This window comes from Pilosibacter rotomagensis (assembly GCF_045062245.2).
Taxonomy (GTDB): Bacteria; Bacillota; Clostridia; order Lachnospirales; family Lachnospiraceae; genus Pilosibacter.
The window spans coordinates 3,375,857-3,734,707 of the sequence record NZ_CM170323.1 but is presented as its reverse complement, the minus strand read 5'-3'; the positions used below and the strand labels follow the sequence as shown (position 1 = coordinate 3,734,707).

Below are 358,851 nucleotides of genomic sequence, written 5' to 3'. Positions count from 1 at the left end.
AAACCCAATCTAATCTTATTCTAACGTAAAAGAGGATAATTTTCAATGTCAAATGTGAAAATCCACAACTTTTCCAATAAGTTATCCACAACTTATCCACGATTTGGGGATAAGTTGATAATTACGGGTGGAAAACATGTGAATACCCACATAACAAGATGTACGCCAGGAACGGACACGAAAAATACAACAGGCTGTGTCCGCGAAGGATGGACAGGTCGGGCAGAGAGGCTGAAACCAGGCGGGCAGCAGGAGAGATGCTGAGAAAAATTTCTTTTGTGTATAGGAAGAAAAAATGCAGGGCACGGAATACCGGGAGAAGAAATCTGTAAAATGGAAAAATTGGAAAATGCAGGAAAACAGTTTGACTCTGAGACGATGACACGGTATAATGCAAGTCGTGACTATATTGCATTGTATCTCGCAAGAGAACAGTAGCAGGAGGAATTGAAAAATGAAAATTGAAAAGAAAGTTCTGGACATGTCCCTCGCCGGGATCTTTACCGCGATCATCATCGCCATGTCGGTCGTACCGTTTCTCGGTTACATCCCGTTAGGCTTTATGAATGCGACGATCATTCACGTCCCGGTCATCATCGGAGCGATCATTCTCGGACCGAAGTACGGCGCTTACTTAGGACTGGTATTTGGTGTGACCAGCCTCGTAAAAGCGACCATTACCCCTGGTGTGACCTCCTTCGTATTCAGCCCGTTCGTTACGATCGGCGGATACAGCGGAAACATGTGGAGCGCCGTGATCGCGATCGTGCCGCGTGTATGCATCGGCATCGTTGCTTATTATGTATATAAGCTGATCATGAAGGTCGCTCACGGGATCAAAGGCAGCCAGACCGTTGCCCTCTGGGTGGCTGGTATTGCAGGAGGTATGACAAACACACTGCTTGTCATGAATGGAATCTACATCTTCTTCGGACAGAGCTATGCCGCAGCGTCCAACAAAGCAGTCGAGCACATCTACGATGTGATCCTCGGGATCATCCTCGGATTTGGAGTTCCGGAGGCGATCGTTGCCGGTATTCTTACAACAGCGATCACGAAGGTCCTGTTTAAGATCATGAAAAACAACGGCTGATCGTGAGCCGGAAGAGTGTGCATCGCAGCAAATAGAGAGCTGCAGCTTCTATATAATAATGAAGAGATACTAAATATAGTGACATAAAATCGAAACATACATTTTATGGGGGATGGCGAAAAGCTGTCCCCCTTTTTGGATGACGGAGAGAGAAAGACGGGCGTTTGTATGAGGACTCTCCGGAAAGCCGGAATGTGGATAACAGGCGAAAAAATTACAAAGATATGAGTCGGAAATCCCCATGATTTAAGGATTTTTTTGAAATTTGGTCTTGACGAAGGACGGCAATTTTTATATAATCGATACGATGCTTCAATATGTCTTAGTTTATATGTACATGAGAAGGTACTTGAATTTATAGTAAGAGGAGGTGCCGGGTTTATGAAGATGACATTTCAGCCGAAGAACACTCAGAGAAAAAGAGTTCATGGTTTCAGAGCGAGAATGGCAACAGCAGGTGGCAGAAAAGTTTTAGCTGCCAGAAGAGCAAAAGGTAGAGCTAGATTATCTGCTTAATGAACCAAGAGAGTATCCGGAAGTTTAGGAAAACTTTTGGATACTCTTTTTTGTTATTCAGAGAGGTATTGAATGAAAAGGTTCAATTCGTTAAAGAAAAATCAGGACTTCCAGACGGTTTACCGCGGTGGAAAGTCCTACGCAAACAAATATCTGGTCATGTACGTGATGGATTCGGGACGGGAGGACACGAGGATCGGCATTTCCGCCAGCAAAAAGGTTGGAAACAGCGTCGTGAGACATCGGTTCGCGAGACTTGTCCGTGAAAGTTTCCGGTTAAATAAGGACATATTAGAAGACGGCAAAGACATCATCGTTGTCGCGCGGGTCGCGGCAAAAGACAAAAATTTCGACAAGATTGAGAGTGCATTTCTGCACTTATGCGGGCTTCATAACATTTTAAAAGAATCGAAGTGAGTGGTTTATGAAATGGGTACTGATTGGTCTGATCAAGATTTACAGGAAGTTTATCTCTCCCTGTATCGGCCCTCACTGTATTTATACGCCGACCTGCTCCCAGTACGCCATGGAAGCGATCAAGAAATACGGCGCTATAAAAGGTACTTATCTTGCTTGCAGGCGGATTCTGCGATGTCACCCGTTTGCAAAAGGCGGTTATGATCCAGTCCCGTAGAAAACCCCAGGAGGTAAGATATGGTTTTGACGAAGGCTGGTTCCATTCTGGGACCGATCGCGACTGTCCTTGGCTATGTCATGGACATCCTCTTCAGATTTACAAGCAGCTTCGGCGTGTTTAATGTAGGTCTGTGCATCATTCTGTTTACGATCGTAATGAAAACACTGATGATACCGCTGACGATCAAACAGCAGAAAACCACAAAACTCATGTCTGTCATGAATCCGGAGATCCAGGCGATCCAGAAGAAGTATAAAGGAAAGTCAGATCAGGAGTCCATGCAGCGTCAGAACGTGGAGATTCAGGCTGTTTACGAGAAGTACGGCACAAGCATGACAGGCGGATGCCTTCCACTGCTGATCCAGATGCCGATCCTTCTTGCACTGTACCGTGTCATCTACAATATTCCGGCATACGTTCCGTCTGTCCGCGTTTATTTCGACAACGTTGTCACTCCGTTGATGGGACAGGCTGACTATGCTCAGAAGTTACAGGAAATCACAAATATCGCAACCGCCTGCGGCGGAAAATTAGACAAGTTTGATTTCACAAATGCAAACCGTCTTGTAGACATGCTCTATAAATTCTCCACATCCCAGTGGGGAGAACTTCAGGCACTGTTCCCGGCAATCTCTGATGTGATCGGCCAGAATGCTGCTGTTGTCGAGAGAATGAACACGTTCCTCGGTTTAAATATGGCAGAGGCGCCGGGCTGGGTACCGTCCTTCGCATGGATCATCCCGGTTCTTGCGGCAGTATCCCAGTGGTTCAGCACAAAGCTCATGAGCGGAAATCAGCCGTCCACATCCGCAGATGCAGAGAATCCGATGGCCCAGTCCATGAAGACTATGACAACGACAATGCCGTTATTCTCCGCGTTCATCTGTATCACGATGCCGGCAGGTCTTGGTATCTACTGGATCGCGACCAGCGTTGTTACAATTATCCAGCAGCTCATCGTTAACGCGTACATGGATAAGGTAAACATCGACGATATGATCGCAAAGAACCTGGAAAAGGTAAATAAGAAACGTGCAAAACAGGGACTTCCGCCGGCTAAGGTAACTCAGAACGCTACCGCATCCTTAAAGGCTATCAAGGCTGAGGAGGAGAAGGAAAAAGTTGCTGAGGAAGTTAAGAAGGAAAAGATCGCGAAACAGATCGAGGAGTCCAGCAAGTACTACAACACCAACGCGAAACCGGGAAGTCTCGCTTCCAAGGCAGCGATGGTCCAGAAGTACAATGAGGCACATGACAAGCGAAAATAATAAGGGGGTTCTGTTATGGAAATGATTACAGTGACTGCGAAAACTGTGGAAGATGCAATCACACAGGCATCCCTGCAGCTCGGTGTGAGCAGTGATCGGATTCAGTATGAGGTCGTTGAAAAGGGAAGTGCTGGAGTTCTTGGCGGACTCTTTGGTTCCAAGCCGGCAGTGATCCGCGCGAAGAAGATCGAGACCGTTGACGATAAGGCCGTAGATTTCCTGAATTCCGTTTTCGACGCAATGGGTCTTGCTGTTGACGTGGAAGTGAAAATGAATGAAGAGGAAAAGGAGATGGATGTCAATCTGACCGGCGAGGAGATGGGACTTCTCATCGGTAAGAGAGGGCAGACACTCGATTCCCTTCAGTATCTTGTAAGCCTTGTTGTAAATAAGGAATCTGAGGACTACTTAAGAGTCAAGCTGGATACCGAAAATTACAGAGAGAGAAGAAAAGAAACACTGGAGACTCTCGCAAAGAATATTGCTTACAAAGTAAAACGGACAAGACGTCCGGTTTCCTTAGAGCCGATGAACCCGTACGAAAGACGGATCATTCACTCTGCACTTCAGAACGATAAATACGTATTCACAAAGAGCGAAGGTGAGGATCCGTTCCGTCATGTTGTGATCGCATTAAAGAAGGAAGAGCGCAGGGAGAGAAGACCGAGATACGAGAGACGCGAGAGAACATCCGCTTACGAAAATACTCGTCGTGAGCAGGAATAAAACAAGCATATCGGAATGAAAGAGGGGTTGCCTATGGCAGCCCCTTTGTGCTATGATAGGGTGACAAATTGTGTGAATTCCCGTGCATTTTGGAAACCGAATTGCGGCAGGATCAGATGATAGAAGTTCTGCTTCCAAAATGTGCGGAACAGGAAAAATTGCGATGCTGTCTGTCTGGAATATGAAACAGGCAGCAGGAATATCAGGATGGAGATTATGGAATATACAGATACGATTGCAGCGATCGCGACGGCGATGGGAAATTCCGGGATCGGGATCGTGCGGATCAGCGGTGAGAATGCGGTGGAAATTGCGGAAAAAGTGTTCCGCGCCCCGGGAAAGAAGAAGCTCTCGGAAGCTGCGAGTCACACGATTCATTACGGATATGTTTATGATGGAGATGAGACGATCGATGAGGTCCTTCTGATGCTCATGAGAGGACCGAGAAGCTATACGGCGGAAGATACCGTTGAGATCGACTGTCATGGCGGAATGCTCGTCACAAGACGGATCCTGGAGACAGTCTTAAAGGCTGGAGCGAGACTTGCCGAGCCGGGAGAATTCACAAAACGCGCCTTCTTGAACGGCAGGATCGATCTCTCACAGGCGGAGGCCGTCATCGACGTGATCAACGCGAAAAATGAATATGCGCTGCAGTCATCTATCAGCCAGCTTCGCGGAAGCGTGTCGAAGGAGATCCATGAGATCCGGGATCAGATCATCTACGAGATCGCCTTTATCGAGTCGGCGCTCGATGACCCGGAGCATATTTCCCTGGACGGATACGGGGAGAAGCTCCTCGGCGTGGTCCTTTCCGTGAAGAAAAAACTGGAAAAACTGATCCGTTCCTCCTCAAACGGACGCGTGGTCTCAGAGGGCGTGAAGACGGTTATCCTGGGGAAACCGAATGCCGGAAAATCGTCGCTGATGAACGTTTTAGTCGGTGAGGACCGCGCGATCGTGACGGATGTGGCAGGAACCACGAGAGATATTCTGGAGGAACATATCTACCTTCAGGGGATCAGCTTAAATGTTGTGGATACGGCCGGGATCCGGGACACGGAGGATGTGGTCGAAAAGATCGGTGTCTCCCGCGCGATGGAAGAGGCAAAGAAGGCCGATCTGATCATCTACGTCGTGGATGGATCGAGAGAGCTGGATGAGAATGATTATCAGATCATGGACTTCATAAATGACCGGAAAGCCGTTGTCCTCTTAAATAAGAGCGACCTGGAACCGGTCGTGTCCGCGAAAGAAGTGGAAGAGCGGTCGGGACATAAGGTGATCGGGATCTCCGCAAAGGAGGAGACCGGAATTGACCTTCTGGAAGAGGAGATAAAGGCTTTATTCTATGAAGGTGAGATCGACTTCAACGACCAGGTCATGATCACGAATGTGCGCCATGTGAGGGCTCTAAAGGATGCTTTTGAGAGCATGTCCATGGTTGAGAAAAGTATTGAGAACGGCATGCCGGAGGATTTCTATTCGATCGATCTGATGGATGCGTATGAGAAGCTGGGACTCATCGTCGGGGAATCCGTGGAGGATGATCTGGTGAACGAGATCTTCAGCAAATTCTGTATGGGAAAATAGAAAAGAGGAAATAAAATGCCGGTAGTAGAGGAGACATATGATATTGTAGTTGTCGGTGCGGGCCATGCGGGATGCGAGGCGGCACTTGCGGCAGCGAGACTTGGATTTGAGACGATCATGTTCACGGTCAGCGTGGACAGCATCGCTCTGATGCCGTGCAACCCGAACGTCGGAGGAAGCTCCAAGGGACATCTTGTCCGTGAGCTGGATGCCCTCGGCGGAGAGATGGGAAAAAATATCGATAAAACATTTATCCAGTCAAAGATGTTAAACGAGTCAAAGGGGCCGGCGGTCCATTCCCTGCGCGCCCAGGCGGATAAGCAGGAGTATACGAGATCCATGCGCCGCGTCCTTGAAAACACGGATCACCTGACGATCCGCCAGGCCGAGGTGGCTGAGATCCTGACGGAGGAGATCCCGGGAGAATACGGGACCTTTAAAGAGGAACACGGAGAAAACGGGCAGCAGGAGAGCAGCTATCCGGTGAAAAAGAGGATCATCGGCGTGAAAACGTATTCCGGCGCGATCTATAAGTGCCGCGCGGTCGTTCTTGCAACCGGCGTATATCTCCGCGCGAGATGCATCTACGGGGATGTCAGCAATCCGACAGGACCGAACGGTCTGCAGGCGGCCAACCATCTGACAGACTCCTTAAAGGCAAACGGGATCGAGATGTACCGCTTTAAGACAGGAACTCCGGCGAGAGCAGATAAGAGAAGTATCGATTTTTCGAAGATGGAAGAGCAGTTCGGAGACAAGCGCGTCGTTCCGTTCTCCTTCTCCACGGATCCGGAGTCGGTGCAGAAAGACCAGATTTCCTGCTGGCTGACCTACACAAATGAGAAGACTCATGAGATCATCCGGAACAACCTGGACCGTTCGCCGTTATTCTCCGGTGCGATCGAAGGAACGGGACCGAGATACTGCCCGTCGATCGAGGATAAGGTTGTAAAATTCCCGGATAAGGAGCGCCATCAGGTGTTCGTAGAGCCGGAGGGACTCTACACGAACGAGATGTATCTCGGCGGAATGTCGAGTTCTCTTCCGGAGGATGTCCAGTATGCGATGTACCGGACTGTTCCGGGGCTTGAAAATGTCAAAATTGTTCGAAATGCATATGCAATTGAGTATGATTGCATCAACCCGAGACAGTTAAAAGCGTCTCTCGAATTTAAAAATATCGATGGATTATTCTCCGGCGGCCAGTTTAACGGAAGCTCCGGATACGAGGAAGCTGCCGTTCAGGGCTTCATGGCCGGCGTCAACGCGGCGAGAAAGCTGCAGGAGAAGAGTGCAGTGGTCCTTGACCGTTCCCAGGCGTATATCGGGGTTCTGATCGATGATCTTGTCACGAAAGAGAACCATGAGCCGTACCGTATGATGACATCGAGAGCAGAATATCGTCTGCTCCTTCGCCAGGACAATGCGGACCTCAGACTTCGTGGGATCGGACATGAGATCGGCATTGTGTCGGATGAGCAGTATGAATACGTGGTATGGAAAGAAAAAGCCATCGAGGAGGAGATCGCCCGTCTGGAAAAGGCGACGATCGGAGCGAACGAGAAAGTTCAGAAGTTCCTTGAGGCACATGGAAGTACAATATTAAAATCCGGAAGCACACTCGCAGAACTCATTAAGAGACCGGAACTGAATTATGAGATGCTGGCGGAACTCGACGAGAAGAGACCGGAACTTCCGGCTGATGTGCGGGAACAAGTTGATATAAATCTGAAATATGACGGATATATCCGCAGACAGAAGCAGCAGGTAGCTCAGTTCAAGAAGCTGGAAGGAAGAAAAATCCCGGCGGATCTCGACTATACGACGGTGAACAGCCTTCGAAGAGAGGCAGTCCAGAAACTGAATCTCTACAAACCTGAGAATATCGGCCAGGCGTCCAGAATTTCCGGTGTGTCTCCGGCTGATATTTCCGTGCTGATGGTACATCTGGAGCAGATGGGGAGAAAGTAATAACATGACAGATGAATTTGTAAAATTATTGGATCAGGGCTGCGTGGATCTCGGAGTGACGCTTTCGGATCAGCAGAAAGAGCAGTTTTTCAAGTATTATGAGATGCTGATCGAGAAGAATAAAGTGATGAATCTCACGGCGATCACGGAGCTTTCAGATGTGATCACAAAGCATTTCGTGGACAGTCTGCTCCTTGTTCTTGCTGCACCTGAGCTTGGATTAAAGCTGGATGCGTCATCGCAATACAGCTGTATCGATGTGGGAACCGGAGCGGGATTTCCGGGAATCCCGTTAAAGATCGCATTTCCTGGCCTTAAGATCACACTCTTGGATTCCTTAAATAAGAGAGTCGGATTCTTAAATGAAGTGATCGAGGCACTGGGACTTACTGATATCACAGCAGTCCACGGCCGCGCCGAGGATTACGGCCGCGACCCGAAATACAGGGAACAGTTTGATCTCTGCGTATCCCGCGCGGTTGCGAATATGTCCACACTTTCCGAATACTGCATTCCGTTCGTGAAAAAAGGCGGCTATTTTATTCCGTATAAATCGGGGAAAGCTGACGAGGAGATCGAACAGGCGAAATCTGCGGTAAAAAAACTCGGCGGAGAACTGAAAGAAGTGATCGTAAAAGTTCTTCCGGAGACAGATGTGGAACGCACCTTTGTCCCGGTCAAGAAGATGGCAGTCACTGCAAAGAAATATCCGAGAAAGGCGGGACTTCCGGGGAAGGAACCGTTGAAGTAACGATTATTGATAAAAAACAAGCGCTGATCCTGATTTACACAGGACCGGCGCTTTGTTTTTATTTATGGGCAGGAATGTTTCACGTGAAACATTTGGGATATTTTTGATAAATGTCATCAGTTGAAAAACATCTGAATGATCGAGCTGACCTCCTCCGGCTTTTCAATCTGCGGAAGATGTTTTGTGTTGGCAATCGTGCTGGACTCGATCGCTGGGTTGCACTTCGTATATTCTTTTGTGATCAGATCGATATCCGGCTCCGCTTCACCGCCGAGAATATAGATGCTGTTGTCGATCTTTTCCAGAGTTTTTGTGATGTTACATTTCGTGTAATTACACTGGACGCTGGCGTAGACAGACTTCGGAGAGTCGCCAAGATGGGCGGACTCATAATATTTGTCGAGGTTGTGCGGATTTACATCGTACGGATTGTAGAAGTAGTTCTCGGAGAATGTTTTGGAGATGATACTTCTCGCAGATGCAAAATTGTAGAGCAGAGTTCCGACGATCGGGAGATCGAGGATCAACTTGTAACATTTTGCAGATTTTCCCGGTATATGGCAGCAGGAGAGGAGTGAGTCCGGATTGATGAACATCATCTGCTCAAAGAGATCCGGATTGTATCCGCAGGCCATTGTTGCGATCGGAGCGGAGGCACCGGTAGCGACAATATTTGTGCGGCGACCGATCTCAGACTTCACGAAATCGTTTAACAACTGCACATAGAGGAAGTTTGTATAAGTTAGGTTCGGTTTTTCGGAACGGCCACAGCCTAAAAGGTCGATCGTGTAAATGGTGTAATGTTCTTTTAAAAGCGGGATCAAAGAATCCCATTCACAGCCGCTGGATGCATGAGTCAGATCATGAACGAGAAGAAGTGGTTTTCCTGTTCCGGTCTTTGTATAGTAAATATTGCCAAGTCTCCAGCGATAGCAGCGTGGCTCCGGCTGAGCCAGAAGATTTCTTGAAACCGCGGACATCTTGATGTATTTGTTGATCAGCGCTGTTCCGACAGCCGCACCGGCAGAGAGAAGAACAGCAGTGATGATTCTGTTTTTTGCTTTCATAGTTCACCTCGAAATTGGATGATGGAATATCGAATAGAAACAGGAACTTTTGCGAGAGAAGAGCAGTGAATTCATACCGCTTTCCCGGGCTGTTCCATGGGTATATTATAATATAATTGGTGGGGAGATACAACAGGCGAAAGTATGAAATGTTTCTGAAGAAAATTGGCAGTTGTCTGAGAGAAAGATTTCAGATTAAAAGGCGGTAGTAGGAAGATTGGTGATATATTGGACTTAGGATAACAAGCGGGAATCCTCGGTTATTCAATTGCCGATGTAGTTCACAGAGGAATATCGAAATGAGGGAAAAAAGTTGTGCTTGATGGGAAATACATGGAAAGAAAATGGCGATGTTCCACGTGAAACATCAGAGCGAAAAAATCGGAAGAGCAGATTGTTTCACATGAAACATTTTAATAAAAAACGAGTTGAGAGCGAAATATAATGTTCCATGTGAAACATCTGAAAGAAAACGTACATGAACAAGAAAAACGGCTTATGTGAAAGACGGAAGATAGAAAGTGCTGGTAAACATATATTATAGAGCGGAAATGTTCCACGTGAAACATCTGAGAGAAAATGCACATGAAAAAGAAAATGGTTTACGGATAAGTACAAAAAGAAAACATTGATGGGAAGAAAAATTGTTCCACGTGAAACATTTAAGAAAAGACACTGAAGTTTTGTAAAAGTATGAAAGAAGCTTAGAAAAGTACTATAAGAGAAAAATGAAAGAAAAGCACTAAAAATAAATGGATAAGCCATGATACTTTATGTGAGACATGGAGCATCAAAAAGTAAACATAGAAATAAGATCTTGAACGCAGATAAGCATTCCCCCGCTTCAAGTGCGCGGAGCACTAAGCGGTGGGTGAGTGGGATGCTTATGTCAGTGGGAGTTGAAAGCTCCCACTGACAGATCGCGAAGCGACTGCGTTCATGAGCAAGTAGCGAAGCGGATTGCGAATGTCCGCTTTATAAGAAAAAGGAAAGTGAGCTGTAAATTGCAGTATATGTTTCACGTGAAACATATACTGCGATGGATACGTTATAAACATTGTATAACAAAGCACTAATGCACGATCAGAAACTGTGCGGCTATGCCTTGTAGGAATTGCAAAAATGTTTCACGTGAAACATTTTTAATTTTATAGGGTAAATCAATAGGAAAATAGGGAAAATTGTGTTATACTAAGTTTCGCTAAAGTTTTGAATATAAATAGTAACGATAAAAATAGGCAGAGCTGACCTGCGGAAAGGATAGAGGTATGGGACGTATTATTGCAATCACAAATCAAAAGGGTGGTGTCGGAAAAACGACAACCGCGATCAATTTGTCGGCCTGCCTGGCTGAAGCAGGACAGAGAGTGCTGACTGTGGACTTTGATCCGCAGGGAAATACAACAAGCGGACTTGGATTGGAAAAAGGAAATATTGACAATACTGTATATGAACTCCTGATGGGAGAATGCACGGTGGAAGAGTGCATCAATCCGAGCGTTCAGGAACGTCTTGATGTAATGCCATCGGATGTGGATCTTGCAGGAGCGGAGATCGAACTCCTTGATATGGAGGAAAAGGAATGCATCCTGAAGAAAAATCTGGAGCTATTAAATGGTAAGTATGATTTTATCATTATCGACTGCCCGCCGTCTCTGAACCTTCTGACGATCAATGCGTTGACAGCAGCCAATACGGTACTTGTCCCGATCCAATGTGAATATTATGCACTGGAAGGATTAAGCCAGGTGTTGAAAACAGTAAATCTTGTTCAGAAAAAACTAAATCCGGCGCTGGAAGTAGAGGGCGTTGTATTTACGATGTATGACTCGAGAACAAATCTGTCTCTGGAAGTCGTAGAGAATGTAAAAGAACATCTGAATGAAAATATCTACAAGACGATCATTCCGAGAAACGTCAGACTGGCGGAGGCACCGAGCTATGGTATGCCGATCAATCTCTATGACAGCCGGTCATCAGGCGCGGAGAGCTACAGACTTTTAGCAGCGGAAGTCATCAGCAGAGGAGAAGAGATATAATGGCAAAGCGTGGATTAGGAAAGGGACTTGGCGCTTTTTTTGGAGAAGAGGTTGCAAATACGAAAGAAACTTCTGGAGAAAAAGTAAGCAGAAGTGAAAGAAAAGAACAGTTAATGGGAAAAACGGCTGAGAAAAAGCCGGAAAATACAGCTAAGAATACAGAAAAAAGAGGGATAGCCGGAAACGGAGATGCGGGAAAGAGTAGCGTGGTGAAGGACCAGGAAAACCAGGGGAAGAATAAAAATGGTGTTTCCGGAAATGCGCCGTCCGCAAACGGACAGAAGGCAAATGAACCAATCATCATCGAAAAGATCGTAGAAAAACCGGTAGAAAAGATCGTTGAGAAGATCGTCGAGAAACCAGTTGAGAAGATCGTAGAAAAGATCGTCGAGAAGCCAGTTGAAAAAATCGTTGAGAAAGTGGTTGAAAAGCCGGTTGAGAAGATCGTAGAAAAACCTGTCGAGCAGACCTTAAAACTCAATCTGATCGAGCCGAACAGCGAGCAGCCGCGAAAGAATTTTGACGAAGAAAGTCTTCAGGAACTGGCTGATTCCATCAAACAGTATGGAATTCTACAGCCGCTGATTGTCCAGAAAAAGGGTAGTCACTACGAGATCATCGCCGGTGAGCGCCGCTGGCGCGCGGCAAAGCTTGCAGGGATCACGGATGTTCCGGTACTGATCCGCGAGTATGACAAACAGCAGACGATGGAGATCGCCCTGATCGAGAATGTCCAGCGTGCGGATTTAAACCCGATCGAGGAAGCACAGGCTTTCCAACAGCTGATCCAGGAGTTTCATCTGACTCAGGAGGAGATCGCGAACCGCGTTTCCAAGAACCGTGCGACGATCACAAACAGCATGCGTCTGTTGAAACTTGATTCCAGAGTGCAGGATATGCTGGCGGAAGGAAAAATTTCCAGCGGACATGCGAGAGCACTTTTAGGACTTGAGGACAGAGAACGTCAGTACCAGGTTGCAGTGAAGATCGTTGAAGAGAAATTAAGCGTCCGTGACGTGGAAAAACTTGTCAAGATGATGAACCGCCCGCCGAAGGAAAAGAAACCGGAAAAAGGACCGGATATTGATCTGATCTACCGTCAGGTTGAGGACAAATTAAAATCCATCATGGGAACCAAGGTTGTCATCAATCAGAAGGATAAAAATAAGGGAAGAATCGAGATCGAGTATTACTCCCAGGAAGAGCTAGAGAGACTGATCGAACTCATGGAATCTTTAAAATCATAAAAGCACAGACATAAACGGAAGGACAGAAAACAGAATATGGAAAACAGTATGTTATACAATCTTCCCATTGATCCAATGGCGCTGATCGTAGGATTTTCAATCCTGTCAGTGGCGTTGCTGATCGTGGTGATCATCTGTATTGTGAAGCTCAATAAATTGTACCGCAGATATGACATGTTCATGCGCGGAAAAGACGCGGAGACACTGGAAGATACGATCATGGACATCATGGACGAGATGGAAGAACTTCAGGAAAAAGACCGGGTGAGCCGGGATGCGATGAAGCAGCTTTCAAAGCAGATCAAGTCCTCATTCCAGAAATTCGGATACGTCAAGTACAACGCGTTTAAGGGTATGGGCGGAAATCTGAGCTTTGTCATCGCAATGCTGGATAACAACAACAGCGGTTTCGTACTGGACGTCGTTCACAGCCGTGAAGGCTGCTATATCTACTTAAAAGAGGTAGAGGAAGGAGCGACGGAAGTTCTCCTCGGCGGAGAGGAACAGGAGGCGCTGGAGCAGGCCCTGGGATATGTAAAACGTCCGACGATGGATGAACGGATCGCCCAGAAAGAGAAGGTTGCAGCCGGAAAGAAGAAAGAGAGAAAAGGTGGTTCCGGTGAGCAGGATATCGAGGTTCCGAGCAGCGAGCGGAAGAAGAGCGAGCGCATGAAAGAGCTGAGAAGACGTCAGGCAGAGCGCCGTGAAGATGAAGAAGAACGTGTAAAACGGTATGCGGACGCATACGATGTGGAAGAGGTCGAGATCCAGACAGATACCATCGAGGATTACGATGCACTGCCGGACGATCCCGATGGCGAGGATAAAGGAGATTATTGATCCATATGCATAAATTTTTACGTGCAGCTGGTTTCAGCATGTATACAAAGAAAAAAGATATTGAAAAGCTTCTGGATCTGCTGGAACGGCAGCCGTCGATGACGAAGTGTGTCCAGGTCGATGAGGACAGCAATGTCTGCGAAATGCGGACGGAAGTGGCCCCGGGACTTGGCATCTCGATCGTCGGGGAACTGAATGATGATGGAGACTTCGAGCGGGAATTTTACTTCCCGTATCTGGAGAGCAACATTGTCGGATCAACGGAAGAGTGTTCAGTCCAGCGGCATACGGAGAAAGAGACATACTCCGGAATGGTGGACGAGAATAAAGTCGGCATTACACTGATCTTTTATATCCAAAATTTCCTGGAATTCCGGGAAAAAATGCTGGATAAAGAGCATCACTCAAAGATCGGATCCGTCTGCTTTTCCGGTATGTCCATCGGAGGAAAGATCCTTCTTCCGATCAAAAAAAGTCAGAAACAGATCCAGAAGGCGAAGGTTGCAGCAAAAGACCGCAGCAGTCTGATCGAGGCCGCAAAGAACGGGGACGAGGAAGCGATGGAGACGCTGACGATCGAGGATATTGATCTCTACTCACAGATCTCCAGAAGAGCGATGAAAGAGGATCTCTACTCCATTATCGACTCCTGCTTTATGCCGTGTGGCGTGGAGTGTGATCAGTATTCTATTATTGGAGAAATTAAAGAAGTCGAGAAAATACGAAATATTTATACAAAAGAAGAAATTTATCGCATGAAGATCGAGAGCCATGACCTGGAGTTTGTGATCTGTATCAACAGTAAAGATCTCTTAGGAGAACCCCAGCCCGGACGCCGGTTCAAAGGGCAGATCTGGATGCAGGGAACCTTAAAGCTGGAACCGTATCGTGCGAAACAGAGTCAAAAATAGGAAAGTTTTCTAGGCAGCAGAAAGAGCTTTGTATGACCTTATTTTAACTAACAACAGCAAGAATTCTCCCACCTCTATAGGTGGTAAGATGAATTGCCAATGGAAAACTTAATGGCAGTGGTGGGCGGAGAGAAATCGGTATCCCCCACTGACACGAAGCAAATCACAGTCAGTCTCCGTTAAATTACCGACTGTGGATTGAAACAATGAAATAAAACCTGAAGAAATACTTCTCTAAAAGTTGCGATTCCTTGACTTTCCGGCTTCTGTTTGGTAAGATATATATCGTAGTTTTTTAGACGGCATGTCTCTGTAGCTCAGTAGTATAGAGCGTTCGTCTCCTAAGGTTGCGTTACAACGGTCACCTCAAAAAAACTAAATAAGGGATTGCAGTTCGACCTTGGTCGGGCTATAATCATATATCAGACACGTCCATATAGCTCAGCTGGATAGAGCACACGCCTCCTAAGCCTTAACCATGATTAAGTAAAGAGATTGAAAGCTGGACATAAGTCAGAGTTCGATTTCAGTAGGAAGCGATCGAAATGTCAAAATGAGAAACACTGGAGCTTCATCACGAGAGTGATTGAGTTTATAAACATGGTTACCGTAGCCATAGGGCCCAAAAAGCCCGTAAATACGGCATTCGTTCCCTTAGTTAAATGGATATAACAATAGCCTCCTAAGGTTGCGTTACAACGGCCACCTCAAAAAAAACTAAATAAGGGATTGCAGTTCGACTTTGATCGGGCTATAATCATATATCAGACACGTCCATATAGCTCAGCTGGATAGAGCACACGCCTCCTAAGCGTGGGGTCGGAGGTTCAAATCCTCTTATGGACGCCAGTGAACAACGCCGAAAGCCTTTGTTTTCAAGGGTTTTCGGCTTTTCTTATATAAAAAGCTACGAAAAAGCTCTTTCACTGTATGAGATAAAATTCTACTCCAAAATTTGATTTTTGACAACCCCTCCAGAATCGAACGGTTGTTATAAGACAAAATCGCCAGCTAATTTTTAGCAGAAAACGGGCTGTTCTTGCTAATGAAAATGCCCTTCCTGCTAATCAGCCCCAAAATCGTGCCAAAAATCCAGCTAATCAAAAAAGGCGGATGTTTTGAATACCATGCAGTTATAGCAGATAAAATTAAATATCGTTATGTACATAGAGCGTCTATTTGCCCCGCATTGGGGATGGATAGGCGCTCTTTTTTTATGCCCAAACCCATGGGCAAATACAAGAGATTGGAGGTGTTTTATTTGAGCAAGCCTGTTTATACCGCAGACAAGCCGAGCGACTGTCATTACTGCTACTTCTGGACGAATGGCAGAAAGGGCTGCCGTCTGGGTAGAAATAATTGCTACTACTTAATCTCTTTGCCGCCGAAACCCAAGTCGGAATGTGATGGCTGTCCCTATGGGCGAGATCACCCGTGCATTGGTTGGTGTACGAAGAAGGTTATGCGTGAAGTGGGGCTTCGTTGATATGGATGTGTATGAACAGGAATACCGCTTCTACTATTTTGCCCGATGTCCTTACGAAAAGACGGATACGACTTTCCGCAGCATTCCGCTGACAACAGAAAGTTTTCCGCAGAAAGAAGGTGGTGAAGCCGTGTGAGTTTTGATTATTTTTACGGTCAGCAATCCGATCTATTCACATTCTATCGAGTTCCGAAGGTGTTGTTCACGAACGAGAGGTTCTGGAATATTTCTGCCGATGCCAAGATGCTGTATGGCATTTTGCTTGACCGCATGAGCCTGTCTGCCAAGAATGGTTGGATAGATAAAAACGGTAGAGTGTATATCATTTTTACAATCGACGAAGCGAAGATGGCTCTGAACTGTGCTGAACAAAAGGCTATCAAGCTGCTCAGTGAACTTGAGAAGAAAGCAGGATTGATTGAACGTAAGCGCCAGGGTTTGGGAAAGCCCAACCTGATCTATGTGAAGAACTTTATCTCTGCTGTGGATTCACAACTCTTGAATTGTGAAAATCACAATTCTGGAACAATGGAAATCACAACTCAAGAACTTCCGAAATCACAATGTAATAATACTGATATTAAAAATACTGAATTTAGTGATACTGATTCTATCTTTCCTTCCGGAAATGGTGGAATGATGGACGAGAATGACCGGTATCAAGAATACTTTGATTATTTCTCGGATCAGCTTAGTATGGATTTGTTGAAGAAGGATTACCCTTACGATTCCGAAATGCTGGATAACATTCTGGAGTTGATCGTTGAAACAGTTTGCACGAAGCGACCGTTGATTCGCATTGGTGCAGAGGAGCGTCCGGCAGAAATTGTCCGCAGTCGGTTTATGAAACTGAATGCCGAACACATTCGATATGTTATGGACTGCTTCAAGGAGAACACCACAAAGATTAGAAATATCCGTCAGTATATGCTGACTACGATATACAATGCGCCGACGACAATAGACACCTACTACGATGCTCTTGTTCGGCACGATATGTCACACGGATATTTGGAAGGAGGATTTAAGAAATTGAAAATGAAGCGAGAGGAAGGAGAGTGACGATAAATGTCGAAAAAAGCAACCATCATTGCGGTGGTCAATCAGAAAGGAGGCACTGGAAAGACCACCACCACCGAGAATCTGGGCGTTGGCTTGGCTCTTGAAGGAAAAAAGGTGCTTCTGGTAGACACCGATCCCCAGGCTTCCCTGACGGTCAGTTTGGGCAATCCCTGCCCGGATGATCTGTCTCCGACACTTTCCGATCTGATGGGAAAGATTATGATGGAAAACCCTATTACTCCCGATGAAGGGATTCTTCATCATCCGGAGGGCGTTGATTTGGTGCCGTCCAACATCGAACTCTCAGGTATGGAGGTAGCACTGGTCAATGCCATGAGCCGGGAAACCATTCTCCGGCAATACCTGGATACAGTCAAACAGAATTATGATTACATTCTTCTTGACTGTATGCCGTCTTTGGGTATGCTGACCGTCAATGCGTTGGCAGCTGCCGACAATGTGCTGATACCGGTTCAGGCAGCATACCTTCCTGCAAAGGGTCTGGAACAGCTGCTTGGAACCATCAACAAGGTCAAGAGGCAAATCAACCCGAAACTGAGGATTGAAGGGATTCTTCTGACGATGGTGGACAGCCGCACCAACTACTCCAAAGACATCAGCAATCTGATTCGGGAGAGCTACGGCGGAAAGCTGAAGGTTTACAAGACCGACATTCCCCGCTCTGTCCGTGCAGAGGAAATCAGCGCAGAGGGAACCAGTATCTTCAAGCATGATCCCAAAGGCAAAGTTGCCGAAGCCTATAAAATTCTGACGAAGGAGGTGTTAAACAATGCAGAAAAAAGGCGCAAACATCAGCTTGAAGGGGTACGATGATATTTTCTCCACCGATCAATCCAGAGCTGAAGCCCAGCAGGAGCGTGTGCAGGAAATTCCGCTTTCTGAGCTACACCCCTTTGAGGGACACCCCTTCCGTGTGGTTGATGATGAAGAAATGATGAAAACGGCAGAGAGCGTCCGAGATTTCGGAGTTCTCACTCCTGCGATTGTCCGTCCTGACCCCGACGGTGGTTATGAAATCGTTTCTGGTCACAGGCGGCACCGGGCATCGGAGCTTGCGGGTAAGGAAACCATGCCTGCGATTGTTCGTGACCTGGACGATGATGCAGCCATTATTTTGATGGTTGATGCGAATTTGCAGAGGGAGAGTATCCTGCCGAGTGAAAGAGCATTTGCTTATAAGATGAAGCTGGATGCGATTAAACATCAAGGTCAACGCACCGATTTAACTTCATCCCAAGTTGGGATGAAGTTGCAGGCAATGGATATAGTCGGTCAGGAGGCAGGAGAAAGCAGAAATCAGGTACACCGTTATATCCGTCTGACCGAACTGATTCCGGAACTGCTGGATATGGTAGATACGGGTCAGATCAAATTCAATCCTGCGGTGGAGCTTTCCTATCTGGCAAGTGAAGAACAGAAGGATTTTCTTTCTGCAATGGATTATGCTCAAGCAGCTCCTTCCCTTTCGCAAGCACAGCGAATTAAAAAGCTCGCACAGGAGGGCGAGTGTACGCTGGATGCGATGTGCGAGATTATGAATGAAATCAAGAAGGGAGAGCTGGACAGAGTAACCTTCAAAACGGATTCGTTGCGAAAATACTTCCCGAAGTCCTATACCAACAAGCAGATGGAGGATAAAATCATTCAGCTTTTGGAGCAATGGCAGAAAAAAAGAGAAAAATCAATGGAAAGGTAAGGTAAAAAATGTTTACACCCAAAAACATTCAGGGCGCTTTGGAAGAACTCTACGACCTTTGCGATCCTGATTATATGGTAGATATGCTCGTAAACTACAGTGAGGAGTTCGATGATATTTCTCCTGCGCTTCTGGCAAAGTCGTTTCAGAAAAATGCCGAGATGATTAGCGAGTATCGAGTATTGTCCTCTGCTGGTGAGGGTATCGACTATCAGGGAAAGGTACTTCTGAACAGCAGAGCCGTGCGGCTTCTGTCCTATGTAGAAGATATGAGCGGCGATGAAAAAGTTCGCACGATTCAGAGCAAGGAGCTGTGGTTAGCAGAAGATATGACATTCTATGTGGTGTCCTGTATGTCTACGATCACGATGGACAAGGAAGAAGCCATTTGTCTTAACGAACACCGCAGCGTGGTTACTACGGTGGAATGCGAGGACGATATTTTCTTCGACATGGGTTCCCTGATTTGCGAACTGGACGATATTTGCTTGTTCGAGCTTTTAGCCGATGTGGATGCGACTATTTATGAACTGTAACAGGTTCATGGATGGTCGCTTTTCTTATTTCCAAAGAAACGGAGGTATCGAAACTTGAAAGAATACGATGTGAAGATCACCGAAACCTTGGAGAAAACGGTTACGGTGCAAGCAGAATCTCACGATGCGGCAGAGGAACAGGTTAGAGCCGCTTATTACAATTCGGAGTACATTCTGGACTCCGAAAACTTTACCGGTGTTGCGTTCGGCACGACCGAGGAACGGGAGGTTCAGAAAGAACAGGCAGATACCATGAATGTGTTGCTGGTAAAGCCGTTCATGTATCCGCAGGCTGTGCAGATCGGCTGTGAGCTGGAGGATTTGCAGAAAGCCGTAGGTGGCGATATTGAGGCAACTTATCCGTTCAATGAGCCGGTTGCACTGGTGATGCACGACGAAGGTAAACTCGTAGGCAAAGAACTGAACCGTGCGCTGCGTGATGATGACGGCGATATTTATGACATTATCGCCGGTGATTTTCTGGTTGTGGGATTGGGCGAGGATGATTTTTGTTCTCTGTCCCCGGAACTGATGAAGCAGTTTGAGGAACACTTTCATCAGCCTGAGACTTTTGTACGCATGGGGCGCAGCATTATGGCGCTTCCCCTGCCGGATGACATGGTGAAGAAAGAAGATGCACCTGTCAAAGCTGATTCGGTTCCCCACAAAAGTAACCCTGACCGAGATGTTCTGTAAGGAGGTTCTTATGCAAAGAAATTCGACGATTGGAGAGCTGATGGAGCGAAAGCGGATTCAGGATGGTGCCAAGGAGTACCAGGGACATACCTATATGGACTTGGCACGATTTGATGACGCCACCAAGCACATGATTATTTTCGATGTGCTGACCGATGAATCGCCTGTCGGTTGGAAAGGCGAAAGAAATCGCCTGTATTTGAGCGATGTGGGTTATCAGAAGGCTCTGGATAACCAGAAAGCTGGCAATATCAAGATTATCAGCCATGCCGCAGTTGCCAAGGGCAATCTGTATTACGACCACAGAGATATGGCACGATAATCTGTTCACTCTACTGCTTGCAGGAGGTGATGAATCATGCAGGAAGAAGTTGAAAACAGAACAGTAAACCTGGCGATCAGCACAACCAAGCTGACGGGGCGCACTATCATTGCCGGTATCCGCAAGTATTTGCAGCACCGGGAAAAAGTGAAGATGAAAAAGGCACGAGACCCTGCCGTTCATGGAAAGCAATCCGTGAAACAGCTTTTGGGACAGAATCAGGGTGCTACGAATGTTGAGATCGACAAAGAGAGTATCCGTGATTTTGAAAAGCTCGCCAAGAAGTATGGCGTGGACTTTGCCGTAAGAAAAGATAAGTCCGTTGATCCTCCCCGGTTTCTTGTTTTTGTCCGTTCTAAAGATGCAGATGCTTTGGATGCAATCTGCAAGGAACATCAGGCAAGGGCATTAACCAAGAATGAAAAGCCGAGCGTTCTGGCGCAGCTGAAGAAGTTCAAGGAAATTGTCGCAGCGATTCCGAAGAAGGTTCGAGAGAAGAAACAGGAGCGTGATCTGTGATGGATAAGAGAAAAATGAAAAAGCTCCTGATTCTGAATTTACCGTATTTTCTGGTAGGGTTGTTCGCTACGAATTTAGGAGAAGCATGGAGATTGGCTGAGGGGGCAGATTCATCTGCGAAAATCCTCAGCTTTTTTCATGCCCTTCCGATAGCCCTGAACAATCCGTTTCCCAGCTTTCACCCGTTGGATTTGCTGATTGGTATTCTCTGCGGCGCAGGACTTCGGCTGGCTGTCTATCTAAAAGGCAAAAACGCAAAGAAGTACCGACACAATGTTGAGTACGGTTCTGCTCGTTGGGGAACGGCAAAAGATATTGAGCCGTTTATTGCACCAAAGTTCGAGGACAATGTGATCCTGACGAAAACGGAGCGGCTGATGATGAGCAATCGCCCGAAGAATCCTGCCAATGCCCGAAATAAGAATGTTCTGATTATCGGCGGTTCGGGTTCCGGTAAAACTCGCTTTTGGTTGAAGCCAAACCTTCTCCAGATGCACAGTTCCTATGTGGTCACTGACCCGAAAGGCAGCATCGTGATTGAGTGCGGCAACGCCCTTTTGAAGCATGGCTACACCATCAAGATTTTCAACACCATCAACTTTCAGAAGTCGATGCACTATAACCCATTTGCCTATATCCATTCAGAAAAAGACATTCTGAAACTGGTGACAACGCTGATTGCCAACACAAAGGGTGATGGAAAAGCCGGTGATGAGTTCTGGACGAAGGCGGAAACGCTGCTCTACTGTGCCTTGATCGGATATATCCACTATGAAGCTCCGGTTGAGGAACAGAATTTCTCCACCCTGATTGAGTTCCTGAACGCAATGGAGGTGCGGGAAGATGATGAGGAGTTCCAGAACCCGGTGGATCTGATGTTTGAAGCCCTGGAAAAGAAAAAGCCGAATCACTTTGCAGTCCGTCAGTATAAAAAATACAAGCTGGCTGCCGGTGTTGTATGCTCTAAAAGACTTCTTAATCAAGCGGTTTGGAAGTCTCTTAGAACACACAACCTAAAACCGAAGAAAGGAGCGCAAGTTATGAGAAAAAACGAGAAAATCACAGCTCTGTACGAACGACTGAGCCGTGATGACTTTGGCAAAGATGATGACCAACAGCGTGAGAGCAATTCCATTTCCAATCAAAAGGCTATGTTGGAGGAGTTCGCCGCACGGCAGGGCTTTACGAACATTGTCCATTTCACGGACGATGGCATTAGTGGTACTTGCTTTGACCGTCCCGGATTTTTGGCAATGATGAAAGAGGTTGAAGCCGGGAATGTGGAGTACCTGTGTATCAAGGACATGAGCCGCATGGGTCGTGACTATCTGAAAGTCGGTCAGATTATGGAAATCCTGCGTCAGCGTGGCGTTCGCCTTATCGCCATCAATGACGGCGTGGACAGCGCCAGAGGTGACGATGATTTTACCCCTTTCCGCAACATTATGAACGAGTATTACGCCAGAGACACCAGCCGTAAAATCCGTTCCACTTTCCAGTCCAAAGGCAAGTCCGGCAAGCACCTCACAGGCACAGTCATTTACGGCTATCTCTGGAACGAAGCCAGAGACCAATGGTTGGTTGACCCCGAAGCCGCAGAGGTGGTCAAGCGTATCTTTGCCATGACGATTGAGGGCTACGGTCCGTATCAGATCGCCAGCAAGCTGAAAGAAGAAAAAATCCTCATTCCGTCCGCTTACCTTGCCCAGCACGGCGAGGGCGTGAACAAGAATAAGACTTTCAAAGATGTGTACGGCTGGGGTTCTTCCACCATCTGCAACCTTCTTGAAAAGCGTGAATATCTGGGACACACCATCAATTTCAAGACCCGAAAGCACTTCAAGGACAAGAAAAGCCATTATGTCCCGGAGGACGAATGGACGATTTTTGAGAATACGCACGAAGCCATTATTGACCAGCAGACCTTTGACCTTGTGCAGAAAATCCGTGGGAATGTCAGACGCTACCCGGACGGCTGGGGCGAAGCAGCTCCCCTCACAGGCTTGCTTTATTGTGCCGATTGCGGCGGCAAGATGTATGTCCACCGTACCAACAACGGCAAGCGTATTTCTCAATATACCTGTTCCCAATACAGCAAAGTCCCAGTTGGAAAGCTCTGCACGACACAGCACCGTATCAATGAAGATGTGGTACTGTCCCTTGTCTCGGAAATGCTGAAAGCCATTGCCGAGTATGCGAAGCATGACAGAGCCGAGTTTCTCCGTGTGGTGCAGGAAGCGCAGTCCAGCCAGCAGACGGCAGAGGTCAGGAAGCAGCGGACACGCCTTGCAACAGCAAAGCAGAGAGTTTCCGAGCTGGAAGTCCTGCTCTGCAAAATCTATGAGGACAACATTTTAGGCAAGCTGTCCGACAGCAGATACGCCACTCTGGACGCTCAATACGAAAAGGAACAGTCCGAGCTTACCGCTGAAATCTCTGTTCTGGAAAAGGCTATCAGGAGTTATGAAAAGCACGAAAAGGACGCTGACCGTTTTATCGCTCTGATTGATAAGTATGAGAACTTCGACAAGCTGACCATTGCCATGCTCAATGAGTTTATCGAGAAAATCCTTGTGCATGAGCGTGACCGTAAAGGCAGTATACAGACCACACAGGAGGTCGAGATTTACTTCAATTTTGTTGGGCGATTCGTTCCCCCGGCGTTTGGAGAAGTGGAGCTGACCCCGGAAGAATTAGAAGAAATCCGCAAGCGTGAGGAACGCAAGGACAGGCTTCATCAGAACTACTTGAAGCGGAAAGCCAGCGGAGCGCAGAAGCGATACGAGGACAAAATCAAGGGGAGAAAAAAAGCAGAAATCGAAGCCAAGAAAGCCGCCATTCGTGCGGAGGACATTGCAAAGGGCGTGTTCGTCCCTGTCAGCAGTTTACCGCAAAGAGAGCCGATGAAAGGAGTACAAACAGCATGAATATCACTTACACACAGAACGGCGATTATCTTATCCCAAACATCGTTATCCGCAAGACAAAGCCCCTCGGACACTACGGCAGACTTCGCAAAGCATATTTGGAAATGCGCCGCCCGATACTGTTCAATGAGCTGGTGCTATCCGACAAGCTCTTTGAGCATTGCGCCGAGATTGACGAAGCGGCACGAAACCGCATGGAGCTGATCGTGCGGTCACTGGCAAAGCAGTACGGCGTGACCGAACAGCTGAAAGCCGAAAACCAAATGGAATGGGTGCGGCAGATGAACGCTTGCAAGGCACAGGCAGATGAGATTGTGAAAGCGGAATTGATTTATGATTGAGTGAGAAAGTCCGGGCAGAAAACCGTCCGGACTTTTCTCATACAGTCCAAAGTTGCGGTAGAATTGTTCACAAGTTTTATGGTATAATTTGAATACGAAATTGAGAAACAAATCGGAATTTTCAAAGGAGGGATTTACAGTGAAAAAAATCGGATTAGGTATTGCAATATTACTCTTTGCTATCGTAATTACTCTTTGCTCATCAGGAATGGAGCTACTCTTTATTGGAATTGGAATTGTAGGATTGATTTTTTCAATCATAGGATTTATGGAACGTAAGTAAAACAACTTTCAGTTTGTCGAGAAGTTAAGCCGGAGCAAATCCCTTTAGGAACTAAAGGGCGCACTTCTATACTCTCTGTCGAGAGTAGTGCGTCCTGCGGAGCTTCATTCTCCGTCAGCAGAAGAAAACTGCATGACCGAGAATGTTGCGTCACTTCGTTCCGTCAAGGTGGCTACACCCCCTTGCGCCGCTAAAGCGGCTATCCCCTGTGGACTTGCCGTCCGCAAACGGTTTTGACAAACCGTTCGCCGCCAGCAAGTTTGAAAATCAAGAATCTTAATTTGATAAAGGAGTGTGATTCTATGAAAAAGAAATTACCCATAATCCTCTTGGGTGTTATTTTGGCTTGTGTGTTGGTTTTCGGTTTCCTTTATGCAAACAATGACATTGGTAAAACCGCAAACAGTTTAGAAGCAGACATTCGCCAATCTCAAAAAATTTTGGATGATTGGATTGTTGATGGAAGCATTTCCGACACAATGGCTGCATTTATTTCTTACCCACAGGACAAGACAGACCACACTTTTTCTGTCTATGTAAATCGCCCTGGCTTGTCTTTTGGATATTTCTTCCGTGGTGGTGGAGATATAGTTGAGGTTGATGATTACATTGCAGAGTTTGTTGTTGAGGGAAATAACGAAAGGGCATTTATCTCAATGAATACCCAAAATATTGTTCGACTTGAAGTAGATGATGGCAACGGCATTCAGGTGATTGATATTGATAGTGGCAAGCCTTTCGCCATTGTCCTGCCCCTCAATGTAGGAAACATCTGTTTCTATGATACGAATGGAAATGTTGTGGAATATCTTCGCCAACAACTTTGACCAACTTCAATTTACCGAACTGAACACAACAACTGAATACCGAAAAACTGACCGTTGACTGGTCGCACTATGCGAAAAGTTGACGGTCTTTTTTTATCCCCAAAATCAAAAAAGGAGGTCAATTACAATGACAAAACCGAAAACCCTCGACCAGCTCCAAGCCGAAAAGGAGCAAGCCGAGACGCAGCTTGCACAGGAACAGCACAAGCTGGAGCGTCTTGAGAATAGAAAGAAGTATCTGGAGAAAGGCGAACGCACCAAGCGCACCCACCGCCTTTGCAATCTGGGCGGCACGGTTGAGAGTCTTGCCCCGGAGGTCAAAGATCTCACACGCACCGAAATGACAGAGCTGATGGAACACATCTTTTCTCTGTCCGAAGTCCAGCGAGCCGTCCGTCACATGGCGATTACTCACACCAACCAAGCGAACAGAGAAAAGGAGTTGAAAGCCGATGGCACTATTTCATCTGAGCGTCACGCAGACTAAGCGAAGCGCAGGACAGTCCGCTATCGCTTCTGCCGCCTACCGAGCCGGGGCGCGATTGTATAGCGAGTATTACGGCGAATACAGCGACTACACCAGAAAGGGCGGCGTGATCTGCTCTGACATTCTCCTGCCGTCCCATGCACCGCCCGAATACGCAGACCGCCAGACCCTATGGAACGCCGTGGAAAAAGCCGAGCGTGGAAAGAACGCCCAGCTTGCATACAGCTTTGACATTGCCTTGCAGAATGAATTTTCCCTTGAGGAAAACATCGCTCTTGCAAGGCAATTTTTGTTGGAGAACTTTGTGAGCCGGGGCATGGTGGTTGACTTCGCCGTACACCAGCCAGACCGTGAGGACGGCGGCATACCCAATCCACATTTTCATGTGCTTTGCCCTATCCGCCCCATCGAGCAGAACGGCAAATGGGGACTAAAGCAACGCCGGGTGTATGAGCTGGACGAGGACGGCAACCGTATCCGAGACGCAGACGGAAAGTTTGTGTTCAACGCCGTTTCCACTACCGACTGGGGCAGTCCCGAAACGCTGGAACATTGGCGTGAAGCATGGGCGGAGCTATGCAATGCCAAGTTTGTGGAAAAAGGTATTGATGTTCGTATCGACCACCGGAGCTATGAGCGTCAGGGCGTGGAGCTTCTTCCCACCGTCCATGAGGGCGCAACCGTCCGGGCAATGGAGAAGAAAGGCATACGCACCGAGAAAGGCGAGTTCAACCGCTGGATCAAAGCCACCAATGCCGTTATCCGTGACATCAAGAAGAAAATCACGCTCCTGTTTGATTGGATTGCCGAAGCAAAAGCAGAGCTTGCCAAGCCGCAGGCACCCGACCTTGTTTCTCTGCTGAACGCCTATTACACCAGCCGCAACGCCGGGGCGTATTCCCAGAAAGGCAAGGTCAGCAATCTAAAGGAGATGAACGAGACTTTCAATTATCTTCGGAAGAATGGCATTTACACCCTTGAAGATTTGGAAAGCCGTGTCAGCGAACACAGTGCTGCCACAGAGAGCTTGAAGAAAACGCTGGACGAACAGACCGCCCGAATGAAAGCAATTAAGCGGCTCTATGACAGCTCCGCTGCTTTCCAGAGCTTGAAGCCTGTCTATGACGGCTTGCAGAAAATCAAGTTTGAGAAGCCCAGAGCCAAGTACAAAGCAGAGCATGAAGCGGAACTGATACAGTTCTACGCCGCCAGACGAAAGCTGACCGGGGAGTTCCCAGACGGCAAGGTGGATATGAAAAAGCTGACCGAAGAGTATGACGAGCTGGAACAGGCGCACGAAACCACCTATGGCGAGTTTAAGACCGTCAGAGACGATTTACACCGTCTTTGGAAGGTCAAGTCATGTGTAGATACTGCCGCCCGATTTAACGAGCGCACAGAGGAACAAATGCTCCAAAATCGACCCCAAACACGACACAAAAAGGAGGAACTATCCCGATGAATTATACCCAAGCACAGATTGACCGGGCAAACGCCGTCAGTCTGGAAGATTTTCTCCGTACACAGGGAGAGACGCTTATCAAAAGCGGACGAGAATACCGCTGGAAAGAACATGACAGCCTGACCATTCGTGGAAACAAATGGTTTCGCCACAGCCAGAGCAAGGGCGGCTATCCCATTGATTTTGTCATGGAGTTTTACGGAAAATCCTTTCCCGAAGCCGTCCAGCTCCTGACCGGCGAAAGCGGCGAGGGGCAGACCGAAGCCACCACAGCACCGCCCACAGCGTTCCACTTGCCCTTGCACAACCGGACAGCCGACAGAGCAATCCAATATCTCACAGAAAGCCGAGGTCTCAACAAAACGCTTGTTGAGGCTTTTCTTCTTTCCGGGGATATTTACGAGGACGCAAAGCGGCACAATGTTGTGTTTGTCGGCAGAGACCGAAGCGGTACGCCGAGATACGCCCATGTGCGAGGAACGGCAGACCCATTCAGACAGGACATTGCCGGGTCTGACAAATCCTATCCGTTCCACTATGAGGGAAACGGCAACCAGCTCTTTGTCTTTGAAGCACCGATTGACCTTTTGTCCTTTATCTGCCTTTATCCGCAGGACTGGCAGACAAGGAGCTACCTTGCCCTGGGCGGCGTTTCAGGCAAAGCCCTTGACCGTTTCCTTTCTGAACGCAAGGACACCCGAAAAGTGTTCCTCTGCCTTGACAGCGACACCGCAGGAAGTGAAGCCTGCACCCGGCTGGCACAGGACATTCCCGGCGAGATCGCCGTCATTCGCCTTGTCCCGGCAAGGAAAGACTGGAACGATGTTCTCCGTCAGCAAGGGGACATTCCGAGCCGCAAATTCATAGCCGAGACAATCACGCTGCGAGAGCTGCCCACCGCCCAGCCTGTTCCCATGCTCCGCATGGCAGATGTGGAGCTGACGAGCGTGGATTGGCTATGGTTTCCGTATATCCCATTTGGAAAGCTGACCATCATACAGGGCAACCCCGGCGAGGGCAAGACATACTTTGCCATGCGTCTTGCGGCGGCTTGCACCAACCGAAAGCCCTTGCCCGGTATGGAGACCCTTGAGCCTTTTAATATCATCTATCAAACCGCCGAGGACGGTCTGGGCGATACCGTTAAGCCCCGGCTGATGGAAGCGGAAGCAGACCTTGAAAGAGTGCTTGTCATTGACGATAGGGACACACCGCTGACCCTTGCCGATGAGCGCATAGCAAGGGCAATCCGGGAGAACAACGCAAGGCTTGTTATCATTGACCCGGTACAGGCGTTTCTGGGCGCAGATGTGGACATGAACCGGGCAAACGAGGTGCGCCCGATATTCCGCAGTCTGGGAGACATTGCACAGGCTACCGGGTGCGCTATCGTGCTGATCGGACACCTCAACAAAGCCGCAGGAACGCAAAGCACCTACCGGGGATTAGGGTCTATCGACATTACGGCGGCAGTCCGCAGTCTGCTCTTTATCGGCAAGCTGAAGGACAGCCCCACAACAAGGGTACTTATCCATGAGAAAAGCTCCCTTGCGCCGCCCGGACAGTCCCTTGCCTTTTCTCTGGGAGACGAGAAAGGCTTTGAGTGGATAGGGGCTTATGACATTACCGCTGACGAGCTTCTTACCGGGACAGACACCGCCAAGACGGAAAGTAAGGCCGCACAGGCAGAAATGTTGATACTGGAACTGCTGGCAGACGGAAAGAAAATGCCGAGTGCAGAGCTGGAAAAAGCGGTCAATGACAGGGGCATATCCTCACGCACGATGAGGACAGCTAAAAGCCGTATTGGAGACAGGCTTGTGACCGAGAAAGACGGCATAGCATGGGTCTGCTATCTCCGAAGCTGACGCAGGAACACGGCAAGCATGGCAAAGACGGCAAGGTTTTTATAGATACCTTAATGTTGCCGCCTTGCCTTGTTCCCTCATACCGACACCGCCCGATGATGAACAGTCACCGGGCATTTTTCATTTACAGGAGGATTTTGAATGAACAATACCGCAACCAACACCGCTACTTGCCCGACTGTCAGAAAGCAGATTGGCAAGACCACCTATATCGTCCGTGTCCATTTCAGCGAGACCGCCAAAGAGACGATGGAGGACAAAATCAAGCGTATGCTTCGTGAGGAAGTCCGCAAAATGTGACTTCTTTGTGAATTTGATGAAAAAGTCCTTGACTTTTCGTCTCTGGCAAGACCGCTAAGTCGATTTTGATTTCCTGCGGCGCTCGTCTGGCTCCTTTTGATATTCAGGAGGTCAGAGATGTGACTGCCTATGACGAGTTGCAGTTGGATACTCTCGGAGATAAGAAAACGGCGCTCTTTCTGATTATGTCAGATACGGATGCGACGTTTAATTTTTTGATCTCCATGATTTACACACAGCTGTTCAACTTGTTGTGCGAGAAAGCAGATGATGTGTACGGCGGCAGACTGCCGGTTCATGTGCGCTGCTTGATTGATGAGATGGCAAACATCGGTCAGATTCCCAATCTGGAAAAACTGGTAGCGACAATCCGAAGCCGTGAAATATCGGCTTGCCTTGTTCTCCAGGCACAATCACAGCTGAAAGCCATTTATAAAGACAATGCCGATACCATCATCGGCAACATGGATTCCCGAATTTTCCTGGGTGGTTCTGAGCCAACCACGCTCAAAGAACTGAATCAGGCATTGGGAAAAGAAACTATCGACACCTACAACACCTCCAACACCAGAGGTAACAGCCCGTCTTACGGCTTGAATTATCAGAAGTTAGGCAAAGACCTTGCGAGCGTAGATGAGCTTGCGGTTCTGGATGGCAGCAAGTGTATTTTGCAGTTGCGTGGTGTCAGACCGTTTCTTTCTGACAAGTACGATCTGACGCAGCACCCCAATTATAAGTACACATCAGACTTTGATAAGAGAAATGAGTTCAACATTGAGCAGTTTCTGAGTCGAAGGTTGAAGCTCAAGGCAGGTGATGAGTTTGTGGTAGTCGATGCGGATTAAGGAGGTTTCTGTTTGGAAAATCTGAAAACGGTATCTGCCCTGGTTAAGAACATCTTGGAACACGACCACAAGGCAAGAAATACCGACAATCATTTGTACCTGATGGTACTGGAACACTATTCCGGTCTGCGTGGCATCGACATTCATGCCATGACGGTTCCTGTGTTTTTGAAGGAACTGGATAGACGCAGCTTTCCGGGGTTTGAAACTGTCCGCAGAAGCAGACAGAAAGTGCAGGCAACCTACCCTGACCTTGCTCCCAGTGAAGCCGTAGGCAAGCGCAGAGCAAAAAATGAGGTTGTATATCGAGAATTTGCAGAAAGCGAGGTGTAAAAAAAATGACTTGGTGGATCACGGATACCTCTATTGGGCAGCGATTGAAGTTCGTTAGACGATTTCGCCGCCTTACCCAGAAAGAGCTTGGACTCCTGATGGGGTATTCCGAGAAAACAGCGGATGTCCGTATTGCTCAGTATGAGAAAAACGCTCGAACCCCTAATGCAGAAACCACAGCGAAACTCGCAGAGGTTCTGAAGGTTTCACCTGTCGTTTTTTCACCGACAATCTGTGCTTCTCGTGAAGATTTGTTGCAGTCAATGTATTGGCTGTTTCTTATGAAAGGTGGTGGTGATATATATGATTGTGAAACTGAATATGCAAGAAGCAGAATGGAACAGAAACTTGGCGTGATAACCGTCGAGGAGTTCCTTGAAAAGATTCTCGTAAACTAAGCCTTCCGTCCGGTTTTGATGCCGGTAGTACGGAGGGCTTTTTCTATTCTCAAAACAATTTCAAATTTTAGGAGGAAAATATTATGGCATTTTTCAATAGCGCAGTAACCGTTCTTCAGACTCTCGTTATCGCTCTGGGCGCAGGTCTTGGCATCTGGGGTGCAATCAATCTGCTTGAGGGCTACGGCAACGATAACCCCGGCGCAAATGCTCATGGTTAATAAAGAAGCACAACAAAACAGGACAAGGACAGTCAGCCCCGCCGCTATTCCGAGCAAGGCAAATTATAGGGTAAAGTCTAAAAAGCATTTGTAACATTTCTATAAACTCTATTGACTTGAACACCTCCGGGAGTTATAATATGTTTTGCTATTTAGGAACGCTAAATAGCAAAACTAAAGTGAGGTAGAGAGTATGGATAACAGGTATGTGCAGCAATTCAAAAAAGGCTCTCTTGAAATGATACTTTTGTGCTTGATCGGACGCAAAGAAACCTACGGCTATGAAATCATTACAGAGCTAAATAACAGCGCGTCCGTTTTGGGCTATGCAAAAGAGGGAACGATTTACCCTATTCTGTATCGTTTGCAGGAAGCCGAGTTAATCCAATGCCGATTAGCCCCGGCAGCGGCAAATGGCGGATCAAAAAAATACTACTCCCTTACCCATAAGGGCAGAGAGGTATTAGACGAGCTGATTTTATTTTGGGCGAGCTATGAAAGTTGTGTAAATGGCTTTATTGCCACCTATCAAACAGCGGAGGTATCAGAATGAAAGAGCAATACATTAAGCAAGTGGAAAAGGAATTGAGTTTAACACGCAAAGCAAAAAAAGAGGTCGTGCGTGATCTGAATGAAGTCTTTGCTTCTGCGTTGGAGCATGGCGAAACGGAACAACAGGTAATCGAACGGTTAGGCACTCCCAAAGAGTTTGCAGAGAATACCGCCGAGCAGTTAGGCATTGACAGCGCAGCACCGCAGAAACGGAAAGGGATTATTTCGAGCGTTGCAGCCCTTGTCGTTGCCGTTGCAGCGTTTGTGATTTACGCCACTACCCAATCCGGGAAAGTGCCGGACGGGGCAATCGGACAAGCAGACGCAATGACAAACATTCAAGTTGAGGGAGCTTTTGGATTTGACGCTTCACAAATCATTTTGGCAGTCGGTGTAATCGCGGTTACAATCGCAATCATTCAGATTATCCGAACCGTCCGCAAAAACAGGAGGTAGCTATGAAAAAATTTGTTTCAATAATCGCTATTTTACTTATGCTTTCTTTGGCTGCCTGTTCCAATCAAGATACGCCGTCCGCTGCGGATAATCCAAGCAATACACAAACAGAAAGCAATACCATGCTTGACGCGGGTGTATGGCCTGTGAATGAATACACCGAGGGGCTTCCCGTCCCGTCCGGTACGGTCGGTTGGGCTATGCTTGATACGGAACATGAGAATTGCAGTATCAGTATTGTGGATATAAGCGAAACCGACTATAACGACTATTTAGAGCTTTTGAAGCAAGAGGGGTTTTCTATAATAGAGGAAGTGTCGGAAGAAATTGAGGGACAGGACTATGTTTCTATCGGTACGCTTTTGTCAAATGGCGAAAAGGGATTGAGTATCAGCTACATTCCCGATAACTTCACAATTTACATTTCTTTCCTTAAATAATGAAAATTAAAATGATTAAATCGCCTGATAGGTGGGTGCTTTGCCCTATTTGTGGAAATAAAACACGAACAAAGATACGCCCCGATACAATACTTGAAAATTTCCCTCTGTTCTGTCCGAAATGCAAACAAGAAACACTAATCAGCGCAAAAGATTTGAATGTAGCTGTAATCCCACAACAAATAGCGGAATCAGCCGGAGCAGTCAACGGTCAAGATGAACGGCGTATAAATGCGCCGCCGTTGACAGCCCTGCCTGTTTCCGCTGATGGGTAATCAAGGGAGCGACAGACTAAAGTGCTGTCGCTCCCCTCACATTATGGAAATGAAAATTGAATATCGACCAAGCTGCAACGCCACAGATTTTTTGAAAGTCCGTGGCGTTTTTTTTGCGCCCATTTTTGGCAGACCGCACATTCCTGTTGTTGTAGAAAGTGACGGGGAAATTTGCCCAAAACGGTCTTGCGTACCGTAGTAGTGATGAAAAGAATACCGCAGCCATTTGGAAGAAAGGTATGGGGCTACCGTAGTAGTGATGAAGAAATCCAAGGGAGCGTTTGGCATTTTCCATTTCCGTCCGTAGAAGAAAGCAAAACCACAGCGGGCAGGACACGCCACCGCAATCGCTATATTGACGGAAACAAGCCAAGCCGCCCCCTGCGGATTGCCGCAAAGTCAGCCGTAGAGGAAAGCGGCAGTTTCTTAGAGCAAGATTCTACCACGGTGCCAAAATCCGCATATCTGCGGTTTTGCCCCTGCGGTAAATCTTGTTGGGGAGTGCCTTCCCCAAACCCTGCTATGCGGCTTGCGCCGCAAAAAATCTTCCGAAACCGTTTGGCAATTTTGCTTTTTTGGTGGTGTGGGTAGTAAAAGGGGCAGCTTGCCTTTTTCAGACCACCACGCCGGAATACCACGCACAGAAAGGAGTGATACCCATAGCCAAGAGATACAACACGCCCCACCGCAGCCATGTAGTCAAGACCCGCATGACCGAGGAAGAATACGCCGACTTCACCGGGCGGCTGGAGCATTACGACATCAGCCAAGCCGAGTTTATCCGGCAAGCCATAACACGGGCTACCATTCGCCCCGTTGTTACCATTTCCCCGGTCAATGATGAACTGCTTGCCGCCGTTGGGAAGTTGACCGCCGAATACGGGAAAATCGGCGGCAACCTCAACCAGATCGCCCGCGCCCTCAACGAGTACGGCACACCCTACAACGCACTATCCGGCGAGGTACGGGCAGCCATAGCCGACCTTGCCGCCTTGAAGTTTGAAGTCTTGCGAAAGGTAGGTGAAGCGGTTGGCAACATTCAAACATATCAGCTCTAAAAATGCCGACTACGGCGCAGCCGAGCAGTATTTGACCTTTGAGCATGACGAGTTTACCATGCGCCCCACCCTTGATGAAACCGGGCGGCTTGTTCCCCGCGAGGACTATCGGCTTGCCACTTTGAACTGCGGCGGCGAGGATTTTGCCGTTGCCTGTATGCGCTCCAATCTCCGCTATGGCAAAAACCAAAAGCGGGAAGATGTGAAAAGCCACCACTATATCATTTCCTTTGACCCACGGGACGGGACAGACAACGGATTGACCGTTGACCGGGCGCAGGAGTTGGGCGAGAGATTTTGTAAAGCACACTTCCCCGGACACCAAGCCATTGTCTGCACCCACCCGGACGGACACAACCACAGCGGCAATATCCATGTGCATATCGTCATTAACAGTCTGCGGATTGAGGAAGTACCCTTGCTGCCCTACATGGACAGACCGGCAGATACAAAAGCCGGGTGCAAGCACCGCTGCACCGACGCAGCTATGGAGTATTTCAAAGCCGAAGTCATGGAGATGTGCCACTGGGAAAACCTCTATCAGATTGACCTCTTGCATGGGAGCAAAAACCGGGTGACGGAGCGTGAATACTGGGCGCAGCGGAAAGGGCAAGCCAAGCTGGACAGGCAGGCCGCAGCACAAGCCGCCGCTTTACCCGCCGGGGAGCAACCGCCCAAGCCCACCAAGTTTGAAACGGACAAGGAAAAGTTGCGGCAGATTATCCGAGCCGCCCTGTCCTCTGCTACCAGCTATGACGAGTTTTCCGCTTTACTTCTCCGGCAGGGCGTGACTGTCAAGGAGAGCCGGGGGCGATTGTCCTACCTCACGCCGGAGCGCACCAAGCCCATCACCGCCCGGAAGCTGGGGGACGGTTTTGACCGCACCGCCGTACTTGCCCTTTTGGAGCAGAACGCCCACAGAGCCGCCGAAAAAGCCGCAGCCATACCCGAATACACCCGCACTATCCGGGAGCGATTACAGCAGGGAAAAACAGCGAAAACCGCCCCGAAACAGGGCGCTATCCAGCGCATGGTTGACCGGGAAGCCAAGCGAGCCGAGGGGAAAGGCGTGGGCTATGACCGCTGGGCGGCTGTCCACAACCTCAAACAGATGGCGGCTACCGTTGCCGCCTATGAGCAGTACGGCTTTACTTCCCCGGAGCAGCTTGACGCAGCCATTACCGCCGCTTATGCGGATCTCCATGACAGCACCGCAGAACTGAAAACCCTTGAAGCGGCGTTGCAGGACAAAAAGGAGTTGCAGGGCTATGTCCTGCGCTATGCCAAGACCAAAGATGTGCGGGACGGATTGAAAGCGCAGAAATCGGACAAGGCAAGAGCTGCCTACCGACAGAAGCACGAAAGCGACTTTATCATAGCGGACGCAGCCGCCCGGTACTTCCGGGAGCATGGCATAAAGAAGCTGCCAACCTACAAATCCCTGCAAGCCGAGATTGAGCAGCTAACCGCCGACAAGAACGCCCGGTACAACGATTACCGGGAGAAAAAAGAGCGTGTCCGGGAGTTGCAGACGGTCAAGGGCAATATCGACCAGATGATGAGGGGCGCACCGAGCCAGCAGAAAAGGCACGAACATGACCGATAAACACCGCCCCGAAATGATACCGAAACCATACAAAAACAGGGGTATGCCCTGCACCCTACCCGCAATACCACCCGGCATTTTCAAGGGGCTTACAGGGCAGAAAATCCCCGAAAATGACACCGGGAATATACAGATTTACCGCCTATCCTGCTACACCGCAGGAAACGGCAGAAAGGAGCGTCACCCATGCCACGCATGAGCAAGAAGCGGCGGCTTGAATGGTCTTTCTTCCTCAACCACCGCAACCGTATCACCTACAACGACCTATGCCGGGGCTGTACCCACGACTGCAAGCAGAGTTTCCGGGCTATCGTGGTACTCTGCCCCCGGTATTACTCCAAACGCTGGAAAAAGGAGGACACCGCCAATGTCAGATAACCGCAAATATTACTACCTCAAGCTGAAAGAGAACTACTTTGACGAGGACGCTATCGTGCTGCTGGAAAGTATGCAGGACGGTATCTTGTACTCCAATATCCTCTTGAAGCTGTACTTAAAATCGCTGAAGAACGGCGGGAAGTTGCAGCTTGACGAGAATATCCCCTACACGGCGCAGATGATTGCCACCATTACCCGGCAGCAAGTCGGCACAGTAGAGCGTGCTTTACAGATTTTCTTGAAGCTGGGGCTTGTAGAGCCGCTGCAAAACGGCGCACTCTACATGAGCAATATTGAACTGCTGATAGGGCAATCTTCCACCGAGGGGGAGCGCAAGCGCAGGGCAAGGCTTGAACTGCAAAAAGCCCTGCCAAAGCATGGTGCGGACAAATGTCCACCATATCAAGCGGACATTTGTCCACCAGAGATAGAGATAGAGAAAGAGATAGATATAGAGTTAGAGAAAGAGAGAGAGGGAGATATAGGACACCCCGCCCCCGCCGCCTATGGCAGATACAGCAATGTTTTCCTGTCTGATACAGAACTTGCGGAACTGCAAGAGGAATTACCCGGCAAATGGGAGTTTTATATTGACCGTCTTTCCGGCTATATCGCTTCCACCGGGAAGAAATACCGAAACCACGCTGCCACAATCCGCAGATGGGCGGCAGACGATACCGCAAAGGCAGCCCCGAAACAGGGCATACCCGATTACACCTACAAGGAGGGACAGAGCTTATGACGAATGATTTTGAAAAGGTTTTCGATACCGCAGCCGAGCCGCAGGACTACACCGGGGAGGACGGGCTTTTGTACTGCGGCAGTTGCCGGACACCGAAAGAAGCATATTTCCCGGCAGATAAAGCCGCCCTGTTCGGGCGTGACCGCCACCCGGCAGAGTGTGACTGCCAGCGGGCGAAACGGTTAGAGCGTGAAGCCGCCGAGCAGCGCAGGAAACACCTTGACACCGTAGAGGACTTGAAACGCCGGGGATTTACCGACAGCAAAATGCGGGAATGGACTTTTGCCAATGACAACGGCAAATGCCCCCAAATGGGAATGGCGCACAGCTATGTGGAGCGTTGGGAGCAGATGAAAGAGGGCAACCACGGCTTGCTGCTATGGGGCAAGGTAGGCACAGGGAAAAGCTATTTTGCCGGGTGCATTGCAAACGCCCTTATGGAGCAGGAAATCCCCGTCCGCATGACAAACTTTGCCCTTATCCTCAATGACCTTGCCGCCAGCTTCGAGGGGCGCAACGAGTACATTGACCGCCTTTGCCGCTACCCCCTGCTTATCATTGACGATTTTGGAATGGAACGGGGGACGGAGTACGGTTTGGAGCAAGTCTACAATGTGATTGACAGCAGATACCGCAGCGGCAAGCCGCTGATCGTCACCACCAACCACACGCCGGATATGCTGGAAAACCCGCAGGACACCGCCCACGCCCGTATCTATGACAGACTGATTGAAATGTGTTCCCCTGTCTGCTTCACGGCAAAGAATTTCCGAAAGGAAGCCGCAAAAGCCAAGCTGGACAGGCTGAAAGAACTGCTGAAATGAAAGGAGTTGCCTATGACCGATAAAAAGCACCGCACCGCCAGCCCCACAGACCGCCGCCCGGATTGCGTGACGGAAACCCGCATGGGTAACACCGTCCTCATTGTTTCCGGCTTTTTCAAGAAAGACACCACCGCCACCGCAGCCGACAAGATGATGAAAGTGCTGGAAGCGGAAACCGCAGCCGCACCAAAGCCGCCCTATACTGCATGAGCCGGGGGTATGAGAAAAGCGGTCATGCCGGGGAGCATGACCGCTGGAATGGGAGTGATTATAACGCCGCTATTTCATCTGCTATCTGATTTGGCGAACTGTTAGAAACATCAATCCTTTTTGTATATAACAGTCGGTACTTCGGAAGATATGAAATGCTTTTTTCAATAATTGATGGCAAACGAACACCCTGCTCTATATCTTTGCGCAGTCTTTCGCTCAATACATCAGGGTCACAAACCAAGGAAACGCAATAAACCTTGCAATCTTTATGGTCTAACCTTGATAGAATGTCGTCAATTATACTCTGTTCGTGCATTACCCAACAAAAAATGATGTTGTCATATGCAGAACAATGAATGAAGTTGTTAAGCAAATGACTAATGTTATCTATAACCATAATTTTTGTTTCTTCTGTAACTTGAAATGGGTCAGAATCCCAGCACCAATCGCCATCAAGGAAAACGCTGTTTGATAATTTTGTTTTTAAGATTTGTGCTACTGTTGTTTTTCCAACACCCATTGCCCCGCCGATTAAATATATTTTCTTCATGTGGCTATTCTCCCGCTTAATAATTGCTTTGATAAAAGTATAGCACAGAAGTATGAACTTTTCTACCGCTTGTGTGACATGACAAGCCTTTTTTGAAAAATCGTCATTATGACAGGCGATAAAGAAGCAGAAACCACTATACAGACCGCCGCCCCGTATGGTACAATCTTTGTACGGAATAGCGGGGCGGCTGTCGGAAATGGAGGAAACCATGATTAGACAGACCACCCAATTAGCACCCGTTACCGCCCTTTACGCAAGATTGAGTAAAGATGATGAATTGCAGGGCGAGAGCAATTCCATATCCAACCAAAAGCGCATTTTGGAAACCTATGCCCGTGACAATGGATTTTTGAACTACCGTTTTTTCGTTGACGACGGATGGAGTGGGGCGAACTTCCAAAGACCCGGCTTTATGGAAATGATGGATTGCGTGGAGAATGGCGAGGTAAAATGCGTCATTACCAAAGACCTATCCCGCATGGGGAGGAACTACCTGCAAGTCGGAATGTTTACGGAAATCACTTTCCCCAAGAAAGGCGTCCGCTTTATCGCCATCAATGACGGAGTGGACAGCGCACAGGGCGACAACGACCTAACGCCGCTAAAAAATCTTTTTAACGAATGGATGGTGAGAGACACGAGCAGGAAAATCAAGGCAGTTTTCAGAAGCAAGGGCATGAGCGGCAAGCCCATTACCAGCCAGCCCGTCTATGGCTACTTAAAAGGCGAGGACGGACGCTTTATCATTGACGAGGAAGCCGCCCCGGTAGTCAAGCAGATATTCAGCTTGTGCCTTGCCGGGAACGGCCCGACCAAAATCGCCCGTATGCTCACCGAGCAGGAAATCCCCACGCCGGGGACGCTGGAATACCGCAGGACGGGCAGCACCCGCCGCTACTACCCCGATTACCCGTACAGATGGGCGACAAATACCGTTGTCCATATCCTTGAACGCAAGGAGTATCTGGGGCATACGGTAAACTTCAAGACCGAGAAAATCTCCTACAAAGTGAAGTCCAGCGTAGAAAACCCGGAGGAAAAGCAAGCGGTATTCGAGAACACCCATGAGCCGATTATCGACCTTGCCACATGGGAACGGGTGCAGGAGTTACGCAAGCAGCGCAAACGCCCCAACCGCTATGATGAAGTGGGCTTGTTCTCCGGCTTGCTGTTCTGCGCCGACTGCGGCAGCGTCCTCTACCAGCAGAGGTATGAGAACAAGACAAGGCGGCAGGACTGCTACATCTGCGGGAACTACAAGAAGCGTGTCAAGGACTGTACGGCGCACTTTATCCGCACCGACCTTTTGACAGCGGGAGTGACCGCCAATCTGCGGAAAGTGACCGACTATGCGGCAAGGCACGAAAAGCAGTTTATGAAGCTGCTGATCGAGCAGAACGAGGACGGGGGCAAGCGCAGAAATGCCGCCAAGAAAAAGGAACTGGACGCAGCCGAGAAGCGCATAGCCGAGTTGTCCGCTATCTTCAAGCGGCTTTATGAGGACAGCGTGACCGGGCGCATTTCTGATGAACGGTTTGCGGAGTTGTCGGCAGACTATGAAGCCGAGCAGCGGCAGCTTAAAGAGAGAGCCGCCGAACTGCAAGGGGAACTTGCAAAGGCGCAGGAAGCCACGGTAAACGCCGAGAAGTTTATGAACATTGTCCGCAAGTACACCAGCTTTGAGGAACTTACCCCTACCCTGCTGCGGGAGTTTATCGAGAAAATCGTAGTGCATGAGTGCAGCTATGACGAGAACAAAAACCGCAGGCAGGAAATTGAAATCTATTATTCTTTTGTCGGCAAGGTAGACTTGCCCGAATAATGCCCGACCTGTCCGGCACAATGCGCAAGTGCCGGATAGGAACGGCAAAAAATTTTACACTTCTATTGCTTCTTTATATTACACAACCAAAGTCCCAGGGCATGAAGCAGCTCATGGCTGGCGGCGGTGTTGCCCTCATCGGCACCACCCTTGTACCTCTGCTCTCCGGACTGTTCGGTTAATCACAAAACAAGGAGGTAATCGCCTTTGGACAGCATACTCCAACAGATCACAGACTGGCTGAAAGAAATGCTCGTTTCAGCTATTATGGGAAATCTGTCGGGGATGTTTGAGTCCGTCAACAACCAGGTTGGCGAGATAGCAACCTCCGTTGGCATGACCCCGGCGAATTTTTCGCCGGGTGTCTTTGCCATGGTACGAAACATCTCCGAGTCAGTGATTATCCCAATCGCAGGCTTGATTCTGACCTTCATTGCCTGTTATGAGCTAATTCAGATGATTATTGACCACAACAATCTGGCAAATTTTGAAACCTGGATCTTCTTCAAATGGGTGTTCAAGACTTTTGTTGCGGTCATGTTAATCACAAACACATTCAATATCACGATGGCTGTGTTTGATGTGACACAGCACGTTATAAACGCAAGCGCCGGTATCATATCCGGAAATACTGCCATAGATGCTTCGGCATTGGAAACAATGGAAGAAACGCTGATGGCAATGGATTTGGGTCCTTTGCTCGGCTTGTTCCTGCAATCCTTTATCGTGCAGGTCACGATGTCCGCTTTGGCAATCATCATCTTTGTGATCGTCTACGGTCGAATGATTGAAATTTATCTGATGGTCAGCCTTGCCCCGATTCCGCTTTCCACTTTTGGAAACAGAGAACAGAGCAATATCGGACAGAATTATCTGCGTTCGCTGTTTGCAATCGGATTCCAGGGATTCCTGATTATGATCTGCGTGGGCATTTATGCGGTGCTGATTCAGTCTATCGCATTCAGTGATGACATCATCGGTTCTATCTGGGGTGTTATGGGCTACACCGTCCTTTTGTGCTTCACCCTGTTTAAGACTGGTTCGCTTGCGAAGGGTGTATTCAGCGCTCACTAAGGGAAGGAGGAAATTGTTTGGCAGCGTATATTCCCGTACCTCGTGACCTGACGAGGGTAAAAACAAAAGTGTTCTTCAATCTGACGAAACGGCAGTTACTTTGCTTTGGTGCGGCGGCGCTCATCGGAGTGCCGATTTTCTTTCTGGTCAAAGCAACCGGAAATGTGAGCCTTGCAGCACTGTCCATGATGATCGTCATGTTACCGTTGTTCTTTCTGGCAATGTATGAAAAGGATAGTCAGCCGTTGGAAGTGGTTGTAGAACACTTCATTCAGACCAAATTCGTTCGTCCCAAGGTTCGCCCTTATCAGACGGACAACTATTATGACGCTTTGATGCGTCAGTACAAACTGGAAAAGGAGGTTGAACGAATTGTTTTTCAAAAAGAAGCCACAGGCAAGAAACATCAAAATGCCTGCAAATCTGAATCGGAAGCAGCAGCGAGAAATTAAAGCTGTTGTGGAACGGGCAAAGAAGGACAACGGTATTCCGCAGACTGCACAGCAGTCCATTCCCTTTCAGAGAATGTTCCCGGATGGCATCTGCCGTGTCACTGACAGTTATTACACCAAGACCATTCAGTTTCAGGACATCAACTATCAGCTGGCACAGCAGGAAGATAAGACTGCCATCTTCGATGAGTGGTGCAGTTTCCTGAATTTCTTTGACAGCTCCATTCACTTTGAGCTTTCCTTTATGAACCTGAGTACCGATGCTGAAAGCTTTGAAAAGAGTATCCGTATCCCGTTCAAGAAGGACAGCTTCAATCCCGTCCGTGCCGAGTATAGCCAGATGCTGAAAAAGCAGTTGGCGCAGGGCAACAACGGCTTGACCAAAACCAAGTACCTGACATTCGGCATTGAAGCCGAATCCATGCGGCAGGCAAAGCCGAGACTCAACCATATCGAAAACGATCTGCTCAATAACTTTCGGCGTTTGGGTGTCATTGCCACTACCATGAACGGCAAAGAGCGGCTGCATCTGATGCACTCTATGTTCCACATGGGTGATAATGATAAGTTCTTCTTCGATTGGAAGTATCTTGTGGAATCCGGGCTGTCCGTAAAGGACTTCATTGCTCCGACGGCGTTTGCCTTTAAGACCAACCGCACCTTCCAGATGGGCAGTATCTTCGGTTCGATGTCTTATCTGGCAATTACGGCATCAGACCTGTCTGATCGTATGCTGGCGGATTTTCTGGATATGGAATCCACGCAGATCGTGACCATGCACATCCAGTCGGTTGACCAGACTGCGGCGATTAAGACCATCAAGAGAATCATCACCGAGCTTGACCGTTCCAAAATCGAGGAACAGAAAAAGGCTGTGCGTTCTGGCTATGACATGGACATTATCCCATCTGACCTTGCTACCTATGGTAAAGATGCGAAGTCACTTCTGAAAGAATTGCAGAGCCAGAATGAGCGAATGTTCATGGTGACATTTCTGGTGCTGAACACCGGGCGCACCGAGCAGGAACTGGAGAACAATGTGTTCCAGGCACAGAGCATCGCCCAGAAGCATAACTGCAATCTGCGTCGTTTGGATTTTCAGCAGGAATCCGGACTGATGAGCAGCCTGCCTTTGGCACAAAACCTGATTGAGATTCGTCGTGGCCTGACTACCAGTTCCACGGCTATTTTTGTGCCTTTCACCACGCAGGAGCTGTTCCAGAATGGTGGAGAAACGCTCTATTACGGGCTGAATGCTCTGTCGAACAACCTTATCATGGTGGACAGAAAGAAGCTCAAGAACCCCAACGGACTGATTCTGGGTACTCCCGGTTCCGGTAAATCCTTTTCCGCAAAGCGTGAAATCACCAATGCGTTCCTGGTTACGGATGACGATATTATCATCTGCGACCCCGAAGCGGAATATGCGGCTCTGGTTCACAAGTTCAATGGTCAGGTGGTAAAAATCAGCTCCTCCAGTACCAACTATATCAACCCTATGGACATCAACCTGAACTACTCTGAGGATGACAACCCGGTAGCACTGAAAGCTGATTTTATCCTGTCCCTCTGTGAGTTGATTATGGGCAGTAAGGATGGCTTGCAGCCTATCGAAAAGACGGTTATCGACCGTTGTGTGCATCAGATTTACCAGAGATATTTCGACAATCCTGCCCCTGAGAATATGCCGATCCTTGAGGATTTGTATGATGCCCTTCTGAAACAGGACGAAAAGGAAGCCCACCATGTAGCGACCGCCTTGGAAATCTATGTTAAGGGTTCTCTGAAACTGTTTAACAACAGAACCAATGTGGATATTCAGAATCGTCTGGTGTGCTTCGACATTAAGGAGCTGGGCAATCAGCTGAAAAAAATCGGTATGCTGATCGTTCAGGATCAGGTCTGGGGGCGTGTAACTGCCAACCGTTCTGCCGGTAAATCGACCAGATATTATATTGACGAGTTCCATCTGCTTCTGAAGGAAGAACAGACGGCAACCTATTCCGTAGAAATCTGGAAGCGATTCCGTAAATGGGGCGGCTTGCCGACCGGTATTACTCAGAATGTCAAAGACCTGCTTCGTTCCCCGGAGATTGCCAACATCCTCGAAAACTCTGATTTCATCTATATGCTGAATCAGGCAAGCGATGACCGAAGTATTCTGGCACAGCGGTTGAACATTTCGCCGCATCAGCTGTCCTATGTAACCAACTCCGGTGAGGGCGAAGGACTTCTGTTCTATGGCAATGTGATTCTGCCGTTCATTGACCGATTCCCGACAGATCTGGAACTGTATCGCATTATGACCACGAAGTTAAACGAGGTGGCACAGGAAAAGGAGGCGTAATGTATGGCGAAAAGACCTACACGACTCCGTTTTACCGAAGATGACCTTGCAGATTCTCATGTGAAGAAAGCTGCCGACCGTGCAGATAAGGCGGTTGATAGGGCTGAAAAAGCGGCAGACAAATTGGCTTCTAAAAAGGCAAAGCCGAAGCTAAAGCTGGAAACAGATGCAGCCGGTTCCCGTAAAGCAAAGCTCCGTTTTGAAAAAGCGGAGTTTACGGAAATCGAGCGCCCATCTGTGGCAAAGCACATGGCAAGCCGTGGTGCCGCAGTCACGCTCACATCCAAAGCACATCGGGCGGTGTCAGAATATGAGGATGATAATATCGGCGTTCAGGCTGTGCAGGAAACGACCAAGGCTGTTGAATCCACTGTCTATACCGTCGATCATGCCGTTTACAGTCACAAGCTGAAAGCCTACGACAAGGCGGAAAAGCTGGTTGAGAAGTCAGATAAAGCAAATGTAAATGCCCTGTATGAGAAGTTCAAAAAGGACAACCCCGATGCCGGTTCCAATCCCTTTTCCCGTTGGCAACAGAAAAGGGCAATCAAGAAAGAATATGCTGCCGCCAAAGCCGGTAAGAATACCGCTTCGACAACGGCTTCTGCATCTAAGGGTGCAGGCAAGGCAACGGGCAAAGCAGCTCAGGGAGCCAAGAACATCACAGAAAGAGTAACGGAGTTCTGCACCACACACTCTAAAACGATTCTGTTTGTTTTGATTGCCGGACTGCTTTTTATGATACTCTCAGGGATGTTCTCGTCTTGTTCGGCTATGTTCCAAGGCGGCACACAGATCATTCTGGGAACTTCTTTTACTGCAAAAGAGGAAGATATTATTGGTGCGGACAATGATTACAAGGCTTTGGAAGCTGCGCTCCGCAATAAAATCAATAATATCGAGCGTACTCATAGCGGATATGACGAGTACCGGTATGACCTTGATGAAATCAACCACAATCCTTATGAGCTGGCGGCGTATTTGACGGTGAAGTTTGAGGATTACACCAGAGATGAGGTGCAGGCTACCCTGCAATGGCTATTTGAGCAACAATATGAGCTGACCCTGACGGAAGTAGTAGAGATTCGTACACGAACAACATCTTCTACTGATCCCGAAACGGGAGAGACAACAACAGAGGAAGAAGATTACGAATATTATATTCTGAATGTGAAGCTCAGAAATAAGGGCTTGAACAGTGTGATTTCAAATTCCGGCTTGTCGGAAGATGATATGGAGCGATATAGAATTTTGCTTCAGACAAGGGGCAACAGACCGGATATTTTCGGAAATGACATTTACGCCACCCCTGGCGGCGAGTACACCGATTATGATATTCCGGGCGAAGCGCTGACAGACACAAGATTTGCCAATATGATTCGGGAAGCTGAAAAATATCTGGGATACCCGTATGTGTGGGGCGGTAGCAGCCCGTCTACCTCCTTTGACTGCTCCGGATTTGTTTCCTATGTAATCAATCACTGCGGAAACGGTTGGAGTGTTGGTCGTTTGACCGCAAACGGTTTGATGGGCGTATGCGACATTATCCCGAAAAGCTCTGCCAAACCGGGAGATTTGATTTTCTTCCAAGGCACTTATGATACCTCCGGTGCATCACACGTTGGTATCTATGTTGGCAATGGTATGATGATCCACTGCGGAAACCCCATTTCCTACGCTTCTATCGAATCGAATTACTGGCAACAGCATTTTTACTGCTTCGGCAGAATCAGAAACTAAAGGAGGGATGGCGATTGAGTGCCAAGTTAGACAGAATAGGTGCAGACCTTGAAAAAGCCCGTAAGAAACGGGCAGAATGGGATGCTAAGGTGAAAGACCTGGAACGCAGATACCGTGAGGAGGAAAATTCCGAAATCCATGAGATGGTTCATGCTGCGAACCTGAATCCCGAACAGCTTTCCGAGCTGCTCCGTATGTTTGCTGCGGATATGGCTCCGAAGCCTGATACGATCAATACTATGAATGAGGAGGAAACGCAGAATGAGATTTAAGAAAATTGGAGCCGCATTGCTGGCGTGTGCAATGTGTTTTGGCGTGTTTTCTACAACGGCATTTGCCTATGTAGATGAAAGCGTAGCGACTGAAGAACCTGCGGTCGAAGAAAAAGTTCCCGAAACAGAGCCGGAGGAGCCGATGCTACCGCTTACTCCCGACGGCAATCTGACTTTGGTTGATGACGCTGGCTCGCCTACGAAAAGCGGAAAGCAGTTCATTACCGCTGTAACCAAAAACGGAAACTACTTCTATATCATCATTGACCGTGATGATAAGGGCGAGGAAACCGTGCATTTTCTGAATCAGGTGGATGAAGCCGACCTGCTCAAGCTGATGGACGAGGAAGAAGTTGCAGAGTTCACCAAGCCGGTTGAGGAAACAAAGCCGGAAGTAGTTGAAACAGTTCCTGAAATTACAGAACCGACACCGGAGGAAAAGCCGAAATCCACAAATATGCTCCCGGCGATTCTTACTCTGATTGTGCTTGCCTGTGGTGGTGGATTCTTCGTATTTAAGAAAGTCCAGGAAAAGAAGAAGGCACAGGAAGCGGCAAAGCCTGACCCAGATGCTGATTATGTGGACGATGACGAGGACTATGGGTACGATCCGGAGTTTGAGGACGACGATGAAGATAGCTCCGTCGATGAAGATGATAATGAACCTGTGTAAACAGGATAGGCTTGATGCCTGGGGCAGCCTTCGGGTTGCCTTTACATAGTTTCCGCTTTCAAAAAATAAAAAAATTTGCGTTTTTGAAAGTGACATCTTGCATATACTATTAGCAGACAGTATAATAAGTACAGCGAAGCGGTTTCGAGAAATGAAAAAACTTCAATTTTTGAAAGCGGGTGACTATATGAAAACAATCACGAGAGCAAAATATCTCGATAGAATCATTGAACTGAATGGTACTCCTGACATCAAGATCATCACGGGCATTCGTCGATCTGGTAAGTCCAAATTGATGCAGGCGTATATTGCGTATCTGAAAAGCAATTTTGAAAACATCAATATTATCTTCATCGACTTCATGGATTTGGCGTATGAAGAAATCAAGGAATACCATGCCTTACACGCCTATGTGGAAGAACATTATCAGGAAGGAAAAACGAACTACCTGTTTGTAGACGAGGTTCAGATGTGTCCCAAGTTTGAGTTGGCAATCAATAGCCTGTACTCTAAGGGAAAATACGACATCTATGTAACAGGCTCTAATGCTTTCCTGTTGAGTGCAGATCTGGCAACTCTGTTTACCGGACGCTATATTGAAATTCATGTGTTTCCTTTCAGCTTCCAGGAATATTGCCAGTATTATGATGATATTAGTGACAAAGATAAGCTCTTTGATGAGTACGCTATCAAGGGCGGTTTAGCAGGTTCCTATGCTTATAGAACCGAAAAAGACAGAACAAACTATATCAAAGAGGTCTACGAAACGATTGTTACAAGGGATTTGGTACAGAAATATACTCTCCCGGACACTTTGGTTTTACAACGTCTGAGCGAGTTCCTTATGGATAATATCAGCAACCTGACTTCTCCGAATAAGGTCAGTCAGCTACTGACAGCAAATGAGACTCCAACCAATCATGTAACCGTCGGCAAGTACATTAAGTATTTGTGCAATGCTTTTGTATTTTATGATATTAAGAGATATGACATCCGAGGTAAGAAATACCTTGAAAGCTCTGAAAAGTTCTATTTGTGTGACAGCGGTATTCGATATGCAATACTGGGAAGCAGAAATATAGACTATGGCAGAGTATATGAAAACGTTGTTTGTATCGAGCTTCTTCGCCGTGGATATGATGTCTATGTCGGCAAGCTCTATCAAAAGGAAATCGACTTTGTTGCTCAGAGAGGTAGCGAAAAGATTTATATTCAGGTCAGCGACAACATTTCCGGGCAGGAAACATTTGAGAGAGAATGCTCTCCTCTGCTTCAGATTCGAGACGCTTATCCGAAAATGATTATTGCCAGAACCAAACATCCCCAATATAGCTATGAAGGAATCGAAATTCACGATATAGCCGATTGGTTGCTACAAGAATAAGCAAGGTGAAATATCTCCGTCATTCTTTTTTGAAATGATGGAGATATTTTTATTATGACGGAGATTGTAGAACAGAAAATTGTATCAGGTTGCAAAAATCCTTTCCGAACTTTTTACATAGCAGTCATGCACTACGGTGTGTGGCTGCTTATTTTTTTGTGAAAGGAGCAGATGCAAATGAAATTAGTTTTGGCTGAAAAGCCTTCGGTTGCACAGAGTATTGCCAAAGTGTTAGGTGCTGCCAAGCGTGAGGATGGCTACTTAGAGGGAAACGGATATGTGGTCAGCTGGTGTGTAGGGCATTTGGTGGAGCTGGCACAGCCGGAAGTCTATGATGCGAAGTACAGCAAATGGGCTTATGCAGACCTTCCTATCTTCCCGATGGACTGGCAGTATGAGGTTTCTGCCGGTACGAAAAAACAGTTTGGGATTCTGAAAAAGCTCATGGCCAGAGAAGATGTTGCGAGTCTTGTGTGTGCAACAGATGCCGGTCGTGAGGGCGAGCTGATCTTTCGGTTGGTGTACCACAAAGCCGGGTGCAGAAAGCCGTTTGAGCGGCTTTGGATTTCCTCGATGGAAGATGTAGCAATCAAGGAGGGCTTTGAAAATCTCAGGTCTGGAACGGAATATGATGCTTTGTATGAAGCAGCACTGTGTCGAGAACGAGCCGACTGGATTGTTGGTATTAACGCTACTCGACTTTTTTCGACCCTTTACGGGCAGACCCTGAATGTTGGTCGTGTTATGACCCCTACCCTTGCTATGGCTGTTATGCGAGAAGCTGCCATTTCCGCATTCAAGCCTGAACTGTTCTACACAGTTCAGATTGGATTGGATGGTTTTACGGCTGCAAGCGAACGCTTCAAAACCAAGGCAGCAGCCGAAGCTGTCAAACAAAGCTGTTCGGTGGCAATCGTTCAGAAAGCTGAATGTAAGGAGAAAACAGAAAAGCCGCCTGCGCTCTATGACCTGACCAGTTTACAGAGAGAAGCCAACCGTGTGCTTGGCTACACGGCACAGCAGACCTTGGACTACACGCAGAACCTCTATGAAAAGAAACTGGTCACTTATCCCCGTACCGACAGCAGGTTTCTGACGGAAGATATGGCACATAGCCTGACCGACCTCGTAAAGCTGGCTTTCCACACATTCCCCGTGGAGGATGTGGATAACATACCAGTTCATGCAGAGCAGGTTGTGAATAACAAAAAGGTCACAGATCACCATGCCATCATTCCGACCAGAGAATTGCAGAAATGCAATCTGAGCGAACTTCCCAAGGGTGAACTTGCAATTTTGCAACTGATCTCGAATCGGTTGTGCGTAGCTGTTGGCGATCCGCACCGATACGCAGAGACAGTTATTGAGCTGGACTGTGGCGGTACCGTGTTTTCCACCAAAGGCAAAACTGTTGTGCAGGATGGATGGAAAGCTCTGGTTCAGAAAAATGATTCGACAAAATCCGACGAAAACGTGCAGACACTCCCTTCTGTTTCCGTTGGTGACGAAATGACCGTCAGCGGCACGGAAATCAAGGAAGGGAAAACATCTCCCCCTAAACACTTTACCGAGGATACTCTGCTTTCTGCTATGGAAACTGCCGGTGCGGACGAAATGCCTGATGAGGTGGAGCGCAAAGGTTTGGGAACGCCTGCGACCCGTGCCGGTATCATTGAGAAGCTGGTTCGCATCGGTTTTCTGGAGCGTAAGGGTGATAAGAAAACCAAACACCTGATTCCGACCCACAAGGGTACGGCTCTGGTAACAGTCATGCCGGAACAGATTCAGTCCCCATCCATGACGGCGGATTGGGAAGAAAAATTGTTGCTCATTGAGAAAGGCGAATATGCCAGCGAGGACTTTATGGACGAGATCAAAGATGTGATTGCCGGTCTGATTCAGAACTATGAAGTAATCCGTGATTCCGAGGTTATGATGTCGAAAGAAGCCAATTCTATCGGCAAATGCCCGCTCTGCGGCAGTGCTGTAGAGGACAAAGCCAAGGCATTTTTCTGTTCCAACAGAGCTTGCAAATTTGCCCTCTGGAAAAACAATCGCTACTTTGCGAGCATCGGCAAGAGCATGACTTCTGCCACGGCGCAGAAATTGCTTGGTTCCGGCAAGGTAAAGCTCAAGAATTGCAAGTCCGAAAGAACGGGCAACACCTTTGATGCCACCGTCTTTATGGAGGTATCAGATGATGGCAAAACGAAGTTCAGTATGGAATTTGAAAATGGAGGAAAGCGCAAATGACAAATGAGTACAACCCGGATGGTAAGGAAATCCGATTTATCGACAGCCATTATAAGGATTTGTTTCATATCCCCGATGGCAGCTGTGTGCAGATTCACTACCCGGATGAAATGGTTGTGAAGCCCTGCACCTTCATTGACGAGTATCATACGCAGATCGGATACAATGTGTTTCATATCTGCCAGTTTGCAGAAATTATGGAGCGCAACGGCGCAAGCTATATGCCGGAGCCTGAGATTATGGGCGATGAAGCCGCATGGAAGGTCGGAAAGGATAGAATCCTTGCGGTGCAGACCTGCGAAGATGGTTACGACTACACCCTGTTGGATGAAAACTACAACGAGATTGATGGCGGTCAGGTTGATAACCCTGAACTGTCCATGCTCGAAGTCCGCCGGGATATTCTGGAATCCTTCGGGCTGGAGCGCCGGGAACTGCGGGCAATGTTCTATGAGGATGTCATGGAGCAGGCTTTTGAAGTCGGCAGACAGGCGGTGGTGGTCAATGACCCTATCGCTGAGCTTGCTTTTAAGCTCGACCGTTTTGCAGAGAACTTCGACCCCTATGAATATATGGATCAGGTCGATGATGTGCAGGCGCATATCCAAGAAATCAAGGCAGATCTTGCCGCTGGTAATACGGCTCCGTATCGTGAGTTCCTGAATACAGCCATTGAAGAAGCCCGTGAGGAAACTGCGGTTGAGGTTGCCAAAGTGCTGAAAAGTCAGCTGGATAAGCTCGACTCTCCGAAGCGTGAGTCGGTCATGGAAAAACTGGCACAGGCCGCAGAAAAAGCTGCGCCTGCCAGTCCCTCTCCCAAACGCAAAGAGCCTGAACGATAAGGAGGACACGGATATGAAAAACGAAAAATGGGATGATGTTCACGGAAATACCACCCCGGATGACAGAATGGTTGCTTTTCTGGAAAGCCCCACGGATTCCTATGCGATTCTTCAGCTGCGGGAAGATGTAGACGATAATATCCCGCTCATGTTTGCAAATTACAGCTACCTTCAGAAGAAAGAAATGGAGCCTGAGATTGACCGTTACGAGGTGGTCTATCATGGCTCCATTTCTATGTCCGAGGATGTGAATCGGCAGCTGGAAGATTTGTATGTAAAGTTCAATATTGACCACCCGGATGATTTCCGTGGTCACAGTATGTCGGTCAGCGACATCGTAGCCTTAAAGGTAGTCGGTGAGGTATCCTTTCACTATGTAGATTCTGTTGGGTTTCAGAAGCTGGAAAACTTTATGAAGTCCGAAAACTACCTGAAAAACGCAGAGATGGCAATGGAAGATGATTATGGGATGATTGACGGTATCATCAATAACGGAAAAGCGTCCGGATTAGAGGAACGTCCTTCGGTGTTGGAGCAGTTAAAGGAAAAGCCCGTGCCGGATGTTTCCCATAAGCCGCCCAAGAGCCACCCGGAAAGGGAGATTGAATGATGGATTTCACACAGGATGAGCGGAACATGATGATGCTTTACAGCCCTGGCACAAGGTCAGGGCTGTGTGAAGCACTGACACTGATGAAGGAACAGCTTTCGGAGGACGAGTCAGAGCTTTTTGCTTTGGCAGACTCGGTTCTCCGTAAAGTTTCAGCCATGGACGATGCCGCCTTTGAGAAGCTGAACCTTTATCCGGATTGATAGGATTGGAGGGATACAATGAACGCAAAAGAGCGATTTTATTCCGGATTAGCAAAAGAAACGATTGGGAAAATCACCTCGAACACAGATAACTGGACTTCGTTTTTGAGAACGATGTCCCGCAACTATGAGTTCACCTATCCGGAACAGGTGATGATTTATGCTCAGCGCCCCAATGCGACCTTTTGCAAGCCCTATGAGGACTGGAACGCTGAAAATTACCGCAGATATGTAAAGCGTGGCTCTACCGGCATTGCTCTGTTTGTGATGAACAGGGATAAACCGTATCTGCGCTATGTGTTTGATGTGGCGGATACCGGCGTTCGCCGTTCTTCCCCGGAACTGAAACCGTGGGAGGTGACGCCTGAAAACCGCTCCTATGTCATGGAAGCGATGGAGCGTACCTTCGGTGTTGCCGCTGACGGGGTACTGGAAGCACAGCTTGAAGATATTGCATCCGCACTGGCGGCTGAGTATTGGGACGATTACAAAAAGCAGTTCCTCGACATCGTTGCCAACAGCTTCCTTGAGGAGTATGATGAACTCAACATCGAAGTAGCTTTCAAAAATGCGGTGGCAAACAGCGTATCCTATACGATGTATTGCCGGTTCGTGGAAAGTCCCGACAACTACTTCGAGCATGAGGATTTCCAGAAGGTGTTTGATTTTAACACCAGACAGACGGTAAATGCCCTTGGTACTGCGGTGAATGCCATCAGCACAAGGATGTTTCAGGAAATCGAAAAAGCGATTGGAGAACATGAGCAGATTAAAGCTACCGAAAGGAGTACAGATTATGAGCGAGATGACTTACAGACAGGCCGGAGATTATCAGATTCCGAACCTTCAGTTGGAGAACGAGGGAGAGAAACCTCTGGGCAAGTACGGCAGGATGCGTCGAGCATTTTTGGAACAGAACAATCCGATGCTCCTGAACGACATGATTCTGACGGAGAGCCTGTTCCCGCACCTGTGGGAGATCGAGGAAACAGCGAAAGCCAGAGTGGAGTTTCTGATGGAGCAGTACCTGAAGGACAGCCCCGCACCGGACAAGGAAACGCAGCAGATGGCGTGGGTGCAGCACATGAACAGCCTGAAAGCACAGGCGGAGGAAGTCGTGATGACGGAGCTTATCAACAGCTGAGTCTGAACCTTTTCCTCTCCGAAAATGAACAAATCAGTTTTATCGACCGAGCAGAGAGCTTTACGCCCTCTGCTTTTTCTTTTGCCCAGGAAGAAATCGACCACTTCCTTCTGCTTGGTAGCAATACCGATGAAGCCCGAAAAGTCGTAGCGCTGGAATATATGAAGCAGAAGCCGTTGGAAGAAATCGTTCAGACCTTAAAGCAGGTCTATCACGGCGGCTATGGTCTGAAAGAAGATAGCGGGAATATCTGTGCGTGGTATGCCGAGGACGGTATCCACCTTGCCAAAGGTTCCTCTGCCATTGACAGCCCCAGAGCGCAGATCGTTTCTTGGGAAACGGTTGCCGAGCGCATTGGAGAACTGCTTGAAAATGGTCGGTTCGCAACTAATGTGGAACTGGTAGAAGCATCCGGATATGAGCGTCAGAAGTTGGCAGAATCCCTGTGGCATCTTTATCACGATTTGAGTGAAGAAGCCCGTTCCAGCAACTATCTGGCAATTCTTCATCAGGAACCGTTTCGTGGTTTCCCTGACGAAACCGCAGACTTGGCTGAAAAGTTGGATGACCCTCGTTTCCACGCAACCTTGGTACAGCAGTATTCGGAATTTAGAAAAACCCTTGCGGAAAATCCCGATCTGCTTCGTTTTCACTATCACAAGCTGAATCTCATTCAGAAACAGCTGTATGAGTTGAATATGCCTTTGCGTGAGTATCAGACCGATATGATGCAGATGCCCCTTGTCCGCCAGTTCATTACGGATGATGAAGTCAATGCAGACTTGACCCGTGGAAGCGGCTTTTCCGGTGGTAAAGCCCGTATTTATAACTACTGGCAGGAGAATCATTCTGCCAAGGAAAAGATGGACTTCCTGAAGCATGAATACGGAACCGGTGGTCATTCCCATGCCTGCTCTGGTGCAACGCACAGCGGTCAGGATCACGATGCCAAGGGTGTTGCTTACACCAAGAGCGGTTGCGATAAATTGCAGATGTCCTGGGCGCAGGTGGTGCAGAGAATCGACGGTCTGATACGAAAGGGACGCTACCTCAGCCCGGAGGAAGAAGCGGAACGACAGGCTATCGAAGAAGCTAAAACTGATCCGTTGGAAGATGTTTATGACCGTTTCGCAGTGATTGATACCGAGGATGGCGAGTATGCGATCTGGGATAATCAGACCGATGACTACTATGTAGACCCGGAAGGCGTTACGGAATACTTCACGGACGAATGGCTTGCCAATGACTATTTGGAGGAAGTTCGTCAGTCCGTAGCTGCGATGGAGTCGGTTCAGCCAGAAGCGCCTGTGGCAGAGCCTGCCGAAGTTGTGGAAGCATCTGCTTCCGAGGAACCGAAATGGAATTATCAGGTCGGTGACACGGTATATCTGGACGATACAGCTTTCCGTGTGGAGCAGATCACGGACAGAGAAGTTCAGCTGCGTGACCCTACGCTTGCTTATCCCATCTTCCGTGCCGAGAATCGTGAGAATTTCGAGCGTATGCTCTCTCAGGACGAAAGAAACCATGCGGTAAGGGTTGATGCCCAAACCGAAGAAAAGCCCGTTACAGAGGATTTTCTGGGCAAAACCGAACCGAGGGACTACACCCCTGAGTATCAGCTGTTAGACCGTCTGCGTATGGACTGCGAATACTTCCTTGGTGCAGGACAGCACAGCGAAAAGCATCTGTGGGCAGGCAACCGCCATGCACAGATTGCCAAGATGCGTGAGCTGTATGAAATGATTCCCGACAAACCAGAATGGCTGACACCTGAGATGATTAACAGCTACGAGGAGCGCATGGCTCCCCGCTATCTGGTTGCCGCCTACCATCACTTTGAAAACGGCTTCGATGATAAACTGGACTACTACACTCTGGAAGAAGCGGAAAAAGCTGCCCAGGGCTATGTGGACGGAACCATGGAGGATGACGGATTCAAGTACGATGGTGCTGCCGTTTACGATCAGCAGGAGCATAAGTGCATCCGTATCTATGGGGACTACCCTGACGAAAAGGCACACGCACAGGTCAGAGCCAGTGCGGAACCCGAACAGCAGGAACCGGAACACTTCATCGATCATTTTTATGTTGCCGAGGACATTCAGAAGCGGGGTGCGCTGGACATCAAGGAATACAGTTCCTTTGATGATGCCCTGCGAGCCTACTATGCACTTCCTGACACGCAGAGAAAAGCCCTGGGTGCAATGAATACCAGAGATCTGCCGGGTAGTCTGGACTTCGTACAGTGCGTAGATGGAAAGGACACCATCATTCAGGATTATGCCCAGGTGGACGGATGGCAGAATGCCGAAGTCATGGACATTATCGCTCAGCTTGAGCAGTCCATCACCACCAGAGAAATCCCACCTGTTCCTGCGGTGAACTTCCACATCACGGATGACAACATCGGTGAAGGTGGACCGAAGCAGAAATTCGCAAGAAACATCGCAGCCATTGAAACTCTGTTCAAACTGGAAAGCGAGAACAGGAACGCCACTACCGAAGAACAGGAGATTTTGTCGAATTATGTCGGTTGGGGCGGTCTGGCAGATGCCTTTGACCCGGACAAGGGAAATTGGGCGAAGGAGTATCAGACACTGAAAAACCTGCTTTCCGAAGATGAATATGCTGCGGCAAGAGCTTCCACCCTGAACGCACATTACACCAGCCCTACGGTCATTCGCTCCATCTACGATGCGGTCGGACAGATGGGCTTTGAAACAGGAAATATTCTGGAGCCTGCTATGGGTATCGGCAACTTCTTTGGTATGCTCCCTCCTGAAATGCAGAGCAGCCGTTTGTATGGTGTGGAACTGGATTCCATCACCGGCAGAATTGCTCAGAAGCTCTATCCCAACGCAGAAATCAAAGTAGCCGGTTTTGAAACGACAGACCGCCGAGACTTTTACGATCTGGCTGTGGGTAATGTCCCTTTCGGCAACTACAAAGTGTCCGACAAGCCGTATGACAAGCTGGGATTCTCCATTCACAACTATTTCTTTGCCAAGGCTTTGGATCAGGTTCGTCCCGGTGGTGTGGTCGCTTTTGTGACAAGCCGTTACACCATGGATTCCAAGAACTCTGACGCAAGGCGATATATGGCGCAGAGGGCGGAACTGCTTGGTGCAATCCGTCTGCCAAACGATGCCTTTAAGAAAAACGCAGGCACGGAAGTCGTGTCCGACATCCTGTTCCTGCAAAAGCGTGACCATCCGATTGACATTGTACCGGAATGGGTAAACCTTGACCGCACCGAAGAAGGACACACCATGAACAGCTACTTTGTCGCTCATCCTGAAATGGTTCTGGGCGATACGGTGGAAGAAAGTACCGCCTACGGCATGGACATTACAGTGCGTCCCATTGAGGGCATGGAACTGTCCGAACTTCTGAAAGAAGCAGTTTCCCACATCCAAGGAACCTATCAGGCTGTGGAGCTTCCCGAAGCTGACAAGGGTAAGGAAATCGAAACCATTCCTGCAACCCCGGATGTAAAGAATTTCTCTTATACCGTGGTGGATGGCAATGTGTACTTCCGTGAAAACTCCCTGATGCGCCGTGTAGACCTGAATGAGAAAGCAAAAGACCGTGTGATGGGCATGGTGGAACTTCGTGGTATCGTCAACGAGCTGATCGAATATCAGCTTGAGGATTACCCGGATGAAATGATTACTCAGAAACAGGCAGAACTGAATGATGCCTACGATGCGTTTGCCGCAAAGAACGGGCTTATCAATAATCGAGCCAATGGTCAGGCATTTGCTGACGATTCCTCCTACTATCTCCTGTGTTCTCTGGAAAATGTGGATGAGGACGGCAATCTGAAAAGCAAGGCGGATATGTTCACCAAGCGAACCATCAAGCCGGAACGCAGAGTGACGAGCGTGGATACGCCGTCCGAAGCTCTGGCAATCTCTATCGGTGAGCGTGGCAAGGTGGATTTGCCGTTTATGGCACAGCTGCTTGGAACACCTGGAGAATACGATGCGATTCAGGCAGAGCTTCGAGGGGTGATCTTCAAAGACCCGATGGCTCCCGATGCTGTGGAAGTTGGATGGCAGACTGCCGATGATTACCTTTCCGGTGATGTAAGAAGCAAGCTGCGTGTCGCACAGATGGCGGCAGACAGGGATTCTTCCTTCCACATCAATGTGGAAGCCTTGCAGAAAGCACAGCCGAAGGACTTGGATGCGTCCGAGATTGATGTGCGTTTGGGTGCAACATGGATTGATGCCGATTATATTCAGCAGTTCATGGAGGAAACCTTTGAAACGCCGTATTACTTGCGCCGTTCCATTGAGGTCAAGTTCTCCGAGCTGACCGCAGAGTGGCGCATCAACGGTAAGAGTTCTCCCAACTACAACGATGTGGCGGCGTATGTCACCTACGGTACAGAGCGAGCCAACGCATATCGGATTCTGGAGGAAACGCTGAATCTGAAGGATATTCGTATCTATGATACGATTGAAGATGCAGATGGTAAGCAGAAGCGTGTCCTCAATAAAAAAGAAACTACCCTGGCACAGCAGAAACAGCAGGCAATCAAGGATGCGTTCCGAGATTGGATTTGGAGAGATCCGCACAGACGAGAAACCCTTTCCACCAAGTACAACGAACTTTTTAACTCCACCAGACCTCGTGAGTATGATGGCTCTCATATCCGTTTCGGCGGCATGAACCCGGATATTACCCTCCGTGAACACCAGAGAAATGCTATCGCTCATGTGCTATATGGTGGAAATACGCTGCTTGCACACGAAGTTGGTGCGGGCAAGACCTTCGAGATGGCTGCATCGGCTATGGAGAGTAAACGGCTTGGATTGAGCCAGAAATCCCTGTTCGTTGTGCCGAATCACTTGACCTTACAGTGGGCAAACGAGTTCCTGCACCTCTATCCGAGTGCCAAGCTCCTTGTTGCCACCAAGAAGGATTTTGAAACAGCAAACCGTAAGAAGTTCTGCGCTCGTATCGCAACGGGTGACTATGATGCAGTCATCATCGGTCACAGCCAGTTTGAAAAAATCCCGCTTTCTGCCGAACGACAGGAACGGCAGCTGCGGGAGCAGATTGATGAGATCGAGGGTGCGATTGCGGAGCTGAAATGGCAGCGTGGCGAAAACTTCACGATCAAGCAGATGGAGAAAACACGAAAATCATTGGAAGCCAGACTGGACAAGCTCCTTGCCGCTGACAAGAAAGATGATGTCATTACCTTTGAGCAGTTGGGTGTAGACCGGCTGTTTGTGGACGAAAGCCATGCGTTCAAGAATTTGTTCCTCTACACAAAAATGCGAAATGTGGCAGGTCTGTCCACCTCCGAAGCCCAGAAATCTTCGGATATGTTTATGAAGTGCCGCTATATGGATGAGCTGACCGGCGGGCGTGGTGTGATCTTTGCAACCGGTACTCCAGTAAGTAACTCGATGACCGAGCTTTATACGGTCATGCGCTATCTCCAGTACAGTACGCTCCAGCAAAAGAACCTGACCCATTTTGATTCCTGGGCATCGACCTTCGGAGAAACAACAACTGCGATTGAGCTTGCACCGGAGGGAACCGGCTATCGTGCCAGAACCCGATTTGCGAAGTTCTTCAACCTGCCTGAACTGATGAATATGTTCAAGGAGGTTGCCGACATCAAGACCTCTGACCAGTTGCATCTCCCTGTTCCCGAAGCAAAGTTTGAAACGGTTGTGGTTCAGCCCTCTGAGTACCAGAAGGATATGGTGGCTTCCCTTTCAGAGAGAGCAGCAGATGTTCATGCCGGTATTGTAGACCCGTCCGTCGATAATATGCTCAAGATTACCAGCGACGGACGAAAATTGGGACTGGATCAGCGGCTAATGAACACCCTGTTACCCGATGACCCTGACAGCAAGCTCAATGCCTGCGTGGGAAATATCCTGCGTATCTGGCAGGACGGTCAGGCTGACAAATTGACCCAGTTGGTGTTCTGCGACCTTAGCACACCGAAAAATGATGGAACCTTCAATGTCTATGATGATGTCAAAACCAAGCTGATTGCAAACGGTGTGCCTGCGGAAGAAGTTGCCTTTATCCATGATGCAGATACCGAGGCAAAGAAAAAAGACCTCTTTGCCAAGGTTCGTACCGGGCAGGTGCGAGTGCTTCTTGGCAGTACGCAAAAGATGGGTGCAGGAACCAACGTCCAGGACAAATTGGTGGCAGTTCACCACTTGGATGTGGGTTGGCGTCCGTCTGATATGACCCAGAGAAACGGTCGTATCATCCGTCAGGGCAACCGGAACAAAGAGGTTCAGGTGTATCAGTATGTGACCGAGGGAACCTTCGATGCCTACCTGTATCAGACCTTGGAAAACAAGCAGAAGTTTATTTCTCAGATTATGACCTCCAAATCACCGGTTCGCTCCTGTGACGATGTGGATGAGCAGGCGCTGTCCTATGCGGAGATCAAGGCGCTGTGTGCCGGCAATCCGCTTATCAAGGAAAAGATGGACTTGGACATTGATGTGGCAAGGCTGAAGGTGCTGAAAGCTGACCACCAGAGCCAGCAGTACCGTATGGAAGATAAGCTTCTGAAATACTTCCCGGCTGAGATTGAAAAGCAGACAGGCTATATTCATGGCTTTGAAGCTGATATTAAAACCGTGGAAGCACACCCGCAGATTGCCGATGGCTTTTGCGGCATGGAAATCATGGGCAAAGCCTACACCGAAAAGGCAGATGCCGGTGAAATCCTCCTTGCGGCTTGTAAGGACACGAAAAGTGCCGATCCGGTTCCTCTTGGCAGTTACCGTGGCTTTCAGATGGAGCTTTCGTTTGACAGTTTCCGGAACGAGTTCGATGTGACCCTGAAGGGCGCTGTGAGCCACAGAGTAGCCCTTGGAACGGACGCACGAGGAAATATCACCCGACTGGACAATGCCCTTGCAGGCATCCTTGAGCGCTTAGAACGAGCCAATGAGCAGTTGAATAATCTCTACAATCAGCAGGAAGCAGCCAAGGCGGAGGTTGGAAAACCGTTCCCGCAGGAAGCAGAGCTGACAGCCAAAAGTCAGCGACTGGCAGAACTGGATGCAGCCCTGAATATGGAGGACTCTGTGGAAAATCGTGACGAAAGAAGCGAGTCAGAGCGTCCTTCTGTGTTGGCTGATCTGAAATCCAAAGCGGAGCATATCCCGCCTGCAAAATACTCTGAAACCCGTGAGGAGGTGTTGTAATGGCAAAGCGAGATCAGGATGTTCATTTCCTTGCATCCAAGGAGGAGGTCGAGCGAATCCATGAGAAGATGGACGAGCTTGGCATCCGCAGCATGGGAGCCTATCTGCGGAAAATGGCTCTGGATGGTTACTGTATCAGACTGGATTTGCAGGATGTGAAAGCCCTGGTTTCGCTCCTGCGAATCTGCTCCAACAACCTGAACCAGTACGCAAAGCGAGCGAACGAAACAGGCAGCATCTATCGTGCTGACATTGAGGATTTGCAAAAACGGCTGGAGGAGATCTGGACGGACATGAGAGAAGTTCTTGTTCGCCTGTCCTCAATCCAGTAATCCGACAACTTGTTGGGAAGTCGCAGTTTCGGCTGCGGCTTTTACATAAGGGTTGACATCATTGCGTTATGGCAGATACCCTTGTACAATATAATTAAAAGAAAGGGGTTGAGCCTATGAAGCTGGTATTGAAGATATTGGCACTGCCGGTGCTGTTCGTTGTAAAAGTGATTTGCATTCTTGGAAATCTGCTTACAAATGTTGTGTCCTATGTAATTGGTTTATTGCTCTTGGTCATTGGCGGATCTGCGATTTACTGCATTGTAAAGGCTTTGTGGCAGTCCCTGCTTATTCTTGTGGTTCTTGGAATTGCGACAATAGCAGCGGTGTTCTTGCTCGTCTGGGCTGTTATGAAAGTCGAGAATATTGGAGAAAGTCTGGGAGCATTTATCAGGTCATAAGATAATATCAGAGAAAAGTCACCGACCGGTGGCTTTTTCTTTTTGGGAAGGAAGTGATGGGAATGGCAGCGACAAGATTGATTGCACTCCATGTGAATAAGGGAAAGACGGTCGCTCAATGTTTGGCAGACAGAACCGACTACTCACAAAATGCCGCAAAAACCAATGATGGCGAATTTATCAGTTCCTATGAGTGTGATCCAAAGACAGCAGATGAGGAATTTCTGCTTTCCAAACGGCAGTATCAGCATATTACCGGCAGACAGCAGAAGAACAATATCATCGCATACCAGATACGCCAGTCCTTTAAGCCGGGAGAAATCACCCCGGAAGAAGCGAACCAAGTCGGCTATGAAACAGCGATGCGATGGACAAAGGGAAAACACGCTTTCATCGTTGCGACCCACATCGACAAATCCCACATTCACAATCATATCATTTATAATTCGACCTCGCTGGATGCCACACGGAAATTCAAAAACTTCTTTCTTTCCGGTCTGGCGGTGCAAAGACTCAGTGATATGGTTTGCCTGGAACACGGGCTGTCCATTATTACACCGAAGCCGTATCGGGAGCGCCAGAAAAGAACTGTTTATCCCAAGAAGCGTACCCAGCGTGACGAATTATGTGATGCGATTGATGCGGTGCTGAAGCAGAAACCAAAGAGCTTTGATGGCTTTGTTCAGGCTCTGGCTGACATGGGATTTGAGTTCAAGGATGGAAAGCAGCCTGCGTTCAAGGGCGAGAATCAGAAGCGTTTCATTCGGCTGCGTTCCCTGGGCGAAGGATATAGCAAAGAGGAAATTCAAGCGGTTATCTCCGGCAAGAACCTGCACAAATCAAAAGGCGGCTCTGCCAAGGCTCCTGCCCCGAAGCAGTTCCAGATGCTGATTGATATTCAGGCAAAGATGGCCGAGGGCAAGACGGTCGGTTATGAAAAGTGGGCGAAGAAGTTCAACCGAAAAGAAGCTGCCCGAACGGTAATCCTACTGAAAGAAAAAGGCTTGGGCAACTACGACGATCTGACTGCTCATATTGAAAATCTGTCTGCCCGGTTCGATGCGCTTTCTGATTCTATCAAGGTCGCAGAGAAACGTATGGTTGAGGTTCAGGCGTTGCAGCAGCACATCAAAAATTATCGCAACACAAGGCAAATTTATATCGAGTACCGCAAGTCTGGATATAGCAAAAAATTCTTTGAAGAACACCGTCAGGAAATCACAATTCATAAAGCGGCGAAGCAAGCCTTTGATGAATTGCAGATTACAAAGCTCCCGTCCATGCAATCATTGTATGAGGAGTTTCATCAGCTGGCAGTCCAGAAAAAGCAGGACTACGCTGAGTACCGTCAGATCAGAAAAGAGAAAGAAGAACTGCTGATTGCCAAACGGACGGTTGAAACGATTTTGAATATCGACAGGCAGAAAGAGCAGGAAAAAGAGAAAGAGAAAGAGGAAAAGAAGAACTTCCGTTAAAGCAAAAAGCCACGGTCTGCACTCCCCAAAGGGTGCGGATCGTGGCTGCTTTTTTGCTTTTCGATTTCGGTGCTTTCAACCATGGGCAAATTTTTATTCTACTGTTCTTTGAGAAACGATTGAAAATCGTGTAGCCATCATCGGCAGATGATGTTCAAAGGGGATTGGGGATGCTTCCCCAACAAGCAAATTTGCGAAGATTGCACCGAAGGGAAAATCGAGAAAATGAGTGAACCTGTACAGGTTTACACTGCTTGCCAATTTGTGAGATTATGAATTTAGTATCGAGAATAGGGTACACCTAAATTTTGCAATGCTGCAACCCTATCATCGTTGCATGGATGAGTTGAGTATATTGCACTGAGAAAACCATCATGCGGAACATCTGAGATATGTTGGTCTAATACCGTCGCTAATTCAAGACCAAAACCAATTTTATAAGCAAATTCATCAGCCAGATACTCATTTTGTCTCATAGACCACATCAGAAAAAGCATACAGAACTTTACCCATAACCAAGAAAGTGCTGTTGATATTCCTGCGAAAACTGCGGTAATTATACCCATTACACCACTACGAGAGCATATTGCGAACAGCCCCATGATTGCAGAAAAAATCCAGTAGGATATTTTGATTAACAGGAGGCACCCGGATATAAATATATTGCCCCCGCCAATCAATAATTGGATAACAGTATGTCCGTATGAGAGATGTCCGATCTCATGGGCGAGAATTCCAAGTATCATATCATCGGAGAGTAAAAGCAATCCGTCAGTTATGCATAGTGTTTGCCTACCTAGAGCAAATGCATTTGGAGCAGGATCATGGATAATCTTCACTTTCACTTTTTTAGGACAGTATGATGTGTTCTCTTTTGCTTTATCTAAAACATATTGAACCAGCGGGACAACTCGAAGTTTTATATCTACTCTTTTTATATCGCTTGCTCCTGCGAAGGCAGCCAGGCACATTTCGCCTAATGGGGATAAGCTGATAGCTACTGTGAAAAAGTAAATACAAATCAGTTCAACAATGCTTCCTGACGAACCGAACACAGCAACAATCAGCAGAATATTAAGAGTAAAGAACAGAAGAGTTCCTAAGTTTGAGAAGCGAACAATTCTGCCTACACGATGCCAAATATCCATAATGCACCCCCCTTTTATCGTGTTGTTGGTTTGAGCTTGCATTGTTTAATTACTCAAATGTAAAGAAATCTTTGTTTCGCTCTTTGAACAGAGCAAAGACAGTCTCTAACACAAATTCGTTTTCAACACCAACATATTCTTCTGTTTCATCGTCAATTTCTTTCAGCTGCAAAATAACAACTTGCCCATCCGAATCTCCAATAGGAAGCAGGACAACATATTCGTTCTGGCGATACGGTATTAAGTCAAGAAATTCAAATTCAACTTCGTTCCCATTCTCATCATTCAAAGTTATAATGTTGTCTTCATCCATGTCGTCGTTCCTTTTCTTAATATAAATAATTATCGTTGATAATGATGCCTAATAGTTCAAAGAGATTATCCTTTTTGGAAAGAATGCATTTTTTCATGGCTTGTTTAATTTGTTCCGTTGAAATGCTATCAGGCAACATTTCCCTTGGGACACCATGACCGAATTGCCGAAAATACTGTTCTTCGATTTCATAATACTCATTATCAATTTTCGGTTCAGGTGTATTAAGGAAGCTATTCATAAAATCTGCAACGCTCTTGTTTTTGTCCATTGTATGCACCTACCTTTCTCTGCTCAAGACCCTAACATGATTATCTGGTCTAATAGAATCAATCATTGAAGAAAAAATACCAAACGCTGTAGGAAAGAAATTTGCTAATAGCTCTAATTTGCCTTGGTCTCCCATAGACGCTTCAAAAAAGTGGGCAAAGGCTTCTGCTTGTAGATTGCCCGGTCTCGTCCAATAGTTCCTTGAGTGACCATAATTTCCGTGCAATTGACCATTTGTTGTCGCATCAATTAAGTCCGAGAAGGAGTGAGCTGAATCCTGCCTAATACGGGTCAGAAAAGCAGTTTGCTTTTCCACTGGAAGATTGTTATATAAGCTCAGGATTCTTTGTCCGTCCTCAACCAGTGCCTCAGCAAATTCTGGAGTATTGGATAGATTGCTCCGATAGTTGCACGAAGCATGGTCGATCATGTGAGCAAGCTCGTGGAAATAAGTTGTTCCTGCACCTCTTGGATTTGTCATATCAGAAGCTGCATTGTAGTAGACTCCTCGTGAATGCCCTATATAATTTCCCGGTGAGTAATGTGCTGTCTGATCCGGTGGATATTCAGAATCTTGTATCATCAGTTTACCAGCGAAATGGTCAAACACTTCTCTGACATTCTGCTCTGCATTTTCATGGCGTTGTGATATAACAGCGATATATCCGTCTGGTGTGCTACCTTGGGTTAGCACGCCAAGGCAATACTGATAAGACGAATTACCAACATTAGGTGTTTGCAGACCCTGGAGGAAAGAATTTCGTGCAGAAGGAGTGTCCAAATTAACATTATCATATTCTTGTACACTTTTGGCAAGTGAAGCAACGTATTTTTCGGCCTGAAGCATAATCTGTAAAATATCATTCAGGGCTTTGTTGCAATCTTTTACGATAGTTCCCAGCTCATCGTACTTCTTGTCATTCCATCCAATTCCCAATTGCTGATATTTCATCTTCACAGAACTTCTTGTAGTTTCGATAGAAGAAATGGAGGTCCGCATATTTTTCAGTATTGTCAGTAATTGAGTTGCATCAGCATTTACGTTGCTCAAACACTCACCTCCTCATTTGTTAATCATTTCGAGTGTAGCTACCTGTTACTAAAACCGGGATATATGTATCAAGCGATTGAGCTGCAAGTGTTCGATGTCGCCCATCACTCTGAAATACATAATAAGAACCTACCTGCGCAACCTGGACAGGATTATTGTAATAGCTACGAATGGTATCATCTAACACTGGGTTTTGTGAAAGCTCATCCAAAGACATTCCTGACTCAGTATTTTGACGAACATCTTGGATGTGCGAAGCTCGCCTTAGAATGTTTTCTCTCGACCATCCCTCTCGACCATTCCGTGTCCAAAATCCTTCCGGGTTCCCAAGTTCTCGGTCACTGAGATAAACTCCTTCAATATCCCTTGCTCTAACGTATACGAGTTCTGGATTTTCATTTCGAGAAAAGGTATAGTTCCCGTTCTCCCAATAATCTCGATATTCTTCATAGTGATTTCCACGGGAAAAATATCGTTCAGCTGATAGTCTGTCTTGAACAAATGCAAGATTAGAACCAAAGGTATTTGACTCAAAGGTGGTTGTATCTGCACTTGATGGTGTAACAGCAAAACTACTGGTCTGAGGTGTGCTTGCAGATATTCCATTTGTAGATCCTAGTTGAACACTTTCGTATTCACTAAGGCTCTTGGCGAGTAAAGCCACATATTTTTCTGCTTGAAGCATAATTACCAATATGTCATTGAGAGCCTTGTTGCAGTCTCTTACAACCACGCCCAACTCGTTGTATTTTTTATCTTGCCATCCAGCACCTAACTGTTCATATTTCATCTTTACAGATTTTTTGGTAGTTTCGATGGAGGAAATGGAATCCTGCATTTTTTTCAGCATTGCGAATAGCTGAACGGAGTCAGCATTTACCATACTCATTTCATCACCTCCTGGCAGCGGATTTTGTGAAGTGCAAAGCGGCGATGTGTCAGGAAAGTCTGACACATCACTGCTTCGGCAAGATTTAATTTAGAGAGGAAAGAAATTGTTCCAACTCAGCAGCGGTCGGTGCAATGTACGGTTTCATCTGGTAAGTATCCTTAACACCGTCTGTGAAGTATACGCTCCTTTCTTTTTTCGTTTTGTTGGTTCATTTTCGCCAGTGTGTTCGTGTCGTTTGCTGTGACGAGAACGCAACATAGACACAAAGAAAACACAAGGGCGAGCTTGCTCGTTTATATACCCTTGTGTTTTCGACTGGATATGTTAAGGTAACAAACAGTAAATGACACGTTACAGACTGCAAAATGTACCAACTGAAAAAAGAAAGAATACCGTTGTGTGCTTTATTTCTCGATCAGCTTTTCAAACATGAGGAAAGGTTTTTATAAAAAAAGAGTAGTTACCGTTTTTTGGTAACTACTCTTTTCCTTTTTTAAGGTTTAAAGTCCTGGAAGTTTAGGTGTTTTGGGTATTGGTGGTGTAGGTAGCTGCAAGCTTTCCAATTTTTGTTGAATTGCTTTAAATTCAGGGGTTTCTTGGTGTTGATTTTGAACCATTTTTTGCTCTATTCTCTCCAAAGTCGGTTGAATTTCTTTCCCTGATACTTTACGATTTAATTCTCTTTCTAAGGTCTCTTTCGGACTAATGGAAGGCGTTTCTAAACTTGAATAGAAGTTTCACTCCTTCTCTATTATAAAGCCTTATATCGCTAAATAAGCCCGTTTTATGAAGGGTTTCTAAGCTGAAATGAACGGGTTTACACCCGGCCTTGACCTCCGCCCGCTGTCCCGCTGAATGGGTGGACAAGGCGGCCAATCCCTCAAAGTGCTTGGACGCTCTCTTTCTGATTTTGGAGCGTTTCTTTTCTAAAAATTGAAATGGGCGGGAAGCCATTTTAGGGCTTTCCCGCCTTGATTACTTTTTAGCAAAGACGGGCGTGACTGTCAACGGCGGCGCATGAAATGCGCCGTTCATCTTGACCGTTGACTGGCTCGGCTGGCTTTGCTATCTTCCTGACAAATGGGAATGTCTAAGATAGTAAAGACGTCCCACATGCAACTCTTTCTTTTATTGCGGAAACCGTATCTTTAATTGTGAATGTAGTTGTGTCTATGACATTTGATTCATATATCCCCAAACCGGAAAATTGCTCCCACATTGTTTCCACTAATTCAATATTTGTTTTTCTATCTAATTTTGAGCGTTCCACAGCTCGCTTCATAGTTTCTTTTTTACTCGCTCTTAATACAATATAGTGTACCTCGTAATCTTCTTGGGCAAGAGCTTTCCATGGCTCCAAAAACCATGGCCCGACAATCCCATCTACAATTACATCATATCCGCCACGAGCATATCGCTTTGCAGCTTCTAAAAAGGCTTCAATGACAACCAGATTTTGCTTGTTGGATTCTGGCAAATGTGGTGGTATTGCGCCTTTGCTTAAGTAATGAAAAAAGTCATCGGTGTGCATATGCACTGATTTATCCATATCTGATTCCTTTGCGACAATTGACGCAGTTGTTGTTTTTCCTGTCCCCGGTGAGCCTGTAATCACAATAATTCTTCCTTGATTCATCTGTATTTTCCCTCACAATTTGAATTTATCACTTTGTTCCTGCCTGCTCAATCATCTTCTTCGCAAACTGGTTTTCCCTGACCCTGATTGCCCACCAAGTAAAAAAGCGGTTGGCGATTCAACCGCTTTTTTACTTGAACCAATTCTTCTAAATTATCATTTAAGCGATTCTCAAACTGTTTGTCAGTAAAATTGACTATATTTGCCATATTAAGCCACTTTCTCTTTATTCAAAACTTGTTTTGAGTAACGATTCATTGACCGCCAATACTCATGAACGGCTTGTAATTCTTCTAAAGAATAATCAAAAAGATTTACACGTTTTGCAAGCTTTAATTGGTTTAATAAATTGACTTCCAATAATTGAGAGTCATTTTTATTTAATTCATGGTTCAAAACATAGTTTAATACTCGATTATAAACGCTTGCCGATAATTCGTTAATGATCTCTATTTCAAATGTTTTTTCATACGTAACTGCCATTTCATTTTCACTCCTTTTAAAGTTTGTCAGGTAAATATTTCCGTATATATTCTTCTAAGGCTTGATCCATAACTTCTTTTACGTTTCCGCCATTCTTTGCTGTTTCGATTTTTATGATATGGTGCAAGTCAGCACGAACACGAACCGTCTTATCTCCCATTATATCTTTTTTTGCACTGATTGGTGTATCATTTCGTTTTGCTTTTTGTGCGCCTAAATTTCCCACAATCACTCACTTCTTTCTATTTCTTCTTATTCTTATTTTATCATCAACAATCACAAATCACAAGTGATTTGTGATTAATCACTTGTGATTTGTGATTCTATTCTTTTTCGTTTTCTAATTGAATGATTCGCTCAAGCATTTCAAAAAATACGTTCTCATACATGGATAAAACTTTTTTGTCATAGCCTTTGTGTTCTGTAATTCCGTTTTTAGACCAGGTACTTACTTTATTACTTCGCTTGATAATATTTTGGAAAACCAAGTTATCTTCTTTATGTTGCTTGTACAGTTCTTCCAGGTTTGATTTTATCGTTGCGCTGTCCGTATCAACTAAATAAGGAACAAAACCGATCATATCTAGTCCAGGGTTAAACTGTTCTTGTAAATCAATCAAATAGGAAATATAGTTTTGAATGTTGTTTGTACTTTCTTCTTCTGCTTGTAAAGGGATCATAACGTAATCACTTGCCACGATTGCATTATTTGTATAAACGCTTGGCGTTGGTACAGTATCAATAATAATGAGATCATAGTCACTTTTTAAAGGTGCTAAAAGAGTAGCAAGCAATCTACTTTCATTTTCAAAAGTCCATGAGCGAGTTAATTTTGGCAGTAACATCAAATCAAACGTGCCAGGGATCAAGTCTAAATTATCAGTCAAATGAACAATAGAAGAAGCCAAGTTTCCATTTTTCAGTCCTTCATAAAAATTAACACGTGGCAATTCTACCTTAAATGTTTTTGCTAAGTCTTTTGTCAATGTTGCTTGTAAGTCCTTATCGATCATTAAAACTTTTAAATTAAATTTGTCTGTCAAGTAAGCAAACATAGTCGATAATTTTGACTTTCCAACACCACCTTTAAAATAATTGTTTAAGATAACAATCGCTTCATTTTTACTGTTTAAAATACGTCTTAATTCTTCAAGTATTTTGAGTTCTTCCTTCTCCATAACTACGCCCCATTCTTTTTTTGTATAGTAATATTGTATCATTAGGAATCACAAATCACAAGTGATTTGTGATTAATCACTTGTGATTTGTGATAAGTGATTTGTGATTAATATATAAAAGCCCTCTTTAAAGGGCTTTTATGCTTATTTTGAAAAAGAGATAAAATCAATATATCCCTTTTCTCCGATTTTTACAACGGCATTGTAGGACTTTCTATCTTTCGTTTTGATTCCTTTTACCAGGGTTTCTTTTCCCTCTAGTAATTCTTTTACATTTGTTTTGGTGAGTTTTTTCTTTCTAAAATGTTCAGCTAAAGTGAAGGTACATTCAGGATAATTTGAACAACCATAAAACGATTTTTTTAATACAATATTGTTGCCACACTTAGGACATTTTCCTACAAGGGGTCCCGAGCGCTTAGTGGGAATTTGTACCCCTTATCGATACAAATTCCCCGTAGGCGCTAGGGACCTCTTTAGCTCCTTGGAAGCTGTCAGTAGTATACCTAATAATTTATCTACATTCCCTTTAGTAACGTGTAACTTTCCAAATTTACAAAAGCGACTCATAGAATTATTTCCTCCCGTTAAATAATAGATAACTATTAAAAATAGACAATACTTGCTCATAAGTAACGGTACTTAAATTGTTTACTTTGGCGTGTTTCATTGCTTGATGAAACTGATTTTTAGTAAACAGTTGACGATATTCTCGATTGACCCATTTTGAAACAAAGTACGTATATAGCTTCCAATATTTATCTGGAACATCTGTGGTATGGCGGGTAAGTTTTATTAAGACACTGTTTACTTTTGGTTTAGGATGAAAGCATTCCGCTGGCAGCTTAAGCAATTGCTGAATCGAGACTTGAGTGTGCAAGAGCAACCCTAGTGTTCGGTGAATATCCAAGGTACGCTTGTAGAATCCTTCTTCAACAATCAGATAGATGTCAGACGCATGGCTTTCAAAAACCACTTTTTTAATAATTTGTGTGCTTAAATGGTAAGGAATACTCCCAACAATTTTATACCTCTGTTTGTTAGGGAATTGAAACTGTAGAATATCTTGGTGAATTAAAGTGACACGAGTATTCAGTTTTAATTTTTCTGACGATAAGTTGAATAGATGACTGTCTAATTCAATAGACGTTACCTGTTTACTTATTTTAGCCAGTTTCGTCGTTAAATGCCCTTTACCTGTTCCAATTTCGTAAACGGTATCGGTTTCTTTTAAATTCAATTGTTTTATTATTTGGTTGAGTACTTTTTCACTCGTTAAAAAGTTTTGAGAATATTTTATATTTTTGTTCATGTAATCACTCCTTCTTAATTACAAATTTTTAGCATCTAATTTAACTTCAATTCCTATTATACAAAATTTTAAGATACTGCACTATCAACACACTCTTAAGTTTGCTTCTAAGTCTTATTTCCATAACTTCTTTCATTTGGGAATAATTCAAGCTGGCGAATCATATAATGTGTACTTGGAATGTAATCAAAATAAAACAATAGTGCTAGATATAAACTCCATGGAATTGGGCGTGTCCGATTTTCGTAGGCACTATAAGTTTGTCGTGAAATACCAACAGCCGAAGCAATTTCTTCTTGTGATGCACCAACTTTTCCTCTGAGTGCGGGTAACTCAATCGCCAATTGAGTGGCCAAGTTCTCTTTCTCATCTTTACTAAAATTCCAAAACTGCTTATAAGCATCTCGCCCTACAAATTGAATCAATAAATCTCCTCCTGGGTATACTCTTTCGTAGAGTACATTACTCCACGAAAAAACACCGCCAAACACTGAAAACTCAGCATTATTTGACGGTGTTGACAATTTATTTGACGGCTAATAAATCAGAAAGCCGTTGCATATTTTCTCTTTTTAAATCCATGGATGGGTGTACATAGCGATTCATTGTAATATTCACGCTGGCATGACCCAATATTTCGCTGAGACTTTTTACATCGAATCCAAGCTCTATGCACCTTGTAGCAAATGTATGACGTAACGAGTGATAATTTGCGGAGGTGATTCCGCTGTTTTTCAATACCTTCTTAAAATGATTTTGCATGGTTCTTGGTTCTAATGGATTCTGATCGCTATTGGTTAGGATGTAGCCAGTAGAAGAAGCTTTGTGTGCTGTAAGAATAGTCATTAAGCCATGGGGTACTGGAATAGTACGGATGGAGCAAGCACTTTTTGGTGTGGTAACAACAATCCTTGTCTTGTATTCACTGTTGGTTCTATCTTGGATTCTCTGGAGCGTTTGATGCACGTGGATTGTGTAATCTGAGAATGAAACATCTTCCCATCGTAACGCACAAATTTCACCTACTCTGAGACCAGTGAATAAACATACTAATATACCAATATTGCAGGAATCAAGATTAGAATACAAGTATTGGCATAATTTTTCCTGTTCAGCACGACTCAAAACTCTCATTTCCTTCGTTTGACGTTTTATCTGTATAGATCGTGCGTCACAAGAAATGGCTTTCCCGTTTCGGGTGGCAAATTGTAAGACATTTCGAATTAGAGATAAAATATCTGAAACAGTTTTAGAGGAAAGTCCATTCTCCTTTAATCCACCAGAAACAAGGAAAAAATTACACTGCGTTTCAATAAACTCGTGTGTTATATCACGCAATTGTTTGCTTCCGAACACAGGAAGTATATACGAGCTGAGAAGATTCCTATATTTGTTGCTTGTAGATTCCTTCACTTTAGGACATATAGCTTGAAACCATTCCATAGCAACCTGTTCAAATTGATCTGAGCTAATTTCTGGATCGACAGTGACAGAATTACTCGTGCACGAACTTTGACTGATAAGTTTTGCCTTGACTTCTCGATATGACTTTGCATAAACATAACCGTAATTGGCTTTGCCTGTAGAAGATCGGGACTTAATGTATCTTCCTTCCCATCTGCCGTCTTTCCTTTTGTAAATATTTTCTCCTTTTCGTGCCATAAGGTACACCTCCTTCAATATGACTATAATTCTGACGGCAAATTGTGACTTTGGAACTTTCTAAGATGGATTTTTGTGCAAAACCTCGTGTTTTATGTCCCTAACATATTGACAAACAGTGCGACAATTTGTAAAATAAAGATATAAACTAAAAAAAACAGAGAAGAATGCGATTCGTGGAGTAATGTACTCTACGAATTTTTTATTTTAAAGAACCTCAAGATAGCTCATATTGTCGTCTTGGGGTTCTTTTCATTCTATCATTTAATGCAATCTGCCTATAAAATTTTATCATATTGCATTTATAAATGCAACTTGCACCCGATGTTGGTTGTTGAGATTTTTGGTACATTTTATAATGTATAGCAGAATCATACACAGCATGGAGGTGATTGAAACGCAACCGGAAATTGATTACGTTAAGATTGGTCAGCGCATTAGAGCTGCCCGACTGGAAAAGGGTTATAGTCAGGCTGATTTGGGTGCGTTGGTTGGTTGCTCGAACAATCATATGAGCCATGTTGAAGTTGGACAGACGAAAGTTTCTTTGGCAATGCTTCTAAAACTGGCATTCGTCTTGGAAAAGAACTTTGACTATTTTTTACTGGATACCCCATATGCAAAATGCGACAGCATCATTGATAATGAGATTGCTGCAAAACTGAAAAAGTGTAATGTAACAACATTGATAACCGTAGGAAAGTTGATTGATGTCTTGATTGACCAGCAAGAGATGATAAAAAAAGCGGAGCTTGATTGATATAATGAAAAAGAAGCCCATTGACGGTACAGAGTGAACTGCTATGGGGTTCTTTTTTGCAGCACAATATACTGATTCTTTAAGAAGCAAAAAGTCCACCAGTCATGATGCACTACGCATCGTACTGGTGGACTTTTTCTGTAAAGATATAAAAATAGATATTCATATATCGCCATAACCAATGTCGTTATCGTAGGCATGAAGATCTTCTTTCAGGAAATCTGCTTTACGAATATACATCGAATTTACCAGCTCTCCTTTTTCGTGGAGCAGGCTGAATTTGTAGTCTAATAATGCTGCCGGTACATAGAGCATTTTAGCCGTTTCAAAAAATGTGTGTTCCGAAAGGCATTCCAGGACTTTCCCATCTTCTAACAGAAGCTCCGCCGCAAAGAAGTTTGCTTCATTTTCTTCGATTGATCTATCATCAAAAACTTCCATTTCTTGAAAGCCGTGCATCATAGCGATTTTTGTATGCAGGACAGCGTGTCCTAATTCATGTGCGACTAATATACGCTCCAGGATACCGTTCACATTGTGATCTATCACGATATTCTTTTGTCTGGACTGGTAATAGAAGAAGCCCTTCAATTTCTTCTGTAAATCGTAATAGTGGATTTTGATACCTAACAGCTGACATAGCTCGTAAGGGTCTCTGGTGTGATATTTTCGCACAAGCTTATCGACAGTTTCAATGATATGCTCTGCCGTTTTCATTTGCTTCACCTCCGAATCGCACACAGAAAACATATTCTGTGCTTGAGGATTTTACTCTTTATCTTTATGCTTTCTGTATTTCTTCGGAGTGTACTTTTCCCGTGCTGTTTTCTTAGAGTCCATATAAACTGACATAATCGCCTGGAAGAATACATCTTTTGCGTCCTCGTCCAATTCTCCACCGGCAAACAGAGAATTTACACGACCCAACACTTCCTGAGCTTCTTTTGCTCCTTTTGAACCGAAGTTTTCCTTTGCCTCTAAAATAAACATATCCTGATCTATATGGCTCTGGCTATCCGTTTCAGATTCGTCCAAAAGATAGGACACAGAGATATGCAGTGCTTCAGCAAGTTTTCTGATGTTGCTTTTTCTGGGGAGTGTTCCGAGCTGCTCATAGGTGTAAAGGGATCTTTCGGAAATGCCGGTCATCTGGGCAAGCTCCGTTTGAGATAGGTTCATAGCCAAACGAGCTTCTTTAATTTTTTCTCCAAATGTCATGGTAGTATCCTTCCTTTCAAAAAATATTTATTCGTAACTTCCGATTATTTGTTGACAAACTTCTGGAAAATGCTATAATAAGAATCATAACAGAAGTTTTAATTCCACTTAATTATATATCGGAACTTTTATAAAGTCAAGAACTTCCGATTTCACTTCTGTTATTTTAATCAAATATCGGAAGTTATAGTCATTCTTGTCCCATGGTATTTGTTTCCCTTTAGCCAAGTGACAGGAGTTAGAAAGGAATTCTTATTTTATGGATTAGGCTGAAAGGAGATTCTGAATGAGCAGATATAATACACAGGTATTAAGCAGTATTCGAATGCTTTGCCGGATGCAGAACATTGACGAGAAGGTTCTGTATGAAAGAGCAAAGCTGATTTTATCCATATATCGAGAGGTGTGCTGGTCTACCATTGATCGTGCGAATGATGTATGTGATACCCTTATTTGTACTTACGGTGACAGCTTAGATGGTGCATTGATTTATCTGGAGAACTTTGCTCCGGATGAAGCGAGAGAACGATTTGAAGAACGCATTCGCAGCTTATTTGAGACAAAGTGGATCATTGAACTGGTAGATATGGCTATGTTGAAAATCAGAGAATATCCAGATAAAGGCGCTCTGTACTGTGAGATTATCTCAAAGGCATATCTCAACCGCTTCAAGTACAGGGAATCAGAAATGCTGGAGGTTTTGAATATGGAACGCAGCACCTACTATGACCGAAAGAAAGAAGCGATACTGTTATTTGGTCTGTCACTTTGGGGAACAGCCATTCCTAAATTGAAAGATTTCCTGGAAAGTGCCCGGGAGGAAGAAGCATTGTGTTATTGTGAATGCTAAGACAGGATTTTAGTCCGACTAAAATCCGATGAAAATACGACGGTTCCCCTACTGAAAGTCCGACTTGTCCAGTGTTAAAATGGCTATGCTGGGAGATAGCGGCATAAAATTGAATAGAGAGAGTTACGCCTCGTGCCTGTAATGGGTACGGGGCTTTTTTTATACCTGCCTATTTTCCCCCATAATTAACACAAAGGCATGAACGAGAGCTTGGAGTAATTTACTCCGGCTCTTTTTTTATGCCTGCAAGGAGGACAGGCAGATGGCAAAGGGTATTGAGAATCGGGCACGATCTCCTCCCGCTGTTTTTGATTTTGCAACTTCACAAATTCAAAAACACGGAGGAACGAAAATGTATTACGACTTGGTTGAAAGCGGAAAAAGAATTAAAGCCTTGAGAAAGGAACATGGGCTTACACAGGAACAGCTTGCGGAGCAGTTAGGTGTTGCCGCAAACACCATTGCACGAATTGAAACCGGCAACAGAGGTATCTCTATTGATTTGGCAATCGAACTGGTTGTGCGCTTTGAGACAACCCTTGATTACATATTTTTAGGTCGTGAATAACCTCAAAACTATACCTACGAGGCAATAAAAACTTGCATGAGGAACAGGTACAATTTAGATACAGCCAAAGAAAATCGGCTGCTTGATCCTTGAAAACTGAATACACAGTCATCGAATACGTTCCTGTTGCCGGTGCGAGAGCATCAGCCACATCAGCGGTACGCCGAGACGTATCGGATAGAGAAACAGAACGACTTTCTTCTATAAATTAAGCGCTTGTCTCTCTCCCGATGCCAGCGATCAATACTGGCTTGTAAATATTGGGTTGCTCCCAATACGGCCATGAAAGCAACAGGATTAAAGATACTTCTCTACGGAGCTGGCGGAGAACCCGGCAGAGGTTAGATTCCTATGGAACTGATTCGCAATCAGTCGTTCGGTGATTCCCTGAGGGCGTAAGCCCTCTTTCCCAGGGGTGCGTGGCAAATATGGGACACATAGACTTTTGGACTGACTGCCTGATTCCTTTCTGGCAGTCAGTTATTACATAGCCAACGAAAGGAGGTCATGGCACATGATGAAAGAAAATTGGGTATATTGCCGTGGTGATATTTATTGCGCCAAGCTGGACCCGGTAGTTGGGTCGGAACAAGGCGGCATCCGTCCGGTTATCGTCATTCAGAACGATACCGGTAATAAACACGCTCCCACATTGATTGTGGCAACGGTCACCACCAGAATCCATAAGAAAGCGAATATGCCGACGCACTTTGTTATTTACGACAATCCTGCATTCAAAGAAGCGTCCGTTGTTCAGCTGGAACAGATTCGTACCATTGATAAAAGCAGGATTGATAATTACTTAGGTAAGGTAACGCCCCGTGAAATGGTAGCGATTGAGAAAGCCTTATCTGTCAGCCTGGCAATGGAACAGCTGAAAAAGCGTTCCCCAAAACATAAAGCAAAGAGAGCGAAGGAGTGAACATAAATGTTTGAAGAAAGAATCGCTGCCATGAATCAGCGCACCGAAGAAGCGATGGCTGCTAACGCAGTTCAGTTTGATAAGAGAACCTATACGGTTGATGAGATTCAGGATATTCTGGGCATCAGCAGAACCAGCGCATACAACCTTGTGAAAAAGAAAGTTTTCCATAGCGTCCGCATCGGTGGCAGTATCAGAATCTCCAAAAAGAGTTTTGATGAGTGGTTGGATCATCAAATGTAAGATTTGTCAAGGGCGTCGTACAACCCGGCGACAAACTTCAAAACATATTGAGAGTTCGATAAAATGTAGCCATGACAAGAAACACATGGCTACATTTTTTACATAGGAGGTTGTACGATGGCGGAAATGAGAAAACGCACGAGTATGTCTGTTCTGGAAATGGGCAGGATGCTCGGTCTTGGTAAAACGGAGTCATACTGGCTCATTAAGAAGAATTACTTCAAAACCATTCTTGTCGGCAACACCATGAGGGTGATGATCGACAGCTTTGAAGAATGGTATGCCAATCAGTTCAAATACCAGAAGGTCGATGGAACCCCTCCCGGCGAGGAATTGAAGAAAACTACATATTCAATGGAGGAGCTTGGACAGCGCCTTGGGCTGAAAGAAGCGACTGCTTACGAACTGGTTGCCAAAGGGCATTTTGATGTGGTCGATGTCCTGGGCAAGCGCAGAGTGACAAAGGAGAGCTTTGAAAGATGGTATGCTTCTCAAACCGATTACCGCACGGTAGAGGATCAGGAACTGGATGCAGATATTATGGCATCCACCTACGGTCTGCCGGAAATGGCAAGAATGCTTGGGGTACATCGTCAGACCATTTACTATATCGTTGCCAATGAAGATTTTGAGCTTATCAAGGTTGGCAGGTATAAGCGAGCTACCAAAGAGAGCTTTGAAAAATGGTATCACAATCAGACCCGCTACCAGTTAGCGGAAGATAGACAGGAAAGGAGCTGATTACATGGCATCTATCGTTAAGAGAAAAAAGAAGTATTCTGTGGTTTATACATACACCGATGAGAACGGCAACAAGCGTCAGAAGTGGGAAACCTTTGAAACGAATGCCGAAGCAAAGAAAAGGAAGTTGCAGGTTGAATATGAGCAGGAGTCCGGAACCTTTATTCCCCCTTCTGCTAAAACCGTCAATGATCTTTTGGATGAGTATATGTCAATCTATGGTGTGAACACCTGGGCGATGTCTACCTATGAAAGCAGAAAGAGCCTGATTGCAAACTATATTCGTCCCCTCATCGGTGATATGAAGCTGGAGGATGTCACGCCGAGAATCATGGACAAGTATTACCGAGATTTGCTTTCTGTCAAAGCGGTTTCTTCTAAGTATGTAAAAGCCCGTACAGAATATCTGACTCCGCATACTGTCCGAGAGGTTCACAAGACATTGCGAAATGCTTTCAATCAAGCGGTCAAGTGGGAATTGATGACCAGAAACCCTGTGGAGCACGCTACGCTGCCGAAAGAAGAACACAAGACCAGGGATATCTGGACAGCAGAAGTGCTCCAGAAGGCTCTGGAAGCCTGTGACGATGATATTCTTCGTCTGGCTATTAACCTTGCCTTCTCCTGTTCCCTGCGAATGGGCGAGCTTCTGGGGCTTACCTGGGACTGTATTGACATTTCCCCCACCAGTATTGAACTTGGTCAGGCAAGCATCTTCGTTGAAAAGGAGTTGCAGAGAGTAAATCGTGAAGCGATGGCAGATCTGGACGGTAAGGACATCATGTTCAAGTTCCCACCGACCTTCGCCAGTACGCATACCGCATTGGTTCTCAAAACTCCTAAGACCAAAACAAGTGTCCGCAAGGTGTTCTTACCGAAAACCGTAGCGGAAATGTTGGTACAGCGAAAGGCTGACATCGAAGAACTGAAAGACCTTTTCGGTGACGAGTTCGTAGACTTCAATCTGGTTTTCTGTTCTTCCAATGGCAAGCCGATTGAGGGGCAGGTTATCAACCGTGCTTTCAATAAGCTGATTGAGGAGAAGGGACTGCCGAAAGTGGTTTTCCATAGTCTCCGACATTCCAGTATCACTTACAAGCTGAAGCTGAACGGCGGCGATATGAAATCCGTTCAAGGCGATTCCGGTCATGCACAGGTCAAGATGGTAGCGGATGTTTACTCCCATATCATCGACGATGACCGCAGACTGAACGCTGAAAGAATGGAAGCTGCGTTCTACTCAGGCAGACAGGCAACGCCTGAGCCGGTTCAACCAGCCGCAACGGAAAGCTCCGCTGATGATAAAGAACTTCTTCTGAAGCTTCTGCAAAATCCGGAAATGGCAGCACTCCTGAAGTCGCTGGCAAAAACATTATAGTAACTGCAAGGGCAGATCCTTTTACATAGCTACAATAGCTGTAAAAGGGTCTGCCCTTATTTTTTTGTTATGGAGGTCAACGAGTATGGATAGAATCTTTATGGACGAGTATTACGAGCATCTGAGAGCTGACAATATCGAGGCATTTTCCAAGGAAAGGAACGACGAATATGTTGGCAGAGCTGAGGAATACAAAGCAGCAAAGTCGGCATTGCTTGAAGGATTGGGACTTGAGCATTTGTTTGACCATAGCCATGAACTGACTCCGAAAGAGAAAGAAATATGGATGCTGTTCGATAGGGTTGATGTAGCAGAGCTTCTTGCAAGGGATGCTTTTGCCAAGGGTGCTTATATGCTCGGCGCTGAGGATAGAGAGATTATGCTGAAATAAAAAAAGACCTGCTTCGGCGGGTCTAAATTACATAGAATCATTGAGTCTGAAAAACCTTTGAAATTCTTAATAATTCTGGTTGAAAAATTCATTTTGAAATGATATATAAAACAGACTGAAATCTGTGTCTAAGGACACCCGCACCCTCACACGAGAATGAATAGGATTTCCTATCATTTCGCATCACGAGAAGTTACATAGTGACATTTACTTGCACTTGCAACGTCCACCAAAAATCGAAAGACTTGCTAATTTCGAGCCAATCGGACGGTGTAAAATCCCTCTGAATTAGCTATCACAGCGTAGTATCAGATGGGATTTGAAATGCTGAAAAACCTTGTATTTCCAAGCATTTTTAAGCATTAGATGCCACTTCCCGATGTCGTATCGGGTCTACTCCTAAGCTGTAGTTGTGGGTTCAATTCCCGCAGGGAACATCCATTTTTGCAGCAATGATGATAACAAGTCATTGCTGCATTTTTCATTTTCATGAAGATTTTTGGGTGCGCGCGAGCACCCAGACATCATCAAAAATTGGAAAACGAGCACCCAAAACAGGTAATCGCGCACCTGGTGATTTTTCATGATAACCACCAAAAGGCGATAACTATCGTGTAGGATGAGTTTTAGGGTGTAAAGCAGAGTAAAAATGAATAAATGTTTTCTTGCCTGGAATCATTCAGGCCTGACGGAAAGGATCCGCTCAGATTAGATTAACCGTTCTAATCTGGGCGGATTTTTTCGTTCGGGGAAAAGGAGGAAAGGCCTATGGCAGGCAAAACAGATGAACGTGCTTCGGATGAGAAGGTAGTAGAGATTGAAATGGAACGACTGAGAGCTTTCGAGAATCATCCGTTTAAAGTAATTGCAGACAGTCAGATGATTGAGCTGCAGGAAAGCATAAAAAAATATGGAGTTCTGACCCCGTTGATTGTCAGACCTCGATCAGAAGGGTTTTATGAAATTATATCAGGACATAGAAGAAAGTTTGCTGCAGAGCGCTTGGGTTACAGAAGTCTTCCTGTGATCATCCGGTGTATGAAGGATGATGAAGCCGTGGTAACGATGGTTGATTCAAATTTGCAGCGCGAGCAGATCACACCCAGTGAGAAGGCATTCGCTTATAAAATGAAGTATGATGCCATCAAGCGAAAAGCAGGAAGGAAGAAATGTGGGCAAGTTGACTTCAATAACGGAAAAAGAAGTATTGATATTATTGGCGAGCTGTGCGGTGACAGTGCGAAGCAGGTACAGAGGTACATCAAGATAACGGAATTGATTCCTCCGCTGCCGGAAAAGGTGGATGATGGAACGATGGGGTTTACTCCGGCAGTTCAACTGGCCTATCTCAAAAAGAAAGAACAGCAACAGAAGGTGGATGCAATTGATTTCACCCAGTGTACGCCCTCATTGTCGCAGGCAATCAGGATGAAAAAGCTTAGCGAAGAGGGGAATCTGAGGAATAGAGAACATACATTAATGTTCGTAGGTTTAATCTTGGAGAAAGCATAAATGATGGAGCTAGTATGAGGCTGACTTGAAAAAGTAAATTCCAGTGCAAAAGTAAATTCCACCGCTCTTTTAAAAGTTGCTTATAATCTAGTGATTTTTAAGAAGAAAAGCGGAATCTATGCTATAATACAAGTAATCTATGGCGAAATTTTCTGTTTTTCTGTATGGCAAACAAGCTGCTGGAGGTCGGTGTGCACGACTAAATTCCACCAGCCACATTTGAAAAATGTGAAAAGTTTACTTCCAGTCTGACAGCAGATTTCTTCATGGGTTAGTGGTTATAGCGGATCAGCTTAGGTGTTAAGATGACTTTGTCAGGGTCAATACGCCTAAGCTGAAATGCTTTTAAGACGTCTTCCCCAAAAGCCTCCAGGGCGACATCATACGGTGTACGCCCATTCAAACTCTCCCGCGGTGTTGAGTTGATGTGGCTGGTGATTAGATTCACATCCCATTGAGTCAGGAATTCAAAGGTAGTTCGTTTCGGCAGTATCATGCGGAGCATGGTGTGTGCCTGTTCAATGCCGCCTTTCTGTCCGCTTCTCATGGGATCACAGTAATAAATGTTGGTTCTCTGGATACCGGTAACACCGGTTTCGAGAGAATCAGGATCACCGAATTCAGCGCCTCTGTCGGTGAGGATATATTCAAACAGAGTCAGGAAATCGAAGGTACCAAAACGCTTTTCTAAACGGTCCAAAACGAGTCGTACAGATCCTTCCGTATTCCGGTTCATGAGGAACGCAAGAAACAGCTTTTCCCTTGTAAAAAAGAAGGTAAGCAGTGTTTTAGAGGAACCAACAGCGGAGTGGACGGTGTCCATCTCTACAAAAGATTCCAGGTGCAACTGTTGAAAATCAGCGTAAGTTCTGCCATTAAAGACACGGCGGTCAGATATCTGTGATTTATGGACTTTTCTGGGTTTAAACTTCACTTTACGTTTCAGATCAACGTTTCTGGCAGTCAGAAGTCCCATATCAAGGTAGTTGTAAACGCTGCGGACGGAAAGATTCAATTCCGGATGGTTTGCAACGATCTGGTAAGGAGACTGGCCCTGATCGATCAGAGGAGTGATGATCTTATCCTTTTTGTGGAGTTCCTGTCTGGTCATAGCGATTCCGGACCTGGAATCCTTGAGACACTCCCGGTATTTCCGATCAGCGAACCTGGCATTGTAGGTATATTTGTGGGCAATCGTACAATGATTGATCTTTTTACTGCATCCATTGCAGACGTAGGGAGCCCGATCAAGTTTGCTGCAGCATTCTTTTTGAAAATCCGGACAGGTCTGGTTACAGGTGGGACAGGAAGCACATTTAACGCCGCAAAGAAGGATCTTATTGCAGGCATTCGTTTTCTTACAACGGAAACGCTTGGTACAGAAGTTCTTCGCATTAAGAAAAGTCCCTTTGTGAAACCAATCGGAGGCTCTTCTGGCCTTCACTTCTTTTGAAATCGTAGTAGGGTCCTTACAGAGAAAGCGGGCAATATCTTTAAAGGATGTACCCTTATCCAGTTCATTCTGGATATAGATACGATCCTCTATGGTGAGATGCTTCTGGTTGCCTGGGATATATTTACTCATAGTCAAACTCCTTCTACTGCTGTCAGAAGGACGATTAAAGTATCATATCAGTATGCATGAGTAAATATCAACTGTGCAAGAGTAAACTCCACCGCCCTTTGGAGAAGTGGAATTTAAATTTTCATTTTAGGGAGCTAGTATGAGAATGTAAAATTCTATATTGGCTCTATTTTTTATGATATAATATAAACTAGGTAAAGCATTATTGATATAATCTGCCTGAAATCAGCATCAGAACTGCCAAGTATAGGCGTAAATAATCTTAGATAGGAGTGGTTAATATGGAAAACACAAAAAATAAGGAGACAGAGCCTACATTTTTAAAGATCATATATTTTGATGAGTCAGCTGCCCAGGATTATTTAGACATTACGAATGGTGGCAGATTGGATTGGAGTAAAGAAGACAATAGAAAACGCGCAGCAGAAATATTAACAGAAATTGAAGCGCAGGCAAAGGGTGGATTCAATATTTTGAACTTTATTAAAGGCAGCATGTCGGGAAATATTGACGCGAAAGCTTCAGGTGAAATATCAAAATTATTTGATTCCACGATAAAAAATACATTACTCACTGACTATATCAAAGAAGCATATAAAGATAGCCGGGTAAAAAAATTTACAAAAACCGGAGTATACGCACCGGAAAACTCAATTTCCTTATATAAGATGTACAGTTCGTATTTGACAGTGGTGCCTAAAGAGCAGATGCCAATAGATATGGAAAAATTGAATGAGGCACTATTAGGAGAAAGAGGTTATTATGGTATGTTGCTTAAATCTGAGGACAGGCCAAGTTCAGTATTGAGATTTAATATAAGTGCATTTAAAAATAATTATAATTTGGCGGATTTAAGCAAAATGGAATTAGTATACTATGGAATTAAGGTAGGAACTTGTAAACCGACGGAATTAACAATAGAAAAGGAATTTGATTTTCAAAAGAAACATGTAGAAGTTACTGCGGAAAGTATTGTAGACGGCAGTAATCAATCGCAGACAGAAGACTTAGCAGTCTATGATGTCGTATTAGCAGGGGTTGAAGCATGAAAAAAATAGTAATGTTTTATGGTTCGGATAGAGCATTTGAAACTATTATTCCTAGCTCATATAGAAAATTATCAGATGTAGCAATGCAGATGGATGCGGAAAATAAACAGATACCATTGGTGCTAGTTGGTTTGCCTGAAAAGGAGGAGCCAGCTAAAAAAGTTAAGAAAAAGAAAATAAGAATGCTTAACTTTGTTGCTTTTGCGGATGAGTATAGTAGTATAAATGAACATGTAATTATAAATTTTCTGAGCTTTCTAGCAAAATTATCTATAACTAACATGTATATACAAAATCCGCCAATTCATTTACAGGAACAAATAAAGCGTGCATTTAATAGTACAGGTATAGTTGAGGAAATACATCAGAATTATAATGTGATTACTGAAAAAACGATTAAAGAAATTAATGCAGACTTTGACAAAAGAATCATAGGACAGCAATCTGTAAAAGAGCAAATACTGAAATCTATTTTTCCTATCATGAATAATGTGCAATATAAACCAGTTGTGCTTCTGTTCTATGGAAATTCTGGAATTGGTAAAACGGAAACAGCGCAGTTCCTTATAGAAAAAATTGGTGGACAAATTTTAAGGAAACAATTTTCAATGTATCAGAACAATGAATCTGCAAATTATTTATTTGGCGGAAAGTATAACGAAAAGAGTTTTGCGAAAGATTTAATTGGTAGAGATTCAAATGTAATTTTATTAGATGAGTTTGATAAGGCATATTCTGTATTTCATAGTGCATTTTATCAATTGTTTGATGAAGGAATCTATGAAGATCAAAATTATAAAGTTGATGTAAGGCATGCACTTATTATATGTACCTCTAACTATAAATCCAAGGATGAAGTGAGGGAAAAACTAGGGGATCCTATTTTTAACAGATTTGATGGAGTTATAAGATTTACGGATTTGGATTCTGAAGCTAAAATCGAAATCGCGCGGAAAGAACTTGATGAATTGGATGAAGAAGGTACTATCTCGGAAAATATTAGGCAGAATCTTCTTGAGAATTCTACAAGACTTGAAAATGCACGAGAGATACGAAGATTAATAAAGGATACAAAATCATTAATTGAAATAAGAAAAATATGTGAATAAGTAATTAGTTTGAACTATTGGACACTGCGGTCTTTATGGAATTACAGGGCGGACATATGAATATGAAAATTTTGTAGTAGTTCTTTGGGGTTATAACGCTGCAAGCAAAAATCTGACTGCTATGTGTGTACATAAAAGAAATGGTAAAAGTAGTTTGATTTATACTGGAAAAGGTAAAAATTTATGATTAGAAGAAATACGGTGAGATCTCGTAGTAAAATAACACGAATGAAAAAAGTGCCCGGGCCGCAGCTATATTCACCGCGTGAAAAATTACAAGACTGTATATGGATTTTCACAATAGGCGATGCAGATGATAAACCTTCAGTGCCTCATGCTCATGCGCAGGGAACGGGATATCGTTTGGATGCATGGACTGGAGATATTTATCCGGAGGGCAGTGAAAGAAAACGAACAATAGGAAAATTAAGTAAAAAAGAGCTGGCGAGATTACATTCAGACCCCGGATTTTTAAAATTTGCAAGGAAACAAATTCAATGGTACAGGGAAAACAATCCCAAGATAAATTTTTATGTGCCGGAATGGTTTACGACTTTAACCAGGAGAAGTGAATTAGCAATAATAAAGCAAGAAGAGGTAGCAGATGTATTTGCTTTTGTCGGAAAATCTCATGTAAAATCGGAGATGTAAAATAGAAAGATAGTAGTAGGCCATGCAACAGTGCGTCTGCAATTGCGTTGGAAGGACAAAGAATCACTAATCTTGCAGTCATAAAGCTGACTTGAAAAAGTAAATTCCAGTGTAAAAGTAAATTCCACCGCTCTTTTAAAAGTTGCTTATAATCTAGTGATTTTTAAGAAGAAAAGCGGAATCTATGCTATAATACAAGTAATCTATGGCGAAATTTTCTGTTTTTCTGTATGGCAAACAAGCTGCTGGAGGTCGGTGTGCACGACTAAATTCCACCAGCCACATTTGAAAAATGTGAAAAGTTTACTTCCAGTCTGACAGCAGATTTCTTCATGGGTTAGTGGTTATAGCGGATCAGCTTAGGTGTTAAGATGACTTTGTCAGGGTCAATACGCCTAAGCTGAAATGCTTTTAAGGCGTCTGTCCCAAAAGCCTCCAGGGCGACATCATACGGTGTACGCCCATTCAAACTCTCCCGCGGTGTTGAGTTGATGTGGCTGGTGATTAGATTCACATCCCATTGAGTCAGGAATTCAAAGGTAGTTCGTTTCGGCAGTATCATGCGGAGCATGGTGTGTGCCTGTTCAATGCCGCCTTTCTGTCCGCTTCTCATGGGATCACAGTAATAAATGTTGGTTCTCTGGATACCGGTAACACCGGTTTCGAGAGAATCAGGATCACCGAATTCAGCGCCTCTGTCGGTGAGGATATATTCAAACAGAGTCAGGAAATCGAAGGTACCAAAACGCTTTTCTAAACGGTCCAAAACGAGTCGTACAGATCCTTCCGTATTCCGGTTCATGAGGAACGCAAGAAACAGCTTTTCCCTTGTAAAAAAGAAGGTAAGCAGTGTTTTAGAGGAACCAACAGCGGAGTGGACGGTGTCCATCTCTACAAAAGATTCCAGGTGCAACTGTTGAAAATCAGCGTAAGTTCTGCCATTAAAGACACGGCGGTCAGATATCTGTGATTTATGGACTTTTCTGGGTTTAAACTTCACTTTACGTTTCAGATCAACGTTTCTGGCAGTCAGAAGTCCCATATCAAGGTAGTTGTAAACGCTGCGGACGGAAAGATTCAATTCCGGATGGTTTGCAACGATCTGGTAAGGAGACTGGCCCTGATCGATCAGAGGAGTGATGATCTTATCCTTTTTGTGGAGTTCCTGTCTGGTCATAGCGATTCCGGACCTGGAATCCTTGAGACACTCCCGGTATTTCCGATCAGCGAACCTGGCATTGTAGGTATATTTGTGGGCAATCGTACAATGATTGATCTTTTTACTGCATCCATTGCAGACGTAGGGAGCCCGATCAAGTTTGCTGCAGCGTTCTTTTTGAAAATCCGGACAGGTCTGGTTACAGGTGGGACAGGAAGCACATTTAACGCCGCAAAGAAGGATCTTATTGCAGGCATTCGTTTTCTTACAGCGGAAACGCTTGGTACAGAAGTTCTTCGCATTAAGAAAAGTCCCTTTGTGAAACCAATCGGAGGCTCTTCTGGCCTTCACTTCTTTTGAAATCGTAGTAGGGTCCTTACAGAGAAAGCGGGCAATATCTTTAAAGGATGTACCCTTATCCAGTTCATTCTGGATATAGATACGATCCTCTATGGTGAGATGCTTTTGGTTGCCTGGGATATATTTACTCATAGTCAAACTCCTTCTACTGCTGTCAGAAGGACGATTAAAGTATCATATCAGTATGCATGAGTAAATATCAACTGTGCAAGAGTAAACTCCACCGCCCTTTGGAGAAGTGGAATTTAAATTTTCATTTTAGGTTGCAGTCATAAAATTAAAAAAAGATTGCTATTTTCGGAGATGCTGAGTATAATATAAGTACCAAGAGAGAAATCTCTTCCTGATTTCAGGACACGAAGCATAAGGTGTTTGCTTCCGTTGCGCTGGCAACGTTAAAACTTTGCGCTTACTCTTCAGCCAGAGGATAATCAAGCCGGATAGGTGAAATGCCTGTGATTTGGTGGCAAAGCACCATAATGAAACCAGTTTTATGAGAACTATGGAGAAACCTTTGATACAAAGGTTTCTCTTTTACGTTAAGGGGAAATATGAAATGTACGGCGCGGAATATAAGAATATTGACGTCTGAGGAAATGTTAACTATATTGCGTAAAAGCGCAACTTTATATTCGGAATACGTTGATACTACCTTATTGTTCATATTTAGAAAGAGCAAGTCAGATTCCTATGACTATTATGAAGTTCGATTTGGTAAGAATAATTTCATGCATTTGGCAGGGATAAAGAGTGAGTCGCTAAATGCTAATGAATTTTATGAAGCTTGTATATCGGGAGAAATTACCAGGGAGCAGTGTAAGCCACGGAGAGATGCAAGCACCATGTATTCCAAAATAGGAGTAATGGAGAAAATATTGGATCTGAGAAATAGTAAGTGTTATAAAATTGGAGAAAAAGATTTAGTAACACGAGACAATGACTTTGAAATGGCTACTGGAAATTCAACAGGGGTAATAGGATACGATTCACGAATAAAGAAAAAAGGAACTAATCAGGTTGACCGGACAAAGGCGCCTGTTCCAACGACATTACTGAACAGTGCTATTACGAATTATTGCTCAGATCCACAGAAGATTATGTTTATTTTACAAAAGACAGATGTTGATGATACATATAATAAATTGTTTTACGAAATAAAGAAAGATCTGTTTCAAATAGAAAAAGAGGGCTTCACAGATGCGTTGAAATCATTGATTTCATTGTAATGATCAATTTTATTTGGGGAAATAATTCTTAATTGAGAAAAGTCAACTGGGCACCGAGAAAAGTCAATTGAACATGCAGGAAACTCAACTCATGGAAAGAAAAGTCAATTCATATTGAGGCGATGGGAATGGTGCTATATATATTTAATTCACTTTTAACTTGAAATAAGATGAAATGAAAAAATCCTAATTCAACAAACGAGTTAGAAATGAATTAGAATCGAGTTAAACACAAAAATAAGAGGATGTAGTCAAAAAAGCATCGACATCCGGCTCCGTCCACAGTATAATATAAGTAATCTAATAAGAAAACAGAGTTATCATTGTTACGGTAGCAGATGGAAATGGTAGCCAGAGTTGTGAACTCGATGGAACTCAATAGTTATCGCCTCAGGGTGCTCCGAGCACCCGACGAGCACCCAAAATGGGCTTGGCAGGGGTTAACACAGGTTTTCTTATTTTGACTGGGATTGACAAAATGGTTAGTAAAATCAAGGCTTTCCTTGACTTATATGAACACAGCTTGACAGCGGTTTATATCGCCAACCTGTGCTCCTAAGCGTGGGGTCGGAGGTTCAAATCCTCTTATGGACGCCAGTGAACAACGCCGAAAGCCTTTGTTTTCAAGGGTTTTCGGCTTTTCTTATATGAAAAGGCACGAAAAAGCTCTTTCACTGTATGAGATAAAATTCTACTCCAAAATTTGATTTTTGACAAGCACTCCAGAATCGAACGGTTGTTATAAGACAAAATCGCCAGCTAATTTTTAGCAGAAAACGGGCTGTTCTTGCTAATGAAAATGCCCTTCCTGCTAATCAGCCCCAAAATCGTGCCAAAAATCCAGCTAATCAAAAAAGGCGGATGTTTTGAGTACCATGCTGTTATAGCAGATAAAATTGAATATCGTTATATACATAGAGCGTCTATTTGCCCCGTATTGGGGATGGATGATCTCTACATCAGAATTATCTCAGGAACTAAGTGTTCCATCCAGTTATATTCCAAAAATAACAAAAAAATTAAAACAAGCAGGAATCATAAAAGCCTGTGAAGGGATAAAGGGTGGATATCAGATTGCAAAACAGCCAGAGAATATATCTTTAAGGGATGTGATATCGTGTACAGAATCCACCATGGCAATTAGCAGGTGCCTGGAAAAAGAGGGAGGTTGCTCCAAAAATTATATAGCCTGGGAAACCCGGAGATGGCGGCGTTGCTGACGAGTCTGGCGAAGAGCTTGAAAGCTGAATAAAAATATAATAATGGAAATAGAACAGAGTCTACTGGAATTAGGAGAAATCCAGATGTGGGTGGACTTTTTTTGATGGAAAATAATGTACATAAGATATATTTAAAGTTATAATTAAGGTAAATACCTTTTGTATGTAGTGTTAGGTCAATTTTATATTAAAAATGCTGGAATATACCCAGAAAATAATGTAGTCCTTGAAAGTATGATTATATGTGAATTTGAAACAAAACAATAGAAGGGGAACGAATCAATTATCAAAATAAATAGTATTTTGAATATAGAGCTGACGTAGAAAGAAGAGGTGGAATACATATGAAGCAAGATACCTTAGAAGGAAAAGCAAAAACAAAAAATGGAATAAAACGATTGTGCTTTTCCATAATCTGCATTCTTTTGGAAGTGATTTTTATTATTACTATCGTAACACGCTTGAATGAATATGCAGAAATCATAAATTTATTTACCAGAATTTTAAGTGGAATCTTAGTTTTGAGATTGTATGCGTCAGATAAGACATCTTCTATGAAAATGCCTTGGGTCATTTTAATTCTGATTTTCCCAATTATGGGTGTAGGCCTGTATTTATTGATTGGCTTGAATGGTGGCACGCATAAAATGCGTGAGCGATATGCAGAAATTGATAGCAAATTGTTACCAATGCTTCCAGACAATCAGGAGTGTTTAAGCAGAATAAAAGAAAAGATTCCGAAAGCAGGAAATATTGCAAGTTACATACAAAGAAATTCGCGGTATCCAATCTATCAGAATACGGATATCAAGTATTTTGATGAAGCAGTGAAGGGATTAGAGGCACAGCTTGAAGAACTTGCGAAAGCACAAAAGTTTATCTTCATGGAATATCATGCGATAGAAGATGCTGAAGCTTGGCATAAGATTCAAGATGTTCTGGAAGAGAGAGTAAAAGCCGGTGTGGAAGTCAGGGTATTCTATGATGATATGGGGTCTATAGGTTTTATTAACACAGATTTTGTAAAAAAGATGGAGAGTATAGGAATTCATTGTCGTGTATTCAATCCATTTGTGCCAGGCTTAAATCTATTTTTGAACAATCGTGATCACAGAAAAATAACAGTAATTGATGGAAAAGTTGGATTTACAGGTGGATATAATCTTGCAAATGAATACTTTAATTATACGCATCCGTATGGGCAGTGGAAAGATACCGGTATCCGTTTAGAAGGAGATGCTGTTCAGTCACTTACAGTGACATTTTTAGAAATGTGGAATGCTGTTAGTGAAAAAGCTACGAATGATACTGATTTTAGTAAATACATTATTCATTACGATTATAAAGCACAGCAAACATGTTTTGTTCAGCCTTATGCAGACAGTCCTATGGATAATGAGCAGGTCGGAGAAGAAGTTTATATCAGTATGATAAATAAGGCCGAAAATTACTGTTGGTTTATGACACCATATCTAATTATAACAGACGAAATGACACATGCGTTATGTCTGGCTGCTAAGCGAGGGGTAGACGTAAGAATTATCACACCAGGAATTCCTGATAAAAAATTCATTTATAATATAACTCGCTCTTTTTATCATGGATTGGTTAAACATGGAGTGCGAGTTTATGAATGGACACCAGGATTTTGCCATGCGAAAATGAGTATAGTGGATGACTGTATGGCAACTTGTGGAACAATCAATCTGGATTATAGAAGCTTATATCATCATTTTGAAAACGGCTGTTTTATGGCAGATTGTCAGGCAGTTGTGGAAATTAAAAATGATCTGATAAGAACGATGGGAGAATGTCGTGATGTAACAGATCAATATTGTACTGGGCGCAGTGCATATTTGCGACTGGGACAATTATTTATGAGATTATTTGCTGGATTGTTATAAGAATTTAGTGAAACGACCTTTCAAAAAATAGTTGATTTTGAGAGGTCGTTTTTGTTATGTCTGATTGCCGGTACAGGAAATTTACATGGATAAAATTAATTCTGTTGAGGTAAAATTGAGGTTGACTTTGTATTGTATAGACATAGGATGAAAAAAAGTCAGGTGATGTGCGATGGGAAAACGTAAGATATGTAAAATTGTTTTTGTTATACTGTCAATTTTTTTATGTGTGGCTTTTTATGAATTATTTGGAATCTGTATTGCATATAAAAAACAGCCGGAAGTGTCTAATACCATCAAAAAAGAAACACAAAATGATTCGTGGAACGAACGCAGCGAGAATATGGAACGAGCAGTGATCATAGAAAAAAATCCAGAAGCACTTTTACAAAGAGTGCGTTTGATCCGAAATGCAAAAGAAGACATTATTCTTTCTACTTTTGCATTTCAATCAGATGAAAGTGGAAAATTGATCTTAGGAGCACTGCATGATGCGGCAGACAGAGGTGTGCATGTTCGTCTGTTAGTAGATGGAATGGAGAGCTGGGTTGATATGGAAGGCAATCCGTATTTCTATGGATTATCTTCCCATGAGAATGTTGAAATTAAACTGTATAATAAGGCCAATCCGTTGAAACCATGGAAGATGATGGGGAGAATGCATGATAAATATTTGATTGCAGATGGTAAGACATATATTCTTGGTGGAAGAAATACATACAATTATTTCCTGGGTGATTTTCTGGGACATAAGAACTATGACAGAGATGTGTTAGTGGTTTGCGATGAACCTGAGAAAGAAAATTCAGTTAACCAGTTGTTAGAGTATTTTGAAACGATATGGGAACAAGAAGACAGTGGTTATTTTCATGACAATAAAAAACTGGCAAATAGAAAATCTGTAAAGAACGCAGTTTTAGAGCTGCAGAACGGCTATCAGAAATATTTTGAAGAGAATAAGGAAAGAATCTGCGATACCGATTACACGGACGAAACTTTTGAGACAGAAAAGATTGCATTAGTGTCAAATCCTATCCACACAGGTCCCAAGGAACCAGTAGTCTGGTATCAACTGGGAGAACTAATGAAAAATGCAAAAGAGCGCGTGAAAATTCATACACCATATATTATCTGCAATGATATGATGTATAATACATGGAAAGAGATTGCGGAGAGAGTTCCGGATTTTTCTATCATGACCAATTCGGTTGCCAACAATGGAAATCCGTTTGGTTCTGCTGATTATGCGAGAAACAGAAACAGAATTTTAAATACAGGAATTGATATCTGGGAGTATGAAGGCGGCTATTCTTACCACGGAAAAAGCATCCTGATTGATGATGATCTATCCGTAATCGGTTCCTTTAACATGGATATGAGAAGCACGTATCTGGATACGGAACTGATGCTTGTAATACGTAGCAAAGAGATTAATAAACAGTTGGAAGAAGGCATGATGGAATATGAAAGAGTGTCCCGACAGGTATTGGAAGATGGAACCTATCGTGATCCGTATCATGTAGAGCCAATTGAATTGACAAAGAAGCGTCAGAGAAACGTACTTTTGGTACAGCATCTGCTTGGATGGGCAAGATATCTGTTCTGATAAAGGAGGAAGAAGATCGTGTTTCAAATATTAATTGTAGAAGATGATAAAGAATTAAGCCAGCTATTCCAAAAAGTGCTTGAGAAGAATGGATATCAGGTCAAAAGTGCATCAGATGGAGCACTGGCATTAGAAATATTGGATAAAGAGTATATTGATCTGATCATTTCCGATATTATGATGCCGGTTATGGATGGTTATGAACTGGTGTCGGAACTCCGTTCAGCAGGATATCAGATACCGGTACTTATGATCACTGCGAAAGGTTCCTTTGATGATATGCGCCAGGGATTTCTTTCGGGAAGTGACGATTATATGGTAAAACCGGTAAATGTGAATGAAATGGTTTTAAGAGTCGGAGCACTGCTTCGCCGTGCACAGATACTGAATGAACACAAAATTGTGATCGGTTCAACAGAGTTTGATTATGATGCAATGACGGTTACAACTGATAAGGAAAGTCTTGTTTTGCCTAAAAAAGAATTCCTGCTTTTATATAAGCTTGCAGCTTCGCCAGGCAGAACATTTACAAAACAACAGTTGATGGATGAAGTATGGGGATACGAGACGGAGGCAGACCCACATACGATAGAGGTACATATAGGAAGAATCAGGGAGCGTTTGAAAGATAACCCTGATTTTGAAATCGTAACAATGCGTGGAATTGGATACAAGGTGGTGAAAAAATAATGGAACAAAAGAAAGAAAAAGGATTGCGGATCCGATCCTGTCTGACTGGTGCAATCTGGCTGGCACTTGTATTTTCAACAGTCATATCTGCGTTATTATTTGCTTTTTTGAATCATTTTTTTAATCTGCCTGGTAGCATACCTGTGCTTGGCTGGCTTTTGATTTTTAATACATTGATTGCAGGGCTGATTACTTCCTTTATCAATGCAAGGTTGCTGGAACCAATTACCAGACTCAGTAAAGCAATGAAGGAAGTTTCGCAGGGAGATTTTGAACAGCACTTGGAAACGAACAGCCGTATCGCAGAAGTTGGAGAATCTTACCAGAGTTTTAATGTGATGACAAAAGAGCTTCGTGCAACAGAAGTACTGCAGATGGATTTTGTCTCCAATGTTTCTCATGAGTTTAAGACCCCAATCAATGCCATTGAAGGGTATACAATGCTTCTTCAGGGAGAAGAACTGTCTCAGGAGCAAGAGGAATATGTAGAAAAAATCCTGTTTAATACCCAAAGGCTTTCCGGATTGGTTGGAAATATTTTGCTGTTATCCAAGTTAGAGAATCAGAACATACCCATGAAAAAAACAGAATATCGTTTGGATGAACAGATCCGTCAGGCATTTCTTTCCCTGGAGACAAAATGGACAGAAAAAGAAATTGGTTTCCAGGTAGAGCTGGAGGAAGTTAAATATACTGGGAATGAAGGACTTTTTATGCATATATGGATGAATCTTTTAGATAATGCGATTAAGTTCAGTCCTGCAAAGGGGACAATTATGATGTTTCTGAAGCAGGAAAAGGATTCTGTAATGTTTATTCTGGAAGATGAAGGACCGGGAATAGAGGATGATGTGAAAAACAGAATATTTGATAAATTTTATCAGGCAGACGGTTCTCACAAAGCAGAAGGAAATGGTCTCGGCCTTGCACTTGTGAAACGGATCGTAGATAGTGCTGGCGGGACAATCAAGGCAGAAAACCGGGAATATGGTGGATGCAGATTTGTTGTAGAGCTTCCAATACAGAAAGATGAGGCCATATAAGTTTAAGAAAAACAGATAGAGGAGGAATTACATGACATTTTATCAGGAATTGCAGTTAAATCAGGCAGGTTCTAAAAATCTGTTGAAAAAGAGTGAAACAGTGAAAGAAAAATCATATCACATACTGGTATATTTGGTAAAGATAGCTGTTACAATGGCATTTTGTTTTTTATTTGTTACTATTTTCAGTATCTTATTTGGAAATGAGAATAGTATTGTGGGTGTAGTAGTTTTATTATGCCTTATGGTATTTCGGAATGCGGATCTGGGGATCCACACCGGACAATCTACGATGCTTTTGGCTTTGTTCTTTGTAATTATGACTGTATGTCCGCATTTAGCAAACCAGCTTTCACCGGTACTTGGAATGCTGTTAAACATTGCTGCACTGGCAGTGCTGATTCTGTTCGGATGTCATAACCCATTCATGTTTAACCAATCCACATTGGTTCTTGGTTATCTGTTATTGTATGGATATGATGTAACAGGAAAAAGTTATCAGATGCGATTGACCGGAATGGCATTAGGTGCAGCACTTACCTGCTTCGTATTTTATCGAAATCATAAAAACAGAACGTATAAAAGAAATTTGAATGATTTGGTACAGGAATTTGATATATCTTCTTCCAGAACAAAGTGGCAGTTATGTCAGATCATATGCGTACCGGCAGTACTCTGCATTGCGGAACTCTGCAATATGCCACGGGCAATGTGGGCTGGAATTGCGGCAATGTCAGCAATCTTACCATTTATGGAGGACATGCAATACAGAGTCCGCAAAAGGATTGTCGGAAATATTGCAGGTGTAATATGCTTTACAGTACTATATTTTCTGCTTCCGTCATCCATCTATACATACATAGGAATCCTTGGCGGAATTGGTGTAGGACTTTCTGCAAAATATGGCTGGCAGGCAGTATTTAACACATTTGGTGCTTTGGCCATTGCTACAGAGAGTTATGGACTAAAAGGAGCAGTTGGTCTTAGAGTGATTCAGAATGTTTTTGGCGTTGTATTTGCATTAATATTTTGTTCTATGTTTTATTGGCTTATGTCGAAAAAAAAGGAAACAGTGGTAACCATGGCTGCGAAATAACGTGGGTTAGAAAGAAAAAAGGGTAATCCGGAGATGGCAGCTTTGCTGACGAGTCTGGCAAAGAGTATAAAGATGTAAGGGAAAATGTAAGATCTGTTGGCTTTGGGAAGAATCCTAAGGGTGACAGATCTTTTTTTAGGTTTTATTCTGCTTTGGATATACTAACCATAGTGCTAAAATTACATTGCCAGATCGTGAAAACAGGATATAGAATATAATTAACAAAAATAACCATATAGGTTATAAATATTTAGGAGAAAGGAATGAGGTTTAGGTTATATGAATTTTTGAAAGACAATTATAAGGAAGCAGAGCCTATATTCTTTTCTGATATAGTGATTGAATATTAAGTAAAAACATAATCTAAGACAGGCGGCCATCCGCCTGCTCTTGACATGCCTAGCAGTAACTGTTATATATAAAACAAGGGTGAAAAGCCTGATTTGTAAGCTTCTCACCCTTCATTATCATAGAAGAATCTAATTTACAGAGATTTTCTCATAGTCTCGCATTTTCTGCTTAGTCTTCTACAGGAACAAAAACATCTTTTCCTAATCCACAGATCGGGCATACCCAGTCATCTGGAATATCCTCAAATGCAGTTCCTGGAGCGATACCTCCGTCTGGATCGCCTACTGCCGGATCATAAATATAGCCACATGGTTCACATTCATATTTTTTCATAGTTATTTTCTCCGTTTCATTGTTGATTCATTTTGTTAATAGATTTCTACTGAATTTTTCAGTATTTTGTTGCTTTTTTATGTATGTCTGTATTATACATGATACTTTCTATTTTGTCAATAACAGTAATTATTATTATTTTTATTTTGCGTATTTTAAATTCAGTAATATCTGACTAAAATGTTACGAAAAAGACTGGTTCTACACTATTTCTGAAAATCTGGCAGTGCATTGCTCTTTCTCATTCGCAAAGAAATATGGAGTGGATTTTGCAGTTGTCAGAGACAGAGAGAAAAGTCCTCCGGTCTATACGGTTTTCTTTAAGGCAAAAGATACAGACGCGGTTACAAGAATTTTACAGGATTATTCAGCAAAGCAGATCAAGAAGCCATCGTTAGAAGCAAAACGTCGTATGATGGATTTGGATAATCTGATAAAAGGTCTGTATGAGAATTTCACACTGGGGCGATTGCCGGAGAGACAGTTTAACCGCCTTATGACGGAATATGACACCGAACAAAGCAACCTAGAGCAGAGAAATTCAGAACTTGAAACTGCTACAGAACGTATATCCACTAAGGCAGTGCAGATTGATAAATTTGTGCGACTGGTTAAGAAATACCGAGATTTTGAGGAACTGACAACACCTATGCTTAATGATTTTATTGAAAAGGTTGTAATTTATGAAGCTGAGGGTGGCAGAACAAAAGACCGTACTCAGCAAGTGGATATTTATTTCAATTTCATTGGAAATTTTGTTCTTCCACTCAGTGAGGATGAAGTGGAAGCCTTGCAGTCAGAGGAAGCACGCAGAGCGGAAGAGATTGCTGAAAGAAAGAGAAAATCTTCTAAGAAATCTACGCAGAAAAGAAATCATAAGCGTGCAGAGACCAAGGCAAAAGCAGAAGCTGGAGATTCTGAAGCTATGGCAGAATATAAAGCAATCCTTGAAAAAGGCAGACAGAACAACCGTAAGAGAGCTGAAAAAATGCGAGAATTGAGAATGTCTGACCCTGAATATCGGGCGAAGATGGAAGAGAAAGAACGCTTGGCATTGGAAAGGGAAAAGAAACGTCAGGAGCGTGCTACAAAGAAGAAAAAGATTGCTTTGGCAGAATGAAAGGAGCAGGCAGAAAAAGGTAATCAGGAAGCCATCAGAGAGCTTGAGGAGCGTAGAGCCATTGCAAGGGAGCGTTCAAGGAAATCAGCAGAAAAGCGTAAACAGAGAGCAGAAAATGACCCTGAATATGCGAAATATTTGGAAGAAAGAAATACAGAATATAACAGACGGCATACCGCAAGGAGAAAGGAGCAGATGGAAGCCTTGAGAGCCAGGGCAGAAGCCGGAGATCAGAAAGCACAGAGTCATCAGCTTGCAGAGCGTAAACAGTATCAGGTTAGAGCCACAGTGAAGAGCTACAGAAAAATGCGTGAAGATGCATTGAATGGAGACCCTATTGCAAAAGAGAGATATGAAAAAACACTGGCTATGAGACGTGAAGCGTATCATGCAAAGAAAAGAGAACAGACAGCCTGACAATATGCATATGATCAAGATACATTAGTTGCAGAATTGATGAGAATAAGCGGGAGCGATGCAATTATTGTATTAGCTAAAGAGCTATGGTATTGTATAGATAGTTTAACAAATCGGAATTTTATAAGGAGTGAAAAGAAAAGTGTGTGAGGAATGTTACTCTGATGAAAATAGAATAACGCCTTTACTAAATCCGCTGGACTGTTTGGAAAACCACACTCAATATATTTGTGGAACTTGTGGACGGTGCATTTGTATCGAGCATGACCCAAATAGAGGATTGCAACGATGGAATTTTCCTTTTAAGTCATTGGAAATTGCAAAACTATATTTGCGAACAGCGGACTATACAACGAAAAGTGCGTGTGGTATTTATGAGATAGAGAACAATAAAGGAAGATTATCTTATAAAATATTTCCAGGGAATGATGAGTTAAATCTATTTTTGAAAAAGAATAAAGACAAGAAATGCAGGCAAATGATGCCTGTGTTTAGTGCTGGAAAGTATAAAGAATATCCACACACAGAAGTACGAAAATTGACGCCTGATGAAATAAAACAATATATGAGTGAACGCTAAATTCATATTTATCGGGGAGTAAATAGAACAAAAATCGGAATTTGGAGGAACTTGTGATGAAAAAAATGATAATGGCATTATGTATATTTATTTGTGTGTTTACTTTAGTTGCGTGTTCTGGACAACAAACAAACGAACCACTTACTTTAGGTGTCAATGCGATAATAACAGAAATTGATAAAGAAAATAAAATCATAACCACAAAAGATAGCGGAGAAGAAGGTGTTTTAGGAGATGATTGTCTTATTGATTGTTCCCAAATTCCTATGATCTATTGTAATTATGATACACAAGATGTTGTAGGTATAACACTTGATGATTTACAGGTGGGGGACGAAATCATTTTGACTATTCGGAGCTCGGAAATAGAAAATCTTCAAAAGGAAGATGACAATAAAGCAAAAATAGCAGTTGAACAATTACAATTAGGTACACAGAGAATTAAATAATTTTCAGTTTTTGAAACTGAGAAATCGGAAGTTATGGAGGGAATAGAAATGAAAATAAATTTTCGACTGCAAATAATTGTTACTCTGATTTTAGTCATTGCGGGATTTATAAGTTCTTTATGGTTCAATAAGGATATATACTATAATCTTGCGTGGGCTTTTACGGGTCTTGCTTTTTTCATTAACCCAGTATATCCCCAAAATGCAATTCATTTAGAAGAAGAAAAAGCGAAAAAAGGAATACGAATAGCAGGAATGATTTTAGTTTTTATCGGACTAACAAATGGATTTGGTGTATAAATTCTAATTGATATAAAAAAGGAGGACACATAGATGAAAACAGTGGTTCTTTATAATATTATTTCTTTTATCATCATCGTTGCTTTGATTTTTGTCTTAAGGATTGTTAGTAAGAGTAATTTAAGACAAAATCAACAACTTGTTATTAAAGTCATTGCAACTATTTTAATTGTTTGTGTGATAGCGTTCGTGCTTTTTATTGATGTAATAGCATTTGGCATTATAGGACCAGTTCCAAATTAACAATTTCAGTTTGATGAAAAAAATTATTGGAGAAAAATATGGTTGGAAGAATTTATCACGTTGGATTAACCGTTTCTGATTTGGATCGTTCGATTGCTTTCTACAGAGATATTCTTAGGCTTGAATTTCAGGGCGAAATCTTTATGGAAGGCGAAGAAACAGATAAAATGTTCCGTAAGGAAAATTGTAAAGCAAGGGTTGCATATTTGAATGGTTCAAAGGCTCTTGAAGCACCACCGGTTGAATTGATTCAGTTTGTAGACAGCAAAATCCATAAAGAACAATCAGACTTGTTTACGACATCTATCTCAGAAGTATGCTTTTACACGGATGACATTGATTCTGTCTACAAAACTCTTATCGAAAATCATGTGGAGTGCTTGTCTGAACCGCAGTATTTCGATTTCAGGGCAGATGGATTTGGGGAAAGCAGAGCGTTTTATTTCAGAGACCCGGATGGAATCATTCTTGAGATGATGCAACCGTTATAAAAGGACACCAAATCGGAATTTTGTGGAGGCACATCAATGGAAACGATTTACGAAAAGTATATGGCACTTCCCATAGATAAGGGACTTTTATGTTTAGAATATGGAGATATTGCAGAGCCGTATTTTTGCTATCCCGTCAACGCAAAGCCAATCGGATTTGAAGGATGTATTCTGTATTGCTTTTTGCCGGAATATGGAGAAATGGTATTTGCCTGCAATCCAGAAAGTTGTGTAGACCAAAATGTATATCCATTAGCGGCAAATTTTGAAGATTTTATCCGTTTAATCTTGGCTTGTGGTACTGCTAACCCATTGGAGCAAATCGTTTGGATGGATAAAAATAAATTTGAAGAACACATGGCAAACGAAGAAAAAATACTGACCGATGAGCAGAGGACAGCGGCACAACAGCTACAGCGGGCATTAAGTTTGTTACCAATAGAAAATCCGTTTGAATATGTCAAATCCATTCAAAAAGATTTTGATGGTAGTAAAATACAATACAGTGATGAATACTATGAAGTTACCGGCATAGAGAACCCTAAAGGAACTAACACCCAAGATAAGCATTTAGTTGAATTTGAACCTGTCGTTTTTGAATTTAACCGCAAACAAGATAGCGACTAACAACTTCAAGTTTTTGAAACTGAGAAATCGCAATTTAAGGAGGCAAAGTACAATGAAAAAAGCTATTATTATGATGATTGTGGTATTTGCTTTAGTTGTTTGGCCGTTCAGCGGTGTGTGGCAGCTCTTGTCTGGCATCATTGGCGGTGGAGTCCGAGAATCCTTTATTTATCCGATTTATGGTGGAATTATTCTTCTTTCAGGTATTATAGTCGTTTGTACTGAACTCATTCTGGAAGAAATCAAATCGTTAAAAGACGATATAAAAGATAAAAACGAAGGATGCTGACAACTTCAAGTTTACAGAACTGAATCAAAAGAGCTCGAAGGAGCTCTTTTTCCTTTTTTATAATAGTATCATTATGGTATAATAGAGACATTAAAATCGAAATTTGGAAAGGGGTGCACTGCCATGCTGAGAAAATTGAATTGTTTTTTAAACATCGTTATTGGTTCATTCATAGGAGTTTTTATTGGGTACGGAATTTATAAGTTCTGGCACTTTAAAACTTATCCAAATTTATATGTCATGCAGTCTGCACCGTGGTACACAGAGTTACTGTGGGATGGTGCTATAGTGGCTGTTGTGGTGGTCGTATGTATTGTCCTAAAGCTGGTTATTTGGAGAAAATTAAAGCCATAACTTCCCATTTATTGGGAAGTCGCTGAGAACGAAAAATCGGAATTTTGGAGGTTATTATGGCTTTTGATTTTAAAAAAGAGTATAAAGAATTCTATATGCCGAAGAATAAACCAGAGATTGTAAATGTACCTAAGGCAAATTATATTGCAGTTAGAGGAAAAGGCAATCCAAATGAAGAAGGCGGAGCATATCAACAAGCAATCAGTGTTCTATATGCTGTTGCATACACATTAAAAATGAGTTACAAGACTGATTATAAAATTGAAGGATTTTTTGAATATGTTGTTCCGCCATTGGAAGGTTTTTGGTGGCAGGATGATGTCGAGAGTGTAGATTATACAAATAAGTCTGCTTTCAGCTGGATTTCTGTTATCCGTTTGCCTGATTTCATTTCTAAAGCTGATTTTGACTGGGCGGTAGAAACAGCAACGAAAAAGAAGAAACTTGATTGTTCGTCAGCAGAGTATCTTACGATTGATGAGGAATTATGCGTTCAAATTATGCATATAGGTTCTTTTGATAATGAGCCAGCAACTGTTGCGCTTATGGATACTTATTTAGAACAAAATGGATATGTTAATGATATTAACAAAGACAGGTTGCACCACGAGATTTATATGTCTGATGCAAGAAAGGTTGCCCCAGAAAAATGGAAAACTGTAATTAGACATCCAATTAAGAAAGCGTAAAATTCCTGTAGATAAGGAGACGGGAGTTAATTACCTTTGTTGGAAGTCCGGATATGGAGCTGGTGTTACACCTCTCCTGGACTCTGAAGGAAAAGTTATAGTTACAAAGTAAAATCCAGTTTGCCACTGCATTTGCAAATGCTGGACGGAGATAAGAGAATAACAAAGACTCAAGTGAGTAGGAGAAAATCAATGAGAAAAGATATTTATAAATCCAAGAGAACAAAAAGAACAGAAATCACTTCGTGGGCACTTATAGTGGTGGTGGTGTTGGCATTGCTGTCGCCTTTTATTTATCGCAAGGTTTTGGTACGGGATTCCGTAACAGAATACAAAGAACTGCTGGTCATAACGAAAGGTAAGGCTAAAAAAGTTGACAGGGGATACAATTGGAAGAAAAGACATTATAGTGGTGCGAGCAAAACTACAACAATGTACTATGTAAGAGTCAATGCTTCTGACCTGGATTGTGGTGAAGAAACTATGAATGTAGAAGTGTCATCAAGTATTTATGATAATGTCGTGGAAGGTGAGTATCATGAGTTTACAGTTGTTACGGACACACTGATCACGGGAAAGAAACGGGTGCGGATTTATTATTAAGTGCTTTTGAGATATTGATAAAATATGTGAAAAAAAATAAGCAGATAAATGGATTTAATATAAAAATTGAGATTTAAGGCGGCAAAAATAAATGGATAAAGAAAAGAAGAGAAAACGCAATTTGGTGTTAAATGGAATAGCTATTCCCATTGGGAATATGGTATTTCAGACATATTTAGTTGGTGCCGGAGCATCATCCTTGCGTGAAGCCATCAAACTATTCTGGACCTTCCGTGTTCCATGGGGATGGACATACACTGCAGGAACAGTAGCTGATTAAAAAATCCAAAGATATTGAGGAACTCAATAAGTTATTTTTAGAGGAACGCAAAAGGGATATTATATATTCATTTTGTAAAATGTATGCTCTTGACAAAAAGGTGGATCAATTATTGCCGTTATCTGCTAAAAATGGATTGATGAATATTGTGTACGATTCTGGAACATTTATTCGTAATCAAAATATAAAGGGGTGTGATTATGATTAAACGGGGTAAGAGGTATTCGATTTTGAGTGCGGTCGGACTGTGCGTTCGATGCAGCGCTGGTGTCTCGGTAGCAGTGATGTTACTGTATTTGTTCCAAGGGCTTACGCCAGCTCTGCTCACACTGGCGACAGGGGCCTTCATTGATGCGGCGATAGGGCTTTTGCGGTCCGGGGAGTATGCCGACGTTGGGAGAGCGCTGACTGCGGTGTCTCTACTAGTGAGCTTCGATTGGATTTCCAACCAACTTCTCGATCTTCTGGTGGGGCGGCTACGGATCGATGTGCGAGAGAGGTTCGGAACGGAGATGGTGGAGAAGGTCGCTGATCTTCGATATCGATATGTGGAGAATCCGGAGAGTTGGGATCTGATCACGAAGATTTCCACTGATACGGATGAGAGTATCTTGAATGCGTTTCAGGCGTTGCTGGCGTTTTTGGCGCTGGTATGGAAAGCGCTGGGGTTATTTCTGGTGATGTTTCGATATGTGCCAGCAGCGGCTCTGGCTGTGACGGCCTGTGCGGTGCCTTTGGTAATGCTGTCTTTGGCCGGAGGGCGAGCCAGTTATGCCGGAATCAGCGAGACCCAGGGGCTAAAGCGGCGGTATGAGTATATTTCCAGGCTTTTGACCGGAAGGGATGCGGCGGAAGAGAGGACTTTGTTTGGCTGGGCCGGATATTTCAATGGTGAGTGGGAGAGTGCCTATAAGAAATGGCTCGGAGTAAACGCGAGGGTGAATCTGAAATCTTTTGCGAAGGCGAAACTTGGCAGCATCTCCTTGGTGTTGATCGCGATCGTGGTGATGACTGCGCTGCTTCCTGGCGTCGTGGCAGGAGAGATTACGATTGGTATATTTATGGCTTTGGTTTCGAATATATTCTCACTGGTCCAACTCATGTCCTGGAGTCTGCTCCACAGCGTCAGCGAGATCGCGAAATATAACGAGTTTTTTCATGATGTTGAAACCTTTACCAAAATGGATTTTAGGGAGGCGGAGAGCGTGAGCTGTGAATTGCCGGAGTTCTCTTCGCTGGAGTTTCGCGATGTTACTTTTGCCTATCCGGGGACTAAGCGAAAGGTGCTTGACCATCTCTCGTTTCAGATTTCAGCCGGGAAAAGCTATTCATTTGTCGGCGCAAACGGGTGTGGGAAGACTACGATTACGAAGCTGATCGCTGGGCTATATGATGATTATGAGGGACAAATTCTGATTAACGGAACGGATATTCGGGAGTGGGGCCCCGGACGGATCGCAGGTTTTTTCGCTATTGTCTATCAGGATTTTGCCAGATATGGACTTTCGCTCTATGAGAATATTGCCATCGGGGATGTGGAAAAACTGTGCGGAGACGAAATCAATCTGGTTCGTTTTCAAGATGTTGTCGATATGATGGAGTTAGGCGAGATCGTGTCTGACTTAAAGCATGGGATGGAGACGAAACTGGGGAAGATCGTGAGGGACTCGGAAGACCTGTCCGGCGGGCAGTGGCAACGGGTGGCAATCGCCCGGTGTCTTGTGAGCGACCGCCCTGTGAAGATTTTAGATGAACCGACGGCGGCGTTGGATCCTGCTGCAGAGAGTGCGCTGTACGAAAAATTCCGTATCATTAACCAGAAATATACCTCTGTTACGATCAGTCATCGGCTGGCAAGCGCGAGACAGACAGACGTTATCTTTGTGATCGAGAACGGGAGAGTTTCCGGTTCAGGAAGCCATGAGACGCTGTACAGAGAAAACAGGTTGTACAGGGAGATGTACGACAGTCAAAGGAGCTGGTATCAGGGATGAAGAGACAAAAAGAATGTTTTATCGGGGTCTCCGCAGTAGTTCACTTATTTCTAAAGATCGCCGGAGCCATGCCTGTTGTGTTTCTGCTGTTTCTTGTCGTGAATGTTCTACACGGTACGGCGTGGGCGTTAGAAACACTGGCAAGACAGGTGTTTTTTGACGGATTACAGAGCGCTGTGGAGAGAAACTCACTCCAGGCCGCTTATTCTGGAGCTTTGTGGGTAGGAGCGGCCGCGGTCTATGTGCAGGTACTGAATGGAGCTGGCAATTTTATTGGGCAGCATATTTTCAATCCTAGGGCAGTGAACACGCTGACAAGAGAGTTTCACACACAGACGGCGCAGTTGCCGCTGTATGAGTTCGAGAAGGAGACGACTCTGGAAACGATTGAGAAAGCCCGGCAAGGAATCAACGGGACCGTGCAGCTTCTCAGAGCCGTGATTTCGATTGCCATGTTCAATCTGCCGTATGTGGCGTTCATGGGGGTGTATTTGTACCGCCTGGATCCGATCCTGGTTCTTTCGTTGCTGTTTATCTTTAGTCCTATGGTGTGTGCCCAGGTGATAAAAAGAAAGGCGTATCGGCGGCTGACCGATGAGACGGCAGCTCTCGAGAGGGAGTACCGGCATTATTCGGACTGCATGATTGATAAGAGGTATTGGAAGGAGACTCGGACGCTGGGAGCTGTCGGCTTTTTCATGGAACGATTTCGGGCGGTGCTTGCAAAGTATGATAAGAAGCTATGGGAGACAGATTCCAGGTTGTATCGAACAGAGCTTTTGATGCGTGTTTTGACTCTTCTGGGATATCTCGGAGTGCTCTTTCTTCTGGTGCGGTCGTTGCTTTCCGGGAACATCTCGGCTGGGGCGTTTGCGGCGGTGTTCACTTCCATTGATTCCATTTTCCGGTTCATGGAGAACATCGTGGCGAGAAGCGCCGGAAATATTTCACGACACATGGCGTCGGTAGGGAATTATCTTGAGTTTTGCCGGCAGAATGGGTTTGCGGCCGACGATGGCCAGGTCAGAGGAGCTTCTGACGGCTGCTGTATTGCAGAGGAAAGTGAAAGCGGCAGGGAAAGCTGTGCCGTCATTGTGGAAGACGTTTCTTTTGCCTATCCCAATGCCGACCGACCGTCTCTCGATAGAATATCGGTTCGGATTCGGAAGGGGGAGACGGTTGCGGTCGTTGGTGAAAACGGAGCTGGAAAAACTACCTTCGTAAAGCTTGTTCTGGGACTGTATGAGCCTTCCTCTGGGTGGATTTTGCGGGAACGGGACAGTTTTGTCTCTCAGTCTGCAGTCTTCCAGAATTTCCAGAAATACCGGATGCGACTGGATGACAATATTTGTTTGAAGGAGCTAGAATGTCGGGATGCGGAGGAGATGGAACGGGCTGCGTCTCTTGCTGGAGTGGAGTACGGGAACTTCGATCTGTATCCGGAGAAATTCGGGACGCTTCTCGGCCGGGAGTTTGGTGGTGCCGAACTTTCGGGTGGCCAGTGGCAACGGATCGCCATTGCCAGGGGACTCTATAAGGAGCATGACATGATTGTGCTGGACGAGCCGACGGCCAGTATCGACCCGCTGGAGGAAACCCGTTTGTACCGCATGTTTGCAAGGATGGCGGAGGGGAAGACGGCGTTTATCGTAACCCACCGAATTGGCTCGGCCCAACTTGCCGATCGGATTCTTGTGTTTGACAAGGGAAAGATCGTCGAGCAGGGAACGCATGAAGAACTGATAAAGTCTGGTGGGAAGTATGCGTTTTTGTATCGTGAACAGGGAAAGTGGTATTAGATGAGGGCTGCGGATCGTTCTTTGCCAAAGTGGGACAACTGACTGGACATGTCAGTTGAAAACTTTATTTCATATGTAAAGATGATGGTTTTGAAAGTACGATTCAGATACCCTGCAGGAACAGTAGCTGATTTGAAAAAGGCATATGTCAAAAAGAGTTATTGACATATGCCTTTTATAGAACTAATATATAAGAAAAGCGAAAAAGGAGCAGTTTATGCCGAGACCAGTAAAATGCAGGAAAGTCTGCCATTTCCCGAATGTTTTAGAATTCTTTCCGGCAGATGATACTGAGAAAAAAGTACCCATTGTTCTGACGGTAGATGAATACGAGACAATTCGTCTTTTGGACAAGAAAGGTTATAGTCAGGAGCAGTGTGCAGAATCTATGCAGATCGCAAGAACAACAGTTCAACGAATTTACGAGATTGCCAGGAAGAAAATAGCAGATGCTCTAATTGATGGACATCCGCTCAGAATAGAAGGTGGGGATTTTAGAATCTGTGATGGTCAGAGCAGTAACTGCAACCTTGGAGGATGTTATAAGCAGGAGATATATCAAAAATATGCAGTAGAAAAAGGAGAAGATATCATGAGAATAGCAGTAACATATGAAAATGGACAGATTTTTCAGCACTTTGGACACACAGAGACATTTAAGATCTACGATGTAGAGGAAGGAAAAGTGGTACATTCAGAAGTAGTAGATACGAATGGAAGCGGACATGGTGCATTGGCAGGAGTTCTTAATGCATTAAATGCAGATGTTTTGATCTGCGGCGGAATCGGAGGAGGTGCTCAGACCGCGTTAGCGGCAGCAGGCATTAAGCTTTTCGGAGGAGTTTCAGGAGATGCGGATAAAGCGGTAGAAGCTTTTATCAATGATACACTTGATTATAATCCGGATGTGAAGTGTTCTCATCATGAGCACAACCATGGGGAAGAACATACATGTGGTGAGCATGGATGTGAAAGTCACAGCTGTCATTAGGAAGGATATAATTATGCTAGCACGAAAGGATGCGTCAAGGTAATGGAAGAATTATCGTGATACATTCTTTTGTATTATTTGATAAAATGGCAGATTACATTTTCAATATGGCAGTTAAAGCCCGTGAATGCTGTATCAATCGCTACAGTGATTAAGTATTTTGCATGCAGCTCTCTTATATGTATGATTATGTCTATGTATACGGGACATAAAATGATTTCAGGTAATAAAAAACAAGAAAACAGGTGGAAAATACAGAAGCGGAGGAATAGTAAATGTTAGAGTCAGGAATCAAAGCACCGGATTTTGAACTGCCGGATCAGAATGGGAAAATGCATAAATTAAGTGATTATGCAGGAAAAAAAGTAATTTTATATTTTTACCCAAAGGATAACACGGCAGGCTGTACAAAGCAGGCATGTGGTTTTTCCGAGCGTTATCCTCAATTCACCGAGAAAGGAGCAGTTGTTCTTGGGGTAAGTAAGGATTCCGTAGCTTCACATAAGAAATTTGAGGAAAAATATGGATTGGCATTTACACTTTTGGCAGATCCAGAGCGCAAGGTGATCGAAGCATATGATGTATGGAAAGAAAAGAAAAATTATGGAAAGGTTTCCATGGGTGTGGTAAGAACGACATATCTTATCGATGAACAAGGGATTATCATCAAAGCCAATGATAAAGTCAAGGCGGCAGATGATCCTGAAAATATGCTTAAGGAATTGGTATAATGAAGATCATATTGTCACCTGCAAAAAAGATGATTGTAGATACTGATAACATAGCACCGGTTGAACTACCTGTCTTTATTGATAAGACAGCAGAAGTATTGAGCTGGATGAAAAGCAAATCAAAAGAGGAACTGAAAACTATCTGGAAATGTAATGACAAGATTGCAGAGCAGAACTTTAACAGATTGGAAAAAATGGATCTTTACAGTAGACTTACTCCGGCTGTTTTAGCATATGAAGGGATTGCATTTCAATATATGGCACCATCTGTGTTTGAAATCCAGCAGTTTGAGTATTTGCAAAATCATTTAAGAATCCTGTCTGCGTTTTATGGCATTTTAAAGCCGATGGATGGTGTGACTCCTTATCGTCTTGAAATGCAGGCAAAAGCTGAGATTGAAGAAAAAACAAATCTATATGATTACTGGGGGGACCGGTTATATCATTCAGTAATTGATGACAGCAGGACTATCATAAATCTGGCATCCAAAGAATATTCAAAATGCATAGAAAGGTATCTATCGGATAAAGATAACTACATCACGATTACATTCTGTGAATTGTCAGGTGATAAGCTGGTTACAAAAGGTACCTATGCGAAGATGGCCCGCGGTGAAATGGTTAGATTCATGGCAGAGAATAATATTGAAAATCCTGTAGATATACAAAAGTTTGATAGACTTGGATATACTTTCAGAGGAAATCTGTCATCGGAGACGGAGTATGTTTTTGAGCGAAAAATCATAAAGTAGAATCTGCGGACAAAATATAAAACGTCTGCTCATTGCCGGAATGGTGATGAGTATGGCGTTTTTTTGATGCCGAAAACCGGGTGACGACCTGAAAAGAAACACAAAATGATTCATATAATGTATAATACATGAGAGAATATTGCAGAGAGTGATTCAGAATGTTTTCGGCGTTGTATTTGCATTTGTATTTTGTGCTATGTTTTATTTGTTTACGTCGAACAAAAAGGAAACCGGGGTGACCGCAGATGCAGAGTGAGGTGGATTGGAAAGAAAGTAAGTGGTACACGATGTCCGGTGGTCAGAAATGTATTGACTGGAAAAAACATTGAAATCAAAATTTACGGAGAAGACTATGATACGAGAAATTGAGAACAGAAGAAGTATAAGAAAATATAGATCCGATGAGATTGACAGGAGGCTGATCGAAGAGATCATATATAGTGCTACTCTTGCGCCATCAGCCAAAAACCGGCAGCCATGGAAATTTATCGTATATCAGGGAGAAGAGAAAGATAAACTGGTTGAGGTTATGCGCCATGGTATAAATTCAGAAAAAATCACACATGAACTTATGCCGGAATGGGCATTTGCAATCCCCGATGCTGAAAATACAGTCAGAATCATGCAGGAGGCGCCGTGCCTTATAGCAGTGCTTAATACAAATCAATATACACCATTTGCAAGCATCGAGAGAGAAAAACGGATCGTAGAAATTTGCGATTCGCTGTCGATCGGTGCGGCTGTTGAGAATATGATATTGACAGCGACCGGATATGGATTAGGTACATTATGGATTGCCAATACCTGCTTTGCCTATAATGAGCTGATAGAATTTATCGGAACAGACAACCAGCTGACAGGAATTGTTGCCGTTGGAGCTGCAAATGAAGCTCCGCCGAAAAGGCCACGAAAAGCATTAAGAGATGTTGTCGAGTATAGATAAAGAAATCTTAGAGAAATTTTAAACTGCCAAACAACGAAGAGATAAAATTCATATTGGAGATGATCAGCTTTGAAGAAAGCATATGAGCAGGAAATAGAAATGTGGAACCGGGTTTTTGAGGAATGTATACCGGTGGATCTGAGAAATCTGGATTTAAAGGTGGAACCCATGTTCGATGAAGCTTTGAAGTTATTTGCTGAAAAAACAACGAAAATTTTGGATTTTGGGTGTGGAACAGAACTCGTTTGATGGAGTGATCCTGTCCAATGTTCTGGATGTAATGCCGAAGGACATATCAACAACCGTGATCGATGATCTGGAACGGGTGCCAGAAGATTCGCAGCAAGAAGCCGGATACTGAAAGAGAGTGTCCGGCTTCTTTTACGAGGTGCGCCAGACGGCGCACTTTGCAGATAGATATAAGCTTCTGGGAGAACGTTTTATTTCTCACGGCAATATTCCCGGATCATTTCCAAAAAATCCCTCGCATGCTGCGGCAGATACCGGTTTTTCCGATAGGCGGCGATGGTAGTTGTGAGGGCTGGTTTATGGCCGACGGAGAAGCAGAGGGCGCGGTTTCCAGTGTACTGGTTTTCATGGTGGAAATAGCTCTCCGGGGCGAAGGCAGCGCCGACGCCGTCCATGGCCAGATGGATCGACATAGAGGAGTTTCTCGTGTGGAGAGAGACCGGTGGATTGATGTTATACTCTTGAAAGAGATCCAGGGCGATGCCGCCAGTGTTCTGGTCCGGGTAGAGGAGAATGAAGTTTTCATCTCTTAATAGGGAAAGGTCCAGCCACGGGTAGCGGAAGCCGGGGCGGGTGATGGCTTTTGCGGCGAGAGGATGGTTTTCATGCAGGACCAGAACGATCTCCTCAGAGCGCAGGATCTGGTAATCCATGGTCTCGGGAAATTCATGGATATTGTAAAGGGTCAGGTCGATGGATGAGGTCTCCAGACTGTTCTCCGCAATGAAATTTACTGCTTCCATGATATTTAAGGTCACATAGGGGTATCGTTTATGAAACGGCGCCAACATCGGTTCGATCAGCGTGCTGCCCATCATGATCGGCACGGCGATGTTTAAACGGCCGCGCTGGCGGTGAGCGATATCGTCGTATTCCTGCATCCACTCATCGCCGCAGGCAACGATCTGTTCGGCGTAGTGGAGGTAGCGTTCACCCATGTAGGTTGGGTAGTAGCGGTTTTCGTGGCGGCTGAACAGCGGAGCGCCGAGACGTTCTTCCAGGTTCTTTAAGTACTTGCTCAGGGACGGCTGGGAGATATAAAGGGATTCGGCGGCTTTGCCGATGCTCTGGTGGCGGGCGATCGCCAGGATATAGCGGGCTTCTTTTAATTCCATACGGGGCCTCCTCATAGCTTTACTGCATAAAAATTATAGATAATATGTATTTGACGTATAGTATATCACTTTTTATAATGAATGTAAAATATAAGTGTAATTGATGAAAAAACAAATATTTATAAGAAACACTAATTAAAATTTATTACGCACAGTTAAGAAAGGGGCAAACCAATGAAAAAGAGCAGTGCATGGTGCATGCTGGTTCCGGGACTGGTGATCTTATTTCTGTTCCTGATGATCCCGCTGCTTCGCGTTCTGGTTCCAAGCGTGTTTACGGGAGATTACCCGTTCAGCGCGTACGTGGACTTTTTTAAGGACGAGTATTACAGAAAGATCTTTTTGAGAACCGTGAAGATCGCGGTCATCACCACCTTTGTCTGTATGGTGGGCGGTATCCCGACGGCGTATTTCATCAGCCGCTGTGATAAGAAGTGGAGAGGACTTCTCCTCTCTGCGTCGATCTTCCCGATGATGACGAACTCCGTTATCCGAAGCTTTGCATGGATCAATATTCTCGGCAGCAACGGGATCATCAACAAGGCAATGATCGCTATGGGACTGATCGAGAAGCCGATGAAGCTTTTATACACCGACTTTTCTATCATCATTGGTTCTGTCTACCTGTTTCTTCCGCTGATGATCGTGACAGTTGCCGGTGTTATGGAAAATATCGATGATGACATGATGGAGGCGGCACAGAGCCTCGGAGCTTCAAGAAGCGAAGCATTCATGAAGGTCATTTTCCCGATGAGTCTTCCGGGAATCATCGTCGGCGGTATTCTGGTATTTACCGGAACCCTGACAGCTTACACGACGCCGCAGTTATTAGGCGGCAACTCCAACATGGTCATGGCGACCCTGATCTACCAGAGAGCGATGTCCGTCAGTGACTGGACCGGCGCGTCCGTGATCGCCCTCATCATGATCGTTGTAACCCTGGTTGTGATCAAAGGATTTAACGCTCTGGCCGCACGGCTGGACCGCAGAGGTGAAGATTATGCGTAAAAATAAAGTGCTGACCATATGGGCAGCGATCGTATTTGCATTTTTGATGATCCCGTTACTGATCATCACTGTAACAGCATTCGGCGGCGGAAGCGCCATCACATTCCCGATCGAGTCCTTCTCGACGAAATGGTTCGCGAACGTGCTCGCGCTAAAGTCTTTCCGCAGATCATTCCTGACCAGCCTTGAGGTCGCGCTCCTCGCGACATGCATCTCTCTTCTGGTCGGAATCCCGGCGGCTTATGCGCTGGCGAGATCCGGTTTAAAAGGAAAGCAGTTATTAAAGTCCATCTTCCTTTCCCCGACCATCGTTCCGGGAATTGTAATCGGCTTTATTATGTACCAGTGCCTGATCCTGACACTCAGGATCCCGGTGTTCGCGGGACTTCTCGCAGGACACTTTATGGTGACACTTCCGTATGTGATCCGCGTAGTCGGTTCTTCGATGGAGCAGTTCGACTTTTCCATCGAGGAGGCGGCGTGGAGCCTCGGATGCCCGAAGGGAGCGGCGTTCTTCAAGGTCGTTCTTCCAAATGTGACTTCCGGAATTTCCTCAGCATTCATGCTGGCGTTCATCAATTCCTTCAACAACATTCCGGTGTCCATGTTCTTATCCGGACCGGGAGTTTCCACATTCCCGTCAACACTGATGAACTATATTGAATACAACTATGATCCGACCGTATCGGCGGTTTCCGTACTTTTAATGGCAGCTACCGTAGTCATCATGGTGATCGTAGACCGCACACTGGGTATCGCAGCCCTGGCGAAATAAGGAGAATATGACCATGGCTTTTATGAGTTTAAATGGAATCGACGTAAGTTACGATAAAAAGAAACAGATCTTAAAGGGGCTGAATCTGGAAGTCGAGGAGGGCGAGCTCGTATCCCTCTTAGGACCCAGCGGATGCGGTAAGTCCACGACACTCCGCGTCGTTGCAGGCTTTATCGACCCGCAGGGCGGAACCTTCACATTAGATGGTGAGGACATGACAAAGGTCCCGGTCCACAAGCGTCAGTTCGGTCTGGTATTCCAGAGCTACGCCCTGTTCCCGCACTTAAGTGTTTATGACAATGTAGCGTTCGGACTCAGAACAAGAAAGATGGACAAGGATGTGATCGACAAGAAGGTCAGGGAGATCCTTGAGGTCTGCGGTCTGACAGAGCTTGCCGACCGTTTCCCGAAGCAGATGTCCGGCGGACAGCGCCAGAGAGTTGCCCTCGCGAGAGCACTTGTCATCGAGCCAAAGTTACTGCTCCTGGATGAGCCGTTATCCAACCTTGATGCGAAATTAAGACTTTCCATGCGTGTGGAGATCAAGAGACTCCAGAAGCGCCTTGGAATCACCACATTGTTCGTTACACATGATCAGGAAGAATGCTTCTCCATCTCCGATAAGGTGGCCGTTATGAACGGCGGTGTCATCGAGCAGTTTGACACACCGGAGAACATTTACAGGAAACCGGCGACAGAGTTCGTCGCGAGATTCATCGGTTTCGAGAACTTCCTTGAACTTGCGAAAAAGCAGGACGGCGTCTACACAGCACCGGATGGAAGCGAGTTCTTAACTTCCATGGATCTCGATTGCGAGAAATTCGCGGGAACGATCCGCCCGGACGATATCTGTCTGGCAGATGATGTTCAGACAGAGAATGTCTTAAGCGGTAAGATCGGTGTCCGCACATTCCTCGGGAAGAGCTACCAGTACGAGGTTGAGACTTCCGCCGGTGTCCTGAAGGTAAATATGGGAACTGACCATGTTTATAAAGAGGGCGAGGAGATCCGGCTGTATCTGCCGAAGGATAAACTGATCCTGGTGAGAAGATAAAAATTAACTTAGTGATCCATCGCGGGGGCAGAGATTCTGTCAACGCGAAGAAATATTATCTCAAAAGAGAGAAAGAGGAGAAAAACCATGAAAAAAACAGCAGCAGTTGTACTTTGCGCAGCAATGATGCTTACCGCCTGCGGCGGCGCATCCACAACAGAGACCACAGCAACAGGAAGCCAGGCAGCAGGCTCTGAGGCAGCTTCTTCCGCAGAAGAGACAAAGGCAGCTTCCGGAGACGCACAGAAGCTCGTATTATCCACATACGGCCTCAGCGAAGATATCTCCGAAGAAGAGGTTTACACACCGTTTGAGAACGAGTTCAGCTGTGAGATCGTTACTGAGACAGGCGGCACAAACGACCGTTATACAAAGTTAGCAGCAGACCCGAACTCCACCATCGATGTGATTGAGCTCTCCCAGGCTATGACAGCGAAGGGCACTGACGAGGGACTTTTCGATACGATCGACTTAAGCAAGATCCCGAATGCTGAGAAGCTGATCCCGGCTGCAAAGGAGATTGCAGAGGCAGGACAGGGTGTTCCGTACACTATCAACAGCATCGGTATCATCTACAACCCGGAGCTTACAGGATTTGAGCTCACAAGCTTTGATGACCTTTGGGACGAGCGCCTTGCAGGCATGGTTTCCATCCCGGAGATCACAACAACATTCGGACCGGCTATGGTTTACGTTGCAAGCGACCACGCAGGCGTTGACGTAACAACAGACAACGGCGAGGCTGCTTTCAAGGCACTTGCTGACTTAAAGCCGAACCTTGTTAAGACTTACACAAAGTCTTCCGACCTGATCAACATGTTCACATCTGGTGAGGTTGCAGCAGCAGTTGTCGGTGACTTCGGCGTTCCGACGATCGTAGCCGCTAACCCGACACTTGTTTACGTTACACCGGACGGAGCTTACGCTAACTTCAACACCATCAACGTAACAAAGAACTGTGCGAACAAGGAGCTTGCTTACGAGTACATCAACTACCGTATCAGCGAGGAGCTTCAGACAAAGACAGGTAAGGCATTAAACGAGGCACCGACAAACAAGGACGTTACATTCACTGAGGAAGAGTCCAAGGATATGACCTACGGCGATAAGGCTGCAAAAGTTAAGGTTGTTGACTATGCTTTTGTAAACCCGATCTTAAATAACTGGATCGACCAGTGGAACAGAACGATCAACAACTAATAACGAGGAATTTTATATGAGACCCGATTTCATTCTGAAAAATGTCATGGTCTATCAGACCTTCAGACAGTGTTTTGAAAAGCGGGATGTGGCAGTTGCAGGGGAAAAGTTTTATTGCGTTTCCCCTGCAATTTCATATCCGGGAGTGCGGGAGATCGACGGAAAAGGCAGATACATGCTGCCTGGTCTCGTGGATATCCATATGCACATCGAGAGCTCGATGACATATCCGGGCGAGTTTTCAAGGATCACGCTTCCATATGGAGTAACAACGGTGGTTGCCGATGCCCACGAGATGGCGAACGTGTTCGGCATGGACGGCATCCGGGCTTTTATGGCACAGAAGACGAAGCAGGACATTTTCTGGGCGATTCCGTCCAGTGTACCGGCGACAAATGAGAGGTTAGAGACAGCCGGGGCGTCACTTGGTGTAAAGGAAATTTCTGAGATGGCATCCTTAGATGGAGTTCTCTGCCTTGGAGAGATCATGAACTATAAGGATCTCTCAGCAGAAGGCGAGAGCCGGACGAGGGATCTCATCAATGTGTGCCGGAACGCGGGAAAGAATCTCAGGATCGAGGGACATTGCCCGGGACTTACGGGGGCGGATCTTAACCGCTTTATCTATGAAGGTGTTGATGCGGACCACACCCAGCAGACACCGCAGTCGGTGATGGAGAAGACGGAGCTTGGGATGTTTCTGGAGCTGCAGTTCAAATCCCTGACGCCGGAGGTCGTGAAGACCGTCTGCGACAATGAACTCTATGAGAATGTGGCACTGGTGACGGATGACACGATGGCAGATAAGCTTCTGACCGGACATCTCAATAAGATTATCGAGACGGCTGTGAGGGCGGGGATGCCGATGGAAAAGGCGATCTACTGCGCGACCTGGACACCGTCGCGGCGGATGCATCTGGATGACAGAGGGATGATCGCGCCGGGAAAGATCGCAGACTTTATGCTGCTGGATAGTCTGGATGGGATCGATCCGGTTATGGTTTATAAGAAGGGCGAGTGCGTGTACTGCAAGGACGAGGAGGCGTGCGGTGCGGCAGAAGCTGCGGCGTGCAGTTTCCCGGCTTCTTTCTACCACACGATCAACTGCCGTCCGGCGGAGATCTCCGACTTTGTGTTAAAGGCGGAAGATCCGGACGCGAAATGGGCGGAAGTCAATGTCATGAAGATCGGTACCTTCGGAACGGCGACGACGCCGGTGAAGCGCAGAGTCGAGGTGAAGGACGGTGTGCTTGACTGGAAGTCGGCGGGACTTTCCCTTGCAGTCGTTTTCGAGCGGTACGGCAAGAATGGAAATGTCGGATATGGTCTTGTGGAAGGAGCGCTGACGAAACCGGGCTCTGTGGCCACCACGTGGTCCCACGACAGCCATAACCTGTTTGTCCTGGGAACAGATGAGAACGATATGAAACTGGCCCAGAGGCGCGTCCTGGAGCTCCAGGGGGCATATGTGGTGTTCGCCGGAGGTAAGTCTTTGGCGGAGGCGAGACTTACAATCGGCGGCATCGTTTCGGATCAGCCGATCGAGGTCCTCGGACAGGAACTGAAAGAAGTGCGGGCGGCGATGGAAGGTCTCGGATATGTGAACAACAACGTGATCATGTCCATGTCCACGCTTTGTCTTCCGGTGTCTCCGAAGTTGAAGCTCACAGATCACGGGCTTTTGACGGTGCCGGGGCAGGAACATGTGCCGTTGGTTGAGAAGTACGGGAAGTAGTTTTACGGCCCGCCGCCGGTTTTCTCCCCGGATAGTGGAAGAGCCGGATCAGATCGAAATTATGAAGGATGAAATTAGAACGATGAAGAAGATTATCAAAAACGGCATTGTTGTGACGATGAACGCGGCAGGTGATGTCTGGGATCATGGTTATGTAATGTTTGAGGATACGAAGATCCTGGCAGCAGGTCCGGAAGATGAGCTTGAGAAAACGCTTCAGGAGCTTACTGCGCAGGAGATCTTAAAAGCTGGCGAGACCTTCGAGGAGATCGACGCGAAGCGCGCTATCGTGATTCCGGGTCTTGTGAACACCCATTGCCACCTCGGAATGATCCCGTTCCGCGGTCTCGGGGACGACTGCAAGGACCGCCTGCGGGTGTTCCTGCTTCCGATGGAGAATCAGGCCATGGACGCGGAGATGGCAAAGCTTTCCACGAGATACGCCATCGGCGAGCTGCTGCTCTCCGGCGTGACGACAGTGCTTGATATGTACTATTTCGAGGAAGTCGTGGCGAAGGTCATGGACGAGATGGGGATCCGCGGAATCGCCGGTGAGACGGTGATGGAAAAGGATTCCTGTGACAGTAAGAACGCGGATGAGGCAATCCGGCGTGGAATTGCACTGATCGAGGCGTACAAAGATCACCCGCGTGTTTCCGGAGCGATCACGCCCCACGGAACGACGACCTGCAGCCCTGAGACCTTAAAGAGGGCCTATGAGGAAGATGTAAAGGCGGGAACCGTATTTACGCTCCATGTGGCGGAGATGGACTACGAGATGACCCAGTTAAGGGAACAGTATAACATGACGCCCATCGAGTTTATGGAGCATATCGGAGTCCTCGGACCGAATACGCTGGCGGCCCACAGCATCCGCACGACGGAACATGATGTGGAGATCCTCGCGAAGCATGGCGCGTCCGTGGCCCACTGCATCGCCTCCAACACGAAGGCCGCAAAGGGCGTAGCCCCGGTGTCACTGATGCATAAGCACGGCATGTCCGTCGGCTTCGGCACCGACGGTCCGGCGAGCGGAAATACGTTAGACCTGTTCATCCAGATGCGGATGTGTGAGAACTTCCACAAAAATGAGCTCCACGACCGCAGCGCGTTCCCGGCAAAAGAGGTCGTCTCCATGGCGACCATCGAGGGAGCAAGAGCGTTAGGACTCGGTGATATCACCGGTTCCATCGAGCCCGGAAAACAGGTGGATCTCGTCCTCGTAGAGACCGACTCCCCGAATATGTTCCCGGTATACGATCCGTATTCGGCGCTTGTGTACAGCGCGATTGCATCGAATGTGAGAGATGTTTATGTTGCGGGTGAGTGCCTCGTAAAAGAAAAGAAGCTTGTCCGTGAGGACTTCGCGAAGATCAGGAATGACCTTCGGGAGAAGATGGAGCAGACAGCGTTTAAGGATATGAAGAATCTGGTGTAAAATATAGAAAAACGGCTGATTTTATGGTGAATGTAAAAGCAGTCGTTTTTTTATTACAATGAAAAGTCTGTTCCGGGTATTTTAAGAACAAACTTATTTAAGTAATATGTTATAAGCAAGAAAGCAATATAGGGGAAAAGGCAGATATATTGATGAGATTTTGGTGTAAAGAGGCGAGTGACAGTGAAAAAGATAGATAAAGATGGCTTACTTCTATGTGAACTTTAGGCAGCAGCATTTGAAAATTCAATCGATAAAATGGATTCAAGTTCAGAGATCTTTAGCAGGCGGTTTATGAGAAGTAAGATTGCAAAAAGTCTGGATAATGAATCGGTTCTTGAAAGAAATATTCAGGCAAGTGATATTTTGCAGTTGGTGGATGAAGAGTACGGAGCTACAGATTATGGGTCTGTAAAATATACTCATAATGAGATGTACTGGATCGGGTATCTTTACAGGTATTTTGCATTTACTTATGAATTATCCTCTGCCCAGGTCTATAAAATTGTAAAACCGAAAGAATTAAGAGGATTGTTTTTGCTGTATCATACGATGGATCCTGCCCAGGCGGTTGAGAGAATATTGGAAGCAAAGGGAATGATATTGGATGAGAATAGGGAAGTAGAACGGCAATATGCAATATTTAAAAAGGTAAGGAGACAGACTACAAAAAGAGGGAGAGCACACTAACTGATATGTTAATGTGTCTCTTCCATATCACGCTTGTTTCGAACGGACTTTTTACTGTGACTGCATGGCTGGCATGAAATTACGCGTACAGATTATGCGACAATTTTCTCCAGAAAACGATAGATAAAAGCACCGTAATGCAGTCAGTCAGGGCCTGACCGTAGATAACGCCGTTTACCCCGAGGAGGCCGTTTAAAAGGTACAGCACCGGGATCAGGAGAACACCCTGACGGAGGACGGAAAGGATCGTTGCCGGGAGCGCTTTTCCGGCGGACTGCATGCAGTTCATGTTCGTGAAGAGGATACCGATGAACGGGCCGGAGATCATGTAGGCGATGAGCATTTTTATACCGTACCGGATGACTTCCTCATCGTTAATGAACATCTGGAGGATCGGGCGGCGGAAGATGAAGAACAGGGCGGTTGCCAGAACGCCGACGATCAGGCAGCATTTCTTTGTGTAGGATTCGACACCATGGAAGCGTTTTGTGTCACCGGAACCGAAATTGTAGCCTAAGAGGGGCTGTACGCCGTTTGCGAGACCCATCTGCAGGAATGTGATAAACATGTTGGCTTTAAATACGATGCCGATAGCGGCCATAGGGGCGTTCCCGTAGGTCACCAGGATCTGGTTTAAGATGATCGTGGACAGGCTCATCAGCACCGAGAAGATCGCTGTCGGGAATCCGCAGGAGCAGATCATGGAAGCGAGGCGGTTTTCAAGGCTGAAATATTTCGGCAGGATCGAAAAGTTCGGGCTCTTTTTCATGAAGTACCAGAGGTAGTAGGCGCTTGCCAGGATGTTTCCGATCGTTGTCGCGATGGCGGCACCGGCGGCGCCCATATGGAGAATGCTGATCATGAACGGATCCAGAACGATATTCGCGACAGTTCCGATCATGCTGCCGATCATGGCCTCACGGCTGGAGCCTTCGGAGCGGACAACAAAGCTCACGGCAGCGGACCAGATGATGAACGGGGCGCCGTAGGAGATATGGAAAACATATCCTTTCGCAAGATCATAAGTCTCCGTGTTTGCGCCGAAGATGTTGAGGATCGGCTGCATGAAGAGGACTAACAGGGCGGCGAAGAGGATGCCGACACCGAGGGATGCGTAGGTGATAAAGGAGGAGACCTGCTTCATGCGCGTTTTGTTGTTCTCGCCCATGGCGATGGACGCCGCGGCGCTTCCGCCCATGCCAAACATGTTGGCAAAGGCCATAAATAAGATAAAGATCGGGTTTGTCAGGCTGACTGCCGCAACCTGTAAGGGATCGCCGGTCTGCCCGACGAAGAACGTGTCCGCCATGTTGTAGACGACGGTGACCAGGCTGCTGATGATGCTGGGAATCGCCATTTTGGCGACGGACTGGGGGATGGGCATGGATTTCATTAATTCGTTGTCGTTCATGATGTTTAACCTCGTTCGCTGCATTCCAGGTTCTGCAGCATTTTTTCTGTTATTCGTATAAATTCCTTCAATTCTTCTTCTGAGATTCCACGCAGAAGCAGTTCTTCCGTCTCGTGGATCTCTTTGTTCAGCGCGTCCTTCACGGCAGCAGCTTTCTCGGTAAAAACGATCCGCTTAAAGCGTCCGTCCTGCTCATCCGGGATCCGGAGGATGAGTTCTCTGGCTTCCAGGGACTTTAACATCTCCGTCACGGTCGGCGGACGGAGAGAAAATTCTTTTTCAATATCTTTCTGATAGACCGGATGAAGCGCCGATTCCACCAGAATAAAGTTTAAGATCTTTCCCTGTGCGTTTCCGATTCCGAGCTTTGTATGTACTTCCTGTGATCGGGAACGGAGACGGCTGGAGAGATGGTTGATGATTTTTCCGATGTCCATGTAAGAAATCCTTTCCTATAATGGGATTTTAGCTTTAAGATCCCCTGGATCATGTAGCATAAGCAGTTCCTCTACGAGAAAAAGCAAATGTAAATATTACTTCGGAACCTAAATATATGGCAGAACCAGAGGAATGTCAAGGATAGTTCAGAAAGTGAAATACCGGATATAGAAATAAAAAACCTGTCCGAAAAGGGCAGGTTTAGAAAATGCATAAATTTAAGATGTTAAATAGGATCTGAGACAGGAACTTTTTCCATCAAATCTTCCACACTGCAGTTTAATACCCGAGAAAGCCGAAGAAGAGTTTCAGCCTGAGCCTTATTAATATTTTTCTGGCGCTGCTCGTATTGTTGAATCGTTCGTAATGGAATATTTGTCTGTTCGGCCAGTTCAGCCTGAGTGAATCCCGAAAGAGTACGTAATGCTTTTAAGTTCGTATCAGGGCTGGAATCATGATAAAGTTCATTCATTTTATCTACAAACTGGCGGATATCCATTTCATGATAAGGTGTATACAAGAGACGAATATCGCTGATATGAACTGCGCGTTCGATTTCATCGAAATGCAGCCCTGTGTCCCATTGATAGTAGGCGATAGCCCAGCCCGTCCAGTATTCCGGGCTACGGTCACAGGCGTAGGATGGACGAATATCAGGAATAGACTGACCTGATTCCTGCAAAACCATGCGTGCAAGTTCCACGCCGGACATTCCGGACAGAACAGAGCAGTCGCCCCGTTCAAAGCGATGAGAGGTCTTGCTCATTAAAAACCACTGCCATACAGTTTCCAGAGAGTGTTTAAGATCGTTGACCATATAATCCAACATTCGGGCAAGATTTTTTTGTGCGGAAGAGAGATAACTTTTATCGTAAGCGTGGATCATCAGGTTTCATCTCCTCATCCAAAATAGTGGTGATATATAAATCCCCCCGTTGTCGGTGGTTTCGTTCGGTATCAAAATATTGACGGCGTGCAGATTGATCACGAAACGCTTTTTTCTTGTACCATTCTTTTGCGTCTGCAATTTCATAGCCAATAAATTCAAGACGATTAAAAGCTGCCTCGCTTTTGAGTACAAACTGTTGTCCAAGTTTTCCTAAACGCATAGCGTTACAAAGCTGGCGGTAGGAGATTGCGCCATTAATAAAGTCAGATGCAAAAGAGAAGTAACTGTCATCAGCCCGGTAACCGACAATGATATCTGCAGCTTTATAATCTGTATGAAAGGTGGTAAGCAAATATTCTTTTGATTCAGCAGCAAGTGGTGTGGAAGTATCAAATTCCCGGTTTTCCAGCAGAATCGTAAGCCAGTGCAGCATGGTGTATTTAGATGCGTTTAAATCAAAAATTGAAAGACCATCACATGTAATTTTATATTGGTTGGCATAACCGTTGTGATCAATGCCAACACCCCATTCTTTTGCCATATTTGGATTTTCAGTGCAGTAGAATCCTGTTCCATAATCATTGTATGTTTTGCCATATCCGAATTCAGGGTGTTCGATAATATGATCAGAACCATGATAGATCATTTTTTCCATGAGATCCACCTCCTGATTTGATTATACTCCCACAGGAGTATAAAAAGCAACTTAAATTGCGGCAACTCTAATCCACCAGCTCATTCTGATGTCTCGACAAATGCTCATAGGGCAGGATCAGGCGTCCGCGGTAGAGGCCGCAGCCATCGTTTACGAGGTCATTATTGATGGCGGAGAACATGTTTACGTCGAGGTCGGCAAGGTTTAAGGTGACGAGGCGGCGGCAGCGCTCGTAGGCTTCGTCAAAGTAGACGCATTCGCCCACAGGGATCTCGTCGCGGCGGGCACGCTCGCCCTCCTGGCGCTTCTCGTAGCTTAAGTGGTTGGCAACACCGATCTCTGCGATGTCATCCATGTGCTTGGTGCGGAGTTGGACTTCCATGTAGCTGCGGGAGCTGTTGTCGTAGAAGGTGATGTGGAGTGACTGGTAGTCCTCAGAAGTATTTCCACAGATATAGTCGCGATAGTAAGGCTTCACATCATCGTTTAATAACGGCGAGGTGCTTTTCTTCACACCGTAGGCCGGTTCCGCGGTAAATCCCCGCTCTTCGAGAAAGCCCGGAAGTTCGTTGGCGATCTGGTAGAGGTATCGGAGGTCAGCTTCTTCCTGAGATTCGTCAGCTTTCAGATAGCATTTCGGCAGGGAAGTCACGATCCGGTACGCGATCAGGTCCCGAAAACAGCTGAGGCGCTGCTTGAGCTCGGAAATCGACGGGTAGGCCTTATTTTCCATATAGTAATCGTAGATATATTCAACAATGTAGCCGTTGAACTTTGCCTCCGCGCGGATCAGGGATTTGATGCGCCCTTTGAAGTTAAAGGCCAAAAGTGGATATTCCTTCGCCATATGGATATAAAATTCCCGGATCTTCTGGGACTGGGAAGTAAGGAAATCATTGTGCTCGAGCAGCTCCCGGATCTGGAGCAGAAAGTTCGCGTGCATCAGGTCGATCTCATTGCCGGTGCATTTTGCCTCTTTCTTCAGGTCCTGGCTGTAGTTTTTTAAAATTTTGAACATGGTATCGCCGGAATAAAGATAATCATTTAATGTAACCATGGATGTCACTCCTCTGTCGTAGATAATTACATTTTACCAGAATTACCGTCATTGGCAAGAAAAATTGCTTGCCTTAAAAGTTAGCCTATGCTAACATATCACAGACAACTGTACGGCAGCGCATGTTTATGAACGGGAAGGAATTAAAAATGGAGATCAAACAGCTGGAATATTTTGCGGCGGCGGTGGAGTATGGGAGCCTGAACCGCGCGGCAGAAAATATGCTCAGGAAGTGGCAGAAATATGCTGGAGATCGGAATGATCTGTGCAGAAGCAGGAGAAAAGATCGCCAGGGTGTCTGTGAACATGGCAATGGCGGCGGATATGGAAGTGCGTGCCAGCTCCACAGCGACCACCGGCGCGTATAGCAGCGCTTGCCAAAGAGGTCTTCCTGCGATCCTCATGGAGCGCGGAGGCGGCGGAAGATTTACGGACAGCGAAGTTCAGGCATATAAGCGGGATGTGAAGAATATTATGATCCGCATGGGACTTCTTTCCGGTGAAGAGGTTCATACAGTGCAGCAGAAAAATGTGACCAGAGCAGAGTATCTGGAGGCAGAGACAGATGGATTGTGGTATCCGGTATTTTCCGCAGGAGATACGTTCGCGGGAGGTGCGGTTCTGGGAACGGTGAGAGATATCTGGGGAAACCTTTTACGGGAGTATCGGGCAGACTATCCGGGAATTATTCTGTACCAGACGGTGAGTCTTGGCGTGAAAGCCGGGGATCCGCTGATCGCCTATGGGGAATATGTGGATAGATAAATGATAGATGTGAAATAAAAAGGTCAATAAAAAGCCATTTTATGGGAAAGTCCTGGAATTCAGGAGATATCCATAAAATGGCTTTTTATGCTGCCATGTATACGAAAGAAGCTGCCGGCGGCAGGTTTCGCAGGCGCGCATTGGAGCAAACAGGATATTAAATCTTAAAGCATTTCTGCAGCTCTCGATACTGTCCGAGAACCAGGATCGTATTGCCGTCTTCAAAGACGGTTTCCGGCTTGACGGAGAAATCCAGAGTGCCGTTTCGCCGGACGGCAATGATGTTGATGCCGTATTTTTTCCGGATATCGATCTCACCTACGCTCATACCGACCCAGCGTTCCGGAAGATCTACCTCATAGATATCGTAGTCGCCTTCCAGATTGACAAAATCAAGAATGTGGTTGGAGCTGAAGCGGATCGCAGTCCATTTCGCAAGCTGCTGTTCCGGGTAGACGACCTGATCGGCACCGTTCCGCAGAAGAAATTTCTGGTGAACATCACTGGAAGCGCGGGAGACAACGAGCTTTGCGCCGAGCTCCTTTAAGAGTGACGTTGTTTCAAGGGAACTCTGGAAATTATCGCCGATCGCGACGATGCAGGCATCAAAATTGCGGATTCCCAGAGAGGAAAGGAAGGACTCGTTTGTACTGTCACCGATCTGTGCTTCTGTCACATAGGGAAGGACTGCGTTGACGCGTTCCTCCGTACTGTCAACGGCCATGACCTGATGTCCGAGGTTGTGAAGATGCATGGCAACATGTTTTCCAAAACGGCCGAGGCCGATCAAAAGAATTGATTTCATAATTTTCTCCTTAAATATATTATCCGACGGAAATTTTTTCCTGCGGGAATTTTCCGCACTGAATCTTGTACCCGGACATGGTCGCGTAGATGATCGTGAGTCCGCCAACGCGTCCGATGAACATAAATGCGATCAGGATCAGCTTCGATGGAACGGAAAGTGTCGGGGTGATCCCGAAGCTCAAGCCTACCGTAGCAAGCGCAGAAATCGCCTCAAACAGACACGGTATAAGAGGCAGGCTTTCCAGAATGCTGAGCGTCATGGCACACAGGATACCGAGGCTTGTATACATGAAAAGGATCGCGATCGCTGTGGCGACAATATCGGGGATAATGCGCCGTTTAAACATTTCCGGGCTGTCCTTTCTGGCAAAGACAGCAGTCGCGCAGGAGATCAGAACGGCCAGAGTGGTCGTCTTGATTCCGCCGGCGGTGGATCCCGGACTTCCTCCGACCAGCATGAGAAGGATCATAAGGAACTGGCCGGATTCCCGCATGGAGGAAAGATCCGCTGTATTAAACCCGGCAGTTCGCGTTGTCACCGACTGGAATAAGGATACAAGGATCCGTTTTCCGGCCGGGATATCCTGAAATTCCAGAAAAAAGAAGAGGATAGCCGGGATAAAGATCAGTGCCAGCGAGTAGGAGAGGATGACCTTACTCTGCATCCGGTATCGGGAAATATGGTGCCGGTTTCTGTAAATATCATCCCAGGTCAGAAAACCGATTCCGCCGATCACGATAAGCAGGATGATCACGAGATTGATCAGCGGGTCATATGCGTAGGATGTCAGGGAGGAATATGCTCCCCGGACACCAAGCAGATCGATTCCGGCGTTGCAGAATGCGGATACAGAGTGAAATAAAGACATCCAAAGTCCCCGGAAAAGACCAAAATCGCGGCAGAATACAGGTGCCATCAGGAGAGCGCCGATCAGTTCGATACCGAGAGTGACTCTTACAATAAAACCGGTCAGGCGGACAACTCCTCTGAGCTGAGGGGCAGCGACCGATTCCGCCATGATACTCCGCTGGGAAAGACCAATCTTCTTTCCGGAGAGGATCGTAAAGGAAGCCGAGATCGTCACAACGCCGAGACCGCCGGTCTGGATCAGAAGCAGAATTACGGCATGTCCGAAGGAAGACCAGTAGGTTCCGGTGTCACAGACCACAAGACCGGTCACGCAGACGGAGGTGACGGAGGTAAACAGGGCATTTACAAATGGAGTCCAGCTTCCGTCCGCGGAGGATACCGGCAGCATCAGGATGCCGGCGCCGAGCAAGATCACGAAGGCAAAGCCTAAAACAATGATCTGAAATGAATTTAACCGCCTGAAAGCGGAAAGAATACGAAACATAATCTGAATCCTTTCATAAAGCATTTGTTCCATTATAAACGTTTATGGATGTAAAGAAAAGCGAAATTTATGGATTTTAAAGTTCTGAAAATTCCTGATTCGCACAGGAAATTATAAAGAGCGGCTGGCTCCGTTCTGGTCTGCGAAAAGTGTGAGAGGTGGATGTGTGGAAATTATTTCCAGGTGGTCTGTTTAAAAATGTTGTAATTACAACATACGAAAGCTGATTTCGCGGATATAATGCGTACATGGTTCGGCGGTGCCGGACAGGGAAACATGATGACTTATCGGTTATGGCTGCCGCAGGGACGGCAGGCGTGTCAGGATAATTTGAGATCGGCAAAACTGCGAAGACAGTGTTGGCTGCTTGTATGGGCTGCCTGGAGTCACGCGGGAAGAGTCGGGGAAATATATGGAGGTATATGAAATGGATCAGAAAATGTTCTGTTATCAGTGTGAGCAGACCGCAGGCTGCGCGGGATGTACTGGGAGCACAGGTGTCTGCGGAAAGACGGCGGAGACCGCAAGGCTGCAGGACCAGCTTGTAGGTGCGATGATCGGGCTTGCGAGAGCGGCAGAAGGCGTGGAATGTCCGGGAGATCGAGTGTACCGCACGGTGATCGAGGGGCTTTTTACGACACTTACGAATGTAAGCTTTGATGATGACGCGATCCGGGCGCAGATTGAGAAGACGCACAGGGAGAAGGAGCGGCTGCTCGCAGCGCCGGTGAAGAAAAGTGCAGGACCGCGCGAAAAGGCAGCGGGAGAGTCAGGTGCGGCAGCAAGTGTGCAAGATACGGATGATTATAATCTCGGTCTGCTGTGGGACATGGACCCTGATATCCGCTCCCTGAAATCCCTGATCCTGTTCGGATTAAAGGGTATGGCGGCGTACGCGTACCATGCGCTGATGCTGGGGGCATCTGATGAGACGGTAAACCAGTTCTTCTTAACGGGACTCCGAGAGATCGCAAAAGACGGCACCGTCGAAAGCCTGCTCCCGACGGTCCTGAAGGTCGGCGAGGTGAACCTCACCTGCATGGCGATGCTGGACGCAGCAAACACGGGAACTTACGGTACTCCGATCCCGGTCAGCGTACCGCTTGTAGTAGAAAGAGGACCGTTTATCGTTGTGACGGGACATGACCTCAAGGACCTGGAGCTTCTCTTAAAGCAGACAGAGGGAAAAGGCGTTAACATCTACACCCACGGCGAGATGTTGCCGGCCCACGCTTACCCGGAGCTCAGAAAGTATCCGCAGTTAAAGGGCAATTTCGGAACTGCATGGCAGAATCAGCAGAAGGAATTTGCGGATATCCCGGCTCCGATCCTCTTTACCACAAACTGCCTGATGCCGCCGAAGAAATCCTACGCGGACCGCGTGTTCACGACGGAGGTCGTAGCATATCCGGGAATGGTTCATATCGATGATGAGAAAGACTTTACCCCGGTGATCGAGAAGGCGCTGGAACTCGGCGGATATCAGGAAGACCGCCAGTTTACGGGAATCAACGGCGGAACTCAGGTCATGACAGGATTCGGACATGGAACGATCCTTTCCATGGCTGATCAGGTCATCGACGCGGTAAAATCCGGCGCGATCAGACATTTCTTCCTCGTTGCGGGCTGCGATGGCGCGAAGCCGGGAAGAAACTACTATACAGATTTTGTAAAGCAGACTCCGGCGGACAGCATTGTCCTGACACTGGCGTGCGGCAAGTTCCGCTTTAATGATCTGGACATTGGAAATATCGGCGGTCTCCCGCGGATCATGGACATGGGCCAGTGCAACGATGCCTACGGTGCCATCAAGGTGGCTGTGGCGCTGGCGGAGGCGTTTGGGTGCGAGGTGAACGAGCTTCCGCTGTCCTTCGTGCTCTCCTGGTATGAGCAGAAGGCAGTGTGTATTCTCCTGACACTCCTGCATCTTGGGATCAGGAATATCCGCCTCGGCCCGTCCTTACCGGCGTTCCTCTCCCCGAATATCCTGAATTTCCTTGTGGAGAACTACGGAATCGGTCCAGTGACGACACCGGAGGAGGATTTGAAGGCGTTATTGGGATAAGATAAAAAGCCCCCGGATAGGGAATGTGCCATCGGTCAGTTGACCAGCTGCGGTAGTTCCTTATCCGGGGACTTTAATTATGTACTTAAATTACAGTGATCCGCATGATCTGCGGTCAACCAAATTTTACAGATGCTGTAAAAGCTCCAGCTGCTCTCCGTTCGGTCCGATAAAAAACGCGTTGCGGATGCCGCCGAAGATCGGGAGGTCAGCTGCCTTGTCGACACCGCCCCGGAAGTTTGTGATCCCGGCTGCCTTTAAGTCTGCGATGGCAGCGTCGATGTCATTGACTTCGATTGCGATGTGCGGGAAGAGACCGCCCTGGGCGGTCACATCAGTGCCGTCATGTGGCTCGATGATCTCGAGGTCAAAGCCCGGCATGCTGACGATCTTGATGTGGTTTGTTCCGAGTGGCTTCTGGACATCAGCCTGTCCGGTTACTTTTCCACCGAGACATTCGTAGAATTTTACGGATGCTTCAAGATCCTTTGTGAAAAGCGCGATATGCGCAAGTCCTGTGATGTGTTTCATGATAAGAATCCTTTCCGCGTTCCAGCGCAGCAAATCTCCAGATAAAAGCACCAGATCAGAAGCAGATGGTCTTACCTGAGTGATCCTACAGAGGCGGAAACGCTGTTGCTGTAGTTTTTCTATCTCAAACTATGCTTATTATAGGATTATTTGAAACAGAGTGCAAGAAAAAAGTAAGCGACTGATCCCTGCCCGTGTACAGCAACAATTTTCTCAGTGACGGGCGGAAAAAACTGTGCTATACTCTTGTATTATGAAAAATTTTATTGTATTTGATTTGGAATGGAACCAGAACCCGGGCGGTAAGGAAGCGTCTGTGGAGCGGCTTCCTTTTGAGATCTTTGAGATCGGAGCAGTAAAACTGAATGAAAAGCGTGAGAAGGTTGCGGAGTTTCACCGGATCATCCGTCCCTGCGTGTACCGCCAGATGCACCGGATCATCTCTGAGGTGACCCATGTTTCAATCGAAGAGTTAGAGCGGGATGGAGAGCCGTTTGCGGCGGTGATGGAGGATTTCCTTAAATGGTGCGGAGAGGACTGCATGTTCTGCACCTGGGGAAGTATGGATCTTACGGAACTGCAGAGGAACATGGTCTATCATGGGATGACGATCCCGTTCCCGAAACCGTTCCTTTTTTATGATGTCCAGAAACTGTACAGCCTGTGCTATCAGGACGGAAAGGCGAGAATTTCGCTTGATGAAGCGGTGGAGTCCTTTGCGCTTGATGTGGACGCGCCGTTCCACCGGGCACTGGGGGACGCGGAATATACGGGGCGCGTGCTGCAGGCCATGGATTTTGATTCCGTGAAAGATTATGTGTCCGTGGATTATTATCTGCCGCCGGAGAGCGAGGATGAGGAGTTCACGCTACGTTTCCCGGAGTACACGAAGTTCGTGTCACAGATGTTTGACACGAAGGAAGAGGCGATGGAGGAAAAGCGGGTGACGGATATCATCTGCACGAAATGCCGTCGGATGCTGCGGAAGAAGATCCGCTGGTTTTCCTCAGGACAGCGCTATTATCTGTGTCTTGCAACATGTCCGGAACACGGTATGATGAAAGGAAAAATCCGGATGAAAAAGTCGGAGGACGGCAGAGTTTTTGCCGTAAAGACGGTAAAACCGGTGGATGAGGAAGGTGCAGAAGCTGTTTTCCTGAAAAAAGAGGAGGCCCGGATCCGCCGTGCGGAGAAAAGCAGGCAGAAGAAATTCCATGGAGTGGAATAAAGGCTGCAGCCCGGAAGATATGGCAGCAATGGAGCACTTTGCTCCTGAACAAAACGGATGTGAAAAGATAGAAAAAGAGCAGAGGTATTGCTTCAAAAAGCATACATCTGCTCTTTTAGTTTACATAAAATAAAACTTATCGTCTCCGAAAACGATCTCTGAGCCGCTCCCGGAATCCCGGCTGCTTAATCCCGGACTTGGATCTTAAGTGCTCTTCCATGATCATATCAAATTCTGTGGAAGAATATCCCCATTCCTTTAAACGTTTTTCGCGCCGCTGATGACGGAGAAAACGCTCGTTCTGGGCTTTATTTTCCTGATAGATCATGATTCCGAAGACGGCGCCGCCAATGGCTCCGATGACAGCGGCAGCGATCAGGACTTTCTTAACAATGCCGAAAGCAGGAGAGGAGGTCCAGGATGTCTTAGTGCTGCCCGTTTTTTTAGAGGAAGGTTCGGTTTTCTTGTCAGGTGCCTTAGAAGGAACGGTTTCAGCCACAGTCTCAGTCTCCGCGGTATCCGTGCTCTGTTTCACCGCTCCGGGCACATATCCCTGTGTCACAGTCGCCTCCAGATAAGCCTGTCCGACAAGCTTATCCCCATAGCGGTAATCGATCCGTGCGATCGCCCCATCCGGTGCATCGTCAGTCAGGTCGTAGTCCAGTGTGGAAGTCACATCGGAGAAGTTCCCATCCGCAGGTAAAGTCACTGCACTGTTTTTATTTACCGTGAGTCTTGTAGCACTCCCGGAAAAGATCCCGGAGATCGTCAGGTCATCAGCCACCTTGCTGTAAGTGCTGTCCTGATCCGCAACCGGAACGGACTTGAAATTTTTAAATCCATAGTCAAACAGTGCTTTTGTGTCGGAATAATGGGTCTGGTGACCATTGAGAACGACAGCTATGAGCTTCATTCCATCGCGCTCCGCGCATGTCACCAATGTATTTCCCGCGAGCAGGGTGTAACCGGTCTTTCCGCCGATGGCACCGTCGTAATAAAGGGAATCATTCCGCCGCAGCATTCTGTGGTGGGCATAGTAGCGCCAGCCATCCGGGTACTGCTTTAATTTCCCCGCAGGAACGTCATAGTACGTCGTGGAATCAACCTCTACAAATGTCGGATTATTAAACGCCGCCTTCGCGATCAGTGCCATGTCATAAGCGGACACATAGTGATTCGGATCATTCAGACCGCTCGGGTTTGCGAAATGGGAGTCCGTACATCCAAGCTCCTCCGCCTTCTCATTCATCTTCTCCGCAAAAGCATCAATACTGCCTGCGCAGTGTTCGGCCAGAGCGTTTGCAACCTCATTCGCGGACTGTAAAAGCAGGGCATAAAGACAGTCCCGGACACTTAACGTATCTCCGGCGCGGGCCCCTAGAATGGAGGAGTTCGGCTCAAGAGAGTTCACCGCTGTGTTGGAGAACGTCACGGTCTCATCAAGTCCACAGTTTTCAATCACGATCAGTGCCGTCAGGATCTTTGTGATACTTGCCGGATAATACGGTTCATGGCTGTTCTTCTCGAATAAAACCGCTCCCGAATTGATGTCCATTAGGATCCCGCCGTCCGCCGAGATCGAGATCTCCGACGGCCACTCAGCCGCCGCATATGCCGTCTGTCCCGGACAAAAACCGAGGATCAGCGTCAGACAGAGAAAAATACTTAAAATTCGTTTCATGGAACTCCTTGAAAAAATTGCCGCCATGTTTACCCGACGTGGCGGCTGTTTTGATGTCTTAAATCCCATCGGCACAGCCGATCAGGAATGGATTTTGCCTGTAATTGTGAAGGATTGAACGATCACAGTACTCGTACTATGGATTATAGCAGTTTGAAGACAGGGCTGCAACCGATAAATGATATAAAAAGAGCCGACAGATCTATCTGCCGGCTCTTTTATATAATACCAGATTTCCAACAAAAAATACCATAACGATCCCTGCAAACACCATCGCGATCCGGGCGGCGGTATCGAAAAAGAAACCTTCCGGAACGATGTTGATGAGCATGTCTGTGCGTGGATCGAGGACCCACAGATCATTGTTGAAAAAGATTTTGTGGAAAACAATGAAATATTTTGAAAAGTCTGTGGATATAATGCCGATCAGGGCCAGTGCTACGGCAAAGACCGCGCCGGTGCCGATACAGAGGGATTTCGGGATCAGGCGTTTTAACGCCGCAGTCCGCTCTGAGCTCTTATGCCCCCAGAAATAAGCCAGGGCCGCGAAGCATAGGGTGATCAGGATCCCGATCCGGCGGAGCCACAGGCCGCCGATGAAGAGTCCCCGCACGTCCTCCATGTGGGCAATCTCCCGGTCATTAAAAAATTCCCGGTATTCCCCGCCCATGGTGGTGTATACGTGAAGGTTTTCACGCTTTCCGCGAAGAAATGCCATCATTTCATCGGTAACGTCTAAAAGATCATCCATGGTCATCTCAGGAAGATCATTTAGAACCTGATATTTCGTGTATTCCTTCTCATAATATCCCGGCGTCCAGTAGGCGATCGCCTCCACGGACGTGATAAGGAACGCGATGATCAGCCAGAACGCGGTGAAGATCCCGGCGGCGTAGGTAATGGTCTTTGCTGTTTTTGTCATTTCGTGGTACTCCGTTTGATTACTTTTAGTCTTGTGAACTCCTCGCGGTCCTTTTCCTCCAGGGCGTTGGTGATGTCCTTCACAAGTGCCTGGTATGACGGGATCGTGATGTTCTTTAGTGCATTAGCCCGCTTCTGGGTCTTCTTAATGCTCTCGGCAAGACGGTAGGCGGATGTCTCCACGGTTGCGAGGTCTGCGGTCAGTTCCTTCACGCGCTCGAAGGCGATCCGTGCCTCGTCCAGCGAATCGCTGGTGCTGTAAAACGAATAAGGCGGTTTTTCATCTTTTGACGGTGTATACTCGACAAGCGGGATCTCCGTTCCCATGATGCTGCGTGCCTTGATCCGGATATCATCCGTGACGGGAAGTGAACCTGCGATCTCCTCCACATAGTGGATTCCCATCTCGATATTGGCCTTCTGGAGTGCCTTGTAGGCGGCGGTAAACGTGGAATCGATCTCGGACTGGATCACTTTTGCCTGATCGATCAGGCCCATAAGCTCCCGCAGCAAGATGTTCCTCTTTTTATCCATCAGTCCGTACCCCTGAGTCGCAAGGGCGAGGGAGTTTTTCGCAAGGATCAGATTTCCCTTGGTGGGGAATGTGTTCGGATTCATGAGATCCCCTCCTTATGAAGCGTCTGAAGCGGCGTCTGCAGGTTTATAATACTTGTCTAAGATCTTTGTGTCAATACGGTCGAGCTCTTCTCGCGGAAGAAGTCCTAAAAGCTCCCAGCCGATGTTTAAGGTGTCGATGATGGTACGATTGTCATGGATATCCTGTCCGATGAACCGTTTTTCAAATTCCCGGCCGAATTCCAGATATTTTTTATCGATCGGGGAGAGCTCATCTTCACCGATAACAGATGCGAGGGCTCTCGCGTCGCCCACCTTTGCGTAGCAGGAAAACAGCTGGTTTGCCACATCCTGATGATCTTCACGGGTAAATCCCTCACCGATGCCGTCCTTCATAAGACGGGACAGGGACGGAAGCACGCTGATCGGCGGGTAGATGGACTGACCGTTTAAGTTGCGGTCCAGAACGATCTGACCTTCTGTGATGTAACCGGTAAGGTCCGGGATCGGGTGGGTGATATCATCGTTCGGCATGGTAAGGATCGGGATCTGTGTGACAGATCCGTTGACTCCGGCGACGATTCCGGCGCGCTCATAGAGAGATGCCAGATCACTGTATAAGTATCCCGGATATCCCTTACGGGACGGGATCTCGCCCTTTGAGGAGGAGACCTCACGCAGCGCCTCAGCGTAGGAGGTCATATCCGTCAGGATGACCAGGATATGCATGCCCTTTTCAAATGCGAGGTATTCGGCAACTGTGAGGGCAACCTTCGGTGTGATCAGACGCTCGACGACCGGGTCATTTGCAAGATTGATAAACATGGCAACATGGTCCAGGACGCCGCTCTCGCGGAAGGTACGTTCAAAATATTCGGCAACATCGTACTTGACGCCCATAGCTGCGAATACGACGGCGAATTTTTCATCGGAATTGTCTCCCAGAGAGGACTGCATGACGATCTGCGCTGCCAGCTGGTCGTGGGGAAGTCCGTTTCCGGAGAAGATCGGGAGCTTCTGTCCGCGGATCAGGGTCATCAAACCGTCAATGGCGGAGATACCGGTACGGATGTAGTTACGCGGATATTCACGGGCCACCGGGTTTAACGGCTTTCCGTTTACATCCAGTTTTTTATCAGCTAAGATCGGTCCCAGACCGTCGATGGGATTTCCAAGACCGTCAAAGGTACGGCCTAACATATCGGCGGAGACGCCGATCTCCATCGGATGTCCGGTGAGACGGGTATGAGTGTTTTTCAATGCCATATTTCCGGTGCTCTCAAACACCTGGATTACGGCTTTATCCTCGTACGCCTCGATAATGCGTCCGAGCTTCTTTTCTTTTCCGTCGACGGTCATTTCCACGATTTCATCATAAGATGCTCCGGAAACGCCTTCGAGGACGGCAAGAGGGCCGTTTAAGGAACTAAGGCCAAGATATTCGACTGCCATTGTGATCTGCCTCCTTATGCGTTGCGCTCGATGACGGAATTGTAGAAGTCATCGATCTGCTTCTTATAGTCGTCAAACATGTCGAGACGGTCATTCGGGACGTCATATTTGATGGCAATGATCTTCTCAAAGATCTTTTCTTCTTTGAGGACGGATACCGGCATGCCCATGGCAACGAGGGCACGGGATTTTTTATAGAGATAAAGGATGATCTCCATCATCTTAAACTGCTTTTTCAGCGGAACGCAGGTATCTTCCTTATGGAAAGCGTTCTGCTGAAGGAAACCGAGACGGATAACCTTGGCGATCTCGAGAACGAGCTTCTGGTCATCAGGGAGAACATCGGATCCGATCAGTTTTACGATCTCCATCAGGCTGCTTTCCTGATTCAGGATCGTGACGAGCTGGTTACGGTAATTGACAAAGTTTTTATCCACATGCTCAGAGTACCAGGAAGAAAGATCCGTGAGGTATTCCGAGTAGCTGGTCAGCCATTGGATCGCCGGGAAGTGTCTCGCGTAGGCGAGGTTCTTATCAAGTCCCCAGAAGCAGCGGACGAAACGCTTGGTGTTCTGTGTGACCGGCTCGGAGAAATCGCCGCCCTGCGGGGATACGGCTCCGATGATGGATACGGAACCTTCCGTTCCGTTTAAGTTCTGGACCATTCCGGCACGCTCATAGAACTGGGACAGCCGGGATGCCAGATAAGCCGGGAAACCTTCCTCGGCCGGCATTTCCTCCAGACGGCCGGAGAGCTCACGGAGAGCCTCTGCCCAACGGGAGGTGGAGTCTGCCATGATCGCTACGTTGTATCCCATGTCGCGGTAGTATTCTGCAAGTGTCAGGCCGGAGTAAAGACTCGCCTCACGGGCGGCAACCGGCATGTTGGAGGTATTGGCGATCAACGTAGTCCGCTCCATCAGTGGGTTTCCACTCTTCGGGTCGATCAGCTCGCTGAATTCCTCCAGAACCTGTGTCATTTCATTTCCACGCTCGCCGCAGCCGATGTAGATGATGATATCGGCATCGGACCACTTGGCGATCTGGTGCTGGGTCATGGTCTTTCCGGTACCGAATCCGCCCGGGATCGCCGCCGTGCCGCCCTTTGCGAGTGGGAACAGGGTGTCAAGGATACGCTGTCCTGTGATCAGCGGTTTGGATGCCGGATAGCGCTTTACGGTCGGACGCGGGATGCGGATCGGCCATTTCTGTGTCATAGTGATCGCTTTTTCCGTTCCGTCCTTTGTCATGATCGTGAGCAGTGTATCATTGATCGTATATTCACCGTCGGAGACAACGGAGAGAACATCGCCCTCCAGATCCGGCGGGATCATGACTTTATGGGTAATGGCTCTCGTCTCCGGGACCTCCGCGATGATGGTGCCGCCGTAGACATGATCACCGCGCTTTACGGTCATGTGGGTCTGCCATTTCTTTTCTGTATCAAGGGATGTTACATGAACACCGCGGTCAATATAATAGCCGCTTGATTTTTTGATAGCGGCTAACGGACGTTCGATTCCATCAAAAATATTTGTGATAATGCCGGGGGCAAGTGTGACGGAGACAGGAGCTCCTGTTCCTGTGACCGGCTCTCCGGGCTTCAGACCTGTGGTCTCCTCATAGACCTCGATCGTTGTGCGTTCGGAGGTCAGTCCGATGACCTCGCCGACGAGGTTTGCCTCTCCGACGTAGACCATCTCATTCATCTGAAAACCGGAATCACCGGCAATATAGACGATCGGGCCGTTGATTCCGTAAATTGTGCCTTTTGCAGCCATGTTGATTTCCTCCAAAAATGTTATAAAAAGTAACTGTCCGGCAGGTCTGCGCGTGTACCGCGTTGCCCGCGGAAACGTATCGCACAGTTACAGTGAGAACTGGAAGTCCTGTTCAGCTTCTTTGATCTTCGTCTCAAAGGAGTTATCGATCAGGATATTTTTCGAGGCGATGACGGCCCGCGTGCCGCCGAGAAACGGGTACTGGCTGACGCGGATGTCGCAGTCGGTCCTTAAGGATAAAAGATTCTGCTTTTCCTTGTCGGACGGGTCGATATAGATGTGGATCTCACTGGATCCTGCAAATGCTTTTTCTTTTTTGATCTGCGCCTCTAAGAGTGCGTCATATTTCGGGGTCTCCATGAACCGCGCCAGTTTGTCGCGAAGCTCAGAGAAGACTTTTCCGCGGAGTTCCTCATCTTTTCTGCTGTAGGAACGGCGGATCTCGATCTGGCCTAAGGACAGGTTCTTGTTGGTCTCCCGTGCGATCCGCTCTTTTTCGGCAGCGATCTGCAATGCTGCCTGCTTTCTGGCGTTTTCTTTATGCTCATTCAGGATCTTTTCCTCATAAGCAGTATAATCAGAGACTGCCTGCTCGTATTTCTTTAATGCGTCGCCTGTGCAGATGTCTTCAAAATGCTGTAATTTTTCTTCGGTTGTCAAAGCAGCCACCTCCTTGATTCCAATATCGATCTGCAGCGGTTCCGGATCGCTGTCGCCTGCGGACGGAACCGCTGTGTGCATACTATAACTTTAGTCCGATCGCGTCATTTACATATGCCGTGATGAAATCGGGCCGCCGTCCTGTTCCGTGGCGGTCCGGGATTTCGATGAGAAGCGGCTTTTTATGTTCTGTGCGTACCGTCTTAACCAGCTCAGGATACTTCTTTCCGAGCGTTTCGGTGAGCAGGATGATCCCGATATTTTTGTCTTTTAACACTTCGTTCAACGCCTTTTCCAGCGTTCCTTTTTCGTTTGCGATCACACCGTCCACGCCCGCCAGCCGCATGCCGGTCAGCGTGTCAGTGTTATCGCTGATCAAATACATTCTCATAGCCGGTCTCCATTCCTGGTAATAGTTCAGCCATGTTGTCAGGCATTAAAGTTTACCGATGATCATGAAGGAAATGATAAGTCCGTACAGGCAGACACCTTCGGCAAGACCTACGAAGATAAGAGATTTACCAAGAATGGAGGAATCCTCACTGATAGCGCCAAGTGCTGCGGATGCTGCCGCGGAAACGGCAACGCCGCCGCCGATACAGGAAAGTCCGGTGGAAAGAGCAGCTGCGATGTAGCCCATACCGGTGGAGATGCCGCCGGCTGCAGCTGTGGACTCGGCTGCGAATGCGGTACCGCCAAAGAGTACACAAACGGCGAAGAGCATGGTTCCGAAGAACATTACGGTGTTGGCTGCGAGGGCTGTTTTATAGCGTCCTTTTGTCTTTTCACCTGCGGCGAAAGCTCCGAAGGGGACAGCAATGCTGAAGATAAGTGCAACGGTTAAAAGAAGTTTTACTGCGATTGTCATGACGATGACCTCCTAAAATCTGTATTTTACCATTTATTTTTATTTCTCGTAGAACGGTTTAAATTCCCGGCCGCTTCCCTTATAGAACCGGCTGAACAGCTCGTAGTACTCGAGACGGAGTACCTGGATCCCGACGATCAGGCCCTCCATGCCGCACACGAACAGGTTTCCGAGAACAATGACCGGTATGGACGGTGCTCCGGTTTCTGCGCCTGCGAGCATTAAAACAACCTGCATCATGGCTGCATGGCTGACGGCGAATGCACCCACACGGACGAAGGAAAGCGTGTTGGAGAAGTAGCTTAAGAGTACCTCAAACAGCTCGAAAAATCCCTGTGTGATGAACATTCCCACGCCACCGGAGATCTTCTCAGATTTCTTTTCCAGAACTGCTGTGAGCGGTTCCTTAAAGAACATCACGAGAAGCGGCAGGACGAACATGATGATCAGGATCGCTGCCGCCGGAAGTGTATGTCCGCTCATGAACATCACGATGGTGGCTGCAAGACTGAAATAAAAGACAAAGCCTGCGAGACCGTTTGTATCGAACCAGGTCTTTTCGGTGTCATGGTTCTTAAAGCTCGTAGTCATGTTTAAGATCATCGTAAAGAGGATGACTCCCATGCCGAGAGCAATGGCAACGACGAACACGGTGTTCAGACGACCCACAAACGGAAGATCCGTCATGGCTTCGGTAGGCTTTAACCACAGCGCCGGGATCACATCTTCAAATCCGAAGACGCTTCCGAAGAGGCATCCGAAGATCGTTGAGAAGAATCCGCAGCAGGAGATGATGGCTGCCAGATCGATTTTTTTGAACTTATAGAGCAGGAAACCTCCGATCAGAAGGACAAGTCCCTGTCCCGCATCTCCGAACATGAAGCCGAAGAAGATGGAGTAGGTGATGGCGATCAGAAGCGTCGGATCAAACTCGTCGTAGGACGGAAGTCCGTACATCTTTACGAACATCTCAAACGGCCGCAGCAGCGGAATGTTTTTTAACTTGGTGGGCGGAATGCTGGTCACGTGCTCTTTGCTGTCTTCTAAGACGAAGAATGTGTCCGCGTCCTTTGCGAGGTCCCTGTGGAGAGCTTCCGCGTCCTCTTTTGTCATCCAGCCGCAGATAATGTAGAACGGATGATCCTTATCATGGGTGCATGCCGCATACTTTCTCACATTGAAGTTTGCTTCATAGGATTTCAGCACCTGGCTGGCATCCCGGAGACTGGTCTGTCTCGTCAGCAGGTACCCGGAATCCTTTGCGTCCAGAGCCTGTTCCTTTGCTTTCAGATTTGCAAGCTCGTTTTCCAGACGTTCGACCTCGGTCTTCGGGGTTCCGGCGTACTCATCCGGGAGATAGATCCTCTCGAACTGCAGGGACGAGAAGACGGTGTCGATCCGGTCGGAGGTGATATCCGGTGTGAAGTAGAGCAAAGAAATATAGTGGTCTGATTCGTGGCATTTGAACAGGATCGTCTCATCCGAGCGGTCGGCGAATGCCTGAAGCTGCGGGAAGCTTTCCTTTCTGATGCGTCCGAACCGGTATTTGATGTGCTTCAGCTTCAGAATTGCCGGAATATCGAAGTCCAGTTCCACATACAGGCGTACCTGCTCCAACAGGGAAGAGACTTCTTTTTCTTTTGCCTTTAAGGACTCCCGCTCCCCATCGGAGGCGGCGAGCTCCGTATCCATGTCATTTACAAGTGTGATGGCGTTCTCCACGGGCATTGTTCCGGTGGAAATCTCCTGCTGTTTTGCGCCGGGACAGGAAGCGAGAAGTTTCTGCGCTTTCTGAAGCGGTTCCCGGTATGGATTGGTTCCGGGATATGGTTCTAATTTTGATGCGGATCTTAATTCGGTCAGCGCGTTTTCCAGCTGGATCTCATAGTGGGAGAGATACTGGTTGACCATTCGGTCCAGATCGTTCTTTGGCCCGGAGATGCTGACGAATTTCATTTTTTCGATCACAGAGCATACCCCCTTTTCTAACTTTCTGCCAGGCAGGTGAGAATTTCTGAACTGCCAAGGCTGTAACGGATCCCCTCAACGGTGGTGATGATTTTTCTGATCTCTTCTTCCTTAAAATAGAAGTAGCTGTTTAACGCAGCCGCGGAATATGGATCATTCCGTCCGGATTTGCTGTACACAGCATCCAGAAGCGCCCGGAACAGGGAATGCAGTTCCGGATTCTCCTGCTGTTCGACGGATGCCAGAAAGATCCGGTTTCCGTAGCGGGTCCCCTTTAGGATCCGGTCAAATTCCTCTATAGACGGCGCTTCGGCAAGCTCCCTTGCCTGAGACTTTTTTAAACGGTGCCATACGGGGATCAGAAGCTCCATAATGGCATCGGCAGATAATTTGTAGTGGCGTTTCGCTCTTGCGAGCCATTCAATATTTAAAAGATCGATCTTTTCACCGGCACAGTCGGCGATGGCCTCCCGGTCGTCTTTTGAAAGCTGGTCTTTTAAACTTTTCCAGAAACGGATGAAGTACAGGATGTCCAGAGCAGATTCGAACTCAGACAGGGAAGTGATGCCCTGATCCTTTAAGTCCTTTAACGGACCATAATAAGGGGTGTTCTGAATGCTGTCCAGATATTCGTCCAGATCTTTTGAATCAGTCAGAGCGGTGAAATCCAGGTGGGAGTGCTTTCGGAAGAAGGGCTCAAAGCTCTTAAAGTTCAAATCTGAGCGTTTTCCGGAAACCGCGTCCCTCAGACACCGTTTCATGACATCGATCTCGAAATGGAGAAAGTAGAGATCCAGAAATTTTCTCTGGGTTCCGTTTGCGAATCGGAACAGCCTTGAGAAATCACCGTAGAGGGAGTGCCACAAAAGCTCTTCGATCTTACTTCTGTGGAGTTCCTCATTTTCGACACCGGAAAAAACATCCCTATAGGCGGGAGAACTTTTCAGGTATTCGACGGCAGCCGGTACATTCTCCATTCCCGCGAGGACCGAGAACTCATCATCCGTGAGGAAATGCCCGCGCATCGCGGCAAGCTTGGCAGCGATCGCACTGTAAGTGATGAGACTTCCCATAGATCACACCTCGGTCATAGAACGGAAGAGGGAGTCCACATACCAGGAATGCTTTTCTTCGTAATGCTGTTCCAGGCGGGCGATCTGGTCACCGGCGGCGGTTTTCTGCCTGTCAAGCTCCGCGGCGGCTTCTGCCTCCATTTTCTGGCGCATGGACTGGATCTCCAGTTCGGTTTCATGATTCAGCTCCTCGTCAAACTGTTTCGTCTTTGCCTCATATTCTGCTGCAAGAGTTTTTTTCTTGTCAGCAGCGCCGTCTAAGATCGCGACAGTCTTTTCTTCAATCTGGGAGAGCTGATTGATGATATTGTTCATTGATTTGTCTCCTTTCTGAGAAGGATTTTCCCTCATCCAGGGGGATGGGGCCAGATACCCGGGAATTTTATGCGGTAAAATTCAAGTCAGGTTTTCCTGGGTGTCTGACCCCGGTAACATCATAATATAACTTGAAAATCAGGAATTTCAAATATATAATAATTATGCTGTTATAACATGAATGTTATAATAATCGAAAAATGCTATAAATGAACAAAAAATTAGCACAAAATTAACAAGATCGTTAAGGCGCGAAAGAAAAAGGGGGAATGATATGGAAATCCAGCAGTTTCGGTATTTTTTGGCGGCAGCGCGGTATGAAAATCTGACAAAAGCGGCAGAAGATCTGCATATTGCCCAGCCGGCATTGTCCCAGTCCATCAAGCGTCTGGAGACGGAGCTCGGCGTAAGCCTTTTTGACCGGAAAAATCACCGGATCGAGCTCAACGAACAGGGGAAACTCCTGAAAAAACGCCTGGTCCCGCTTCTGGAATCCATCGATAATCTAAAGGATGAGCTCTGGGAGTCGGTTTATTCATCAGAGCGCACGATCTATTTAAATTTCCTGTCCGCGTCGAACCTCATTACGAACAGTATTATTTCCTATCGGGCCCTGAAACCGGATGTCCAGTTTCAGGTATCCCAGCTTGAGATGACGGAGAACTGTGATATCCATATCGAATCAAGGATCGCTATATCTGTGACGCCTCCGCATCCGCAGGAACTTCCGGATGGTGTGGTAAGACGGGAATATCTGCGGGAGGAGATTTTTCTGGCAGTGCCGCCGGATTCAAAGTTTGCGAAGCATAAGACCGTCGATCTGCGGGAAGTGAAGGAAGAAAATTTCATCCGTCTCGGAAACGGCTGGCAGCTCCGCGGGATCTGCGATGATTTCTGCAGGAGAGCCGGGATCCGTCCTCAGGCGGTGTTCGAGAGCAATAGTCCCGAGTCGGTGCGAAACCTGATCGCGGCAGGGCTTGGAATCGGCTTCTGGCCGGAGAAGGCCTGGGGCGGAAAGCCGGGGCACGGTGTTGTCCTGATTCCGATCCGCTACCCGAATTGCAGGCGTGATCTTGTGGTCACAGTGTTTGAGCAGGCAGGAAATAAGCCGGTGGTGGATGAGTTTGTGAATTATTTCTGTAAGTATTTTGAGAAAGACCCGTCGGGGATGGGAGATGTGACGGTGTAAGAATGTAGTATAAATGAAAAAAGAACTCTGAAGTCAGCAATAGGGCGGGATCCATCGGAATCCCGCCCTAAATATTGGCTTTAGAGCTTTTTTTGAATTTTATATTCCAATAAGTTATTACTCCGCTGTTAGAAATTCCTTCGCGACATAGGCTTCCTGTCCGTTGTACTTGATGACGGCCCAGGTATCGTCGTGGTCGCGGAGATATTCAACGGATGCGCCCGGGTCCAGTTTTCCGATGCGGTCCGCGTCGGTGGACGGTTCTTTGCGGACGTTTAAGGTCGTTGTTGTCTTGTAGGAGGAGCCGGAAGTTGTGCTCTCCGGTTCGGTCTCCGAGACTGTGGTCTCTGCTGCTTCCGTTGTGATCACTGGTGCGGAGGTCTCCTCTGTAGCCGGTTTCTTCGGCGTGAGGACACGGCTCAGGACGATCAGGATGATCACGAGGACGATCGGGACGACAAACTTTAAGAGGTCTGTGGGCTGGATGCCACTTCCGGAGCGCCCGAAACCGGAAGCTCGTCTTGACTGCTGGGAACGGGTCCCGGACGGGCGTCTGCCGCGAGCCGCTTTTCCGTTGTCTGCAAAGGAGTAGATCTCCTGGGACAGCACGTGGTAGGCCTGGTTTGCATTGTAGGCACCGTTATCGCCGTTTTTGGCGGCTTTTGTGCCGATGTCGTAGATCTGTAAGTAGTGCTCGGCGGTGGACTTTGAGATCCAGCCGTTGTTGTAGAGCTCGCGGATCATAGAGTCCATGGAGCCTTCCATGATCCCCGCCTGTTCACATTGGAGCTTAACCATGTATTCTACGGTCTGTTTTGCCTTGATCATGGACTGGTTGTATTTTTTCTGTCCTATGAGACGCTCGGTCTCCTGAACATTCTGACGGATCTTATCCCATCCGTTAGGAATGTCGTTTCTTGCCATATAAATCCCTCCGTTTTATGTATTTTAACGGCGCGTGAAGGTGAAAATCCGGTGCCGGTGAAGGTGCCGGATACTCACAGATGCCGTTTTCTTCTATGTAATGCTGTGCGCCTGATGAAACGATCGCAGACACGAAAAGAGCGATTTTGTCAGCCATTATCTTTATTATACTGGAACAGTAGGAAAATTGCACGAAAAATTTTTGAACAATTTAAGAATTCTCTGTTTCCAAAAGATATATTGAAAGAAAAATTCTGCGCGTCACTGTTACCTTGCAAAATAAGGCTTTCAATGATAAAATGATACACAAGCAATATCAGGAGGAAATACATTATGAGATTACGCCATATCAAAGGCGCTGAAGAAGAGATTGCTGAGAGCCCATATGTGGTCCAGGATCCGCAGTCACTGAAAGGAAGGTGGCATGAATTTTTTGGAAACGATAATCCGATCCGCATTGAGGTCGGAATGGGAAAAGGAAAATTCATCATGGAGCTTGCCCAGATGAATCCGGATATCAATTACGTGGGAATCGAGCGTTACTCCAGCGTTCTGCTTCGCGGACTTCAGAAGCGCGCGGAGCTGGAGCTTTCTAATATTTATTTTATGAGGATCGATGCCTTAGAGCTTACGGAGGTGTTCGCGGAGAATGAGGTGGAGCGGATCTACTTAAACTTCTCGGATCCGTGGCCGAAGGACCGCCACGCGAAGCGCCGTCTGACATCGGACCGTTTCCTTGCCGTGTATGATAAGATTTTACAGCCGGACGGAATCATCGAGTTTAAGACTGATAATCAGGACCTGTTCCGCTATTCGTTAGAATCCATTCCGGAGGCAGGCTGGCAGGTGACATCCCATACATTTGATCTTCACCACAGTGATATGGCCGAGGGAAATGTTATGACAGAGTACGAGACGAAGTTCTCCGCGGAGGGCAAGCCGATCTGTAAGCTGACGGCCTGTCGCGACAAGAAGGTTACCGCAAAACAGGCTGAATAAGCCGGGAATGTCTGCATATATTAAATGAGAAATGGCAAAAAGGCTGTGTGACGGATGAGTATGTGGACATGTCTGAAGCGGTGGCTCGCGCAGACAACCTGCGACAAGACAGAACTGAACCGGAAGATTATCCGGGTCAAGAAGTGTTTTGACGAGGCGAACGCTGTGGTCTGCGGCAAAAAGAAAAAATAAAAAAGGAGAAAATAACATGGAAGCAGTATTTACAAGCGCAAATTTTGATGTTGATGTTCTGGGATCCGATATCCCGGTAGTTGTGGATTTCTTTGCGACATGGTGCGGCCCGTGCCGTATGATGGCTCCGGTGATCGAAGAGCTCGCTGAGGAGTACGACGGAAAAGTAAAGATCGGCAAACTCGATGTAGACGAGAACAGTGATATTGCTGCCCGCTACGGAGTTATGTCTATCCCGACGATCATCCTTTTTAAGAACGGAGAAGTTTTTTCCAAGAGCGTTGGACTTCAGGATAAAGAAGTTCTGGAAAATGCGATCAAAGAGATGTTGTAGGAAATATAATGGAGAAGCCGGCAAACCCGCATGTTTGCTGGCTTTTTTAATCGTTTTATTTGTACCTGTTTTTTGAAAAACAAAAAAATTAAAAAAATTTCAAAAAAGGTGTTGACTTTTTTCTTGGTTTATCCTATAATACAAAACGTGCCACGGATGAGGCAAACAAAACAAAGAAAAACAACAAACCAAGCACCTTTAGCTCAGCTGGTAGAGCAGTAGACTCTTAATCTATTTGTCCAGGGTTCGAATCCCTGAAGGTGCACGAAAAAAGCACTGTTTTAGCGGATGATAAGCCGCCGGGACGGTGTTTTTTGTTACACTGATATCGAATCATTCAATAATCATATCATTCGTTCAAATACTTGTTACCCGTTATATATTCCCGATTTTATGATTTTAATTTAATTTAAAAATGTGATATACTATATAAATAGGAGAAGTGTATGAAAATTTTACCAACAGGATCCTCATTTAGGGGATCCTGTTTCGGAATCACAGGTAATTAAAGGGAGATTAAAAGGATGAAAGAAATCAAAATCACAGAGATCGAAAACATCAGGATCGGCAGCGCGGAGAATAAAGAAGCGGGGACCGGGTGTACGGTTATTATCTGCGAGCGGGGCGCGGCAGCTGGGCTGGATGTCCGCGGGGGCGGTCCGGCATCCAGGGAATCGGAGCTTTTAAAGCCTATGGCGGCAGCTGACGTGATCCAGGCAGTTTTACTCAGCGGCGGCAGCGCGTTCGGTCTGGACGCGGCAGGCGGCGTTATGGAGTACCTGGAAGAGCGCGGGATCGGCTTTGATGTGGGAATCACGAAGGTGCCGCTTGTATGCGAGTCCTGCCTGTTTGACCTGATGGTCGGGGATTTTAAGACGAGACCGGATAAGGCCATGGGATACGCGGCGTGTGAGGGCGCGGAGAAGAATAATTATCAGGATGGAAACTTCGGCGCTGGAACAGGTGCGTCCGTCGGAAAGCTGGGGGACAAGTCTCTCTGCATGAAGGGCGGAATCGGAAGCTATGCGGTGCAGATTGGGGATCTGAAGGTCGGCGCAATCGTCGCGGTGAATGCGAGAGGCGATATCTATGACTGGAAGGACGGAAAGAAGGTCGCCGGTCTTTTAAATGCGGACAGGAAGACATTTGCGGACACAGAAGAAGCCGTTTATAAGAGCTATGAAGTGGTCAAGAACAAGTTCACCGGCGCGACAGAGAATACGACCATCGGTGCGGTGATCACGAACGCAGCATTCCCGAAGAGCAGCCTCTGCAAGATCGCCGGGATGGCCCACGACGGCTATGCGCGGGCGATCCGTCCTGTTCATACCTCTTCCGACGGAGACAGCATCTACGCGCTGTCTGTGGGCGATGTGAAGGCAGATCAGGATATGGTCGGAACCCTCGGTGCCCAGGTTATGGCGGAGGCGATCCTGAGGGCTGTGAGGAGCGCGGAGTCGGCCTACGGACTTGTTGGAGCGAAGGATTTGTAAAAAAGAGTGAAAAAGAGCGGCTGCCCGGCAAAGCTTTGCCGATATGACAGCCGCTTTTTCTATACGGTTACATCTGTCCTGTCACGCGCAGGTACAGCCCAAGCTCCATCTCAAGCGCCTCTGAAATTCCGCGCTCATCTAATTGGAAATGGCAGTTATGGTGCGGGGAAGAGGTAATCGGGCGTTCGGGATCAGCCATTCCGATCTGAAAGTAGGCACCCGGCTTCTCAAGAAGATAGTAGGCAAAATCCTCACCGCCAAGGGCATCCGGGCGCTCGTAGACGGTATATCCGAGGTCTCTTGTGACACTGCGGACCGTTTCGATCTCCTCCGGCACGTTGATGGCTGCCGGATAGCCCAGAGTCGTGGTCACATCGCAGGTGAGGCCGAATCCGGCGCAGATCCCCCTGCTGATGGAGTGGATGGAGTCAAAGACTTTGTCGATCAGGTCATTGTTTAAAGTGCGGACATTGCCGCCGAGAGTCACGGTATCCGTGATGATATTCGGATACTGGCCGCCATTTATATAGGAAACCGTAAGAACACCGCCTTCCAGCGGATTCTTTTTCTCAGCCAGGATCTGGTTTAAAGCAGATCCGACCATGCAGGCCACGGGGACCGGGTTCAGGGCATTCTGCGGATAACCGCCATGACCGCCCTTTCCATGGATCTTCACTTCATAAATACCGATCGCTGCGGAATACGCCCGGGGAGTCACGGCGATGGTGCCGAGCGGAAACGCGGAAGCACAGTGGAAACCATAGATGAGATCGACATCCTTCATGGCACCTTCCTCGCAGAGCGCCTTAGCGCCTCCCGGGAGCTTTTCCTCGGCTGCCTGAAAGATCAGCTTCACAGTTCCACGGACAAGCTCCGGATGGGCTGTGAGGACCTTTGCGAAGGTTAAAAGGACTGCGGTATGGATATCGTGTCCACAGGCATGCATAACGCCGGGAACCTCGGACTTAAACGGGAGATCATTTTCTTCCTCCACCGGGAGCGCGTCGATGTCCGCGCGGAACGCGATGCATGGACCGGTTTTTTTGCCTTTTATGACAGCGACCGTGCTGGTTCCGGAGATCCCTTCCATCAGCGGGATGCCCAGGGCATTCAGGGTGCTGCGGATGTAAGCGGCAGTGTCTGTCTCCTGAAAGGAGAGCTCCGGGTGTCGGTGCAGGTAACGGCGTGTTTCGATCAGCTCTTTTTCATAAGGGCTTGTGATGGACTTGACAAATTCTTTCATATAAGACCTCCGTTTTTTCGTTTATACTATTTATGGGAACAACTTATCGGAATAACAGCTTATTGGTCTGTGGCTGGATCAAACGACACATTTGCGATCACGACTTCATTGTTAGTCCCGACCCGCATCGCCGGTCCCCAGACACCGGCACCGGAGGTGACAATAGACGTCATAGCCCCCTTTTTCAGGACTCCGCAGGCGTTTTCCCAGAGAAAATGGACCACAAGGTTTGCCGGAAACATCTGACCGTCATGGGTGTGGCCAGAGAGGTCCAGATCGACACCGGCGTCGGAGGCTTCTGACAATTCTCCCGGCTGGTGATCCATGACGATGATGGGAAGTGAGGGATCGAGTGGTTCGGTGATCTCAGCAAAGGTTTTCCGCGGGAGCTGTTCTTTTTTTGCCATATCCTTATCCCGGCGGCCGACAAGATAGAAGGCATTATCGATGCAGACGGTCTCGTCCTCCAGCATCGTGATACCGGCGTGGTGCAGAAATTCCGTAAACCGCCCGTCCCGGACGATCGTTTCCTTCTGTGGAAATGTGAATCCGGCGAGGATCTTCTCGCTTACGTCATGGTTGCCCCAGCAGGCGTATGTGCCGTACCGGCTCTTGATATCGGATAGAATGTCAGCCACCTTATCCGGGTCTTTGATCGCATCGTAATCATTGTCGAAGAGATCTCCGGCAATGCAGACGAGATCGACATTTTGGGAGTTAATGGTGTCTACGATCTTTCTTACATGGGACTTCGTGGAGTTGTATCCAAGGTGAAGATCCGCGATCAGGGCGATCTTAAGTCCCGGAAGAGAGGAACTCTTTTCAATGACGACCGGATCCTGCCGCACATAGACCCGTCTTGCATGCAGGACACCGTAAATGCTGACCATAAGGATCAGGCCAATGGCAAAGCCGCCAAAAATCACGAGATTTTTCGGCATGGTATGCAGCATGGCCGGATACCGGTATTTCATAAAGAAGGAATGGCCGGTGACACGGCGGATCACGTCGAAGGTGATGATAAAAAGCAGGATATATTCCAGAGTGCCGAGCCAGTAGTTGCTGATCACCCGGAGAAAATGGTGAAGTGGTTCTTTTGTGATCAGAAATCCGGTCAGCGGGCTGACGGCAAAAAACAGATAGAGGACTGTGACAGGGATCCTGAAAAACAGTGAATGAAGCGCCGGGGAGCAGGAATCCGCCCAAGCGTAGAGCCATAAAAGAATGTATGCCTGAAATAACAGGTAGATCGGAGATAAAAATACAGCTAACATGAGATACTCCTGATGTTTCGTGGACAGGAATGGTGTATAATGATTCCTGTACAGGTGGTTTATGGTGTAAGTATAGCGAACACTTTAGCAATTTGCAACGGAAAAGAAGAAAAGAGGTTGTTATGATCGATCTGACAGGAATGATCTCCATTCCATATTTAAAGAAAACAGTATTTACCGGAAGTGAAAAGGGAACGAATTTCATGATCCGGAAGATCAGCGGAGAGGAAGGTGAGCCGGATAAGATTCAGGCGGTCACCTGGCCGGGGCCGTTTATTTTTTCTGTGACGGAAGATGAAAAAAAGACGTATCAGGAATTTGAGTTCAGCGAGGACGGGATCAAAGCCGCTGTGGCGTGGCTGAATGAGGTGACATAGAGAGGAATCCTGTATACAAAAAGGCCCGGAAGTTTCCGGGGTGAAAAATATTTTAAGAGCGAGTATGACCGGTGAAGTTAAGCCGGTTATACTCGTTCCTTGTTTTATAGACTTTAGCTGATCTGCGTATACAGAGCATTAGATCTGATGTACAGATGTGGGAGACGTTCCCTACATCGACGGTGTTCTCGCCACAAGATCCAGTGTCACATCCGTAAATCTCTGCTTTAAGAGCGCGCAGATCTCCTTCCGCTGCTCCATAAGCTTCGGGATCATGTCCTCGGTGAGCTGGAGCTTCGCACACCACGGCGCGTCGGGTTTTGTATCACCGGCAGCAGGATCCGGGTACACGCGGACGCGGAAGTCACGGAATCCAAGGTCGGAGAGGGATTTCTCCGCCCATTCCACATCCTTTAATACAGAAGATTCGATGGAAATTCCCGATGGAACTCTCGTCGCAAGACAGGCGTAGGCGGGCTTGTTCCATGTAAATAATCCGGCATTTCGGGAGTATTCCCGGAGTGCCGTTTTTGTCACTCTGGAAAGGCGCAGCGGGGACAGTACCTTCATTTCTTTTAAAGCGCGCATGCCCGGGCGGTCACCGGCGTCATCGGAGGCATTCGTTCCGTCCATGATCTCGGTAAAGCCGTCCTCTTTTGCGGCTTTCAGGATTCCGCCGAATACCTGATTCTTGCAGTAGTAGCAGCGGTCTTTCGGGTTGCTCTTTACGACTTTATCTGTCAGCACATCAAAGGGCAGGACCGTCATGTCCGCGTGTAACGATTCAGCGAGAAGCTTCGCGTCATCTAACTCAAATTGCGGCTGGAACGGCGTGGAGACATAGTAGGCATGTACATTTGCTCCGCAGGCCTTTGCGGCATAGAGAAGATAAGAGGAATCCGTTCCGCCGGAAAAAGCCAGAGCGATGGTAGAATGTTCCGCAAAAAATTCCCGGAGTGCGGCCGGAACGCAGTCTATGGAAACGTTGATCGTGTTGTTCATAAGGAATTCTCCGTCCTTTCATATTCTCAAGTTGAACGTCCGTGAGACTTGCCGCGTGATTCTGGCCAGAGAAGCTGACATATTTCTATCAAAATCACTGCGCATCCTCGCGGAGCGTTTATTTTAGCAGCCTCGTACGGGCGGTCATATCTTCATAGTAAAATGGTAGGTTTAATTTATTCATTATAATTCGCAGAGACGCAGAAGTCAAGCGTGTAACCGGGAAGGTGTTACCGTCAGACGGAATTCCCGATTTTTATAGATTTTCAGTATTTTCATTTCAGTATGTTTGTTATATCATAGATGAATAAAATGACAAGGAGGATGCAGGCTATGGAAGACAGAGAACTAATCGTGAAGACATCCGCGTATATAGACCGTCACAGGGACGAGATGCTGTCGCTATGGGAAAAGATCGTTTCTATCGAAAGCGGAACCCCGGATAAAGAGGGCGTTGACCGGGTAGGTGCGGTCTTAAAGGATGAACTGGAAAGTGCCGGAGTGGAGACAGCTGTGATCCCGATGGAACGTTTCGGAAACCTTCTGACAGGCGTATGGCATAAAGAGGCAGCAGGCCAGCCCATCGTCCTGATCGGACACATGGACACGGTATTCGCGAAAGGCACGCTGGAGAAAAATCCGTTCCGCATCGATGAGAACGGAAATGCCCACGGACCGGGAGTTCTGGATATGAAGGCGGGACTTGTGATCGCTGTCTATATTTTAAAAGCGCTCCATGAATATGGATATGGGAAACGCCCGATCCGCGTTGTCTTTGCGGGAGATGAGGAGAACGGACACCGTCAGACAAATGCGGAGTCAGAGATCCGGAAGCTCTGCGCGGGATGTGCGGCGGCATTCAACTTTGAGACGGGATTTATCGATGACGGACTCGTTGTCGGAAGAAAAGGTTCCTGCCGTGTGACACTCACCGTTCACGGAGTCGCGGCCCATGCTGGAAATGATCCACAGCGCGGAAGAAACGCAATTTTGGAGATGGCGCATAAGGTCATCGAGATCCAGAAACTTCATGACTTTGAACATGGACTTTTTGTGAATGTAGGGGTGATCCAGGGCGGAACGGTTGCAAACGCAGTGGCTGCGTCCTGTGAGGTTGGAATCGATATCCGCTACGACAGCTTTGAGCGCCTTGAGGAAACACTTCAGACGATCAAAAAGATTGCGGAGACGAGAACTGTCCCGGACACGACGGCAGATGTGACCTGGACGAAGCCGAGTACGGTAATGCCGGTATCGGAGAAAAATCTGGAGCTTTTCCGCCATGTCCAGAAGGCGGCAGACATGATCGGTTACGGAAAGCTGCAGACAAAGAAAGTCGGCGGATGGTCCGATTCCTGCCTGGCTGCGGCGGAAGGCGTTCCGGTAGTTTGCGCCATGGGCGTCAAGGGCGCGAACAATCATTCAATGGAGGAGTATGCGGTAGCTGAGACGCTGTTTTCCAGAGCGAAACTGGCATTGGCTTCCATCATTACGTTTTGACAGACATGAAAGAGACAAGAAAAAAATATGACATGCTGACGGACAATCCGGGAAAATCCCTGCTTTTCTTCGTGCTTCCGATGATACTCGGAAATCTATTTCAGCAGTTTTACAACATCACGGACTCAGTAGTGGTAGGAAAATTCGTCGGGGAACAGGCGTTAGCGGCGGTTGGCGCATCCTATGCGATCACGAACGTCTTTATCGCCATCGCCATCGGCGGCGGAATCGGAAGCTCCGTGGTGATCTCCCAGTTTCTGGGGGCGGGAAAACTCGCGAAGATGAAGACGGCAGTCTACACGACGATGTTCAATTTCCTTGGGATTGCGGCGTTTCTGGCAGCAGTGGGGATCCTGTTCAACAACCGGATCCTGAATCTCGTCAACGTACCGGAGGATATCTTCTCCGACGCGGCGCTGTATCTGGCGATCTACTTTATCGGACTGCCGTTCCTGTTCATGTATAACGTTCAGGCATCGATCTTCAACGCGTTGGGAGATTCAAAGAAGCCGCTGTACCTTCTGATCTTTTCTTCCCTGTTAAACATCGCGTTGGACATGATCCTTGTGATCGTTTTCAAGCAGGGTGTCCGGGGCGTTGCGCTGGCGACACTGATCGCACAGGGAATCTCGGCGGTGATCTCCTTCCTTCTTTTGATGCGGAAGCTAAAGGGGTATCCTGCCGAGGAGCCGGTGCGTCTCTACAGCGGAGAGATGGCGGTCTCCATGGTGAAAATCGCCGTTCCGTCCACGCTGCAGCAGTCCATCGTACAGATCGGAATTTTGCTGGTCCAGTCTGTGATCAACAGCTTCGGCTCCACGGCAATCGCCGGATACTCCGCAGGCATGCGGATCGAGTCCTTGAGTATCGTGCCGATGCTGGCCATGGGAAATGCTATGTCAACCTTCACAGCCCAGAATATGGGAGCCGGAAAGATCGACCGGGTGAAGGAAGGTTACCGCATGTGTTATGTGATCGTCCTGACGGCGGGTGCTGTGCTCTGCGTGATGTACCAGCTGGCAGGAGGCGCGTTCGTGTCCCTGTTCCTTGACAGCGGCAGCAGTGAGGCGTATTCGGTGGGACTCAGTTATGTGAAGTTCTTATCGTTTTTCTACTCGTTTATCGGCCTCAAGGCGTCCACGGACGGTCTGCTGCGCGGCGCAGGTGATGTGACGGCATTTACGGTGGCAAATCTCGTGAATCTCGCGATCCGTGTCAGCGTGACGAACCTGTTTGCTCCGGTCTACGGGATTCAGGTAGCATGGATGGCGGTTCCCCTTGGCTGGGCCGCGAATTATGTGATCTCGTTTGGATGGTATCTGACAGGAAAATGGAAGAAGGTCCGCGTGATAAAGAAGTAATATACGGATAGGAAATCTCCGGACTGAGAAATGCTGTACAAAAGTGCAGGCAGATTTTATGAAATATGAAAAAATAGTTCCGATGGTTCAGATTTGATGTAAAATGAAAACGGATCGATCTGGTTGGCCGGAAGGGCATACAGTATCAATTACAGAAGAAAGGACAGAAATCATGGAACAGAAAATACTTGCTTACTTAAAAGAACATGAGACGGAGATCTTTGAGGACTTAAAATCTCTAGTCCTGACAGAGGCCAGCACTTCAGATATTGAGGCTCTGGCAAAGGTGCGGGAAAAGCTGATCATGCTGATCAAGGAGCGCACAGGAGAGGACAGCTTTGTCTACGAAGCGGAGAACGGACACTGTCCGGTGCGGTTCCAGTATGGAAAGGGTACGGAGAAGATCCTGTTTATCGGTCATTATGACACCGTACATCTCATCGGTGCGCTGAAGTATTATACAGAAGGAAATGAGCTCCACGGACCGGGTGTTTATGACATGAAAGGCGGACTTATTTCCGCGATCTGGACTGTAAAGGCATATAAGGATCTTGGGATCGATCCGGGAAAGAGGCTGGAATTCATCTTTAACGGTGACGAGGAGACCGGAAGTGCTGAGTCTACCGATATCATTTGTGAGCTTGCGAAGGACGCGAAGGCGGCGCTTGTCTGCGAGCCGTGTACAGCGAACGGAGATTTAAAGACAGGAAGAAAAGGCCTTGTCCGTTTTACCGTAAGGATTCACGGAAAGGCATCCCATGCGGGAAATGCCCATAAAGAGGGGATCAACGCCATCGAGGAGCTGGCACATGAGATCCTCGCGATCCAGAAACTGACAGATTACGAGGCTGGAACTACCGTCAATGTGGGCGTTTGCAGCGGCGGTACAAAACCGAACGTTGTTCCGGCAAAGGCAGAGATCGAGATCGACTGCCGCGTAAAGACAGCCGCCGAGGGCGACAGGATCCGCAAGGCGATCAACGAGATCAGGACGACGGTTCCGGGAACCACAAGGGAAGTCATCGAACGGGACAGCAAGATGCCGATGGAGGAGACGGAGGCGAACATGGCGCTCTTCGAGAAGGCGAAGATCTGCGGCGAGAAGGTCGGGCTTAAGTTTTCCCATCAGTTTGTGGGCGGCGGCAGCGATGGAAACGAGGTGTCTGCTCTGGGTATCCCGACCCTTGACGGTCTCGGCGCAGCCGGTGACGGGGCCCACTCCGCAAACGAGTACATCCTGATCGACCAGTATATTCCGAGGATCGCGATGCTGGCTTCGTTTGTGCTGACGATCTGAGAGATTTCAATACATAAGATATAAACAGAGAGCGTATTGCCTAAAAAAGGTGGTACGCTCTCTGTTTATAAGAAGATATTTAGTTTTTGATTGGAAACGTGATCTGCGCCTTAAACAGGTCGCCATCGATGATCAGCTCGAACTTTCCGCCCTGAAGAGTTGTCAGGTCTTTCGCAATGGAAAGTCCAAGTCCGCTTCCCTCCGTGGTTCGGGAAACGTCACCGCGGACGAATCGCTCGGTGAGCTCATCCGGGCTGATGTTTAACGGGTTTGCGGACACATTCTTGATCGTGAACACAACGTCGGCGCCATGGTCCTCGATCGTGACGTAGACGCGGGTTCCCTCTAACGCGTACTTGAATGCGTTATTATAGAGGTTTTCAAGGACACGCCATAGCCTTCGTCCGTCTGCCTCGATCATGATGACCTCGTTCGGAAGTGTGTTGACGATCTCCAGATGGCGGATCGCGTATTTTTCCTCAAATTCTCCGGTCGTCTGCTGGACAAGTTCTACGAAATCGATATTTGTGATCTCCAGCTTGATATTTCCGGAGCTTGCGCGGGATGCCTCGACAAGATCCTCGGTCAGCGTCTTTAAACGCTGGGATTTCTGATCCAGAACCTCCAGATATTTCTGAACGGTCGGATCTTCGATATGCTGGCGCTTGATGAGGTCCACATAGTTGATGATGGAGGTCAACGGTGTCTTGATATCGTGGGACACGTTTGTGATCAGGTCGGCCTTCAGGCGTTCGCTCTTTACCTGTTCGGCAAGAGCTGTCTCCAGACCGTAACTGATACGGTTCAGTCCTTCGGCGAGTTCCGCCTCCAGACTCGAGAAATCATTGACATCCACCTTGTAGCTCGTCTCCCCGGAGGCGAGTTTTTCGATGGCGGCATGGATCTTGTCCGTCTGGTCCGCATTCCGGTAGATAAAGTAGAATACCAGAAGGTTTCCGGCGATCCAGGCGATCATCACGAAGATGAACGGCATGAACTGGAATACGGAATTTTCATGATGGAAGATCATGAATGCCCCAACGGTGATCATGAATACGTTGTATGCAAGATACAGCACAAAGCCTATTGTGATCCGGTAGCGGAATGTGCTCTCGGAGAGTGTTTCTGTAAGATCATGCAGAAAGCTGTTTTTCCAGAGTGTCTCCGCCTTGTATCTGCGGATCAGGCTGAAGAAGGTCAGGATGACGCAGAAATACAGGTATCCGAAGGCCACTAAAAGGTTTGCGCGGTCCCAGTAATCGGATACCACTACCAGATGCAGGAGCTTTGATGTCACTGGCGCCATGATGTGGATGCAGAGGTAGGACACGAATGCCATCAGGAGCAGCATGAAATCCGTTTTTGTCCGGTCAAATGGGTAAAGCGTGATGGTCCGGTCAGAGATCGACGCATGTCCGGACAGGAACAGCAGGAATGCGAAGGTCACGAGGGAACCGGCAAGTCCCGCGATCGTAATATAAAGTCCGTTGGAGAAATTCACGCGGGACTTATTATAGGCGGTATATGCCTGGGCATAGTCATCGTTCGCCTTATAGGATGTGTCGAGACCGATGACCACATAGTAGCTGTTGCCGTTGTACGGGTTATTTTTCGACATCAGCGCCGGGATACTCGGAAAGTTGGATTCGAAGTTCGTCCGGACCGCAAGGTCGTTGGAGTCTCCGGAATAGTAGATATATCTTCCCATGGCCATAATGTCATCGTTGGACATCTCCGGCGCGTTGGTATGGATCTCATAGATCGCATTATTTTTTGAGTAGTACGCCACGCGGAAATAGAGATTCGTAAAGTCGCTCATGAGTCTCGAGTAGATCGAGTAGTAGGAAGAGAAACGCCTTAAGATCTCATACGTCAGGTCCGGCATCGTCGAGAAAGACTGATCCGGGCTCGTTAGGTCTTCCTCAGACTGGTAGCAGCGGTAGCGGACATAGACCTGTTCCTGGTCTTCCTCGGACAGAGTCTCCGGACCGCCCTTTAACGCGTAGTTGTCGGACTCGTCCATGTAGTAGCCCAGGGATTTTCCGTACTGGATAATATCGTCCAGAGTGTAGGATTTCTCACCGCCAGGTCCCGTGGTGACTTCCAGGACGACCTGGGAGTAGTCGACCTCACCGTTTACCTCGAAAATATCCTGATACTGGACATAATCGAAGATATTTGTGATATCTGCCTGGACTTTTTTGCTGAAATCCGGGGACTGTTCAAAGGTCTCCGTCTTGATCCAGTCGAGACCCCGGCCGTAGTTGCTGTTTAAATACATGAACCCGATTCCGACGAGTGTCACGCAGGCAAAGAGAAAGTGAAGGAAGCCGACGAGACGCTTGAAAAATGAGTTTGTCTTTTTTTCTGCCATCTGGACTCTCCTTACTGCTTCTCGATCTTATAGCCGACGCCCCAGACTACCTTTAAGTAGCGGGGTTCTTTCGGGTTGATCTCGATTTTCTCGCGGATATGGCGGATGTGGACGGCAACAGTGTTATCTGCACCAATTGCGTCTTCATTCCAGATTTTTTCGTAAATTTGGTCAATAGAGAAAACCTTCCCCGCGTTCTTCACGAGAAGAAGCAGGATGTTGTACTCGATGGGGGTCAGCTTGATTGGCTCTCCGTCGACGGTAACTTCCTTGTTCTCATCGTTGATCATCAGTCCGCCGCACTTGTAGACCTGGGAGCTGCCCTGCTGGTTTAAATTTCCGAGCTGGGTGTAGCGGCGGAGCTGAGATTTTACGCGGGCTACCAGCTCTAATGGGTTAAACGGCTTTGTGATATAGTCGTCAGCGCCGATATTTAAGCCTAAGATCTTGTCGGTATCCTCAGATTTCGCGGAGAGGATGATGATCGGGATACTGCTGGTCTCGCGGACCTTAAGTGTGGTGCGGATCCCGTCGAGACCCGGCATCATGACATCCACGATCATTAAGTTTACTTCATTCTTCTCCAGAAGCTCCAGTGCTTCGTAGCCGTCGTAGGCCTTAATTACATTGAAACCTTCGCCGGTCAGATAAATATTGATCGCCTCTACGATCTGTTTGTCGTCATCGCAGACGAGAATGGTTGGCATAATCGATTCCTCCTCATATCAGACATAATAAAAGATGAAAAATCGTAACTGACCATATTTCCAGTTACGAAAAAATCAAATCAAAGAAAAAATACATCATAATCCAGTATAGCATAAAAATGACGCAAAAACATAAGGAACGTTCTTAAATTTTTATGTAGAAATGTAAAGGGGTGTTACAGTACACGGGTACTCTATGCCCGCGCACTGTAACAGGATTTTGCCGATGCTTCGCATTCCGAATCGGCAAAATCCGCGGCCATAACGGTATCATACGGAATTTTCAGTTCAGAAAATTTCTACCCATGAAAAGTAACAAAGGAGTTACTGTATTGTACAGAATTTTCAGTTCAGAAAAGCTTTTGGTACGACGCGGCGATTTGATGCAGTGACATAGGTAAAAAAATATGAACGCAAAAATTTGTGTATAATGTTGTGAAAGCGAGGGACAAATAATCACGCAAGAGGTTAAAACAATAAAAAAATATAGAAAATTTTGTGAGGTTTGTACAAAATATATATTTTGCCGTGAAATGGTTGATAATAATTGTGCAATATGCTATGATTGAGTTAACTTAAAAAAGAAGCCGTGATAGGAGAGCAAAATGTAATCAGCTAACGATTAGCTGTTGCTTGGTGCGCTCCTTTTCTTTTTGAGAAATGGAGAAAAGTTTAGTGAAACATTATTTTTATCAGGCACTGGAATAAAACCCGATCATCACAGCGATCAAAAACATGGATGATCTGGAACTTTGCTGTTCTCTGGAAGAGATCCGAGTGGTATTCGTCCTGTTCGGCGATATCTGTACGATCCGGACGATCGTAAAACGCCTAAAGGACGCTGGGAAGATCGCAATCGTGCATGTAGACCTGATCGTGGGCTTAAGCAGCAAGGAGATCGTGGTGGACTTCATTAAAATGTCGACAGAGGCAGATGGGATCATTAGTACAAAGGTCCCATTGATCAGGAGGGGAAATGAACTGAATTTCATAACGGTCCAGAGGTGCTTTTTACTGGATTCCATGGCATATGAAAATTTAAGACAGCAGCAGCATCAGGTGAAGCCGGATTATATCGAGGTTCTTCCGGGAATCATGCCGCAGGTCATCTCAAAGATGTGTAAGGTGTCGAAAGCGCCGATCATCGCGGGTGGACTGATCTCCGAGAAAGAATCCGTTATGAGCGCCCTCTCAGCAGGAGCGATGGCAGTTTCATCTACGAATCATGAAGTCTGGAAGCTGTGAATAGACTGATAACACAAGCTGTTTCAACGCCGGGAAAAGGGCAGTTGAGATAAAGCATGGGAAAAACTATATTGAAGGAGGAATTGGTATGGCAAAGTATGTAATGGCACTCGACGCGGGGACAACCAGCAACAGGTGTATCCTGTTCAACGAAAAAGGTGAGATGTGCAGTGTAGCGCAGAGAGAGTTTACCCAGTACTTCCCGAAGCCGGGCTGGGTAGAGCACGATGCAGACGAGATCTGGGCAAGTATGCTGGGTGTTGCCGTAGAGGCGATGAACATGATCGGTGCCACCGCAGAGGACATCGCGGCGATCGGTATCACAAACCAGCGTGAGACAACGATCGTCTGGGATAAGAATACCGGAGAGCCGATCCATCACGCGATCGTCTGGCAGTGCCGCAGAACATCGGAATACTGCGACACCTTAAAAGAAAAAGGCCAGACCGACAAGTTCAGAGAGAAAACAGGCCTCGTGATCGATGCATACTTCTCAGGCACAAAGGTAAAATGGCTGCTTGACAATGTACCGGGCGCGAGAGAAAGAGCGGAGAAGGGCGAGCTGTTATTCGGTACGGTTGAGACATGGCTGATCTGGAAACTTACAAAGGGCGCGGTTCATGTCACAGACTATTCCAACGCGTCCCGTACAATGCTCTTCAATATCAATACTTTGCAGTGGGATGATGAGATCTTAGCGGAACTCGATATCCCGAAGTGTATTCTTCCGGAGCCGAAGCCGTCAAGCTGCATTTACGGCGAGACAGATCCGTCTTACCTCGGCGGACCGATCCCGATCGGAGGCGCTGCTGGTGACCAGCAGTCCGCACTGTTCGGACAGACCTGCTTCAATCCTGGTGAAGCGAAGAATACATACGGAACCGGCTGCTTCATGTTGATGAACACCGGTGAGAAGCCGATTTTCTCAAAGAATGGTCTTGTTACAACAATTGCATGGGGCTTAGACGGAAAAGTCAACTACGCTCTTGAGGGCTCTATCTTCGTTGCAGGCGCTGCGATCCAGTGGCTCCGCGATGAGTTAAGAATTATCGATTCCGCACCGGATTCCGAGTACATGGCGAAAAAAGTAAAGGATACGAACGGCTGCTATGTTGTACCGGCATTCACAGGTCTCGGAGCTCCGCACTGGGATCAGTACGCGCGCGGAACGATCGTAGGAATCACCCGCGGTGTCAATAAGTACCACATTATCCGCGCGACTCTGGAATCCCTCGCATACCAGGTAAACGACGTTCTGGAAGCGATGAAGGCAGATTCCGGTATCGAGCTTGCGGCTCTTAAGGTTGACGGCGGCGCAAGTGCCAACGACTTCTTAATGCAGACACAGGCCGATATCATCAACGCACCGGTGAACCGTCCACAGTGTGTAGAGACGACAGCTATGGGGGCTGCTTATCTTGCAGGTCTCGCAGTTGGTTACTGGAGCAGCAAGGAAGACGTTATCAAGAACTGGGCAATCGATAAGACATTCGAGCCGAAGATCGAAGCGGCTGAGAGAGAAAAACGGATCAAAGGCTGGAATAAGGCTGTGAAATACGCTTACGGATGGGCGAAGGAAGACTAAACGAGATATAAAATGAGGAAAAGGTTTCGGGTAAGAATTGCGGCTTGCAGAGAACGGACTTGAATGGAATGATTACTCAAAGTTGTTGAAACAAAACAGAAAGTTTTGAAAAAACAGAAAACTGTCTCCGGCTTTTGGGGGGGAACGAAAGCCGGAGATGACTAAAACAACAAAAAGGGGGATTTTTTATGCTGCCTTATATTGCAGAGTTTCTTGGAACCATGATGCTTATCATCCTCGGTGATGGTGTTGTTGCAAACGTAAACCTTAACAAGTCCGGAATGAAAGGTGCAGGAGCTGTCCAGATCACACTGGCATGGGGCCTTGCGGTTCTGGTACCGGCATTTATCTTCGGAGAAGCTTCCGGCGCATCCTTTAACCCTGCGCTCACGATCGCTCTTGCGGTTGACGGAAGTTTCGCATGGTCTATGGTGCCCGGATATGTGATCGCACAGATGGCAGGTGCATTTGTCGGCGCATCGATCGTTTACCTGCTCTTCAAGGGACAGTTTGACGCTACAGAAGATCCGGGAACAAAGCTTGGCGTATTCTGTACAGGTCCATCGATCCCGAACACTGGATTAAACATTTTAAGCGAAGCAGTCGGTACATTTATCCTCGTTTTCGCGATCAAAGGTATCGGCAATGTAACAGGACTTTCCACAGGTGTTGATAAACTCTTCGTATTCGGAATTATCGTTTCCGTAGGTATGTCCCTCGGCGGACTTACCGGTTATGCGATCAACCCAGCAAGAGATTTAGGACCTCGTCTTGCACATGCAGTCCTTCCGATCAAGGGCAAAGGCGATTCCAACTTCTCTTACGGTCTCGTAGTTCCGATCGTTGGACCGATCATCGGCGCAATCGTGGCGGTTCTCCTTTATGGAGCGATCCCGTGGTAGGATAAAATAACAGAGGGCTGTGCCCGGTGCAGTACAGCTTGACAATCGGATAATTGTGGCGTGAGATGAGAGAGCCTGACAGGATAACCGCATAAGGGTATGCGTTTACTTGGCGGGCTCTTTTCTCTCAAGGACGGACGCCGCCGGATTCCCAAGTGGGATATGGCGGAAATCTTCTAAAAGAGACAGGATGTAAAGGAGTGAACGGTAAATGTATGATGTGATCATAATCGGAGCAGGAGTAGCCGGGGCGGCATCTGCGAGAGAATTGTCGCGCTATCAGGCAAAAATCTGTGTGCTGGAGAAAGAGGAGGATGTCTGCTGCGGTACTTCCAAGGCAAACAGTGCTATTGTCCACGCGGGCTATGACGCGGCGGAAGGCTCCCTGATGGCAAAACTCAATGTACGCGGAAATGAAATGATGGAACAACTGTCGAAGGACCTGGATTTTCCGTTTAAGAGAAATGGTTCACTGGTAGTCTGCCTGCATGAAGACGAGATGCCGGGGCTTGAAGCTCTTTATAAAAGAGGAATCATAAACGGAGTTCCGGGTCTCAGGATCTTAAACCGGGAAGAACTGCGGGCAATGGAGCCGAATATTTCCGATGAGGCATGCGCAGCTCTCTACGCGCCCACAGGCGGAATCGTATGTCCGTTTAACTTAAATATCGCGATGGCGGAGAATGCCAACGCGAATGGAGTAGAATTCCATTTTGATACGGAGGTCACCGACTTAAGACCGGTGGAAGACGGCTGGGAGATCCGGACAAGCAAGGGCACGTATAAGACGCGGTATGTCGTGAACGCGGCGGGTGTCTACGCAGACAAATTCCACAATATGGTAAGCAACAAGAAGATCCATATCACCCCAAGACGTGGAGATTACTGTCTGCTCGATAAAACTGCCGGAAATCATGTGAGCCATACGGTGTTTGCTCTTCCCGGAAAATACGGAAAAGGCGTTCTTGTGACTCCGACGGTCCACGGAAATCTGCTGGTGGGACCGACAGCGATCGATATTGAGAATAAAGAGGGAACCAATACGACGAGAGAGGGCTTAAATGAGGTTATCACAAAGGCAGAGATGAATGTGAAGAACATTCCGATGCGCCAGGTGATCACTTCCTTCGCAGGACTCCGTGCCCATGAGGATGGACATGAATTCCTGATCGGTGAGCTGGAGGACGCGAAAGGCTTTATCGACTGTGCGGGAATCGAGTCTCCGGGTCTGACAAGCTCCCCGGCGATCGGTGAGATGGTGGCAGATATCCTGAAAGAGAAGATGGATCTCAAGGAAAAAGAGAACTTCATCGCGACGAGAAAAGGTGTTCTGAATCCGAATACTTTAAGTAAGGAAGAACGAATCCAGTTAATTAAGGAAAAACCAGAGTACGGAAATATTATCTGCCGATGCGAGATGATCACAGAAGGCGAGATCATCGATGCGATCCGAAGACCTTTAGGCGCAAAATCCTTAGACGGAGTAAAACGCAGAACGAGAGCCGGAATGGGGCGTTGCCAGGCAGGATTCTGTTCCCCGAGAACTATGGAGATCCTTGCGAGAGAATGCCATAAGAGCATGTTTGAGATCACAAAATCCGGCGGAAACTCGCAGATCGTCAAGGGAATCAATAAGGATTCGTTATAAAAGGGAGGTGTCAGAGCATGAAATCGTATGATATTGTGATCATCGGAGGCGGACCGGCGGGTCTTGCCGCTGCAGTTTCCGCGAAGAAAAACGGAATCGAGAGTATTCTGATTCTGGAACGTGACAGGGAGTTAGGCGGAATCTTAAACCAGTGCATTCATAACGGCTTTGGACTCCACACCTTCAAGGAAGAACTCACGGGTCCGGAGTACGCGGGACGGTTTATTAAACAGGCAGAAGAATTAAATATCGAGTATAAACTGAATACCATGGTCATGGATATCAGTGAGCAGAAGATCGTGACAGCCATGAACCGGGAAGAAGGTCTCTTCGAGATCCGGGCGAAGGCAGTGATCCTCGCAATGGGATGCAGAGAGCGGTCGAGAGGCGCTTTAAATATTCCCGGATATCGACCGGCGGGAATCTTCTCTGCAGGTACGGCTCAGAGGCTTGTAAACATTGAGGGATATATGCCGGGACGCGAAGTCGTGATCCTGGGATCCGGAGATATCGGTCTCATCATGGCAAGACGTATGACGCTTGAGGGCGCGAAAGTCAAGGTTGTCGCGGAGCTGATGCCTTATTCCGGCGGTTTAAAGAGAAATATCGTCCAGTGTCTCGATGACTACGGAATTCCGTTGAAGTTAAGTCATACGGTTGTAGACATCAGAGGAAAAGAACGGCTGGAAGGAATTACGCTGGCGCAGGTAGACGGAAAAGGAAAGCCGATCCCGGGAACGGAGGAGGAATACAGCTGTGATACGCTGCTCCTCTCTGTCGGACTGATCCCGGAGAATGAGATATCCAGAGGAATGGGTGTGGACATGAACCCGGTGACATCCGGACCGAAGGTCAATGAGAGTCTTGAAACAAATATTGAGGGTGTTTTCGCCTGCGGAAATGTGCTTCATGTCCATGATCTCGTGGATTTTGTATCTGAGGAGGCGGCGATTGCCGGAAAGAATGCGGCGGCCTATGTGAAACAGGGCGAGAACCGTCCGTCCGGCGGACATGAGATCGTCTTAAAGCCGATCGAAGGTGTGCGCTACACAGTTCCTGGAACCATCGATCCAGCGAGAATGGACGAGGAGCTGACCGTCCGCTTCCGCGTGGGTGGTGTTTATAAGAACTGCTATGTGAGTGCGTATTTCGGTGACGAGCGTGTGATCCACAGAAAACGTCCGGTAGTGGCACCGGGGGAGATGGAGGAACTGAAATTCAAAAAGGCAGATCTTTTGAAATATCCGGATCTTGAGACGATCACGGTCAAAATCGAGGAGGCATAGACGATGGAGGAAAGAAGATTAACATGTATCGGCTGTCCGATGGGCTGTCCTCTTGTCGTAACGATGGACGGCGGTGAGGTCGTAAGCGTGACGGGAAATACCTGTAAGCGCGGCGAGATCTATGGACGGAAAGAAGTGACAAATCCGACGAGGATCGTGACTTCCACTGTGCGGGTATCCGGCGGAAGCATCGATATGGTTTCGGTGAAGACGAAGGAAGATATTCCGAAAGGAAAAATCTTCGACTGTGTGAAAGCGTTAAAGACGGTTGAGGTCGCAGCTCCGGTCCACATCGGGGATGTGATATTGAAGGATGTTGCCGGAACGGGAGTGGACGTTGTGGCGACAAAGAATGTGGAATAGGGTTTATTGCGATCAGTAAATGCAGATGGTATGGGTTATGAACAAGGTGCTGTCCGGCTGGTTTTCATGGAAAATGGACAGTATTTTGGGAAAAGGACCTCGCGGATCCATGATTCAGGATTTTGCGAGGTCCTTTTTTGTCAGAAATTGTCTCACCATTGTGAAGGTGAGACAATTTCTGATATTTTAGTTAAATTTAAAGATCGCAGCCCCATACGCCGGCAGCGGATATGCGAAGGAGTATGGCTGACCATCGCACTCGCTCTTTTTGGAGCGGACGGAGAACGCGTGCTCTCCGCGTTTATAAAGTCCGTGTTCGGAATTCAGGATCAGCGAGTAGGTTCCGGATTTCGGAACACCTACACGGTAATCGTCACGGGCAACCGGAGTGAAGTTGATGATGAATAAGAGGTTCTTCTTTCCGGTCTCATCGCGGCGGATAAAACTGAAGATGCTGCGGTCGCCGTCATTTGCGTTGATCCACTGGAAGCCGTTCCAGTCGGAATCGAGCTGCCATAATGCCGGATATTTCTGGTATACATGCAGCAGATCGCTGTAATACTTCTGCAGATCTTTGTGGAGCGGCTCGTCGGCGAGATACCAGTCGAGGGCGACTTTCTCATCCCACTCGTGATACTGACCGAAATCCTGTCCCATAAAGAGCAGTTTCTTGCCCGGATGTCCCATCATAAACGTATATCCGGCCTTTAGGTTCGCAAACTTGTCACCGTTTAAGCCAGGCATCTTGTTGATCATTGAGCATTTCAGATGGACAACTTCATCGTGAGACAGGGTTAAAATATAATTCTCACTGGTGGCGTATGTGATACCGAAGGTCATCTTGTTGTGGTTGAATTTCCGGAAATACGGGTCGAGTTTCATATACTCCAGGAAATCGTGCATCCAGCCCATGTTCCACTTGAAGGTAAAGCCGAGGCCGCCTTCCTCCGGTGCCTTTGTGACGCCCGGCCACGCGGTGGACTCTTCGGCGATCATCATGGCGCCGGTGAGATGTCCGGTCAGGACGCTGTTTAAGTGGCGGAAGAACTCGATCGCTTCGAGGTTTTTGTTCTCGCCGTATTTATTCGGAACCCAGTTTCCATCGCTGCGGCCGTAATCCAGATACAGCATCGATGCAACGGCATCCACGCGAAGCCCGTCGACGTGGAAGTTTTCCACCCAGTAGAGGGCATTCGCGATCAGGAAGTTTTTAACCTCATTTTTACTGTAGTCAAAGACCTTTGTGCCCCAGTCCGGATGTTCTCCCTTTCGCGGGTCCGCGTACTCGTAGAGCGGCTGTCCGTCAAAGTCGGCAAGTCCATGGGCGTCTTTCGGGAAGTGAGCCGGAACCCAGTCCAGGATCACGCCGATGCCCTTTTTATGAAGGTAGTTTACGAAGTACATGAACTCCTTCGGAGTGCCGTAACGGGAGGTCGGTGCGTAGTATCCGGTGACCTGGTAGCCCCAGGAACCGTCATAAGGATGTTCTGCAATTCCCATGAGCTCTACATGGGTGTAGCCCATCTTCTTCACATAGTCGGCCAGCTCGTGGGCTGCCTCCATATATGTATAATAACCTTCCTTCTGCGGGCGGTCTTTCTTTCTCCAGGAGCCGAGATGAACTTCGTAGATCGCCATCGGGGATTTTACAGGATCAGCTTTTTTTCTCGCGTCCATCCAGCCTGCATCTTCCCATTTAAAACCGCTGATGTCTTCCGTGATGGAAGCGGTTCCCGGACGGAATTCTGCGTGGACTGCATACGGGTCAGCTTTGAACAGGATCTTTCCATCCTGTGTGGTGATCGCAAATTTGTAGAGTTCTCCAAGGCCGACGCCCGGAATAAATGTCTCATAGATCCCCGAGTCGGCTAACGGTGACATTGGTGCGGCATCCGGATCCCAGCCGTTAAAATCGCCTACAACGCCGACCGCTTTTGCGTGCGGAGCCCAGACGGCAAAATACATGCCGCTTTTTCCTTTATATGTTTTCTGATGAGCACCGAGTTTTTCAAAGATTTTATAATGAGTCCCCTGACCGAAGAGGTAACGGTCCAGTTCGGTGATGAAACCGAGACCGATTTCTTTTGTTTTGGCAGGAGCCTTGGTTTTCTTTGTTCTTGTCATCACTTAAACCTCCTGAAGTTTAAAGATCGCGCCGCCGTTTGCCGGGAGCGTGACGGAAAGTCTGCCGTTTTCAAGGGAGAATGGGATTTCCCCGGGCAGCAGGGATACGGCATCTGAAGCCGCGCATGGCAGCGGGATCGAGATGGATGCCGGCTGCTCATCATTATTGACGGCGGAGATGAGAGTGCCGTGTTCTCCGGACCGGCTGAATGCATACTGCCGGTTGGTGAGGAGAAGTTCTTTATAAGAGCCACTGTGGAACGCGTCATGTTCCGCATGGATCTTTCCGAGCGCCGCGATGTGGGAAATAAGTTCCGGAGCTTTTCCGTCCATGCCGGATAAAGTGAGCGCCGGGCGCAGGACTTCATCGGATGTTCTGGAGCGCTTTCCCTCGATCCCCCACTCGCTTCCATAGTAGATGGAAGGGATTCCCGGAAGTGTAAAGAGAAGCTGGTACACCGGAAAGAGGTTCGCCGGATGATTTAACTTGCTTGCGATCCGGTCTTCATCGTGGTTGTCCACGAAGGTGTAAAGCGATTTCCCGACTGCCTCCAGGCGCCGCACATTGTGGGCAATCTCAAAGTAGTTGTGGTCGTTGTGACCAGAGTAGAGAGCTTTGTGGAGCTCGTAATTTGTGACGGAATGCAGCATTTCCGGATTGACCCAGCGGCTGTATTCGCCGTGGATCACCTCGCCCATGAGCCAGAAGTCCGGTTTCATGGCGGAAGTTTTTTCACGAAGCTCTTTCATGAACCCGAAATCCAGGACATTCGCGCAGTCCAGACGGATCCCGTCGATATCAAAATTGTCGACCCAGAAGCGGACCGAGTCAAACAGATACTGGCGGACATCCGGATTCCATAAATTTAAACACGGAAGTTCGAAATGCCCCTGCCAGGCTTCGTAGCCGAACGGATCGCCAAGAGGACTTCCCCAACCGAAATTGACACCGCGATACCAGTCTTTATAAGGGGAAGCTTCGCGTTTTTCCCGGATATCCTGAAAGGCGAAAAATTCGCGTCCGGTATGGTTGAAGACACCATCCACCACAACGCGGATCTCGTTTTCGTGGCAGAGCTGCACAAAATGGGCGAAATCCTCGTTTGTGCCCAGGCGCCTGTCGACAAGGCGGAAATCTCTTGTGTCGTAGCCGTGTGTGGATGACTCGAAGAGCGGACCGATATAGATCGCGGAGCCGTTTAAGGCGCGGATATGCGGGATCCAGGTCTCAAGATCACGGAGTCGGTGGGCGGTTTTTGTAAGTGTATTCGTTTTCTCAGCCCCCAGAAGTCCGAGGGGATAAATATGGTAAAAGACAGCCTGTTCGTACCAGGTATGCATGGTTATCAGACCTCCTGAAGCTCCCGTTTTTTCAGGCGTCGGAGAAGAAACTGATACCGGAGCTGCGCAGCGTTTAGCTCATAGATGTAACAGTCGACCAGAGTCGGGTCAACGACCTGTTCGAACTGGTTCTGGGCGGATAGGATCGCCGTTTTGCTGAGTTCGATCTGGCGCTTCAGTTCATTTGTCTCCCGGCTGAATGCCTGTTGGGAAGCTGATTTTTTAGAGAAAAACATCGTATCATACTCCAATTCCTTTATTTCCGGCGCGTATCGCTGCCAGATCCGGGCAGCTGCGCCCCTGTTTTGTCAGATCCTGTCTGCAGACCGGTTTGCCGCACGGCGTGCCTGTCCGCGGAAAGATCTGTGGTTCCTGTAATTGGTAGTATGAGATCCATTCATCCGGAATATTCAGGATTCAGGATATTTTTCAAGCTCTTCCTTTAAGCGGCCGAGCTTATCGATGGCGCTTTTGTTTGTAAGATAGTAGTAATTGCAGACGCCTTTTTTTAAAACATCGATCAGGCCGGTATCTTTTAAGATCTTTAAATGATGAGAGACAGCCGGACGGGAGAGACTTGTCCGGTCTGTGATCTCATTGACGTTCAAACCGGGGATCCGGCTTTCGCCGGTGGTCTGCGTCTCAAAGAGACACTGCAGGATCGTGAGTCTTGTCCGGTCTCCGAGCGCGATGAATAAAGGAATGCACTCTTCGAAGATATCGCCCAGAAGATTGTCTGAGGTCATGAATTCTCTCCTTTCCTGAAGGTTTTGGTTTAAAAATTTAAACTTAATTGCATTTTACCATTTTTCATGAATCACGTCAATGAATTGTTCAACATTTCTGGAAAATGAAAGATGACATAATATTTTTTGGTGAAAATTGACGAAAAACGGCACCTTGATTTTACGAAAACGAAATTGACTTTCGCTCAAAATTCAGAGATAATAGTGGCACATTCAGAGATGAGTTCTTCATTTCTAAATAGCAGATGTATGACCGGTAGCTTCGCCGGATGCCCGTTTTCAGGGCATGAAATTCTTTTTATGTTACGAAGACCAGTACCGCCAGTCTGGCATCAGTGAAGATATTTTCACAAAGGATCTATATGGAAAAAGTACTGGGAATTCTTCACCTTTTTGAGAAAGGAGATGATCCCGTCATGATATTATTTACGATTTTACTGTCTGCGGCCGTGACGGACTGAAGGTATGGAAAGATCTTTCACGTCCAGATCTTTTTGGGGATCGCAGCCGGGATCGTGTCGGCCTGCATGGGCAACAGAGTGGACGGACAGACACAGATAAACTCTGTGCTCATTCCCGCGGGAGTCTTTGTTCTGCGGTTTGCCGGGACATGCGCTGTGTTTTATCTCTTTTTTCTCTGCCGGATGATCGGCGCGGGAGATATCAAGCTTATGGGGCTGATTGTCGGATTTTCAGGACTCTGGGACGGGATCTTTATCTTAGGTCTTGGATTTGTGATCGCGGCTGTATCTGCAGCCTGCAGGATGACAAGACAGGGAACCGTCTGGCTGCGGTTAGAGAGGATCGCGCGGTTTGCGGTGGAGTCCGGGATCAATGGAAAGATCACGGAATATCCGGGATATTTTGAAAAGGAAAGTCTTATGCGGCTGGGGCCGTATCTGTTCGCGGGCTACTGTCTGTTTCTGCTGATCCGATAGCAGGCAGGACCGCGAGTCTTGAAGGCTGGGAAACCAGTCCTGTCGATCATATGCCGGGTCTGCTCCGGCAGGGGAAAGGGAAAAAGTATGAAAAAGATGATGGCGGTTTATGACGCGGATACGAGATACGCGGAACGATTGTCGGATTATGTTAACAGAAAAGAGCGGGGAGTATTCACTGCACAGGCGTTTACCTCGAAAGAAAAGCTGGCGGAATATGCCGCGAAACATGAGATCGATGTCCTGCTTTCCGGGGAGCGGACGGATTCCGGGGATATCTCCGAAATTCCGTCCGGACAGAAGATCTATATGTCGGAGGAAACAGAACGGCAGATGGAATCAGGGAAAGAAATCTATAAGTTCCAGTCCGGGGACGATATTATCCGGGAGGTGATGGCGGTCTACAGTGAGATCCCGGGGATCCGCCCGAATACCGCAGGAAGCGTGGATCAGTCCAGACGGATCATAGGCGTCTATTCGCCGGTCGGAAGATGCGGAAAGACCTGTCTGGCGCTGGCGATCGGTCAGATCCTGGCAAAAGAGGAAAAGGTGCTGTTTGTGACGCTGGATACTTTTACCGGTTTTACCGGTCTGTTAAATGAGCGCTGGAAACGGGATCTCTCGGACCTTATCTACTACTATAAGCAGGAACGGTTTCATATAGTACGGCTGAACTCACTTGTCTACTATCTGGGAGATATGGCATGGATCCCGCCGATCCGGATCCCTCAGGATTATGCACAGCTTACCGCGCAGGAGATGGCGGATCTCATGGAACGGATCCTTCAGGAAGGAAATTATACGACACTTGTCCTCGATATCGGGGATTACGGGCGGGATGCCCTGCCGCTGCTGGAAAAATGTCAGGTCGTTTACGCACCGATTAGAGAAGATCCGTTTTCTGCGGAAAAAATGCGTGAATTTGAGGAGTATCTGGAGACAACGGGAAATAACGCTGTCGCAGAAAAGATCCAGAAGATCCATGTGCCGATGGTGACCGGAGGGAGAAGGATGGAACATTTTCCACAGGAGCTTCTGTGGGGAGATATGGGAGATTTTGTCAGGAGTCTGCTGAAAGGACAGAGGAACTTATGGGACAATTAAAGAAGATCCTGCGGGAACAGATCCTGGCGGAGATGACATATGAGCGGCAGATGTCGGATGAAGAGATCGCGGACCTCATCGACCGGAAGATGGATGCCTGTCTGGAGGAGCAGCCGGGAGAATTCCCGCTGACTCTGGGGGAACGGCTGAAACTCCACAGGGAGTTATTTGACTCTTTCCGGCGTCTTGATATCCTACAGGAGCTGGTGGATGATCCGCGGGTGACAGAGATCATGGTAAATGGTCCGGACCAGGTATTCGTAGAGACAGGGGGAAAGATCGGGCGGTGGGAAAAGTCTTTCGAATCCAGGGAGCAGCTGGAAGATCTGATCCAGCAGATCGTCAGCAGTGTGAACAGGATCGTCAATACATCAACGCCGCTTGCAAATGCCAGATTGTCAGACGGATCGAGAGTCCATGTGGTCCTCGAACCGATCGCATTAAACGGACCGATCTTGACGATCCGGAAATTTCCGGAGCCGGTGACGATGGAACGGCTCATGGAATACGGAAGCATCTCAAAGGAGGCAGCGGATCTCTTGAAGACGCTTGTTGCGGCGCGCTACAACATCTTTGTCAGCGGCGGCACTGGAGCGGGAAAAACGACACTCTTAAATGCACTCTCAGAGTTTATCCCATCCGGTGAGCGGGTGATCACGATCGAGGACGCGGCGGAACTGCAGTTAAGCCATATCGAGAACCTGGTAAGGTTAGAGACGAGGGACGCGAATGCGGAAGGAGCCGGGGCCATCGGGATCGGGGAGCTGATCCGGGCGGCGCTCCGCATGCGGCCGGAACCCCACCATTATGAAATAGTGAGACTTAGAGCGTAATAAAAAGCCGCTCCCCGTCCCAAGTACACTCCTGAATCACAGCGCGAGCGATCGCGTTTTTTTCTTTGTCGTCGAAGCCATCCAAGCCATGAATCAGCTTTGCGATTTCCGCAGCCGTGGCCTTGGCATCCTTCGCACTGGCAGCAGCCCGGTGGCTTTCCATCTCGGCCAGCGAGGCTTCACGCTTCAGAGCACCCAGCTCAACGTCCAAGCGTTCCATTTCCGCGATGATATACTTTGATGCAGCGGAATCTTCGGCCAGAGCTAACGATGCAGCCAGGCGGCCGATCTTGCGCTCACAGGCAGACACGCGAGCCTGCGCAGCCTTCAGATCAGTAACATCGGCCGGAGCTTCCGCTTTGACGAATTTCTGAATCAGGGCAGGATCCGCAGTGATGCCACGGAATAGCTCCAGGACTTCCTCGTCCAGCAGATCGCATTTGATCTGCCCCATGTCGCAGGCATCCACACCCTGCCTCATTCGCTTCCTGCAGTAGTACCAGGAAGAACAGGTACCGTCGACCTTTTTCTTTCTGGAGACCTGCATCAGATTTCCGCACTTGCACCGGAGCACGCCCTTCAAAAGAGGCACCGGCCACTTTGCATCCTTGATGCATTTGTTCTGAGTAAACCGGGACTGCACCGCGAGCCATTTCTCGGCTGGCATGAAGGGCTTGTGCTTTCCAAGACACACGGTCCACTTTTCCGGCGGCTGCAGCTGGTGCTTTTTGTTTTTCTCGGTCGACCGGCCGTAGATGATCACACCGGCGGATCCGTCCCACATTTCACGCGGGGAACCAGGATCCATGATGCAGCCCTTCGCGGCATAGAAGTCGTACACTTCCGGAGTCGCCTCGACGCAATATGGCATGGTCAGCATTTTATGCAGCTGAGCGGTCGAGAAGAACTTCCCGTTTTGCGTCCGGATGCCCTGGTTTTTGAATCGCGTCTCCATCCCCTGCAGGCTGCAGTTATAAGCCAGGAAGGTATCGAAGATCTGCGTCACGTAGCGAGCCCCGTCCGGATCCACCTCAATGGAGCAGTGCTTCTTCCCATTCACAACAATATGCTTCCTGACGTAACCAACCGGAGGATTGCCGCCGGTCCAGTATCCCTTTTTAGCAAGGCCCAGCATATTATCCGTAACACGGGCCGCGATGGTTTCACGTTCCATTTGAGCAAAGACCACCGTGACATACATCATGGCGCGCCCGATCGGCGTCGTGGTGTCGATATTTTCTTTTATGGAAATGAACATCACGCCATGCTCCTCCAGGAGCGCGTAGATATTCGCAAAGTCCCGGACGTCCCTGGAAAGACGATCCAGCTGATAGACTACCAGGACATCACAGAAGCCACCCTTTATAAAAGACAGCATACGCTGCAGATCCGGCCGGGACGTATTCGCACCAGTGAAGTCTTCATCAGAGAACTGCTGCCAGGAATCCACCTGGCCGGAAAACTTCGACTCGCAGTATTCCCGGTTCATCCGGAACTGATTATCGATTGAATCTGATTTATCAGAAAATACGGATTTTCGTCCGTAGGAAAAGAACCTCATCGTCCCACCTCCAAAAAAGAGTATAAAAAATAAACCCTTGCGGATTTATCGGAAACGCTGTAAAATTTATTCGTAGAGTTTACAGCTTCCGCAAGGAAGAACAGGTCGCCTGGTGTTCGCAGCACTGGGCGATTTTTTTATTTACATTTCTTAATTAACGCACGCAATCCGGGGAGAGTCTCCACGAATTCATCCTCCAGATCTGAAACAGACAACCAGGAAGACAAAAGCAATTTGTGGTCAATTAAAAATTGAAGTATTGGCCGCGGCAGGCCCCGATCTGGAAATAGCGGCTTTTCGTCAAGGGCGTGCTGGATCAGAGCTGACGCATCAGCGCGATACATCCCATCAAGCATCGGAACTCCTAACTTTTTCATAAGCTCAAGCTGAGCCTCCGTAACTTCTGGCATTTCCAACTCGCAAGTAAATGGAGGGAGCAGACCAGTACGTGCCTCCACGTCAGAGATCGCCTCCCAGGAACCGCAGAGAACACGCCTGGTGTTTTTTCTCCTGGTCCCTGGGTTTATTCCGGTAATCTTATACCGAAGAATGCGATCGTCAGGCAGTACGGATACAGGCCGCCGCGGAACAATTCTATCAAAAAATTCCACGACTACGCCTCCTTTTTATTTGCTCCTCCGTTTCCACCATTCGAGAGAGATGATCCTGCCGCCGCTTTTTTCTGGAGCTCAAGCTGCTGCCGGTATGCCTCCACTTCCGCATCGATATCCAACTCCGAAGCAGAACCCGAAGGAAAAGCCTTCGCATTCGGATCCAGGTCTTCAAGAGCAGCCACGACATCAGTAATGAAGTCGATAATCGTCTCGCGCGAGCCAGCCTTCAGGTTTATGTATTTTTCAATCAGAACCTGGTCGGCATTGGAAAGATCGTACCTTTTAACCAGAGCCTCCAATTCATCGCTGGCATCCGGAGCAAACATCTCACCGGTTCCATCACGGAGCCATTCTTCGTTCACACCGAACTCCCTACAGATAAGAGAGACCACAGAATCGATCGGTTCATTTCTTCCAGTTTCGTAATTAGCGATAGTATTTCTTTTTATTCCGATACGATCAGCAAACTCCTGCTGAGTCAAATCAAGATCGCGCCGGATTTTTCTAATTCGGTCTTTCACGATTTCACCACCTTTCATGAATGATTATACAGCAAAAAAGTGCGTTCGTCAACAAAAAGTCACACAGTCAACAAAAAATGCTTGACGATTGTGCGGATAGGACGTATAATAGTCCCAGAAGCACAAAAATAGAGCACCAAACGGAAGGAGGAAACACCATGGCAAAAGCTAAGAGATACACAGCCGAGCAGCTCAGCGACGCTGAGAAGATGGCAGCAACCCTCGCGAACGTTCCGGAGGAAAAGAGAACCCTCGTCATAATGATGACAAACTCATTCATGGCCGGAATGGAAGCACAGAAAGCCATTGACGATACAGCCAAAGCAGCAGCGCTGGCATAAACACACAACTGAATAAGAAGCAAGAGGAAGCATGACACCTCAATAAAAACTGTCTGGTCTGGCGGAGCCGATGCAATAAATCCGCTCGGCGGATAACCGGAGCCTGCGGCCAACCGTCGTAATTGGGAGAGATAGCGTGAGCCCAAGTAAAACAATGGCGGCTAGGAGGCAGATGAGAACACCAGGAGAGAGAACATCCGGAGCATGGACTGGTGGGTGCGTAATACACCCGGATGGCGGCGATGAAACAGACCGCACTGCAGGCAACAGCTATACGGCTACCCCACACAATACTCAGGGAGCAAACAGCGGACAGGTTCTTCTTCAACCCTATGGAGAACCTGTCACAGACTGCCGGGCCCAGCCAAGCCTAGAGAGCAATATAAACAGCTCCGGAAGTCAACTACTAAATTAAAGAATTTATAAGAAGGAAGTGAGTAAGATGCAGAGGTATCAGACAGAGGATGAACACCGGAAAGTAATGAGAGCTAAGATCGATGAAACAATAAAGAGAGGAAGACGCCGGAAACGAATCATCCGAAGATTGAATAAGGCAGTGCCAGGAATCTGCATCGGAGTACTTATCGCAGGCATGGGAGCTTGGTGCATAGCAGCTCCACTCCCGGATCCAGACGACTATGAGCCCTACCGATTCCAGGCAGAGAACGGTCAATGGTACACCCAGGAAGAATACGAACAGATGAGCCGAGAAAGAGATGCATACCATCAGCGGGAGCGTGAGGAAGCAGAGAAGGAAGCTCAGATGATCAGAGACTACCAGGAACAGTACCAGAAGGACCAGGAAGCAGAATGGAAGCTCTACCAGGAGCAAACGCGGACAGGGCTGATACATAGCATGGACTTTGATGCAAACGACGCCTACCTGTTAGAGAAGATCGCAATGGCTGAAGCTGAATCAGAGGACACCGAAGGCAAGGCACTGGTCATGCTGGTGGTTCTGAATCGAGTATGGGATGCAAGGTTCCCGGACACGATCGAAGAAGTGATCATGCAGGACGGAGCATTTACACCGGTGAGCAATGGCAGATATGACAAGGTGGAGCCGGATGCCGACTGCATGAAGGCAATGGAGCTGATCACAGTAGAGCACTGGGATGAAAGCCAGGGAGCTCTCTACTTTGAAAAGGCCAGCGACGAAAGCACCTGGCATAGCAGGAACCTGCAGAAGTTATTCACACACGGAGCGCACACCTTCTACACGGAGAAAGAGTGAGGACAATGGGAATCAGAATGGAAGTCAAGCTGACGGATGGGTACCAGCAGCGCTTCACAAGTGCGTGCCTGGCTCAGATCGGAAGCAGAAAAGAGGTAACGAAGATTGAAAATGGCAATGAAGGACGGAAAGATCATGCTGATCGAGGTGGACAATACACAGATGGCAATCATAAAGTCCTGGAACTCAATGAAGTACGACCGGCGCAAAAACATGATGATCGGAGACTGCAGCAAGGAACTGCTGGACAAACTCTCCAAAATCGTGAGACTGCCACCGGCCATAGAAAGCTACCGGCAGCGATTGGATGAAACACAGCGAGCCGTAGATAAGATGCGAGTCGAGAAGGAACCGGAGGCCCTGGTCAAATACCCGGTGCAGGGCAGCCTTTACGAACACCAGGTGAGAGCAGCCAACATGGCGCTCCTGACGTTCGGTCTCGCAGATCCCAAAGAGGTACTGAAATCAGAATAGGAGGCAACTATGACATACGATGAAATCATCGAACAGCTGGAGATCACCAAGAGCAAAATCAAAGAGATCGCCAGGAATGAATATGGTGGAGAGTCATGGAACGACGACCTGGATGCGCTGACAGAAGCAGCGGACATCGTCGCAGACTACAGCAAAGCAACAGCTCAGGCATCAGAGATGAGTCAGAAGTACGAACAGCCAGCAATGGCGGTCAGACGTGCAGCAGGGCTTTATACCTGCCCGCTTTGCGGCAAGAGAACACAGGTCGGCCACACGCACTGTCACTGGTGCGGAAAGAAGCTCTCCTGGGACAGAGAAGCGTACACAGACCGCGACTACCCGCATATGAGCACGAAGGGAGGCAGGAGACGATGATCATACAGTTAGAGATTCCAAAGGAATTCGCAAAAGACTACGTAAACAATAGATTTGATGACTTCTTCAGGAGAGTCTATGCGGATATTGATAACGAAGGAATGTGCGGCAATTACGAAGGCGAAACAGCTCAGATGATGGCGCGCGCGTTCAAAGAATCGAGGTGCCTGGACTATGAGAAAACTCGTTGATGCACCCAGGAAAAAGAAGCAGTGGACCGAGAAAGAGGAAGCCTACCTGCAGGATAAATGGGGCACGGTCTCCATCAAAGGACTGTCCAAGGCTCTCGGTCGATCGGAGAATGCAATCATCGTCAGAGCGCAGCGGCTCGGATGCGGCGCGCACCTGGCCGGAGACACAAGGATATCCCTGAACCAGCTCATGCTTGCAATCTACGAAAAGAACATGCTCGGTTACACCAGCGACAGGCTGATCCGGTACGGACTGCCGGTCAAATGGCACGTAGTGAAAAAGAACCGGTTCAGGGTGATCGACATCGATGCATTCTGGAAATGGGCCGAGGATAACAAGAGCATCCTGGACTTCTCCCGGTTCGAGAAATACGGTCTCGGAGCAGAACCTGACTGGGTGGATGTGAAGCGCAAGGCGGATTATAAAAAGCTGCAGCTTCACGGCCAGCACAACGCAGCATGGACGAAGACGGAAGACGACAAGCTCCGGTACCTGCTCAGCAAAGGGACATATACATACAGCGACCTGGCAGCAGAGCTGAGACATTCAGAAGGAGCCATCAAGCGCAGGATCCTAGACCTTGGAATCAATAAGAAGCCCGTGCGGTGCCCCCCCGAAAATGGACGGAGGACGAGGTGGAAACCTTGTGCCGCATGGTAGACGAAGGCTACGATTTCACGCTGATCGCAGAAAAGCTGAACCGGACAGCGCTGGCCACGCGTGGAAAATACGAGCGGCTGCAGAATCCGGAATATAACAAACGATACAACCGCGGGCAGAATGAGGACTACGAATACCAGGGAATCAGAAGCATAAGCGGAAAAGACATCCTGAAAGACAGAGAGCTGATGGATGGCGCCGAGTTCCAGGAGCTGGAGCCGGTAGCAAATAAGTGAAGGAGGAAAGTAAATGGCAGCCAACACAAATAAGGGCTTCGGTCTTTTATTTGAAATGGGATGCGGCAAGACCAGAACTGCGATCGCCATCGCAGGAGCCGCATATGAAAAAGGCGCGATCCAGAGAGTCCTGGTAATCGCACCAACGTCCGTCGTGTCGGTCTGGCCAAAAGAGATCGCAGAGGCCGCAGACTTCAAAGTGACCTGCAAAGCGCTCCTGGGAACGAAGCAACAAAGGATCCGAATGATTGAAGACCTGCAGGCGTTCCCGTTCAAAGCGCTCAAGGTCGCCGTGATCAACTACGAATCAACCTGGAGAGATGGACTGTTTGAGAAGCTCCAGGAGTACGACGCTGACCTGATTATATGCGATGAGAGCCAGCGAATCAAGACACACGACGCAGAGCAGAGCAAAGCAATACATAAGCTAGGAGACCAGGCGAGGTACAAGCTCATCCTCTCCGGAACACCGGTACAGAATGATGCAATCGACATCTGGAGTCAGTACCGGTTCCTGGACGCCTCGATCTTCGGCCGGAACTTCTATCAATTCAGAAACCGGTACGCGATCATGGGAGGATTCAACCGGAAGCAGATCGTCGGGTACAAGGACCTGGACGGTCTGATCCGAAAAGAGCACTCGATCGCATTCAGAATCACGAAGGAAGAAGCAATCGACCTGCCAGAGCAGACGTTCATCAAGAGGAAGGTCCAGCTCGGCAAAAAGGAAAAAGACCTATATAACCAGATCAAGCGAAGCAGCTATGCGGAACTATCCAACGGAGACAAGATCACGGCCACAACCGTACTGACAAGGCTCCTGAGACTGCAGCAGCTGGCCGGAGGATTCCTGGTCACAGACGACAGCGACAAGCCGGAGCTCGTCAACACAGCGAAGCTGGATGCGCTCCAGGATATCATCGAGGACTACGTACTAGGCGCAGGAAAGAAGCTGGTGATCTTCGCAAGGTTTATCCCGGAAGTAACCGCCATCATGAAGATGATAGATAAGACCTTCCAGAAGACAGGAAAGAAGCAGGTGGCCATCTACGGAGCGATTAAGAAAGAAGACCGTGGACCGATCATCAAACAGTTTCAGGAAGATCCGGACACCGTGATCATCGTCGGCCAGATCGACACTCTCGGCGTCGGAGTTACCCTGACAGCTGCAGATACATGCGTCTACTATTCGAAGAACTTCAACTACGCCACATACGAACAGAGTCTCTCCAGGATCCACCGAATCGGCCAGAGGAACACCTGCACATACATCGACCTGGAGACCGAAGGAACCGTGGATGAGATGATCGGTAAGGCGCTGGCCAGAAAAGAAGACATGGCCAAGACGGTCGTGGATGACTGGCGCGCTTATTTTGAATAGCATTCTGGTGATATGTCAAGAGTTTTTAAAAAAGATTTTGATATATTTTTCAGGAAAAAGGGTAACTTTAATAGACCTTCGGCGGAAAATCCAAAGGCGAACATCAGTTCTTGTTGATATTTGATTGAGTGTCCAGCTTTTCGCCGGTGTACAGTTGGTTTTTGACCAGCAATCCAAAAACAAGCCGTACAAGTTTACGAGATGTAAGCGCGAGTGCTCTTTTGTGCTGATGCTTGGTAACTTCAGCATATTTTTTTGCATAATACTCAGTGTATTCTGGCACATGCTTCCTGACGCTGTTAGCCGCTTCTCCCAGATAATAGCGCAGATACGGATTCCCGACTTTTGAGACTTGATTGTCCTCGGAAATAAAATCGCCGGAATCGTTTTTCAGCCAGTACAAACCGGCATACTTTGCAAGTGCATCGGATGAGTGGAACGCAGTTATGTCGCCTATTTCGGACAGCATGCCGGAGGCCCATACCGGTCCGATACCGGGAATGGACTTCAGGATAAGAAACGCATTCGGGTTCATCCCATTGATGCACTTTTCAATTGCCTGCTCTATCAGTTTTATTTCTTTTTGATAGGCCTGGATGCAGTTAAATGAGCTTGCAAGTGAAATATTCAGTGGTTCATACATGCATTGATCCAAACGGTACGAGTCCCTTGCGGCTTTCCGCAAAAGCTCGGATGTCCTGGATATGTCAGAAATACGGTTCCTGCTTTTTTCAGCGAGGAACGAAAGGAGTTCTTCCTCTGAGAGGTCGATGATCTCCTGGGGGGACAGGAACTCCGTCAGTATGGCAGAAGATGTTGCGCCGTAAATATTGCTGAACGGCTTGTTATCACCCTCAAGAAGCTGCAGTTCGCTGAACTTCAGATACAGGTTTGAAACCATGTAGGTCTTTTCCCTGGTAATGCATTCTGACAGGTGCATGCGATGCCTGGTAAGACGCTTCAGGGCGATAAACTGGCCGCCGCGCCAAGGCTCAAGCTTTTTCGTCCTGCCGACCCTTGCGAAGTCAGCAATGAGAAAAGCATCGATAGGATCCGTCTTTTCCATTCCGATATAGGATTTACGGTAATTGGATGTAGCCTTGGGGTTGACACAGAAAACATAGGGCTTGTACGGCATAAGCGTCTCACATGTAGAAAGAAAATTTGCGATATGGACGCTGTAAACAGAGGTAGACTCTAAAGCAACGATGATTGTATCAAGGTTTTTATGTTTCTGCATGCATTTAGCGATCATATCGGCAAGTTCATCAGCGCCGGGCTGATTGTTGCCAAATGAGGATGAGATGTACTTGTTTTCTTCAAAATCCATGGCATAGACCGCATTGGATTTTGAGCTTACATCAATACCTACAAACAAGGTGGACATATAGTTGATCTTTAACAAGATATCACATCCTTTCCGATCTGGATTTGTGGAGCCTGAAGTAAAAGGTTTATCCTGTGCTGCATATGGTGACCGAAGCCTCGCGCAATGAGCATGCACCCGGCCAGCCTTTCTTGCTGGAGCTACGGCGGGGGACGAAAATTCTGTGTTAGCGGAATGTGCCATATGTGCCAGGCTGAATGCTAAAAAAGCAGTCACGGCCAAAGCCGGCTGAAAGGAGGAAAAGCAGTGCCTTCGGACATCAGACTCTGCCTGATATCATAACACAGGATGAATCATATAAAAAGTAACTGTTGACCGTATGGATGGGATTCAGGATGAGGGGAGTTCCTCTTGGATGTCCTTACCATCTATACCCATAAAAAGAATAAGTTCATAAGCGATATTTCTTGCCTACGAACTTATTATACGAGGAGGGATGTCATGGGATGTTGGGGAATTACTGCGTTTGAGTCTGATACTGGGCTGGATGCCATTGGTCTTATACGGAACCATCTTCCGGAACAAGGAGATGTGAAGCTTCAGCAGATGATTGACTGGTTGAGGGCAGATTCTTGGAATGCCCCTCCGGAAGTGTCAGAAGGGGTGTCTCATACAAGCCCAATGGCAGTGGCAGAACTAATTGTAAAATTCCAGGAGAAGGATTTTTCTGCACTGGATGGAATCAGGGGGGATAAAAAGTTTTCCTCCCTGTCTTCTTTTACAGCATCAAAAGAATCCCTTCAGTGGGTAAGGGAATATCTGTCGGAAACTCTTTTTTACAGCCGTAAATGTGCAAAAGAGCAGGAGAAGTCGGGAGTTTTGTGGGGCGGTTGGTTTCAGGAACGGGATTGGAAGCACTGGCAGGCGCATATGGAAAGACTGATTGGAAGGATGGATGAACTGCTTACAAGAGAGGGAGAAACAGTTGCATTATGGACAGGAAGCGTTTGCCAGAAGGTGGAACCAGGAAAAATGGCAGGAAAGAAAGAAGGGGAAGAACGTGAGAACCCACATAGGTCGGAGGAGGAAAGCATGACGTTTTTTGAGAGAGAACTTAAAAAATTATTTGGAACGGGAGCGAACTTTTCAGAACCAAGGTTTGTCGGGAATTGTTGTTATGGAAGGCTGACGGATCAGATCCGTGTCAAAATCAACTTTCAGACAGGCATGGTTGCGGATCATTATGACCGATTGAAAGTGACCCTTTTGAATCGGAATGAAGGAATGATCGACAGCATGGTTGTGAAATTTGGAGATGTGTGGGGGCTGAAAAAAACGACTAATCCCAATTTTCGCGACGGGGTAAATCCCCACATCTGGTCCTATGGAAAGGAGATCGGCTGGTATGTATATCAGCCCGGAAAAGAGGATTATAAAGTACTCAGCGAAGCGATAAAAACCTATCTGCAAGTGTTTCAGGAACCGGAGGAAACTATGCAAATGGGACAGAAGATGTGTTAAGGGGAGGTGGTTAAAACTTGTTTATCTGGGATTTTGTTGCAGACACGGTTCTGGGACAGATCATTGACTGGCTGTATGGTCAGATTGTTGGATTTCTGGGGGATTTTTTCATGCAGATGGGAAGCATGGGGGCTGAACTGTTTGAAATGAGCTGGGTACAGTCTGTTGTGCTTCTTTTTTATTATCTGGCATGGGCACTTTATGTGACGGGAATCGTAGTGGCAGCCTTTGAATGCGGAATTGAATATCAGAATGGCAGGGGAAGCATACGCGATACTGCCCTGAATGTAATCAAAGGATTCCTGGCAGCCAGCCTTTTTACGACTGTTCCAGTGGAACTTTATAAGCTCAGTATTTCACTTCAGGGGAGTTTTACAGCCGGTATTACAGGATTGGGAGAAGATATTGGGACAGTTGCGGCAGGGATTGTGCAGTCTCTTCAGGATGCTGCTACCTGGCAAGAAGCTGCCACATCTGGAGTTTTTGGTGGAATCGGAAGTATCAGCAGCCCGATTTTTATGATTTTTCTCCTGATCCTCATGGGTTATGCGGTAATCAAAGTGTTCTTTGCGAACTTAAAACGGGGCGGGATCCTGCTGATCCAGATTGCAGTAGGGAGCCTTTATTTATTCAGTGTGCCAAGGGGATATATTGATGGATTTGTTGGCTGGTGCAAGCAGGTAATCGGTCTGTGCCTGACCGCATTTTTACAGGCGACGGTCCTGATCGCAGGTCTGATGGTCGTTAAGGATCAGGCACTGCTTGGTCTGGGACTTATGTTATCGGCAGGTGAGATTCCTCGGATTGCGGGGCAGTTTGGGTTGGAAACGGGAACCAAAGCAAATGTGATGGGAGCAGTCTATGCAGCGCAGGGAGCTATGAACCTAACAAGGACGGTTGTGCAAGTGGTTTCTAAGTAGAGAGGACGGTGAAGGATGGAACACAACAAACTGGTGTATATTGCATCTCCGTATTCTGGAGATGTTGAGCGGAATGTAGCATTTGCAAAGGCAGCCTGTCGTTATGCCATGAACCAGGGGGTTACGCCAATTGCCTCCCATCTGTTATATCCGCAGATGCTGGATGATGGAGTCCCAGAAGAGAGGAAGCTGGGAACAGATATGGGGCTTCGGATTTTGAAGGTGTGTGAGGAAGTCTGGGTGTGTGGAAGTGAACTGTCTTCAGGAATGGAGCAGGAAATCCGTGCAGCAAGGCAGCTTCAGATTCCGCTTAGACGGGTCAGCGAACAGGAGATTGGATGGGAACTATGTGAAGTACCGATACAAAAGGGAATGGAGATGGGCGGATGATGACACTGGGGAGTCTGTTTGACGGGATTGGAGGATTCCCTTTGGCGGCAGTTCACTGTGGAGGTGTACCGGTATGGGCCAGTGAGATAGAACCGTTTCCCATGAGGGTAACCAAACTCCGGTTTCCAGATATGATCCATGTAGGGGACATTACAAAACTGGATGGAGCAAAATTGCCGCCTGTGGATGTAATCTGCGGAGGCAGCCCCTGTCAGGATTTGTCAGTAGCCGGATTACGGAAAGGATTGGCAGGGGAGCGCTCCGGTCTGTTTATGGACCAGGTACGCATAGTAAAGGAGATGAGAGCAGAGGATGAAAGACGAGGGGTATCAGATGACTTTATTCGACCTCGATACCTCGTTTGGGAAAATGTCCCTGGAGCATTCAGTTCCGCAAATGGAGAAGATTTCCGGGCGGTCATCGAGGAGATTGTCCATATCAAGGACAGTACCTGTCATGTGCCTCGACCTGACACCGGGCGCTGGGAATCTGCTGGGGCTGCCATTTTGGGAGATCAATTCAGCCTGGCTTGGAGAGTCTTGGATGCTCAATACTGGGGAGTCGCCCAGCGCCGCCGTAGAATCTTCCTTGTCGCAGATTTTGGAGGACTCACCGCACCAAAGATATTATTTGAGCAGGAACGCCTGCCTGGGGATCCTGCGGAGGGCCAAGATCAGGGGAAAGGAGTTACCGCCGCAGCTGGAAACAGCTCTGCGGATTCAGGCGGGAGTAGAGTAGCAGAGGAAAAACAGGTGGATATTTTTGCGGTTCATATTGATCAGAGGGAAGAAACAATCAACCTTAATGGAATATCCGGAGCTTTGATGGCAACGACCAATTTGCAGATGCAGACCTTTGTGGCAGGGGGGATGAGGAAGTTTGAAAGTGCAGAAAAAGAAGAGTGTCTGTGCCTCAATGACCAAGGAGGAGAGCGTATGGATGTTTCGGTCGATGTAACAGCAACCCTGCGGGCAGGGATGAGTGGTCATCCGCCTTTGGTGATGGGCATCCAGCAGGGGAGTGCTGGGGCAGAGGAAACTCCGGATCTAGCCCTTACAGAGGAGGCAGAAACCGGCGGGAACAATTACCAGATTCTGTTTGAGAATCACGGGATTGATGCCAGATATACAGGTCCGCATGAGGTGGCCCCTACCATGTCAGCCCGGTATGGAACAGGAGGAAACAATGTCCCACTGGTTTCAGATATGCCGGAGAGTTATTGTATTGCCGGAAATATCATTGATCGGGAAGTACAAAATGGAGGAAATGGTCTGGGATGCCAGCCGGATATATCCTATACTCTTACGAGCGCAGACCGTCATGCAGTGTTCAGCCGCCAGAGAAGTGATGAATTTCTGCAAAATCGGGTAACAGCGACTCAGAGTGCCAGACAGCATAAGGATGCTACGGATCTGGTGTGTGAGCCGTATCAGAATACGGTAGGAACCATTGGATATACAGATCATAAGGGGATTAATAATCAATATGTCAGCGAAGATAAATGTATTGTTGAGAACCGGAAACTGATCCGGAGACTGACGCCTTTGGAGTGTGAACGGTTGCAGGGTTTTCCGGATCACTGGACAGATATCCCTGGTGCCTCGGACAGTGCCCGTTATAAAGCTCTTGGAAATAGCGTAGCGATACCGTGTGTGGATTTTGTTCTCCGTGGTATCGCTTATTTTTTGCGCAAGATGAAGGAGGAGAAAGAACCATAAGATTGGTAGTTCTGCTTCCGTTTTCAGGCAATCTTTGTTGGGTATCGTCATAGCTATCTCATCTCTTTATGGATATACTTGGTTTGTAAAAACGAGGAAAGGAGAGTCAAATGGAAGAGCGTAAGAAAAATTTATGCGCCATGATTCCAGAATCCCTGCATAAGAAAGTTCGGGAAGAACAGGAAGAATGGGGAATCAAGCTGAACGAGTATATGGAACGGATTCTAAAAGACCACTTTGAGAAGGGAGAAAGAGAGATGGCAAACGGAACCAGGACACTGGCATTTCAGGTATCAGAGGAGTTTTTTCAGAGGTTAAAAAAATACCTCAAAAAGACAGGACAGAGCCAGAAAGAATTTGTGATCGGACTGATTGAAGATGTACTTTCGCAGGAAGAACATGTAGTATCTGGAGAGATGCAGGAGACAGAGGGAAAGGCAGAACTTGAGGAAACTGAATAAGAGGAAGGATCGAACATACCGCCGGCAGAGCTTCATCATGCCGGCGGTTATTATTTGGAGGTGATCGGTTGTATATTTATCCGGACCATTTGAAATCAAAAGCAACACTTTGGTTATGGCAGCTTCGGGACATTGGGATTCTTGGTATTTGCGGATTGGTCTCCATTTTAGCAGCTACGCAGGCGGGATTTATGTTCCCTTGTGTTCTGACAGGGGTATATGGATTTCTGACGATCCGCTTTGAAGATACCAGCATTCTGGATTTTATCCGGTATGCCTGTGCGTATTTTTTTATGCGTCAGCAATTTTTTGAGTGGAGGTATGAATGAGCAGGGAGAAACGAAAAGCGAAAAAAGAGGCAGAGAAGCGCCTCTCCACACGGCAGTTCATTGGTGCAAAGGAGATTACAGACTACAGTCTGGTGACCTACGGACAGGGGGAGCTGGTGTATTTTATTGTAAAACCAACGAATATTTCTGTTTTGTCCGAATCTAGTGTCGGGGCAAGAATCTATGCTCTTATGACTGTACTAAAAGGAGTGGCAGAGATTGAGATGCTGTGTCTAAACAGCAGGGAAAGCTTTGAAGACAACAAGCGGTTTCTGAAAAGTCAGATGGAGCAGGAAGAGAATCCAGTCATACGCCGTCTTTTGGAACAGGATCAGACCCATCTGGACCGGATTCAGGTGCAGATGGCGACAGCCCGTGAATTTCTGATTATGCTGCGGTTAAAAGATGAAAAGGAATCGGATATTTTTCCGTACCTTTCCAGGATTGAAAAATCCCTGAAGGAACAGAGTTTTTCTGTTAAACGGGCAGATAAAGAGGATATCAAACGTATCCTGGCTGTTTACTATGAGCAGAACGTGACCACAGAGAAGTTTGAAGACTTTGACGGGGAGCGGTGGATCATACCAGAGATTTAGAGTGAGGAGGAGATGACTTGAAAAAAGGAAGAACAGCAGTTGATGACAGGGAAGATAATGTGCGTATCCAGGAATTTCTGGATATGATTGCCCCGTCTGTCATTAAATTTGAAACAGATCATTTTATTTGCGGTAACACCTATCGTTGTGTCTGGGCACTGCGGGAGTACCCGACTGCTACGGAAGAGCAGGCAATTCTTTCACATTTAGGGGAGAAAGATGGTGTAACCTTGCGGATCTATACCCGTCATGTGACACCCGTTGAGGAGCGGAAGATCATCAGTAATGCAGCCAACAAAAACCGGATGGATCGGAGCAATACCAGTGATTTACAGCAGACTGTTTTGGCTGAAAGTAATTTACAGGATGTAACTACCATCGTAGCCCAGATGCACCGTAACCGAGAACCCCTCCTCCATACGGCAGTATATCTGGAGTTGTGTGCCCATGATCTGGAGCATTTGAAGCTTCTTCAAACAGAAGTACTAACGGAACTGATCCGGTCAAAATTGAATGTAGACCGACTGATCCTCTGTCAACAACAGGGGTTCCGGTGTGTAATGCCAAGCGGTTATAACCTGTTTAAGGATCAGTTTGAGAGAGTGCTTCCGGCCAGCAGTGTGGCGAATCTGTATCCCTTTAACTATTCAGGAAAGACGGATCCTCATGGGTTCTATATTGGGAGAGATAAATTTGGGAGTAATGTACTGGTGGATTTTAACCGGAGAGCAGATGATAAGACGAATGCCAATATCCTGATTCTGGGAAACAGCGGACAGGGAAAAAGCTATCTGCTTAAATTGCTGCTGACGAATTTAAGGGAGTCCGGAATGCATATCTGCGCTCTGGATCCGGAAATGGAGTATGAAGATCTGACCAATAATCTGGGAGGGTGTTTTATCGACTTAATGAGTGGGGAGTTCATTATCAACCCTCTGGAACCGAAAACCTGGGACGAAGCGGGAAGCCCGGAGGATCTGGATGCACCTCAGACCTTTCGCATCCGGTCCAGATTATCCCAGCATATCAGTTTCTTAAAGGACTTTTTCCGAAGCTACAAGGATTTTTCCGACAGGGAAATCGATGTGATTGAGATCATGCTGCAGAAGTTATATACCAGATGGGGGATTACAGACGAAAGTGATTTTGAATGCCTGGCTGCGGAGGATTACCCAGTTCTCTCCGATCTTTATGCGTTCATTGAGGAAGAATATCAGGGATTTGACGAAAACAGAAGACAGCTTTATACAGCAGAAATGATTCAGAGTATTCTTCTTGGGCTGAATTCTATGTGTGTGGGAGCTGAGAGCAAGTTCTTTAATGGACATACCAATATCACCGATGATGGCTTCATTACCTTTGGGGTAAAAGGACTGTTACAGGCCAGCAGGAGCCTTAAAAATGCATTGCTTTTTAATGTGCTTTCGTTTATGAGCGATGTTCTTTTGACACAAGGCAATACGGCAGCCAGTCTGGATGAGTTTTATCTGTTCCTTTCCAACCTGACTGCAGTAGAGTATGTTAGAAATTTTATGAAGCGTGTGCGAAAAAAAGATTCTGCAGTTATCATAGCCAGCCAGAACCTAGAGGATTTTAATCTGGATGGCGTGAGGGAGTATACCAAGCCGCTGTTTTCCATCCCGACGCATCAGTTTCTGTTCAATGCGGGGAGCATTGATGCCAAGTTTTATACGGATACCCTGCAGCTGGAGGATAGTGAGTATAACCTGATCCGGTATCCACAACGGGGAGTCTGCCTGTATAAATGTGGAAATGAGCGATATAACTTAATGGTAAATGCCCCGGAACACAAAGCCAGACTGTTCGGAAAGGCAGGAGGACGCTAAAAGGGGAGACTATGAATGGAGTTAAAGGAGCAGAAATTTGGCATTGAGATTGAGATGACCGGCATTACCCGTGCGAAAGCGGCTGAGGTAACGGCAGAGTATTTTGGAACTAGAGTCAAATATCTGGGAACCTATTACGATACCTATGCAGCCATTGACACGGAGGGGCGGCAGTGGAAGTTTATGAGTGATGGGAGTATAACAGCGCAGAAAAAATCGAATGGGAGAAAGATCAATGCAGGGAGAGAATATCAGACGGAGATGGTAAGTCCCATCTGTCGCTATGAGGATATTGTGACGATTCAGGAGATCATCCGGAAGCTGAAAGAGCATGGGGCACTGACGAATGGAAGCTGCGGTATCCATGTGCATATCAATGCGGAACCGTTTGATGCCAGAACCCTTCGTAATATCACTAATATCATGGCAGCCAAGGAAGATCTGATCTATAAAGCTCTGGGGGTGTCCGTGGATCGACAGCATCGGTGGTGTCAGCCAGTAGACACACGATTTTTGGAAGAATTAAACAGAAGAAAACCAAAGAGTATGGAGGCAGTGGAACGGATCTGGTATAACGGGGAGAGCCGCAGAGACCAGCATTATGATGATAGCCGCTATCATTGTCTGAACCTTCATTCTGTTTTTCAGAAAGGAACAGTGGAATTTCGTCTGTTCAATGGGACGCTTCATGCAGGCAAGATTAAGGCCTATATCCAGTTTTGTCTGGCGATTGGCGCCCAAGCGCTGAATCAGTCCTGCGCCAGCAGAAGAAAAACTCAGACCAGCAATGAGAAGTATACATTCCGCACTTGGCTTTTACGGCTAGGATTAAATGGGGAAGAATTCGCCACAGCTCGTCAACATCTGCTGGCAAATCTGCCGGGCTGTATTGCCTGGAAGGATCCGGCTCAGGCGGAAGCACAAAAGGAAAGAATGCGACAGAAGCGGGAGAAGGAATTGGCAGAACGGATCCAGAGACAGGAAACCATTCATCCAATTGAGGAATTAGAATCAGCTGGGGAAGCACAGGAATCCCCGGCTTTTTGTATGCGAATGTGACAGGAGGAAGCAAATTGAAAGGAAAACAAAGACTTTATATTGCCTATGGGAGCAATCTGAATCTGGAGCAGATGGCATTTCGTTGTCCGACTGCGAAGGTAGTAGGAAAGAGTGAATTAAAGGATTACGAACTGTTATTTCGGGGAGGCCGCAGGGGGGCTGTGGCAACCGTAGAACCTAAAGCAGGGAGTACTGTGCCGATACTGGTCTGGGAGATTCAGAAGAAAGACGAGGCATCGCTGGATCTTTATGAAGGGTATCCGAATTTCTATGATAAGCAGATGCTGGAGATTGAACTGGATGGAAAAATTGTTCCGGCCATGGTTTATGTGATGACACCAGGGCATTCATTTGGAATTCCCTCTGACTATTATTCCAATGTAATCTGGCAAGGGTACGAAACGGCAGGGTTTGAAACCCAGTTTCTGGAGGACGCAATCGAACATGCTTATCAGCTTGTACAGAAACAGGAAAGAGAGGGAGACTTCTATCAGCAGAGCCTGTTTCATATGGGGGGCTATGATGGAATGAAATAAATCCTGATGCGTCAGATGAATATCTCGATAAAAAGTGTGGAAGGAGTGATTTTATGGCCGTCTCAGCTGCCGCTGTGACAGCAAAACTGGTAGCGCTTACCCTATCTGACCGGAATGGGCGGACTGTGGTTTTTTCTGTTATTGCAGCATTAGTAACCCCTGTTATTTTAATTGCCACCATGATTATGTGCACGCTTTCTGGGACTGTAGACCATAACATTTCTGCTGTCCAGCTGTCCTTTCATGGAGGGTATTTGTCCTCAAAGGTGCCAGCAGAGTATCGGATGTACATCGAAAATATGCAGGACAGTTTTGAAAAACTGGATGGGGTGTTAAATGAAATTAATGGTATGGCAGAAGCCGAAGAAGTAGATCCCTACCAGGTAAAAGCGATTTTTTATGCCCTGTTTTTTGGTAAGGAGTACCCTCGGATGGATGAGGGGGACTATCGGGCATTCGCAGATTGTTTTGTAGAGTATGAGGAGAGGGAGGATGAAGAGGGAGAAACCTATACAGTTGCAATTCCAATCCAAAGCCTGAATATGGTCTACGGAAATCTTGCTGCAGAATTAAACCAGGAGGTTTCTCTGGAAGATAAAACGAATGTACAGCGCATCTATATGCTGGCAAAATACGGTGTGAGTGTACCAGGTGGAAATGGTCTTCCTCCCGGACAGGCTATGGGAGATGGGAGTTTTTCCGCGCTGATGGCAGAGGCAACCCGTTATATTGGTTATCCCTATGTATGGGGCGGTAGTTCTCCAGACACCAGTTTCGACTGCAGTGGATATATCTGTTGGGTCTACACGAGATCCGGGGTGTATCACCTTTCCCGAACAACAGCTCAGGGGATTTATGACCAGTGTGCGATTGTGTCAAGAGAGGAAGCTAGACCCGGAGATCTGGTGTTTTTTACGGGAACTTATGCATCTGCAGGGGCGGTCAGCCATGTGGGGATTTATGTTGGAGGCTCTAGGATGCTGCATTGTGGTTCGCCTATTGGCTATGCGGACCTTACTTCTCCTTACTGGAACAGCCATCTGTATGCTTTTGGAAGGCTGGCAACTATTCCGGAATGAGGCAGCTAAAAATGAAATTTGTGCAGATTTGCCTGGACAGTTTATGGATATGTGATATCGACTTTTAGAAAAAAGTTCGGTATTGTGTGTGGCTGAAAGGAGGGAAGTAACCGATGGATGAGATTATGGATCAGTTAAATCAGGTAATCGAAGAACGAGTTCTGGAGCTGAAGAGAAAAAGTGAAGAGGACAAGGTTCCCGCTTATTGCACAGAGACCAAGGAACATGTCCTCCGCATGGATCGAATTCTCAATAGCCTTTCAGAGGATGACCGGCAATGGTTGGATGACCAGCTTATGGCTAAAATGGATATACCGGAACAGGAGCGTTTGAGGTATTATAAGGCGGGTCTTGCAGATGCCATTGAACTAATCCATTATTTAAGAACCTGATGAAACGAGATCGGGCGGCTGTGTGAGCAGCCGCCTGATTTGCTTTCTGAAAGAAAAAGGAGATTTGAAATGAGAAATACTACGATCAATGTCAGTTTTAACACAGAAAAATTGGATGCGTTAAAGTTCCACATGGAAAAAAGGGACACCGATCTTCAGGGGGAATTAAATGATACAGTACAGAAACTGTATGAAAAATATGTCCCGCAGGCTACCCGTGAATATATTGATGACAAGGTGGCAAGAGAAATATCCACCAGAGAACGTACCCGTAGAGCTGATCGGACTGTAAGACGGGAGGAGTCCCAGCTGGAAGAATCAGAAATCGTATGATAACCAGAATAAAGAAAACGGAATCCCCAGTCATCCATGACATCCCCGTGTAGCCCCCTGTGTGCCCCTGTGTCGGGCTTTGGACAGCTAGGTGGCATCGTGGTACCCATACGAGGATTTTAAGCGGTGTTGGGCAAATGTGAGAGAAGGTTATGGAAACAGCAAGAACACGGGGGATATGGGATTCCTGAGTGGTTGGCAGGGTCGAAACGTGTGCAGGTTAAAGGGGGTATGCTGCTTTTGGCAGCCTACCCCTGGAAAACACCGACCGGCAAAGCCGTTCGGGAAATCTGGTTTGAATACTTTTGGAAAAGGCGGTCGAAAGAATGGTGCTGGATTTTTGAAAGTGGCAGGATTTTGGAGGAAATGAGAGAGATTTTGTGAATACCTGGTAAGGAGGGAACGATGGGGAGCGAAAATGCGAAAGTCCGTGTTGGGATTTATATTGAAAAAGCTATATTAGAACAGGCAGACGGGTTGTTGGAGACTGCCAATGTGCGTTCCAGAAACGAATTTGTAGCAGAAGCACTTAAATTCTATATGGGGTATCTTCTTGCAGGAAAAGCAGAAAATTATTTTTTGCAGTCACTGGCTTCTGTGCTTACGGGAACCGTTCAGGATAGTGAGAACCGTCTGGCCAGGATGGACTTTAAGATAGCAGTGGAATTGTCCAAGCTCTCACAGGTAATTGCCTACACCCATGATGTGGATGAAGAATCTTTAAACAGGCTGCACGTAAAATGTGTTGATGAAGTGAGACGGATCAATGGAACTGTGAAGTTTGAAGATGCGTATCATTATCAAAAGCGGGATGTGTAGATATTGTTGGAAAGGAAACGATGGAAAGAGAATTTATTTGTACTTCCCTCTAGTTGTGTGATGAATTTTCAGAAGAGATAAAAAATAGATTTGTCCTTTACGATGCAATAACTCATCGATTATAATATACTAAGAAATGAATCGAGGTGTAGAATTTTGAATGAGAGAGAACAAATCATTCAACTATGGTTCAAAATGTGGCTTACACAACAGGATCTTGGTATGGATGACATTTTTGCGGAAGACGTGATTTATACTGAAAGCTGGAGTCCAAAATATAATAACCGTCAAGTTGTAAAACATTGGTTTAATGAATGGAATACACGTGGCAAGGTGATGGAGTGGAAGATCAAGCAGTTCTTTCATAAAGATAACCAGACGGTTGTAGAGTGGTATTTTAAAAATGAAATGAATAATGGGAATATAGAGGAATTTGACGGAATGTCCTTGATTGTATGGACAGCAGATAATAAAATAAAATCATTAAAGGAGTTTGGATGTAACTTAAACAATTATAATCCTTATGAGGATAGTGATACGCCTAAATTTAGAGATGAAAAGACTAGTTGGTTTTAATCAGAAACAGAAAAATTATATGTGTTAATCTGGCCGAGGAGGCTTGATTATAAAAGTAAAGATAAAAACGCAACGTATGCAGTGATGCATACCAGAGCCGGTAGGTAGCCCGGCCGTCCTGCATATTAGGGTAAGTAACCTGCCCCTCCGGGTTGTCCATTCTTTGCTCATTTCAATCATTAAGGAGGGATTGCCATGAGTATAAGGACAGGCAAGCTGACAGTGTTTTTTGAGGAACCATTTTGGGTAGGTATTTTTGAGAGAGTTGAAAATGGGAAACTTTCCGTTTCCAAAGTAACATTTGGAACTGAACCAAAGGACTATGAGATTTGGGAGTTTGTGCTAAAGGAATATGATCGTTTGCAATTTAGTCCATCTGTGGAGGTTACTGCAAAGGAACTAACAAAAAACCCAAAGAAGCTCCAGCGTGAAATTCATAAACAAATGTTGGATAGGGGCGTTGGAACAAAATCTCAGCAAGCACTAAAGCTGCAGCAGGAACAAAGGAAACAGCAGCGTAAGTCTAAAAGCCGGGAAGACAAATTGGCAGAAGAGAAAAAAATGTTTGATTTAAAACAAAAAAAGAAAAAAGAGAAACATCGAGGGCATTAAGAATGTAATGTATTCTTACACAAAATTTGGTTTGAGGTAAACGATGGCATCAAGTAAAAATTATTTACAATTTGTTTTAGAGCAGCTGTCCGAGTTGGATGAAATTACATATCGGACGATGATGGGAGAGTTTATTATTTATTATCGTGGCAAGATTGTAGGAGGCATTTATGATGACAGACTGCTTGTAAAACCCACAAAGTCAGCAATTGCCTATATGACAGATCCGGTATATGAAGTACCTTATGAGGGAGCAAAAGAGATGCTGCTGGTAGAGGAGGTTGATCAGAAAGAATTTTTGACAGGACTGTTCCACGCGATGTATGATGAACTGCCGCTGCCCAAACCCAAAAAGAAAAAATAGGTATTGCGAAGGGAAAACAAATAAATGGACAAGGCAATTTTGTATATACATGGTAAAGGTGGAAATCCGAAAGAGGCAGAGTATTATAAAGCGCTCTTTGAAGAATATGATGTAATTGGTTTTGACTATTCCTCACAGTCACCTTGGGAAGCGAAAAAAGAGTTCCCCAGATTGTTTGATAACCTATGCGGAACATATGAAACGGTAACAGTGATTGCGAACAGCATTGGTGCTTTCTTTGCTATGAGTGCTTTGGCAGACAGCAAAATAGAGAAGGCATACTTTATTTCTCCGGTTGTAGACATGGAAAGATTGATTCGGAATATGATGCAGTGGGCGAATGTGACCGAAGATGACTTGCAGAAACAGAAAGAAATCCCGACATCCTTTGGGGAAACACTTTCCTGGGCTTATCTTTGTTATGTGAGGGAGCATCCTGTTACCTGGACTGTTCCAACGCACATTCTGTATGGAGAAAAGGATAACCTGACATCGTATGAAACAATAGCTGAGTTTGCAGATAGAATCGGAGCAACACTTACAGTTATGGAAAACGGGGAGCACTGGTTTCATACGAAAGAGCAGATGGACTTTCTTTCTGACTGGATCAAGCAATGTACATGATATGTTCAAATATTGAAACTATGTAACGGAAGAAGATGTGATAAAAAGTAAAAGGAGCCATGGTGTGTGATAAGCCATAGGTTCCTTTTTGCTTTCTAAAAAGGAGTAACATGACAAAACTTATTTTTACTTCCCGATATTTAAAAGATGCAAAACCATCTCAGAAAGAAAATTATGTCCATTACATTGGAACGCGGAAAGGGGTAGAGAAAATTGATACAAGTAAAAAGCACCTCCCAGCAACGGTGAGTCAAAAGAAGTTAGTGCATCAGCTCCTGCAGGATTTTCCGGCGACAAAAGAAATGCTGGAGTATGAAGATTATCAAAGAAAACCAACAATCGAAAATGCCTCGGAATTTATTTTCTGTGCATTGGAACAAAATCTTGATATAGCAGCGACGCGAAAAAATTATGTGGATTATCTGGCGCATCGTCCCCGTGTAGAAAAGATTGGTGAGCATGGTCTGTTTACAGATGAGGGAGAACCGGTGGTTCTTGGACAGGTGCAGAATCAAGTGGCAGATCACAAGGGAATTGTGTGGACCCATGTGATTTCCCTTCGGCGCGAGGATGCAGCCCGGTTAGGGTATGACAGTGCTGTTCAGTGGATGGCATTGCTGCGTTCCAAACGGGCAATGCTGTGTAAGCATATGAAAATTGACAGCGCCAATCTGAAATGGTACGCTGCATTTCATAATGAAAGCCATCATCCCCATGTTCATCTATTGGTGTACTCAGTAAAAGATGGAGAAGGGTATCTGACAAAGCAGTCGATTGAGGCCATGCGTTCTGAGCTGGCGCATGATATTTTCCGTCAGGATTTTGCAAATATTTATGAGGAACAGGCGCAGTCTCGTATGGATTTAAAGGAACGGTCGGAAGTTGTAATGAAGACATGGATAGATGAAATACGGGCGGGGACGCTTAAGAGTTCGGAAATTGAAACCAGTATGATGCAGCTTTCTAAACGGCTGCAGAATACAGGTGGGAAAAAGGTTTATGGCTACCTGAAGAGAGATGTGAAGGATCTGGTCGATCACATCGTAGACGAGTTGGAGAAAGATGACCGGGTGTCTGCCCTGTACCGGGAATGGGGGCTATGGCAGGATGAGATTGTGAAGACCTACCGAAAACAGACGGAAGAATTACCGCCTTTATCAAAACAGCCTAAATTAAAAAGTATCAAAAATATGGTGATTGCAGAAGCATTGAGGCTTGGCAGTCATCATTTTTTGTTTGAAGAGAATGAAGATGGATACTCAGAACCAAAGGACGATTTTTTTATACAAGAACCAAATCCGGTAGCAGAGCTGACAGGGGAACTAGATTCGGACTATGCGGAGGAGGAACTCAAGCAAGAGCTTTTTCCTAATGGCAGAAAAGAAAAATCCAGTTCCAACTGGTGGACAGATGGATATATACAGGCTAGGAATTATTTGTATGGCAGCGATTCTACATTACAGGATTTTGAAAAGGCATATCAGAAGTTCCTTCAGGAAGCAGAGCAGGGGAATGGGTTTGCCATGCACGACCTTGGCCGGATGTTTGCGGATGGCTTGGGACGGGATGCGGATGTTGGGCTGGCACAGAAATGGTATGAGAAAGCATTGGAAGCATTTCTTGTAAGAGAAGAATCCGTAAAGAAAAAGGAGAAACCCTATCTGCAATATCGTATTGGGAAAATGTATGCTTCTGGTTTGGGAGCAGAACAAAATTATGAAAAGGCGGCACACTGGTTTTCTCAGGCGGCTGCAATGGATCATAAGTATGCCCAGTATTCGCTGGCTGGGCTTTACCGGCGGGGCCGGGGGGTGGAGCAAAATGATATACGGGCGTTTTCTCTATATATGAGTTCAGCAGAGCAGGGAAATCCTTATGCCAGCCTGGAACTGGCGAAGATGTATAGGGATGGTTTGGGTACAGAGCCGGATTTACAGCAGGCAGAGTGGAGATTTCAGAATGCGTATTCCGGTTTTGTGGTTCTGGAAGAAAAAAGTCATGATGATAAACTCCAGTACCGGATTGGTCAGATGCTTCATACTGGAACGGGAACCAGCAAAGATGATGAGGGGGCGGCCAGGTATTGGGAAAAGTCTGCAAAGCTGGGGAATATCAATGCTCAGTATGCACTTGGAACACTCTGGCTGGAAACGGGAAGTGGAGACAGCGGCCAGGCAGTGGAATGGCTTACAAAAGCAGCAAATGCAGAGCACTCAGCTGCCCAGTATGTGTTGGGGAAATTATACCAGGATGGTGTGTATTTTAATAAAGATATGGATCAGGCCATGAAATGGTTCCGCTCTGCAGCGGAACTTGGAAATGAATATGCTGCATATCGGATGGGATGTTTGTTGCTTTTGGGGGAGGAAATACCGAAGGATGTGGAAGCGGCTGTGAAGTGGCTCAGCCTGTCAGCGGAAAAAGGAAATCCGTATGCGCAGTATCGGCTTGGAATGCTATATCTCAAGGGGGAAGAGTATTCTCCTCAAGTGGAAGTGGCAATGAAATGGCTTCAACAGGCAGCGGAGCAGAAAAATGAATGGGCCTTTTATCAGTTAGGGAAGTTATATCTTTCAGGAGAACATGTAACGAAAAATGTGGAAACAGCAGTACATTACCTAGGACTATGTGCGGAAAAAGGAAACCAGTATGCCCAGTATGTATTGGGAAAGTTATATCTCTGTGGCAGAGATGTTTCCCGTGATCGGGAAAAGGCAGTGGAATATCTGACAGCATCGGCAGAACAAGGAAATCTGTATGCCAGTTTTTTACTGGAACATCTGGATGCATATCAGGATCCATCCTTGTTTCTGGCAGCAACCAGACTGCTTCATCATCTGGAAAAGCTGTTTTGCGAAGAAGTACAGAGACCAATGGAAATGAAGCGGTATCAGATTGACCGGAAACGACGCAGGAAACTGTTAGAGAAAAAGCAGGCTCAAGGACATCATAGGGAGGATCAGGAGCCGGCACAAGGTATTTATTGACGAAGGAGGATGGCATGGGAGAATTTGTTTATTTTACGGAAGAACAGAAACAGAGGGCCAATGCGGTGGATCTGGAAGATTTTCTTTCCAGGCAGGGGGAAAAGCTGCTTCGTTCTGGAAGAGAAAAGCGCCTGGCCAGTGATCACAGTATTACAGTGAGGGGAAATCGATGGTATGATCACGCGACAGAAAAGGGAGGCTGTGCCATTGACTTTGTGCGGATGTTTTATAACCAGAGCTTTCCGGACGCAGTTACAATGCTGCTTGGCGGAGAACAGGGAGTTGCATACCGGGAAAGCGTGAATCAGCAACTAGAACCGAAAAAGCCATTCGTACTTCCAGAGGCGAACCAGACCATGCACCGTGCTTTTGCGTATCTGATAAAGACAAGGTGTGTGGATCCTAAAGTAGTATCTGTATTTGCAGGAAAACACATGATTTATGAAGATGTCAAATATCATAATGTTGTGTTTGTGGGTTTTGATTCAGATGGAATTCCACGCCATGCACATAAAAGGGGAACCTGTCAGAAGGGACAACCATTTAAGGGGAATGTAGAAGGATGTGATCCAAGGTACAGTTTTCGTTGGATTGGGAAGAGTAATACCGTGTATGTATTTGAGGCACCGATTGATATGCTGTCTTTTATTTCCATGTATCAAAAGGGGTGGATGGATCATAGTTATGTGGCACTCTGTGGGGTGGCAGAACATGCGTTGATGCAGCTTTTGAATGATGCACCGCACATCTCCCAAATTGCTTTATGTCTGGATCATGATAAGGCGGGAATCCAGGCAAGGGAACGGATAAAGAAAAACCTGTCTGAGCGGGGATACCATATGGTATTCTCGCTTTTTTCAAATCTTAAGGATTGGAATGAGGATCTTCAAGAACTGAAGAAGCCACCGCCGGAATATATGAATAGACAGCAGACAGTTATACAGATGATGTGAGAGGAGGGGAGTAGGATACAGGGAGTCATTATATTTATTTGTATAGGTTTGGGGATGTTCGCTGTAATCGGCAGTCTGGTAATGATATCAAATCATTATACCTTAAACGGAATTAAATCGAGAACGGTAGGAGACGGGCAGTATGGAACTGCACGGTTTGCAACGGAAAAGGAAATACGGGAAACGTATGCACATGTACCATATGAACCGGAACAATGGAGAGCAGGAAAGCATCTACCAAAAGAGCAGGGGCTGGTAGTTGGATGCAAAAAGAAAGGAAATTCCATTTCAGCACTGGTAGACAGTGGAGATATTCACTGTCTCATGATCGGGGCAGCAGGAGTGGGTAAGACCGCAAACTTCTTATACCCCAATATCGAATATGCCTGTGCTTCAGGAATGAGTTTCCTCACCACAGACACGAAGGGCGATCTGTTTCGTAATTATGCAGGTATAGCCAAGGAATATTATGGCTATCGGATTTCCATTCTGGATTTACGAAATCCCACCCGTTCTGATGGCAACAATATCCTGACGCTGGTTAATAAATACATGGATGAGTATTTAAAGAATCCTGAAAATCTGGCAGCAAAGGCAAGAGCAGAGAAGTATGCGAAAATTACAGCTAAAACAATTATCTGCTCTGAAGGGGCTTCTGCCAGCAGTTATGGACAAAATGCTTTTTTCTATGATGCAGCAGAAGGTTTGCTGACTTCTGTGATTCTGTTGATTGCAGAGTATTGCCCGCCAGAGAAACGCCATATCATTTCTGTGTTCAAGCTGATTCAGGATCTTCTGGCGCCATCCCCCGTGAAGAACCGGAGCCTGTTCCAGTTACTTATGGATAAGCTGCCACCTACTCACAAGGCGAAGTGGTTTGCAGGAGCAGCTTTAAATTCTGCGGATCAGGCAATGGCCTCTGTGCTATCCACAACAATGTCCAGATTGAATGCGTTTCTGGATTCTGAGATGGAACAGATCCTGTGCTTTGAGAGTACTTTGGACACGGAAACATTCTGTAGGGAAAAGTCAGCAATTTTTATTGTGCTGCCGGAAGAAGATAACACGAAGTATTTTATGGTATCCCTGTTTTTACAACAGCTTTACCGGGAAATGTTGACGATTGCAGATGAACATGGAGGAAAGCTGCCCAACAGAGTCATGATGTTTGCAGATGAAATCGGAACCATACCAAAAATTGAATCCATGGAGATGATGTTTTCCGCAGGCCGTTCAAGACGGATCAGCATGGTTCCTATCATTCAAAGCTTTGCGCAGTTGGAAAAGAATTATGGAAAAGAAGGTTCCAGTATTATCATCGATAACTGCCAGGATATTTTGTTTGGAGGTTTTGCACCAAACTCAGAGAGCGCAGAAATCTTATCAAAAGCATTGGGAAACAGAACGGTGTTGTCTGGTTCTATATCCAGAGGAAAAAATGACCCCAGCCAGAGCCTGCAAATGATGAGCAGACCATTAATGGCGCCGGAGGAGTTAAAGACCTTGCCAAAAGGGAATTTCATTCTTGCTAAGACAGGGGTATGCCCTATGAAGACAAGACTTCCTTTGTTTTTAAAATGGGGTATCCGGTTTGAGGAGGTTTATGAAGTCCCGGAACAGGCAGCAAGAGAGGTTGTATATGCTGACCGATTGGAATTGGAGGAGGAAATAGTAAGGCGGTCTGATTTTGATGAGGAAGACTTATGGAGGGGATCTGTTGAAAGCGGAAAGTTGGAGGAGGCTTCTTTTTTAGGGGGAAAGGCTCATGGAGAGACAGCGAAGGAAAAACAGCATAAGGCAGCTACTCGAAGACTACCTCTTAGAACTGATTAGCAGAGAGGAGAACAGATGGCTTATTTTTCTAAAATTTATTCTTCAGATCTGCCTCATCGGGCTAAAGCTGTGTATATGTATTTGAAAGACCGGAGTAATACAGACGGACAATGCTATCCTGCGATTGGTACTATCGCAAAGGAATTAAACCTATCACGGAGAACTGTAGAGCGGGCGATTCAGGATCTGGTAAAGGCTGGGCTTATAAAAAAGGAACAGAGGTGGCGTGAAAACGGAGGAAAAAGCAGTCTTTTGTATACGCTGATAGACAGCAGCTAAAAGATACGCCACCAAGGGATCAGTTTGTTTTCTTGGTGGCATATGGGATATGGCAATATGACATATGAAGAGAAGGTATCACTTGAAGAAATATAATAATCAGAGAAGAAATTAGACAGTTATCTATAAAAAAAGAAGGTGAGTGTGAGGTTAATGCGTATCAATTTTTGGTGAATATAAAACAACTTAGGGTAAGAAAAATATTCCCGAATAAAACAATATGTGGTATAATAAAAGACAATGCTATGTGAATAAAAAGGGTGTTGCGATGAATCAATATATTGGACAGCAATTTGCTGCTTTAAGATACGAAAAAAATATTTTGGTTGTTGAAGAAACTACATCTGCTGGTGGATGCGGCTCCTTCAACGCGGCTTCTTCATGTCCTGCGTCAGCCTGTCTTTATGACAGTGCGGCGTGGGGCTTTTTTATTGCCTGAAAGGAGTATGAGAACATGAGTCTGAAATATACCTGCCCCAGCTGTGGAACCCCCTTGGGTTATGAGGGATTGTGTTGGAAATGTAAGTGCGAGCAAGAACGGCAAGCTGCTCTTGCCTGGACGCCGGAACAAATCACGAAGAAACAGAAAAACCTGATCCAGAACATCCAGAGGCTGGCTGATATGGAGGACCCGGAGTTCACCGACTTTTGGCAGTTGCTTGGCTACCATGATGCCATCACCCCGGAGATTCAGCGAGTGGCACTGGCCGCAGAGGTGTTCTGGCCGTGTGAAATCTATTATCACGCTCCCGCCGATGTGCGGGATGGTCTGATCCATGCGCTGTTGTCTGCGGAATATTCCAGCGCGGCTTCCAACCTGATGAGTTGCCTTGCTATGCAGGGAGATGACAAGGCAATGGAGACGCTGCTGGAGCTGGAGCGAAATCCCCGGCCCTGGCGCAAGGGCCTCTATGTGGACCCATCCAGCTATGCGCAGATCGGAGGCTGGACCTTCAACAAGGAGGGCCAGAAAATCCAACTCAACTTCGACACTTGCTATCCTATGGTCAAAGGAACCACCGATGAGAAATCTCCCGTCCGCATTGGCCGGGCAAGGGAGGACACATGCCCCCACTGTGGCGGGCGCATGGTGGACATGCTGGTATTGGACGGCCGGGATGAGCGGCTCCGGTTCCTGGGACTGGACGGCATCTTGACCGCCACCTGCTGCCCCAGCTGTGTGGGATTTCTCAAAGGCCCCGCCTTCAACCGGTTCACCCTGGATGGCGGCGTGGAGGTCTTCCCCTCCGAACTCTTTGACGGGGCGGAGAAGACGGATTGCTATGTCAGTTCCGAGGACTACAAGGCCCTCACGGAAAATCCCTTTGTGCTGGGCGAAGCGCCTGTGCCCCTGTTTTACGGCGCGGCCTGCCAGGATGTGAACACCATCGGCGGCTTTGCCAACTGGGTGCAGGACGCGGAATATACCACCTGCCCCCACTGCGGCAAACCCATGAAGTATCTGGCTCAGATCCAGTGGGATACGGTGTTTGATTGTGCGGAGGGCACGCTCTATGTGGAGTTCTGCTCGGACTGCCAGATCGTATCCATGCAGCACCAGCAGACCTGAGAGGAGACCTTGCCATGAGCTTACCAAAGCGTGACGGCGTACATGACCGCTACTATCTGATCCACAAGCCGGACACCTCCCCGGAGGTGCTGGCAGAGGCGGATCTCTGCATTCAGGATGTGCTGAATGGCACCGCCCGTGAAAATCACTCCGCCTACCCGACCGTAGTGCGAAATCACAACGGGACACCGTTTCTTCCCGATCAACTGCTGGAGCGGTATCTGACCGGTCTGCCGTTGAAGGAATTTCCCTGCGATGTTGCTGTTTCCCTATGCGATGCCATGCGGCGGCTGGTTGGCTGGGAAGAGATCCGCTATACATTGGAGAAGTACATAGAAAAGCAGGTGCAGGAGCGGTTCTTCCTTGTGGGAGAGCGGGATGATGGCTTTACCGTCTTCCCGCCCTGTACAGTACTGCCAGAATTGCATCCGGAGGATGTGGATGAAGGTCTGCTGCGCTTTGCCTGCTATGTGGCGATCTGCCATACGGTGTATGGGCAGAGTTTTGAATCCCTCACCACTGAACACATCCTTGGCCTGGTTTCCCAGATTCGTCCTGACATGGTAAAGGAACTGAAAACCAATGGTAGCGGCAAATTGCCGCCTAATATCCAAAAGCGGAAAACAAAGCACCTGACCGCCTCGGCTAACGACGCTTTCGCCACCATCCGCATTACCGCCAAGGACTGCGGCGAGGGGGCCTGTGAGGAGGCTCTCAGCTATCTGATTGAGATTTTGGAGCAGCCGGAGTTCCCCCGCAGCTACTCCATCGAGTTTCGCGGACCAGAGAAGATCTACCTGCCCATCCCCGGCCTGCCCAAGAAGGGTGTCCATCAGCTTTTTGCCTGTGCGGTGCGGTATCCCCGTCTCCATGTCCGGATGGAGAATTATGCTCGGCTGGCCATGCAGGAGGACGAGTGGTACAACAACCTCTCTGATGAGTCCTGCGCCATGCCTGGCACCTTTGCCGTGTTTGCCCTGGGACTGGAAGGGCCGAAGTGGTGGCGGCTGGTGTGCGATTACCTGGATCGCTGTGATGACGAGCACTCCTCTTTGCAAGAAAAGTTTATTCACACCTTTTTTAAGAAGTACGGGTTTACTGCTCAGTCCCTGCCGGTGCTGGTCCACGGTGTCCAGTCCATGCAGAATCTGAAGCCCGCAAAGGAGTTCCGCACCCTGATCGCCAATGAGGAGAGCCTGGATGCGCTACTGGAGATCAAGGGGCATCTGGAATATTACCTGTCGGAAGAATCCGGCAGCAACAAAAGGGCGCTGGCCTACCTGTGGCGTGATGTGCTCTGGGCCATCTGGGGCACAGCCTCTGAAAACGGCGGCAGCAAGGTCATCAAGACGGCGCCCAAGGAACTGAAAGAGAAATACCAGCAGGTATTTGCGTGAGGAGGAAGTAGAATGAACAGCGAACAGGTCACAGCATTTTTGCAAGAGCATTGGTATATTGCCTCGGTGCTCATCGGGGCCGTGATTTTAATTGGAGCGATCCGCAACTGGAACTGGCTCTGCAATCCCACTGGTACGCGAGATGCCCACCGCCACAGCAGAGGATACCGGCGGGTGGTGTTCTTCCTGCTGGGTGTCCTCCTGATCGTAGTGAGCATCTGGGGATTTGTACTGAAATTGAAATAGGAGGAGAAAGACTATGATGACTGAGAAATATCCCACCTGGCTCACCGGCCATGTGAAAGAGTGGGCGGAGAAGCGTTTGCCCACCGTGACACTCTGTTCCACCACCGGCAATGAACTGCTGGAGGTTTGGTATTACGGAGATCTGCTCACGGTGAAAGGAGAGCCCCAATCCTATATTGTAGATGGCTCTCCGGCTCCCGGACTGGTGGCAGCCCGTGATCCGGAGAGCGGCGAGGAGTTCGTCATCTTTGACGGTGGACGGCATGGCTACGACAATATGTTTTGCGATGAACATAATCCATCTGAATTGGAACACCGTCCCCTCAAGCGGTACGAAATCCCTGCCTCCAAACTGGTGCTGGAGCTGGGTTACAGTATCGACTATGAAGACGAAAAAGAAGACTTCGACCCGGACGAGGCAGATACTGTGGAACTAATCAACGGTGAGCGTATACCTTGGGAGCAGGTCAAGCGGGATGGCATCGACTATATCGCCCTTTACTATGTGAATGAGAAAGGAAAACCCGTCCAGATACTGGACGCGGAATTGGCATGAGTATGGTAATTCAATCCTTTGACAATCTGCACGACAACCGAGTCCTGCGCTACTGCGCTGACTTTGAAGCCCATACCCTGCACATGGATACCCAGACCGAGGCCGGAGAGAAAGTATCCGTTCGCTTCACCGGCCTGCTGGCCCACTGGTTTGAAAATGTGATTCAGGACAACATCCTCTTTGGTATGGAAGAGATTACCGTGGATGGGTTTTTCCAGCAGTACAAAGACCTGCTGGGCGGGACTATCTCTTACGGCTTTCCCGCCTGCTGCAGTATCGAGGAACTGCGGAAGCGCATGGAACGGGAGCACATCCGGGTATTTGTCATCGACTCATCCCTTGGACTGTGCGGATTTGTACTGGCTCAGGAGGTGGAACTGCAATGTCCATAACTGCCTATAAAGTAGAAGCCGTCGGTCATGACCGAACCGGAGAAGACTATGGCTATGTAAATATCATGTACCGCTATGGCAATAAGCAGTCTTGTCCTCGGCCAGATCAATGTGAAAAGCTAGAGGTCATGTGGGCGGATGAGAGCGTCTATGGGCCGCCTGCTCCCGGCAGCAAGGTGGGCGACTTTATAAAGACATGGCTGATGGGCTCCTGGGACTGCGGAGTATTCACCCACCGGGAGATTGCCCAGCGGCTCATGGATACCTTCACCGGTCTGAAGCTCAAGGAACTGGCGTGGTTTGAGAACCCCAGAGAAAAGACTCTGAAAAATGGTAAACCGCGTGCGCGCCGGGCCAAGTGGCTACCGGAGCGAGAGGTCGATCTGGTGTATCTCTACTCCGATTACTATATTGACGCAAGAGAACCTGCTTCTGCCCAAACCGACTTCTTCACCGTCACAAGGATGGACGCCTGGGGCGAGAGCACTTGATTCATGTGTACCCCGGAGGCCGCCGAGAAGCTGATCGCTATGAATTACGACAATCTGGCCGTCAAGGAAACCACCATTGTGGGATAGGAGAAAAATGAATGATGACTTTGGAACAACTGCCCCCCAAGGGCGTAAAGCGAGAACAGGCCATTTTGGAGCTGGGCAAGGATGAAGCAAACGCCGAACTGCTGTTCCAGCTTGTGAATACAGAAAAGGGCAAGTACAAAACGGCTGCTCAGAAGGCCTTGGCGCATCTGGAGTATGCCCCTGCTGCCCCACTGTGGGCCAAGTTGGTCAAGGGTAAATGGATGGGCAGCAATATCATGTCGGATGCCTGTTCCGACTGTGTATCGGAGCAGATCGCCCCAGTTATTCTGAAGACTCTCTCCAAGCTGCTGGACGAGGGGGACACAAAGCCGCTGGATATAGAACAACTGAACTTCTGTTTCCATTTGATGTTGGGGAAAGCCTCGCCTAAAATGCTGGAGGTCTACCGCTTCCTGGCGGAAAACACCCAGCGGATCGCCCAGCTGAAACGCACGCCTGTTTATTCTGATGATGATTGTACCTCCTGGTGGATCACGGACGGGCTTCGCATTTGGGATGCCACACCCAAGGAAAAAGAGAAAATTCCCGCTGTGGTGCTGACCGCCTCCCTGATCCGCAACCCGGATGAGCGACTGCAAGCATTGGCTGATGAGCTGAATGAACGCTACGGCGGCAACTGGCTGATGCCGGTCTTTATGAAGGCGATCATCACCCAGCCCAAGGAGCAGGTGTACGAGACCTATTCGCCCCTTCTGGATACGCCGCAAAAAGGCTATTTGTTCCATGCGCTGGGAATGCTCCATTACCGCTGTTATCCGGAAGGCTGGACCTATGAACGCCTGGGGCCGGATGGAATGATCGCTCTGATTTTCTGGGGGAATTATAGCTATGGAACCTATGACACAAGGTTTATGATTGAACGCTATGTGGATCTGGATGAGCGGTGGCTCTTTGATTTGGCCAAGGACCCGGAGGGCCGCAAACCTACGGTGACATGGCAGACCTACAACCGGAGCGGTGTGCTATATGGAAGCTACGACGAAATGTTCATCAGCCTGCTGCCCCGCAAGGTAGAAAACCCGGAACTGAAGAGCATTCTGCGGGACTACTTCCGTATTCGCAGCGAAAAAGTAAAAGTGGAAGAAAGTATTACTGTTTACAAAGATGCTGCTGAGCGGTTCGGGGATGAATGAGTACAAGACGAGAAAGCGGGTGCCTTATGTACCAAATTGCATATATTGGCCGCTGGGAGACCCTCCCGGAAACGGCTGCCGCCATCTGTGACCATGACACTCCCAAGTTGGAGGCGTTGCTCCAAGGCGGGCTGGATTTGGGTGCTCCTATCCAGCTCAGCGAATACATCAAGCTGATGCCATTGGAAATCGCGGTTTTTCGGAACGATGTGCCTATGATTCACTTCCTGCTGGAGCATGGAGCTGATCCCGGTCTGGCAGAGGAACAGCCCCTGCTGCTCACCGCTGCCCGCTGTTGTGGGCCGGAGGTGGTCACCCTCTTTGCTGGACAGGCCGTAAAACTCAGCCCGAAGCAGAAAGAGCGTGCCTTCCAGGAAGTACGCTGGGGCAAGCGCCCGGAGAATATCCCGGTGCTGGAGCAAGCCGGGATCACAGTGGACAAGTTTGGCGGCGAGGCATTTCGGGCCGCTGTGTCTGATGGAGAGGCCAAACTTGCCAAACTCCTGCTGGAAAAAGGTGCAGACATCAATTACCACAAGCCGGACATGGTGTTCCCTTATGCTTCCACCCCTGTCACCGAGGCCGCCCGCTCCAACGATTTCCCTATGGTGCGCTGGCTCGTGGAACAGGGGGCCGACATCACCATTGCCGACAAATACGGCGACCGGCCTTACACCGTGGCGGTGCAGAACAAAAATCAGGAGCTGGCCGACTACTTAAAAGCCCTGGAACCGGAGGACTGGCACAATGAGCAGGAAAAGATCCGGCAGCTCATGCCCTATAAACTGCCCGCCAAGCTGGTGGAATACTTGAAGACCGGCCCCCTGCGTTTGGAATTCCCGGAGCAGGAGTGGGTGAAATGGGCGGAGCTGTACGCCTACATGGATGTGCAGGAGATGACCTGGAAACGAAAAAGGCTGCTCTCCCTCATGGCGGCCATGGACAATTACAGCGACTACCTGCTGCTGTGGAGCCCCAGGGACAAAAAGCTGTGGTATCTGGACATCGAGCACAAGGAGTTCCATCCCCTGGCCAAATGGGAGGAATTTATCGCTGATCCCGGAAAATATCTCAATGGAATGATCGAGGGCGAGTTTGAGGAATAAGGAGCAAACCGATGACATCAATAGATTTTTTGAACAAAGTACATAAAATCCTGGATTCGCAGGAATACAACCTCTCTTACTCTCCGGCCAAGTCCAAGAATTATATGCTGTACTGCAATGGCAACTTCATCGGTGGCCCGTTCGATGAGGCGCTGTGCTTCGTCTACGCCGACAGTGTGAGTGAACTGCTGGGGCAGCCGGAACCCGTCTACCGCGGCTACTCCAGCACCGCCCAGCACAGGATGCTGGTGATCCCGGAGGAACATTGGGCGAAGGCGCTGAAATTGCTCTATACCGAGAAATTTGACTGGAGCCGGTTGGTGTACGACATCACCTACACCAGCATTGGAGCAGCAGTGGTGGAGGACTTCTACGACGAGAATGTGGTATTCCTGCGCTTCTGCTTTGAAAAGGAGCTGCTGAAAAAGAACCCTCTGGACCGGTATGACCGTATCCTGCGGATGGTCTATCTCAATCAGGACTTGACAAATACCGGTAAGAATTTGTTTCCTGAGTTGCTGGACAAGTTCCTTGCTTTTTATGATCGGAAAGGAAAGACCAGTCTGGAAACCATGCTGAAACGGTGGTACACCCAGCTTGAAAAGGAATACCACAATCATATAGAGGGATGAGGAGAATGATCTATGTTTGAAGAATTTTATGAGATGTACGAGCCCGAGGAGCAGGAAGTGGTCGCTCTGATCAATCGCTGCATCGGGGGCGGATATAACAACAAGGGTGGCTTTTGGCAAATGACCGTTGTGACGCTGGGCATGGTGTTCTGTGACACCGGCAAAGTTACCACCAAAGAGGAGCGGCTGGAGTGGCCAGTCACAGACGAGGAACGAAACAGCGATAAGGGCTGGGAACGCTTTCAAAACGAGCAGATCTGCCGCCTGAAGATCCGCCGGATGAAAGAAGAATGGGCAAAGGATTTGGTGGCGTGGCCCTGGTGTATCTCCCAGGTGGTCAAGGCCCATGAGGACTGCCCGGAACTTCAGACCGTTCTGGACGAGTACCACAAGCCGGTCGTGATCCAGGACCAGGTGCTGGGAGAACTGACACTGGACAAGGACCATGATGTCTTTGAGGGTGAGATCCAGTGGCGCGGAAAGGATGTGCTTCTTTCCCTTGAGGTCAATGCCGAGAGCAAGCCCTCCTGGACCCGCGCCCGCAGTGCCGCCAAGAAGCTGCTGGCCGACTGTGAAACCTGGGACAAGGCCATGCGAGAGCTTGCAGCCAAGAACCTGACCGGGCTGGCCAACAACTGGCTCTCTCAGGATGAGGAAAATCCCCGTGATCCGGAAACAGACCCCATTACGGAGGAAGAACTTGCCCGGCGAATCAGCATGACCAGCCTGTCCGTCACCTCCGGCGGCAGCTTCACCGCTTGGTTTGACTGCGACGAGATGTTCACCGACCATGCAGTGACAGTCTACGGCTCCTTGAAAAAGGGCCTCAAAACTGCCAACATTGAGGGGTAAGGAGGATAATATTATGAAACTGAACTGTAAACGCATTGATTTTACATATACACCCGGCGAGGAAATCTTCAACTTTCCCGAGGAATCGGGACTACCCTTTATCTTCGATGTAGAGGAAGAACTGACCGGCGATCCTGCTGCCATGGATGCGGTGGGAGAAATGCTGGATGAGGCGGAGAAATTGGCGGAGAAGGCCAAAACCGCCATCAAAGCGGCGCTGGCGGACGAGGACAGTCGCTACCATAGCGTTGTGACATTTTTCATGGAGTTCCACCGGGACGATGTAGGCTCAGATATTGCGGCGGAACTTTTTCCGGGAACAGCCCCATCCAAGCTGTCCTTTGCCGAGATGGTGGACTTTTTGAAACTCAAGCGGTTTGGTAGTCTGGTGGATGACGAAATGGATCAACAAGTGTTCATCATGGATCTGTCCTTCAACCCGGAGATCACAGACGAGCTGCTGGTAATCTACTTTGATTTGAACAAGGATATTTTCTGTATTACACATGAGAGCTGAGGAACGAAAAAGAGAAAAATATCTGCCCACACTTCTGATCCAGCAGATCCGCCTGCAATGGTATAAAGACTGCCGGGGAGGAAACGCCGCCGCACAGCGAAACCAGTATCCCAGAGCGATGCGGCTGCCGAAAGACTTCTTCTCTTATTATTCCTTTGGCCTGCCTACACACTTTGTATCTATCCTACAGAGGCCCGATGGATTTCAGATCAATAAGGACTGTCGCAGGCTGATGGAATGGAAGCTTAATGGCACAATGCGGGTTCACTCTTTTGAACTGATTCAGCAGGAGTCCGGAATCCAGGTGCGTTACCGCTATGATTGGCATATTGGTGCGATGCCGGAGCGATATACCTATGATAAGACCGGGCAAAAACAGCCCCTCAATGAGCTGGCACTGGATTTGATTCCTGGTGATTATGGTCGGGCTATCTGCAATGGGAGGTTTCGAGACTGGGACACAGGGATCTGGTATTATGTGCTGGACATTTTGAATGTGATGCCGCTTACAGAACCCACCGACGCATTGACCAGTTTTATGGACAGAGAACCGAATATGATATATACCCAGATCGACCGGCTGTGGTGATGAAAAACAGGAGGATAACCACATGATTTCCACAAAAGATTTATCTGGCCTTCCCAATGCGGAGCGCCTGAAAAACTTCTGCAAAGGGCTGGCGGCTTTGGACATCATCATGGTGGAGGAGGAATGGAGCTTCATCCGCCACTATACATACAACCCCGCATGGCGAAAAGGCAAGGAGGCATTCTTTGCCACCGATGGTAGCGACCAGAGTATGATTGTCCTATTCGCGCCCGAAGGCTGCGTGATTAACGGCGTGGATTCTGAACTCTACGACTGGGAGGAAAAACTTCCCCGTATCGAAGACCTGACAGATGGGATGCCCCCTGCTTTGCAAAAACTCATGAGCAGCCGTGAAGTCAAAAAGATGAAAAGCACCTTCTGCGTCTGGACGGAAGATGGCACCACCTGGAACTGCAATCCCATGGACGGCGAGGATGCATCCAAGGATTTGCTCCCCACGATTGATGGCAATCCACAGACCTATGTGAAGTATGGAAAGTGGTTTTACCCAGCAGACCTGCCTTTGGAGGCTGTGCGCCAGCTTGCTGATGGGGGGCCGGTAACAAAAGAACTGGTCGCTGCACTGAACCCCAAGCGCAATGAATGGGAAGAAATCAAGGCGGGCCTGGACAAGATCGGGTATCCAAATGAACTTTGATTCGCAGCAGACAGGAGGTGAATTGAATGATCAAAGAACGCATCCCTATCTCTGGCGACCTGGGCAGCAAGGTCAAGCAGCTGATGGAGTACGCCGGATGGCAGGAAGGCCGCAGTGTGGATATTTCCATTGCGGAGAAGTATTACGCCGATCATGGCGTCCCGATGATGAAGACCACCCAGCGGTTTTACCGCAAATATTTCGGCCTGTGCTACGAGTGGTACCTGGCGCAGAAAAAGCTGAAATGGGCGGCTGACTTTGAGTTTGCTCTGTTCCCTTACCTGGTCAACGGAATTAAAAACCATTTGGAGGACGCCTATTTCCGGGATATGTCCGGCTGTGAGCTGGCGGAGATCGAGCAGGCAGCTGGTCAGAAGTGCCAGCCCATCGGTCACATCGGCTACTACTACCCGGCAGAGGTTTGGATCTCGGAGTATGGGAAACTGTATGCGAAATATGAGTACCAGGATGAGATTGAGTGCTTTCCAGATGTGTTTGCCCTGATCGAACGGGAACTGCGGCAGTGCAAATTTGATTCCGCTGCCATGAAAACTGTGGAGGCACTGGACGAAAAACTATGAAACAGGACTTTACGATTTGGCGCAATCAAATATTGCAGAATCCACGGGACATTTTACCGCTGAAATTCGGAATGTCGCAGGATGAGGTCATAGAAATCTTCGGGAATCCCGATGCCGTTTCCACCATGAGAAGCGACGGGAAACCTTTGATTCTCAAATATTGTGACATTGAACTGCATTTCGATAGAAAGGACCCTCATGAACTCTACTTAGTTTACAGCGACGATGAGATTGAGTTGAGCATCACAGCCGAGCACGGAGAAATGCTCCAACCGCTCACCAACACAGAGCCGGTGGACAACGAATTTTTCCTTCGGGATGGAGCGGTCTATTTCTCCGGTCTATATGAAAACGGCTTGTTGAAGGGTATTGCGCCCAAAGACTTCTGCTGTTGGCATTACTGGGGAAAATCCTCTACGGCCTGCTTTCTCAGCGGGATTCGCCTGCGTGGAGCAGACCCGGCGTCGTTTCGGGTGTTAAACTATGCCTACGCGATGGATAAAACAGCTGTCTACACCACCAGCGGGAGAATACCAGATGTAGAGCTGGCAGCCTTCCAGGTATTAGACAACGGCCAGAACGATTCGGGTGCGCCCCAGGGATATGCAAAGGACAGCCGACAGGTCTACTTCCACAACGGAGACGGCAAGGTGAAGATCATCAAGGGCGCGGAAGTTTCCTCTTTCCGCTCGTTGGGTGATACCTATTTTGCCAGAGATGAGAAGCGGATCTATGCCTACGGCAAACAGCTTCCAAAAGCAGAGCTGACTTCCTGGGAGCTGCTTGGGCACTGGTATTCCCGCGATGCCAAGCGGGTGTACTACCTCAACCGGGAGATCAAGGGGGCGGATCGGGACAGTTTCACAGTCTGCACTCCTGTGGATGCGGCTCCGCTTGCCGATCATCTGGCCCGCGACAAAGACCATTTTTACCAAAATGATGAGATAATGGAAGAAACGCTGTGGCTGGAACAGCTTCGCAAAATGACCCAAGAACCGTAAACGGAGGAAAACGGCTATGGACTATTTGAAGATATTACATGAAAACCCTGATTTGGCGGATGAATTTGATTCGCTGTTTGACTTCTTCCTGCTGGATGAGTTATCCCCGCGGGATGACGCAGAAGGCCGATGCACCTTTTCCCTGCCCGGCATGGCCTTTGCCAGAGATGGCTCCGGCGGAGAATACCACCTGTTGGAAGATGGCTCCATTGGATATTACAGCAGCGAAGGGGAGGCAGGCCGTCTGGCCGAGAGCATGGACGACCTCTTTTCCCTGCTTGTGAGCTGTATCTGCTGGCACGACTGCTGTGACACAAAGCAGTATGTAGATTCCAAAACATTGGAGGAGTATGGGCAGAGACAGCGCAACTGTAACTTGGAAGATATGGATATGGACAGCTTGCAACAGGTGTCTGATGCCCTCGGCATCCCTAACGGTGAGCCGCTGGCTCCGGTTCTGGAGCGGTTCCGCAAAGCAACCCAGCGTGAGCCTCTGTATCAGTGTATATTTCACGAGGACGACGGAAGCCTGACCGAATCATACGGTTTGATGTTTGAATGAGAAAGGAGAAATCACGATGAAAGCATTTGACCCCAATTACAAACTGCTGGACGAGATGTATCAGGACAATTACTATCCTGCTTTTTTGGTAGACAAGGTAAAGGACGAGCTTCAGAAGGTCATCGACCTGCTGGAAAGCGGCGAAACCGACACCGAAGTGGTGCAGGAAACACTGGACGAGGCGGTCTGCGGCATCAATGATCTCCAGGAGGAGTTTGACGAGCACGACAGCGAGATCGAAACGGTGGCACGGGAATGTATCGCGGCAACCGTGGCCTACATTCTGGAGTGGTTTGGCATCCCTATTGACACCGAGGAGGCCATCCGGGAACGGGACTGGTGAGCCCTATGGCAGAAAAAGAACTGGCCCTTAGTGATGAGTGCGGCAGCCTGTTTTTCAAAGGCTCCTCACAGATGATGGGGCTGTGCCCGGAATGTGCCCATATTCTCTATGGCTACCCGAATTGTGGCCATCATTTTCAGGATGGCCGGTGTGTGAACTGCTACTGGGATGGCTCAAAGAGTCTGTACATCAAGAAACAGAATCAACAGGAGGAAACTGATATGCCTATAACTGAATGGCTGAACAAATACGAAGCAATCAAGGATAAACTGACCTGTAAAGATGACTTGGAGGCCCATTTCACAGAGAAAGTGATTGGGAACATGGCGGTGGATGTACTGGACATCGGCGCCGTCCATTTCCCCACCGGGCAGATCTTCGCCTGTGATCCGCTGGTGGAACTGGAGGACACTCTGCCGTTCCTTCAAACGATCCCCGCCGGAACTTATCCCGTGAAAATCTGCGTGGTACCCAGCGAACAATACGGCGACCGCTACGCCTGCGTCAAGGTGGAGGTTTCTCAGAAGAAGCCTGTCCGCTATGAGCTGGGCATGGTGGGCAACGAGGAGTTGGACACGGCGCTGGGAGATGACGACTACTTCGGTTTCGGCGTGGATGCCGGGATGGGGTGTATTGCGGACATCCAGACCCAGGCGGCCTTCAAGACATACTGGGCCAAGCGGCTGGAGGTGGACCCGGACATCGACCCCTACAACGACTTGTTCTGTGACTTACTGGAGGAAAACGCCCAAGCCCACCCAAAATATCAGGGGGACTACGGCGACTGGCTCAACTGGACGGTGCCGGACACGGACTGCAACCTGCCCATCTTCGCTTCCGGCTGGGGTGACGGTTACTATCCCGTCTACTTCGGCTATGACGCCAAGGGCGAAGTCTGCGCCGTGTATGTGCGCTTCATCGACATTGAAGCCAGTTACAAAGAGCAGGAATAAGGAGGCACGCTATGGAATTACCAAAACGGGCGCGGACAGCGGACTGGGAAAACGGTGTCCTGACCTTAGACGGAGAAAAGAAATTTGAAATTCCGGAGCTGACCATGGAACTCATGGAGCGGCTGGCCGGTTACAGCCTGGTGGGATTCCATGTGAAAGATTATCCGGCGACGGATGAACTGCTTGCCCCCTTTGCCGGGCACAAAAGCATGGTGAATTTCGGTGTGGAGGACGGCGCGCTCACTGACGCCTGTTTCCCCGTCTTTTCCGCTATGCCAAAGCTACGCTATCTGCTGTTGGACGGCAATTCCGCCATTCACGGCAGGGGCCTGTCCGCCTTGCAAGGCTGCAAGCTGGATCTTTTGACCCTTAACCGCACCGGGCTGGATGATGCCGGTCTGCTCCAGGCAGCCTCCATCTCCAAACTCTCCCACATCCAGATTGACCATACCGCTGTGACATACGAGGGCCTGCTGGCCATCGCCGGCAACAACTATATCAAGCCGGTGGCCCATGTGCAATTTGCCAAGGAGCAGATGGAACACTTCTCCCGGCTCCAGCGGGAAAAGGCCAAAAAGCCCGTCCAGCTGGATGAACAGGCGGCGGCGGAATGTCGCAGAATCTTGTCCGCTTTTTTTGCCGAAATGACAGAATGGGAGCAGTATATGGAGCAGGCCGGGTTTGAAGATGCTGAGGCGGTGCCCCGCCTGCTGGCGATCTGGGAGAAGTATGTGAACGAAAAGCCCCGTCCGGGCTATCGACCTCTGGGCCTCTCATACAGCGCCCAGGGCACCTACAACGGGGAAGAATTCCTTGACGCAGAGCAGATCACCAAAAACAAGCTCTACATCTACACCAGGGAGAAAAACATCGGCTTTGACCGCCGCTTTCTTATGAAGCGTGTGGGCGAAGGCTGGAAGATTGATGCGGTGCAGGAGCGGCTGAACGGCTGGCAGCGCACGGAATTGTGAGGCATCACATGGCTTGGGAATATGAAACCTTTGGCCCGGACGGTCAATGCAAATTGTTCGGTGTGAACATCTTTGACTACGACTGGCAAACCACCGGCAAGCGGGTAAAAATCAAAGACCCCATCTATCACCAAGACCATACCTTCGAGGTCTGGCAGGTAGAGATTGATGGGCAGATCCACCGCTTTGCTGCTGGAGAGTTCTCCAACTGCGTATGGGGATTTTATTTAGAGAAAGACGGATGAAAGGAGTGTGTGGGCGCATGAGCCGAATCGTCGATAAACCCTACTTTACATACAGTGCATACAACGCCCTGACCTCCGGCATTCAGGTGAAATGCCCCAAGTGCCACGGCGCGGGTGTGGTGACAGCGGATGAGGATAACGCCTATTTCCGCTGTTTGAGTTGCGGCCATCAGGAGACCCGTGACCGGACGATTTACCGCTACGATGTCCATAACCAGTGCAAAAACTGCGGCAGGTACTACCGGGTGGATATTGAAGATGAGGAAAGGAAGCACTTTTCCGTTCTCCATGTGGCCTGTCCCTATTGTGGAACAACCATGTCGGGAGAAGTTCATAAAACAGCAGAGGCTTTCTCCTATATTGCTGATATTCAGGACGGACGAGAACCTTATTTCGGCCTGGAACTTTGGTTTTTGACCTCCTTCCAGGGTAAGCCAGTCTGGGCCCTCAACCGGGAGCACCTTGCCTATCTGATCAACTATCTCAGTGCCGATTTGCGGGAAAAGCCGATGGGAAGAGCGAAAATGACCCAGGCTGACCATCTCCCCACCTTCATGAAAACCGCAAAGAACCGGGAGCGGATCGTGAAACTGCTGAAGAAGTTACAGGAGGGATGAGGATGGAGCAGAAAGTAATTTACAACGGCCAAATTCTTACTCTGACTCGGTTTTGGGCAACAGGAGAGCCTTGCCTGTGGATCACCGACCCACAGCAGATCGGAATGCCTAAAATGGAATTTGTGGGAGGCCACCCGGACGAATACTGCATTTTCCTGAAGAATCTGACTGAAACAGAACTGTCACAGATCACATCTCTGGACGGCGCTCCACTGGATGTGAAAGAAGAACGAAACGACATCGAATGAGGAGAACACTATGAAAGACCTTTGCCAATACGGAAACCGACCGGAGGACGAATGGGAAATCTTGCCATGGATACCTGATCCGCGCCCGCCCTTCAAAATTTGGGCGAAGCTGGAGCAGATCGCGCCATTCTTTCTCATCCCCCACCACCCCTATGCGATCTCCCTTCTGCTGAAAATCAGTGACGGGTTCCGGACAGAGGAATTCCGACGGCTGGGACTGATTGGCAACAGCGAGGACTGGGAGCGGCTTGCCCGGGGCGTGATCCAGGAGTTCGAGGAAAATAACAGCGGCGTGGATCTGTTTCACTTCGACTCCGACGAAGATGTGTTCTGCGTATACTCCCAATACATCGATGACCTGATGCTGTTGTCCAAAATGATCCGAGCGGCCTGTGACAATGAAAAAACGATGCGGACTTATCTGGGCAAAGGAGAGGTGGAACATGAGAAATAAGGAGCAGGAGTTCGTATGGCAAAAAGTAATAGAAGCCTGCATGGAGAATGTGAAACACCACTTCGATGACATCCAGCAGGCCATTGAGTTTGGCTGCTACATCCAGCCGGACAACTACTTTGTGTCCTACATCTTTGCCACCGATGCACAATTAGAGACGGCGCGGCGGAGCGGCCTGACGGAACAGATCAATTCCTATCACAGAGGGCAGCTGATAAAGCGTCATTACCCCATTGAGGGAATCAAGGACTGCACCTTTGCCTCCCAGGAGGAATGTGACCGGGAATTTGGCGGGAATTGGTATTATTATTTCAAATGATACGATGAGGGAATCGAGATGATCGAGTACATCAAACTTTTTTGGGAGGGCGCACCGGAGGGAGAACCATTGGTGATCCTCTATGAAGTGGATACCGGAAATGAGCGGCTGGCCCTCCGCTCCATTGACATCTTTAGGGACGGCTGCACCCGCAACATACCCGACCTTTACGATGGAGCTATTGAAATCACGCCCGTCCCCACTGTGGAGGAACTGAACGCCCATGTCTGGGGCGAGGAATTCCACGCCTGCGTCATAGAGAAAGCGGAATTTGAGGCCATCTGGGAAAGCCACACCTATGATGGAGCGTTAAAAGAATCAGGAGGGTTCTGATGAAACAGACAGATATTTATACCGAAGCTCTGACCTGTCTGCGCTCCATCCTTCTGGCAGACCATCCAGAATTTCAAAACTGGATTGACTGGCTGGAGAGGGATATTCAGGACTGGATCCAGCGCCATGAGGTTGCCCACCATCTTCGGGCATACGGCGGCATGGGCTCGTTCAATGACCTGCCCAGTATGCGTGGAAATCATGACTATATTTTCGGCTTTCTCAAGTCCGTGTGCTATGCCTTCGGCCATCTTTATGGCAAACGGGAAGGCATTTCTCCGGAGGCACTGATGGAGGAGTGTCTGCACGATGTAGAGGAGGCAGCCTATCACCCCCATAAGCCACTGAACCAAGCCATTGCCCAGCACTTGATGCAGGGCGATTTACAGGAAAACCTGGATGCTCTGTGAGGGAAATACAATGCATGACATGAATTTGGAAAAAAACCGCAGTAAAATTCAAACTGCTTATAAAGTAAGCCCCTTCACAAAGGGTACCTGCCCAGAACCGGAGGATGCTGTGAAACGATTTGAAAGCAGGTATACTCCCATCCCCGCAGAGTACCGCTGGCTACTTTTGAACTTCGGCGGCTGCTATTTGGCAGAGCCGTGGATTTTCACACTGAAAGAGTTGGAAAAAGCCTACCCGATTTTTCAAGAGGCTTATGAGGATTACATGAGCGAATATGACCACGGTCCCGCCTTTCCAATCGGAGGATTGGGTGACGGGAGTATCGTATTTATCGACTTGGAGAGCGGCAGAGTCCGGGGCTGTAACTGTGACTATGCCGATCTGAAGGAGATTGCCGAGAATTTTTCCAGCCTGCTCCTGGACCTTGTGGAACAGGCATTGGAACTGGGAAAACTGTGCAGAGAATTGTGAGGTAAGCGTATGGCAAAGGACATCAGGGAGTGCCTGCTAGAGCAGGCAAGAAAATTTCATCAGTGGCAGGAAATCACTTATCCCGGAAAAAACACCGAGGAGATTGGCGGTGAGTGGGAGGTCGATTACCCTGCATGGAATGATATTTTTGATGCCTTTTGCCATGTGCTGACCCAAATGGATGCAGAAACGGCAGACAGCGTCCTGCTGGATGAGATGGTCTATCTGATAGCCAGGGACAACGAAGCGGAGGGGGTTATACAGGAGACCACTTCCCATCCACAATGGTTTGAGTGCCTCTGCCGCAGGGCCGTAGCCTCCAATGAGAATGAGGCCAAGTGGCAGTTTGCCGCCTATCTGCCGGAATGCTCATGTAGTCAGGAAGTCAGGGATATAATTCTGAATTTCGCAAAGGACCCCAATGAATATGTGAGCCGTCGGGCGCTTTTGGCGATGCCCGCTCTGCGTCCTGACTGTGTGGAACAGTTCGCTCCGCTGTTTTGGGAGCGCAACTGTTACCCTCCTGAACTTCAGGAATACCAGCGGATCGCTGTTCTGGTCTCGCTGGATGTCATCCATTCCGACCTGCTTCCACAATACTTGGAACGGGCCAAGCAGGATGGCCGGAGCTATCTGCTGGAACACGCAAAACGAATCGAAGGAGGACTTGCCATGAACGAAAAACTGTCCCGTCCCCAATTCAATCAAATGGATACCACCGAGAAGCAGGCGCTGATGGAAAGCCTGGCTGCTCATTATGATATGACCTTTCTCGGTCTACATACCTTTGACCGTTGGGGTCAGAGCTGCATCACCGGCATCTTCGAGAAAGATGGCCGGGAGTTCGTCTTTGTCCCCGGCGATACCGTCACCTTGGGCTGGGAGCAGTTTGCCGTGGGACTGAATCAGGAGAGCCGGGAGGAATTGGACTATCTGTTCCAGGAGTGGGAGATGGAACCGCAGAACCCGGAGGAGATGATCCGGGAAAGCATGGCTCCTGTTCGGCAGGCGGCCATTGGACCCATGCTGGTGGGCCGGGAGCTGGAGGAAATTAACTGGGAGCCAGTCAAAATGGACGATCCCAGGCTGACTGCCCACCCTGACTGGCTGAAGGAATTCCGTGATTTTGCCTGGAGTGACAGCAGCAGTCTTACCTTGCATCAGTCGGCTCGCATAGAACGGACAGAAGATGGATTTCAGACCTGGATCTATAACCGCACAGACTACGATGCGCTTCTTGCCAGGCTGGAAAAGCAGGGGCTTTCGCTGCCCACGGCGGACGAGTGGGCCTACCTGTGTGGCGGCGGATGTCGGACCCTGTTCCCATGGGGAGATGGGTTAGACTACTCCATGCATCTGCACTGGTTTGAGGACATGGATGAGGATGAGAACCGGCCCTATGACATGGAGGAACCCAACTTCTTCGGCCTGTCCATCGCCTACGATCCCTATATGCGGGAAGTGGTGCAGGCTGATAGGCTTACCACCTGCGGCGGTGACGGCGGATGCAATATCTGTGGTGGGCTGGGCCCATTTCTCGGTTTCCTACCCTGTTCGCCTCACTGTAAGCCGGAAGTGCAGGAGGACAATGAACTAAACGGAGATTATGACTTTTATCGGCCTATCATTCGGCTGGAGAACTATGATTGACAATAGAAGCTTGATACGAAATAAAGAAAGAGAGGTGCCGACATGGGAGCATGGGGTATAAAAGCATTAGAGCGTGACGAAGGGCTGGATGTACTGAACATCCTCAAAAATGAATATGTACCGGAGCATCCGGTAATGGATCTGGGTGAGATGATCGAACTGATGAAAGAGGAAGGTATGTTGGGAGAAGATCTCTCCGACATCGACTTTCTCTATGATAACACCGCTATGGCTCTGGCTGAGCTGTATTTCCAATGGAAGGATAACAGCAAGCTGGACTACGATCATGAAGAAGCTATATGGGATAAAATCACCGGTTTCACAGCATCCAAAGAAGCCATTGCCTTCCTGCTGCGGCAGCTCACCGACATCAAAAACGAGGTGCCGGACGAGGACGGCATCCGTGAGATTGTGGATCTTTGGAAGAACGAGGATAGCGGTGAGATCGCTCCTGAGTGGTTGGAACACTTGAATCAGCTCATTGATCGACTGGATTCAGAACAGGAGGTGCGGAAAATGTATATCAAAAAATACTGGGGCAACTTTATCGGAGGTTCCGATGACAGTCTGAACCTTGTGGCATTTTTAGAGGATCAGAAAAAGGAGGAGATCCCCCTCAGCGAGATTTTCGCCAAGATCGGTCTGGACAAGCAGAACTGGGACTTTCGCCAAACCGTGGAGTACCTGGAGTTTACACATTCCGATGGCGTGGAGATGGACTTCCACTTCGCCATTGATGTGGTCACCGACCTGGCCGCCATCCTGCTGGAGTGCAGCGTCAGTGGCAGTGTAAACCTTCAGGATCTGGACGAGTACAACACCCCCGCCCGCCGTATCCGCATCACGGTTACGCCGGAGGAGCACGACGCCATGAATAAGGCCCTGGCGGACTTTGTCCATGCCCCGCTGGAATACGACATCAGCGAGATGATGGGCGAGGATGAGATCACAGATATGGCTTATCAGGTGGAGATGCTGCGGAAAGAGCTGTACGAAGCCTCCGGCCGTAATCGGAACTACCATGTAAAGGCGGAAGATGTGAAACATCTGCTGCCCGACTGGGAGGGCGCCGATGGCTGTATCGCCACCAACCGCATCACAGTAGAGGGCCGCAAGGTGGGCTACTGCTACAGGGAGGAGCCGGACGGCGGCTGGGACAGCGGCTGGCGCTTTACCGCTGGTGACGAGAGCGAGGCGTACATGGATGATCCCAACAATGCCGGGATTTACAAGCTGAATACGATCTGCAACGACGATCCCGACATCATTTCGCTGTTGCATACGCCCGCCCCCTGCGCTTTTGAGCGGGACGAGAGTGGTGTGTTTCAGCAGATTCAAGGCTGGAAACCGGAACAGGATGAGGAGGAGCCTGATATGGATATTTTGAAGCAGTGCCAGAAGTGGCATGAAAACGACGAACACCAGAAGATCATTAACGCGCTGGAGGCTATTCCTGCCGAAGAGCGTACCCCGGAAATCGATATGGAACTGGCCCGGGCCTACAACAATCTGGCGAACCCCAGCGAGCCGGAGGGAAGAAAGCTGCTTCACCGGGCACTGGAACTGATGCAGTCCCAAGAGGAGAAATTTGGAGACACTTATTCCTGGAATTTCCGCATGGGATATGCCTATTATTATCTGGATCAGGAAGGCCGGGCTCTTCGGTATTTTGAAAAAGCTCTGGAACTGCATCCCGGTGATGATCCTAAGCTCAACACCCAACAGGACATTGAGGAACTGATTGACTGGTGCCAGAAGGGCATTTCCCTGCCGCAGTTCTCGGAGTGCTTCCGGGAGCGGACAGAGGACTGGTGGGAAACCTTTGCGGAAATGGAAGCAGAATTGCGCCAGATGATGGATGAGGACAAAGATCACACCCGCGGTGCCGAACTCGTGGCCCAAATGCAGGAAACCCTGAATCTGGTCTTTGATGAAATCTCCTTTGAAATGGGATTTAACGGCGAGAAGTACGAGCTGATCCTCACCCCGGAGGGTGATAAGGTCAAACTGTTTGAGCTGATCTACTTCCAGAAGCATGCCCCCAAGGAGGTGCTGGAGCACTGGAACATCCTTGTGGGCCGTCAGCCCATCCGAAACATCGGACTGCGCACCGACGATGGCTGGGATATCTCCGGGGAGGATGTGCAGATCTGGCTGGAGAAGCAGGGCGAAAACAGCTTTTCCATCTCCGCCTACTGTGAAAAGCTGCTGCCTATGCTCCGGGAGGAGGAAAGTAGGGCCTGGTGGATGCTCACCACCCTCACCGACCAGGTGCTGGGCGAGATCCCCCACATGAGATACATAGATAGCTTTGATGTGCTGGAGGAACCCAAGACAGAGCCGTCCTTCCTCCTGTCTCAGCTTCCCGACGCTCTGAAGGAGCGGGGGCTGGAACTCTCCACCGACCCGGAAGCCTATCTGGAGAGCTACCTTGGCTACAAAATGGAACCCAATGAAGATCCCGACGCCGATTGGCGGTTGGATACCATGGTGGGCTCCACTTGCTGTGTGCCGCTCATCAACGGCTATCTGAATGCCGACAATGATTTTATGGACGATCTCCATGCCGATGGCACGGTGGCGGGCTTCTTCTGCTATCCCCTGGATACCCTGCGGGAGGAGGAAGGCAGTCAGAAGATCTTCGACTTCCGAGACAAGCTGGAAGAAGTGTTTACCACTGATGAAGGATCGGAAGTGCTCACTCTCACCGGCGGGGCCACCGGCCGCTACTGCGGCTATGTGGACTTCATCGCCTGGGACATCCAAGAGGCGCTGAACATGGCGAAAGAGTTCTTTGAAGGCACGGACATCCCATGGGCCATCTTCCACACCTTCCGCCGTGAAGCCGGTTCTGTACCCCTAAAGCAACAAGATGATGGGCCAGAAACTGAGAATCAGGATGACGAGTTGGATGAAACGCTTACGGGCATGGACTATATTCCTTATACCCAACAGAACGCCGAAGCATTCTTCGCTCAGCTGGAGCAGTGGAACGACGAGGACGAGTACACCCGCTGTATCCAGGCACTGAATGCCATCCCGGAGGACTGGAGGAACTACCGCACCGCCTACGCCCTGGCCCGTGCACTGGAGAACTACGCCATCATCGGGGACCATGACGAAGGTACTTTGAAATCCAAGGGAGACAAAGCCCTCCTGAGGGCCATTGAGGTGTTGGAGTCCGTCCGGGAGGAAGGCCAGGACAAGGCGGAGTGGAATATGCGGATGGCCTACGGCTATCAGTATCTCTATGGCCAGGAGGCAAAGGCCATTCCCTACGCCCAGCGTTGGGCAGAACTGGACCCGGAAGACGAGGACGCTCCGGCGGTGATTCGGGAGTGTAAGGCGGAGATCCGGAAACGCCAGCGCGGCCGGAAGAAGGCCAAATTCGTGCCTGGTAATACCCCTTTTGAGGGCTTCGACCTCACCAACTTCTGGGATGATAATTGGTATGCACTGAAAGAATATGTCAGTGAGCCGCCTTCCGATGAGCTGATTGCCAGCGTGGAGGAGGAACTGGGCTACAAGCTGCCCGCCGCCTACATCTGGCTGATGAAGCAGCACAACGGCGGCATTCCGGTGAATACCTGCTATCCCTGCGATGAGCCTACCTGTTGGGCAGAGGACCATGTGGCCATCACCGGAATTTTCGGCATCGGGCGAGAAAAGAGCTGCTCCCTCTGCGGAGAGCTGGGCAGCCAGTTTATGATCGATGAGTGGGAGTATCCCGCCATCGGCGTGGCCATCTGCGACTGTCCCAGCGCCGGACACGATATGGTTTTCCTGGACTACCGGGCTTGCGGTCCCCAGGGAGAGCCTGCGGTGGTCCATGTGGATCAGGAAAATAACTATAAAATTTCCCATCTGGCAGACAGCTTTGAGGAATTTATCCGGGGACTGGAGCATGAATCCCTGTATGATCCGGATGAAGAAGATACAGACGATCTCGACGAGGAAGATGACGCTGACGGGGAGGAAAACAGCCACACAGGCGTCTTCACCGGCTTTGTCCTCCTGTCCAAGGCAGAATGGGATAAAGAGCAGTTCATCCGGGACATGAAGGAAAAATGGGACATCACCGTGGATGAATACGACGCCAGCGAGGAAAAGGACGATGACGCCCTGGTGTTTGAAGTAGGCGATATGCTGGCCGCCGTCAGCCTGGCCTCCTCCCCTATCCCCGGTGGTGAGGCCGAGGTAAATGCGGAAAACAACTATATGTGGCCGGATGCGGTGAAAATCGCCAGGGAGCACTGTGCCCATATCATGGTGGCGGTGCTGGGCAAAGAGGAAAAGGTTCTGGAGAAGGGCAAGCTCTTCACCAAGCTGATGGCCGCTTGCTGCCGCCAGAGCTATGCCACCGGCGTCTACACCAGCGGCGTGGTGTTTGAGCCCCGGTTCTACGAGGGCTTTGCCGATATGCTCAAAGAGGACGAGCTGCCCATCTTCAACTGGGTCTGGTTCGGCCTGTACCGGAGCGAGGATGGCTTGAACGGCTACACCTACGGCATGGATGTATTTGGCAAGGAGGAGATGGAGGTGCTGAACACCGACGCCGAGCCGGAGGAACTGCGGGACTTTTTGGCAAGCCTTGCCTCCTATGTGCTGGCGTGTGATGTGACGCTACAAGACGGCGAGACTATCGGCTTTTCCGCGGACGATAAGCACACCATCACCCGCAGCCCCGGCGTCTCTCTGCCGGAGGAGCAGATGACCCTGAAAATCAGTTACGAGCCTATAAAGGGAGATCCGGAGGATGACAGCTGCGACCACTCAGACAATGATGACACGCAGGATGAGGAAGAATTCAGTAATCCCGAAGTCTACACCGAGGAGGAGATGGAGGCCGTCGAGGGGCACATTGAGCAGTATTTCGGCAAGGTCGAGAATGTGTTCCACGAGCTGGTTTCTCCCGACATCCATGTGGACATCTGCATGGTGCCGCCCACTGAGGAGCGGGACTATTACACCCTGGTCACCATGGGTATGGGTGCCCACCGGATGAATGTGCCGGTGGAACTGGCGGAATACAAGCTGGAGCGGGCGGAGCTGGCTATCGCGCTGCCTGCGGACTGGAAGTTGGATCAGGAGTCCATGAAAGACGAAAAGTGGTACTGGCCCATCCGCCTGCTGAAATCCTTGGCCCGTCTGCCCATCAACTGTGACAGCTGGTTGGGGCATGGTCATACGGTGGAGAACCGGGAACCATTTGCAGACAACACCAAACTGTGTACTGCTACCCTGATCGGTCTCCAGGATACGGAGGATGGCAGCGAGGTCTGCACTCTGCCGGGCGGCGAGGAGGTCAACTTCTATCAGGTCATTCCGCTTTATGAGGACGAGTTGGACTATAAACTGGAACATGATGTAGACGCTCTGCTGAACAAGATGAGGGGGATCAGTTTTGTCGTAAACCCCACTCGCCAGAATGCTATCACCCGTGGCACCCTTTCCAATGATGATTTTGACGGTGAGATGGACGACGCTTCCTATCACCTTGAGAGCATTGAGGAGAAGGAACTGCCTATTGACCCCATCAATGCTTATAACCACATGGCCATCTACCTGCGCTGGTGCATGGAGCACGACCTGATGGGTGAGGACTTCCTGAAAGAATACAGCGAAGTGGCCAAACAGGTCAAAGCTGACCCTGCCAGTGTGGATCTGCGGGAGTTTATCCGGGATGAGCTGGACGGCTGTCTGTTCTCTGTGCTATTCAATCAGCAAGGCCGTGCCTTTGCAGGCTATTACTACGGAGAGGGCGACAGCCCCTACTATCCTGCCGATGTTGACGACAACGCCCTCCGCTTCTTCGGCCCGGAGCGGTATCACTCCGCTGAGTTCCAGGACGAAGCCTACCTGTTCATCCCCTTTGACGAGGACTACTATCAGGTTATGGCAGAGGTGATCGGGGAACGTTTTGAAAACTGGCAGGGACAGGACTTCGACGGGGACACGCTGGAGCCTTCCGAGGTGGCCCAGGCCATCATGGAGTATCTGGACTGCGAGTGTACCTATTTCCCCTCCATGAAGGATGATGACCCCATCAGGTCGGCATACAGCTACGCCCAGCGGCTGGGGGTACGGGAGGGCTTTGTTCCCGTGCTTATCCAGGCGGATGATGAAACGCTGTTGGAGTGTCTGGTAATGAACGCCGATCCGGAGCATGATGCGGACTTCTATGAATTTGACCTCAAAACGGTAATGGAGTACCGGAAGAAGATGCTGGCCGCTCCCGTCAAGGACGGAAAGGCGGTTTTGGAGGAATTGACCGGCCAGCGTAAGGAAGAAGCCGAGGACGATGACATGGACTGGGAGGAGGAAGTCCTGGGCGAGATGGAGGGCGGCTATGACAATGACCGCTTCTCCTGCTATTGGGATTCGGATAGCCACATGACCTATCCGCTCATTCTGGCCAAAATTCCGGTCAAGAACCCCTGGGAGATCTTCGCCTACCTGCCCTTTGGGAACTGGAACGAGTGTCCCGATACGCCGGAACTGATGGCGGTGGCAAAATACTGGTTTGAGCAGCATGGTGCCATCCCCGCCGCTATGAGCCACGATGAGTTGGAGTTCCTGCTCCCGGCCCCTGTTTCCCAGGAGCAGGCTATGGAAGTTGCCACAGAGCAGTACGGCTTCTGCCCGGACATCGTGGATCAGGAGCAGGATGACCCCACTGTGGGCAATCTGGCGGATGTGCTGCGGCAGTCCACCGTCTGGTACTTCTGGTGGGATTGATGGGAGATTGTGACCATGAACGAATACCTGAAGCAATATATTGAACTCCAAAAGCAGTTTCGGGAGACAGAAGGAGATCCAGACAGTGTCCGTGCTCTCTATACCTTCAAGGAGAAACTGGAGCTGTCGGAAGACAAGCAGGCCAAGGAAGTGCTGGTGGATGTGTATGATCTGCTGGACTTCAAGAAGGATGCCTACGAACTGCTCTGCCAAATTGGAAATCGTTCCGACAAGAAGACCCTCAAGCGGTTGGGAGTCTTGAAGGACTATGCGGAAAATTGGGGCAATCACTACGCCATCCCCAAGCCCCAAACACCAGAGGAAAAGCAGAATGAGAAGGAGCGGCGGGCCCAGCTGGGTCTGCCCGCCTTCCGGTATCACCCCTACCCTTTGGAAACCGGCGCTTTTGAGGAGTCCGCGGATGGCGTTGTCTGCGACTGCTGTGGCAAGACGACCCATGTTTTCTATACAAATCCGTTCTTTTCAGTGGAGGATATTGCATATCTGTGCCCAGAGTGCATCGCCAGCGGCGAAGCGGTCCGGAAATATGACGGTAGTTTTCAAGATGATTTCTCTCTGGATGATGGTGTAGACGATCCGGAGAAGCTGGACGAATTGATCCACCGCACCCCCGGCTACTCCGGCTGGCAGCAGGAATATTGGCGTGCTCACTGCGGCGACTACTGTGCCTTTTTGGGCTATGTGGGTGCCAGAGAACTGCGGGCACTGGGTGTGCTGGAGGAGGTGCTGGACGATCCCATGTGGGACGAGGAGCAGAAAGATATGATCCGGGAATCCGTCAATGGCGGGCACCTGCAATGCTATCTGTTCCAGTGCCTCCACTGCGGAAAGCACCTGGTCTGGATGGATTTTGATTGAGGTGGCAACATGGAGAAGAAGGATTTTCCCAAGGGAACCAAGCCCCGCGAGATCTTCGTCTATACCTGTGAGCGGATCGCGGAGCCTTTGATCCCGCTGGGCTACAAATACCGTAAGAGCAAAAATGACATCTACAAAAAAGACGGCATCTTTGTGTTCTCCTTTTACTTTTCCCCCTCTATCTGCTTTGGCTCCACCACTTTTACTGCCTTCTTCGATGTGAGTTCCCCGGTGATTGCCCAGTGGCGCAGTGAGCAGGAAGGGACGGAGGAAACCTATGATGGTATCGTTGGTACCTCCATCGCCCGGCTGACCCACCGGTATGATGACTTCCCCCGCTATGAGGTATCTACTCTGCTGGAGCGGGAACGCTCCATCCAGGAGATTTCCGGGCAGATCCGGGACTATGCCCTGCCGTTCTTCGCCCGGTTTTCCGACTTGCCGAAGCTGCTGGACGATGTGGAACGAGAGGGGTTCTTCCCCTATCGGAGGGGGTTCGATGTCCCTAAGCGGAATCGGGAGTTCATCGAATGCTTCCCGGGAGTATCTGAAAAAGATATAATAAATTACAGTAAGAAAACAAAACGGAGGAAAGCGGTATGGAAGAAATCAGAAAGTTTTTATCGGAACCTGAGGAACATCAGGACGAATTTTGGGAAAGCGATGCTCTGATCTGGGTGGACTGGAGAGATTTTGATGAATCTATCATCGAATACTTCAATAAAAAACTGCCTGATGAAGATAAAATTCAGTTTGAATGTGTGGAAACAGAAAAAGAACGCGGTGTTGATATTTTTATGAAAAAGAATGGTGTCAGCGCACCGATCCCCTACGCAGATGATTGTACCGACCGTGACACTACACTGAGAAGTATTCAGGAGTATCTGTCGCCGCAGTATCAGCTCCGCTGGTATATGGGCTCGCTCGGTAGCGATACCCTCGCTTTCTGTATTTATCCCACTTCAGAATGGGAGCAGATAGAGCAGGAATTTGGCGCAGAAAAAGTTGCCTACTACTTTGCACCGGTGCAGGCAAACAGTGTCATGTTCGAAATGGATATGAATGAAGTTTTTGCTTTGCTGGAGCAAAGAGGAGACGCGTAAGATTAACTTGCAGGAGGAATCACCATGTCACAGATTGCATCCTTTTATCTTCTCAAAGACGGCCAGCGGCAGGAACTGTCCAACGGAGACTGCTCCGGCGTGGTCTATATGGCCATCTGGGACTGGTGTGAGAGCGAGCTGGATCTGGATGTCCGTTTTCCTGCTCCCCAGACGGAGGACACCCTGGACTGCGCTCTGCTGGAGCGAGATCTGGCGTATAATATGCTGGCAGCTCTGCGGGAGTGGGACCTCCCGGAGCTGGCCGCTGAAATTGCCCCTGACTGGGACCTGCCCACCGAGGCGGTGCAAAGCGGGCTTGAAACGCTGCGCTCCCATCTGGAACTGGTGCGGGGCGACGTTGCCCTGCTGTATGAAATGTTATAAGGCGGAGGGATACTATGCTGGCAAAGCGGTTTGAAGATATTTTACATAAGCTGGGCATGGCTGAACTGGAACACCCTCTGTTCTACCATGCGCCGGTAGGCATTCGGTTTGAGATCGGCGGGGAGGAACCAATCTATCTGGACAGGAGTGCGGCGAAGCTGAGAACCAACCCCGCCTATGTTCAGGGGGCGCTGGACCGGGCCGCCGCGATCTATCGGGCACTTCCGGAGGTGCCGGACCTTCTGCGGATCGACGGATATCCCGATGAAGAACCTGCCGAGTCCCTGCTGACCGTTATCCGGCAGCGAATGGGACTCCCGGTTCCCAATGAGCAACTTCCGGTCATAGAGCTGGACGAAGATGGGGATACCCATGCACAAGTGCAGTTTTACTGGGATCTCAGCGGGATTACCTTTCAGCCGGAGCAACTTTTGCAGGAGATCATTCTGGGAGATATCGGAGGCTGGGCCGGCTTTGTGTCCAGCGTCTATCTGACAGGGCCTGGACCGTTCCTCTACCACCTGTACGATGACCGGGGGCTGGATGTGCTGGGCAGTTCCAGAGAACTGCTTTTGCCGCTTTACCATCAGTTTCATGGCTGGATCTTGGAGTATAATCTGGAGCAGATTGACCGGGTGTTTACAGCGGAGCAACCACAGCGGCAGAAGTTCACCATCGACGGTCGCCGCTTTTCTAACATGGCTGGTTTTTATGACGAGGTGGAGCGGGTGTTTACCTTTGGTTTGGACCGGAAGAACGGTCGGAACCTGAACGCTTTCAACGATATTCTCCGGGGCGGTTTTGGACGGCATGAGTATGGACAGCCCATCCACATCCAGTGGTTGGCCTATGAAAAAAGCGTCCGTAATCTCGGAAAAGTGACTATGGACACCATTGTGGAAATCATTTTGGATACAGACCATTCCGGGCACGACTGTACCCTGGAACGGTTTTGACCGAACAGAAACGGAGGCAATACTATGGGACTTGACATCTACGCCGGAACATTGACCCGGTACTATTCTCACAACTGGAAAACCGTTGTCCAGCAGTGGGCGGAGGAAAACGGATACTCCTTCAACTGCATCACCCCGGATGGGGAACCTGCTGATAACGAGGAAGAAATGTCCCCGGCTGAGGTTCAGGCGGCGGTGGAGAACTGGCGGGATCAGATCTTGAGCGCCATTTCTCAGCCGGGCCAGCCCCCCTACGCTCCCTGGCTTGAAGATAATGAGAAACCTTATTACACCGACAAGCCGGATTGGGATGCCTTCGGCGCTATGCTGCTGGTGGCCGCCTGTCGTACATACGAGGAACCGGTGCCTTCCACCGTGGAGAAGGACTGGATCTTCGGGGAGCATCCTCTGGTCGCCCGTCTTGCATCGGACGAGGAGCGGGTGTGGTCCCTGCTTCGGGGCGCAACTTGGTGGCTGCCTCTGGCGGATGCCTTCTTCTTTCAGGCGCCTCTGCCCACCGATGATCAGGCGATGATCGCCACCCTGGGCGGACTGCGGAAGGAACTGGAAAAGCTGAACCAGCTGGCATGGCAGGCAGATGAGGATACCATCCTTGGTTGGGCAGACACGGAGGGATACCCGGTAGACGGGACCCTGGGCCCGGATGGACAGTACAGCAAGGCGGACATCCCGGAACACACCCAGTATGACACCCAATCCCTTGCCAAGTTTGCCTTCTCCATGTTCTGGCGGGCCATGCGGTTTGCCGAGGAACAGCAGGTGCCCATCCTGCTTGATTATTAAAGAGGATTCATCAGGAGGTGAAGTCCGTGGAACAAAAACGCCCGGCAGATATATTCCAGGAACTTCTGGACTACCTATGGAACGGCCTGGGCCTGGAGGAAAAGGGCTGGAAGCGTCTGAAAAAAGGCGACTTCAAAAAGAAAACGAAAAACGGGCTGACCTATCAGATCTGGTTTGACCGGAGCCGCTACAACTACATAGACTACGAAATCGGCCATGGAAATGTGGAGGTGGGTTTCAGCTGTATCATAAAGCAGGGAGATGACTACCTCTACTCTTTCAGAATTGAACCCACAACAGGCGGTTCATTCTTTCGGATGCTGACAGAGGACCTGCGGCTGAACACCGGGCTGCTGGACACCTTTCTGCCCCTGATCAAAGCCCACTACCTTGACTTCATCGACCGCTTCGAGGCAGACCCCGTGGAGGCATTACAGTCGGTCTGCGCCCCCTTCACCGAGGCGGAGGACTACAGATGGTTCATCTATGTGCGGGAGCAGATGGTGAAACGGTACGGAACGGCGGAGCAGATGGAGGAGTACCGCCGTCAGGCAGAATTGCGCGGAACGCCGGAGTGCAAGGCGAAGACCCATACCGGAAAGTTGCTGTTCTACCAGTCCCATGCCAAGGATGTGGATCATGCCTGGGCCTCAAGCCGCACCAGAGAGGAACTGGACCAGGTGGTGGAACCCTTTGTGCAGGCCAAGCGGCAGACAGGACAGTGGACGCAGGAGGATGAGGCGGGCTATCAGCTCTACCAGCAGGAAACAGATCCGAAGAAACGCACCTTTCGGGTATGGTATCTCATCGCCAATCCCCGGGGTCTGCCGAAAGAATTTGTCCAGAAAGAACTGGAGTTCCGGTGGAAGCTGTTCGCTAACAGAGAGGAAGAAAGAAAATGAACGGTATTATTATTCTGGTTTGTAGTCTGCTGCTTCTCATGGCTATAAAACTGCTGATAGAACGCAACTTCATCGGACTGATTCTGTTTTGTGTGGTTCTTTTTTTAGCCTTTGGAGTAACTCCACACACAAAGTAGTGATTGTCCATTGCCACATAATCTACTGCTATAAGGAGGAAACTAAATGAGCAATCAAGTTTTCCGGCAAAATCTGAACGACAAAAAAGGCCCCCAGCCCGGTGGCCCCTATCTCATTCAGATGCTGTTCAAAGAGCCGGTAGAAATGCCGGATAAAGAAAAAATGACTGCTGTAATGGAGAAGCACATCGGATCAACAGAGTGCTTCTGTTATGATAAGAAAATGGCTGGCTTTGCCGCACAGGAGCATATTGCAGAGTTCAAGGACGGAAAATGCCCGGTGCAGCTGATGGTGATGAAATGCGACAAGTTCAAGGGCAAAGGCTTTGATGCCTTCCTGATGAGCCAGATGTGGGACTGCCAGGAGGACCGGGAGCGGATCTTCCGGGAGTGCAAATATCAGGTGGTAGCCACCGATATGCTGTCTGCGGCGCTTCCGGCGCTGGAGCGTGCCAATCTGGATGCCGACTTTTTGGAGGCTCTGGCGGAGCTATACCCCACCTGTGAGGCATTCTATTTCCAGAACTGCGGCAAACTGTTTCTGGCGGAGGATGTGCGTTCTCACCAGATTGAAGGTTCGGATCGGTTCATCCGCTTTGGCGTCAATGTCCGCTTCTTTAACATTGAGGGCACCGAAGATATGCTCATCGACACGGTGGGCATGAGCACCCTGTTCCTGCCCGACCTCCAGTACCACTTCCACGACATGGACCCCAACTGGGTGGTAAACCACGCCTACAATGTGGCATCGTACATATTGGAGCATGATAACCCCATTCAGGATGGGGAAACCATAGACGGCGTGGCGGATGGCCAGATGTGCCGGGAGATTCAGTGGAAGTGCCAGTATGAGGACGCTCTGATCCAGCCGCTCAGAGGGGTGCTGGACATTAATATGGGAGAGTGTGCATCTGGAATGCGTTAATATAAAATGATGCCATATAAAAAAGATAGTTGACATTATATCGTAAAATGACAGCTATCTTTTTTATATAAGGGTTTTGGTTAAGATTTTCGTTCTACAAACCACCGGCCTATATAAGCTCCCGTTAAATTTGTACTGCGTTCAAAAAAGAGATGGCTTTGCTTTCCGTTTACCAAAATTGTATAACAGTCGCCCTGACCTCCAGCTTTCCTTGCGACAGAGGGTTTCACATTCAAAATGCGGTCAATTGTATAAGGCGTTCCGTCTTCCCAGGTAAGTTCTTCTGGAAGCATTTTTCCGTCTGGAAGGAAGGCTGCTCTTACGTTTACATAAACCTTGCAGTCTGTCTGAACACCGCTCATATAGTTCTACCTCCTTAAAAAGTTTTTTAACTTCTTCCAGTTCTTCCTCAAGTGTAGATGCATCTGAATGGAAAATGAGATGTGCTTCATCCTTTGTCCATCCGCATAGCAGATAATCACCGGTATGTGTTAGCTCAGAGGTATAGTAAAAATATTGCTGCTTATCTAATTGACAGCAGAAATAGGCACACCGGGTAAGAGGGGAGAGGACAGGAGATGGAGTAATAAGCTGATAGATGATAGTTGTCCCATTGTTGCAAAGTTCTTTTCTAAGGGAAAAATCGTTTTCCGTATATGGACAAATATAATCAGACTCTTCCTGATACATGGCATGGAACAAGTCAAGGTATAGATCGGAGCCATTTTTTTCAAGATCCTGGCAAAATGATTTTGGGGAAAGATAGAAAAAATGGGGGTTCCATTTATGTTCTACATAGTATATATCGCGGATAGTATCTTCGTTCATCAGTAGTCCTCCTATTCAATTGTTTTCAGAAAATTCCCATGTGATACGATGGGAGACTCCAGTTTATAACCTTTACGTTTCATGACACGAAATTTAAAGTCCAGTAATTCTGCTGGTACATAAAGAGCTTTGGCTGCCTGAAAGAAAAACTGGTCTTCGTTTAATGCATTTAATACGCAGTCATCGGATAACAGCAGTTCGGCAGCAAAGAGATTTGCTTCATATTCCTGCCGATCTGTATCGTCAAATAGTGTAAATTCATGAAACGCAGCTGTTATGTTTGTATGAAGCACGGAGTGAGCAATTTCATGAGCTAGTATGACCCGTTGAATCACTTCCGGTAAATCGCTGTTGATTGTGATATGTTTGATTCTGCGGTGCTGAACATAAAATCCTTTGCAGCACCCTTTATATCTTCCCATCGGTTTTAATACCACGATAATTTTCATTGCCTGTGCCAGACGGAATGGATCCGATTCACCATATTTTTTCTGGATCCGTCTGACTTCTTCAGATATGGATTGAATAGTCAAAACAGCTCCCTCCTTTCGGACTATATTACGGGAGAAGATTATTGTGGATTTTTCTTTTTGCCAAAGGTTTTTCTGGCTGCTTTTTTACAGTCATAGTATGCTTCGGCAACTGCCTGAAAATAAGCATCTTTTGCTTCTTCGCTTAGAGTGCCTCCTGCAAAAAGAGCTGTGTTCTCAGCCAGCATTTTCTGTAGATCCAACGCCTCCCTGGTTCCGCTATTTTTTCTCATATCTTCTACATATTCCATGCGGTCTAAGCCGTAAGATGGATCCTCTATGTTATCGTTCTGCAGATACTCGGTTGATACCTCCAGTGCCTTTGCCAGTTTATAAAGCTGTGCCTGGTATGGTTTTCTTTCGCCTAATTCATAAGAAGTAATTGTCCGGATACCCATTCCGGCTTTTTCTGCTAATTGTTTCTGACTTAATCCAAGATTTCCGCGTTGTTCTTTAACTTTAGCACCAAAAGATTTCATGTCAGACCTCCATTCGTTTTAGTGTGCGTAAACTTGCTAACTGTGCTATTGACAAGTGTGCATGTAGTTGCTAATATTTGAATTAGCAAGAGTTAGCAAGTATCAGTGACTATATGCAAATTATAATGGTAAGTGTGCAAACTGTCAAGAATAAGTGTGCTAATACTTGCTAGAAAAAATTGGAAGAGGGTACAGAATATGAATCGGACAATCCTTCATAGCGATATGAACTGTTTTTATGCTTCTGTAGAAATGATGCTGAACCCAGAGCTACAGGGAAAAGCAGTAGCAGTGTGCGGGTCCACAGAAAACCGTCATGGAATTGTTCTTGCAAAATCAGAGAAAGCGAAACAAGCAGGAATAAAAACAGGGATGGTTAACTGGGAGGCAAAACGACTTTGTCCGGATTTGATTTTGGTTCCACCCCAGTATGAACAGTATTTAAAATATTCCAATATGGCAAGAGAGATTTATCAGGAATATACAGACCTGGTAGAGCCTTACGGAATGGACGAGTGCTTTCTAGATGTGACAGCAAGTCAGGTTCTTTATGGTTCTGGAAAAGAAATTGCAGACCAGATTCGCTGCAGGATGAAGAATGAACTGGGATTGACTGTTAGTATAGGAATTTCATTCAATAAAATATTTGCAAAACTGGGAAGTGATATGAAGAAGCCGGATGCCATAACTAGCATTGAAGAATCAGAATGGAAACAAAAGGTTTGGCCGCTTCGGGTATCGGAATTATTATTCTGTGGCCGCTCAACTACAAAGAAGCTGGAGCAAGTTGGAATTTATACGATAGGAGATCTGGCAGAAATGGATCATGATTATGTGAACCAGCTTCTTGGTAAAAATGGGCTGATGCTGTGGTCATATGCAAATGGTCTGGATGATAGTCCGGTAATGGAGAAGGACTTTGTGTCTCCGATGAAAAGTGTGGGGCATGGAATTACTTGTACAGCAGATCTTAAAACAGAAGAGGAGGTCTGGAAGGTTATTCTGGAATTATGCCAGGACATAGGACATCGATTAAGGATTCATGGATTGAAAGCACAGGGGGTTCAGATAGCGATTCGCAGTCAGGAACTATTTATAAGGCAGTATCAAGGTCAACTTTCCCTTCCGACGATAGTGCCTTTGGAAATTGCTAAACTGGCGAGGGAACTATTTCAGAGAAATTATGATTGGAAGGAACCTGTGCGTTCGGTAACTGTTCGTGCAATCAACTTGGTATCAGCAAAAGAACCGGAGCAAATCTGTTTGTTTTCGGATCCAATCCGGCTTGAGAAAGAAGAAAAATTATTTCTGGCGATTGAGGAAATTCGGCGGCGATTTGGAAAAAGGGCTATCTATCCAGCGGCCTTGATGAAGGATCTGAAGATGCCGGAATACCGAGATCATGGTTTGATTATGCCGGGAGTTATGAACCGGTAAGATAGGAGGGGCTTATGGGACGGAAAAACTCATTGGCAAAAAACAGTATTCAGATGCTGTGTGTGATGCAGCATCTGGATGAACAAAATTTATATGAAAGGTCAAAATTGTTATTATCTATTTATCGAAATGTATGCTGGACGGCCTGTGACCGTGCTGCAATGCTTCGTGAAGAAGCAGAATATTGTTATGGCAGAGAACTGGAGGAGGGGCTTCTATATCTGAATGATTTTGCTCCTACTGTAGAGAGGGAAAAGTTTGAAGAAACAGTAAAAAGCCTGTTCCAGACCAAGTGGCTTGTGGAACTGGTAGACTCGGCCATGGTTAAAATGCGTGATTTTCCATATTCACCACAGCTTTATTTTGACATTGTGTTTAAGTGTTATTTAAGCCGGTTCCGATATACAGAACCTGAATTACTGGAAACGCTTCGGATGGAAAGAAGCACATATTATGATAGAAAAAAGGAAGCAATTAAAATATTCGGTCTATCCCTTTGGGGGAGTGCTCTTCCTCAAATCAAACAGGCTTTGGAAGAACCGTTACTTTATGAATAGAGGAGAGGTGGTTTTATGAGCAACAAAAAGAAAATGGAAGTTTTGTATTTTGTTGAGCAATACATAAAAAGGTATGGATATCCGCCTACTGTGCGGGATATCGGAAAAGGTTTAGGGTATCGTTCCCCATCAACTGTGCATGGTTATCTTCGGCAATTGAAGGAAGAACATCTGATTGAAAGTGACGGAAGCAAACCGAGAACGCTTCATATTAATTAAATAGTCCGACTAAAGTCCGACAATAGTCCTACTGAAAGTCCGACTTCTCTCATGTTATAGTCAGTACACTGGATGGTCAGTGTGCTGAGCGAGAAGATCTCATACAGAAATGTATGGGGTCTTTTTTTATAGTGTTTTGTGCGCTGCATCCAATTTCAAATTTGTTAAGAGCCAGCGGGATCTTCCCGTTGGCTTCTTTTTTTCTAAGGAGCAGCGTATGGAGAAAAGCTTTTGCTTGAGGATTGCCAGAAACCTATGTCGTAGTCCGCCACTTGTCCTTCGTTTTCACCACCCAACGAAAACTAAGGAGGACAGGAACATGGCAAAACCGTATAAGATACCGGATTTTAGAAAAATGTATCCGGAAGCCAGCGAGGAAGTAATCGCTGTATTGAGAACAAGTGAAAGAAAAATGCAGTATCAGGAATATGACTTAAAAAGAGCAAGAAATATCGTAGATCCTAAAACAGGAGAGAAAATGACCATTCCTAGCAGAGAGGATTCCTATGAACGCCTGCAGGAAATGGCTGTGCAATTTCCAGAAGAAAACAGAAGTGTTGAGGATCAGATTCTGAAAAAAATAGAGTGTGAACAGTTACATAAATTCCTTTTAGAACTCTCGAAAGAAGAACAGTGGTTGATTCAGGAACTCTATTTTGAGGAACGGACGGAACGGGAGGTAGCTTCGGTACTTGGATTGTCACAGAAGGCGATAAACAAACGGAGACAGAAGATTTTAGAGAAACTGAGAAAATTATTTTAATTATTTTTCTGTTTTTGGTTCTCAAACTTCTCTGCCAGCGTGGAAAGAAGTGAAGGGGACTGATTTCTCTTTCTGTTCTTTGGCAAAAACTGTGTGAAACAGTCATATCCGGCAATACAGATACCTTAGTTGTTCAGCCCAAAAGGAAAAGCACAAAGGAAAATCCGCCACGACCACCTGCAGATAGTCAGAGTGTCTGTCAATAAGATGACATCAAAGGTGCAGAGCGAAAAAAATTTGTCCTTAAAGCAGTTTTGGCAGACTGCCTGCAATGACCTGAACAGCCTATAATGATACTTCCGTCCAGTCACAGCCCCGCAAAACGGGAACACGCAATGAGGGCGGCTCGGAGAGACCCTCGGAGGGGAACAATCCCATGACAGCCTTAAGCCATGGCTGGTCAGTGTTGCCGCCCAAAGATATCGGTTGTAACAGGAATATCAGTATTTCCGATATCTGGTTCCGGGAAGTTGTGTCGAATAGGAACTTTTGAAAATGAAGAACAAGTGATTTTTAACAGAAACTATGGCGGCAGCTTTATATTTATCCAGCGGAAAAGGAAAGATAGATCAGCTGGATAAGGCTGCCGCTATCCTTGTGTTCTAAATCACAAAATGATAAGGAGGAAGATGTATATGCGTGTCAAAGAATTTATGGAATTATATTCTGACAGCAATTTTCATTTTATGACATCGAAAGGATATTTATTTCTGAATTCTGACCAGGTAAAATCCATACTTTTGGAAGGGCAGAAAGAAGCAGCCAAGAAGGAGCTGGGAAAGGGAATCCGAGCTGATGAACTTTTGGCAGGCGAGGTCATCAGCGTAAGCTGGAAAAAGGGCATTTGCCATATGACGGCAGAATTACATAGAGATAGAGACTTTTCATAAAGAGTAGGAACATTCGTAGTCCAAAGTAGATGGAAGGAGGGGAAGTGTTACGATAAAAAAAGGAGATATATATTATGCAGACCTGATGCCGGTAATAGGCTCTGAACAGGGGGGAATCCGGCCGGTTTTGATTATTCAGAATGATGTTGGTAATTGTTACAGTCCAACCGTCATTGTGGCAGCAATTACAAGTCGGCCTAATAAGCACTGGATACCTACACATATCGAATTGGGAAATCATGTAAGAGGACTCCATAATGATTCTGTTATTTTATTGGAGCAGGTAAGGACGATTGACCGGATAAGATTAAGAGGGTATGTAGGAAGTCTGAGTGGAGCCATGATGCGTAAAGTAGATGAGGCAATTCTCGTGAGTTTTGGTGTAACAGTACAGAGAAGAACATAAAGGGTGTTTGGAAAAGGAGCAGGAGGCAGGAATGGGTCAGGGAAAACGTGCGTGGATCTATTGTGCGATTGATGCACCGGAAGATAGAAATGGTGCATTAAAAAGTCAGTTTAAACAGCTGATTGATTATGGAGAGCAGATGGGATTTGAACTGGTTGGAAGTTCCAGTGATGTGGGGACAACTCCGCTTTGGAATCGAAATGGATTTCGTCATTTTATAGAAGCGGTTCAGAGAGAACAGGTAGATGTTCTTTTGATTGTAAACCGTGGCAGGCTGTCCAGATCATCCATGCAGCTCGCAAGATTTCAGATCCTTCAGGAAAGCTATGATGTCGATGCATATTCGCCATTGGAAGGGAAAATTGAGTTTGGCAGTTGAAAAAATAGGAGAGAAGATTTTATGAGAGCAGAAGAAAAGAATATGGTAGAACGGATCATGGACACAGAAACGATGGGATATGCCTATGAGTATCCATATGGTGGGGGAGCCAGAAAAGAATATATGTTGGCACTGACCCCGGAGAACTTGGCAAATTTTATCGGTGCGAGAGGATATGATGCTAAAAAAATAGTGATTACCGATGTGTTGGATCGCCTGATTGTGAATACCTGTATGGGGATGCTGGATGTTTGTCCGGACCAGAAATTATGTGGGAGAATTATTGAGTATTTGGCGCCGATCCAGCTGGGAGAGAAGGAGGCTGGAGAGATTTTGGCGGTGGAACGCAATGTGGCAGATGAATATTTTGCTATGGAAGATGAAGAGGTTACGATGGCAGAATGTCAGATGTTATAGAGATTGTTGAGGAGGTAGAACGATCATGATTGGGATATTGATTGTTGCGGCAGTTGGAATTATTGGATTTTTGTTAACTGCAGGTATTGCATTTGGAATAGCAGGGAGTTATCAAATCGATTGACGTTGTTTATTGATAATGCTTCGTTTGAAAAGGAAAGATTGTTACATTGTGTGATAGCTATGAGAAGAGTAACACGGTATACTGTGTATAGCGTTAGAGGAAAGGAGTAAAGTAATATGGCAAGGTATATTGTGGATTCCCAGATAGATAATCACGAAAAATATTATTTCATTCGTGAACAGGAGAGCCAGGATATAGTATTACTGCCCTCCAAGTATCTAATGCATAAAAAAAGATCAAAATTGTCACCTAACACTATCAGAAGAAGTGCAGGAGCCATTTCATACTATCTGAATTATATAGATGAGACTGGCATTCAGTTAGATGATGTATGGGAGATGCCATATAATAAGCAGCAGGAACACTTTACAGACTATTTGATATGGTTACAGGCAGGATTGCATAGTGGAGATAGTTACAAAAAGAAACCATATAATGAGACCTGTAATGCGTATTTAAAAGAGGTGTTCCGATTTTATAGATTTTCTGGACAGCAGGATGAATCTACAAAGCAATTGAAAGTCCTCTCTGATATGAGAATTATTGTACATAATTCAGTGGGAGTAAAAAGAACATTATATCGGAATACATTTCATGGATATCTACAGGAAAAAGGACATATAGGGAAGACCATAGAGCAGGATAAGATCGTGATTTTATTAAAGGCATGTGCCAATTGTCGCGATCAAATCCTGCTTTTATTATTAGCAGAAACGGGATTTCGCATCGGGGAACTTTTGGGAGTCCGGTATGCGACAGACATTGATTATGAAAGACACTTACTGTATGTCAATTTTAGAGAAGATAATGAAAATGGAGCCAGGGCTAAGAATGCAGAATACAGAAAGGCAAAAATCAGCGATGCCACCTTTGAAATTCTGCAGTTTTATATAGAGGAATATAAAGACCTTATTTTCCAGCAGGAATACTTGATTATTAACATTTCGGGAGATTATGCAGGAAAACCGATGCAGGACTCAGGCGTCTATGCATTGATGGAACGGCTGCAGAAGAAGACTGGGATTAAAGTAACACCACATATGCTGCGGCATTATTTTGCAAATGCTCGCCGGAAGGCTGGATGGAAGCTGGAACTTATCAGTCAAGCGCTTGGGCATCGAAATATAGAAACAACAATGAGATATTTAAATATATCGGATCAGGAGTTGATGGATGTCAGTGATGAATTTTATAGAAAACATCAGTCCATTTATGAAATTGACAAATTACTTTAGGGAAGGAGGAGAAGTATGTGATTGCATTAAGATTATTGAATACGGAATCACAGGATAAAGCGGATTATCTTCACAACCAGTTGATAACAGATATAAATGTACCGAGTACATACTGGGAGTGTGCAGAGTCCTACCTAAAAGGTGTAGGGATATATGATGTTTTCCTTATAGAAGAACAGGATTTCCGTAATTATAAAATCTTTTTGCGTGAAACAGGGAATTTTACAAAGAAACAGGTATTTGAGCGAACTGGGTTCCTGCGAAACTTGAAGAAGACTCTCATCCAAGAAGAGTATAAAGAGTTGTTGGATGAAATTGAGCAGTGCAATACAGTGCAAGAACGCTTGAAAGGAAATGTCAGGAATTTCTTGATACGGCAGGGAATTCATCATGTAAAGGAAATTGATTATAGAATCAGAGAACTGTATGAAAGTGAGTTGCGCAGGACAAAAACTTCCTCTAAAGGTCTTGAATATTTGAAGACATTGGATCGGATCAAACAGTTTGATATCCGAAAAGAAATGGAAACCCTTTCTGGAAGAAATAAAGAGCGGCTCAAGTATGAAGGGCAAGTGATTTTTCTTCCCTATATACCGGATCAGGACATAGCATCAGATTTTGATTATATCCAAGATAAAAGCGAACTGGTATGGGATTTTAGTCAAAAGGTGCCAGAAACTTTAAAAAAACAAATTTTTCAGATTTTATGCTATGCCTTGAGAAATATAAAAGACAGCAAGGATCGCAGAGTGCGCTATCTACTTCCTTTAAGGTGGATGTATGAGTTTTGCGTAGAGGAAGGAATTGATGATATCGAGCGGCTTGAACTGGAGCAAATAAAGAAATTGGAAACAATTGTAGCCAGGAAAGTTGCAAATGTGAAGAATAGTATGCAGATTGTGGATAACAGCCGCAAAATACTATTTATGAGTGGAAAAGAAATTCACTGGCATGCAAATGTCTGGTATATGGAAAGATTTAATTTTGCACCAGAGCGTGTAAATCCAAGCAATCCTGTGCAGCGACTCAGTTTTTACGAAGTGACGAATGAGAGAAACAGAGAATTGCTGCAAGAGTATATGAAATATCAAGTAGGTATCGGTGATTTAGCACTTGGAAATATACGAAATCAATTGTGTTATATTAAAAAATTTCTAGTTTACTTTAACACATTGGAATCCATATGTGAAATTACGGAAGAACAGATAGCAGAGTATTTCAAACTTCTGCAGGAAGAGGAAATTAAAGCAGAAACAGTAAACAGACAGATATTTGATATTCACAGATTTTTTGTGTACTTAAATGCTAAAGGACATATCAAGAGAATAATTTTTGATCCGAATTATTACATCCAGAAAGTTTTTCCATATCACCATGATCGAAGTGTTCAGGAAGATGAGTATATGGAAATATTACAAAAGCTAAAGTTTTTTCCGGAAGTACAAAGACTTATTTTCCTAAATTTATGGGCAACAGGACTACGGATCAGTGAGGTATGTACATTAAAAGGAGGTGCGTATTATTGGGATGGGGAAGATGCATGGATTAAGGTTTATCAAATTAAAATGAAAACGGAGAAAATGATACCAATTTCATTGGTGCTTTATCAAATTATGAAAATTTATATAAAAAAGCATCATATTAAACCTACCGATTTCCTGTTTAAATCAAAGGATGGCGGGGCATATAGGACTGGTACCTTTGTTAAGGGCTTCAAAGCAAATTGTAAGAAGTATGGAATACATATTTCGGGCGAAACATTCAAGACGCATGATTACAGGCATACATTGGCAAGTAGTTTCTATGATGAAGGAGTGTCCATTCAGACGATTCGGGATTATTTAGGGCATAACAATGAAAATATGACAAAGCAGTATATAGACTACATGCCTAAACGGATCGAACAGGCGAATAAGGAATATTTCAATCAGGCAGAAAATCTTCTTGCAACTGGAATTATTCCAAAGAAACGGGGTGAAAAAACTGGAAAATAAGATACATATCTATGAATTAGACTGCTATAAGAATGCGACTGAAGAACAAAAAAAGAGAATGAGGGTTCGGAAAGACCGTTACTTCGACTTGGAGGGACTTCCGTCAGAAGAAGTAAGAAAGCTCCTAGAAGATTTTGTCTGGGAAAGGGGAAAGAAACTTGCTCCAAGTAGTTTGGCATCTGAAATATTATATTTTAATAATATCCGGAATTTTCTTATAGAAAAGAATATTAAAATCCTGAGATATGAAGACGAGAATAAGATTATTTTGCAGCTAAAGAGTTGGATGATGGAAAAGGGATATGCCCTTACAAGTAAGAAGTATCGAAGCGTTTATGAAATTGTAGCAACAGAAACACCTGGCATAATAAAGCATATGAAGAAGATTCTGAGGTATTCTCAGAAAGATGGGGGGTGCTTAGAACAGGAGAGAGATGTGTGGGAATTGGACAAGTTTGAATTTCCTCTCCGCAGCAACCCGATAAAGAATGTAAAGACTATAAATTTTAAAGGAATTAGTCAAATAACAATCCGAAAAGAAGTTAAAACAGTAATTTTTATGCATTTGAAATATATGGCAATAGGAAGTATTATGGCTGAGATGGTAGCGACTAAAAGATTTTGTAGATATCTGGCATTAAGGTATCCTAAGATTATATCATTACTAGATTTGACACGGGATATTATGGAAAGCTATTTGATCTATCTTCAGACAGAGGCAAAGGAGAGGAAAAATTATCGCTCTGATTTATATGGTCTACGAAGGGTAATTGAAGATGTGGGAAATCATTATGATAGGCAGGATATTAAAAACCTATTTATAAGTACAGATTTTCCTAGCACGCCAAGATATCTATTTAAGTTTTACTCGGACGAGACCATAAAGAAGCTGAATGAAAACATTTTTCAGATGGATGAACAAATAGCGAGGGCGTTAATCCTTCATCAGCTGCTGGGAACACGAATTTCGGATACGCTTACACTAAAAACAGACTGTTTGAGTATAAGAGAAAATCGATATTTTATACGAATCGAGCAGGTAAAATCAATTACATTTGAAAAAGCAATTAGTGATGAAATAGCACAGCTTATTATAAAGTCAATTGATTATACCGAGGAACATTATGGAAAGACAAAATATATTTTTGTAAAAAAAGAGGATCCATTGAGACCATTTCAGTATAGCATGCTTCAACATCGAGTCATGCAGATGATTAGGAAAAATGATATTCGGGATGAGAATGGAGAGTTGCTGAATTTTGGAACACATACATTCCGACATTGTTATGGGAAAAAGCTGACAGAGATGCATATCGACGACTGGATGATCGCAAGGCTTTTGGGGCATAAAACATTACAAAGTGTACATCATTACCGAAAGATTGGGAACAAGATAATGGCGGATGAAACGAGGGCAGTCAGAGAGAAAATCGATATGATTTTAATGGATGTGGTAAAGGAGTGGGATGGATATGAAATATGATAAGATGATAGCCGTTAACAAAGCTGAGAGTGAGCAGAAAATAAAAAAGGCGATTCGGGCAATCGATGATATGGGTGCCAGAGGGCTGCCGATTTCTGTAACAGAATTGGTTCGTTGGACAGGTTTATCAAGAGGATTTTTTTATAAGAATGTGCAAGTCCGTCAGAAACTGGAGGAAGCTATTAAACAGCCACGGCGGATAGATGTACAGCAGCCATCTGAAGAAAGAAATGCTGCAGATTATAATTTTCAGGAATTGAAGAAGGATTTTAACAGCTGCCAGTCAGAGAATCAAAGGTTAAAGGCTGAAAATGAGCAGCTTCTCCAAAAGTGCAGTATACTTCAAAAAGAGGTGGACACATTGAAGAAACGGTTGGATCGAAAGGAAATTGCATTGTTAAAAAAACTATAAAGGTTGTGATTAAGGATGAAGGCAAATAAAATCATCGAAATGAGCCAGGAAAAAAGCAGGCAAAAAGTAAAACTAGCAATGGATGAAATTCAAAGAATGCGTAATGAGGGCGAAAGGATTACAGTTTCCGGATTATGCAAAAGAACAGGCTTATCTAACTCGTTTTTTTACAGAAATCCAAAAATCAAAGAAGAAGTACATAAAGCTGTTGATATTCAAAATCAAAGCTATAAAATGAACATAGACGAAGTGGAACTCCTTGATGAGTATAAGGAAAAATTGTTAGCTATGAGAATCGAGATTATAAAATTGAAAGCAGAAAATCAAAAGTTAGAATCAGAGTTAGATTTTTTGCGAAGACAACAGGAAGGTGTGAGTGATGTTAAATGAAGTATGATAAAATTGTAGGGCTCAAGAAACAGCAAGAAAAAGAGAATTTAGAAATTATTCAGAGAGAGATTGATGCGATGCTTCGAAGAAAGGAGCGGATATCAATTACTGCATTGGCAAAATATGCAGGGGTGGATAGGAGCTATTTTTATAGAAATTTGCAGGCCAAACAAATGGTAGAAGATGCACAATTGAAGCAGGGAGAATGTTATAACCCTAAAAAGGCAATTTTTGATAGAGCGACTGAGGAAGTTAATAAGCAGCTGAAAAGACAAATGATTTTATACAAGAGACGAATTAAAGAGCTAGAGCTGCAGATAGAATTACTAGAAGAGGAAAATCAGAGGTTGAAAGAAAATAGGTAATTTTACATAAAGTAAGAGAGCAGACTTTTGGACAAGAGGATATCCAAGAGCCTGCTTTTTTACTAAATTAAAAAGAAAAATAATTTACACATCGGAGTGATGTGAAAGATGAGACAATTATTTTCAAGCATTCCGGGGCAGGTACTGGATTTTATTGTCGTGCTGATCGGTCTGGTCATTGTATTTAAGACCCAGATCAACAAACTTCTGACCGGAATTTTCACGGAGATCAATAAACAGGCGAAAGAGGTATATTAAATGCGGTACCGGGGAGAGATCACAGTGTTTCTGAGTCTGACGATCCTGTGTGTGATGTCGCTGATGCTTGGACTTTTAGAATCAGCCAGGACGGCCGGGGCAAGACTGTATCTGAGGATGGCGTCTGACTCGGCAGTCTCATCGGTGATGAGCTATTATAACCGAAATTTATGGGATCGCTATCAGCTCCTGTTTCTGGAATATGACTCGGAGGCGGCGATCCAGGAGACATTCGGGCGTTATCTTGATTTTTATCTGGAACAGACCAATATGTATCCGGCAAGACGGGAAAAGGTTTCTCTCTCCGGGGTACTCCGCATGACTGATGAGGATGGACGGTGGCTGGAGGAAGAGATCGCGGATTACATGAAGTACCGGGTCCCGGAACTTTTTGCATCCGGCAGCGGGCTCTTAAAAGAGGCGGAACAGGTAAAGAAAGCGGGAGATTTCCGAAATCTGTATGATTCCTGCCGAAAGTCCGGACGGGCAGTACGGAGACTGGAGAAGGCGGCCCGGGAGGTTGAAAATTCTTTGCTGGAAATGGAAACTTGTAAGAACCGATTCAGCAATGCAGCATCTGATGAGAGTGTGTCTGCGCTGAAAAGGAGTGCCAGGAAATTAAAGAAGGAATTCCAGGATTTCCCAAAGCTTGTGGAACAGTTTGAACAGGAGATCAGACGGCTGGAGAAAGAGAATGAAGAATCAGGGTTCAAGACTGTGGAGGATGAAACAGCAGCGGAGACTCTCGGGCAGGAAATTTCCGCATGCGGGGAGGTCATAAAAAGCGCGAAGGAGCGTCTGCAAAGGTATCGGGAAGCAGAAACACAGGTGGAACGAAATCTGGAACTTTTAGAGGAAGCCTGTGGGTATCTCGAGATGGAGCCGGACACGGATGAAGAGGACGACGTGGACTGGGATGCGATCAGCCAGTGTGCTGATGAAATGGAGATCCCGGAGTCAGAGAACTCCGGACCGAAAGACGCGAAAAAAGTGGCTGCCCTGGAGAGACTGGAGGAGCTTTTTGACAAAGAGCTTTTTGAACAGCTGCTCCCGGCGGGAACGGAAGTTTCCGGGCGGGCAGTATCCTTAAACGGGATCCCATCTGCGGGAAAACATGAGACAGGATCTGAAAATACCGGATCAGGAGCGATGGGAATCCTGGAGACGGCAGAAAAGGAACTGCTTGTCAGCAAATATATTCCGCTTTATTTTGGATCATTTACGGACGGAACAGGGGAGGCGGATGCTGCTCTTGATTATGAGATGGAATATCTTCTCTCAGGGAAAAAATCAGACCGTGAAAACTTAAAAGAAGCGGTAAACAAGGTGCTTATGCTGCGCGGATCGATGAACCTTCTGTATCTGCTCAATTCTCCTGCTAAAAAGGCGGAAGCAGAAGCGCTGGCAGCAGCAGTGACAGCGGGGATCATCCCGGCTCAGATGGCAGTCTCATTCCTGATCCTGACGCTATGGGCATTTGGGGAAGCAGTGCTGGATGTAAAGACACTTCTGGCCGGAGGCAGGGTCTCGTTCTGGAAAACGGATGCGACATGGAAAACAGGACTTTCCGGTCTGCTGGATCAGTCGTTTTTGGGAGAAACGGCAGAGAGCGGACAGGACGGGAGAAATTATACGGAATATTTGAGCTGCATGATGTTCTTTATGGACCGCGGGGAACGAAATTTCCGCATGATGGATCTCATCCAGTGGAATATCCGGATGGGACAGGCTGATTTTTCCGTAGCGAGCTGTGCGTATCAGATCGAGATCGAGGCGGAGGTCATGCAAAAGCATATGTTTTTTCAAAAAGAGGAATACAGAGGAACAGTACATGCGGCGGGATCATATTGACGGCTGGAACAGAATGCCGGGATCATGCTGCCGGAGCAGATCTGGAGTGAGGTTTGCGGGTTGCTGTAAAAATGCTGAGAAATTAAAGAAAGGAGGTGTGTGGACGTGCTCTTCTTTGCCGGTTTCTTTATGAAAATCAATATACGAAAACTCTTCTTTCATCAAAAAGTGTCTCTCCAGGTACACGAATATACGTTTTTAACCCCGCCGGCAAGGAGAGTACATCCATGCGCCTCCGGATTTCAGGCATCTATGACGGCAGAGGCAGCCATTGCGCTTCCGCTCGCGATATTTTTCTTCCTGGCACTTCTGCAGCCGGTATCCTGGCTTGACCGGCAGAGAAAAGTGCAGACCTGCACCGAGCGGATAGGGGAGGAGATCAGCCAGTATGGTCTTCTGATGGATACGGATCCTGAAGAAGAAAATAGCGGACTTCCCGCATTCTGTACAGACGCGGCAGCAGCACTCTGGATCAGGGGAAGAGTCGGGCAGTATGCGGATCATGTACTGGTAAAACAGGCAGAGGTGTATGGAGAAAATGGGGATATCACATTTGAGGTGGAGTACCGGGAAGATGTTCCTTTTTATGGGAGAATTCTTGGAAAACAACAGAGAAATGCAGCTGTAAAAAGGCGGACATGGATCGGATTGAGGGGAAAACTGAGAGGAAATGGGACCGGATTGGAGACGGACCGCGATTCGGACGAAGAGATCGTCTATGTGGGGGCCGGGATGGGGCGTTATCATCTTTTTCGTGACTGCCATTATATTTCCAATGAGTACCAGAGCGTGCCGCAGATGGAAGCGGAAAAAGGCGGGAGCTATGGGAAAAAGCGAACGCCCTGCGCAGTGTGTGCGGGAAAGGAAAACGGATCCGGGATCGTCTATGTCACAGTAGCGGGGGAACATTACCATTTCGATAAAAACTGTGCATCTATGATCTCTTATGTCCGTGAAATGCCGCGCGGGGAAGCGGAACATATGGGACTATGTTCCTATTGTGCGAGAAAAAAGGGGGAATTGGAATGAGTCTGTTTTTTCTGTTTTTGGGGATCGCTGCGTGGCAGGATCTCAGAACAAGAAGTATCAGCCTGGAGGTATTGACTGCGGGTGCGGCAGCAGGGATGGCTGTTTGTGTGCTGGAAGGCCGTGTACTTGAAGAAATTGTTCCGGCGATGATCCCGGGGATTGCACTTTTGCTCATAAACCGGTTTGCGGATGGAATTATCGGGGAGGGAGATGGATTATTTTTTCTTGTGGCCGGTTTTTTCCTTGAATGGAAGGAGATAGTCTTGCTGTTGATCTCCGGACAGTTCTTTTGCGGTATTTTTGGACTTGCGATGGCGGTAAGTGTAATGACGATAGGAGGCGGAAACGGGAATCTGCGGAAAATGCGGCTTCCATTTTTGCCATTTCTGCTTCCGACTGCGTTGTGGATGGCGGTGATGAGAGTTTTATGAGGGAAAAAAGGCAAAAGAATCAAAAATACGATGGAAGTATGACTGTTGAGGCATCCATAGTCATGTCGGTGGTCATCCTGTCGCTGGCCTCATTGATCCGGTATGCCTATACCGTTCATGATACTGTGACAGGGGGTATGATCCTGGAAGAGACGATCGAGAGGGTGAGAAATAATGTTGATAAGAAAAAAACGCCAGATATGTTCGAAGCGGAAGGAACCCGGATGGGAAATCCGAGACTTTTTCTTGGAGAGTACACGATCGGCCTGAAAACGGGGATAACCGGGATTACAGGAGACGCATCGGCAGGAGACTGGCATCTGAGTATGGAGCGGACCGATTTTCAGCCGGCAACTTTCCTTAGAAAACAGGATGCCGCAAAGAAGATCATGGACAGGCTGGAGGACTGATGAGGACGGAATTTAAGAGAGAAATGAACCGGAATTATATGGTCCTGCATCCGGAAACGGAAATGAATGAAACATATTCGCTGCGCATGCTGTCAGAAAACCGGATCACAGGACTGCTTCCTTTCCGGGAAAAACGGGTCGATGGGGAAAGCTATCTTTATTTTAACATTACTTCAAAACAGGCACTTTCCAGGATGATGGAGTACCGCTTTTTTACAGCGAAAGAGATCCGGCAGATCATGGAAGATCTGCTCATGGCAATGGCAGCTTTAGAAAAGTTTTTGATGGATGGAGATCAGCTTGCCCTGGATCCCGATCTGATCTATGTGGATCCGGATGATCTCAAGGCAAATTTTTGTTTTATTCCGGGAACGGAAGGATCGTTTGAAATAAATTTCCGCAAACTCTCCAGATATATTCTGGACCATGTGGATCATACGGACGGTGATGCGGTGATCCTTGCGTTTGCGTTGTTCAAAGCAGGAGAAAAGGAGAACTTTGGGATCGCGGATCTGGAATCATGTCTGAGGGCGGGTGGAAAAAACGACAGGGAAGCAGGAAAAATGGAAACATATGAGAGAAAAATTCAGGGAGGATGTATAGATGATAAGAGAGAATTACGGGCAGATCAGGAAGAAAAGCAACCAGATCCGGGAGAATTTTATGTGGGAAAGCAGGAACGCAGAGAAGGAAAGAAACCGGGAAAATATATGGAACAGGTCCGGAAATCAGAGCAGGAAAAACAGGAGGACGCCGATGACACGGAAGAGCCGGACATAAAATGGAGAATTTTGCAGGTTTTGCTGGGAATATTGCTGCCTGCAGTTCCGGCGGCTGTATTTCTTGCCGGTGGAATGGAACTGGTGATCCGTTTAAAATGGGGCATCTTAGCTGCATGGGGAATTCTTCTTGCCGGGATCTTTGCTGTGGGAAAAGAAACGGGCGGGAAGAAAGGAGAAGATGAGGAGGAGAACGGAGAGGACTGGGAGATCATGTTCCGGGAGGAAGAGGAGCTGGAGCGGGGAGGAATCCCGGAAGCGGGATATTCAGGCGCAGCAAAACACTTTTTTCAGGAAGAACGGGATCAGAATGATCGCGGGTCACAAACCGAGCAAAAGACCGGGCGGGAAAAAGACGCGGATGAGATGCATACGGTCCTTCTTACCGGGCGGCAGATCTATCCGGTGACAAGGCGGCTCGTACCGGAGAACGGAGGCGAAGATGTTCAGGTCGGATATTTTCCCTTTTTGATCGGGAAGAACCGGGAAATCTCGGACCTCTGCCTGAATCTTCCCCAGATCAGCAGGATCCATGCGAAGATCGAGGAAAGCGGGGACGGATATATCATCACGGATCTCAACTCCACGAATGGAACGAGTGTGAACGGTCATTTTCTGGAAACAAATGAAAGCATGACGATCTCTCCGGGGGATCAGTTATCTTTTGCGGATCAGAGATATCGTTTCTTATAGAAAACAGACAAGCATATATTGAGCCATCGTGGATTTTGCCGGTTCGGAATGGGAAGTATCGGAAGAATCCTGTTATAGTGAGGAGATATGGAGTGCCCGTGTACTGTAACAGTGGAAAAATAAAAACAGGGGTGGTGTTTTTCTGATATTTGGTCTATGATAAATCCATCAATAATGAAAGGAGGGGGTATCATGGCATTTCAGATACCGGAATATCATCATCCCGATTTTTCACAGGAACAATTTTTGAAGGCTCCTGACGCAAGATGGGAAGTTGTGGAGATGGATGGGGTAGCTCCTGAATATTTTCACAGCACATCCATGTTCCCGGAATATTTTAAGATCCAGGGGAAATGGGTTTTGGCGGAAGAAAGCCGCATGGATTCCAGCGTAGTGATCTGTCCGGATGGACATCTGGAAGTGGTTGAAAACCGGAATCTCAAAAAAGGAGATAAGGTGATCCTGGGACGGAGTGAAGGCTGTGAAGAGGGCATTTATGTCCACAGCACCGGATTTCAGACAGAGGAAGAGGCAGCACTTGCGGATAAGTTTGTGTTTCGCCAGGGCCGGAGCAGAGAGACCTCCTATGCGAGAGACTATGACCGCCTGATGGATCTCTTGCGGTATGAGAAAGAACATGGAAAGATCGTCTGGGTCATGGGACCGGCGTTCTCCTTCGACTATGACGCGAGAAACGCGATGCAGTCGCTGATCGAGAATGGATACGCACATGGTCTGATGGCCGGAAATGCGCTTGCGACTCATGATCTGGAAGGTGCATTGTTACATACTGCGCTGGGACAGGATATTTATACACAGGTTTCCCAGCCAAACGGACATTATAACCATCTGGATGTGCTGAACAAGGTGCGGAGAAGCGGATCGATCCCAAAGTTTATCGAGGAAAATCATATTGACAATGGAATTATCTACGGATGCGTAGAAAATCATATTCCATTTGTTCTGACCGGTTCGATCCGTGACGATGGTCCGATGCCGGAGGTGATCGGAGACGCGTACCAGGGGCAGAGTGCAATGCGGGATATGGTCAGGGACGCAACCTGCGTGATCTGCCTGGCAACTATGCTCCATACGATCGCGACGGGAAATATGACACCGTCATTCCGCGTGATGAAGGACGGAACGATCCGACCGGTCTATCTGTACACGGTCGATGCAGATGAATTTGTTGTGAACAAGCTCATGGATCGGGGAAGTCTTTCGGCGACGACCATCGTGACGAATGTACAGGACTTCATCACGATTATCGCAAAAGGACTTGGCGTCATGAAATAACAGCATGGAAAGGATGGAACCCATGGGAAGCCAATATGGAAAAAAGGCTTATGTAAATGGACTCCTGATCGCTCTGAATGTGCTGTTTTTCCTGTATCTTGAGATCACAGGTTCGTCGGAGGACGCGTATTTCATGTATACAAAAGGTGCAATGTACGCGCCGGCGGTCCTGGAGGACGGTGAGTATTACCGGCTTTTGACGGCAATGTTCATGCATTTCGGGATCCGGCACATCATGAATAATATGCTGGTCCTGTTTGTTCTTGGAGATAATCTGGAACGGGCACTTGGGCATGTGAAGTATCTGATCTTTTACCTGCTCTGTGGGATTGGCTCGAACTGGGTGTCGATGATGGCGCATACAGCTGATACAATGACAGTATCAGCAGGAGCGTCTGGTGCAATTTTTGGAGTGGTCGGTGGGCTGCTTTACGTGGTCACGATTAATAAAGGAAGATTGGAGGATCTGAATACAAGACAGCTTGTGGTCATGATCTTCTTTTCCCTGTATCTGGGCTATACAAGTACCGGTGTGGACAACATTGCACACCTGTCTGGCCTTGTAATCGGCATTATTCTTGCTATAATTTTATATCATAGGCCTAAGGGAGACCGATGGCCGAACGGAGGTATCATATAATGAAAGACTGTAATTGTATTTTCTGTAAGATCGCAAATGGTGAGATCCCATCTTCAACGGTATATGAGGATGAGGATTTTCGTGTAATCCTGGACCTTGGTCCGGCTTCAAAAGGTCACGCCCTGATCCTTCCGAAAGAACATTTTAAGGACGTTACCGAACTGGATCCGAAGATTGCCGCAAAAGTACTTCCTCTCGGGGCAAAACTTGGAACAGCAATGAAGAAATCTCTCGGCTGTGCCGGTTTTAACCTGGTTCAGAATAACGGTGAGGCAGCCGGCCAGACGGTATTTCATTTCCATGTACATGTAATTCCGCGTTATGAGGGTGGTCCGGTCATTGCCGGTTGGACACCGGGAGAGGAAAAACCGGAAGTGCTCGCTGAAACTGCAGAAAAGATCAAGAGTGCACTGTAAACGGTAATCAGAAAAGAGTTGAAGGAGATTATATGCCGCAGGACAAAGATGAACTGCTGCAAGTACTGATTACGCAATATGCTCAAATGTATATGAAGCTGGCGTATGCGATCGGAGTGCCGTTTGACGATGTAGAAGATATTGTCATGGAGGCATTCTGGTCGTTCTACCGGGCGGATTATGGTTGGAAGCTGGAAAATGAAAAAGTCGTAAAGGCAATGTTGGCCCGTATTGTTGAAAATAAATGCATTGATTATTTCAGAAAAGAGAAACGAAGTATCAGGCCGAATGAGGATGAAGATCTGAGCGAGCTGGAGATCATCGCGGACTTTTCTGCACATGACCCGCTTCAGGCTGTGATCAGCAGAGAAAGCTGTGGTCAGATTTATGAGATCCTGGATGGATTACGAGAATCGTGGAAAGACGTTACGATCATGTATTTCATTCAGGGGCTGACGACTGAAGAAATTTGTGAGCGTCTTGAAATCACGAACGACATGTGTCGTTCGCGAATTTCAAGAGCGAGAAAATACTTAAGAGAAGAACTGCAAAGTCATATTGACAAAGGTCATCTGTGATCCGCACAGTCGTTGATCAGTTTCATGATCGTATCGATCGCGTTATTTAAATGACTCTTTTCCATATTTTCAATAAATGTCCGGCGATTTTCATAAGTATCATGGATCGCGTCAAAAAGAGTATCATCCGTTACTTTCTCTTCTTCCAGGACTGTGGAATACCCCTGTTTTGCAAAAGAATTTGCATTCAGGATCTGATCTCCACGGCTGGCAGCGGCGGAGAGCGGGATCAGGACGTTTGGCTTTCTGAGCGCAAGAATTTCACAGATGGAATTTGCGCCCGCCCTGGAGACGATCAGATCAGCTGCTGCGAATAAGTGCTTCAGCGGACTGTCAACATATTCATACTGAACATAACCGGAAGTCCCGATCAGGGATTCATCCAGGTTTCCCTTTCCGCAGATGTGGATAACCTGGAACTGCTCTAAGAGCTTTGGAAGAATGCTGCGGACTGCGCCATTTACCTTGACGGAGCCGAGACTTCCACCGATAACCAGGATGATCGGTTTTGCAGCGGAGAGGTTGGTGTATTGGAGACCGGCAAGTCTGTCTCCCTGAAGAAGCTCCGCACGGATCGGGGATCCTGTGAGAACTGCCTTTCCCGCCGGAAGATATTTTAGAGTTTCCGGGAAGTTGCAACATACCCATTTGGCGGATGGGATACAGAGTTTGTTTGCCAGACCCGGGGTCATATCTGATTCATGAATGATCGTCGGGATATGGTAGTGCTTAGCGGCGAGAACAACCGGAACCGCTACAAAGCCGCCTTTTGAAAAGAGAACATCTGGTTTGTATTTTCTTAAGAGTTTTAACGCCTCCGCGTAACCTTTTAAGACGCGGAATGGGTCGGAAAAATTTTTAAGATCGAAATATCTGCGCAGTTTTCCAGAAGAAATTCCGTCATAAGGAATCCCTGCGTTTTCAATCAGTTTGCGTTCCATACCATTGTAGGAACCAATGTATCGAATATCGTAACCGGCTGCCTTGAGGGACGGGATCAGGGCGAGGTTCGGTGTAACGTGGCCGGCTGTGCCGCCGCCGGTGAGAATAATTGTTTTCATAAATGCCTCCATGGAATTTCCGGACAATTGTCCGGAGTTTCGGCTCCGGCAGGTTATGCGGGAACCCATGTGCGGTGATCAAGATACACGAGATTACCGATATTTTAATAGTAACGGCTGAAAAAGAAATGTCAACCCCTAAAAGAAACGAAGGAAGAAAAGAAGTGAGGTGCTGAATCATGGCAGACATGGAAAATCAGGAAGATCAGAAAATAAGTGAATGCCTTCAGGAAGCATTTGGATACTCCGATGAGCAGCTGTTAAAAAAGCTGGATCATGTGAATGAAAATTTTAAGGATGTTTCTTTTGCCGGAGCCGAGGAGCGCCTTATGAAGCGGTTCATGGAGCGGAAAGCTGAAATGGAGAAGAAAGCCGCTGAAGCAGCACCGGAAACGATGAAGCCGGACGCACAGGCTGGAGCAATCCCGGAAATAACGGCAGAGGCTGAAGACTGTGCACCGGGAGAAGAAAGTAAAACGGAACCGCTGGAACCTGAGAAAAAGCAGGATGAAAAGCAGAATAAAAAGAAGATTGTCCGGTTTGGGAAAAAGAAGGCTCTGGCTACGGCGGCGCTGGTTGCAGTGATCGCGGGGATGCTTGGGGGGACGGCGATTGGGAAGAAGAGTTATTTCTTTAGGAAATCTGGTAGTGCTGCAGAGATTTCATTAGATAATGATAAAAATTTACTAAAAGATTCCAAGTTGGAATCAATATACAAAGAGATAGAAGAAAAATTAGATATTCCAATACTGTTGTTTGGTTATTATCCATCAGGAATGAAATTTGATGGATATGATATGTATGAAGATGGCGTTGAAATCCGTTTTAGTTATAACGACAAATTTATTTACTTTATACAACGAAAAAAGGAGACTACATCATCGACGAGAATAGTATCAGATAGGGAGAATAAAAAAGTTGTTATAAACAAATGGATTAATCAAAAAATAGAATATTCTGTAAATTCTTTGGATGATGGATCTCAAGAATGTGGAGCAATTTTTCCTATTAAGAATTATTACTATTGTATTTATGGATCTATTCCGGAAGAAAAATTTAAAGAGATATTAGAATATTTATATTTTTCCTAAAAAACGGTCACATTTCTTTTTTGCATACGTTTATATTAATAAATAAAGTAAAGGAGAAATGAGCTATGAAAAAAGTTAGAAGATGTATCTATGGTGTGTTGGTGGGTATGGTAATGATGACGAATACGGCATACGCAATGCCAAATGTAACCTGGGGAGAATTGGCGCGCACAAATATGCAGAGTACTGTGTTGACTAATGGAGAAAGAACATCAACGAATATAACGGATAATATTACCAGAGGCAAAGTGTTTTCGACAGGAATGTTGGAAATCACTAATCAGCAGGATGGTACATTACATATTTCCGTAGATACATATGCACATGTAGTTGTTGACAAAATATATCAGACGGTATTTTTAGAGGTATGGGATGAAAAGAAAGAAGATTGGGTAAATGTTAATCACTGGGATTTTGTAAAAAGTATAGAAGAAGAACCGAGGTTATCATCCTACCATGTAGGTTTCACTGTATCAGGCTGTGAAGTCAACAAATATTACCGTGCACGGGCAATGCATCTTGTTGAGTGGGGAGATAACATGGAAGGAAAAGCCACTCAGACTGATGGCGTTCTTCTCACCGACCACGAGGTATAACTCGTAAATTTCGTATATTATTTCGGCCGAATAATATAAATACATGTTTGATAAAGGGAGATGGTTGATGGAGGAGACTGAGGATAAGGCCGACCGAGGTCAGTAAGAACAACGATTCAAAATTTATAAACTGAATGAAAAGAAGTAGCCCCGCTCAATACAACCTCTTGCGGGGCTATTTTTGGCTCTATATCAACCGATGGGGGAATTGCTTAGAATCCTGTTTCGTTGTTGACATAGAGCCTTTTGATATTTCTGTGTATAAAAGCGATTAGATAAATAGTATACGGTCTGATCAATGGGTTCGAAGATGGATTACGCCTGCTGCTCTTTATACTGCTTTAAAGCTTTTGCAAGCTGGTCTGGACATGAAGTTGGGCGGCCGTTGCAGCTTACGCCTTCGACTCTTTTGATCACTTCGTCGATATCCATGCCCTCAACAAGAAGGCCGATACCCTTTAAGTTGCCGTTGCATCCGCCAACGAAGCTTACGTTTTTGAGTTTGTTGTTCTCTACGTCAAAATGGATTTCTCTGGAGCAGGTGCCCTGTGTCTTGTATACCATATAAAAACCTCCGTTTGTAAAAGTCTGGCCGTATGGCCGAATTGAAAGTATCCTTATTATACTCACAGCAGAGAATCATTGTCAAGAGAAGCACTGAAGTCCATTTTGCTGGAGACTCTGCCCGTACTATTCGCGGGACGGAAATTCGTTAAATGAACAATCTGCATCATACAGTTGCGGATGCGGATTTTGCCGATCCCTGATTCGGTGTATCGGAAAATTTCCGTTACAGTGTGAAGGCAGGGTGTATCAGCGACTTATATTAGTTCGCCAAAGATAACGATGAAAAGGAACTTTATTTGACCTGCGCCCCATTATCCCGTATAATGAAAACGATAAAGATGGTGAGAATCTGTCTGAAACTCAAACAGGATCGATATTTTGGTAAAATAATGTTATAACACGGAGGAATTCAAATGCTTGGTATTATCGGAGCAATGGAAGTAGAAGTTGAGAAACTTCGCGCAAAAATGACAGAGACAGAAATGAAGACAGTGGCCGGAATGAACTTTTGCAAGGGAAAACTGGAAGGAAAAGACGTTGTCATTGTTCGTTCCGGTATCGGTAAGGTAAACGCTGGTATCTGCAGTCAGATCCTTGTGGATCTCTATCAGGTTGATGGGATCGTGAATACAGGAATCGCGGGATCCCTGAGAAATGAGATCAACATCGGGGATCTCGTTCTCTCCACAGTGGCAGTACAGCATGATGTGGACGCAGGCGGATTCGGATATCCGGTCGGAGAGATCCCACAGCTCGGTGTAAAGGAATTTCCGGCGGATGAGAGATTGTTAACTCTTGCGGAAGAGGCGTGCAGAGAGGCAAACCCGGACATCAGCACCTTCAAAGGACGCGTTGCCAGCGGTGACCAGTTTATTGACAGTAAGGAAAAGAAAAAATGGATCTGTGACACATTTGACGCGTACTGCGCAGAGATGGAAGGCGCAGCTGTTGCACAGGCGGCATACTTAAATAAGATTCCGTACCTGATCGTCCGCGCGATCTCTGATAAAGCAGATGACAGTGCCCATATGGATTACGGTGAGTTCGAGGCAAAGGCGGTTGAACATTCTGTAAATCTCATGCTTGCTTTAGTAAAAAGACTTTGATCTTGTCATTACCTTAAGAACTCGTTTCCTGTCCACATTTGACGAACGATTCTTCCGTTCTCAATCTTCTCAAAATCATTCTAGCCCGCTATAATTAGTGGCATCATCTGGAATGATCCGGACGGAGAAAGGGGAACTGATTATGCTGGAATTTTTACAGACAGGGAGAATGCTCTATGTTCTGGCGGCAATCTGTGCGCTCGGGACACTCAGCAAGCTCGCAACAGGAAGCCTCTACAAAAGATTGATCAAAGAAACCGGAAATATGGCGCTGACGAAAGATAAGAACTTAAAGACGCTGAAACAGCGCATGGAAAATGTGTTCCTTATCAACCACGGGATCCGAAATGTAAACGCATACATAGAAAAACAGCTCTACGGATTCCGATTTCTCCATGTAAGTCTCGATGGCTGGGACAAACTGTCCGTGCAGGCGATGATCCTCTGCTTTATGGTCGGAGGAGTAACGGCATTTGGCGCATACTGGTATCGATGTGACAATTCCTACATCGTATTATATGGTGCGGCAGGCGTCTTTAGCGGATTGTTTCTTGCATTTGTGGACAATTGGATCGGGACGGGAATGAAACGGAAACAGCTTGCGGATCATTTGGTGGATTATGTGGAAAACTCACCGCATTTCTATAAAAGTGTGGATAACATCGTTTATGCCGGACAGGAGCGGAAAAAGGCGGTGGGAGCTTCTCCGGCTGGAGATTTTTCCGACAATGGTACAGGCTATGGGAGAACTCAGGAAAGTGTGAGAAATGGCAGAGGAAATGGACGTTTTTCTGTTCTCAGAAGGAAAAAAGACGCACAGATTTCTGATGAAAGCGATGAAACAGAGAATCTGGAAAATGAAAACCTTACAAGAACCGGGGATGCCGTGAAGCTGTCGCGGCTGGACGGAAAAACATCTGTGTCTGAAGGGAATGGAACCGGTCCGGCCGTAAATGGAAATAGTATCGGCAGTTCATCAAAAAAGCCAACAGGAAAAACCGACTATAATAGAAGCACGGGCCAGAATGCCCGGGATGCCGGCTCAAAAAGCATGGGGACGGGTGGAAAAGTATTGACGAGTGAGACAGAACTTGCCCAGAGCATCAACCACCTGAGCGAAAGCCTGAGGCAGATCGCCGCAAGCCGGGAACAGCCGGGCGAAAGTCAGAAAATGCCGGATGATCTTGAGCTGATACGGAACTCGATCCCGGCGGAAGAAATGGCGCTGCTGAAAACATTATTTAACACACTGATTTAGAATGCGAAGCATTGTCAAGGGTTTCACGAAGTGGTATAATAACGGACAGAGACTGTGAATCTCACACAAGAAAAGGAGACAGGGTTATGGGTAAAGAAATCGTATTTGATTATTCCAAGACAGCCGGATTTATCAGTGAAGAGGAAATGAAGAACATGAAGAGCATCGTTATGGGTGCAAAAGATGTCCTGACAGCAAAATCCGGTGCAGGCAATGATTATCTTGGATGGATCGACCTCCCGGTTGATTATGATAAAGAGGAGTTTGCAAGGATCAAGAAAGCGGCAGAGAAGATTCAGAACGATTCAGATGTACTTCTTGTGATCGGTATCGGCGGATCTTATCTCGGTGCCCGCGCTGCGATCGAATTCTTATCCCACAGCTTCTACAATGTGCTGCCGAAGGGAAAGAGAAAAACTCCGGAGATCTATTTCGTAGGAAACAGCATCAGCAGCAAATACATTCATGATCTTCAGGATGTGCTGGAAGGAAAAGATTTCTCCATTAATATTATATCCAAGTCCGGCACGACAACAGAACCGGCGATCGCATTCCGCGTATTCAAGGAAATGCTGATCAGCAAGTATGGTAAGGAAGAGGCCAACAAGAGGATCTATGCGACCACAGACAAGGCAAAGGGAGCTTTAAAGAATCTGGCAAACGAAGAGGGATACGAGAGCTTCGTTGTTCCGGATGACGTTGGAGGACGTTTCTCCGTGCTCACAGCCGTAGGTCTTTTACCGATCGCAGTCAGCGGTGCGGATATCGATGCCCTGATGACGGGGGCAGCAGATGCGAGAAAGGTTGCTCTTGAGACAGAATATGAGAAGAATCCGGCTCTTTTATATGCCGCAGTCCGCAATATCCTGTTAAGAAAAGGAAAACAGGTGGAGATCGTAGCAAACTACGAACCGAGCCTTCATTATGTATCTGAGTGGTGGAAACAGCTCTTCGGCGAGAGCGAAGGAAAAGACCAGAGAGGTATCTTCCCGGCAGCCGTAGATCTGACAACAGACCTTCACTCTATGGGGCAGTTCATCCAGGATGGTGCCCGCATCATGTTTGAGACAGTTCTGAACGTGGAAGAATCCCCGGCGGAGATTGTTCTCCAGAAAGAGGACGTCGATACAGACGGCATGAACTATCTGGCAGGAAAGACCGTTGATTTTGTAAATAAGAGTGCCATGAACGGAACAATCCTTGCGCATACAGACGGCAGTGTGCCGAACCTTATGGTAAAGATCCCGGCGCAGGATGCTTACAGCCTTGGTCAGCTGTTTTACTTCTTCGAGTTTGCATGCGGCGTCAGCGGCTACATTCTCGGAGTCAACCCGTTCAACCAGCCGGGTGTTGAGAGCTATAAGAAGAACATGTTCGCGCTGCTCGGAAAACCGGGTTATGAGGAGGCAAGAGAGGCGCTTCTCAAGAGATTATAATAAAGAAATATAATATTAGACGTATTCGGCAAAATGTTGCCGGATAGGATGAGAAACGATAAAATAAAAACGGCTGATCTCCATGTGTCAGGGCAGAAATGACACAACGGGCAGATCAGTCGTTTTTTGATCACTCCTCGATCACCTGAAACTCCAGATAATCAAAGTCGATGGATTCGATAAAACTGTCTTTCGTAAACCGTGTCTTATCATGCAGCTGAAAATCGCGGATATTGGAATCGAGCCAGATCGGCTGGCTTAAGTCGAATTCGTGACAGATCTCATCCAGAGCCTGAAATACCATGGCGGTTCTCGACATGGAATAGTCGTTGTTGCAGGACACCATATCTTTGATCAGATGATTATCTTTCCATATTTTTCCCCAGATTCGGAACATAAAACAGTCCTCCATTCTTTTTCGTTCACGGTCATGATTTGAAAAACAGTATAACGGATTTTTTTAAGAAAGTAAAGCCACGTGAACAGCGGCAGCGCATTTTTGAAATTACAAAAGCACGTTTTGGCATCACACGGGACGGACATGCGAATTTTACTGAAAATGCCTTGTATCGCCTGAAAAATTGTAGTAATCTATACCTATATGGACATTTGATGACATACTTGAACCAAAGCCAGGAGGACAAAAGATGGGACAGCCAATTACAGATCATGCTGCCTTTTTTGCCAGCGCAGGACAGGCAGTTGAGGAACTGGAAGCTCTGAATACAGAGGTGGAGCAGCTCGAAGCGGATGAGAAGAAGTTAGAGAGTTCCCTCAAGGGAAAACAGCGTTCTGTTACAGAAACCATCAGCCAGACGGTGAAGCAGCGGAAAGAGGAGATCACAAAAAGCTACGATGCGGAGCTCGGGAAGGTGCAGGATCGCCTGAAAAAAGTAAGAGCGAAGCGTGAAAAAGCGAAAAACCAGGGTGTCAAAGAGCGGATCGAGGAAGATACCAGGGGGCTTGTGCGGGAGAATAAAGAACTTGCGGACCAGATGAAAACTTTGTTTAAAGCAAACCATGTTCCGGGATTCTGCCGTGGAAGTTACTATTACGCGCTCTATTTTACGAGAACATTTAAGGATTTTCTGGCACTTCTCATGACGATCATGATCTGCTTCCTCGCGATCCCGTGCGGAGCATATTTCCTGATTCCGGAGAGACGGACTATGTATCTAGTGGGAATCTATGTGGCGGCGATCCTGATCTTTGGCGGGATCTATGTAACGATCGGAAACATGACCAAGGTGCGCTATATGGAAGTGCTGAAAGAAGGACTTGGGATCCAGGCGAAGATCCGCGCGAATAAAAAAGAGATGAAGGTCATCGCGAAGACGATCCGACGGGATAAGAACGAGACGGTCTACAATCTCCAGAAATTTGACGATGAGATCGCCCAGCTCGACCAGGATGCGGCGGAGATCAACCGGAAAAAGAAGGAAGCACTTACGACCTTCGATACCGTGACACGGACGATCATCTCTGATGAGATCACGGCAAACAACAAAGAGGAGATCAACCGGATGGAGGACGAGCTTTCTTCTCTGTCAGAAAAGCTCCGCGGTACGCGGACGGCTGCGAAGGAAAAAGCATTGTTCATTACGGATCACTACGAGGTTTATATAGGAAAAGAATATATGACGCCGGAGAAACTCGCGGCGCTTGCGGATATCGTGAGAAGCGGTGCGGCATCCAATATCAGTGATGCGATCTCGGTCTATAAGAGTCAGGGAGATACGGCGAAATAACAGCTGATGCACTGGCCGCAATAAAATATGGTCAGGAAATACTGAGCAGTTACAAAAAGGACAGAATTACAGGGAAATGGACAAAAGATGAAAAAGTATGGAATAAAACTTGCGCTTGCTGCCACTGTATTTTGCATGGCGATGCCGTTCGCATCGTTTGCCGGGACATGGAAATCGGATGCAAACGGAATGTGGTATCAGTTTGACGATGGAACATATCCCAAGGGAAGATGGACATGGATCGATACCGATAATGATGGAATGGCGGAGAGCTTTTACTTTGACTCCAACGGATATGTTCTTAGAAATACCACCACACCGGATGGTTACCAAGTAAACAGGATCGGTGCCTGGGTCGTTGGAGGCGAGGTAAAGCAGAAAGCCGGCGGCGAGACAAAGAACGGCGGATCCGGAAACAACAGTAGCTCTAACAGTTCAAATTCCAACAGCAGCTATTCTTATGATACAGATTGGTATTTCAAAGTAGATGGAATAAGTGAATTAGATATAGCATACTATCATTACTATGCAAAATATTATAGCTGGGATGGCCGCAGCGCAGAGCGTGATGCAAAGGTAAATGAACAGGTTGACCGAATTTTAGCCAATCAGAATGATGCGACGGCATCTGCGGAAGTGGTCAGCGTAGAGATTCCTGTCTGGAGATTGAAAAACGGTCAAAAAGTTGCTGGAACAGCTCATGTACAGGTCTTAAGTTCTGTCGCAGATCAGGTAAAAGAGATTTTTACAGAAATCTATAATGGACCGGAACAGTTCCCGATCGAAAGTGTTGGCGGATATAACTGGAGAAGCAACGGAGTGGGAAGCAATCACAGCCTGGGTCTGGCCATTGATATTAACCCGGACGCAAACCCACAGATAGATACAGATGGCAAAACGGTTCTTGTTGGAAATAAATGGGAGCCAAGCGTAAATCCGTATTCTATCAGTCGTGACAGTGATGTCGTAAAGGCATTCGGAAAACATGGCTGGAGATGGGGAGTTGGATTCAGCAGAGCGGATCTGATGCATTTTGAGTATTAAGAGATCAATGATGCAATACAGAAAAACAGGATAAAAATAGGGGATCGGGGATATATCATACCCGGTCCTCTTTCAATTTTATAAAAATTTCATCAGGATTTTCTACACAAAACCAAAGGTATTGTGCACCAAGGCACATTCGCTGTTATTGCACATGTATAATCTTCCTGAATCCCGCCTATAATGTCTCATAGAAACCAACCAGGAAACGGAGTGTTCACGATGAGATTCGGGAGGCGGAAGATCACTTATTATGATACGGAAGCGGGATTTGAGGCGGAGAAATTTGCGGCGAGACTTCTGCTTCTTCTGATGAATGAGATGCGGGCATCCGGGCGCCGCAGGATCGTATTTTTATGTATCGGGACAGACCGGTCCACGGGGGACAGTCTGGGACCGCTCATCGGTTCAAAGCTGGCGGCGGAGGTGACCGGCGATGTGACGGTGATCGGGACACTGGAACATCCGGTCCATGCGGTGAACCTTGACCGGACGATCGAGGAGATGGAAGAACATTACCCGGATGCGATCATTGTAGCTGTGGACGCCGCCGTGGGCCGTTGGGATCATGTGGGGCTTGTGACGCTGGAAAAAGGGCCGCTGCGCCCGGGACTCGGCGTGCGAAAGGAACTTACCGCCGTTGGCGACATTTCCATCACCGGGATCGTCGGCGGGGCGGAGAGCGGAGACCCATTATTTTTACAGAGCATACGCCTGTCCCAGGTCATGCGGCTTGCGGACTGCATCAGCCGCAGCATCTGCCTTGGATTGCGGATCATCGGGAGACGTGTCGAAAACTTTTCCGGTCAGACTGTGCCGTTTTGACATGTTTTGCAGATCTCCCATGCTATACTTCGGAAAGAATTCGACGAAGCGCGTTTACGTGGTTCGCGTAAATAAAGAGGCGGCCGGCCGCTGTCTGGACATGCCGGCTGCCTGAAGATAGAACGAGGTGGCAGCATGGGAGAATTATACAATCCGTTTCCGAAACTTCCGAAAAATATCCGCCAGATCGGTGATACGGACCAGGTGGTCCGGCTGTATGTGGAGGACTATGTAAATACATATTTGAAACGCCTGTATCCGGCAGGAAATCAGACGCTGCGTGTGGGACTTTTGCTGGGAAATACGGAAAACTATGACGGGACTCCGTATATCTTTATCGATGGCGCCATCGAGATGGAGGACGTGGAAGTATCCGGGGAGAAGGTGGAATTTTCCGAAAATGCCTGGAAAAAGGCGTATCGTGGGATCGAGGAGTCGTTTCCGAAGCGGACCGTTCAGGGATGGTTTATCTGCGGCACTCCGTCGAGCCAGCTGAGTCCCCTGAATTACTGGAAACTGCACAACCAGTACTTTAACGGGAAAAACAAGCTGATGTATTTAAATCATGGTCTGGAAGGTGAGGAAGCAGTCTATATCACTTCGGAGGACGGCTTTTACCGGCTGAAAGGACATTGCATCTATTACGAGAGAAATCAGATGATGCAGGATTACATGGTGACCAGGAAAGACGTGCGCCGGGTGGAATCCGGCTCGCATGAGAAGGTCATCAAAGATTTCCGGCAGCGGATGACGGTCAGGAAAGAACAGGCGGACGCAGGGCGGCATATGTCCGGGATCCTGGGGACGGCGTGCGGAGTCCTCACGGTGGCGGTCCTGGCAGGAGGTGTTGTGCTCGTCAATAATTATCACAAGATGCGGCAGATGGAGACGGTGCTGACTTCCGTGGTGCCTGCCGGGACGGCAAACTGGAGCGATTATCTGGACAAGCTGAATCAGGAACCGGATTTTGTCATTGAAGAGCGGCCGGGAAATGTATTTCCGACGGATGAGAGCAGGGAGACCGGGGAAAGTTACGCGGCGGAGACGATGGAAGCGACAGAGGCAGGCACGAACAGCAAATCTTCAGAAGTATCAGAGAGTACAGGAAATCCGGAGACAACCGGCGTGTTGGGGCAATCCGCTGCTTCAAGCCAGCCAGACAATCCAGATACAGCTGCTTCAACAGGAAAGCCCGGTACTGACGGGACCGAGACCGCTGCAGCGTCCGGAGCCGTGGAGGAAGCAGTTCCACCCACCAGTGCTGAAGCTCCGACCTCGCCACGTGTCGGTATGGGAAAAGAGGAAGGACAGGGCGACGCATCCGGTCAGGGAAAAGAGCCGGTTGACTACGCCGCCGCGGCCGCGAACGGCTATCGGATCTATGAAATCGGTGACGGTGAGACGTTATATGGGATCTGCTGGAAAGAGTACGGAAATTTAAAGCGGTTGTCCGAAATCTGCGCGCTCAATCACCTGGACGATGTGAACCATATCGTAGCGGGGCAGAAGTTGGTCCTGCCATAGAAATCGGGTATTTCCGCCTGCCGGAATGAACTGGAATAAAAACAAAGAATTTAATGCGCATCTCCTGAAAATGGTGTATACTAATCTATATATGTCCATTTTTCAGGAGATTTTTTATGAGTGATATGCAATCTATGGACAGAGAGAACAAAAAGAGGCAGCTCAGACAAAATATCGTACAGATGCCGGACGTCGGATCGGATGAACCGATGGATGACGAACGGCTTGCCAGATATAAAAAGAAAAAGCGGATCATCGCAGTTGCAGCCGCATGTTTCCTTGCAGCATTGGGATTTACCGGATACAGATATATGAATGAGTATGAATATACCAGCTACAGTGTTCAGTGGGAGCGCTCCATGCGGTATACTGATACGTCCAACGCGGATAAAGAAACACAGGCGCCGGAAACAAGTGCGGCGGCCGATGAGGGAACAGATGGGACCGATGAGACCGATGAGACCGCTGCGGCAGAAAGCGCTGCCGGTACGGACACCGGAAACTCCGACTCTGCGGCAACTTCCGCGGCCGAAGTCTCAAAGACAGTCAGCGACAGCAGTTTTATCCGATTTGCCGTGTTCGGCGACAATATGATCAAGTACACAAAAGACGGTGCTTCCTACATTGATGCCTCCGGCAAGACGATCTGGACACAGAGCTATGAGATGAAGACCCCGATCATCAATATCAACGGGGATTATGCCGTGATCGCGGATCAGCAGGGAAATGAGATGTACATCTGCAACAAAGAGGGATGTACCGGAACCGCGAAGACACAGCTTCCGATCACGAAAGCGGCGGTATCGGCCCGCGGCGTTGCGGCGGCCGTAGTCGAGGACAGCACGGCGAGCTACATATTCTACTTCAAGAAGGACGGCGAGTCGCTCGGGATCAACATCAAGATGCTCCTTTCCGGTGACGGTTATCCGGTGGACATCGCACTTTCCCCCGACGGAAAACAGATCGTCATGTCCATCATGTACATGAAAAACGGCGCGTTAAAGAACAAGGTCGCGTTCTACGATTTCTCTGAGATCGGAAAGAATGTCAACAACCGTTTCATCGCCGCGTTTGAGGAAGAATTTGATGATAAGATGGTGGGGCGCGTCCGATACTTAAATGACCAGACCGTCTGCGCCTTTTCCGATAAAGGACTGACCTTTATCTCTGTAAAAAATGTGATACCGGACACAAATGTGATCTATGTTCCGGTAGAAGAAGAGATCCGAAGTATCTGCTACTCGGATAAATACGCGGCTGTCATTGTTGACAGCACATCCGGAAGTCCGTACCGGCTTGATGTATACAACACGGATGGAAAGAAAGTTACAAGCATTGATTTCGACTACGCCTACACGGGCGCTCTCATTGACGGGGACAGGCTTATCCTGTATAATGAGGAATCATGCAGGGTCTACAACCTGGACGGGCACGAAAAGTTTAACGGACAGTTCGATTATTCTGTATCGCTCGTCAGGGCTGGAAAAAATCGTACCAATTCTCTGATCACCGCAGGCAGCGAGGTGATGAAAGAGATTAATTTAAGGTAAATGAAACTGTGAAACTTCAACAGTTCCCAACACTTATGGATTATCAGGAGGAATGAAACAATGAACACAATCGACAATCTGGCGATCAATTCCATCAGAATTTTATCCGCAGATGCGATCCAGAAGGCAAATTCCGGACATCCGGGACTTCCGCTTGGCAGCGCACCGGCTGCTTATGAGCTCTGGGCACACCATATGAACCACAATCCGGCAAATCCGGAGTGGGCGAACCGTGACCGTTTTATCTTATCCGGCGGCCATGGCTCCATGCTGTTATATTCCCTGCTTCATCTGTTCGGCTATGGTCTGACAAAGGAAGATTTAATGAACTTCCGTCAGGTTGGTTCCCTGACTCCGGGACATCCGGAATACGGTCACACCGTAGGCGTTGAGGCGACAACAGGACCGCTCGGCGCAGGTATGGGAATGGCAGTTGGTATGGCGATGGCTGAGAAACATCTGGCAGCTGTATTCAACAAGGAAAACTATCCGGTTGTCGATCACTTCACATATGTACTCGGCGGAGACGGATGCATGATGGAGGGAATCTCCTCTGAAGCATTCTCCCTTGCAGGTACACTTGGACTTGGAAAACTCATCGTTCTCTACGACTCCAACCGTATTTCCATCGAAGGAAGCACGGACATCGCATTCCGCGAGAACGTGGAAGAGCGCATGAAAGCATTCGGCTTCCAGACGATCACAGTCGAAGACGGAACAGATATCGATGCGATCGGCGCTGCGATCGAAGTTGCAAAGGCTGATACGGAGCATCCGTCCTTCATCACGATCAAGACAGAGATCGGCTTCGGCTGCCCGGCAAAACAGGGAAAAGCCAGCGCGCACGGCGAGCCGTTAGGTGTTGACAATATCAAGGCAATGAGAGAGAACCTCGGCTGGAAGTATGAGGAGCCGTTCTTCGTACCGGAAGAGGTTTATGAGCATTATTCCCGTCTTGCAGAGGAAAAAGCAGACACAGAGGCAGAGTGGAACGCAATGTTCGCTGCATACTGTGATGAGTACCCGGAGATGGAGAAGCTCTGGGAGCAGTACCATACAGCTCCGGACGCAAAGGCACTGATCGAGAACGAGGCACTCTGGCTCACAAAAGACAAGGCAGAGGCAACACGTTCCCTTTCTGGCAAGATGATCAACATCTTAAAGGACATCATGCCGAACATGATCGGCGGTTCCGCTGACCTCGCACCGTCGAACAAGACAGCAATGAAGGATGCAGGAGATTTCTCCGCAGAGAATCCGGCAGGCAGAAACCTTCACTTCGGCGTAAGAGAGCTTGCGATGACAGCGATCGGAAACGGCATCATGCTTCACGGTGGTCTCCGCGCTTACGTTGCGACATTCTTCGTATTCAGTGATTATGTAAAACCGATGGCAAGACTTTCCGCTCTGATGGGAGTTCCGCTGACCTTCGTTCTGACTCACGACAGCATCGGAGTTGGTGAGGACGGACCGACCCACGAGCCGATCGAGCAGCTTGCAATGTTCCGCGCAATGCCGAACTTCCATGTATTCCGTCCGTGTGACGCGACAGAGACATCTGCAGCATGGCTCTCCGCAGCAACATCCAAAAAGACACCGACAGCGCTTGTTCTTTCCAGACAGAATCTCAATCCGATCCCGGGAAGCAGCAAGGAAGCGTTAAAGGGCGGCTATGTCATCGACGACTGCGAAGGAACACCGGATGCGATCCTCATCGCAAGCGGTTCTGAGGTTGATCTTGCGGTCAAGGCAAAAGCAGAGCTTGCAAACGAAGGAAAGAAGATCCGTGTCGTATCCATGCCGTGTATGGATATCTTTGAGGAGCAGAGTGCGGAGTATAAAGAGTCCGTACTTCCGAAAGAGGTCAGAAAGAGAGTTGTCGTTGAGGCACTTTCCGACTTCGGCTGGGGCAAGTATGTCGGCCTCGACGGCGCTTATGTGACAATGAAGTCCTTTGGCGCAAGCGGCCCGGCAGCGAAGCTGTTCGAGAAATTCGGATTTACAGTTGAGAACGTTGTAAATACAGTAAAGACACTGTTCTAAATAACCCGAACGTGACGGTTCAGTCATGCAGCGATCCACATCGGAAGGCAGCATGGCTGAACTGACACGGTTTTAAGGGCACGCGGGATCTGAAAACGTGTTTGAAATGGATCCGGCAGATTCAGGAAAAAGGGGAACACACATGAGCTTAAAGTGTATTGGGATCGATATCGGCGGAACAAGCGTGAAGCTTGGTATCTTTGAGGAAGATGGGACTCTTGTAAAAAAATGGGAGGTCCCGACAAGAAAAGAAGAGGACGGAAAGTACATCCTGGGCGATATTGCGGCTTCGATCCGCAGAACAGTGAAGGAGAGCAGACTTGAACTCTCTGATTTTTCCGGCGCGGGAATGGGATTCCCGGGACCGGTTCTTCCGGACGGACACTGCGAAGTGTGTGTAAACCTTGGCTGGAAAGCCGGAAATCCGCAGCAGGAATTAAGCAGACTGCTGGACGGAATGCCTGTAAAAAGCGGTAACGACGCAAACGTGGCGGCTCTCGGTGAGATGTGGCAGGGCGGCGGAAAAGGATATAAGAACCTCGTCATGGTGACACTCGGAACAGGTGTCGGCGGCGGCATTATCCTGAACGAAAAGATCTGGACCGGCGAGCAGGGTGTTGGCGGCGAGATCGGTCATATCCATGTGATGGAAGGCGAGAAAGAGGCCTGCAACTGTGGCGGCCATGGCTGCCTGGAGCAGGTTGCTTCCGCGACAGGGATCGCGAGAACTGCAAGAAGAATGCTGGCGGCGGACAGCCGTCCATCCAGCCTCAGAAGCTTAAAGAATATCAGCGCGAAGAATGTGCTGGATGCAGCAAAAGCGGGGGATGAGCTTGCGCTCGATTCCCTCAACAAGTCCTGCTATTATCTTGGCTGGGTCCTTGCAACACTGTCCATGGTCCTGGATCCGCAGGCTTATATTATTGGAGGCGGCGTTTCCAAAGCCGGGACATTTTTGACTGACATGATCAAGAAATATCACGATGAATTATCTCCGATGGCGACAAAGAAAGCGGACATCGTCCTTGCAAAGCTTGGAAACGATGCCGGGATCTACGGAGCTGCGAAGCTGATCCTCGGATAAAAGAAGAGAGAGTCCGGTAAAACGGGCTCCCTTTTTACTGCCGGAAAAGGATACGAAGCGTGCCTGATGTGCATAGGCCTTGAGTGTATGGGAGATAAAGAAAAATGTCCGCCATAAACGGACATATAAGATCCCTAAACATGAGGAGACCCCGGTCGCGACAACCGGGGCAATTATGAAAAATCTATGTGCAATTTGTCTAGTTAGCGAAGCCGAATGACTTTTTGTTTATGCAATAAGTATAAAAAACAAATATGAATAAATTATGAACGCACTATGAAGTTATTGTAACACATTCTCATTTGTGCGTCTGAGAAAAACGCATAAAGCTCCAGAAAAGGATATAAAGGGAAAACCTGCGAAGGAATGCGACAGAGAAACTTTCTGGGGATATGCGCATGGAATGGAGAGGAGAAGATCAATGGCAGTTGAGGGACTGAAAAAAACACTTGTCCTTGGACACAGAAATCCGGATACGGATTCCATCTGCTCAGCCATCTGCTATGCAGGTTTCAAGCATCAGCTTACCGGCGAGAACTATGAGCCGTGCCGTGCCGGAAATGTAAACCCGGAGACACAGTATGTACTGGATTATTTTAATTTAAAGGCGCCGCGCCTTGTCGAGAACGTAAAGACGCAGGTCAAGGATATCGAGATCCGCAAGACAAAAGGCGTATCCCGCGGAATTTCATTAAAGAATGCATGGGGACTCATGCAGGAGAACAACGTCGTAACACTTCCGTGTGTGACGGAGGAAGGTCTCCTGGAGGGCGTTATCACTATCGGCGATATCACCAAGTCATACATGAACTTATATGACAGCAGCATCATTTCCAAAGCATGCACAAAATATGCGAACATCCTGGATACGCTGGAAGGCAGCATGGTAGTCGGCGACTCCGAAACATATTTTGATCAGGGAAAAGTCCTGATCGCGGCTGCAAACCCGGATCTGATGGAAAACTACATCGAGAAACATGACCTTGTCATCCTCGGAAACCGTTATGAGTCCCAGCTCTGCGCGATCGAGATGGAGGCAGGCTGTATCATCGTTTGTGAGGGTGCGGGCGTTTCCTTAACGATCCGCAAACTGGCACAGGAGCGCGGCTGCGCGGTCATCACGACACCGTATGACACATACACGACCGCCCGTCTGATCAACCAGTCCATGCCGATCAGCTATTTCATGACGAAAGAGAATATCATCGAGTTCTCCGAGGAAGATTATCTCGACGATATCCGCGAGATCATGGCGAGCAAGAGACACCGTGATTTCCCGGTCCTGGATTCTGATGGAAAGTATATCGGTATGATTTCCAGACGTAACCTCTTAGGTGCAAAGGGAAAGAGCATCATCCTTGTGGACCACAATGAGAAGAGTCAGGCGGTAGAAGGTATGGAGAGCGCCGATATCCGTGAGATCATCGACCATCATCGTCTCGGAACAGTTGAGACCATGTCCCCGGTATTCTTCAGAAACCAGCCGTTAGGCTGTACCGCGACCATCATCTATCAGATGTATCAGGAAAATCATATGGAGATCGATAAGACAACTGCAGGTCTGTTATGCAGTGCGATCATTTCCGATACATTGTTATTTCGTTCCCCGACCTGTACAGCAGTCGATAAGGCAGCCGGCCTTGCACTTGCACAGATCGCCGGACTTGACATTGAAAAGTATGCGATCGACATGTTCTCTGCGGGAAGCAACCTGAAAGGAAAGTCTGACGGCGATATCTTCTATCAGGATTTCAAGCGCTTTACGGTAGGAAATTCCGTATTCGGAATTGGACAGATCACATCCTTAAACGCAGTGGAGCTGAAGGATCTGAGATCAAGAATGTCCGTATACACGGAAAAAGAACGAGAGCAGCATGAGATCGACATGATGTTCTTCATGCTCACCAACATCCTGACCGAGTCCACAGATCTGATCTGCACCGGACAGGGCGCGGAGCAGCTGATCACCACAGCGTTCCATGTGGCAGATGAGGATGTGGAAAATGTGAGTGCGCAGACCGGAATCGTGAAGCTGCCGGGCGTTGTTTCCAGAAAGAAACAGCTTGCACCGCAGATCATGATGGCATTGCAGCAGTAAAAGTTGAATAAAGGCGGGATCTGCAAATGGAAAAACGACAGTTTAAACCAGGAAATATGCTCTATCCGGTTCCGGCGGTCCTTGTGACAGCGGCCGACCGGGAAGGAAATTCGAATATTTTTACGGTGGCATGGGCGGGAACCATCTGCACAAACCCGCCGATGCTGTCGATCAGCGTTCGGCCGGAACGCCACTCTTACCATATGATTAGAGAGACCGGAGAGTTCGTGGTCAATTTGACGACCGAGTCCATGGCGTGGGCGACCGATTACTGCGGCGTGCGCTCCGGGCGCGATACAGATAAGTGGAAAGACACGGGACTGACGCCGGAGAAGGCAAATGTTGTCAATGTGCCGGTGATCAAAGAAAGCCCGGTAAACATTGAGTGCCGTGTTGTGAAAGTCGAGGAGCTCGGAAGCCATCACATGTTTATCGCTGATGTCGTGGCGGTGGATGTGGACGAAGCGTACATGGATGAGAAAGATACGTTCCATCTCTCTATGGCAAAGCCGCTTGCCTATTCCCATGGAAGATATTACGGGATGGGCGAGGAGCTGGGAAGCTTCGGCTACAGCGTGAGAAAGGCGGAGAAAAAGAAGATTCTGATCGGAAAGACCGCAGGAAAACAGGCTGGAAGAAAAGCGCCGGAAACCGGAAAGAAGACTGCGGAAAAAGAACTGCAGCCGCGCAGGAAAGCCGGAAATAAGGCCGGAGGAAAGACACCGGAAACCGGAAAAAAGACCTCGTCCGAAAGGAAAAACATCGGAAATCCAGGACGGAAGGCCGGATCAGGAGCCGGAAAACCGCGCAGACAGTAAAGATCTGGTGATCGGATCATGATGCGTGAACCGGAAAAATGACAGGATGTGTGACAGCAGAAAGGACTTTAGTGATGAAGAAGAAAAATATTCTGATGATCGGAATGCCGGCATCCGGAAAGAGCACCATCGGCGTGCTGCTTGCAAAGCGCCTTGGCTATTCCTTCGTGGATGTGGATCTTGTGATCCAGGAGAAGACCGGAAAACTTTTGAAGGAGATCATCGCGGAAGAAGGAGATGACGGTTTCCTTCGCGTTGAGGAGCAGGCGAACCTTGATCTGGATGTCGAAAAGTCTGTCATCGCGCCGGGCGGCAGTGTGATCTATGAGGCGAAAGCCATGGAGCACTATAAAGAGACCGCAACGATCGTGTATCTGAAATTAAATTACGAAGATCTGGAATCACGTCTCGGAAATCTTGTGGATCGCGGGGTTGTCTTAAAAGACGGAATGACACTCAGGGATCTCTACAATGAGCGCCTTCCGTACTATGAGAAATATGCGGATATCACGCTTGATGAGACCGGAAAAGAGTTCGGTGAGCTTGTAGACGAGCTGAGAGCCTATTTTGAAGGTCTGGAAAAATAAAAGGCGGATTTTTATGCACAGGCGGGGTCTGTATGATCCAATAGAAAAAGAGCCTGTATTGAGATTTGGCGAATAAATGGAGAAGCTCCGGTAAAAAGGCAGAAAGTGTTGATGCCTTTCTTTACCGGAGCTTTTACTTACGCGAACAACGAGCCAAAGTCCGCGCTTGCGCGAGACCTTGGCGACTGTCGCGATGTTTTGGCTCATTCGCACAGAAATCATGCAGAGCAGTCATAAAAACAGAAGAGCATGGAGACTGCGCTCAGAGTCCGAGACACTCGACACTTCTCTCCAAAATCCCTTTCATATATGCGATCGCGATCCCGTAATTTGTCATCGGGATCTCCTGGTCGGCGGCATTCCTTAAGCGGCTTCGCATTTCCCGTTCATTTAACATACAGCCGCCGCAGTGGATAATGAGCTTATAATCGGAGACATCTTCCGGAAATTCGGTGCCGGAGGTGAAATGAAATTCCGGCTGTTTTCCGGTGTATTCCCGGATCCAGTTTGGAAGTTTTTCGGTTCCGATGTCCCCGCACTGGCGATGGTGGGTGCAGCCCTCAGAGATCAGGATCTTATCACCATCCTGGATCGCATTCAGAGCCCGCGCGCCGTGGACGGCCTGGGTGAGATTTCCTTTATATCTCGCAAACAGGATCGAAAAAGAGGTCAGGCGGATCTCTTTCGGAGTCATGCGGTCCACGAGAGGAAAGACTTGGCTGTCCGTGATGACGAGAGACGGCTTTTTCTTTAAGGAATCAAGCGCTGCAGCAAGTTCCGACTCCCGACAGACGATCGGCATGGCGCCGGAGTCAAGGAGATCCCGGATCACCTGCTGCTGCGGCAGGATCAGGCGGCCTTTCGGGGCAGCTTTGTCGATCGGGACGACCAGGATAACAACGTCCAACGGATGTACGAGATCGGCGACAAGGCGTTTCCCGCTTCCATCCGGGGCAACGAGGCGTGCCATGCGCTCCTTTAAGTCGTGGATGCCAAAACCGGTTTTCGCACTGACATAGACCATATTGCTGTGACCGGATCCTGAAACTGCCGGATTTGATGCCGGAGAGTCCCCGGTCGCAATTCCGGTGGGAACGCCAGCCTGTGAAGCATTCCGGCTGGTTTTCCTGTCTGACGGGGCGGGATCCGGGAGCAGATCTGCCTTATTGTATACAACAAGATATGGAATCTCTTTTTTCTCAAACAACCGGATCATCTCAGTTTCCCAGCTGCCGGTTCCGGTCGTTGCATCCACGACCAGGATCGCGAGATCGGTCTTGTTCAGTACCTGGCGGCTTTTTCCGACACGTTTGATCCCAAGCTCCCCCTCATCATCGATTCCGGGCGTATCAATGATCACGACCGGCCCTAACGGAAGAAGTTCCATGGACTTTGAGACCGGGTCGGTGGTCGTTCCCCGGACTTCAGAGACGATGGAGAGGTCCTGACCGGTCACTGCGTTTACAAGACTTGACTTTCCGGCGTTTCTTCTGCCAAAGAATCCGATGTGGATTCTCTCGCCGGACGGCGTCTCATTCATTCCCATATATACACCTTCTGAATCTGTTGTCACAAACAAATCCATCCCTTTCTTTTTTCTGGATTATCCTTTGTGATCCCCGCGGTCCACAACGACATGATATCCGACGCTTTCCATCCGCCGTTTCATGCAGTTCACACATTCTGCTGCCTCATCGCCGGTGCAGATCTTATTGTCATAGAGAAGATATTTTGCACGGACCTGTACCGGGGAAAGATTCGGCATGACAACGTTTCCGCCAGCAAGGATCCCGAGCTCGCGCCCGAACGGATGGATCGTGCCGAGCGCCGTCGTTGCGGGAAGCAGGACATTCGGATCCTGAAGACGGAGAAGTCCCATCATAAACAGGGTGAGTTCCATGGTCCCTGCAGTCTGGTCTCCAAACGGTGTGTCATGCTGCGGGATAAACGGCCCGATCCCAACCATTTCCGGTTTGAGATCGCGGATAAAGATCATGTCCCCGGCGAGACATTCCGATGTCTGGTATGGGGAGCCGACCATAAAACCGCAGCCGGTCTGGTAGCCGATCTCCTTTAATGTTCTCAGACAGTTCATACGGTGCTCAAAGGACATTTCCGTCGGATGAAGTTTCTGATAGTGTTCTGCGTTTGCCGTTTCATGGCGGAGCAGATACCGGTCTGCACCAGCGTCAAAGAAGCGCTTGTAGCTCTCGTATTCCATCTCACCCAGGGAAAGCGTGATCGCACAGTCCGGAAATTCCCTCCGGATCATGGAGACGAGATTTGTGATCCGATCCTCAGTCATAAAAGGATCTTCCCCGCCCTGAAGGACGAAAGTGCGAAATCCCAGCGCGTAGCCGCTCCGGCAGCAGGATAAAATATCTTCTGTGGAAAGGCGGTAGCGGCTTGCGTTCTTATTTCCGGCCCGGATCCCGCAGTAGAGGCAGTTATTCTTACAGTAATTGCTGTACTCGATGAGTCCGCGGACATAGACGTCCGTGCCGTATACGCGCTCCCGGACGGCCCGCGCCTTTGGAAAGAGGTAGGCTGCAAGCTCCGGGGAACGGCCGTCGATGAGACGGACCCATTCGTCTTTCGTGAGCGCTTCGCCTGCTTCCAGACGGTCGATCAGCGCTTTTAATTCATTGAGACAGACCGGATCAGTCACGCCGTTCCGGACCGGCTCTTTCCACCAGCATTTCGGGTTTAACTTGTTTTCCAGCAATGCGGTGTTCATAAAATCAGTATCCATGAGGTCCTCCTGTGGGAAATATGACCAGAAGAAATGACAGAGAAAAGAAATAAGCCCGTACAAGTGTATGATACAGACCGAGTGTTAAATATGAAAGACTCCATGCAGTTCAAGAAGCTGCAGCGAGGGGATCAGACTTTCTTTTGCAGGGCATATATGTATGCCGGATAACAATTTCTTCCCTGTCAGAACATTCTTAAGGTCAGTAATAGCGAATTCGACTCTTTCCCGAAAGAATAGGAAACTTCTCGCAGGTCAGAGAATATAGAACTATCGTAACATATCAGAAAATAAAAATCAATTCCAGCCGAGCGAACAGGAAAAGATGTGGGAGTGATACTTTTTAAGGACAGAAATTTCCTGAATAAAAATCCCCGCCGCAAGAGAGAGGAAGTGCGGCGGGGCTGGTGCTGGTCCGGAGCAGGATTGGAGCCCCGGATCCAGTATTACAAAATAAAGGGAAAAATCATAACGATCAAGCAGACGTGAACAGATATTAAATATCTTTGCCGATACTCTTCATATATTCCACGAAATCATTCCCGAATTTCAGCTTCATGCAGTCGAGTGTGAGCTTCACGCAGCGCTCATCCCCGAGTCTCGCATTGTTGAACGTCAGGTCGTAGTTGACCGGGTTAGTCCAGTAGTTGCCGCCGGTGTAATACTTGTAGTAATCCGCGCGGTACTTGTCTGTCTTCGTGATCAGGTGATGCGCCTCCTCGACCGTGATATCATCCATCCGTTCCATGACGCGCCGCAGTGTATAGCTTCTCGGCGCCTCCACGTAGATGCTGACGACATTGTCATAATCCTTCAGGATATAATCGGCACATTTTCCGACGATGACGCAGGACTCGGAGGCGGCAAGCTTTTCGATGATGATCTTCTGATAGTCGAAAAGCCGGTCATCGGAAGTAAACTTTGAGAGCTCTCCGGTCGGTGCATGATGTTTCGGCAGTGCCTGAAGCTGTTTGGTGATCAGACTGCCGTTTAAAGTCTCGTCAGCTTCCCGGAAAAAGTGTTCCGGATAGCCGCTGTACTGGGACGCAAGTGTCAGGATCCGTTTATCATAGCTGTGGACGCCCAGCTCGTCAGCAAGCATAGCGGCGATGTCACGCCCGCCGGATCCAAATCCCCTGGCAACCGTGATAACAAAGTTTTTCATACAAGATCTCCCGTCCTTTCTGAATGGTGCATTAGTGAGACACATTATTTTGTGAATTTCAGAGTGATCGTTCCATCATCATTATATACAACAGCATCCTGATCCATCGTGATCGCGTCGAAGGAAGCGCCGCGCACATAGGATTCCACTTTTGCAGTCTCCGAGGATCGCGATCTTCGGACCCGGCTTTCCGGTGTCGAGATCTGCGTAGAATCCCGGGATATTTCCGGCCTTTGTCAGGGTGTATCCGAGCTCTTCAAAGTGTTTTTCCATGTAAGCGGAAGTGTTCCACTCGCGGAATCCCGTCTCCGGGTGTGCCCAGATATAGTCTGCCGTGTCATAGATCAGTTTTTCATATTTTTCGACCATTGCGATCAGTTTTTTAGAATCGATCATCTTACATTACTCCTTTATGAAAGTATTCAGCCGTAAAGCTGTTTGGCAGTTGTTTTTCACGGATAGGAATTTTCTGAACTGAAAATTCCGCATGAGATGGCAGCAGGCAGATTATTCGTATAAGAAACATGCCACCATATGTCCGTCTCCGGTGTCGACGAGTTTCGGGATCTCCTTTTTGCAGCGCTCCGTGCAGTGCGGGCAGCGGCCTGCGAGCGGGCAGCCGACCTGATCCCCGATCGGGCTCGGGATATCGCCGGTGAGCGGCAGGCGCTCTTTTTTCTCAAACGGGCTTTCCGGCGGGATCGCGGAGAGCAGAGCCTGCGTGTACGGGTGCTTCGGATCTGCGTAGATGCCTTCGGAGGTGTAGAACTCCATGACGCGCCCGAGGTACATGATCATGATCCGGTCACTGATATATTTGATGATGCCGAGGTCATGGGAGATGAACACATAGGTCAGGTTGAACTGCTTCTGCAGACGGCGGAAGAGGTTGATGACCTGTGCCTGGATCGAAACGTCCAGGGCGGATACCGGCTCGTCACAGACGATGATCTTCGGCTCCATCGAGAGGGCGCGCGCGATGTTCACACGCTGCCTCTGGCCGCCGGAGAACTCGTGCGGGTAGCGTTCCATGTGCTGGATGTCGAGTCCGACTTCCTGGAGATATTCTAACGCTTTCTGGCGGCGTTCCCTTGCAGTGTCACCGATGTGGTGGACCTTCATCGCCTCCTCGATCGAGTAGGAAGCCGTTTTTCTGGGATCCAGGGAGGAATACGGATCCTGGAAGATCATCTGGATATCCCTGCGGGCCGCTTCCCGGTCGTAGACAGGCATGTTCCAGAGATCCTTTCCGTTATAGGTGATCGTTCCGCCGGACGGCTTGTGGAGCTTTACAAGGCAGCGGCCCAGTGTGGACTTTCCGCATCCGGACTCACCGATGATCCCTAATGTTTCCCCTTCATAGATATCAAAAGACACATCGCTCAACGCGTGGAGAAGTTTATTCTTTTCCCCTAACTTTTTTCCGCGGATCACAAAATCCTTACTGAGATGATCGACGCTCATGATTACATTTTTCTGCATGTCTCATTCACTTCCCCTCGTGTTAATCTGTGCTCTCCGTCCTGTCTGTGGCACGCCACGAAATGTCCGGGAGCGACCTCCTTCAGCGGCGGTACCTGATTTTTACAGATCTCCGTGGCATAAGGACAGCGGTTATAAAAGTTGCAGCAGTAACCGGTAAGACGGAGATCTGGCGGTGTTCCGGGGATCGTCTTCAAATCCTCTTTCGCGGAGCTGCTGAGTTTCGGCATGGAGTCCAAAAGACCCCAGGTGTACGGGTGAAGCGGCTCTTGATAAAGAGTCTTTGTGTCCGCATATTCTACGGTATTTCCTGCATACATGACCATGACGGTGTCACACATCTCCCAAACAACGCCGAGGTTGTGGGTGATGAGCAGGATCGCGGTATTGAGCTTCTTCTGGAGGTCCTTTAAGAGCTCAAGAACCTGTGCCTGTACGGTCACATCCAGAGCGGTCGTCGGCTCGTCGGCGATGATGAGCTTCGGATGTCCGCAGACGGCCATCGCGATGATGACACGCTGGCACATGCCGCCGGAGAGCTCATGCGGATACGCGTCCATTCGTTTCTCAGCCTCCGGGATGCCGACAAGCTTTAATGCCTCAACGGCTTTGTTCCAGGCGTCCTTTTTGCTGATCTTTTCGTGTTCTCGGATCATCTCGACCATCTGGTGGCCGATCTTGAATACCGGATCTAAGGAGGTCATCGGGTTCTGGAAGATCATGCAGCACTCATCGCCTCGGAATTTTTCCATCTGGGATTCAGAAAGACTCCGGATATCAACTCCGTCGAAGATGATGGAGCCGTCCACGATCTTTCCTGTTTTTGCCGGCATGAGCCGCATGACGGAGGCACTGGTGACGCTTTTTCCGGAACCTGATTCGCCGACGATCCCCATGGTCGTTCCTTCTTTCAGTGTAAAGCTGACGCCATCGACCGCTTTGGAAACGCCGCTCGCCTGGTAGAAATATGTTTTTAATCCATTTACTTTTAAGATTGCATCGTTTTCACTCATAGCCTGCACCTCCTACTGTTTCATTTTCGGATCCATGACATCGCGGATCCCGTCGCCCAACAGGTTGAAACCGATGACGGTCACAAGAATGAAGGCGCCTGCAGTTCCGGCTACATGGGGAGCTGTTGTCAGACAGTCACGGCCGATACGGAGAATGCTGCCCCAGGATGCGGTCGGAAGCGCGATGCCGAGTCCGAGGAAGCTTAAAGAAGCTTCGGAAATGATAGCACTTGCGATACGGAGTGTTGCGTACACGATGATTTGGGATACGCAGTTCGGTAAAATATGTAAGAATAAGAGTCTCACCGGGGAGACGCCGACAACGCGGCAGGCGTTGCAGTATTCCTCTTCCTTTACGATCAGGACCTGACCTCTCGTGACACGGGCAAATCCCGGAACACTCGCGATACCGATGGCCAGAATGACGTTCATGACGCCGTTTCCGAGAACGGTGATCAGGATCATGGCTAACAGGATAAATGGGAAAGAGAACATGCCGTCCATGACTCTCATGAGAACGGAATCGATCCATCCACCGAAATATCCGGCAGTGAGTCCGATGAGCACGCCGATGATGGCGCCGACGATCGTGGCACCGACTGCGACGATCATGGATACGCGGGAGCCGTAGATGATACGGGATAAGATGTCACGCCCGAGATCGTCCGTTCCGAAGAGATGTCCCGGCGTTCCGATCCCCTTAAACGGCAGAACAGGATTGATCGCATTCGGGTCATACGGCGCGATGAGAGGAGCAAACACGGCGAGGATGACCATGAAGGCAACGATGAAGAAGCCTACGAGAGCGGTCTTATTTCTGGCTAACTTATGCCATGCATTGTTGGCATTTCGTTCTTTTAAGAGCATTGCGATGTTGGCGTCTTTTCCAAGAGCATCGCCGGATGTGGAAGAAGCTGCGGCAGCAGCAGGTTTTTTCTTGAAGAATGTCATGGCATATCACCCCTTTTCCAGTTTTACTTTCGGATTCAGGATCGCATAAGCGATATCGACTAACATGTTGCAGAAGACGAACATGATCGCGGAGAAGAGAACGGTTCCCTGGATCAGGGAATAATCGCGGTTGTTGATCGCGGTGTTGATCATGGTTCCCATGCCCGGCCAGGAGAAGATTCCCTCTGTGATGATCGCACCGGTAAAGGTTCCGGCGATCTGAAGTCCGAGAACGGTGATCAGCGGCGGGAGTGCGTTCTTTAATCCGTGGATCAGGATGACTTTCATTTTCCGGATGCCGCGGGCTCTGAGACATCGGATGTAGTCACTGCTCATGATGTCGATCATGCTGGAACGCATGGTTCTCGCGAAAGTCGCCATCGGGATCGTCGCGAGACAGAAACCTGGCAGGATCATGTGGCTCACCACATCCCCGATGCCTTTGGAGATGTCGCCCATGCCCATGACAGGCAGGAGATTCATTTTAACGGAAAACTGGAGGACCAGCATAAGAGCCAGCCAGAAGATTGGCATGGACACGCCGACGAGCGTGATGACCATGACAATGTAATCGAAGATCGTATTCTGCTTTAAAGCAGCGATGATGCCGACGCTGGTTCCGATGATGAAAGCGAAGAAAAGTGCTGTCAGCGTCAGAGTCAGTGTATTCGGGATCCTGGAAGTGATGAGCGGAAGAACGTCCTGGCGGTAACTGTAGGAGTAACCGAAATCACCGTGGACGAGTCCGTTTAAATAGAGTGCGTACTGTTCCGGGAGCGGTTTATCGAGGTTCATCTCGGCTCTCATGGCTTCGATGTCCTCCGCATTTGCCTCAATGCCCAGGATCGCCACAGCCGGATCGCCGGGCAGCATTCTTGTCAGGCAGAAGGTCAGTGTAACGACGACCAGAAGTGTGGGGATCGTCTGCAATAATCGTTTGATGATGATCTTTCCCATAAAAATCCAATCCTTTCATGACTGTCCGGATCCATCACCGGGACTGTGAATGGGGGAACAGTCGATTTTTGCGAACATTTCTACAGAAAAAGGGAAACAAATCAGATTTGCTTCCCCTTTCTGCAGATTTTGTAATAGTTTTATTCTTCGATCCAGATATTGTTGAACGGTGTTGCGACTAACATCTGGTTATCAGCACGGAGAACCGCGTTATGTACTTTCGGGGATACTGCCCAGTTCCGGCACTCGTATGCGTAGTAGATACCGGTGTATTCGTTCATAACTTTCTCAATTGCTTCCTTGTAGTATTTGGCACGCTCAGCAGTGTCAGTGGAGCCAAAGCCTTTGTTGAGGAGGTCATCCATCTCCGGATCATTGTAGCCGCCTGCGTTGGAGGAAGCGTGGATGGTCTGGGAACTGAAGAACTTTCCAAGGAAACCGTAAGGATCCGGGTTGCTGTTCCAGCTTACGCCGTAGCTGTTTACGGTATCAGCCTGCCAGGAATCGACAACGGTTGCGGACCAGTCGGCCATCGTGGAGGACTTGATATCAAGTGTGACTCCGATCTGGCTCCAGTAGTACTGTAACATCTGCGCCATCTTCTCACGGTATGTAGTGGATCCGATGTAAAGGCTCATGGTGAAGCCATCCGGATAACCGGCCTCCGCGAGGAGTTTCTTTGCACCTTCCGGATCGTAGGAAGGTACGAGGTCATTGTAGGCAGTGTCATATGCGAAGGAGTATACCGGTAACGGCTGGTAAGCTCTCGTGCCCTCACCGTACTGATAAATGCCGGCTACCATGGAATCGATGTCGACTGCCATTGTGAGAGCTTTTCTGACATCTGCATTTGCAGTCGGACCATTCTGCATATTAAAGCGGACGTAGGTGACAGCGGAGCTTGCGGTCTGGAGTAAGAGACCTGCATCCTGGGCACGCTTGATCGCTTCGCCCTGGAGATACATCGCGATATCGACCTCACCGGTCTGTACTGCGTTGATCGCCTGATTGGAGTCGGAGATGATGCGGAATTCAATTCCATCGACGTTCGGCTCGGTCCCCCAGTAATTGTCATTCTTCTTTAAAACAACCTTTTCATCGGTTACCATCTCTTCGAGGGTGAATGGACCGGTACCAACGATATGGGAACCAAACTCATCTCCCCAGCCTTCGACTTCCTCTTTCGGAAGAATGACGTTTCCGATCTCAGCTAACTGGTTGATGAACGGTCCTGCAACGGACTTCATATGGATCACGACCTGAGTCGGACTTGTCACTTCGCAGTAATCGAAGAAGTCACGGCAGATACGGTCTGTGGTACTTTCATTTTTGCTTCGTTCGAGAGAGTACTTGACGTCCTCTGCAGTCATCTTTCTTCCGTCCTGGAACTTTCCTTTCTGGAAATAGACATCGTCTCTTAAGTTGATGGTGTAGGTGAGACCATCATCGCTGGCGGTGTAATCCGTCGCAAGACATGGAAGAAGTTCTTTGTAATCCTGATCCCAGATAAATAAAGTCTCCATGACGTTGTACATGATGTGGTTTTCATACATCGTGGAGTAGGATTTCGGATCGAGAGTCAGCGGGGAAGATGGCATGGACACTACCAGTGTTCCGCCCTTTACGGCTTCTCCGTCGGAAGAACCAACTGCGATACCGGAAGCAAGTGTCTGATCTGTGGATTTGGCATCCGGAGACACTGCGTTGGATGAGGCAGCAGCCGTCTCAGCGGTGGAACCGGCTGTTGTCTGGGAGGTCGTCTGGGAACCGCCGCATCCTGCCAGGGAAGATGCTGCCATAACGGCTGCGGCTGCAAGTGCGATCAATCGTCTTTTCTTCATAAGAATCTCTCCTCTCTCTTTTTTTACGAACGATCCGCCGGATCCTGGTACCGGTGAAATAAAACCGGCAGTCGCTTTGGAAGATCCGGGTAAAAAAGAAAGGCGCACTTCTGACAGAAGTTATCGCCTTTGATAAATGGGGGGATCGTTAATAAAATTATGTGCCTAAGAATAAAACCAGAACTTAAAAAAGTCAAGTATTTTTTACTTTTACTTTACTTAATTCGGCGAAATGTTCAAAAAATAATAATTTTGTAACTTATGTATGTACATAATTGGAAAAGTCAGAATATTTTTTAGCATATAGTGCGATATGGTTACTTTTTACGGGGAGGAATTTTCTGAACTGAAAACTCCGTATGACACATATATTCCTACCAACGAAATGGGGAATAATATTATAAAGACAGTGACTGAAAATGTCCAATTAAAAATAATAGGGACTGGATATAAGAAATTCTAATGTAAATATTCTGAAAATGAAATTGACAGATGCAGAGAAGTGTGCTAATCTTGGAACCATAAAAATTAAAAACAAAAAGTCGATGAGCAAAGAGAGTACATTCGGAATGAAATCACAGAGAGCTGTCGGTGGTGGAAGACAGTATGGAGTTCCCTATGGAATGGGTTTGTGAGACGCCAGGTGAAAGAATTTCGAGTAGCTGCGGCCGTGATTCCTGCGTTAAAGGATAAGAGTATCGAAAGAGATTTCCGTACTCTGAAACGAGACAGATTGGTGGCAGATATTCCGATGTGGGATAGCTGCTTTTTTTGTTCTAAAGGATCGGATCGTCAAGGCAGGTGCAGATTAAGAATCGCTGCGGGCAATGACAGCCGGCTTTCAGAATGATCCAGGATCTGTAAAATCGGGTGGCACCACGAAAAATTTCGTCCCGGCATAGTGAGAACTATGTCCGGGATTTTTTGTTTCAAAAAAAGCCCCACCTTACTTATCCCTGCAGGAAGCAGTCGACAAAAACGAGGAGGAAATGATTATGAGAAAAATGACAGCGATCATGAACCTTGCTGCAGCCGCAGCTCTTGCAGGGATCCTGCTTACCGGGTGTTCCACAGAGGCGGACGAGACGACGACAGCCGCGGCAACGACAGCTGCCGAAGCAGAAACAACGACAGCTGCAGGAGGAGCTGCAGAAACGACAGAGGGCGGTGCTCTTGCCGGAAAGAAGATCTCCGTCATGACCCCGTACCTCACCTCCGTCACGACAAATCAGATGGCGGGATACATTAAGGAAGATCTGGAAGCGGAAGGCGCAGAAGTCTTTGTGATCGACACGGCGAACGACTTTGCAGAGCTTGCGAGCCGCATTGAGGATGTCGTTTCCTCCGGAACAGACGGGATCGTCCTTGTGAGCGCCGATCCGAACCAGGTTGCGAACCAGCTTCAGGATGCGTTTGATGCGGGAATTCCGGTCTTCGGCTGCGACAGCGGATTCATCGACGGCATGCAGGTCAACGCGACGAGTGATAACTACCAGATGGGCGAGCTTATTGTGAGATATTTATTTGACGATCTGATGGGCGGAAAGGGAACCGTGATCGCCCTGACCCACAGACCGCATCCGGGTGTTGTAAAGCGCTGTGAGGCATTTGATGACATTATCAAAGAGTATCCGGACATCAAGCTCATCACAGAGCAGCATGTACCGGCGGAACAGCCGATCAATGATGCACAGGACATCGTCGCAAACCTTTTAACCGCGAATCCGGAGAAAGATTCCATCACAGCCGTATTCGCGGCATGGGATGAACCGGCGATCGGTGCAACAAAGGCACTCCAGGAGGCAGGACGTGACGAAGTCATTGTCACAGGCGTTGACGGAAATGAGCAGGCGATCGAGATGATCAAGGACGGCACAAACTTAAAGGCGACCGTAAAACAGAACTTTGAAGGCATGGCTGATATCGTTTGTGAGCAGATGGATCAGTATTTTAACGGTGAGGAGATCGAAAAAGGCGAGATGTACGCGCCGGCGGAGCTGATTACACAGGAGAATGCACAGTAGGCCCGGGCGAATACACATGAGACTTACGCGTGAAAAGCAAGTGATCCCGGTCAGTAAAAGCAAAGAGGGAAAGGCAGTTGCTGAAAGCTTTTGCAGGTACTCAGAAAAATATGATCAAGGCAGGTGATACAGGATGTTGCTGGATGTAAGAAATACAGACAAGAAATTTAACGGCGTATATGCGCTGAAAGATCTCAACTTTTCTCTGGATGCCGGGGAGATCCACGGACTTGTCGGTGAGAACGGTGCCGGAAAGTCCACGTTTATCAAGATCCTCGGCGGAGTCTACAAAAGAGACGGCGGCAGCATCCTGTGGGACGGAAAGGAACTTCCGGAGGAGATCCGGCCGGAGGAGAGCAGGAATCTCGGGATCAATATCATCTTCCAGGATAATGTCCTGATCCCGGCATTCACGGGAGCGGAAAATATCTGTCTCGGAAGACCATATCCGGTAAAAGGCGGGCTGATCCGGTGGAAGGAAATGGAGCGGGAAGCGGAGGAAAAAGCCGCGGAACTCGGGATCCGGCTGGATCTGAAGAAAACGGTCTCTGCGATGACTCCGGCACAGAAAAAATGCGTGGAGATCGTCCGGGCGATGATGAGCGACTGTAAGCTCCTGATCCTGGATGAGCCGACGGCATCGCTTTCCGATAAGGAGACGAAGCTTCTGTTTTCCATTGTGAGAAACTTAAAGGCGAAAGGAACCTCGGTCCTTTACGTGACGCACCGGCTGGAGGAGATCATGGAGCTGACTGACCGGGTGACAGTCCTGAGGAACGGGATGCTGGTATCTACTGTGAAGACGGAGGAGACGAGCCGGAAAGAACTGGTGCGGCTGATGAGCGGAAATGAGGCCGCGGACGGTGTTGACGGATCGGAAGAGCATGGGATTACAGAAAGAGAGGATCCGGCAGAAAAGAACGCAGGGCAGTCTGTGAGAGCGGGAGATGCTTATCGCGGAGAAGGTAGAAACGCAGATGGGTGTGATGCGCAGGACATTGGAAAAACGGAAAAACAAGTTGGAAATGGGACTGTGACTGCACCGGGAAAAACTGCGTTGGAAGTCCACGGAATCCGCTCCGGGGACGGGATCGTCCGGGGCGTTGACCTGGAAGTAAAAACAGGACGGATCACCGGAATGTTCGGACTCTGTGGAAGCGGGCGGACGGAATTCCTCGAATGCATCTACGGAACGAGAAAGCTGGCGGGCGGCACGATCGCGGTAAATGGAAAGACGACCGCGCATCCGACCCCATCGGGATCCATTCGGCAGAGAATGGCGTTCATCTGCGAGGACCGGAGAGGAAAAGCAATGATCCCGTCCTTTTCGATCAAGGAAAATATGATGCTCTCTTCGATCGACCGTTATACGAAAAACGGGTGGTTCCGGAAGCAGGACGCAGGAAGAAAAGCGGCGGAGATGATCGGGGCGCTAAAGATCAAATGCACGGGTGCCGGGCAGCCGGCAAAAGAGCTCTCGGGCGGAAACCAGCAGAAAGTCGTCTTTGCGAAGGCACTCCTCACGGAACCGTCGATCTGGATCTGTGATGAGCCGACCCAGGCGGTGGATGTGGCGACGAGACAGGAGATCCACAGACTGCTGAGAAAAGAAGCAGAAAAAGGGAAAGCTGTTCTCTACGTCTCATCGGATCTCACGGAGCTTCTGGAGATCGCCGACGAGGTTGCCGTCATGGCATATGGGAAAGTCCGGAAGACATTTGAAAATAAAGACCTGAAGCCGGCGGATGTGCTGGCTTGCTGTTATGAGGCGGAGAGAGAGGAAAACGACAGATGAGAGGAAAAGCATTAAAGAATTACGGAACGGTCGCTGCGCTGGTGGTGATCATCGGGATTTTTGGACTTTTAAGACCTGCGTCGTTTTTTGCACTGAAAAACTTCCTTAATATAACTCGTCAGGCTGCACCGCTTGCGATCATTGCGCTCGGAGCAACCTTCGTCATGACGGTCAACGAATTTGATCTTTCAATCGGAAATATCGTGAGTCTTGGCGGCGTCATTGCTGCGCTTTTATCGATCCGGGGCGTTCCGGTCCCGGTCTGCTTCCTCGCGGCGGTCGCTGTGGGGATCGTGGTCGGAGGCGTGAACGGAGTGATCGTCGCGAAGTTCGGGATCCTTTCTTTTATCACAACACTTGGGATGGGAACGGTCCTGGACGGCGTGATTTACGGACTTACCGGTGGAACGACCGTATTTAACGGGATCCCGAAGAGCTTCACGATCCCAGGGATCTTAAAGATCGCAGACATCCCGTTCATCACGATCGTGGCGGTCGTGCTCTATCTGGTATTTCATATTTTTATGAACCACATGGCGGCAGGAAGAAAGCTCTATGCGATCGGCGGAAGTGAGGAGGCGGCGAAAGTTGCCGGGATCCGGATCTTCCGATACCGTGTCCTCGCGTTTACGCTGTGTGCTGCGCTTGCAGGACTTGCGGGATCCCTCGTGGCGTCCCGCGTCGGATCCGCGAATACGACAGCCGGGCAGGGATATTTCCTGCAGGCGTATGCAGCCGTATTTATCGGCTGTACGGTCTCAAAGAGCGGTGTCCCGTGCGTCGTCGGAACGTTAGTCGGAACGATCATCCTGGCAGTTCTGGCAAACGGACTTACGATCTTGCAGATGCCGAGTTTCATGCAGAACATCATCACCGGCGGGATCATCATTCTCGCGGTTGTGGTCCAGAAGCTTGGAGCGGGGAGGTAGATCATGTTAGCAGCAACCTTTGATATCGGAACGACGGCAGTCAAGGCTGTCGTTGTAAATGAAAACGGGGAAGCGGTTTTTACCGGAAGCTCCGTGATCCATACGATCGAGACAGAAAATTTTAAAGAGCAGGACCCGGATGAGTGGTATGAGGCATTCTGCGGACTCTCAAAAGAATTGTTTGAGATCATCCCCGCCGCGGAGATCGGTGCCGTCATCTTTTCCGGTCAGATGCAGGATGTGATCCCGGTCGGTGCGGACGGAAAGGCACTTGGAAACGCGATCCTCTATTCGGACGGACGTGCGGATGAACAGGCGCGGGCGATCATAAGGGAGGCGGCAAAGCGGAATGTGGTGCCGCTAGGAGATGCGTATATCGCGGAGATCACGGGAAACCACTTCGACGGATCGATGCCGCTCGCAAAAATCCTGTGGCTAAAGGAAAACAAACCGGAGATCTATGAAAAAACCGCATGTTTCCTCATCAGTTCGAAGGATTATGTGATCACAAGACTGACCGGAGTGTTTGCCGGGGACATGACAGCGTGTTCCACGGCCGGGGCCATGGACCTCGATCGGAAGGAATGGTCGGAAGAGCTGATCGAAGCCGCCGGACTCGACAGGGACCGGTTCCCGAAGCTTTTTTGCGCACACGAATGTGTCGGGACTGTCACGGAGGCGGGCGCTCTTGAAAGTGGGTACGCCGTGGGGACAAAAGTTTACGCGGGAACCGGAGATGCGGGCGCGACGACACTCGCGAGCGGGATCCTGTCTCTGGGAGAGTATAATATCAACCTCGGAACATCCGGCTGGGTGGCAGCCGTCTCGGACCGGCGGATGGAGAGCAAAGGCGGCGGATTCAACCTGGCGGCGATGCAGAAAGATCTTCTGATCAACGTGGTTCCGTTCTTAAACGGCGGAAATGTCCACCGGCTGATCGCGAAGATCCTGTCCAGAGATCCGGACGGGACGCCGGATTTCGAATATATCTCAGAACTCCTGGAACAAGCGGAGCCGGGAAGTCACGGACTTTTCTTTCTCCCGTATGTGACGGGCGAGCGGTTCCCGATCATGGACAGCAGCGTCCGGGGAAGTTTCTTAGGACTTTCGCAGGAGACAACGGCGGCGGATCTGGCGCAGAGCGTCCTGGAAGGTGTGGCATTTTCCATCCGCCAGGGATTGGAGCTCTTTGACCAGCCCGCGAAAAAGATCACACTGATCGGCGGTGGAGCGAGAGAGCGGCGATGGTGCCGGATCCTGAGCAATGTCATGGGACAGAAGATTTTTGTATACAAAGATCCGGATCTCCTTCCGGCGCTGGCGATCGCTTCGGCGGTATTCCTTGCGGAAGGCGTGATCCCGGACTATCAGGCGTTTATCAGCACGCTGGAGAGCCGCGGACACTGCGATGCCGTGGAACCGGATCCGGAGATCTCGGCGAGGTATCATGGGATCTACCAGAGATATAAGGGGATCTACCCGCTGGTGCGAGAGTTTTACTCGGAGAAATACTAATCAGAACGCAAAAAATGATCGACAAAGTCGATCTGAAACAATATCAGGCTACAAGAGGAGGAAACATCTATGTCAAAAGGCAGATTTGGCGCACATGGCGGTCAGTATATTCCTGAGACGCTCATGAATGCGGTACTGGAACTCGAAGAGGCATACAACCATTACAAAAATGACCCGGAATTCCAGAAAGAACTTACAATACTTTTAAATGAGTACGCAGGCAGACCGTCAAGACTCTACTATGCGGAGCACATGACAAAGGATCTCGGCGGAGCAAAGATCTATTTAAAGAGAGAAGATCTGAATCACACCGGCGCCCACAAGATCAACAACGTACTCGGTCAGGTCCTTCTCGCGAAGAAGATGGGAAAGACCCGTGTCATCGCAGAGACCGGAGCCGGTCAGCACGGCGTGGCGACAGCGACGGCGGCGGCGCTCTTTGGCATGGAGTGCGAGATCTACATGGGCGTGGAGGATACGAAGCGACAGGCGCTCAATGTATACAAGATGCGCCTTCTCGGAGCAAAAGTCCATGCGGTGACGACAGGAACCGGCACATTAAAGGATGCCGTTTCCGAGGCAATGAGAGAGTGGACAAACCGGATCGAGGACACCCACTATGTTCTCGGCTCCTGCATGGGACCGCATCCGTTCCCGACCATCGTCCGTGATTTCCAGGCAGTTATCTCCAAGGAGATCAAGGAGCAGATGTTAGAGAAAGAGGGACGTCTTCCGGACGCAGTTCTCGCCTGTGTCGGCGGCGGATCCAACGCTATCGGCGCATTCTACAACTTCATCGAGGATAAGGACGTTCAGCTTATCGGCTGCGAGGCAGCAGGACGCGGCGTGAACACAGCAGAGACAGCGGCGACCATCGCTACAGGACGTCTCGGAATCTTCCACGGAATGAAGTCCTACTTCTGCCAGGATGAATATGGCCAGATCGCCCCGGTATATTCCATCTCCGCAGGTCTTGACTATCCGGGAATCGGACCGGAACACGCAAATCTTTACGATACAGGACGGGCCCAATATGTGGCAGTTACCGATGATGAGGCGGTCGATGCATTCGAGTATCTCTCCAGAATCGAGGGAATCATCCCGGCGATCGAGAGCGCTCATGCCATCGCATACGCAATGAAGCTTGCACCGACGATGGGAAAGGATAAGATCATTGTCGTCAATGTTTCCGGAAGAGGAGACAAGGACTGTGCAGCAATCGCAAGATACAGAGGGGAGGATATTCATGAGTAAGATCGCAAACGCCTTCAAAGGCGGAAATGGAAAGGCATTTATCCCGTTTATCACCTGCGGTGACCCGTCCTTAGAGGTCACGGAGCAGCTTGTATATGCAATGGAGGAGGCAGGCGCAAACCTCATCGAGCTTGGAATTCCGTTCTCCGATCCGACGGCAGAGGGACCGGTGATTCAGGCGGCCAATACCCGCGCTCTGTCCGGCGGCGTGACCACCGACAAAATTTTTGCAATGGTTGAAAGAATTCGGAAAAACACACAAATTCCGATGGTTTTCATGACGTACGCGAATGTTGTATTCTCCTACGGAACCGAGCGTTTCATCAAGAAGGCGTCCGAGCTTGGCATGGATGGATTGATCCTGCCGGATGTGCCGTATGAGGAGAAAGAAGAGTTTGATTCGGTATGCAAAAAGTACGATATGGATCTGATCTCCCTCATCGCACCGACCTCCCACGAGCGCATCAGCATGATCGCGAAAGAGGCATCCGGCTTTGTATACTGCGTATCTTCGCTCGGCGTTACCGGAACGAGAAGCGAGATCACAACGGATATCGGCGCGATGGTGAAGCTCGTGAAAAAGGCGAAAGATATCCCGTGTGCGGTCGGCTTCGGAATCTCCACACCGGAGCAGGCAAAGAAGATGGCAGGTCTCTCCGACGGAGCTATCGTTGGTTCCGCGATCGTGAAGCTCTGCGGAACGTATGGAAAAGACGCGGTTCCGTATGTGAAGGAATATGTGAAGTCGATGTGTGACGCGGTGCATGGGATCTAAGAATCGTCCGGGAAACGCTCCGCGAGGATGCGCAGTGATTTTGATAGGAATAAGCCAGTTTCGCTGACCAGAATCACACGCCAAGTCTCACGGTCGTTCGACTTAAATGCAGAAGAATGTTGTCGAAATGGTAATTGGAAACATACACTTTTGCAAGGTAAAGTGTTTGCATTGTACCGTGCTTTGTGCTAAAATCAAATAACGAACTGTCAATTCTGCGGTGCAGGGCTTCCCTTGCACCGCAGTTGTTTGTGCTGATCGCGCAAAGATGTAGGTTGTCGCAAGCAACCGCGCGAGACGCACGAATGTGCCAAGGCACATTCCTTTTTGCAAAGGAGAAGGATGTATGCCAGTAGGAATTATCATCAATGCCCTGTCCGTCGCCATCGGCGGTGTGGTCGGGGCTTTACTTGGGCATAAGCTGCCCACAAGGATCAATTCGGAGCTCACGAAGATCTTCGGCGTCTGCTCTATGGGAATGGGCGTGAGTTCCATCGGCCTTATGAAAAATATGCCCGCCGTTATCTTTGCGGTGATCATTGGAACCGCGTTTGGACTGGCGGTGAATCTCGGCGGGATCATCAACAGCGGCGCGGCGTGCATGGAGAAGCCGGTGGGGAAGATCTTCCCGAATAAGAATGCGTCCATGTCCAGAGAAGAGTATATGACGATGCTCGTGACGATCATCGTGCTGTTCTGTGCCAGCGGAACGGGAATCTATGGTTCCCTGGACTCCGGAATGAGCGGTGACCACACGATCCTCATCTCCAAGTCCATCCTGGATTTCTTTACTGCGATGATCTTTGGAGGAACACTCGGAATGGTGGTTGCGGCTGTTGCGATCCCACAGTGCGTGATCTTTCTCGCGATCTTCGCTGCGGCGAAGTTCATCTTTCCGCTTACCACACCGGATATGATCGCGGACTTCAAGGCCTGCGGCGGTTTCCTTCTTCTGGCCACAGGTTTCCGCATCGCAAAGATCCACAACTTCCCGGTTGCTGATATGATCCCCGCCATGGTGCTCGTCATGCCGGTGAGCTGGTTCTGGGGGAATGTGGTGGTGCCGATGCTGTAAATAAAAAAGCTTTTTCAGTACATGTTTTAGAGGAATAAAACTGATGCTGAAAAAGCTTTTTTGTTTGCGTGGAAGTTCAAATAGAACTTCCTATGTATGAGAAAATGATATAAAAATGGGAGGACTCAATCGACCGGAAGAAATTCTGCTGGGAGTATGATTCTTTGAATCGGCATATCAGGATGGGAAAGGCGTTCCAGAAGCTGCTTTCCTGTTGCGCGCCCCATTTCGGCAACTGGCTGCTTGATCAGGCTCATATGCTGAAGACCATACTGTGCCTGTTCACTGTCTTTGTAACCGATCAGATCAATATCATGGTGGGGGCGGATTCCACGCTGATTTAAGATCATCATAGTCTCAATCGCCATAATATTATTGGAAATAACCAGAGCAGTACAGCCAAGCGCCAGAAGCGCATCGAGATTCTCAACTACCAGAGAAGTCATAGACGTTCCAGTACGGATCAGGGCTTCAGAAAAGATTCCATGTTTTTCCATCGTATCGCGATAGGCATCAAGACGTTCTTTTGTTGTGGAAATGCGGGGAATCCCGGTGATGAATCCGATTTTAGAATGTCCTTTCTTTATAAGGTATTCCACTCCATCGGACATGGCCTGATAGTTTGCGGAGATCACGGAATCATAGGGAGCGCCTAAAGGGGAGCGGTCAACTAAGACAACAGGAATACTGGGAGGAACGATTCCTGAAATATCAGAGTAGTTTTCAACCGTAGAGGCCAGAACAAAACCATCGACAATACCGCTGGATAAAATTCTCAGGTTGTCGATCTCGCGCTCTTTCGTTTCCTTTGTATTAATAACGAGCAGCTTGAAGCCTTCTTTGGAGATAACGTTTTCAACTTCCTCGATCATTGTCGCAAAGAAGGGATTTGAAATATCAGGTACAATAAATGCAATTAAATTTCTCTTTCCCGTCTTAAAACTTCGTGCAGTCGCATCAGGACTGTAGTGAAGTTCTTCGATACTTTTTAGAACGAGCCGTTTCGTTTCTTCTTTTACATAACGGGTATTATTGATGACATGGCTGACGGTGGCAGTAGATACGCCGGCAAGGGCAGCGACATCACGAATACTAACTTTTGACATATGCATTTATTCCCCCTTCACAACACTGTAAAACGTTTAACATAAGTATATCACCCAAAAATATTGATGTCAATTAAATAAAACAAGACAAATTAACCATAACGCAAAACTGAAGAATATGTAAAAAGTACACAAAAAAGCGAAAAAGTATTTGTAAATTAGTAATAATTGACAATACATATATGGCGGGGGTATAATGAAGCCACAGAACAAGTTAAACGTTTACGCAAACGTTTGACAGAACGAGTAATGGTCCATCGGGGACTATATAACAAAAAAGGAGAGGACGATATGAAGAAGAGTGCGAAACGAATTTTTGCAGGCGCTATGGCAGCGGCAATGATGCTTTCGTTGACAGCATGCGGCGGAGGCAGTTCAACGGAAACAACGGCGGCGGCAACAACGGCAGCAGCTGGAACTGAGACAGCAGCACCGGCAGGTGATCAGGAGAAGGTTGTTAAAATTGCATATACTTCAGACCCGGGTTCCCTTGGAACATTCGATGAGGGATCTTCCAGCGGACGTTGGACAGTTCTGGCGTATACATATGAGAACCTGATCTATATGGGTGGTGATGGTGAGTACTACGGAATACTTGCGAAAAACTGGGCAAAGAACGAAGCGGAATCTACTCCGACAAACGTGGTATGGGATATCGAACTTTACGATTATATTAAAGATACAGCGGGAAACAATATTACCGCAGACGATGTAGTATTCAGCTTTAACGAGTGTCTTGAAAATGGTAAGGGAAACCAGCATACAGCATTGACCGGTTCCCTTGTATCAATTGAAAAGACCGGCGATTATACAGTAAAACTTGTGTGCAATAGTGAGGCAGCAGGAGAAGTTGAGAATATGCTGACTCAGGTTATGATCGTTTCAGAGAAAGCATACAAGGACAGCGGAGACTGCATGAGAACCATGCCGGTTGCAACCGGTCCATACAAGGTTGAGTCCTGGGTAACAGGTTCTTCCCTCACTCTTGTAAAGAATGAAGACTATTGGCAGAAGGAAGATCTTCGTGCTGAGTGTCAGGAGCAGAATGTCGATAAGATCGAATATTATTTCGTTACAGAGTCCTCTCAGATCGCAATCGGACTTGAGACCGGTATTTATGATGTTGCGACCTCTCTGAACTATTCAAATGCAAGCCGCTTTATGGAGGGCGGAGAGAGTGCTGCGAACTTTAATGTAGAAGAAGCCCGCGATAACTATATTCAGCAGATGTGGATCAACCGTTCTACAGAAAGTCCGTTAAACGATCTTAAAATTGCGCAGGCTGTTCTTTACGCGATTGACCAGCAGGGACTGATCAATGTGGTTATGGAAGGCCATGGTGAGCCGGTTTACTGCTATGGCAGTGATTTAAACATTGGATTCCAGGAAAAATGGAAAACAGAGGATTATTATAACTATAATCCGGAAAAAGCAAAAGAACTCTTAAAGGAAGCCGGAGTTGCTGATGGAAGTCTGAAACTTACAATTCTTTGCGATACAGATGAGGTTCGTGTAAAGACTGCACAGATCATTCAGGCATACTTAAAAGAAGTTGGAATTGACAGTGAGGTTACATCCTTTGAACAGGCTCTCTGGAATACATACCAGACAGACCCGGCTAAGTTCGATCTTAATATTTCCTATAACGGGGCAACCGGTTATATTACCCGTATCTGGAACCAGTTAAACAGCACACGTTACGCAGAGCATAACATGGCAATGGTAAGAGATGACAAACTGGACAATCTCCTGATGACAGCGGCTGTTTCTCAGGACGATGCGGACATTGATGCTGCAAAGCAGTACATGGTTGAAGAAGCTTATCATTATGGTCTCTTCCATAAAGACAACTACTATATTACAAACAAGAATAAGATTACAAGTGCAAAATACAGCATCCGTTCCAACTTCCTTCCGGGCGCATCTACTTACGTTTGGAACTAAGCTTATGGAATAAAAATGAATGAAAATTGCAATGCAGTTTTTATAGTTACATGACAACAATCATCGGCGTGCAGGAACCATATAGTTGGATTCGGCACGCCGATTCCTAAAAACAGAGGTATTTGGGAGGAAGAAGAATGATCAGATTTATTGGCAAACGAATTCTGCAGATGATACCTGTAGTACTGCTCGTTGCGACATTGATCTTCGGTATTCTGTACCTGGTTCCCGGTGATCCGGCGCAGATCATGCTGGGGAGTACAGCGTCGGAATATGAACTTGCGGAGATGAGAGAACAGCTTGGTTTAAACAGACCATTTATTGTGCAGCTTGGAGAGTTCTTATCAGACGTATTTCTTCATTTTGATCTGGGTGAATCTTATCTGACAGGTGCTCCGGTTGCGGGAGAAATTATGCAGAGACTTCCAAGAACACTGATTCTGGGAATTGCCTCAATGGTATTAGCGTTTGGTATCGGAATCCCGCTTGGCGTAACGGCAGCGGTTCACCAGAATGGCTGGGGAGACAGAATCAGCATGATCATTGCGCTTCTCGGCGTTTCGATTCCGACATTCTGGCTTGCAATGCTGTTTGTACTCTTATTTTCATTAAAACTTGGCTGGTTCCCGGCAAGCGGAATCGGCGGTTGGGAGTATTATGTACTTCCGACAGTTTCACTTTGTTTCGGTGGTCTTGCCACTCAGGCACGACAGGCGAGATCAAGTATGCTTGAGGTCATCCGTGCGGATTATGTTGTCACAGCGCGTTCAAAGGGACTGACCCAGCGAGAAGTTATCTTAAAACATGCACTTCCGAATGCATTGAACCCGATCATTACACTGGCAGGAACAAACCTTGCGGTTATTTTCGGCGGTTCCATTGTTATCGAAAACGTATTCTCATTTCCGGGAATCGGCCAGTATATGATTACGGCGATCAATCAGCGTGACTATCCGATCGTTCGTGGCTGCGTTGTCATGCTTGCAGTAGTATTTGCGGTAATTATGCTGTTAGTTGACCTCTGTTACGCGTTTAATGATCCGCGAATCAAGGCGCGTTACGAGAATCAGGGCAAAAAGAAGAAACCGAGCAAGGAGGGAAAATGATGGCGAAGGACAATACATATAAAAAAGAAAATGCGTTTCTGGTCCTCGCAAAACGGATGTCCAGAAACAAAAACGCAATGTTTGGTCTGACATTATTTGTGATCCTGGTTCTGGCGATTATCATTGTCCCGATCGTTTCTCCGTATCAGTATGATAAGATGGACGTCATGGCAATCAAGCAGGGACCGTCATCTGCGCACCTGTTTGGCACAGATGATCTCGGAAGAGATATTTTTACCAGAGTCTTTTACGGCGGAAGATATTCCTTAAGTATCAGTATTGCGGCAGTATTATTTTCAACTGCTATCGGTACAGTCGTTGGAGCAATCGCAGGATATTTCGGTGGTGCAGCCGATACGGTCATTATGAGACTTCTGGATGTTATTCAGGCAATTCCTTCGATGCTTTTAACGATCATTATTTCCGCGGCTCTCGGTGTTGGAATTGATAAAACAATTATTGCGATTGCAGTCGGAACGATTCCTGGCAATGTCCGCCTCTTAAGAGGAACGGTTATGCAGACACGTGAAAACCAGTATCTGGAAGCTGCAGAAGCAATCGGATGTAGTACTGCAAGAAGAATTATGAAGTATGTTATTCCCAACAGCTGGTCTCCGTTGATTGTCGCTGCGACAATGGGCGTTGCAAAAGCGATTTTGGAACTGGCGGCTTTGAGTTACATAGGTCTTGGCGTACAGCCGCCGACTCCTGAATGGGGAGCAATGCTGGCAGGCGCAAGAGGATTCCTTCGTGATTATCCGTACATGCTGATTTTCCCTGGATTATTTATCGCAATTTCAGTTCTCTGCCTGAACATGTTTGGTGATGGACTGCGCGATGCACTTGATCCGAAGTTAAAGGACTAAAGAGGGGGACATGTTATGAGCGAAAAATTTTTAAAGGTGGAGGATCTCGTTGTTGAGTATCGTACAGGTGGAAAAGTTGTACATGCGGTCAACAATGTTTCCTTTGAATTGGAAAGAGGAAAAACTTTAGGACTTGTAGGCGAGACCGGCGCAGGAAAGACAACCATTGCGAAAACGATTCTTCGTGTTCTTCCGGACGCTCAGGCGAAGGTCAAGAGTGGAAAGGTCATTCTGGATGGTGTGGATCTTTTATCTCTCAGCGAGGCAGCAATGAGAAAGGTCCGCGGCGGACAGGTCACGATGGTATTTCAGGATCCGATGACAGCGTTAAACCCAATCATGAAGGTTGGAGAGCAGATTGCGGAAGTAATTCGAAAACATCAGACAAGAGAAGATAAAACCGCAAGAGAGATGGCCGAAGATATGCTTGCTATGGTTGGTATTCCGAGAGAACGTTATGGAGAATACCCGCATCAGTTTTCAGGTGGAATGAAGCAGCGAGTTGTTATCGCAATGGCACTGGCCTGCAATCCACATCTTCTTCTGGCTGATGAACCGACGACCGCGTTGGATGTAACGATTCAGGCTCAGGTTCTCGATATGATGGATGACCTGAAGAAGAAATACAATACAGCCATGATCCTGATCACCCATGATCTCGGTGTTGTTGGAAGAATGTGCGACAATGTGGCAGTGATCTATGCCGGTGAAGTTTTGGAATATGGTTCAAAAGAGGAGATATTCCTTCACCCGCAGCATCCATACACCATCGGCCTTTTCGGAGCAATTCCGGATCTTTCTGTAGATACGCGGAGACTTGCCAATATTGAAGGACTCCCACCGGATCCGACAGATCTTCCGACAGGATGCTGTTTTAATCCGAGATGTCCGCATGCGACGGATAAATGCAGAACGATAAAATTCCCGTTGACAGAAGTAAGACCGGGGCATTTCTGCAGCTGCCCATATTGTGAAGCAGCAGAAAAGGAGGATTAGTATGGCACTTGTAGAGGTAAAAAACTTAAAAAAATATTTCTATGGTCCCAAAGGTGCTGTTCATGCGGTAGATGACGTAACGATGAATATTGATGCCGGAGAGACAATGGGTGTTGTAGGAGAATCCGGCTGTGGAAAGTCAACGCTTGGAAGAACGATCATCCATCTTCAGAAGAGTACGGGGGGATCTGTTCATTTTAATGGAAAAGATATTACAAATCCGACACCGCAGGAACTGAAAAAATTGAGAAGTGATGTTCAGATCATTTTCCAGGATCCGTATTCATCCCTGAATCCTCGAATGACAGTCGAGGATACGATTAAGGAACCGCTCTTAATTAGTGGAAAATGCGACAAGCAGAATGTAGATGCAGAGACAGAACGTCTGATGGATATGGTGGGTATTGCGAGACGAATCAAGATGAGCTACCCACACGAACTGGATGGCGGAAGAAGACAGAGAGTAGGAATTGCGAGAGCGCTGGCTCTGGATCCAAAGTTCATCGTATGTGATGAGCCGGTATCTGCACTGGATGTTTCCATTCAGGCACAAATTTTGAATCTTTTGATGGATCTGCAGGAAGAACATGGACTTGCGTATATGTTTATTACGCATAATATGTCTGTAGTACGCCATATTTCACATAATATTTCTGTTATGTATCTGGGGCAGCTGGTAGAGACAAGTCCGACGAAAGAATTGTTTGCGGAGCCGCTTCACCCGTATACAAAAGCTCTTTTGTCCGCAATTCCGACAACAGATATTCTGCATCCAAAGGAAAGAATCGTATTAAAGGGAGAGATCACATCACCGATCGATCCGCCGCCGGGCTGCCGGTTTGCAGATCGCTGCGTTTATGCGACAGAAAACTGCAGAAAGCCACAGAAACTTGAGGAGATCAAACCGGGACATTTTGTATCCTGCTGCAGAGTACGTGAGATCAATTCTCTTTAAAAGTTGTGAGTTGGATAAACAGGGAGGTCATCATGGAAAAATATCAGAGCTTTCATTTCAGTCCGCTTAATAACCGTTCGATGCTGATGCCCAGAATTCCAAAAGGAACAGAGTATCATGTGGACAGCAGCAGGCTTGTAAACCCGTTTGAACCGATTCCGGAGGAAGTACTGAAGGGAAGAGCTCCATATAGCCTGTTGAATTCCGGATTTTTCAAGAAGGAGATAGAACTGGAAGGCGCAAAACGGCCGTATGGACTTTATGCACCGCAGAATCTTTGGTCAAAAGGTGCCTGCGCAGTGATTTTTGCGGAAAGTGGTGTCACAGCAGAAGAATTTATAAAGACAGGAAACTGGAAACAACTAGCAGATAAATATCTTGTCTCGCTGCTGATCCTGGAGAGCCCGAAGTGGGAAAAAGAACAGATTGAAAGAGAATTTGACTATGCATGGACGACTGTTTATCACGAATTCAGTAAGAGACCAACGGTCGATATCTGTGAGTCATTTTTCTATCCGATCGGTTTGGGGGACGCCGCTGGCATAGCTGCCGCGTTTGCGCTTACATATAGTGCGACATTTCCGGCATTTGCGGTATGCGGAGACTGCAGCGTGGATCCAGAACTTCTTAATGTGTTGAGAAAATTACCGTCCGATGGAATTGATACATGGAAGAAAACAGAAATTGCAATGCCGGGATTTCTCATTGATAAGAAGGGAAATGCTGAAGCTGTATTCGAGTATATAAAAGAGATCAACCGCGTGAAAGAAGAAAATCTGATCAATCAGTATGGAAGCGTATATCTGGAGCAGCCGAGACGCGGAGCTTATTATGTAAACGAGCAGCCGATTTCGCAGGTATGGCTTGCGGATGAAAATAGTACAAAGAAATTTGACCAGAATGAAATAAATGAAGCAATGATTCGGTTTGTCCTTCGTTTTTCCCTGTGGGGCGGATCTGGAAATAACCATCTGCGGCCGAAGAGAAGCTGGGAGGAAATCGGAGTAATAAGAGTAGAGAAAGAAATCGCAGGACTGCCAAGGTACTGGGATATCTATGTACCTTCCTGCTATAGGCCGGATGACAAAAAGGAATATCCGCTTGTTGTAGCAATTCATGGATTTTCCTGCAGCCCGGAATATTTTGAACAGACAAGTGACTGGCACCGGCTTGCCGAGGAACGTGGATTTTTTGTAGTTTATCCAGCCGCGTATCCGAGAAATGTAGGGAGAAGCAGATTTCCACTTCCAGGCTGGTGTGTTTGGCCGATCGATCAGGAAGGTGTGGACGAATCCGAATATTTCAAGGTAATGCTGGATGATATGGAAGAAAAGTATCCGATCGATAAGAAACGGATTTATGCGGTCGGACATTCTAATGGCGGACGGATGACACAGAGGCTTTCAAGGACAATGCCGGAACGATTTGCGGCATTTGGGCCGACGGGTGCACTGGGCGGCAAGTCGGCGGACGCAATCGAACCGATCGATGATCATATGAAATGCCCAATTGCGTTTATGATGGGCGAGTATGATATGGCTTCTCCGTCAGTGGAGGAAGGAAGTATTGCCCGAGAGACTTTGAAAGCATACTGCCGTGCAAACCATATGACGCCGCAATTTGAAAACTGGTATGATAATGGAATTTATCATACGTTGGTGATGTATGATAAGGATCATGTTCCTATGATCCGATATACGATCATGAAAGGCTGCCCGCATACCTATACCGGAGAGATGGCACAGCTTACTTGGGATACATTCTTATGCCATTTTACAAGAGAGGCTGACGGAAGTATTCAATATCATGGATAATGACTGCTGCAATGCAGGAAGAGGTAAAGATTATGGGAAAATATAAGAGCTTTCATTTTAGCCCGGAAAATAACCGATCGATCTTAATGCCACGGGCACCAAGAGGAACAGAATATCACCCGCCGAAACGGAACAGACACAGAGAATTGTTTCCGCCGATCCCGGAAGATAAATTAAATCATAGCAGCCCGTATTATCAGTGTAATCTTGGAATTACAGAAAAAACGATCGTGATAAATGGCCAGGAGCGGAAATATGCAATCTATGTGCCGGATGGAATGATCTCAAAGGGAGCAGGGATTTTTGTATTCCCGGAAAATGGGACGAACGCGGAAGCATTTATTCATTCTGAAAACTGGATCGCACTGGCGGAAAAATATCATACAGCTTTGGTAGTATTTGAAAGCAGCCAATGGGACAGAGAACAGATTGATAAAGAATTTGATTATGCGTGGGAGATCATCACATTAGAGTTTGTGCAGCGGCTGACAGTCGATATCTGTGAATCCTATATGTATGTTATGGGATTCGGTGCCGGTGCGGAAATTGCCGCGGCATTTGCACTGACGTACAGTGCGACGTTTGCAGCTTTTGCGGCTGATGGAAACTGTGCGGTAGATCCTGAATTGCTGGAGATACTCGGAAAAATTCCATCGGATGGAGATTTGACATTAAAGAAAACAGATATTGCGATTCCCGGATTCCTGATTGACCGAAGTGGAAAAGCAAAGGAAACATTCGAATATATGAAGACGATTCTTCGGGCTAAAGAAGAAGGTCTGGCAAATGCATATGGAGAAGTTTATCTGGAGCAGCCGGAGCGCGGACAGTATTATGTTAATGCACAGCCTGTTGCACAGGCATGGCTTGGAAATTCCGAGAGTGTGAGTGAGGTATCACGGGAAACACTTAATGAAGAAATGATAAAATTCGTCCTGCGGTTTTCACGCTGGGGCAGTTTTGGAAATAACTGTTTAAGGCCTATGAGAACGCAGGAGGAGATTGGGGTTGTACGAGTAGAACAAATTGTAGAAGGTCTGCCAAGATATTGGGATATCTATGTTCCGTCCGGATATCGATCTGGAGATGGAAAAAAGTATCCTCTCGTTGTGGCGATTCATGGCATGTCCTGCAATGCAGAATATTTTGAACGTACCAGTGACTGGTATCGCCTTGCAGAAGAGAGAGGTTTCTTTGTATGCTTTGCGTCAGCATATCCTTATAATGACGGACTGGCAAAATTTCCGGTTCCGCACTGGGCGTTGGAATCAATGGGAGTTCCGCTTCATGATGAGGTGCCTTATTTTGAGAAAATGCTGGATTACATGGAAAAGACATATTCGATTGATCCATCCAGGATCTATGTGACAGGACATTCTAACGGTTCACATATGACGCAGGAACTGGCGCGGAGGATCCCGGAACGGTTTGCAGCTTTTGCTCCAACCGGGGCAATGGACGGGTGGGATCCACAGGTACGGCCATTGGAAGGCTGCGCACAGAGACCGGTATGGTTTATGCTTGGAGAATATGACATCGCTTCCGTATCGCTGGATCCGGGTACAATTGCGAGAGCAACACTTGAAAATTACTGCCACAGCAACGGAGTAGAACCGGGGTTTGAGAATTGGTACGATAATGGAAAATATCATACATTGGTAATGTATGATCAAAATCATGCTCCGATGGTGTGCTTTACAGTCATTCGAAGCTGCCCGCATACATACACAGCAGAAATGGCGCAGCTTACGTGGGATCACTTTATGTGCCATTTCCGCAGAAATGAAGACGGAAGTATCCGCTATGACGGCTGAAACAGAAAAACAACAGAGAAGGCAGGCTGACAGAGAATATAGAGGTGAAAGTGGATGGGCGACAGGTACATTTGGGGAGTGCAGCTTCTGGTAGAAGATGTGCCCGGTGCGAAAAGATGGCTTTGTGAAAATTTGTTTTTTGTGGAAGAAGAACATAAAGGGATGATTTGTCTGCGTAATGGAAATTTCCGGTTGGTTTTAAGAGAAGACAAAGAACATCTTGCAGACAAATACGGGCCGGATGATATGTGTCTGGGATTCCGACATATTGCGTTGGAGACACATGATATCGAGGCGGCGATTGCATATTGCGAAAGCCGGGGATTAAATCTGCAGCTCGGAGAAAACGGAGGACCGCGGTATAGTGGAAAAGTATATGGAACAGGAATGAATTATTTCAACATTATATCGGGATATGGATTTACGATAGAGGTCAGCCAGAAGCTGCACAAAAAGATTCCGCCGAACAGGACGCCGATCTGTGGTCTTGAACATGTGGGACTACAGGTTTCAGACCTGTCTGCTGCAATTCAATTTTATGAGAATCTGGGATTCACCGCGTGCTTTGATCCGGTTGTAAATCATGTGGACGGACATACGATTCTCTGCTGTATGGTTGCTGCCGGTGAGACGGTAATTGAGATTTATAAATTTCATGATTTACCGGAACTTTCTGTCCAGAGACATCCGGTAATTGAGAGGCTTATTCTCGGAGGAAATGACTACTTGTCCGGGACAGCTCTGGAGAGAGTAAAATTTATGGAGGAGAAGGCATGTACGATATAACAGCACTGGGTGAAATCCTGATTGATTTTACGTATCAGGGAATCGGCAGAAACGGACAAAAACTATTTGCACAGAATCCAGGTGGAGCGCCGGCGAATGCGTTGACATCAGCGGCTCGTTTTGGGGCAAAAACCGCATTTCTGGGAAAAGCCGGAACGGATATGCATGGACGGTTTTTAAAGGAGATTTTAGAGAAGGAACAGATCGATACGAGAGGCTTTATTCTGGATGAAAGATATTTTACAACGCTCGCGTTCGTGGATCTGTCACCGGAAGGAGAACGTACCTTCTCATTTGCGAGAAAGCCAGGGGCAGATACGCAGATCACAGAGAAAGAACTGGATATGGAAATTCTTGGGAACACGAAGATATTCCATGTTGGTTCTCTGTCTTTGACGTCGGAACCGGCACGCAGCACTACGTTTGCAGCAATAAAGGCAGCCAAGTCAGCAGGCGCAGTCATCTCTTATGATCCGAACTACAGAGCAACGTTGTGGGAGAATGTGGAAACAGCAAAACGCGAGATGAAAAGTTTGATTCCATTTGTGGATATAATGAAAATTTCAGATGAGGAAACAGAACTTCTAACAGATGAGAAGGAACCGGAACAGGCTGCAAAAGTGCTGATGGGGAAGGGAGTAAAACTTGTAGCAGTTACCCTTGGAAAAGATGGCGCATATATAGCAAATGCAGAAGGCGGAAAGAGAGTTCCCGGATTTGAAAGTAATGTGGTAGATACGACCGGAGCTGGAGATGCATTTTGGGGAACATTTCTTTATAAACTCAGTCAGTCAAATGAATCCATCGAAAAAATTACATTAGATATGGCGGTAGAATATGCCGGATTTGCAAATGCAGCGGCATCACTATGTGTAGAAAATTTCGGTGGAATTCCATCGATGCCGTTGCTTGCAGATGTAGAGAAGCGAATGAAAATAAAATAAGATTGTTTGGTGCGGGAGTCTCTGAAATGTGGGACTCCCATTTTGATGCGATAAGAAAATAATGAAATAAAAACAGATGACCATTTTGCTGATGTCAGCAAAATGGTCATCGCTGGGAAGAAGACTTTTTTATTGTACAAATAAGCGTTACGACTGCGCACCCAAAGCAGTCGATCAGCACGTCCGTAAACCGTCCTGCGCGGCCCGGGACGAAGAGCTGATGGAATTCGTCGGTGCAGGCGTAGAGGAAGACGATGGCGAGAGCGGTGAGAAGACGGCGTTTCATATTTAATGGCTGGTATGTAAAATGAAGTCCGAAACGGACGGTGCAGTAAAATACAAGATATTCCGTTATGTGGGCGGTTTTCCGGACGGGGAAACTCATGAGTTCGATGAGTTCGGCATACTGTGCCGGATTCCCGCGGAAGAAACCGAGTTTCGCCCCGATCAGCAGGATCAGTCGGCTCACGGAATCGCTCATTTCCGTGGATTCGACGGCCGGCTTTGAGGAGAACCAGAAGATCGCGGCGGCGACAAAGAGTGCCGGAATCCAGGCGAGCAGGCGAAGATAGATTGATCGGTTGTTGTTGAAAGCATTTTCTGATGAAAATGCAGGAGTCGTTTTTGGTTGCTTGTTATTCATTATCATTTCTATATAAAATCTTATTTACAGTCTGTATCGTTCACAGCAATGGTCTTGAGGGCAGGAAATTCGAAGCAATACAATGGTTACGTTGTTTCATGGCAGATGCCAGCCGAGGTTTTTGCCCCAATTTCTTACAGGGAAACATCCTCCTTCGCCCGCGCCCGTCGATCCATGATCGAGTGGATCACTGGGACCATGAAAATTGCAACAATTCCACCTGCAAATCCATTATTATATAAATTCATGCCTCCATACACAATTCCGACATTTAAGGCGACGGAGGAGTGAAGGAATCCGGCGAGAAGTCCGACAAACACACCGAATTCTCCGGCGATGGGTGCCAATGTGGTCGAGAATAAAAGCGCCAGGATCGGTGACGGGGCATTGATGGTCCAGTGTTTCGTAAAACTTGCGAGGAGAACGCCGAACATGATCGGAGCGATGTTTCGGATATGTTTTCCGGTTGCGGAGAAGCCGATGATCGTGAAGATCCCGCCGATCGTCGGTCCGTTTAACTCGCCGCCGACTCCGAGAACAAAGATTGTTGCGAACAGCCCGTTGAGCGCCATGTTGAGGACGGTTGCAGCGCCGCCGTTGTCACGGAGATAGTCGGTTCCGCCGATCCCGGAACAGGATAAGATCTTCCAGTAAGAGTCTCCAACGTTCTTTCCGCCAAAGAGGAACGCGGCTGCGATCATGGCAATAAAGAGACCGCAGAGGATCGCAAACAGAAGCTGGTTGTTGCCCTCAGACCAGATCAGGCGGGATTCGGTGGTGATCCCGAAAGATTTCAGCACGGATACGATAACAGTGGCGATGATACCGGAGGAGAATCCGACGTTATAGAGCGAGTAGCCCTTATGCGCATAGTGGACATGGGTGGATAACGGCGGCAGCACGAAACCGATGATGAGCCCGACCGCGAGACTTGCAATGAGCCGGACTGCATAGGGCAGATCCGAGATATACATGATCTGCGTGATGATCGGGGACAGGCTGGTGCCGTAAAAACCGATGTAAATGTAGCTGGACATGTGTTTTTTGTGATAGTGGGAATAGAGGTATACGCCGAGAAGAATTGCCCAGATATTTAAAAGGTTCTTTCCAAAAAGGGAAAACCCGAACATCAGGCAGCTCGACGTGATCGTGTGTCCGTCCATCTCCATTCCGAGAAAATAGATCGTCCAGATGCAAAGAAGAGTCAGCAGACCGGCGTTGATAAAGGAAGTCCCGATCCCGCCGATCAGAAAGTAGTCTGTGATTAGGAAATCCGGTTCTTTGATGATCGTGATGAGACCGGGGATGATCTCAGTGACAGGCTGCAAAAACAGGCCGACGATCATGAAATAAATAGGGATCAGAGACAGAAGCCGGAACTTCTGAAGTCTTGTGAGTGGGTGGGAAATTGTCATGTACGTGTCCTTTCGAGAAAATAATATATGTGGGAGTATGTGAATGCACCATGTGTATCTTGAGATCATGAAGAAAATCTGGAAAACAGTGAATGCACGTTTTTTAGTATACCGTAATAATGGGAAAATAGGAAGAGTTTCCGCAGGGGACGGATGGAAAATGTGGATATTTTGCTCCGGGTTTCAAAAAACAAAAATAACCGCCCCTGTCCTTAGAAAACAGGAGCGGTTATTTTCGATAAACGTGTGAAATAAAATAAGATGCCAACAGAACATCAAACAGAGAACATCTTACTGGATAAACAGCGTATTCACATCCAGCTCGTTCTCGATCATGCCGGACTCATACATGAAGTCAGCAGTCTTCTGGAAACCTTCTTTGTCGGCGTCGGTGATCTCTGTGGAGAAATCGTAGTAGCCGTACATCTCTTTTACAGCGTCCACGTCGAGGTCAAGAGCTGCGGCAACAGTCTCCATGGTCTCGTCCTGGCTGTCAGCCATGTAGGATGCGATCTCGTCCTGTGCAGCATTTAATTTCTCGATGACATCCGGATGCTCATCGTAGAACTTCTGGGTTGTTGCAACAGCGATCAGGGCGCTGATCAGGCCTTCACCGTCTGCAACGAGGTGGTAGCCCTGCTGTTCTGCATTGTAAGCAGTTGCGCCGGCGATCAGGGCAACATCAACGCTGCCGCCGTCAAGACCTGCCTTTGCGTCCGGGATGGTCATGTTTACATAATTTACATCGTCAAGAGTCATGTCTGCCTGAGCAAGGTAGGAGACAAGGAGCTCATGAAGGTTGGTACCTGTCGGTCCTGCGATCGTCTTGCCCTTTAAGCTCTCCGGAGTTGTCAGAGTCTCATCTTTGGAGTACATGCAGAATGCCTTCGGGGAACGGCTATACATGTTTAACACCTTGATGTCAGCGCCGTTTGCAGCAGAAAGGATCACGGAAGTTGCGCCTACTGCGTAAAGAACCTGAACATCGCCGGAAGCAAGAGCCTGTGTCTGGTCAGCACCGGAAGTAAGCTCTGCATACTCAACCGGAACGCCGAGCTCTTTCTCGAAGATTCCCTGGTCTTTTTCGATGATGGTCGGTACGTTTAACGGGGATGTCACATAAGTAACGGTGAGTTTGTCGATGGAAGTCGCTGTGTCAGATGCTGCAGCGGAAGTTTCCGCTTCTGTGGAAGCAGCTGCGGTTGTCTCTGCTGCAGAAGCAGCCTCTGTCTCTTTGCTTGTGGATCCAGAGCAGCCCGCAAGGGAAAATGTCATGCACGCCGCAAGTCCTAATGCGATCAGTTTTTTCATTTTGTGTTGTCCTCCTCATAATAAGTAGAAAATTAAATGTATGTGATATGCCTGAGTTGCAGGCGGATATCCATAAGAAGTCAAGAGATATTCGCAATCTGCTTTTGTTGCTTGTTCATAATCAAATAGCTGTTGCGCAACTTGTCAGAGATGGCTTGCTCCATCCCGATATAAGTAAGTCCCCGCCCATTGCTTATGCAATGCAGAGGTGTCCCTGACTTTGTTAAATTGAATTTTATATAAAATATATCTAATTAAGAAAATTCAACTGCTCTATAATCTCTCTCTTGAGCGCAATAAACTCCTCATCCAGCAGATTCCGCGCTCCGGCCGCTGCCTTCACCGGATAGACATGTTTCACGAGACCTTTTTCGATCACAACGATCTGGTCACCCAGGATCAGCGCCTCATCGATGCTGTGGGTTACGAACATGATGCTGGAATGTTCCTTCTGCTGGACGCGGAGAAGCTCTTTCTGCATCTGCTCTCTCGTAAAATAATCGAGAGCGGCGAACGGCTCGTCCATCAGGATGAAAGTCGGCTCATAGGCAAGCGCCCTGGCGATCGCCGCGCGCTGCTGCATGCCGCCGGAGAGCTGGGACGGGTATGCTTTCTCGAAGCCGGAAAGATTTACCGTCGTGATGATGTCCTGAATTTTGGCCCGATCGACCTGATTCTCTTTCAGCCCGAAAATAATGTTGTCCCAGACGTTTAACCATGGCATGAGCCGCGGTTCCTGGAACACAAAGGCGGTTTTGTGATCGCCGTCCCAGAGGATCTCGCCGTCGTCGGCGGATTCCAGACCGCCGGTGAGCCGCAGGAGTGTTGTTTTTCCGCAGCCGCTCTGACCGAGGATCACGGTGATCTTTCCAGCAGGGATTTCAAGATCGATGCCGTTCAGGACAGGAAATGCCCGGCCATCGACCTGATATGTCTTATGAATGTTTTTTAACTTAATTCCAGCCATTTTCACCGGCTCCTTTCAGAAAGATGCTGATGAGAAGACCGAAGAGCCGGTCTGTCACATAGCCTGCGATGCCGATCGCGAAGATGCCGACGATGACTTTGTCAGTCCGGGACATCTGCTGGGCGAACAGGATCATGTGTCCGAGTCCGGTGGACGCCGCGACCATCTCCGCGCCGATGATGGCCCGCCAGCTGTATCCCAGTCCGATCCGCATGCCCACGAGAATATCCGCCATGGCATAGGGAAGCATGATCCGGAAAAATTTCTGGCGATCCGTGTAGCCGAACATGGTCCCGACTTCCAGAAGCTTCCGGTCGCAGCCGGTAAAGCCTTTGACGATGTTTAAGTACATCGGGAAGAAGGACGCCAGCACGATAATGACCGTCTTTGTAGTCTCACCGATCCCGCACCATAAAATAAGAAGCGGGATCATGCTGAGCGGCGGCACGTTCCTGAAGAACTGCACCAGATACTCATAATAGCCTGCGGAAGCAGGAACCATCGCCCGCAGCATGCCGAAGGCAAATGCCAGGATAAAGGCGATCACAAAGCCTTTTCCGACACGCAGGAAGCTGATCCTTAAGTCGCGGAAAAGCTCGCCGCTCTGCAGCATTTTGCAGAAGCTCTGGAAGACCCGCCCCGGGGACGGGAGCACATAGGAACTTAAGATGCCTGCGCGGCAGACGATATACCAGACGGCAAAGACCGCAAGGATGCCGATCAGCGGCGGGAAATATTTTTTAAATTTTTGATTCATCGCACTCCATCTCCTCTGTGGCAGCCCTGAACACAGTACAAAAGCTCGATCAGCTTTGCGCTTTTCCAGTCATTTCCGGTCACATAGGACTCAATAGCCGGACGGCCGGATCGGCTGACAACGGAAAATGGCAGATTCTTAAAGAATCCCGGTGGGATCGGGCTTGCGTCCGGCGCGGGTTCCATCGGTTCGCCGATCGATGCGAGAAAGCGGTTCCATGGTACAAAATGAGTGTCTTTTAATTCCAACTTATTTCCCATGTCGGCTAAGATCCGGCATGGCGTTGTGATGATCTTTTCACCGTTCGCAAGATCCGGACGTTCTGCCAGTTCTCTCGCACAGTGGATCAGGATCGGCTCAATATCCGCGATCCGGATTTCAGGCTGCAGGGAATGTACCAGAGATACCGCTGCCGGACATCTCGCGTCCGCAAAAGTTCCATCTGCATGTTCCAAAAGCTCCCGGTACTTCCGGAGCACGATCTCGCCCCAGCTTTCCTGACAGACCACTCGCGTCAGGTCATGCTTCTTAAGCAGCTTTTCAAGTGCCGCCGCCGAGATCATCCTCTCCGATACCGGATTGATCCATAGATATGTCAAAGTAAAATCCCTCCTAATTAGCCACAACTAACCAACATTGTTCAGCATAGCAGATTAGTAGGGAAATGTCAATTGGGAATATAGGAGACACCCTCTGCTGAATGATGTATAATTGAAGTGCGACCAACACCCTCCAAATTGCAGAAAAAGGTCTTGAAGGAAATATAAAAAGCGAAATATAAAAAAGGACGATTGATTTCTCAGACATTTCATGCTATACTCATTCCCGTTGCAAAGCCCACAAAAACCAAGGTCCTAAAGGGCTTTTCGCCGATTCCCGGCGTAAGGTCATATACTTGCAGTATATGCCTTCCGCAGCATTCGTCAGATATACATACTTGCATGTCTGCCTGACTCATTGCTGCGCGAAAATGAATCGAGTGTTCGTGACCTTCCACTCGTAAAACAAAACTAAAGGAGAAACTGAATATGAAAAACAACGCAACAAACAGCCCGGTACTGACACTTGTATACGGGGCGGCTATCGCGGCAATCTATGTGGTGCTGACGATGGTGTTCCTGCCGATCAGCTTTGGACCGATCCAGTTTCGGATCTCTGAGCTTCTCTGCGTACTTCCGTACTTTACCCCGGCGGCAATTCCGGGACTCTTTATCGGATGCCTGCTGGCCAACTTCCTTGGCGGCGCGGCGGCTCTCGATGTGATTTTTGGAAGTATTGCGACCCTGATCGGTGCGGTAGGTTCCTATCTGCTTCGGAAAAACCGCTATCTGGTATCTGTTCCGCCGATCCTCGCGAACATGATCATTGTTCCGTGGGTGCTCCGTTTCGCATACGGTTCTGAGGACATGATCTGGTTTTCCACGATCACAGTCGGAATCGGAGAGATTCTGGCTATCGGTATTCTTGGACAGATCCTGTTATCCGTTCTGATCCGGTATCAGCATGTGATTTTTGGAAAAGCTGCAGCGTAAAATCAGTGATCCCGTATCTATTGGATGAGAAATTCAGTAGATGCGGGATTTTTGTGTAACAGGAAATTCCGAGGAATGCCCTGTTACATAAAAAGACACTAACGTGCCAAAGATGTGCACTCGCGCGAAGATGTAGATTATCGCAAGCGACCGCGCGAGGCGCGAGAATGTGCCAAGGCACATTCTTTTATAGAAAGTGCTGCATGGAAAAGAAAAGATTTGCGTAAATTTCGCCGCATGTTAATTTTTCCACGAGGATAGATTTTCTTTTGCTTTTGTGATATCATGTGTAAAAGACCGTGCATATTTAAGCACATATTTTTTATGTGCTTAAATGTACACAGTATAAAAATATCTAAAATAGAGATCAAATATCCGAAAGGAGACTGCGATGTATCAAATCGATTTTAATAAACCAGAACATATTCACTTTATTGGCATTGGCGGAATCAGCATGAGCGGACTGGCTGAGATCCTGCTGGAGAGAGGATTCACAGTAAGCGGCTCTGATGCCCATGAGTCCGAGCTCACCGACAAGCTCACCGCCCACGGCGCAAAGATCGTCTACGGGCAGCGGGCGGAGAACATTACTGACGATATCGACGCTGTTGTATACACAGCGGCGGTTCACCCGGATAACCCGGAGTACGCGGCGGCAGCGGCAAAGAATCTCCCGATCCTCTCCAGAGCGGAGCTTCTCGGACAGCTCATGAAAAACTATGAGAAATCCATCGCTGTGTCCGGAACCCACGGAAAGACGACGACAACTTCCATGCTGACTGAGATCCTGATGGATGAAAAGAAGAACCCGACGATCTCCGTCGGCGGAATGCTGGACTCCATCGGCGGAAATATCCGTGTCGGCGGACCGGAACTTTTCGTGACAGAGGCCTGCGAGTATACAAACAGCTTCCTGTCCTTTTTCCCGAATATGGAGATCATATTAAATATAGAAGCAGACCATCTCGATTTCTTTAAAGATATCGAAGATATCCGCCATTCATTCCGCAGATTTGCGGAACTTCTCCCGGAAAACGGAATCCTCATCATCAACAGCGATATCCGTGACTACAGAGAGATCTGCGACGGACTTCCGATCAAGGTGATCACCGTCGGAAGCGACCCGGAAAAGAGCCATTACAGCGCCGCAGACGTGACATTCAACGAGAATGCCTGCGCAACCTATACTCTTTTAGAGGACGGAAAAGCCATTGACACGATTACTCTCGGTGTACCGGGGATCCACAATGTATACAATTCCCTGGCGGCCATCGCAGCGGCTCACGAGCTGGGAATCCGCGGCGATGGGATCAGGAACGGACTCTTAAGATTTACGGGTACACACCGCAGATTTGAGAAAAAAGGCATGATCGGCGGCGTGACCGTCATTGATGACTACGCGCATCATCCGCAGGAGATCGCGGCGACTCTGGCAGCGGCGAAAAATTACCCGCACCGTGAGATCTGGTGCGTCTTCCAGCCGCATACATATACGAGAACCAAGGCGCTGATGGATGACTTCGCGAAGTCCTTATCCGCAGCGGACCATGTGGTTCTCGCGGACATCTATGCAGCCCGGGAGACGGACAATCTGGGAATCAGCTCTGGGACATTGGCGGAAAAGATTGCCGCGCTGGGGACGGATACCCACTATTTCCCGAGTTTCGACGCGATCGAGACATTCCTTCTTGAAAATTGTGTCAACGGCGACCTGTTGATAACTATGGGGGCCGGAGATATTGTAAAAGTGGGCGAAAAGCTCCTTGGACAGTAAGTTATCCACATTATCCACAGAGTTTTCAACAGAAATCTGTTGAAGACCCTGTGGATTTTTTGATTTACATAACTGAAAATCGGGAAATGCCGGAAAGCCGGGAAAAATAAGGAATTATGGGGATTTTAAGAGCTTTTTTGACAGTTATGTAATGCGTTTATCCCCGTTATCCACATTATCCACAATTAGAGTAGTGGATAATTCCGGCTATTTCATTTTTTTAGGGCGTATGGTATGATATTTGCAGATAGGACGTGAATATGTTACTTTGCACGGGTAGGAATTTTCTGAACTGAAAATTCCGTATGATACCGTTGTGGTCGCGGATTTTGCCGATTTGGAATGCGAAGCATCGGCAAAATCCTGTTACAGTGCGCGGGCACTGAAGTGCCCGCGTACTGTAACGTGAATATAAAGGGTGAAAAGAATGAGCTTGGGCTATAAAAACAACATCAATGCGGCGGTGACCGCCGTTTCCAATACTTTTATCGACGAATATATGGGGACAGCCAGCGGAGAATATGTAAAAGTGTATCTGTATCTTCTGCGCCATGAAGGTGAGAACATAGAGATCCCGGATATCGCGGATGCGCTGAACCACACAGAGGCGGATGTCCGCCGCGCTCTGGCATACTGGGAGCGGACCGGTGTCCTTGCACCGGAAAGAGAATCCGTGGAAGAGCAGGAGACTGCGGTGACGCGGGAGATGGCGGAAGAGACAGAAAATTCAGGCGCGAGGTTCGCAGAAAACCGTCAGAATGCGGGATCTGCGCCCGGACGGGGAGAAATGAACGGACAGAAATCAGGGGCGGAGGTTCCGATGGACGAAGGGGCATCCCAGGATGTGCCGTCCATGGAAAAACCTGCGATCCCGGATGCAGGAAACAGTTACGACCGTATGAAACGCCTTTCCTCCGATGAGGAATTCTCCGCGCTTCTCTACGCGGTTCAGCAGTATCTCGGAAAGACATTCAGCGCGATCGAATGTGAGAAATTTGCCTACTTTTACGATGTACTGCACATGTCATGCGAGCTTCTCGAATATCTCGCGGAATACTGTGCTGAAGGCGGCCACACGAGCATTCGCTACATAGAGAAAGTAGCTTTAAAATGGTATGAGGAAGGAATTCATACTAAGGATGAGGCGCGAGAATACTCTATAAGATACTCAAAAGATATGTCTGCGGTTAAGAAAGCATTCGGCATCATGGGAAGGATTCCCGGAACTGCGGAGCAGGAATTTATGCGCCGCTGGTTTAAGGAATTTGGCTTCGATTCCGCGATCGTCACGGAGGCATGCAACAGGACGCTCACGGCCACAGGATCGGCGAGTTTCCCGTATGCGGATAAAATCCTCACGGGCTGGAAAGAAAACGGCGTGAGGACCTTACAGGACGTCGCAGCCCTGGATAAACGCCGTCAGGAAAAGCAGGCGAAGAAATCCACGGCAGCACCGAAGCAGAACCGGAACACGTCCTCAAACCGCTTCAATAATTTTGAGCAGCGGTCCTATAATTATGATGATTATGTCTGGGCGGATATAAAAAGCAGAAAGTAACTTTCCGGCAGATGAGCGCACTTGCTGCGCGGCACATGGAAAAGACAGGCAGGAAGGAAAAATCCCGGGGACGGGATCGACCCGGAAAAGAAGGAGGAAGTGCGGATGGCACTCAGTAATTCCCAGTATGATGCGATCATGCGGGTCTACAACCAGAGACAGTTTCAGGATAAGCGGGACCAGGATCAGCGGGTTGCTGAAGTTTTTGAAAAGATTCCGCAGGTAGAGGCGCTGTCCGACGAGCTTGCGGCGACGATGGCCCAGGCGGCGAGAAAGCTCCTTGCCGGTGACCGGGCGGCAGCGGACCAGCTGAAAAAGGACGCGGAATTCTTAAAGGAGCAGAAAGCGCTCTATTTAAAACAGAACGGATATCCGGCAGATTATCTGGAACTCCAGTATGTCTGCCCGGATTGTAAGGATACGGGCTATGCAGATGGAAAGAAATGCCACTGTTTCCGGCATATGGAAATTGAGATCCTTTACGATCAGTCCAATATCCGCGAAGTCCTGGAGCGCGAGAATTTTGATACCCTGTCCATGGAATACTATGACAGGACCCATGTGGATGAGAAGACGGGAATGACCGTCTACGACTATATGTCCATGATGATCAGGGAATGCAAAGAGTATGTGGAAAACTTCAAAAATGAAAAGGAAAGTATCCTGTTTACCGGAAATACCGGCTGTGGTAAGACGTTTTTGAGCAACTGCATCGCGAGAGAACTGATCCGCAGGTACTATTCCGTTGTCTATCTGACAGCGACGGATATGTTCGATATTCTGGCGGGCAGCCGGTTTAATGGAAATGATGACGATGAGGCGAAGGACCGGGCCGCTTATATCCTGGACTGTGACCTTCTGATCATCGATGATCTGGGAACGGAGCTGATCAATACCTTTACGGCGTCGCAGATGTTCTACTGTGTGAATGAGCGCCTGAACCGGAACAAGGGAACGATCATCTCCACAAACCTGACACTGGGGGAACTCCAGGATGCATTCACGGAGCGCGTGACTTCGAGGATCATGAGCAAGTATAAGATCATACCGCTGATCGGTGACGATCTCCGCCTGGTGAGAAGAGGATTTGTGCGGAGAGGCTGATAAAGCTTCAGGAAAAGCGGAGCTGGCGCTGTGAGAAAACAGCATTGTGAGGTGCCGGATCCAGATGCCGGATAAAATTAATCGGAAAATGGGAAATCCTGTCAGAACGGGTCGGAAATCCGGTTGACGGTATGGATGGTTGGTGCTATAAATGAGATGTATCGCGAATGCCCGGTTGGATTCTGCAGAGAAAGCGGGCGGAAGTGATCCAGATGCCGCAAAAATGAAGGGGAAATCCGGAAACGCAGGATCCGGATGCGGCGGAAAATATCAAAAAATGAAAATTATCAGGGAGGAACAGGAATGCTGTACGAAGAAAAGCAGATTGAGACAATACCGGTTGGACCTTTAGGTCTGATTCCGCTGAAAAGCTGTGAGGATCTGGGTAAAAAGGTAGATGCCTGGCTGGTCGAGTGGAGAAAAGAAAGAGAGAGCGAGCATAAGACCACGATCGCTTTTGCTGGATACCAGAAAGATTCCTATATTATCGGCGCAAAGACTCCGCGTTTCGGCTCTGGTGAGGCAAAGGGAGAGCTGACAGAGTCTGTCCGCGGTGATGACCTCTATATTATGGTAGATGTCTGCAATTATAATATGACATACACGATGAACGGCTTAAAGAACCACATGTCTCCGGATGACCACTATCAGGATTTAAAGCGTGTGATCGCAGCCGTAGGCGGAAAGGGCAGAAGGATCAATGTGATCATGCCGTTCCTCTATGAGAGCCGCCAGCACAAGAGAACCGGCCGTGAGTCTTTAGACTGCGCAATGGCACTCCGCGAGCTCGTTGACATGGGTGTTGAGAATATCATCACCTTTGATGCCCATGATCCGCGTGTCCAGAACGCGATCCCGTTAAAAGGATTCGAGACCGTACAGCCGACATACCAGTTTATCAAGCACCTGTTAAAGAATGAGAAGGATCTTCAGATCGACAGTGACCACATGATGGTCATCAGCCCGGATGAAGGCGGTATGGGACGTGCAGTCTTCTTCGCAAACGTTCTCGGACTGGATCTCGGTATGTTCTACAAGAGACGTGACTACACAAAGATCATCAACGGCCGTAACCCGATCGTTGCCCATGAGTTCCTCGGCGCAAGCGTGGAGGGCAAGGACGTGATCATCGTTGACGATATGATCTCCTCCGGCGAGAGCATGCTCGACACCGCAAAAGAGTTAAAGAGAATGAAGGCAAGAAAGGTCTTCATCTGCACGACATTCGGTCTCTTTACAGGCGGATTAAAGAAATTTGATGAGTACTACGAGAATGGCATCATCGACCGCGTCCTGACGACGAACCTTGTTTACCAGACACCGGAGCTGCTCTCAAAACCGTACTACATCAATGTTGACATGAGTAAGTACATTGCTCTTATCATCGACAACTTGAACCACGACGCATCCTTGAGCGATCTCTTAAACCCGACAGGAAGAATCAACCGCCTGTTGGCGAAGTACCGCGCCGGGGAGAGATAAGAATATTGGCAGTGAACGAACCGCAGTGAATTAGAAATTATGTGACCATATAAGAATGCCTGTCCTTTACCGGAAATTTTTCGGCGAAGGACAGGCACTTCTTTATTTCTGGAACTCTTGCGAAAGATTCAGCTTTCATCATAGTGAGATTGCGATGAGATATGGTACTCTTTGATCCTATATTGCAGGCAGCGCCTTGAGATGCCAGGATATTCGGCTGTTTTGGCCCGATAACCGGAACAGTATTGGAAATAGGAGATACTGAAAATCCCTTGGAAAATGAAGTGGGAAAAAACATTAGACTAATTCACGAATCACCCGGGCTACGAGAGTACGGGAAAGAAGGACTGGCTTCTGGGTCAGAGCCTGGATACGCTCCTTCATTTCGATGGTGTATCCGATGCAGTCTAAAAGGATCAGATCCGTATCAGCGGGGATCTCCTTTGCAGCTGCAAAAACAGCGAGAGGATCACCGTATGGGGATACAGAGGTCACGTGGAGAGAGTCACAGCAGTCTTTCCACTTTCCGGGCATCTGTTCCTCCTGCGCCTTTGTAGGAATGATGACCGACAGATTTTTTACGCTGATGGCCGGGATCAGTCCCTTTAAGATATGGTCAGGGAAGATAAGAGGGACATTGGAGTGAAATTCAGCCGGAAATTCTCCGGTGCAGAGGAAAAGGATAAGAGAAACGCCCTGCTGTTCGAGATCGTCAATGCAAAGCTGCAGGCGGGGAAGAATGTAGGATTCTCCGAATGTTGCTGAGGTTCCGTCCGTGAGTCTGGACACAAGGACGTTTTCACCGGGACGCGGAACAAACTTTGCGATCTCTCCCTTTGAAAGTCCGTCCAGTGCTCCGGCCTGAATGATCTCAACCGAGTCTCCGAGGATGGGCTGGATCTCAGGAATCAGGTCAACTCTGGGAGACTGGCCGACAGTAATCGCGCCGATTTTTTTCATAGTGATACCCCTTTCAGAATCATTGGTTTGAGGGCTGCCTGGGCAGTCCACAGGTACATGATACCTTTGCTCAGATATCATCAATATATCACATTTGCAGCCTCAAAACCAGATAAACATTGGGCTTTCCATCTATCAATCCGCACCTTTCGTATATTTCTGTCTCTTCCGAACGAACGTTGAGGGTGTCATTCCGAGGCTCTCTGCGGCCTCACGGACGTTTCCGTACTTTTCGTAGGCATGGTTGATATATTCCAGTTCCAGCTCTTCCATAGCGGTTTTCAGGTCCTTTACAGGGTCGAGGACTCTGGACTTTGTTTACGGGCGATCTTCTACTGTGAATGAGTGGAGAGTATCGAATGGACCGGGAGCTCTTAAGGACGCTGATCGGGACCTATGAGCCGGATTATCTGATCAGAATGCCGGAGATCTTCTTATGACTTGCCGCTTATCGAGGGGCATGTCAGGAGGTAAAATAAATTTAACAGAAATTTAGGATTTTCCGCTGTCCAGATGTGGTATGATATTGGCACAGAAAGGCTGATGTGCGTAACTAATGTGTGCGTCAGCAGTCTGATTGATAAGATATAAGAAATATGCTATAATGAAATGCGGCTTGCAGAGAGGAGACAGCTATGAGAAAGACGTATTTGTACATGACAGCAGTAGTAATGAGCGCAGCTTTGGCGACCGGATGCCAGAAGGCAGAACCGGTGGAGACAACTGCGGCAGCAGAGACAGTGGCTGAGTCAACCGGGACAGGGACGGCAGAGAATGAGTCTTCTGAAACCAGTGGAACAGCGGCGCAGGACGATGAGAGGCTTGCGGATTATCACCTGCTTCAGGGGATCGTGACGGGGACGAATGACGAAAAAGGAACGTTTACGCTCAAAGCAGATGACGGTGGAGAATATGTGATCACGACCGGGAATATCGGTGACGTGGAGACCGAGATCGCGGATGACAGTCTTGTTGTGATCGGCTATATCGGCGTCGAGATCCATGACAATATGGATCTGGAGAAAGTCAATATGGTGATCGCGGCACCGGGAGATGATGACTGGACGATCGCTTACGCAGAAGGAACGACGACGGCCAATGCGATGAGCACGTTTATGATGGTGACGGCGGATGGAACTGAGATGGGGTTCATGAAGGATGGCTGTCCGATGGATGAAGATGCTCTGGGCGGAGACAGCGGAGCGAAGATCAGTGTTGTATATATGGATTCCGAGGATGTAAGTTTCCCGTTGGAGATTAAAAAATTGCAGTAAAAAATTTAAATATGGGAATCTTTCCCGGAAAATAGCTGGTTATAACGGCCTTCAGTTTGGCTGGCCGGGAATAGGGAATGGCGGCAGGAACAAATTTTAGAATAGAATTGAAGAGCCGTGGAATAGCATGGTTTTTGAGAATCATAACATATCAAGAAGGGAAAAGAGGTCTAAAAATGGCAGATTTATTTCACCGTGTAAGTATTAGAAAATTTAAAGATGAGGCTGTATCAAACGAAGATATCGGCTATATCCTGGAGGCAGCGATGGCAGCGCCGTCCGCGAAGAACCAGCAGCCGTGGGAGTTTTATGTAGTGGAAAACCGTGAAGTCTTAAAACAGCTCGGAGAGTCCAGTCCGTTCTCCGCACCGGCAGGAAAAGCGCCGGTGGCGATCGTGACCGCATACCGTGAGGAGTGCGATCTACCGGAATTTGCACAGATCGATATGAGCATCATGATGGAAAACCTGTGGCTTGCAGCGGATGAGATCGGGCTTGGCGGCGTATGGCTCGGCGTAGCTCCGAGAGAGGAACGGATGAAAGATGTAGAAAAGATCGTCGGGATCCCGGCGGGACAGCGTGCCTTCGGCGTATTTGCTCTCGGCTATCCGGATGAGGAGCGGACCCAGCAGGATCGGTTCGATCAGAGCAGGATTCATTATGTGAAATAAGATAGAAGAAGGAAAGAGACAGTGTGGAGAGATCCGTACTGTCTCTTTTGCTCATGTCAGAAAGAAAATGCCGGCGAGATGCTCAGATGATAAGTGGAAATGTAACCCATGCTACACTGTAGCAATTCATATAGAAAATTAAACTGGATTCCGATATCATGAAGGAAAAGAAAGAGACCGGGAGGAATGATCATGAAGAAAATTTTTGATTATGTCGATCAGAATTTTGATCGCATGATGGAGGAAATGAAGGAATTTTGTTCCCACCGCAGCGTAGCAGGGGACAAGACCGGATTGGAAGAGACAAGAAACTGGATTGACAAGAAGCTAAGTGCAGTGGGAATTCCGCACGAATTTCAGAAAGTGGAGAATGGAAATGCCTTAATTTCAGCTTCTGTTTCCGGTGAAGATGGAGATAAACATCCATCTCTGTTATTCTATAATCACTACGATGTCGTGGAAGAGGGGAAACATGAGCTGTGGTCCAACGAGCCGTTTAGACCGATGATCCGTGACGGTGTCCTTTATGGGAGAGGTGTGTCGGATAATAAAGGTCCTCTTCTCTCAAGAATTCAGGCGGTGGAAGCGATTCTTGCAGTGGAGGGCAAGCTGCCGATTAATGTAAAATTCCTGTTTGAGGGCGATGAGGAGACGAGCAGCCCGTCTTTATCTAAGTTTTCCAGAGAACAATCAGAAAAGTTTAAAGAATTATCGAAAGCAGACGTCTGCCTGTGGGAAAATGGGCGCCGCGATGAAGAAGGAAGACCATGGGCGAGATTCGGCGTCAGGGGAAGTGTGAGCTTTGAACTGTCGGTAGAAACTGCGAAAAAAGATGTTCATGCCAGAATGGGGACATATGTTCCAAGTGCATCCTGGCGGCTTGTATGGGCGCTTGCAAGTCTGAAAAGTGCGGATGAGAGAATCACGATCGAGGGGTTCTATGATGATGTCCTTCCGGTGACGAAAAAGGACGAAGAAATCTTAAATGCATTCCCATATAATGAAAAGAGCCAGTTGGAAAAACTGGGACTGACCTCATTCCTGCGGGGAAGCAGTGGGCTGGAACTGAAAAAGCAGATCTATATGGAGCCATCCATGTCAGTCTGCGGTCTGGAAGCCGGTGAGCTTTACAATGGAGCCAGAGGAATCGTGCCGCACAAAGCATACGCGCGTATCGGATTTTATCTGGTTGCGAACCAGTCTCCGGATAAGGTGGAAGAACAGCTGCGGGAACATCTGAAAAAGCATGGTTTTGGAGATGTAAAAGTCGTACGCAGAGGCGGAAATACTCCGGTCCGTACCAGCGTGGATATTCCGTTAAAGGAATGGCTGGAACATTCCGCGGCGGAAGTTTATGACAAACCGATGGTGATTGAGCCGACAGCGCTTGGCAGTGGCCCGGCAATCTATTTCCACCGTGCATGGCCGGATATGCCGATCGTTGGCGTAGGACCAGGAAATACAAATGCAAACCATCATGCACCGAATGAAAATATGAAGCTGGATGACTACAAGGCATCCATAAAACATATGATCGCGCTGATGTACGAGATGGGGAAACAAGATAGAGAATAAGAAATAAAAGAACAGATCTGGTATTATGTGTAAGTACCAGATCTGTTTTACATTAGATATCAAAGGTGGGATCACGGTCAATCCGTAATATGGATGCTGTTGAGTTCCACCCGTTTATTAATGACACGGAGAAAGTCTTCGCGGGCCAGTTCACTGATCAGACGGCTCACCGTCACACGGTTTGTTCCTATAATAGAGGCAATCTCCTGATGTGTGTAATAATGGCTCAACGGATACCAGGTGCGGTCTTTGCTGGATGCCGGATCGGACAGGAGAACAAAGAAATTTTTTAAACGTTCTTTCACGCATTCGAGAGTTACACTTTCAAGTTCCCGCTGTAAGAATGCCCGCTTATTGCTCAGACTGCGGATAATGGCATCACGAAACACCTTTTTTTCAATCAGAATATCATATGCATTGGCATCAATTTTGTATAAAACAAGATCAGTCAGCGCAGAGGTATAACGCTCTGCGATCGAAAACATTTTTTCATTTGCAAACAGACTTTCCGTAAGAAACCATCCGGCACTGAGAATGTAGGAAATCTTTTCCTGTCCGGTCAGACCAAACATGGAGTGGGAGGTCGAGCCACTTGCAATATAAGTGATTTCTGTAAGTTTTTGACCGGGTTTAATATAGTAGGTATTAGCAGGCACCTCAATGCGGTACCCATATGTTTTTACGAGCTCAGAAAGCTCGTCGTTGATATATGGTTCGAAATTTACACAGTATTCTCGTTCCAAAGCCACACACCTCCTTAAAATGCGGGGAATGCCGGGACGCCAGCTTAAAAATATGAAAGCGAAATACATCATACAGTTATGAAAAAGTTTATCATTGAGCCTAAAAATTGTCAAGAAGTATAGTTTTATAGAACAAAACGAAAAAAATGTAGCATTTGTTACATTGTGATATTGTTTATAGTAAAATAGTAAGAAATTTTGCTATAGTTAAGCCACAAAAGAAAACCTGATCAGGCCCCCGCAAAGTTAAGAAGAAAAGGAGTTGTATGTATGAGTCAGAAGAAAAAATTTCAAATTCCTCACGTGTTTGTTATTCTGGTAATAATTGTCATTTTTGCAACCGCTATGACATATATCATCCCGGCAGGGGAATTCGCCAGAGTGAAGAATGAGGCAACAGGAAAAATGATCGTTGACGCGACCTCTTTCACATGGGTTGAACAATGTCCGGTAAGTTTCCTTAAAATTCCGAACTACATAGTGAAAGCATTGGCGGGCTCAAGTCTGATTTGGATGACGATTTTCAGCGCGGCTTCCATCGAAGTAATTCTTGCTACAGGAGCATTTGACGCAGCGATCAATATTATGATCCACAAGTATAAAAGCAGTGAGAAGCTGCTGCTGATCGGAACGATCATTGTATTTGGTATTTACGGTATGCGCCAAAACCCGGTCAGTATGATTGGATTTATTCCGGTACTTGTTCTGTTCTGCCGTATGTGCGGATATGATGCGCTGGTTGCGGTGGCCATTGTTGTTCTTGCGGCAGGCGGCAGCCAGAGTATTGGACCGGTAGCTCCGGCAACAACAGCGATCGCGCAGGGATTCGCAGATCTTCCGATTTTCTCCGGAATCGGCCATCGTTTAGTGCTCTGCGCAGTGTTCCTTGCGCTGAATGCATACTTTATCGTTACGTATGCGATGAAGGTAAAGAAAGATCCGAAAAGCAGTCTTGTATATGACTTAGAAGAAAATGCAAGAAAACAAGGACTGGATACAAGCGTAGATAAAAAGGCAACGATCACAGTACGCCAGATCCTTGTATTGATCGTATTTTTGGTAAGTGTTCTTGCTCAGGTTTACGGCGGCATCAAACTTGGCTGGGGCAATACGGAGACAGCAGTTGCGTTTGTATGGCTTGCAGTTGCCGGTGGAATTGTCGGCGGTATGATGCCAAGTGAGATTGCAAGACACTTTAGCAAAGGCGCAGCAAAGATGATGACAGCAGCCATCATGATTGGTATTGCGACAGCGATTTCCAAAGTACTTTCTGATGGAAAGATCATCGATACAATTGTACGCGCGATCGCAAATGTTCTGATGGCATGCCCGGCATTTATCCAGGGACCGATGATGTTTATCGCGAACACTCTGATTAACGTATTTATTCCATCCGGTTCCGGACAGGCCGCTGCCGTTATGCCGCTTATGGTTCCGGTTGCAGACCTGATCGGAATGACAAGACAGACCGTTGTTCTTGCGTTCAACTTTGGTGACGGACTTGGAAACTATATCATTCCAATGTCCTCAGCGCTGATGGCAAACCTTATGGCAGCAGGTGTATCCTATGGTACATGGATGAAATTCATGAAGAAAGTATTTGCAAGCTGGGTCGTTCTTGCATGCATTGCAATGATCGTAGCACAGATGATCCATTATGGACCGTTCTAATAGGCATCGGAGGTTAAGATGAGACAATTAAGGAAAAGTCTTCTTGAAGAATTAAACAGTAAAAATATGCTGGAGACGATTGGAACATTCAATCATCTATTCCGTTACAGCGGAACAGCAGAGGGAGAGGCAGCGGTTTCTTATCTGGAAGAAAAGCTTTCGGAGTATGGAATTCCGTTTGAGCATTGTGAGTATGATGGCTTTTTCAGCCTCCCGGTGCGGGCATTCGCGAAAGTTGACGGAGTGGAATATCCGTTAGTCGGAGATGTTTACAGTGCAGAAGCAGACAGCCTTCAGGGAACGTTGTATTATGACTCTCTCAGCGAGGAAAAAGGACTCACAAAGAATCAGGAAAAAGATCGTTTTGAGTCATTTCGCGACAAAATCGTTCTAACGTGGGAATCCAAGGGCGTTTTTGTGAGAAGGGCAATGGAGGCAGGAGCCAAAGCAGTACTGCATATCTGTGCAACAAAAGGCGACTATATTCATCACAGCAATATTGGGATGATCTGGGGAACACCGGATTTTGATGAGGCTGCGTATATGAAATTCCTTCCGTCAGCGGGAATCAGACGTGCGGACGGAGAAGCTCTGATCGAAAAGATGGCAGCAGGAGAAATGGATGCTGAAGTCACGATTGAAATGGAGACAAAGATCCGTAGAAGTTCCATGGTGGCTGTTGATATCAAGGGAAAGAGTGACAGTTTTGTGCTTGTTTCCGGTCACTACGACTCCTGGTACGAGGGAATTACAGATAACGCGGTCAGCGATGCGATCCTTTTGGAGTATGCGAGAGTGCTTTATGCACATCGGTCGGAATTAAAGCGTGGAGTACGGATCGCATGGTGGTCCGGTCATTCAGATGGAAGATTTTCCGGATCCACATGGTATTGTGACAGCCATTACGCAGATCTCAGAAAGAACTGTGTGGCGCATGTGAATCTGGATCTGACCGGGTGCAAAAACTCAGAGCAGATCGTAGCACGGACAGCAGGTTCTGAGGGCATTTCCTATACAGCAGACCTGATCGAAAAGTACACGGGAAAGAGACCCGATGTGTATATTCCGATGATCCGTGGAGCAGATCAGTCTTTCTGGGGCGCCTATGTGCCGATCACGATCATGTTAAAATATGAACCGCTTCCGGAAAAACGTCTGTCAGACTGCCCAAGCGGCGGACCATGGTGGCATACCCCGAAAGATACGATCGATAAACTCGATGAGAAGATCATGATGCGTGATGCAAAGATCAACATGGAAATGCTGGATGATATTCAGAGCGCAAAGATGATTCCTGTAAATATTCCAGTCTTTTTAGAAGATTTGGATGGCAGATTAAAGAAGACATTGTCCGGATTGGCACCGGAGTTTGACACGACGGAGATCTGCGCTGAATGGAACAGAACGAAAGAGGCGTTGGAAAAGGCGGCCGAGCGCGCGGAAAGTATAGAGGACAGTGATCTTTTCCTGAAAGAGACAGTGGGAAAGCTGCTCCATATCGTTTACTGCAGAAAAGCACCGTATCTGCATGATTATGGTGATGGATTTGGGATCTTTGGAGCGATTGGACGCTGCAAGGGAATCACAAAGGATAATACGCCGTTAGATGTTTATGTAATGGCGGGAAGCGAGTATCTGCGAATGAAGAACCGGCTTTGCATAGGACTTAGGGAGATTCAGGAACAGGCAGAGCGGATCTGACAGCAGGTATGATAAAAAGACACTGAATAACAACGGAAATAGCAGGGAAACCTGCTTTTTCTCGTATAAGGAGACAGAATTAGAGGAAGGAGATTTGACCTATGGGAAAAGTTGTATCAGCAGAGGTGTTTTTGCTGCACAGAAAAACAATCGTATTGGCAACGGCTTATGGACGTCCGGCACAGGTAAGAGGTCACGTGATCGTAAAGCTTACAGACGAGAATGGGCTCTGTGGCTGGGGCGAGGCGACTCCACTCCCGAAATTTACCGGCGAAACGCCGGAATTTGTACAGTATGTACTTGAGAAGGAACTTATATCGGAAATCATAGGAGTAGATGCGGCAGATCTGTGGGAAGCCAGAAATCGATGGAATCATAAGCTCCCGGAGCATGCAGCGGCCAAGATGGCGTTGGAGGCTGCTTTTTATGATCTTGCAGCGAAAGAGCGGAAGCTTCCTCTTTACCAGATGTTCGGTGGAAAGCTGCGGGAGAAGGTTATGATCAATCGTCATCTTGGAATCATGGGAATTGATGAGGCGGTGGAAAAGGCGGTCCAGTATCGGGAACAAGGGTATCACAGCATAAAAATGAAGATCGGTACGGATGTTGAAGAAGATATCCGCCGGGTCTGCGCAGTCAGGGATGCTGTTGGATATGAAATGAAACTTCGCGTGGATGCCAATGCGGGATACAGCTATTCGGATGCATATAAGTTTATTCGAAAGACCAGTGATCTGGATTTGGAAATGTATGAACAGTTGCTTGATAAACATGATTTTAATGGGACAAAGCAGCTGAAACGGGATACCGGTGTTGTGATCGGAGTCGACGAAGCGATCAATACGGTCCAGGAGGCAGTACGGTATGCATATGAGCGGGCGGCTGATGTGTTTGTTCTGAAGCTTGTCAAAACCGGCGGGATCCAGAATGCTGTTACGATTTCAGAAATTGCGGCATCCGCAGGAATTTGCTGTGTAGTGACCAGTACATACGATACACAGATCAATGGAGCTGTCTGCCTTCATCTTGCATCGTCCCTTCCGGCATCTACGATGTCCAATGATATCACCTGCTATGCGACCCAGCCGGATATGGCAGATACATGTCATGTGCTGAAGGATGGCTATTTGACGGTTGGAGATGAAGCTGGAATCGGGGTGCGAAGCCTGAAAGAGATGAAAATCGTCTGAGGTTGATTTTTTGACAAATCCCCCAGGTTGTCAATTGAGTGCCAGAAAGACAGTCCTGTCCGGTCGTCGCAGATATTTTCGGATGCCCGCATTCTGGTAGAAGGCGGAATTGAGGGAGCCTTGAAAAAAACTTAAAAAATGATCCTGAAACGGAACAGGATCGGATGCGAAGAGCGTGTGAAGAATAAAGCTTCATTTTTCACACGCCCTTTTTGTGTAACAGGAAGTTTCGAGGAATTCCCTGCTACACAAAAGGTATTAACGTGCCGATGGTGCGCATTTGCGGGCAGACGGATGCAAATTACAGATTTTTTCTGAAAAATTCTTCTGCGTTTCGGAACATGATGCCCTCTGCCAGCTCCTTTGACATTCCCTTTTCCAGAAAATATTCGTAAAGAGCAGCAGCCTTTGCCGGGGTGTTCAGGTATGTAGGAAGTGTCGCACCGTCAAAGTCAGAGCCGAGAGCAATGTTTTCATAGGCACCGAGGCTGAAAAAGTGCTCGATGTGGCGGTAGAGGTCGTCGGGAGAATCGCCGATGCCTCCGTCGGTAATGAAACTCTTACAGTAGTTGAGGCCGATGAGGCAGTTCCGGCGGACCATCTCGCGGATCATGTCATCCGTCAGGTTCCGCTTGTGGGAACAGATGGAGCGCGCGTTGGAGTGGGTCGCAACGAACGGGCGGCGGGCGATCTCAAAGAGGTCGGCGTAGCCGGTGTCGTTTAAATGGGAGACATCAACAAGGATCCCGCGGTCTTCCATTTCACGGACTGCCTGCCGTCCGAAATCTGTCATGCCGTGAGTGGTGGTGTGTCCGGAACCGATCTCATTTTCACCGTTCCAGGTAAGTGTCATGCAGCGGACTCCGTCATCTGCCAGTTTTTTTACGCGGGTGATATCACCGGCGAGAGCTGCTCCGCCCTCGATGGTCAGAAAAGCAGCCGTCTTTCCTGCCTCCCATGCAGCCTGCATATCGGAAGCGGAGCGGCAGGGGGAGATGCGGTCATGAAATTTTTCCATCTGGCGGTTAAAATTGTCACGGTTTGTTTCGTAGTAATCGATGGCAGCCTGCCCGCGGTACTGATCCGGGATGAAGATGGCATAAAACTGTGCCCAGTGAACGTCAGACGGGATCGCGTTCAGGGAGAGCACACGGTCCGGATCATCAAGCGTGTCCGGGGTCAGCCCCTTATGGGTACAGTCTGTGAGTGTGTCACAGTGCAGATCGATCAAAGCATAGGGATTCATGGGAAATTCCTCCTAAAAATATATTTTGAATTTATTGTAACGGAACTGTTCAGACGTTTCCGTCAATTCTGTCTCCGGATCTCGCCTTTTAAGATCATCGGGTAGCGGATCAGGGAATCGGAATCAAGCGCCTCTTTTTTCATATCCACCGCGGTGATCTGGTGGTTTTCGTAGGTCGTATAGTAGTAGGTTCCGGTCTCCACGCTGCAGCAGGAGGTGTAGATCGTGATCTCATACTTTCCTTCCGCGACCTCACAGCATCCGCGCTGCTGGTCCACAGACCCTAAAATGTGGAAAAACTGGCTGACGCTTTCTTCCTCGCTGTCACCGGAGATAGAGTGTGCACGGGTAAACGCCACACGCGCAAAGCGGGACTGGGAGGAGAGATCGCCCGGGAGTCCGAGGGCACCCATGCCGCGGCTGTAGGTGGAAAGCGGTGCATCCGGCGCGAAGTGGTTCTCCGGCTGGCGCGGGGAGAGACTGAGGTAATTATTTAAATGGAACATCTGCATATCAAACGGCGGATTGTTTGTCAGAACTCCGACCGGATCGTCATGAACATGGAGTCCGTCTTTCATGGACTCGACAACGATCGCCTCGTCTTTGTCTGCGATGATCCAGTGAAGGCTGGCCGCCGGCAGCTGGGGATTAAACGGGGTCCCGACAAGGTTCATAACGGCGAGTTTTTCTTTCGCCTCGCTGACGGTCGCGCACTGGCTTAAGATCCACGGAATAAATTCGAACTGGGCGACATTTTCAACCCCGTCTTTCATATCCGCATATGCCGCATTGCCGACAAAGTTGAGTCCGGCCATGCCGAGCCCTTTTTCGTTCATGGCATCGTAATATAACGGATAATCCCCGGCGATATGTGCCATGCCGATGATCGCATAGTGGGAGTCGTGCGTGCCCATATGGCGGAACGGGATCGGGTAATTGCGCGGGGTGATCGTGATCTCTTCTCCATAGGAAAATTCATAGTCTAAGGTTCGTCCGAAGTAAAATCCTTTTGTTTTGTAAGTTGCTGCTGTACACATAAGAGAAAACCTCCATTCCTGTTGTGAACAAAGAACTGTCGTAACTGTGAGGGTACTGAGCAGTTACGAACTGCCAATAGAAGACTGCGCAGATGCCCGGACAGATACCGAACTGTCTGCCAAAGGTGCAGAATGGACTGCATGTCTTCTGAAATGAGTTTCGAATCAGTAAGAAATCGTCTGCAGCTGCTGATCCGCCTGGACTCGAACGCGAAATGGCGGCAAAAGCGGCTGCACGTGTGGACAAAGAATGCCCGTACTGTAACAGTATACCGCATTCCCTGAAAAAATTCATTAAAAAGAGCTTTACAAAAACACTTTAGTATGGTAACATGATAACACGATGAAAACAGAGAAACAAAATCGAATACAAAAACGCGACATTCGGTTTTAGGATAGGAAAAAAGTCAACGGAAACCGCCTGATCAAGGGCAGGCAGATATGAGGAGGACAATTATTATGAAGAAAAGATTATTAAGCGCAGTTATGGCATCCGCAATGGTACTTTCTCTCGCAGCATGCGGAGGAGCAAAGACAGAGACAACCGCAGCAGAGACATCTGCTGAGTCCAAAGAGGAGACAACCGCAGCTGATACAACCGCAGCAGAGGAGACAAAGACAGCAGGCGGCACACTGATCGTTGGTTTTGACCAGGATTTCCCGCCAATGGGATTCGTTGGTGATGATGGAGAGTACACAGGATTCGACCTTGACCTTGCAAAGGAAGTTGCAAAACGTCTTGGCTTAGAGTACAAGGCACAGCCGATCGCCTGGGACTCCAAGGATATGGAGCTTGAGTCCGGAAATATCGACTGCATCTGGAACGGATTTACGATTACAGGCCGTGAGGATGATTACACATGGACTGAGCCGTATATGGCAAACAAGCAGGTATTCATTGTAGCAAACGATTCTGATATCAAGAGCCAGGCTGATCTCGCCGGAAAGAATGTGGAGGTACAGGCAGATTCTTCCGCTGAGACAGCATTAAAGGAAAATCCGGACCTCACAAACACCTTCGGACAGCTTTTAACAACGGCTGATTACAACACAGCGTTCATGGATCTGGAACAGGGCGCTGTTGATGCCGTAGCGATGGACGTTATCGTTGCAGGATATCAGATCAAACAGAGAAACGCAGATTTCAAGATCCTTGACGATTCCCTTTCCGAGGAAGAGTACGGTGTTGGCTTCAAGAAAGGCAACACAGAGTTAAGAGACAAGGTTCAGGCAACTTTAGAGGAGATGGCAGCAGACGGAACACTTGCAAAGATCTCTGATGAGTGGTTCGGTGAGGACGTTACAACGATCGGAAACAAGTAAAAACACGCTTTGCGAGTTTCCCCTTGTTATCGCGACAGTCGCCAAGGTCCCGCGTAAGCGCGGACTTTGGCTCGTTGTTCGCATAAATAAATGATATTTGACACATATGTCAATATCATATAAAATGAATGCAGGACTCAGATTACGGGAACCGGTTGACAGTTCCCGTAATTTGTCTTGTTTAAAAAGAAACTTTACAAAAGCACGGTCAGATGATATGGACCGTGAAACCATGAAGGAAAGCAGGTAAGATCGTATGGGTAAAATGACAATCGGGCAGATGATCGCTCAGCTCGGAAGCGGTATGCTGATCAGTACGCAGATCTTTGTGATCACGCTGCTGTTCTCCCTGCCGCTCGGACTTGTTGTAGCGTTCGGGCGCATGTCGAAAAACCGCGTGATCAGCATGATCGTAAAATTTTATATCTCGATCATGCGTGGAACTCCGTTAATGCTGCAGCTGATGGTCGTTTATTTCGGACCATACTATCTGTTCCATATCAAAGTCGGGAGCAGCTATCGTCTGACAGCGACATTCATCGGCTTTGTGATCAACTACGCCGCGTATTTTGCGGAAATCTACCGCAGCGGCATCCAGTCCATGCCGGTGGGACAGTATGAGGCAGCACAGATCCTGGGCTACAATAAAGCACAGACATTTTTCAAGATCATTCTGCCGCAGGTCATCAAGCGGATCCTGCCGTCGATCACGAATGAGGTTATCACACTTGTGAAGGATACTTCTCTGGCGTTCACGCTGAGCGTTGCCGAGATGTTCTCGATCGCGAAGGCGCTGGCAGCTTCCCAGACAAACATGATCCCGTTTGTGGCAGCCGGAATCTTCTATTATGTGTTCAACCTGATCGTGGCGGTCGTTATGGAGTGGATCGAGAAGAAACTGGATTATTACCGGTAGGATGGAGGTGTTCGGATCATGAATCTGTTAGAATTAAATCATGTGGAAAAATCATTTGAAAATTTATCCGTGCTGAAAGATATCTCCATCAGCATCGGTGAGGGCGAGATCGTATCCATCATCGGACCATCCGGATCCGGAAAATCAACGCTGCTTCGCTGTGCGACGATGTTAGAAAAAATGGATGGCGGCGAGATCGTCTATCTTGGGAAAAAGGCTGCATGGACAGACAAGGACGGACGTGTCGTTTATGCGGACAAAAAGGAAATGAAGGAGATCCGGAGCCAGTATGGCCTCGTATTCCAGAACTTTAACCTGTTCCCGCATTATTCGGTCTTAAAGAACATCACGGACGCACCGATCCATGTTCAGAAGCGCGATAAGGAGACTGTATATAAGGAAGCGAGAGAGCTTTTAAAGAAGATGGGTCTGTCGGACAAAGAAGATTATTATCCGTGCCAGCTGTCCGGCGGACAGTGCCAGCGTGTGGCGATCGCAAGAGCCCTGGCGCTGAACCCGAAGATCCTGTTCTTCGATGAGCCGACCTCTGCGCTCGATCCGGAGCTGACGGCGGAGGTGCTGAAGGTGATCCGTTCCCTGGCAGATTTAAATATCGCCATGGTGATCGTCACCCACGAGATGGCGTTTGCGAGAGATATCTCCCACCGCGTGATCTTCATGGAAGGCGGAGTGATCGTGGAAGAAGGAACGCCGGAGAAGGTATTCTCCTCTGACAATGAGAGAATGAAGAGTTTCCTCGGAAGATATGGGGAGATCCTGTAGGACCTTGCGATCGGGAATGTGAAACATCGGGAAAATCCACCTATAGGAAAAACTGAAAAATATGATTTACAACCGGAGATAGGTATTGTATAATCTTCGACGGGAATGAAGTTCTCCCATGGGAAACCAGAACCGCTTATGATGAGCTGATGACTTCTGTGATGACGGGCTGTCCGGGACGGCGCTTTTTAGCGTGTGCTGCGGGGCTTAAGTCACAGGAGAGTCAGCTCTTTTTTTGTGCGGCAGGAAATTCCGATGGAACTTCCTGCCGCACAAAAAGGCACATTTTTTCGGGAAAATATTTTCTCATTAATAAAATTGGGAGCAATCGTTTCGTATGGAATAGGAACTTTAAAAATGGAATTTTGAGTAACAGTTTCCCAAATAAAAGCAGAATTGTGGAAGGCACGTTTTTGCAGAAAAAAGGAGAAAAATTATGTTGACATCACTTGCACTGATCTTTCTGGTGGGACTTTCCGCGGCGGCGATCTGCGGATATCTTCACCTGCCGCGCATTATCGGAATGCTGTTTACCGGCATCATCCTGGGACCGCATGTCTTGGGACTTCTCGATGATAAGATCTTATCGATCTCCTCGGAACTTCGCCAGATCGCGCTGATCATCATCCTGTTAAAGGCGGGACTTTCCCTGAACCTTGCGGATCTGAAGAAAGTCGGGCGTCCGGCCGTCATGATGGCTTTTGTACCGGCGAGTTTTGAAATCTGTGGATATCTTCTCTGCGCTCCGATGATCCTGGGGATAACGAGAATTGAGTCTGCTGTCATGGGTGCGGTCCTCGCGGCTGTTTCCCCGGCGGTCGTTGTGCCGCGGATGGTACAGCTGATGGAAAATAGATATGGAACGGAAAAGAGTATCCCGCAGATGATCCTGGCCGGGGCATCGTGCGACGATATCTTCGTGATCGTCCTGTTTTCCACATTTGCCGGCATGGCACAGGGAGGAACGGCAGATTTTACACAGTTTTTGAATATTCCGGTGTCCATTGTGCTCGGAATCCTGCTGGGCGCTACTGTCGGGTATCTTCTCAGCCTTTTCTTTGAGACTGCTTATGCGAAGGAACATTATGTGAGAAACAGCATGAAAGTCATTGTGGTCCTCGGGCTTTCGTTTCTCCTGATGGCGGTGGAAACATGGGCAAAACCGTATGTCTCCGTCTCCGGACTTCTTGCGGTTGTCAGCATGGCATGCGTCCTCAAAATGAAATGTCCGAAATCAGTTTCCGGAAGACTCTCAGAGAAGTTTGGAAAACTCTGGATCGCAGCGGAGGTAGTCCTGTTTGTGATGGTCGGCGCTGCAGTGGATATCCGGTATACGGCGACTGCAGGAGGCGCGGCTGTGGTGATGATCCTGCTTGCACTTATTTTCCGGGCAGCCGGAGTCTGCGTGTGCATGGCGGGAACCGCGCTGAACAAGAAAGAGCGCCTGTTTACCGTGATCGCGTATCTGCCGAAGGCAACAGTCCAGGCGGCGATCGGTTCTGTTCCGATGGCGATGGGGCTTTCCTGCGGACAGATTGTTCTCTCAGTGGCGGTTCTCGCGATCCTGATCACGGCGCCGCTCGGGGCGATCGGGATGGATGTGACGTATCGGAGACTGTTAAAAAGACAGGAATAGTAAAAACATCCAGGGAACATTTCAGGGTTCACAAAACGGGAATGATGAGATATAATGAATGGCACAAAGATAGTAGGAAAATAGATGTTCAGAAACTGACAGGAGGAGAACAATGGATTTCGAAAAATTATGTGCAGAGAGATATTCGCTTAGAAAGTTCAGCGACCGTCCGGTCGAAGCAGAAAAGCTGGAGAAGGTTCTGGAGGCAGGCCACAATGCACCGACGGCTCATAACTTTCAGCCGCAGCGAATTCTCGTGATGCAGAGCAAAGAGGCACTGGAAAAAGCGGAAGAGTGCACCGCGTGCAAGTTCCACCCGTCGGTGATCCTGGTTGTCGCTTATGATCCGGCGAAGGCATGGAACCGTGAGGGCGATATGAAGAATCATGGCGAGATCGACGCAACGATCGCAGCGACCCAGATGATGCTGCAGGCTGCGGATCTCGGTCTTGGAACCTGCTATGTCGGCATGTTCAGCCAGGAAAAGCTTCATGAGACATTCTCGGAGATGAAGGGACTCGTTGCGACAGCGATGCTCCCGCTCGGTTATCCGGCGGAGACGGCACATCCGTCAAGACTTCACGCAGATAGAATGCCGATCGATGAGATGGTGGTTCGCCTGTAGTTCTGATGTCCGGGATTCGCAGAATTGCAGAATGGCATTAGAATAAGAATACGAAGGAAAACAGGTCTGTCAGGGTGAAAAGTGACAGATCTGCCTGTTCACCTGCGTGTGCGCGTGAAGAAAACTTTTGTACGTATAAAAAAATACGCAGGAGGAGCTTTTTGTGGTACACTGGCAGACAGCATAGAACGACTGCCCGTGTGTGCACACGGCAGGACATTCAAAAAATGGAGGAACACAGATATGGAATACAAAGTTTCCGAAAAGGTTCAGAAGAAATTTGACACCCTGACAAAGGATGCAAAGGTCCAGAAAGCGTTACAGTTCATGGAAGAGGACCAGGATACCGTGATCGACAAACAGATCGAGCTGACACTGATCCCGGCTCCGACAAACCATGAGCAGAAGAAAGCTGCGAGACTTCTTGAGATGTTTAAGGAAGAAGGACTCACCGACTGCCATATCGACGAGTACGGCAACTGCGTTGGTATCCGGAAAGGTACCGGCGGCGGAAAGACAGTCCTTGTGGAAGGCCACATGGATACGGTATTCCCGCTTGACACGAAGCTTGAGATCGTCCGTGAAGACGGTTTTATCAAGTGCCCGGGCATCGTGGATGACACAAGAGGATGTGCGACGGTCCTCTCAACAATCCGTGCGCTGAACGCAGCCGGAATCCAGACAAAGGGAGATATCCAGTTCGTCGGAACGGTCCAGGAGGAAGGAACCGGCGCTTTAAAGGGAATGCAATATTATGTAAACCATCATCCGGAGCTGGATGCCAGCATCTCCGTTGACGGACCGGGATTTGAGGAGATCACCTACGAGGCAACCGGAATCCAGACATATGAGATCAATTTCCATGGCGTCGGCGGACATGCATGCGGAGCTTTTGCAAAGGTTGCGAACCCGATCCATGCGGCAGGACGCGCGATTGCAAAGATCGCTGAGATCCAGGTTCCGAGGGAGCCGATGACCACGTTTGCGGTTACAACGATGCAGGCAGGCAGCTTTGAGGCTGTCCATGCGATCGTTCCGGTCGCACAGATCCGCTTCAACTTCCGCTCCAACTCCCAGGAAGAACTCGAGAAACTTCGCAAGAAGATCTTTGATGCAATCGATGAGGCATGCAAAGAGGAGACCGAGCGCTGGGGTATGGACACCATCACATATGACGTAAAACATATCTGTGATGTCAATGCCGGCCACCAGGATCCGCATGCACCGATCGTAGAGGGCGCGATGGCGGCAGCAGAGTACCTTGGATGTGCGGAGCCGAAGCTCGGAAACGGCGGTTCTACAAACTGCAACCGTGCACTGGAAGCAGGACTTCCGGCCGTCTGCCTCGGAATGGGCGCAGATTACGATATCCATGCGCATATGCTGTCTGAGCAGTTTAAAGTCGAGGGAGCTTATAAGGGCTGCCAGCAGACACTGCTCCTGGCACTTCTCTGCGCAGGAACGGATGTAGTGGAAAGTATCATCGAGAAATAAGATCGTAACTGTTCAGTACTCTCGCAGTTACATAAGAATGTCAGAAAAAGGTACGGAATTGTTATATTTTGATCGAAACAGCGCAGGTTTGTCCTATATGGACGGACCTGCGTTTCGTTTTTGCGGAACAGGAAATCCAGGGATTTGTTCTGCAATACGGAATGAACTTTAGAGCCGCACTTTTGCCGTAGAAAAGCAAGGAAAAAGCAAGAAATAATCACCTTGACACCCTCTTATTGGTTAGCTACAATAGATGGTAACAGTTGGGATTGCGCAGATTTTTACCCGGAATTGTGTTGCAAGCTTGCTTGCATAAGCAATTCTGGGTGAAAAGCTGCATAAGGGCGACGCCCGGAGCTTCTTGAAGGCCGCAGGCATTCAAGAAGAGAGCAATCCGCCCCGTTGCAGGATGCTCAAGCAAGCTTGCTTGCATAAGCGCTTTTATCCGAAAAGATGCATAAGCCCAATTGTAAAAATAATAAAGGCAGGACAGAAACATGAAAAAATTAAGAATGCTTCTTCCGATCGGCGCTGTGATCGGTATGCTGGCGGTGGGAACAGCGTTTCCTGCAATGGCGGCTGTTGTTGATACGGACACGGCCAAGTTTGTGCGCGGCACAACGATCAATGCGGTAGATGTGTCAAAGCAGACAGCGACACAGGCGAAAGGCTATCTTGAAGGCTACTTCAACGAGCATTACGAGATTAAAATACAGGACGCGGACGGAAATCTGGAGACCTTAAAGGGAACAGATGTTGGATATCATCTGGATGTCACCGGCAGCGTTGATGATATTTTAAAGGAGCAGAATGACGCAGGAAGAAAGACAGGACCGGGCTCTGACCAGAGTTATACCGTGACTGTGAAGGCGACGGTCGACGATGAGAAGCTTGCCGCAGCGCTTGCAAATCTGCACTGTGTAACGGCGGCAACACCGACCTCGAATGCGTATATCTCTGCTTATGAGGAAGGAAAACCGTTTACGATCGTTCCGGAAGTTCAGGGAAATGAGCTTGATATGGACAAGCTGAAAGCAGCTGTCAAGGATGCGCTTTTAAACCAGAAAAAGCAGATCAAACTGACAGATCATGACTGCTACAAAAAAGTCACGGTGAAGTCAGATGACGCAGCCCTGGTACAGCTCTGTGCGACCTTAAATGCGTATAAGGACATCAAGATCACTTATGATTTCGGTTCAAAGAAAGAGACTCTGGATGGTATGGAGCTGGCAAAATGGGTGACCGGGACAAATGGAAATGAGATTCAGGTGGACCGTGAGAAAGCCGCTGCATATGTGAAATCTTTAGCGGATAAGTATGACACTTACGGAAACCACAAATATAAGACGACATCCGGCCGCGATGTTGTCGTATATGGAAAATACGGCTGGAAGATCAATCAGGCTGCAGAGACGGATGCGCTGGTAGCGGCTGTGAAAGCATGCCAGACGACTGAGCGGGAACCGATCTACGAGAGCCGCGGTGCGACCCACGACGGATATGACTTCGGACAGACCTATATCGAGGTGGATCTTGCGACCCAGCATCTCTATTTCTATAAGGACGGAAAAGTGATCATCGACAGCCCGTTCGTATCCGGAAACGTGTCAAAGAATTATACGACGCCTCCGGGACTGTTTGAGCTGTATTATAAGCAGACAGACCGCGTATTAAAGGGAGAAGATTACGCGACTCCTGTAAAATACTGGATGCCGTTCAACGGCGGGATCGGACTTCATGATGCGAACTGGAGAAGCAAGTTCGGCGGTACGATCTACCAGACAAATGGTTCTCATGGCTGCATCAATCTGCCGCCGAAAGTAGCAGCGCAGGTCTATGAGAATGCGTATAAGGGAATTCCGATCATCTGCTGTAACTAGGGAAATTTGCAGAGTATGAGAGAGTGAGTGGGGTTTGAACGGAGAAAGCGGATCCTGCGCATCTGGAATTAGAAAAAATAATAGAAACTGTTGGGATAAACAGCAGGAATGAAAACACCGGAAGGGAAAACAAAAATGGATAAACAGCAGGTTTTAAATCAGTTAAGAAACGCGAAGGAGATCTATGTGATCATGTCTCTGTGCACAAGAATGCCGTATGTGGTATGCGACAAGGAGACATTTGATGATGAAGTCCTGATCTACTTCACGGAGGAAGATGTTAAGCGCGAAGGTAAGCGCCTGGTTGAAGAAAAGATCCCGGTACAGATCGCAAAAGTGGATGCGAACCAGATGCTCCACTTCTACGGAAACCTTTACACGATGGGTGTGAACTGCCTGATGGTGGACCAGTACATGGATAGCGAATGCCGGATCCAGCTTCCGGAACTTGTAAGCCGTCCTGGCCAGAATAAGCCGGATACTCCGGAAGACGAGAAGAAGACATGGGTCGAGAATCCGAGCCTTCATCTGACAGCCCTGTACTTCATGCAGGAGCTCCGCAGACAGAAATTTGAGACGATGCCGGAAGAATTAAAGGAAATGCAGGAGGAGATCCTTGCGGACTTCACCAAGGGAACCTACATTACCGCATTCCAGGAAGGCAGCGGCGTTCCGTTATTAAAACAGAAAAACGGCGATGCGTACCAGCCGATCTTTACAGATATCATCGAGTTCGGCAAATTCAATGCGAAAAACCAGTTTAAGGCGATCGCGGTTACAGCGAACAAGATCCCGAGCATCCTCGTAAAAGAGGCAAAGGGCGTTGTTGTAAACCCGTTCGGCGTAAACCTTCAGATGCCGATCACAAAGCGTACCGTGCCGAATCCGGAAGCGGCTGCACAGGCAGGCACACCGGAAGAGGTCCAGGCAACTCAGGTGGAAGTGAAGGCGGACAGCGAGAGAGCCGGAGCACAGGAAGAAGCCGAAGCTGAGAACAAGACTGAAAACTAAATAAAAGTAACGGTTCTGTTACGGGATCAGACTCCGGCGTGTTCGCGTCACTGGGAATAGTGCGCAGGATGCGGCGGAGTTTGTGATTGCGCGGGATGAGGAGGATGACAGCTGTGGAGAGCGACAGAAGGAAGATCGAAGAAGCATATTTAAAAGCGGTGGATATCGGTTATTCCTACCATCTGGCGAAAAAGATGGAGGAGTTTAAGAGTAATCCGGTCCTTGGTTACCGTACAGCGGGATCGAAAGCGGAATTTGATACCGGGGAATTTCTGAAAGAGGAAATGGAGCGGATCGGGCTTTCAGATATCCATAAAGATGAACTCTGCCTGGATTCCTGGGAGTTCGAGAAGGCAGTCCTGCGTTTTGCGGACCGGGATGGAAAGGAACATGAATTCCAGCTCGGTGCCTATCAGACGGAGTTTGTGACGGATGGATGGAAGGAATATCCACTGGTCTACGCAGGCCGCGGAAAGGAAGCGGACTACGACGGCGTGGATGTGACGGGATGTCTTGTGATGGTGGACATCAACCAGAGAGATGAGTGGTGGATCAACTATCCGGTCTATCAGGCTCATTTAAAGGGTGCAGCGGCGGTGATCGCAGTTCAGGATAACGGTTATGCGGAGATCGACAGCGAGGCGCTCAATGCCCAGGATATCGCGGGCCCAAAGGATGCCCCGGCATTTTCCATGTCAAAGAAAGATGCGGAGATCCTGAAGACTGCGTTAAAAGAGACTCCGCGGATTACAGTGCAGTTTGATGCAAAGTCTGTCGTGAAGGAAGATATGCCTGCCTACAATGTATGGGGAACGATCCCGGGAAAGTCGGACGATATGATCCTGCTCAGCGGTCACTATGATTCCTATTTTGACGGATTCCAGGATGACAACTGTGCGATCGCGCTGATGTTCGGGATCGCAAGGACGCTGTTAAGGATCGGCTATCAGCCGGAAAAGACCATCGTATTCTGCTGTATGGCGGCGGAAGAGTGGGGAATTGAAAACTCCAAGTACGACTGGTCGACGGGGGCATGGCAGCAGGTCTTTAAGATCCGGCCGGAATGGCAGGGAAAGGTGATCGCGGACCTGAATTTTGAGCTTCCGGCCTATGCGCATAATCCGTGGGATGCGATCCGGTCTACCTATGAATATGAGGATTTTCTGAAGGAATTTGTAAAAGAGTTTCCGGTGGACGCAAAAAAGGTCTACCCGGAAGGTCTCGGCGTCCAGTGCCCGATCGAGACCTGGTCGGATGATTTTTCCGTCGCGATCTCAGGAATCCCGTCGATGGTGAATGAATTCAGCAGTGCGGAGTTCATGGAGACACATTACCACTCCCAGTTTGATAATGACGAGTATTATAATGCGGATGTATTTCAGTTTCACCATGAGCTCTACGGACTTCTCGTCATGGCGTTTGACCGGGTAAAAGTAGCTCCGGTGAATGTCGGACGGACGCTTCAGGCGCTCCAGGAGAGCGTCAGACCGGTTACTGGCCGGGAAGATGAAAAGGGCATCAGGATCCTGCTGGAGCGGACGGCAGAGGCGAAGAAGATCGCGGATGCGGTATATAAAAGAGTGAAAGAGATTAATGAGATCTCCCGGGACGATGAATGCAATTTGCGAAATGTGGAAACCGGAGAAAAGAGTGCCGGATGGAGCGGCAAAGCTGCTTTCGGCAGTATGCCGGAAGCGGAGAAAAGAGAGCTGTCCGGTCCGGAAAATACAAAATATGCTGCGCTTCAGAGGCAGCTCCTGTATTTGTTCCGCAAATGCCAGGACTATTTTGTCCGTCTCAACTGGCACGATGAGGTCCTGTTCCCCCACGAGGCCGCCCAGAGCAATCTGCACCATATCGGCGATGCAGTGCGCAGTCTGGAAAATAAGGACGTCAGAGGGGCTCTTGACGCCTTGTACCTGGTGGACAACAATCAGTATGCGTTCCAGTTTGACGATGAAGTATATCACTATTTTACGGAATATGTCCTGAACCAGGGAAAAGACCGGCTGCAGTGGGGAGCCGGACGGATCGTCCATCATGTGGATCTCTCGAAGGAGGTCAAGAGCCTCAAAAAGAAGATTGCCGAGGGCGGACATGACGTGTCGGAAGAGCTTTATGCACTGAAAAAAATGGAGGAAGAGCAGCTTGCCTGCTTTGACGATGACATAAGATATATGACCCAGGCCGTGGATACCCTGACGGACGGGTTAAAAAAAGCGAAAGAGGTGTTGGATTTTTAGTTATGGACAGCCAGATATTGTACCGGGTACAGAGAGAAGATCTGCCCCGGCTCCAGAAAATGCTGGTAGAATGTTTTGCCAGAGACCCACTTTATGAGACTCTGATCCCGGATGCCGAGACGAGAAAGCGGCTGATGCCGGAACTTTTTGAGTGTGATCTGAACGAGTTTTATGAGACATGTGAAATTTTTGCGGATAGCCCGGAGTTAAACGGACTCCTGGTTGTCTCCGATGAGGCGGAGGAATATGATCCGGTCCGCTTTTACCTTACAGAAGCGTGGGCGTCCTTAAAGACAGATGAGTATCTGATCAAGGAGGACAAGAGCTTAAAGACGCTCTGGAACTTTATCAAGGGCCGCGACTACTTAAACTCCCATTGGACGGCCCAGCTTCACCAGGAAAACCGCTTACATATCATCTACCTTGCGGTGAGTCCGAGTGTACAGCATCACGGGGTTGCGGAAAAACTGATGGATGATGCGATCCGGTATGCCGGAGAGCACCGGATGATGATCTCGTTGGAGACGCACAATGAGAAGAATGTGGCGTTCTACGCGCATTTCGGATTTAAGGTGTTCGGGATCGTGGAGAAAGGCATGGGACTGAAGCAGTATTGCCTGGTGAGAGAAATTCAGTAACCTAAAGAGGACTTATCCGGCCATGGCGGCTCTGCGGTGCACCGGAAACGGTCAGGAAATTTCATAACAGATAAAAAACAAGGACCTCAGCGATTGGCAGCCGCTGAGGTCCTTATTTTTATGGTATATATTGAGGAATAAACTTGCCCTTATTGGCAAATTGGGCAACTATTTCATGATCGCATCACCCGATATACAGGTGATGCAGGATCAAAGATTTTGATTATCTCTGTACACGTCCGGATCCGTCGCCGCCAGCTAATTTCTTAACTTCGTCTACGGAAACCATGTTCATGTCGCCTTCGATGGAGTGCTTTAAGCAGGATGCAGCTACTGCGAACTCGATGATGCTCTGAGCATCCATGTCGCTTAAGCAAGCGTAGATCAGTCCGCCGCCGAAGCTGTCGCCGCCGCCTACACGGTCAACGATGTGCATAGCGTACTTCTTGCTGAAGTGGTAGTCCTTGCCATCGTATAACATAGCGGACCAGTTGTTGTCGTTAGCGGAGATGGACTCACGAAGCGTAATAGCAACCTTCTGGAAACCGAAACGGTCAGCAAGCTGTTTTGCAACGTCCTTGTAGCCCTCGTGGTTTACAGCGCCCTTTGTAACGTCTGTGTTGGAAGCTTTGATACCGAATACATCGGAAGCATCCTCTTCGTTTGCGATGCAGACATCAACATATTTGCAGAGCTCGCCCATAACCTCGCCTGCTTTTGCCTTTGTCCAGAGTTTGTTTCTGTAGTTTAAGTCGCAGGAAACAGTGATGCCGAGTTCTTTTGCTTTCTTACATGCTTCAAGGCAGATAGCAGCAACAGTGTCGTTTAATGCCGGTGTGATACCTGTGAAGTGGAACCAGTCAGCGCCCTCGAAGATCTTAGCCCAGTCGAAATCTTCCGGAGTTGCCTCGGAGATTGCGGAATGTGCACGGTCGTAGATAACCTTGGACGGTCTCTGGGAAGCACCCTTCTCAAGGAAGTAGATACCTACACGGTCGCCGCCGCGGGTGATAGTGGAAGTATCAACGCCGTATCTTCTTAACTCGTTTACAGCTGCCTGGCCGATCTCGTGCTTCGGAAGCTTTGTAACGAATGCTGCATCAAAACCGTAGTTTGCAAGGGAAACAGCTACGTTAGCCTCGCCGCCGCCGTATGTTGCGCCGAAGTTGTTAGCCTGAACGAAACGATAGTATCCCTCCGGAGCGAGACGGAGCATGATTTCACCAAATGTAATAACTCTCTTGGACATGAGGATTCTCCTTAAAATTAATATGATTTATAGTCATGGACCGCGCGGAGCAGGGAAAGCGGTTAGCAGAGTCCCTGGTTACGCGGTATAAATTACGATTTTTATAACGGAAGATGAAGCTTATTTCTGTACCAGATGTACTGCGAAGCCGCCGATCTCGTCTGCGAGATAGATTGCTGTCATCTTGTCGCCTTTGAACTTAGCGGACTCTTCGTTGAACTTGTAGCCCATCATCTCAAGGTAGTTCTTTGCTCTTACTACAGAGTTTGTAGCAACAGCGATGTGACCCTTTGCGCCAAGTCCTTTGGACTTCATAGCCTCAACAGCTTTTCCTGCGAATACAGAGCTGTTGCCAACTTTCTTTGTGAATCCGAACAGACCGTCAAATGCATCAGCAGTCTTTTCAGCTTCAGCTTCGTTGTCGCAGTTGATTCCGATGTGAGCAAGCTCAAAGCCGAGCATTGTCTGAACAGCTTCCTTTGTGAGGTCGCGGATCTTATCGAACTCACCGGCAGCTACGAGGTCTTTCTTAACCATCCAGCTTCCGCCGCAAGCAAGGATCTTGTCAAATGCAAGGTAGGAGTTGATGTTCTTAGCGTTGATTCCGCCTGTCGGCATGAATTTCATCTGTGTGTACGGAGCAGCCATAGCTTTGATCATGTTGATTCCGCCAGCAGCCTCAGCCGGGAAGAATTTAACAACATCAAGACCAAGGGAGATAGCCATCTCAACGTCGCTCGGGTTGGAAGTACCCGGAGTTACCGGAATTCCTTTATTTACACAGTATTTAACAACTTCCGGATTTAAGCCCGGGCTTACGATGAATTTTGCGCCTGCGTTTACTGCACGGTCAACCTGCTCTGTTGTAAGAACAGTACCAGCTCCGACTAACATCTCCGGGAACTCTTTTGCCATAATACGGATGGACTCTTCAGCAGCTGCTGTACGGAATGTAACCTCAGCGCACGGAAGACCGCCCTCGCAAAGTGCCTTTGCAAGCGGTGCTGCGTCCTTTGCATCGTCCAGAACTACAACCGGAACGATACCAATTTTCTGGATCTTCTCTAAAACTTCGTTCATGATTCCTGTCTCCTTTTGTTTTTATAAATTTAGGAAATTCAGTTTTAGTCAATAATCAAGTCATATTGAGTTTTAATACCGAGTTTCATAATGCGGAACCATGTTTCGCATTGCGGTATCATCTAAATTAGATTATACTCACGCGATTCAAATTGTCAATAGCGAAAAAGCCTAATTTTACTGGATTTTCTGAGTAAAACTGCCGAAAAACAAATCGCTTCATTTTATAATGGAAGTGTGGTAAACTATAAAAAGTAAAAAAGGCAGCTGCCTGATGGGTTTGTGTATTTAACACGCCGGCAAAAACAGCTGCGAGAGATGATGAGCAGGTTAGAAAGGAAAAAATAATAATATATGGATATACAGTTTCATAAGCTGAGCGCTGAGAATTTTGAGAAGCTCAGCAAGTATTACGGAAGACGCCACGACAATACATGCGACAGCGTGATGCTCGACAACTTCCTCTGGGCGGACTATTATCATGTCCACTTCTGCGAGAGAGATGACAGAGCAGTTCTCTGGACGATGAAGATCATGGGCAAGATGTATGCGTCTCTTCCGGTATGCGCGATCGAGGATATGTCCCACTATTTCAATGAGATCGAACGGTATTTCAATGAAAATCTTCATCTGCCGCTGGAGATCTATCTTGCGGATCAGGAAGCTGTGGACGATTTAAATCTCCCGGCTGAGCGATATTCCGTGACGGAACTCCCGGACGCGAAGGACTATCTTTACAGCGCTGAGGCGTTAAAGACACTGTCAGGAAAGGCACTCCACAAGAAGAAAAATAACCTGAACGCCTTTAAGAAGGCATATGACGGACGGTATGAATACAGGACTCTCTGCTGTTCCGACGGCTGTGAAGTATGGAAATTCCTGGACAAATGGAGAGAAGGAAAAGGACAGGAAGTCGAGGGACATCTGGATTATGAAGTGGAAGGGATCCATGAGATCCTGAGAAACTGTTCGATGTTATCGGTCCGCATGGGCGGGATCTATGTGGATGACCAGTTAGAGGCGTTCTCGATCGGAAGCTATAACAGTAAGGAAAAGATGGCGATCATTCATATTGAAAAGGCAAATCCGGAGATGCGGGGTCTTTACCAGATGATCAACCAGCAGTTCCTGATCCATGAATTCCCGGACGCGGAGATCGTAAACCGTGAGGACGATATGGGTCTTCCGGGGCTCAGACAGGCAAAGATGTCCTATGCGCCGATGGGATTTGCGAGAAAGTATCGGATTAAGCAACTCGATTATCAGGCAGGAAGCGCGGAGTAAACTATGATACGGTATTTGGAGACAGAAGAAAAGGGAAGATGCCTGGATCTCTGGAGAGAGGCATTCCCGGAAGATTCCACGGAATTTTGTGATTATTATTTTAAGGAAAAGATGAAGGACAACCGGGTCCTTGTACGGGAGGAAAACGGTGAGATCGTGTCTATGGTCCACCGGAATCCGTACCGGATCTATATGCGGGGAAATGAGGCGGTCTGTGATTACATTGTTGGTGTCTCAACGCTGGTTTCTGAGCGCCACAAGGGATATATGAGAAGTCTCATGCTGGCGATGCTGCGGGATATGCAGGAAGAGCGCATGCCGTTTACCTTTCTGATGCCTGCAAGGGAATCCCTGTACCGCCCGTATGATTTCCGGTATATTTATGATCAGCCGCGCTGGGTCCTCAAATATAATCCCCATATCCACAGGGAGCCATGTGATCTGAAGACACTTGGAGCAGATCTTGCGGAATGGCAGACAGCGTGGTTAAAGAGACAATATGAGGTCTTTGCGATCCGTGATGAGGCATATTTACAGCGGATGGAGAAAGAACTTGCCAGCGAGAACGGAACCTGCACACTGCTCTACGACGACGACTGGTTTATCGGAATGCAGAGTGAGTGGGGCTTAAAGGAGCGGGAGATGCGTTATCTCTATACCGGAGAGCACTACCGGAGTGAGGCGGGGCAGAAACCGGCGATCATGGCGAGGATCGTCTGCATGCCGGAGTTTGTGACAAATATCCACCTCTCAGAAGACTGCCCTCAGGACGAGGTGACAGTGGAGATCGGGATCAACGACCTTTTCGTTCCTCAGAATCAGGGGGCGTGGCTATGGCATCTGACGAAGTATGGTTCCAGGATGACGCAGGAATCCAGGTTTATCGCGAAAGGCAAGATGGAGGTCCTGACGATCTCGGAACTCACGGAGTGGTTGTTCGGATACCGGACGCCGGCTCAGGTAAAGAAGATCCCATATGGGGAATTTATCGAGCCGTTCCATGGAGTGTTCCTGGACGAAGTCGTGTGATACCGGACTCACGGGGGACAGGTGCGGAGTGATATCGGGCGGATATGTGAAATTGTGAACGGTTGATTGAGAATACTTTTATAATAGGAAGGAGAAGATCTGTCATGACAGAGCGGGAAACATTAAAAAAGTGGCTGGATGAGAGCAGCAATATTGTATTTTTCGGTGGGGCCGGTGTGTCCACGGAGAGCCATATTCCGGATTTCAGGAGTACAGACGGACTGTACAACCAGGAATACGATTATCCGCCGGAGACGATCCTCAGCCATTCCTTCTATATGAGAAAGCCGGAAGAATTTTACCGGTTCTACCGGAATAAGATGCTGTTCCCGAACGCGGAGCCGAACCGGGCGCACAAAGCGTTGGCAAAGCTCGAGAAGATGGGAAAGCTGAAGGCAGTTGTAACGCAGAATATCGACGGACTCCATCAGAAGGCGGGAAGCAAAGAAGTTCTGGAACTTCACGGTTCTGTCCTCAGAAATCACTGCACCCGCTGCGGAAAATTTTACGGTCTGGATGCAATCTTAAATTCCACAGGTGTGCCGAAATGTACCTGCGGAGGAACAATCAAGCCGGATGTTGTGCTCTATGAAGAGGGACTGGATTCGGAGACGATCGAAAAGTCTGTAAATTATATCGCAAATGCGGATGTTCTGATCATCGGAGGAACTTCCCTGACTGTATATCCGGCGGCAGGACTGATCGATTATTACAGAGGACATAAGCTGATCCTGATCAACAAGTCGGTGACGCCGATGGACAGCCGCGCCGACCTTGTGATCAGCGGACCGATCGGGGAAGTGCTCGGGGATGCAGTCGGAGTCTGAGTACGGAAATCGGGGATACAAAAAATAAAGGACCTGAAAACAGGGACTGCAGGTGTTTATGATGGAATAGAAAAAGCCGGAAACATACATAAGGGATTCATCCGATGAAAGGAAAAGATATGGTCCGGCAGGAGACGGGGAGGAGACAGAATGTATCAGGCAGCAGAAAATCGTTATGATTCGATGGAATATAAGTGCTGTGGAAGAAGCGGGTTAAAACTCCCGCGGATCGCGCTGGGACTGTGGCAGAATTTTGGACTGGAAAAGACGATCGCAGACCAGGAAGAGATCCTGTGCCATGCGTTTGACTGCGGGATCACACACTTTGACCTCGCGAATAACTACGGTCATCCGGCGAATGGACTTGCGGAGAAAAACTTTGGCCAGGCGTTGAAGGACTGCCTCGGTACATACCGCGATGAGCTTGTGATCTCCACAAAAGCCGGCTATGATATGTGGCCGGGCCCGTATGGCAACTGGGGATCCAGAAAGTATCTGATGGCGAGTCTTGACCAGAGCCTGAAACGCATGGGACTCGATTATGTGGATATTTTTTACCACCACAGACCGGACCCGGAGACGCCTCTTGAGGAGACAATGGGTGCGCTCAGTGATATCGTCCGCAGCGGAAAAGCACTTTATGTCGGACTTTCCAACTATAAAGAGGAAGAGACGAGAAGAGCGGTGAAGATCCTAAAGGAGAACGGAACTCCGTGTCTGATCCACCAACCGCGCTACAACCTGTTGGAGCGCTGGGTGGAGGACGGACTGCTCTCCGCGCTTGATGAGAACGGCGTCGGCTGTATCTGCTTTTCCCCACTGGCGCAGGGTGCGCTGACGGATAAATATCTGAAGGGGATCCCGGCGGACTCCCGCGCTTCGCGTGCAGGAACGACCGTCGCACAGAGATACCTTTCGGATGAACAATTAGAAAAAATCAAACAATTAAATCAATTTGCTGCAGAGCGTGGTCAGACACTGGCGCAGATGGCGATCTCATGGATCTTACGCCGGCCGGAGGTGACGACGGTCCTGGTCGGAGCGAGCCGGGTTTCCCAGCTGGACAACAGTCTTGCGGCGTTAAAAAATACAGCTTTCTCCGAGGATGAGCTGAAGAGGATTGACGAAATTCTGGCATAGGCTGCTGGTTGTTACTTTTTCCAGTTACAGTGCGCGGGCATGGAGTGCCCGTGTACTGTAACTGCTGGTCCGGGACGGAAAAAAGACAGGAGACAGAATGATGGTATATGAGGTAGGAGATATTGTAAAATTAAAGAAACCGCATCCGTGCGGCAGTCAGGAGTGGGAGATCCTGCGCGTGGGCGCGGACTTCCGCCTGAAATGCATGGGCTGCGGCCACATGGTGATGGTTACGAGACGATTGGTGGAGAAAAACACCAGAGGACTCCGGAAACCGGACGGGACGGAAGTGAAGTAAATGGAGACTGGAAGAGAAACACTAAAACAGCAGGCATACCGGATCATAAAAAATAAGATCTTATATTGCGAATATGCCCCAAATGAGGTCCTGAATGAAGAATTACTGCTTCAGGATACGGGATATAGCCGGGCGCCGATTCGAGACGCTCTGGGCCGGCTGGAACAGGAACATCTTCTGGTGATCATGCCTAAAAAGGGAATTCGCATCTCGGATGTGAATATGAATGATATCAGCTCTGTGTTTGAAATGCGATGCATGGTAGAACCATATGTGATCCGGATGTATGGAAACCGTCTGGATAAGGAAAAACTGAGGGAATATAAGAAAAAGTTCGAAACTGATATTACGCCGGAGAAAGTTATGGATGCGGCGAAAGAAAAACGATTGATCGAAATGTTTACTCTGGATGATGAATTCCATCAATATATTGTTCGGAACAGTCCTAATCCATATATGTGGATGTCGATGGAGCTGATCTATAATCAGAATACCCGTCTTCGCGTTCTTACAAGTCTTGACCTGAATCGATTGATGCAGTCAAAACCGGAACATGCGGAGATTATTGATGCTCTTCTTGAAGATCGATATGAAGATGCTGCAGATAAGATGAAAAATCATTTAAGAAAAGCAAAACAAGGATCTCTTGACACGTTTGCGTCATATGGAGACTGGCTCCGGAAGAAAGAGCAGGATCCTATCGGATTCAGACCATAAGAAATATTTTTTGAGACAAATCAGAAATGAAAGCGACTGCTGATCGGAATATACGATCGTGGTCGCTTTTTGCTTGACTGCATTTGTTTTGTGCATATCGCCAAATATGTAGACAAAAAATATGTAAATATGTCAAATTGACAAACACAAAATGTGAGAGTATGATGAAATTATCTGATACATGTAACAGAAAGACGACCTGAAGGAGTTCTGACGATGAGCAAAATGGAAGATGAAATGACAGCGTTTCAGATTGATGAGCGGGATAATGTGGCAACGGCTCTGAAAGTGCTGAAACCGGGGACCGTAAGACTTCTTGGCGACAGCCGGGAAAAAAAGCTTTCAGTCAGAGAAGAGATCCCTGCGGGACATAAGGTGGCATTGACAGATATTGCGGCTGGAGAAAATATCGTAAAATATGGGGTTGTGATCGGTCGTGCAACGAAAGATATCCGTCAGGGGACGTGGGTTCATCTGCATGTCATGTGCAGCATTTATGACCAGCGGTCCAGCCACCTTGATGTGCATACAGGAGCGCCGAAAGATACACGCTATGAATAATGGAGAACGGACATGAATCACACAGAAATTTCCTGGATGGGCTATAAGAGAAAAGACGGCAGAAAAGGGATCAGAAATCGTGTACTTGTGATCTATACAGTAAAATGTGCAGAGCATGTTGCAAGGAAAATCGTGGATGAAGTCCATCATCCGGAAGTGGAACTTTTAGGATTTGATGGTTGCACGGATAATCAGTATGCTGTAAATATGCTGATCAGTCTGATCCGTCATCCAAATGTAGGTGCGGTGCTTACGGTTGGACTCGGATGCGAATATGTTCAGCCGGAATGGCTGGAAAAGATCGCACTTCAGGAAGAGAAAATTTCATCCTGGATCCGGATCCAGGATGAAGGAGGAACGGTTCCGTCGATCAAAAAAGGAGTCGCCTGGGTTCGTGAGGCGCTGAAAGAGCTGGAGAATACTCCGAGAGTTCAGATGACGCTGCAGGATCTGGTAATCGGAGCAGAATGCGGCGGAAGTGATTATACGAGCGGACTTGCCGGAAATGTTGTAGTCGGCCGCCTTTTTGATCAACTTGTAAAAGCCGGAGGTACCGCGATCTTTGAGGAGATCGTTGAGGCAGTCGGCCTTGACTGGCTGCTGACATCCCGTGCGGCATCTGAGACCGCGAAAGAGGAGATCCAGTATACATACGACAAGGCACTGGAGTATTGTAAATCCGTGCGCCAGTATTCGGTGAGCCCCGGAAACTTTGCCGGCGGTCTCTCGACGATCGAAGAAAAGAGTATGGGAGCGGTGATCAAAAGCGGTTCCAGTCCGATCGAGGGAGTGATCAAAGTCTCGTGCCCGCCGAAAAGACATGGCCTTTGGCTTTTGGATTCGACACCGGATCCCTATTGGATGCAGTTCGGGATCACAAATCCGAATGACTCGGAAGGTCTGATGGATCTGATCAGCTGCGGCGCTCACATTGTCTTTTTAGTTACAGGAAGAGGAAATGTTGTCGGAAGCGCAGTAAGCCCATGCATCAAGATCACGGGAAACCGGGAGACATTCCGACGAATGAATGGGGATATGGACTTTGACGCCAGTCCTGTTCTGTACGGAGAATGTACACAGGATGAACAGGCGGACCGGCTGATGGATTATGTGGTACAGGTAGCAAAGGGAAATCTATCTAAAGGTGAAGAATTGGGACATCGGGAATACTTTGTGCCATATAAGTATCAGGAAAAAGAAGTTGCATTTCGAAAATGTGAAAAGACAGAAATATAGGGGATCTGGAGGAAATCATGGCAGCTTTTACAGAACAGCAGAAAACAGAATTTTCTATGCAGAAATGGTATGATCTTTCCGGAAAAACAGCAGTTGTGACGGGAGGAATCACCGGTCTGGGACTTGCGATCACAAGATGTCTGGTCAGTGCCGGCGCAAAAGTGATCGCATTGAGCCGGACAGATGAGAAGAAGGGAAATGAGATCCTGAAGGAATTTGGCGGAAAAGCAGTTTTCTACCAGTTTGATATCACAGATACGGATCATGCACAGGTAATCGCAGACAGAATTCAGAAAGAACAGGGACCGGTTGATATTCTGGTGAATAATGCCGGAAATCACTGCAAGAAATATATTTGGGATATGAGCGTGGAGGACTATAAAAATGTCCTGGATGTTCATCTTGTCGGTGCATTTGCATTGACAAAGGCCTTTATCCCGCAGATGAAGGAACGGGGCTGGGGAAGAATTATTTTCCAGGCCAGCATGACAAGCTATATTGGACAGCCGCAGGTATGTGGCTATTCTACTGCAAAAGCAGGATATCTTGGTCTGATCCATACCTTGACAGCGGAGGTGGCGGAATACGGGATCACAGTGAATGCGATCGCACCTGGCTGGATCGATACTCCGATGTTCCACAAAGCCGTGGACAATGATCCGCCGCGTCTCGCGAAGATCCTGGGGCGTATTCCAGCAAAAAGTGTTGGAGATCCGATGGATGTCGGTATGTGCGCAGCATTCCTTTGCAGTGATGCGGCGAGATATATTTCAGGTACATGTATTCCGGTTGACGGCGGGGCACTGATCGGATTCTAAGATGGAGGAAAAAGTACGATGAAGACAGTAAAAATGCTTGAACCCAGAAAGGTTGAGGTGCTTCAGAACGATGTTCCGGTACGTGAAAAAGGCATAGCATTACTTGAACGCAGATAAGCATTCCCCCGCTTCAAGTGCGCGGAGCACTAAGCGGTGGGTGAGTGGGATGCTTATGTCAGTGGGAGTTGAAAGCTCCCACTGACAGATCGCGAAGCGACTGCGTTCATGAGCAAGTAGCGAAGCGGATTGCGAATGTCCGCTTTACATTTTATATGGTGGAATATGTGGAAGTGATCTTGGTACTTACCGTGGAAATCTTCCGTATGTTTCCTATCCCAGAATTCCTGGACATGAATTTTCAGCCCGCGTTGTTGAGGCGGATGAAAATGAATATGGAATCAAATCGGGAATGATCGTAACAGCAAATCCTTATTTTAATAAATCGCAGATTTTTTCAGCCGCTTCGCCTGCCGTACCCGTGTTTTTAATATCAAATTTCGCATATTTGCGGTAAAGATCACGGCGAATGAGGTACATATCCTGAACTTCTTTTTTTGTATGATTCTTAAACAACGGCCGCTCCGGATGCTGTGCAAGATTGGCATAGCAGTCCTCAAATGGGCGGTCAATGTAGAAGATCATTCCGTTTTTGGCGAGAATCTCGCCATTCCGGTCAAAGGTCAGCATGCCGCCGCCGGTGGAGACGACGGATGGACCAAGTGTGCATACCCGGCGGGCGATCTCGTGTTCATAATCACGGAAAAGTGTTTCGCCGCCTTTGGCAAAGATTTCCGGGATCGTCATCTGATAATGTTCGATCAGCATCTGGTCAGTATCGTAAAATGGAAGTCCAAGACGTTCGGAGAGCAGCTTTCCGATGGTGGTCTTTCCGCTGCTTGTAAAGCCGCATAAAATAATAGGACAGTTTTTTGTCATATCGAATCCTTTCATTATATAAGAACATATCACTTCAGCAGATCTCATAATTTCCAAACCGCTCATGTGAAAATGCAGATTGACCGTAAAATCAGTAAAAACACATATAAAATACCATAAAAACAGAGGAAACGCAACTTATGAGTCAGCACTGCAGCAGCTATTCCGACTTCAGAAGTGGATGATGTCCCAGAAACTGCTGAAGAGCCAGATTCCCGGACGCTTTCTTCCAGGCGGCGATGATCTCGACGACTTCCTCCTCGCCGATCAACGGAATAAAGACAAGGTTATCGGCGTTCGTCAGTTTCTGAGTGACGTAAGCCGGGATGATCGAGATCCCCTCTTCGGCGGACACCATCATGAGGATACTCTCGACGTCGTTGGACCGGAAAAAGATATCCGGGTGGTAGCCGGCTCGCTCGTACATCTCGTAAAAACGCAGATCACTGACGGAATCGCCGGTGCTGGATGGGGTCATAAACAGGAGACGTTCCCCGTGAAGCTCCGTGCGGCGCAGAGATGACCGCCCGGCAAACGGATGGCTGCCGTAGACCGCAACCATGAGCGGACTCCGCTCGATCAGCCGGTATTCGATGGAATCATTCTTTACAAGCTCGGTGCTGTCCCATGTAAAAATAATATCGTATTCATCCTTCAGGAGCCCTGCGGCGAGAAGATCTGTGTTCCTCCGGTAGCAGGAGACGAGGATATTCGGATATTTATTATGGAAGAAACGCAGCGAGCTGGAAAAATTGCTCCGCTCAAACCCTTTCGTGTATCCGATGCGGAGTGTACCGACCATACCGGTAGAAACCTCCTGGATCCTGTTTACCGCCTGGTCGATCCGGTCGAGGATGGATCTGGCATCGTTCAAAAAGGCGCTTCCTGCGGGAGTCAGTGTGATCGGACGGCTTGTCCTGTCGAAGAGCGGGACGCCGAGACTGTCCTCCAGGGCATGGATCTGCTGGGTGATCGCGGTCTGCGTAATATAAAACTGATCGGCTGCTTTCGTGAAGCTGCGGCACTCGGCGGCAGCCACGAAATATCGGAGCTGGTTTGTATTCATAACGGAAACTTCCTCTCAAAAAATTCTGTATCGCCTGAAGAATATACATAAATTCCACATGTTTGATGAAAATGATCGATGATTCCTGCATAACATAAGTTTTCCTTATGATACCATACAAAAAGCGCGGTTGCAAATCCTTTTATCGGGCAGTATCATAAGGTTACTGACGTCGGGGCTGCGGATTTTGCCGATCTGGGCTGCGAAGCATCATCGGCGTCAAGAACCCCTGACGGCATAAAAGCCGACAGGAGATGGAAAAGGGGAGTTATATCATGAAACGAGAAAATTTTGGTTCGCGCCTGGGATTTTTACTGGTGAGCGCGGGCTGCGCGATCGGAATCGGAAACGTATGGCGGTTCCCGTATGTGGCGGGACAGAACGGCGGCGGAGTATTCGTCCTGTTCTATCTGCTGTTTTTGCTCTGTATGGGCGTTCCGGTCCTTACAATGGAACTTGCGGTCGGTCGTGCGGGACGAAAGAGTGCTGTCGGTGCTTACAAGGCACTTGAAAAGCCGGGAAGCCGGTGGCATGTACACGGATGGTTCTGTATGATCGGCTGTTATCTTCTGATGATGTATTACACGACGGTTTCCGGCTGGATGCTCAGCTACTTTGTAAAGTTTGCGACAGGAACTTTCACCGGAATGGATGCAGACCAGGTGGCAGGAGTATTTGGGAAAATGCTCGGCAATCCCGGCGAGATGGGTCTCTGGATGGCAGTAACAGTCATTGCCGGATTCTTTATCTGCAGCAGGGGACTTCAGAACGGACTTGAAAAGATCACAAAATGGATGATGGCAGCTCTGCTCGTCCTGATCCTTGTGCTGGCCGGACACAGCCTGATCCTTCCGGGAGCGAAAGAGGGACTCAGCTTCTACCTTCTTCCGGATATTAAGCGTGCGGCGGACGTCGGACTCGGCTCCGTGATCATGGGCGCCATGAACCAGTCATTCTTTACATTGAGTCTTGGCATCGCGGCGATGGAGATCTTTGGAAGTTATATGTCCGAGGACCACACACTTGCGGGCGAAGCGGTCCGGATCTGCGGTCTCGACACGCTGGTAGCGCTTTCCGCCGGACTCATTATCTTCCCGGCCTGCTTTTCATTCGGGGTACAGCCGGATGCCGGTCCGCAGCTGATCTTCATCACTCTGCCGAATGTGTTTGCCAACATGGCAGGCGGACGGATATGGGGAATGCTGTTCTTCTTATTCATGTCGGCAGCGAGCTTTTCCACAGTCATTGCTGTGTTTGAGAACCTGCTCTCCAGCTGCATGGACAACTTTGGATGGAGCAGAAAGAAAGCTTCTATATTAAATTGTATTTTTGTATTGATCGCAAGCCTGCCTTGCGTACTCGGATATAATGTGTGGAGCAGTCTGCACATTATCGGTGCGAGAGATGTCCTGGACTCTGAGGATTTCCTGGTCAGCAACCTGCTCCTTCCGCTGGGATCTCTGGTCTATCTCCTGTTCTGCGTGAGCAAGTGGGGCTGGGGATACGATAAGTATCTTGCGGAAGCGAACCATGGAACGGGACTTAAGATGCCGGAAGCGAAGTGGGTAAAGATCTATTTCCGCTATATTCTCCCGGTCCTGATCCTGGTGATCCTGATCCAGGGACTGGCGTAAGACTTAACAATTTAATGTGATATACGCATAAAAACTTTAAAGTGGAAAAGTTTTTATATTGATTCTGAAAAAACAGTGTGTTATAATGAGCGCAAAAGAAAAATAAGCAGCTGCTTGGCAGAGCTTCATTTTTCTTTTGCCATTAACAAACAAAAAGCCTGTAAATTCAGGCAGTGAGTGCGTCAGCACGGGGTTATGAGTTTGATGGCGGAAGCAAAAACTAAAAAAGAGGAGAGTACCACAATGAAAAAAATGATCGCACTGGGCATGGCAGCAGCTATGATGTGCATGTCCCTGACTGCATGCAGCGTCTCAACATCTTCCAAGACTGAGACAACCGCAGCAGCAGAAACAACAGCAGCAGACACAACCGCAGAGGCAGCGAAAGACGCAGAGAGCACCGCAGAGGCAGCCGGCGATCTCGTTGCAACTGCTGATTATCCGACAAAGCCGATCACAATGATCATCCCTTACGGCGCAGGCGGAACAACCGATACATGGGGCAGAAAGCTGGCAGTTCTGCTTGAGAAGTATTT

367 protein-coding genes, 2 tRNA genes, 7 pseudogenes, 1 riboswitch and 1 other annotated feature (1 of these 378 running past the window's edge) are annotated in these 358,851 nt (G+C 47.6%); of the genes and pseudogenes, 289 read left to right on the top strand and 87 right to left on the bottom strand.

Translation table 11 applies throughout. The features are described from left to right. The first annotated feature begins 454 nt into the window (after positions 1-454). From ACI3EW_RS17045 to rsmG, 9 genes are all read left to right on the top strand, one after another. A complete protein-coding gene (locus tag ACI3EW_RS17045; RefSeq protein ID WP_118533375.1) occupies positions 455-1,093 on the top strand; it encodes an ECF transporter S component in 639 nt (212 codons plus the stop codon). A gap of 381 nt (positions 1,094-1,474) precedes the next feature. After that, positions 1,475-1,609, top strand: coding sequence for a 50S ribosomal protein L34 (rpmH, locus tag ACI3EW_RS17040; protein WP_015552758.1), 135 nt, complete (start codon positions 1,475-1,477; stop codon positions 1,607-1,609). A gap of 72 nt (positions 1,610-1,681) precedes the next feature. Beyond that, positions 1,682-2,026 (top strand): ribonuclease P protein component, encoded by a 345-nt coding sequence (gene rnpA, locus ACI3EW_RS17035; RefSeq protein ID WP_118297693.1) that lies wholly within the window; start codon positions 1,682-1,684, stop codon positions 2,024-2,026. 7 nt (positions 2,027-2,033) lie between these two features. Beyond that, entirely contained in the window at positions 2,034-2,243 is a 210-nt protein-coding gene (gene yidD, locus ACI3EW_RS17030) for a membrane protein insertion efficiency factor YidD (protein WP_118297692.1), read from the top strand. A gap of 20 nt (positions 2,244-2,263) precedes the next feature. Next, a complete protein-coding gene (locus ACI3EW_RS17025) occupies positions 2,264-3,514 on the top strand; it encodes a YidC/Oxa1 family membrane protein insertase (protein WP_118533373.1) in 1,251 nt (416 codons plus the stop codon). Between the two features lie 15 nt (positions 3,515-3,529). Then, complete coding sequence (gene jag, locus ACI3EW_RS17020; protein WP_118533365.1) at positions 3,530-4,240, top strand: RNA-binding cell elongation regulator Jag/EloR; 711 nt, start codon at positions 3,530-3,532, stop codon at positions 4,238-4,240. Positions 4,241-4,456: 216 nt separating this feature from the next. Continuing rightward, positions 4,457-5,833, top strand: a complete 1,377-nt coding sequence (mnmE, locus tag ACI3EW_RS17015) for a tRNA uridine-5-carboxymethylaminomethyl(34) synthesis GTPase MnmE (protein ID WP_118533387.1) — start codon at positions 4,457-4,459, stop codon at positions 5,831-5,833. Between the two features lie 15 nt (positions 5,834-5,848). Further along, positions 5,849-7,804, top strand: coding sequence for a tRNA uridine-5-carboxymethylaminomethyl(34) synthesis enzyme MnmG (gene mnmG, locus ACI3EW_RS17010; RefSeq protein ID WP_118533363.1), 1,956 nt, complete (start codon positions 5,849-5,851; stop codon positions 7,802-7,804). A 4-nt stretch (positions 7,805-7,808) separates the two neighbouring features. Beyond that, complete coding sequence (gene rsmG, locus ACI3EW_RS17005; protein ID WP_118533361.1) at positions 7,809-8,555, top strand: 16S rRNA (guanine(527)-N(7))-methyltransferase RsmG; 747 nt, start codon at positions 7,809-7,811, stop codon at positions 8,553-8,555. A 116-nt stretch (positions 8,556-8,671) separates the two neighbouring features. On the opposite strand, the gene ACI3EW_RS17000 is transcribed toward rsmG, so the two are convergent. Further along, the gene (locus tag ACI3EW_RS17000) at positions 8,672-9,622 is read right to left on the bottom strand and encodes an alpha/beta fold hydrolase (protein ID WP_118533359.1); all 951 of its coding nucleotides are present in this window, start codon (positions 9,620-9,622) and stop codon (positions 8,672-8,674) included. Between the two features lie 1,268 nt (positions 9,623-10,890). On the opposite strand from ACI3EW_RS17000, the gene ACI3EW_RS16995 reads away from it, so the two are divergent. The 36 genes and pseudogenes from ACI3EW_RS16995 (at position 10,891) to ACI3EW_RS16820 (ending at position 37,830) form a co-directional block, all read left to right on the top strand. After that, positions 10,891-11,661 carry a ParA family protein gene (locus ACI3EW_RS16995; RefSeq protein ID WP_118322272.1) on the top strand — a complete coding sequence of 257 codons (771 nt, stop codon included), beginning with the start codon at positions 10,891-10,893 and terminating at the stop codon, positions 11,659-11,661. Further along, positions 11,661-12,908 carry a ParB/RepB/Spo0J family partition protein gene (locus ACI3EW_RS16990; protein ID WP_405581844.1) on the top strand — a complete coding sequence of 416 codons (1,248 nt, stop codon included), beginning with the start codon at positions 11,661-11,663 and terminating at the stop codon, positions 12,906-12,908. Before ACI3EW_RS16995 ends, ACI3EW_RS16990 begins: the two co-directional genes overlap by 1 nt. A 48-nt stretch (positions 12,909-12,956) precedes the next feature. Then, a complete protein-coding gene (locus tag ACI3EW_RS16985) occupies positions 12,957-13,748 on the top strand; it encodes a DUF4446 family protein (protein WP_405581847.1) in 792 nt (263 codons plus the stop codon). Between the two features lie 5 nt (positions 13,749-13,753). Continuing rightward, positions 13,754-14,659: a DUF3881 family protein gene (locus ACI3EW_RS16980; RefSeq protein ID WP_118533355.1), complete on the top strand. Its 906-nt coding sequence runs from the start codon at positions 13,754-13,756 to the stop codon at positions 14,657-14,659. 772 nt (positions 14,660-15,431) lie between these two features. Then, positions 15,432-15,508, top strand: a tRNA-Arg gene (locus ACI3EW_RS16975). A gap of 569 nt (positions 15,509-16,077) precedes the next feature. Then, entirely contained in the window at positions 16,078-16,281 is a 204-nt protein-coding gene (locus ACI3EW_RS16970) for a hypothetical protein (protein WP_223385014.1), read from the top strand. Next, positions 16,278-17,207: a DUF6017 domain-containing protein gene (locus ACI3EW_RS16965; RefSeq protein WP_002304312.1), complete on the top strand. Its 930-nt coding sequence runs from the start codon at positions 16,278-16,280 to the stop codon at positions 17,205-17,207. The genes ACI3EW_RS16970 and ACI3EW_RS16965 overlap by 4 nt, the downstream gene beginning before the upstream one ends. 6 nt (positions 17,208-17,213) lie before the next feature. Further along, positions 17,214-18,041, top strand: a complete 828-nt coding sequence (locus ACI3EW_RS16960) for a ParA family protein (RefSeq protein ID WP_002304313.1) — start codon at positions 17,214-17,216, stop codon at positions 18,039-18,041. Continuing rightward, on the top strand, positions 17,998-18,924 hold the full coding sequence (locus ACI3EW_RS16955) for a ParB/RepB/Spo0J family partition protein (RefSeq protein WP_002304314.1): 927 nt from the start codon (positions 17,998-18,000) through the stop codon (positions 18,922-18,924). The genes ACI3EW_RS16960 and ACI3EW_RS16955 overlap by 44 nt, the downstream gene beginning before the upstream one ends. An 8-nt stretch (positions 18,925-18,932) precedes the next feature. Continuing rightward, a complete protein-coding gene (locus ACI3EW_RS16950; RefSeq protein ID WP_002304315.1) occupies positions 18,933-19,460 on the top strand; it encodes a hypothetical protein in 528 nt (175 codons plus the stop codon). A 54-nt stretch (positions 19,461-19,514) separates the two neighbouring features. Continuing rightward, positions 19,515-20,156, top strand: a complete 642-nt coding sequence (locus ACI3EW_RS16945) for a DUF3846 domain-containing protein (protein WP_002588969.1) — start codon at positions 19,515-19,517, stop codon at positions 20,154-20,156. A gap of 10 nt (positions 20,157-20,166) precedes the next feature. Further along, positions 20,167-20,478 (top strand): DUF5720 family protein, encoded by a 312-nt coding sequence (locus ACI3EW_RS16940; protein ID WP_002304317.1) that lies wholly within the window; start codon positions 20,167-20,169, stop codon positions 20,476-20,478. A gap of 36 nt (positions 20,479-20,514) precedes the next feature. Beyond that, complete coding sequence (locus ACI3EW_RS16935) at positions 20,515-20,997, top strand: PcfB family protein (protein WP_002304320.1); 483 nt, start codon at positions 20,515-20,517, stop codon at positions 20,995-20,997. Continuing rightward, positions 20,997-21,977: pseudogene (locus ACI3EW_RS16930) on the top strand (type IV secretory system conjugative DNA transfer family protein); the annotation flags it as partial. The gene ACI3EW_RS16935 and the pseudogene ACI3EW_RS16930, both read left to right, overlap by 1 nt. Positions 21,978-22,037: 60 nt before the next feature. Continuing rightward, a complete protein-coding gene (locus ACI3EW_RS16925) occupies positions 22,038-23,924 on the top strand; it encodes a DUF4368 domain-containing protein (protein ID WP_405581857.1) in 1,887 nt (628 codons plus the stop codon). Beyond that, the gene (locus ACI3EW_RS16920; protein WP_117718978.1) at positions 23,921-24,265 is read left to right on the top strand and encodes a TnpV protein; all 345 of its coding nucleotides are present in this window, start codon (positions 23,921-23,923) and stop codon (positions 24,263-24,265) included. Before ACI3EW_RS16925 ends, ACI3EW_RS16920 begins: the two co-directional genes overlap by 4 nt. A 139-nt stretch (positions 24,266-24,404) precedes the next feature. Next, complete coding sequence (locus ACI3EW_RS16915; RefSeq protein WP_485663244.1) at positions 24,405-24,548, top strand: hypothetical protein; 144 nt, start codon at positions 24,405-24,407, stop codon at positions 24,546-24,548. 302 nt (positions 24,549-24,850) lie between these two features. Next, positions 24,851-25,375 carry a hypothetical protein gene (locus tag ACI3EW_RS16910; protein WP_015516227.1) on the top strand — a complete coding sequence of 175 codons (525 nt, stop codon included), beginning with the start codon at positions 24,851-24,853 and terminating at the stop codon, positions 25,373-25,375. 127 nt (positions 25,376-25,502) lie between these two features. Beyond that, on the top strand, positions 25,503-25,862 hold the full coding sequence (locus ACI3EW_RS16905; protein ID WP_015516226.1) for a DUF3847 domain-containing protein: 360 nt from the start codon (positions 25,503-25,505) through the stop codon (positions 25,860-25,862). Beyond that, positions 25,828-27,324 (top strand): MobQ family relaxase, encoded by a 1,497-nt coding sequence (mobQ, locus tag ACI3EW_RS16900; protein ID WP_485663243.1) that lies wholly within the window; start codon positions 25,828-25,830, stop codon positions 27,322-27,324. Before ACI3EW_RS16905 ends, mobQ begins: the two co-directional genes overlap by 35 nt. Further along, complete coding sequence (locus ACI3EW_RS16895) at positions 27,321-29,192, top strand: AAA family ATPase (RefSeq protein WP_485663242.1); 1,872 nt, start codon at positions 27,321-27,323, stop codon at positions 29,190-29,192. Before mobQ ends, ACI3EW_RS16895 begins: the two co-directional genes overlap by 4 nt. A gap of 141 nt (positions 29,193-29,333) precedes the next feature. Then, entirely contained in the window at positions 29,334-29,492 is a 159-nt protein-coding gene (locus tag ACI3EW_RS16890; protein WP_002596227.1) for a transposon-encoded TnpW family protein, read from the top strand. Between the two features lie 41 nt (positions 29,493-29,533). Further along, positions 29,534-30,337 (top strand): annotated as a pseudogene (locus ACI3EW_RS16885) (VirD4-like conjugal transfer protein, CD1115 family); the annotation flags it as partial. Positions 30,338-30,349: 12 nt separating this feature from the next. After that, positions 30,350-30,670, top strand: coding sequence for a hypothetical protein (locus ACI3EW_RS16880; RefSeq protein WP_002304332.1), 321 nt, complete (start codon positions 30,350-30,352; stop codon positions 30,668-30,670). 5 nt (positions 30,671-30,675) lie between these two features. Continuing rightward, positions 30,676-31,068, top strand: a complete 393-nt coding sequence (locus tag ACI3EW_RS16875; protein WP_002304334.1) for a helix-turn-helix domain-containing protein — start codon at positions 30,676-30,678, stop codon at positions 31,066-31,068. A gap of 83 nt (positions 31,069-31,151) precedes the next feature. Next, positions 31,152-31,286: pseudogene (locus ACI3EW_RS16870) on the top strand (Maff2 family mobile element protein); the annotation flags it as partial. A gap of 196 nt (positions 31,287-31,482) precedes the next feature. Beyond that, positions 31,483-31,842, top strand: a complete 360-nt coding sequence (locus ACI3EW_RS16865) for a PadR family transcriptional regulator (protein WP_005937450.1) — start codon at positions 31,483-31,485, stop codon at positions 31,840-31,842. After that, entirely contained in the window at positions 31,839-32,297 is a 459-nt protein-coding gene (locus tag ACI3EW_RS16860; protein WP_005937453.1) for a DUF1700 domain-containing protein, read from the top strand. Before ACI3EW_RS16865 ends, ACI3EW_RS16860 begins: the two co-directional genes overlap by 4 nt. Before the next feature lie 2 nt (positions 32,298-32,299). Continuing rightward, positions 32,300-32,737, top strand: a complete 438-nt coding sequence (locus tag ACI3EW_RS16855) for a DUF6591 domain-containing protein (RefSeq protein ID WP_005937456.1) — start codon at positions 32,300-32,302, stop codon at positions 32,735-32,737. 11 nt (positions 32,738-32,748) lie between these two features. Then, positions 32,749-32,931, top strand: a pseudogene (locus ACI3EW_RS16850) (cysteine-rich KTR domain-containing protein); the annotation flags it as partial. Between the two features lie 740 nt (positions 32,932-33,671). After that, positions 33,672-34,070, top strand: a complete 399-nt coding sequence (locus ACI3EW_RS16845) for a plasmid mobilization protein (RefSeq protein WP_155115859.1) — start codon at positions 33,672-33,674, stop codon at positions 34,068-34,070. Then, positions 34,042-35,676: a relaxase/mobilization nuclease domain-containing protein gene (locus ACI3EW_RS16840; protein ID WP_044953233.1), complete on the top strand. Its 1,635-nt coding sequence runs from the start codon at positions 34,042-34,044 to the stop codon at positions 35,674-35,676. The genes ACI3EW_RS16845 and ACI3EW_RS16840 overlap by 29 nt, the downstream gene beginning before the upstream one ends. A 186-nt stretch (positions 35,677-35,862) precedes the next feature. Next, positions 35,863-36,054 (top strand): hypothetical protein, encoded by a 192-nt coding sequence (locus ACI3EW_RS16835; protein WP_005937470.1) that lies wholly within the window; start codon positions 35,863-35,865, stop codon positions 36,052-36,054. Continuing rightward, positions 36,044-36,796 carry a phage replisome organizer N-terminal domain-containing protein gene (locus tag ACI3EW_RS16830; RefSeq protein ID WP_158365285.1) on the top strand — a complete coding sequence of 251 codons (753 nt, stop codon included), beginning with the start codon at positions 36,044-36,046 and terminating at the stop codon, positions 36,794-36,796. The genes ACI3EW_RS16835 and ACI3EW_RS16830 overlap by 11 nt, the downstream gene beginning before the upstream one ends. Then, complete coding sequence (locus ACI3EW_RS16825; protein ID WP_015528425.1) at positions 36,793-37,620, top strand: ATP-binding protein; 828 nt, start codon at positions 36,793-36,795, stop codon at positions 37,618-37,620. Before ACI3EW_RS16830 ends, ACI3EW_RS16825 begins: the two co-directional genes overlap by 4 nt. A 12-nt stretch (positions 37,621-37,632) precedes the next feature. Then, positions 37,633-37,830, top strand: a complete 198-nt coding sequence (locus ACI3EW_RS16820) for a transposon-encoded TnpW family protein (RefSeq protein ID WP_005939431.1) — start codon at positions 37,633-37,635, stop codon at positions 37,828-37,830. 58 nt (positions 37,831-37,888) lie between these two features. Here the strand turns inward: ACI3EW_RS16820 and ACI3EW_RS16815 are convergent, their stop codons facing one another. After that, positions 37,889-38,383 carry an AAA family ATPase gene (locus ACI3EW_RS16815; RefSeq protein ID WP_173813709.1) on the bottom strand — a complete coding sequence of 165 codons (495 nt, stop codon included), beginning with the start codon at positions 38,381-38,383 and terminating at the stop codon, positions 37,889-37,891. A 211-nt stretch (positions 38,384-38,594) separates the two neighbouring features. Here ACI3EW_RS16815 and ACI3EW_RS16810 point away from each other — a divergent pair, with 211 nt between their 5' ends. The 17 genes and pseudogenes from ACI3EW_RS16810 to ACI3EW_RS16730 all read left to right on the top strand — a co-directional run bounded on the left by ACI3EW_RS16810 (position 38,595) and on the right by ACI3EW_RS16730 (position 62,615). Next, positions 38,595-40,208, top strand: a complete 1,614-nt coding sequence (locus tag ACI3EW_RS16810; RefSeq protein ID WP_158365284.1) for a recombinase family protein — start codon at positions 38,595-38,597, stop codon at positions 40,206-40,208. An 89-nt stretch (positions 40,209-40,297) separates the two neighbouring features. Next, positions 40,298-40,390 (top strand): annotated as a pseudogene (locus ACI3EW_RS16805) (Maff2 family mobile element protein); the annotation flags it as partial. 25 nt (positions 40,391-40,415) lie between these two features. After that, a complete protein-coding gene (locus ACI3EW_RS16800; RefSeq protein ID WP_002304374.1) occupies positions 40,416-41,282 on the top strand; it encodes a VirB6/TrbL-like conjugal transfer protein, CD1112 family in 867 nt (288 codons plus the stop codon). 17 nt (positions 41,283-41,299) lie between these two features. Then, a complete protein-coding gene (locus ACI3EW_RS16795; RefSeq protein WP_002304375.1) occupies positions 41,300-41,734 on the top strand; it encodes a PrgI family protein in 435 nt (144 codons plus the stop codon). Then, a complete protein-coding gene (locus tag ACI3EW_RS16790) occupies positions 41,694-44,081 on the top strand; it encodes a VirB4-like conjugal transfer ATPase, CD1110 family (protein WP_002588967.1) in 2,388 nt (795 codons plus the stop codon). The genes ACI3EW_RS16795 and ACI3EW_RS16790 overlap by 41 nt, the downstream gene beginning before the upstream one ends. A gap of 3 nt (positions 44,082-44,084) precedes the next feature. After that, entirely contained in the window at positions 44,085-45,821 is a 1,737-nt protein-coding gene (locus tag ACI3EW_RS16785; RefSeq protein ID WP_002304377.1) for a C40 family peptidase, read from the top strand. A 14-nt stretch (positions 45,822-45,835) separates the two neighbouring features. Further along, entirely contained in the window at positions 45,836-46,093 is a 258-nt protein-coding gene (locus tag ACI3EW_RS16780) for a DUF4315 family protein (protein ID WP_002304378.1), read from the top strand. After that, entirely contained in the window at positions 46,083-46,766 is a 684-nt protein-coding gene (locus ACI3EW_RS16775) for a DUF4366 domain-containing protein (protein WP_002578950.1), read from the top strand. Before ACI3EW_RS16780 ends, ACI3EW_RS16775 begins: the two co-directional genes overlap by 11 nt. A 151-nt stretch (positions 46,767-46,917) precedes the next feature. Then, positions 46,918-48,150: an ATP-binding protein gene (locus ACI3EW_RS16770; protein ID WP_002304383.1), complete on the top strand. Its 1,233-nt coding sequence runs from the start codon at positions 46,918-46,920 to the stop codon at positions 48,148-48,150. A 177-nt stretch (positions 48,151-48,327) separates the two neighbouring features. After that, positions 48,328-50,403, top strand: a complete 2,076-nt coding sequence (locus ACI3EW_RS16765) for a DNA topoisomerase 3 (protein ID WP_002578949.1) — start codon at positions 48,328-48,330, stop codon at positions 50,401-50,403. Next, a complete protein-coding gene (locus ACI3EW_RS16760; protein WP_002304387.1) occupies positions 50,400-51,245 on the top strand; it encodes an LPD16 domain-containing protein in 846 nt (281 codons plus the stop codon). The genes ACI3EW_RS16765 and ACI3EW_RS16760 overlap by 4 nt, the downstream gene beginning before the upstream one ends. Positions 51,246-51,258: 13 nt before the next feature. After that, positions 51,259-51,855: a YodL domain-containing protein gene (locus ACI3EW_RS16755; RefSeq protein WP_002304389.1), complete on the top strand. Its 597-nt coding sequence runs from the start codon at positions 51,259-51,261 to the stop codon at positions 51,853-51,855. Next, positions 51,852-52,058 (top strand): transposon-transfer assisting family protein, encoded by a 207-nt coding sequence (locus tag ACI3EW_RS16750; protein WP_002578948.1) that lies wholly within the window; start codon positions 51,852-51,854, stop codon positions 52,056-52,058. Before ACI3EW_RS16755 ends, ACI3EW_RS16750 begins: the two co-directional genes overlap by 4 nt. Positions 52,059-52,076: 18 nt before the next feature. Beyond that, positions 52,077-60,407: an LPD11 domain-containing protein gene (locus ACI3EW_RS16745; protein WP_002304391.1), complete on the top strand. Its 8,331-nt coding sequence runs from the start codon at positions 52,077-52,079 to the stop codon at positions 60,405-60,407. Then, on the top strand, positions 60,407-60,739 hold the full coding sequence (locus ACI3EW_RS16740) for a plasmid mobilization protein (RefSeq protein WP_002578947.1): 333 nt from the start codon (positions 60,407-60,409) through the stop codon (positions 60,737-60,739). Before ACI3EW_RS16745 ends, ACI3EW_RS16740 begins: the two co-directional genes overlap by 1 nt. Positions 60,740-60,855: 116 nt before the next feature. Next, entirely contained in the window at positions 60,856-61,140 is a 285-nt protein-coding gene (locus tag ACI3EW_RS16735) for a hypothetical protein (protein ID WP_002578946.1), read from the top strand. A gap of 62 nt (positions 61,141-61,202) precedes the next feature. Beyond that, entirely contained in the window at positions 61,203-62,615 is a 1,413-nt protein-coding gene (locus tag ACI3EW_RS16730) for a relaxase/mobilization nuclease domain-containing protein (protein ID WP_002578945.1), read from the top strand. A 278-nt stretch (positions 62,616-62,893) separates the two neighbouring features. Here ACI3EW_RS16730 and ACI3EW_RS16725 read toward each other — a convergent pair whose 3' ends face one another. The 14 genes from ACI3EW_RS16725 to ACI3EW_RS16660 form a co-directional block, all read right to left on the bottom strand. Next, positions 62,894-63,763, bottom strand: a complete 870-nt coding sequence (locus ACI3EW_RS16725; RefSeq protein ID WP_002588966.1) for a zinc metalloprotease HtpX — start codon at positions 63,761-63,763, stop codon at positions 62,894-62,896. Positions 63,764-63,812: 49 nt separating this feature from the next. Beyond that, positions 63,813-64,076 (bottom strand): DUF1292 domain-containing protein, encoded by a 264-nt coding sequence (locus tag ACI3EW_RS16720; RefSeq protein WP_002304397.1) that lies wholly within the window; start codon positions 64,074-64,076, stop codon positions 63,813-63,815. A 16-nt stretch (positions 64,077-64,092) separates the two neighbouring features. Beyond that, the gene (locus tag ACI3EW_RS16715) at positions 64,093-64,347 is read right to left on the bottom strand and encodes a hypothetical protein (RefSeq protein WP_002588965.1); all 255 of its coding nucleotides are present in this window, start codon (positions 64,345-64,347) and stop codon (positions 64,093-64,095) included. Between the two features lie 9 nt (positions 64,348-64,356). Then, positions 64,357-65,397 carry a hypothetical protein gene (locus ACI3EW_RS16710; RefSeq protein ID WP_002304399.1) on the bottom strand — a complete coding sequence of 347 codons (1,041 nt, stop codon included), beginning with the start codon at positions 65,395-65,397 and terminating at the stop codon, positions 64,357-64,359. Positions 65,398-65,416: 19 nt separating this feature from the next. Then, positions 65,417-66,286 (bottom strand): hypothetical protein, encoded by an 870-nt coding sequence (locus ACI3EW_RS16705; RefSeq protein WP_002578944.1) that lies wholly within the window; start codon positions 66,284-66,286, stop codon positions 65,417-65,419. 1,093 nt (positions 66,287-67,379) lie between these two features. Continuing rightward, on the bottom strand, positions 67,380-67,925 hold the full coding sequence (locus ACI3EW_RS16700) for a P-loop nucleotide/nucleoside kinase family protein (protein WP_002304402.1): 546 nt from the start codon (positions 67,923-67,925) through the stop codon (positions 67,380-67,382). Between the two features lie 47 nt (positions 67,926-67,972). Beyond that, entirely contained in the window at positions 67,973-68,134 is a 162-nt protein-coding gene (locus tag ACI3EW_RS16695) for a hypothetical protein (protein WP_002304403.1), read from the bottom strand. 1 nt (position 68,135) lies between these two features. Then, positions 68,136-68,408, bottom strand: a complete 273-nt coding sequence (locus ACI3EW_RS16690; protein WP_000301765.1) for an antitoxin — start codon at positions 68,406-68,408, stop codon at positions 68,136-68,138. A 16-nt stretch (positions 68,409-68,424) separates the two neighbouring features. Then, positions 68,425-68,634, bottom strand: coding sequence for a peptide-binding protein (locus tag ACI3EW_RS16685; protein WP_000527318.1), 210 nt, complete (start codon positions 68,632-68,634; stop codon positions 68,425-68,427). A gap of 97 nt (positions 68,635-68,731) precedes the next feature. Next, positions 68,732-69,586: a ParA family protein gene (locus ACI3EW_RS16680; protein WP_002594335.1), complete on the bottom strand. Its 855-nt coding sequence runs from the start codon at positions 69,584-69,586 to the stop codon at positions 68,732-68,734. 144 nt (positions 69,587-69,730) lie between these two features. Continuing rightward, positions 69,731-70,015: a topoisomerase C-terminal repeat-containing protein gene (locus tag ACI3EW_RS16675; RefSeq protein WP_073459356.1), complete on the bottom strand. Its 285-nt coding sequence runs from the start codon at positions 70,013-70,015 to the stop codon at positions 69,731-69,733. Between the two features lie 145 nt (positions 70,016-70,160). Further along, positions 70,161-70,898 carry a 23S rRNA (adenine(2058)-N(6))-methyltransferase Erm(B) gene (gene erm(B), locus ACI3EW_RS16670; RefSeq protein ID WP_002292226.1) on the bottom strand — a complete coding sequence of 246 codons (738 nt, stop codon included), beginning with the start codon at positions 70,896-70,898 and terminating at the stop codon, positions 70,161-70,163. Positions 70,899-71,005: 107 nt separating this feature from the next. Continuing rightward, positions 71,006-71,389: a helix-turn-helix domain-containing protein gene (locus ACI3EW_RS16665; protein WP_099323097.1), complete on the bottom strand. Its 384-nt coding sequence runs from the start codon at positions 71,387-71,389 to the stop codon at positions 71,006-71,008. Between the two features lie 34 nt (positions 71,390-71,423). Further along, the gene (locus ACI3EW_RS16660; protein ID WP_002304408.1) at positions 71,424-72,560 is read right to left on the bottom strand and encodes a tyrosine-type recombinase/integrase; all 1,137 of its coding nucleotides are present in this window, start codon (positions 72,558-72,560) and stop codon (positions 71,424-71,426) included. 382 nt (positions 72,561-72,942) lie between these two features. Here ACI3EW_RS16660 and ACI3EW_RS16655 point away from each other — a divergent pair, with 382 nt between their 5' ends. Next, on the top strand, positions 72,943-73,320 hold the full coding sequence (locus tag ACI3EW_RS16655) for a helix-turn-helix domain-containing protein (RefSeq protein ID WP_002578940.1): 378 nt from the start codon (positions 72,943-72,945) through the stop codon (positions 73,318-73,320). 162 nt (positions 73,321-73,482) lie between these two features. On the opposite strand, the gene ACI3EW_RS16650 is transcribed toward ACI3EW_RS16655, so the two are convergent. Further along, positions 73,483-74,037: an ImmA/IrrE family metallo-endopeptidase gene (locus tag ACI3EW_RS16650; protein WP_002304410.1), complete on the bottom strand. Its 555-nt coding sequence runs from the start codon at positions 74,035-74,037 to the stop codon at positions 73,483-73,485. A gap of 51 nt (positions 74,038-74,088) precedes the next feature. After that, the gene (locus ACI3EW_RS16645) at positions 74,089-74,538 is read right to left on the bottom strand and encodes a helix-turn-helix domain-containing protein (RefSeq protein ID WP_002304411.1); all 450 of its coding nucleotides are present in this window, start codon (positions 74,536-74,538) and stop codon (positions 74,089-74,091) included. Positions 74,539-74,824: 286 nt separating this feature from the next. Between ACI3EW_RS16645 and ACI3EW_RS16640 the strand changes: the two genes are divergently transcribed. The 8 genes from ACI3EW_RS16640 (at position 74,825) to ACI3EW_RS16605 (ending at position 81,143) form a co-directional block, all read left to right on the top strand. Further along, positions 74,825-75,388: a hypothetical protein gene (locus ACI3EW_RS16640; RefSeq protein WP_002304412.1), complete on the top strand. Its 564-nt coding sequence runs from the start codon at positions 74,825-74,827 to the stop codon at positions 75,386-75,388. A gap of 262 nt (positions 75,389-75,650) precedes the next feature. Beyond that, a complete protein-coding gene (locus tag ACI3EW_RS16635; RefSeq protein WP_002304413.1) occupies positions 75,651-75,956 on the top strand; it encodes a helix-turn-helix transcriptional regulator in 306 nt (101 codons plus the stop codon). A 517-nt stretch (positions 75,957-76,473) separates the two neighbouring features. Then, entirely contained in the window at positions 76,474-76,878 is a 405-nt protein-coding gene (locus ACI3EW_RS16630) for a type II toxin-antitoxin system PemK/MazF family toxin (RefSeq protein ID WP_002304415.1), read from the top strand. Positions 76,879-76,908: 30 nt separating this feature from the next. Continuing rightward, a complete protein-coding gene (locus ACI3EW_RS16625) occupies positions 76,909-77,121 on the top strand; it encodes a helix-turn-helix domain-containing protein (RefSeq protein WP_477100006.1) in 213 nt (70 codons plus the stop codon). Positions 77,122-77,238: 117 nt separating this feature from the next. Then, positions 77,239-77,862, top strand: a complete 624-nt coding sequence (locus tag ACI3EW_RS16620) for a helix-turn-helix domain-containing protein (protein WP_002304420.1) — start codon at positions 77,239-77,241, stop codon at positions 77,860-77,862. 4 nt (positions 77,863-77,866) lie between these two features. Continuing rightward, on the top strand, positions 77,867-79,240 hold the full coding sequence (locus ACI3EW_RS16615; protein ID WP_002304423.1) for a site-specific integrase: 1,374 nt from the start codon (positions 77,867-77,869) through the stop codon (positions 79,238-79,240). Between the two features lie 85 nt (positions 79,241-79,325). Further along, positions 79,326-79,631, top strand: coding sequence for a hypothetical protein (locus ACI3EW_RS16610; protein ID WP_002304425.1), 306 nt, complete (start codon positions 79,326-79,328; stop codon positions 79,629-79,631). A 768-nt stretch (positions 79,632-80,399) separates the two neighbouring features. Continuing rightward, a complete protein-coding gene (locus ACI3EW_RS16605; RefSeq protein WP_118533532.1) occupies positions 80,400-81,143 on the top strand; it encodes a ParB/RepB/Spo0J family partition protein in 744 nt (247 codons plus the stop codon). Positions 81,144-81,414: 271 nt separating this feature from the next. On the opposite strand, the gene ACI3EW_RS16600 is transcribed toward ACI3EW_RS16605, so the two are convergent. Further along, the gene (locus ACI3EW_RS16600) at positions 81,415-82,728 is read right to left on the bottom strand and encodes an IS30 family transposase (protein WP_405578622.1); all 1,314 of its coding nucleotides are present in this window, start codon (positions 82,726-82,728) and stop codon (positions 81,415-81,417) included. Between the two features lie 281 nt (positions 82,729-83,009). Between ACI3EW_RS16600 and ACI3EW_RS16595 the strand changes: the two genes are divergently transcribed. The 3 genes from ACI3EW_RS16595 (at position 83,010) to ACI3EW_RS16585 (ending at position 85,537) form a co-directional block, all read left to right on the top strand. After that, the gene (locus ACI3EW_RS16595) at positions 83,010-83,777 is read left to right on the top strand and encodes a DUF6414 family protein (RefSeq protein WP_405578619.1); all 768 of its coding nucleotides are present in this window, start codon (positions 83,010-83,012) and stop codon (positions 83,775-83,777) included. Next, entirely contained in the window at positions 83,774-84,886 is a 1,113-nt protein-coding gene (locus ACI3EW_RS16590; protein WP_405578616.1) for an AAA family ATPase, read from the top strand. The genes ACI3EW_RS16595 and ACI3EW_RS16590 overlap by 4 nt, the downstream gene beginning before the upstream one ends. A gap of 183 nt (positions 84,887-85,069) precedes the next feature. Further along, positions 85,070-85,537 (top strand): hypothetical protein, encoded by a 468-nt coding sequence (locus ACI3EW_RS16585; RefSeq protein WP_405578613.1) that lies wholly within the window; start codon positions 85,070-85,072, stop codon positions 85,535-85,537. A gap of 337 nt (positions 85,538-85,874) precedes the next feature. On the opposite strand, the gene ACI3EW_RS16580 is transcribed toward ACI3EW_RS16585, so the two are convergent. Next, positions 85,875-87,188, bottom strand: a complete 1,314-nt coding sequence (locus ACI3EW_RS16580) for an IS30 family transposase (protein WP_118533157.1) — start codon at positions 87,186-87,188, stop codon at positions 85,875-85,877. A gap of 419 nt (positions 87,189-87,607) precedes the next feature. On the opposite strand from ACI3EW_RS16580, the gene ACI3EW_RS16575 reads away from it, so the two are divergent. From ACI3EW_RS16575 to ACI3EW_RS16545, 7 genes are all read left to right on the top strand, one after another. Then, positions 87,608-88,282 (top strand): PBECR4 domain-containing protein, encoded by a 675-nt coding sequence (locus tag ACI3EW_RS16575; protein WP_118533576.1) that lies wholly within the window; start codon positions 87,608-87,610, stop codon positions 88,280-88,282. Positions 88,283-89,178: 896 nt separating this feature from the next. Then, positions 89,179-89,502, top strand: a complete 324-nt coding sequence (locus tag ACI3EW_RS16570) for an RrF2 family transcriptional regulator (RefSeq protein WP_243022391.1) — start codon at positions 89,179-89,181, stop codon at positions 89,500-89,502. Positions 89,503-89,846: 344 nt separating this feature from the next. Then, positions 89,847-91,406, top strand: a complete 1,560-nt coding sequence (gene cls, locus ACI3EW_RS16565) for a cardiolipin synthase (RefSeq protein WP_405578608.1) — start codon at positions 89,847-89,849, stop codon at positions 91,404-91,406. A gap of 172 nt (positions 91,407-91,578) precedes the next feature. Next, on the top strand, positions 91,579-93,012 hold the full coding sequence (locus ACI3EW_RS16560; protein WP_117515923.1) for a phospholipase D family protein: 1,434 nt from the start codon (positions 91,579-91,581) through the stop codon (positions 93,010-93,012). An 18-nt stretch (positions 93,013-93,030) separates the two neighbouring features. Continuing rightward, on the top strand, positions 93,031-93,702 hold the full coding sequence (locus tag ACI3EW_RS16555; RefSeq protein ID WP_117504378.1) for a response regulator transcription factor: 672 nt from the start codon (positions 93,031-93,033) through the stop codon (positions 93,700-93,702). Next, the gene (locus tag ACI3EW_RS16550) at positions 93,702-94,745 is read left to right on the top strand and encodes a HAMP domain-containing sensor histidine kinase (protein ID WP_405578603.1); all 1,044 of its coding nucleotides are present in this window, start codon (positions 93,702-93,704) and stop codon (positions 94,743-94,745) included. Before ACI3EW_RS16555 ends, ACI3EW_RS16550 begins: the two co-directional genes overlap by 1 nt. A 31-nt stretch (positions 94,746-94,776) precedes the next feature. Beyond that, positions 94,777-95,841: an FUSC family protein gene (locus ACI3EW_RS16545; RefSeq protein WP_405578600.1), complete on the top strand. Its 1,065-nt coding sequence runs from the start codon at positions 94,777-94,779 to the stop codon at positions 95,839-95,841. 519 nt (positions 95,842-96,360) lie between these two features. Here the strand turns inward: ACI3EW_RS16545 and rd are convergent. Then, positions 96,361-96,525 carry a rubredoxin gene (gene rd / locus ACI3EW_RS16540; RefSeq protein WP_005608410.1) on the bottom strand — a complete coding sequence of 55 codons (165 nt, stop codon included), beginning with the start codon at positions 96,523-96,525 and terminating at the stop codon, positions 96,361-96,363. A 226-nt stretch (positions 96,526-96,751) separates the two neighbouring features. Between rd and ACI3EW_RS16535 the strand changes: the two genes are divergently transcribed. The 22 genes and pseudogenes from ACI3EW_RS16535 to ACI3EW_RS16430 all read left to right on the top strand — a co-directional run bounded on the left by ACI3EW_RS16535 (position 96,752) and on the right by ACI3EW_RS16430 (position 110,426). Beyond that, positions 96,752-97,645 carry a DUF4368 domain-containing protein gene (locus tag ACI3EW_RS16535; protein ID WP_405578595.1) on the top strand — a complete coding sequence of 298 codons (894 nt, stop codon included), beginning with the start codon at positions 96,752-96,754 and terminating at the stop codon, positions 97,643-97,645. Positions 97,646-97,840: 195 nt separating this feature from the next. Then, complete coding sequence (locus tag ACI3EW_RS16530) at positions 97,841-98,062, top strand: hypothetical protein (RefSeq protein WP_405578592.1); 222 nt, start codon at positions 97,841-97,843, stop codon at positions 98,060-98,062. A gap of 130 nt (positions 98,063-98,192) precedes the next feature. After that, positions 98,193-98,642: a hypothetical protein gene (locus ACI3EW_RS16525; protein WP_330363074.1), complete on the top strand. Its 450-nt coding sequence runs from the start codon at positions 98,193-98,195 to the stop codon at positions 98,640-98,642. Between the two features lie 56 nt (positions 98,643-98,698). Next, positions 98,699-99,091 carry a hypothetical protein gene (locus ACI3EW_RS16520; RefSeq protein WP_271631310.1) on the top strand — a complete coding sequence of 131 codons (393 nt, stop codon included), beginning with the start codon at positions 98,699-98,701 and terminating at the stop codon, positions 99,089-99,091. A gap of 48 nt (positions 99,092-99,139) precedes the next feature. Continuing rightward, on the top strand, positions 99,140-99,391 hold the full coding sequence (locus tag ACI3EW_RS16515; RefSeq protein WP_329751902.1) for a hypothetical protein: 252 nt from the start codon (positions 99,140-99,142) through the stop codon (positions 99,389-99,391). Positions 99,392-99,424: 33 nt separating this feature from the next. After that, the gene (locus ACI3EW_RS16510; protein WP_329751903.1) at positions 99,425-99,634 is read left to right on the top strand and encodes a hypothetical protein; all 210 of its coding nucleotides are present in this window, start codon (positions 99,425-99,427) and stop codon (positions 99,632-99,634) included. 38 nt (positions 99,635-99,672) lie between these two features. Beyond that, positions 99,673-100,125, top strand: coding sequence for a VOC family protein (locus tag ACI3EW_RS16505; RefSeq protein ID WP_154260674.1), 453 nt, complete (start codon positions 99,673-99,675; stop codon positions 100,123-100,125). A 36-nt stretch (positions 100,126-100,161) separates the two neighbouring features. Further along, the gene (locus tag ACI3EW_RS16500) at positions 100,162-100,752 is read left to right on the top strand and encodes a hypothetical protein (RefSeq protein WP_020989788.1); all 591 of its coding nucleotides are present in this window, start codon (positions 100,162-100,164) and stop codon (positions 100,750-100,752) included. Positions 100,753-100,804: 52 nt separating this feature from the next. Further along, positions 100,805-101,041, top strand: a complete 237-nt coding sequence (locus ACI3EW_RS16495; protein ID WP_291222436.1) for a hypothetical protein — start codon at positions 100,805-100,807, stop codon at positions 101,039-101,041. 410 nt (positions 101,042-101,451) lie between these two features. Beyond that, positions 101,452-102,084, top strand: a complete 633-nt coding sequence (locus ACI3EW_RS16490; protein WP_329751904.1) for a GyrI-like domain-containing protein — start codon at positions 101,452-101,454, stop codon at positions 102,082-102,084. Beyond that, entirely contained in the window at positions 102,065-102,196 is a 132-nt protein-coding gene (locus tag ACI3EW_RS16485; RefSeq protein ID WP_329751989.1) for a DUF6440 family protein, read from the top strand. Before ACI3EW_RS16490 ends, ACI3EW_RS16485 begins: the two co-directional genes overlap by 20 nt. Before the next feature lie 80 nt (positions 102,197-102,276). Continuing rightward, a complete protein-coding gene (locus ACI3EW_RS16480) occupies positions 102,277-102,687 on the top strand; it encodes a hypothetical protein (protein ID WP_215701972.1) in 411 nt (136 codons plus the stop codon). A 91-nt stretch (positions 102,688-102,778) separates the two neighbouring features. Beyond that, positions 102,779-102,967 carry a hypothetical protein gene (locus ACI3EW_RS16475; protein WP_346011190.1) on the top strand — a complete coding sequence of 63 codons (189 nt, stop codon included), beginning with the start codon at positions 102,779-102,781 and terminating at the stop codon, positions 102,965-102,967. Positions 102,968-103,167: 200 nt separating this feature from the next. Continuing rightward, complete coding sequence (locus tag ACI3EW_RS16470; protein ID WP_405578582.1) at positions 103,168-104,961, top strand: ABC transporter ATP-binding protein; 1,794 nt, start codon at positions 103,168-103,170, stop codon at positions 104,959-104,961. After that, complete coding sequence (locus ACI3EW_RS16465; protein ID WP_405578579.1) at positions 104,958-106,760, top strand: ABC transporter ATP-binding protein; 1,803 nt, start codon at positions 104,958-104,960, stop codon at positions 106,758-106,760. The genes ACI3EW_RS16470 and ACI3EW_RS16465 overlap by 4 nt, the downstream gene beginning before the upstream one ends. Positions 106,761-106,977: 217 nt before the next feature. Next, positions 106,978-107,751: a DUF134 domain-containing protein gene (locus ACI3EW_RS16460; RefSeq protein WP_405578576.1), complete on the top strand. Its 774-nt coding sequence runs from the start codon at positions 106,978-106,980 to the stop codon at positions 107,749-107,751. A gap of 123 nt (positions 107,752-107,874) precedes the next feature. Continuing rightward, the gene (locus ACI3EW_RS16455; RefSeq protein ID WP_483879993.1) at positions 107,875-108,033 is read left to right on the top strand and encodes a DUF6219 family protein; all 159 of its coding nucleotides are present in this window, start codon (positions 107,875-107,877) and stop codon (positions 108,031-108,033) included. Then, positions 108,027-108,482, top strand: coding sequence for a thioredoxin-dependent thiol peroxidase (bcp, locus tag ACI3EW_RS16450; RefSeq protein ID WP_118531187.1), 456 nt, complete (start codon positions 108,027-108,029; stop codon positions 108,480-108,482). The genes ACI3EW_RS16455 and bcp overlap by 7 nt, the downstream gene beginning before the upstream one ends. Then, positions 108,482-109,234 carry a peroxide stress protein YaaA gene (gene yaaA / locus ACI3EW_RS16445; protein WP_118736265.1) on the top strand — a complete coding sequence of 251 codons (753 nt, stop codon included), beginning with the start codon at positions 108,482-108,484 and terminating at the stop codon, positions 109,232-109,234. The genes bcp and yaaA overlap by 1 nt, the downstream gene beginning before the upstream one ends. Positions 109,235-109,379: 145 nt before the next feature. After that, positions 109,380-109,490: pseudogene (locus ACI3EW_RS16440) on the top strand (FUSC family protein); the annotation flags it as partial. A gap of 96 nt (positions 109,491-109,586) precedes the next feature. Continuing rightward, the gene (locus tag ACI3EW_RS16435) at positions 109,587-110,177 is read left to right on the top strand and encodes a nitroreductase family protein (RefSeq protein ID WP_215701969.1); all 591 of its coding nucleotides are present in this window, start codon (positions 109,587-109,589) and stop codon (positions 110,175-110,177) included. A gap of 69 nt (positions 110,178-110,246) precedes the next feature. Next, on the top strand, positions 110,247-110,426 hold the full coding sequence (locus ACI3EW_RS16430) for a hypothetical protein (RefSeq protein WP_215701968.1): 180 nt from the start codon (positions 110,247-110,249) through the stop codon (positions 110,424-110,426). A gap of 191 nt (positions 110,427-110,617) precedes the next feature. On the opposite strand, the gene ACI3EW_RS16425 is transcribed toward ACI3EW_RS16430, so the two are convergent. Then, complete coding sequence (locus tag ACI3EW_RS16425; RefSeq protein ID WP_118531191.1) at positions 110,618-111,541, bottom strand: LysR family transcriptional regulator; 924 nt, start codon at positions 111,539-111,541, stop codon at positions 110,618-110,620. 174 nt (positions 111,542-111,715) lie between these two features. On the opposite strand from ACI3EW_RS16425, the gene ACI3EW_RS16420 reads away from it, so the two are divergent. The 7 genes from ACI3EW_RS16420 to ACI3EW_RS16390 all read left to right on the top strand — a co-directional run bounded on the left by ACI3EW_RS16420 (position 111,716) and on the right by ACI3EW_RS16390 (position 119,441). Beyond that, positions 111,716-112,549 (top strand): ABC transporter permease, encoded by an 834-nt coding sequence (locus tag ACI3EW_RS16420; RefSeq protein WP_118531193.1) that lies wholly within the window; start codon positions 111,716-111,718, stop codon positions 112,547-112,549. Then, positions 112,542-113,324, top strand: a complete 783-nt coding sequence (locus ACI3EW_RS16415; RefSeq protein ID WP_118531197.1) for an ABC transporter permease — start codon at positions 112,542-112,544, stop codon at positions 113,322-113,324. Before ACI3EW_RS16420 ends, ACI3EW_RS16415 begins: the two co-directional genes overlap by 8 nt. A gap of 13 nt (positions 113,325-113,337) precedes the next feature. Then, complete coding sequence (locus ACI3EW_RS16410; protein WP_405578567.1) at positions 113,338-114,378, top strand: ABC transporter ATP-binding protein; 1,041 nt, start codon at positions 113,338-113,340, stop codon at positions 114,376-114,378. Between the two features lie 87 nt (positions 114,379-114,465). Next, the gene (locus ACI3EW_RS16405) at positions 114,466-115,578 is read left to right on the top strand and encodes an ABC transporter substrate-binding protein (RefSeq protein WP_021904005.1); all 1,113 of its coding nucleotides are present in this window, start codon (positions 114,466-114,468) and stop codon (positions 115,576-115,578) included. Between the two features lie 16 nt (positions 115,579-115,594). After that, positions 115,595-117,313: an adenine deaminase C-terminal domain-containing protein gene (locus tag ACI3EW_RS16400; RefSeq protein ID WP_405578563.1), complete on the top strand. Its 1,719-nt coding sequence runs from the start codon at positions 115,595-115,597 to the stop codon at positions 117,311-117,313. 82 nt (positions 117,314-117,395) lie between these two features. Next, positions 117,396-118,751, top strand: coding sequence for an amidohydrolase (locus tag ACI3EW_RS16395; protein ID WP_118531208.1), 1,356 nt, complete (start codon positions 117,396-117,398; stop codon positions 118,749-118,751). Between the two features lie 294 nt (positions 118,752-119,045). Next, the gene (locus ACI3EW_RS16390; protein WP_405578559.1) at positions 119,046-119,441 is read left to right on the top strand and encodes an antitoxin; all 396 of its coding nucleotides are present in this window, start codon (positions 119,046-119,048) and stop codon (positions 119,439-119,441) included. 79 nt (positions 119,442-119,520) lie between these two features. Here ACI3EW_RS16390 and ACI3EW_RS16385 read toward each other — a convergent pair whose 3' ends face one another. The 5 genes from ACI3EW_RS16385 to ACI3EW_RS16365 all read right to left on the bottom strand — a co-directional run bounded on the left by ACI3EW_RS16385 (position 119,521) and on the right by ACI3EW_RS16365 (position 123,891). After that, positions 119,521-120,852 carry an MATE family efflux transporter gene (locus tag ACI3EW_RS16385; protein ID WP_405578556.1) on the bottom strand — a complete coding sequence of 444 codons (1,332 nt, stop codon included), beginning with the start codon at positions 120,850-120,852 and terminating at the stop codon, positions 119,521-119,523. Positions 120,853-120,857: 5 nt separating this feature from the next. Further along, positions 120,858-121,289 (bottom strand): MarR family winged helix-turn-helix transcriptional regulator, encoded by a 432-nt coding sequence (locus tag ACI3EW_RS16380; protein WP_118531216.1) that lies wholly within the window; start codon positions 121,287-121,289, stop codon positions 120,858-120,860. 227 nt (positions 121,290-121,516) lie between these two features. Further along, positions 121,517-122,176, bottom strand: a complete 660-nt coding sequence (locus tag ACI3EW_RS16375) for a helix-turn-helix domain-containing protein (RefSeq protein ID WP_118531220.1) — start codon at positions 122,174-122,176, stop codon at positions 121,517-121,519. Further along, on the bottom strand, positions 122,157-122,834 hold the full coding sequence (locus tag ACI3EW_RS16370; protein WP_252197315.1) for a DUF3990 domain-containing protein: 678 nt from the start codon (positions 122,832-122,834) through the stop codon (positions 122,157-122,159). Before ACI3EW_RS16370 ends, ACI3EW_RS16375 begins: the two co-directional genes overlap by 20 nt. Positions 122,835-122,901: 67 nt before the next feature. Further along, a complete protein-coding gene (locus ACI3EW_RS16365) occupies positions 122,902-123,891 on the bottom strand; it encodes a nucleotidyltransferase family protein (RefSeq protein ID WP_405578551.1) in 990 nt (329 codons plus the stop codon). Between the two features lie 243 nt (positions 123,892-124,134). Here ACI3EW_RS16365 and ACI3EW_RS16360 point away from each other — a divergent pair, with 243 nt between their 5' ends. Next, complete coding sequence (locus ACI3EW_RS16360; protein WP_405578548.1) at positions 124,135-124,656, top strand: succinylglutamate desuccinylase/aspartoacylase family protein; 522 nt, start codon at positions 124,135-124,137, stop codon at positions 124,654-124,656. A gap of 157 nt (positions 124,657-124,813) precedes the next feature. On the opposite strand, the gene ACI3EW_RS16355 is transcribed toward ACI3EW_RS16360, so the two are convergent. Both ACI3EW_RS16355 and ACI3EW_RS16350 read right to left on the bottom strand, forming a co-directional pair. Then, a complete protein-coding gene (locus ACI3EW_RS16355; RefSeq protein WP_021904010.1) occupies positions 124,814-125,461 on the bottom strand; it encodes a potassium channel family protein in 648 nt (215 codons plus the stop codon). A 19-nt stretch (positions 125,462-125,480) separates the two neighbouring features. Further along, positions 125,481-126,818 (bottom strand): TrkH family potassium uptake protein, encoded by a 1,338-nt coding sequence (locus ACI3EW_RS16350; protein WP_215701962.1) that lies wholly within the window; start codon positions 126,816-126,818, stop codon positions 125,481-125,483. 427 nt (positions 126,819-127,245) lie between these two features. Between ACI3EW_RS16350 and hcp the strand changes: the two genes are divergently transcribed. Further along, positions 127,246-128,883, top strand: a complete 1,638-nt coding sequence (gene hcp, locus ACI3EW_RS16345) for a hydroxylamine reductase (RefSeq protein WP_405578544.1) — start codon at positions 127,246-127,248, stop codon at positions 128,881-128,883. 126 nt (positions 128,884-129,009) lie between these two features. Here hcp and ACI3EW_RS16340 read toward each other — a convergent pair whose 3' ends face one another. Further along, positions 129,010-129,414 carry a VOC family protein gene (locus ACI3EW_RS16340; RefSeq protein WP_147326965.1) on the bottom strand — a complete coding sequence of 135 codons (405 nt, stop codon included), beginning with the start codon at positions 129,412-129,414 and terminating at the stop codon, positions 129,010-129,012. Positions 129,415-129,667: 253 nt separating this feature from the next. Between ACI3EW_RS16340 and ACI3EW_RS16335 the strand changes: the two genes are divergently transcribed. Further along, positions 129,668-130,642 (top strand): 3'-5' exonuclease, encoded by a 975-nt coding sequence (locus ACI3EW_RS16335; protein ID WP_485663241.1) that lies wholly within the window; start codon positions 129,668-129,670, stop codon positions 130,640-130,642. Next, positions 130,629-130,775, top strand: a complete 147-nt coding sequence (locus ACI3EW_RS16330) for a hypothetical protein (RefSeq protein WP_405578537.1) — start codon at positions 130,629-130,631, stop codon at positions 130,773-130,775. Before ACI3EW_RS16335 ends, ACI3EW_RS16330 begins: the two co-directional genes overlap by 14 nt. A gap of 3 nt (positions 130,776-130,778) precedes the next feature. Here the strand turns inward: ACI3EW_RS16330 and ACI3EW_RS16325 are convergent, their stop codons facing one another. The 11 genes from ACI3EW_RS16325 to ACI3EW_RS16275 all read right to left on the bottom strand — a co-directional run bounded on the left by ACI3EW_RS16325 (position 130,779) and on the right by ACI3EW_RS16275 (position 141,937). Further along, positions 130,779-132,323 (bottom strand): D-alanyl-D-alanine carboxypeptidase family protein, encoded by a 1,545-nt coding sequence (locus ACI3EW_RS16325; RefSeq protein WP_405578535.1) that lies wholly within the window; start codon positions 132,321-132,323, stop codon positions 130,779-130,781. Between the two features lie 202 nt (positions 132,324-132,525). After that, entirely contained in the window at positions 132,526-133,245 is a 720-nt protein-coding gene (locus ACI3EW_RS16320; RefSeq protein WP_329751922.1) for a TIGR01906 family membrane protein, read from the bottom strand. Then, on the bottom strand, positions 133,242-133,862 hold the full coding sequence (locus ACI3EW_RS16315; protein WP_405578532.1) for a V-type ATP synthase subunit D: 621 nt from the start codon (positions 133,860-133,862) through the stop codon (positions 133,242-133,244). Before ACI3EW_RS16315 ends, ACI3EW_RS16320 begins: the two co-directional genes overlap by 4 nt. Before the next feature lie 12 nt (positions 133,863-133,874). Continuing rightward, complete coding sequence (locus ACI3EW_RS16310) at positions 133,875-135,272, bottom strand: V-type ATP synthase subunit B (RefSeq protein ID WP_118531237.1); 1,398 nt, start codon at positions 135,270-135,272, stop codon at positions 133,875-133,877. A gap of 14 nt (positions 135,273-135,286) precedes the next feature. Next, the gene (locus ACI3EW_RS16305) at positions 135,287-137,053 is read right to left on the bottom strand and encodes a V-type ATP synthase subunit A (protein WP_117470999.1); all 1,767 of its coding nucleotides are present in this window, start codon (positions 137,051-137,053) and stop codon (positions 135,287-135,289) included. An 87-nt stretch (positions 137,054-137,140) separates the two neighbouring features. Continuing rightward, positions 137,141-137,722, bottom strand: a complete 582-nt coding sequence (locus ACI3EW_RS16300) for a V-type ATP synthase subunit E (RefSeq protein ID WP_346011192.1) — start codon at positions 137,720-137,722, stop codon at positions 137,141-137,143. A gap of 73 nt (positions 137,723-137,795) precedes the next feature. After that, positions 137,796-138,104, bottom strand: coding sequence for a V-type ATP synthase subunit F (locus tag ACI3EW_RS16295; protein ID WP_118531239.1), 309 nt, complete (start codon positions 138,102-138,104; stop codon positions 137,796-137,798). Positions 138,105-138,149: 45 nt separating this feature from the next. Then, positions 138,150-138,581 (bottom strand): ATP synthase subunit C, encoded by a 432-nt coding sequence (locus tag ACI3EW_RS16290; RefSeq protein WP_015552854.1) that lies wholly within the window; start codon positions 138,579-138,581, stop codon positions 138,150-138,152. A 39-nt stretch (positions 138,582-138,620) separates the two neighbouring features. After that, positions 138,621-140,549 carry a V-type ATP synthase subunit I gene (locus tag ACI3EW_RS16285; protein ID WP_405578525.1) on the bottom strand — a complete coding sequence of 643 codons (1,929 nt, stop codon included), beginning with the start codon at positions 140,547-140,549 and terminating at the stop codon, positions 138,621-138,623. A 17-nt stretch (positions 140,550-140,566) separates the two neighbouring features. Beyond that, a complete protein-coding gene (locus ACI3EW_RS16280; RefSeq protein WP_118531243.1) occupies positions 140,567-141,622 on the bottom strand; it encodes a V0D/AC39 family V-type ATPase subunit in 1,056 nt (351 codons plus the stop codon). 3 nt (positions 141,623-141,625) lie between these two features. After that, positions 141,626-141,937, bottom strand: a complete 312-nt coding sequence (locus ACI3EW_RS16275) for a hypothetical protein (RefSeq protein WP_015552856.1) — start codon at positions 141,935-141,937, stop codon at positions 141,626-141,628. Between the two features lie 274 nt (positions 141,938-142,211). Here ACI3EW_RS16275 and ACI3EW_RS16270 point away from each other — a divergent pair, with 274 nt between their 5' ends. Continuing rightward, complete coding sequence (locus ACI3EW_RS16270) at positions 142,212-143,126, top strand: LysR family transcriptional regulator (protein ID WP_405578521.1); 915 nt, start codon at positions 142,212-142,214, stop codon at positions 143,124-143,126. Between the two features lie 117 nt (positions 143,127-143,243). Here ACI3EW_RS16270 and ACI3EW_RS16265 read toward each other — a convergent pair whose 3' ends face one another. Then, the gene (locus ACI3EW_RS16265) at positions 143,244-144,050 is read right to left on the bottom strand and encodes an SH3 domain-containing protein (protein ID WP_485663240.1); all 807 of its coding nucleotides are present in this window, start codon (positions 144,048-144,050) and stop codon (positions 143,244-143,246) included. A 333-nt stretch (positions 144,051-144,383) separates the two neighbouring features. Here ACI3EW_RS16265 and trmB point away from each other — a divergent pair, with 333 nt between their 5' ends. The 5 genes from trmB to ACI3EW_RS16240 all read left to right on the top strand — a co-directional run bounded on the left by trmB (position 144,384) and on the right by ACI3EW_RS16240 (position 147,068). After that, a complete protein-coding gene (gene trmB, locus ACI3EW_RS16260; RefSeq protein WP_118531249.1) occupies positions 144,384-145,049 on the top strand; it encodes a tRNA (guanosine(46)-N7)-methyltransferase TrmB in 666 nt (221 codons plus the stop codon). A 54-nt stretch (positions 145,050-145,103) separates the two neighbouring features. Continuing rightward, complete coding sequence (locus tag ACI3EW_RS16255) at positions 145,104-145,241, top strand: hypothetical protein (RefSeq protein ID WP_166462232.1); 138 nt, start codon at positions 145,104-145,106, stop codon at positions 145,239-145,241. Between the two features lie 16 nt (positions 145,242-145,257). Then, a complete protein-coding gene (gene trxA / locus ACI3EW_RS16250) occupies positions 145,258-145,575 on the top strand; it encodes a thioredoxin (RefSeq protein WP_215701937.1) in 318 nt (105 codons plus the stop codon). Positions 145,576-145,767: 192 nt separating this feature from the next. Then, positions 145,768-145,840, top strand: a tRNA-Lys gene (locus ACI3EW_RS16245). Between the two features lie 259 nt (positions 145,841-146,099). After that, positions 146,100-147,068, top strand: coding sequence for a P1 family peptidase (locus tag ACI3EW_RS16240; protein ID WP_015552862.1), 969 nt, complete (start codon positions 146,100-146,102; stop codon positions 147,066-147,068). Between the two features lie 67 nt (positions 147,069-147,135). Here ACI3EW_RS16240 and ACI3EW_RS16235 read toward each other — a convergent pair whose 3' ends face one another. Beyond that, positions 147,136-148,311 carry a M20 metallopeptidase family protein gene (locus tag ACI3EW_RS16235; RefSeq protein ID WP_405578512.1) on the bottom strand — a complete coding sequence of 392 codons (1,176 nt, stop codon included), beginning with the start codon at positions 148,309-148,311 and terminating at the stop codon, positions 147,136-147,138. A gap of 59 nt (positions 148,312-148,370) precedes the next feature. Beyond that, positions 148,371-149,585 carry a metallophosphoesterase gene (locus ACI3EW_RS16230; protein ID WP_405578509.1) on the bottom strand — a complete coding sequence of 405 codons (1,215 nt, stop codon included), beginning with the start codon at positions 149,583-149,585 and terminating at the stop codon, positions 148,371-148,373. A gap of 122 nt (positions 149,586-149,707) precedes the next feature. On the opposite strand from ACI3EW_RS16230, the gene ACI3EW_RS16225 reads away from it, so the two are divergent. Then, positions 149,708-149,962 (top strand): hypothetical protein, encoded by a 255-nt coding sequence (locus tag ACI3EW_RS16225; RefSeq protein WP_215701934.1) that lies wholly within the window; start codon positions 149,708-149,710, stop codon positions 149,960-149,962. A 171-nt stretch (positions 149,963-150,133) separates the two neighbouring features. On the opposite strand, the gene larE is transcribed toward ACI3EW_RS16225, so the two are convergent. Further along, on the bottom strand, positions 150,134-150,964 hold the full coding sequence (gene larE, locus ACI3EW_RS16220) for an ATP-dependent sacrificial sulfur transferase LarE (protein WP_405578506.1): 831 nt from the start codon (positions 150,962-150,964) through the stop codon (positions 150,134-150,136). A 333-nt stretch (positions 150,965-151,297) separates the two neighbouring features. Here larE and ACI3EW_RS16215 point away from each other — a divergent pair, with 333 nt between their 5' ends. The 3 genes from ACI3EW_RS16215 to ACI3EW_RS16205 all read left to right on the top strand — a co-directional run bounded on the left by ACI3EW_RS16215 (position 151,298) and on the right by ACI3EW_RS16205 (position 155,122). Beyond that, positions 151,298-152,464 carry a M20 family metallopeptidase gene (locus ACI3EW_RS16215; protein WP_405578503.1) on the top strand — a complete coding sequence of 389 codons (1,167 nt, stop codon included), beginning with the start codon at positions 151,298-151,300 and terminating at the stop codon, positions 152,462-152,464. Between the two features lie 5 nt (positions 152,465-152,469). Then, positions 152,470-153,825, top strand: coding sequence for an MATE family efflux transporter (locus ACI3EW_RS16210; protein WP_215701931.1), 1,356 nt, complete (start codon positions 152,470-152,472; stop codon positions 153,823-153,825). A gap of 172 nt (positions 153,826-153,997) precedes the next feature. Then, the gene (locus ACI3EW_RS16205) at positions 153,998-155,122 is read left to right on the top strand and encodes a M20 family metallopeptidase (RefSeq protein WP_405578500.1); all 1,125 of its coding nucleotides are present in this window, start codon (positions 153,998-154,000) and stop codon (positions 155,120-155,122) included. Positions 155,123-155,201: 79 nt separating this feature from the next. On the opposite strand, the gene ACI3EW_RS16200 is transcribed toward ACI3EW_RS16205, so the two are convergent. Further along, positions 155,202-157,496, bottom strand: a complete 2,295-nt coding sequence (locus ACI3EW_RS16200; protein WP_405578497.1) for a HAMP domain-containing sensor histidine kinase — start codon at positions 157,494-157,496, stop codon at positions 155,202-155,204. An 11-nt stretch (positions 157,497-157,507) separates the two neighbouring features. Next, on the bottom strand, positions 157,508-158,203 hold the full coding sequence (locus tag ACI3EW_RS16195; RefSeq protein ID WP_015552872.1) for a response regulator transcription factor: 696 nt from the start codon (positions 158,201-158,203) through the stop codon (positions 157,508-157,510). Positions 158,204-158,917: 714 nt separating this feature from the next. Here ACI3EW_RS16195 and ACI3EW_RS16190 point away from each other — a divergent pair. The 6 genes from ACI3EW_RS16190 (at position 158,918) to ACI3EW_RS16165 (ending at position 165,232) form a co-directional block, all read left to right on the top strand. Further along, a complete protein-coding gene (locus ACI3EW_RS16190; RefSeq protein ID WP_405578673.1) occupies positions 158,918-159,448 on the top strand; it encodes a glycerol-3-phosphate responsive antiterminator in 531 nt (176 codons plus the stop codon). Between the two features lie 88 nt (positions 159,449-159,536). After that, positions 159,537-161,033: a glycerol kinase GlpK gene (gene glpK / locus ACI3EW_RS16185; RefSeq protein WP_405578493.1), complete on the top strand. Its 1,497-nt coding sequence runs from the start codon at positions 159,537-159,539 to the stop codon at positions 161,031-161,033. A gap of 188 nt (positions 161,034-161,221) precedes the next feature. Continuing rightward, a complete protein-coding gene (locus ACI3EW_RS16180) occupies positions 161,222-161,935 on the top strand; it encodes an MIP/aquaporin family protein (protein ID WP_118531273.1) in 714 nt (237 codons plus the stop codon). Between the two features lie 211 nt (positions 161,936-162,146). Then, a complete protein-coding gene (locus tag ACI3EW_RS16175) occupies positions 162,147-163,583 on the top strand; it encodes an NAD(P)/FAD-dependent oxidoreductase (RefSeq protein WP_405578490.1) in 1,437 nt (478 codons plus the stop codon). Between the two features lie 17 nt (positions 163,584-163,600). Further along, positions 163,601-164,869, top strand: coding sequence for an NAD(P)/FAD-dependent oxidoreductase (locus ACI3EW_RS16170; protein ID WP_405578487.1), 1,269 nt, complete (start codon positions 163,601-163,603; stop codon positions 164,867-164,869). A 3-nt stretch (positions 164,870-164,872) separates the two neighbouring features. Next, on the top strand, positions 164,873-165,232 hold the full coding sequence (locus ACI3EW_RS16165) for a DUF1667 domain-containing protein (protein ID WP_118297605.1): 360 nt from the start codon (positions 164,873-164,875) through the stop codon (positions 165,230-165,232). 186 nt (positions 165,233-165,418) lie between these two features. On the opposite strand, the gene glgB is transcribed toward ACI3EW_RS16165, so the two are convergent. The 4 genes from glgB to ACI3EW_RS16145 all read right to left on the bottom strand — a co-directional run bounded on the left by glgB (position 165,419) and on the right by ACI3EW_RS16145 (position 169,443). Next, positions 165,419-167,356: a 1,4-alpha-glucan branching protein GlgB gene (glgB, locus tag ACI3EW_RS16160; RefSeq protein ID WP_329751934.1), complete on the bottom strand. Its 1,938-nt coding sequence runs from the start codon at positions 167,354-167,356 to the stop codon at positions 165,419-165,421. Positions 167,357-167,359: 3 nt separating this feature from the next. After that, entirely contained in the window at positions 167,360-168,697 is a 1,338-nt protein-coding gene (locus ACI3EW_RS16155) for an alpha-amylase family glycosyl hydrolase (protein ID WP_405578484.1), read from the bottom strand. 5 nt (positions 168,698-168,702) lie between these two features. Next, the gene (locus ACI3EW_RS16150; RefSeq protein WP_118297602.1) at positions 168,703-168,933 is read right to left on the bottom strand and encodes a YaaL family protein; all 231 of its coding nucleotides are present in this window, start codon (positions 168,931-168,933) and stop codon (positions 168,703-168,705) included. 174 nt (positions 168,934-169,107) lie between these two features. Further along, positions 169,108-169,443, bottom strand: a complete 336-nt coding sequence (locus tag ACI3EW_RS16145; protein ID WP_118297601.1) for an ArsR/SmtB family transcription factor — start codon at positions 169,441-169,443, stop codon at positions 169,108-169,110. Between the two features lie 671 nt (positions 169,444-170,114). On the opposite strand from ACI3EW_RS16145, the gene ACI3EW_RS16140 reads away from it, so the two are divergent. From ACI3EW_RS16140 to ACI3EW_RS16130, 3 genes are all read left to right on the top strand, one after another. Then, entirely contained in the window at positions 170,115-170,381 is a 267-nt protein-coding gene (locus ACI3EW_RS16140; protein WP_142410695.1) for a hypothetical protein, read from the top strand. A gap of 87 nt (positions 170,382-170,468) precedes the next feature. Then, positions 170,469-171,485 carry a P-loop NTPase family protein gene (locus ACI3EW_RS16135; RefSeq protein WP_405578480.1) on the top strand — a complete coding sequence of 339 codons (1,017 nt, stop codon included), beginning with the start codon at positions 170,469-170,471 and terminating at the stop codon, positions 171,483-171,485. Beyond that, positions 171,473-172,318, top strand: coding sequence for a TadA family conjugal transfer-associated ATPase (locus ACI3EW_RS16130; protein ID WP_405578477.1), 846 nt, complete (start codon positions 171,473-171,475; stop codon positions 172,316-172,318). The genes ACI3EW_RS16135 and ACI3EW_RS16130 overlap by 13 nt, the downstream gene beginning before the upstream one ends. Here ACI3EW_RS16130 and ACI3EW_RS16125 read toward each other — a convergent pair. The 3 genes from ACI3EW_RS16125 to ACI3EW_RS16115 form a co-directional block, all read right to left on the bottom strand. Beyond that, positions 172,308-173,879 (bottom strand): recombinase family protein, encoded by a 1,572-nt coding sequence (locus ACI3EW_RS16125; protein ID WP_485663239.1) that lies wholly within the window; start codon positions 173,877-173,879, stop codon positions 172,308-172,310. The two genes, ACI3EW_RS16130 and ACI3EW_RS16125, sit on opposite strands and share 11 nt — an antisense overlap. Positions 173,880-174,016: 137 nt before the next feature. Continuing rightward, positions 174,017-174,490 carry a hypothetical protein gene (locus ACI3EW_RS16120; RefSeq protein WP_405578465.1) on the bottom strand — a complete coding sequence of 158 codons (474 nt, stop codon included), beginning with the start codon at positions 174,488-174,490 and terminating at the stop codon, positions 174,017-174,019. A gap of 2 nt (positions 174,491-174,492) precedes the next feature. Then, positions 174,493-175,014 carry a helix-turn-helix transcriptional regulator gene (locus ACI3EW_RS16115; RefSeq protein ID WP_195566555.1) on the bottom strand — a complete coding sequence of 174 codons (522 nt, stop codon included), beginning with the start codon at positions 175,012-175,014 and terminating at the stop codon, positions 174,493-174,495. A 158-nt stretch (positions 175,015-175,172) separates the two neighbouring features. Here ACI3EW_RS16115 and ACI3EW_RS16110 point away from each other — a divergent pair, with 158 nt between their 5' ends. The 8 genes from ACI3EW_RS16110 to ACI3EW_RS16075 all read left to right on the top strand — a co-directional run bounded on the left by ACI3EW_RS16110 (position 175,173) and on the right by ACI3EW_RS16075 (position 179,907). After that, positions 175,173-175,355 carry a hypothetical protein gene (locus tag ACI3EW_RS16110; protein ID WP_117689762.1) on the top strand — a complete coding sequence of 61 codons (183 nt, stop codon included), beginning with the start codon at positions 175,173-175,175 and terminating at the stop codon, positions 175,353-175,355. Between the two features lie 442 nt (positions 175,356-175,797). Beyond that, positions 175,798-176,589: a cell wall hydrolase gene (locus ACI3EW_RS16105; RefSeq protein ID WP_405578461.1), complete on the top strand. Its 792-nt coding sequence runs from the start codon at positions 175,798-175,800 to the stop codon at positions 176,587-176,589. Between the two features lie 105 nt (positions 176,590-176,694). Continuing rightward, complete coding sequence (locus tag ACI3EW_RS16100) at positions 176,695-177,063, top strand: hypothetical protein (protein WP_158421691.1); 369 nt, start codon at positions 176,695-176,697, stop codon at positions 177,061-177,063. A gap of 9 nt (positions 177,064-177,072) precedes the next feature. After that, positions 177,073-177,438, top strand: a complete 366-nt coding sequence (locus ACI3EW_RS16095) for a hypothetical protein (protein ID WP_195566560.1) — start codon at positions 177,073-177,075, stop codon at positions 177,436-177,438. After that, positions 177,435-177,629 (top strand): hypothetical protein, encoded by a 195-nt coding sequence (locus ACI3EW_RS16090; protein WP_405578457.1) that lies wholly within the window; start codon positions 177,435-177,437, stop codon positions 177,627-177,629. The genes ACI3EW_RS16095 and ACI3EW_RS16090 overlap by 4 nt, the downstream gene beginning before the upstream one ends. Beyond that, positions 177,613-178,290 carry a hypothetical protein gene (locus ACI3EW_RS16085; RefSeq protein WP_405578454.1) on the top strand — a complete coding sequence of 226 codons (678 nt, stop codon included), beginning with the start codon at positions 177,613-177,615 and terminating at the stop codon, positions 178,288-178,290. Before ACI3EW_RS16090 ends, ACI3EW_RS16085 begins: the two co-directional genes overlap by 17 nt. Further along, positions 178,284-178,526 (top strand): hypothetical protein, encoded by a 243-nt coding sequence (locus ACI3EW_RS16080; protein WP_118531308.1) that lies wholly within the window; start codon positions 178,284-178,286, stop codon positions 178,524-178,526. Before ACI3EW_RS16085 ends, ACI3EW_RS16080 begins: the two co-directional genes overlap by 7 nt. A gap of 13 nt (positions 178,527-178,539) precedes the next feature. Next, entirely contained in the window at positions 178,540-179,907 is a 1,368-nt protein-coding gene (locus ACI3EW_RS16075; RefSeq protein WP_405578451.1) for a DEAD/DEAH box helicase, read from the top strand. 103 nt (positions 179,908-180,010) lie between these two features. Here the strand turns inward: ACI3EW_RS16075 and ACI3EW_RS16070 are convergent, their stop codons facing one another. After that, positions 180,011-181,312: an IS110 family RNA-guided transposase gene (locus tag ACI3EW_RS16070; protein ID WP_227117340.1), complete on the bottom strand. Its 1,302-nt coding sequence runs from the start codon at positions 181,310-181,312 to the stop codon at positions 180,011-180,013. A gap of 333 nt (positions 181,313-181,645) precedes the next feature. Between ACI3EW_RS16070 and ACI3EW_RS16065 the strand changes: the two genes are divergently transcribed. The 60 genes and pseudogenes from ACI3EW_RS16065 (at position 181,646) to ACI3EW_RS15770 (ending at position 233,696) form a co-directional block, all read left to right on the top strand. After that, positions 181,646-182,755: a hypothetical protein gene (locus tag ACI3EW_RS16065; RefSeq protein WP_485663238.1), complete on the top strand. Its 1,110-nt coding sequence runs from the start codon at positions 181,646-181,648 to the stop codon at positions 182,753-182,755. Positions 182,756-182,772: 17 nt separating this feature from the next. Then, complete coding sequence (locus ACI3EW_RS16060; protein WP_008400385.1) at positions 182,773-183,675, top strand: conjugal transfer protein TrbL family protein; 903 nt, start codon at positions 182,773-182,775, stop codon at positions 183,673-183,675. Between the two features lie 15 nt (positions 183,676-183,690). Next, on the top strand, positions 183,691-184,065 hold the full coding sequence (locus ACI3EW_RS16055; protein ID WP_008400384.1) for a DUF7768 domain-containing protein: 375 nt from the start codon (positions 183,691-183,693) through the stop codon (positions 184,063-184,065). Then, entirely contained in the window at positions 184,062-185,783 is a 1,722-nt protein-coding gene (locus ACI3EW_RS16050; protein WP_008400381.1) for a DNA cytosine methyltransferase, read from the top strand. Before ACI3EW_RS16055 ends, ACI3EW_RS16050 begins: the two co-directional genes overlap by 4 nt. A gap of 110 nt (positions 185,784-185,893) precedes the next feature. Next, positions 185,894-186,244 carry a hypothetical protein gene (locus ACI3EW_RS16045; RefSeq protein ID WP_008400380.1) on the top strand — a complete coding sequence of 117 codons (351 nt, stop codon included), beginning with the start codon at positions 185,894-185,896 and terminating at the stop codon, positions 186,242-186,244. 68 nt (positions 186,245-186,312) lie between these two features. Further along, positions 186,313-186,573 carry a hypothetical protein gene (locus ACI3EW_RS16040; protein WP_038292378.1) on the top strand — a complete coding sequence of 87 codons (261 nt, stop codon included), beginning with the start codon at positions 186,313-186,315 and terminating at the stop codon, positions 186,571-186,573. After that, on the top strand, positions 186,570-187,169 hold the full coding sequence (locus tag ACI3EW_RS16035) for a hypothetical protein (RefSeq protein ID WP_002593804.1): 600 nt from the start codon (positions 186,570-186,572) through the stop codon (positions 187,167-187,169). Before ACI3EW_RS16040 ends, ACI3EW_RS16035 begins: the two co-directional genes overlap by 4 nt. 83 nt (positions 187,170-187,252) lie before the next feature. Next, on the top strand, positions 187,253-189,016 hold the full coding sequence (locus ACI3EW_RS16030) for a VirB4 family type IV secretion system protein (protein ID WP_405578152.1): 1,764 nt from the start codon (positions 187,253-187,255) through the stop codon (positions 189,014-189,016). A 15-nt stretch (positions 189,017-189,031) separates the two neighbouring features. Then, positions 189,032-190,075 carry an amidoligase family protein gene (locus tag ACI3EW_RS16025; RefSeq protein ID WP_002593802.1) on the top strand — a complete coding sequence of 348 codons (1,044 nt, stop codon included), beginning with the start codon at positions 189,032-189,034 and terminating at the stop codon, positions 190,073-190,075. 14 nt (positions 190,076-190,089) lie between these two features. Then, positions 190,090-190,611, top strand: a complete 522-nt coding sequence (locus tag ACI3EW_RS16020; RefSeq protein ID WP_002593801.1) for a gamma-glutamylcyclotransferase family protein — start codon at positions 190,090-190,092, stop codon at positions 190,609-190,611. 692 nt (positions 190,612-191,303) lie between these two features. After that, positions 191,304-191,690 (top strand): annotated as a pseudogene (locus tag ACI3EW_RS16015) (C40 family peptidase); the annotation flags it as partial. A gap of 113 nt (positions 191,691-191,803) precedes the next feature. Beyond that, positions 191,804-192,082: a hypothetical protein gene (locus tag ACI3EW_RS16010; protein ID WP_002593799.1), complete on the top strand. Its 279-nt coding sequence runs from the start codon at positions 191,804-191,806 to the stop codon at positions 192,080-192,082. Between the two features lie 69 nt (positions 192,083-192,151). Beyond that, on the top strand, positions 192,152-192,415 hold the full coding sequence (locus ACI3EW_RS16005) for a DUF6103 family protein (RefSeq protein ID WP_002593798.1): 264 nt from the start codon (positions 192,152-192,154) through the stop codon (positions 192,413-192,415). Positions 192,416-192,820: 405 nt separating this feature from the next. Continuing rightward, entirely contained in the window at positions 192,821-193,234 is a 414-nt protein-coding gene (locus ACI3EW_RS16000) for a hypothetical protein (RefSeq protein WP_002593797.1), read from the top strand. Between the two features lie 156 nt (positions 193,235-193,390). Continuing rightward, positions 193,391-193,810 carry a nuclear transport factor 2 family protein gene (locus ACI3EW_RS15995; protein WP_002593796.1) on the top strand — a complete coding sequence of 140 codons (420 nt, stop codon included), beginning with the start codon at positions 193,391-193,393 and terminating at the stop codon, positions 193,808-193,810. Between the two features lie 195 nt (positions 193,811-194,005). Continuing rightward, on the top strand, positions 194,006-194,422 hold the full coding sequence (locus ACI3EW_RS15990; RefSeq protein ID WP_002593795.1) for a YjdF family protein: 417 nt from the start codon (positions 194,006-194,008) through the stop codon (positions 194,420-194,422). A 43-nt stretch (positions 194,423-194,465) separates the two neighbouring features. Next, positions 194,466-194,786 carry a TfoX/Sxy family protein gene (locus tag ACI3EW_RS15985; protein WP_002593794.1) on the top strand — a complete coding sequence of 107 codons (321 nt, stop codon included), beginning with the start codon at positions 194,466-194,468 and terminating at the stop codon, positions 194,784-194,786. Positions 194,787-194,810: 24 nt separating this feature from the next. Continuing rightward, complete coding sequence (locus ACI3EW_RS15980; RefSeq protein WP_002593793.1) at positions 194,811-195,410, top strand: alpha/beta hydrolase; 600 nt, start codon at positions 194,811-194,813, stop codon at positions 195,408-195,410. Positions 195,411-195,520: 110 nt separating this feature from the next. Continuing rightward, positions 195,521-198,397, top strand: coding sequence for a MobP3 family relaxase (mobP3, locus tag ACI3EW_RS15975; protein WP_002593792.1), 2,877 nt, complete (start codon positions 195,521-195,523; stop codon positions 198,395-198,397). Positions 198,398-198,411: 14 nt separating this feature from the next. Next, the gene (locus ACI3EW_RS15970) at positions 198,412-199,350 is read left to right on the top strand and encodes a DUF3991 and toprim domain-containing protein (protein WP_002593791.1); all 939 of its coding nucleotides are present in this window, start codon (positions 198,412-198,414) and stop codon (positions 199,348-199,350) included. A gap of 54 nt (positions 199,351-199,404) precedes the next feature. After that, positions 199,405-201,183, top strand: coding sequence for a VirD4-like conjugal transfer protein, CD1115 family (locus tag ACI3EW_RS15965; RefSeq protein ID WP_002593790.1), 1,779 nt, complete (start codon positions 199,405-199,407; stop codon positions 201,181-201,183). Positions 201,184-201,198: 15 nt separating this feature from the next. Further along, positions 201,199-201,462 carry a helix-turn-helix domain-containing protein gene (locus tag ACI3EW_RS15960; RefSeq protein ID WP_002593789.1) on the top strand — a complete coding sequence of 88 codons (264 nt, stop codon included), beginning with the start codon at positions 201,199-201,201 and terminating at the stop codon, positions 201,460-201,462. Between the two features lie 268 nt (positions 201,463-201,730). Further along, the gene (locus ACI3EW_RS15955; protein ID WP_166434145.1) at positions 201,731-201,901 is read left to right on the top strand and encodes a hypothetical protein; all 171 of its coding nucleotides are present in this window, start codon (positions 201,731-201,733) and stop codon (positions 201,899-201,901) included. Between the two features lie 15 nt (positions 201,902-201,916). Then, a complete protein-coding gene (locus ACI3EW_RS15950; RefSeq protein ID WP_002593788.1) occupies positions 201,917-203,032 on the top strand; it encodes a hypothetical protein in 1,116 nt (371 codons plus the stop codon). 14 nt (positions 203,033-203,046) lie between these two features. Continuing rightward, positions 203,047-204,429, top strand: coding sequence for a DUF6138 family protein (locus ACI3EW_RS15945; protein ID WP_002593787.1), 1,383 nt, complete (start codon positions 203,047-203,049; stop codon positions 204,427-204,429). Positions 204,430-204,441: 12 nt separating this feature from the next. Next, a complete protein-coding gene (locus ACI3EW_RS15940; protein WP_002593786.1) occupies positions 204,442-204,675 on the top strand; it encodes an immunity 17 family protein in 234 nt (77 codons plus the stop codon). Positions 204,676-204,688: 13 nt separating this feature from the next. Next, positions 204,689-205,231: a hypothetical protein gene (locus ACI3EW_RS15935; RefSeq protein WP_002593785.1), complete on the top strand. Its 543-nt coding sequence runs from the start codon at positions 204,689-204,691 to the stop codon at positions 205,229-205,231. After that, on the top strand, positions 205,228-205,623 hold the full coding sequence (locus ACI3EW_RS15930) for a hypothetical protein (RefSeq protein ID WP_002593784.1): 396 nt from the start codon (positions 205,228-205,230) through the stop codon (positions 205,621-205,623). The genes ACI3EW_RS15935 and ACI3EW_RS15930 overlap by 4 nt, the downstream gene beginning before the upstream one ends. Then, positions 205,614-206,114, top strand: a complete 501-nt coding sequence (locus ACI3EW_RS15925; RefSeq protein ID WP_002593783.1) for a hypothetical protein — start codon at positions 205,614-205,616, stop codon at positions 206,112-206,114. The genes ACI3EW_RS15930 and ACI3EW_RS15925 overlap by 10 nt, the downstream gene beginning before the upstream one ends. A gap of 98 nt (positions 206,115-206,212) precedes the next feature. Next, positions 206,213-207,355, top strand: coding sequence for a hypothetical protein (locus tag ACI3EW_RS15920; RefSeq protein WP_002593782.1), 1,143 nt, complete (start codon positions 206,213-206,215; stop codon positions 207,353-207,355). Between the two features lie 26 nt (positions 207,356-207,381). After that, positions 207,382-208,461: an ankyrin repeat domain-containing protein gene (locus ACI3EW_RS15915; protein WP_038292377.1), complete on the top strand. Its 1,080-nt coding sequence runs from the start codon at positions 207,382-207,384 to the stop codon at positions 208,459-208,461. A gap of 11 nt (positions 208,462-208,472) precedes the next feature. Beyond that, entirely contained in the window at positions 208,473-209,093 is a 621-nt protein-coding gene (locus ACI3EW_RS15910; protein ID WP_002593780.1) for a hypothetical protein, read from the top strand. Between the two features lie 12 nt (positions 209,094-209,105). Further along, positions 209,106-209,945, top strand: a complete 840-nt coding sequence (locus ACI3EW_RS15905; protein ID WP_002593779.1) for a DUF2262 domain-containing protein — start codon at positions 209,106-209,108, stop codon at positions 209,943-209,945. A gap of 13 nt (positions 209,946-209,958) precedes the next feature. Further along, the gene (locus ACI3EW_RS15900; RefSeq protein WP_002593778.1) at positions 209,959-210,462 is read left to right on the top strand and encodes a DUF2004 domain-containing protein; all 504 of its coding nucleotides are present in this window, start codon (positions 209,959-209,961) and stop codon (positions 210,460-210,462) included. A gap of 232 nt (positions 210,463-210,694) precedes the next feature. Next, on the top strand, positions 210,695-211,051 hold the full coding sequence (locus ACI3EW_RS15895; protein ID WP_242828543.1) for a hypothetical protein: 357 nt from the start codon (positions 210,695-210,697) through the stop codon (positions 211,049-211,051). A 22-nt stretch (positions 211,052-211,073) separates the two neighbouring features. Beyond that, complete coding sequence (locus tag ACI3EW_RS15890; RefSeq protein WP_002593776.1) at positions 211,074-211,709, top strand: hypothetical protein; 636 nt, start codon at positions 211,074-211,076, stop codon at positions 211,707-211,709. A gap of 26 nt (positions 211,710-211,735) precedes the next feature. Beyond that, a complete protein-coding gene (locus tag ACI3EW_RS15885; RefSeq protein ID WP_002593775.1) occupies positions 211,736-212,290 on the top strand; it encodes an SUKH-3 domain-containing protein in 555 nt (184 codons plus the stop codon). Further along, positions 212,287-213,291, top strand: a complete 1,005-nt coding sequence (locus tag ACI3EW_RS15880) for a DKNYY domain-containing protein (protein WP_002593774.1) — start codon at positions 212,287-212,289, stop codon at positions 213,289-213,291. The genes ACI3EW_RS15885 and ACI3EW_RS15880 overlap by 4 nt, the downstream gene beginning before the upstream one ends. A gap of 16 nt (positions 213,292-213,307) precedes the next feature. Then, positions 213,308-213,853, top strand: coding sequence for a hypothetical protein (locus tag ACI3EW_RS15875; RefSeq protein WP_008400358.1), 546 nt, complete (start codon positions 213,308-213,310; stop codon positions 213,851-213,853). A 16-nt stretch (positions 213,854-213,869) separates the two neighbouring features. Then, complete coding sequence (locus ACI3EW_RS15870; protein ID WP_002593772.1) at positions 213,870-214,196, top strand: DUF5713 family protein; 327 nt, start codon at positions 213,870-213,872, stop codon at positions 214,194-214,196. A 5-nt stretch (positions 214,197-214,201) separates the two neighbouring features. Continuing rightward, complete coding sequence (locus tag ACI3EW_RS15865) at positions 214,202-215,149, top strand: DUF4241 domain-containing protein (RefSeq protein ID WP_002593771.1); 948 nt, start codon at positions 214,202-214,204, stop codon at positions 215,147-215,149. An 11-nt stretch (positions 215,150-215,160) separates the two neighbouring features. After that, a complete protein-coding gene (locus ACI3EW_RS15860; protein ID WP_002593770.1) occupies positions 215,161-216,120 on the top strand; it encodes an NTF2 fold immunity protein in 960 nt (319 codons plus the stop codon). 8 nt (positions 216,121-216,128) lie between these two features. Then, positions 216,129-216,365, top strand: a complete 237-nt coding sequence (locus ACI3EW_RS15855) for a hypothetical protein (protein WP_002576922.1) — start codon at positions 216,129-216,131, stop codon at positions 216,363-216,365. Between the two features lie 17 nt (positions 216,366-216,382). Then, complete coding sequence (locus ACI3EW_RS15850) at positions 216,383-216,982, top strand: hypothetical protein (protein ID WP_002593769.1); 600 nt, start codon at positions 216,383-216,385, stop codon at positions 216,980-216,982. Positions 216,983-216,984: 2 nt separating this feature from the next. Further along, positions 216,985-217,230: a hypothetical protein gene (locus ACI3EW_RS15845; protein ID WP_002569132.1), complete on the top strand. Its 246-nt coding sequence runs from the start codon at positions 216,985-216,987 to the stop codon at positions 217,228-217,230. A gap of 10 nt (positions 217,231-217,240) precedes the next feature. Next, entirely contained in the window at positions 217,241-217,684 is a 444-nt protein-coding gene (locus ACI3EW_RS15840) for an Imm51 family immunity protein (protein ID WP_002593768.1), read from the top strand. Then, on the top strand, positions 217,674-218,003 hold the full coding sequence (locus ACI3EW_RS15835; RefSeq protein WP_002593767.1) for a hypothetical protein: 330 nt from the start codon (positions 217,674-217,676) through the stop codon (positions 218,001-218,003). The genes ACI3EW_RS15840 and ACI3EW_RS15835 overlap by 11 nt, the downstream gene beginning before the upstream one ends. An 18-nt stretch (positions 218,004-218,021) precedes the next feature. Further along, the gene (locus ACI3EW_RS15830) at positions 218,022-218,336 is read left to right on the top strand and encodes a DUF6881 domain-containing protein (RefSeq protein ID WP_002593766.1); all 315 of its coding nucleotides are present in this window, start codon (positions 218,022-218,024) and stop codon (positions 218,334-218,336) included. After that, positions 218,336-218,746, top strand: coding sequence for a DUF6966 domain-containing protein (locus ACI3EW_RS15825; RefSeq protein ID WP_002593765.1), 411 nt, complete (start codon positions 218,336-218,338; stop codon positions 218,744-218,746). The genes ACI3EW_RS15830 and ACI3EW_RS15825 overlap by 1 nt, the downstream gene beginning before the upstream one ends. Before the next feature lie 109 nt (positions 218,747-218,855). Further along, complete coding sequence (locus ACI3EW_RS15820) at positions 218,856-219,218, top strand: SMI1/KNR4 family protein (protein WP_330363956.1); 363 nt, start codon at positions 218,856-218,858, stop codon at positions 219,216-219,218. 672 nt (positions 219,219-219,890) lie between these two features. Then, complete coding sequence (locus ACI3EW_RS15815; RefSeq protein WP_038292392.1) at positions 219,891-220,868, top strand: hypothetical protein; 978 nt, start codon at positions 219,891-219,893, stop codon at positions 220,866-220,868. A 42-nt stretch (positions 220,869-220,910) separates the two neighbouring features. Beyond that, entirely contained in the window at positions 220,911-227,606 is a 6,696-nt protein-coding gene (locus tag ACI3EW_RS15810) for an immunity protein Imm33 domain-containing protein (protein WP_002593762.1), read from the top strand. A gap of 15 nt (positions 227,607-227,621) precedes the next feature. Further along, entirely contained in the window at positions 227,622-228,485 is an 864-nt protein-coding gene (locus ACI3EW_RS15805; RefSeq protein WP_002593761.1) for a CbrC family protein, read from the top strand. A gap of 9 nt (positions 228,486-228,494) precedes the next feature. Then, the gene (locus ACI3EW_RS15800) at positions 228,495-229,157 is read left to right on the top strand and encodes a DUF4304 domain-containing protein (RefSeq protein ID WP_002593760.1); all 663 of its coding nucleotides are present in this window, start codon (positions 228,495-228,497) and stop codon (positions 229,155-229,157) included. Further along, a complete protein-coding gene (locus ACI3EW_RS15795; RefSeq protein WP_038292374.1) occupies positions 229,085-229,588 on the top strand; it encodes a hypothetical protein in 504 nt (167 codons plus the stop codon). The genes ACI3EW_RS15800 and ACI3EW_RS15795 overlap by 73 nt, the downstream gene beginning before the upstream one ends. A 24-nt stretch (positions 229,589-229,612) precedes the next feature. Further along, on the top strand, positions 229,613-229,972 hold the full coding sequence (locus ACI3EW_RS15790; RefSeq protein ID WP_002593758.1) for a hypothetical protein: 360 nt from the start codon (positions 229,613-229,615) through the stop codon (positions 229,970-229,972). A 14-nt stretch (positions 229,973-229,986) separates the two neighbouring features. After that, positions 229,987-230,928, top strand: a complete 942-nt coding sequence (locus ACI3EW_RS15785; RefSeq protein ID WP_002593757.1) for a DUF3885 domain-containing protein — start codon at positions 229,987-229,989, stop codon at positions 230,926-230,928. Between the two features lie 24 nt (positions 230,929-230,952). Then, entirely contained in the window at positions 230,953-231,732 is a 780-nt protein-coding gene (locus ACI3EW_RS15780) for a hypothetical protein (RefSeq protein ID WP_002593756.1), read from the top strand. Between the two features lie 17 nt (positions 231,733-231,749). Beyond that, the gene (locus tag ACI3EW_RS15775; protein WP_008400348.1) at positions 231,750-232,634 is read left to right on the top strand and encodes a hypothetical protein; all 885 of its coding nucleotides are present in this window, start codon (positions 231,750-231,752) and stop codon (positions 232,632-232,634) included. A 183-nt stretch (positions 232,635-232,817) separates the two neighbouring features. Further along, on the top strand, positions 232,818-233,696 hold the full coding sequence (locus ACI3EW_RS15770; RefSeq protein WP_002593753.1) for a DUF4261 domain-containing protein: 879 nt from the start codon (positions 232,818-232,820) through the stop codon (positions 233,694-233,696). Between the two features lie 243 nt (positions 233,697-233,939). On the opposite strand, the gene ACI3EW_RS15765 is transcribed toward ACI3EW_RS15770, so the two are convergent. From ACI3EW_RS15765 to ACI3EW_RS15755, 3 genes are read right to left on the bottom strand one after another with little or no spacing between them, the layout of a single operon-like run. After that, positions 233,940-234,524, bottom strand: a complete 585-nt coding sequence (locus ACI3EW_RS15765; protein WP_002593752.1) for a hypothetical protein — start codon at positions 234,522-234,524, stop codon at positions 233,940-233,942. Positions 234,525-234,535: 11 nt separating this feature from the next. Continuing rightward, the gene (locus tag ACI3EW_RS15760; protein ID WP_002593751.1) at positions 234,536-235,057 is read right to left on the bottom strand and encodes an ImmA/IrrE family metallo-endopeptidase; all 522 of its coding nucleotides are present in this window, start codon (positions 235,055-235,057) and stop codon (positions 234,536-234,538) included. A gap of 38 nt (positions 235,058-235,095) precedes the next feature. After that, positions 235,096-235,533 carry a helix-turn-helix domain-containing protein gene (locus tag ACI3EW_RS15755; protein WP_002593750.1) on the bottom strand — a complete coding sequence of 146 codons (438 nt, stop codon included), beginning with the start codon at positions 235,531-235,533 and terminating at the stop codon, positions 235,096-235,098. A gap of 198 nt (positions 235,534-235,731) precedes the next feature. Here ACI3EW_RS15755 and dinB point away from each other — a divergent pair, with 198 nt between their 5' ends. The 16 genes from dinB to ACI3EW_RS15675 all read left to right on the top strand — a co-directional run bounded on the left by dinB (position 235,732) and on the right by ACI3EW_RS15675 (position 248,713). Then, entirely contained in the window at positions 235,732-236,970 is a 1,239-nt protein-coding gene (gene dinB, locus ACI3EW_RS15750; protein ID WP_044944626.1) for a DNA polymerase IV, read from the top strand. 14 nt (positions 236,971-236,984) lie between these two features. After that, positions 236,985-237,527, top strand: a complete 543-nt coding sequence (locus ACI3EW_RS15745) for a hypothetical protein (protein ID WP_002593748.1) — start codon at positions 236,985-236,987, stop codon at positions 237,525-237,527. Between the two features lie 15 nt (positions 237,528-237,542). Then, complete coding sequence (locus ACI3EW_RS15740) at positions 237,543-237,746, top strand: LexA family protein (RefSeq protein WP_002593747.1); 204 nt, start codon at positions 237,543-237,545, stop codon at positions 237,744-237,746. 217 nt (positions 237,747-237,963) lie between these two features. Beyond that, the gene (locus ACI3EW_RS15735) at positions 237,964-238,509 is read left to right on the top strand and encodes a sigma-70 family RNA polymerase sigma factor (protein WP_243015274.1); all 546 of its coding nucleotides are present in this window, start codon (positions 237,964-237,966) and stop codon (positions 238,507-238,509) included. A gap of 635 nt (positions 238,510-239,144) precedes the next feature. Further along, a complete protein-coding gene (locus ACI3EW_RS15730) occupies positions 239,145-239,399 on the top strand; it encodes a hypothetical protein (protein ID WP_002593745.1) in 255 nt (84 codons plus the stop codon). 52 nt (positions 239,400-239,451) lie between these two features. Continuing rightward, on the top strand, positions 239,452-239,805 hold the full coding sequence (locus ACI3EW_RS15725; protein WP_038292372.1) for a type II toxin-antitoxin system PemK/MazF family toxin: 354 nt from the start codon (positions 239,452-239,454) through the stop codon (positions 239,803-239,805). A 31-nt stretch (positions 239,806-239,836) separates the two neighbouring features. Further along, complete coding sequence (locus tag ACI3EW_RS15720; RefSeq protein ID WP_044944624.1) at positions 239,837-240,184, top strand: recombinase family protein; 348 nt, start codon at positions 239,837-239,839, stop codon at positions 240,182-240,184. A 21-nt stretch (positions 240,185-240,205) separates the two neighbouring features. After that, positions 240,206-240,601 carry a hypothetical protein gene (locus tag ACI3EW_RS15715; protein WP_008400335.1) on the top strand — a complete coding sequence of 132 codons (396 nt, stop codon included), beginning with the start codon at positions 240,206-240,208 and terminating at the stop codon, positions 240,599-240,601. A 240-nt stretch (positions 240,602-240,841) separates the two neighbouring features. Further along, positions 240,842-241,960, top strand: coding sequence for a tyrosine-type recombinase/integrase (locus ACI3EW_RS15710; RefSeq protein WP_008400332.1), 1,119 nt, complete (start codon positions 240,842-240,844; stop codon positions 241,958-241,960). Positions 241,961-241,977: 17 nt separating this feature from the next. Then, positions 241,978-243,954 (top strand): tyrosine-type recombinase/integrase, encoded by a 1,977-nt coding sequence (locus tag ACI3EW_RS15705; protein WP_008400331.1) that lies wholly within the window; start codon positions 241,978-241,980, stop codon positions 243,952-243,954. Beyond that, positions 243,935-245,437 carry a site-specific integrase gene (locus ACI3EW_RS15700; protein ID WP_008400330.1) on the top strand — a complete coding sequence of 501 codons (1,503 nt, stop codon included), beginning with the start codon at positions 243,935-243,937 and terminating at the stop codon, positions 245,435-245,437. Before ACI3EW_RS15705 ends, ACI3EW_RS15700 begins: the two co-directional genes overlap by 20 nt. Next, positions 245,427-245,849 carry a DUF6262 family protein gene (locus ACI3EW_RS15695; RefSeq protein WP_118482088.1) on the top strand — a complete coding sequence of 141 codons (423 nt, stop codon included), beginning with the start codon at positions 245,427-245,429 and terminating at the stop codon, positions 245,847-245,849. The genes ACI3EW_RS15700 and ACI3EW_RS15695 overlap by 11 nt, the downstream gene beginning before the upstream one ends. Positions 245,850-245,864: 15 nt before the next feature. Continuing rightward, a complete protein-coding gene (locus ACI3EW_RS15690) occupies positions 245,865-246,239 on the top strand; it encodes a DUF6262 family protein (protein ID WP_008400327.1) in 375 nt (124 codons plus the stop codon). Next, positions 246,236-246,604, top strand: a complete 369-nt coding sequence (locus tag ACI3EW_RS15685) for a DUF6262 family protein (protein ID WP_008400326.1) — start codon at positions 246,236-246,238, stop codon at positions 246,602-246,604. Before ACI3EW_RS15690 ends, ACI3EW_RS15685 begins: the two co-directional genes overlap by 4 nt. Positions 246,605-246,712: 108 nt before the next feature. Next, positions 246,713-246,862 carry a Flp1 family type IVb pilin gene (locus tag ACI3EW_RS15680; RefSeq protein ID WP_405577995.1) on the top strand — a complete coding sequence of 50 codons (150 nt, stop codon included), beginning with the start codon at positions 246,713-246,715 and terminating at the stop codon, positions 246,860-246,862. Further along, entirely contained in the window at positions 246,863-248,713 is a 1,851-nt protein-coding gene (locus ACI3EW_RS15675) for a DUF5702 domain-containing protein (RefSeq protein ID WP_405577998.1), read from the top strand. It begins immediately after the preceding gene. Here the strand turns inward: ACI3EW_RS15675 and ACI3EW_RS15670 are convergent. Further along, the gene (locus ACI3EW_RS15670; protein ID WP_182426478.1) at positions 248,705-248,878 is read right to left on the bottom strand and encodes a hypothetical protein; all 174 of its coding nucleotides are present in this window, start codon (positions 248,876-248,878) and stop codon (positions 248,705-248,707) included. The two genes, ACI3EW_RS15675 and ACI3EW_RS15670, sit on opposite strands and share 9 nt — an antisense overlap. Positions 248,879-248,965: 87 nt before the next feature. On the opposite strand from ACI3EW_RS15670, the gene ACI3EW_RS15665 reads away from it, so the two are divergent. The 8 genes from ACI3EW_RS15665 to ACI3EW_RS15630 all read left to right on the top strand — a co-directional run bounded on the left by ACI3EW_RS15665 (position 248,966) and on the right by ACI3EW_RS15630 (position 254,985). After that, entirely contained in the window at positions 248,966-249,742 is a 777-nt protein-coding gene (locus ACI3EW_RS15665) for a hypothetical protein (RefSeq protein ID WP_405578001.1), read from the top strand. Then, positions 249,739-250,173: a prepilin peptidase gene (locus ACI3EW_RS15660; protein ID WP_329751939.1), complete on the top strand. Its 435-nt coding sequence runs from the start codon at positions 249,739-249,741 to the stop codon at positions 250,171-250,173. Before ACI3EW_RS15665 ends, ACI3EW_RS15660 begins: the two co-directional genes overlap by 4 nt. Next, on the top strand, positions 250,170-250,583 hold the full coding sequence (locus ACI3EW_RS15655; protein ID WP_142410687.1) for a hypothetical protein: 414 nt from the start codon (positions 250,170-250,172) through the stop codon (positions 250,581-250,583). The genes ACI3EW_RS15660 and ACI3EW_RS15655 overlap by 4 nt, the downstream gene beginning before the upstream one ends. Next, the gene (locus ACI3EW_RS15650; RefSeq protein WP_118651444.1) at positions 250,583-252,055 is read left to right on the top strand and encodes a DUF6382 domain-containing protein; all 1,473 of its coding nucleotides are present in this window, start codon (positions 250,583-250,585) and stop codon (positions 252,053-252,055) included. The genes ACI3EW_RS15655 and ACI3EW_RS15650 overlap by 1 nt, the downstream gene beginning before the upstream one ends. Positions 252,056-252,247: 192 nt before the next feature. After that, positions 252,248-253,351 carry a putative NPN-dependent ornithine cyclodeaminase gene (locus ACI3EW_RS15645; RefSeq protein WP_405578006.1) on the top strand — a complete coding sequence of 368 codons (1,104 nt, stop codon included), beginning with the start codon at positions 252,248-252,250 and terminating at the stop codon, positions 253,349-253,351. A gap of 22 nt (positions 253,352-253,373) precedes the next feature. Continuing rightward, entirely contained in the window at positions 253,374-253,991 is a 618-nt protein-coding gene (locus tag ACI3EW_RS15640; protein ID WP_118297588.1) for a rhomboid family intramembrane serine protease, read from the top strand. After that, positions 253,991-254,407: an HIT family protein gene (locus ACI3EW_RS15635; RefSeq protein ID WP_118321469.1), complete on the top strand. Its 417-nt coding sequence runs from the start codon at positions 253,991-253,993 to the stop codon at positions 254,405-254,407. The genes ACI3EW_RS15640 and ACI3EW_RS15635 overlap by 1 nt, the downstream gene beginning before the upstream one ends. A gap of 32 nt (positions 254,408-254,439) precedes the next feature. Then, positions 254,440-254,985: an RNA polymerase sigma factor gene (locus ACI3EW_RS15630; protein ID WP_405578011.1), complete on the top strand. Its 546-nt coding sequence runs from the start codon at positions 254,440-254,442 to the stop codon at positions 254,983-254,985. On the opposite strand, the gene ACI3EW_RS15625 is transcribed toward ACI3EW_RS15630, so the two are convergent. Continuing rightward, positions 254,976-256,046: an undecaprenyldiphospho-muramoylpentapeptide beta-N-acetylglucosaminyltransferase gene (locus ACI3EW_RS15625; protein WP_118531423.1), complete on the bottom strand. Its 1,071-nt coding sequence runs from the start codon at positions 256,044-256,046 to the stop codon at positions 254,976-254,978. The genes ACI3EW_RS15630 and ACI3EW_RS15625 overlap by 10 nt on opposite strands. 179 nt (positions 256,047-256,225) lie before the next feature. Here ACI3EW_RS15625 and ACI3EW_RS15620 point away from each other — a divergent pair, with 179 nt between their 5' ends. Then, on the top strand, positions 256,226-257,137 hold the full coding sequence (locus ACI3EW_RS15620) for a DUF4367 domain-containing protein (RefSeq protein WP_405578014.1): 912 nt from the start codon (positions 256,226-256,228) through the stop codon (positions 257,135-257,137). A 65-nt stretch (positions 257,138-257,202) separates the two neighbouring features. Then, entirely contained in the window at positions 257,203-257,733 is a 531-nt protein-coding gene (locus ACI3EW_RS15615) for a DUF6147 family protein (protein WP_118650706.1), read from the top strand. Positions 257,734-258,048: 315 nt separating this feature from the next. On the opposite strand, the gene ACI3EW_RS15610 is transcribed toward ACI3EW_RS15615, so the two are convergent. Then, positions 258,049-258,297: a TIGR03905 family TSCPD domain-containing protein gene (locus ACI3EW_RS15610; RefSeq protein ID WP_118297582.1), complete on the bottom strand. Its 249-nt coding sequence runs from the start codon at positions 258,295-258,297 to the stop codon at positions 258,049-258,051. Positions 258,298-258,713: 416 nt separating this feature from the next. Between ACI3EW_RS15610 and ACI3EW_RS15605 the strand changes: the two genes are divergently transcribed. From ACI3EW_RS15605 to ACI3EW_RS15595, 3 genes are all read left to right on the top strand, one after another. Then, positions 258,714-259,406, top strand: coding sequence for a 5'-methylthioadenosine/adenosylhomocysteine nucleosidase (locus ACI3EW_RS15605; RefSeq protein WP_118297581.1), 693 nt, complete (start codon positions 258,714-258,716; stop codon positions 259,404-259,406). 142 nt (positions 259,407-259,548) lie between these two features. After that, positions 259,549-260,664 carry a hypothetical protein gene (locus ACI3EW_RS15600; protein ID WP_329751943.1) on the top strand — a complete coding sequence of 372 codons (1,116 nt, stop codon included), beginning with the start codon at positions 259,549-259,551 and terminating at the stop codon, positions 260,662-260,664. 86 nt (positions 260,665-260,750) lie between these two features. Further along, the gene (locus tag ACI3EW_RS15595; protein ID WP_405578022.1) at positions 260,751-262,100 is read left to right on the top strand and encodes a glucose-6-phosphate isomerase; all 1,350 of its coding nucleotides are present in this window, start codon (positions 260,751-260,753) and stop codon (positions 262,098-262,100) included. Positions 262,101-262,230: 130 nt separating this feature from the next. Here ACI3EW_RS15595 and ACI3EW_RS15590 read toward each other — a convergent pair whose 3' ends face one another. Beyond that, the gene (locus ACI3EW_RS15590; protein WP_118297578.1) at positions 262,231-262,497 is read right to left on the bottom strand and encodes a hypothetical protein; all 267 of its coding nucleotides are present in this window, start codon (positions 262,495-262,497) and stop codon (positions 262,231-262,233) included. A gap of 250 nt (positions 262,498-262,747) precedes the next feature. Here ACI3EW_RS15590 and ACI3EW_RS15585 point away from each other — a divergent pair, with 250 nt between their 5' ends. The 10 genes from ACI3EW_RS15585 (at position 262,748) to ACI3EW_RS15540 (ending at position 275,421) form a co-directional block, all read left to right on the top strand. Then, positions 262,748-263,848 carry a hypothetical protein gene (locus ACI3EW_RS15585; protein ID WP_405578026.1) on the top strand — a complete coding sequence of 367 codons (1,101 nt, stop codon included), beginning with the start codon at positions 262,748-262,750 and terminating at the stop codon, positions 263,846-263,848. An 87-nt stretch (positions 263,849-263,935) separates the two neighbouring features. After that, positions 263,936-264,892: a M15 family metallopeptidase gene (locus ACI3EW_RS15580; protein ID WP_405578029.1), complete on the top strand. Its 957-nt coding sequence runs from the start codon at positions 263,936-263,938 to the stop codon at positions 264,890-264,892. Positions 264,893-265,114: 222 nt separating this feature from the next. Further along, complete coding sequence (gene yyaC / locus ACI3EW_RS15575; protein WP_215701907.1) at positions 265,115-265,717, top strand: spore protease YyaC; 603 nt, start codon at positions 265,115-265,117, stop codon at positions 265,715-265,717. Positions 265,718-265,852: 135 nt separating this feature from the next. Beyond that, complete coding sequence (locus ACI3EW_RS15570) at positions 265,853-267,241, top strand: LysM domain-containing protein (RefSeq protein ID WP_329751947.1); 1,389 nt, start codon at positions 265,853-265,855, stop codon at positions 267,239-267,241. 116 nt (positions 267,242-267,357) lie between these two features. Then, on the top strand, positions 267,358-268,791 hold the full coding sequence (locus ACI3EW_RS15565) for a DUF5711 family protein (RefSeq protein WP_405578035.1): 1,434 nt from the start codon (positions 267,358-267,360) through the stop codon (positions 268,789-268,791). 60 nt (positions 268,792-268,851) lie between these two features. Continuing rightward, positions 268,852-270,834: a transketolase gene (gene tkt, locus ACI3EW_RS15560; protein ID WP_118297573.1), complete on the top strand. Its 1,983-nt coding sequence runs from the start codon at positions 268,852-268,854 to the stop codon at positions 270,832-270,834. Positions 270,835-270,976: 142 nt separating this feature from the next. Beyond that, entirely contained in the window at positions 270,977-271,918 is a 942-nt protein-coding gene (locus tag ACI3EW_RS15555; RefSeq protein ID WP_118297710.1) for an ROK family glucokinase, read from the top strand. 421 nt (positions 271,919-272,339) lie between these two features. Next, positions 272,340-274,016, top strand: coding sequence for a putative manganese-dependent inorganic diphosphatase (locus tag ACI3EW_RS15550; RefSeq protein WP_118531439.1), 1,677 nt, complete (start codon positions 272,340-272,342; stop codon positions 274,014-274,016). 26 nt (positions 274,017-274,042) lie between these two features. Further along, entirely contained in the window at positions 274,043-274,834 is a 792-nt protein-coding gene (locus tag ACI3EW_RS15545; protein WP_118531441.1) for a flavin reductase family protein, read from the top strand. A gap of 74 nt (positions 274,835-274,908) precedes the next feature. Next, complete coding sequence (locus ACI3EW_RS15540) at positions 274,909-275,421, top strand: shikimate kinase (protein WP_118297709.1); 513 nt, start codon at positions 274,909-274,911, stop codon at positions 275,419-275,421. 262 nt (positions 275,422-275,683) lie between these two features. On the opposite strand, the gene hydF is transcribed toward ACI3EW_RS15540, so the two are convergent. The 9 genes from hydF to ACI3EW_RS15495 form a co-directional block, all read right to left on the bottom strand. After that, positions 275,684-276,967, bottom strand: coding sequence for a [FeFe] hydrogenase H-cluster maturation GTPase HydF (gene hydF / locus ACI3EW_RS15535; protein ID WP_405578042.1), 1,284 nt, complete (start codon positions 276,965-276,967; stop codon positions 275,684-275,686). Between the two features lie 57 nt (positions 276,968-277,024). After that, entirely contained in the window at positions 277,025-278,173 is a 1,149-nt protein-coding gene (hydE, locus tag ACI3EW_RS15530; protein ID WP_252197313.1) for a [FeFe] hydrogenase H-cluster radical SAM maturase HydE, read from the bottom strand. Positions 278,174-278,669: 496 nt separating this feature from the next. Beyond that, positions 278,670-279,338, bottom strand: a complete 669-nt coding sequence (locus tag ACI3EW_RS15525; RefSeq protein WP_405578046.1) for a cytidylate kinase-like family protein — start codon at positions 279,336-279,338, stop codon at positions 278,670-278,672. 81 nt (positions 279,339-279,419) lie between these two features. Continuing rightward, entirely contained in the window at positions 279,420-279,734 is a 315-nt protein-coding gene (locus tag ACI3EW_RS15520; RefSeq protein ID WP_215701903.1) for a hypothetical protein, read from the bottom strand. A gap of 111 nt (positions 279,735-279,845) precedes the next feature. Next, a complete protein-coding gene (locus tag ACI3EW_RS15515; protein WP_118297569.1) occupies positions 279,846-280,820 on the bottom strand; it encodes an ABC transporter ATP-binding protein in 975 nt (324 codons plus the stop codon). Then, entirely contained in the window at positions 280,805-281,833 is a 1,029-nt protein-coding gene (locus ACI3EW_RS15510; RefSeq protein WP_118297568.1) for an ABC transporter ATP-binding protein, read from the bottom strand. The genes ACI3EW_RS15515 and ACI3EW_RS15510 overlap by 16 nt, the downstream gene beginning before the upstream one ends. Positions 281,834-281,845: 12 nt before the next feature. Then, on the bottom strand, positions 281,846-282,784 hold the full coding sequence (locus tag ACI3EW_RS15505) for an ABC transporter permease (protein WP_405578050.1): 939 nt from the start codon (positions 282,782-282,784) through the stop codon (positions 281,846-281,848). 6 nt (positions 282,785-282,790) lie between these two features. Beyond that, on the bottom strand, positions 282,791-283,741 hold the full coding sequence (locus ACI3EW_RS15500; RefSeq protein ID WP_118297567.1) for an ABC transporter permease: 951 nt from the start codon (positions 283,739-283,741) through the stop codon (positions 282,791-282,793). Between the two features lie 140 nt (positions 283,742-283,881). Further along, entirely contained in the window at positions 283,882-285,582 is a 1,701-nt protein-coding gene (locus tag ACI3EW_RS15495) for an ABC transporter substrate-binding protein (RefSeq protein ID WP_118297566.1), read from the bottom strand. A gap of 536 nt (positions 285,583-286,118) precedes the next feature. After that, positions 286,119-286,481: a binding site (T-box leader), on the top strand. Positions 286,482-286,577: 96 nt separating this feature from the next. Between ACI3EW_RS15495 and ACI3EW_RS15490 the strand changes: the two genes are divergently transcribed. The 7 genes from ACI3EW_RS15490 (at position 286,578) to ACI3EW_RS15460 (ending at position 294,949) form a co-directional block, all read left to right on the top strand. Further along, entirely contained in the window at positions 286,578-287,606 is a 1,029-nt protein-coding gene (locus tag ACI3EW_RS15490) for a sugar ABC transporter substrate-binding protein (protein ID WP_405578053.1), read from the top strand. A 133-nt stretch (positions 287,607-287,739) separates the two neighbouring features. Beyond that, positions 287,740-289,401 (top strand): sugar ABC transporter ATP-binding protein, encoded by a 1,662-nt coding sequence (locus tag ACI3EW_RS15485; protein ID WP_405578056.1) that lies wholly within the window; start codon positions 287,740-287,742, stop codon positions 289,399-289,401. Continuing rightward, positions 289,398-290,330, top strand: a complete 933-nt coding sequence (locus ACI3EW_RS15480; RefSeq protein ID WP_405578059.1) for an ABC transporter permease — start codon at positions 289,398-289,400, stop codon at positions 290,328-290,330. Before ACI3EW_RS15485 ends, ACI3EW_RS15480 begins: the two co-directional genes overlap by 4 nt. 3 nt (positions 290,331-290,333) lie before the next feature. Beyond that, positions 290,334-291,845, top strand: a complete 1,512-nt coding sequence (locus tag ACI3EW_RS15475) for a xylulokinase (RefSeq protein WP_405578062.1) — start codon at positions 290,334-290,336, stop codon at positions 291,843-291,845. Positions 291,846-291,914: 69 nt separating this feature from the next. Next, positions 291,915-293,099, top strand: a complete 1,185-nt coding sequence (gene trpB, locus ACI3EW_RS15470; protein ID WP_118531471.1) for a tryptophan synthase subunit beta — start codon at positions 291,915-291,917, stop codon at positions 293,097-293,099. Then, positions 293,092-293,874, top strand: a complete 783-nt coding sequence (trpA, locus tag ACI3EW_RS15465; RefSeq protein ID WP_118531474.1) for a tryptophan synthase subunit alpha — start codon at positions 293,092-293,094, stop codon at positions 293,872-293,874. Before trpB ends, trpA begins: the two co-directional genes overlap by 8 nt. Before the next feature lie 346 nt (positions 293,875-294,220). Then, complete coding sequence (locus ACI3EW_RS15460; protein WP_118531477.1) at positions 294,221-294,949, top strand: DUF554 domain-containing protein; 729 nt, start codon at positions 294,221-294,223, stop codon at positions 294,947-294,949. Positions 294,950-295,074: 125 nt separating this feature from the next. On the opposite strand, the gene ACI3EW_RS15455 is transcribed toward ACI3EW_RS15460, so the two are convergent. Next, positions 295,075-296,061 (bottom strand): LacI family DNA-binding transcriptional regulator, encoded by a 987-nt coding sequence (locus ACI3EW_RS15455; protein WP_117515177.1) that lies wholly within the window; start codon positions 296,059-296,061, stop codon positions 295,075-295,077. A gap of 285 nt (positions 296,062-296,346) precedes the next feature. Between ACI3EW_RS15455 and ACI3EW_RS15450 the strand changes: the two genes are divergently transcribed. The 9 genes from ACI3EW_RS15450 to ACI3EW_RS15410 all read left to right on the top strand — a co-directional run bounded on the left by ACI3EW_RS15450 (position 296,347) and on the right by ACI3EW_RS15410 (position 307,280). Beyond that, positions 296,347-297,999 carry an ABC transporter substrate-binding protein gene (locus ACI3EW_RS15450; protein ID WP_182426799.1) on the top strand — a complete coding sequence of 551 codons (1,653 nt, stop codon included), beginning with the start codon at positions 296,347-296,349 and terminating at the stop codon, positions 297,997-297,999. Between the two features lie 137 nt (positions 298,000-298,136). Beyond that, positions 298,137-299,105, top strand: coding sequence for an ABC transporter permease (locus ACI3EW_RS15445; RefSeq protein ID WP_117515180.1), 969 nt, complete (start codon positions 298,137-298,139; stop codon positions 299,103-299,105). After that, entirely contained in the window at positions 299,102-299,971 is an 870-nt protein-coding gene (locus tag ACI3EW_RS15440) for an ABC transporter permease (RefSeq protein ID WP_118531481.1), read from the top strand. Before ACI3EW_RS15445 ends, ACI3EW_RS15440 begins: the two co-directional genes overlap by 4 nt. A gap of 15 nt (positions 299,972-299,986) precedes the next feature. Further along, the gene (locus ACI3EW_RS15435; protein ID WP_117551935.1) at positions 299,987-300,967 is read left to right on the top strand and encodes an ABC transporter ATP-binding protein; all 981 of its coding nucleotides are present in this window, start codon (positions 299,987-299,989) and stop codon (positions 300,965-300,967) included. Between the two features lies 1 nt (position 300,968). Beyond that, positions 300,969-301,922, top strand: coding sequence for an ABC transporter ATP-binding protein (locus ACI3EW_RS15430; protein WP_117551933.1), 954 nt, complete (start codon positions 300,969-300,971; stop codon positions 301,920-301,922). Between the two features lie 32 nt (positions 301,923-301,954). After that, complete coding sequence (locus ACI3EW_RS15425) at positions 301,955-303,736, top strand: CE1 family esterase (protein WP_118531485.1); 1,782 nt, start codon at positions 301,955-301,957, stop codon at positions 303,734-303,736. Positions 303,737-303,768: 32 nt separating this feature from the next. Continuing rightward, the gene (locus ACI3EW_RS15420; protein ID WP_182426800.1) at positions 303,769-305,550 is read left to right on the top strand and encodes a CE1 family esterase; all 1,782 of its coding nucleotides are present in this window, start codon (positions 303,769-303,771) and stop codon (positions 305,548-305,550) included. A 192-nt stretch (positions 305,551-305,742) separates the two neighbouring features. Then, positions 305,743-306,336, top strand: a complete 594-nt coding sequence (locus tag ACI3EW_RS15415; RefSeq protein ID WP_147352456.1) for a VOC family protein — start codon at positions 305,743-305,745, stop codon at positions 306,334-306,336. Beyond that, the gene (locus tag ACI3EW_RS15410) at positions 306,324-307,280 is read left to right on the top strand and encodes a carbohydrate kinase family protein (protein WP_118531491.1); all 957 of its coding nucleotides are present in this window, start codon (positions 306,324-306,326) and stop codon (positions 307,278-307,280) included. The genes ACI3EW_RS15415 and ACI3EW_RS15410 overlap by 13 nt, the downstream gene beginning before the upstream one ends. A gap of 106 nt (positions 307,281-307,386) precedes the next feature. Here the strand turns inward: ACI3EW_RS15410 and ACI3EW_RS15405 are convergent, their stop codons facing one another. The 6 genes from ACI3EW_RS15405 to ACI3EW_RS15380 all read right to left on the bottom strand — a co-directional run bounded on the left by ACI3EW_RS15405 (position 307,387) and on the right by ACI3EW_RS15380 (position 312,972). Then, positions 307,387-307,923, bottom strand: coding sequence for a VanZ family protein (locus ACI3EW_RS15405; RefSeq protein ID WP_182426801.1), 537 nt, complete (start codon positions 307,921-307,923; stop codon positions 307,387-307,389). A 134-nt stretch (positions 307,924-308,057) separates the two neighbouring features. Further along, a complete protein-coding gene (locus tag ACI3EW_RS15400; protein ID WP_118531495.1) occupies positions 308,058-309,338 on the bottom strand; it encodes a DUF1576 domain-containing protein in 1,281 nt (426 codons plus the stop codon). A 291-nt stretch (positions 309,339-309,629) separates the two neighbouring features. After that, the gene (locus ACI3EW_RS15395) at positions 309,630-310,649 is read right to left on the bottom strand and encodes an ABC transporter substrate-binding protein (RefSeq protein ID WP_118531499.1); all 1,020 of its coding nucleotides are present in this window, start codon (positions 310,647-310,649) and stop codon (positions 309,630-309,632) included. Between the two features lie 250 nt (positions 310,650-310,899). Beyond that, positions 310,900-311,616: an ABC transporter ATP-binding protein gene (locus ACI3EW_RS15390; RefSeq protein WP_118531501.1), complete on the bottom strand. Its 717-nt coding sequence runs from the start codon at positions 311,614-311,616 to the stop codon at positions 310,900-310,902. Beyond that, complete coding sequence (locus ACI3EW_RS15385) at positions 311,603-312,373, bottom strand: ABC transporter permease (protein WP_118531503.1); 771 nt, start codon at positions 312,371-312,373, stop codon at positions 311,603-311,605. The genes ACI3EW_RS15390 and ACI3EW_RS15385 overlap by 14 nt, the downstream gene beginning before the upstream one ends. Then, positions 312,370-312,972, bottom strand: coding sequence for a hypothetical protein (locus ACI3EW_RS15380; protein WP_118531505.1), 603 nt, complete (start codon positions 312,970-312,972; stop codon positions 312,370-312,372). The genes ACI3EW_RS15385 and ACI3EW_RS15380 overlap by 4 nt, the downstream gene beginning before the upstream one ends. Positions 312,973-313,401: 429 nt before the next feature. Here ACI3EW_RS15380 and ACI3EW_RS15375 point away from each other — a divergent pair, with 429 nt between their 5' ends. The 5 genes from ACI3EW_RS15375 to ACI3EW_RS15355 all read left to right on the top strand — a co-directional run bounded on the left by ACI3EW_RS15375 (position 313,402) and on the right by ACI3EW_RS15355 (position 319,823). Beyond that, positions 313,402-313,905, top strand: coding sequence for a QueT transporter family protein (locus ACI3EW_RS15375; protein WP_015552939.1), 504 nt, complete (start codon positions 313,402-313,404; stop codon positions 313,903-313,905). A 391-nt stretch (positions 313,906-314,296) separates the two neighbouring features. Further along, on the top strand, positions 314,297-315,679 hold the full coding sequence (murC, locus tag ACI3EW_RS15370) for a UDP-N-acetylmuramate--L-alanine ligase (protein ID WP_118531507.1): 1,383 nt from the start codon (positions 314,297-314,299) through the stop codon (positions 315,677-315,679). 427 nt (positions 315,680-316,106) lie between these two features. Continuing rightward, entirely contained in the window at positions 316,107-317,237 is a 1,131-nt protein-coding gene (locus tag ACI3EW_RS15365) for a DnaD domain protein (RefSeq protein WP_243022289.1), read from the top strand. Positions 317,238-317,342: 105 nt separating this feature from the next. Further along, on the top strand, positions 317,343-318,341 hold the full coding sequence (locus ACI3EW_RS15360; RefSeq protein ID WP_118531606.1) for an ATP-binding protein: 999 nt from the start codon (positions 317,343-317,345) through the stop codon (positions 318,339-318,341). 303 nt (positions 318,342-318,644) lie between these two features. After that, positions 318,645-319,823, top strand: coding sequence for a ribose-phosphate pyrophosphokinase (locus tag ACI3EW_RS15355; RefSeq protein WP_118531511.1), 1,179 nt, complete (start codon positions 318,645-318,647; stop codon positions 319,821-319,823). A gap of 297 nt (positions 319,824-320,120) precedes the next feature. On the opposite strand, the gene ACI3EW_RS15350 is transcribed toward ACI3EW_RS15355, so the two are convergent. Both ACI3EW_RS15350 and ACI3EW_RS15345 read right to left on the bottom strand, forming a co-directional pair. Next, positions 320,121-320,783, bottom strand: a complete 663-nt coding sequence (locus ACI3EW_RS15350; RefSeq protein WP_118531513.1) for an AroM family protein — start codon at positions 320,781-320,783, stop codon at positions 320,121-320,123. A 135-nt stretch (positions 320,784-320,918) separates the two neighbouring features. After that, the gene (locus ACI3EW_RS15345; RefSeq protein ID WP_279230953.1) at positions 320,919-321,068 is read right to left on the bottom strand and encodes a helix-turn-helix domain-containing protein; all 150 of its coding nucleotides are present in this window, start codon (positions 321,066-321,068) and stop codon (positions 320,919-320,921) included. Positions 321,069-321,418: 350 nt separating this feature from the next. Between ACI3EW_RS15345 and ACI3EW_RS15340 the strand changes: the two genes are divergently transcribed. The 3 genes from ACI3EW_RS15340 to ACI3EW_RS15330 all read left to right on the top strand — a co-directional run bounded on the left by ACI3EW_RS15340 (position 321,419) and on the right by ACI3EW_RS15330 (position 324,303). Then, a complete protein-coding gene (locus ACI3EW_RS15340; RefSeq protein ID WP_118297342.1) occupies positions 321,419-322,057 on the top strand; it encodes a hypothetical protein in 639 nt (212 codons plus the stop codon). Positions 322,058-322,233: 176 nt separating this feature from the next. Next, positions 322,234-322,728: a nitroreductase family protein gene (locus ACI3EW_RS15335; protein ID WP_118297341.1), complete on the top strand. Its 495-nt coding sequence runs from the start codon at positions 322,234-322,236 to the stop codon at positions 322,726-322,728. A gap of 192 nt (positions 322,729-322,920) precedes the next feature. Further along, positions 322,921-324,303: a M20/M25/M40 family metallo-hydrolase gene (locus ACI3EW_RS15330; RefSeq protein ID WP_215704151.1), complete on the top strand. Its 1,383-nt coding sequence runs from the start codon at positions 322,921-322,923 to the stop codon at positions 324,301-324,303. 77 nt (positions 324,304-324,380) lie between these two features. On the opposite strand, the gene ACI3EW_RS15325 is transcribed toward ACI3EW_RS15330, so the two are convergent. After that, on the bottom strand, positions 324,381-325,046 hold the full coding sequence (locus tag ACI3EW_RS15325) for a Crp/Fnr family transcriptional regulator (RefSeq protein WP_405578085.1): 666 nt from the start codon (positions 325,044-325,046) through the stop codon (positions 324,381-324,383). Between the two features lie 270 nt (positions 325,047-325,316). On the opposite strand from ACI3EW_RS15325, the gene ACI3EW_RS15320 reads away from it, so the two are divergent. From ACI3EW_RS15320 to ACI3EW_RS15310, 3 genes are all read left to right on the top strand, one after another. Continuing rightward, positions 325,317-326,717 (top strand): YfcC family protein, encoded by a 1,401-nt coding sequence (locus tag ACI3EW_RS15320; RefSeq protein ID WP_405578088.1) that lies wholly within the window; start codon positions 325,317-325,319, stop codon positions 326,715-326,717. 18 nt (positions 326,718-326,735) lie between these two features. Next, entirely contained in the window at positions 326,736-328,418 is a 1,683-nt protein-coding gene (locus ACI3EW_RS15315) for a M28 family peptidase (protein ID WP_405578091.1), read from the top strand. A gap of 101 nt (positions 328,419-328,519) precedes the next feature. After that, positions 328,520-329,608 (top strand): mandelate racemase/muconate lactonizing enzyme family protein, encoded by a 1,089-nt coding sequence (locus ACI3EW_RS15310; RefSeq protein ID WP_405578094.1) that lies wholly within the window; start codon positions 328,520-328,522, stop codon positions 329,606-329,608. Between the two features lie 301 nt (positions 329,609-329,909). Here ACI3EW_RS15310 and ACI3EW_RS15305 read toward each other — a convergent pair whose 3' ends face one another. Together ACI3EW_RS15305 and bsh are read right to left on the bottom strand one after the other, a co-directional pair. Then, a complete protein-coding gene (locus tag ACI3EW_RS15305) occupies positions 329,910-330,854 on the bottom strand; it encodes a dipeptidase (protein WP_118297339.1) in 945 nt (314 codons plus the stop codon). 62 nt (positions 330,855-330,916) lie between these two features. Further along, positions 330,917-331,891, bottom strand: coding sequence for a choloylglycine hydrolase (bsh, locus tag ACI3EW_RS15300; RefSeq protein WP_405578097.1), 975 nt, complete (start codon positions 331,889-331,891; stop codon positions 330,917-330,919). Between the two features lie 459 nt (positions 331,892-332,350). On the opposite strand from bsh, the gene ACI3EW_RS15295 reads away from it, so the two are divergent. From ACI3EW_RS15295 to ACI3EW_RS15250, 10 genes are all read left to right on the top strand, one after another. Continuing rightward, positions 332,351-333,214 carry an amino acid ABC transporter substrate-binding protein gene (locus ACI3EW_RS15295; protein ID WP_405578100.1) on the top strand — a complete coding sequence of 288 codons (864 nt, stop codon included), beginning with the start codon at positions 332,351-332,353 and terminating at the stop codon, positions 333,212-333,214. Positions 333,215-333,470: 256 nt separating this feature from the next. Continuing rightward, the gene (locus ACI3EW_RS15290; RefSeq protein WP_118297336.1) at positions 333,471-334,130 is read left to right on the top strand and encodes an amino acid ABC transporter permease; all 660 of its coding nucleotides are present in this window, start codon (positions 333,471-333,473) and stop codon (positions 334,128-334,130) included. 18 nt (positions 334,131-334,148) lie between these two features. Then, a complete protein-coding gene (locus tag ACI3EW_RS15285; RefSeq protein ID WP_118297335.1) occupies positions 334,149-334,913 on the top strand; it encodes an amino acid ABC transporter ATP-binding protein in 765 nt (254 codons plus the stop codon). A 92-nt stretch (positions 334,914-335,005) separates the two neighbouring features. Next, a riboswitch (Fluoride riboswitch) is annotated at positions 335,006-335,079 on the top strand. Between the two features lie 270 nt (positions 335,080-335,349). Beyond that, complete coding sequence (locus tag ACI3EW_RS15280; RefSeq protein WP_405578105.1) at positions 335,350-336,549, top strand: cation:proton antiporter; 1,200 nt, start codon at positions 335,350-335,352, stop codon at positions 336,547-336,549. A 112-nt stretch (positions 336,550-336,661) separates the two neighbouring features. Then, a complete protein-coding gene (locus ACI3EW_RS15275) occupies positions 336,662-337,174 on the top strand; it encodes a nitroreductase family protein (RefSeq protein WP_405578108.1) in 513 nt (170 codons plus the stop codon). Positions 337,175-337,417: 243 nt separating this feature from the next. Continuing rightward, the gene (locus ACI3EW_RS15270; protein ID WP_405578111.1) at positions 337,418-338,668 is read left to right on the top strand and encodes a M20/M25/M40 family metallo-hydrolase; all 1,251 of its coding nucleotides are present in this window, start codon (positions 337,418-337,420) and stop codon (positions 338,666-338,668) included. A gap of 497 nt (positions 338,669-339,165) precedes the next feature. Next, positions 339,166-340,548: a L,D-transpeptidase family protein gene (locus tag ACI3EW_RS15265; RefSeq protein ID WP_118531541.1), complete on the top strand. Its 1,383-nt coding sequence runs from the start codon at positions 339,166-339,168 to the stop codon at positions 340,546-340,548. Between the two features lie 135 nt (positions 340,549-340,683). Then, positions 340,684-341,559: an SseB family protein gene (locus ACI3EW_RS15260; protein ID WP_405578114.1), complete on the top strand. Its 876-nt coding sequence runs from the start codon at positions 340,684-340,686 to the stop codon at positions 341,557-341,559. A gap of 113 nt (positions 341,560-341,672) precedes the next feature. Then, positions 341,673-343,802: a M28 family peptidase gene (locus ACI3EW_RS15255; protein ID WP_405578117.1), complete on the top strand. Its 2,130-nt coding sequence runs from the start codon at positions 341,673-341,675 to the stop codon at positions 343,800-343,802. A 2-nt stretch (positions 343,803-343,804) separates the two neighbouring features. Beyond that, positions 343,805-344,440, top strand: coding sequence for a GNAT family N-acetyltransferase (locus tag ACI3EW_RS15250; protein WP_117468983.1), 636 nt, complete (start codon positions 343,805-343,807; stop codon positions 344,438-344,440). A gap of 223 nt (positions 344,441-344,663) precedes the next feature. On the opposite strand, the gene ACI3EW_RS15245 is transcribed toward ACI3EW_RS15250, so the two are convergent. Then, on the bottom strand, positions 344,664-345,689 hold the full coding sequence (locus ACI3EW_RS15245) for a PfkB family carbohydrate kinase (RefSeq protein ID WP_405578120.1): 1,026 nt from the start codon (positions 345,687-345,689) through the stop codon (positions 344,664-344,666). Positions 345,690-345,809: 120 nt separating this feature from the next. Further along, positions 345,810-346,769, bottom strand: a complete 960-nt coding sequence (locus tag ACI3EW_RS15240) for a bifunctional 4-hydroxy-2-oxoglutarate aldolase/2-dehydro-3-deoxy-phosphogluconate aldolase (RefSeq protein ID WP_118531547.1) — start codon at positions 346,767-346,769, stop codon at positions 345,810-345,812. 354 nt (positions 346,770-347,123) lie between these two features. Between ACI3EW_RS15240 and ACI3EW_RS15235 the strand changes: the two genes are divergently transcribed. The 10 genes from ACI3EW_RS15235 to ACI3EW_RS15190 all read left to right on the top strand — a co-directional run bounded on the left by ACI3EW_RS15235 (position 347,124) and on the right by ACI3EW_RS15190 (position 355,193). Continuing rightward, positions 347,124-348,053, top strand: coding sequence for a DUF2156 domain-containing protein (locus ACI3EW_RS15235; RefSeq protein WP_118531549.1), 930 nt, complete (start codon positions 347,124-347,126; stop codon positions 348,051-348,053). Positions 348,054-348,056: 3 nt separating this feature from the next. Beyond that, entirely contained in the window at positions 348,057-349,082 is a 1,026-nt protein-coding gene (locus tag ACI3EW_RS15230) for a GNAT family N-acetyltransferase (RefSeq protein ID WP_329751981.1), read from the top strand. 104 nt (positions 349,083-349,186) lie between these two features. Continuing rightward, on the top strand, positions 349,187-349,909 hold the full coding sequence (locus tag ACI3EW_RS15225) for an NAD-dependent protein deacylase (protein WP_118297326.1): 723 nt from the start codon (positions 349,187-349,189) through the stop codon (positions 349,907-349,909). 150 nt (positions 349,910-350,059) lie between these two features. Continuing rightward, positions 350,060-351,049 (top strand): L-glyceraldehyde 3-phosphate reductase, encoded by a 990-nt coding sequence (mgrA, locus tag ACI3EW_RS15220; protein ID WP_405578125.1) that lies wholly within the window; start codon positions 350,060-350,062, stop codon positions 351,047-351,049. Positions 351,050-351,149: 100 nt separating this feature from the next. Then, entirely contained in the window at positions 351,150-351,347 is a 198-nt protein-coding gene (locus ACI3EW_RS15215; protein ID WP_015552966.1) for a DUF951 domain-containing protein, read from the top strand. After that, positions 351,348-352,064: a GntR family transcriptional regulator gene (locus ACI3EW_RS15210; RefSeq protein ID WP_118297323.1), complete on the top strand. Its 717-nt coding sequence runs from the start codon at positions 351,348-351,350 to the stop codon at positions 352,062-352,064. It begins immediately after the preceding gene. Between the two features lie 216 nt (positions 352,065-352,280). Then, the gene (locus tag ACI3EW_RS15205) at positions 352,281-352,625 is read left to right on the top strand and encodes a UxaA family hydrolase (RefSeq protein ID WP_405578128.1); all 345 of its coding nucleotides are present in this window, start codon (positions 352,281-352,283) and stop codon (positions 352,623-352,625) included. 12 nt (positions 352,626-352,637) lie between these two features. Further along, the gene (locus ACI3EW_RS15200) at positions 352,638-353,861 is read left to right on the top strand and encodes a UxaA family hydrolase (RefSeq protein WP_405578131.1); all 1,224 of its coding nucleotides are present in this window, start codon (positions 352,638-352,640) and stop codon (positions 353,859-353,861) included. A gap of 17 nt (positions 353,862-353,878) precedes the next feature. Next, entirely contained in the window at positions 353,879-354,679 is an 801-nt protein-coding gene (locus tag ACI3EW_RS15195; RefSeq protein WP_329751985.1) for an SDR family NAD(P)-dependent oxidoreductase, read from the top strand. A 265-nt stretch (positions 354,680-354,944) separates the two neighbouring features. Beyond that, entirely contained in the window at positions 354,945-355,193 is a 249-nt protein-coding gene (locus ACI3EW_RS15190; protein WP_142410859.1) for an alcohol dehydrogenase catalytic domain-containing protein, read from the top strand. Here ACI3EW_RS15190 and ACI3EW_RS15185 read toward each other — a convergent pair. Beyond that, a complete protein-coding gene (locus tag ACI3EW_RS15185; protein WP_287524608.1) occupies positions 355,109-355,615 on the bottom strand; it encodes a shikimate kinase in 507 nt (168 codons plus the stop codon). The genes ACI3EW_RS15190 and ACI3EW_RS15185 overlap by 85 nt on opposite strands. Positions 355,616-355,775: 160 nt before the next feature. Next, positions 355,776-356,681, bottom strand: a complete 906-nt coding sequence (locus ACI3EW_RS15180) for a LysR family transcriptional regulator (RefSeq protein ID WP_405578136.1) — start codon at positions 356,679-356,681, stop codon at positions 355,776-355,778. Positions 356,682-356,956: 275 nt separating this feature from the next. Between ACI3EW_RS15180 and ACI3EW_RS15175 the strand changes: the two genes are divergently transcribed. After that, a complete protein-coding gene (locus ACI3EW_RS15175; RefSeq protein ID WP_405578139.1) occupies positions 356,957-358,315 on the top strand; it encodes a sodium-dependent transporter in 1,359 nt (452 codons plus the stop codon). Positions 358,316-358,558: 243 nt separating this feature from the next. Then, positions 358,559-358,851 carry the 5' end (the start) of a Bug family tripartite tricarboxylate transporter substrate binding protein gene (locus tag ACI3EW_RS15170; protein ID WP_118297316.1) on the top strand. The gene runs 844 nt beyond the window's last position, so the window shows 293 of its 1,137 coding nt (coding positions 1-293); it begins with the start codon at positions 358,559-358,561; its stop codon lies beyond the right edge, outside the window.

Excerpts from the sequence above, each read along its gene's own strand:
- ACI3EW_RS15615 (WP_118650706.1), top strand. The coding sequence starts at position 257,203 with ATGAAAAAAGTTAGAAGATGTATCTATGGTGTGTTGGTGGGTATGGTA.
- ACI3EW_RS15845 (WP_002569132.1), top strand. The coding sequence starts at position 216,985 with ATGGAGCAGAAAGTAATTTACAACGGCCAAATTCTTACTCTGACTCGG.
- ACI3EW_RS15785 (WP_002593757.1), top strand. The coding sequence starts at position 229,987 with ATGCTGGCAAAGCGGTTTGAAGATATTTTACATAAGCTGGGCATGGCT.
- ACI3EW_RS16625 (WP_477100006.1), top strand. The coding sequence starts at position 76,909 with ATGAATCAGCGCACCGAAGAAGCGATGGCTGCTAACGCAGTTCAGTTT.
- ACI3EW_RS16490 (WP_329751904.1), top strand. The coding sequence starts at position 101,452 with ATGGCTTTTGATTTTAAAAAAGAGTATAAAGAATTCTATATGCCGAAG.
- ACI3EW_RS15780 (WP_002593756.1), top strand. The coding sequence starts at position 230,953 with ATGGGACTTGACATCTACGCCGGAACATTGACCCGGTACTATTCTCAC.
- ACI3EW_RS16025 (WP_002593802.1), top strand. The coding sequence starts at position 189,032 with ATGGAGTTAAAGGAGCAGAAATTTGGCATTGAGATTGAGATGACCGGC.
- ACI3EW_RS15895 (WP_242828543.1), top strand. The coding sequence starts at position 210,695 with ATGGAATGGAAGCTTAATGGCACAATGCGGGTTCACTCTTTTGAACTG.
- ACI3EW_RS16435 (WP_215701969.1), top strand. The coding sequence starts at position 109,587 with ATGATACGAGAAATTGAGAACAGAAGAAGTATAAGAAAATATAGATCC.
- ACI3EW_RS15890 (WP_002593776.1), top strand. The coding sequence starts at position 211,074 with ATGATTTCCACAAAAGATTTATCTGGCCTTCCCAATGCGGAGCGCCTG.
- ACI3EW_RS15860 (WP_002593770.1), top strand. The coding sequence starts at position 215,161 with ATGGAATTACCAAAACGGGCGCGGACAGCGGACTGGGAAAACGGTGTC.
- ACI3EW_RS16575 (WP_118533576.1), top strand. The coding sequence starts at position 87,608 with ATGAAATGTACGGCGCGGAATATAAGAATATTGACGTCTGAGGAAATG.
- ACI3EW_RS16275 (WP_015552856.1), bottom strand. The coding sequence starts at position 141,937 with ATGAACAATATCATCAATCAGCTCTCCCAGATTGAAGAAAAGACTGTC.
- rd (WP_005608410.1), bottom strand. The coding sequence starts at position 96,525 with ATGAAAAAATATGAATGTGAACCATGTGGCTATATTTATGATCCGGCA.
- ACI3EW_RS15180 (WP_405578136.1), bottom strand. The coding sequence starts at position 356,681 with ATGAATACAAACCAGCTCCGATATTTCGTGGCTGCCGCCGAGTGCCGC.
- ACI3EW_RS16545 (WP_405578600.1), top strand. The coding sequence starts at position 94,777 with ATGACATTTTATCAGGAATTGCAGTTAAATCAGGCAGGTTCTAAAAAT.
- ACI3EW_RS16460 (WP_405578576.1), top strand. The coding sequence starts at position 106,978 with ATGCCGAGACCAGTAAAATGCAGGAAAGTCTGCCATTTCCCGAATGTT.
- ACI3EW_RS16080 (WP_118531308.1), top strand. The coding sequence starts at position 178,284 with ATGGTAGACGAAGGCTACGATTTCACGCTGATCGCAGAAAAGCTGAAC.
- ACI3EW_RS16940 (WP_002304317.1), top strand. The coding sequence starts at position 20,167 with ATGCAAAGAAATTCGACGATTGGAGAGCTGATGGAGCGAAAGCGGATT.
- murC (WP_118531507.1), top strand. The coding sequence starts at position 314,297 with ATGTATCAAATCGATTTTAATAAACCAGAACATATTCACTTTATTGGC.
- ACI3EW_RS16745 (WP_002304391.1), top strand. The coding sequence starts at position 52,077 with ATGAACGCAAAAGAGCGATTTTATTCCGGATTAGCAAAAGAAACGATT.
- hydF (WP_405578042.1), bottom strand. The coding sequence starts at position 276,967 with ATGGGAATGAATGAGACGCCGTCCGGCGAGAGAATCCACATCGGATTC.
- ACI3EW_RS16050 (WP_008400381.1), top strand. The coding sequence starts at position 184,062 with ATGATGACACTGGGGAGTCTGTTTGACGGGATTGGAGGATTCCCTTTG.
- ACI3EW_RS16240 (WP_015552862.1), top strand. The coding sequence starts at position 146,100 with ATGAAAGAAATCAAAATCACAGAGATCGAAAACATCAGGATCGGCAGC.
- ACI3EW_RS15595 (WP_405578022.1), top strand. The coding sequence starts at position 260,751 with ATGGGTAAAGAAATCGTATTTGATTATTCCAAGACAGCCGGATTTATC.
- ACI3EW_RS15305 (WP_118297339.1), bottom strand. The coding sequence starts at position 330,854 with ATGAATCCCTATGCTTTGATCGATCTGCACTGTGACACACTCACAGAC.
- ACI3EW_RS15695 (WP_118482088.1), top strand. The coding sequence starts at position 245,427 with ATGAAATATGATAAGATGATAGCCGTTAACAAAGCTGAGAGTGAGCAG.
- ACI3EW_RS15555 (WP_118297710.1), top strand. The coding sequence starts at position 270,977 with ATGAGCTTAAAGTGTATTGGGATCGATATCGGCGGAACAAGCGTGAAG.
- ACI3EW_RS15945 (WP_002593787.1), top strand. The coding sequence starts at position 203,047 with ATGAGCTTACCAAAGCGTGACGGCGTACATGACCGCTACTATCTGATC.
- ACI3EW_RS16760 (WP_002304387.1), top strand. The coding sequence starts at position 50,400 with ATGACAAATGAGTACAACCCGGATGGTAAGGAAATCCGATTTATCGAC.
- ACI3EW_RS16230 (WP_405578509.1), bottom strand. The coding sequence starts at position 149,585 with ATGTTAGCTGTATTTTTATCTCCGATCTACCTGTTATTTCAGGCATAC.
- ACI3EW_RS15830 (WP_002593766.1), top strand. The coding sequence starts at position 218,022 with ATGATCGAGTACATCAAACTTTTTTGGGAGGGCGCACCGGAGGGAGAA.
- ACI3EW_RS16695 (WP_002304403.1), bottom strand. The coding sequence starts at position 68,134 with ATGGCAAATATAGTCAATTTTACTGACAAACAGTTTGAGAATCGCTTA.
- ACI3EW_RS16650 (WP_002304410.1), bottom strand. The coding sequence starts at position 74,037 with ATGAAAACGGCAGAGCATATCATTGAAACTGTCGATAAGCTTGTGCGA.
- ACI3EW_RS16005 (WP_002593798.1), top strand. The coding sequence starts at position 192,152 with ATGAGAAATACTACGATCAATGTCAGTTTTAACACAGAAAAATTGGAT.
- ACI3EW_RS16075 (WP_405578451.1), top strand. The coding sequence starts at position 178,540 with ATGGCAGCCAACACAAATAAGGGCTTCGGTCTTTTATTTGAAATGGGA.
- ACI3EW_RS16405 (WP_021904005.1), top strand. The coding sequence starts at position 114,466 with ATGAAAAAAACAGCAGCAGTTGTACTTTGCGCAGCAATGATGCTTACC.
- ACI3EW_RS16905 (WP_015516226.1), top strand. The coding sequence starts at position 25,503 with ATGACAAAACCGAAAACCCTCGACCAGCTCCAAGCCGAAAAGGAGCAA.
- ACI3EW_RS15835 (WP_002593767.1), top strand. The coding sequence starts at position 217,674 with ATGAGAAATAAGGAGCAGGAGTTCGTATGGCAAAAAGTAATAGAAGCC.
- ACI3EW_RS15445 (WP_117515180.1), top strand. The coding sequence starts at position 298,137 with ATGATCAGATTTATTGGCAAACGAATTCTGCAGATGATACCTGTAGTA.
- ACI3EW_RS15290 (WP_118297336.1), top strand. The coding sequence starts at position 333,471 with ATGGGTAAAATGACAATCGGGCAGATGATCGCTCAGCTCGGAAGCGGT.
- ACI3EW_RS16205 (WP_405578500.1), top strand. The coding sequence starts at position 153,998 with ATGGAACAGAAAATACTTGCTTACTTAAAAGAACATGAGACGGAGATC.
- bcp (WP_118531187.1), top strand. The coding sequence starts at position 108,027 with ATGTTAGAGTCAGGAATCAAAGCACCGGATTTTGAACTGCCGGATCAG.
- ACI3EW_RS15930 (WP_002593784.1), top strand. The coding sequence starts at position 205,228 with ATGAGTATGGTAATTCAATCCTTTGACAATCTGCACGACAACCGAGTC.
- ACI3EW_RS16475 (WP_346011190.1), top strand. The coding sequence starts at position 102,779 with ATGGATAAAGAAAAGAAGAGAAAACGCAATTTGGTGTTAAATGGAATA.
- ACI3EW_RS15935 (WP_002593785.1), top strand. The coding sequence starts at position 204,689 with ATGATGACTGAGAAATATCCCACCTGGCTCACCGGCCATGTGAAAGAG.
- ACI3EW_RS16495 (WP_291222436.1), top strand. The coding sequence starts at position 100,805 with ATGAAAAAAGCTATTATTATGATGATTGTGGTATTTGCTTTAGTTGTT.
- ACI3EW_RS16280 (WP_118531243.1), bottom strand. The coding sequence starts at position 141,622 with ATGGGAAGTCTCATCACTTACAGTGCGATCGCTGCCAAGCTTGCCGCG.
- bsh (WP_405578097.1), bottom strand. The coding sequence starts at position 331,891 with ATGTGTACAGCAGCAACTTACAAAACAAAAGGATTTTACTTCGGACGA.
- ACI3EW_RS16735 (WP_002578946.1), top strand. The coding sequence starts at position 60,856 with ATGAAGCTGGTATTGAAGATATTGGCACTGCCGGTGCTGTTCGTTGTA.
- ACI3EW_RS16595 (WP_405578619.1), top strand. The coding sequence starts at position 83,010 with ATGGAAAACACAAAAAATAAGGAGACAGAGCCTACATTTTTAAAGATC.
- ACI3EW_RS16410 (WP_405578567.1), top strand. The coding sequence starts at position 113,338 with ATGGCTTTTATGAGTTTAAATGGAATCGACGTAAGTTACGATAAAAAG.
- ACI3EW_RS16375 (WP_118531220.1), bottom strand. The coding sequence starts at position 122,176 with ATGATCCACGCTTACGATAAAAGTTATCTCTCTTCCGCACAAAAAAAT.
- ACI3EW_RS16395 (WP_118531208.1), top strand. The coding sequence starts at position 117,396 with ATGAAGAAGATTATCAAAAACGGCATTGTTGTGACGATGAACGCGGCA.
- ACI3EW_RS16645 (WP_002304411.1), bottom strand. The coding sequence starts at position 74,538 with ATGACATTTGGAGAAAAAATTAAAGAAGCTCGTTTGGCTATGAACCTA.
- ACI3EW_RS16935 (WP_002304320.1), top strand. The coding sequence starts at position 20,515 with ATGCAGGAAGAAGTTGAAAACAGAACAGTAAACCTGGCGATCAGCACA.
- glgB (WP_329751934.1), bottom strand. The coding sequence starts at position 167,356 with ATGACAAGAACAAAGAAAACCAAGGCTCCTGCCAAAACAAAAGAAATC.
- ACI3EW_RS16785 (WP_002304377.1), top strand. The coding sequence starts at position 44,085 with ATGGCGAAAAGACCTACACGACTCCGTTTTACCGAAGATGACCTTGCA.
- ACI3EW_RS16750 (WP_002578948.1), top strand. The coding sequence starts at position 51,852 with ATGATGGATTTCACACAGGATGAGCGGAACATGATGATGCTTTACAGC.
- yyaC (WP_215701907.1), top strand. The coding sequence starts at position 265,115 with ATGAGATTCGGGAGGCGGAAGATCACTTATTATGATACGGAAGCGGGA.
- ACI3EW_RS15335 (WP_118297341.1), top strand. The coding sequence starts at position 322,234 with ATGGCAGATTTATTTCACCGTGTAAGTATTAGAAAATTTAAAGATGAG.
- ACI3EW_RS15870 (WP_002593772.1), top strand. The coding sequence starts at position 213,870 with ATGAAAGCATTTGACCCCAATTACAAACTGCTGGACGAGATGTATCAG.
- ACI3EW_RS16420 (WP_118531193.1), top strand. The coding sequence starts at position 111,716 with ATGAAAAAGAGCAGTGCATGGTGCATGCTGGTTCCGGGACTGGTGATC.
- ACI3EW_RS15480 (WP_405578059.1), top strand. The coding sequence starts at position 289,398 with ATGAGAGGAAAAGCATTAAAGAATTACGGAACGGTCGCTGCGCTGGTG.
- ACI3EW_RS16765 (WP_002578949.1), top strand. The coding sequence starts at position 48,328 with ATGAAATTAGTTTTGGCTGAAAAGCCTTCGGTTGCACAGAGTATTGCC.
- ACI3EW_RS15885 (WP_002593775.1), top strand. The coding sequence starts at position 211,736 with ATGATCAAAGAACGCATCCCTATCTCTGGCGACCTGGGCAGCAAGGTC.
- ACI3EW_RS15320 (WP_405578088.1), top strand. The coding sequence starts at position 325,317 with ATGAGTCAGAAGAAAAAATTTCAAATTCCTCACGTGTTTGTTATTCTG.
- ACI3EW_RS15980 (WP_002593793.1), top strand. The coding sequence starts at position 194,811 with ATGGACAAGGCAATTTTGTATATACATGGTAAAGGTGGAAATCCGAAA.
- ACI3EW_RS15875 (WP_008400358.1), top strand. The coding sequence starts at position 213,308 with ATGGACTATTTGAAGATATTACATGAAAACCCTGATTTGGCGGATGAA.
- ACI3EW_RS16580 (WP_118533157.1), bottom strand. The coding sequence starts at position 87,188 with ATGAGTAAATATATCCCAGGCAACCAAAAGCATCTCACCATAGAGGAT.
- ACI3EW_RS16225 (WP_215701934.1), top strand. The coding sequence starts at position 149,708 with ATGATCGATCTGACAGGAATGATCTCCATTCCATATTTAAAGAAAACA.
- ACI3EW_RS16995 (WP_118322272.1), top strand. The coding sequence starts at position 10,891 with ATGGGACGTATTATTGCAATCACAAATCAAAAGGGTGGTGTCGGAAAA.
- ACI3EW_RS15685 (WP_008400326.1), top strand. The coding sequence starts at position 246,236 with ATGAAGTATGATAAAATTGTAGGGCTCAAGAAACAGCAAGAAAAAGAG.
- ACI3EW_RS16640 (WP_002304412.1), top strand. The coding sequence starts at position 74,825 with ATGAGCAGATATAATACACAGGTATTAAGCAGTATTCGAATGCTTTGC.
- ACI3EW_RS15185 (WP_287524608.1), bottom strand. The coding sequence starts at position 355,615 with ATGACAAAAAACTGTCCTATTATTTTATGCGGCTTTACAAGCAGCGGA.
- ACI3EW_RS15915 (WP_038292377.1), top strand. The coding sequence starts at position 207,382 with ATGTACCAAATTGCATATATTGGCCGCTGGGAGACCCTCCCGGAAACG.
- ACI3EW_RS16825 (WP_015528425.1), top strand. The coding sequence starts at position 36,793 with ATGACGAATGATTTTGAAAAGGTTTTCGATACCGCAGCCGAGCCGCAG.
- ACI3EW_RS15280 (WP_405578105.1), top strand. The coding sequence starts at position 335,350 with ATGTTGACATCACTTGCACTGATCTTTCTGGTGGGACTTTCCGCGGCG.
- ACI3EW_RS15865 (WP_002593771.1), top strand. The coding sequence starts at position 214,202 with ATGGCAGAAAAAGAACTGGCCCTTAGTGATGAGTGCGGCAGCCTGTTT.
- ACI3EW_RS15260 (WP_405578114.1), top strand. The coding sequence starts at position 340,684 with ATGGATAAACAGCAGGTTTTAAATCAGTTAAGAAACGCGAAGGAGATC.
- ACI3EW_RS15315 (WP_405578091.1), top strand. The coding sequence starts at position 326,736 with ATGAGACAATTAAGGAAAAGTCTTCTTGAAGAATTAAACAGTAAAAAT.
- ACI3EW_RS16895 (WP_485663242.1), top strand. The coding sequence starts at position 27,321 with ATGAATTATACCCAAGCACAGATTGACCGGGCAAACGCCGTCAGTCTG.
- ACI3EW_RS15950 (WP_002593788.1), top strand. The coding sequence starts at position 201,917 with ATGAGTCTGAAATATACCTGCCCCAGCTGTGGAACCCCCTTGGGTTAT.
- ACI3EW_RS15205 (WP_405578128.1), top strand. The coding sequence starts at position 352,281 with ATGAGCAAAATGGAAGATGAAATGACAGCGTTTCAGATTGATGAGCGG.
- ACI3EW_RS16010 (WP_002593799.1), top strand. The coding sequence starts at position 191,804 with ATGGATGAGATTATGGATCAGTTAAATCAGGTAATCGAAGAACGAGTT.
- ACI3EW_RS15455 (WP_117515177.1), bottom strand. The coding sequence starts at position 296,061 with ATGCATATGTCAAAAGTTAGTATTCGTGATGTCGCTGCCCTTGCCGGC.
- cls (WP_405578608.1), top strand. The coding sequence starts at position 89,847 with ATGAAGCAAGATACCTTAGAAGGAAAAGCAAAAACAAAAAATGGAATA.
- mgrA (WP_405578125.1), top strand. The coding sequence starts at position 350,060 with ATGTATCAGGCAGCAGAAAATCGTTATGATTCGATGGAATATAAGTGC.
- ACI3EW_RS16520 (WP_271631310.1), top strand. The coding sequence starts at position 98,699 with ATGAAAAAAATGATAATGGCATTATGTATATTTATTTGTGTGTTTACT.
- ACI3EW_RS15790 (WP_002593758.1), top strand. The coding sequence starts at position 229,613 with ATGTCACAGATTGCATCCTTTTATCTTCTCAAAGACGGCCAGCGGCAG.
- ACI3EW_RS15855 (WP_002576922.1), top strand. The coding sequence starts at position 216,129 with ATGGCTTGGGAATATGAAACCTTTGGCCCGGACGGTCAATGCAAATTG.
- ACI3EW_RS15810 (WP_002593762.1), top strand. The coding sequence starts at position 220,911 with ATGGGAGCATGGGGTATAAAAGCATTAGAGCGTGACGAAGGGCTGGAT.
- ACI3EW_RS15690 (WP_008400327.1), top strand. The coding sequence starts at position 245,865 with ATGAAGGCAAATAAAATCATCGAAATGAGCCAGGAAAAAAGCAGGCAA.
- ACI3EW_RS15410 (WP_118531491.1), top strand. The coding sequence starts at position 306,324 with ATGTACGATATAACAGCACTGGGTGAAATCCTGATTGATTTTACGTAT.
- ACI3EW_RS16200 (WP_405578497.1), bottom strand. The coding sequence starts at position 157,496 with ATGGCAGAAAAAAAGACAAACTCATTTTTCAAGCGTCTCGTCGGCTTC.
- ACI3EW_RS15405 (WP_182426801.1), bottom strand. The coding sequence starts at position 307,923 with ATGAATAACAAGCAACCAAAAACGACTCCTGCATTTTCATCAGAAAAT.
- ACI3EW_RS16510 (WP_329751903.1), top strand. The coding sequence starts at position 99,425 with ATGAAAACAGTGGTTCTTTATAATATTATTTCTTTTATCATCATCGTT.
- ACI3EW_RS16415 (WP_118531197.1), top strand. The coding sequence starts at position 112,542 with ATGCGTAAAAATAAAGTGCTGACCATATGGGCAGCGATCGTATTTGCA.
- ACI3EW_RS16215 (WP_405578503.1), top strand. The coding sequence starts at position 151,298 with ATGGAAGACAGAGAACTAATCGTGAAGACATCCGCGTATATAGACCGT.
- ACI3EW_RS15795 (WP_038292374.1), top strand. The coding sequence starts at position 229,085 with ATGGAAGAAATCAGAAAGTTTTTATCGGAACCTGAGGAACATCAGGAC.
- ACI3EW_RS15350 (WP_118531513.1), bottom strand. The coding sequence starts at position 320,783 with ATGAAAAAAATCGGCGCGATTACTGTCGGCCAGTCTCCCAGAGTTGAC.
- ACI3EW_RS16890 (WP_002596227.1), top strand. The coding sequence starts at position 29,334 with ATGAACAATACCGCAACCAACACCGCTACTTGCCCGACTGTCAGAAAG.
- ACI3EW_RS15475 (WP_405578062.1), top strand. The coding sequence starts at position 290,334 with ATGTTAGCAGCAACCTTTGATATCGGAACGACGGCAGTCAAGGCTGTC.
- ACI3EW_RS16560 (WP_117515923.1), top strand. The coding sequence starts at position 91,579 with ATGGGAAAACGTAAGATATGTAAAATTGTTTTTGTTATACTGTCAATT.
- ACI3EW_RS16035 (WP_002593804.1), top strand. The coding sequence starts at position 186,570 with ATGAGCAGGGAGAAACGAAAAGCGAAAAAAGAGGCAGAGAAGCGCCTC.
- ACI3EW_RS15985 (WP_002593794.1), top strand. The coding sequence starts at position 194,466 with ATGGCATCAAGTAAAAATTATTTACAATTTGTTTTAGAGCAGCTGTCC.
- ACI3EW_RS16690 (WP_000301765.1), bottom strand. The coding sequence starts at position 68,408 with ATGGCAGTTACGTATGAAAAAACATTTGAAATAGAGATCATTAACGAA.
- ACI3EW_RS16500 (WP_020989788.1), top strand. The coding sequence starts at position 100,162 with ATGGAAACGATTTACGAAAAGTATATGGCACTTCCCATAGATAAGGGA.
- ACI3EW_RS15525 (WP_405578046.1), bottom strand. The coding sequence starts at position 279,338 with ATGAAAAACTTTGTTATCACGGTTGCCAGGGGATTTGGATCCGGCGGG.
- mnmE (WP_118533387.1), top strand. The coding sequence starts at position 4,457 with ATGGAATATACAGATACGATTGCAGCGATCGCGACGGCGATGGGAAAT.
- ACI3EW_RS16110 (WP_117689762.1), top strand. The coding sequence starts at position 175,173 with ATGGCAAAAGCTAAGAGATACACAGCCGAGCAGCTCAGCGACGCTGAG.
- ACI3EW_RS16320 (WP_329751922.1), bottom strand. The coding sequence starts at position 133,245 with ATGACAAAAACAGCAAAGACCATTACCTACGCCGCCGGGATCTTCACC.
- ACI3EW_RS15940 (WP_002593786.1), top strand. The coding sequence starts at position 204,442 with ATGAACAGCGAACAGGTCACAGCATTTTTGCAAGAGCATTGGTATATT.
- ACI3EW_RS15240 (WP_118531547.1), bottom strand. The coding sequence starts at position 346,769 with ATGAACGAAGTTTTAGAGAAGATCCAGAAAATTGGTATCGTTCCGGTT.
- ACI3EW_RS16105 (WP_405578461.1), top strand. The coding sequence starts at position 175,798 with ATGCAGAGGTATCAGACAGAGGATGAACACCGGAAAGTAATGAGAGCT.
- ACI3EW_RS16740 (WP_002578947.1), top strand. The coding sequence starts at position 60,407 with ATGGCAAAGCGAGATCAGGATGTTCATTTCCTTGCATCCAAGGAGGAG.
- ACI3EW_RS17000 (WP_118533359.1), bottom strand. The coding sequence starts at position 9,622 with ATGAAAGCAAAAAACAGAATCATCACTGCTGTTCTTCTCTCTGCCGGT.
- ACI3EW_RS16480 (WP_215701972.1), top strand. The coding sequence starts at position 102,277 with ATGAGAAAAGATATTTATAAATCCAAGAGAACAAAAAGAACAGAAATC.
- ACI3EW_RS15675 (WP_405577998.1), top strand. The coding sequence starts at position 246,863 with ATGCGGTACCGGGGAGAGATCACAGTGTTTCTGAGTCTGACGATCCTG.
- ACI3EW_RS15330 (WP_215704151.1), top strand. The coding sequence starts at position 322,921 with ATGAAGAAAATTTTTGATTATGTCGATCAGAATTTTGATCGCATGATG.
- ACI3EW_RS15375 (WP_015552939.1), top strand. The coding sequence starts at position 313,402 with ATGAAAAACAACGCAACAAACAGCCCGGTACTGACACTTGTATACGGG.
- ACI3EW_RS15645 (WP_405578006.1), top strand. The coding sequence starts at position 252,248 with ATGGCATTTCAGATACCGGAATATCATCATCCCGATTTTTCACAGGAA.
- ACI3EW_RS15570 (WP_329751947.1), top strand. The coding sequence starts at position 265,853 with ATGGGAGAATTATACAATCCGTTTCCGAAACTTCCGAAAAATATCCGC.
- dinB (WP_044944626.1), top strand. The coding sequence starts at position 235,732 with ATGAATCGGACAATCCTTCATAGCGATATGAACTGTTTTTATGCTTCT.
- ACI3EW_RS16630 (WP_002304415.1), top strand. The coding sequence starts at position 76,474 with ATGAAAGAAAATTGGGTATATTGCCGTGGTGATATTTATTGCGCCAAG.
- ACI3EW_RS15540 (WP_118297709.1), top strand. The coding sequence starts at position 274,909 with ATGAAGAAGAAAAATATTCTGATGATCGGAATGCCGGCATCCGGAAAG.
- ACI3EW_RS16175 (WP_405578490.1), top strand. The coding sequence starts at position 162,147 with ATGTATGATGTGATCATAATCGGAGCAGGAGTAGCCGGGGCGGCATCT.
- trxA (WP_215701937.1), top strand. The coding sequence starts at position 145,258 with ATGGAAGCAGTATTTACAAGCGCAAATTTTGATGTTGATGTTCTGGGA.
- ACI3EW_RS16925 (WP_405581857.1), top strand. The coding sequence starts at position 22,038 with ATGAGAAAAAACGAGAAAATCACAGCTCTGTACGAACGACTGAGCCGT.
- ACI3EW_RS16195 (WP_015552872.1), bottom strand. The coding sequence starts at position 158,203 with ATGCCAACCATTCTCGTCTGCGATGACGACAAACAGATCGTAGAGGCG.
- ACI3EW_RS15490 (WP_405578053.1), top strand. The coding sequence starts at position 286,578 with ATGAGAAAAATGACAGCGATCATGAACCTTGCTGCAGCCGCAGCTCTT.
- ACI3EW_RS16170 (WP_405578487.1), top strand. The coding sequence starts at position 163,601 with ATGAAATCGTATGATATTGTGATCATCGGAGGCGGACCGGCGGGTCTT.
- ACI3EW_RS16655 (WP_002578940.1), top strand. The coding sequence starts at position 72,943 with ATGGAGGTGATTGAAACGCAACCGGAAATTGATTACGTTAAGATTGGT.
- ACI3EW_RS16950 (WP_002304315.1), top strand. The coding sequence starts at position 18,933 with ATGTTTACACCCAAAAACATTCAGGGCGCTTTGGAAGAACTCTACGAC.
- ACI3EW_RS15840 (WP_002593768.1), top strand. The coding sequence starts at position 217,241 with ATGAAAGACCTTTGCCAATACGGAAACCGACCGGAGGACGAATGGGAA.
- ACI3EW_RS16955 (WP_002304314.1), top strand. The coding sequence starts at position 17,998 with ATGCAGAAAAAAGGCGCAAACATCAGCTTGAAGGGGTACGATGATATT.
- ACI3EW_RS15850 (WP_002593769.1), top strand. The coding sequence starts at position 216,383 with ATGAGCCGAATCGTCGATAAACCCTACTTTACATACAGTGCATACAAC.
- ACI3EW_RS16860 (WP_005937453.1), top strand. The coding sequence starts at position 31,839 with ATGAAAGAGCAATACATTAAGCAAGTGGAAAAGGAATTGAGTTTAACA.
- ACI3EW_RS15640 (WP_118297588.1), top strand. The coding sequence starts at position 253,374 with ATGGGAAGCCAATATGGAAAAAAGGCTTATGTAAATGGACTCCTGATC.
- ACI3EW_RS15905 (WP_002593779.1), top strand. The coding sequence starts at position 209,106 with ATGTTTGAAGAATTTTATGAGATGTACGAGCCCGAGGAGCAGGAAGTG.
- ACI3EW_RS16295 (WP_118531239.1), bottom strand. The coding sequence starts at position 138,104 with ATGAGAATGTATTTGATCAGCGATAACACTGACACGCTGACCGGCATG.
- ACI3EW_RS15175 (WP_405578139.1), top strand. The coding sequence starts at position 356,957 with ATGAAACGAGAAAATTTTGGTTCGCGCCTGGGATTTTTACTGGTGAGC.
- ACI3EW_RS16830 (WP_158365285.1), top strand. The coding sequence starts at position 36,044 with ATGTCAGATAACCGCAAATATTACTACCTCAAGCTGAAAGAGAACTAC.
- ACI3EW_RS15390 (WP_118531501.1), bottom strand. The coding sequence starts at position 311,616 with ATGGCTGGAATTAAGTTAAAAAACATTCATAAGACATATCAGGTCGAT.
- ACI3EW_RS15395 (WP_118531499.1), bottom strand. The coding sequence starts at position 310,649 with ATGAAAAAACTGATCGCATTAGGACTTGCGGCGTGCATGACATTTTCC.
- ACI3EW_RS16210 (WP_215701931.1), top strand. The coding sequence starts at position 152,470 with ATGAAAGAGACAAGAAAAAAATATGACATGCTGACGGACAATCCGGGA.
- ACI3EW_RS15550 (WP_118531439.1), top strand. The coding sequence starts at position 272,340 with ATGGCAGTTGAGGGACTGAAAAAAACACTTGTCCTTGGACACAGAAAT.
- ACI3EW_RS15365 (WP_243022289.1), top strand. The coding sequence starts at position 316,107 with ATGAGCTTGGGCTATAAAAACAACATCAATGCGGCGGTGACCGCCGTT.
- ACI3EW_RS16255 (WP_166462232.1), top strand. The coding sequence starts at position 145,104 with ATGAGTATGTGGACATGTCTGAAGCGGTGGCTCGCGCAGACAACCTGC.
- ACI3EW_RS16305 (WP_117470999.1), bottom strand. The coding sequence starts at position 137,053 with ATGGCTGCAAAAGGCACAATTTACGGAATCAACGGCCCGATCGTCTAT.
- ACI3EW_RS16755 (WP_002304389.1), top strand. The coding sequence starts at position 51,259 with ATGAAAAACGAAAAATGGGATGATGTTCACGGAAATACCACCCCGGAT.
- yaaA (WP_118736265.1), top strand. The coding sequence starts at position 108,482 with ATGAAGATCATATTGTCACCTGCAAAAAAGATGATTGTAGATACTGAT.
- ACI3EW_RS15625 (WP_118531423.1), bottom strand. The coding sequence starts at position 256,046 with ATGAAAACAATTATTCTCACCGGCGGCGGCACAGCCGGCCACGTTACA.
- ACI3EW_RS15400 (WP_118531495.1), bottom strand. The coding sequence starts at position 309,338 with ATGACAATTTCCCACCCACTCACAAGACTTCAGAAGTTCCGGCTTCTG.
- ACI3EW_RS15355 (WP_118531511.1), top strand. The coding sequence starts at position 318,645 with ATGCTGTACGAAGAAAAGCAGATTGAGACAATACCGGTTGGACCTTTA.
- ACI3EW_RS16660 (WP_002304408.1), bottom strand. The coding sequence starts at position 72,560 with ATGGCACGAAAAGGAGAAAATATTTACAAAAGGAAAGACGGCAGATGG.
- ACI3EW_RS16815 (WP_173813709.1), bottom strand. The coding sequence starts at position 38,383 with ATGAAGAAAATATATTTAATCGGCGGGGCAATGGGTGTTGGAAAAACA.
- ACI3EW_RS16090 (WP_405578457.1), top strand. The coding sequence starts at position 177,435 with ATGATCATACAGTTAGAGATTCCAAAGGAATTCGCAAAAGACTACGTA.
- ACI3EW_RS15500 (WP_118297567.1), bottom strand. The coding sequence starts at position 283,741 with ATGGGAAAGATCATCATCAAACGATTATTGCAGACGATCCCCACACTT.
- ACI3EW_RS15735 (WP_243015274.1), top strand. The coding sequence starts at position 237,964 with ATGGAGAAAAGCTTTTGCTTGAGGATTGCCAGAAACCTATGTCGTAGT.
- ACI3EW_RS16290 (WP_015552854.1), bottom strand. The coding sequence starts at position 138,581 with ATGACAATCGCAGTAAAACTTCTTTTAACCGTTGCACTTATCTTCAGC.
- mnmG (WP_118533363.1), top strand. The coding sequence starts at position 5,849 with ATGCCGGTAGTAGAGGAGACATATGATATTGTAGTTGTCGGTGCGGGC.
- ACI3EW_RS16605 (WP_118533532.1), top strand. The coding sequence starts at position 80,400 with ATGGCAGGCAAAACAGATGAACGTGCTTCGGATGAGAAGGTAGTAGAG.
- ACI3EW_RS15960 (WP_002593789.1), top strand. The coding sequence starts at position 201,199 with ATGGCTTATTTTTCTAAAATTTATTCTTCAGATCTGCCTCATCGGGCT.
- ACI3EW_RS16330 (WP_405578537.1), top strand. The coding sequence starts at position 130,629 with ATGGAGTGGAATAAAGGCTGCAGCCCGGAAGATATGGCAGCAATGGAG.
- ACI3EW_RS15765 (WP_002593752.1), bottom strand. The coding sequence starts at position 234,524 with ATGAACGAAGATACTATCCGCGATATATACTATGTAGAACATAAATGG.
- ACI3EW_RS15680 (WP_405577995.1), top strand. The coding sequence starts at position 246,713 with ATGAGACAATTATTTTCAAGCATTCCGGGGCAGGTACTGGATTTTATT.
- ACI3EW_RS16140 (WP_142410695.1), top strand. The coding sequence starts at position 170,115 with ATGGGGCTGATTGTCGGATTTTCAGGACTCTGGGACGGGATCTTTATC.
- ACI3EW_RS16310 (WP_118531237.1), bottom strand. The coding sequence starts at position 135,272 with ATGGCAGTCGAATATCTTGGCCTTAGTTCCTTAAACGGCCCTCTTGCC.
- ACI3EW_RS16590 (WP_405578616.1), top strand. The coding sequence starts at position 83,774 with ATGAAAAAAATAGTAATGTTTTATGGTTCGGATAGAGCATTTGAAACT.
- ACI3EW_RS16000 (WP_002593797.1), top strand. The coding sequence starts at position 192,821 with ATGGGGAGCGAAAATGCGAAAGTCCGTGTTGGGATTTATATTGAAAAA.
- ACI3EW_RS16680 (WP_002594335.1), bottom strand. The coding sequence starts at position 69,586 with ATGGAGAAGGAAGAACTCAAAATACTTGAAGAATTAAGACGTATTTTA.
- ACI3EW_RS15880 (WP_002593774.1), top strand. The coding sequence starts at position 212,287 with ATGAAACAGGACTTTACGATTTGGCGCAATCAAATATTGCAGAATCCA.
- ACI3EW_RS16620 (WP_002304420.1), top strand. The coding sequence starts at position 77,239 with ATGGCGGAAATGAGAAAACGCACGAGTATGTCTGTTCTGGAAATGGGC.
- ACI3EW_RS16335 (WP_485663241.1), top strand. The coding sequence starts at position 129,668 with ATGAAAAATTTTATTGTATTTGATTTGGAATGGAACCAGAACCCGGGC.
- ACI3EW_RS15800 (WP_002593760.1), top strand. The coding sequence starts at position 228,495 with ATGGAGAAGAAGGATTTTCCCAAGGGAACCAAGCCCCGCGAGATCTTC.
- ACI3EW_RS15215 (WP_015552966.1), top strand. The coding sequence starts at position 351,150 with ATGGTATATGAGGTAGGAGATATTGTAAAATTAAAGAAACCGCATCCG.
- ACI3EW_RS16145 (WP_118297601.1), bottom strand. The coding sequence starts at position 169,443 with ATGACCTCAGACAATCTTCTGGGCGATATCTTCGAAGAGTGCATTCCT.
- ACI3EW_RS16985 (WP_405581847.1), top strand. The coding sequence starts at position 12,957 with ATGTTATACAATCTTCCCATTGATCCAATGGCGCTGATCGTAGGATTT.
- ACI3EW_RS16855 (WP_005937456.1), top strand. The coding sequence starts at position 32,300 with ATGAAAAAATTTGTTTCAATAATCGCTATTTTACTTATGCTTTCTTTG.
- mobP3 (WP_002593792.1), top strand. The coding sequence starts at position 195,521 with ATGACAAAACTTATTTTTACTTCCCGATATTTAAAAGATGCAAAACCA.
- ACI3EW_RS15770 (WP_002593753.1), top strand. The coding sequence starts at position 232,818 with ATGAGCAATCAAGTTTTCCGGCAAAATCTGAACGACAAAAAAGGCCCC.
- ACI3EW_RS15460 (WP_118531477.1), top strand. The coding sequence starts at position 294,221 with ATGCCAGTAGGAATTATCATCAATGCCCTGTCCGTCGCCATCGGCGGT.
- ACI3EW_RS15740 (WP_002593747.1), top strand. The coding sequence starts at position 237,543 with ATGAGCAACAAAAAGAAAATGGAAGTTTTGTATTTTGTTGAGCAATAC.
- ACI3EW_RS16610 (WP_002304425.1), top strand. The coding sequence starts at position 79,326 with ATGGATAGAATCTTTATGGACGAGTATTACGAGCATCTGAGAGCTGAC.
- ACI3EW_RS15600 (WP_329751943.1), top strand. The coding sequence starts at position 259,549 with ATGCTGGAATTTTTACAGACAGGGAGAATGCTCTATGTTCTGGCGGCA.
- ACI3EW_RS16790 (WP_002588967.1), top strand. The coding sequence starts at position 41,694 with ATGCCTGCAAATCTGAATCGGAAGCAGCAGCGAGAAATTAAAGCTGTT.
- ACI3EW_RS15275 (WP_405578108.1), top strand. The coding sequence starts at position 336,662 with ATGGATTTCGAAAAATTATGTGCAGAGAGATATTCGCTTAGAAAGTTC.
- ACI3EW_RS15245 (WP_405578120.1), bottom strand. The coding sequence starts at position 345,689 with ATGTCCAAGAGAGTTATTACATTTGGTGAAATCATGCTCCGTCTCGCT.
- ACI3EW_RS16125 (WP_485663239.1), bottom strand. The coding sequence starts at position 173,879 with ATGAGGTTCTTTTCCTACGGACGAAAATCCGTATTTTCTGATAAATCA.
- ACI3EW_RS16730 (WP_002578945.1), top strand. The coding sequence starts at position 61,203 with ATGGCAGCGACAAGATTGATTGCACTCCATGTGAATAAGGGAAAGACG.
- ACI3EW_RS16380 (WP_118531216.1), bottom strand. The coding sequence starts at position 121,289 with ATGGACATCGGAAAAATCATCAACCATCTCTCCAGCCGTCTCCGTTCC.
- ACI3EW_RS15520 (WP_215701903.1), bottom strand. The coding sequence starts at position 279,734 with ATGATCGATTCTAAAAAACTGATCGCAATGGTCGAAAAATATGAAAAA.
- yidD (WP_118297692.1), top strand. The coding sequence starts at position 2,034 with ATGAAATGGGTACTGATTGGTCTGATCAAGATTTACAGGAAGTTTATC.
- ACI3EW_RS15200 (WP_405578131.1), top strand. The coding sequence starts at position 352,638 with ATGAATCACACAGAAATTTCCTGGATGGGCTATAAGAGAAAAGACGGC.
- ACI3EW_RS15925 (WP_002593783.1), top strand. The coding sequence starts at position 205,614 with ATGTCCATAACTGCCTATAAAGTAGAAGCCGTCGGTCATGACCGAACC.
- ACI3EW_RS15505 (WP_405578050.1), bottom strand. The coding sequence starts at position 282,784 with ATGACATTCTTCAAGAAAAAACCTGCTGCTGCCGCAGCTTCTTCCACA.
- ACI3EW_RS15285 (WP_118297335.1), top strand. The coding sequence starts at position 334,149 with ATGAATCTGTTAGAATTAAATCATGTGGAAAAATCATTTGAAAATTTA.
- ACI3EW_RS15385 (WP_118531503.1), bottom strand. The coding sequence starts at position 312,373 with ATGAATCAAAAATTTAAAAAATATTTCCCGCCGCTGATCGGCATCCTT.
- ACI3EW_RS16265 (WP_485663240.1), bottom strand. The coding sequence starts at position 144,050 with ATGGCAAGAAACGACATTCCTAACGGATGGGATAAGATCCGTCAGAAT.
- ACI3EW_RS15920 (WP_002593782.1), top strand. The coding sequence starts at position 206,213 with ATGATGACTTTGGAACAACTGCCCCCCAAGGGCGTAAAGCGAGAACAG.
- ACI3EW_RS16865 (WP_005937450.1), top strand. The coding sequence starts at position 31,483 with ATGGATAACAGGTATGTGCAGCAATTCAAAAAAGGCTCTCTTGAAATG.
- ACI3EW_RS16990 (WP_405581844.1), top strand. The coding sequence starts at position 11,661 with ATGGCAAAGCGTGGATTAGGAAAGGGACTTGGCGCTTTTTTTGGAGAA.
- ACI3EW_RS16425 (WP_118531191.1), bottom strand. The coding sequence starts at position 111,541 with ATGGAATTAAAAGAAGCCCGCTATATCCTGGCGATCGCCCGCCACCAG.
- ACI3EW_RS15420 (WP_182426800.1), top strand. The coding sequence starts at position 303,769 with ATGGGAAAATATAAGAGCTTTCATTTTAGCCCGGAAAATAACCGATCG.
- ACI3EW_RS16725 (WP_002588966.1), bottom strand. The coding sequence starts at position 63,763 with ATGGATATTTGGCATCGTGTAGGCAGAATTGTTCGCTTCTCAAACTTA.
- ACI3EW_RS15620 (WP_405578014.1), top strand. The coding sequence starts at position 256,226 with ATGGCAGACATGGAAAATCAGGAAGATCAGAAAATAAGTGAATGCCTT.
- ACI3EW_RS15730 (WP_002593745.1), top strand. The coding sequence starts at position 239,145 with ATGCGTGTCAAAGAATTTATGGAATTATATTCTGACAGCAATTTTCAT.
- ACI3EW_RS16390 (WP_405578559.1), top strand. The coding sequence starts at position 119,046 with ATGAGAAGTAAGATTGCAAAAAGTCTGGATAATGAATCGGTTCTTGAA.
- ACI3EW_RS16370 (WP_252197315.1), bottom strand. The coding sequence starts at position 122,834 with ATGGAAAAAATGATCTATCATGGTTCTGATCATATTATCGAACACCCT.
- ACI3EW_RS16705 (WP_002578944.1), bottom strand. The coding sequence starts at position 66,286 with ATGAGTATGGTAAATGCTGACTCCGTTCAGCTATTCGCAATGCTGAAA.
- ACI3EW_RS15340 (WP_118297342.1), top strand. The coding sequence starts at position 321,419 with ATGAGAAAGACGTATTTGTACATGACAGCAGTAGTAATGAGCGCAGCT.
- ACI3EW_RS16615 (WP_002304423.1), top strand. The coding sequence starts at position 77,867 with ATGGCATCTATCGTTAAGAGAAAAAAGAAGTATTCTGTGGTTTATACA.
- ACI3EW_RS15660 (WP_329751939.1), top strand. The coding sequence starts at position 249,739 with ATGAGTCTGTTTTTTCTGTTTTTGGGGATCGCTGCGTGGCAGGATCTC.
- jag (WP_118533365.1), top strand. The coding sequence starts at position 3,530 with ATGGAAATGATTACAGTGACTGCGAAAACTGTGGAAGATGCAATCACA.
- ACI3EW_RS15755 (WP_002593750.1), bottom strand. The coding sequence starts at position 235,533 with ATGAAATCTTTTGGTGCTAAAGTTAAAGAACAACGCGGAAATCTTGGA.
- trmB (WP_118531249.1), top strand. The coding sequence starts at position 144,384 with ATGAGATTACGCCATATCAAAGGCGCTGAAGAAGAGATTGCTGAGAGC.
- ACI3EW_RS16150 (WP_118297602.1), bottom strand. The coding sequence starts at position 168,933 with ATGTTTTTCTCTAAAAAATCAGCTTCCCAACAGGCATTCAGCCGGGAG.
- ACI3EW_RS15955 (WP_166434145.1), top strand. The coding sequence starts at position 201,731 with ATGAATCAATATATTGGACAGCAATTTGCTGCTTTAAGATACGAAAAA.
- ACI3EW_RS16835 (WP_005937470.1), top strand. The coding sequence starts at position 35,863 with ATGCCACGCATGAGCAAGAAGCGGCGGCTTGAATGGTCTTTCTTCCTC.
- ACI3EW_RS15910 (WP_002593780.1), top strand. The coding sequence starts at position 208,473 with ATGACATCAATAGATTTTTTGAACAAAGTACATAAAATCCTGGATTCG.
- ACI3EW_RS16770 (WP_002304383.1), top strand. The coding sequence starts at position 46,918 with ATGAAAAAACTTCAATTTTTGAAAGCGGGTGACTATATGAAAACAATC.
- ACI3EW_RS16355 (WP_021904010.1), bottom strand. The coding sequence starts at position 125,461 with ATGAAATCAATTCTTTTGATCGGCCTCGGCCGTTTTGGAAAACATGTT.
- ACI3EW_RS16775 (WP_002578950.1), top strand. The coding sequence starts at position 46,083 with ATGAGATTTAAGAAAATTGGAGCCGCATTGCTGGCGTGTGCAATGTGT.
- ACI3EW_RS15605 (WP_118297581.1), top strand. The coding sequence starts at position 258,714 with ATGCTTGGTATTATCGGAGCAATGGAAGTAGAAGTTGAGAAACTTCGC.
- hcp (WP_405578544.1), top strand. The coding sequence starts at position 127,246 with ATGGATCAGAAAATGTTCTGTTATCAGTGTGAGCAGACCGCAGGCTGC.
- ACI3EW_RS16180 (WP_118531273.1), top strand. The coding sequence starts at position 161,222 with ATGCTGCCTTATATTGCAGAGTTTCTTGGAACCATGATGCTTATCATC.
- ACI3EW_RS16970 (WP_223385014.1), top strand. The coding sequence starts at position 16,078 with ATGGGCGAGATCACCCGTGCATTGGTTGGTGTACGAAGAAGGTTATGC.
- ACI3EW_RS15965 (WP_002593790.1), top strand. The coding sequence starts at position 199,405 with ATGTTCGCTGTAATCGGCAGTCTGGTAATGATATCAAATCATTATACC.
- ACI3EW_RS16130 (WP_405578477.1), top strand. The coding sequence starts at position 171,473 with ATGGGACAATTAAAGAAGATCCTGCGGGAACAGATCCTGGCGGAGATG.
- ACI3EW_RS15715 (WP_008400335.1), top strand. The coding sequence starts at position 240,206 with ATGAGAGCAGAAGAAAAGAATATGGTAGAACGGATCATGGACACAGAA.
- ACI3EW_RS15610 (WP_118297582.1), bottom strand. The coding sequence starts at position 258,297 with ATGGTATACAAGACACAGGGCACCTGCTCCAGAGAAATCCATTTTGAC.
- hydE (WP_252197313.1), bottom strand. The coding sequence starts at position 278,173 with ATGGATACTGATTTTATGAACACCGCATTGCTGGAAAACAAGTTAAAC.
- ACI3EW_RS15230 (WP_329751981.1), top strand. The coding sequence starts at position 348,057 with ATGATACGGTATTTGGAGACAGAAGAAAAGGGAAGATGCCTGGATCTC.
- tkt (WP_118297573.1), top strand. The coding sequence starts at position 268,852 with ATGAACACAATCGACAATCTGGCGATCAATTCCATCAGAATTTTATCC.
- ACI3EW_RS16505 (WP_154260674.1), top strand. The coding sequence starts at position 99,673 with ATGGTTGGAAGAATTTATCACGTTGGATTAACCGTTTCTGATTTGGAT.
- ACI3EW_RS15630 (WP_405578011.1), top strand. The coding sequence starts at position 254,440 with ATGCCGCAGGACAAAGATGAACTGCTGCAAGTACTGATTACGCAATAT.
- ACI3EW_RS15295 (WP_405578100.1), top strand. The coding sequence starts at position 332,351 with ATGAAGAAAAGATTATTAAGCGCAGTTATGGCATCCGCAATGGTACTT.
- ACI3EW_RS15450 (WP_182426799.1), top strand. The coding sequence starts at position 296,347 with ATGAAGAAGAGTGCGAAACGAATTTTTGCAGGCGCTATGGCAGCGGCA.
- ACI3EW_RS16030 (WP_405578152.1), top strand. The coding sequence starts at position 187,253 with ATGATTGCCCCGTCTGTCATTAAATTTGAAACAGATCATTTTATTTGC.
- ACI3EW_RS15825 (WP_002593765.1), top strand. The coding sequence starts at position 218,336 with ATGAAACAGACAGATATTTATACCGAAGCTCTGACCTGTCTGCGCTCC.
- ACI3EW_RS16155 (WP_405578484.1), bottom strand. The coding sequence starts at position 168,697 with ATGCATACCTGGTACGAACAGGCTGTCTTTTACCATATTTATCCCCTC.
- ACI3EW_RS15650 (WP_118651444.1), top strand. The coding sequence starts at position 250,583 with ATGAGGACGGAATTTAAGAGAGAAATGAACCGGAATTATATGGTCCTG.
- ACI3EW_RS16365 (WP_405578551.1), bottom strand. The coding sequence starts at position 123,891 with ATGGTTACATTAAATGATTATCTTTATTCCGGCGATACCATGTTCAAA.
- ACI3EW_RS15745 (WP_002593748.1), top strand. The coding sequence starts at position 236,985 with ATGGGACGGAAAAACTCATTGGCAAAAAACAGTATTCAGATGCTGTGT.
- ACI3EW_RS16325 (WP_405578535.1), bottom strand. The coding sequence starts at position 132,323 with ATGAAACGAATTTTAAGTATTTTTCTCTGTCTGACGCTGATCCTCGGT.
- trpB (WP_118531471.1), top strand. The coding sequence starts at position 291,915 with ATGTCAAAAGGCAGATTTGGCGCACATGGCGGTCAGTATATTCCTGAG.
- ACI3EW_RS16920 (WP_117718978.1), top strand. The coding sequence starts at position 23,921 with ATGAATATCACTTACACACAGAACGGCGATTATCTTATCCCAAACATC.
- ACI3EW_RS16715 (WP_002588965.1), bottom strand. The coding sequence starts at position 64,347 with ATGGACAAAAACAAGAGCGTTGCAGATTTTATGAATAGCTTCCTTAAT.
- ACI3EW_RS15265 (WP_118531541.1), top strand. The coding sequence starts at position 339,166 with ATGAAAAAATTAAGAATGCTTCTTCCGATCGGCGCTGTGATCGGTATG.
- ACI3EW_RS16585 (WP_405578613.1), top strand. The coding sequence starts at position 85,070 with ATGATTAGAAGAAATACGGTGAGATCTCGTAGTAAAATAACACGAATG.
- ACI3EW_RS16635 (WP_002304413.1), top strand. The coding sequence starts at position 75,651 with ATGGCAAAGGGTATTGAGAATCGGGCACGATCTCCTCCCGCTGTTTTT.
- ACI3EW_RS15585 (WP_405578026.1), top strand. The coding sequence starts at position 262,748 with ATGGGACAGCCAATTACAGATCATGCTGCCTTTTTTGCCAGCGCAGGA.
- ACI3EW_RS16360 (WP_405578548.1), top strand. The coding sequence starts at position 124,135 with ATGCTGGAGATCGGAATGATCTGTGCAGAAGCAGGAGAAAAGATCGCC.
- ACI3EW_RS16600 (WP_405578622.1), bottom strand. The coding sequence starts at position 82,728 with ATGAGTAAATATATCCCAGGCAACCAGAAGCATCTCACCATAGAGGAT.
- ACI3EW_RS16045 (WP_008400380.1), top strand. The coding sequence starts at position 185,894 with ATGGAAGAGCGTAAGAAAAATTTATGCGCCATGATTCCAGAATCCCTG.
- ACI3EW_RS15805 (WP_002593761.1), top strand. The coding sequence starts at position 227,622 with ATGAACGAATACCTGAAGCAATATATTGAACTCCAAAAGCAGTTTCGG.
- trpA (WP_118531474.1), top strand. The coding sequence starts at position 293,092 with ATGAGTAAGATCGCAAACGCCTTCAAAGGCGGAAATGGAAAGGCATTT.
- ACI3EW_RS15665 (WP_405578001.1), top strand. The coding sequence starts at position 248,966 with ATGACGGCAGAGGCAGCCATTGCGCTTCCGCTCGCGATATTTTTCTTC.
- ACI3EW_RS16385 (WP_405578556.1), bottom strand. The coding sequence starts at position 120,852 with ATGAACGACAACGAATTAATGAAATCCATGCCCATCCCCCAGTCCGTC.
- ACI3EW_RS15430 (WP_117551933.1), top strand. The coding sequence starts at position 300,969 with ATGGCACTTGTAGAGGTAAAAAACTTAAAAAAATATTTCTATGGTCCC.
- ACI3EW_RS15485 (WP_405578056.1), top strand. The coding sequence starts at position 287,740 with ATGTTGCTGGATGTAAGAAATACAGACAAGAAATTTAACGGCGTATAT.
- ACI3EW_RS15580 (WP_405578029.1), top strand. The coding sequence starts at position 263,936 with ATGAAAAAGTATGGAATAAAACTTGCGCTTGCTGCCACTGTATTTTGC.
- ACI3EW_RS15545 (WP_118531441.1), top strand. The coding sequence starts at position 274,043 with ATGGAAAAACGACAGTTTAAACCAGGAAATATGCTCTATCCGGTTCCG.
- ACI3EW_RS16095 (WP_195566560.1), top strand. The coding sequence starts at position 177,073 with ATGACATACGATGAAATCATCGAACAGCTGGAGATCACCAAGAGCAAA.
- rsmG (WP_118533361.1), top strand. The coding sequence starts at position 7,809 with ATGACAGATGAATTTGTAAAATTATTGGATCAGGGCTGCGTGGATCTC.
- ACI3EW_RS15270 (WP_405578111.1), top strand. The coding sequence starts at position 337,418 with ATGGAATACAAAGTTTCCGAAAAGGTTCAGAAGAAATTTGACACCCTG.
- ACI3EW_RS15495 (WP_118297566.1), bottom strand. The coding sequence starts at position 285,582 with ATGAAGAAAAGACGATTGATCGCACTTGCAGCCGCAGCCGTTATGGCA.
- ACI3EW_RS15210 (WP_118297323.1), top strand. The coding sequence starts at position 351,348 with ATGGAGACTGGAAGAGAAACACTAAAACAGCAGGCATACCGGATCATA.
- ACI3EW_RS15250 (WP_117468983.1), top strand. The coding sequence starts at position 343,805 with ATGGACAGCCAGATATTGTACCGGGTACAGAGAGAAGATCTGCCCCGG.
- ACI3EW_RS15635 (WP_118321469.1), top strand. The coding sequence starts at position 253,991 with ATGAAAGACTGTAATTGTATTTTCTGTAAGATCGCAAATGGTGAGATC.
- ACI3EW_RS15310 (WP_405578094.1), top strand. The coding sequence starts at position 328,520 with ATGGGAAAAGTTGTATCAGCAGAGGTGTTTTTGCTGCACAGAAAAACA.
- ACI3EW_RS16820 (WP_005939431.1), top strand. The coding sequence starts at position 37,633 with ATGACCGATAAAAAGCACCGCACCGCCAGCCCCACAGACCGCCGCCCG.
- ACI3EW_RS16055 (WP_008400384.1), top strand. The coding sequence starts at position 183,691 with ATGGAACACAACAAACTGGTGTATATTGCATCTCCGTATTCTGGAGAT.
- ACI3EW_RS15900 (WP_002593778.1), top strand. The coding sequence starts at position 209,959 with ATGAAACTGAACTGTAAACGCATTGATTTTACATATACACCCGGCGAG.
- ACI3EW_RS16550 (WP_405578603.1), top strand. The coding sequence starts at position 93,702 with ATGGAACAAAAGAAAGAAAAAGGATTGCGGATCCGATCCTGTCTGACT.
- ACI3EW_RS16315 (WP_405578532.1), bottom strand. The coding sequence starts at position 133,862 with ATGAATCCGAACACATTCCCCACCAAGGGAAATCTGATCCTTGCGAAA.
- ACI3EW_RS16135 (WP_405578480.1), top strand. The coding sequence starts at position 170,469 with ATGAAAAAGATGATGGCGGTTTATGACGCGGATACGAGATACGCGGAA.
- ACI3EW_RS16400 (WP_405578563.1), top strand. The coding sequence starts at position 115,595 with ATGAGACCCGATTTCATTCTGAAAAATGTCATGGTCTATCAGACCTTC.
- ACI3EW_RS16235 (WP_405578512.1), bottom strand. The coding sequence starts at position 148,311 with ATGAAAGAATTTGTCAAGTCCATCACAAGCCCTTATGAAAAAGAGCTG.
- ACI3EW_RS16340 (WP_147326965.1), bottom strand. The coding sequence starts at position 129,414 with ATGAAACACATCACAGGACTTGCGCATATCGCGCTTTTCACAAAGGAT.
- ACI3EW_RS16270 (WP_405578521.1), top strand. The coding sequence starts at position 142,212 with ATGGAAATCCAGCAGTTTCGGTATTTTTTGGCGGCAGCGCGGTATGAA.
- ACI3EW_RS15225 (WP_118297326.1), top strand. The coding sequence starts at position 349,187 with ATGACAGAGCGGGAAACATTAAAAAAGTGGCTGGATGAGAGCAGCAAT.
- ACI3EW_RS16700 (WP_002304402.1), bottom strand. The coding sequence starts at position 67,925 with ATGAATCAAGGAAGAATTATTGTGATTACAGGCTCACCGGGGACAGGA.
- ACI3EW_RS15235 (WP_118531549.1), top strand. The coding sequence starts at position 347,124 with ATGGATATACAGTTTCATAAGCTGAGCGCTGAGAATTTTGAGAAGCTC.
- ACI3EW_RS15565 (WP_405578035.1), top strand. The coding sequence starts at position 267,358 with ATGAGTGATATGCAATCTATGGACAGAGAGAACAAAAAGAGGCAGCTC.
- ACI3EW_RS16350 (WP_215701962.1), bottom strand. The coding sequence starts at position 126,818 with ATGTTTCGTATTCTTTCCGCTTTCAGGCGGTTAAATTCATTTCAGATC.
- ACI3EW_RS16720 (WP_002304397.1), bottom strand. The coding sequence starts at position 64,076 with ATGGATGAAGACAACATTATAACTTTGAATGATGAGAATGGGAACGAA.
- ACI3EW_RS16165 (WP_118297605.1), top strand. The coding sequence starts at position 164,873 with ATGGAGGAAAGAAGATTAACATGTATCGGCTGTCCGATGGGCTGTCCT.
- ACI3EW_RS15815 (WP_038292392.1), top strand. The coding sequence starts at position 219,891 with ATGAACGAAAAACTGTCCCGTCCCCAATTCAATCAAATGGATACCACC.
- ACI3EW_RS15510 (WP_118297568.1), bottom strand. The coding sequence starts at position 281,833 with ATGAGTGAAAACGATGCAATCTTAAAAGTAAATGGATTAAAAACATAT.
- ACI3EW_RS16980 (WP_118533355.1), top strand. The coding sequence starts at position 13,754 with ATGCATAAATTTTTACGTGCAGCTGGTTTCAGCATGTATACAAAGAAA.
- ACI3EW_RS16465 (WP_405578579.1), top strand. The coding sequence starts at position 104,958 with ATGAAGAGACAAAAAGAATGTTTTATCGGGGTCTCCGCAGTAGTTCAC.
- ACI3EW_RS16530 (WP_405578592.1), top strand. The coding sequence starts at position 97,841 with ATGGAAGCCTTGAGAGCCAGGGCAGAAGCCGGAGATCAGAAAGCACAG.
- ACI3EW_RS17045 (WP_118533375.1), top strand. The coding sequence starts at position 455 with ATGAAAATTGAAAAGAAAGTTCTGGACATGTCCCTCGCCGGGATCTTT.
- ACI3EW_RS15440 (WP_118531481.1), top strand. The coding sequence starts at position 299,102 with ATGATGGCGAAGGACAATACATATAAAAAAGAAAATGCGTTTCTGGTC.
- ACI3EW_RS15515 (WP_118297569.1), bottom strand. The coding sequence starts at position 280,820 with ATGCAGAAAAATGTAATCATGAGCGTCGATCATCTCAGTAAGGATTTT.
- ACI3EW_RS16470 (WP_405578582.1), top strand. The coding sequence starts at position 103,168 with ATGATTAAACGGGGTAAGAGGTATTCGATTTTGAGTGCGGTCGGACTG.
- rpmH (WP_015552758.1), top strand. The coding sequence starts at position 1,475 with ATGAAGATGACATTTCAGCCGAAGAACACTCAGAGAAAAAGAGTTCAT.
- ACI3EW_RS15710 (WP_008400332.1), top strand. The coding sequence starts at position 240,842 with ATGGCAAGGTATATTGTGGATTCCCAGATAGATAATCACGAAAAATAT.
- ACI3EW_RS17025 (WP_118533373.1), top strand. The coding sequence starts at position 2,264 with ATGGTTTTGACGAAGGCTGGTTCCATTCTGGGACCGATCGCGACTGTC.
- ACI3EW_RS16515 (WP_329751902.1), top strand. The coding sequence starts at position 99,140 with ATGAAAATAAATTTTCGACTGCAAATAATTGTTACTCTGATTTTAGTC.
- glpK (WP_405578493.1), top strand. The coding sequence starts at position 159,537 with ATGGCAAAGTATGTAATGGCACTCGACGCGGGGACAACCAGCAACAGG.
- ACI3EW_RS16085 (WP_405578454.1), top strand. The coding sequence starts at position 177,613 with ATGAGAAAACTCGTTGATGCACCCAGGAAAAAGAAGCAGTGGACCGAG.
- ACI3EW_RS15195 (WP_329751985.1), top strand. The coding sequence starts at position 353,879 with ATGGCAGCTTTTACAGAACAGCAGAAAACAGAATTTTCTATGCAGAAA.
- ACI3EW_RS15425 (WP_118531485.1), top strand. The coding sequence starts at position 301,955 with ATGGAAAAATATCAGAGCTTTCATTTCAGTCCGCTTAATAACCGTTCG.
- ACI3EW_RS15990 (WP_002593795.1), top strand. The coding sequence starts at position 194,006 with ATGAGTATAAGGACAGGCAAGCTGACAGTGTTTTTTGAGGAACCATTT.
- ACI3EW_RS16810 (WP_158365284.1), top strand. The coding sequence starts at position 38,595 with ATGATTAGACAGACCACCCAATTAGCACCCGTTACCGCCCTTTACGCA.
- ACI3EW_RS15435 (WP_117551935.1), top strand. The coding sequence starts at position 299,987 with ATGAGCGAAAAATTTTTAAAGGTGGAGGATCTCGTTGTTGAGTATCGT.
- ACI3EW_RS15590 (WP_118297578.1), bottom strand. The coding sequence starts at position 262,497 with ATGTTCCGAATCTGGGGAAAAATATGGAAAGATAATCATCTGATCAAA.
- mobQ (WP_485663243.1), top strand. The coding sequence starts at position 25,828 with ATGGCACTATTTCATCTGAGCGTCACGCAGACTAAGCGAAGCGCAGGA.
- ACI3EW_RS16960 (WP_002304313.1), top strand. The coding sequence starts at position 17,214 with ATGTCGAAAAAAGCAACCATCATTGCGGTGGTCAATCAGAAAGGAGGC.
- ACI3EW_RS15720 (WP_044944624.1), top strand. The coding sequence starts at position 239,837 with ATGGGTCAGGGAAAACGTGCGTGGATCTATTGTGCGATTGATGCACCG.
- rnpA (WP_118297693.1), top strand. The coding sequence starts at position 1,682 with ATGAAAAGGTTCAATTCGTTAAAGAAAAATCAGGACTTCCAGACGGTT.
- ACI3EW_RS15655 (WP_142410687.1), top strand. The coding sequence starts at position 250,170 with ATGAGGGAAAAAAGGCAAAAGAATCAAAAATACGATGGAAGTATGACT.
- ACI3EW_RS15970 (WP_002593791.1), top strand. The coding sequence starts at position 198,412 with ATGGGAGAATTTGTTTATTTTACGGAAGAACAGAAACAGAGGGCCAAT.
- larE (WP_405578506.1), bottom strand. The coding sequence starts at position 150,964 with ATGAACAACACGATCAACGTTTCCATAGACTGCGTTCCGGCCGCACTC.
- ACI3EW_RS16875 (WP_002304334.1), top strand. The coding sequence starts at position 30,676 with ATGACTTGGTGGATCACGGATACCTCTATTGGGCAGCGATTGAAGTTC.
- ACI3EW_RS15360 (WP_118531606.1), top strand. The coding sequence starts at position 317,343 with ATGGCACTCAGTAATTCCCAGTATGATGCGATCATGCGGGTCTACAAC.
- ACI3EW_RS16910 (WP_015516227.1), top strand. The coding sequence starts at position 24,851 with ATGAAAAAGAAATTACCCATAATCCTCTTGGGTGTTATTTTGGCTTGT.